Below are 361,554 nucleotides of genomic sequence, written 5' to 3' on the forward strand. Positions count from 1 at the left end.
CGCCGCCCGGCGGCGGCGCCCCCCCCGCCCCCCCCCCCCCCGCCGCGCCCCCGGCTGGGGCGGGCTGCGGGGGGCGCCCCCCCCCCTCCCGCCCCGGGGGCTTTGTGGGGGCCCCACCGCCGTTTCGGCGCGTCGCGCGTGTCGGGGTCCTGAGCGGTGGTCCACCCACATTTCGTACGCCGAGAAGGTAGGTGGATCACCGCCCGACCGCGTGCGGAAGAATGGCGGCTCGTGATCCCCGAGGACAACAGGTTCGAGAGCGACCCGACCGACGCGCTGCCCGAGGACCCCGGACTCCCCGAGGGATGGGTCGTGGACACGCCCGACGGGGCCGACGAGGCGACCGTCGCCCGGCTCACCGAGCTGCTCCGCGCCCACGAGCGGGCCGGCCGGGGCTGGGCTGCCTCGGGTGAGGACGAGGTCCTGGTCGAGGTCTCCGAGCACGGGCTGGCCATGCGGGAGAACGTCGTCGTCCGCGACCCCGACGGCACGATCCAGGCCTGGGGCAGCGTGCACGACCGCGCCGAGGGCCGGATGCTGTTCGTCCACATCGTCGACCGCACCATCGACGAGCGGCTCGCCGACCGCTGCAGCGACGTGCTCTTCGGGTGGGCCGAGGCGCAGGCCCGCGCCGTCGGTGCCGCCCGCGGGCTGGCGGTGCAGCAGATCGACACCGGCTCGTTCGCCGACGACGAGCGCCAGCACGGGTGGCTGGCCGACGCCGGCTTCGACCGGGTCCGCACCTGGTGGCAGATGTCCCGCTCGGTCGAGGCGGACGAGGCCGAGCTGGTGCCCGACCCGGCCCGCTGGGAGCGGCAGGGCGTGGTCTTCCGGCTGGTCGAGCGGTCCGGCGACGGCATGCCCGACGAGGCCGACCTGCGGGCCGTGCACGACGTGCTCGAGGGTGCGTTCACCGACCACTTCAACTCCGCCGAGGAGACCTTCCAGGAGTTCATCCACCGGCTCCGCGAGGATCCCGGGCACCGCTGGGACCACTGGTGGCTCGCCGAGATCGTCGACGGCGACGAGCCCGAGCCCGCCGGCGCCCTGGTCGGCACGGTGAGCGAGTCCGCCACCGGCCCGGACGGGTCGTACGTCGCCTACCTCGGCGTCCTGGAGTCCGCCCGCGGCCGCGGCGTGGCCACCGGCCTGCTCCGCACGATCATCGCCGACGCCGCTGCGCGCGGCCGGGACCGCGTCGGGCTCGAGGTGGACGCCGACTCACCGACCGGCGCCGACGGGCTCTACACCTCGATGGGCTGGGGCACGAAGTACGTCACCGAGTCCTGGCACCGGGATGTGACGGTCCACTAGTCACTGCAGGGACTGGCGCAGCGCCCGGTGCACCCCGGCCGGCGTCAGCACCCCGACGAACTGGGCGCCCCTGCGCACGCCGATCATCGGCTTGTCGTCGCGCAGCATCGTGGCGAGCGCCTCCTCGAGCGAGGAGTCGAGGTCGATCGCCGAGCCGAGGTCGCCGGTGGCGACGCCGTCGAGGGGCTCGAGGTGCTCCTCGCGGAGCCGGGTGACGGTCAGTGTGCGGAGCCCGCCCGCACCGACGAAGTCGGCGACCTGCTCGTCGGCCGGGTGGGCGAGCAGCTCGCCGGGGGTGGCGTACTGGGCGAGGCGGCCACCGGAGGCGAACACCGCGACGCGGTCGCCCATCCGGATCGCCTCGTCGATGTCGTGCGTGACCAGCACGACGGTCTTGCCGAGCTCGTCCTGGAGCCGGCGGAACTCGTCCTGGAGCCGGCTGCGCACGATCGGGTCGACCGCACCGAACGGCTCGTCCATGAGCAGGACCGGCGGGTTGGCCGCCAGCGCGCGGGCGACGCCGACCCGCTGCCGCTGGCCGCCGGAGAGCTCGTGGGGGTACTTCCTGGCGTACTGGTCGGGCTCGAGGCCGACCGTGCTGAGCAGCTCGTGGGCCCGCTCGCGCGCGGTCGCCTTCGACTCGCCGTAGAGCAGCGGCACGGTCATCACGTTCTGCTCGATGCGCTGGTGGGGGAACAGGCCGATCTGCTGGATGACGTAGCCGACGCCGCGCCGGAGCTCGACGGGGTCGGCGTCGGTGACGTCCTGGCCGTCGAGCCAGATCCGGCCGGTGGTCGGCTCGATCAGCCGGTTGATCATCTTGAGCGTGGTGGACTTGCCACACCCGGACGGCCCGACCAGGCAGACCATCTCGCCGCGGGCGACGTCGAGGTCGAGCTCGTGGACGGCCACGGTGCCGTCGGGGTAGGTCTTGCCCACGCCCTCGAGCCGGATCATCGAGTCGCCGCTCCGTGTAGCGTCCATGCGGTGACCTTACTGGGAGCCGCCGACGACCCGAGCTGCTACAGCCGCCTCGTCAACGACTGGGTCTGCATGGACTACGTGTCCGACCGCCAGCAGGAGATCGTCGACGCGACCGTCCAGCACCTCGGCATCACGGTCGTCTCCGTCGTGCTCGGCCTGGTCATCGCGTTCCCGCTCGCCCTGCTCGCGCGACGGCTGCCGCGGCTGGAGTCGGCGATCCTGGCGATCACCACCGGCATCTACACGGTGCCCTCGCTCGCGCTCTTCCCGCTGCTGGTGCCGTTCACGGGCCTGAGCGCGACGACCGTCGTGATCGGCCTCGCGCTCTACGCCCTGACGATCCTGGTCCGCAGCCTGCTCGAAGGGCTGCGCTCGGTGCCCGACGACGTGCGCGAGTCGGCCACCGGCCTCGGCTACGGCCGCGGGCAGCTGCTGCTGAAGGTGGAGCTGCCGCTCGCCCTGCCGGTCGTGATGGCCGGCCTCCGGGTGGCCACGGTCTCGACGGTCGCGCTCACGACCGTCGGCTCCCTGGTCGCCTACGGCGGCCTCGGCAACCTCATCAAGGACGGCGTGCTCACCAACTTCCGGGCCGAGCTCTTCACCGCCTCGGTCCTCTGCGTCGTGCTCGCCGTGGTCCTCGACGTGGTGCTGGTGCTGCTCCAGCGGCTGTTGACCCCCTGGACGAGAGGAGTCCGCGCATGAGGGTCTTCGCCGACATGTGGACCTACCTCACCGAGGCCTCGAACTGGTCCGGCAGCGACGGCATCGCCGCGCTCCTCGGCCAGCAGCTGCTGCTCACGGTCACCGCGCTGCTGATGGCGATGGTCGTCGGGCTCCCGGTCGCGCTGTGGCTCGGCCACCTCGGCAAGGGCGGCTTCCTCGCGATCAACATCTCCAACGTCGGGCGCGCGATCCCGACCTTCGCGCTCCTCGCGCTGCTCGTCGTCGCGCCGTGGCCGGGCACCGGCGAGCTCGGCCCCTACGGCCGCGCCGGGTTGGCGACCCTCATCGCGCTGACGCTCTTCGCGCTGCCACCGATCATCACCAACTCGTACGTCGCCATGCGCGAGGTCGCCCCGGAGGTCCGGGAGGCGGCCCGCGGCATGGGCATGACGGGGGTGCAGCAGTTCTGGCGGGTCGAGCTGCCGCTGGGACTGCCGCTGGTCGTCTCCGGGCTGCGGCTCGCGCTGGTGCAGGTGTGGGCGACGGCGACGATCGCCGCGCTGGTCGCGGGACCCGGGCTCGGGCAGATCATCACCGACGGCTTCTTCCGGTCCAACTACGGCAAGGGCATCGCCGGCGCGCTGGTGGTGGCCGCGGTCGCGCTCATCCTCGAGCTGCTGGCCGCGATGGCGCAGCGGGCGGTGGACACCACCCGCCGGGGCACTCCTGCGGGTGGTCACACGGACGCGTTGTCGGTGACCGGCGCTACGGTGGAGCAGCCCGCCGAATCCGTCGGCTGACGATGCACCTCCGGACACGCGCAGCCGCTGCTGCGGGACACAGAAGGAACACCATGCACATCGCACGCTCGCTGGCCGCGGTCCTCGCCGCCGGCGCCCTCGCGCTCACCGGCTGCGCCGGTGACGACCTCTCCAGCGACAACGCCTCCGACGACTCCAGTGCCTCCGGGGGCGGGGACAAGGGCTCGGTGACCATCGCGGGGCAGAACTTCCCGGAGGCGACCCTCGTCGCCTCGATGTACGAGCAGCTCCTGGAGGACGCCGGCTACACGGTGGACACCAAGCTGGTCGACTCCCGCGACGCCTACATGCCCACCTTCCCCGGCGACGTCGACATCGTCCCGGAGTACGTCGGCGGCATCGTCAACTTCCTCAACACCCAGGCCAACGGCGACAAGGCCGAGCCGTTCGAGGCCGGTGACGGGCAGCAGCTGGCCGACGACGGCAAGAGCCTGCTCGACGACGCCGGGATCACGCTCCTCGACATCTCCCCGGCCACCGACACCAACGCGTTCTTCGTCACCCAGGAGTACAGCGAGTCCGAGGGCGTCACGACGCTGTCCGACCTCGAGGGCAAGAGCGTCGTGCTCGCCGCCGCACCCGACTGCGAGGGCCGGCTCGACTGCGAGGGCGGCCTGTCCGACGACTACGGCATCGACGTCACCAAGGTCCTCGAGCTGGGCTACGCCTCCGACCAGACCTACCAGTCGGTGATCAGCGGCGAGTCCCAGCTCGGCGAGACCTCGACCACCGACGGCACCCTGGAGTCCCAGGGCCTCGTGGTGCTCGAGGACGACAAGGCGATCCAGCCGGCGCAGAACCTCGTGCCCGCCGTCTCGGCCGAGTTCCTCGCCGAGCACGAGGACGTCGCCGACATCCTCAACCCGCTCATGGCCGCGCTCACCACGGAGAACCTCACCGAGATGAACGGCCAGATGGCGGTCGACCGGGCCAAGCCCGAGGACGTCGCCCAGGAGTTCCTGGAGTCCGAGGGCCTGCTGTGAGACGCGCAGCGGCGCGCGCTCGCGCGCGCCGCGTGGGCGCGGCCAGATCGAGTAGCCCAGCGGCTGAGGAACGAAGCCGCTGACCAGGCGTATCGAGATCCAAGGGATCTAGGCGACCTCGTGGTCCCGGAGGGCCAGTGCCTCCGGGGCCACGGTGGTCTCGTCCAGCACCGAGTGCGGGACGGCCAGCCGCCAGGCTCCGGTGGCCATGTCCTGCGCACGGGGCGCGGGTCCGTCGAGGTCGCCGACCCACTCCATCAGCGCGGTGACGTCGGCGCGCCGGTCCTCCGCGACCAGCCAGCCGGCGAGCCGGTGCATCGGCGGCAGCCCGCTCTCCACCAGGCGCGTGCCCCAGAGTTCGAGGACGCCCGAGCGCAGCAGCCGCCACCACTCCGGCGTACACCCGGGGACGAGCAGGAAGTAGCGCCAGAGGTCGCCGGCGAGCACCCGGTCGACGAAGACGCGCTCCACCTCGGCGTCACCGTGCGCGCGCACCGACGCCAGCGCCATCCGCTTGGTCTCCCACCGGTCCGCCAGGTCCGGCAACGACGAGGCGCGCGTCTGGGTGATCGAGCCCTCGCGGATCCGCCAGTGGTAGACGACCTCGTCGAGCACGTCGAAGCTGCCGTCCAGAAACGACCGCGTCGTCGTCGGCTGGTCCTCGTAGCGGATCCCCTCGGGCCAGGCGAGACCTGCGGCGTCCCAGAAGGAACGACGCCACACCTTGTTCCACGCGAAGACGTCGCCGAGGATCTCCGGCCGGTCCTCGATCCGGGCACCGCGCAGAGGGCGGTGCAGGCGCCGCATCCACGGCGGCTCGACGAGCTCGCCCGCCTCCCATCGCACGATCGAGCCCGTCGCGAAGTCGGACCCCGACGCGCGCAACGCCCCGAGCAGGTCGGCGTACGCCGTCGGGGGGAGCACGTCGTCGGAGTCGAGGAAGGCGAGGTAGTCCCCGCGCACGTGCCGCACGCCCAGGTTGCGCGCGGCGCCCAGCCCGCCGTTGGCGGAGTGCACCACGCTGATCCGCGTGTCCCGCCGCGCCCACTCGTCGGCGATCTCGCCGGTGCGGTCGGTGGCACCGTCGTCCACGATGACCGCCTCCCACCGCGCGTGCGTCTGGGCGAGCAGCGAGCGGACGCAGTCGTCGAGGTAGTCCTCCACGCCCCAGGCCGGGATCACCACGCCGAGGAGCGGAGCCCGGGAGAAGAGCCTCATGGGCCGGACCCTAGGACATTCGGGCGTGCGCGCCCGCGCCGGTAGGCTGCCCGCCGTGACCGAGCAGCCCAGAGCGATCGACGAGATGAACCCCGACGGCGTCCCGCGGAAGGTCCTCTTCGTCGCCGGCGCCGGCCGGAGCGGCACCAGCACACTCGCCGGCATCGTCTCCAAGCTGGGCATGCACGTCCCGCTGCCCGAGGTCCCGCCGGACGACTCCAACCCGCGCGGCTTCAGCGAGCCGCAGTGGGTCGTCGACGTCCACGACGAGTGGCTGGCCGAGGCGCTGGTGCAGGTGAGCGACTCGCGGCCGAACGCGTGGTTCGACACCGGCCGCATCTGCAGCCGTGAGCCCGCCCGCATCCGGGTCAGCGAGTGGCTCGAGCCGCACTTCGCCGAGCACCCCGAGCTCGTCATCAAGGACCCGCGGCTGAGCTGGTTCCTCGGCCTGTGGCGGGTCGCCGCGATCCGCACCGGTGCCACCCCGGTCTTCGCCACGATGCTGCGCCCGCCGGCCGAGGTCGTCGGCTCGAAGCAGAAGTACTACGCCAACAAGCTCGGCTCCTCGCACCTCGCCGCGAGCTGGGTCAACATGCTGCTCCACACCGAGCGGGCCACCCGCCCCGCCGAGGGCGACGGCGGTCGGGTCTTCGTGCGCTACGAGGACCTGCTGACCGACTGGGTGAAGACCACCACCGCGATGGGCCACGCGCTCGACCTGCAGACAATCATCCACACGCGCAGCGACCAGATCCGCGAGGTCCACCGCTTCATCGACCCCAACCTGCGCCGCGTCACCTCCACCCTCGACGACCTCGGGCTGCCCAGGCGCCTCCACGACCTCACCGGCCAGACGTGGGAGGAGCTCAACAAGCTCGCCGACGAGGGCGGCGACACCACCGAGGCCCACGCGACGTTCGACCAGCTCCGCCAGGAGTACGTCGACCTCTACGAGGAGGCCGAGGCGATCAGCCGGTCGACCGCCGAACACGCGCGCCTCCAGGCCCGCCGCCGGGCCCGCGCCGAGGTGGCCGGCGAGCAGCGCTCGCTGGCCGACCGGGTGCCCCACGACGTACGCGCCGCGATCCCGCCGTCCGTGCGCCGCGGTGTCCGCAAGGCCCTCGGGCGGAGCAGGGACGACCAGCCGTGACCGTCCCGATCGGCTCCGGCCACGGGCTGACCAACCTCGAGGGCCACACCGACTTCGACATCGTCTGGCCGTGGAACCAGCCCGGCGGGCTGCGTCGCGGCGCCACGGCGGTGCTGCGGGTGAAGAACGAGGCCCCGGGCCTGCGCTTCGTGCTGCCGCCCCTGCTGCGGGCGTGCGACCGCGTGCTCCTCGTCGACAACGGCTCCGACGACGGCACCGGCGAGGAGGCGCTCCGGGTCGCCGCCGAGCACGGCCTCGGTCACCGGTTCACGTTGAAGGAGTACCCCTTCCAGGTCGCCCGCGCCGGTGCCGAGCACCTGTCGGTCAACGAGCGCTCGGTGCACTCGCTGGCGTACTTCTACAACTGGTGCTTCTCCCACGTACGCACCCGCTACTCGTGGAAGTGGGACGGCGACATGGTCCTCACCACCGAGGGCGAGGTCTCCATGGCCGACCTGTCGTGGCAGGTCGGGATGGCCGAGGCGGTCATCCGGTTCCCGCGCCACGGGCTCTACATCGAGTCCGACCGCCGCGCCTTCCTCGACCTCGGCCTGCGCAACATCGAGGAGTGGGGCTTCCCGATGAGCCCCGACTACGTCTACACCAAGGCGCCGGAGTGGGAGATCCGCACGACCCCCGACCGGATCGAGATGTTCGCGCTGCCGCAGGGCCTGTGTGTCGAGCTCAAGTGGCTCGACGGCGACGAGTTCGCCCACTGGACCAACCCGGAGTCGTTCGCGACGTCGATCCGCAACCGCCGCAAGCGCCGCGAGTGGCTGGTCTGGAACGCGCTCCACGACGGCCAGGTGCCCGAGGGCGTCGTCGAGATCGAGTCGCCGGAGGGCGTGCACGTGGTCGACCACGTCACCCACACCTGGCTGCCGCGTGCGCCGCGACCGTTCGTGGTCGACGACCCCGACCACGCCAAGCTGCACCTGCGCGCCTGACGTCCACCAGCGGGTGGTGAGGCGGTTCACACCGCGGACGGGCATATCGGTTTGGCGTCCGACCGTTGGCCCGTCGTATGGTCCTCGCGGCCTTAGTCATGTTTGTGTAGTGATTTAGTTCGATTCACTCGGGACTCGGGCCGCTCCGGTGCCGGCGCACGACGCCGGCCCTCCCGCGAACGCATGACGAAAGGCCCAGCCATGTCCGAGACCCATCCCCAGATCACCCCGCCGAAGCAGCGGCGCGCGCCGCTGCTGATCGGGGTCGCCGCCCTGGTCGTCCTCGTCCTGGTGGCGGGCTTCCTCTGGCTGCGGGGCGGCGACGAGGCCGGCGCCGCCGGCGGCGAGAAGAGCGAGAAGGTCGTGCTCGGCACGGTCGGCGCCAGCGACCCCTACTGGCAGGTCCTCGTCGACGCGGCCGCCGAGGAGGGCATCGACCTCGAGGTCAAGGACTTCGCCGACTACACGCAGCCCAACCCCGCGCTGAGCGAGGGCGAGCTCGACATCAACCAGTTCCAGCACATCGTCTACCTGGCCGAGTACAACGTCGCCAACGACGACGACGTCGTGCCGCTCGGCTCGACCGCGATCTACCCGCTCGGCCTCTACTCGACCCAGGTCGACTCCCTCGAGGAGATCCAGGACGGCGACACCGTGGTCGTCCCCGACGACGACAGCAACCAGGCCCGCGGCCTGCTCATCCTGCAGTCGGCCGGCCTGATCACGCTCAAGGACGGCGGCAGCATCTACTCCACGCTCGCTGACATCGACGAGAGCGCCTCGCGGGTGAAGGTGAAGGCGATCAAGGCCGACCTCACCCCGACCTCGCTGCCCGACGTGGCGGCCGCCATCATCAACAACGACTTCGTCGAGAAGGCCGGCCTGAAGTTCGAGGACGCGCTCGCGACCGACGATCCCGAGGACCCCAACGCCCTGCCGTACGTCAACGTCTTCGCCGTGCGCGCCGAGGACCGCGACGACCCGACGCTGCTCAAGCTCGTGGAGGTCTACCAGGAGACCCAGGCGGTGCTCGACGGCGTCCAGGACGTCTCCGGCGGCACCGCACAGCTGCTGACGATCCCGCAGGACGAGCTGCAGTCGGCGCTCGACGAGGTCGAGGCCGACACCGCCGCCCAGCAGTAGTCCGCAGTCCAGCAGGGGAGGAGCCCACGATGCCACTGGTCGAGATGACCGACGTCCGCAAGACGTTCCCGGCCGCCCGCGGCGGGAACGCCGTCGAGGCCATCCGCGGCGTCGACCTGACCGTCGAGGCCGGCGAGATCGTCGGCATCGTGGGCTACTCCGGCGCCGGCAAGTCCACGCTGGTGCGGCTGATCAACGCGCTCGAGACGACGACCTCGGGCAGCGTCCGGGTCGCCGGGCGCGAGATCACCACGCTGAAGGAGCGCGAGCTGCGGGAGGTCCGGCTGGGGATCGGGATGATCTTCCAGCAGTTCAACCTGTTCCGGTCGCGCACCGTGTGGGGCAACATCGCCTACCCGCTCGAGGTGGCCGGCGTGCCCACGGCCGAGAAGGACAAGCGGATCTCCGACCTGCTCCACTTCGTCGGCCTGGCCGACAAGGCGCACAGCCACGTCGAGGAGCTCTCAGGCGGCCAGAAGCAGCGCGTCGGCATCGCCCGCGCGCTGGCGACCAACCCCAGCCTCCTGCTCGCCGACGAGTCGACGAGCGCGCTCGACCCCGAGACGACGCAGGAGGTCCTGGCCCTGCTGCGCCGGGTCAACCGCGAGCTCGGCATCACCATCGTGGTGATCACCCACGAGATGGACGTCGTGCGCAGCCTGGCCCACCGCGTCGTGGTGATGGAGGCCGGGCGCATCGTCGAGGAGGGACCCGTCCTCGAGGTCCTCTCGAACCCCCAGCAGCCGGTCACCCGGCGCTTCGTCGCGACGATCGTCGACGACGAGCCCGACGCCGAGGCGCTGGCCGCGCTGCACGCCCGGCACGCCGGCACCTTCGTCAAGCTCGCCTTCCGCGGCGACGAGGTCCGCCAGAGCGACGTCTTCGCCGAGCTGCTGCGCCACGGCGTGCGCTTCGAGCTCGTCTACGGCGGCATCGAGGAGGTCCAGGGCGAGACCTTCGGCAACCTGACGCTGGCCCTCGACGGCGAGCCTGCGGCGGTCGAGGCCGCCGTCGCCGCCGTACGTGAGCTCGTCCCGACCAGGGAGCTGACCCGATGACCGACTCCAACATCAGCGAGCTGTGGCCGCTCGTGTGGCAGGCCAGCTACGAGACGCTCTACATGGTCGCCATCACGCTCACCCTGGGCGGCGTGCTCGGGCTGCTGCTCGGCCTGGCCCTGTACGTCACGCGTCGCGGCGGCCTCTACGCCAGCCGCACCGCCAACGTGGTGCTCAACGTGCTGGTCAACTTCTTCCGGCCGATCCCGTTCGTCATCTTCATCGCGGCGGTCCAGCCCCTGGCGCGCGTCGTCGTGGGCACCGGCATCGGCAACCCGGCGATCATCTTCGCGCTGACGATCGCGGCGATGTTCGGCATCAGCCGCATCGTCGAGCAGAACCTCGTCACCATCGATCCCGGCGTGATCGAGGCGGCCCGCTCCGTCGGCGCGAGCAGGGCGCACATCGTGCGCACCGTCGTGATCCCCGAGGCGCTCGGACCGCTGGTGCTCGGCTACACCTTCGTCTTCGTCGCGATCGTCGACATGACCGCGATCGCGGGTGTCGTGGGCGGCGGCGGCCTGGGCAACTTCGCCCTGCAGTACGGCTTCCGACAGTTCGACGCCGTCGTCACGTGGACCGCGGTGATCATCATCGTGGCGCTCGTGCAGGTCGGCCAGCTGGCCGGCAACACCGTCGCGCGGAGGCTGCTCCGCAGGTGACCGTCCGGTTACCGGTCGGTAGGGAAATGGGTGGCACTCGTCACGTGCCCGATCCGTTCCCACCGCGGAATCCGCGGGCGTAGGCTCGATGTTGATCGCAGTAGATCGGTACCCGCGAGGGACTGAAACGAAGAGGTCAACCACATGACGTACGACCCCACCTTCCGCGTGGGCGTGATCGGAGCCGGCCGCGTCGGCGCCGTCCTCGCCGCCGCGCTCCGCCGGGCAGGCCACGACATCGTCGCCGCCGCCGGTGAGTCCGACGCCTCGCGACGGCGCATCGACGCGCTGCTGCCGGGGGTCCGCGTCGCCAAGCCGACCGACGTCGCGCGCGCCAGCGAGCTGCTGCTCCTCACCGTGCCCGACGACATGCTGGCCAACGTCGTCACGGTGCTCAGCCACAGCGGTGCCATCCACGAGGGCCAGGTCGTCGTGCACACCAGCGGCCGCCACGGGCTCGCCGTCCTCGAGCCGGCCCGCGCCGTCGGTGCCCGCACCATCGCGATGCACCCCGCGATGACCTTCACCGGCACCGAGGTCGACCTCCCGCGCCTGCCCGGCTGCGTCTTCGGCGTCACCGCCGACGCCGCGGACCGCGAGCTCGCCGAGGCCCTCGTCGACGACCTCGGCGGACGCCCGATGTGGGTGCCCGAGGACCGCCGCACGATGTACCACGCCGGCCTCGCGCACGGCGCCAACCATCTGGTCACCCTCGTCACCGAGGCGATGGAGATCCTCTCCGCCGCTGGTGCGGAGGACCCCGCCGCGACGCTCCGCCCGCTGCTCACCGCCGCCCTCGACAACGCGCTCGAGCACGGAGACACCGCGCTCACCGGGCCCATCGTGCGCGGTGACGTCGAGACGGTCCGCGCCCACGTCGCCGACCTGGCGGCCAACGCGCCGCAGACGCTGTCGTCGTACCTCGCCATGGCGCGCGCCACGCTCGACCGCGCCGTCACCGACGGCCGCGTCCTGCCGATCCGGGCCACGAAGATGCTGCAGGTCCTCGACGCCGCCGAGGCGTCCGTCCCCCTCCACCGGCAGACCCGATGACCTCGAGCCCCGTCCTCGCGAGCACCCGCGAGGAGCTCGCCGCCCTGCTCGCGGACGCCCGGCGCGCCGGCGAGACCGTCGCCTTCGTGCCCACGATGGGCGCCCTCCACGACGGCCACGCCAGCCTGATGCGAGTGGCGCGCCAGGCCACCCGCGGGCCCGTCGTGGTGAGCATCTTCGTCAACCCGATGCAGTTCGGGCCGACGGAGGACCTCGACCGCTACCCGCGCACCCTCGACGCCGACCTCGAGGTCTGCGCCGCTGAGGGCGTCGACGTGGTCTTCGCGCCGAGCGTGGAGGAGATGTACCCCGGCGGCTTCAGCCACGACTCCGTGCACGACGGCGTCACGGTCGCACCGGGTGCGCTCGCCACGATCCTCGACGGCGCGTCGCGGCCCGGCCACTTCGACGGCGTCCTCACCGTGGTCGCCAAGCTCTTCGGCCTGGTGCGGCCCGACCTCGCGGTCTTCGGCCAGAAGGACTACCAGCAGCTGGCCCTCATCCGCCGGATGGTGCGCGACCTCTGCATGGGTATCGAGGTCGTTGGCGCCGAGACCGTGCGCGAGGCCGACGGCCTGGCCCTCTCCAGCCGCAACCGCTACCTCGACCCCGGGCAGCGCCGGGCGGCGGTCGCGCTGAGCCGCGCCCTGCGGGCCGCCCAGGAGCGCGCGGCGTACGGCGTGCCTGCCGCACGCTGGGCGGCGATGGCCGTGCTCAAGGACGAGCCCGGCGTCGAGCTCGACTACCTCGCCCTGACGTCGCCCGACCTCGGCGAGGCACCGGAGGTCGGCGAGGGCCGGATCCTCGTGGCCGCGCGGGTCGGCAGCACGCGCCTGATCGACAACATGCCCATCACCTTCGACCGCATCACCCCCGATGCGACCCCGGCGGGGACCGCACTCGCGGCCTCGACCACCAGTGAGAGGAGCAGCTGATGCTGCGCACCATGATGAAGTCCAAGATCCACCGGGCCACCGTGACCCAGGCCGATCTCCACTACGTCGGGTCGGTGACCGTGGACGAGGACCTCCTCGACGCCGCCGACCTGCTGGCCGGCGAGCTGGTCCACATCGTCGACGTGACCAACGGCGCCCGGCTCGAGACGTACACCATCGCCGGCGAGCGCGGCTCGGGCGTGATCGGCATCAACGGCGCCGCTGCCCGCCTCGTGCACCCGGGCGACACGGTCATCCTGATCGGCTACGGCCAGATGGACACCGCGGAGGCGAAGGAGCACCAGCCGCACGTGGTCTTCGTCGACGCCGACAACAAGATCATGGCCACCGGCTTCGACCCCGCCGAGACGTTCGGCGACAAGGCGCTGACGCGCGGCGACCTCATCGATCGCTAACCTGCGCGGATGACTGCTCACCGGCCGGTCCCGGGACGCCTGCGCGCGCCCGCGCCCGGGTGGACCACCCGCGCCGACGTCGTCGTGGTCGGCTCCGGCATCGCCGGGCTCACCGCCGCCCTGCGCATCCACGCGGCCGACCCGACGCTCCACCTCACCGTCGTCACCAAGGACGTCCTGGCCGCCGGCTCGACCCAGTGGGCCCAGGGCGGCATCGCCGCGGCCCTCGGGCCGGGTGACACCCCCGAGCAGCACGAGCACGACACGCTCGTCGCCGGTGCGGGGGCCTGCGACGTCGAGGCCGTCCGGGCGCTGGTGACCGAGGGTCCCGACGCGGTGCGCGAGCTGATCGCGCTCGGCACCCAGTTCGACCACCACCCTGACGGCGAGCTGTCGCTGACCCGCGAGGGCGGCCACCACCGCGACCGCATCGCGCACGCCGGGGGCGACGCCACCGGTGCCGAGATCCAGCGTGCGCTGATCGCCGCCGTGGAGCGCGCCCCGGAGATCGAGGTGATCCAGCACGCCCTCGCCGTCGACCTGCTGCGCGCGGACGACGGCGGCGTCGCCGGGCTGACCCTCCACGTGCTCGGCGAGGGCCAGCGCGACGGTGTCGGCGCGGTGCACTGCCGGGCCGTCGTGCTCGCCTCGGGCGGCCTCGGGCAGGTGTTCAGCCAGTCGACCAACCCGAGCGTCTCGACCGGTGACGGCATGGCGGTCGCGATGCGCGCCGGCGCTCGCCTGCGCGACCTGGAGTTCGTCCAGTTCCACCCGACCGTGATGTGGCTGGGCCACGACTCGCAGGGCCAGCAGCCGCTGATCTCCGAGGCCGTGCGCGGCGAGGGTGCCTTCCTCGTCGACTTCGATGGACACCGGTTCATGCAGGGCGAGCACCCGCTCGCCGACCTCGCCCCCCGCGACGTCGTCGCCAAGGCGATCACCCGCCGGATGATCGAGACCGGCCACCCGCACATGTGGCTCGACGCCCGCCACCTGGGCACCGCATTCTGGGAGCGCCGCTTCCCGACCATCCTCCGCGTCTGCCGCGAGCACGGCGTCGACCCGGTCACCGGGCTGGTCCCGGTCGCGCCGGCCCAGCACTACGCCTCGGGCGGCGTCGCCACGGACCTGTGGGGGCGTACGAGCGTCCCGGGCCTGTACGCCACGGGCGAGGTGGCCTGCTCCGGGGTGCACGGCGCCAACCGGCTGGCGTCGAACTCGTTGCTCGAGGGACTGGTCTTCTCCCGCCGCATCGCCGAGGTGCTGCCCGGCGAGCTGCGGGCGTGGTCCGAGCCCGCGACCGACACCCGACCCGAGGGGCTCGTGGACGGCGAGGTCCGTCGCGCGATGCAGGAGGTGATGACCTCCCGCGTGGGCGTGCTCCGACACGCCGCGGGCCTGGCCGAGGCGATCGACGTCCTGGGCGCCCTCGACCCCGGCGACCCCGAGGTCGACCCGGCCGCGTGGGAGACCACCAACCTCCTGACGATCAGCACCGCGCTCGCCGAGGCCGCGGCGCTGCGCACCGAGACGCGCGGATCGCACTGGCGCGAGGACTTCCCCGACCGCGACGACGCGAGGGCCGGGCACATCGACTCCTGGCTCGAGGACGGCAGGATCCGGGTGGAGTGGACCTACTCGCCGTCCACCGATCCCTCGACGACGGCGGTGACGGCATGACGAGCCTCGACGACGTACCCCTCGGGCTCCGCGAGGAGCTGGCCGCCGCCGGCCTCGACGCCGACCACGTGTGGGACCTCATCGCGCGCGCCGTGCGCGAGGACCTGCCCGACCTCGCGACGGACGACCCGACCAGCAGCTCGACGATCGCAGCGGACGCGCGGGGCGAGGCGGTCTTCGCCGCGCGCGAGCCGGGCGTGGTCGCCGGGCTGGGGGCCGCGGCCGTCACCTTCTTCATGCTCGGCGCCGACGCGACCATCACCGACCGGGTCCCGGACGGCACCCGGGTCACGCAGGGTGACGTCGTCATGCGGATCACCGGCCTCACCCAGCGGATGCTGGTCGCCGAGCGCACCGCGCTCAACCTCGCGTCCCACCTCTCCGGCATCGCGACCGCGACGGCGCAGTGGGTCGACGCCCTCGCCGGCTCGCCCACCCGGGTGCTCGACACCCGCAAGACGCTGCCGGGCCTGCGCGCCCTGCAGAAGTACGCCGTCCGCTGCGGCGGCGGCGTCAACCATCGCACCAGCCTCCAGGACATGGCGATGGTCAAGGACAACCACGTCATCGCCGCCGGCGGTGTGCTGCCGGCGCTCGAGGCCATCCGCGGACGGCACCCGGGACTGCCGGTCGAGGTCGAGGTGACGACGCTCGACCAGCTCGAGGAGCTGCTCGCGCTGCCCGAGCCGCCCGAGCGGATCCTGCTCGACAACATGGACGACGCGCTGATGACCGAGGCCGTACGCCGTACGGCCGGGCGCGTGCCGCTCGAGGCCAGCGGGGGGATCACCCTCGAGCGGGCCGGCCGCATCGGGGCCACCGGCGTCGACTTCGTCTCCGTCGGAGCGCTCACCCACTCGGTCACGGTCTTCGACCTCGGCATGGATCTCCAGGAGACGCCATGACGCTCCTGGCCGCCGACATCGGCAACAGCCACACCTTCCTCGGCCTGCTCGACGGCGCCGAGGTGACCGCGCACTGGCGCGTCAACACCGACGAGCGCCGCACCGCCGACGAGTGGTCGGTGCTGATCCGCGGACTGCTCACCGAGCGGGTCGACGAGGTCGACGGCATCGCGGTGTGCGCCACGGTCCCGGCCGTGCTGCACGAGTGGCGCGAGATGCTCGAGAGCCACTTCCCCGACGTGACCGCGATCGTCGTCGAGCCCGGGGTGCGGACCGGCATCTCCGTGCTCATGGACAACCCCCGCGAGGTCGGCTCCGACCGGATCGTGAACTCACTGGCCGCCGCCACGCTCCACGGCGGGCCGGCGATCGTGGTCGACTTCGGCACCGCGACGACCTTCGACGTGGTCAACGCCAAGGGTCAGTACGTCGGCGGCGCCATCTCGCCGGGCATCGAGATATCCCTCGAGGCGCTCGGCCGCCGGGGCGCCCAGCTGCGGAAGGTCGAGCTCGCCCGTCCGCGCTCGGTGATCGCCAAGAACACCGTCGAGGCCCTGCAGAGCGGCATGGTCTTCGGCGTCGCGGCCCAGGTGGAGGGCCTGGTCGCGCGGATGATCGCCGAGCTGAAGGTCCCGGCCGAGGACGTCACCGTCATTTCCACAGGACATCTTGCTCCGCTCGTCGTCGACGACTGCGGGTGTTTCACCGTGCATTCTCCGTGGCTCACCCTGCAGGGTTTGCGACTCGTATTCGAGCGCAATTCCTGAATTCCGTTGTCAGGTAATCCCCGACGCAATCCTGACCGCCTTTGTGCCGACCGACGACTGCTGCCAGACTGCATTCGACGCGTTTAGCCCCGAGCGCCGAAAAAGCAAAGGAATTCACATGGCACAAAAGGTCAACATCGTCCTGGTCGACGACCTGGACGGCACCGAGGCCACTGAGACCGTCTCCTTCGGCCTCGACGGGACCACCTACGAGATCGACCTGAACGACGCCAACGCCGCGGCGCTGCGCGAGGCGATGAGCGGCTACGTCGGCCACGCCCGCAAGGTCACCGGCGGTGGTCGCCGGACCCGCAAGTCGAGCGGTGGCGGCTCGTCCTCCAGCACCAAGGACGTCCGCGAGTGGGCCAAGTCGCAGGGCATGGAGGTCTCCGAGCGCGGCCGCATCTCCGCCGACGTGCAGCAGGCCTACGACGCCGCCCACTGACGTACGACGCCGTGCGCGGGAGGGTCCGTTCGTTCGCTGTGAGCGGACGCTCTCGTGCATGGGGCGGGAACACGTAGGCTGATCTCGGGCGTTGAGCCCAGTGTCCGCAACCCGGCGTCTGCGTCGGGCCCCGCGGACCACGCAGACGTAGAGGAGCGCACATGTTCGAGCGGTTCACCGACCGAGCCCGGCGAGTTGTCGTGCTGGCCCAGGAAGAGGCCCGCATGCTCTCCCACAACTACATCGGGACCGAGCACATCCTGCTCGGCCTCATCCATGAGGGTGAAGGAGTCGCCGCCAAGGCGCTGGAGTCCCTCGACATCTCCCTGGAGGCCGTGCGCGCCCAGGTGGAGGAGATCATCGGCCAGGGCCAGCAGGCCCCGTCCGGCCACATCCCGTTCACGCCCCGGGCCAAGAAGGTGCTCGAGCTCTCGCTCCGCGAGGCGCTCCAGCTCGGCCACTCCTACATCGGCACCGAGCACATCCTGCTCGGACTGATCCGGGAGGGCGAGGGCGTCGCGGCCCAGGTCCTGCAGAAGCTCGGCGCCGACCTCAACCGGGTGCGCCAGCAGGTCATCCAGCTGCTCAGCGGCTTCCAGGGCAAGGAGTCGGCCACGGCCGGCGCCCAGACCTCCGGCTCCGGCGGCGAGGCCCCCTCGAGCTCGCTGGTCCTCGACCAGTTCGGCCAGAACCTCACCCAGGCCGCCCGCGAGGGCAAGCTCGACCCGGTCATCGGGCGCGAGCAGGAGATCGAGCGCGTGATGCAGATCCTGTCGCGCCGCACGAAGAACAACCCCGTCCTCATCGGCGAGCCCGGCGTCGGCAAGACCACGATCGTGGCCGGCCTCGCGCAGGACATCGTCAAGGGCAACGTGCCCGAGACGCTGAAGGACAAGCAGATCTACACGCTCGACCTCGGCGCCCTGGTCGCCGGCTCGCGCTACCGCGGTGACTTCGAGGAGCGCCTCAAGAAGGTGCTCAAGGAGATCCGCACCCGCGGTGACATCGTGCTGTTCATCGACGAGATCCACACCCTCGTCGGTGCCGGTGCGGCCGAGGGCGCGATCGACGCCGCCAGCATCCTCAAGCCGATGCTGGCCCGCGGCGAGCTCCAGACCATCGGTGCCACCACGCTGGATGAATACCGCAAGTACCTCGAGAAGGACGCCGCGCTCGAGCGCCGCTTCCAGCCGATCCAGGTGCAGGAGCCCTCGATCGCGCACACCATCGAGATGCTCAAGGGCCTGCGCGACCGCTACGAGGCCCACCACCGCGTCACCATCACCGACGAGGCGCTGGTCTCCGCGGCGACGCTGGCCGACCGCTACATCTCCGACCGGTTCCTGCCGGACAAGGCCATCGACCTCATCGACGAGGCCGGTTCGCGACTGCGCATCCGCCGGATGACCGCGCCGCCGGACCTGCGCGAGTACGACGACAAGATCGGCGACGTGCGGCAGCGCAAGGAGGCCGCCATCGACGGGCAGGACTTCGAGGCCGCGGCCCGGCTGCGCGACGAGGAGAAGCAGCTCACCGCCCGCCGCGCCGAGCGCGAGAAGCAGTGGCGTGCCGGTGACCTCGACGAGATCGCCGAGGTCGACGAGGAGCTGATCGCCGAGGTGCTCGCCGTCGCGACCGGCATCCCGATCGTGAAGCTCTCGGAGGAGGAGTCCACCCGTCTGCTCAAGATGGAGGACGAGCTCCACAAGCGGGTCATCGGCCAGGAGGAGGCCGTCAAGGCGCTCAGCCGGGCGATCCGTCGTACGCGTGCGGGTCTCAAGGACCCCAAGCGTCCCGGTGGCTCGTTCATCTTCGCCGGCCCCTCGGGTGTCGGAAAGACGTGGCTGTCCAAGACGCTCGCCGAATTCCTCTTCGGTGACGAGGACGCGCTGATCCAGCTCGACATGAGTGAATTCTCCGAGAAGCACACCGTGTCGCGCCTGTTCGGTTCGCCGCCCGGATACGTCGGTTACGAAGAGGGCGGCCAGCTCACCGAGAAGGTGCGCCGCAAGCCGTTCTCGGTGGTGCTCTTCGACGAGGTCGAAAAGGCCCACCCCGACATCTTCAACAGCCTGCTGCAGATTCTCGAAGAGGGTCGCCTGACCGATTCCCAGGGTCGCGTGGTCGACTTCAAGAACACGGTTATCATCATGACCACCAACCTCGGCACGCGCGACATCTCCAAGAGCGTCAACCTCGGCTTCGGCCAGAGCGCCGACGCCGCCGGCTCCTACGAGCGGATGAAGAGCAAGGTGTCGGAGGAGCTCAAGCAGCACTTCCGCCCCGAGTTCCTCAACCGTGTCGACGAGATCGTGGTCTTCCCGCCGCTGTCGCGCGAGCAGATCATCGCGATGGTCGACAACATGATCGACGCGGTGGAGCTGCGCCTGAAGGACCGCGACATGTCGCTGGAGCTGACCCAGTCCGCGAAGGACCTGCTCGCCGAGCGGGGCTTCGACCCGGTCCTCGGTGCCCGACCGCTGCGCCGCACGGTGCAGCGCGAGGTCGAGGACGTCCTGGCCGAGAAGATGCTCTTCGGCGAGGTCGGCCCGGGCCAGATCGTCCTGGTCGACGTCGAGGGCGAGGGCCTGGAGGCCAAGTTCACGTTCAAGGGCCAGAAGAACTCGACCGTGCCCGACATGCCGCCGCTCGAGACGGTGGTGGAGGGTCCGACCGGTGAGGGTCCGGACGACACCGCAGGCCCGACGGACGTGCCGAAGTCCGCGGAGTCATGACAGCGGGGGCCTGAACTGAGAGTCCGACCTCAGCCGATCACCCCGGGAGCGCCCAGCGCCCCGGGGTGATCTGCGTCAGGAGGCCGTCGGCGACGAGGGCCTCGAGGCAGCGCTCGCGCTGCTCGGCCTGCGGCCAGGCCGCCACGACCTGAGCGCGGCTGACCGAGGCATGGGCCTCGCGGGCCAGGGCCATGATCCGGCCGCGGCACTGCCGGTCGGTGCCGGCCCACGCCTGCCCGCGGCGGGGCGGGCCGTCGTACGCCGGGAAGCCCGCGCCGCGCCACGCACACACCTCGGCGACCGGGCACTGCTCGCACGAGGGCTGGCGGGCCGTGCACACCAGCGCCCCGAGCTCCATCGTCGCCACCGCCCAGGTCGCGGCGGTGGCCGGGTCGTCGGGCAGCAGGCCGGTCGCGAGGTCGCGCTCGGCGCGGGTCACCGCGGCCGCGGGGAACTCCTCGCCCGCCACCGCGCGGGCCAGCACCCGCCGGACGTTGGTGTCGAGCACGACGTGGCGCCGGCCGAAGGCGAAGCTCGCGATGGCCGCAGCGGTGTAGTCCCCGACGCCTGTAAGCGCCAGCAGGTCGTCGTACGCCGCGGGGACCTCGCCGTCGTGGCGCTCCACGATCGCGACGGCCGCGGCGTGGAGCCGCAGCGCCCGACGGGGATAGCCGAGGCGTCCCCACATGCGCACCGCCTCGCCCGTGGACCCGGCGGCGAGGTCGGCGGGCGTCGGCCAGCGCTCGAGCCAGGCGGCGTGGGCCGGCAGCACCCGCGCCACCGGCGTCTGCTGGAGCATGAACTCGCTGACCATCACCGACCAGGGCGAGGCGTCGACGCCGCGCCAGGGCAGCTCGCGCGCGTGGTCGTCGTACCAGTCGAGCACGGCCTCGTGCAGCGCGCTGGGGGAGGGGGCGTCCATCGCCCGTGATCGTAGGTGAGCCGGTGCGCCTCCGCCGAGACGGCCCGCTCGCTCCCTACCCTGACCCCATGGCGACGACAGTGCGACCGCGGGGGCCGCTGCCGGCCCGGGTCTACTGGACCCGGCGCCTCGTGGTGCTCGGCGTCCCGCTGCTGCTGGTCCTCGTGCTGGCCCGGGTGCTGGGCGGCTCGTCCGACGCCAAGGACGCGAGTGAAGGCACGGCCGCGCAGGCGGGCGCCACCATCGAGACGACGCAGGCCCCGACCGCGGGCCCGACCGCCGACCCCGCCGCGGTCGGGAAGAAGGGCAAGAAGGGCCGCAAGGACCAGGAGACGGCCCCGCCTGAGCCGGTGCTCGCCGAGCCCTCGGGCCCGTGCACGGACTCCGACATCGTCGCGACCCCGGCCATCACCTCGGCCGCCGGCGGCTCCGACGTCGCGATCACGATCAACCTCCGCACGATCGCCACCGAGGCGTGCACCTGGCAGGCCTCGCCGGAGACGATGACGGTCACCATCACGTCGGGCGACGACTACATCTGGAGCACGCGCGAGTGCCCCGTCGGCATCCCGGCGCAGGACGTGGTGATCCGGCAGGCCGTCGAGACCCCGGTCGTGGTCACCTGGTCAGCCCGCCGCTCCGACGAGGAGTGCTCGGACCGCACGGAGTGGGCCAAGCTCGGCTACTACCACGTCGAGGCGGCCGCCCTGGGCGGCGACGGCACCGACGTGCAGTTCGAGCTGGTCGCCCCGCAGCCCGGGGTGATCACCAAGACCGCCGACCCCCAGCAGGGCGGCAACGGCGGCAAGAAGGGCAACGGCGGCGACACCACGCACACCCCGGGCGAGGACGGGACGGGCAACGGCGAGGGATGACCCGGACCGCCACCCGCCGCCTCGCCGTCCCGGCCGCGGCCCTCGTCCTCAGCCTGCTCGCCACCGGGTGCGGCGGCGGCATCGACGCCTCCGCCGCGCCGGAGGACGCGACGACCGACGACTTCTGCCTGACGTGGGTACGCCAGGTGACGACCCTCGTGGCCAAGGTGCAGGCCGACGTGACCCAGGAGCGGCAGCTCCCGACGGGCGAGGAGGTCGCGGACGTCTTCCACGCGTGGGCGGAGGAGATGAAGGGCGTGGGCACCCCGAGCGGGATGTCGGACGAGGCGCGCACCGGTTTCAAGGAGGCGCTGGAGCAGACGGCAGACCTCGACGCCGATGACTTCGATCCCGAGGACTACGCCGACGACGTCGACCTCGTCGCGGAGTGGGCGAGCCTGAGCAGCGAGGAGTTCCACACCACCCGGGCCCTCAGCACGTACATCCAGGACACCTGCTCCTCGCTCTACCGCGAGCGCGGCCTGCTGTAGCAGTCGATATCCCTCGCCGCGATCCGTCATACGAAGGCGAGCGCATGGGTGCTGAGGCGCATGACGCTCGGGCGGGCGGTGGTCCACCGACATTCCTGACGCCGCGAAGATGGGTGGGCCACCGCTGGCGGGCGTGTCGGCGTACGACACCCGGGTGGGCGGTGGTCCAAGGGGCTTTCCGGTCGCCAGAATCCGCGTCCGCCACCGCCGGTGGGCGTGTCGGCGTACGACACCGGGTGGGCGGTGGTCCAGCGGGCTTTCCTGCCGCCAGAACCCGCGTCCACCACCGCTGGCGGGCGTGTCGGCGTACGACACCCGAACGGGCGGTGTTCGAGGGGCTTCCCGGCCGCCAGAACCCGCGTCCACCACCGCCGGCTGGTCTGGCGGCCCAGGTGAGATCTCGACGCGCCCGTCGCGACCTCGTTCCTCGGTCGCGGGGCTTGCTCGATCTGGCCACGCCCACGCCGCGACCTCGTTCCTCGGCCGCAGCTGCGTGTCTCAGATGTAGCGCTCGGTGATGCTGGACTCGGCGAGGCGGGAGAGGCCCTCGCGGACGCTTCGGGCGCGGAGCTCGCCGACGCCCTCGACGGCCTGGAGGTCGTCGATCCCGGCGGAGAGCAGCTGCTGGAGGCCGCCGAAGTGCTCGACGAGGCGGTCGACGACCGAGGTGGGCAGGCGGGGGACCTTGGCCAGGAGGCGGTAGCCCCGGGGGGCGACGGCGGCGTCGAGGTGCTCGGCGCCGCCCAGCCCGATGGCGCGGGCCACGGCGGCGGGGTCGACGAGGTCGGTCGGCGAGAGGGCCTCGAGCTCGGCGAGCTGCGTCTGGGGGTTGGTCGGACGGCGTCGTCCTCCCGGGAGGTAGTCGCGGACGACCAGCTCGCGCTCGGCGTCGACGCCGGTCACCAGCTCCTCGAGCTGGAGGGAGAGCAGGCGGCCGTCGGTGCCGAGCTCGAGGACGTAGTCCTCGATCTCGCGGGCGATCCGGATGACCATCTCCAGTCGCTGCGCCACCACCGCGACGTCGCGGACCGTGACGAGGTCCTCGATCTCGAGGGCGGACAGGGTGGCCGACACCTCGTCGAGGCGGAGCTTGTAGCGCTCGAGGGTGGCGAGGGCCTGGTTGGCGCGGGAGAGGATCTTGCCGGAGTCCTCGAGCACGTGGCGGATGTCGCCGACGTAGGCCGCGATGATCTGCATCGACTGCGAGACCGAGATGACCGGCTGGCCGGTCTGCTTCGCGACCCGCTCCGCGGTGCGGTGCCGGGTGCCGGTCTCCTCGGAGGGGATCGTGTGGTCGGGCATCAGGTGGACGGCCGCGCGGTGGATGCGGGTGATGTCCTTGTCGACCACGATCGCGCCGTCCATCTTGGCCAGCTCGCGCAGCCCGGTCGCGGTGAACGGCACGTCGAGCGTGAAGCCGCCGGTGGAGATCGACTCGACGATCTTGTCCTGCCCCAGCACGATCAGTGCGCCGGTGCGGCCGCGGAGGATGCGCTCGAGGCCGTCACGCAGCGGCGTGCCCGGTGCGATCGAGGCCAGGGTCGCGCGCAGCCGCAGCTGGTCGTCGATGCGCTCTGCCACCGGTCCTCCACGATTCGTCTCGGCGCACCCCCGTGCACCGTCCGGGTGAAGTGTAGGGGCCTGCGGTCAGAGAGGCGGGGTGAGTTCGAGGGTGAGCAGCGCGCCGAACACGTCGTCGACCTCGATGACCCGCAGGCCGTCGACGGTGCGGTGGCTCGGGATGCCGCGCTCGCTGGCGAGGGTGCGGCCGCGGGGGACCACGGCCACCTTGAAGCCGAGCCGGGCCGCCTCGGAGATCCGCTGGGGGAGGTCGCGCACCCGGCGCAGCTCGCCGGCGAGCCCGATCTCGCCGATCGCGACGGCGCCTCGCGGCGCCGGGACGCCGAGGTGCGAGCTGGCCACCGCGACGGCGATCGCCAGGTCCGCGGCCGGGTCGTGCAGCTTGGCGCCGCCGACGGTGGCGACGAAGGTGTCGCTGCCGGCGATGCGCAGCCGGGCGTGGCGCTGGAGCACCGCGAGCACCATGTCGACGCGCGAGGACTCCACGCCGGAGACCGTGCGTCGGGGGCGCTCGAGCGGCGAGGGCGTGAGCAGGGCCTGCACCTCGGCCAGCAGCGGGCGACGGCCCTCCATCGTGACGGCGACGCAGGTGCCGGACACGTCCTGGGTGTGGTGCTCGACGAACAGGCCGGTCGGGTCGGTGACGGCCTGGATGCCCTCGGAGGACAGGTCGAAGCAGCCGACCTCGTCGACCGGGCCGTAGCGGTTCTTCATCGCACGGACCATGCGGAAGCGCGAGTTGCGGTCGCCCTCGAAGTGGAGGACGACGTCGACGAGGTGCTCGAGCACGCGCGGACCGGCGATGGAGCCGTCCTTGGTCACGTGGCCCACGATCATCGTGGTGATGTTGCGGGTCTTCGCGACGCGGATCAGGGCGGCCGCGACCTCCTTGACCTGGGTGACCCCGCCGGGGACCCCGTCGATGCCGGAGGCGCCGATCGTCTGGACCGAGTCGACCACCAGCAGGGTCGGGCGCACCTCCTCGATGTGGGTCAGCACGGCCCCGAGGTCGGTCTCCGCCGCGAGGAAGAGCTCGTCGTGGACGCCGCCCGTGCGATCGGCGCGCAGCCGCACCTGGGCGGCGGACTCCTCGCCGGTGACGTAGAGGGTGCGCTGGCGGGTGCGCGCGGTCTGCGCGGCCACCTCGAGCAACAACGTGCTCTTGCCGACGCCCGGCTCACCGGCCAGCAGGATCGCCGCACCGGGGACCAGCCCCCCGCCCAGCACCCGGTCGAGCTCCGGCACCCCGCTCGATCGTGCGACCGACTCGGTGATCGCCACCTGGCCGATCGGCACCGCGGGCGTGGAGACCGGCCCTGCCGCGGCCCGCAGGGTCGGCGCGCCGGCCTCGGCGACGGAGCCCCAGGCCTGGCACTCGCCGCAGCGACCGACCCACTTGGCGGTCTCCCACCCGCACTCGGAGCAGCGGTAGGAGGAGCGGGGCCTGGCCTTCGTCGACATGGTCGTCACGCTAGGCGAGGGCACCGACAACCCCGGGGAGGCGTCACCGGGACGGGAGGATCCGTCGTGCCGTCCGGTCTGGACCAGTTGTCCACAGGTGGGCACGTCGCCTGTGGAGCAGCCCCGGATCCTGTGGACGGTACGCCGTCCGGCTGGGGACGATGGCGGCCTCGCCGTGGACAGCCGGTGGACGACGGGACCCGGCCGGATCGACCGCGCCGGACCCCTTGCGCGGCTCCGGGCCGACCCCGTAGAACTTCTCCCACGCCGACCTTCACGGGGAGGCGGGATGGCTCGGAGACGAGGATCCATCCGGACGGGACGCTCCGGCGTGCCGGCCGCCGCGGCTGGGTGACGCAGCTGCGGGGATCAGCGGTGAAGGGTCGTCGACCGGAGGTCGTCACATGATCCGGTCGCCTGAAGGGCCCTTGCGACTCATACTCGCGAGGGCCCTTCGTCCATTTGCCGCGCGGGGGTCGGCTTATGCTGACGGCCTTGGATCGATCAAGGGGGTGCCGGCATGGGGCGCAACGAGAGGATCGGCAGCCAGCTGCCGGTGACGCCTCCGACGCTCGCCGACGTCGCCGAGCGGGCGGGTGTCTCCCGCCAGACCGTCTCCAACGCGGTCAACAACCCCGACCTGCTCCGTCCCGACACCCTCGAGCGGGTGCGCCAGACGATCGCCGAGCTCGGCTACTCGCCCAACCGCGCGGCCCGCAACCTCCGCACCCGCACCTCCTCGCTCATCGGGCTGCGCTTCGCGCCGGCCCAGGAGGGGACGGCCAACGCGGCGATGGACCGCTTCGTGCACTCGCTGGTCGAGGCCAGCGAGGAGGTCGGCTACCACGTCCTCCTCTTCCCCGGCGACGACGAGGACCCGGTCGGCGGCTACGACAACCTGCTCCGCTCGACGGCCGTGGACGCGTTCGTCGTCACCGACACCTACCTCGGCAACCCGCAGGCCGCCTGGCTGAGCCAGCAGCGGGCGCCGTTCGTGGCGTTCGGCCGGCCGTGGGACGACGACGAGGCCCGACACGTGTGGGTCGACGTCGACGGCGCCGCCGGCATCCGGCTGGCGACCCAGCACCTCATCGACCGCGGCCACACGCGCATCGCCTGGATCGGCTGGCGCAAGGACTCCCCGATCGGCGAGGACCGCCGCTCCGGGTGGCTGCAGACCATGCACGCCAACGGGCTGTCCACCACGGGCCTCGCGTCGCGCGTCGAGGACGTCGTGCACAGCGGCGCGGAGGCCGCGGCCGTGCTCCTCGACGAGTCCCGACCCACCGCCTTCGTCTGCGCCTCCGACACCCTCGCGATGGGCGTGCTGCACACGCTCTGGATCCGCCAGCTCGCCCCGGGCACGGACATCGCCGTGGTCGGATTCGACGACTCTCAGGTGGCCCAGGTCTTCCCCGTCGGCCTCACGTCCGTACGCCAGCCGCTGGAGGACGTGGCGGTCGAGATCGTCAAGGCGCTGCGCGCGCTGCTGTCGCACCAGCAGGTCGAGGAGCGCGGCGTCCTCCTCGAGCCCACGCTGGCCATCCGGCAGTCGTCCTGACGATCAGTAGTCGCGCCACCAGAGGTTGACGGCGTAGTCGACCTCGGTGCCGGTGTGGGAGGCGAGCGCCTCCTCCGCGGCCGCGGGCGGCAGCTCGATGCGCACCACGGCCTCGAGGTCCTCGCGCGAGGCGAACGACCACCCCATGTCGATCGGGCGGCGCCGCCACCCGTGCAGCGACCAGAAGCGCTCGACCGCGTCGGGGTCGACCTCGGGGAAGCCGCGCCGGAACCAGCCGCCGAAGGTCGACCGCGTCGGGTCGTTGTCGATCACGAAGGCCGTGCCGCCGCGGCGTACGACCCGGTCGAGCTCCCGCAGGCCCGGCTCCGACCCGGGGCCGAAGAAGTAGGCCCACCGGGCGTGCACCACGTCGACGGAGGCGTCGGGGACCGGCAGTGCCTCGGCGGCGCCGTCGAGGACGGTGACGCGGTCGAGCGAGCGCGTACGTCGTCGGGCCAGCGCGGCAAGCGGGGGATGCGGCTCGACGCCGACCACACGGGTCGCGGCCGCAGCCCACAGGGGCAGGTGGAACCCGCTGCCGCAGCCGACGTCGAGCAGGGTGCGTCCCGCCCAGTCACCGAGCTCGCGCATCGCGGTGGTGATGCGGTCGTGCGGGTCGGCGGCCCGGTTCTCGAGCTCGTAGAGCTCGGGGGTGTTCCAGATGTTCGGGGAGGGGCGGACCCTCAAAGGCGCACGAGCCCGTTCGGCGTCTGGATCTGGACGGCGACGATGCCGGGGGTGCCGTTGGGGGCGACCCACTCGACCTTCACGTCCTCCAGCGGGGCCTCGACGGTCTCGCCGAGCCACTCGCTGACCCGCTGCGGGTCGCCGGCGATCTCGAGGCAGTGCAGGGAGAAGTCGCCCGAGGCGCCGTTGCTGGGGTGCATCTCGGCCGGCGACTGCCACTGGATGAAGAACGGCAGCTGCGGGTCGGAGATCAGGCCGTTGACCCCGATCTGCTGCCAGACCAGCTCGGTGCCGTCGGGACGGTGGCGGTTGCCCTTGACCGACTCGCGACCGAGGCGGGTCTCGATGGGTGCGATGTCGGCGACGGAGACGACCCACCCCATCCAGCCGCCACCGAGGGCCGAGCGCGCGCGCACGGCCTGGCCGAAGGGAGCCTTGTCGCTGGCCGGGTGGTCGAGCACCTCGACGATCTCCATGTAGGTGTCGTCGGCCAGCGGAAGGATCATGTTGCGGGTGCCGAAGCGGGGGTGGACTCCACCGTCGACGAAGTCGGTGCCGAGCAGCCCCCCAAGCCGCTGGGCGGTGCTGGCAAGTCCATCAGGTCCGGCGGCGAAGCTGACGTGGTCCAGGCGCATGCAGAGATTGTGAGCCGGGTACCTGCCGGACGTCACATCGGGGTCGGGTTCTCTTGACGTCGAGCAATCTCAGCGCGGGTCCGCGGGGTGCAGCGCGAGGGCCGACCGGGATCTGACATGGGCCTCGCAATGACGGGTCAGCTCGGCGTACCCTTCGCGCCCCATCAGCTCGACCAGCTCGGCCTCGTGGGTGACGTAGACCGGCTCGACGGCGACGTGCGCCTCGGTGTTGCCGGAGCAGTACCAGTCCAGGTCGTGGCCCCCCGGCCCCCAGCCGCGGCGGTCGTACTCGCCGATCGACACCTCGGTGTACGACGTCCCGTCCTGCACCTCGACCGTGCGGAACTGGCGGCGGATCGGCAGCTGCCAGCACACGTCGGGCTTCGTCTCCAGCGGGTTGCGGCCCTGCTGCAGCGCAAGCCCGTGGAGCGCGCAGCCGGCACCGCTGGCGAAGTCGGTGCGGTTGTGGAACACACACGCCTGCTGGCCGTCGACCTCCACGGCGAGGGTCTTGCGCTCGCCGTCGTCGTCGGTCTCGACCCAGTCGGACGTGCGCACCGCGCGACCGGGGTGGAGCTGCCAGTCGTCCGGGGTGAGCTGGGCGACGAAGCCCGCGACCCGCTTCTCGTCGTCCTTGTCGGCGAAGTGCGCACCCAGCGTGCAGCAGCCGACGTCGGGCGCGTCGGCGTAGATGCCCTGGCAGCCCTGCCCGAAGATGCACATGTACGACGACGTCAGCCAGGTCAGGTCGCACCGGAAGACCTGGGTCTCGTCGGCCGGATCGGCGAACTCCACGAAAGCGCGGGGGAACACGAGGTCGACTTCGGGCACGCGGAAAGCCTAGTAGTTTGGGGGGCATGCGCCTGGGCGTCCTCGACATCGGATCCAACACCGGCCACCTGCTGGTGGTGGACGCGCACGGCGGCGCCGCCCCGCTGCCGGCCTCCTCGCACAAGCAGCCGCTGCGCCTGGCCGAGCACCTCGACGAGGACGGCGCCGTCACCAAGAAGGGCATCAAGGCCCTCACCGACTTCTGTACATCCGCGACCGAGATCGCCGAGGACAAGGGCTGCGAGGAGATGCTCGGCTTCGCCACCTCGGCCGTGCGCGACTCCATCAACTCCGACGAGGTCCTCGAGCACGTCGAGAAGCACAGCGGGGTGGCCCTCGAGGTGCTCTCGGGCGAGGACGAGGCGCGGCTGACGTTCCTGGCCGTACGCCGCTGGTTCGGCTGGTCGGCCGGCCGGCTCGCGGTCTTCGACATCGGCGGCGGGTCCCTCGAGATCGCCGGCGGCACCGACGAGGCGCCCGACGTGGCGTGGTCGCTGCCGCTGGGAGCGGCGCGGATGGCCCGGATGTGGTTCCAGGGCGGGCGTCCCTCCAACGACGACATCCGCGAGCTGCGCAAGCAGATCCGCGCCGAGATCGCGCGCGACGCCGGCCACCTGCTGCGACCCGGTGTGCCCGACAAGGCCGCGGCCACGTCCAAGACCTTCCGCTCGCTGGCGCGCATCTGCGGCGCCGCGCCCAGCGGCGACGGCCCGCTGGTGCCGCGCGTGCTGGAGCTGGAGACGCTGTCGGGCTGGATCCCGAAGCTGATGGAGCTCTCCCCGGAGGAGCTCGCCGACCTGCCGGGCGTCTCCCCGAGCCGCACCCACCAGATCGTGCCCGGTGCGCTCGTCGCCGAGGCGTGCATGGACATCTTCGACCTCACCGAGCTCGAGATCTGCCCGTGGGCGTTGCGCGAGGGCGTCATCCTCGAGCGACTCGACCAGATCTCGGTCGTGGCCAGGCGCCGCTGACGATGGCTCCCACGATCGGCCTGTCCACCGCCTCGGTGTATCCCGAGTCGACCGCGCACGCCTTCGGCTACGCGGCGTCGCTCGGCTACGACGCCGTCGAGGTGATGGTCGGCATCGACTCCCTCAGCCAGCAGGTCGACGCCGTCAGGAAGCTCAGCGACCACCACGGAGTCCCGATCTGCGCGGTGCACGCGCCGTGCCTGCTCTTCACCCAGCGGGTCTGGGGCACCGACCCGTGGGGCAAGCTCGAGAGGTCGGCCGAGATGGCCGAGGCGGTCGGCGCCGACGTGGTCGTCGTACATCCCCCGTTCCGCTGGCAGAAGGACTACGCCGCCGGCTTCGTCGAGGGGATCGCCTCGCTCGAGGCGCGCACCGGCATCGCCTTCGCGGTGGAGAACATGTACCCGTGGCGGGCGTCCTCGCGGCGCGGCATGCAGATGTACGTCCCCGGCTGGGACCCCAGCGAGGAGGACTACGCCAACACCACGATCGACCTGTCCCACGCCGCGATCGCGCGTAGCGACGTCATCGAGATGGCCGAGCGGATGGGGGAGAGCCTGCGGCACATCCACCTCACCGACGGCACCGGCTCGGCCAAGGACGAGCACCTCGTGCCCGGCCGTGGCGTGATGCGGGCCGAGGAGTTCCTGCAGCACCTCGCCCGCACCGGCTTCGCGGGCCACGTGGTGCTGGAGATCAACACCCGCCGGGCGGCCAGCCGGACCGAGCGCGAGGCCGACCTCGCCGAGTCGCTGGAGTTCGCGCGCGCCCACCTCGGGGTAGCCGCGAAGTGAGCACGCGGTCGTCCCGCGGCCGGCGCCCCGGGGCGCCGGACACCCGCGCGGAGGTGCTCGACGCCGCACGGGCGTCGTTCGCCGAGAAGGGCTTCCGGGCCACCACCATCCGCGCGGTGGCCGCCTCCGCGGGCGTCGACCCGGCCCTGGTCCACCACTACTTCGGCTCCAAGGACAACCTGTTCCTGGCGGCCCTCGAGATGCCCGTCGACCCGCGGGAGCTCCTCGCTCCGGTGGTGCAGCTGGGCCCGGACGGCGCCGGCGAGCGGCTGTTGCGCACGTTCCTGTCCGTGTGGGACGACCCGGAGATCCAGGTGCGGTTGCTCGCCGTGGTCCGGTCCGTGCTCAACGAGGACGGCGGCCAGCTGCTGAAGGAGGGCTTCATCCCGGTCGTGGTCGGCCCGGTGCTGAGCCGGCTGGTCGCGGACCAGCCCGAGGTCCGGATCCCGCTCGTGGTCAGCCAGGTGGTCGGGCTGATCGTGGCCCGCTACGTCCTGGCGCTCCCGCTGATGGCGCTGATGCCGCCGGAAGACCTGGTCGCCCGGATGGGACCGGTGATCCAGCACTACCTGACCGGCGACCTCGCGGCAGGAGTCGTCGAGCCCGTCTAGTCCGGTGCGGGAATCCGCAGTCCTACGGATGCGCCGCGGCACCCCGCGGCGCCAGTCTGAAGGGCATGTCACCCACCGCAGAAGGACGGACGCCTCGCCACGGGCGCGAGAGCTTCTTCATCGAGGGCGAGGGGACGGTGGGTCCTGACGACTCCGCCGCCGTGCCGCCCACCACCGCCCGCGCCAACACCACGGCCGACAGCGGCCCTGCGCTCGATGCCGCGCCCACGTTCCGCTTCTCGCGAGTCGGCCCCCGGGGCGTACGCCTCCCCGAGGCCACGTTGCGCAAGGTCGCCCTCGCGATGACCGGCGGGTCGGAGGTCGACGGCTCGATCCCCGCCGGCTTCACCTACCTCGGCCAGTTCGTCGACCACGACCTGACCTTCGACGCCACGACCGTCGCCTTCGGCGACAACATCTCGCCGGCGGCCCTGCTGCAGGGCCGCTCGCCCACGCTCGACCTCGACAGCCTCTACGGCTTCGGCCCGCTCGACCCGGTCTCGGCGGGCTTCTACGAGGCCGACCGCACCCGGCTCAAGGTCGGCAAGACGACCCGCTTCGGGAGCGACCAGGCCCGGGTCGGCTTCGACCTGCCGCGCGTGGACGACGGGTCGGCGCAACCGCGCACGGCCAACATCCCGGACTTCCGCAACGACGAGAACCTCGCCGTCGCGCAGACGCACGCCGCGATGATCCGCTTCCACAACCGGGTCGTGGGGGGGCGCGGTCCCGCGCCGCCGCCCGCCGACCGCTTGGAGAAGGCGCGGCGCAAGGTGGTCCGGCACAACCAGTGGATGCTGCGCACCGACTACCTGCCGAAGATCTGCGACGGCAGCGTGGTCACCGACGTGTTCACCAACGGTCGCAAGGTGGTCGACCCGGGCGCCGACCCGCTGAGCATGCCGACCATGCCGGTCGAGTTCTCCGTGGCCGCCTTCCGGCTCGGGCACTCGATGATCCGCGAGGGCTACGACTGGAACTCCCGGTTCCCGAACGGGTCGGGCACCCTCGACTTCCTCTTCATCTTCTCGCGCACGGCCGGCGACCTGGGCGGGAACCCGACGCTGCCGTCGAACTGGATCGCCGACTGGCGCCGGATGTACCGCTTCTCCCAGATCGGCCACGACGAGCTCAAGCCGCCGCCGGGGGAGTTCAACCTCGCCCGCCGCATCGACACCCGGCTCGTCGACCCGCTCGCCCGGCTGCCCATCGGTTCGTTCGGGGGCAAGAACGCCGACGCCAACACGATCCGGGCCAACCTCGCCTTCCGCAACCTGGTGCGGGCGCGGATGCTGCGTCTGGCCAGCGGGCAGCAGATGGCGGCGCTGCTCCGGTCGAAGGGTGTCGCGGTCACCACGCTGACCAAGGCACAGCTGCGGGACGGCGCAGGCGGGCCGGGGTCGGCGAGGCTCGACGACCTCACCGACGCCCAGCGGGACGCCTTCCTGAAGGACACGCCGCTGTGGTTCTACGTCCTGCGCGAGGCCGAGCTCAACGGCGGCACCCTCGCCGGGGTCGGGGCGCGCCTGGTCGCGGAGACCTTCCACCGCGCGATGGAGGGCAGCACGCACTCGATCGTCCGCAGCCCCAACTTCAAGCCCGACCTGGGGGAGAAGGACGGCGGGTTCCGGATGACCGACCTGCTGCTCGTCGCGTTCGAGGGCCAGAAGTCGCTGCTCGCGCCGCTGGGGGACTGAGGCCGGAGGGTTGACAAGGGCGCCTACCGGCGCATAATTCAACACATGATGAAAAACGTCATCCAGGTGCGCGACCTCGTCGTCGTACGAGGTGAGCGGGAGGTGCTGCCGGGCATCTCCCTGGACGTCCCCGCCGGCGTCACCGGGCTGCTGGGCCCCAGCGGGTGCGGCAAGACGACGCTGATGCGCAGCATCGTCGGCGCCCAGCAGGTGCGGTCGGGATCGGTCGAGGTGCTGGGCGAGCCGGTCGGCAGCGCGCCGCTGCGCACCCGCATCGGCTACGTCACCCAGGACGCCAGCGTGTACGACGACCTGACCGTGGCGGAGAACCTCGCGTTCTTCGCACGGGTGCTCGGCGTCGACCGCTCGGGCGTCGACGAGGCCGTGGCCGCGGTCGCCCTCGACGACCACCGCGACCAGGTCGTCGGCAAGCTGTCGGGCGGCCAGCGCAGCAGGACCAGCCTGGCCGTCGCGCTGCTCGGCAAGCCCGACCTGCTCGTGCTCGACGAGCCGACGGTCGGGCTCGACCCGGTGCTGCGCCGGGACCTGTGGGAGCTCTTCCACCGGATCGCCGACGCGGGCGCGGCCGTCCTCGTCTCGAGCCACGTGATGGACGAGGCCGAGCGGTGCCACCGGCTGCTGCTGATGCGCGAGGGCCGGATCATCGCGGACGGCTCGCCCGACGAGATCCGCGAGCGCACCGGCACCCCGGACATCGAGCACGCGTTCCTGCACCTCGTGGACCAGAAGGAGCAGGCGGCATGAACCTCCGGATCACCCTGGCGGTCGCCGGACGGGTGCTGACCCAGGTGCGTCGCGACCATCGCACCCTCGCCATGCTGCTGGTGGTGCCGTGCGTGCTGATGAGCCTGCTCTGGTGGATGTTCGACGAGCTGCCGGGCGGCCTGTTCGACCGGTTCGGGCCTGCCCTCCTGGCGATGTTCCCCTTCATCGTCATGTTCCTGGTGACGAGCGTGACGACCCTGCGCGAACGCTCCTCCGGGACGCTCGAGCGCTTGCTCACGATGCCGATGGGCAAGCTCGACTTCCTCCTCGGCTACGCGCTCGCGTTCGGCGTGCTCGCCGCGCTCCAGTCCGCCCTCGCGGTGACGGTGAGCGTCGGGCTGCTCGGCCTCGACGTCCAGGGCCCGGTGTGGCTCCTGGGGGTGGTGGCGATCGTCGACGCCGTCCTCGGCACGGCCCTCGGCCTGCTGGTCAGCGCGTTCGCGACCACCGAGTTCCAGGCCGTGCAGTTCATGCCGGCCTTCGTGCTGCCGCAGATCCTGCTGTGCGGTCTCTTCGTGCCGCGTGAGGCGATGCCCGGTGTGCTCGAGGCGATCAGCAACCTGCTGCCGCTGTCGTACGCCGTCGACGCGATGCAGGAGCTCACCGGTGCGGCCGACCAGGGCGAGATCTGGCGCTCGGTGGCCGTCGTCGCCTGCTTCGGGCTGGCCGCCCTCGCACTCGGCGCCGCGACGCTCAGGCGCCGGACGCCCTGACCCGGGTGAAGAGCCACGCCGCCACCGCGAAGAGGACGGCGTACATGCCGGTGATGCCGACGACGTCGATGAGCGACGCGGTCTCCCGGTCGGTCGCGACCAGCACGACGGCGACCGTGCCGGCGACGACGGTCGCCACCGAGGCGGCACCGAGCGCCAGCGCCATGCCCGTCGGCCGGAACCGGGTGACCACCGCGATGAGCAGGGCGAGCGCGGGGCCGACGAGGTACATCGCGTCGCGGTCGCCCTCGCCGACGATCCCCAGCGCGCCGATGCCGAAGAGCAGGAAGAACACGGTGAGCAGGGAGACGCCGAGCGCGACGGCGTAGCGCTGGGTGGGCGTCGATCCGGAGGGCAGCGAGCGGGTGAGAGGCGTCATGGGTCCACGGTAGGGACGAGCGCCGCCGGGAGGGGTGGAGGAGGTGTGAAGGTTCGGTGGGGATCGGCGTAGCCTTCGCCCCATGTCGTTGCTCCGCCAGCCGATCCTGCTCCTCGCCCGCAGCCAGGGGGTCAAGAAGCTCGTCTCCACGATGCCCGTCTCGAGCGGCATCGTGACCAGCTACGTCCCCGGCGAGGGCACCGCCGACGCGGTCGGCGCCACCGCGACGCTGGTGCAGGACGGCCTCCGGGTCACGCTCGACTACCTCGGCGAGGACACCACCGACGCCGCCCAGGCCGACGCCACCGTCGCGGCCTACAAGGAGGTGCTGGCCGACCTGTCGGCGAAGGGCTTGGCCCCGCACGCCGAGGTGTCGGTCAAGCTGAGCGCGATCGGCCAGTTCCTGCCCGACAACGGCCACAAGGTCGCGCTGGAGAACGCTCGCGACATCTGCCGCGCCGCCCGCAACGCCGGCACCACGGTCACCCTCGACATGGAGGACCACACCACCACCGACTCGACGCTCACGATCCTGCGCGAGCTCCGCAAGGACTTCCCCGAGACCGGCGCCGTGCTGCAGGCGATGCTGCACCGCACCGAGGCCGACTGCCGCGCGCTGGCCTACGAGGGCTCCCGTGTGCGGCTGTGCAAGGGCGCCTACATGGAGCCCGAGGAGGTCGCCTTCCAGGACAAGGTCGAGATCGACAAGGCCTACGTCCGCTGCCTCAAGGTGCTGCTCGGCGGCCAGGGCTACCCGATGATCGCGACCCACGACCCGCGGATGATCCAGATCGCCTCCTCGCTCGCCAGCCGCTTCGGCCGCCGCCCGGGGACCTACGAGTTCCAGATGCTCTACGGCATCCGCCCCGAGGAGCAGAAGCGCCTCGCAGCCGCCGGCGAGACGATGCGCGTCTACATCCCCTACGGCACGGAGTGGTACGGCTACCTGATGCGCCGGCTCGCCGAGAAGCCCCAGAACCTCGCGTTCTTCCTCCGGTCCTTGGTCAGCAAGAAATAGGCTCGACCGCACGCAGTAGATTCGTGCCCATGAGCACAGCGATCATCGGCGCCGGCGTGATGGGGGAGACCCTGCTGTCCGGCCTGGTGCGCGCCGGCCGCCGCGTCGACCAGCTGATGGTCGGCGAGAAGCGCGCCGAGCGGGCCAAGGAGCTCGAGGAGCGCTACGGCGTGGCCGTGGTCTCCAACCGCGAGGCGGCCGCGAAGGCCGAGACGGTCGCCCTGGTGGTCAAGCCACAGGACATGGGCGACGTGCTCGAGGAGATCGCTCCCGAGCTGCGCGCCGGCCAGCTCGTCGTCTCGCTCGCCGCCGGCATCACGACCAGCTTCATCGAGTCGCACGTGCCGGAGGGCGTGGCCGTCGTCCGCGTCATGCCCAACACGCCGGCCCTCGTCGACGAGGGCATGGCCGCGATCTCGCCCGGCTCGCACTGCGACGAGGCACACCTCGCCGAGGTCGAGCAGCTGATGGCGTCGACGGGCAAGGTGCTGCGGATCCCCGAGAAGCAGATGGACGCGGTCACCGCGATCTCCGGCTCGGGCCCGGCCTACATCTTCTTCGTCGTCGAGTCCATGATCGAGGCGGGCGTGCACCTCGGCCTGCCTCGCGCGACGTCGACCGAGCTCGTCGTGCAGACACTCGTCGGCTCGGCCGCGATGCTGCGCGAGACCGGCACCCACCCCGTCGTGCTGCGCGAGCAGGTCACCTCACCCAGCGGCACGACCGCCTCGGCGCTGCGCGAGCTCGAGATCCACAAGGTCCGGGCGGCGTTCCTCGCCGCCATGGAGGCGGCGCGCAACCGGTCGCGCGAGCTGGCCGAGGGTTCCTGAGACTCGCCCAGATCCGGGTCCAGATGTGGTCCGCTGGGCAGACAGCACCCGGACCCGGAGTAACGTCCGCCACATGGAGTGCGCGGGTCCCACGTCGGTCGTCTTCGACCAGACGCTCACGGAGTACAACTTCGGGCCGACCCACCCGATGTCGCCGATCCGCGTCGACCTGACCATGCGGCTCGCCGAGGAGCTCGGCGTCCTCGACGGGATCAAGCGCGTCGACGCCCCCGTCGCCACCGACGAGCAGATCGCCACGGTGCACGAGCAGGGCCTGATCGAGGCGGTGACCCGCGCCGGGGCCACGCCCGGCTTCGAGGACGCCTCGCGAGGCCTCGGCACCGATGACGACCCGGTCTTCAAGGACATGCACCTCGCGAGCGCGCACGTCGTGGGTGCCAGCCTGGAGGCGTTCCGGCAGGTGTGGAGCGGGGAGTCGCTGCACTCGGTCAACATCGCCGGCGGGCTGCACCACGCGATGCCCGACCGGGCCAGCGGCTTCTGCATCTACAACGACGTCGCCGTGGGCATCAAGCAGCTGCTCGCCGACGGGGTCGAGCGGGTGGCCTACGTCGACATCGACGTCCACCACGGCGACGGGGTGGAGAGCATCTTCTGGGACGACCCGCGGGTCCTGACCATCTCGCTGCACGAGACCGGGCAGATGCTCTTCCCCGGCACGGGCTTCCCGACCGACACCGGGGGTCCGGGTGCCGAGGGCAGTGCGGTCAACGTGGCGCTCCCGCCCGGCACGGCCGACGCTGGCTGGCTGCGCGCCTTCCACGCCGTCGTGCCCCCGCTGGTCCGCGAGTTCCGGCCGGAGGTGCTCGTCACCCAGCACGGCTGCGACTCCCACATGAACGACCCGCTCGCCCACATGATGCTCAGCGTCGACGGGCAGCGGGCGGCGTACCTCGCGCTCCACGACCTCGCCCACGAGGTCGCCGACGGCCGCTGGGTGGTCACCGGAGGCGGCGGGTACTCCGTCGTGGACGTGGTCCCGCGCGCCTGGACCCACCTGCTGGCCATCGCCTCGGGCCGGCCGCTCGACCCGGCGACGCCGACCCCGCCGGGGTGGCGGGCGTACGTCGAGGAGGTGCTGGGCGCCACCGCGCCGCACCGGATGACCGACGGCCGCACGCCGGCGTTCCGCGACTGGTCGGGCGGCTACGACCCGGAGACCTGGCTGGACCGCGCGATCCACGCCACCCGCATGGAGGTCTTCCCCCTGCACGGCCTCGACCCGCTGCCCTGAGCCTGCTCCGGGTCCCCGCCGGGCGCTCGAACGGTAAAGAATCAAACCGACACGCCGCCAGTCACACAAGTTTCTCTGGCATTCCTCTTCCCCACGCGTCACGCGAGCCCTAATCTCAGTCGTTAGCGGCACGCCTGTGACGCCGGCGCGGAAGCCGGCGCCGTCGCCGCGAGAAGGATCGGTGCACACCATGGCTGAGAACACCCCTGGCGACATGTCCGAGGCCCACTTCCTGACCATCGCCGAGGTCGCGGCCAAGATGCGCGTCTCGAAGATGACGGTCTACCGCCTCGTCCACGGTGGCGAGCTGCCCGCGGTCCGCGTCGGTCGCTCCTTCCGGGTCACCGAGGACGACGTCAACGAGTACCTCCGCAAGAGCTTCTACAACGCCGGCTGAGGCCCGCGAGACGCGATTCCGCGCTCCGCACACCTGCCAAGTAGGGTGTGCGGGTCCGGCCGACGAGCGTCGGCCGAAAGGAAAGGTCTCACCGTGGGTTCTGTCATCAAGAAGCGGCGCAAGCGCATGGCCAAGAAGAAGCACCGCAAGCTGCTCAAGAAGACGCGCGTCCAGCGCCGCAAGCTCGGCAAGTAACACCCCTCGCCCATGGGTCGGGTCGTGCTGGTCACCGGGATCTCCCGGGACATAGGGCGACGCTTCGCGCGCGCCGCGGCCGGCGACCCGTCCATCGAGCGAGTGATCGGGGTGGATGTCGTCCCCCCTCGGGGCGACATCGGGGACGTGTCCTTCGTCCGCGCTGACATCCGCAACCCCGTCATCGCCAAGGTCCTCGCCAAGGAGGACGTCGACACCGTCGTCCACATGAGCGTGATCGCCACGCCCGGCTCCGCCGGCGGTCGCGGGACGATGAAGGAGCTCAACGTCATCGGCTCCATGCAGCTGCTCGCTGCGTGCCAGAAGTCGTCGACGGTCGAGCGCCTGGTCGTGAAGTCGACGACCACCGTCTACGGCTCGAGCCCGCGCGACCCCGCGATGTTCACCGAGGACATGGGCCCCAAGCGGCTGCCGTCCTCCGGCTACGCCAAGGACGTCTACGAGATCGAGGGCTACGTCCGCGGCTTCGCGCGCCGTCGTCCCGACGTCAGCGTCACCATGATCCGGGCGGCCAACGTGGTCGGCCCGCACGTCTCGAGCCCGCTGACCAACTACTTCCGGCTGCCAGTGGTCCCCCGCGTGCTCGGCTTCGACCCGCGGCTGCAGTTCCTGCACGAGGACGACCTGCTGCGGGTCCTGCGCCACGCCGTGATCACCGGGACGCCCGGCACCTTCAACGTCGCCGGCGACGGCCTGCTCACCCTGAGCCAGGCCGTACGCCGCCTCGGCAAGCCGTCGGTGGCGTTGCCGCGCTTCGCCGTCGGCCGCCTCGGCGCCACCATGCGGCAGGCCCGCCTGTCGGACTTCTCGCCCGAGCAGCTGGGCTTCCTGACCTACGGTCGAGGGGTGGACACCACCCGGATGCGCACCCAGCTGGAGTTCGAGCCGAAGTTCACCACGGCCGAGGCGTTCGCCGACTTCTGTCGCGAGTTCGCGCCAGCCGAGCTGGAAGGAGCGGGGCGTGGCTGAGGAAGCGCAGGACAACGCCCGCGAGGACGCCGTGGTGATCCCGATCGGCACCGGCGGCCGCCCGGGCCGTGGCACCGGCAAGGCGCGCCCGTCCTCGGCCGCCCGCAACCTCGCGCCCGAGCAGCCCGCTGCGGAGGAGCCCGTCGCCCCGCGCGAGGCGACCCGCACGTCCGACCGCGGCCCGCTGCCGGGCATCCCGGTGGGCGACTGGCTCGCGGCCCTCCAGGCCGCCGCGCACGAGGTGTTCGGCGACGACTGGGAGCGCCGCCTGGCCGAGCTGATGGCATTCCTGCGGCGTCGTCTCGAGGGCGACTACGAGGTCGACGACTACGGCTTCGACCGCGAGCTCACCGAGCGCTTCCTCATGACCACCCTGCGTCCGGTGGCCGAGAAGTGGTTCCGCCTCGAGGTGCGCGGCCTCGACAACATTCCCGCCGAGGGCGGCGCTCTCGTCGTGTCCAACCACTCCGGCACGGTCCCCGTCGACGGCCTGATGACGATGCTCACCGTGCACGACCACGCCCACCGCTTCCTGCGCCCGCTCGGCGCCGACCTGGTCTTCAAGATGCCGGTCGTCAGCTCGCTGGCCCGCAAGAGCGGCGCGACCCTGGCGTGCACCGAGGACGCCGAGCGGATGCTCTCCGGCGGCGACCTCGTCGGGGTGTGGCCCGAGGGCTTCAAGGGCATCGGCAAGCCCTTCAGCGAGCGCTACAAGCTCCAGCGGTTCGGCCGCGGCGGCTTCGTGTCGGCCGCGCTGCGCACCGGCGTGCCGATCATCCCGCTCTCCGTGGTGGGCGCCGAGGAGATCTACCCGCTGGTGGGCAACGTGCCGTCGCTGGCGCGGCTGCTCGGGGTGCCCTACATCCCGATCACGCCGTTCTTCCCGTGGCTGGGCCCGCTCGGCCTGGTCCCGCTGCCCTCGAAGTGGATCCTGGAGTTCGGCGAGCCGATCCGCACCGACGCCTACGACCCGGCCGAGGCCGACGACCCGATGCTCGTCTTCAACGTGACCGACCAGGTGCGCGAGACGATCCAGCACACGCTGTTCGACCTGCTGCGCGAGCGCGACGGGGTCTTCAGCTAGGGCAAGGCCCCTACGGCAGCAGGCCGCCGGTCGCGTTGGTGACCGTGTTGCCGGTCAACCCGTCGAGGGTGCCGGTGACCTCGCTGATGAGCCCGCCGGTCGCGTTGTCGACGGTGCCGGTGAGCCCGCCCAGCGCGCCACCGGTGACGCCGTCGAGCTGCGTCACGACGTCGCTGGTGGTGTCGGTGACGTCGTCGACGGTGTCGTCCACGGTGTCCTTGACCTTGCCCGGGACGTCGGGCTTGACCTTGGTCGGGTCGGGCGCGACCGAGGGGGTCTGGGTCGGCACCACGCTGGTCGGCAGGGAGGTGGGCTGGGTGGTCGGCGACTGGAGCACCTCGGGCACCTCGATGCCGGTGAGGTCCTGGCCCGAGACCGGCGCCGCCGCCTCCAGGGTGAGCTCGTCGGTGTCGAGGCCGCTGAGCAGGTCGGTCGGGGCGCTGCTCAGCAGGAACTCCGGGGTCGTGGTGATGCCGCCGTCACAGGTCGGGCAGGCGTTGCTGGCCTCGATGTCGAGGTCGGTCAGCGTCCGGCCGGCCGCGAGCAGCTCGTCGCGGGCGCTCTCGGGCAGCTGGCCCTGCAGCTCTTCGAGGCGGTCCATGCTGGCCGCGGTGAAGTCGCGGGCCACCTGGACGTCGGACGTCGAGCCGGTGGTGTCGTACGACGCGAGCAGGCTGCGCACGCCGTCGCCGGACTGGCGCGTGAAGGTGTCGAGCGTGTCGGGCACGAGCTGCTCGGGCGCCTGGCCGGCGGCGATCTGCTCCAGCTCGGACAGGCGGGTGTCGGCCTGGGCCAGCAGGGTCCGGCCGCGCGCCGCATCGTCGCCGGCGAAGCGGACCTCGGCGGACTCGAGCCCGCGCTTGACGCCGTAGAGGGACTCGCCCGGCAGCGCGGTCTGCGCGGCGACGGCCATGGTCGCGGCGGCGCCGACCATCGCGGCGCCACCGAGGAGCACCGCGACGCGGCGCTCGCGCTTGCGCGAGGGGGTGGGCATCGCGAGTCGGGACGGCGTGCTCGGCTGGCGCACCAGGACCGTGTCGGCCTCGGCCATCAGGCTCTCGCGCAGCGAGCTCACGAACTCCGGCCGCGGCGCTGCCTCGGGCAGCGCCCGCAGGTCGGCGACGACCTCGAGGAGGGCAGCGAAACGCGCCGCATCGCGCTCGCTGAGCGGTGCGTCGGGCCCCCGGGAGAGGAGGGCCTCGAACTCATCGGCACGTCGTGCCGAGAAGGCGGGTGTCATCGTGCGCGTCCTGTCTGGGTGCTGGTGGGTCCTCCCACACAGACGAACGAGCCACACGAGGCTGGGGTTACGGGTGAGGTCATGAGTCCCTCATCCCCTCCGGCAGCAGCTTCGCCAGGTTGCGTACGCCGCGCAGCTGGAGCTGCTTCACGGCGCCGTCGCTGCGGTCCAGGGCCAGCGCCGTCTCCGCGATCGAGAGCCCTTGGAGGAAGCGCATGATGAGGCACTCGCGCTGCTCGGTCGGCAGCTCGGTGAGGGCCTTGAGGAGGACCTCGTTGGTGAGCCCGGCGATGACGGCGTTCTCCGGGCCCTCGGTCGCGTCGTCGTGGGGGGTCATGTCCTCGGTGGACATCTCCAGGCGGGTGCGGCCGGCCTTGAAGTGGTCGGTGGTGAGGTTGCGCGCGATGGTCATCAGCCAGGCGCCGAAGTCCTTGCCCTGCCACCGGAAGTTGTTCATGCTCCGCAGCGCCCGGAAGAACGTCTCCGAGGTGAGGTCCTCGGCCAGCGTCTGCGAGCGGGTGCGGTAGTAGAGGAAGCGGTAGACCGAGGCCTGGTAGTGGTCGTAGAGCAGGCCGAAGGCCTCCTTGTCGCCGCTGCGCGCCAGCTCGACCAGCGCGATCAGCCGCTCCCGCTCGGCCTCGTCACCCTCGGAGGAGGCGGCGAAGTCCTCGTCGCCCACGGGTCCGGAGCCATAGGTGCCGGTCGGCCCACCGCCGGCGGTCGCCGCCTCGGCCATGAGCAGCACGCCCTGCGGCGACAGGGCAGCCAGGACGGCGCGCCGGAGCGCCTCCAGTCCTTCCTCGAGCGTGCGCCCGAGCTCTTGTCGCGGCATTGCGGTAGCCCCTCCCAGACACTGCAGTCTCCACGATAAGCGCCGGGACGCGCCTTGTGAACCCGCGAGTAACTACGAGTTACATCGCCTCAGGAGAGCTTGCGGTGGGCCTTCACGCTGACCCCGGCGGCGACGGCACCGGAGACCGCCCCGGCGACGGCCGCGGCCATCAGCCCGGCGCGCGCGGCCTTCCGGCCGGTGCGGTAGTCGTGGATCCGCCAGCCGTGCGCCCGGGCGTGCGCCCGCAGCCGCGCGTCGGGGTTGATCGCGCACGGGTCGCCGACCATCGAGAGCATCGGCAGGTCGTTGCTGGAGTCGGAGTACGCCGAGCACAGGGCGAGGTCGAGCCCCTCCCGCTCGGCCAGGGCGCGGATCGCCTCCGCCTTGGCCGGCCCGTGGAGCAGGTCGCCGACGAGCTGGCCGGTGTAGACGCCGTCGACGTGCTCGGCGACGGTGCCCATCGCGCCGGTGAGGCCGAGCCGGCGGGCGATGATGCTGGCGATCTCGATCGGGGCGGCGGTGACCAGCCAGACCCGCTGGCCCTCGTCGAGGTGGAGCTGGGCCAGCGCCCGGGTGCCCGGCCAGATCCGGTGCGCCATCGCCTCGTCGAAGATCTCCTCGCCCAGCTCCTCGAGCTCGGTGGTGGTGTGACCGGCGATGAAGGAGAGTGCCGAGCTGCGGGCCTGGGCCACGTGCTCGGGGTCCTCGACGCCGACGATCCGGAAGTACGCCTGCTTCCAGGCGGCCGAGGCGATGTCGCGGGTGCTGAAGAACTTGCGCCGGTGCAGGCCCCGGGCGAGGTGGAAGATGCTGGCACCCTGCATGACCGTGTTGTCCACGTCGAAGAAGGCCGCCGCCGCCGAGTCGCTGGGCGTGGAGAGGGCGTTCTCGACCTCCGCGGCCGCCGCCGCAGCCTCTCCCGCGAGCACCGAACGCTGCCTCAGGTTGAGTCGACGAGGTCGCTCAGACGGGGTCACCCGGTGATCGTAGCTGTGGAAGGATCCCCGCATGCAGCGCAACGACATCTCCGCCTTCGTGGCCGAGGCCGCCGCTGACGTACCTGCCCGACAGGCTCTCGTGGAGACCGGCGGCCGGACCCTCACCTGGTCCGCGCTGGAGGACGAGGTGGCCCGCATCGCGACCGGCCTGGGCGCGCAGGGCATCCGCGCCGGGCAGCGGGTGATGATCGTGGTCGGCAACCGGATCGAGTTCGTGACGGCCTACCTCGGCGTGCTCCGCGCGCAGGTCGTGGCCGTCCCGGTCAACCCGCGCTCGACCGCCGGCGAGGTCGCCCGGATGGTCGCCGACTCCGGCACCCGGCTCGTCGTGGTCGACGACACCGCGCTCGAGGTCGTCCGGGCCGCGCTCGCCGAGCTCGCCGAGCTCCCCGGTCACGAGGTGGCGGCCCCCGTCGTGGTGGTGACCGGGACCGAGCCCGCGCCGGGAGAGGTCGCCTTCGAGGCGCTGCGCGCCGACGTCGTACGCCCGGTGCCTCCGCTGCCCGACCCGGAGAAGCTCGCAGCCATCCTCTACACGAGCGGCACCTCCGGCCGTCCGCGCGGCGCGATGCTCAGCCACCGCGCGCTGCTGGCCAACATCGAGCAGGTGGCGTCGGTCGAGCCGCCGATGATGCACGGCGACGACGTGGTGCTCGGCGTGCTCCCGCTCTTCCACGTCTACGGACTCAACGCGGTCCTCGGCGGCGTGCTGCGCCACCGCGCCCGGCTTCTGCTCGTCGAGCAGTTCGAGGCGCAGGCCGTGCTGGACCTGATCGACGACGAGGCGTGCAGCGTGGTGCCGATCGCGCCGCCGGTCTTCGCGCACTGGCTGCCCGACGAGCACCTCCGCGAGCGGCTCGGACCGGTGCGGCTGGTGCTGTCGGGCTCCGCGCCGCTGGAGCCGGAGGTGATCGAGGAGTTCACCTCGATCACCGGCATCCCGGTGCACCAGGGCTACGGCCTCACCGAGGCGTCGCCGGTGGTCACCAGCACGCTGTGCAGCACCGAGCCGCGGGTCGGCTCGGTCGGCGCCGCCCTGCCCGGCATCGAGCTGCGGCTCGTCGACGAGACGGGGCGCCCGGTCGAGGGGGAGGACCCGGGCCAGATCCAGGTCCGCGGCACCAACCTCTTCAGCGGCTACTGGCCCGACGGGTCCGACGGCCCCGACGCCGAGGGCTGGTACGCCACGGGCGACGTGGGGTTCCTCGACGCCAGCGGGGACCTGTTCCTCGTCGACCGGGTCAAGGAGCTGGTCATCGTCAGCGGCTTCAACGTCTACCCGACCGAGGTCGAGGACGTCATCCGCGAGGTGGACGGCGTGGCCGACGCCGCGGTCATCGGCGTGCCCGACGCGGAGACCGGCGAGGCCGTCGTGGCGTACGTCGTCCCTGCCGGCGCGCCCCGCACCCACCTCGAGGAGGCGGTCCGCGCGCACGCCGTCGTCCGGCTGGCGCGCTTCAAGCAGCCCAGCCGGATCGAGGTCGTCGACGAGCTGCCGTTCACCGCCACCGGCAAGGTCCAGAAGGGCCGGCTGCGCGGCATCGAGCGGCGCCGCGCCCTCGGGATCCTGGAGCAGGACCGATGACCGCCCGGATCACCCTCTACTCGCGCCCGGGCTGCCACCTGTGCGACGACGCCCGCGAGGTGATCGCGCGCGTGTGCGCCGACCTGGGGGAGTCCTTCGACGAGGTCGACATCGAGTCCGACGACGACCTCGAGGACCGCTTCGGCGAGGAGGTCCCGGTGACGTACGTCGACGGGCGCCAGCACGACTTCTGGCGTGTCGACGAGGCGCGGCTGCGGAAGGCTCTCGGCGCCTGAGGCGTTGAGGAGGGCGTGAGGCTCTCCCTGCTCGACCGCTCCCGGACCCACGACGGCCGGCCCGACGCCGAGGGGCTCGAGGCGACCATCGCCCGTGCGGTGCACGCGGAGCAGGTCGGCTACGACCGGTTCTGGGTCGCCGAGCACCACGCCGTCCCCGGGATCGCCTCGGGCTCGCCGGCCGTGCTCCTCGCCGCGATCGGGGCCCGCACCGACCGCATCCGGATCGGTTCGGGCGGCGTGATGCTCCCGCTGCACCAGCCGCTGGTGGTCGCCGAGCAGTTCCGCGTGCTCGACGCGCTCCACCCCGGCCGCGTCGACCTCGGGCTCGGCCGCTCGCTCGGGTTCACGCCTCCTGTGCGTCGCGCGCTGCGCCGCGACCACGAGGACGGCGACACCTTCGAGGACGACCTGCGCGAGCTGCGGGGCTACCTCGACGGCACGGGCGGGGTGACCGTGCGCCCCGCCACCGGGCGTCAGGTGCCGATGCACGTGCTCGCGACCGGTCGCGGGCTCGCCGTCGCAGCGCGGCTCGGGCTGCCCGTGGTCGTGGGCGGACCCGCCGTCACGTCCGGAGAGCTCCCCGACGCGCTGACGGCGTACCGCCGCGACTTCCTCCCGCACCACGGCAGCGAGCCGCGGGTGACGATCTCCCTCGACGTGCTCGTCGCCGACGACGGCACCACGGCGCGTGAGCTCGCCCTGCCCGAGGCGTGGGCGATGGCCCGGGCCCGTCGGACGGGTGAGTTCCCGCCGCTGGAGAGCGTGGCCGCCATCCGCGACGCGTCGTGGCCCGACCAGGTCCGCCGCCGGGTCGAGGCCGCGGTGGACCGCGCCGTCGCGGGCAGCCCGGCGACCGTGCGCCGCCACCTCGAGGCGCTCGTCCAGCGGACCGGGGCCGACGAGCTGCTGGCGAGCTCCTCCACCCACGACCGGGAGGCGCTCCTGGCCTCGGACCGGATGCTCCGCGAGGTGCTGGCGTGAGCCGTCCGCCCGCCCCCGGATACGCCCTCCGGCACTCCGTGCGCAAGTCGGGGACGACCCCGCGTCGGGTGGGTCATCTCACATGTGCTAGCCCGCCGTCGTCCCGTTTTGTTCTCCCGTTCACAAACTCCTACAGTGACCGGGTCAGGCGATCCCCGTCACCTGGCTGGAGAGAAGCAAAGCTGTGACCGCACGGACCCCCGACTCTGCCCGGGACATTCCCGAGGCGACTGTCGCGCGGCTTCCCGTGTACCTGCGTGCCCTGACCGGCCTCGCCGACGGCGGCACGACCACCTGCTCGAGCGAGGAGCTCGCCGCCGCGGCCGGCGTCAACAGCGCCAAGCTCCGCAAGGACCTCTCCTACCTCGGCAGCTACGGCACCCGCGGCGTCGGCTACGACGTGGAGTACCTCCGCTACCAGATCGCCCGCGAGATCGGCGTGACCCAGGACTGGCCCGTGGTCATCGTCGGCATCGGAAACCTCGGCCATGCGCTGGCCAACTACTCCGGGTTCCGCAGCCGCGGCTTCCGGGTCGTGGCCCTGCTCGACGCCGACCCGAGCCGCCACACCGAGGTCGTCGCCGGCCTCGAGGTCCGCTCCTTCGACGACCTGGAGTCGATCGTCGCCGAGCACGACGTGTCCATCGGCGTGATCGCGACGCCCGCGGTCGCCGCGCAGGACGTCGCCGACCGCATGGTCGCGACCGGTGTCACCAGCATCCTGAACTTCGCCCCGACTGTCTTGTCCGTGCCGGACGGCGTCGACGTACGCAAGGTGGACCTGTCCATCGAGCTGCAGATCCTCGCCTACCACGAGCAGCGCAAGGCGGTCGCACCCGGATCGGAGGTTGTCTCGTGAGCGAGCGCAGCGAGCGAACCATCCAGTGCAGCGCGTCATGTGCCTCATGGGCGCACGGAGCGAAGCGAGTACGTCCATGAGCGTCCTCGTCGTGGGGATCTCCCACAAGTCCGCGCCGGTCGAGCTCCTCGAGAAGCTCGCCCTCGACGCCGACGGCACCGTCAAGCTGATCACCGACGTCATGGGCGGTGTCCACGTCAGCGAGGCCACTGCGATCGTGACGTGCAACCGGCTCGAGGTCTACGCCGAGGTCGACCGCTTCCACGGCAGCGTCGAGGACCTCTCGGGCCTCCTCGTCACCCGTGCCGAGCAGTCCACAGAGGCGCTGCTGCCGCACCTCTACGTCCACTACGACGAGGGCGCCGTCTCGCACCTCTTCCAGGTCGCCGCCGGTCTCGACTCGATGGTCGTCGGCGAGGGCCAGATCCTCGGCCAGACCCGCGACGCGCTCCGCATCGGCCAGGAGCACGGCACGGTCGGCCCGGCTCTCAACACCCTCTTCCAGCAGGCGCTGCGCGTCGGCAAGCGCGCCCACGCCGAGACCGACATCGACCGCGCCGCCCCGTCGCTGGTCACCGCGGCGCTCGAGCGGAGCACCGTCCCGGTCGCGGGTGCGCGCACCCTCGTCATCGGTGCCGGCGCGATGGCGTCGCTCGCGGTCGCCCACCTCTCGCGCGGTGGTGCCGAGCGGATCGCCGTGCTCAACCGCACCGCGGCCAACGCCGACCGCCTCGCCGCCGAGTACGCCGCCGCCTCCGTGCCGCTCGACGCCCTGGGTGCCGAGCTCGCCGAGGCCGACATCGTGGTGTCGTGCACCGGTGCTCCCGAGCCGCTGGTGCGGCTGGCCGACGTGGTGACGGCGCGCGGCTCGGGCGACCGACCGCTGACCGTCATCGACCTCGCGCTGCCGCACGACGTGGACCCGGCCGTGGGCCAGCTGCCCGGTGTCGAGCTGATCAGCCTGGCCGGGCTCGCCGACGAGCTGCGCGGCCTCGAGGCGACCGCCGGCGTGGACGACGTACGCACCATCGTGGGGCAGGAGATCGCCGCCTTCCTCGCCGTGCGCCGCCAGGCGAGCGTCACCCCGACCGTCGTGGCCCTGCGCTCGATGGCCACCGCGGTCGTCGACGCCGAGATGGAGCGGCTGTCCGCGCGGCTGCCCGAGCTCGACGACGCGACGCGTGCCGAGGTGCTGCACACGGTCCGCCGCGTCGCCGACAAGCTGCTCCACGAGCCGACCGTCCGGGTCAAGGAGCTCGCCGACGCCGAGCCGGCCGTCTCCTACACCGCCGCGCTCGCCGAGCTGTTCCGGCTCGACCCCGACGCCGTCGACGCGATGACCCGGACGGAGGGGCAGTCATGAACGCGCCGCTGCGCCTGGGCACCCGCGCGTCCGCGCTGGCGACCACCCAGTCCGGCCACGTCGCGGAGATGATCCGCGAGCGCCTCGGCCGCGAGGTAGAGCTCGTCGAGGTCTCCACCGAGGGCGACCGCAGTGCCGCCCCGCTGGCGTCCCTCGGCGGCACGGGTGTGTTTGTCAGCGCGCTGCGCGACGCCCTGCTGGACGGGCGCGTCGACGTCGCCGTGCACTCGCTCAAGGACATCCCCACCACGCCGGCCGAGGGGATCGCGCTCGCCGCGGTCCCGACGCGCGAGGACCCGCGCGACGTCGTGGTCGCCCGCGACGGCCTCACCCTGGGCGAGCTGCCGGTCGGTAGCCGGCTCGGCACCGGGTCGCCGCGCCGGGTGAGCCAGCTCGCCGCGCTCGGCCTCGGGCTGGAGCTCCAGGGCATCCGCGGCAACGTCGACACCCGGATCCGCAAGGTCCGCGAGGGCGAGGTCGACGCGATCGTCCTGGCCCGCGCCGGCCTGTCCCGCCTGGGCCGCCTCGACGAGGTGACCGAGGTGCTCGACCCGATCCAGATGCTGCCGGCCCCCGGCCAGGGTGCACTCGCGATCGAGTGCCGCTCCGACGACGCCGAGCTCGTCGCCGCGCTGGCGCAGCTGGACGACACCGCCACCCGCGCCGCGGTCACCGCCGAGCGCGCGGTGCTCGCCGCCCTCGAGGCCGGCTGCTCGGCCCCGCTGGGTGCGCTGGCCGAGGTGGTCGAGGGGGACGACGGCGAGGAGCTGTGGCTGCGGGCCGTGGCCCTCTCCGAGGACGGCGCCCTGTCGGTGCGGATGAGCGCGACCGGCCCGGTCGCCGACGCCGCCGCACTCGGCCACCGCCTCGCGAGCGACATGCTCGACGAGGGAGCAGCAGACCTGATGACGACATCACTCGAACAGGGACCACCAGTGAGGAAGCAGCACGCATGACGCGAGTACAGACCCCGCAGGCCACTGGCACGACGGGCACGGGCGCGACCCCCGGCTGGGTGTCGTTCGTCGGCAGTGGGCCCGGCGACCCTGGGCTGCTGACCCTGCGCGCCGTGGAGCTCATCCAGGGTGCCCAGGTCATCGTGACCGAGGCGCCCGAGCACCTCGAGCTGATCCGCACCGTCCTCGGCCCGCTCGGGGGTGAGGCCGGTCCGGAGATCGTCGACGGCGGCTTCGGCGAGGACGGCCAGCCCCTGACGCACGCGGCCCGCGCCAAGGTCGTCGTACGCCACGGCAAGAAGCAGCGCGTGGTGCGCCTGATGACCGGCGACCCGTTCCTCTACGCCTCCGGCCCCGAGGAGGCGCAGGCCTGCGTCAAGGCGGGCGTCGGCTTCGAGGTCGTGCCCGGCGTCTCCTCGGTCAGCGCGGTCCCGGCCTACGCCGGCATCCCGCTCACCACCAAGCGCCACAAGGAGATGGCCGTCGTCACCTGCGGCGACAAGGTCGACTGGAGCGCGTACGCCGACGACCGCACCCTCGTGCTGCTGTCCGGTGTGGGCAGCATCGGCGAGACCGCCGCGGCGCTCATCGAGGCCGGCCGCTCGCCCGAGACGCCCGTCGCGATGACCCGCGTCGGCACCACCACCGAGCAGCAGACCCTGATCTCGACGCTCGCGACCATCGCGGCCGACGCCCGCGCCGCCCGCATCGCCCCGCCGGCGATCACGGTCATCGGTGACGTCGTCGACCTGCGCCAGACGCTGTCGTGGTTCGAGACCAAGCCGCTGTTCGGCTGGCGTGCGCTGGTGCCCCGCACCAAGGAGCAGGCCGGCTCGCTGTCGCGTCGCCTGCGCGAGTACGGCGCCGTGCCCGAGGAGGTGCCGACCATCTCGGTCGAGCCCCCGCGCAACCCGCTGCAGATGGACAAGGCCGTCCGCGGCCTGGTCGAGGGGCGCTACGAGTGGATCGCCTTCACCTCGGTCAACGCGGTGAAGGCCGTCCGCGAGAAGTTCGAGGAGTACGGCCTCGACGCCCGCGCCTTCTCCGGCCTCAAGATCGCCGCCGTCGGCGACAAGACCGCCGAGGCGATCGCCGCCTGGGGCCTGCGCGCCGACCTCGTCCCCTCGGGCGAGCAGTCCGCGGCCGGCCTGCTCGAGGAGTGGCCGCCCTACGACGAGGTGCTCGACCCGATCAACCGGGTCTTCCTGCCCCGCGCCGACATCGCCACGGAGAACCTCGTCGCCGGTCTGGTCGACCTGGGCTGGGAGTGCGACGACGTCACCGCCTACCGCACGGTGCGCGCCACCCCGCCGCCGGCGCCGGTCCGCGACGCGATCAAGACCGGCAAGTTCGACGCGGTCGTCTTCACCTCGTCCTCGACGGTGCGCAACCTCGTCGGCATCGCCGGCAAGCCGCACCCCTCGACGATCATCGCCGTCATCGGCCCGCAGACGGCCAAGACCGCCGAGGAGCACGGCCTCCGGGTCGACGTCCTCGCGCCCACGCCCGACGTGGAGGTCCTCGTCGACGCCCTCGCCGACTTCGGCGCGACGCGTCGCCTGGCGATGCTGGAGGCCGGCGAGCCGGTCACCCGCCCGAGCGAGCGCACCGCGTCCGGTCGCCGCAAGGCCCGCGCCAAGTAGTTGCGCCGCTGGGGAAGGATGGAGCCGTGACCGAGGAGTTCAACGTCCAGGCCCCGCTCGTCCGACCCCGGCGGCTGCGCCGCACGCCTGCGCTGCGGCGGATGGTCGCCGAGACGCAGGTGCCACCGAGCTCGCTGGTCCTGCCCGTCTTCATCCGTGAGGGCATCGACGAGCCGCGACCGATCTCGTCCATGCCCGGCGTGGTCCAGCACTCCCGCGACTCGCTCAAGAAGGCCGTCTTCGAGGCGGCCGAGCTGGGCCTGGGCGGCGTGATGCTGTTCGGCATCCCCGAGCACAAGGACGCCACCGGGTCCGGCGGCATCGACCCGGCCGGGGTCCTCAACCTCGCGATCACCGACGCGGTCGCCGAGGTCGGCGACCAGCTGACGGTGATGTCGGACCTCTGCCTCGACGAGTTCACCGACCACGGCCACTGCGGCCTGCTCACGCCCGACGGCGAGGTCGACAACGACCAGACGCTGGCGGCGTACGCCGAGATGGCGCTCGCGCAGGCCGCCGCCGGCGTCGACATGGTCGGCCCCAGCGGGATGATGGACGGCCAGGTCGCCGTCGTACGCCAGGCGCTCGACGCTGCCGGCCACAGCCACGTCTCGATCATGGCCTACTCGGCGAAGTACGCCTCGGCCTTCTTCGGGCCCTTCCGCGAGGCCGTCGACTCCTCGCTCGAAGGTGACCGCCGCACCTACCAGCAGGACCCCGCCAACGCCGTCGAGGGCGTGCGCGAGGTGCTGCTCGACGTCGAGCAGGGCGCCGACATCGTGATGGTCAAGCCGGCCCTGGCCTACCTCGACGTCGTACGCCGGGTGCGCGACGCCGTCGACGTCCCGGTCGCCGCCTACAACATCTCCGGCGAGTACGCCATGGTCGAGGCCGCCGCCGCCAACGGCTGGATCGACCGCGAGGCCGCCATCCTGGAGACCCTCACCTCCATCCGGCGCGCCGGCGCCGACGTGGTGCTCACCTACTGGGCCGCCGAGGCCGCTCGCCTCCTGCGTGCTTGATGGCGCTCGCTCCGCTCGCGCGTGCTCGCGGGAACGGGTCGGTCAGGGGTTGAGCAGTCGGTTGGCGCACTCCGTGAGCTCGTTGACCGACGTGAGCGGGTTGTCGATGATCCCCTGAGCGGCGCACCGCGCAAGCGCTTCCGTCATCGTCAGGACCGGCGGGACGGTCGTGGGGACGGGGACCGGCGGGAGCGTGGTGCTGGTCGTCGGGATCACGGTCGGCAGCGGAGTCGTGGGGTCCTTCGTCGGGGTCGGCGACTGCGTGGGTGTCGGCGACTGGGTCGGCGTCGGGGTCTGCGTGGTGGTCGGGGTCGGCGTCGGGGTCTGCGTGGTGGTCGGGGTCGGCTTCGAGGTCGGCGTCTCGTCCTTGCCGCCCTTGCCTCCCTTGTCACCCTGGTCGCCGCCGGTCGCGCTCGGCTCGGGCTGGATGATCCCCGAGGTCAGCGTGGACGTCGGGACGGCGCTGAAGTCGCCGTCCATGTAGGCCTGCATGATCTCCAGCACCAGGTCGACGTAGTCGTTGGAGTGGTTGTAGCGGTAGACCGAGGAGCGCTGGCCCTTCTCGGTGGACAGGTCGTCCTCGCCCGAGCAGAGGTAGACCGCGGTCGCGAGTGCCGCGTCGTCGATGTCCTGGGGGTTGCGGGTGCCGTCGCTGTCGCCGTCGACGCCCACGACCGACCACGTCGAGGGGATGAACTGCATCGGCCCGACCGCGCGGTCGTGGCGGGTGTCGTTGTCGTACTGGCCGGCGTCGGTGTCGCTGATGTCCTGGGTGTTGTTCTTGCCGTTGAGCGCGATGCCGTAGATGCCGGGGCGGGCCACGCCCTGGCCGTCGAGCGAGTTGCCGCCGTAGCGGCCGTGGTCGGACTCGACGCGGCCGATGGCGGCGACCAGCTCCCACGGGAGGTTGCAGCCCTTGTCGGCCTGGTTGATCACGGCCTCGGCGCGCTGGTAGGCGGCGAGGGCAGCCTGCGGGATGCTGCTGGCCGACCCGGGCGTGAGGGCGGCGGCGCGGCTGACCGCGTCTCCGACGCTGGCCGGCGCCTCGATGGCCGCGGTGGGGAGGACGGTGCCGTCCGGGAGCGTGCCGGAGCCGTCGGGGTCCGCGCTCGCAGTGCCGGCGCCCACGCCGGCCAGGCTCGCGGTCCACGCAGCGGACAGCATGGCGAGCGGGATGATCGCGGTCGCCCGGTGAAGCCGGCCGGAACTCGTCATGTCGTGCATCTCCCCTGGGTCATCTGCTGCCATGATGCCCCCTCCGGGCACCGGCGAAACAGTCAACGAGTGAAGGCCGTCACAAGTTACGGGTCGGTCACTTGTGGTCCGGGGCACATCCCGGCCCGGGATTCCACGCCGGTTGGGGCTGCCTTGCACGCCTACGTGACAATGACCCGGTGACCCCCGCGACGACCACCTCCACGACAGCGGCCAGCGACGCCCTCTTCGAGCGTGCGCGCGCGGTCACCCCTGGGGGTGTGAACTCACCGGTCCGGGCGTTCAACGCGGTCGGCGGGACGCCCCGCTTCATCACCTCGGCGTCCGGAGCCTGGCTCACCGACGCCGACGGCAACGACTACGTCGACCTGATCTGCTCGTGGGGGCCGATGCTCCTCGGCCACGCCCACCCCGACGTGCAGGCCGCGGTGGCCGGCGCGGTGGCCCGCGGCACGTCGTACGGCACGCCCACGGAGCCCGAGGTCGAGCTGGCCGAGGAGATCGTCGCCCGCACGCCCGTGGAGCGGGTCCGCTTCGTCTCCTCCGGCACCGAGGCCACCATGTCGGCGATCCGGCTCGCGCGCGGCGCCACCGGCCGCGATCTGGTGGTGAAGTTCAGCGGCTGCTACCACGGCCACGTCGACGCGCTGCTGGCCGAGGCCGGCTCCGGCGTCGCGACGCTGGCGGTGCCCGGCACCAGCGGCGTGCCCGCGAGCTCGGCGGGGGAGACCCTTGTCCTGCCCTACAACGACCGCGCCGCGGTGCTCGCCGCCTTCGAGGCGCACGGCCCGCAGATCGCCTGCCTGATCACCGAGGCCACCCCGGGCAACATGGGCATCGTCCCGCCGGCGCCGGGCTTCAACGCGTTCCTCGCCGAGACCTGCCGGGCCCACGGCGCGCTCTTCATCAGCGACGAGGTGATGACCGGCTTCCGCGCCACGGCGCAGGGCGGCTGGGGCCTCGACGGCGCGATCGAGGGCTGGACGCCCGACCTGATGACCTTCGGCAAGGTGATGGGTGGCGGCTTCCCGGCCGCGGCCTTCGGCGGCCGCGCCGACCTGATGGCGCACCTCGCGCCCGAGGGCCGCGTCTACCAGGCCGGCACGCTCTCCGGGAACCCGATCGCCACGACCGCCGGTCTCGCCGCGCTGCGGCTCGCGACGCCGGAGGTCTACGCCCACCTCGACGCCACCGCCCAGGCCATCCGGTCGGCGGCCGCCGAGGCGCTCACGGCGGCGGGCGTGCCCCACACGGTGCAGACCGCCGGCACGATGTTCTCGGTCTTCTTCCGCGACGCCCCGGTGCACGACTTCGCCGAGGCGAGCACGCAGGACACGGCCGCCTACGCGGCGTTCTTCCACTCGATGCTGGCGCAGGGCGTCTACCTGCCCCCGTCGGCGTACGAGGCGTGGTTCGTCTCCGCGGCCCACGACGACCGGGCGGTGTCCACCGTCCTCGACGCGCTCCCCGCGGCCGCGCTGGCGGCCGCCACGGCAGGAGGTCACTGAGCATGGGTGTGCAGACCACCGTCCACCTGCTGCGGCACGGCGAGGTGCACAACCCGGAGGGCGTGCTCTACGGCCGCCGCGACGGCTTCCACCTCTCCGACCTCGGCAACCAGATGGCGCAGCGGATCGCCGACAAGATCGGCGCCCGCGACATCACCCACATGCGGACCTCGCCGCTCGAGCGCGCGCAGGAGACCGGTGCACCGCTGGCAGCCGTCCGTGGCCTCACGCCGGTGGTCGACCCGCGCGTGATCGAGTCGAGCAACGCCTTCGAGGGGCTCAGCTTCGGCGACGGCGCGATGACGATCATCAAGCGGCCGCATCTGTGGCGCCACCTCTACAACCCGTTCAAGCCGTCGTGGGGCGAGCCCTACGACGAGATCGCCGGCCGGATGGTCGCCGCGATCCACGACGCCCGTGACGCCGCGCGTGGCCACGAGGCGGTGGTGGTCTCGCACCAGCTCCCGATCTGGACGACCCGGCTCTTCCTGGAGAAGCGCAGCTACCTCCACCACCCCAAGAACCGTCAGTGCACCCTGTGCTCGCTGACCAGCGTGGTCTTCGACGACGACCGCATGGTCCAGGTGCGCTACTCCGAGCCGGCCGGCGACCTGATCCCGGTCGGCGACCGCTCCGCGCCGTTCTCCGCCGGCGGTGCCACGCAGGAGGACCGGCCCTGAAGCTCCTCCGCTCCGTCCTCGTCCCCGTCGTCGCCTGCCTGCTCGTGCTGACGGGCTGCTCGAGCCTGTCCGGCACCGGCGACAAGGGCTACATCACCGGCACCGGCGTCCCGGTCGAAGTGGCGACCGCGGACCGGGAGGCGCCGCTCGAGCTCGCGGGGGAGGACCTCGAGGGCAACGCAGTCGACCTCGTCGAGCTGCGCGGCAAGCCCGTCGTGATCAACGTCTGGTGGTCGGAGTGCCCGCCGTGCCGGGTCGAGCAGCCCGACCTCAACGAGGCCGCCGCCGAGCTCGGCGACCGGGTCACCTTCCTCGGCGTCAACATCCGCGACTCCTCGGCCGAGAAGGGGCTGGCGTTCGTCCGGAACTTCGACGTCACCTACCCCTCCATCTACTCACCCGACGGCTCCGCGCTCCTGGCCTTCGCCGGCACGCTCAACCCCCGCTCCATCCCCAGCACCGTCGTCCTCGACGCCGAGGGCCGGGTCGCCGCGTCGGTCCAGGGGCGCATCCCCACGACCCAGACGCTCCTCTCGTTGGTCGACGTGGTGCTCGATGAGTGAGCGACCGCTGTGACCCAGCTCGACCGACGGCCGTCCGACGACCGCCAGGCCACCGCGCTGCCCGCGGACCTCAACGCCCGCGAGCTCGCCCGCTGGTCGTGGCGCCAGCTCACCTCGATGCGCACCGCGCTGGTGCTCCTGCTGCTGCTCGCGCTGGCCGCGATCCCCGGCTCGGTCATCCCGCAGGAGGACGTCGACTCGCTCGCGGTTTCCCAGTGGCGCGACAACCACCCCCGGCTCGCCCCGATCTGGGACCGGCTCGACCTGTTCGCCGTCTACGGCTCGGTGTGGTTCTCCGCGATCTACATCCTGCTGATGATCTCGCTCGTCGGCTGCATCGTGCCGCGTCTGTTCGTCTACGCCCGCGCGCTGCGCGCCCGCCCGCCGAAGGCGCCCCGCAACCTCTCGCGCCTGCCCGAGCACACGTCGTACGAGACCGACGAGGACCCGGACGCCGTGCTGGCGCGGGCGGCGCAGGTGCTGCGCAAGCGGCGCTACCGGATCGCGCGCGCCGACGACGGCAACTCCGTCGACGCCGAGCGCGGGCACCTGCGCGAGGCCGGCAACCTGCTCTTCCACCTCGCCGTCATCGTCGTGCTGGTCGGGGTCGCCATCGGCAGCCTGTTCGGCTACAAGGGCGGCGTCATCATGTACAACGGCGAGGACTACGGCTTCTCCAACAACCTCACCCAGTACGACGACTTCGCCCCCGGCAGCCTCTTCGACCCGACGGTCATGGAGCCCTTCGCCTTCAGCATCACCGACTTCGACGTCGACTGGATCGCGGACGGCCCCCGGGCCGGGATGGCGCGCAAGTTCGTCGCGCACCTCGACTACACGACCGAGCCGGGTGCCGAGACCCAGGAGTACGACCTCCGGGTCAACCACCCGCTGTCGATCGGCGGCACCGACATCTTCCTCATCGGCCACGGCTACGCGCCGGTGATCACCGTCCGCGACGGCGACGGCAACATCGCCCAGTCCGGGCCGACCGTCTTCCTGCCGACCAACGCCCGGACCTTCGAGTCCTTCGGCGTCGTGAAGGCACCCGACGCCCAGCCGACGCAGATCGGGCTGGAAGGCACCTTCTACCCCACCTTCTCGATGGGCCAGGACGCCGAGGGCAACCTCACGATGCCCGGCTCGGCCTGGGGCGACGCCCTCGACCCGCTGGTCTCGCTCAACGTCTACACCGGCGACGTCGGCCTCGACGACGGCACCAGCACCTCGGTCTACGTCCTCGACAAGACCAAGGCGGAGCAGGTCACCAAGGCCGACGGCCAGCCGTTCCGGATGGACCTGCGCCCCGGCGAGACGGTGAAGCTGCCCGACGGGCTCGGCTCGGTGACGTTCGAGGGCCTCCAGCGCTGGAACAAGATCCAGATCAGCCGCACCCCGGGCAAGCTGATCGCCCTGACCGGCGTCGTGGCCGCGCTGCTCGGCCTGCTCGGGTCCCTCTTCGTGCGCCCCCGCCGGCTGTGGGTGCGCGCCCGCCGCCGCGAGGACGGCACCACGCTGGTCGAGCTCGCGCGCCTCGACCGCTCGTCCGGGGGCGACCCGGAGTCCGGACGCACCGAGCTTGCTGGGATCGTGGCAGCACTGAGACAGGACCGAGAGGCACGACCATGACCGACGCACAGTGGGAGACCCTCAGCAACCAGGGCGTGGCCGCCGCAGGGGTGGTCTACTTCCTCGCGCTGCTGGCGTACGCCGTCCAGTGGGCGGCGCTGCGCGACGTCCCCGTCCGGCAGGCCGTCGCTGCCGGCGGCGGTACGCCGGTCCTCGAGGTCGAGGACGAGCAGCAGGCCGACCGGGTCGAGATGACCGGCCGCCTCGGCGTGCTGCTGACGTCGATCGGCGCCCTGGCCCACGCCATCGCCCTGCTCGGTCGTGGCATGGCTGCGGACCCCAACCGGGTGCCGTGGGGCAACATGTACGAGTTCACCCTCAGCGGCACCTTCGTCGTGGTCGCCCTGTTCCTCGCCACCACCCGCCGCTGGCGGCTCTCCTGGCTCGGCCCGATCGTGGTGGGCTTCGTGCTCTGCGTCCTGCTCGCCGACGTGCTGTGGCTCTACGAGCCCGTCGCGCCGCTCACCGAGGCCCTGGAGTCCTACTGGCTGGTGATCCACGTCGTCGCCGCGGTCATCGCGACCGGTGCGTTCACCCTCGGTGGCATCACCTCGATCCTCTACCTGCTCAAGGCCCGCTCGACCCGGGAGACCGGCTACCTCGCGCGCCTGCCCGAGCTGGCGGCGCTGGACCGGATCGCCTACCGGATGCACGCCTTCGGCTTCCCGGTGTGGACCTTCGGCGTGCTGATCTCCGGCCCGATCTGGGCGCACCAGGCGTGGTCGTCGTACTGGAACTGGGACCCCAAGGAGGTGTGGGCGTTCATCACCTGGGTGGTCTACGCCGCCTACCTCCACGCCCGCGCGACCGCGGGCTGGCGCGGGCGCAACGCCGCGCTGCTGGCGCTGGTCGGTGCCGCGACGCTGTGGTTCAACTTCATCGGCATCAACTTCTTCAGCACCACGAGCCAGCACTCGTACGCCGAGGGCGCCGCCCAGGAGCGCTCAGTCGTCCTCCGGGTCCCGGCGGCGTCGGTCGAGCCCGCGCAGGAAGTCCGGGTCGTCGTCGGGGCCGATCACCCGCGGGCGTGACGACGGGCCGTCCCCGCCGCCGCCGATCCGTCGGAGCGCGACCTTCACGAGCACCCACACGACGAACGCGATGACGGCCACCACGAGCAGGACCTTCAGCATTCCTCCAATGTAGACCCGCACGCCTAGGCTGGTGGCGTGAAGGAGTTCGTTGTCTACACCGCGCTGCGCGTCGTGCTCTTCCTCGCTTCCCTGGGCGTGGTCATCGGCGTCATGGCACTCCTCTTCGACGGCAGGTTCCACCTGTTCTGGGCGGTCGTGCTGGCGTTCCTGATCTCCGGCGTCGCGTCCTACTTCATCCTCGACCGGCAGCGCGAGGCCTTCGCCCGGCGCGTCGAGTCGCGGGCGGCCCGGGCCTCGGCGGCCTTCGAGGAGCGCAAGGCCCGCGAGGACGAGGACTGAGGCACCCGGAGGGCCTGCGGAAGGCCCTCAGAAGCCCGTGAGGCTGTACGGCGGGTCGCTGAGGTCGGCCATCGCCGCGAGGCGCGCCACGGCCTCCTCCGTGGCCTCCAGCCGCCCGGCGTGGTGCATCCGCCGGACCTCCACCTCGCCGAGGAAGAGCGAGGCCAGGGTCTCCGCGGTGAGGCGCACGTCGACCGGCCGGTCGGTGCGCGACACTGCCGCCACCCCCTCAGCTGTGGCGACCTCGTAGCGACCGGAGGCGTGGCCCTGCGCGTCGTCGACCTCGAGGACGACCGTGCCGTCGGCCGCCCACGGCCGCGCGGCCAGGCAGCGGGGCACGTCGAGCACGCGGAGCCACAGGAACTCCTCGACCTCGGTGACCTTCACGCGGTTCATGTCGGTCAGCGCCCACACGAGCGGGTCCTCGGGGTGGAACAGGTTGAAGGTCACCTTGTCCACGCGATCCATGTGGCCCAGGAAGGACCAGAAGGCGAGCTGGGCCTCGGGGGTGAGCGCGACCATCTCCTCGACCTTCACCGTCTGCTTCTCGCCGGGCTTGAAGAGCACGAAGCCGTCGACGGCACCGGCCGCGTCGAGGTGCACGGCGCCGCGGAGCTTGCGGTTGGCGCCACCGCTCTCGAAGTCGAAGGCGGCGCTGTGCATGTCCTCGTACTGCACCGGCCACTCGACCGAGCCGCGCTGGCGGGCGTGGAAGGTGTCGAAGACGGCCTTCACGTGCGGCCACGCGTCCGCGGGCTCGACGAGCTCGACGCGGCCGGTGTCGGCGAACGCGCGGAGCGAGAAGCCGGTCGAGGTGTCGACCTCGACGCCCGTCCGGAGGGTGGCGGCGCCGAAGCCCCACCGGCCGTAGATGGTCGTCTCGGACGCGGTCAGCGCGGCCATCGGCACGCCCTGGGCGGCGGCGTCGGCGAGGTCGTCCTCGATCATCCGCCGCAGCAGCCCCCGGCGACGGTGCGCGGCGCTGGTCGTGACGTCGGTGACCATCCGCAGCGGCAGGAGCTCGCGACCGGCGTTCAGGGTCTTGTCGAGGCTGGCGTACGTCGCGACCGGCATCGGTCCCGCGCCGAACTCGTCCTCGGGCAGCCAGGCGCCGCGCACGGTGACCTCGTCGGTGCGGTAGTGGCCGACCCAGCGGTCGACGAGCGCGTCCTCGGGACGGTCCTCGCGGAAGCCGCGCAGGACCGCGCCGATCCAGCCGCGCCGCCGGGCGGTGGCCTCCTCGGACTCGTCGTGGAAGTCGAGGATCGCGAAGTCGTAGTCCACCCGCTCCACGCTAGTGACGCGGGCGGGCGGCGGCCACGGATTATCGGTGCGTCAGCAGGTGCGAGCGCCGCGAGCCGTCCCCTCGCGGATAGGCGCGGCGATGCAGGGCGAGCAGGCCCGGCGTGAAGATCACCAGGAAGAAGATGCCACCGATGCGGTCACCGGCGTCGGAGCCCGCCAGCAGCAGCGCGACGCCCATGAGGACGAACGGCCCGGTGAACACCGCGACGACCCAGAAGAGCAAGCGGCGAGCCGTGCTCATGCCGGAGGAGAACGTCACGGTGGGCGGCGCGGGTGCCACCAGGCCCGTCAGGACCTGGTCGAGGTCTCCGTAGGTGCGTGCCGAGAGCGCTCGGGTGGAGCGGTCCGCGTGCTCCTCGGCGGTGAGGCGACCGTCGGCGAAGGCCTCGTTGAGGAGGGTGACGACCGCATCCCGCTCGGCGTCCGTCGCGAGCGTCGCTGCGCGCGGGTCGACGTAGTGCTGGGACATGCCCCGAGGATCCCACGCAGGCGGCGCCTCCGTGCCCGGAATGCGCGAGTCAGGACACGAAGAGCGGCACCGCGACCAGGACCGACCAGATCAGCTCGGCGGCACCGGTGCCCGCGAGCACCGGGATCAGCGCGGGGCCGGTGGCGCCGGTCAGGACCGCTCGCGTCGGTGCCGCGGCCCGCGCCAGGAAGCCGAGGCCGACGAGTGCCCACCAGGTCGTCGCGGCGGCGACCGCGACCACGGCGGCTGCTGCGACCAGGACGAGGAAGGCGTAGAGGTAGCGGGTGCGCTCGTCACCGAGGCGGACGGCGAGCGTGCGCTTGCCGGCGACCGTGTCGGTGGGGATGTCGCGCAGGTTGTTGGCGATCAGGATCGCGCAGGCGAGCGCGCCGACGCCGATGCCGGCGTAGAGGGCGGCCCACTCCCACGTCCGGGTCTGGACGTAGGTCGTGCCGATGACGGCGACGAGGCCGAAGAAGACGAACACCATGACCTCACCCAGCCCGAGGTAGCCGTAGGGCTTCTCGCCACCGGTGTAGAACCAGGCGGCGACCACGCAGACGGCTCCCACCGCGACCAGCCACCACGCCGTGGTGGCGGCGAGGACCAGCCCGGCCACCGCGGCGACCCCGAAGGCGGCGAACGCGGCCGACTTCACCGCGCGCGGCGTCGCGGCACCGGAGCCGACCAGGCGCATCGGACCGACCCGGTCGGCGTCGGTGCCGCGGATGCCGTCGGAGTAGTCGTTGGCGTAGTTGACCCCGACCTGCAGGGCCAGGCTGACCAGCAGCGCCAGGGCCGCCTTCCACCACACGAGCGCGTCGGCGTACGCCGCGACGCCGGTGCCGGCGAGGACGGGCGCGACGGCGGCAGGGAGGGTGCGCGGCCGGGCGCCGGCGATCCAGTCAGCGGTGGAGGTCACCGCTGGATCATGGCAGCACGTCCAGCGGGGAGTCGCCGCCGGGTTCGGCGGGCTGGGTGACCACGGGCGGCCCCACCGGAGCGTCCTCGACCGTGTGGGCAGCAGCGTCGGCCAGGACGTCGGCGGGGACGTGCTCCTCGAGGAAGCGCCGGGCCATCGCGGTCGACGGGTGCAGCCCCGCCGCTGCGACGACGACCACCCCGGCGATGACCAGCCAGCCGGCCGAGCCCCAGTTCATCGCGAGGAAGGTGAAGGCCGCCGGCGCCCAGACCCGGCCGAGCGTGCCGGCCAGCTCGGCGGCGCCCTGGTACTCGCCGCGGCGGCGCGGGTCCATCAGCTCGGCCTCGAACGTCCAGCTCGCGGCGGAGAGGTAGAGCTCGGCGCCGGTCAGCGTCACGTGGCCGAGGAAGAAGAGCAGGATCGTCCACAGGCCCACGGTGTGGTGCGTCGACAGCGTGATGACGCAGGAGATCACGAAGAAGAGGGTCGAGAGCCGGATCGCCCGCAGGGCCGTGGTGACGTCCTTGACCCCCCGCGCGGCCGCCATCGGCAGCACGATGCACATCACCGTGTTGGTGCCGAAGAGCAGCGACAGGATCACCCACGGGGCGTCGGTCTTGTCGACCAGCCACAGCGGGATGACGATGTTGAGGATCACCTGGTTGGTCCACAGCACGCCGTGGAAGAAGCTCGAGACCAGCCAGCCGACGTTCTTCATCGGGCCGGCGCCGGGGATCTTGACCTTGCGCTCCTCGGCGGTGCGCATGTCGTGGGCGGCGTGGGGCAGCCGCAGGATGTTGGCGGCGTTGAAGAGGAACACGATCGCGGTGAACACCGGGACGAACATCAGCAGGGTGATCGACTCCGGCCCGAGCGCGATGATGCCCAGCAACGAGCCCAGGGTGAAGCCGACGTTGAGCGCGGAGTACATGTAGGCGCGGGAGTTGACCCGCTCGTGCGGCGGCAGGACGTCGATCGTGTACGCCCCGTGGGCGACCCCACCGAGCGTGCCGACGACCTCCATCACCACCGCCATCGCGAGGTAGCCCTCGAAGCTGTCGATGAACGGCCAGACGCCGAACATCGCACCCTGGCCCGCCGAGCTGATCGCCCAGCAGCGCTTGGCGCCGAGCCGGTCGACGACGCGGCCCATCGGGTACGCCGTGATGAAGGAGGCGACCCCGGCGATGGTGAGGCCGAGACCCACCTGGACCGGGGTCAGCCCGACGACCTGGGTGAAGAACACCGCCGAGCCGGCCATGAACGTGCCCTCACCGAGGGCGAAGAGGAGCGACTGTGTCGCCAGGCGCCCCGCCAGCGGTGACGGTGGGGTGGCCTGCTGCTTGAGGGTCGACACGATGCTCATCGGGGACATTCTCACCCGGCCCTCCGACAGCCGTCCTGCGATTTACGAGGGTGTCTTTACCTTGCGCCCTCGCGCCGCTCCGGGTCCGAGGGTGGCGGCGTACGACATCGGATCGGGGGTTGGGGGTGTCGTCCGCCGCCACCTTGGTGGCCGCGAGCAGCTAGGCGCCGGGGACGACGCGCATGTCGCGGTCGGCGCCGCCGTCGAGGGCGCGCAGCGCCTCCTGGTAGGCCTCGCTGTCGTGGGCCGCGACGGCCGCCTCCACGGACGCGAACTCGATGACGATGGTGCGGGTCGACTCGCCCTTCTCGAAGGTGACCTCCGGAGTGCCACGCACCAGGAAGCGGCCACCCGCCGCGGTGAGCGCCGGCCCGGCCAGCACGGCGTACGCCGCCACCTTGTCGGGGTCGTGCACGGCCTTGTAGGTGGTGATCCAGTACGCAGTCATGGCGCCGACACTACGGCGCCCGTGCGACCTCAGGCCGCCGAGCCGTGGCGGGCGAGATAGCGCCCGGCGGCGCGGGCGGAGGGGCCCATGGTGAGGGTCGCGACGATGCAGATCGCGGCGATGGTGACCCAGCCCAGCGAGCCGTGCTCCATGGCGAGGAAGGTGAACAGGGCTGGCGCCCAGACGGACCCGAGCGTGCCACCGATGTGGGCCGCGCCCTGGTACTCCGCGCGCTGGTCGGCGTCGGTGAGCTCGGACATGAAGCCCCAGTGGCCGGCGGACTGGAAGAGCTCGGCCCCGGTCACCGTCACGTGGCCGAGCCAGACCAGGAAGATCGTCAGCCAGCCGATCGTGTCGTGGGTGACCAGCACGATGGCGCAGGAGAGCACGAAGAACCCCGCGGAGATGTACGACGCCCGCAGCGACCGGGCGACCGAGTCGACGCCGCGCGCGGCAGCGACCTGCAGGAGGACCGCCATCACGGTGTTGGTGCCGAACAGCCACGCGAGCAGCACCCGCGGTGCGTCGGTCTCCTCCACCAGCCAGAGCGGGATGACGATGTTGAGCAGCACCTGGTTGGTGCCGAGCACGCCGTCGCCGGTCATCAGGGCGAGGAAGGCGCGGTTCTTCAGCGCGGCGGGCTTGATGACCACCTCCTCGGTCGCCACCGGCTCCTTGGCGGGCGGATCGGGCAGGCGGGTGATCCAGTAGGCGTTCGCGAGCAGGATCACCCCGGTGAGGATCGGCACCGCGCGCACCACGGCGTCGCTGTCGGTGGCGAGCGCCAGTCCGCCGATCAGCGCACCGAGGGTGAAGCCGATGTTGAGCGCGGCCCGCATGAAGGCCTGCGACTGGACGCGCTCCTCCTTGGTGAAGATGTCGATGGTGTAGGCGCCGCGGCCGCTCCAGCCGGCCTGGCTGACGACCTCCAGCACGACCATCATCACGAGGTAGGCGGCGAAGCCGTGGATCACCGGCCAGACGAGGTAGAGCAGCGCCTCGAGCCCGGCGCCGATCGCCCACATGCGCTTGGTGCCGATCCGGTCGGCGAGCTTGCCCGCCGGCACGGCGAAGAAGAACGACGCGATGCCCGCGACGGTCAGGCCGAGGCCGACCTGGGCCGCGGACAGCCCGACGATCTGGGTGAAGAAGACCGCAGAGCCGGTGATGAACGTGCCCTCGCCGACCGCGAAGAGGATCGACTGGACCGACAGCGACCGGGCGAGCGGGTTCGGCGGCAGCTGCCGCTGGATCCAGGTGGGCCGCGGCTCCGCGCGGGGTCCTGCCTGCTCGTCGGTCTCCTCCATCGCAGACCATCGTGGCAGAACGGATAGCGTGGGTCGCGTGAGTTTCCTGCGGCCCTCCGACGAGCCCTCGGTCGCGGTCCGGCAGCTCGCGCAGTGGCTCGAGGCCACCGACCCGGACCCCCTGCTCATCGAGACCTCGGGGTCGACGGGCCGGCCGAAGGGCGTGGTGCTGGAGCGCGACGCCGTGGTCGCGAGCGCGGAGGCGTCCGCCCGCCGGCTGGAGGGCTCGGGGCGCTGGCTGCTGGCGCTGCCGTCGTCGTACGTCGCCGGGGTGCAGGTGGTCGTCCGGTCCCTCCTCGCCGGCCACGAGCCGATTGTCGTCGACGGCCTGGCCGTTGCCCGGGCGGCCGCTGCCGACCGGACGGACACCCCCGCCTTCATCTCGCTGGTGCCCACGCAGCTGCACCGGATCCTCGGCGACCCCGTCCAGATCGCCGCCCTCGCCCGCATGCACACCGTGCTGGTCGGTGGCGGCGGGCTCGACGCCCAGCTGCGCGCCCGCGCCGAGCAGGAGGGCGTCCACGTCGTCGTCACCTACGGCTCCTCCGAGACGGCCGGCGGGTGTGTCTACGACGGCCGCCCGCTCGACGGCGTCGAGCTGGCCCTCGACGACACCGGCCGGGTCCGCATCGGCGGGCCGACCCTGTTCAGCCACTACGACGCGGACCCGGCGCTCACCGCGGAGTGCCTCGTCGACGGCTGGTTCCTGACCTCCGACACCGGCCGCTTCGACGAGACCGGCCGGCTGCGGCTCACCGGCCGCATCGACGACGTGGTGATCAGCGGGGGCGTGAAGATCCCGGCCCCGGCGGTGGCCGAGCGACTGCGCCAGCACGCGCTCGTGGAGGACGCCGAGGTGTTCGGCGTGCCCGACGTCGAGTGGGGGCAGCGCGTGGTCGCCGTCCTGGTCGGCACCGCGGCCGACCCCGAGCTGCGCGACTGGGTCGGGATGGTCCACCCGCGCTCGTGGGCGCCGAGCCAGTTCGTGTGGGTCGACGAGCTGCCGCGGCTGCGCAACGGCAAGGTCGACCAGCAGGCGATCCGGGCGGCGCTGTGACGCACGTCTTCTCGATCCCGCTCCGCACTCGCTTCCGCGGCATCACCGTCCGCGAGGGGGTGCTGCTCCGCGGCGACGCCGGCTGGGGCGAGTGGTCGCCGTTCCTGGAGTACGACGACGCCGTCGCGCGTCCCTGGCTGGCTTGCGCACGCGAGGCGGCCGACGAGGGCTGGCCCGAGCCGCTGCGCGACCTCGTGCCGGTCAACGTCACCGTCCCGGCGACGGACCCCCAGCGGGCCCACGCCATCGTGCGCGCGGGCGGCTGCCGCACTGCCAAGGTCAAGGTCGCCGAGCACGGCCAGACCCTGGCCGACGACGTCGCCCGGCTGGAGGCGGTCCGCGACGCGATCGGCCCCGACGGGCTGGTCCGCGTCGACGCCAACGGCGCCTGGGACGTCGACGGAGCGGTCGCCGCCATCGCGACCCTCGACCGAGCGGCCGGTGGCCTGGAGTACGTCGAGCAGCCGGTCGTGAGCGTCGAGGACCTCGCCGTCGTACGTCGCCGGGTCGAGGTGCCGATCGCCGCGGACGAGTCGATCCGGCGGGCCGAGGACCCCTACCGGGTGCGCGACCTCGAGGCCGCCGACATCGCCGTGCTCAAGGTCCAGCCGCTCGGCGGCGTGCGTGCCTGCCTGCGGATCGCCGAGGACATCGGCCTGCCGGTGGTGGTGTCGAGCGCGGTCGAGTCGAGTGTCGGGATCGCTGCGGGCGTCGCCCTGGCGGCGGCCCTTCCGGAGCTGCACCACGCGTGCGGCCTGGCCACGGTCCAGCTGCTCACCGACGACGTCGTGGCGGAGCCGCTGCTCCCGGTCGACGGCATGCTCCCGGTGGTGCGGCCCGACGTCGACGAGGCCGCGCTCGCCCGGCTGGCGGCCACCCCGGACCGGGTCGACCACTGGCGTCGCCGGCTGGACGCCGTACGGCAGGATCGGGACTCGTGACCAACCCCTCGACCGCGCTCGCCCGCACGGCCGTCACGGCGCTCCGCGGCTCCGCGGTCCGTGAGGTCGTCGTCGCGCCGGGGTCCCGCAACGCGCCGCTGTCCTTCGCGCTCTACGACGCCGCCCGGGCAGGCGGGATCCGGCTGCACACCCGGGTCGACGAGCGCACCGCGGCGTTCCTCGCACTCGGCCTGGCGAAGGTGAGCGGCCGGCCCGCAGCGGTCACCTGCACGTCCGGCACCGCCGTGGCCAACTTGCTGCCCGCGGTCGTCGAGGCCGCCCACGCCGGGGTGCCGCTGGTCGTGGTGACCGCCGACCGCCCGGCCCGCATGCGGGGCACCGGCGCCAACCAGACCACCGAGCAGGACGGCATCTTCGGCGCCTTCGCGCCGACCCTCGACGTCGCTGCCGGGCAAGAAGGAGCCGGCCTCGACGAGCTGCTCGCCTTCCTGCGCAGCCACGGGCACCGCCGTCCGGTGCACCTCAACCTCCAGCTCGACGAGCCCCTGCTGCCGGACGACGGCGGCTGGGACGGGGGAGAGGCTCCCGACTGGATCGTCGCGGAAGCGGGTGTGGCGGCGGAGAGCCTCGTCCTCGACCCCGGACCGCGCACGGTCGTGGTCGCGGGCGACGACGCCGGGCCGCCGGCCCGCGTGCTCGCCGAGAAGGCGGGGTGGCCGCTCCTGGCCGAGCCGTCCAGCGGCTGCCGCACCGGCGACAGCGTGGTCCGCACCTACCGGCTGCTGCTCGCCGGCGAGCTCGGTGCGCAGGTCGAGCGGGTGGTGGTCCACGGCCACCCGACCCTCTCGCGCCCGGTCTCCCGGCTGCTGGCCCGCACCGACGTCGAGGTCGTCTCCGTGCGCTCGAGGGGTCGGTGGGCCGAGCGGCCCTTCCCTGTCGGGCACGAGGTCGACCACGTCGACGTCAGCGGCCCGAGCGACCCCGCCTGGTCCGCGCAGTGGCGCGACGCCGACCGCCGCGTCTCGCGGGACCTGGACGCCCTGCTGGCGGCCGAGCCCGACCTGACGCCGTACGAGGTGGCGGGCGCGGTCAGCCGGGCCCTGCCCCCGCGCGGCCTGCTCTTCGTCGGCGCGAGCAACCCGGTGCGCGACCTGGACCTGATGGTCGCCCCCTACGAGGTCGGCGGCCGCCGCAAGGTGATCGCCAACCGCGGGCTCGCCGGCATCGACGGCACGGTCAGCTCGGCGGTCGGGGCCGCGCTCGGGCGCCCGCGGTCATCGCGCGCGATCGCGCTGATGGGCGACGTGACCTTCCTGCACGACACCACTGGCCTGGTGATCGGTCCCCGCGAGGAACGCCCCGACCTGACGATCGTCGTGGTCAACGACGACGGCGGCTCGATCTTCGCCACCCTGGAGCAGGGGGCGCCGGAGCACGCCGACCGGTTCGACACCCTCTTCGGCACCCCGCACGGCGTCGACCTGGCGTCGCTGTGCGCGGCGATGCGCGTCCCGCACCTGCGCGTCGCCAGCCTGCCCGAGCTCGAGCACGCCCTGTCCTCGCCCAACGGCGGCATCGAGGTGGTCGAGGCGCGGGTCCGGCGTGACAACCGGCGCGAGCTGGACGAAAAGATCCGCGCGCTGACCCTCTAGGAGGATCAGCGCGCGGACGGTGCTGCTGGGTCGTTCAGTCGATCAGGCCTGCGGGGTCTCCCACACGCGCACCCAGTCGACGTACATGTGCTGCGGCAGCTTGGAGTCCTTCATCTCCAGCGCCTCGTAGTCCGAGGCGAGCAGGCTCAGGATGAGGTACTGCTGGGCCTTGGACACGCGGGCCGAGGTGCGCCAGGTCTCCTTGCCGTCGATGCGGAAGATGATCGACTTCGGGGTCCACTGCACCGAGAAGACGTGGTAGTTCTTCGACCAGCCGTCCTTCTTGTTCTTCAGGTAGGACTTGGAGTCCTTGATCCACGAGCCGGTCTTGATCAGGCGCTTGCCCTTGTACCAGTGGATGAAGCTGGTGAGGCCGCCCTGCGGGTGCTTGTCGCCGAAGTACTCGATGACGTCGATCTCGTGGCCGTCGCTGCCCGGCTGGTTCTCGCCGAGCGGCTGCAGCCAGAAGCTGGCGTGCTGGCCCTGGGCCTTGTGCATCTTGATGCGCGCGGCGGCGACGCCGTACTTGAAGTTGAAGCCGTCGCGCGTGCCGACGTGGCCGTTGAGGCGGTAGGAGATCTTCTTCTTCAGCTTGCGGGACTTCGCCAGGCACTTGCCCGAGCGCGACTTGTCCTTGATGACGCTCAGGCGCAGCGCGCCGCTGCCGACCTTGACGGCCGACGGGTCGCCCTTGGAGCAGTAGCGCTTGCTGGTGGGCTCGTAGCCCTGGCCGCGCATGCTCCACGCGGAGCCGAGCGTGCTGCCGGCGAACTCGTCGCTGAAGGTCGGGGTGATCCAGGGCGACGTGTCGTCGGTGCCGCTGGTGACCTTCTTGAGGCCCTTGTACTTCTCCGCGGTCACGCGGTAGGTGAGCGGCTGGCCGCCCTTGGAGACCAGGGCGGAGAAGTAGGCGCGGCCCGACTTCTCCTGCTTGGCGGTGCCGACCTTCTTCCACGAGGAGCCGTTGAGCTGCTCGAGGACGAGCTTGCGGCCGACCTTGACCGGCTTGAGCGTCGCGGTGACAGCAGCCTTGGCGCTGTCGGCGCTGGCGACGCCACGGCCCTGCTGGACGATCTGGGGCAGCACCTCCAGCGAGATCTTCTGACCGGCCTTCTTCCGTGCCGACGTCGACGCGGACTGGGCCGCGGAGTCGGAGGCGGAGTCGTTGGCCGAGCCGGACTCGGTCGTCAACATCAGGGACGCGGGCAGGAGCAGCGCGGCGACGCTGCCTGCGAGCACGCGGCGTGCAGACATGTGAACTCTCTTCGTCTCGGGTGCGATTCGGTGGTTCCCCCAGGGCACTCCACCCGTCGGAGGCGGCACCACCCTAACCGCGCACCCCACGCGTTCCGCATTCGACACCGCATCTCGCCCCGCATCCGCAGGCATAGTCTGGCGTCATGCGCATCACCAAGTTCGGGCATGCCTGTGTGCGGATCGAGGAGGCCGGGCGGGTGCTCGTCCTCGATCCGGGGGTGTTCACCGACGCGGAGGCACTCGCCGGCGCGGACGCCGTGCTGATCACGCACGAGCACGCCGACCATGTGCATCCCGACCACCTCCGGGGCAGCGACGCGCCCATCTGGACCATCGCCGCCGTGGAGCGCCGGCTCCGTGACGAGGCGCCCGAGGTGGCCGAGCGCGTCACCGTCGTGCGGCCCGGCGACCGGCTCGAGGTGGCCGGCGTCGCCGTGGAGGTCGTCGGCGAGAAGCACGCGGTGATCCACCGCGACTACGACCGCTTCGACAACTCCGGCTACCTCCTCGAGGCCGGGGGCCACAGCGCGTACCACCCGGGTGACTCGCTCACGGTGCCCCCGCGTGCGGTCGACGTGCTGTTCGCGCCGGTGAGCGCCCCGTGGCTCAAGGTCTCCGAGGCGATCGACTTCGTCCGCGAGGTCGCCGCGCCGAGGGCCCTGGCGATCCACGACCGCGTCTACAGCGACGTCGGCCTCGACATGGTCGCCACCCACATGGCCAACCTGCTGCCCGACGGCGTCGGCTTCGAGCGCCGCCAGCCGGGCGAGGACCTCTAGCCGCTCAGCCGGCCTCGAGGGCGTCCCGCACCGGGACGAACTTCGCCTGCGACTCGGCCAGCTCGGCCTCGGGGTCGGAGCTGGCGACGATCCCGCAGCCGGCGAAGAGGCGTACGCCGCCCTCGGTGACCATGGCCGAGCGCAGCGCGATGCCCCACTCGCCGTCGCCCGAGGCGTCCATCCAGCCGACCGGGCCGGCGTAGCGGTCGCGCGGCATGCCCTCGATCTCCTCGATCAGGCGGGTGGCAACCGGGGTCGGGGTGCCCCCGACGGCGGCCGAGGGGTGCAGCGACTCGGCGAGCTGGAGCGAGGTCGCGACGTCGTGGACCACGCCGTTCACGTCGGTCGCCAGGTGCATCACGTTGGGGAGGTGCAGCACGAACGGCGCCTCGGGGACGTTCATCGACGAGCAGTGCGGCTCGAGCGCGTCGGCGACGGAGCGCACGGCGTACTCGTGCTCCTCGAGGTCCTTCGACGAGCGGGCCAGCGTGGCCGCGAGGGCGAGGTCGCGCTCGTCGTCGCCCGTGCGCCGGATCGTGCCGGCGAGCACGCGGGAGGTCACCAGGCCGCGCTCGCGGCGCACCAGCATCTCCGGCGTGGCACCGAAGAGCCCGTCGACGTGGAAGGTCCAGCACATCTCGTAGTGCTCGGCGAGGCGGCGCAGCGGCCAGCGGACGTCGAGCGGCTCGTCGGTGGTGGCGATGAGGTCGCGCGCCAGCACGACCTTCTCGAGCTCGCCCGCGGAGATACGGGAGACGGCCTCGGCGACGACGGACATCCACTCCTCGCCGTTGCGGGCGCCGTCGGAGAAGGTGAGGCCGACCGGGGGCCGGGGCGCCGGTGCGGGCCCGAGGGTGGGGGCGTCGACCGACACGGTGGTGAGCCAGGTGCGGTCCCCGCGGCGACCGACGACGACCTGCGGGATCACCAGCACGGAGTCGCCGGGCTCGTCGGCGAAGGCGAAGGCCCCGAAGGAGACCAGGCCCGTGCCGGGCTCGGCGACCCGGTCGTCGACCTCGGCGCGCGCCACGGTCTCCGACCACCACTTCACCGCGTCGCTGAAGCGGGTCGGGCCGGAGGTCTCCAGGCGGGCCGCGACACCCCAGCCGACGAGGCCCTCGCCACGGCGCAGCCAGCTGACCGGCTCCTGCTCGGGCAGCAGGTCGAGGAGGGGGAGGTCCGCCAGGTCCACCGGGACGGTGCGCACGACGAGTGGCGGGGTGGAGGCGGACGCGGGGGTCGTCACGAGGGGAGAGCGTACGCCGGGGTCTCCACTGCTCGTGAAAGAGATCGGCAAACCGCGAACAGGAGCGACGTGGATCACCTAGGTTGCCGCCGTACACGACGTACGGAGGAGCCCGCAAGTGCCTGTTCACGAATCGCCACTCACGCGGCTGGAGCGCCACGCGCGCGGCCGCGCGCTCGAGGTCGCGGTCGCCGAGCAGCGCGGCGACGGGTGGGCCTCGCTGACCTGGAACGAGCTGTACCGGCGGGTGATCGACGGCGCCGCCGGCATGATCGAGGCCGGCGTCAACCCCGGCCAGGTCGTGGTCATCCGCGTCCCCACCGGCATCCGCCAGCTCGAGCTCGAGCTGGCCACCCGGGTCGCCGGCGCCGTGCCGCTCCTGCTGCCCGAGCACCTGGACCCCCGCGAGGTCGGCCGGCTGCTCGACGAGATCGAGGTGCGCCTCGTGATCGTGGACCACGAGAGCCGACTGGCGCTGCTGCGCCGGGCCGGCCTGATGGACGCGCAGCTCTTCGAGTGCGACGACCGGTCGTGGGAGCGGCTGCGGGGGATGGGCCTGGACCGCCGCAAGCGCCACCCCGACCTGCTCCGCTGGGTCGACTCGGCCCGGGCGGGCGTGCCGTCCAGCGCCGTGCTGGGCCTGCCGCGCGAGAAGAGCCAGGCCTGGCTCTTCCGCCCCGAGTCCTCCGGCACCCTCGCCGACCTCGTCGCCGACGACGTGGTGCTCCTCACCGGTGAGGCCACCGACCGGTTCACGACCGTCGTGCGCGACGCGCACCTGACGGCAGGCTGCCTGCTGGTCTGGGTGGAGCAGCCCCACCAGCTCGAGGCCGCGCTGGCGAAGCACTCGCCCACGCACGTGCTGCTCGACCACGTCACCGCCCGGGTCCTCGAGGACCTGATGGTCGCGGGCCGCATCGACGGCGAGCCGTGGCACGAGACCCCGCAGGAGGTCCTGGAGGCCACCTCGGCCCGGGTCGCCGAGGCCAGGCTCAGCTCGCGGACGAAGAAGCTCGCGGCCGACGTCTCCGCCCTGGCTCCGTGGTGGGGCGGCCGGCTGCGCGTCCTCGTCCTCGACACCCGGGTCAACCGCACCATCAGCGGCCTGGCCACGACCCTCGGCTTCCGGATCGGCCGCATCGCGCACCACCCGGCGGTCAAGCTCGACCTGGCCGCCGAGCACGCGGTCGTGGCCGTCCCGGCGGCCCCGGCCGTCGAGGTGCCCGACGCCGAGCTCCCGCGTCGCGGCGGTCGCAACGGCCTCGACTCGGCCTTCACGCTCTCGGGCTCCTAGCCCCCGCGGGCCGTCGGTGTGACCCCCGCGTCCCACGTGCTGGGACGTACCACAGAAATCGACCACCGCACATCAACGGGCGGGTAACAACCCGGACGCGAGCGCAGGCTCGCGAAACGATTGAGCCCTCAACCGTTCCGGCCGCAGAGGGGGTTCTCAGGTGGCCTACATCCCGGTGACCCGCGCTCCCGCGCTGCCGACCGACGCCGTGGCCGCGACAGGCGCCGCGTCGCAGTTCAGCACGATCCAGGAGCACGCCCGCACCCGTGGCGACGACATCGCCTACGTCGTGCAGGCCGGCCAGGAGCGGGCCTACCGCACCTGGGCGCAGGTCGCCGTTGCGGTGGAGCGCGCCGGTGCCGGGCTCGTGCGCAGCGGCCTGCGCGCCGACCAGGTCGTGGTGTCGCTGCTGCCTGCCGGGCACGCCTGGCCCGAGCTCGACCTGGCCCTCCAGGCCATCGGCGCGGTCGTCGTCCAGGTCTCCCCGGACGCCACGACCGACGACCTGGTGCGCGAGCTGGAGGGCGTCGACGTACGCCTCGTGGTGGCCGAGGCGGAGGCCGACCTGCGCCGCCTCCAGGGCCTGACCTTCCGCTCGGCCGAGATGTTCGCCCTCGACGGCGGACGGGGCTGGGACCGGCTGCTGACCCTCGGCGCCGAGCGGCTGACGATGGACCCCGACGCCGTCTCGCGGGCCGACCGGGTCGTCGACCCGACGCTCGCCGGTCCCCGGCTGCTGCGCGCCGATGCCGGGCTGGGCCGCGTCGTGCCGCCGGCCGACCAGGGTCTCGTGCTGGCGCCGGACGCCGTCGTCGTGCTCGTGGGCGACGTCGCTGACCCCACCGTCGAGCTGGTGCGGGCAGCCCACGTCGCGGCGGGCTGCACGCTGCGCCACCTCCCGGACGGTGCCGTGCTGGCAGGCGAGCTGGCGGACCTCGGACCGACGGTGCTGGCGGTGTCGTCGGCGGCCGCGGCCGACCTGCCGCTCCTCCTCGCCGCCTCACCCGCACCTGCCGTGCTGCGCCGGCGATCGAGCCGCGCCCGCGGCAACGACCTCGACGCGCTGCGCGCCTTCCTGGGCGGCCACCTCGACCAGGTGGTCGCGCCCGAGCTGCCCGACCGCGTCGCGCGCGTGCTCGCCGAGCTCGACGCCGGGACCTGGTCGTCGGTCGCCGACCTGCTCCCCGCCGACCTCCCCGTCCCGCCGCCCGTGCTGGTGGGGGACTCCTCGACGCTGCCGCGCCGGTCCCGACAGGAGCCGGGACGCGACTTCCAGTTCGACAACGACCGGGAGCCCACGGTGGCGGAGCCCGAGCCGTCGGCCTTCGACCTCCCGTCGCTGCCGCTCTTCGGCGGCGAGTCCTTCCTCGACAAGCTGCTGATGGCCCAGGCCAAGAAGGGCGCCTCATGACGGAGCGACGCTCCCGACTCACCCTCAGCGTGCGCCGCCGCTCGCGCCGCGCGCCCCAGAACCCTCCTGACCGCGGTGGTCAGGAAGAACACAAAGGAACTGACATGACGAACGTTGACGTGATCCTCAAGGAGGCCGTGGGCATCGACGGCGCCGTCGCCGCCCTGCTCGTGGACTACCAGTCGGGCATGGCCCTCGGCCAGGCCGGTGACGCCACCGCCCTCAACCTCGACGTCGCGGCCGCCGGCAACACCGACGTGGTGCGCTCCAAGATGCGCACGATGGAGAGCCTCGGCCTCGACGACCACATCGAGGACATCCTGATCACCCTGGGCAAGGCGTACCACCTGATCAACCTGCCCAAGGGTCACCCGGGCCTGTTCATCTACCTCGTGCTCGACAAGGGCCGCGCGAACCTCGCCATGGCCCGCCACAAGCTGGCCACGCTCTCCACCCAGCTCGAGATCTGAGCGCCGCGGCCCTGGTCAGGATCGGTAGACGATCACCGCGTCGCCGATCCTGACCTGGTCGAAGAGCCACTCGACGGCCGCCCGGTCGCGCGCGTTGACACACCCGTGCGAGGCCCCGGCGTAGCCGTTGGCGGCGAAGTCGGGGGAGTAGTGCACGGCCTGCCCGCCGGAGAAGAACATCGCGAACGGCATCGGGGTGTCGTAGAGGCTCGACACGTGGTCACGCGACTTCCTGAAGACCGCGAAGGCGCCCTCGCGCGTCGGCAGCTCGTCGGAGCCGAACCGGACCTCGACGGTCCGGAGCACGACGCCGTCGACCACCCAGCGCAGCGAGCGGGACGTCTTGTCCACGCACATCGCACGCCCGGTCGTGCAGCGCGGGTCGAGCGCCGGGCCGGCCGGCACGATGTTGAACAGCTCGGCCTTGGTCGGCTGCCGGGTCATCTCCTTGAGCCGCGAGAGCGTACGCCGGTCGACCTGGCCGGTCACCGGGATCCGGCGCCTCGCCTGGAAGCCCTCGACGGCCGTCACGGTCGCGCCGGTGAAGCGGCCCGTCACCCGGCCGTCGTACCAGCGCACCTGCTTGAGGCGGGCCTGCACCTGGCGCACCCACATGCCGCGGTCGCCGTGCTGGAGCAGCGGACGCCCGGGCGTGTAGACGTTGTGGAGCGCCTCGGTGGTGGGCTCGGTGGTCAGGCCGGTGATCTTCCGCCAGGTGCGCTGGTCGACGACGCCGTCGGCGGTCCACCCGCGACGGCGCTGGAAGGTCGCGACGCCGGCCTGGGTCTCCCGGTCGAAGCGGCTGGTGACGACCTCGGAGTGCAGGTCGAGCTGGTGCAGCCGGCTCTGCAGCTCGCGGACCCGCCAGCCGGTGTCGCCGAGCTGCAGCGGGACGAAGGCGCTGCGTGGCGCGGTGGTCGCGGACGCAGCTCCTGCCGTGGTGCCCGTGGCGCCGCTGAAGGCGCAGAGCAGCACGAGGAGCAGCGCGAGCAGGCGGTGGCGTGACATGAGGTCCTCCCGGGAAGCCAACAGCGTGGTGATCCTATGGACGCGCGCCGACACCCCCAGGTTGCGTGGTCCGGGCTCCGGACGCCTACGCTCGCCGCGTGGCCCGCGCTGACCTGGACAAGCAACCGACCGACGTACGTCGCATGTTCGACACCGTGGCGAAGCGCTACGACCTGACCAACGACCTGATGACGGCGGGCATCCAGCGGAGCTGGCGGCGCTCGATGGTCGCGGCGGTCGATCCGCAGCGCGGCGACCTGGTGCTCGACCTCGCCGCCGGCACCGGCTGCTCGAGCGAGCCCTTCTTCACGCACGGTGCGACCGCCGTGCCGTGCGACTTCTCCGTCGGCATGCTGCAGCAGGGCAAGAAGGACCGGCCCACGCTGCCGTTCGTCGCCGGCGACGGCACCCGTCTGCCGTTCCTCGACGACACCTTCGACGCGGTCACCATCTCCTACGGCCTGCGCAACTTCGTCGACCCGGTCGCCGGGTTGCGGGAGATGCTCCGGGTGACGCGTCCCGGCGGGCGCCTCGTGGTGTGCGAGTTCAGCCGTCCGACCAACGGCGCCCTCCGCACCGTCTACCTCGACGGCTTCATGCGCGCCCTGCCGAGGATCGCCTCGGTCACCGCGAGCGCGGCCGACGCCTACGTCTACCTCGCCGAGTCGATCCGCGCCTGGCCCGACCAGGAGGGTCTGGCCGCGCTGATCGCCGAGGCCGGCTGGCAGCGCCCCGAGTGGCGCAACCTCACCGGCGGCATCGTGGCGCTCCACCGCGCCACGGCCTGAGCCGTGGGCGGCCGGACCCGCAATTAGGGCACGCCGATATTGCCTAAATGCGCAGGTCAGGGACCCGGACGGTGGTCTGCACCCCGACGTGACGCACGCCGCACCTGAGTCCTAGACTGTGGCCCGCGCCACTCGTGAAGACATTCACAAGGTCACATGTCCTCACCCCCCGGGCGCAGGTCCACGGAAGGGAAGCGATGGAGCTCTACACGCCGATCCTGGCGCTGGCACTCATCGCGACGGGCTTCGCGGTGTTCTCCGTGATCATGAGCGCCGTCGTGGGTCCCAAGCGCTACAACCGGGCGAAGCTCGACTCCTACGAGTGCGGCATCGAGCCCACGCCGCAGCCCGTGGGCGGCGGCCGGTTCCCGGTGAAGTACTTCATCACCGCGATGCTCTTCATCGTCTTCGACATCGAGATCATCTTCCTCTACCCCTGGGCCGTCCACTTCGACGCGATGCGCCTGTTCGGCCTCGTCGAGATGGTCCTCTTCATCGCAACTGTGTTCGTGGCCTATGCCTATGTGTGGCGCCGCGGCGGATTGGACTGGGACTGACCCATGGGACTCGAGGAGAAGCTGCCTTCGGGCGTGCTGCTGACCACGGTCGAGGGCGTCGCCGGCTACATGCGCAAGGCGTCGTTCTGGCCCGCGACCTTCGGTCTGGCGTGCTGCGCGATCGAGATGATGACCACCGGCGCGCCGAAGTACGACCTCGCGCGCTTCGGCATGGAGGTCTTCCGCGCCAGCCCGCGGCAGGCCGACCTGATGATCGTCGCCGGCCGCGTGAGCCAGAAGATGGCCCCGGTCCTGCGCCAGATCTACGACCAGATGCCTGAGCCCAAGTGGGTGCTCGCGATGGGTGTGTGCGCCTCGTCGGGCGGCATGTTCAACAACTACGCGATCGTCCAGGGCGTCGACCACGTCGTGCCCGTCGACATGTACCTCCCCGGCTGCCCGCCGCGGCCGGAGATGCTCATCGACGCGATCCTCAAGCTGCACGACCAGGTCCAGCACACCAAGCTGGGCGCCAACCGCCGCAACGAGATCGCCGAGCTCGAGACCAACGCGCTGCGCGCGCTGCCCACCTCGGAGATGAAGGGCCTCCTGCGATGACCGACAAGCCCGACGAGAAGCCGGACGAGAAGGCCGCGGGCAAGGCCACGGACGAGTCCGACGACAAGACCGACGCCAACGAGTCCGCTCGGCCGGCCGAGGAGCGCAACCTCGAGTCCGCGAAGGGCCAGACCGGCACCGGCAGCGGCGTCGAGCAGCCCGCGCCCGAGCAGTCGCCGGAGAACGTCCCGGCCCCCACAGGTGAGGTGCGCGCCGTCGGCGAGCGCCGCGGCATGTTCGGCGTCACGGGCACCGGCGACACCTCCGGCTACGGCGGCCTCGTCAGCGCGAAGGTCTTCCCGGCCCCCTCCGCGAAGCCCTACGGCGGCTGGTTCGACGAGGTCTCCGACGCCCTCGAGGCACGGCTCGGCGCGACCGACCTGACCGCGGCCCTCGAGAGCGTCGTGGTGCACCGTGGCGAGATCACCTTCCACGTGCGCCGCGAGGACCTGCCATTCGTGGCCCAGATGCTGCGCGACGACGAGGCCCTGCGCTTCGAGCTCTGCTCCGGCGTCAGCGGCGTCCACTACCCCGACGACACCGGCCGCGAGCTGCACGCCGTCTACCACTTCACGTCGATGACCCACAACCGGCGCATCCGCGTCGAGGTCAGCGCGCCCGACGCCGACCCGCACATCCCCAGCCTGGTCAGCATCTACCCGACCCTGGACTGGCACGAGCGGGAGACCTACGACATGTTCGGGCTGGTCTTCGACGGCCACCCGGCCCTCACCCGGGTCCTGATGCCGGACGACTGGCCGGGACACCCGCAGCGCAAGGACTACCCGCTCGGCGGCATCCCCGTGGAGTACAAGGGCGGTTCCATCCCTCCGCCCGACCAGCGCAGGAGCTACAACTGACATGACGACAGAACAGGACTTCTACGCAGCCCCCGGCGAGACCAGCCAGGGCAAGGTCTTCACCGTCACCGGCCAGGACTGGGACTCCGTCACGCAGAGCATCGGCGAGTCCGCCGAGGAGCGGGTCGTGGTCAACATGGGCCCGCAGCACCCGTCGACGCACGGCGTGCTCCGCCTGATCCTCGAGCTCGAGGGCGAGACGGTCACCGAGGCCCGCTGCGGCATCGGCTACCTCCACACCGGCATCGAGAAGAACATGGAGTACCGCTCCTGGGTGCAGGGCACGACGTTCTGCACCCGGATGGACTACCTCTCCCCGTTCTACAACGAGATGGCGTACGTCCTGGGCGTCGAGCGGCTGCTCGACATCGAGGACGACATCCCGGAGAAGGCGGAGGTGATGCGCGTCCTGCTGATGGAGCTCAACCGCATCTCCTCGCACCTGGTCTGCATCGCCACCGGTGGCATGGAGATCGGCGCGCTGACCGTGATGACGATCGGCTTCCGCGAGCGCGAGCTCGTGCTCGACCTCTTCGAGCTGATCACGGGCCTGCGGATGAACCACGCGTTCATCCGCCCCGGTGGCGTCGCGCAGGACCTGCCCCCGGGCGCGCTCGACGAGATCCGCGACTTCATCGCACTGATGAAGAAGCGCCTCCCCGAGTACGCCGCCCTCTGCAACGCCAACCCGATCTTCAAGGGCCGCCTGGTCGACGTCGGCCACCTCGACCTCGCCGGCTGCCTGGCGCTGGGCCTCACCGGCCCGGTCCTCCGCTCCACCGGCTACGCGTGGGACCTCCGCAAGACCCAGCCCTACAGCGGCTACGAGGACTACGACTTCGAGGTCCAGACCTGGGACACCTGTGACTCCTACGGCCGCTTCCGCATCCGTCTCAACGAGATGTGGGAGTCGCTGAAGATCGTCGAGCAGTGCGCCGACCGGCTCGCCGGCCTCGAGGGCGCCCCGGTCATGGTGGGCGACAAGAAGATCGCGTGGCCCAGCCAGCTCGCCATCGGCAGCGACGGCATGGGCAACAGCCTCGACCACATCCGCCACATCATGGGCGAGTCGATGGAGGCGCTGATCCACCACTTCAAGCTGGTGACCGAAGGCTTCCGCGTCCCGGCCGGCCAGGCCTACGTACCGATCGAGTCGCCCCGCGGCGAGCTGGGCGCGCACGTCGTGTCCGACGGCGGCACCCGCCCCTTCCGTGCGCACTTCCGCGACCCGTCGTTCACCAACCTGCAGGCGACGAGCGTGATGAGCGAGGGCGGCATGGTCGCCGACGTCATCGTCGCGATCGCCTCCATCGACCCCGTGATGGGAGGCGTCGACCGATGACCGAGAAGTTCACCGAGAACGAGACCGGCCTCACCGAGACGACCTGGTCCGAGCTGCGCGAGATCGCGGCCCGCTACCCCGAGGCCCGCTCGGGCCTGCTGCCGATGCTGCACCTCGTGCAGTCGGCCGAGGGCCGGATCACGCCCGAGGGGATCGAGGCGTGCGCCGAGATCCTCGGGATCAGCGCGGCCGAGGTCAACGGCGTCGCGACCTTCTACACGATGTACAAGCGCAAGCCGGTCGGCGACTACCACGTCGGCGTCTGCACCAACACGCTCTGCGCGGTCATGGGTGGCGACTTGATCTTCGATCGGCTCAAGGAGCACCTCGACGTCGGCAACGACGAGACGACCGAGGACGGCAAGATCACCCTCGAGCACGTCGAGTGCAACGCGGCCTGCGACTACGCCCCGGTGATGATGGTCAACTGGGAGTTCATGGACAACCAGACCCCCGAGTCCGCCGTCCAGGTCGTCGACGACCTGCGCGAGGGCAAGGAGGTCCACTCCACGCGCGGGCCGCGGCTGTGCACCTGGCGCGAGGCCGAGCGCGTGCTCGCGGGCTTCCCCGACGACCGCGCCGACGAGGGCCCGACGGCCGGACCGGCCTCGCTGGTCGGCCTGAAGATCGCGCGTGAGAAGGGCTGGACGGCTCCGGAGGGGGAGAAGAAGTGACCGACACGCTGACCCCGGTCCTGACGGACAACTGGGACTCCGAGCGCGCCTGGACGCTGGCGTCGTACGAGGCGCGCGGTGGCTACGCCGCCCTCGACAAGGCGTTCGCGATGGCGCCCGACGACGTGATCAACGCGGTCAAGGAGTCCGGCCTGCGCGGCCGCGGCGGCGCCGGCTTCCCGACGGGCATGAAGTGGGGCTTCATCCCGCAGGACAACCCCAAGCCCAAGTACCTCGTCGTCAACGCCGACGAGTCCGAGCCGGGCACCTGCAAGGACATCCCGCTCATGATGGCCAGCCCGCACACGCTGGTCGAGGGCGTCATCCTCAGCTCGTACGCCATCCGCGCCAACACCGCGTTCATCTACGTCCGCGGCGAGGTGCTCCACGTGATCCGCCGCCTGCAGCGCGCGGTCCAGGAGGCCTACCTCGCCGGTCACCTCGGCACCGACATCCACGGCTCGGGCTACGACCTCGACCTGATCGTGCACGCCGGCGCCGGCGCCTACATCTGCGGCGAGGAGACCGCGCTGCTCGAGGGCCTCGAGGGCCGCCGCGGCCAGCCGCGCCTGCGCCCGCCGTTCCCCGCGGTCGCCGGCCTCTACGCCAGCCCGACGGTCATCAACAACGTCGAGTCGATCGCCTCCGTGCCCAGCATCATCGCCAACGGCGCCTCGTGGTTCGCCTCGATGGGCACCGAGAAGTCGCAGGGCTACGGCATCTTCAGCCTGTCGGGCCACGTGCAGAACCCCGGCCAGTACGAAGCCCCGCTGGGCATCACGCTGCGCCAGCTCATCGACCTCGCAGGCGGCATCCGCGAGGGCCACGAGCTGAAGTTCTGGACGCCCGGCGGGTCGAGCACGCCGCTGCTGACCCCCGAGCACCTCGACGTCCCGCTGGACTTCGAGTCCGTCGGCGCCGCCGGCTCGATGCTCGGCACGCGCGCGCTCCAGATCTTCGACGAGACCACGTGCGTGGTCCGCGCGGTGCTGCGCTGGACGGAGTTCTACAAGCACGAGTCGTGCGGCAAGTGCACGCCCTGCCGCGAGGGCACGTGGTGGCTGACCCAGACCATGGCGCGACTCGAGAAGGGCCAGGGGAGCGAGGAAGACCTCGACCTGCTGCTCGACCAGTGCGACAACATCCTGGGCCGCTCGTTCTGCGCCCTCGGTGACGGTGCGACCAGCCCGATCTCGAGCTCGATCAAGCACTTCCGCGACGAGTACCTCGCACACCTGACCAACGGCGGCTGCCCCTTCGACCCGGCCGCCTCGACCGTGTTCGCACCCGTGGGAGCTGAGGCATGACGGCCACCGACAAGGCGCCGGAGAAGGTCGACACCGACCTGGTCACCCTGACCATCGACGGCGTCCAGGTCTCGGTCCCGAAGGACACGCTGGTCATCCGCGCCGCCGAGCAGGTCGGCGTGCAGATCCCGCGCTTCTGCGACCACCCGCTGCTCGACCCGGTCGGCGCCTGCCGCCAGTGCCTCGTCGACATCCCCGACGCCGGCAACGGCCGCGGCTTCCCGAAGCCGCAGGCCTCCTGCACGCTGCCGGTCGCCGAGGGCATGGTCGTGAACACCCAGGCGACCAGCGAGGTGGCCGACAAGGCCCAGCAGGGCGTCATGGAGTTCCTACTGATCAACCACCCGCTCGACTGCCCCGTCTGCGACAAGGGCGGCGAGTGCCCCCTGCAGAACCAGGCGATGAGCAACGGCCGCGGCGAGAGCCGGTTCTCCGGCTCCGGCGGCATCAAGCGCACCTTCCCCAAGCCGATCAACATCTCGGCCCAGGTGCTGCTCGACCGCGAGCGCTGCGTGCTGTGCGCCCGCTGCACCCGCTTCTCCGAGCAGGTCGCCGGTGACCCGTTCATCGCGCTCGCCGAGCGCGGCGCGCTGCAGCAGGTCGCCATCTACGAGCGCGAGCCCTACGAGAGCTACTTCTCCGGCAACGCGATCCAGATCTGCCCGGTCGGCGCGCTGACCTCGGCCGACTACCGCTTCCGCTCCCGCCCCTTCGACCTGGTGTCCACGCCGGGCGTGGCCGAGCACGACGCCTGCGGCGCCGCGATCCGCGTCGACCACCGTCGCGGCAAGGTGATGCGTCGCCTCGCCGGCAACGACCCCGAGGTCAACGAGGAGTGGATCAGCGACAAGGACCGCTTCGCGTTCCGCTACGCGCAGGTCGAGGACCGGATCACCTACCCGCAGGTCCGCGACACCCTGCGGGACGGCAGCCGGGGCGAGCTCCGGCCGGCGTCGTGGCCCGAGGCGTTCGCCGTCGCGGCCCGCGGCCTGCGTGCGGCAGGTGCCGCGGCGGTGCTGACCGGCGGTCGCCTGACCGCCGAGGACGCCTACGCCTACGCCAAGTTCGCCCGCGTCGCCCTCGACACCAACGACGTCGACTTCCGGGCCCGCCCGCACAGTGCCGAGGAGGCCGGGTTCCTGGCCTCGCACGTCGCGCTGTCCGGCGACGTGACGTACGCCGACCTCGAGGCGGCTCCGGTCGTGGTCCTCCTCGGCCTCGAGCCGGAGGACGAGGCGGCGACGATCTTCCTGCGCCTGCGCAAGGCGGCCCGTCGTGGTCGTACGCAGGTCGTGTCCGTGGCGCCCTACACCTCGCGCGGCCTGCGCAAGATGAAGGGCCGCCTCGTCCCGGCCGCGCCGGGCGCCGAGGTCGAGGTCATCGGGACGCTGAAGGACGCCGAGCACGGTGTGACCAAGGACGCCGTGATCCTCGTGGGTGAGCGGCTCGCCAGCACGCACGGCGCCCTCGCCGCCGCGGCCGACCTGGCCGCCACCACGGGGGCACGGCTGGCCTGGGTGCCCCGCCGGGCCGGCGACCGCGGCGCGGTCGAGGCCGGTGTGCTCCCCAACCTGCTCCCCGGCGGCCGTCCGGTCGCCGACGCGACGGCCCGGGTCGACGTGGCGGCTGCGTGGGGCGTGGGCTCCCTGCCCGCCAAGGTCGGCCGTGACGGCAACGCCGTCGTCACCGCCCTCGCCAAGGGCGACCTGGGTGCCGTCGTGGTCGGCGGCGTCGACCCCGACGACACGAGCGACCCCGCCGCGTTCCGTGCCGCCCTCGACGCGGCCGGCTTCGTGGTCAGCCTCGAGCTGCGCGAGACCGACGTGACGCGTGCCGCCGACGTCGTGCTCCCGGTCGCCCCGGTCGCCGACAAGGCCGGCACGTTCGTGACGTGGGACGGTCGCGCCCGCGCCTTCGACGCGGTCTTCACCAACCCGGCGTCGCTGCCCGACCTGCGCGTGCTGGCCGGCATCGCCGAGGAGCTCGGCCGTCCGCTCGGCTTCCGCACGGTCACCGAGGTGCGCGCCGAGATGGAGGCGCTGGGCCCGTGGGACGGCGCCCGACCCACCCTCGACGCCGGCAAGCCGCCGCGCGCGCCCAAGGCCAAGGCGGGCGCGAAGGGCACCAGCATGGCGCTGGCCACGTGGAAGCAGCTGATCGACCTCGGTTCCATGCAGGACGGTGAGGTGCACCTGCGCGCCACCGCCCGCCGGCCGGTCGCCCGCCTGAGCCAGGCGTCGTACGACGCCCTGTTCGGGCTGGTCGACGGTGACGCCGAGGCCACCCTGACCGGCGACCGCGGCAGCGTCACGCTGCCGGTCGAGGTCGCCGACCTGCCCGACGACGTGGTCTGGGTCCCGGCCCGGTCCTTCGGTCGCGGCGTCCTGGCCGAGCTTGCCTCACCCGGCAGCCCGGTGACCGTGAAGGGAGCCCACTGATGCGCATCCTCGCCGCCGACCTGCCCGACCCGGGCCTGGCCGCCTTCGGCCAGGACCCGTGGTGGGTGATCCTGCTCAAGGCGCTGCTCATCTTCGTCGTCCTGGTCGTGCTGACGCTCTTCAACATCTGGTTCGAGCGTCGCGTCGTGGCCCGCATGCAGCACCGCGTCGGCCCCAACGTGCACGGCCCCTTCGGCCTGCTGCAGTCGCTGGCCGACGGCGTGAAGCTGGCGCTGAAGGAGGACATCATCCCGAAGGCGGCCGACAAGGCGGTCTTCCTGCTCGCGCCGGTCATCGCGACCGTGCCGGCCTTCGTCACCTGGGCGGTCATCCCGTTCGGGCCCGAGGTGAACTTCTTCGGGCACCGCACGCCGCTCCAGCTCACCGACATGCCGGTGGCCGTGCTGTTCATGCTCGCCATCGCCTCGATCGGCATCTACGGCATCGTGCTCGGCGGCTGGTCGTCCGGGTCGACGTACTCCCTGCTCGGCGGCCTGCGCTCGAGCGCGCAGATGATCTCCTACGAGGTCGCGATGGGCCTCGCGCTCGTCGCGGTCTTCCTCTACGCCGGCTCGATGTCGACCTCCGAGATCGTCGCGGCCCAGGACCGGCTGTGGTTCGGGCTGATCCTGCTCCCGTCCTTCGTGATCTACGTGATCTCGATGGTCGGTGAGACCAACCGCGCCCCCTTCGACCTCCCCGAGGCCGAGGGCGAGCTGGTCGGCGGCTTCCACACCGAGTACTCCAGCCTGAAGTTCGCCCTGTTCTTCCTCGCCGAGTACATCAACCTCACGACCGTGTCGGCGATCGCCACCACGCTCTTCCTCGGCGGCTGGGCGGCGCCGTGGGGCATCGAGAACGTCTGGGACGGCGCCAACAGCGGCTACTGGCCGCTCCTGTGGTTCTTCGGCAAGGTCTTCATCTTCGTCTTCCTCTTCATCTGGCTGCGCGGCTCGCTGCCCCGCATGCGCTACGACCAGTTCATGGCGCTGGGCTGGAAGGTGCTGATCCCGGTCTCGCTGGCCTGGATCGTGGCCGTCGCGACCATCCGGGTGATCTCCCTCGAGGGCAACATCAACCGCACCTACCTCGTGGCCGCCATCGCCGTCCTGCTCGTCCTCACGGTCGCGCTGATGTTCGTCGGCGAGGGCAAGGGCGAGGACACCGACACCGAGCCGGCCGACGAGCCGCACGACGCGTTCGCCGGCGGCTTCCCGGTCCCGCCGATGCCCGCCGGTGGCGCCGTCCGCGGTGCCGCCGCGCCGCTGACGTTCGCCCAGGCGCCGGAGGGCCGCACCACCGTCACCGCTGCAGCGGAGGAGAACCACAACGATGAGTGAGTCCCAGAAGGATTCCACCAAGGACTCGAGGGGCATCAAGGAGAGCCTCTGGGACCCGATCGCCGGGTTCGGGGTCACCTTCCGCACGATGTTCAAGAAGGTCGTCACCGAGCAGTACCCGTTCGAGAAGCTGCCGACGGCACCGCGCTTCCACGGCCGGCACCAGCTCAACCGCTGGCCCGACGGCCTCGAGAAGTGCATCGGCTGCGAGCTGTGCGCCTGGGCGTGCCCGGCCGACGCGATCTACGTCGAGGGTGCCTCCAACACCGAGGACGAGCGCTTCAGCCCCGGCGAGCGCTACGGCCGCGTCTACCAGATCAACTACCTGCGCTGCATCCTGTGCGGGCTCTGCATCGAGGCGTGCCCGACCCGCGCGCTGACGATGACCAACGAGTACGAGCTGGCCGACAACAACCGGGCCGACCTGATCTACGAGAAGTCCGACCTGCTCGCCCCGCTGCTGCCGGGCATGGAGCAGCCGCCCCACCCGATGCGCCTCGGCGACGACGAGGGCGACTACTACAGGGGGACCACCCGATGACCTTCTGGCTCCTCGCCCCGGTCATGGTGGCCGCCGCGCTCGGCATCCTGTTCGTCCGCAAGGCCGTGCACGCCGCGCTGCTGCTCGCCGTGGTGATGATCAGCCTGGCGTTCCTCTACGCCGTCATGGACGCGCCGTTCCTCTTCGCGGTCCAGATCATCGTCTACACGGGCGCCATCTTGATGCTCTTCCTGTTCGTGATGATGCTGATCGGCGTCGACGCGTCCGACTCGGTCGTGGAGACCATCCGCGGCCAGCGCGCGATGGCCGTCGTGCTCGGCCTGGTCTTCGGCGCCGTGCTGGTGATCGGCGTCGGCCAGGTCACCCTCGGCACGGTGGTCGGCCTCGACGAGGCCAACGAGGGCGGCAACGTCCCGGCCATCGCCAACATCCTGTTCAGCAAGTACGTCTTCGCCTTCGAGGCCACCAGCGCCCTCCTGATCACCGCCGCGGTCGGCGCGATGGTGCTCGCCCACCGGGAGCGGCTCACGCCGAAGGCCACGCAGGCCGACCTCGCCGCCCAGCGCATCCGCGACTTCGGCACCCACGGCAAGCACCCCGGACCGCTGCCCTCGCCCGGCGTCTACGCCCGCCACAACGCGGTCGACACCCCGGCGCTGCTGCCCGACGGCACCGCCGCCGAGTCGTCGGTCTCCCGCGTGCTCGCCGCCCGCGGCACCGTCCGCTCCGCGCCCGCGCTGGCCGACGACATCGACGACGTACGTCGCCAGCTCGCCGGCCTCGACGGGCACAGCGACCCGACCGAGATGCCCGAGACGTCCGGCAAGGCCGGCGTCCCCGCGAGCACCGAGGAGGACGTGAAGTGACCGAGTACATCGTGCTCTCGGCGATCCTGTTCACCATCGGCTGCGTGGGCGTGCTGACCCGGCGCAACGCGCTCGTGGTGTTCATGTGCGTCGAGCTGATGCTCAACGCCTGCAACCTGGCCTTCGTCGCCTTCGCGCGCCAGCACGGCAACCTCGACGGGCAGATCACCGCCTTCTTCGTGATGGTCGTGGCCGCCGCCGAGGTCGTGATCGGCCTCGCGATCATCATGACCATCTTCCGCACCCGCCGCTCGGCCTCGGTCGACGACGCCAGCCTGCTGAAGTACTGAGGGAGAGCTCGTGAACCTGTTGTCCCACTCAGTCCTCCTCGCAGGACTCCCGACGGCGGAGGGGGGTGCCCACGCCCCCGTGGTCGCCCCCGACACCGCGGCCGGCGGCGTCTTCGACCTGCTCTGGCTCGTCATCGGCCTGCCGGTGCTCGGCGCGTTCCTGCTGCTCGCCGTCGCGCCGTTCCTGCCGGCCTCGCTCCGCGAGCTCGCCGACCGGAAGGGCCACCTCGTCGGCACCGGCGCCGCCGTCGCGTCCTTCGTGCTCAGCCTGGTGCTGTTCATCGCGCTGCTCGGCCGGGGCGAGGAGGAGCGCCAGATCGGCCAGCACCTCTACACCTGGTTCGAGACCGGCTCGCTCAGCGTCGGCATGGACCTGCTCTACGACCCGCTCGCCGCGCTGTTCCTGCTGCTGATCACCGGTGTCGGCTCCCTGATCCACGTCTACGCCATCGGCTACATGGAGCACGACCCCCGGCGCCGCCGGTTCTTCGGCTACCTCAACCTCTTCGTCGCCGCGATGCTCACGCTGATCCTCTCGGCGAACTTCGTGGGCCTGTTCCTCGGCTGGGAGGGCGTCGGCCTGGCGTCGTACCTGCTGATCGGCTTCTGGCAGCACAAGCCCTCCGCGGCCGCCGCGGCCAAGAAGGCCTTCGTCATCAACCGTGTCGGTGACATCGGGCTTTCGCTGGCGATCGCGCTGATGTTCGCGACCTTCGGCACCACCGACTTCGCCGGCGTCAGCGAGCACGTCGGCGACGCCTCGCAGGACACCCTGACCGCGCTCGGCCTGCTGCTCCTGCTCGGTGCCTGCGGCAAGTCCGCCCAGGTGCCGCTCCAGGCGTGGCTGCTCGACGCGATGGAGGGCCCGACCCCGGTCTCGGCCCTGATCCACGCGGCGACGATGGTCACCGCCGGCGTCTACCTCGTGGTCCGCTCGAACTTCATCTTCGAGCTCGCGCCGATCGCGCAGACCGCCGTCGTCGTGGTCGCCACGGTCACGCTCCTGTGGGGTGCGATCCTCGGTTGCGCCAAGGACGACATCAAGAAGGCGCTCGCCGGATCGACGATGAGCCAGATCGGCTACATGATGCTGGCCGCCGGCCTCGGCCCGGTCGGCTACCCGTTCGCGATCTTCCACCTGCTCACGCACGGCTTCTTCAAGGCCAACATGTTCCTCGGCGCCGGCTCGGTCATGCACGGCATGGACGACGACGTCGACATGCGCCACTACGGCGCGCTCAACAAGGCCATGCCGGTCACCTTCCTGACCTTCGCGATGGGCTACCTCGCGATCATCGGGTTCCCCGGCTTCTCCGGCTTCTGGTCCAAGGACCGCATCATCGAGACCGCTCTGGCCGACAACCTGCTCGTCGGCGCGCTGGCCGTCCTCGGCGCCGGCATCACCGCGTTCTACATGACCCGCCTGATGCTGATGACGTTCTTCACCGAGAAGCGCTGGGCGCCCGAGGTCCACCCGCACGAGTCGCCCAAGGTGATGACCGTGCCACTGATGGTGCTGGCCGCGCTGTCGGTGCTCGGTGGCGTGCTGCTGCTCGGCGACTGGATCGTGACCTGGCTCGAGCCGGTGACCGGCCACGCCGAGCACCACGAGCCGCCGCTGCCGGCGCTGGTGATCACCCTGATCATCACGGCCGTCGTCGCCGTCGGCGTCGCGACCGCGTGGTTCCTCGTCGGCAAGCGCGACATCCCGCGCGAGGCACCGCAGGACGTCTCCTTCGCGACGCGCGCGGCCCGCGCCGACCTCTACGGCGACGCGATCAACGACGCGGTCGTCGTCCGTCCGGGCGCCTCGCTCGTCGGCGGCCTGACCAGCTTCGACCGGGTCGGTGTCGACGGCGTGGTCGAGGGCGGCTCGGCCGCCGTCGGCGGCCTGTCCAACGTGATGCGCCGGCTCCAGAACGGCTTCGTCCGCTCCTACGCCCTGTCCCTCCTCGGTGGCGCCCTGCTGGTCGTCCTCGCTCTCCTGGCGGTGAACCTCGGATGATCCTCTCTGTCCTGATCCTGCTGCCGCTGGTCGGCGCGCTCGTCACGGCCTTCGTGCCCGGTGCGCTCGCCCGCACCGTCGGCCTCGGCTTCGCGGTGGCGACACTGGTCGCCGGCGTGGTCGCCGCGACGCAGTACGACGCCGGTGGCGGCATGCAGCTCGAGGAGAAGAACGTCTGGATCGAGTCGCTGGGCGTCCACTACGCCCTCGGCGTCGACGGGCTGGGGCTGCTGATGGTGCTGCTCACGGTCGTCCTCGTGCCGATCGTGCTGCTGGCGGGCTGGCGTGAGTCCGAGGCCGAGGGCAACGGCGGCGGCAAGGCGTTCTTCGCCTGGACGCTGGCGCTCGAGGCCATGTCGCTCGCGGTCTTCACCGCCACCGACGTGCTGCTCTTCTACGTCGTCTTCGAGGCCACCCTGATCCCGGCGTACTTCCTGATCGGTGGCTTCGGCCGCGCCGGTCGCGGCCGCGCGGCGACGAAGTTCCTGATCTACCAGCTCGCCGGCGGCCTGGTGATGCTCGCCTCGGTGATCGGCCTCTACGTCGTCTCCGCCGACGCCGGCACCCCGAGCTTCCTGCTCAGCGACCTCGCCGCGATCGACATCGACCCGATCACCCAGCGCTGGCTGTTCCTCGGCTTCTTCATCGCCTTCGCGATCAAGGCGCCGATGTTCCCGGTGCACACCTGGCTGGCCGACACGACCGAGAAGGCGACGACCGGCACCTCGGTGCTGCTGGTCTGCATCCTCGACAAGATCGGCACGTTCGGCATGCTGCGGTTCTGCCTCGGCCTGCTGCCGGACGCCTCCCAGTGGGCGACGCCGGTCGTCGTGGTGCTCGCGCTGGTCTCGATCATCTACGGCGCGCTCGTCGCGATCGGCCAGGACGACGTGCTGCGCCTGATCGGCCTCACCTCGCTGTCGCACTTCGGCTTCATCGTGCTGGGCATCTTCGTGTTCAGCTCGACCGGCGGCACCGGCGCGATCCTCTACATGGTCAACCACGGCATCGCGACCGCGCTGATGTTCCTCGTCGCCGGCTTCCTGATCCACCGCACCGGCACGGCGTCGATCCGCGAGATGGGCGGGGTCGAGAAGACCGCGCCGGTCCTCGCCGGCTTCTTCCTCGTCGCCGGCCTCGCCGCCTGCGGCCTGCCCGGCCTCTCGCCGTTCGTGTCCGAGATCATGGTGATCATCGCCGCCTTCGACCACCACTGGCTGGTCGGCTCGGTCGCGGTGCTCGCGATCGTCCTCGCCGCGTTCTACGCGCTCTGGATGTACCAGCGCACCATGACCGGCCCGGGCCGCGAGGGCGGGCTGCCGGTGGCCGACCTCGACCGCCGTGAGGTGGGCATCCTCGCCCCGCTCGCGCTCGCGCTCGTGCTCTTCGGCTTCTTCCCGTCGCCGCTGCTCGACGTCATCAATCCCGTCGTCCACGACACGCTCGCGGGTGTGGGCATCGGCCAGGAGGGTGGTCACCAGTGACCGAGTTCGTGAAGCCCAGCGTCGAGTACTTCGAGCTCTGGCCGCTGCTGGTCGTCTTCGGCGTCGCCTGCCTCGGCGTCGTCGTCGAGGCGTTCGCCCCCCGCGCGATGCGCTACACCGCCCAGGTGGTGATCGCCCTCGCAGGCCTGGTGGGCGCGCTGGTGGGTGTCGTGCTGGTCGCGCAGGACGTGACGTCGTACGACGACGGCGCCGCGCGCGGCGTCCTCGCGGTCGGCGGCACGATTGCCGTCGACGGGCCGAGCCTGTTCATCTGGGGCCTCGTGCTGGCCCTGGCGATCGCCGGCGTGCTGCTCTTCGCCGAGCGCCACCTCGACGGCGGGGTCTCGGCCTTCGCCGGCCAGGCCGCCGCAGTGCCGGGCACCGATGCGGAGACCGCGTCGATCGCGGCCCACCGCGAGCACACCGAGGTCTACCCGCTGATGATGTTCGCGGTCTTCGGCATGATGCTCTTCCCGGCCGCCAACGACCTGCTCACCATGTTCGTCGGCCTCGAGGTCCTCTCGCTCCCGCTCTACCTCCTGAGCGGCCTGGCCCGCCGACGCCGCCTGCTGAGCCAGGAGGCCGCGCTCAAGTACTTCCTGCTCGGCGCGTTCTCCTCCGGCTTCTTCCTCTACGGTGCGGCCCTGATCTACGGCTTCGCCGGCTCGATGGACTTCGCCGCGATCAACGAGGCCGTGCGCAACGACGTCGGCAGCTCCACGCTGCTGCTGATCGGCACCGGCCTGCTGTCGGTCGGGCTGCTGTTCAAGGTCGGCGCGGTGCCGTTCCAGGCCTGGACGCCCGACGTCTACCAGGGCGCCCCGACCCCGGTCACCGCCTTCATGGCGGCCGGCACCAAGGTCGCCGCCTTCGGCGCGATCATGCGCCTGTTCTACGTCGCCCTCGGCGCGGACCGCTGGTCCTGGCAGCCGATGATGTGGATCATCGCCGTGCTCTCGATGTTCGTCGGTGCCGCCCTGGCGATCACGCAGACCGACATCAAGCGCCTGCTGGCGTACTCCTCGGTTGCCCACACCGGCTTCATCCTCACCGGCGTGCTCGGCCTCCAGGCCACCGGCGACCTGGCCTCCGGCGAGATCAGCTCGCTGCAGGCCGTGCTCTTCTACCTGACCACCTACGGCTTCGCCACCATCGGCGCCTTCGCCGTGGTCAGCCTGGTGCGCGACGGCGGTGGCGAGACCACCGCGATCGACCGCTGGGCCGGTCTGGGCAAGGAGTCGCCGGTCGTGGCCGCGGTCTTCGCGTTCTTCCTGCTGGCAATGGCGGGCATCCCGCTCACGTCCGGCTTCGTGGGCAAGCTCGCGGTCTTCTCGGTCGCCCTGGCCGCGGGTGCGTGGCCCGTCGTGGTGGCCGCCGTCCTCGCGAGCATCATCGCCGCGTTCCTCTACGTCCGGGTCATCAAGGTCATGTACTTCGACGAGCCCGTCGGCGACGGACCGAGCGTGGCGTACCCGTCCGTGCTCACCGCCACGACGATCGCGGTCGGCGCGGCCGTGACCCTCGTCCTCGGCGTGCTGCCGGGGCCGGTGCTCGACCTGGCGGCGGTTGCTGGAGAATTCATCAGGTGACCGACTCGCCCCTCGCCCTGCCAGTCGTCGACGCCGAGCTCGAGACCCGGCTCGTCGACCGGCTGGCACGCATCGACGAGCTGCTCGAGGGGCACTGCCGGAGCCGGATCCCCTACGTCACGCAGGCTGCCACGCACCTCATGATGGCCGGCGGCAAGCGCTTCCGCCCGCTGCTGGTCCTGCTGGCCGCGGAGACCGGCACGCACCCCGGGGCCGAGGAGGTGCACACCGCGGCCTGCGTCGTGGAGCTGACCCACGTCGCCTCGCTCTACCACGACGACGTGATGGACGAGGCCGCCCTCCGCCGCGGCGCCGACACGGCCAACGCCCGCTGGGACAACCACGTCGCGATCCTCACCGGCGACTTCCTCTTCGGCCGCTCGTCCGAGCTCACCGCCGACCTCGGTCCCGAGGCGGTCCGGATCCAGGCGCAGACGTTCACCCGCCTCGTCGAGGGCCAGATCCTCGAGACGGTGACCCCCGGGCCCGGGGAGGACCCGCTCCAGCACTACCTCGAGGTCGTCGCCGGCAAGACCGGCTCGCTGATCGCCACCTCGGCGCGCTACGGCGCGATGTTCGGCGGCGCCCGACCCGAGGTCGTCGAGGCGCTCAGCGCCTACGGCGAGATCGTCGGCTCCGCCTTCCAGCTCTCCGACGACATCCTCGACATCGCCTCGGAGTCCGACACCTCCGGCAAGACGCCCGGCACCGACCTGCGCGAGGGCGTGCCGACCCTCCCGGTCCTGATGGCCCAGGCCTCCACCGACCCGGCCGACGCCCGCCTGCTCGAGCTGCTCGGCCAGCCGCTCACCGACGACGCCCTCCACGCCGAGGCGCTCGACCTCCTGCGCCGCCACCCGGCCATGGGCCAGGCTCGCGACCACGTCCTCGGCCAGGCCACCCAGGCCAAGAAGCTCCTCGAGGTCCTCGACCCCGGCCCCGTCCGCACGGCCCTGGAGTCCTTCGCCGACGTGGTCGCCACCCGGTCCTCCTGACCTACGCCGGCGAGCGGTGGCCCACCCACATTTCCCGCCGCTCGAATGTAGGTGGATCACCGCCGCACCGCGTGTCGTACGTCGCCACCCCCGCGGGCGGTGGTGAGCCGACATTTCCCGGTGCTCGAATGTAGGTGGGCCACCGCTCAGGCGGCGGTGGTCGCGTGGGCGACGAGGCGGAGCTGGCGGCGGCGGTGGTTGACCGCCTCGACCGTGAAGATGGCGAGGGCGACCCAGACGAGGGCGAAGCCGATCCACCGGCTGGCCGGCATCGGCTCGTCGAAGACGAGCAGGCCGAGGGCGAACTGGATCGTCGGTGCGAGGTACTGCAGGAGCCCCAGCGAGACCATCGAGACGCGGATCGCGGCGGCCCCGAAGAGCATCAGCGGGATCGCGGTGATGATGCCGGTCGTGGTGAAGAGCAGCGCGTGCCCGGTGCCGTGGGTGCCGAAGTTCGACTCGCCGGTGGACACCAGCCAGGCGACGTACGTCATCGCGAACGGCGCGATCAGCAAGGTCTCCAGCGTGATGCTCTCGACCGCGCCGGCGCCGGCCTGCTTCTTGGCCAGGCCGTAGGTGCCGAAGGAGAAGGCGAGCAGGAGGGCGACCCAGGGCGGACGGCCGTAGTCGATGGTGATCACCGCGACCGCGACGAACGCGATGCCCATGGCCACCCACTGGAGGCGGCGCAGCCGCTCGCCGAGGATCAGCACGCCCATCAGCACGGTGACGAGGGGATTGATGAAGTAGCCCAGCGACGTCTCGACGACCTTGCCGTTGTTGACGCCCCAGATGTAGCCGCCCCAGTTGACCGTGATCACCACCGCGGCCAGGGCGATGATCAGCACCTTGCGCCGGTCGCGGAGCAGCGCCCGGAAGTGGTCCACACGTCGCCAGAGCACGAGGATCGCGACCATCGTCACGACGGACCAGATGATGCGGTGGGCCAGCAGCTCGATCGCGCCGGCTGGCTCGAGCACCGTCCAGTAGAGCGGGAAGACGCCCCAGAGCGTGTAGGCCAGCGCCCCGGCGATCAGTCCGCGTCGGCTATCTGGCACTCGGGAAGTCTAGGGGCGGCGGGTCGCCTACCATGGGGCTGGTCCCGGGGCCGAGACCCCGGACACCAGGTCAGCTTCGCTCAACAGATCTCGAGGGGGAGTTCCACATGCGGATGTTCCGCACCGTCCTGGCAGCGCTCGTCGCTGCGCTGCTCGTCACCGGCGCGCTCAGCGTGGGCGCCAGCGCCGGTTCCGCGCCCAAGCGCATCATCGACGAGGAGCCGCCGAGGGACCACCAGGTCAGCTACAACGCCTTCAAGCTCAAGGGCGTGGTCACCGAGCCGCAGCTCGACGGCACCGTCCTGCCGTACGCCAACCAGAAGGTGAAGATCCTCAAGAAGAAGTGCGGCACGTGCAAGTGGAAGACCGTGAAGAAGGTGAAGACCAACGACCGCGGCATCTTCAAGACCCGCATCTACGCCCCCGAGAAGGGTCGCTGGAAGTGGCGCTCGAAGGTCGACCACTCCAACGGCTACGGCAACACCAAGGGCACCATCTGGACGCTCTACTTCGACTGAGTCCCACCCTGCGACGATCGCGCTGTCGCTGACGACAGGCAGCGCTCAGGCGATCGTCCAGGTGTCGCCACCGCCGATCAGCGCCGCCAACCGTGCGGCGCGGTCGGCGGTGTCGTTCGCGGAGCCGTTGGTGGCCATCGCGACCTGCTCGCGCGCGGCGTCGTCGTACGTCGTGCGCTCCACCTGCCGGAAGATGCCGATCGGCGAGGTGTTGAGGTAGCCGGAGTCGGTGAGCCGCGAGATCGCGAAGGCCATGGTCGGGTCCGGGCTGTGCGCGTCGTGGACCACGATGTCGGCGGCGTCGACGTCGGCCGTGGCGACGACCTTCACCCCGCCGGTCGACTCGTCGCGCACGAGCGCCTTGGCCCCACGGCCGTCCTCGAGCTGGGCGCCGAAGGTGATCGGCTCGCCGTGGACCAGCGGGATGATCGCGTCGGCCTTGGTCTCCGGCGACTTGATGGCATCGAACGCGCCGTCGTTGAAGATCGGGCAGTTCTGGTAGATCTCCACCAGCGAGGTGCCGCGGTGGGCGGCGGCCGCCTCCAGCACGGAGGTGAGGTGCTTGCGGTCCGAGTCGATGGTGCGCGCCACGAAGGTGCCCTCGGCGCCCAGCGCCAGGGACACCGGGTTGAAGGGGTGGTCGAGCGAGCCCATCGGCGTGGACTTGGTGACCTTGCCGGTCTCCGAGGTGGGGGAGTACTGGCCCTTGGTGAGGCCGTAGATCCGGTTGTTGAACAGCAGGATCGTCATGTTCACGTTGCGGCGCAGGGCGTGGATCAGGTGGTTGCCGCCGATCGACAGCGCGTCGCCGTCACCGGTCACGACCCACACCGAGAGGTCCTCGCGGGCCGTGGCGATGCCCGTCGCGATCGACGGCGCACGGCCGTGGATCGAGTGCATGCCGTAGGTGTCGAGGTAGTAGGGGAACCGCGACGAGCAGCCGATGCCGGAGATGAACACGATGTTCTCGCGGCGCAGGCCGAGACCGGGCAGGAAGGACTGCACGGCCTTGAGCACGGCGTAGTCGCCGCAACCGGGGCACCAGCGGACCTCCTGGTCGGAGGTGAAGTCCTTGCCGGTCTGGGCCAGGTCGGTGGTCGGCACCGACTCCGTGCCCGAGCGGAACGAGGGAATACCGAGCTGGGTGGTCATCACACTTCCTCCTTCTGGGACGGCAGGCCCCAGATGCCGAGCTCCACCGTGGTGTCCTCGGCCTGGCCGACGAGGTCGGCGATCACGTGGGCCAGCTGCGTGGCCTTGAGCGGGAGCCCGCGGACCTCGTTGTAGCCGACGACGTCGACGAGGTACTCGGCGCGGAGCAGCAGGGAGAGCTGGCCGAGGTTCATCTCGGGCACCAGCACCTTGTCGTAGCGCTTGAGCACCTCGCCCAGGTCCTTGGGGAACGGGTTGAGGTGCCGCAGGTGCGCCTGCGCGACGTTGTAGCCGGCCTTGCGCACCCGGCGTACGCCGGCGCCGATGGGGCCGTACGTCGACCCCCAGCCGAGGACGAGCACCTTGGCCTCGCCGCTGGGGTCGTCGACCTGGAGCGGCGGCAGGGAGTCGGCGACCCGGTCGACCTTGGCCTGGCGGGTGCGGACCATGAAGTCGTGGTTGGCGGGGTCGTAGGAGATGTTGCCGTGCCCGTCGCCCTTCTCGAGGCCGCCGAGGCGGTGCTCGAGGCCCGCCGTGCCGGGGATCGCCCACGGCCGGGCCAGGGTCGCCTCGTCGCGCAGGTAGGGCCAGAACTCGGCGTCGTCACCCTCGCCGTGGTTCTTCTCGGTGGCGAAGGCCGGGTCGATCGCCGGCAGCTCGTCGAGGGACGGGATGCGCCAGGGCTCGGAGCCGTTGGCGAGGTAGCCGTCGGAGAGCAGCATCACCGGGGTGCGGTAGGTGATCGCGATGCGCACCGCCTCGACGGCCGCGTCGAAGCAGTCGCCGGGCGACTGCGGCGCGACGATCGGCAGCGGCGCCTCACCGTTGCGGCCGAACATCGCCTGCAGCAGGTCGGCCTGCTCGGTCTTGGTGGGCAGGCCGGTCGAGGGACCGCCGCGCTGGACGTCGACCACGACGAGCGGCAGCTCGGTCATGATCGCCAGGCCGATCGCCTCGGACTTCAAGGAGACGCCCGGGCCGGAGGTGGTGGTGACGCCCAGCTGCCCGGCGAAGGAGGCGCCGATCGCGGCGCCGACGCCGGCGATCTCGTCCTCGGCCTGGAACGTCGTCACGCCGAAGCCCTTGTGCTTGCTGAGCTCGTGGAGGATGTCGGAGGCCGGGGTGATCGGGTAGGAGCCCAGGAAGACCGGCAGGCCCGACTGCACGCCGCCGGCGATGAGGCCGTAGGCCAGCGCCAGGTTGCCGGTGATGTTGCGGTAGGTGCCGGGCGGCATCGTCGCCGGCTTGATCTCGTAGCGGACCGCGAAGGCCTCGGTCGTCTCGCCGAAGTACCAGCCGGCCTTGAAGGCGGTGATGTTGGCGTCGCGGATGTCGGGCACCTTGGCGAAGCGCTTGGACACGAAGTCGACCGTGGGGTCGGTCGGCCGGCCGTACATCCACGACAGCAGGCCGAGGGCGAACATGTTCTTCGCGCGCGAGGCGTCCTTGCGCGAGAGGCCGAACTCCTTGACCGCCTCGACCGTCATGCCGGTCAGGTCGACGGTGTGCACGACGAAGTCGTTGAGGCTCTCGTCCTCGAGCGGGTTGGCCTGGTAGCCGGCCTTGGTCAGGTTGCGCGCGGTGAAGTCGTGGGTGTCGACGATGATCGTGGCGCCGCTGATGAGGTCACCGAGGTTGGCGCGGAGCGCCGCGGGGTTCATCGCGACCAGCACGTCGGGGGCGTCGCCGGCGGTGAGGATGTCGTGGTCGGCGAAGTGCACCTGGAACGACGAGACGCCCGGGAGCGTGCCCTGGGGCGCGCGGATCTCGGCCGGGAAGTTCGGCAGGGTGACCAGGTCGTTGCCGAAGACCGCCGTCTCCTGCGTGAACCGGTCCCCGGTGAGCTGCATGCCGTCGCCGGAGTCGCCCGCGAACCGGATGATGACGCGGTCGAGCTGCTTGACCTGTTTCTCGGGTGCTACCACAAGCGGCAACGATAGCCGCCGGACACGCGCGGACCAGCCGTTCCTGACCTGTGGGACGGGTGCTGCGCGGGCACTGTGACACGGGTCATGCCGATGCCCGCCCGGGAGCCGGACCACCGAGTCGTCCCAGCATGCAAGACGCGGGCGGCCGCGCGGGACGAGCCTCGCGGAGTGCGCCACTCCTGCGGTGACCTGCCCTTTTGTTAGGAGACCGTACGTATTACGGCGCCGTAATTAGTTAAGAGTCCTAACCAACCCCTTGTGGCCCGCGTCACACCCTCCCTAGCGTTCCCCGCGAGGGCGCGCCTGCGCCCCATCCACTCGGGAGGATCAATGAAGTTGAAGGGGAAGTCCGAAGAGAGGTCCGGGCAGCTGCGCCGCGTCGCCGGCGCGGTCGTCGCCGTGGTCGCCACGGCCGCGCTCGTGCCCATCGCCTTCGTCGGCACCGGCGGGACGCTGGCCGCGGCGGCGGCCACCTGCACGGCGCCGACCTGGAGCAGCACCGCGATCTACACCAACGGCAACCAGGTGACCTACCAGGGCCGTACCTACCGCGCGAAGTGGTGGACCCAGGGCGAGGTGCCCGGCACCACCGGTGAGTGGGGTGTCTGGGTCGACCTCGGCGCCTGCGACGGGGGTCCGACGACGCCGCCGCCCACCACGACGCCCCCGACGACCCCGCCCCCGACCACGACCCCGCCGGACCCCAGCGGCAAGAAGGTCATCGGCTACTTCACCAACTGGGCGACGTACGCCCGCAACTTCCACGCCAAGGACCTCGACACCAACGGCTCGGCGGCCAAGCTGACGCACATCCTCTACGCCTTCGGCAACGTCCAGAACGGTCGCTGCACCATCGGTGACTCCTACGCCGACTACGACAAGGCCTACACCGCGGCCCAGAGCGTCGACGGCGTCGCCGACACGTGGGACCAGAGCCTGCGCGGCAACTTCAACCAGCTGCGCAAGCTCAAGGCCAAGTACCCGCACCTCAAGATCCTGTGGTCCTTCGGCGGCTGGACCTGGTCCGGCGGCTTCGGCCAGGCCGCGCAGAACCCGACGGCGTTCGCCCAGTCGTGCCGCGCGCTCGTGGAGGACCCGCGCTGGGCCGACGTCTTCGACGGCATCGACATCGACTGGGAGTACCCCAACGCCTGCGGGCTGTCCTGCGACACCAGCGGCACGCAGGCCTTCCCGCGGCTGATGCAGGCCCTGCGCACGTCGTTCGGCAACGACCTCGTGACCGCCGCGATCACCGCCGACGGCACGAGCGGCGGCAAGATCGAGAAGGGTGGCTACGGAGAGGCCGCGCAGTACGTCAACTGGTACATGCCCATGACCTACGACTACTTCGGCGCCTTCGCGGCCCAGGGGCCCACCGCCCCGCACTCGCCGCTGACGTCGTACGCCGGCATCCCGACGCAGGGGTTCGACTCCAGCACGGCCATCGCCAAGCTGAGGTCGCTCGGCATCCCGTCGTCCAAGCTGCTGCTGGGCATCGGCTTCTACGGTCGCGGGTGGGCCGGCGTCGGCCAGTCCGCTCCGGGCGGCTCGGCGTCGGGCCCGGCGCCCGGCACCTACGAGCAGGGCATCGAGGACTACAAGGTGCTCAAGCAGCGCTGCCCGGCGACCGGGACGGTCGGCGGCACGGCGTACGCCAAGTGCGGCGACCAGTGGTGGAGCTACGACACCCCGCAGACGATCGGCACCAAGATGACCTACGCCAAGCAGCAGGGCCTGGCCGGTGCCTTCTTCTGGGAGCTGTCGGGCGACACGTCCAACGGTGAGCTGATCACCGCGGTCAACAACGGGCTGAAGAACTAGCACACCCCCTCTGCCGCCTCTCGGGAAGGCGGTCCGGCGCGGGCCGGGAGCACATGTTGCTCCCGGCCCGTCGTCGTGCCCGGACGCGGGCGGGCAGCCTGTCGCGGAAGGTGTGTCGCGCGACACGCGAGACAATGTGCTTCGCGTCGATAAAGTCATGTATGTTTCTCGACATTGCACACCGATCGAGAAAGTCGAGTACCCCCCATGCAGATCCGTTCACGTGCCGCTCTCGCGGCAGCTCTGGTCGGGGCCCTGGCCCTGTCCGCGTGCGCTCCTGGCAGTGGCAGCACCAGCGACGCCGACGCGGACAACACCATCCACATCGTCGGGTTTGCCGTTCCTGAGGCTGCCAACAAGAACATCGCCACCGAGTTCGCCAAGACCGACGAGGGCGAGGGCGTGAAGTTCCAGACCTCCTACGGTCCCTCGGGCGACCAGAGCCGTGCGGTCGCCGCCGGTCTCAAGGCCGACTACGTCCACTTCTCGGTGCCCACCGACGTCACCCGCCTCGTCGACGAGGGCCTGGTGGCCGAGGACTGGGACCAGGGGGAGAACAAGGGAGTCGTCTCCCGCTCGGTCGTCGTGTTCGGTGTCCGCGACGGCAACCCCAAGAACATCAAGACCTGGGCCGACCTGGTCAAGCCGGGCGTCGAGATCGTCACGCCCAACCCCGCCTCCTCGGGTGCCGCGCGCTGGAACGCGCTCGCCGCCTACGGCCAGGTCATCAGCGACGGTGGCACCGAGAAGGAGGCGACGGAGTACGTCGACAAGTTCTTCAAGAACGTGGTCTCGCTCCCCGGCAGCGGCCGTGACGCCACCACGGCGTTCCTCGGCGGCACCGGTGACGTGCTCATGGCCTACGAGAACGAGGCCATCCTGGCCGCCCAGAACGACGAGGCCTTCGAGTACGTCATCCCGGAGACCTCGCTGCTGATCGAGAACGCCGGCGCCATCCTCGAGGACGCCTCCGCGCCCTCGCAGGCCTGGCTCGACTTCGTGCTCTCCGACGAGGGCCAGAAGCAGTTCGCCCTCACCGGCTTCCGCCCGATCCGCGACGACGTCGACTACGACGGCACCGTCGAGGGCGCGACGGACCCGTCGAACCCGTTCCCCGAGGTCCCGACCCTGCTCACCGTCGACAACGACTTCGGTGGCTGGGACGAGGTCTCGACCAAGTTCTTCGACGAGGAGAACGGCCTCATCTTCGAGGCCATCCTCGGCGCCGGTCTCTCCCTCGAATGATCTGAATGACCTCCACTGAGATCTCCGCGGTCCGACTGGCGAGGACTCCTCGCCGGTCGGGCCCGCGCTCCACCCTGACGCGGTCGTCGGGACTCGGGCTCGGCATCGCCATGATCTGGTTCAGCGCGCTGGTCCTGATCCCCCTGATGGCCGTCGTCGTCACTGCCGTCGACGGTGGCTGGGACGTCTTCTGGAACACCGTCACCAACGGCCAGACGGCCGCCGCCATCAAGCTCACCGTGTTCACCGCGATGGGCGTCACCGTCATCAACGTCTTCATGGGCCCGCTCATCGCCTGGGTGCTCGTGCGCGACCGCTTCTGGGGCAAGTCCGTGCTCGAGGTCATGATCGACATCCCGTTCGCGCTCCCCACCGTCGTCGCCGGCCTCGTGCTCCTCTCGCTCTACGGCACCGACAGCCCGCTCGGCGTCGACGTCGCCAACACCCGGATGGCCGTCTTCCTGGCCTTCCTGTTCGTCACGCTGCCCTTCGTGGTGCGGATGGTGCAGCCGGTGCTCGAGGAGCTCGACCGCGACGTCGAGGAGGCCGCGGCCTCCCTCGGCGCGAGCAGGTTCACCACCTTCCGGCGCATCGTGCTGCCGAGCCTGGCGCCCGCCATCGCCGCGGGGGCGGCCCTGTCCTTCGCCCGTGGCGTGAGCGAGTACGGCTCGCTCGTGCTCCTCTCGGGCAACCTCCCGTTCAAGACCGAGGTCACGTCCGTGCGCATCCTGAGCAGCATCGAGAACGACAACGTCCCGGCGGCCGCCGCCGTCGCGACGGTCCTGCTGGCCATCTCGCTGGCGGTCATCGTGCTCCTCGACCTGATCCAGAGGCGGGTGGCTGCTCGTGGCTGACACGCTGATCCACTCGGTCGCCGAGCCGGCGCCCGTCGAGGAGCGACGCCGGCCGCCGCGGGCGCGCAGGACCCCGACGACGTACGCCCTGCGCTTCGTCGCCACCGCCTACCTGTTCCTCCTGGTGGCGTGGCCGGTGTCGCTGGTCGCGGTCAACACCTTCGACGACGGCTTCGCCTCGATCCGCTCGCTCGTCGAGGACCCCGACATGGTCGTCGCGCTGCAGCTCAGCGCGTACGTCGCCGTGTGGTCGGTGGTCATCAACACCCTGTTCGGGGTGGGGATCTCGCTGCTCCTGGTCCGCTACCAGTTCCCCGGCAAGCGGCTCCTCAACGCGCTGCTCGACATCCCCCTGTCCGTGTCGCCGATCGTCGTCGGGCTCGCGCTCGTGCTCGTCTACGGCGGCCGCAACGGCTGGTTCGGGCCGACGCTCCTCGGCTGGGGCTTCCAGGTGATCTTCTCGACCCCGGGCATCATCATGGCGACGACCTTCGTCGCGCTGCCGCTGATGATCCGCGAGATCGTCCCGGTGCTCGAGGAGGTGGGCATCGAGCAGGAACAGGCGGCCGAGAGCCTCGGCGCCAGCGCACTCCAGCGCTTCTGGCGGATCACCCTGCCGTCGATCAAGTGGGGCATCGTCTACGGAGTCGTGCTCACCCTCGCGCGCTCGCTCGGCGAGTTCGGCGCGGTCAAGGTCGTCTCCGGCAACGTGCTCGGCCAGACCCGCACGGCCACCCTCGCGGTCGAGGAGAAGTACCTGAACTTCGACCCGCAAGGCGCCTACGCGACCGCGTTCCTGCTCGCGATGGTCTCGGTGGCGTGCATCGTCGTCGTCGCGATCATCCGCCCCAAGAACCACTCCTGAGCCCGGCTCAGCATCCCCGCACCAGCACTCCCGAAAGGTCCCTCCCATGAGCATCGAAGTGTCAGGACTGAACAAGAAGTTCGGCGACTTCGTCGCGCTGGACGACGTCAACGTCACGATCCCGACCGGCCAGCTCACCGCACTCCTCGGCCCCTCCGGCGGCGGCAAGTCGACCCTGCTGCGCATCATCGCCGGGCTGGAGAAGTCCGACACCGGCACGGTGACCATCGAGGGCGTCAACGCCACGAACCTGCCCGCGCAGAAGCGCAACGTCGGCTTCGTGTTCCAGCACTACGCGGTCTTCAAGCACATGACCGTGGCGAAGAACGTCGCCTTCGGCCTGGAGATCCGCAAGCGCCCCAAGGACGAGATCGCGCACCGTGTCGACGAGCTGCTCAAGCTCGTGCACCTCTCCCAGTTCGCCCACCGGCTGCCGTCGCAGCTCTCCGGCGGCCAGCGCCAGCGCATGGCGCTCGCGCGAGCCCTCGCCGTCGAGCCGAGCGTGCTGCTGCTCGACGAGCCGTTCGGCGCACTCGACGCCAAGGTCCGCAAGGAGCTGCGCGACTGGCTGCGGCGCCTCCACGACGACGTGCACGTCACCACCGTGTTCGTGACCCACGACCAGGAGGAGGCCCTCGAGGTCGCCGACGAGATCGTCGTGATCAACGAGGGCCGGGTCGAGCAGGTCGGCACGCCCGACCAGCTCTACGACGAGCCGGCCAACGACTTCGTGATGTCGTTCCTCGGTGAGGTCACCCACCTCGGCGGGGTCTCCCTGCGGCCGCACGACATCGAGCTCGAGACCGCGCCCAAGCTCGCCGGGGCCGTGGAGGGCACCGTCTCCCGCCTGGTCCGCATCGGCTTCGAGGTGCGGGTGACCGTGCTGACCGTCGACGGCGACGAGGTCTCGGTCGTGGTGACCCGCGCGCACGCCCGCTCCCTGGGCCTGGAGGAGGGGAGCACCGTGTTCCTCACCCCTGCGGCGGGGGCGACGGTGGTGCCGCGGATGGCGGCGGCCGTCTGACCGGCCTTCTCACCCCGAAGTCGCTGCCGCAGGTCGTCCGCGAGCACTAGCGTGCACCTGTGATCACGGCACCCGAGGAATCGCAGGCCTCCACCCACCGGCTCTGGGCCGCGGTGGAGACCTTCGACGGCGAGGTCGCCGACGACACGCTGGCCGCGCTGCTCTGGGAGCGCAACCTCAGCGAGGCCATCATGCAGGTCGTCCTGCCGTTCCTCGCCGAGCTGGGAGACCGCTGGGAGGACGGCCGTCTCTCGGTCGCCCACGAGCACTTCGTGAGCAACCTGCTGCGGCGCTGGCTGTGGGCCTACACCGGCCGGCCCCGGGAGGCCGACGCCGCCGACGGGCCGGTCGTCCTGCTGGCCTGCCCGCCGGGGGAGCGGCACGACCTGGTGCTGCTCTGCTTCTCGCTGCTCCTCGGCGAGAACGGCGCGCGCACCCGCTTCCTCGGCGCCGACACCCCCATGCCGGCGATCGTCGCGGCCGCCCGGGCCGCGAACGCCGACGCGGTCGTGCTCGCGGCCACGCGCGACACCGCGCTCACCGCCGAGGCAGCTGCCATCAGCCGGCTCGCGGTCGAGCACCCGGTCTTCGTCGCCGGCCGGGGCGCGACGCAGGGCGTCGCCGAGCAGCTGCGCGCCCACCACCTGCCCCACGACCCGGTCGCGGCCGTGCACTTCCTGCGGACGGTGCTGGCGAGCTAGGCGATGGTCACCGGTAGTTGGTGAACTGCACCGCGAAGTCGTAGTCCTGCGCCTTCACCAGCTGCTGGACGGCCTGGAGGTCGTCGCGCTTCTTCGACGACACCCGCAGCTCCTCGCCCTGGACCTGGGCCTTGACGCCCTTGGGGCCCTCGTCGCGGATCAGCTTGGAGATCTTCTTGGCGTCCTCGGAGGTGATGCCCTCCTTGAGCACGATGTCGATCTTGGAGACCTGCCCGGACTGGCGCGGGTCGGAGGCGTCGAGGATCTTCAGGCTCTGGTTGCGCTTGATCAGCTTGTCCTGGAAGACGCTGAGCACGGCGCTCGCCCGGTCGTCGGCGGAGGCGGTGATCTCGATCGCCTTCTCGCCCTTCCACTCGATGCTGGCACCCGTGCCCTTGAAGTCGAAGCGGGTGGCGATCTCGCGAGCCGCCTGGCTCAGGGCGTTGTCGACCTCCTGGCGGTCCAGCTTGCTCACGATGTCGAAGCTCGAGTCGGCCATTCTGTGCCTCCTTGGTGGGGCGTTGCGGGGCGTCCCGGGTGTGCCCCGGCGATTCGTGGTGGAGTCCGTGCCTTGCTATTGTTCCGCACGCCCCGGCAGGTTGCCCGAGCGGCCAAAGGGAGCTGACTGTAAATCAGCCGGCATTGCCTACAGAGGTTCGAATCCTCTACCTGCCACTGGACGGACGAGTCCAGTCGCCAGACCCCCGCGCAGACGTGCGGGGGTCTCGTGCGTCCGGGGGTCTCGTGCGTCCGGGGGTCTCGTGCGTCCGGGGTCCTCGCTGGTTGACTGCCGGGGTGAGCGAACCGAGCGTCCCCGCCCCGAGCGAGCAGTGGCTGGACGCGGAGTGTCGCCGCCTGCTCGCCTTCGGCCGTCACGTCGTGCACCCGTCGGGCGGTGCCGCCTGGCTCGACGACGACGGCGCCCCCGACCTGTCCCGACCGGTGTACACGTGGATCACCAGCCGCACCGTCCACGTCTTCGGGCTGGGGGCGCTGACGGGCGTCGAGGGGAGCACGTCGATCGCCACCGCGGCCCTGGCCGGTCTGCGGACGACGCTGCACGACCCGGAGCACGGCGGGTGGTTCCACGCCGTCGACGCCGACGGCGTGCCGGTGGAGGGGACGGCGAAGTCCTGCTACGACCACGCCTTCGTGCTGCTCGCCGCCTCGACCGCCGTGGTCGCCGGGCTGCCGGGCGCGAGCGACCTGCTCGCCGAGGCGTCCGAGGTCTTCGGTCGTCACTTCTGGGACGAGTCGTCGGGCCGTGTGCACGACGAGTGGGACCGCGCGTGGAACGCCTCGGCGCGCTACCGCGGGCTGAACTCCACCATGCACTCCCTCGAGGCGCTGCTCGCTGCGGGTGACGTGACGGGCGACCGCGTGTGGCACGACCGGGCCGCGCGCATCGCAGCCTTCGCCGTCGAGCTCGCCGGCGCCCACGACGGCCGGCTGCCCGAGCACTTCGGCCCCGACTGGACGGTCGACCTCGACCTCAACCGGGACCGGCCCGACGACCCGTTCAAGCCCTTCGGGGCGACGCCCGGCCACGGCCTGGAGTGGTCGCGGTTGCTGCTCCACGTCGAGGCGACGCTGGGCGACGCGGCCCCGTCCGGCCTGCTGGAGGCCTCGCGTGCGCTGTTCGACCGCGCCGTCGCCGACGGCTGGCACGCCGACGGCGAGCCGGGCTTCGTCTACACCACCGACTGGTCCGGGGCGCCGGTCGTGCGCGACCGCTTCCACTGGGTTGTGGCCGAGGGCATCGCCGCGGCGGCGGCACTCCACCGTCGTACGGGCGAGGAGGGCTACGCCGACCGGTACGCCGAGTGGTGGGCCTACGTCGACGCGCACCTCCGGGACGTCGAGCGGGGCTCGTGGCGCCACGAGCTGGACCCCGCGAACCGACCGCAGGCCTCGGTGTGGCCGGGGAAGCCGGACCTCTACCACGCGGTCCAGGCGACTCTCCTGCCCCGGCTCCCGGTGGCCCCGAGTCTCGCGACGGCAGTGGCCGTGTCGGAGCGGGGCCGGACAGGAGCATGATGGACGCCGTGACGGTCCCAGCTCCCCGCGTCCTGGTCGTCGGCGAGGCCCTCGTCGACGTCGTGCCCGACCCGGGCGGGCAACCGCGCGACCTGCCCGGCGGCAGCCCCGCCAACGTCGCGATCACCCTCGGCCGGCTGGAGCGCGACGTACGACTGGTGACGCTCCTCGGCGACGACCAGCGCGGTGCGATGGTGCGGCAGTGGTTGGAGGCCAGCAACGTCCGGGTGCTCGCCCAGACGACCGGGAGCGGGCGCACGTCGAGCGCGGCCGTCACCCTCGACGCGTCGGGCGCCGCGAGCTATGTCTTCGACCTCGACTGGGACCTGCACGAGGTGCCGCACGAGGAGTGCGACGTGCTCCACGTCGGCTCGATCGCGACGGTGCTGGACCCCGGTGCCGACGCCGTGCTCGCCGCCGTCCGCACCCACCGCGAGACCGCCCTGGTCTCGCTCGACCCCAACGCGCGCCCGGCGATCACGCCCGACCGCACCGGGCCCGTCGCACGGGTCGAGGAGCTCGTCGGGCTCGCCCACGTGGTGAAGGTCAGCGACGAGGACCTCCACTGGCTGCACCCCGACCGCGACCCCGTCGCCACCGCGACGCGATGGGCCAGCATGGGCCCCGGCCTCGTGGTCGTGACCCGCGGCGGCGAGGGCGCCGTCGCCGTGCGCGCGGGAGGCACGGTCCTCGAGGTCGCCGGCGTGCCCGTGGCGGTCGCGGACACCGTCGGCGCGGGCGACACCTTCAGCGCGGTGCTGATCGATGCCCTGCTCGGGCTCGGGGTCGCCGGCGCCGGGAGCGGGGAGGCGCTGGGCGCGCTGTCCGACGAGGACGTGCACGCCGCCGTACGCACCGCTGCCGCCGGTGCCTCGGTCACGGTCTCCCGACCCGGAGCCGACCCGCCCGACCGCGCCGAGCTCACTGCCGTACTCGCCCGGCAGGCCGGAGCGGCCGCCGAGTGAGTGTCGAGCAGATCCACGACATCGGCAGGCGCCGGGCGTGGGTGATCTGGCTGGTCGCGCTCGCGGTCTACATCCTGGCGGTCTTCCACCGCAGCTCCCTGGGTGTTGCCGGGATCATCGCGGCCGACCGCTTCCACATCAACGCCACGAGCCTGGCGACCTTCACGGTCCTCCAGCTCGTCGTGTACGCCGGCATGCAGGTGCCGGTCGGCGTGCTGCTCGACCGCTACGGCTCACGCGCCATGCTGTTGGCCGGCCTCGTCCTGATGACCGCCGGCCAGCTCGCCTTCGCGTTCTCCGCGTCCTTCGCCGCAGCCGTGGCCGCTCGGGCCGTGGTCGGCGCCGGCGACGCGATGATCTTCGTCAGCGTGATCCGGCTGGTCACCGTGTGGTTCCTGGTCCGCCAGGGACCGATGGTCACCCAGGTCACCGGGCTGTCGGGGCAGCTCGGCGCGATCGCCGCCGCCGGCCCCCTGTCGTACCTCCTGCACGAGCTCGGCTGGACCCGCACCTTCGCGATCACCTCGAGCGTCGGCGTGGTGCTGCTCGTCGCCGTCCTCGCGCTCGTCAAGGACTCGCCCTACCGGCGCGACGACGTGGTCGCCATCAAGCTCGGCGCGCTCGCGCAGTCCGTGCGCACGGTCTGGGGCAACCCCGGCACCCGGCTGGGGATGTGGTCGCACTTCACCTCGCAGTTCTCCGCGACCGTCTTCGCGCTGCTCTGGGGCTACCCGTTCCTCGTGCGCGGCCTGGGCTGGAGCACCGCGTCCGCCAGCACGTTGCTGATGGCGATGACCGCGTGGACGGTCGTGAGCGGGCTGGGGCTCGCGCGACTCGTCGCGCGGCTGCCGTACTACCGCTCGTTCATCGTCATCGGCGTCGTCGTCGCGATGGTGGTGCCGTGGACGGCGGTGCTCCTGTGGCCCGGGCCGGCGCCGGTGTGGCTGGTCGTCGTGATGACCTTCGCCACCGCCAGCGGCGGACCGGCCGCGATGGTCGCCTTCGACCTCGCGCGCTCGTTCACACCGCCGCACGAGGCCGGCCGGGCCAACGGGCTGGTCAACGTCGGCGGCTTCACGGCCTCGCTGCTCACCATGGCCCTGATCGGGGTCGTGCTCGACCTCGTCGAGCCGGGCGGGATGGACGCCTACACGCTCGGCGACTTCAAGCTCGCGCTCGCGGTGCAGTACCTCTTCTGGGCCTTCGGCATCGTGCAGATCCTGCGCTACCGACGCCGCGGCCTCGCCCACCTCGACCGCGTCCACCCCGGCTCGATCGAGCAGATGAAGGCCGGGCGGCCGTTCGTGCACCCGGGCATCGGCACCGAGGGCGTCTGAAAGCCGACTCAGCCGACCTTGCGGTACTTGCGGTGCATCGTCTGCTTGGTCACGCCGAGCAGGGTGCCGATCTCGGCCCAGCTCAGGCCCGAGTGACGGGCCTTGCGGACCGCCACCTCCTCGCGCCGCGCGAGCTCGCGCTTCGCCTCGCGCACGGCGGCGAGCTCGTGCAGGACGCCATCGCCGTCGTCGGTGCCCACGGAGGTCTTCATAGGTGTCAGCATATGCTGACGGATCAAGCGCGGCCAGAGATGGACTTCCACCCGAGCGCGTGGAAGTTCAGGCCCTGATCACCGGCGCTACGCTCAGCCCCGGATGAACTTCGACGCGTGTGCGTGGAGATCCATCGGCGAACTCAGCCGATCTCGCCGTCCCCGTCGGAGTCCAGGTCGCCGGTGGGGTCCTCGGCGGTGGGGTCCTCGAGCAGCTCGCCGCCGACGGGGTGGCCCTGCCAGGACACCATCTCCCAGCCGGCGTCGAAGTCGCCCTCGAGCACGATCAGCGCGGTGTTGTGCAGCGGCTGGGTGGCGGGCGGCGCATCGGGGTGCGGGGTCATCCGGGTCGACACCCAGGTGCGCAGGGCGGCGCCGTGGCTGACGATGAGGGCCGCCTCGTGCTCGCCGGCGACGATCTCGCGGACCGCCCGGTCGAAGCGGGCGAGGAACTCCTCGCCGGTCTCGGCGCCCGGCATCCGGTACGCCAGGTCGCCCTCGAGCCAGGTGGCGACGCTGCCGATGTAGCCGGCGACGGAGTCGTGGTCGTTGCGCATCTCGAAGTCGCCGGCCTGGATCTCCTCGAGGCCGTCGAGCTGCACCGGGGTGAGGCCCCGGTCGTCCGCGGTGGGCTGGGCCGTCTGGTGCGTGCGCACCCGGCTGGAGACGTAGATCGCGTCGATCTGCTCGCCCTCCAGGGCGCGTGCCGCGGCGGTGGCCTGGGCGCGGCCGAGGTCGGTGAGGTCGAGCCCGGGGTGCGCGGTGTCGAGCTCGCCGGAGACGTTGGCGTGCGTCTGGCCGTGGCGCATCAGCAGGAGTCGCATGTGGTGAGGGGTCCTAGTTGTTGAACTGCGAGGTCTTCGACGAGGCCAGCTCGAACGCCTGCTCCAGCGGGATGGTCTCGAGGGCCTCGGCGATGTCGGTGCCGACGTGGCTGACCTCGGTGCCCCGCTCGAGCGGGACGAGGGTGTGGACCAGCCGGTCGTCGTAGGTGTGGACCATGGTGAACGACTGGGCCGCGTCGACACCGGAGATGAGGCGGTCGACCGGCGCCGGGTCGCTGGTGTAGCAGCTCGCGGAGGCCACCGAGACGGGTACGCCGGCGAAGGTCGACCACGTCGAGAGGTGCAGGTGGCCGGCCAGGATCCCGCGCACGTCGGTGCCGGTGATCACGTCGGCCAGCGACTGCTGGTCGTGCAGCTCGATCAGCTCGGCGGCGCGCAGCATCGGCAGCGGCAGCGGCGGGTGGTGCATCGCGAGCAGGGTGCCGTGCTCGGCGGGGGTGCTGAGCACGTCGGCGAGCCAGGCCAGCTGCTCGGGTCGCAGCTCCCCGTGGTGGTAGCCCGGGACGCTGGTGTCGAGGGCGACGATGCGGAGGCCGTCGACCTCGTGCACGCGGTCCTGGAAGCCGTCGTCGTCGGAGTCGAAGAGCCCGTGCGCGAACGGCGCGCGCTCGTCGTGGTTGCCCATCGTCCAGATCACCACGGCGCCCATCGCGGCGGCTGCCGGCTCGACGATGGAGCGCAGCGTCGCGTAGGCCTCGGGCTCGCCCTGGTCGGCGAGGTCGCCGGTGAAGACGAGGGCCTGCGGGGCCGGACGGACCTCGGCCAGCCGGGCGAGCGAGGCGCGCAGGTGGGCGACGTTGTCGATCACGCCGTAGTGCAGCCGGCCGCCGCCGATCAGGTGCGGGTCGGAGAGGTGGGCGATGGCGTGCCGTGGAGCGGCGTACTGGCCGAGCTGTCTCACGCCCGACAGCCTAGGGGGAGCGCCGAAGCCCGGGCCGGGATTGGTCCGGCGTTCACCCGGGCGTCGGACCGCGGTCGGGAGCGGGCCCTACCGTCCGCTGCGTGGTGGCCCGGGGACTCGTCGGCAGCGTGCTCGTCCTGCTCGGTGGACTGGTCATGGCGGCCATCCCGCCGAGCGCCACCGTCGCGGAGGTCGACGTCCTCCAGGTGGTGCGCGGCTCGGCCGTCGGCCGGATGGCCGGGCTCGTCGTGGTGCTGGTCGGGCTCGGCATGCTCGCCTCGGCCTGGCTGCACCTCAGCCAGGCGTGCGCCCGCGCCGACGGGCCGGAGCAGCCGGCGCTGCTCACCCGCGTGCGCGCCGCCACCGTGACGTGGACCCTCCCGCTGCTGCTCGCACCGCCGCTCTTCTCCCGCGACGGCTGGTCGTACGCCGCCCAGGGCACGCTCGCCCACCGCGGGATCTCGCCCTACGAGCACGGCCCCTGGAGCCTGGTCGGGCCCCGGTCGGTCCCCGGCCCGATCGTCGAGGGCGTGGACGCCCGCTGGATGGCCACGCCGGCGCCGTACGGGCCGGTCCCCCTGATCGGCGGCGACCTCGCGGCCGGCCTCACCTCCGACCCCTGGCTGCTGGTCGTGGCGCACCGGATGGTCGCGCTGGTCGGCCTGGTCCTGCTGGCGTGGGCCGTGCCGCGGCTGGCCCGATGGTGCGGCGCCAACCCGGCCCTGGCGTCGTGCCTGGTGCTCGCCTCGCCGCTGATGGTCTCCAACGGCGTCGCCGGCCTCCACAACGACCTGCTCATGGTCGGACTGATGGCGGCCGCGCTGGTCCTCGCGCGCGAGCACGGCTGGGTCGCCGGTGCCGTCCTCGGCGGCCTCGCCGCCGGCGTGAAGCTCCCCGGCGGCCTGGCCTGCGTCGCCGTCGTGCTGGTGACGCTCCCCGCCGCCGCGTCCCTCGCGGCGCGCGCACGCCACACGGTCCGGGTGGCTGCCGTGGCGCTGGCCGCGCTGGTCCTGCCCGGCGTCGTCTGGGGGCTCGGCATCGGCTGGCTCGGCGCCCTGGCGGTGCCCGGCACCGTCAACACCCCGCTGTCGCTGCCCACCCTCGTCGGTGGGTGGCTCGACCTGGTCGCCCAGGCCGCCGGGGCCGGCACGCCGGACGAGACCTTCCTCGGCCTGGTCCGGCTGCTCGCCCAGGTCGGCATCGTCGGGGTCGTCGGCTGGGTGCTGGTCCGGCTGCCCACAGGTGACGCGCGGCAGTCCGTCCGGGCGCTCGCGCTGGTCATGGCCGCGACGGTCGCGCTCAGCCCGGTGGTGCACCTCTGGTACTTCCTCTGGGTGGTCCCGTTCGTCGCCGTCCAGCGGCTCGGCCGCGGTGCGACGGCGGCGCTCGTCGCCGTGTCGCTGGTCTCGGGGCTGGTGGCGCCGATGGACTCGTCGCTGCACGGCGCCTACCTGGCGATCGTGATCGGCTCGCTGGTCGTGGCCGCGGCGGCCGTGCTGCTGCTGATCACCCGCCGCGCGCGCGAGCGGCTGGCGGGCATCGCCACCGACGAGTGGACCGCGAGCATCGACGCCACGGTCGTCGACCAGGGGTAGCGCTCGGCACGTCGGCGCGCGGCGGCCCGGCGGGCGGCGACGGGACGCGCGGTCGCCGCCAGCACGGCATCGGCGAGTGCGACCGGGTCCGGGTCGGCCCACGCGCCGGAGCCTGCGTCGACCAGCTCACGCGCCCCGCCGCGGTCCGCGGTCACGACCGGGGTGCCGGACGCCAGGGCCTCGAGGACGGCCAGGCCGAAGGTCTCGCTCGGGCACACGCTGAGCGCGACGTCGGCGTGCGCGAGCGCCCGGCTGAGGCGGGCGGGCGAGTCGACGTACCCACGGAACCGCACCGGGGCGTCGCCGGCGATGTCGACCAGCTCGTCGCGGTGCGGGCCCACGCCGTACACGTCCAGGCGGATGGGTACGCCGCGTCGGTGCAGCTCGACGGCGGTGGCCACCGCGAGGTGAGGGCTCTTCTCGCGCGAGAGCCGTCCGGCATGCACCAGCCGGAGCTCCTCGACCGGGCCGCGCGCGTGCGGGCGGAACGTGTCGAGGTCGACGCCGAGGGGCACCCGCACGACGGGGCAGTCGGCCGCGTCGGCCGCCTCCTGGAACTCCTCGCGCGCGTACTCCGAGGTGACGACCACCGCGTCGACGCTGCGCACGAGCAGCCGGTTGAGCAGGCCGATGGAGACCTTGCTGGTGGCGTCGAAGCCGGTGCGGAGGGCGAGCATGTCGCCGAGCCGCTCGTGCGAGAGCAGCACGGAGCCGACGCCGCTGCGCCGTGCCCAGCGGGCCACGGGCAGCAGGGTGAGCTTGTCGCTCAGCTCGATGGAGGTCGGCTCCCACTGCTCGAGGACCTCGGTGACCCGCCACGGCTCGACGATGAGCCGGTAGCCGCCGCCGACGCGCGGTGCGCGCAGCTGGACGACGTCACCGAGCGGGGTCGACGTGCGTGCGTCCTCCGGGCCGGGCACGACGAGGAGGCGGCGGCAGCCCGCCTCCACGTAGCCCGCGCCCAGGGCGCGCAGCGCGGTGCGCATGCCCCCCGACGCGGGTCCGACGAAGTTGGCCAGCTGGGCGATGCGCATGGGCGCACGGTCGCGCAGCGAGGTGAACGGAGCCCGACGACTCGTCGGCCGTCAGTGGGCCGGGAGGATGCGCCCGGCGACCTCGCCGAGGGAGATCCGCCCGCCGCCGGTCCCCGGTGCGGTGTAGCGCAGCACGACCTCGTCGCCGTCCTCGAGGTACGTGCGTTCGCGGCCGCCGGCCGTGAACGGCTCCTTGCCGCCCCAGCTCAGCTCCAGCAGCGAGCCGCGCTGGTCGCGCTCGGGGCCGGAGATCGTGCCGGACGCCCAGAGGTCGCCGGTGCGCAGGCTCGCGCCGTTGACGGTGGTGTGCGCGAGCATCTGGGCCGGCGACCAGTACATCTCCCGGTAGGGCGGGCGTGCCACGACCTCGCCGTCGAGGACCACCTCGACCTCGATGTCGAGACCCGCGGGCCCGTCGACCCGGAGGTAGTCGAGCGGCTCGGGGTCCTGTCCCGGCAGGTCGGTCCACGCGGCGTCCAGCGCGGCCATCGGGGTCACCCACGCGCTGATCGACGTCGCGAAGGACTTGCCCAGGAACGGGCCGAGCGGGACGTACTCCCACGCCTGGATGTCGCGCGCGGACCAGTCGTTGAGGCCGACGACACCGAAGGTGTGCCGCGCGAAGTCGCCGGTGGCGACCCGCTCGCCCATCGCCGAGGGGACGCCGACGACGAAGCCGAGCTCGGCCTCGATGTCGAGCCGCTGCGACGGCCCGTAGGTCGGCGACTCGGCCGTCGCCGCCTTCCGCTGGCCGCTGGGGCGCACCACGTCGGTGCCCGAGACCACGACGGTGCCGGAGCGGCCGTGGTAGCCGACGGGGAGGTGCTTCCAGTTGGGCAGCAGCGGCTCCTGGTCGGGCCGGAAGATCCGACCGACGTTGGAGGCGTGGTGCTCGGAGGCGTAGAAGTCGACGTAGTCGCCGACGGTGAACGGCATCAGCATCCGCACCGAGTCGACCGGCGAGAGCGCCGGCTCGACGAGGTCGCGCTCGGTCTCGTCGGTGAGCAGCCCGGTGATCCAGGCGCGCGTCGACTCCCAGACGGCGGGTCCCGCGGCCATGAACGGGTTCAGCGTCGGCTGGTCGTAGAGCGCGTGGGTGTCGACCATGTCGGCGGCCGCCACGATGCTCAGGTCGAGCACCTGGTCGCCGATGCGCACGGCCACCCGGGGGTGCTCCCCGGAGCGCGCGAACACGCCGTAGGGGAGGTGGTCGACGTCGAAGCCGGAGCCCGCGGCTCCCTCGACCCAGGTCGTCGCAGTCATGGTTTCTCCACCAATCCGAGTGAGATGAGGTCGTCGAGCGGCTCGGTCACCGAGCACGAGCCGAACGAGGTGAACCACCGGCGGGCAGCGGCCACGTCGACGGCGGTCAGGGCGGAGCCCTCGCGCTGCTCCAGCACCTCCGCGGCCTCGTCGGTCGTGCCGCCGTCCCACAGGGTCGCGGTCGCGGCCAGCACGTTGAGGAAGCCGTGGGCGCCGCCGCCCTCGGGTTCGTGGCGTACGGCGCGGTGCAGACCCGCCGTCGCCTTGAAGCGGACCTCCCGGTCGAGCGCCGCGTCGACCCAGGCGGCGACGGTCGCGGAGTCGGGGATGAGGTCGTGGTCGACGTGCCCGAGCCGGAGCTTGAGCCGGTGGTCGCAGGCGGCGACCTCGTCGGCAGCGGCCAGCCACTGGGCCGTCGCCGGGCCGGGGACCTCGACGAACACCGGCGCCTCGAGCTCGGCGGCGCGGACCGCGGCGTCGATGCGGCGCACGTTGCCGACCGGGTCGTCGGCGTCGCGCACCGCGACCTCGAGGCCGGCGAGGGTCAGGCCCTTGCGAGCGGCCAGCGACGCCACACCCTCGACGGCACCGGCCCCGGAGGTGAGCACGACCGAGACCGGCACCCCGGCGGGCACGGACCCGAGGTCGGTGTCGCGGGCCACGAACGACCCGACCAGTCCGGCCCACCACTCGGCGTCGCGGGCCTCGTACGCCGTCAGCGCGTCGGGGAGGTCGGCGTTGCCCGGCGGGAAGATCGCCGCGTCGTCGACCAGCCCCTGCCACGCGGCCGGGAAGGGATCGGGGGGTGGAGGTGTGGGGGACACGCGACTACTCTAGCCACCAGATAGCGGACGTCAGCGTCCGATGATCGGACGAATGGAGCGGACCGATGGCCCACTACCGAGCACTCGGCCGGCTGCCCCGGCAGCGCCACACGCAGCTGCGCGACGACGAGGGCCGGCTGCTGCGCGAGGAGCTGATGGGGGAGGAGGGCTTCTCCTCCGACTCGTCCCTGCTCTACCACCGCGGCGTGCCCAGCGCGATCACCGACAGCCAGGTCTGGGAGCTGCCCGACCAGTCGCGCACGCCCAACCACCCGCTCAAGCCGCGCCACCTCAAGCTCCACGACCTCGAGACGGGGAGCTGCCCGGTCGAGGGTCGCCGGATGGTGCTGGGCAACAACGACGTCCGGATCGGCTACGTCGTCACCGGCACCGACCCCTCGCCGCTCTACCGCAACGCGATCGGTGACGAGTGCGTCTACGTCGAGTCCGGCAGCGGCGTCGTCGAGACGGTCTTCGGCACCATCGCCTACCGGCCCGGCGACTACGTGATCGTGCCGCGCGCCACCGACCACCGCTGGGTGCCGGCCGAGCCGTCGCGGCTCTACGCGATCGAGGCCAACTCCCACATCCACCCGCCCAAGCGCTACCTCTCTCGCTTCGGCCAGTTCCTCGAGCACGCGCCCTACTGCGAGCGCGACCTCGTCGGTCCGGCCGAGACGCTCCAGGTCGAGGGCGCCGACGTCGAGGTGCTGGTCAAGCACCGCACCAGCGCGGGCATCGTCGGCACCCGGCTGACGTACGCCACGCACCCCTTCGACGTGGTCGGCTGGGACGGCTGCCTCTACCCCTACACGTTCAACATCGAGGACTTCATGCCGATCACCGGCAAGGTCCACCAGCCGCCGCCGGTGCACCAGGTCTTCGAGGGCTGGAACTTCGTGATCTGCAACTTCCTGCCCCGCAAGGTCGACTACCACGACCTCGCGATCCCGGTGCCCTACTACCACTCCAACGTCGACTCCGACGAGGTGATGTTCTACGTAGGCGGCGACTACGAGGCCCGCAAGGGATCGGGCATCAACCTCGGCTCGATCAGCCTGCACCCCGGCGGCCACGCGCACGGTCCGCAGCCCAGCGCGATCGAGGCCAGCCTCGGCGTGCAGTACTTCGACGAGTCGGCCGTCATGGTCGACACCTTCGCCCCGCTCGAGCTCGGCGAGGGCGGCCTCGCCGTGGAGGACCCGGCCTACGCCTGGACCTGGGCCGGCCGCGGACCGGACAGCACCGGCGACGACGGCGGACCCGCGGTCTTCAGCAACAGCTGAGGACCGGCAGCGAGCGGATCTGTCCGGTCGTTACGCTCGCGCCATGCGACGGGGGCGACGTGACGCGGGCGGCGACGGACAGTACAGCGAGCTGATGGCTCGCCACGCTGCCCTCCAGGCGCTGCTGCAGCGCCGGCAGACCGAGCACCTGGAGGCCTCGTCCCGGCAGCAGCCCCTGCCTGGCGGCAGCTACGGTGCGAGCACCGCCGGTGTGCGTCTGGCACCTGACGGGTCACTCGACGCCGTGCTCGAGCTGAGGCACCCGGATGGGCGCGTCGAGCAGGTGCGGTTCGCCGCCGCGCCGGGCGAGGAGCCAGCGGAGGTCCCGCCGTGGCGCCCGCCGGCCTCCGCGCCGCCGAGCCCGACCGCGACGGGCCGGGAAGCCGAGTGCGAGGTCGACCTGCGAGCGCTCGCCGAGGCACACCTCCCGAGCACGGCGGCCGCCGAGTTCCTCCGGTGGCTGCGGCCCGCGCTCCGGCTGCGCGCCGCGGCCGACGGCGAGGCAGTGGTCGCCCAGCTCGGCGGACTGCCCGCGCTCCCGCTCAACAGCTGGCCGGTCTGGGAGGGCGTGGGACCTCTCTCCCATGTGCTCACCGTGGACCTCGCGACGGCTGCGCCCCTGCTCCCGGAGCTGGCGCTGCCGGACGTCGGCTCCCTCGCGTTCTTCTACTATGACGGGCGCTACCTCGATGACGTCATGACGACGGTGGGCACCTGGGACGCCGCCACCCGCCACGGCGCGCGGGTGGTGCACCTGCGACCCGACCTGAGCACCCGCGAGCAGGTCACCGACCTGCTGACGCCAGCCCCTCCTGGACTCCGGCCCTATCCGACGGTGCCGCTCACGGGCGAGAGGATCCTCACCTGGCCGTCCTTCGAGCTGCCGTGGGTCGCCGACGCGTGGCGACGCCACGGTGTTGCTCGGGAGGACCTCGACAGCCTGAGGGACGCGCTCGGCGCCTCGCCGTGGAACGGCTTCGACACGCACCAGCTCGGTGGGCACCCCACTCCGCAGCAGGGGCCGGTCGAGTACGAGGTCGAGCAGGTCCGCCGGGCCGTCGACGGGGAGCCCTTCGACTGGGGCGATCCGGCGGTGGTGGACGCCCTGCCCCGGTGGCGGTCGCTGCTCCAGCTCGCGTCCGACGAGCGCGCCGAGATGATGTGGGGCGACGTCGGTCAGCTCCACTGGCTGGTCCGCGACGACGCCCCGCCGCAGGAGGCGTCGTTCACCTGGCAGTGCGGCTGACCGGCTCGAGCCGCCTCAGGACGTCCAGGCGCGCCAGAGCGCGGCGTACTCCCCGTCGAGCTCGAGCAGCTCGTGATGGCTGCCGAGCTCGACGATGCCGCCGTCGATGACCACCGCGATGCGGTCGGCGTCGTGGGCGGTGTGCAGCCGGTGGGCGATCGCCACGACGGTGCGGCCCTCGAGCAGGTTGTTCATCGACCCCTCGAGGGTGCGCGCCGTGCGGGGGTCGATCAGCGACGTCGCCTCGTCGAGCACGAGGGTGTGCGGGTCGGCGATGATCAGCCGGGCGAGCGCGACCTGCTGGGCCTGGGCCGGTGTCAGGGCGAAGCGCCCGGACCCGATGACCGTGTCGAGCCCCTGGGGCAGCCGCTCGACCCATGCCAGCGAGCCGACCGCCAGGAGGGCCGCGCGCACGGCGTCGTCGTCGGAGTCCTCGCGGGCCAGCACGATGTTGTCGCGCACCGACCCGATGAAGACGTGGTGCTCCTGGGTGACCAGCGCGACCTCGGTGCGCAGCACCTCCAGCGGCAGGTCGACCAGGTCGACGCCGCCGACCCGGGCGGTGCCGGTGCGCGGCCGGTTGATGCCCGACAGCAGCCGGCCGAGGGTGGACTTGCCCGACCCGCTGGGGCCCACGATGGCCAGCCGCTCGCCCACGCCGAGGCGCAGGTCGACGCCGTGCAGCACGTCGTGCCCCTCGCGGTAGGCGAACCGGAGGTCCTCGCCCACCAGGTCGACACCGTCCGGCAGCCGGTCGCCCGCCTCGCGGTCGGGACGCACCTCGGCGATGCCGAGCAGGCGGCTCGTCGACGCGGCGCCGACCTGGAGGCGGTCGACCTCGCCGATGAGCCGGTCCAGAGGATCCCCCAGTGCCTCGACGTAGAGCACCGCGGCGGTGATCTGGCCGAGGTCGACCCACCCGCGCGTGTAGGCGTAGGCGCCGACGAGCAGGGTGACGACCCGCGGCGTCTGGAACGCGAAGTTGAGCGCCATGAAGAGGATGTTGCGCAGCGTCATGCCGTAGCGCTCGGCCTGCGCGGACACCTCGATGTCGTCGTCGCCCGCGCGCACCCGCGCCCCGGACAGGCCCAGCGCCTCGACGGTGCGGGCGCCCTCGACGGTCTCGGTGAGGGTCGTGTTGATCCGTGAGTACGTCGCTCCCTCGGTGATGTAGCCCTTGGGCGCGCGGCGGAGGTAGCTGCGCACGGCCCACGACGACGTGGCGAACGTGAGGAGCGCCGGGACCGCGAGGACGACGGAGTTGAGCAGCATCGCGCCGATCGACAGCACCACGGTCAGCAGCGAGATGATCGCCATGGGCAGGCCGTACTGGACGGACCGGCTCATCGTGCCGACGTCGCGGGTCACGCGGGTGACCAGGTCGCCGGTGCTCGCGCTCTCCACGGCTCCGAGCGGCAGCCGGAGGATGGTGCGCACGATGTACTCGCGCGCGGTCGACAGCAGGTCCTGCCCGAACAGCGTCGACGTGCGCTGGGCGACGAAGGTGAAGGCCGCCTGCAGCAGCACGACGCCGACGATCACGAGCGCGAGCCGGTCGAGGGACCGGCCGGTGCCGTCGACCGTGGTGTTGACCAGCTCGCCCAGCAGGCGGGGCACCACCAGCGCGGTCGCGGCGGCGAGGGCGTTGAGCACCACCAGCGCGGTGAACCTGCCACGGCGGCTGGCGAGCAGGTCGCGGAAGAACGCGAGCACCGCGCGGTTGCCGGAGACGGGCCACCCGCGCTCCGGGTTGCGGGAGGCGTCGTACACCGCCTCCGCCCGCTGCCGGCGCAGGTCGTGGCGCGCCCAGAGCGCGGCGTTGCGCTCCAGCGGCGTCGCGTCGGCCGGCGGGTGGAGCTCGGCGGGGATCACCGGCGGGTCGAGCGTCCGGTCGCGCCAGGTCTGCGACGAGGTCGCCAGCAGGTCGGTCATCGCGACACCCCCTCGACCTCGTCGTCGAGCGACCGGGCCACCACGCCGCGGTAGGTGTCGTTGTCCCTGAGGAGGTCGGCATGCTCGCCGTCGGCGACGACGCGGCCGTCCTGGAGCAGCACGACGCGGTCGGCGTGGTGCAGCCAGAGCGGCGACACGGTGCAGACGACCGTCGTTCGCCCGCGACGCAGCCCGCTGACCCGCTCGGCGATCCGGGCCTCGGTGTGGGCGTCGACCGCCGACGTCGGCTCGACCAGGACCAGGACCGGGGCGTCGACGGCCAGCGCGCGGGCCAGCACGACGCGCTGCCGCTGCCCGCCGGAGAGCCCGCGGCCGCGCTCGTCGAGCTGGCCCTGCCAGCCCTCCGGCAGCGCGTCGTAGACGTCCTCGGCGTTGGCGACCCGCAGGGCCTCCTCCGCCTGCTCGCGGGTCAGCCGGCCGTGCGGGTCGATGGCGTCCTGGAGGGTGCCGGCGAAGAGGCCGCTGCCCGTGTCGCTGACCAGCACCTGGCGGCGTACGTCGACGAGGCTGGCGGCGGACAGGTCCACGCCTCCCAGCCGGACGCCCCACGCGCGGGTGGCGGCCTCCTCGTCGCGGGCGGCGATGCGGGCGCGGCGTCGCTCCCGGTCGGCGCGGGCACGGCGGGCGGTGCGGCCCTTGAGCCCTGCGCCGTCGTCCTCGCCCACCGGGTCGGTGTCGGGCGGCAGATAGCGGCCCAGCCGGTCGGCCAGTGCGGCGCTCTGCTCGGGCACGGCGCTGACGACCACGGTCAGCAGGCCGGCGCGGGCGTGGAACCCGCTCAGGTCGTCGACGAGGTCGGCGGAGCCGTCGAGCGGCTGGGGGACCTCCGGGTCGCGCCACGGGGGACGCTGCTCGAAGATCGCGATCGCCTTGCGCGCGCTCACGAGGGCGCGCGTCGACTTCTGGGCGAGCTCGAAGAAGGTGCGGATCGGGCCGACCATGAACAGGCCGTAGCCCAGGAAGCTGACCAGCTGCCCGACGCTGATGTCGCCGGCGCTCACCTGCCGGGTGCCGAGCCACACCAGGCTGACGAGGAAGACGCCGGAGAAGAGCACGCCGACCGCCTCGACCGCGGCCTGCCAGACCCCCGAGGAGACTCCGGCCTGCCGGGCGGACTGCGACTGCGCGGCGTAGTTGCGGCCGAAGGTGTCCTCGCCGCCGATGCCGCGCAGGATGCGCAGCCCGGCGACGATGTCGGTGGCCATCGAGGTCAGCTCGGAGTTGCGGCTGCGCTCGACCTCCTGGCGGCGGTGCAGCGGCCGCAGCAGGGGAAGCGCGGCGCCGAGCAGGACGGGCGCGGCCACCAGCACCAGCAGGCCGAGCTGCCACGACATCGACAGGACGATCGCCGCGACCGTCAGGTAGGACACGAGCTGCGCGGCCGCGCGGGCGATGATCTCGGTCAGCGCGCCGAACTCGTCGGAGTCGCTGGACGAGACGCTGAGCACCTCGCCGGTCGGGGACCGCCGCGGCAGCACGTGCCCCATCTGGGCGACCTTGCGGGTCACCATCTGGGTCGTGCCGTAGAGGCCGATGAGCCAGGTGCGCACGACCAGCGTGTGGAAGACGACGCCGAAGACGCCGCCCACGCAGACCACCGCGAGCATCACGCCAGCCCACCGCAGCAGGTCGCTCTCCGAGCCGCCGAGGATGCCGTCGTCGACGGCCCGGCCGAAGATGTAGGGACCGAAGGTCAGGGGCATCAGCCACAGCAGGCACGACAGCGCCGACAGCGTGATGACCTGCCACTGCTGCCGGAGCATCCACCGGAGGAACGCCGCGGGCGACCGGGTGTCGGGATCCGGCGAGGGTGCGTCGTCTGAACCGGAGAAGAACGTCGCGATCCGGGGTGGGAAGTCCTGCATGACGAGGACGAGCCTAGGCGTCCGCCCCGCACCGGCACGAGGCAATTACGACGGGCTCGGCTCAGGCGGCGCCGTACGCCGGGTAGTCGGTGTAGCCCGCCTCGGAGCCGCCGTAGAAGGTGTCCGGCTGCGGGACGTTGAGCGGCAGGCCCTCCGCGAGGCGGCGCGGGAGGTCGGGGTTGGCGATGAACGACCGGCCGAAGGCCGCAGCGTCGACGAGCCCCGCGCGCAGCAGCCGCTCCGCCTTGTCGAGGTCGTAGTTGCCGGCCCCCACGATGGGCCCGGGGTGCGCCTCGCGCAGCGCACGGCGGTAGTCCTCGTCCAGCACCGGGCCGCCGGCCCAGTCGGGCTCGGAGAGGTGGAGGAACGCCAGCCCGCGCGCGCCGAGCTCACGGGCGACGTGCAGCCCGGCCGCCGCGCCCTCGGGGTCGGTGGTGCCGTTGAACGAGCCGATCGGCGAGATCCGCACCGCCACACGGTCGGCGGACCAGGCGTCGATGACGGCGTCGGTGACCTCGAGCACCAGGCGGGCGCGGTTGGCCAGCGATCCGCCGTACTCGTCCGTGCGCTGGTTGCTGTCGGCCGCCAGGAACTGGTGCAGCAGGTAGCCGTGGGCGCCGTGGATCTCGACCAGGTCGAAGCCGGCCTCGCGGGCGTTCACGGTGGCGCGGCGGAAGTCCTCGAGCAGGCGGGGGATCTCGGCGAGCTCGAGGGCACGCGGCGTGGGGCAGGCGACCCGCGTGGGGCGGCCGTCGTCGCCACGCACGGTGGTGCGGTTGCGGTAGGGGAGGGCGCTCGCCGACACCGGCAGCGCGCCGTCGTGGAAGGACTCGTGCGAGACCCGGCCGACGTGCCACAGCTGGGCCGCGATCAGCCCGCCCGCCTCGTGCACCGCGTCGGTGATCGTGCGCCAGCCGGCGACCTGCTCGGCGCTGTGGATGCCCGGGGTGTCCATGTAGCCCTTGCCCTCCGGGCTGACCTGGGTGCCCTCGGAGATCAGCAGCCCCGCACCCGCCCGCTGCACGTAGTAGTCGCGCATCAGCTCGTTGGGCACGTCGCCGGGGACGGTGGCCCGCATCCGGGTCAACGGGGCCATCAGGACGCGGTTGTCGGTGCGGACCGCACCGAGGGTCAGGGGCTCGAAGAGTGAAGGCACGAGAGGCACCAACCTGCCCGGACCCGCCCACTATTCCGGGTGGTTGTGCGCGTCACACTCTGCGGCAGTATGAGGACGTGAGCCGTTTGACGAAGAAGCTGACCGACCGGCTGCGCGGTGTGCCGGAGCTCGACATCGACGAGGCCGACGTCGAGGTCGAGTCGACGGCCCACGCGGCCGCCGGTGCCACGGCCGTCGGAGTCGCGATGCGGCGCGCCGTCGGCCAGATGGGCGTACGTCGCGCTGCCTCGACCCTGACGAGGCTCAACCAGGTCGACGGCTTCGACTGCCAGGGCTGCGCCTGGCCGGACCCGGCCGCCGGGCACCGGCACGTGGCGGAGTTCTGCGAGAACGGCGCCAAGGCCGTCGCCGAGGAGGCGACCCGGCAGCTCCTCGACCGCGAGTTCTTCGCGACCCACTCCGTGGCGGACCTCTCCGGCCGCACCGAGTACTGGCTCGGCAAGCAGGGCCGCCTCACCGAGCCGATGGTCCTGCGACCGGGTGCCACCCACTACACCCCGATCTCGTGGGACGACGCGTTCGCGACGATCGCCGGTCACCTGCGGGGCCTCGACCATCCCGACCAGGCCACCTTCTACACCTCGGGCAAGACCTCCAACGAGGCCGCGTTCGTCTACCAGCTCTTCGCCCGCAGCCTCGGCACCAACAACCTGCCCGACTGCTCGAACATGTGCCACGAGTCCTCCGGCTCGGCGCTCGTGGACACGATCGGCATCGGCAAGGGCTCGGTCAGCCTCGAGGACATCCACCAGGCCAAGCTGCTCCTGGTCGTCGGGCAGAACCCCGGCACCAACCACCCCCGCATGCTCTCGGCGCTCGAGGAGGCGAAGTCCCGCGGCGCGAAGATCATCGCGATCAACCCGCTCCAGGAGGCGGGGCTGGTCCGCTTCAAGAACCCGCAGAAGGCCAAGGGCCTCACGGTCGGCACGGCGCTGGCCGACCTCCACCTGCCCATCCGGCTCAACGGCGACCTCGCGTTCTTCCAGGCGGTCGGTGCCCTGCTGGTCGAGTGGGACGCGCTCGACCACGACTTCCTCGACCGGTACACGACCGGCCTCGACGCGTACGTCGCCCACGTGGCCGACCTCGACTGGGGCAAGGTCGAGGCGTCGACCGGCCTCACCCGCGAGCAGATCACCGAGGCGGCCCGGATGATCGCCGAGTCGCCGGCCACGGTCACCTGCTGGGCGATGGGCATCACCCAGCACCACAACGCGGTCGGCACCATCAAGGAGATCGTCAACGTGGCCCTGCTCCAGGGCAACATCGGCAAGCCGGGTGCCGGCGTGTGCCCGGTGCGCGGCCACTCCAACGTCCAGGGCGACCGCACCATGGGCATCTGGGAGCGCGTGCCCGACCACTTCCTCGACGCGGTGCGCGACGAGTTCGGCTTCGAGCCGCCGCGCGAGCACGGTCTCGACACCGTCGGCTCCATCCAGGCGCTGCGCGACGGCAAGATCCGCGTGTTCTTCGCGATGGGCGGCAACTTCGTGGGCGCCGCCCCAGACACGGAGGCGACGGAGGCGGCGATGCGCAACGCCGCGCTCACGGTGCACGTGTCCACCAAGCTCAACCGCTCGCACGTCGTGCACGGAGGTGAGGCGTTGATCCTCCCCCCGCTCGGCCGCAGCGAGAAGGACCTCACCGGCGGCCGGGTGCAGCGGGTGACCGTCGAGGACTCGATGTCGGCCGTGCACGCCTCCCACGGCCCCCTCGACCCGCCCTCGGAGCACCTGCGCTCGGAGGTCGACATCATCTGCTCCCTCGCCCTGGCCACGCTGGACGACTCCCCGGTCCCGTGGGCAGCCTTCCGCGACGACTACAGCGAGATCCGCCGCCGGATCTCGCGCGTCGTCCCCGGCTGCGCGTCGTACGAGGAGAAGGTCGACGAGCCCGGAGGCTTCGTGCTGCCGCACCCGCCGCGCGACAACCGCGTCTTCGAGACGCCGAGCGGCCGTGCGGTCCTCACCGCGACCCCGCTCGACGTGCTCGACGTGCCGCCGGGACGCTTCCTGCTGCAGACGATGCGGTCGCACGACCAGTTCAACACCACGATCTACGGCCTCGACGACCGCTACCGCGGGGTCTCGGGCGGACGTCGTGTCGTCTTCGTCAACCCCGACGACCTCCGCGACCTCGGCTTCGCGGAGGGGGACGTGGTCGACCTGGTCAGCGAGTGGCGCGACGGCGTGGAGCGCACCGCCCCGTCCTTCCGCGTTGTTCCCTACGACCAACCTCGGGGGTGCGTGGCCGCCTACTACCCCGAGGCCAACGCCCTCGTCCCCCTCGGATCGACGGCCGACAAGAGCAACACGCCGGTCTACAAGTCGGTCGTGGTGCGCCTCGACCGCCAGGACCAGGGCGGTGCGACCGACCGCGGCTCGCGGGGATCGTCGGACCAGTCCACGGGCTCCCACCGGGACGACGCCCCCCACCACCTGAGCTGACCGCGACCCGGTCCTGCGACCAAAGTCGCGGGTCTTCGCGACTCCACCCCACGGATTGCCGGAGCCGGGTACCGTGGCGGGCGATGACCGCGATCGACGTGCTCACCTCGCGCGAGGTCCCGCTGGGCGGTCCCCGGGCCATGCGCGTACGACGCACGCTCCCGCAACGCCACCGGTCCCTGATCGGCGCGTGGTGCTTCGTCGACCACTACGGTCCCGACGAGGTCGACCACACCGGCGGCATGGTCGTCGCGCCCCACCCGCACACCGGTCTGCAGACCGCGAGCTGGCTCTTCGAGGGCGAGATCGAGCACCGCGACTCCGCGGGCAACCACGCCCTCGTGAGGCCCGGCGAGCTCAACCTGATGACCGCCGGTCACGGCATCAGCCACTCCGAGGTGTCCACGCCCGGGACCTCCGTGCTGCACGGCGCCCAGCTCTGGATCGCCCTCCCGGAGGAGACCCGCGACGTCGAGCCGGGCTTCGAGCACTTCGTGCCGCAGCCCGTGCGCGGTCCGGGCTGGGAGGCCCGGGTGTTCCTCGGCGAGCTGCTCGGCGCGTCCTCGCCCGTGCCCACCCACACGCCGCTCGTCGGCGCCGAGCTGATGCTGGCGACCGGCAAGACCCTCGAGATCGAGGTCGACGCGTCCTTCGAGCACGGCCTGATGCTCGACGTCGGCGTGATCGACGTGGAGGGCACCGAGATCAAGCCGAGCGACCTCGCCTACGTCCCGCCCGGGAGCGCCACCCTCACCGTGACCGCCCACGAGGAGGCCCGGCTGCTGGTGCTGGGCGGGCCGCCGTTCGGCGAGCCCATCGTCATGTGGTGGAACTTCATCGGCCGCACCCACGAGGAGATCGTCGGCTTCCGCGAGGAGTGGCAGCGCCAGATCGTCGACGGCCGCCAGGTCGACGGCCGCTTCGGGGTGGTCGACATCGACATGGACGCCATCCCGGCGCCCGAGATGCCCAACGTCCGGCTCAAGCTCCGGCACTGACGGGGCCGTGCCCGGCCGCGGCCAGCTCGGACTCGGCGAGCGCCAGCAGCTGGCCGACCGGGAGGTCACGTCGACCCGCGAGCACGTCCCTGTGCGGTCCCTCGCCGGCGACGTGGTCCTCGAGGGTGATGGTGCCGTCCACCCGCAGCAGCGGCACCCGGACCAGCCGCGCGACGAGGTGGATCGTGATCCGCACCGGGATCACGACCCCCCGAGCGTGATGTCGGAGTCGTCCCACGCGCGCCGGGCCGCACCGGCGACCGTGGACGGCGAGGTGTCGGGTGCGTCGGCCAGCTGCTTGCGCAGCTGGCCCGCGAATGAGCGGCCGGCAGTGGTGAGCTGCTCGTAGCGCTCCTTGCCGGCCCGGCTTCCCGCCAGGTAGCCGAGGCCGAAGACCAGGCTGCGGCCGATCGTCTTGGTGCCGAGCATCAGGGCTCCCTTCGTCGGTGGTTTCGTCAGTGGTGTCTCGGTGGTGGTCTCGGTCAGGCCGAGGCGCGCGAGCGCCCGCGACGGATGGCCGTCACCAGCTCTTTCTTGAGCTGGCTGCCGTTCACGTCGATGCCCATGTCCCGGGCGAGGTCGAGCAGGTCGGCCTTGTGCATCGCCTCGAGGTCGAGCGGGTCCTCGTCGGCGGTGCCGGCGAGGCTGCGCCCCTGCTCCGAGACCGCCCGGGTGCGGCGCTCGGCCTCGCCCACGCGCTCGTCGGCCTCGCGCGCCAGCTCGTCGGCCCGCTCCCGGGCCTGCTCGGCCGCCTCCCGCGCCGCCCGCGCGGCCTCGTCCGCCATCCGGCGGGCCTCGGCCATCTGCTCCCGGGCGTGCGCGACCGCCTCCTCGGCCTCGGCGCGTGCCTTCTCGGCCCGCCCCTCGGCCTCGGCCGCGCGCTCCTCGGCTCGCTCCTGGGCCTCCGCGACGTCGGCGTCGGCGTTCTCCCGGGCCCGTTGCCGCTTGGCGGCGACGTAGTCGTCGGCCTCCTTCTGGGCCTCGGCGACCACCTGCTCGACACGCTCGTCGGTGTCCTCGCGGGTGCGGCGTACGTCGTCGGCGCCGCGGTCGCGGACCGCCTGCGCCTCCTCGGACGCCTCCCGCGCCCGGACCGCCTTCTCGGCGGCCCGGGCCTCGAGCTCCTTCGCGCGCTCGATGGCGCTGTCGGCCTGGTGCAGGCGTGACTCGATCCCGTCGGCGAACGGCGCCGCGTCGGCGACGTTGGTCCCCACCTGGCGTGCGGGCTCGGTGACCGCACGTTCGAGGACGCGGCCGACGGCGTGCGGCAACCGCGTTGCATGCTGTGCCAGCCACGAGCTGGGCTTGATCGTGGACATCGGGGCTCCCTCCCCAGTGGGTCCGCGTGACGCGGCTCACACTTCGACGTTACGTAGTGACGCCGCAGGTTGCGCCACCCCGACGGGGGAGTGCTCGGGAGCCCGCGACGTGGGCGAGGATGTCGGGCATGAGCGGTCCGGTCGTGGGTCCCGACGGCGTCGCCCGCTGCCCGTGGGGCGCCGGCGACCCGGTGAACCTCGCCTACCACGACACCGAGTGGGGGATGCGCGTCTCGGGTGAGGCGGCACACCTCGAGCGGCTGACGCTGGAGGCCTTCCAGTCCGGGCTGTCGTGGCTGACGATCCTCAACAAGCGCCCGGCCTTCCGGGCTGCCTTCGCGGACTTCGACGCCGACGTGGTGGCCGCCTACGGGCCGTCCGACGTCGAGCGGCTGATGGCCGACGCCGGCATCGTGCGCAACCGGCGCAAGGTCGAGGCGGCCATCGCCAACGCCCGCGCCACGGTCGCGCTGCGCGACGGGGGCGGCCTCGAGGCCTTCCTCTGGTCCTTCCGCCCCGAGCCCGGACCGGCGCCCGTCACGACCGCCGACGTGCCCACCACCTCGCCCGAGTCGGTCGCGATGTCCAAGGCGCTCAAGAAGGCCGGGTTCGCCCACGTCGGACCGACCACGATGTACGCGCTCATGGAGGCCGTCGGCCTCGTCGACGACCACCTCGAGGGGTGCCACCGCCGCGGCTGCGCCGACCTGTGACCCGGACGTCATACGGACGGGGCAGGCGTCTGCCCGATCCGCATGACGTCCCGGTCAGGTGGGCCACGCTGCCCCGCGACCTGCGTCGACCTCCACCGAATTCACCCCTGCCGCAGCGCCCGGGCAGTCCGTAGGCTGCCCGTCCATGACGCGCGTGCACGCCTTCTCCGCCGACGACGCCCTGACGGACCTCGACGCGACGGGACTCGTCGAGGCGCTGCGCTCCGGCGCCGTGTCGGTGCCCGAGGTGGTCGAGGCGGCGATCGCCCGCACCGAGCAGGTCGACGCCGCGCTCGGCGCCGTGGCGTACGCCGCCTACGACCGCGCGCGTGGTGAGGCCCGCCATCCGCGGGGTGGCTGGTTCGCCGGGGTGCCGACGTTCGTCAAGGACAACGTCGACGTCGCCGGGATGCCCACCCGGCACGGGGCCGACGCCTTCACCGCCGCTCCCCAGAAGGCCGACGGCGACTTCGCCCGGATGTACCTCGCGACCGGCCTGATCCCGCTGGGCAAGACCCAGCTCTCCGAGTTCGGCTTCTCCGGTGCGGCCGACCACGTGCGCCTCGGCCCGGTGCGGTCGCCGTGGAACCCCGACCACTACGCCGGCGCCTCGTCCGCCGGCTCGGCCGCGCTGGTGGCCGCCGGCGCGGTGCCGATCGCGCACGCCAACGACGGCGGCGGATCGATCCGGATCCCGGCCGCGGTCAACGGCCTGGTCGGGCTCAAGCCGACGCGCGGACGGCTGGCCCAGGACCGGATGATGCGGGACATGCCGGTGCGGATCGTCTCCGACGGCGTGCTCACGCGCAGCGTGCGCGACACCGCCGCGTTCTACCGCGAGGCCGAGAAGGTCTGGCGCAACCCGCTCCTCGCGCCGGTGGGGGACATCACCCGGCCCAGCCGGGCGCGGCTGCGGATCGCGGTCGTCACCCAGGGCATCGGGCGCGAGTGCAGCCCCGAGGTCCACGAGCTGACGCTGAAGACCGCGGCGCTCCTCGAGTCGCTCGGCCACCACGTCGAGGAGATCGACAACCCGGTGCCGGCCAGCTTCCCCGACCACTTCGTGCGGTTCTGGTCGATGCTCGCCCTGGTCATCGTGCGGCGCGGCAAGAAGGACTTCGGCCCGTCGTGGGACGCGACGAAACTCGACAACCTCACCCTCGGCCTCGCGAAGCACGCCGCCCGCAACCTGCACAAGCAGCCGCTGTCGATCGCGGTCCTGCGCGGCTCGCAGAAGCTGGCCGCCCGCCACCGCGCCCAGTACGACGTCACGCTGACGCCGACGCTCGCCACCGAGACCCCCCTCGTCGGGCACCTGCGACCCGACCAGGACTACGACGAGATCATGGGCCGGCTGATGGACTGGGTGGCCTTCACCCCGCTCCAGAACGCGACCGGTGAGCCGGCCGTCTCGCTGCCCCTCGCGACCACCGCTGCGGGCCTGCCGCAGGGCATGATGCTGGGCGCCGGACCGGGGCGCGAGGCCCGGCTCCTGGGACTGGCCTACGAGCTCGAGGAAGCCGTCGGCTGGCCCCGGATCCAGGAGCTCTGAAGGACCCCCTGCAGGGCGGGTCGGAGCCGATTTCTCATCGTGGCGGGGCGTGTGTATCGTTCTCCGTCGTTGCCCCTTTAGCTCAGTCGGCAGAGCGTCTCCATGGTAAGGAGAAGGTCTACGGTTCGATTCCGTAAAGGGGCTCTGGGTCGGACCTCCTCCGGGGGCGTCCGTCCTCCGCGGCGGGGTAGCTCAGGTGGTTAGAGCACACGGCTCATAATCGTGGTGTCGCGGGTTCGAGTCCCGCCCCCGCTACCACCAAGTCTCCGCACCACCCGCAAACCCAAGGATCTCCTCATGGCCAGCAAGAGCTCTGACGTTCGCCCCAAGATCACGCTCGCGTGCACGGAGTGCAAGGAGCGCAACTACATCACCAAGAAGAACCGTCGCAACGATCCCGACCGGATCGAGCTGAAGAAGTTCTGCCCGCGCTGCCGCACGCACACCGCGCACCGCGAGACCCGCTGACGCTCTTCTCCATCACGCCCGACCCGTCCGAGTCCTCGGACGGGTCGTCGTGCTTTTCCGGCTAGGGTCGTGACATGCCCGTCGACCCCTCCCTGGTGGGGCGTGAGTTCCCCGCCCCGGCACCGCTGACCGTCACGCCCGAGCGCGTCGGCGCCTTCGCCGCCGCCGTCGGTCACCCCGGCGACCCCCTCGAGTCGGTCCCGCCGACGTTCCCGATCGTGCTCGCCTTCGACGCGATGCAGGCGTTCCTCGACGCCGAGCAGATCGACCTGCACCGGATCGTGCACGGCGAGCAGCGCTTCGCCTACGTCCGCCCGCTGGCCGTCGGCGACGAGCTGAGCGCCACGCTCACCGTCACCGGGCTGCGGCAGATCGGTGCCGCCGACATCATCGCCACGAGCAGCGAGATCACCGACGCCTCCGGCGCCGTGGTCTGCACGGGCAAGGCGACCCTCGTCCACTCCGCGGGAGGTGCTGCATGACCACCACGTTGCAGGGCGGAGACGTCCTCGAGCCCCGGACCTTCACCGTCACCCGCGCCGACCTCGTGGCCTACGCCGACGCCAGCGGCGACCAGAACCCGATCCACCAGGACGAGGAGGTCGCCCGCAGCGTCGGCCTCCCCGGTGTGATCGCGCACGGCATGTACACCCTCGCCCTGGTCGGCCGCGCCGTCGCGGAGTGGACCGACGGCGCCGAGGTCGTCGACCTCGGGGCGAAGTTCACCAGTCCCGTCGTCGTACCTGCCGAGGGTGGTGCGGAGGTCGTCGTCGGTGGCACCGTGAAGTCCGTCGTCGACGGCCTCGTGACGCTCGTGCTCGAGGTGACCTGCGAGGGGCAGAAGGTCCTGGGCATGCCGAAGGCGGTCGTGCGTGGCTGAGCTGCTCAGCCGGCACACCTCGCTGCGTCTCGGCGGTGCCGCCCGGCAGTGGGTCCGCGCCACCACGGAGGACGAGCTCGTCGCGGCCGTCGACGGGGCCGACCGGGCCGGCGAGCCGGTGCTGGTCCTGGGCGGCGGCTCCAACCTCGTCGTCGCCGACGAGGGCTTCGCGGGCACGGTCGTCGAGGTGGCCACCCGGGGGATCTCCGCCGACGTGGACCGCTCGGGTGACCCGTCGTGCTCCGGGGCGACCGTCACGGTCGCCGCGGGGGAGTCGTGGGACGTCTTCGTCGCAGAGGCCGTCGAGCGCGGCTGGATCGGGGTCGAGGCGCTGTCCGGCATCCCCGGCTCGGTCGGGGCGACCCCGATCCAGAACGTCGGCGCCTACGGCCAGGACGTCTCCCAGACCCTCGCCCGGGTCCGGGTGTGGGACCGGGTCCTGCACGGCGTACGCACCTTCGCCGCGGCCGAGTGCCAGTTCGGCTACCGCACCAGCCGCTTCAAGGCCGACCCCGGCCGCCACGTCGTCCTCGACGTCACCTTCCAGCTCCGCCAGGGCGTCCTCGGGGCGCCGATCGCGTACGCCGAGCTGGCCCGCACGCTCGGCGTCGCGGAGGGTGGGCGCGCCCCGCTGGCCGACGTCCGCGAGGCGGTCCTCGGGCTGCGTCGCGGCAAGGGCATGGTCCTCGACGCGGACGACCACGACACCTGGTCGGCCGGCTCGTTCTTCACCAACCCGTTCCTCACCCCCGAGCAGGCGGACGCGCTGCCCGACGACGCGCCCCGGTGGACGCAGCCCGACGGCACCGTGAAGTCGAGCGCGGCCTGGCTGATCGAGCACTCCGGCTTCGGGAAGGGCTACACCAGCGCCGCGGCGGGGGAGCGGGTCGCCCTGTCCACCAAGCACACGCTCGCGCTCACCAACCGCGGCGGTGCGACGACCGAGGAGCTGCTGACGCTCGCCCGGGAGATCCGAGACGGCGTCGAGGCGGCGTACGGCGTCCGGCTGGTCAACGAGCCGGTCACCGTCGGCTGCACCCTCTGAGGTCAGCCTGCCAGCCAGGCGGCGATGTCGCGGCGGGCGGTGTCGAGCACCTCCGCCGGCGCCTGGGACGCCTCGAACGACATCGTCGCCAGCCGGGCGAGGGTGACGTCGTCGAGGTCGTGCGCGGCGCGCATCGTGGCGTACTGCCCGGCGAGGCGCGAGCCGAACAGCAGGGGGTCGTCGGCGCCCAGCGCGACCGTCGCGCCGGCGGCGAGCAGGTCGGGGAGCGGCACCGACGTGAGGTCGGAGTAGACGCCCAGCGCCACGTTGGACACCGGGCACACCTCGAGCGCTACCCCCGCCTGCACGATGCGGTCGAGCAGGTCGGGGTCCTCGGCGCTGCGGACGCCGTGACCGAGGCGTTGTGCGCCCAGCCGGTCGAGGCAGGTGCGGATGTGGTCGGGGCCGAGCAGCTCGCCTCCGTGCGGGACCAGCAGCAGCCCGGCCCGCTCGGCGATCCGGAAGGCGCCCTCGAACTCCTCCGTGCGCCCGCGGCGCTCGTCGTTGGACAGCCCGAACCCGACGACGCCCCGGCCGGCGTACTGGCCCGCGAGCCGCGCGAGCGTGCGGGCGTCGAGGGGGTGCCGGGTGCGGTTGGCCGCGATCACCACGGCCATGCCGAGCCCGGTGCGCTCCGAGGCGTCGCGCACGCAGTCCAGGACGAGGTCGGTGAACGCCGTGATGCCCCCGAAGCGAGCCGCGTAGCCGCTCGGGTCGACCTGGATCTCCAGCCACCGACCGCCGTCGCGCACGTCGTCCTCGGCGGCCTCGAGCACCAGGCGGCGTACGTCGTCGGGCGTGCGCAGCACCGAGCGCGCCACGTCGTAGAGCCGCTGGAAGCGGAACCAGCCCTTCTCGTCCGCCGCGCTGAGCCGCGGCGGCCAGTCCTCGACGAGCGAGTCGGGCAGCACGATGCCGTCGCGCTCGGCCAGCTCGAGCAGCGTGCCGTGCCGCATCGAACCGGTGAAGTGGAGGTGGAGGTGGGCCTTCGGCAGCTGCGACACCTCGCGCCGGTGGTCGCCGCCGACGGCCGGAGTCCCCATGCGGGCATCGTAGGTGGGAGCCGGTGGGATCCCTCGGTTCGACTCGGCTGGATCGGCCCCGTATGCTTCCCGATTGGTGGTTTCGCCAGATGCTTCGGCATGCCCGCAGTGGCGGGCGGAGACCACCGGAGGGCACTAGCTCAACTGGCAGAGCATCGGTCTCCAAAACCGAAGGTTGGGGGTTCAAGTCCCTCGTGCCCTGCGAGGAAACACTGCACAGCAACCCGGACGAGAAGGTGAAGAAACGTGGCCGACGGCAACGCGGTTCAGGACGCGCGGCGCGACTCGCGCGGCGACGACCGTGGGCGCACCAGCCCCGTCACGTTCCTGCGCCAGGTGGTGGCCGAGCTCCGCAAGGTGGTGTGGCCCACCCAGCAGCAGCTGATCACCTACTTCTTCGTGGTGCTGGTCTTCGTCACCGTGGTGATGGCTCTGGTGTCGGTGCTCGACCTGGCTTTCGGAAAGCTGGTCTTCGAGATCTTCACCGGTAGCAACACCCAGTGACATCCGGGGCAGTGGATCCCCGCCCCCCAGCAACGAGTACGGAGTGAGACGTGTCGGAAAGCAATGACGTGGACCAGGTCGAGGACCAGGTCGAGTCCGTCGACGAGGCGACCCCCGAGGACGCCGACCTGACCGTCGACGAGAGCGCCGACGACGCCGTCGAGGACGCCGCTGAGGTCACCGACGAGGCTGACGAGAACGCCGCTGAAGTGTCCGACGAGGACGACGCCGACGAGGCCGACGAGCCTGCCGAGGAGAACGACCCGCTCGAGGCCTTCCGCCGCGAGCTGTGGGCCAAGCCGGGCGACTGGTTCGTGGTGCACACCTACTCCGGCATGGAGAAGCGGGTCAAGCACAACCTCGAGAACCGCATCATCTCCCTCAACATGGAGGACTACATCCACGAGATCGTGGTCCCCACCGAGGAGGTCGCGGAGATCAAGAACGGCCAGCGCAAGATGGTCACGCGCACCGTCCTGCCCGGCTACGTCCTGGTCCGCATGGACCTCACCGACGAGTCCTGGTCCGCCGTGCGCCACACGCCGTCGGTCACCGGCTTCGTCGGCCACAGCCACCAGCCGGTGCCGCTGAGCATGAGCGAGGTCGAGGACATGCTCGCCCCGGCCGTCGTGGCCGTCGCCGAGGCCGAGGCCGCCGCGTCCGGTGAGAAGGGCTCCGCCACCACGCCGCGCAAGCCCGTCGAGGTCGCCGACTTCGAGGTCTCCGACTCCGTCATGGTGGTCGACGGCCCGTTCGCCACCCTCCACGCGACGATCACCGAGATCAACGCCGAGTCCCAGCGCGTCAAGGCGCTGGTCGAGATCTTCGGCCGGGAGACCCCGGTCGAGCTGTCGTTCAGCCAGATTCAGAAGGTCTGACGATTTCGTCGGGCCGCTCGGCGGCCTGACAATGAAGTAGCAACAACCCGTGGCAGAGGGCGTCCGTCCTCGTCGTGACCACAAGAGAGAAAGAGAAGGCAATGCCTCCCAAGAAGAAGATCGCCGCGCTCGTCAAGGTGCAGCTGCAGGCCGGTTCGGCCACCCCGGCCCCGCCGGTCGGTACGGCGCTCGGCCCGCACGGCGTCAACATCATGGACTTCTGCAAGGCGTACAACGCCCAGACCGAGTCCATGCGCGGCAACGTGATCCCCGTCGAGATCACCATCTACGAAGACCGCTCCTTCGACTTCATCACCAAGACCCCGCCGGCCGCCGAGCTGATCAAGAAGGCCGCCGGCCTCTCCAAGGGCTCGGGCGTGCCGCACAAGGACAAGGTCGGCAAGCTGACCAAGGACCAGGTCCGCGAGATCGCGACGACCAAGCTCCCCGACCTCAACGCCAACGACATCGAAGCGGCCATGAAGATCGTCGAGGGCACTGCGCGCTCGATGGGCGTCACGACCGACTGATCCGTGGGAGAGCCGCGCTGGCTCGCTAACCACATCCTTCGCACCACAGAAACGAGAAGACAATGCAGCGCAGCAAGACCTACCGCGCGGCCGCCGAGACGTTCGACAAGGACGAGCTCTACGCCCCGCTGGCCGCCATCAAGATCGCCAAGGGTGGCTCCAAGAAGAAGTTCGACGAGACCGTCGACGTCGTCATGCGCCTGGGTGTCGACCCGCGCAAGGCCGACCAGATGGTCCGCGGCACCGTCAACCTCCCGCACGGCACCGGCAAGACCGCCCGTGTCCTCGTGTTCGCCAACGCCGACAAGGCCGAGGCTGCCCGTGAGGCCGGCGCCGAGTTCGTCGGTGGCGACGAGCTGATCGAGAAGGTCGCCGGCGGCTGGCTCGACTTCGACGCCGTCGTGGCCACCCCCGACATGATGGGCAAGGTCGGTCGTCTCGGTCGCGTCCTCGGCCCCCGCTCTCTCATGCCGAACCCGAAGACCGGCACCGTGACGCCCGACGTCGCCAAGGCCGTCTCCGACATCAAGGGCGGCAAGATCGAGTTCCGCGTGGACCGTCACGCCAACCTGCACTTCATCATCGGCAAGGCGTCCTTCTCCGAGGTCCAGCTCGCGGAGAACTACGCCGCCGCCCTCGAGGAGGTGCTGCGTCTCAAGCCGGCCAGCTCCAAGGGCCGCTACATCAAGAAGATCACCGTCTCGACGACGATGGGCCCCGGCATCCAGGTCGACCCCAACCGCGTCAAGAACGTCGCCGCCGAGGACGAGGCCGTCCAGGCCTGAGCCTCCGCGCGCCGAGTCGGCCCGGTCATCCCCTGCGGGGGTGGCCGGGCCGACCTGCATTTCGCCGAGCGCGTCGTTTCGGTGTGGAAGCATCGGGTAGGAAGGGCTCGCACACAGCCCGCGGGCCCAGCCGCCGCACCGCAATCGCACAGGAGACTCCATGCGCGTCACGTCCCTCGCCCGCCGACTCGGCTCCGCCGCCCTGGTCCTGAGCGTCGGTGTCGGCCTCACGGCCTGCAGCGGCGACTCGTCGGGGTCCGACGCGAGCTCCGCCTCCGACAGCGATTCCGAGGCGGGCTCCGCGACGAGCGACAGCTCCGCCGACGCGGAGGAGACCGAGGAGGCCGCGCTGACCGAGCTCGACGCTGCCGGCTTCTACCCCGCGGTGATGGAGGCGATGCGCGAGGCCGAGACGTTCACCTTCCAGACCGTGTCGGAGTCGGGCGGCCAGTCGCAGACGATGGAGGGCGAGGCCCGGTTCGGCGACGACGGGGTGGAGATGAAGGCGGCCAGCACCGGCGCCCAGCCCATGGAGTTGATCATGGTCGGGCAGGCGATGTACCTGAAGTCGCCCGACCTCGGCACCGGTGACAAGTGGCTCAAGATCGACCTCAGCGACCCGAACTCGCTCTTCGGCATGATCGGCAAGGCCACCGACCCGGAGGTCATGTTCAAGGCCATGGAGGCGCCGAAGAAGATCGAGCTCCTCGGGACCGAGGAGGTGGACGGGGTCGAGACCAACCACTACCGCGTCACCATGGACCCGTCGCAGTACCTCGACGCGATGGAGTTCCCGGCGTCGATGGCCGACATGCTCCCCGAGGAGCTGGTGACCGAGATGTGGGTCGACGGCGACAACCTGCCGCGCAAGTTCTCCCAGTCGCTCGACGTGCCGTCCGTGGCCGGCGGCAAGCCGACCTCGACCACCAGTGAGGGCACCTACTCCGACTTCGGCACCGACGTCGACATCGAGGCGCCCCCGGCCGACCAGGTCACCGAGGACATGTTCCCCGGCGCCGCCTGAGCGCCGGTCCCTCCCACGCCGCGACCGGCGGGCGGGTCACTCGCGGAAGACCCGCTCGTCGATCAGCTGCTCCTTGACCTCGAAGCCCTCGGGCTCGTAGCGGCCCTGGTCGAAGCGGGTGCGGAACTGCAGGGTCACGCCGTCGCGGCCGAAGCGGTTCTTCTCGATCGTCAGCACGGCGAAGTCCTTGAAGCGCTCCGCGTTGGTGAGGTCGTACGTCAGGTGGTGCCGCGCGACGATGTCGTACTTGTTGTTGAGCACCATGACCACGTCGGCCTCGTACGCCAGTGCGCTGGAGCCGCGCAGGTCGCTGGCCCGCATCCGCTTGCCGCTGCGCAGCGCGTCCTTGTCGGCGGCGGCGATGGCCAGCACCGGGGCAGCGATGTCGATCGCGAGGTCCTTGAGCCCTTCAACGATCTCGGTCGACCGGAGCTGCTCGTCGGTGTGCGACGACTTGACCTTCTGCAGGTAGTCGATGACCACCAGCGGGGTCGTTCCGGTCGCCTGGCGGACCGAGTCGATGGTCGTCTGGATCGCGGCCAGGTCGGTGCGGGTGCCCGTGGAGCGGTGCACGAAGAGGTGCTCGGAGTAGTGCTCGACCCGCTTGAGCGCGTCGATGCCCGACGGCACCGACTCGAGCCGGTGCTCGAGGGAGCTGACCCACAGGTCGTCGAAGATCGACCGGATGCTGTTGACCCGCACCTGGTCGGACTCGTCGAGCTCGCCGGCCTCCATGGCGATGAGCTTCTGGGTGAGGTCCTCGGCATCGTGCTCGTAGGAGAAGTAGAGGACCGGGCGTCCGGTCGCGGCGTTGTTGCGCGCCATCTGGAGGGCGAAGGTCGACTTGCCCAGGCCCTGCGGGCCGGCGAGCAGGAGGAGCGAGCCGGCGCGCATGCCGCCGCCGATGAGCGGGTCGAGCCCGGCGAAGCCGGTCTTCCAGACCCGCCCGGCCGCGTTGCGCCCGGTGAGCATGCGTTCGTCGCTGCGGGCCAGTGAGGCCCCGACGGTCATGAGCTGGTGATCCACGCCCACCATGGAACCAGTGATGAGCCTTCGCGGCAGGCGAATGCCGGGTTTGGCCCGGGTGCGCACTCCCGATTTGGCCGGTCCCAGTCGGAGCGCGTACTGTTCCTTCTCGAAACCAGAGACCGCAGGTTGTCAGGGGCTCCACGCCCATGACCGAAGGTCCGCAGCAGCGGGCGGCCGGCGCAGGTGACAGAGCAGCGGCACTCGCCGCATCCACGCCCTGAGCCTGTGCTCAGGGCGTTCGTCGTCTGTGGGCCGGACGCCGGTGGTCAACCCCGGAAGGAGACCCATGGCGCGGCCAGAGAAGACTGCCGCCGTTGCAGAGATCGTTGAGTCCTTCAACGACTCCGCCGGCGCTGTGCTGACCGAGTACCGCGGGCTCACCGTGAAGCAGCTGCAGGACCTGCGGCGCTCCCTCGGCGAGAACGCCAACTACGCCGTGGTCAAGAACACGCTGGCCAAGATCGCCGCCTCCGAGGCCGGCATCGAAGGCTTCGACGACCTGCTGACCGGCCCCACCGCCATCGCCTTCATCAATGGAGACGTGGTCGAGGCCGCCAAGGGTCTGCGTGACTTTGCCAAGGCGAACCCCGCCCTTGTCATCAAGGGTGGAGTCCTCGACGGCAAGCCGCTCGACGCGTCCGAGGTGGCCAAGCTGGCCGACCTCGAGTCGCGCGAGGTGCTGATGGGCAAGCTGGCGGGCGCGATGCTCGCGAGCCTCTCCCAGGCCGTCTACCTGCTCAACGCGCCGATCGCCCAGGCCGCCCGCCTCGCGGGTGCGCTCCAGGCCAAGGCCGAGCAGGACCCCTCGATCCTCGCAGGTGGTGCCGGTGCTCCGGCTGCTCCCGCTGCCGAGGACGCCCCTGTCGACGAGGCCCCCGCGGCCGAGGAGACCGAGGCGACCGACGAGGCTGCCGAGCCGGCCGCCGAGTCCACCGACGCCTGACACCAGGCCGACGTACACCACCTGAAACCCGGCACGACGCACCACCGCGATCGCGCCACACACGGAAGGAACCGCCACCATGGCGAAGCTCAGCACCGACGAGCTCCTTGACGCGTTCAAGGAGATGACCCTGATCGAGCTCTCCGAGTTCGTCAAGCAGTTCGAGGACACCTTCGGCGTGACCGCCGCCGCCCCCGTCGCCGTGGCCGCCGCCCCGGCCGCCGGTGGCGCCGCCGGTGGCGACGCCGGTGCCGCGGAGGAGAAGGACGACTTCGAGGTCGTCCTCGAGGCCGCTGGCGACAAGAAGATCAACGTCATCAAGGAGGTGCGTGCCCTGACCTCCCTCGGTCTGAAGGAGGCCAAGGACCTCGTCGAGGCCGCCCCCAAGACGATCCTCGAGAACGCCAACAAGGAGACCGCGGACAAGGCGAAGGAGGCCCTCGAGGCCGCCGGCGCCACCGTCACCGTCAAGTGACGATCCGCTAGTCGCACCAGCTCGTCCCACGAGGGGCGGTCACCGTGAGGTGGCCGCCCCTCGTGTCATTTCCGGGTCGCCGCGGGCTCTGTCGTCCCGGGCTCCGACGCACTAGAGTGAGCAATCTCGATGCGCATCACGAAACGAGTTGCTCCATGCGCAACAAGCGAACGGCCGCTACCCTCATCCGCCTGTTGGGCAACGCCCGCTACGAGGTGCTGCCCACGGCCTCGACCGAGGACAAGCTGCTCGCCCACGTGGCACGGGACCGCACCGTCACGGTGACCGCGTCGCCCTCGAAGGGCCTCGACGCCACCTTCGACCTGGCGGAGCGACTGCACGGTCACGGCTACACGGTGGTCCCGCACCTCGCCGCGCGGATGGTGAGCGGCCGGAGCGAGCTGGAGGAGATCGTCGACCGGCTCGTCGGCAAGGGGATCACCCGGGTCTTCGTGCCCGGCGGCGATGCGGAGCCGGCCGGCGACTACCTCGACGCGCTCGGCCTGCTCGAGGACCTCGCGGCGATGGGGTCACCGTTCGCGCACGTCGGCATCACCGGCTACCCCGAGTCGCACCCGACCATCCACGACGACCTCACCGTGCAGTCGATGTGGGACAAGCGCCGCTACGCCACCCACATCGTCAGCAACCTGACGTTCGACCCCGCCGTGGTGCGCGACTGGGTGCAGCGGCTGCGGGCGCGCGGCGTCACGATGCCGCTGCTGCTCGGGCTTCCCGGCCCGGTCGAGCGGGCCAAGCTGCTCGGGATGGCCACGAAGATCGGGGTGGGGGAGTCGACGCGGTTCCTCGCCAAGAACAAGGGCCTGTTCGCCCGGCTGGCCGCACCGGGCGGCTTCACCGGCGAGAGCTTCCTGGAGAAGTGCGCCCCCGCGCTGGGCGAGGGCGCGCTGGTCGAGGGGCTGCACGTCTTCACGTTCAACCAGATCGCCGAGACCGAGGCCTGGCGCACCGGCATGCTGAAGCGGCTGCAGCCCTAGTGGACGAGGTCGGCCAGGGCCCGCTCGAGGCCGCTGGTGCCGGTCTCGACGACGGTCAGCGGCAGACCGATGCTCGCCGCGGCCTGCTCAGCGAGGGCACGCAGCTCCGCGTCGGGCTGCTGGGCCAGCCACACCACGCGCGAGTAGTGGCCGAAGTAGGTGTCGCGCAGGTCGGGGTAGCGGTCCAGCCCGAGCTCCTGGAGGACCGTGCGCGCGAACGAGCGGGCCAGGAAGTCGGTCAGCACGTAGGTGCCCGGCTGCTCGTCGAAGAGCCGCTCGAGGCGCTCGCTGCCGGCGTACAGGTCGTAGCAGTGCAGCCCGGGCAGTCGCTCGAGCCCGAGGTCGGCGCAGACCGTGTCGAGGGCTCCGTAGGTGCCGCAGTCGGCGTAGCCCACCACGACGCGGGAGTACGACGCCCGCAGCCGCTCGGCGAGCGTGCGCACCTCGCCGGCGATCCGCTCGGGGTGGTTGTGCAGGAGCGGCGGGAGCGGGTGCACGTCGACCGGCCACCCGCGACGCTGGACGATGCCGGCCGCGGGCTGGGCGAGGGCGCCGCACGCGATCAGGGCGACCCGGTCGCCCTGCTCAGGACTGCCCGAAGGCGAGCTGCTCGACGAACGCGTCGTTGAAGTCGGGGCGGTCGGAGAGCTCGACATAGGTCACCTCCTCCAGCAGCGCCGAGGCGCCGGCCCGCTCGCGGACCGACAGCAGCGCCATCTTCGCCCCCTCGCCCGCGACGTTGCCGGCGGCGACGATGCGGAGCACGGGCAGCTTCGGCACCAGCCCGATCCGGACGGCGGAGGCGGGGGAGAGGTAGCTGCCGAACGAGCCGGCGAGCAGGACCTGCTGCACGTCGCGGTGCTCGAGGCCGAGCTCCTGCAGCAGCAGCGACCAGCCGGTCGAGATCGCCGCCTTGGCGAACTGCAGCTCCCGCACGTCGCGCTGGGAGAGGTAGACGCACTCGGCGGGCTCGGCCTCGGGCGTGGGGCGGTGCAGGACGAAGACCCGCTCCTCGCCGACCCGGGCCAGCCGGTCGGCCAGCGCGGGCGCGATCTCCTTGGCGGCCTCGTCGGGCACCAGCCGGCCGGTGTCGTCGAGCAGGCCGACCCGCACCAGCTCGGAGACCGCGTCGACCAGACCGGAGCCGCAGAGTCCCTTGGGCTCGACGTCGCCGATCACGCCGAGGGTCACGGCCGGCTCGTCGGCCGGTGCCTGCGGGTCGACCTTGATCACCTCGATCGCACCGTCGGCGGCCCGCATGCCGCAGCGGATGGCGCCGCCCTCGAACGCCGGGCCAGCCGGCGCCGCTGTCGACACGATCCGGTCGCCGTCGCTCAGCACGATCTCGCAGTTGGTGCCGACGTCGATGAACAGCCGCACCCGCTTGTCGCGGTCCATGCCGGTGGCGAGCATGCCGGCGACGATGTCACCGCCGACGTAGGCACCGAGCGCGGGGAAGAAGAACGCGCGGGCGCGCGGGTGCAGGGCGAGGCCGATGTCGGCGGCGAGCACGGTGGGCGGCTGGGCGACGGGCATGACGAAAGGGGCCACCCCGAGCGGCTCGGGGTCGAGGCCGAGCACGAGGGAGGTCATCGTGGCGTTGCCCGCGACCGCGACCTCGTAGACGTGGGCCGGGTCGACGCCCGCCTCGCGGCAGACCCGGGTGGCGAGCTCGGCGAGGGTCGCGCCCGCGGCGTCCCGGAGGCGGTCCAGTGCCTGGTCGTCCATCATCGTCGCGCTGATGCGGGTGATGACGTCGCCGCCGAACGGCTGCTGGCGGTTGAGGGTCGACGCGACCGCGACCGGGGTGCCGGTGCCGACGTCGAGGAGGGTGCCGACCACCGTGGTGGTGCCGAGGTCGAACGCGATGGCGTAGCGGGTCGCGGTCGTGTCGCCGGGCTCGATGTCGACGAGGTCCTCGTCGACCACGACGGCGGTGACCTTGAAGTCGGACTGCCGGAGCACGGTGCCGAGCCGTCGCAGCGCGTGCACGTCGGCGGTGAGCTCGAGGTCGTCGATCGCGTCGCCGAGTCGGGCCAGGTCGGTGCGCTGGTCGGCGAGCGTGGGCTCCTCCAGCTCGACGTAGCGCTTCTGGACCGCGGGCCGGAGGATGACCTGCCGCCCGATCCCGACGGTCGCTGCCTTGGGTCGCGTGGTGAGCGGCGGCACCTCGACCGCGAGGTCGCGGGTCGCCTGCACCAGGCAGCCGAGCCGCCAGCCCTCCGCGAGCTGGCCGGGCGTGAAGGTGCGCGCGTCGTGGCGGGTGACCGGGAGCTCGACGGACGACGTCACGCGCACCTTGCACTTGTGGCAGGTGCCGTGGCCGCCGCAGGTGGAGTCGATGGCGATGCCGTTCCACGACGCGGCGTCGAAGACCGTGACGCCGGGTGGGACGCGTACGTCGCGCTGCGTCGGCGGCAGCTCGGCGCCGTCCTCGGCACGTCCGGCCACGGTGAACGCGAGATCGACGCGACCGGTGCCGTCGTGCGCGGCGGGCTCGGCCCCGGGCCTCTCGATGAGGCCCTCGCGGGCGATGTCCGCGAGCGAGAAGTCCGGGCCGTCGGGCGGCTTTGTCATCCGGTCACGCCTGGGCCGCCGCCTGCTTGGCGCGGTGCGCCGAGATCCACGCCATGCCCCAGTCGTCGTGGCCGAGGAAGACGTCGGCGGCCTTGACCGACTCGACGACCTCGGGGGTGCGGGCGTCCATGATCGCGCTGGTCAGCCCCGAGGTCATCGCCATCGGCAGCCACGTGGCGTTGAGCGTGTGGCGGCCCGGCATGCCGAAGCTGACGTTGGAAGCGCCGCAGGTCATGTTGACCCCGAACTCGTCGCGGATGCGCCGCATCACCTCGAAGGTCACCAGGGAGGTGGTGGTGTCGGCACCGATCGGCATGGCGAGCGGGTCGATGACGATGTCGGCCTGGGCGATGCCGTACTCCTCGGTGGCGACCCGGACGATCTTGCGGGTCAGCTCGACGCGCTTGTCGGCCTCCATCGGGATCTCGTCGTGGTCGTTGGGCAGCGCGATGATCGCGGCGTCGTACTTCTTCACCAGCGGCAGGATCAGCGCCAGCCGGTCGTCCTCGGCGGTGACCGAGTTGACCAGGGCGCGGCCCTGGTAGACCGCGAGTCCCGCCTCCAGCGCCTCGACGACCGAGGAGTCGATGCAGATCGGCAGGTCGGTGAGCCCCTGGACCATCTTGATCGCGGTGGCGAGCAGCTCGGGCTCGTCGGTGAGCGGCACCCCCATGTTGACGTCGAGAACGTCGGCGCCCCCCTCGACCTGGGCCTTCACGTCGCGCTCGATCGCGGAGAAGTCGCCCTCGCGCAGCTGCTCCTGGAAGATCCGGCGGCCGGTCGGGTTGATCCGCTCGCCGATGAGGCAGAAGCGGTGCTCGTGGCCGATCACCACCTCCTTGGTCGCCGAGCGCAGGACGGTGCTGAGGGGAGCGGCAGTCATGCCGGGACCCTCGCGCGCTTCTCCTCGAGCAGGCTCTTGGCGCGCTTGACGGTCTGCGACGCGTCGGCCGCGTAGCCGTCGGCGCCGACCGCGTCGGCGTACTCCTGGGTGACGGGCGCGCCGCCCACCATGACGATCACGCTGTCGCGGATGCCGGCCTTCTCGAGGGCGTTCATGTTGGCCTTGAACATCGGCATCGTGGTGGTGAGGAACGCCGAGAAGCCGACGATGTCGGGCTGGTGCTCGTCGATGGCGGCGACGAACTTCTCCGGCGCGACCTGGACGCCGAGGTCGATCACCTCGAAGCCGGCGCCCTCGAGCATGATGTTGACGAGGTTCTTGCCGATGTCGTGGACGTCGCCCTTGACCGTGCCCATCAGGAACTTGCCGATGGTCTGCACGCCGGTCTCGGCGAGCAGCGGGCGCAGCCGCTCCATCGCACCGGCCATCGCGCGACCGGCGATCAGCATCTCGGGCACGAAGAAGTCGCCGCGCTCGAAGCGTGCGCCGACCTCCTCGAGCGAGGGGATGAGGGCGTCGAAGAGCAGCGTCTGCGGCTCCATCGAGCTCGACAGCCCCTCCTCGGTCAGCTCGAGCACACGGGGGGCGTTGCCCACGAGCGTCTCGTCGTAGAGGGCTTGCAGGATCTCCTCGGGTGTCATGCGACCACCTCCTGGGCTCGGGCGATGTCTCGGGGTTCTCGGGGCGTGTGGGGTGCCGGTCCGCGCAGCAGGGCCGAGAGCGCGGTGGCGTGGTCCAGGAGGCTGCGGCCGAGGTCGTCTAGCCGGCCCTCCAGGCGTGGGGTGGGACCCGAGATCCCGAGCGCCGCGACGAGGTCGCCGCGCGGGCCGTGCACCGGCACGGCGACACCGGTGAGCCCGATCTCGAGCTCGTCGGCGGTGACCGCCCAGCCGCGCTCGCGCGTGCGTACGCCGTCGCGCTGGAGGGCGGCGGCGTCGACGAGCGTCTGGGGCGTGGGTTGCTCGAGCTCGCCGGCGGGGATCTCGAGGGCGTGCCAGGCGTAGAAGACCTTGCCGAGCGCGGAGCAGTGGGCGGGGACCTCGATCTCGGTCCAGTCGCGGGTGCCGAGGAGGTAGCGGGAGTCGACCTGCGCGACCTGGACGACGCGCTCGCCGCGGGTGACGCTCAGGTGGACGGTCTCCCCGGTGGCCTCGCCGATGGCGTCCATCGCGGGACGGGCCAGGCGGACCAGCTCGTCCCACGGGTCGTGGCGGGCGGCGTACAGCCAGAAGAGCCGACCGGCGACGTAGGAGCCCGCCGCGTCACGCTCGAGGAGCCCGGTGCGCTCGAGCGCGGTGAGCATCCGCGAGGTCGTCGACTTCGCCAGCCCGCTCGCGTCCTGGAGGTCGGCGAAGGTCATCGGCTCGTCGGCGTGGACGACCGTGGCGACCAGGTCCGCGGCGCGGTCGAGCGCACGCGTGCCGGTGGCTGCGTCGCCCACGTCGTGCTCCGTCCGCCGAGGGGGTTCCCAAGGAGTTCCATGATGTGGAACCGTGGTTCCACATCATGAGGCTAGAAGCCACGGGACGCCACGGTCAAGCGTCGACGGCTGAAGCCGAGACCCCGACACAGGAGGACCCGTGTTCCGCAACACGATGCCGCGCTACGAGGTGCTGTCCGAGGACGCCATGGCCACCCTGGACAAGGGGTGGCGCCGGCTGATGTCCGAGATCGGCGTGGAGTTCATGGACGAGCGCGCCCTCGACCTGTTCCGCAAGGCCGGCCAGAAGGTCGAGGGCAACGCGGTCTTCCTCGACCCCGACTTCGTGCTCGAGCAGGTCGCCAAGGCGCCGGCGGAGTTCGACCTCCAGGCCCGCAACCCGGAGAACAACGTGCACATCGGCGGCGACTCGATGGCCTTCGGGGCGGTCTACGGGCCGCCCTTCGTCCGCGAGGGCGACGTGCGCCGCGACGGCACCATGAACGACTTCCGCGACTTCGCCCGGCTGGCGCAGAGCTTCTCCGTGCTCGACTCCGCCGGTGGCGTCGTCACGGAGCCCAACGACACGCCTCTCGACAGCCGGCACCTCGACATGACCTACGCGCTGCAGACGCTGACCGACAAGATCTACATGGGCAACGTGGTGTCGGGGGTCAACGCCGCCGACACGATCCGGATGACCGAGATCCTCTTCGGCTCGCGCGAGGCCATCGAGGAGACCCCGGCGCTGATCTCCCTGATCAACTGCAACAGCCCGCTGCGCTGGGACGACCGGATGCTGGAGGCGCAGTTCGAGTACACGGCCGCCAACCAGCCGGTCGTCCTCACGCCTTTCATCATGATGGGCGCGATGTCGCCGGTGACGATCCCGGCCGCCCTCGTCCAGCAGATCACCGAGGCGCTGTCGGGCATCGCGCTCTCGCAGCTGATCCGCCCCGGGGCGCCGGTCGTCTTCGGCTCGTTCCTCACCAACATCGACATGCAGTCGGGCTCGCCGACCTTCGGCACGCCGGAGTCCGGCATCGGCCTGCTCTGCACCGGGCAGATCGCTCGCCACTTCAACCTGCCGTTCCGCACCGGCGGCGGCCTGACCTCCTCGCAGGTGCCCGACGCGCAGGCGGGCTACGAGGCCCTGATGACCCTCATGCCGACCTTCCTCGCCGGCGCCAACTGGGTGATGCACTCCGCCGGCTGGCTCGAGGGCGGCCTGGTCGCGGGCTTCGAGAAGTTCGTGATCGACGCCCAGCTCGTCGAGATGCTCCAGCACGAGTTCACCCCGATGGAGATCGACGAGGCCTCGCTGGCCTTCGACGCCCACCAGGAGGTCGGCCACGGCGGGCACTTCCTCGGCGCGATGCACACGATGGAGCGGTTCCGGACCTGCTTCTACCGACCCTTCCTCAACTCCAGCGACAACTACGAGCGCTGGATGCGCAACGGCGCCAAGGACACCGCCACCCGCGCCGGCGAGATCTACAAGAAGAAGCTCGAGGACTTCGAGGCCCCGCCGCTCGACGACGCGATCCGCCAGGAGCTCGAGGAGTACGTCACCCGGCGCCGCGCCGAGCTCGGCGACTGACCGGGCGGTTCGTCCCCGTCTGGTGCGGTGACCGGGCACTTCATCCCCAGAGCGGCGGGTGTGACGGGGAGGAAGTGCCCGGTCGATGGCTGTGACGGGGAGGAAGTGCCCGGTCAGCTGAGGCCGAGGATGGTGCCGTCGTCGAGGAGGTCGATCCGGCCGGCGGAGGGGTCGCGGGGGAGGCCGGGCATGGTCATCATGTCGCCGCACACGACCACGACGAACCCGGCGCCGGCGGAGAGCCGGACCTCGCGGACGTGGAGCTCGTGGCCCGACGGGGCGCCGAGGCTGGTCGGGTCGGTGGAGAACGAGTACTGCGTCTTGGCCACGCACACGGGCAGCCCGCCGTAGCCGTCCTTCTCGACGCGCAGCAGCCGCCGGCGGGCCTTGGCGTCCCACGTCACCAGCCCCGCGCCGTAGAGCCGGGTCGCGATGGCCTCGACCTTCTCCGTCAGAGACAGGTCGTCGTCGTAGGTGAAGGAGAACTCGTACGGCGACGGCTCGTCGAGGGCGGCGAGCACACCCTTGGCCAGGTCCTGGGCACCGGTCCCTCCGTCTGCGAAGTGGGTGGCTGGGAAGGCGCGCACGCCCTCGGCGCCGACGAGCTCGACGACCTGGGCGACCTCGACGTCGGTGTCGGTGGGGAAGCGGTTGACCGCGACCACGCAGGGGATGCCGTAGACGTCGCGGATGTTGTCGAGGTGCCGCCGGAGGTTCACCATCCCGGCCTCGACGGCGCCGAGGTCCTCGGTGCCGAGGTCGGCCAGGGCGACGCCGCCGTGGTACTTGAGGGCGCGGACCGTCGCCACGACCACGGCCGCGTCGGGGCGCAGGCCGGACTTGCGGCACTTGATGTCGACGAACTTCTCGGCACCCAGGTCGGCGCCGAAGCCGGCCTCGGTGACCACGATGTCCGCGAGCCTCAGGCCGGCGCGGGTGGCCATGACCGAGCTGCAGCCGTGCGCGATGTTGGCGAAGGGGCCGCCGTGCACGAACGCCGGGGCGCCCTCGATCGTCTGGACGAGGTTGGGCGCCAGCGCGTCGCGCAGCAGGGCGGCCATGGCGCCGTCCGCGCCGAGCTCGCGCGCGGTCACCGGCGCCATCGCGCGGGTGTAGCCGACGACGATGTCGCCGATCCTGCGCTTGAGGTCGCCCCACGACTCGGTGAGGCAGAAGATCGCCATCAGCTCCGAGGCCACGACGATGTCGAAGCCGTCCTCGCGCGGGAAGCCGTTGGCGTGCCCGCCGAGGGCGACGGTCACCTCGCGCAGGGCGCGGTCGTTCATGTCGAGCACCCGCTTCCACGTGACGCTGCGGACGTCGAGGTCGAGCTCGTTGCCGTGGTGGACGTGGTTGTCGATCAGCGCGGCGAGCAGGTTGTTCGCCGCGGCGATGGCCGCGAAGTCCCCGGTGAAGTGCAGGTTGATGTCGGTCATCGGGACGACCTGGCTGTAGCCGCCGCCGGCGGCGCCACCCTTCATGCCGAACACCGGTCCCATCGAGGGCTCGCGCAAGCAGGCGACCGTGCGGTGGCCCAGGCCGTGGAGGGCGTCGGTCAGCCCGACGGTCGTGGTGGTCTTGCCCTCGCCCGGCGGGGTCGGCGAGAGCGCCGTCACCAGCACCAGCCGTCCGAGCGGCCGGTCCGCCAGCGAGGCGACGTAGCCGAGGTCGACCTTGGCCTTGTAGTGGCCGTAAGGGACCAGGCTCTCCTCGGGGATGCCGAGCGTCTGTTCCGCGATCTCGCGGATGGGGCGCAGCACGGCCGCGTTGGCGATCTCGATGTCGGACAGCATGGTCGGTCCCTCTCCTCGTGGCCGTGTGGTGCGCCGCCTATCGGAAGACGACGGTCCGTTCTCCGTTGAGCAGCACCCGCGACTGCGTGTGCCAGCGCACCGCCCGCGAGAGCACCTGGGCCTCGACGTCGCGCCCGGCCGCGACGAGCTGGTCCTGGTCGTAGGTGTGGTCGACCCGGATCACGTCCTGCTCGATGATCGGGCCCTCGTCGAGGTCGGCAGTCACGTAGTGGGCGGTCGCGCCGACGAGCTTCACGCCCCGGTCGAACGCCTGGTGGTAGGGGCGGGCGCCCTTGAAGCTCGGCAGGAACGAGTGGTGGATGTTGATCGCGCGGCCCGAGAGCTGGCGGCACAGGTCGTCGGACAGCACCTGCATGTAGCGCGCGAGGACGACGAGGTGGGCGCCCGTCTCCTCGACGACCTCCAGCAGCCGCTTCTCCGCCTCGGCCTTGGTGTCCGGCGTGACCGGGAGGTGCAGGAAGTCGATGCCGTAGGAGCGGACCAGCGGCTCGGCGTCGCGGTGGTTGGAGACCACGACCGGGACCTCGACCTGCAGCGCGCCGGTGCTCGCGCGGAAGAGCAGGTCGTTGAGGCAGTGCAGGTGCTTGGAGACCATCAGCAGCGTGCGGTAGGGCGCCTGTGCCGACCACAGCTCGTAGTCCATCCCGAAGCGCTGGGCGACCGCGTCGAAGTCGGCGTGCAGCGAGCCGGCGTCGTGGCCGTCGCCGGTCGTGAAGCCGATACGCATGAAGAAGCGGTCGGTGAGCGGGTCCCCGAACTGCTGGCTCTCTACGATGTTGCCGCCGTGCTCGACGAGGAATCCCGAGACGGCGTGCACGATGCCCGGCCGGTCGGGACACGAGAGGATGAGGACGAAGTCTCCCAACGGTGTTCCTTCTGTACGTCGCGGTTGTTGCGCTTGACGAAACGCAGTCTGCGATACGCAACACGTTGTGCGCTAGTGTCGCGCCATGCGCAACCCTGCCGAGGCCGGCGCCGGGGTCCAGTCCGTCGACCGGGCGCTCAGCATCCTGGAGGTCCTGGCGCGCACCGGCGAGGGCGGGGTCACCGAGATCGCCGCCGAGCTCGGCGTGCACAAGAGCACCGCCTTCCGGCTGGTGGCCACCCTCGAGGCGCACCGGCTGGTGGAGCAGACCGGCGACCGCGGCCGCTACCGGCTCGGCGTGGGCGTGCTGCGCCTGGCCGGCGCCACGACGGCCCGCCTCGACCTCGTCCAGGAGGCGCGTCCGATCTGCCGCCAGCTCGCCGCCGACACCGGCGAGACGGTCAACGTCGCGGTGCTCTCCGACGGCTCCGCGCTCTACCTCGACCAGGTGGCGGGCTCCTCGGCGCTCCAGCCGCACAACTGGGTCGGCCAGCACATCCCGCTGCACGCGACCAGCAACGGCAAGGTGCTGCTGAGTGGTCTGGACGACCACGAGGTCGACGCCGCGCTCGGCACGCTCTCGACCTACACCGAGCACACCATCACCCGCCGCGCGAAGCTGCGCGAGGAGCTCGCCCGCGTGCGCGACCAGGGTCACGCGCTGGCGGTCGACGAGCTCGAGGTCGGCCTCACGGCGGTCGCCGCGCCGGTCCGCAACGCCCACGGCGACGTGGTGGCGTCGATGAGCGTGTCGGGGCCGACCTTCCGGCTCGGCGCCGAGCGCCTGGACCACGTCGTCGCGCTCACGGTGGCGGCGGCCGCGGAGGTGTCCCACCGGCTCGGCTGGGGGCATCGCTGACCACCCGCCTGCGGGTCCGCCCGAGCCGCCGGCAGCCTTGACGGTCGTCCCGGGCTCGCACCATTGTTCGGCTGGAGGAGAGGGAGGCACGCGTGCCCGACTTGTACATCGACGGTGGCTGGGTCCCAGCCCGCACAGGTGAGCGTCGCGAGATCCGCTGCCCGGCCGACGGCACCCTCGTCGCCGAGGTCGACGAGGGCGGGGCCGCCGACACGGAGGCTGCCATCGCGGCCGCGCACGCCGCGTTCCACACCGGGCCGTGGCCCCAGACCTCGAGCCGGGAGAGGGGCGACCTGCTCCTGCGCCTGGCCGACCTGCTCGAGCGCGACACCGACGCGGTCGCTCGGATGGAGTCCCTCGACACCGGCAAGCGCTTCGTCGAGGGCCAGTACGACGTCGCCGACGTCGTCGCGGTGTTCCGGCACTACGGCCGCATCGCCGCGGAGGAGTCGGGACGGGTCGTCGACACCGGGAACCCCGACGTGGTCAGCCGCATCGTCCACGAGCCGATCGGGGTGTGCGGGCTGGTCACGCCGTGGAACTACCCGCTGCTCCAGGTGTCGTGGAAGGTCGCGCCGTGCCTGGCCGCGGGCAACACCTTCGTCCTCAAGCCGAGCGAGCTCACGCCGCACTCGGCGATCCACCTGATGCGCCTGCTCGAGGAGGCGGGGCTCCCCGCAGGGGTCGGCAACCTCGTCCTCGGGGCGGGCGCCACCGCCGGCGCCCCGCTCTCCACCGATCCTCGCGTCGACATGGTGTCGTTCACCGGAGGGCTCGAGACCGGGCGCCGGATCGCCGAGGCCGCGGCGGCGACCGTCAAGAAGGTCGCCCTGGAGCTCGGCGGCAAGAACCCCAACATCGTCTTCGCCGACGCCGACCTCGAGGTCGCCCTCGACTACGCGCTGACCGCGGTCTTCCTGCACTCGGGCCAGGTCTGCTCCGCGGGTGCGCGGCTGCTGGTGGAGGAGGCGGTGCACGACCGCTTCGTCGACGCGCTCGTCGAGCGGGCGCGGCAGATCCGGCTCGGTGGCCCGTTCGACGACGACGCCGAGACCGGCCCGCTGACCAGCTCCGCCCACCGCGACAAGGTGGAGGCGTACGTCGCCCGCGGGCTCGCCGAGGGCGCGGTGCTGCGGTGCGGCGGGTCCCGGCCCGACGACCCGGCTCTGGCGGACGGCTTCTACTACCTCCCGACGGTCCTCGACGGGTGCACCTCGTCGATGTCGGTGACCCAGGACGAGTCCTTCGGGCCCGTGCTGACCGTCGAGACGTTCACCGGCGAGGACGAGGCCGTCACGATCGCCAACGACAGCATCTACGGGCTCGCCGGCGCGGTGTGGACCCAGGACGCCGGCCGCGCGCAGCGCGTGGCCGCCCGGCTGCGGATGGGCACCGTCTGGATCAACGACTACCACCCCTACGTGCCCCAGGCGGAGTGGGGCGGCTACAAGCAGTCCGGCACCGGGCGCGAGCTCGGCCTCGCCGGTCTGGAGGAGTACCGCGAGACCAAGCACGTCTGGCACAACATCCGGCCGGCCGTGCAGCAGTGGTTCGGGGGCGACCGGGCGTGAGCAGGTCCTACGACTACGTGATCGTGGGCGGCGGCTCCGCGGGCTCGGCGCTGGCCAACCGGCTCTCGGCCGACCCGGGCACCAGCGTCCTGGTGCTGGAGGCAGGACGCACCGACCGGTTCGACCCCCTGATCCACGCCCCGGCAGCGTTGCCGTTCCCGATCGGCAACCCGCTCTACGACTGGAAGTACGAGTCCGAGCCGGAGCCGGCGATGGGCGGCAGGCGGGTCTACCACGCCCGCGGGAAGGTGCTCGGCGGGTCGTCGTCGATCAACGGCATGATCTTCCAGCGGGGCAACCCGATGGACTACGAACGGTGGGCCGCCGACCCCGGGATGGAGGCGTGGGACTACCGCCACTGCCTGCCGTACTTCAAGCGGATGGAGTCGCTCATCCTCCCCGACGGCATGGTCGGTGCCGACGCCTGGCGCGGTGGGTCCGGGCCGCTGAAGCTCGAGCGGAGCCCGGCCACCAACCCGCTCTTCAGCGCCTTCTTCGAGGCCGCGCAGCAGGCCGGCTACCCACTGACCGACGACGTCAACGGCTATCGCCAGGAGGGCTTCGGCCGCTTCGACCGCAACATCGTCAAGGGTGTGCGGATGTCGGCCGCGCGCGCCTACCTCCACCCGGTGATGGGCCGCAGGAACCTCACGGTCGAGACCTTCGCGCACGCCACGAAGGTCCGCTTCGAGGGGAAGCGGGCGGTCGGCGTGGACTACCTGCGCGCGGGGCGACGGCACGAGTCGGTGGCTGCGGGCGAGGTGATCCTCTGTGGGGGTGCGATCAACTCGCCGCAGCTGCTCCAGCTCTCGGGCATCGGCAACCCCGAGCACCTGCGGCCACTCGGCGTGGAGATGGTCCACGACCTGCCCGGGGTGGGAGAGAACCTCCAGGACCACCTCGAGGTCTACATCCAGTACGCCTCGCTCCAGCCGGTCTCGATCGTCGAGGGCCTCAAGTGGCGCAACCGCCCGCTCGTCGGGCTGGAGTGGCTGCTGAAGCGCACCGGGACCGCGGCGTCCAACCACTTCGAGGGCGGCGGCTTCTGCCGGTCCAACGAGGACGTCGACTGGCCCAACCTGATGTTCCACTTCCTGCCGATCGCGATCCGCTACGACGGCTCGCCCGCGCCCGGCCAGGACAAGTACGCCCACGGCTACCAGGTGCACATCGGCCCGATGTACGCCGACACCCGCGGGTGGGTGCGGATCGCGTCGGCCGACCCGCGGCAGAAGCCGAAGATGCTGTTCAACTACCTCTCCACGGTCAACGACAAGCGCGAGTGGGTCGAGGCGGTGCGGGTGGCCCGCGACATCCTGAACCAGCCGGCGTTCGCCCCGTTCAACGGCGGCGAGCTCTCGCCCGGCCCCTCGGTGGACACCGACGAGGAGATCCTCGACTGGGTCCGCAAGGACGCCGAGACCGCGCTGCACCCGTCGTGCACCGCGAAGATGGGCACCGACGAGATGTCGGTGGTCGACCCTGCGAGCATGATGGTCCACGGCACCGAGGGCCTGCGCGTGGTCGACGCCAGCGTCTTCCCCTACGTCACGAACGGCAACATCTACGCCCCCGTGATGATGGTCGCCGAGAAGGCTGCCGACCTGATCCTGGGCCACACCCCGCTCGCGGCCGCCGACGTCCCCTACTACCAGCACCGCGACGACAGTCCGCTCTACCCGCCTGGAGATCCCCGGAACGCGTCCTGACCAGCCCGACCACGGAGGCCATCCCATGACTGCACAGCTCGACGCCCGCGCACCCGCCGACCACGAGCCGGCCGGCGGCGGTCCGCGGGTGAGGTGGCCGGTGTTCATCACCTCTTTCGTCGGCGTCTGCGTGGTCACCCTGTGGGCGATCGTCGCCCCCAGCAACGCCGAGAAGGTGATCGGTGAGGTCGTCAGCGCGGTCGGCACCGGGTTCGGCTGGTTCTACGTCGCCCTGGCCACCGTGATCGTCGGCTTCGTGATCTTCCTGGGCGTCTCTCGCTACGGCAGCATCCGGCTCGGTCCCGACCACTCGCGCCCGGAGTTCTCGACGTTCGCCTGGGCGAGCATGCTGTTCGCCGCCGGCATCGGCACGGACGTGATGTTCTACTCCGTCATCGAGCCGGTCTCGCACTACACGGCGCCACCCGTGGGCGAGCCCGGCACGGTCGACGCGGCCCGCGACGCCACGGTCTGGACGCTCTTCCACTACGGGGTGACCGGCTGGGCCATGTACGCCCTGATGGGCCTCGCGCTGGCGTACTTCTCCTACCGCAAGAACCTGCCGCTCGCGGTCCGCTCCGCGCTCCACCCGGTGTTCGGCAAGCGTGTCCACGGCCCGCTCGGCCATGCCGTCGACACTGCTGCCGTCCTGGGCACGATCTTCGGCGTCGCCACGAGCCTGGGCATCGGCGTGGTCTTCCTCAACGTCGGCCTCAACGTGATCTTCGGTGTCCCCGTGGGCACCGGCGCGCAGTCGGCCCTCGCGATCCTCGCCGTGACGGTCGCGGCCATCTCGGCGACCTCGGGCGTGGACAAGGGGATCCGGTTCCTGTCCCAGCTCAACGTGATCCTCGCGCTGGGGCTGGCCGGCTGGGTGCTCTTCACGGGCAAGACCTCGTTCCTGCTCAACGCGGTCGTGATGAACGTCGGCGACTTCGTCCGGTCGTTCCCGGCCAAGACGCTGGAGACATTCGCGTTCACCGACACCCAGGACTGGATGCAGCTCTGGACGCTCTTCTTCTGGGCCTGGTGGGTGGCGTGGGCGTCGTTCGTCGGGCAGTTCCTCGCACGCATCTCCCGCGGGCGCACGATCCGCCAGTTCGTGCTCGGCACGATGGTCATCCCGTTCAGCTACATCGTCATGTGGATCTCGATCTTCGGCAACGCAGCGATCGACAAGGTCCGCACGGGGAACGACGAGGGTTTCGCCGAGCGCGCGGTCGACTTCACCGGGCTGGGCTTCTACGAGCTCCTCCAGGACTACCCGCTGGCCAACGTCGTCATCTTCGTGGCCTTCCTCGTCGGGCTGCTCTTCTACATCACCTCGGCCGACTCGGCCGCGCTCGTCATGGGCAACCTGTGCTCGGAGCTCCAGGACGTGCAGCAGGACTGCGCCGCGTGGCTGCGCATCTCGTGGGCGAGCGTCACCGGCCTGCTCACCGTCGCGATGCTCGCCGTCGGCGGGATCCTGGCGCTCCAGTACGCCACGATCATCATGGGTCTGCCGTTCGCCTTCGTGCTCGTGCTGGTGATGTGGGGGCTCTTCCGCTCGATCCGCGGGGAGGGCCGCAAGGCCGACGGTGTGCGCGGCATCGCGCCCCTCCTCTCCGCGCGGACCGGCTCCCCCGAGGACAACCGGAAGGCCTGGAAGGCGCGGCTCGCGCGTGCGGTCAACTTCGTCGACGACGATGACGCCGCCGGCTACCTCGCCTCGACCGTCGAGCCCGCGCTGGGCGAGGTCGCCGACGAGCTGACGTCGATGGGTGTGCCGGCAGCCGTGTCCGGAGGAGGGGCGATCGGGACCGACGAGCTCCCGTGGGTGGAGCTGTCGACCGACCAGGAGGAGGAGCCTTTCGTCTACCGCGTCGTCGTACGCCGCTCGCCCGTGCCGACCTACGGCGGCCGGATGATCGGCAACCGCGACCAGTACGCCCGCCTCGAGGTGCACCTCGCGGACGGTGGGCAGGACTACGACGTCATGGGCTACACCCCCGACCAGGTCATCCACGACTGCCTCGACCAGTACGAGCGGCACCTGGAGTTCCTGCGCACGGTCTGACGGTCACCGGCAGGTCACGGAGTGGCCGCGCCTCTTGACCGGGCAGGTCAGTCGCAGGATCCTTCGCTTGTCCGACTGGTTGCGCTCGGAGCACCCGGTTGCGAGATACGCAACAACTGGCGAGGGCGAGGACCAGCGTGCGACACCTTCACGTCATCGATCCTGACCTCATCTTGGGTATCTCGCCGCGTCCGCGGGACGACGTGCCGTCCGACCGGCACCGTGCCGTTGTGCCGCTCCACCCGTCCGGCGACCCGCGCAACCGCGCGACCTCCACCCCCGAGGAGCCCGCATGACCGCAGCCCTGTCCGTCGACGGTCTCTGGAAGATCTTCGGCCCGCGCTCCGACAAGATCATCGGCACGCCCGACGCCGAGCTCTCGCGCGCCGACCTCAAGGCCAAGACCGGCAACGTCGTGGGCGTGAAGGACGTGTCCTTCGAGGTCGCGCCCGGTGAGGTCTTCGTGGTGATGGGCCTGTCCGGCTCGGGCAAGTCCACCCTGGTGCGGCTGCTGACCCGCCTCATCGAGCCGACCGCCGGCACGGTGTCGCTCGGCGGGGTCGACATCACCTCGGCGTCCGCGGCCGAGCTGCGCGACGTACGCCGCACGCAGGTGTCGATGGTCTTCCAGCACTTCGGGCTGCTGCCGCACCGCCAGGTGATCGACAACGTCGCCTACGGGCTCGAGGTGCGCGGCGTCGGCAAGAAGGAGCGGCGCGAGAAGGCCGCCGAGATCGTCGACCTGGTCGGCCTCGCGGGCTACGAGCGGTCCTACCCCGACCAGCTCTCGGGCGGCATGCAGCAGCGCGTCGGCCTGGCGCGGGCTCTTGCCGGCGACCCGGAGATGCTGCTCTTCGACGAGCCGTTCTCGGCGCTCGACCCGCTGATCCGCCGCGACATGCAGAACGAGGTCATCCGCCTGCACCGCGAGCTGGGCAAGACGATGGTCTTCATCACCCACGACCTCGCCGAGGCGCTCAAGCTCGGCGACCGGATCATGATCCTGCGTGACGGGGCGATCGTGCAGGTCGGCACCCCCGACGAGGTCGTGGCGCGGCCGGCCGACGACTACGTCAAGGACTTCGTCTCCGAGGTGCCCAAGGCGCACGTCCTGACGCTGAAGTGGGTGATGCGCGAACCGCGGCCCGGCGAGGCCATGGACGGCCCCACGCTCCCGGTCACCACGGTCGTACGCCAGGCGGCGCGCGCCGCGATCGCCTCGGACGCCCCGATCCGGGTCGTCGACGGCGACACCCTCGTCGGGGTCGTCGACGAGGAGGACATCATGCGCGTGGTCGTGGCCGAGGAGGAGTCGTGAGCTATGCCGGCGGTCCGCCGATGGCGAACCGCGACGAGGTCTTCTACGAGCAGACGCACGGCACGAAGGAGAAGCGGCCGGTCGAGCCGGGGGCCGCGCCGCCGGTCGTGGAGGAGAAGGGGCTCAGCCGCTGGGTGCCGGCACTCGGTGTCGTGCTGCTCTGGATCGCCGTGTGGTCGTTCACCAAGGGCACGAACACGCTGGCGCTGCCGGGTCGCGAGCACACCGACCTGCACCAGTCGTTCACCGACTTCAACAACACCCTGCTCGCCAGCCGCGACACCAACCCGGTCATGCGGTTCACGAACTCCGTGTCCGAGCTGCTGCGCGACTTCTTCGACTGGGCGCAGCGGATGCTGGTCCGCCCGAACCTGCCGCGACCCGTCCCCGAGATCGGCTGGCTCGGCGTCGTCGCGGTCGCCACGTGGGTCGGCTTCGCGATCGCGAGCTGGCGGATCGCCCTGCTGGTGCTGGCGTCGTTCCTCTCCTTCGGTGTCTTCGGCTTCTGGCAGGACTCGCTCGACCTGCTGATCGTCACCGGCATGGCGGTCCTCATCACCGTCGTGGTGGGCATGCCGCTCGCGGTGCTGTCCGGGACGAACGCCAGGGCCAACCGGGTGATCACCATCGTGCTCGACTTCATGCAGACGATGCCGACCTTCGTGTACCTCGTGCCGGTCGTGCTGTTCTTCGGCATCGGTGTGGGCGGCGCCGTCGTCGCAACGCTCATCTACGCCGTGCCGCCACTCGTGCGGATCGCGGGCTTCGGCATCCGCGAGGTGTCCGCCACCACGATCGAGGCCACCGACTCGGCCGGCCAGACCTACTGGCAGCGGCTGCTCAAGGTGCAGGTCCCGATGGCCCGCAAGACGATCATCGTCGGGCTCAACCAGACCACGCTCGCCGCGCTGTCGATGGCGACCATCGCGTCCTACATCAACGGCCCCGGGCTCGGGAAGCCGGTGCTCAACGCCCTCGTCGCCAACGACTTCGGCGGCAGCTTCGTGCCCGGGGTGCTGATCGTGGTGATGGCGGTGATGCTCGACCGCACCACGACCGCCGCCAGCGAGCGGGCTGAGAAGGTCGCGCGCGGCGGTGGCGGCAACGTCCGGGCGCGCCGGATCGCCCTGGCCGCCTCGGGTGTGGCCGCGCTGGTGGCGGTGTACCTCTCCCGGCTGGAGCTGAGCCTGGCGCGGTTCCCGGAGTACACGATCGGCGGCAGGGTCGCCGACGGCGCCGACAGCGCGATGGAGGCCGTGGTCGACGTCTTCGGCGGGTTCGCCGGCTGGTTCAAGGACTTCATCACCGAGTGGTTCCTCGACCCGATGCAGTCGCTGCTGGCGGAGTCGCCGTGGTGGCTCGCCGCCCTCGGGATCCTCGGACTCGCGCTCGTCTTCGGCGGCGTCCGGGCACTGGCGACCACCGCCGTGTGCCTGGCGGGCATCTGGTACCTCGACCTGTGGCACGACGCGATGATCACGCTCAACATGGCCATCGTCGGCACCGTCCTGGTCATGGTGCTGGCCCTGGTCTTCGGTGTCTGGATGGCGCGCGACCGTCGCGTCGACCTGGGCATCCGGCCACTGCTCGACGCCGGCCAGACCATCCCGCCCTTCGTCTACCTGATCCCGGTGCTCGCCCTCTTCGGCCCGTCGCGCTTCACCGCGATCGTCGCGGGCATCGTCTACGCCGCCCCGGCCGCCATCAAGCTCGTCGCCGACGGCGTCAAGGGCGTGTCGCCGACCACCATCGAGGCGGGGCGCTCGACCGGCCAGACGAAGTGGCAGGAGATCACCAAGGTCCAGCTGCCGATGGCCAAGGGCTCGCTCGTGCTGGCCGCGAACCAGGGCCTGCTCTACGTCCTCGCCATGGTCGTCATCGGTGGCCTCGTCGGTGCCGGTGCCCTCGGCTACGACGTCGTCCTCGGCATCTCCCGCAGCGAGGAGTGGGGCAAGGGCGCCGCCGGCGGCCTCACCATCGTCCTCCTCGGCGTGATGCTCGACCGCATCACGCGCGCCGCCGCCGACGTACGCCGTGACGACGGCCCCGGCACGCGTCGTGCCTTCAACATCCGGCTGCCCATCGGGCCACCCGGCAACTAGCACCACCCACCGCACCGCCCATCACAGAAGGAGCAGCACCATGCGCCACACCAAGACCCGAGCGGCCCGCCTCGGCGCCCTCGCCACCGTCGCCGTCATGGCGCTCTCCGCCTGCGGGGGTGGGTCGATCGAGGAGGAGACCCAGGCCAACGAGGAGCAGGCCGCCGACGCCGGCGGCGAGTGCGGCGACCTCAACATGGCCGTGAACCCGTGGGTCGGCTACCAGGCCAGCGCCTACGTCGTCGGCACCGTCGCCGAGCAGGAGCTCGGGTGCACGGTGAACTACAAGGACCTAAAGGAGGACGTCTCCTGGCAGGGATTCGGCACCGGCGAGGTCGACGTGGTGATCGAGGACTGGGGCCACCCCGACCTGGAGAAGAAGTTCTTCGCCGAGGAGGGCGACGGCACCGCCGAGGACTTCGGCCCGCAGGGCAACGTCGGCATCATCGGCTGGTTCGTCCCGCCGTGGCTCGCCGAGGAGCACCCCGACATCCTCGACTGGGAGAACCTCAACAAGTACGCCTCGGAGTTCGAGACCTCGGAGTCCGGCGGCCAGGGCCAGTTCCTCGGTGCCGACCCGTCGTACGTCCAGTTCGACGAGGCGATCGTCAGCAACCTCGACCTCGACTTCAAGGTCGTCTTCTCCGGCTCGGAGGCCGCCACCATCGAGGCGTTCCGGAAGGCGGAGGAGAACAAGGAGTGGGTCATCGGCTACTGGTACGAGCCGCAGTACTTCAACGCCGAGGTGCCGATGCAGCGCGTCACGCTGCCGCCCTACGAGGAGGGGTGCCAGGACGACCCGCAGAAGGTCGCCTGCGACTACCCCGAGACCGAGCTGAAGAAGATCGTCGGCACGGACTGGGCCGCCTCGGACTCCACCGCCGTCGCGCTGGTGCAGAACTTCACCTGGACCAACGAGGACCAGAACGTCGTCGCCGGCTACATCGCCGCCGACGGGATGTCGCCGGAGGACGCCGCGGCCAAGTGGATCGAGGAGAACCAGGACAAGGTGGAGGCCTGGCTCGGCTGACCGGCTGAGCGGCCGGCCGTGTGATCGGCGGGGCCGTGCCCGCCCCCGGGTGAACCTTGACACCTGCCCGGGGGCGGAGCACTGTACCCGTACCTGTGTTGCAGATCACGCACGATGTTGCGCCCAGCGCAACAGGATGGGGTAGGCGTCATGGCAGTCAAGGATCCGCTCGGCACCAATCGTGAGCACGTCGTGCCGCCGCACGCAGCCGGCGAGACCCACTTCCCGCTCGACAAGGTGACCTTCGGGGTCTCCGCCGCCCTCGCGATCGCGTTCCTCCTGTGGGGGATCCTCGACTCCACGGGCATGGGCACCACCACCGGGAACCTCCTGGCCGACCTCGAGAAGTACTTCGGTTGGCTCTTCATCCTGGTGAGCGCGTTGTTCCTGATCTTCTCGGGCTACCTCGCGGTCACGCGCTACGGCAACATCAAGCTCGGTCCGGACGACTCCGAGCCGGAGTTCTCCACCTTCTCCTGGGTCTCGATGATGTTCGCGACCGGCATGGGCATCGGCCTGATGTTCTGGGGCGTCGCCGAGCCGCTGACGTACCTCACGGCCACCGACGCCGCCAGCATCCCGCCGGGTCGCGGCGACCCGTCGACGCCGGACAGCGCCCGCGTCGCGATGGAGTACGCCTTCTTCCACTGGGGCTTCCACCCCTGGTCGATGTACGCCGTCATCGGCCTCGCGATCGGCTACTTCGCCTACCGCAAGGGCGCCGGCAACCTCGTCTCCGGGGCGTTCGGCCCGCTGCTGGGTGCGCGCGCCAAGCAGGGCCCGGGCAAGGCCATCGACGTGATCGCGATCTTCGCGACGCTCTTCGGCTCCGCCACCTCGCTTGGCCTCGGGGCGCTGCAGATCACCGGCGGCCTCGACGACGTCTTCGGCAGCGGCCGCTCCAAGTGGCTGACCGTCGCCGTCATCGCGGTGCTGACGGCCTGCTTCGTGCTCTCGGCGGTGACGGGCATCGAGAAGGGCGTCCAGCTCCTCTCCAACGCCAACGCCATCGCGGCGGTCCTGCTGGTGCTCTTCCTCTTCGTGGTCGGGCCGACGGTCTTCATCCTGAGCACCTTCACCGAGTCGCTCGGCGGCTACCTCACCCACCTGCCCACGATGGCGTTCCGGACCGGAGCCTTCGGCGGCAGCGAGTTCCTGAGCGCCTGGACGATCTTCTACTGGGCCTGGTGGATCTCCTGGACGCCCTTCGTCGGCATGTTCATCGCGCGCATCTCCAAGGGCCGCACGATCCGCCAGTTCGTCATCTACGTGATCCTGGTGCCGAGCGTGGTGTCGTTCGTCTGGTTCTCGATCCTGGCCGGCTCGGCCTTCGACCTGCAGCTCTCGGGCGCCAAGGACCTCGGTCAGGTGCTCGCGGACGAGGGCACCGAGAGCGCCCTCTTCACCACCTTGCGCGAGTACCCGCTCGCGAGCGTCACGGTGGTCCTGGCGGTCTTCCTGGTGGCGATCTTCTTCATCACCGGCGCCGACTCCGCCTCGATCGTGATGGGCATGCTGAGCCAGCACGGCAAGGAGGAGCCGATGCGCTGGCTGATCATCTTCTGGGGAGTCGCCCAGGGTGCGGTCGCCGGCGTGCTGCTCTTCTCCGGTGGCCTCGGGGCCTTGCAGACACTGGTGATCATCGTGGCCGGACCGTTCATGCTCGTCATCTGCGCGATGTGTGTCTCGTTGATGAAGTCGCTGCGTGCCGAGCCCTACGAGTCGACGCTCCCGTCGCGGGTGCGCAAGGCCGTGCTGCACGCCCAGCACTACGACTCCATGGAGAACCAGACGGTCGCCCTGGCGGCGCTCGGCGCCGACCCCGAGGAGGTCACCGGCGAGCCGATGCCGGAGGTCGACGCCGAGGGTCGTCCCATCACCGGCTCGTGAGCCGTCCGGCGGCGCCCCCGGTTGCTTGACAGTCGCCGGGGGCGCCGTCGTACATTTCTGCGTGTCGCACATAGCGCAACACGTTGCGTGATACGCAACATCCGAACCTTGCAGGAGGCAGCCATGGCCGAGGTCCCCGCGACCGCCGACGTCGTCGTGATCGGAGCCGGCATCGTCGGCAACAGCCTGGTCCACCACCTCACCCGGCTGGGGTGGAAGAACGTCGTCCAGATCGACAAGGGACCCCTGCCCAACCCGGGCGGCTCCACCGGCCACGCGTCCAACTTCATCTTCACCGTCGACCACTCCCGCGAGATCACCGACATCACGCTCGACTCGGTCGCGCAGTACAAGGAGATGGGCGTCTTCACCGAGTCGGGCGGCTTCGAGATCGCCCGGACGCCAGAGCGGATGGAGGAGCTGCGGCGCCGGATGTCGAGCGCCAAGGCGTGGGGCATCGAGGCCGAGCTGGTCTCCCCGGCCTTCGTGAAGGAGAAGGTCCCCTTCATCGAGGAGGACCAGTTCATCGGGGCCTTCTGGACGCCGGGCGTCGGCGTCGTCGACTCCCTGCGCGCGGGCACGATCATGCGCGAGCGCGCCCTGGCCACGGGCGAGCTCACCGTCGTCCCCACCGTGGAGGTGACCGGGCTCGACACCGAGGAAGGGCCGCACGGTCGTCGCCGCATCACCCGGGTGCGCACGACCGGCGGCGACATCGAGGCGAAGACCGTCGTCATCGCGGCCGGCGTCTGGAGCCCCAAGCTCGGCGACATGGCCGGCATCAGCATCCCGCTCACCCCGGCGGTGCACCAGATGATCAGCGTCGGCCCGTGCCCCCAGCTGGCCGAGAAGGAGGGGGAGATCTCCTTCCCGATCGTCCGCGACATGGACACCTTCTGCTACGAGCGCCAGCACGGCGCCGACATGGAGGTCGGCTCCTACGCCCACCGCGCGATCCTCCACGAGCCGGAGGACATCCCCTCGATCGAGCAGGCCAAGCTGTCGCCCACGGAGATGCCCTTCACCTCCGACGACTTCGACCCCCAGCTCGAGCAGGCCTACGAGCTGATGCCCGAGCTGCTCGGCGCCGAGGGCGCAGAGATGCGCTACGCCATCAACGGGCTGCTGTCCCTGACCTGCGACGGCAACCCGATCCTCGGCGAGAGCGAGGTCGCCGGGCTCTGGACCGCTGCCGCCGTCTGGATCAAGGAGGGCCCGGGCGTCGGGCGCGCCGTCGCCGAGTGGATGACGGACGGACACTCCGAGATCGACCTGCACCACAGCGACATCGCGCGCTTCCACCAGCACCAGAAGCGCCGCGAGCACACCCGGCTGCGCACGACCGAGTCGTTCATCAAGACCTACGGCATCGTGCACCCCGCCGAGCAGTACGAGTCGGACCGCGACCAGCGGCTCTCGCCGATGCACGACTCGCAGGCCAAGCTCGGGGCGGTCTTCTTCGAGACCGCCGGGTGGGAGCGCCCGTTCTGGTACGAGTCCAACGCCGGGCTGCTCGAGGAGTACGGCGACGCGGTCATGCCGCGCGAGCACGAGTGGGACGCGCGCTGGTGGAGCCCGATCATCAACGCCGAGCACCTGCGGATGCGCGAGGCAGCCGCGGTGATCGACCTGTCGGCGTTCTGCATCTTCGACATCGAGGGCCCGGAGGCGCTCGACGTCGTGCAGAAGACCTGCGTCGCCCAGTGCGACGTCGCGGTCGGCAAGGTGATCTACACGCCGGTCCTCGACGCGAAGGGCGGCTTCCGCTCCGACCTGACCGTCATGCGGCTGGGGGAGCACCACTTCCGGGTGGTCACCGGCGGCGCCCACGGCATGGCCGACCGCGCGTGGTTCTCCGGCCACCTGCCCGACGCCGGCACGACGGAGCTCACCGATCTCACCGACGACGTGTCCACGATCGGCATCTGGGGCCCCCGCGCCCGCGACATCGTCTCCTCGCTGACCTCCGACGACGTCTCCGACGCCGGCTTCGGGTTCCTGACCTGCCGCGAGGTCGACCTGGATGGCGTGACGGTGCTCGCCTCGCGCATCTCGTACGTCGGTGAGCTGGGCTGGGAGCTCTACGTCCCGATGGACCGGGCGGCCGAGCTCTGGGAGAGCCTGCTCGAGTCCGGCGCCCCGCACGGTGTCGTACCTGCCGGCATCGGCGTCTACGGCACGACCGGCCGCATCGAGAAGGGCTACCGCGCCTACGGCGCCGAGCTCGACAGCGAGCGGAGCATCGTCGAGGCCGGGATGCAGCGCCCGAAGGTCAAGGCCGCCGACTTCGTGGGCAAGGAGGCCTACCTCGCGCAGCGCGAGGCCGACCCGCAGGCCGTGCTCTGCACGCTGACGGTCGACGACCACACCTCGGCGTCCGGGACCAAGCGCTACATGCTCGGCGGCGAGCCGATCCTGACCCGGGACGGCGGCACGCTCACCGACGGCCACGGCCACCACCCCTATGTCACCAGTGCCGGCTCCGCGCCCTCCCTGAGCAAGCACGTGCTGCTCGCCTACCTGCCGCCCGACCAGGCCGTGATCGGCAACGAGCTGGCGGTGTCCTACATGGAGGAGCTCTACCCCGTGACCGTCGGCTCGGTCGACGCCACGCCCCTCCTCGACCCGTCCAACGAGAGAATTCGATGAACCCTCTTGTCTGCATCAAGCGCGTCGTCGACGCGTCGAGCGAGATCGTGCTGACCGAGGACGCCCAGGGCGTCGACGGTCGCTACGCCGGCTTCACGATGAGCGCGCACGAGGAGTGCGCGGTCGAGATCGCGGTGCAGGCGGCCGCGGCCGGGGGCGGCGGTGCCACGGTCCTGACGCTGGGCGACGCCGACGCGGTGGAGCAGCTGCGCTCGGCCCTCGCGGTCGGCTGCACGGCCGCCACCCACGTGGTCGCCGACCCACAGTCCTTCGGCCCGGCCGACGTGGCTCGCGAGATCGCCGCGGTCGTCCGAGACCACGCCGAGGCGGGCACCCCGCACGACCTGGTGCTCCTCGGCAACGACGCCGCCGACAGCGGCGACTTCCAGGTCGGCATCCGGCTGGCCTACGAGCTTGGCTGGCCGGTCGTCAACGGCGTCAGCACGGTGAGCGTGTCGGACGGGGAGATCACCGCGAGCGGCGACGGCCCCGACGGCCACGAGACCTACCGGCTGCCCCTGCCCGCGGTCGTCACCGTCCTGGAGGGCGGCGTCGAGCCGCGCTACCCGACGGTGCCGGGCCGGATGAAGGCGAAGAAGGTGGAGATCGAGGAGCGGAAGCCGGTGGCCGAGCCCGCCGGACCCTCACGGGTCCGCCTGGTGCTCCCACCGCCCGCGCCGTCGACCGTCCAGGTCCTCGGCACCGGCGCGGCCGCCGCGCCCGCCGTGGTCGACCTGCTCGAGGAGCTGGGGGTGATGTCGCGATGATCGTGGTGCTCGTCGAGGTCACGCCCGAGGGCGAGGCCGTGGAGACCTCTCGCGAGGCGATCACCTTCGCCCGCGACCTGTCCGCCTCCGGCGGAGGTGTGCCGATCGACGCCGTCGTCGTCGGGCAGCCCGCCGACGGGCTCGTCCCGCTGCTCGGGTCCTACGGGGTCCGCCGCGTGCACGCCCTCACCGGTCCGGCGTACGACGCCTTCGCTGGCGCCGCCTGGGCCGCCGGCCTGCTCGCCGTCCGGGAGAAGGCCGGGGCCGTCGTGCTGATGGCGGCCGGCACCCCGCGCGGCAACGAGGTGATGGCGCACGTCGCCGCCCGCAGCGGCGTGCCGATGGCGGCCAACGTGCTGTCGTTCGGCGGCCTCTCGCCCTTCACCGTCACCCGGCAGGTGGTCGGGGGCGCGGCGCTGGAGGAGATGCAGCTGCCCGCACGCCCGGCCGTGTTCACCGTCGCCGGCCACGCCGTCCAGGCGCAGCCGGCCGAGACGCCCGGCGCAGGTGAGCTGGTGGTCGAGACCCCCGACGTGGCCGACGCAGACCTCGTCGCCCGCGTGGTCTCCACCGACGAGCCGGAGCCCGACCTGTCGGGCACCCTCAAGTCCGCCAAGGTCGTCGTCGGCGCCGGTCGTGGGGCCGGCTCCGCCGACGGCTTCGGTGACATCCTCGAGCTCACCGATCTGCTCGGTGCCTCGCTGGGCGTCTCCCGTGTGGTGACCTCGCTGGGCTGGCGTCCGCACCACGAGCAGGTCGGCCAGACCGGGAGCCGGATCTCGCCCGACCTCTACATCCCGTGCGGCATCAGCGGTGCCATCCAGCACTGGGCCGGGTGCAGCAGCGCCAAGGCGATCCTGGCCATCAACACCGACCCCGACGCCCCGATGGTCACCAAGGCGACCCACGCCGTCATCGGCGACCTCCACGAGGTGGTTCCGGCGATCAACGAGGAGATCCGGCGCCGCCGCGGAGCCTGAGCCCGCCGGCCGTCCCGGCCCGCTGCTGGCACCATGGTGGGCATGCGCACGCGCGGGGTGTCGTACATGTCGGGGGTGCACGAGCCCGACGAGGTGGCACGCATCATGCGGACCATCCGTGACGACCTGTCGTGCACCAGCGTGATGGTGGTCGACAGCGACGTCGACAGCCTGGTCGAGGCCGCCGCGATCGCCCTGGCCGAGGGCCTGGACGTCGTGGTGCGACCCCACCCCGGCAACGTCCGGGCGCGTGCGGCCCTGGAGCACCTGCGCACCGCAGCGGTGGCGGCCGAGGGCCTGCGTGCCTCGGCGCCCGGGAAGGTCACCCTGATCGTCGGCAACGAGCTGTCGATGACCACCCGCGGGATAGTCCCCGGCCCGGGCGAGCTGTCACGACTCATGGTGATCCTGCGGGCCCGGGCCCTGCTCCGACGTCGCATCAGCCGACGCGTCGACCGGCTGCTGGTCCGCGCGGCTGAGGTGGCGCGCAGTCACTTCGGCGGCCCGATCGGCTACTGCGCGGCGATGTGGGAGGAGGTGGACCACGGGCCGTTCGACTTCGTCGGGGTGAACCTCTACCGCACCGGCACGGACGCCGCCGGCTACCGGCGGCGCGTGGCGGACCTCGTCGCATCGGCCGGCAAGCCCGTGGTGATCACCGAGTTCGGCTGTGGGGCGCAGGTCGGCGGTGACGTGCGCGGCCCCGGCTCGTTTCTCGTGGTCAACTGGCTGGTCGACCCGCCGCGCATCAAGGGCGGGGTCGATCGCGACGAGTCCGTGCAGGCGGCCTACCTCGCCGAGCTCGTGGACGTCTACGACGACGTCGGCGTGGACGGCTGCTTCGCCTTCACCTTCTGCATGGCCGACTTCCCGCACCGCCCCGAGGATCCGCAGCACGACCTGGACCTGGCCGGCTTCGGCCTGGTCGCTGTCCCGCCGGACGACTTCGCGAACTGGCGGCCCAAGGAGGCCTTCCACGCACTCGCCCGGGCGTACGCCGCCCTGGCGTGACCGAGGAGCCGACGCGGCCTGACGCCACTCGCGTCTGTCTGGTCGGGACCCTTGTCTACATCCGCCGGGTGAAGGTGACCTTGGTGTCGGCGTGGGCGGTCATGGCGTAGCGGGGATCGTGGGCGAGGCGGTGGTGGCGGGGGCACAGGAGCCGGCCGCTGGTGAGGTCTGTGGCGCCGCCGCGGGACCAGGGGTCGTCGTGGTGGGCGTGGCAGCCCGACGCGGTGGTCTCGCAGCCGCGGGCGGTGCAGCCGCCGTCGCGCAGGCTGAGGGCGATGCGCTGGGCCTTGGAGTACAGCCGTCGGGTCCGGCCGAGGTCGAGGGGGGTCGACTGGCCGTCGAGGACGACGGGGATGATCCCGGCTTCGCAGGCCAGCCGCCGGGCCTGGGCGGCGGACATGCGGGTGCCGTCGTCGAGCAGCGCGGTGGCGTGCTCGACGAGGAGCTGCTCGAGGGTCATCGTGATGACGATGGTCGCGTTCACCCCGGCGGTCTGCGGGGTGGCCTCGACCGGGTAGCGCTCGACGTACTCGATGAACGCCTCGCCGAGCCTTCGGCGAAGTGGCTTCCACCCGCCGGTCTCGTCGCGGAGCTCGGCATCGGTGTGGCGGGCCGGGTTGGCCAGCGCGAAGAGGTGCCGCTTGAGCATCGCCCCGATGTGAGACGGCAGGGAGAACCGTCCCTGACAGCGACGGTGGCCGTCGTCGTTCATCTCGAACTCGGCGGTCGCATCGGCGCGGGCCTCCTCCTCCGCCAACGTCCTGGCCTCCTGTGCCTCGCCCAGCTCGGGGGCGACGACGTCGAGGATCCGCCGGCCCAGCCGGCGCAGCGCCTTCGCGTCGTGCTCGGCCGCGGCAGCGAGCAGGTGGTCGCGGGCCTGTGCCCGGACGCCCGGGTCGATGAGCCGGGTGACCCCGTCGGCGGTGTCGACCGTCGCGGGGACGGCGTCGACCGCCTGGACGATCACGCGGGCCTGCTCCACCCGCAGCCGACCGGCGGCCAGCGCCCTCCCGGTCGGGGCGTGCAGGGGCTCCTCGAACGCGCGTGCCAGCCTGGACAGCCTGGCCGCGTCGGCGTGGGTGTGCCGGCTGCGCCCGGCCCACCACTGATGGGTATGACGCGCGCCGGTCGCCTCACCGAGCCGCCGACGGTCGGCCTCGGCCACCACCCGGCACAGCGCGCGGGCGAGGCGACTCGTCACGCCATCCAGCTCGTCGAGCAGCCGGACCACGTCGGCATCCGACAGACCACCGAGGGACACCTCGCCCACCTCGGTGAGCGACGCGTGCACCCGCGCCAGCACCTGGTCCACCAATGGTGAGGCCTCTGGCTGGGTGCTGGGGGCTCGCCACGCATCCGCGTGGGGCTGCTCGGCAGGTACGGCGCTCACTGGCTGGCCCTTCCACGCCCTCGCCGGGCGCATGGACGACTACGGTCGTGGGCCGGTATCAGTGAGGTGTGTGCAGCCGGATCGTCGGCTTCAGAAAGGGCCCGAGCTCGCTCGCTCGAATCTGTCTCCGACGATAGCCGTCACCACCGACAACGGGCCGGCGCCCGGGCGGGTACCGCAGTCTTGGCTAGGGCTTAGGGCGGCGATTGGACGCCACTCGTGCGCGGCAGGCCAGACGCGACGGTGCTCACTCGTGAAACGATTAGGCCGTGCCAATTCGCTACCGCCCGTTCAGCATCTGGGGTTCGTTAGCGGAACTTGCCTTCGGTGTGCTGCTAATTCGCAGTGTCCTCTGGGCTGGCGAGGACTACTCGGGAGTGTTCACGTTCGCAATCTCGAGCGTGGGCGGCGTGATGGCAGCCACGGGCCTTCTAGGACTAGTCCTCGTTGCCCGCCGCAAGAACATCGACGGGTGACACGGCTGGGAGAGCTGGTCCCCGAACTCACCGACCAGGGTGGCGCATCGGTCACCGGCAGGACTGATGCCCAACCGACGCGGATAGGCGGCGGAATGGGCAACGGCCATCCGTGCCCCTTCGCCGTCCCGGACGTCATACGGGCAGGGTCACCGGATGCCCCGTCCGTATGACGTCCTGGCTCGGCCGCTGACGCAGCGCGCACGTCAGGACGTGTGACGAAGCGGTGCTCAGGACCGCCGGATCGTCACACGTTGCGGGAAGGCGCTGCATTCTGGGCGCTGTGCAGCGGCCCCGGGCGGCACCCTCCTGATCGCTGAAGCCCGGTAGCCCGACCCCGGCGCCCGCAGCCACGCCCGACTCGCCCTCACGGGCGAGTGACGACCGTCGCACCGGGGCGTAACCTCTCGCGCAGTCCGGCGTTGGACTACCCAGTAGTAGCCACGTCAGCACCGCCGGGGGAGGGAAGGGGTTCCGCGCGCATGGGTGTCGAGATCAAGGTCGACGACCTCACCAAGTCGTTCGGCAAGCAGCTGATCTGGGGTGACGTCACCCTCACGATCCCTGCCGGTGAGATCTGCGTGATGCTCGGCCCGTCGGGCACGGGCAAGTCGGTCTTCCTCAAGACCCTGATCGGCCTCATCAAGCCCGACAAGGGCTCGATCGTCATCGAGGGCACCGACATCGCCAGCTGCTCGGAGCGCGACCTCTACGAGATCCGCAAGCTCTTCGGCGTGCTGTTCCAGGACGGCGCGATGTTCGGCTCGATGAACCTCTACGACAACGTCGCCTTCCCGCTGCGCGAGCACACGCGGAAGTCCGAGTCCGAGGTCCGCGACATCGTCATGGAGAAGATGGACCTCGTCGGCCTCCTCGGCGCCGAGGACAAGCTCCCGGGCGAGATCTCCGGCGGCATGCGCAAGCGCGCCGGGCTGGCCCGCGCGCTGGTGCTCGACCCCGAGATCGTGCTGTTCGACGAGCCCGACTCGGGTCTGGACCCGGTGCGCACGGCGTTCCTCAACCAGCTCATCGTCGACCTCAACGCCCAGATCGACGCGACCTTCCTGATCGTCACCCACGACATCAACACCGCGCGGACCGTCCCCGACAACATCGGGCTGCTCTACCACCGCCACCTCGCGATGTTCGGTCCGCGCGAGCAGCTGCTCAGCTCGGAGGAGCCGGTCGTACGCCAGTTCCTCAACGCCCAGCGTGTCGGACCCATCGGCATGTCCGAGGAGAAGGACGCCGACGAGCTCGCCGCCGAGGCCGGCCAGGAGCTGCCCCCGCTGCCCCCGATCCCGCTCCAGCTCGACCCGTCCAACGGCATCCCGCGCCGCAGCCAGCGACCCGCGGGGGAGTGGTGCCGCGAGCACGGCGTCACGCCGCCCCCGGGTTCCTTCGAGTCCAGCAACGCCGGCCTGGCTCCGGGGGTCTGACACGTCATGGCCACCTCCCTGTCCTCGCGCGCCCTCGCGCCGATCGGCGTCGCGGGCAACCTCTTCGCCTTCGCCCTCGACGTGTTCCGCGGGCTCTTCCGGCGCCCGTTCCAGCTGCGCGAGTTCATCCAGCAGGCGTGGTTCATCGCCTCGGTGACCATCGTCCCGACCGCGCTGGTCGCCATCCCCTTCGGCGCGGTCATCGCGCTCCAGGTCGGTGGGCTGATCAAGCAGTTCGGCGCGCAGTCCTTCACCGGCTCTGCCTCCGTGCTGGCCGTCATCCAGCAGGCCGCACCGATCGGCACGGCCCTGCTCATCGCCGGCGCGGGCGGCTCGGCCATCGCGGCCGACCTCGGTGCCCGCAAGATCCGTGAAGAGCTCGACGCGATGATGGTGCTCGGCATCGACCCGATCCAGCGCCTCGTGGTGCCGCGCGTGCTCGCCTGCATGCTCGTGGCGTTCTTCCTCAACGGCATGGTCAGCGTGGTCGGCGTGACCGGCGGCTACGTCTTCAACGTGATCCTCCAGGACGGCACCCCAGGCGCCTACCTCGCCAGCTTCACCGCCCTCGCCCAGCTGCCCGACCTCTGGATCGGCCTGATCAAGGCGCTGGTCTTCGGGCTGATCGCCGCGATCGTCGCCTCCTACAAGGGCATGAACGCCAACGGCGGCCCGAAGGGCGTGGGCGACGCGGTCAACGAGTCGGTGGTCATCACCTTCCTGCTGCTCTTCGTCGCCAACTTCGTCCTGAGCATGATCTACCTCCAGGTCGTCCCCCCGAAGGGCGGATGACGATGGCCCTCAAGGACGTCTACGCCAAGCCGCTCGCCTCGCTCGACAACCTCGGCGAGCAGCTCGCCTTCCACATCGGCGTGCTCAAGGCGGTGCCGCGCTCGGTCACCCGCTACCCGCGCGAGATCATGCGGATCCTCGCCGAGGTCACCCTCGGCTCGGGGGCGCTCGCCGTCATCGGCGGCACCGTCGGCGTGATCATCGGCATGACCTTCTTCACCGGCGCCCAGGTCGGCCTGTCCGGCTACGCCGCGCTCAACCAGCTCGGCACGGCCGCCTTCTCCGGCTTCGTCTCGGCGTACTTCAACACCCGCGAGATCGCCCCGCTCGTCGCCGGCATCGCGCTCGCCGCGACCGTCGGCTGCGGCTTCACCGCCCAGCTCGGCGCGATGCGCATCTCGGAGGAGGTCGACGCCCTCGAGGTGATGGCGATCCCGTCGATGCCGTTCCTGGTCGCGACCCGCGTGATCGGCGGCCTGATCGCCATCATCCCGCTCTACGTCGTCGGCCTGCTGTCGTCGTACTTCGCGAGCCGGCTCGTGGTGACCCAGATCTACGGCCAGTCCTCGGGCACCTACGACCACTACTTCAATGCGTTCCTGCCGCCGGGCGACGTGCTGTGGTCCTTCGGCAAGGTGCTCGTCTTCGCCGTCACCGTCATCCTGATCCACTGCTACCACGGCTACAACGCGTCCGGCGGCCCCGCCGGCGTGGGCGTCGCCGTGGGCCGCGCGGTGCGCACCAGCATCGTCGCCATCAACGTGCTCGACCTGTTCCTGTCCATGGCCATCTGGGGCGCGGCCACCACCGTGCGGCTGGCGGGGTGAGCGGGCGATGAGGCGCAAGTCCCTGGGCGTCGTCTTCCTCGTGCTGATGCTCGCCGGCGCGTGGGTGACCTACGGCGTGTTCACCAAGAAGTTCAGCGACTACGACGAGGTCACCGTCCACGCGTCGCGGATCGGGCTCCAGCTCCCGCACCGCGCGGACGTGAAGATCAAGGGCGTCATCGTCGGCGAGGTGCTCGGCTACGAGCCGACCGCCGACGGCGCCGACGTGACCCTCGGGCTCTACAAGGACCGCACCACCGACATCCCCCGCGACGTCACTGCCTCGATCCTGCCCAAGACGCTGTTCGGTGAGAAGTTCGTGTCGTTGGTCGTGCCCGACGGCGGGTCGTCGGCGAAGCCGATCGCCGACGGCGACGAGATCGACCGCACGAACCTGTCGATCGAGGTCGAGCAGGTGCTCAGCGACCTCTACCCGCTGCTGCGCGCGGTCCAGCCGGCCGACCTCAACACGACGCTCAACGCGATCGCGACCGCCCTGGAGGGCCGTGGCGAGCAGCTCGGCGAGAGCCTGGAGACGCTCGATGGCTACCTCACCAAGTTCAACCCCGAGCTGCCCGGCCTGATCGAGGACCTGCGGCTCACCGCCGAGGTCTCCGACACCTACGCCGACGTGCTCCCCGAGGTCGCCACCATCCTGCGCAACACGATCACGACCACCAGCACGCTCGAGGACCGCGAGGACAAGCTGAAGGCGCTCTTCAACGACGTCTCGAAGTTCGCCGCGGTGGCCGAGCGGTTCACCCGCGACAACGGCGACAACCTGGTGCGGCTCGGCGACCTCGCCTCGACGCAGCTCGAGGTCTTCGCCCGCTACGCCCCGGGCTACCCGTGCCTGCTCGGCGGCATCGTCGGGGCCGGCAAGCTCCAGGCCCAGGCCTTCCGCGGCTTCACGCTGCACATCGTCCTCGAGACCCTGCCCAACCAGCCCCGCGCCTACGGGCCGCAGGACGCCCCCGTCTACGGCGACAAGCGCGGCTACTACTGCGGCCGGCTGCCGAACCCGCCGTGGTCGCAGAGCAACCCGGTCACCCACCAGCCCAACTTCGTCGACGGCATCGACGAGCCGACCGGCAAGGGCACCAGCCGCGTCGGTCCCGGATGGTCCGGCACCGCCGCCGGCTTCGCCGGCGGACGGGACGAGTCGGCGCTGCTCAAGGCGCTGCTCGCCCCCGGGCTCGGCGTGAGCGCGGACGACGTACCTGACCTGGGCGTGCTGCTCGTCGGTCCGATGGCCCGCGGGGCGGAGGTGTCGCTGCGATGAGCCGGCTCCTCGACACCAAGACCTCCGTCGACCTGGTCAAGCTCCTGGTCTTCGTGGTGGTGACCTCGCTCGCCACCACGGTGCTGGTGGTGACCATCGGCAACATCGGCTTCGGCGCCTCCCGCGAGTACAAGGCCGAGTTCACCGACGCCACCGGCGTGAACAAGGGTGACGACATCCGTGTCGCCGGCGTCCGCGTCGGCACGGTCGACGAGGTCGAGATCATCGACCGCACGCGCGCCCTGGTCACGTTCTCGGTCGACAAGGAGACCTCGGTCAACGGGGGGACCAACGCCTCGATCCGCTACCGCAACCTCGTCGGGCAGCGCTACATCTCGCTGACCCAGGAGGTCGGCGACACGCAGCGCCTGCCCGCCGGGTCGACGATCCCGGTCTCGCGCACCCACCCCGCGCTCGACCTGACCGTGCTCTTCAACGGGTTCAAGCCGCTCTTCCAGGCCCTCTCGCCGGAGGACGTCAACCAGCTGTCGTACGAGCTGGTCCAGGTCTTCCAGGGCGAGGGTGGGACGCTCGAAGGACTCCTCGCGCACACCGCGTCGGTCACTTCGACGCTCGCCGACCGCGACCAGGTCATCGGCGACCTGATCGACAACCTCTCGCTCGTCCTCGACCACGTGGCCGACCGCGACCAGCAGCTGACCCGCCTCATCGACTCGTTCCGCACCCTGGTCGGCGGCCTGAAGAAGGACCGCAACGCGATCCTCGACTCCCTCGAGGACGTCTCCGCCCTCTCGGTGGAGACCGCCTCGCTGATCGACGGGATCCGCGAGCCCTTCGTGAAGGACATCAAGGAGCTGCGGGCGGTCGCCGGCAACATCGACAAGAACAAGGCCGAGCTCGACCGGGCCCTGCAGGTCCTGCCGATCAAGCTCAACAAGATCGGTCGCACCGCGATCTACGGCTCGTTCTTCAACTTCTACCTCTGCGAGTTCCAGGGCCGGGTCAACCTGCCCGGCGGGACCTCGATCCCGGTGAAGTACAACACCGGCTCCGACAGGTGTGATCTCGGATGATGATTCCCTTCCGCGAGCGGAACCCGATCGTCGTCGGGGCCGTCAGCCTCGTCGTCCTGGCGATGGTGATGGTGGCTGCCTTGCGCGCCGACGACCTGCCGGTCATCGGCGGCGGCGACACCTACCACGCGATGTTCACCGAGGCCGGCGGGCTCAAGGTCAACGACGAGGTCCGCATCGCCGGCGTGCGCGTGGGCAAGGTCGACGAGATCGAGCTCGACGGCGGCCAGGTCAAGGTCAGCTTCAAGGTCGACGACGCCGCCGACTTCGGCACCGACACCCGCGCCGCGATCAAGGTCAAGACCATCCTCGGCTCCATGTTCCTCGCGCTCGAGCCGGCCGGCGGCGGTCAGCTCGACGAGGGCGGCACCATCCCCGCCGAGCGGACGTCCTCGCCCTTCGACGTGGTCGAGGCGTTCGAGGGCCTGGCCTCGACCTCGGAGCAGATCGACACCGACCAGCTCGCCGAGTCGCTGACCACGCTGGCCGACCTGACCCGCAACACCCCCGAGGAGTTCCGTGGCGCGCTCACCGGGCTGAGCCGCCTGTCCGCCAACGTGGCGGCCAAGGACGAGCAGCTCAACACCCTGCTCCAGAACCTCGAGCGGGTCTCCAAGGTCCTCGACGCCCGTGACGAGGACATCATCGCGCTGATGAAGGACAGCGACGTGCTGTTCCGCGCGCTGGTGGCCCGCCGTGAGGCGGTGCACGACCTGCTCGTGTCGAGCACCACGCTGTCCAAGGAGCTGACCGCCCTGATCAACCAGTCGCGCGCGGACCTCAAGCCGGCCCTGGCGCACCTCGAGAACGTCGTCGCGGTCCTCAACAAGAACGAGGACAACCTCGACAGCAGCCTCCGGCTGATGGCGCCGTTCTACCGGGTGTTCGCCAACACGCTTGGCACGGGACCGTGGTTCGACACGTGGATCTCCAACTTCCCCCCGGTTCCGCAGGTGGGCTGACCATGGACCTCTTCAAGCGCCTTGTCGTGCCCCTCATCGTGCTGGCCTTCGTCGTCGCGGCCGCCGTCAGCGTGTTCGGCGGCGACACCACCAAGACCGTGGTCGCGCACTTCCCACGCACGATCTCGGTCTACGAGGGCAGCGACGTCCGCGTGCTCGGCGTGCCCGTCGGCACGGTCACCCGCGTCGAGCCGACCGGCACCGACGTCACCGTGACCATGGCGTACGACGACACCGTGAAGCTGCCCGCCGACGCGCGGGCCGTGATCATCGCGCCGTCGGTGGTGGGCGACCGCTACGTCCAGCTCACGCCGGCGTACTCCGGCACCGGCGACGTGCTGGCCGACGGTGCCGAGCTGAGCGTGGAGGACACCGCCGAGCCGCTCGAGCTCGACCAGATCTACGACAGCCTCGACCGCCTCAACGTGGCCCTCGGCCCCGACGGGGCCAACAAGACCGGTGCGCTGTCCGACCTGCTCTCGGTCACCGCGGACAACTTCGGTGGCCAGGGCACCACCTTCCGCCAGACCATCAAGGACTTCTCGCGGCTCAGCGCCACGCTGGCCGGCAACAAGGAGGAGCTCTTCGGCTCGGTCGAGGCGCTCGAGGGCTTCATGAAGACCCTCGCCGACAACGACCAGACCGTCCGACAGTTCAACCAGTCGCTCGCCGACGTCTCGACGATGCTGGCCGGCGAGCGCCAGGAGCTCGTGGCCGCGACGAAGAACCTCTCGGTCGCGCTGACCGCGGTGAAGGGCTTCGTGGAGGAGAACAAGGACTCGCTGAGCCGCAACATCTCCGGGCTCAACCGGGTGTCCAAGGTGCTCGTACGCCAGCGCGCCGCGCTCGACGAGATCCTGCACGTCGCCCCCGGCGCCCTCAACAACCTCGCGATGACCTACAACCCCCAGGCCGGGACGCTCGACACCCGCGCGAACTTCGGCGAGACGCTCAACCAGCTCAACGCCGACCCCGCCGCCCTCCTGTGCGGCTTCGTCGGCCAGGTCGAGCGCTCGGGCCAGGTCTGCGACCGGATCACCGACCTGCTCGGCCGCTCGCGCCCCGGCGCACTGGGCGAGCCCGACGTGCTCCCGGCCCAGGACGTCTTCGACCCGACCCTCGGCGGACTCGTGGAGGTGGAGCGATGAGGCGGCTGAAGGTGCTCGTGCTGGGCGTCCTCGCGGCGATGTTCCTGTCGGCCTGCGACTTCAGCGTCTACGGCCTGCCGCTGCCCGGCGGCCCCGACGTCGGCGAGAACCCGATGACCGTCAAGGTCGAGTTCGCCGACGTCCTCGACCTGGTGCCCCAGTCGACGGTCAAGGTCAACGACGTCAGCGTCGGCAAGGTGACCGCGATCGACCTCGAGGGCTACCAGGCGCTCGTCACGCTCCAGGTGCGCCGCGACGTCGAGCTGCCCGACAACGCTGTGGCGGAGCTGCGCCAGACCAGCCTGCTCGGCGAGAAGTTCGTCGAGCTGAGCGCACCTGACCAGGGCGCGAGCGGCAACCCGCTCGGCGACGGCGACACCATCCCGATCGAGCGGGCGGGCCGCAACCCGGAGGTCGAGGAGGTCCTCGGCGCGCTGAGCCTGCTGCTCAACGGCGGCGGCGTCGCCCAGCTGAAGACCATCACCCAGGAGCTCAACGCCGCGCTCGAGGGCCGCGAGGACTCCGCGAGGTCGGTGCTGCGCAACCTGCGGACCTTCATGGGCCAGGTCGACGACAACAAGGCCGACATCGTCGACGCGATCGAGCAGCTCAACCGGCTCGCGATCGCCGCCGAGAAGCAGCTGCCCACGATCGACAAGGCGCTCGACGAGCTCCCCAGTGCGCTGGAGTCGATCGACCGCCAGCGCGACGACCTGGTGCAGATGCTCCAGTCCCTCGACCAGCTGTCGTCGGTCGCCGTCGACGTGATCGCCCGGTCCAAGGACTCCACGATCACCTCGCTGCGCCGCCTCAACCCGGTGCTGACCCAGCTCGCCGCGTCGGGCGACGACTTCACGAACGCCTTCCACGTCTTCCTGACGTACCCGTTCGTGGATGAGGTCGTCGGCCGCGACCCGCAGGTCGCGCGCAACCTCCACATGGGCGACTACACCAACCTCTCGATCACCCTCGACGTCGACGTGGCGGGGGGTGCGAGCGCCTCCCCGTCGCTGCCCACCAACCTGCCGACGGTCATCGACCCCACGGTGATCATCAACGACGTGCTGGCCTGCCTGCAGAGCGGCTCGCTGACCAGCGAGGCCTGCCGGAAGGTCCTGGCCAACGCCGAGAAGCTGCTGCAGCTGCGCGAGGAGTGCGCCAAGGCGGAGAACCGCGACAAGGACGTCTGCCGGGAGCTCAACACCATCCCCGGCCTGCCGTCGCCGCCCGTCCCGGTGCCGACCACGCTCCCGCCGACGCTGCTGCCCACGATCATCCCGACGGGGCTCCCGCGGCCCGGCACCGCGGAGCGTCCGCGCACGGGCGGCCCCACGGTGCGTGAGCTGATGGACCGCTACGACCCGGCCCTCGTCAGCCTCCTCGTCCCCGGGATGGTGCAGCGATGATCACCCGTCGGACCAAGGTGCAGCTGCTGGTCTTCGCCCTCATCACGCTGGTCGGCGTCAGCTTCGTCGGCGCCCGCTACGCCCGCCTCGACCGCGTCTTCCTCGACCAGAGCTACACCGTCGTGGCGCACTTCGCCGACTCCGGTGGCGCCTTCGCGGGGGCCGAGGTGTCCTACCGCGGCGTCCGGGTCGGACAGGTCGACGAGCTCCGCCTCACCGAGGACGGCGTCGACCTGGTGCTCGACATCGACGACGAGTTCGACCGCATCCCCGCCGACGCGCACGCCCTGGTCGGCAACCGCTCCGCCGTGGGGGAGCAGTACGTCGAGCTCCAGCCGCAGAGCGACGAGGGCCCCTACCTCGAGGACGACTCCCAGATCGCCCGCGACCGCACCACCACGCCGATCCAGACCGACACGCTGCTCACCCACCTCGACGAGACCGTGCGCAGCGTGGACGAGGAGGACCTCCGCACGGTCACCTCGGAGTTCGGCCAGGCCTTCAACGGCGCCGGCCAGGACCTGCAGACGATCCTCGACAGCAGCAACGCCTTCATCACCGCGGCCGACCAGAACTTCGGCGTCACCGTCGACCTGATCCGGGACAGCAACACGGTGCTCAAGGGCCAGATCGCCTCCGAGGGCGCCTTCCGGCGCTTCGCCCGCGACCTGGCCACCTTCTCCACGACCGTCGCCGACCACGACCAGGACCTCCGCAAGCTCATCGAGGACGGGTCCGTCGGGGCGAACCAGCTCCGTACGTTCCTCGAGGACAACGAGGTCGAGCTCGGCGAGCTGATCAACAACCTGGTCACCACCGGCGAGGTCGTGGTGAAGCACATCGACGGTGTGGAGCAGCTGCTCGTCCTCTACCCCTACGTCGTGGAGGGCGGCTTCACGGTCGTCTCCAAGTCGCCGGGCACCGGGCTCTACGACGCCCACTTCGGCATGGTCCTCACCGACAACCCGCACGTGTGCCTGGAGGGCTACGAGGGCACGGACCGGCGCTCGCCGCTCGACGGCAGCAACGCGCCGATGAACGAGCAGGCCGGCTGCACCGCGCCCGCGTCGAAGACCAACGCCCGCGGTGCCCAGAACATCCAGGCGCCCCGCGCGGCGACCGGGTGGGGCTCCGCCGACCTCGCCTACGACCCGGGGACCGGCACGCTGACCTCGGACCCGGCGGCCATCCAGCGCCTGCTCGGGCAGCGCGTCGCCTCGCCGCGCACCCTCGGGCAGGACAGCTGGAAGTGGCTCTACCTCGAGCCGTTGCTCGGGGAGGGCGTGACGTCGGCCCCCGATCGTCGTTGAACCACCAGGCTCCTTGAGGGAGGAGCCGCACGTTCTCGAGGGAGGGAACAATGTCCGTCATGACCGAACGCGCCCGTCCGGGCGAGCCGTCGCAGACGGCCACCGCGGCCGACGACCACCGGCGTCCACCCCGGTGGAGAGCCGCGCTGGCCGGGCTGCTCGCCCTCGTGGTCCTCGTCTGCGTGGCGCTGCTGGTCTGGCTCGCGGCCGGTGGCCGGTCCGACGACGGCGGGGGGCTGGCCCTCCCCGACGAGCGCGAGCAGGTGATGAGCCTGACCGACCAGTTCGTGAAGCGACTCGGCACCTACAGCCCCGAGATGCTCGACGACTCCGGCCAGATGGCCGACTACCGCGACCAGGTCCGCGAGGTCATCACGCCCAAGTTTGCGGCCGACTTCGACCAGGAGGTCACCACGGCCGAGCAGCTCGTCGCGCAGGGGGGGATCACCCGCACCGCCGACGTGTTCGCCACGGCGGTGTCCTCCATCGACGACGACTCCGCCCGGGTGCTCGTGGCCGGTGCCTTCACCGACAGCTACGCCCAGCGCTCGGGCAAGGCAGGCTCGGGGAAGGCCACGACCGTCGACCAGGAGCCGCTGCCCTTCCGGTTCACGGTCGACCTGGTGACCATCGACGGACAGTGGCTGGTCGACGACTTCACGCCCGTGAGCAGCGACGACGGGACGGGCTCCGGCTCGGGGTCCGGCTCGAGCGAGGGGAGCACGCCGTGAGTGACGCGCCCACCTGGTACGACCTCCTCGACGTCCCGCGCGACGCCACGGGCGACGAGGTCCGCGCCGCCTGGAAGGCCCACATCGCCGACCTCGAGCCGGGCGACCGGCGCTTCGACGCCCTCAACCGGGCGGCCAAGGTGCTGCTCGACCCCGACGCGCGAGCGACGTACGACGCCTCACTCCCCGCGGAGGACGTCGACGGTCCCGCGGACGAGGACAGCGTCCTGGCGCCCGTCACGAGCTCCGGACCGCGGACCGTGCCCACCTGGCTGCTGGCCGGGCTCGGCATCCTGGCTGCCGGCCTGGTCGCCGCGGTCGTGTGGATGTGGACCCCGGCCGCGGCCGGCGGCGACGGCTCGGCGGCCCGCGACGCGCAGGTCGCGGCGGAGCGCGCCGTCGTACCCGTGCTCTCCTACGACTACGAGCACCTCGACGCCGACCAGCAGGCCGCGACCGCCCTCATGACGGGCTCCTACAAGAGCGAGTACGACAAGCTCTTCGCGGTGATCGAGGACAACGCCCCCCAGACGCAGACCAAGGTGACCGCCGAGGTCATCGCCTCCGGCATCGTCCGGGCCGCCGACGACCGGGTGCAGGTGCTGGTCTTCGTGGACCGGCCCACGACGAACAAGCTGAGCGCCGAGCCCACCGTCTACAAGGACCAGGTGACGCTCTCGATGCAGCTCGTCGACGGGGACTGGCTGGTCGACGACCTGGTCACCTCGCCCGTCCAGGGGTAGGGACCGGCCGGCCCGTCCGGGTGGGATCGGCGCGTTCTGCTTGACCCGGGACGCTTCGACGTTCATAGTCATGGCCAACGCGTGGCACTCCTCCCTTCGGGAAATCGACCCCGCGTTTGAGGCGTGTCCACAAGTGCGCTATCGTGGCTCCTTGCGCCTGCCCTCAGATGCCCGACGCCTTCCGGACGGCTGTTGCGGTGGTCGGCCGGCGCCGAGATCACTTGATCATTTGTGAGGACAACTCTTGGCCGCGCGCAGCTCCGCTGGTAACCACCGTCGCACCTCTTTCGCAAAGATCACCGAACCTCTCGAGGTTCCCGCCCTCATCTCGCTCCAGACCGACAGCTTCGACTGGCTTGTCGGCAACGAGCGCTGGGAGGAGACGGTGGCTGCCCGCAAGGCTGCCGGTGAGGACGTCTCCGAGAAGACCGGTCTGCAGGAGATCTTCGAGGAGATCTCCCCGATCGAGGACTTCTCCGAGACGATGATGCTCTCCTTCGACAACCCGGTCTTCCTGGACGAGAAGTACACCGAGGAGGAGTGCAAGGAGAAGGACTTCACCTACTCCCGCCCGCTCTACGTCTCGGCCGAGTTCATGAACCACGAGACCGGCGAGATCAAGGGCCAGACGGTCTTCATGGGCGACTTCCCCATGATGACCCGCAAGGGCACCTTCATCATCAACGGCACCGAGCGGGTCGTCGTGTCCCAGCTCGTCCGTTCGCCCGGCGTCTACTTCGAGTCGACGCCCGACAAGACCTCGGACAAGGACATCTTCACCGCCAAGCTCATCCCGAGCCGTGGCGCGTGGCTGGAGTTCGAGATCGACAAGCGCGACCTGGTCGGCGTCCGCCTCGACCGCAAGCGCAAGCAGAACGTCACGGTGCTGCTCAAGGCCCTCGGCTGGACCACCGACCAGATCCGCGAGGAGTTCGGTCAGTACGAGTCCATGATGCTGACGCTCGAGAAGGACAGCGTCCGCTACGAGGTCGTCTACGAGGAGCTGCAGAAGAAGGCGCGGGGCGAGGCCCCCACCGCCGAGCAGGTCAACGACGAGGTCACCCGCCTCGCGCTGCTCGACATCTACCGCAAGCTCCGCCCGGGCGAGCCGCCGACGGCCGAGGCCGCGCAGACGCTGCTCAACAACTACTACTTCAACCCCAAGCGCTACGACCTGGCGAAGGTCGGCCGCTACAAGATCAACAAGAAGCTCGGCCTCCACGAGGCCTTCGACCAGCAGACGCTGACCATCGACGACGTCGTGGCCGCGATCCGCTACGTCGTGCAGCTGCACGCTGCCGGCACGCCGGTCGAGGCGCCCGACCTGGTCGACGCCGAGGGCAACGTCGTCGAGGGTCCTGACGGTGCTCCCGTCAAGGTCCAGGCCGACGACATCGACCACTTCGGCAACCGCCGCATGCGCACCGTGGGCGAGCTCATCCAGAACCAGCTCCGCACGGGCCTGGCCCGCATGGAGCGCGTGGTCCGCGAGCGGATGACGACCCAGGACGTCGAGGCGATCACGCCGCAGTCCCTGATCAACATCCGTCCCGTGGTGGCGGCGCTGAAGGAGTTCTTCGGCACCTCGCAGCTGAGCCAGTTCATGGACCAGACCAACCCGATCGCCGGCCTGACGCACAAGCGTCGCCTGTCGGCCCTCGGTCCCGGTGGTCTGTCCCGTGACCGCGCCGGCATGGAGGTCCGTGACGTCCACCCGTCGCACTACGGCCGCATGTGCCCGATCGAGACGCCGGAAGGCCCCAACATCGGCCTGATCGGCTCGCTGGCCTCCTACGGTCGGATCAACCCGTTCGGCTTCGTCGAGACCCCCTACCGCCGCGTGGTCAAGGGTGTCGTCACCGACGAGATCGACTACCTGACCGCCGACGACGAGGACCGCTACGTCATCGCCCAGGCCAACGCCCCGCTCGACGCGAAGATGAAGTTCGTCGAGGAGCGCGTGCTGGTCCGCCAGAAGAACGGCGAGGTCGACGCGATCCTGGCCGAAGAGGTCGACTACATGGACGTCTCGCCGCGCCAGATGGTGTCGGTCGCGACGGCCCTGATCCCGTTCCTCGAGCACGACGACGCCAACCGTGCGCTCATGGGCGCCAACATGCAGCGTCAGGCCGTCCCGCTGATCACCAGCGACAGCCCGCTGGTCGGCACCGGCATGGAGTACCGCGCCGCGGTCGACGCCGGTGACGTGGTCGTCGCCGACAACGCCGGTGTGGTCAAGGAGGTGTCCGCCGACTCCATCGAGACGATGAACGACGACGGCACCTACCAGACCTACAAGCTGGCCAAGTTCCGTCGCTCCAACCAGGGCACCTGCATCAACCAGCGTCCGCTGGTCAAGGCCGGTGACCGCCTCGAGGTCGGCACGCCGATCGCCGACGGTCCCTGCACCGACGACGCCGAGATGGCGCTGGGCACCAACCTGCTCGTCGCCTTCATGCCCTGGCAGGGTCACAACTACGAGGACGCGATCATCCTCAGCCAGCGCCTGGTGCAGGAGGACATCCTCACCTCGATCCACATCGAGGAGCACGAGGTCGACGCCCGCGACACCAAGCTCGGCCCCGAGGAGATCACCCGGGACATCCCGAACGTCTCCGAGGAGGGCCTGGCCGACCTCGACGAGCGCGGCATCATCCGCATCGGCGCCGAGGTCACCACCGGTGACATCCTCGTCGGCAAGGTCACGCCCAAGGGCGAGACCGAGCTGACCCCCGAGGAGCGCCTGCTCCGCGCGATCTTCGGCGAGAAGGCGCGCGAGGTGCGCGACACCTCGATGAAGGTGCCCCACGGTGAGTCCGGCACGGTCATCGGCGTCCGGGTCTTCGACCGCGAGGACGGCGACGACCTTCCCCCGGGCGTGAACCAGCTGGTCCGCGTCTACGTCGCCCAGAAGCGCAAGATCTCGGTCGGCGACAAGCTCGCCGGTCGCCACGGCAACAAGGGCGTCATCGCCAAGATCCTGCCCGTCGAGGACATGCCGTTCATGGAGGACGGCACGCCGGTCGACGTCGTGCTCAACCCGCTGGGTGTGCCGCGTCGTATGAACATCGGCCAGATCCTCGAGCTCCACCTGGGCTGGCTCGCCAAGCAGGGCTGGGACCTCAACCTGTCGGGCGAGAAGGGCAACGCCGAGTGGAAGCAGCGCCTGATCGCCATCGGCGCGGACAAGGCCGACCCGGACACCAAGGTCGCGACCCCGGTCTTCGACGGTGCCCGCGAGGACGAGATCACCGGCCTGCTCGGCTCCACGCTGCCCAACCGTGACGGTGAGCGGATGGTCAAGGAGGACGGCAAGGCCAACCTCTTCGACGGTCGCTCGGGTGAGCCGTTCCCGGAGCCGGTGGCTGTCGGCTACATGTACATCCTCAAGCTGCACCACCTCGTCGACGACAAGATCCACGCTCGCTCGACCGGCCCCTACTCGATGATCACGCAGCAGCCGCTGGGCGGTAAGGCCCAGTTCGGTGGCCAGCGGTTCGGTGAGATGGAGGTCTGGGCGATGGAGGCCTACGGCGCCGCCTACGCCCTCCAGGAGCTGCTGACGATCAAGTCCGACGACGTGCCGGGCCGCGTGAAGGTCTACGAGGCCATCGTCAAGGGCGAGAACATCCCCGACTCCGGCATCCCCGAGTCGTTCAAGGTTCTCGTGAAGGAGATGCAGTCGCTCTGCCTCAACGTGGAGGTGCTGTCGCAGGACGGCTCCACCATCGAGATGAAGGACGCCGAGGAAGACGTCTTCCGCGCGGCCGAGGAGCTTGGCATCGACCTCTCCCGCCGCGAGCCCAGCTCCGTCGAAGAAGTCTGAGTGAGCGGTACGCCGGCTCCGGCCGGCGTACCCCACCCAGTCCCCAGCTCAACTTTCCACGTACTAACGAAGGACAGCAGCCATCGTGCTCGACGTTAACTTCTTCGACCAGCTTCAGATCGGCCTGGCCACGGCGGACGACATCCGCACGTGGAGCCACGGCGAGGTCAAGAAGCCGGAGACCATCAACTACCGCACGCTCAAGCCCGAGCGTGACGGCCTCTTCTGCGAGAAGATCTTCGGTCCCACCCGGGACTGGGAGTGCTACTGCGGCAAGTACAAGCGCGTGCGCTTCAAGGGCATCATCTGCGAGCGCTGCGGCGTCGAGGTCACCCGTTCCAAGGTGCGCCGTGAGCGCATGGGCCACATCGAGCTCGCCGCTCCCGTGACCCACATCTGGTACTTCAAGGGCGTCCCGTCGCGCCTGGGCTACCTGCTCGACCTGGCGCCGAAGGACCTCGAGAAGGTCATCTACTTCGCCGCCTACATGATCACCTCGGTCGACGAGGACGCCCGTCACCGCGACCAGGAGTCCCTCGAGAACAAGGTCGGCCTGGAGCGCGAGCGGCTCGAGAAGCGCCGCGACACCTCCGTGGAGGACCGCGCCAAGAAGCTCGAGGAGGACCTCGCCACCCTCGAGGCCGAGGGTGCCAAGGCCGACGCCAAGCGCAAGGTGCGCGACGGTGCCGACCGCGAGATGAACCAGCTCCGTGACCGCGCCAACCGCGAGATCGCGCGGCTGGAGGAGGTCTGGGACACGTTCAAGAACCTCAAGGTGCAGGACCTGCTCGGCGACGAGCTCCTCTACCGCGAGATGAAGACGTGGTTCGGCAAGTACTTCGAGGGCCACATGGGCGCCACGGCGATCCAGAAGCGCCTCCAGGACTTCGACATCGAGGCCGAGGTCGAGTCGCTGCGCGACACGATCGCCAACGGCAAGGGCCAGCGCAAGGTCCGCGCCCTCAAGCGCCTCAAGGTCGTCGACGCCTTCCGCAAGACCGGCAACCAGCCCATCGGCATGGTCCTCGACGCCGTCCCGGTCATCCCGCCGGACCTGCGCCCGATGGTCCAGCTCGACGGTGGCCGCTTCGCGACCTCCGACCTCAACGACCTCTATCGCCGCGTCATCAACCGCAACAACCGCCTCAAGCGACTGCTCGACCTCGGTGCCCCCGAGATCATCGTCAACAACGAGAAGCGGATGCTGCAGGAGGCTGTCGACAGCCTCTTCGACAACGGCCGTCGCGGTCGTCCCGTCACCGGTCCGGGCAACCGTCCGCTGAAGTCGCTCTCCGACATGCTCAAGGGCAAGCAGGGTCGCTTCCGCCAGAACCTGCTCGGCAAGCGCGTGGACTACTCCGGCCGTTCGGTCATCGTGTCCGGCCCGCAGCTCAAGCTGCACCAGTGCGGTCTGCCCAAGCAGATGGCGCTCGAGCTGTTCAAGCCGTTCGTGATGAAGCGCCTCGTCGACCTGTCGCACGCGCAGAACATCAAGTCCGCCAAGCGGATGGTCGAGCGCGCCCGCCCGGTCGTGTGGGACGTCCTCGAAGAGGTCATCACCGAGCACCCCGTGCTGCTCAACCGTGCGCCCACCCTGCACCGCCTCGGCATCCAGGCCTTCGAGCCGCAGCTGATCGAGGGCAAGGCCATCCAGATCCACCCGCTCGTCTGCGGCGCGTTCAACGCCGACTTCGACGGTGACCAGATGGCCGTCCACCTCCCGCTGTCCGCGGAGGCGCAGGCCGAGGCCCGCATCCTGATGCTGTCGACCAACAACATCCTCAAGCCGTCGGACGGCCGTCCGGTGACCATGCCCTCGCAGGACATGATCATCGGTCTGTTCTGGCTGACCGCGGACCGCGAGGGCGAGGTCGGCGAGGGCCGCGTGTTCTCGTCGCCGGCCGAGGCGATCATGGCCTTCGACCGCAAGGAGATCACCCTCCAGAGCCGGATCAGCATCCGCCTCAACGACATCGTGCCCCCGCTCGACCTCGAGCTGGGTGCCGACTGGGAGGAGCGGACCGCGATCCAGCTCGACACCACGCTGGGCCGGGTCTACTTCAACGACACGCTCCCGGCGGACTACCCGTTCGTCAACGAGGAGGTCGGCAAGAAGCGCCTCGGCGCGATCGTCAACGACCTGGCCGAGCGCTACACCAAGGTGCAGGTCGCCGCGTCGCTCGACGCCCTCAAGGACGCCGGCTTCCACTGGGCCACGCGCTCGGGTGTGACCGTCTCGATCGACGACGTGACCACGCCCGACAGCAAGGCCGAGATCCTGGGCCGCTACGAGGCGCAGGCCGAGAAGGTCCAGAAGAACTACGAGCGCGGCGTGATGACCGACGACGAGCGTCGTCAGGAGCTCATCGAGCTGTGGACCCAGGCTGCTGCCGAGGTCGGTCGTGCGATGGAGACCAACTTCGACCGCACCAACCCGATCTACATGATGGTCGACTCGGGTGCCTCCGGAAACATGAACCAGATCCGGCAGGTCGCGGCCATGCGTGGTCTGGTGGCCAACCCGAAGGGCGAGATCATCCCGCGCCCGATCAAGGCCAACTTCCGCGAGGGCCTCTCCGTGCTCGAGTACTTCATCTCGACCCACGGTGCCCGCAAGGGTCTGGCCGACACCGCGCTCCGCACCGCCGACTCGGGCTACCTGACCCGTCGTCTGGTGGACGTGTCGCAGGACGTCATCATCCGTGAGGACGACTGCGGCACCGAGCGTGGCCTGCCCAAGCGGATCGACGACGAGCACGTGGAGACCTCGGCCTACGCCCGGGCCTCCGCCGTCGAGATCACCCACCCGGAGACCGGCGAGGTCCTGGCCGGCGCGGGTGAGGACCTGGGCGACGTCAAGATCGGCGAGCTCGTGGCCGCCGGCGTCACCGAGGTGAAGGTCCGCTCGGTCCTGACCTGTGACGCCCGCACCGGCACCTGCGCCAAGTGCTACGGCCGCTCGCTGGCCACCGGCAAGCTGGTCGACATCGGTGAGGCGGTCGGCATCATCGCCGCCCAGTCCATCGGTGAGCCCGGCACGCAGCTGACCATGCGCACCTTCCACACCGGTGGTGTGGCCTCCGCGGACGACATCACGCAGGGTCTGCCCCGCGTGGTCGAGCTCTTCGAGGCGCGCTCGCCCAAGGGCCGCACCCCGATCTCGGAGTCGGCCGGTCGCGTGAAGATCGAGGAGACCGACAAGGCCCGCGTCGTCGTGGTCACCCCCGACGACGGTGGCGAGCCGCAGGAGATCCCGGTCTCGAAGCGCTCGCGCCTCAACGTCGAGGACGGCCAGCACATCGAGGTCGGTCACCACATCACCTCCGGTACGCCCGACCCGCAGGACGTCCTGCGCATCCTGGGTGTCCGCAAGGCGCAGGAGCACCTCGTGGACGAGGTCCAGGAGGTCTACCGCTCCCAGGGTGTGTCGATCCACGACAAGCACATCGAGATCATCGTGCGGCAGATGCTGCGTCGCGTGACGGTCATCGAGTCCGGTGACACCAACCTGCTCCCGTCCGACCTGGTCGACCGGGTGCGGTTCGAGGAGGAGAACCGTCGCGTGGTCTCCGAGGGCGGCAAGCCGGCCTCGGGTCGCCCGGTCCTCATGGGCATCACCAAGGCCTCGCTCGCGACCGAGTCGTGGCTCTCGGCGGCCTCCTTCCAGGAGACCACCCGGGTCCTGACCGACGCCGCGATCAACGGCCGCTCCGACAGCCTGCGTGGCCTGAAGGAGAACGTGATCATCGGCAAGCTCATCCCGGCCGGCACCGGCCTGGAGCGCTACCGCAACATCCGGGTGGAGCCCACCGAGGAGGCGCGCGCCGCGGCCTACTCGGTCACCGGCTACGACGCCTACGACTACGACTTCGGTCCGTCGTCGCAGGCCGTCGCGCTGGACGACTTCGACTTCGGTTCCTACCAGAACTGATCGTCGCAGCCTGACGCACGCGAGCCCCGGTCCCCTTCGTGGGGGCCGGGGCTCGTCGCATGTCCGGACCGGCTCTCATGTCGAGACACTGCCAACTTTTGATTGACGAACATGCAAAAGTCCCCCTAGCGTCGAAGCGATGTGAGGGCGATCACAGCCGCCCCACCCCCAACGAGAGGTGTAGCCATGTGCTTCGGACACGACGGTGAGGCAGAGCTCGAGCGCTCGCTCGCCCAGAAGGGCGCCAGCCGGCGCGGACTGCTGCGCGGTGCGGCGGGGGTCGCCGCCGGCGCGACCGCCCTCGGCGCGCTGACCGCCTCGCCGGCCTCGGCGCACGGCAGAGGCCACGGGCACGGACACGGGCATGGTCACGGCCGCTCGGAGAAGGTGCCGCACGACCGGGTCAGCATCCAGCTCTACACGCTCCGGTCGGCCGCAGCGGCGCCCAGCCCGGGCAACCCGGCCGCGATCGGCTACCTCGCGACGCTCCAGGCGGTGGCCCGCTACGGCTACGAGCGCGTCGAGCTGGCCGGACTCTACGGACAGACCGCCGCGAGCCTGCGCTCCACCCTCGACGGGCTCGGCGTCCGCGCGTCCTCGAGCCACGACGGCATCAGTGCCGACACGGGTGCCGCGCACACCAAGTTCCAGAACGCGGTGACGCTCGGCCAGGAATACGTCAACGTCCCCTTCCTCACCTCCACCAACCTCGCGGACTGGCAGAAGTGGGCGGACCAGATGAACGCCGAGGCCGCGATCGCGAAGAGGTACGGCCTGAAGTACGGCTACCACAACCACGCGCACGAGTTCACCATCGACCTCGGCGGCGGCCTGACCCCGTGGGAGGTCCTGATGGACCGCCTCGACCGGCGGCTCGTGCACCTCGAGGTGGACCTCTACTGGGCATTCACCGCAGGCGTGAACACCGGCCACACGACGGCCGACTCGGCCCTGCAGTTCGCCAAGGACGTGGTCAACGAGGCGCCGCTGCGCGTGCGGCAGTACCACGTGAAGGACCGCACCGGCATGGGCACGGCACCGGCCGAGGCCGACATGTGCGACCTCGGCGTCGGGGTCATCGACTTCGCCGAGCTCTTCCGCAACCACGAGGTCGAGGAGTACATCGTCGAGAACGACACCCCCGACAACCCGGCAGCGCCGCTGCTGACGGCCGCGGTGGGCCACCTCTACCTCGAGCACCTGGAGTACTGACGAGGGGTCGCACGCGCGGGTCTGAGAGAATCCGCGCGTGCAGACCCCCACCTCAGCCGACGTGCTCGTCGTCGGTGCCGGCCCGGCCGGCTCCGCCGCGGCCGCGTGGGCAGCCCGCGCCGGCCTCGACGTCGTCCTCGCGGACGCCGCGACCTTCCCGCGCGACAAGACCTGCGGCGACGGGCTGACCCCGCGCGCGATCGGCGAGATGCAGAAGCTCGGCCTCGAGGACTGGCTGCGCGCGCACACGGTCAACCAGGGGCTCCGCGCCCACGGCTTCGGCCAGACCCTCCTCCTGCCCTGGCCGGGCGGCTCCCTGCCCGACTGGGGGTCCGCCGTGGCCCGCACCGAGCTCGACGACCACCTGCGCACGGTGGCCATCAAGAGCGGCGCCCTCGCGATCGACGGCGCCCGCGCGGTCGGCGTACGACGTGACGGTGACCGGGTCAGCGCAGTCGAATTTCGAGGCTCGCAAGCTCGCACCTCAATCACCGAGCGCGAGGCCGAGGGCACCTACGAGATCGCCTGCCGGTGGCTGGTCGTGGCCGACGGCGTCCGGTCCCCGCTCGGCAAGCTGCTGGGGCGCGAGTGGCACCGCGACACGGTGTACGCCGTGGCCGGAAGGTCCTACGTCGACTCCGAGATGAGCGACGACCCCTGGATCAGCTCCCACCTCGAGCTGCGCGACGAGGCCGGCGAGCTGGTCCCGGGCTACGGCTGGATCTTCCCGCTGGGCAACGGCTCGGTGAACCTCGGCGCGGGCACGCTCGCGACCAGCAAGCGTCCGACCGACGTCGCCATCAAGCCGCTCATGCAGACCTACGCCGACGCGATCGGCGCCGACTTCGGCATCTCGGGCGAGCTGCGTATGCCGACGTCCGCCCTGCTGCCGATGGGCGGCGCCGTGAGCAACGTCGCCGGCGCCAACTGGGCGCTCATCGGCGACGCCGCCGCCTGTGTGAACCCGCTGAACGGCGAGGGCATCGACTACGGCCTCGAGACCGGGCGTCTCGTCGCCGAGCACATCGCCAGCGGCACGGGTCTCGGCGAGGCGTGGCGCAGCACCCTGGTGCAGCACTACGGCGAGGCCTTCTCCATCGCGCGTCGGCTCGCCGGCATCGCCACGCAGCCCAAGGTCGTGGCCGCCCTCGGCCCGGCGGGGATGCGCTCGGACTGGCTGATGACGCTGGCCCTGCGGTGGATGGGCAACCTGGTCGACGACGCCGACCGCGACCGCGCGGCCCGCGTCTGGCGCTGGGCCGGCCGGCGCTCGATCGCGAGGGACGCGCGCCCGCCCTTCGCGTGAGGCTGCTACGGCACCTGTGATCAGGCCGCGGAGTGGGCCGGGCTCGCCTTCCGGCGCTTCTCGACCCAGCCCAGCGGGTTGGTGAGCGGCTCCAGCACCTTGCGCACCGGCGGGCTGGCCAGCAGCAGGGCCAGGCCGACGGCGCCGAGGACCGTCAGCACCAGGCCGAGGGTCGGGTGGGCGGCGGTGAAGTCGGGCCAGCCCAGGTTCATGACCGTCTTGATCACGAAGCCGTGGAAGAGGTAGATGACCATCGTCGCCGTGCCCATCGTGGTGAACCAGCCCAGCGACCGCCGCGGCACCAGCGACATCGCGGCGAAGGCGCCGAGCAGGCCGACCATCATCACGGTGAGGCGGGTCTGCCAGATGATCTCGTTGTCGATGGGCAGGCTGTTGTAGCCGGTGTCGTACCAGAGCAGCGCCGTCTCGGCCCACGCGTCGGTGTAGAGCGCCATGATGCCGATGCCGACGAGTGCCGGGACGGCCGCCAAGCGCACCCAGACGTCGTCGAGGTGCTTGAGGTGGCGCGGCTTGAGGTGCAGGCCGAGCACGAAGAACGGCAGCAGCCCGAGGAAGCGCGGGATCATCAGCGCCTCGGTGTCCCACAGGCCGCCAGCCAGGCTGACGATGACCGACAGCGGCAGGAAGAGCCAGTGCCGCTTGAGGATCGGCGTGATCAGGCGCCACATCAGCAGGACGATGAGGTACCACATGGTCCAGTGCGGCTCGATCCACAACGGGTACTCGACGCCCTCGCCGACGACGTCGCGACGGAAGTAGAACAGCGCCGGCTCGAAGAGCAGGTAGGGGATCGCGAGCGTGTAGACCAGGCTCTTCATCCGGCGCCGGTCCCACTCGAAGGACTTCGAGAGGTAGCCGCTCACAAAGACGAAGGCCGGGATGTGCCACATGTAGATGAAGTCGTAGACCCAGTGGCTGCCCTGGGTGGCCTCCACGAGCCCGATCGCGTGCCCGACGACGACGAGGGTGACCAGGACCATCTTCACGTTGTCGAGCCAGGGATCTCGGGACGCGGGGGACACGGCGCTCACCGTACTTCACTAGGTTGGAGGCATGGGATCCCTGCCGAGGCGCCAACGCGTGGGGGCGTACGCCGTCATCCTCCGCGAGCGCGGCGGGCTCGTGGAGATCCTCCTGAGCCGCCTCGCGCCGCGGGTCTCGCGCACCGAGCTGTGGACGCTGCCCGGCGGTGGGGTCGACCACGGCGAGGACCCGCGCGACGCCCTGATCCGGGAGGTCCACGAGGAGACCGGGCTGGCCGCGACCATCGGTGACCGGGCTCGCGTCTACAGCGCCCACATGCCCCGGGCGCCGCGGGACGGCCAGCTCGTCGATGCCCACGCGATCCGCATCGTCTACGACGGCTGGGTCGCGCTCGACGCACCCGAGCCCCGCGTCCTCGAGGTCGACGGCTCCACCATGGAGGCGGCCTGGAAGCCCCTCGCCGACGTCGTGTCGAGCACGGTGCCGGTGTCCGCGCTGGTCCTCGAGGCGCTGGTCGACCACCAGCCGTTCCGCCTCCAGCGGGTGGCGGCGTACGCCCTCGTCCTCCGGCAGGCCGGCGGCACCGGGGAGGTGCTCCTCACGCGGCTCTCGCCGCGGGCGGCGCACCCCGGCCAGTGGACGCTCCCCGGCGGCGGCATCGACCACGGCGAGCGTCCCGCCGTCGCGCTGGCGCGCGAGGTCGAGGAGGAGTGCGGCCTGGCCTGCGAGGTCGGCGAGCTGCTCGACGTCCACGACACTCACTTCTCCGGCACCGCGCCCTCGGGCCGGATCGAGGACTTCCACGGCGTGCACCTGCTCTACCGCGCGACGGTCGCCGACGGCGAGCCGCGCGTGGTGGAGGAGGACGGCACCACCGACGCCGTCGCCTGGGTCGACGTGCGCGACGTCGACCGTGGGACGGTGCCCGTGCTCGACCTCGTCCGTCACGCACTCGAGAGGGGCAGCGCATGAGCGAGAACGTCTTCACCTACGCCGCGCCCGGCCTGAAGTTCGGCCGCGGCGCCAGCGAGGAGATCGGCTGGGACGTCCAGCAGCTGTGTGGCGCGACCGCCGAGGGCGGACCGGCACGCCGGGTGCTGCTGGTGACGGACCCCGGGGTCGCCGCCACCGGCCACCCCGACCGCATCGCGGGAGCGATGAGGTCGCGGGGCCTGGACGTGGTGGTCTACGCCGGCGCCCGGGTCGAGCCGACGGACGCCTCGCTCGAGGACGCCATCGCTCACGCGCGGGACGCCGGGCCCTTCGACGCGGTCGTGGCCGTCGGCGGCGGCTCGGCCATCGACACCGCCAAGGCGGTCGACCTGCTGCTGACCAACGACGGCGAGCTGATGGACTACGTCAACGCTCCAGTCGGTGGCGGCCGGGCGCCCGAGCACCCGCTGCTGCCCCTCGTCGCCGTGCCGACCACCACCGGCACGGGTGCCGAGTCCACCACCATCTGCGTGCTCGACGTCCTCGCGCTCAAGGTGAAGACCGGCATCTCCCACGCCCGGCTGCGCCCCACCCTGGCCGTCGTCGACCCCGACCTGACCATGACCCAGCCGGCGATGGTCACCGCCTCCTGCGGGATGGACATCCTCTGCCACGCCCTGGAGAGCTGGACGGCCCGCTGGTTCGGCGACTTCGCGGCCAAGCAGCCCGAGCAGCGCGTGCCCTACTGCGGCGCCAACCCGATCGCGGACATGTGGGCCGAGAAGTCGTTGACGCTCCTCGCCGGCGCCTTCCGACGTGCCGTGCACGACGGGTCCGACCGCGAGGCGCGCGAGCAGATGGCCCTCGCCGCCACCTTCGCCGGCCTCGGCTTCGGCAACGCCGGTGTCCACGTGCCCCATGCCTGCGCCTACCCGATCGCCGGTCGCGTCCGTGACTACCGTCCCGAGGGCTACCCGCCCGACGAGCCGATCGTGCCGCACGGCATGGCCGTGGTGATGACGGCGCCGGCCGCCTTCGACCTCACCTTCGACGCCTCGCCCGACCGGCACCGGCGGGCCGCCGAGCTGCTCGGCGGTGAGGGCGAGCCGCTGCCCGACGTGCTCCGCGGTCTGATGCGCGACGTGGGACTTCCCAGCGGGCTCGCCGAGCTCGGCTACGGCTCGGCCGACGTCGACGACCTGGTCGAGGGCGCGCTCAAGCAGCAGCGGCTCCTGGCCACCGCCCCGATCGACGTCACCGCCGACGACCTGGCGACGGTCTTCCGGCGCTCGCTCGAGCACTGGTGAGTCTCGAGCACGGCTGAGCAGCGGGCCCGGTGGCGCCCAGGGGAGGGATCTGGGCACTCTGTCCTGAGCACCGGCTTGCTGCGATGACCCGCGCCGATCGCAGGAAGCTGGTGCCGTCGACGCAGTGCTCCAGCCGGAACGCGACGCCGCACCGGTGCGACACTGAAGTGGCCTGTGGACGAGCGTTCGCCGCGCCCGCGATGGGCCTAGCGTCGCCGGATGGACCGAGACGACGGGCTGACCCCGCACGACTGGCTGACGCAGCGCGCCGCGGCTCAAGTCCTGCACGAGGACCTGGGCATCCACCCCGAGCGCACGGCGCCTGCTCGTCGCCGGGCTGATCGGCCGGCCGCGGGGACCTCGCTGGCCTGCTTCCACAGGCGTGACCGCGTGGATGCATTCGTCGAGGCGCAGCGCTCGCGGCCACCGATCCCGGTGCCCGACCGCAACCTGGTGATCGTGCGGGTCGGCAACGGTCGGGTGCGGTTCGGCTCGACGGAGCAGCACCAGCTCGACCGGCTGTCCGAGGGGTGGCGGATGTCGTCGACGTGGCGAGTCCTGTGCCGCGCCGTGCTCGACGTGGGGGCGCATCCGGTGGGGTTCCTCGTGACGCTCGGCGGCTATGTCGTGAGCGGCGCCGACATCCTCGGAGCCGAGTGGATGGGCAACGACATCGAGGGCGCCGACCATGACAGCGTCTCGCCCCTGCTCACGCGATTCGACCTGAGGCCGCCCGGCGAGTGGTACGAGGCGTGGCGCGGCCGGCTGCTGCCGACCAGTGCCGGCGGTGCGGCCCTGCGGGTCTGGCCGCTGGGGTGGCCGGCGCCGTGGGACCGCGCGCAGCGGTCACTAGGATGAGGGCATGAACCCCCGCCACCGCCGACTCGTGATCCCGGTGGCGCTGGGGGCGTTGATCCTCATCGTCGTCCTCGCCGCGGTCCTGTGAGCACCGCCCCCGCTCCGACCGACGAGTGGGCGCGTGTCCGGGACGCGGTCCTCGACGCCGACCACCTCGTGCGGGCGCTGGCGAGCGGGCGCCGCAAGGGCCAGCCGGTGCCCACGCTGGACGGCCGGGAGGTCCGGCGCGCGGAGGTCCGCGTGGTCGACCTGAAGGCGGGCCGCCACCTGCAGGTGACGACGTACGACGCCACGCAGGCGCACACGGCCAACCACCTGGTCGGCGAGGCCGCGGCCTCTGCGGTCGACGCACTGCTGGCCCAGCCGTTCGCCAACTGGCACGTCGACACCAGCGCGGAGACGCTCCAGCTGCGGGTGACCAAGAAGGGTGTCCCGATGCTGCACGCGTCCGCCCGCTCCGGTGAGACGGACCTGTCCCGCGAGCACGACCGGCCCAAGGACCGGCTGCTGGCGGAGGACCACCCGGTGCTCCGGGCGCTCGGCATCAGCGACGCCCAGGGGCGGGTGAAGCCGAGCCGGCAGGCGAAGTACCGCCAGGTGGAGGAGTTCGTCCGGCTGCTCGACGCCAGCCTGACCGAGGCGATCGAGCAGGGTCACGTCCGCACCCCGACCTCCGACGACCCGCTGCGGATCGTCGACCTGGGCTGCGGCAACGCTTACCTGACCTTCGCTGCCCACGCCTACCTCAGCGACCGCATGCCGGTGCGGATGACCGGCGTCGACGTCAAGCAGCAGTCGGCGGACCACAACTCGGCCGTCGCCGGGGGCCTGGGCATCGAGGCCGACTTCGTGGTCGGGTCGATCGCCGACGCGACGCTCGAGCGGACGCCCGACGTCGTGCTCGCGCTGCACGCCTGCGACACCGCCACCGACGACGCGCTGGCCCGCGCGGTGGAGTGGGAGGCCGCGCTGGTGCTGGCGGCGCCCTGCTGCCACCACGACATCGCCGCCCAGCTCCGCGCCACCGAGACCCCCGAGCCGTACGCCATGCTCACCCGCCACGGCATCCTGCGAGAGCGGTTCGCCGACACCCTCACCGACGCGCTGCGTGCCACCCTGCTGCGGCGCGAGGGCTACCGGGTCGACGTGGTGGAGTTCGTGGAGAGCGCCCACACCCCGCGCAACACGCTCCTGCGCGCCGTGCGGACGCCGGGCGGCGCGGGCAGCGGCGAGGGAGCCGCGCGGGAGTACGACGAGCTGCTCGCCGCGTGGGGCGTGCACCCCAGGCTGGGCGAGCTGCTCGACCGGTGAGCGATCAGCCGGTGAGCTGTCAGCCCGTGAAGAGGGCCGAGGCCTTCACCAGGGTCTGCCACAGGCCGTAGGCCAGCGGGATGCCGACCAGCAGCCAGGCCAGGCCCACCTGCACCGGGCTCGTGGGTGTCTCGTCGGTGCTCATCGGGTGGCCTCCTGCCGGTCGGTGGCGTGGTCGTCGTCGGCGGCGTGCGCGTCCTCGTCGAAGTGCGTCTCGGCGACCGGCCTGATCATCAGGTTGGCCAGGAAGCCCACCGCGAGCACGCCGACCATGGTGAGCAGGGCGGGGCGGTAGTCGGCGGCCACGAGGTTGCCCGGCTCGCCCACGGAGTCGAGGATGCCGTTGACGATGAGCGGTCCGGCGACGCCGGCGGCGGCCCACGCGGTGAGCAGGCGGCCGTGGATGGCGCCGACCTCGAGCGTCCCGAACAGGTCCTTGAGGTAGGCCGGCACGGTCGCGAAGCCGCCCCCGTAGTAGGAGATGATCACGACCGCGAGGGCCACGAAGACGACGGTGGAGCTGCTGCCGAAGAGGGCGAGGAGCAGGTAGAGCACCAGGCCCACGCCGAGGTAGATGACGTACGTCGGCTTGCGCCCGATGTGGTCCGAGAGGCTCGACCACACGAAGCGGCCCAGCATGTTGGCCAGTGACAGCACGCCGACGAACCCGCCAGCGGCGGCCGCCGAGACCGAGCTCTCGCCGCCCTCGCGGAAGAAGTCCTGGATCATCGGGGCGGCCTGCTCGAGGATGCCGATGCCCGCGGTCACGTTGCAGAACAGCACCACCCACAACAACCAGAACTGGGGCGTGCGGATCGCCTGCGACGCACGCACGAGCGCACCGTTGGACCCGGGGGAGTGCTCGGCGGTGTCGTCGTCACCGTGGCCGGGTGGCACGCGGACGAGGGCGGCGCCGACCAGCATGAAGGCGGTGTAGACGACGCCGAGCGTGACGAAGGTCTGCGCCAGCGAGGTGCCCGAGGCCACGGCGCCCGGCTCGGTGGAGACGAAGTCGGGGTCGTAGAGAGCCATCAGCCGGTTGGACAGCGGGGAGGCGATGAGGGCGCCGCCGCCGAATCCCATGATCGCCATGCCGGTGGCCAGGCCCGGCCGGTCCGGGAACCACTTGATCAGCGTCGAGACCGGCGAGATGTAGCCGATGCCGAGGCCGATGCCGCCGATCACGCCGTATCCGAGGTAGAGCAGCCACAGCTGCCCGCTGGCGATGCCGGCCGACCCGACCATGAAGCCGACGCCCCAGCACAGGGCGGCGGCGAGCATCGCCTTGCGTGGCCCGGACCGCTCGACCCACGTGCCGAGCACGGCAGCGGACAGGCCGAGCATCACGATCGCCAGCGAGAAGACCCACCCGATGGCCGTGAGGCTGGTGTCGAAGCTGGCGACCAGGGAGTTCTTGAAGACCGAGAACGCGTAGACCTGGCCGATGGAGAGGTGGACGGCGAGGGCGGCCGGGGGGATCAGCCAGCGGCTGTAGCCCGGGCGTGCGACGATCGCCTGCTTGTCGAGACGCGACATGCGCATCCTTTCCCGAGAGGACCCTCGTCACGGTACGGACGGGTGGTTGACCTGTCATCCACACCTAGGGATGGGCTGCGGCGAGCGGTCGTACGACGACGGCCACCGGCGCGCGGCTACCGTGTGGGCGTGAGGGGACGGGCTCTGCTGGCGGCTGCGGTGGTCGCGGCGCCGTTCCTGATGGGCGCCGCCGCCGGACCGCCGGGTGCCGCCGACCGGACGGCGTTCCGCTTCGGCGACCCCGAGATCGTCGAGTCGAGCGGTCTCGCGGTGGTCGACCGTCTGGTCGTGACCACCAACGACTCGGGGGACTCCGGACGGGTCTTCGCTGTCGACCCCGCCACGGGCAGGACAGCCGGCACGACGTCGTGGACCCCGGAGCCGCTCGACGTCGAGGCGCTCGCGCCGGCCGGCCGGGCGCACGTGTGGGTGGGCGACATCGGCGACAACCGCCACGTGCGCGACTCCGTCGACGTGCTGCGGGTGCCCGTCGGCAGGGGCGATCTGACCACCACCCCGGAGTCCTACGAGCTCGTCTACCCCGACGGCCCGCGCGACGCCGAGGCCCTGGTGAGCCACCCGCTGACGGGGCGGCTCCACGTCATCACCAAGGGCGTCTTCGCCGGCACCGTGTACGCCGCTCCGCTGCGGCTGAGCCCGGACCGGCCCAACCGACTGGAGGAGGTCGGCGAGGCGCCGGGCCTGGTCACCGACGCGACGTTCCTGCCGGGCGGGGGAGGCGTGGTGGTGCGCACCTACTCCCGGGCCTACCTCGCCGCGTTCCCCTCGTGGCAGGAGGTGTCGTCCTGGGACCTGCCGTCGCAGGACCAGGGTGAGGGAGTGGCGCTGTCGGGGCGCGACCTGCTCCTCAGCACCGAGGGCGCCCGCTCGCGCGTCCTCGCGGTGCCGCTGCCGCCGGAGGCCGGCGCCACGGACCTCCGGTCGCCGGCGTGGACGGCGCTGCGCTGGCTCGCGACGGCCCGCGGCATCCCGCTCTGACCACCCGCTCTAGGCGAGCGCCGCGTCGAGCGCGGCCTGGACGTGGAGCGTGGTGCACGGGAAGACCGGCAGCTCGACGTCGGCCTGCTTGACCAGCAGCTCGAGCTCGGTGCAGCCGAGGAGCACGCCGCCGGCTCCGGCGTCCCAGAGCTCCTCGATGATCGACACGACCCGGCTGCGGGTGCGCGGCAGCACCACGCCGTGCACCAGCTCCTCGTAGATCGCGTCGTTGAGGACGTCGTGGTGGTGCTCGTCGGGCACGATCACCGACAGCCCGTGGCCGGCGAGCCGGTCGACGAAGAACGACTCCGACATGGCGACCTTGGTGCCGATCAGCCCGACGGTCGTCACGCCCGAGGCCTTCACGGCCTCGGCGACCACGTCGGCGAGGTGCAGGACCGGGATGTCGACGGCCTCCTCCACCTGGTCGGCGACCTTGTGGAAGGTGGTGGTGCAGAGCAGCAGGAAGTCGGCACCTGCCCGCTCGACCCCGCGGGCCGCGTCGGCGAGCAGCGTGCCGACCTGGTCCCAGCGCTCCTCGTCCTCGAGGTGGGTCACCTCGGCGAAGTCGACCGTGGTCAGCGCCAGCTTGGGCGAGGAGAGCCCGCCGAGGCGCTCGCGCATCCCGAGGTTGAGGTCGCGGTAGTAGGCCGCGCTGCTCTCCCAGCTCATCCCGCCGACGAGTCCGATGGTCTTCACGCGCGGCAGTCTCCCACGACTCAGGACCGATGCACCTTGTGTGCCGCTGCTTGGGCGCGCGGCTTGATCACCAGCTCGTCGATGTCGACGTGGGAGGGCCGGGTGGCGACCCAGGCGATGGCGTCGGCGACGTCCTCGGCGACCAGCGGCTGGTCCACGCCGGCGTACACGGCGTCGGCCTTCTCCTGGTCGCCGCCGAAGCGCACGAGCGAGAACTCGTCGGTGCGCACCATGCCGGGCGCGACCTCGGTGATCCGGATCGGCTCGCCGTTGAGCTCGAGGCGCAGCGTCTCGGTCACGACCTTCACGCCGTGCTTGGCCGCCGTGTAGCCGCCACCGCCCTCGTAGGCCCAGCGGCCCGCGGTCGACCCGACGTTGACGATCACGCCGTCACCGCTGGCCCGGAGCGCGGGCAGCAGCGCCTTGGTCACCCGGACCAGCCCGAGCACGTTGACGTCGTACATCCAGCGCCACGCGTCGAGGTCGGCGCCGTCCACGCGGTCGGTGCCGACCGCGCCGCCGGCGTTGTTGACCAGCACGTGGCACTCGGGCACGGCCGCGGCCAGCGCTGCCACCGAGTCGGCGTCGGTGATGTCGCAGGTGATCGCCTCGCCGCCGATCTCGTCGGCGAGGTCGGCGATCCGGTCCGTGCGCCGGGCGGCGCACACGACGCGGAACCCCTGCGCGGCCAGGGCGCGGGCGGTCGCGGCGCCGATGCCGCTCGAGGCGCCGGTGACGACGGCGGTGCGGGGGCGGGTCTGCTCCAGGCTCATGGATCCATCCTGCCAAGATGTCCCCGTGATCATCGCGGCGGCCGACGGTTCGGCACTCGGCAACCCCGGCCCGGCCGGCTGGGCGTGGTACGTCGACGACGCCCGGTGGGCCTCCGGCGGCTGGAAGCACGGCACCAACAACATGGGCGAGCTGATGGCCGTCCTCGACCTGCTCCAGCAGACCGCGCACCTCGACGACGACCTCCACGTCTTCTGCGACAGCAAGTACGTCATCGACTCGGTCACCAAGTGGATGCCGGGCTGGAAGCGCAAGGGCTGGAAGAAGAGCGACGGCAAGCCGGTCCTCAACGTCGAGCTGATGAAGGCGATCGACGCGGCCATGGAGGGACGCAGGGACCGGGTCCGCTTCGAGTGGGTCAAGGGCCACGCCGGCCATGAGCTCAACGAGGCGGCCGACCAGCGCGCCAACGCCGCCGCGACGGCGTACCAGCGCGGCGTCGAGCCGGACGCCGGCCCCGGCTTCACCGGCAGCAGCACCGCGCACCCGGCCGCCACGGTCGGGCAGGTCGAGGAGGAGCCCGACCTCTTCAGCGACCTCGGCGGCGAGCCGACACCCACCGACGAGGAGCACGTCGTCGCGCTGGAGCGCTCGCTGCTGGGCGACGAGGTCCGCTCGGACCGGGCCGCCGTGGCCGCGCTGCTGCACCCGGACTGGCAGGAGGTCGGCCGGTCGGGCCGTCTCTGGACCCGCGACGAGATCCTCGACGAGATCGGCCCGATCGAGCCGGTCGGCTTCGAGGTGGTCTCGACCTCGCGGCTGGGCCCCGACACGATCCTGCTGCTGTGGCGCACGACGACCGACGAGCGCTCCACCCTGCGCAGCACGCTGTGGGTGCGCAGCGGCGGGCAGTGGCAGGCGCGCTTCCACCAGGGCACCGACGAACCGTGAGGTAGGTCTCACCCCGGCCCTCGTGGCACACTCGTCCGATGCCCCCCGCAAAGCTTGCTGCCTCAGCTGCACTTCTCGGCGGTGTGCTGTGGATCCTCCACGCCCTCCTCGGTGGGGGCAGTGACCCGCTGCCCAGCACCCTGCACTTCGTCGGCCTCGCCGCCCTGCTCCTCGCCGCCGCCGCCTTCGGCAGCACGCTGGTGAAGAGCGACGCCGTGGCGATGCGCGTCGTCGTCGCCTTCGCGTCCGCGCTCCTCGTGCTCTCGCTGATCGAGGCGTTCCGGATGTCCGACACCCCGTGGTACGACGGGTTCTGGGGGGCCGTCGCCGCGCTCCTCGGCGGTGTCGCCCTGCTCCGCAGCCGCGGCCGCGCCCCCGGGCGTCCCCCGGCCGGCGCCCACGCCCGCTGACGTACGTCACACGACCGCCCGGGAATCTCCGGGCGGCTCACGAGGTTGTGCCCTAGGTGTCCATTTCGGGGTACGTGGACGCAGACCGAAGGAGACGAGCGTGGGCGAGCGGGTGGCCATGATCAGCCTGCACACCTCACCCCTGGACCAGCCCGGCACGGGCGACGCCGGGGGCATGAACGTCTACGTCATCGAGCTCTCCAAGCGGCTCGCCGCCCAGGGCATCGAGGTCGACGTCTTCACCCGGGCCACGTCCTCCCAGCTCCCGCAGGTCGTCGAGGCAGCCGACGGCGTGCTCGTGCGCCACGTCGCGGCGGGTCCCTTCGAGGGCCTGACCAAGGGGGAGCTGCCCGGCCAGCTGTGCACCTTCGCCCGCGAGGTGCTGCGTGCGGAGGCCATGCAGCCGCTCGGCCACTACGACGCCGTGCACTCCCACTACTGGCTCTCCGGCCAGGTCGGGGCGCTCGCCCGCGACCGCTGGAACGTGCCGCTCGTGCACTCGATGCACACCATGGCCAAGGTGAAGAACGAGGCCCTCGCCGAGGGCGACACCCCCGAGCCCGTCTCCCGGGTGATCGGGGAGGAGCAGGTCGTGGAGGCGGCCGACCTGCTGGTGGCCAACACCGACACCGAGGCCCGCCAGCTCATCGACCTCTACGGCGCCAGCCCTGACGCCGTCGAGGTGATCCACCCCGGCGTCGACCTCTCGGTGTTCACGCCGCGCGACCGCGCGGAGGCCCGCCGTGAGCTCGACCTGCCCGAGGACGCGGTCGTGCTGATGTTCGCCGGCCGGATCCAGCCGCTCAAGGCGCCCGACGTGCTGCTGCGGGCGGTCGACGTGCTGCTCGAGCAGGACCCCTCGCTGCGCGGCCGCCTCGTGGTGCCGGTCGTGGGCGGTCCGTCGGGCTCCGGGCTGGAGCACCCCACCTCCCTGGCCGACCTCGCCGCCGACCTCGACATCGCCGACGTGGTGCGCTTCGTCCCCCCGGTGACCCAGCACGAGCTGGCCGTGTGGGCCGCGGCGGCCACGGCCGTCGCCGTGCCGTCGTACAACGAGTCCTTCGGCCTCGTCGCCGTCGAGGCCCAGGCGAGCGGCACCCCCGTGGTGGCCGCGGCCGTCGGCGGGCTGACCACCGTGGTCGAGGACGGCGTCAGCGGGTTGCTGGTCGACACCCACGAGCCCCGCGACTGGGCGGCGAGCCTGCGTCGGCTGATCGACGACCCGGTCCTCGTCGAGCGACTGGGCGCGGGCGCGGTCGCGCACGCCCAGGAGTTCTCGTGGGAGCGCACCGCGGAGCGGACGCTCGAGGCCTACTCCCGGGCCAGTGGCCGGATGCGGACCGAGCTTGCCTCATGATGACCGCATGAGCGCGGTCGAGGTCCTGCGGGCCTACCTGGTCGACAACGGGATCGAGCACGAGGAGATCGGCGAGGGGTCGTTCTCGCTCACGCTGCCGGGGGAGAAGAAGCTCCAGACCCCCGTCCGCCTCGACGTGGGGTCGCACGCGCTCGGCGTGCACGCCTTCGTGTGCCGCAACCCCGACGAGAACCACGCGCGCGTCCACCGCTGGCTGCTCGAGCGCAACCTCAGGATGTACGCCGTCTCCTTCGCGGTGGACCGCCACGGGGACATCTACCTCGAGGCCCGGCTGCCGCTGGCTGCGGTCGACCCCGACGAGCTCGACCGGGTCCTCGGGTCCGTGCTGGCCAACGCCGACGAGTCGTTCAACGCCATCCTCGAGCTCGGCTTCGCCACCTCGATCCGCAAGGAGTGGGAGTGGCGGATCTCGCGCGGCGAGTCCACCCGCAACCTCGAGGCCTTCCGCGGCTGGCTGGAGGCCGGGTCGGACCCCGACCCGCAGCAGCCCTAGACCCTCAAGGCTGGGCGCGCACGACCGGCGTGCGCCGGGTCATCAGCACGCCGACGATCGCGAGCGCGCCGCCGAGGAAGGTCAGCGACGGCGGCACCTCGTCGATGAGCAGCCACGCGATCACGGTCGCGATGCCCGGCACGAGGAACGTGGTGAGGGACAGCTTGCCGGCGTCGGTGTGCGTCAGCGCGTAGGCCCACGTGGTGAAGGCGACCGCGGTGGGCAGGACGCCGAGGTAGACGATCCACCACAGCTCGGCGCCACCGTCCGCGACGATGCCCGGCAGGTCGGTCGCGAAGGGCAGGCAGGTCGCCGCGCCCATCAGGAACGACACGAGCACGACCTGCACCGAGGGGATGCGGCGGAGCAGGACCTTCTGGGTCAGCACGCCGACGGCGTACATCGCCGCGGCGACGAGCACGAGCACCACGCCGAGCACGCTGGCTCCGGCGTCCGTGGTCGAGCCGCGCGCGATGACTGCGACGCCGGCGAAGCCCACGACCATCCCCGCCAGCAGCCACCGGTGCATCCGCTCCCCGAAGAGCGGCACCGCCAGGAGCGCCACGATGACGGGGCCGATCTGGATGATCATCGCCGCGGTGCCGGCGTCGACGTGCCGTTCGCCGGCGTTGAGGGCGAGGTTGTAGATGCCGAACCAGCCGACGCCACCCAGGGCGAGGAGACCCCACTCGCGCAGCGTCGGCCGGACCCAGCCCTTGCGCAGGACCAGCGGCAGCACGACGAGCGCGGCCACCAGCAGCCGGCCGGCGCCCAGCGCCCCCGGGCTGACGTCGTGGGCGACGTGGCGGATGACGACGAAGGCCGACGCCCACATGACCAGCGTGACGCCACAGGCCGCCAGCGGGAGCCAGGAAGCGGGCGCCGAGGTGGTGCCGGTGCGGGGGGCGTCGGTCGTCGTCGTCACGGGTCAAGGCTACGGACGGTCATGACGACCGGCCAGCGCATTTCGGACGCCGTACGCCGAGATCCCGCCGAGCCTGAGCAGGCTCAGAGGTCCAGCTTGTAGCCCAGCCCGCGGACGGTGACGAGGTACCTCGGCTCGCCCGGGTCGGGCTCGAGCTTGGCGCGCAGCCGCTTCACGTGGACGTCGAGGGTCTTGGTGTCGCCGACGTAGTCGGAGCCCCAGACCCGGTCGATGAGCTGGCCGCGGGTGAGCACCCGCCCCGGGTTGCGGAGGAACATCTCGAGGAGCTCGAACTCCTTGAGCGGCAGGCGCTGCTCGGTGCCGTCGACGGTGACGACGTGGCGCTCGACGTCCATCCGGACCGGACCGGCCTCGAGGGTGTCGGGCATCAGGTCGGGCTCCTGGCCGCGGCGCAGCACCGCGCGGATGCGGGCGACCAGCTCGCGGGGCGAGTACGGCTTGGTGACGTAGTCGTCGGCGCCGAGCTCGAGGCCGACCACCTTGTCGACCTCGTCGTCCTTCGCGCTGACCATGATCACCGGGGTCGAGGACGACTGCCGGATCTGGCGGCACACCTCGGTGCCCGGGACGCCGGGCAGCATCAGGTCGAGCAGGACGATGTCGGGACCGAACCGGTCGAACTCGGTGAGGGCGGTGTTGCCGTCGGCGGCGATCGCCACCTCGTAGCCCTCCTTGCGGAGCATGTAGGCGAGCGCGTCGCTGTAGCTCTCTTCGTCCTCGACGACGAGTACGCGGGTCATCTGTGGATCTCCTGCTGGTTCGTGCGGGTGGTGGGTTCGGGGGTGGCGGGCTGCGGCTTCGGGGGCACGACGACCTCGACGGGCGTGGTGGTCCGTCCCGAGCCGGGCTGGGAGTTGCGGGGGAGCGTGAGGGTGAACGTCGAGCCCTGGCCCTGCACGGACCACACCGAGATGTCGCCGCCGTGGGTGGCTGCGACGTGCTTGACGATCGCCAGGCCGAGGCCGGTGCCGCCGGTGGACCGGTGGCGGGCGGGGTCGACGCGGTAGAAGCGCTCGAAGATGCGGTCGATGTCCTCGGCCGGGATGCCGATGCCCTGGTCGACGACCGAGATCTGCACCTGCTCGCCCTCGGAGCGGGTGGTCACCACGACCCGCGAGCCGTGGTTGGAGTAGGCGACGGCGTTGGCGACCAGGTTGCTGATCGCGGCGCCGATCTGCTCCTGGGAGCCGAAGACCTCCAGGCCGTGCTCACCGCGCGACTCCACGCTGATCTCCTTGGCGGCCGCCTCCATGGCGCTGGTGTCGACGGCGGTGGCGACGGCAGCGTCGAGGTCGACCATCACCGGCGTCTCCAGCGGGTCGTGGCCCTGGAGGCGGGACAGCTCGATGATCTGCTGCACCAGGCGCGAGAGCCGGTCGCTCTCGGTGAGCATCCGGGTCGCGAAGCGCTGCACGGCCTCGGGGTCGTCGGAGGCGTCCGTGACGGCCTCGGCGAGCAGTCGGATCGCGCCGACCGGGGTCTTGAGCTCGTGGCTCACGTTGGCCACGAAGTCGCGCCGCACGGCCTCCACGCGCCGCTCGCGCGTGCGGTCCTCGACCAGTGCCAGGACCAGGCGGGAGCCCAGCGGCGCCACGCGGGCGGTCAGCGTGCGTGCCGTGCCGCCGTCGGCGGCGGGCAGGTCGAGCTCGCTCTCGCGGATCTGGCCGTCCCGGCGGACCTGCGCGATCATGTCGAGCAGCTCGGGGGCGACGAGGGTGTTGCCGCGCACCAGCCCGAAGGCGTACGCCGGTGCGGACGCCTTGAGGACGTGGTCGGACTCGTCGACGACGACGGCGCTGGAGCGCAGGATGCTGAGCACGGCGGCCACGCCGGCCTGCACGACCGGCTCCTCCACCGCTGGCATGGTGTGGCGCTGGCGGTCGCTGATGTGCCAGGCGAGCACGGCACCACCGGCCACGACGGCCCCGATGATCGCGGCCAACCCGGCCTGCATCGTCGGATCCACGCTCACCATCGTACGCATCGCGCGGCCGCGACCAGCCTCGTTGGACGCCCGGCCCCGAGTGTTCACGCGCCGTTCATCGGGCACGCACATCTGTTCGCTTCGGCTGCCTACAGTGCCCGCATGCGTGAGGCTTTCCATGACCAGCTCGACGGCATCTTCGCCGACCTCTCCGAGATCTGCGGACAGGTCGAGGTCGCCGTGCGCGAGGCCACCAAGGCACTGATGACCGGTGACGTGCACACCGCCGACCAGGTGATCAGCAACGACAAGGTGATCGACGCCGCCCGCGAGCGCGTCGACGACACGGCGTTCTCGCTGCTGTCGCTCCAGCAGCCGGTGGCCGGCGACCTGCGGGTCATCGTCTCGGCGCTGCGGATGGTGAGCGAGCTCGAGCGGATGGGCGACCTCTCGGTGCACGTCGCCAAGATCGCCCGCCTGCGCGTGCCGTCGGTGGCGGTGCCCGACGAGCTGCGCCCGACGATGGAGAAGATGGCCGCCACGGCCGAGGACATGGTGCGCCGCGTGCGCAGCATCATCGTGGACCGCGACGTCGACGCCGCCATCGAGCTCGGTCGCGACGACGAGGTGATGGACCAGCTGCGCCGCCGGAGCTTCACCGAGCTGCTGTCCAACGACTGGCAGCACGGCGTCGAGGCCGCGGTCGACGTCGCCCTGCTCGGTCGCTACTACGAGCGCATCGCCGACCACGCCGTGTCGGTCGCCAACCGCGTGGTCTTCGTCGTCACCGGCGAGGTGCCGGCGCGCGACTGACGTACGTCGTCGGCGTGGTGGCTACCGACCCTGGTTGGCCACGGCGGCCGCGGCCTCGGCGGCGGCCTCGGGGTCGAGGTACTCGCCACCGGCGACGGTCGGCTTCAGCGACTCGTCGAGGCGGTAGACCAGCGGCATGCCCGTCGGGATGTTGAGGGCGGCGATGTCCTCGTCGGAGATGCCGTCGAGGTGCTTGACCAGCGCGCGGAGGCTGTTGCCGTGGGCGGCCACCAGCACGGTCTTGCCGGACTCGAGGTCGGGCACGATCTCGGCCTCCCAGTAGGGGAGGAAGCGCGCGATGACGTCCTTGAGGCACTCGGTGCGCGGCAGCTCGTCGCCGAGGTCGGCGTAGCGTGGGTCGCCGGCCTGGGAGTACTCGTCGGAGTCGTCCAGGGGCGGGGGAGGCGTGTCGAAGGAGCGGCGCCAGAGCATGAACTGCTCCTCGCCGTACTCCTCGAGCGTCTGCTTCTTGTCCTTGCCCTGCAGGGCGCCGTAGTGGCGCTCGTTGAGGCGCCAGGACCGCTTGACCGGGATCCAGTGGCGGTCGGCGGCGTCGAGGGCGAGGGCCGCGGTGTTGATGGCGCGCCGCTGCAGCGAGGTGTGGACCACGTCGGGGAGCACGCCGGACTCGCGGATCAGCTGGCCCCCGCGGACCGCCTCGCCCTCACCCTTCTCGGTGAGCGCGACGTCGACCCATCCGGTGAACAGGTTCTTGGCGTTCCACTCGCTCTCGCCGTGGCGGAGCAGGACCAGCGTGTAGGTCATGACGCGTCCATGCCTTCCCAGTAGCCGGAGTCGTCGGCGACGACGGGGACCTTCATCGTGACCCGCTCGCCGTTGCCGAAGTCGAGCGCGAGGGGAACGAAGTCGCCGGCGGTGAAGTCGCCGGTCAGCACGACGTCGGCGGCGGGGTCGGCCAGGTTGACCAGGCCGCCCGGCGCGATCGTGATGGGCTCGAACTCGGCGGCCTCGACGGTGGTGCCCTCGTCGCCCGAGACGCCGGTGAAGCTCTGCTCGGCCTCGGGGTCGTTGTTGGACAGCGACGCCACGAACGTGCCCGAGCCCTCGGCCGCGGACACGACGACGGCGGAGAGGACGTCGACGTCGCCCTCGCGGTTGTTGGCGCCGCCGGCCGGGGTGTAGTCACGATCGGTCGCGTAGTCGAATCCGCACGAGGACAGCGGAACGGCGAGCGCGAGAACCGCTGCGGCGGTCGCGAGAGGTCGAAGCTGCATGGCCCACAGCCTAGCGTCGGCTCAGGTCAGCCCGACGCTCCGCCCTGCGATCAGGATCCCGACCACGACGAGGGCGGTGTAGACGCCGGCCGCGACCAGCAGTCGGGGGGTGCCGATGCGCAGCGCGAGCACCAGCGGGAGCGAGCGCTCGCCCGCCTCGTGGTCGTGCACCAGCCCCGGGAGCGCGACCAGCAGGTGCACGCCGAGACCCAGCGCGGCGGCCAGTCCGATCATCGCCGCGGTGGGAGGCGTCGACGTACCGACCCCGTCCCAGCCGCCGTAGGCGAGGAAGGCCGGGTAGAAGGAGAAGCTCACCATCCACGGCAGGAACGACACGGGGCGGGCGTGGAGGAGCCAGTCACCGGCGGCGGAGACCACGAGCAGGGAGAGGTACGCCAGCCCGGCGCTGCGGCCGTGGGCGACCGCGAGGGGCACGACGAGCAGCACCGCGCAGGTGAGGGCGAACCACACGGTGCCGGGGTCCAGCCGCCCGGTGCTGAGCGGCTTGTCGGGGCGGTGCCGCTGGTCACGCCCGCGGTCGGCGAGGTCGTCGGCGAGCCCGAGGACCGCCTGCCCGACCAGCACCGTCGCCGCCACGAGCCCCACCTCGCGCAGCGGGCGCCCGGCGACCGCGGCCGCCGTCGCCACGGCGGCTGCGGTGGCGATCGCCTGGCGCGGGTGCGCGGCACGGACGAGGAGCAGCGCAGGGGGCGTCGGCATGGGCCGAAGTATGTCCCACGGGGCACCTCGTGACGTGGGTCGCACCACAGGGACATGCCATCTGTCAAGCCCGGATGTGGCCTCTGACCTGCGCAAACGCGTCGGGAGCCCATTCGAACCCGTGTTAGAATGGACACCTAGGAAGGGGAACTGAACATATGACTTTCACCGTTGGCGAAACGGTCGTCTATCCCAATCACGGGGCCGCGGTCATCGAGGACATCGAGATGCGGACGATCAAGGGAGAGGACCGGCAGTACCTCGTCCTCAGGATTGTCGCCCAGCAGGACCTGGTCGTTCGCGTGCCGGCCTGCAACCTCGACCTCGTCGGCGTCCGTGACGTCGTCGACAAGGAGGGCCTCGACCGCGTCTTCGACGTGCTGCGCGCGGCCCACGTCGAGGAGCCGACCAACTGGTCGCGCCGCTACAAGGCCAACCTGGAGAAGCTGCACTCCGGCGACGTCATGAAGGTCTCCGAGGTCGTCCGCGACCTGTGGCGCCGCGAGCGTGACCGTGGCCTGTCGGCGGGCGAGAAGCGGATGCTGGCCAAGGCGCGCCAGATCCTGGTCTCCGAGCTCGCGCTGGCGGAGAAGACCAACGAGGACAAGGCCGAGGCCATGCTCGACGAGGTGCTCGCCTCCTGAGCAGCAACGACACCGACCGAGGCCCCTGGGACGACGATCCCGGGGGCCTCGGTCTCGTTCTGGACGAGGAGCGCGGCTCGTTGCCCTTCGCCCTGATCCACGGCGAGGCCCTGGTGGCGTGCGCGGCCTGGGCGCTCGGGGAGGCCGGCGTCCGGATCGTCGACGCCTCGGTGACCTGGGAGGCGATCGTCGCGGCGGGGGAGGACCTGGTGCTCCACGACTCGCTCTGCCCGATGACCCCGCCCGCCTTCATCGCCGCCTGCCTCGAGCAGGCGCGGTCCACCGGCCGGCCGGTGGTCGGCGTGCGCCCCGTCACCGACACCGTCAAGGTCGTGGCCGACCACCGCGTCGGCGCCACGCTCGACCGCGACGACCTGGTGGCCGTCGCCTCGCCCCTGGTGATCCCTGCGGAGGTGCTGGCCACGATGGCCGCGCGGCCGTCCGTCGACCTGGTCCTGGCCGTGGCCGACCTGGCCGCAGCGGGTCAGCCCGCCGAGACCCTCACCGCGCCGCCCGAGGGGCGGCGCGTCTCCTCGCCCGAGGACGTGCAGGTCCTCGACGCGCTCACGACCGCGGCGGGCTGAGCTCGACCGCGAGCGCGACGTCCTCGGGGAAGGTCACCTTGAGGTTGAGGGCGCTGCTCGGCACCGCGGCGACCGCGAGGTCGCGGTAGGCAGCCACGCAGCCCGCAGTGTCGGTGGCCTCGAAGCCGTCCTCCGCCGCGGCCCGGTAGGCCGCGAGCAGCTCGGCGGCCCGGAAGGCCTGCGGCGTCTGGACCCCGCCCACGTCCTCCGTGACGGGCGTCAGGTCGGCGTGCAGCAGGTGGGTCACCGCGGCGACGGGGATCGCGCCCCCAGTCTCGCGGGCGGCGTCCACGACCTGCCGCCAGAGACCGGGCCCGGCCAGCGGCCGGGCGCCGTCGTGCACGACCACGACGTCCACCTCGCCCGCGGCGATGTCGTCGGCGAGGACCCGGATCGCGGCCCACTCCGAGGCGTGGCGGGTGGCGCCGCCGTCCACCACCAGCACCTCGCGGTCGCCCAGGTGCGGTGCCACCGCCTGCGCCACGGCCTCCCGGTCCTCCGGCCGCACGACGATCACGAGGCGGCGTACGTCGTCGAGGGTGAGGGCGTCGCGCAGCGACCACACCAGCACGGGGACGTCACGCAGCGGCAGCAGGACCTTGTTGACCTCGGCCCCGACCCGGCTGCCGGAGCCGGCGGCGAGGATGACGACGGCAGCGGGCATCAGCGGCTGACCAGGGCGGTGGCGATCGCCGCGACGCCCTCGCCGCGGCCGGTGAGGCCGAGGCCGTCGGTCGTGGTCGCGGAGACGCTGACGGGCGCCCCGACGGCCGAGGAGAGCGCGGTGGCCGCCTCGTCGCGGCGCGGCCCCAGCTTGGGCACGTTGCCGATCACCTGCACCGCGACGTTGCCGATCTCCCAGCCCGCGGCCCGCACGCGGCGCGCGGTCTCCGCCAGCAGGGCGGCGCCCGACGCGCCGGCCCACTCGGGCTCGGCGGTGCCGAAGTTGCTGCCGAGGTCGCCCAGGCCGGCAGCGGAGAAGAGGGCGTCGCACGCGGCGTGGGCGGCGACGTCGGCGTCGGAGTGACCGTCGAGCCCGGCCGGCTCGTCGGGCCATGCCAGCCCGGCGAGGTGCATGGGCACACCCTCCACGAGACGGTGGACGTCGGTTCCGATGCCGATGCGGGGTCCGGTGGAGGTCACGTCGGCATCATGCCCGAGGGGAGGCAAGAATGGACCCGTGACCACTCGCCGCCCGCCCTGGGCGCTGGCCGGCATCATCGCCGGCCTCGCCGGGCTCGCCACCAGCTACGCCACGGCCATGGTGCTGACCATCCGTGAGTCGCCCGTGGTCGCGGTCGCCGAGCTGGTCATCCGGCTCACGCCCGGCTCCGTCGCCGAGCGGGCGATCTCGGTCCTGGGCCACCTCGACAAGCCGGCCCTGGTCGCCGGGATCCTCGTGCTCCTGCTGGGGTGCTTCGCCGGGGTGGGCGTCCTGGCCCGACGGTCGTGGTGGCTGCCGATCCCGCTGTGGACCGCGCTGGCCGCGCTGGGGCTGGTCGCCGTGGTGACGCAGCGGGGCGCGGGTCCCGTCGACGCCCTGCCGGTGGCGGTCGGGCTGCTGACCTGGATCACCGTGCACTCCGCGCTGACCGACGCGCTGCGCCGCGGGCAGCGGCGCCCCGACCTCGAGTCGCGCGAGCGCCGGGTGTTCCTGGCGGTCGCCGGGGTCGTCTCGCTGGCCTCGCTCGGCATCGCCGTGGCCGGCCGCTTCGTCGGGGCGGGCCGCCGCCACGTCGAGGTGAGCCGTCGCCTGCTCCGCATCCCCGGCGTCACCCGACGCCAGCCGCCTGCGAACACCTCGCTCGGGCTGCCCGGCATCGCTCCTTGGCAGACGCCGAACGAGGACTTCTACCTGATCGACACGACCATCGCGAAGCCGACCATCGAGCCCGAGGAGTGGTCGCTGCGCATCCACGGGCTGGTCGAGCGCGAGCTGGTGCTGACCTTCGCGGAGCTCGTCGCGCGACCGATGACCGAGTCGTGGATCACCCTCAGCTGCGTGAGCAACGAGGTCGGCGGCGGGCTGGTCGGCAACGCCCGCTGGAGCGGCGTACGGCTGGCGTCGCTGCTGTCCGGGCTCGGCATCAGCGACGAGGCCGACTGCGTGCTGCAGACCTCCCACGACGGCTGGTTCTGCGCGACCCCGCTCGAGGTGCTCACCGACGAGCGCGACGCGATGCTGGCCGTCGCCATGAACGGCCGCCCGCTGCCCATCGAGCACGGCTTCCCGGTGCGCACCATCGTGCCCGGCCTCTACGGCTACGTCTCGGCCACCAAGTGGGTCGTCGACCTGGAGGTCACCACCTTCGAGAAGGCGGTGGGCTACTGGACGACGAAGGGCTGGTCGGCCGAGGGGCCCGTGAAGATCGCCTCGCGCATCGACGTGCCCCGCTCGGGCGACGAGGTCGAGGCAGGACGGGTCTCGATCGGCGGTGTCGCCTGGCACCAGCACACCGGCATCGCGGCCGTGGAGGTGCAGGTCGACGGAGGCGCGTGGCAGCGCGCGGAGCTCGGCACGGTCCCCTCAGTCGACACCTGGGTCCAGTGGGCCGTCACCGTCGACGTCCCGGAGGGCGACCACGAGGTGCGGGTGCGGGCGATCGGCGAGGACGGCGACACCCAGACCAGTGTCGTACGCGCTCCCGACCCCGACGGCGCGACCGGGCTGCACACGATCGAGATCAGCGCGCGCTGACCCTCAGCCGTTGCGGATGACGTACGCCGTCCCGCCGGAGGCCGCGATCCAGAGCCGCTCGAGCTGTGCCCGGTCGTAGACGCGGCGCACGGCTGCGTTGGTCGCGCCGGCGGGGTCGTTGACCACCACGTCGCCGTCGGGCTCGAAGCCCACGATGACGAGCAGGTGGCCGTTGCTCGACGAGATCGGCGCCCCGGTGAGCTGGTTGCGAGCGAACGCGATCGACACGACCAGCGGGACGCCGGCGACGATGTAGTCCTCGGCCTCGCGCAGGTCGCGCATCCGGGTGACGTAGGAGTCGCCCGCGACGAGCGTGGCGGCATAGGCGGTGTTGAAGGCCCAGTTGCCGGTGCCGTCGTAGCCGTGGTCGTAGACCATCTTCGCGGTGTGGTCGACGGTGGCGTCCGCGTGGCCCGGTGTGATCCCGCTCGGCGCGGGCGCGACGCCGTGGTAGGCGAGCACCATCGCGGTCGAGGCGGCCGAGCACCACGCCTCGCCACCGCCGCCCCACTGGGGGTAGTGGCCCGAGTGCACCATCTGGGAGTACGTCGGGACGGGGAGCACCGTGCCGGCACCCGGACCGGGCTGCGAGGTCGGTCGGGCGGCCGCCGCGTCCGCGCTGGCCACGGCGCCGACGCGCTCGAGGCTCACCGGCTGGGTGGTGCCCGCGGGTCGCAGCAGCGTGACCCGGACCTGCCAGGAGGCGACCGAGGAGGTGGCGTACCAGGTGTCGACGCTGACCCGGCCGAGGTCGTCGGACTGCCCGGAGTACGTCGTGCGCGGCAGGCGCTTGTTGAGGCGGGACCAGTCGGCGACCGTGTCCCACGTGCCGGTGGTGCCGTCTGCGGCGCGGCCGCGGACCTCGACGCGGACCAGGCTCTTGCCCGGCGTCGTGGCCTCCCACGTCGGGACGAGGGCGGTGGCGCCGAAGCCGGGCGTCGCCCACGGCGAGGTCCAGCTGCCGGCGTCGTAGGAGCGGCCGGCGACGGTGCGGCGCTTGGGCTTGAGCAGCGAGACGTTGCCCCGCCCGAGCTTGAGGCCGCTGCGGCTGCCTGCCTTGAAGTCGGCGTAGCTGCTCCACGAGGTCAGCGCGACTTGCGGGATCGCCCGCGCGCGGGACGCCGGCGCGGCGGTCGCGGTCGGCGCCTGGGGGAGCAGGAGCGCCACGAGGGCGAGGGCGAGGGCGCTGGCGGGGCGTCGGAGCACCGTACGACGATAACCGCTGGAAACCCACCCGTCACAGGAGTCACACGACCGCCCCCGACTACGGCCAATGTTCACGAAAATGTCCCCGGGGACTGTGGGGAGTTTCGTCACCGATTGTCGGTCGCGTTGCTTAGTCTTCGGCTCGGCCGCCAATCGGGTTGTCCTGCGGCCCTCGATCAAGGGACCACCGCCTTGCCCCGACGCACGCTCCGCACAGCGATCAACCTGACGACTCTCACGGCCCTCGTGGCCGCTCCGCTGGCGGTGGGATTCACCGCGCCGGCGAGCGCGAGCGTCAGCACCGCGATCTCGAGCTTCCCCTACACCCAGGACTGGTCCGGGCTCACCGCCACGAGCACGTGGGCCGACTTCCCGGGTGTGGAGGGCTTCAACACCGGCACGTCGATCGCGCCGCAGAACCCGAGCAACGCCACCGACGTCGGCACCCTGACCGCCGAGGGCACCCTCGCGTCCAGCTTCCTGGTCCAGTCGAACACCTCGGTGCCGAACACCGCCAGCGCTGGTGGCGTCCTGGCATTCGCCAACGTGCCGACGGCCAGCAAGACGGTCGCCCTCAGCGCCACCGGCTCGCAGACCGCCCCGCTGCTGGCCTTCCACCTCAACACGACCGGCAAGTCCGGCTTCGCCGTCGCCTACGACGTGCAGGACCTCGACAGCAGTGCCGACGACCAGCCGCAGCGAGTCGCCCTGCAGTACCGGGTCGGCACCTCGGGTGCCTACACCAACGTGCCCGCCGCCTACCTCACGGACGCGACCGGTCCTTCCAACGCCACCGTGACCACGACCCGTGTGTCGGCCACGCTGCCTGCCGCCGTCGACAACCAGGCCGACGTCTACCTCCGCGTCATCACCATCGACAACGCCACGGGCAGCAACGAGCACGTCGGCATCGACAACATCGACATCACCGCCGGCGGTGCTCCCGCGCCGCTCGGCGCGACCGACCCGGGCGACCGGAGCGTCTTCGTCAACCGGGCGCTGACCCCGTTCACGCTCCAGGTCACCGGCGGCGTCGCGCCCTTCAGCTGGTCCGCGACCGGCACGCCCGACGGCGTGAGCGTCGCGAGCGACGGCACGGTGTCCGGCACCCCGACGGAGACGGGCACCTTCACCGTCGAGGCGACCGTCACCGACAACGCCTCCGCCACGGCGTCGACGCAGTTCGACATCGTCGTGTCCGAGATCCCGGTCAAGCCGTTCCACCCGATCACCGAGATCCAGGGCGAGGGCGACGCCTCCCCCTACGCCGTGGCCGGCAGCGCCGCCGACGTCTCCACGGAGGGCGTGGTCACCGCGCGCTACCCCGACGGCGGGCTCAACGGCTTCGTCATCCAGACCCCGGGCTACGACCCCACGGACGACGCCACCCCCAACGCGTCCGACGGCCTCTTCGTCTACCAGGGCTCGAGCCCGAGCTACGCCCCGCCCGCGATCGGCGACCACGTCACCATCGCCAACGGCCGGGTGACCGAGTTCTTCGGCCTGACCCAGATCACGGTGACCGACGGTGCGTTCGTCGAGTCCCGGCCCGCCACCGCGGAGGAGGCCGTCGTCCCCGGCAGCGTGCTGCCCGGCACCGACTGCAGCCTCACCGGGACCGCCGGCAGCGTCACCACCGACTGCCTCACCGGCGCGGAGCTCTCCGCCGAGCGGGAGAAGCACGAGTCCGAGATCTTCCGTCCGACCGCCCCCTTCACGGTGAGCGACTCCTACGACGGCAGCCCGTGGGGTGCCCCGTTCAACAGCAACTCGTCGAACAACTTCGGCGAGATCGGCCTGGCGGCGGGCGAGACGACGCCTCTCCTCATCCCGGTCGACGAGGCCAACCCCGCCACGGAGCGCGCTGCGTACGACGCTCGCGTCGACCACAACTACGCCAAGCGGATCACGCTCGACGACGGTGCGACCGTGTCGATCAGCGGCACCAACAACACCAACGTCGCCTACCCGTGGCTCACCAAGACCCACTCCGTGCGCGTCGGTGCGGCGGTGACCTTCCCGCAGCCGGTCGTCTTCGACTACCGCAACAGCGTCTGGAAGATCTACCCGCAGACCAGGGTCCAGCCCGGCACCACCGGGTCCGACCGCGTCGCCATCGAGCAGGACCGTGCCGAGCACGCCACCCCGGAGGCGGTGGGCGGCAACGTCAAGATCGCCACCTTCAACATGCTCAACTACTTCGTCCACGCGGCCCAGGACTGGGACAACCTCCCCGACGACGCGACGGGCACCAACCGCAGCTGCACCTACTACACCGACCGTCAGGGCAACCGGATCACGGCCCGTGACTGCACGTGGAGGGACCTGCGCAACAACCCGCCGTCCACCCTCCCCGACATCGGTCCGCGCGGCGCGGCCACCGAGGCCAACCTGCTCCGCCAGGAGGGCAAGGAGGTGGCTGCCATCAACACGATGGCCGCCGACGTGATGAGCCTCGAGGAGGTCGAGAACCCGGTCAAGCTCGGCTACGTCGACCGCGACCTGCCGCTGGCACGCCTCGTCGCCGCCCTCAACGCCGACTGGCAGGCCCGACACCCCGGTGAGGACGTCGCGGCAGACCCGCGCTGGGCCTACGTCCCCAGCCCGCGTCCCGAGGCGCAGCCGACGATCGCCGAGCAGGACGCCATCCGCAACGCGTTCATCTACAACCCCCGGGTGATCGAGACGATCGGGCGCTCGCAGATCCTGCTGAACTCGCCCGCGATGCGCAACGCTCGCGAGCCGCTGGCGCAGGCCTTCCGGCACGTCGACGGCACCCGTGAGGACGGCTTCGTCGTCATCGTCAACCACTTCAAGTCCAAGAGCGCGCCCGACGACGAGAGCACCGTCGCCGGCACCGACAACGCCGACGCCGGCTTCGGCGCCGGGTTCTACAACGGCGACCGGATCCGCCAGGCCCGTGCCCTGGCTGAGTTCGCGGACGCGGTGTCCTCCGACAAGGGGATCGCCCCGGTGTTCATGACCGGCGACTACAACGCCTACGGCGCCGAGGACCCGGTCCGCACCCTGGAGGCGGCCGGCTTCACCAACCTCAAGCCCGCCGACGGCACCACGTCGTACTCCTTCGGCGGCCTGGCCGGCTCGCTCGACCACGTCTTCGCCAACGAGGCCGCGCTCGACATGGTCACCGGCGAGACGATCTGGCAGATCAACGCCAACGAGCCGATCTACTACGAGTACTCCCGCTACAACTACAACGTCGCCGACCTCTTCGACGGCACGACGCCGTTCCGGTCCTCCGACCACAACCCCGAGATCGTCGGCATCGACGCCCCGACCAGCACGGCCCCCGAGGCCGTGGACACCGTCCAGGTCCTGGCGTCGAACGACTTCCACGGCCGTCTCCTCGACGACCCGGCGAGCGCGTCGGCCGGTGCCGCCGCGATGGCGGGTGCGGTCAAGGGTCTGCGGACCGACAACCCCAACACCGCGTTCGTGATGGCCGGCGACATCGTCGGCGCCTCGACGTTCGAGTCGTTCATCCAGAACGACAAGCCGACGATCGACGCGATGAACGAGGCAGGCCTCGAGGTCTCCGCAGCCGGCAACCACGAGTTCGACCAGGGCTACGACGACCTGATGGACCGCATCATGTCCGCGACCCACCCCGAGGGTGGGGCCGACTGGCCCTACATCGCGGCCAACGTCCGTGACGAGGCCACCGGCGACTACGCCCTGAAGTCCGACCGCACCGACGGCAACTTCGAGCACGCCAACGGCGCCACCTGGTGGAAGGAGTTCCCGACCCTGGGCGGCGGCAACGGCATCAAGGTCGGCTTCGTCGGCGCTGTCACCGAGGACCTCGACTCCCTGGTCGCCCCGTCGGCCATCGACGGCCTCGAGATCACCAGCATCGTCGACGAGGTCAACGACGCGGCTGCCGACCTGAAGGCGGCCGGCTGCGGTGGCGAGCCCTGCGACCTGGTCATCGAGCTGGTGCACGAGGGTGCGCCGAGCCCGAGCTGCGACACGATCCGCAACGACCAGGACTCGACGTTCGGCCGCATCGTCCACGAGGCGAGCACCGACGTGGACGCGATCATCTCCGGCCACACCCACCTCAAGTACAACTGCAAGGTGACCGTGGCGGGCAAGACGATCGAGCGCCCGGTGGTCTCCGCGGGCCAGTACGGCGCGTACCTCAACCAGCTCGAGTTCGACTTCACGCCCGGCACCAACGACCTGGTGGGCATCCGCCAGCACGTCCTGTCGATGAAGGACTACGACGAGGACGCCGACACCGAGGCCATCGTGGACGCGGCCGTTGCCGTGGCCGACGTCGAGGGTGCGGTGGAGCTCGGCCAGGTCGCCGCCCCGTTCAAGCGGGCCCGGCGGGTCGACCCCCAGAGCGGGGTCGTGGAGAACCGCGGTGGCGAGTCGACGCTGGGCAACCTCGTCGCGGAGATGCAGCGCTGGAAGACCGGCGCCGACATCGGTGTGATGAACCCCGGTGGTCTCCGTGACGACCTGGTCGGCACCGACAACGGTCCCGGCCCGGTCACCAAGCGCGAGGCGGCCAACGTGCAGCCGTTCGCCAACACCCTGGTGACGGTGGACCTGACCGGCGCCCAGCTCAAGACGCTGCTCGAGCAGCAGTGGCAGCGCGACCCCGACGGCAACATCCCGTCGCGGCCGTTCCTGCGGCTGGGCACCTCGAAGGGCTTCACCTGGACCGAGGACTCCTCCCGGGCGGAGGGCCAGCGGATCACCGGCATGTGGCTCAACGGCGTGGCGATCAGCCCGACCGGGACCTACACGGTGTCGGCCAACAGCTTCATCGCAACGGGTGGTGACAACTTCCGGGCGCTGACGCTGGGTGCCGACCGACAGGACACCGGCTTCACCGACCTGCAGGCGACCATCGACTACCTCGACGAGTTCGCCAACGCCGGTGAGGGCGATGCGCCGCTGGCCGTCGACTACCAGCAGCACGGCGTGGGCGCCAAGGTGCCGGCCGGTCCGTTCTCCGCGGGCCAGACGGTCATGGTCCCGCTCGACTCGCTGTCGATGACCGGTGGCGGCACGTCGGCCGACATCACCGACCTCACCGACACCTCGGTGACGGTCACCCACGGCACGACCGACCTGGGCACCTTCCCGGTGACCAGCGCCCTGCCCACGACGGCGTTCGACACCCCCGGTGCGGCCACGGTCAGCTTCCCGCTGCCCGCCGGCCTGTCCGGTGGCACCCAGTGGTTCACCGTCACGGGTGCGGCCACCGGCACGGTCGCGAAGATCCCGGTCGAGGTCGTCGACACCCGGGCCGTCTCCACGGTCTCGGGCACGGCCGCCGACATCATCTGGGGCCAGGCGGGCTCGGTCGAGGTGACCGTGACCCCGTCCGGGGCGACCGGCACGGTGGAGCTCTACGACGGCACGACCAAGATCGGCGAAGGCACCCTCGCGGGCGACGCCACGACGATCGCGGTCCCGGCGGAGTCGCTCGCGGTCGGCACCCACACGCTGACCCTGAAGTACCTCGGCGACGTCGCCCACCAGCCCGCGCAGGGCTCGGTGAGCGTCACCGTCAAGGCCACCGGAGCAGTGGCGGCCACCCCGACCCCGGCATCCGTGGTCCAGGACAGCGGCACGAGCACCATCGCCGTCGCCGTCACGGCCACGGGCACCACGCCCACCGGCACGGTCAGCGCCTGGCTGGGTGGCACGCAGCTCGCCAGCGCGACCCTGGCCAACGGCCAGGCCAGCCTGGTGGTCGGTCCGTTCGCCACGGTGGGCGAGAAGTCCATCGAGGTGCGCTACAGCGGGTCGGACACCGTCACCGCCGCGAGCCGGACGGTCACGGTCACGGTGACGGCCAAGCCGACGCCGCAGCCGACGCCGACCACGGTCACCGGCACGGACACGGCCATCCAGTGGGCGAAGGCAGGCTCGGTCGCGGTCACCGTGGCACCCGCCTCGGCGACCGGCACGGTGGAGCTCTACGAGGGCACGGCCCGCCTCGGCACGGCGACGCTCTCGGGTGGCGCGGCGAGCTTCCCTCTGGCGGCGCGGTCGCTCGAGGTCGGCACGCACACCATGGTGGTGCGCTACCTCGGCTCGGCCACCCACGCGGCCTCGCAGGACACGCTCACCGTCACGGTGACCAAGGCGAAGCCGAAGGTGCAGGTCGAGAAGCCCCGGAAGGTCGAGGCCGGCGACAAGGCCAAGATCAAGGTCGAGGTCTCGGCTCCGGGCTACGAGCCGACCGGCATGGTCCGCATCGTGCTCAAGGGCGCGGGCAAGGGGATGGGCCGGTCGATCAGCGTGGTCAAGGACCTCGACGGTGGCGAGGTGGTCGCTCGCGTGAGGGTGGCGAAGTCCGGCACGTACGACGTCACCGTCACCTACCTCGGTGACGAGCACACGCTCCGCGGCGAGGACAGCACGCGCCTGCGGGTGAAGTGACGCCGACCCGCTGAACGACCAGAGGTCCCGAGCCACCACGGTGGCTCGGGACTTCTGCGTTGTGAGACCTCCGCACCTAGACTCTGCCGGGTGACTCTGAGGCTCCACGACACCGCGACGCGCGAGGCCCGCGACTTCGTCCCCCTGGTACCGGGCAAGGCGGGCATCTACGTGTGCGGCCTCACCGTGCAGTCCGAGCCCCACGTCGGGCACGTGCGCTCCGCGGTGAACTTCGACGTCCTGCGGCGCTGGCTGACCGCCACCGGCTTCGACGTCGACTTCATCCGCAACGTCACCGACATCGACGACAAGATCCTCGCCAAGTCCGCCGAGCAGGGCATCCACTGGTACGCCCTCGCCAGCGCGATGAAGCGCGAGCTGGACTCGGCCCTGGCGTCGATCAACGTGCTGCCGCCGACGTACGAGCCCGGCGCCACCGGCCACGTGCCGGAGATCATCGAGCTGATCGAGCAGCTCGTCGCCCGCGGGCACGCCTACGCCGCCGAGGACGGCAGCGGGGACGTCTACTTCGACGTCCGCAGCTGGCCGACGTACGGCGAGCTGACGCGCCAGCGCGTCGAGGACATGGAGCCCGCCGGCGACGCCGACCCGCGCGGCAAGCGCGACCCCCGCGACTTCGCGCTCTGGAAGGGCTGGAAGAAGGAGACGGAGCCGCAGACCGCGGCCTGGCCCTCGCCGTGGGGCCCGGGACGCCCGGGCTGGCACATCGAGTGCTCGGCCATGGCCGGCAAGTACCTCGGTCCCGCCTTCGACATCCACGGCGGTGGCGTCGACCTGCGCTTCCCGCACCACGAGAACGAGCAGGCCCAGTCCCGGGCGGCCGGCCGGCCGTTCGCGTCGTACTGGCTGCACAACGCCTGGATCACCACCGCCGGCGAGAAGATGAGCAAGTCGCTCGGCAACTCGCTGCTCATCCCGTCGGTGCTCGAGCGGGTCCGTGGCATCGAGCTGCGCTACTACATGGTCGCGGCCCACTACCGCTCCCACGTGGAGTTCTCCTTCGAGGCCCTGGACGAGGCCGCCAAGGCCTTCCGGCGGATCGAGGACTTCCTCGACCGGGCTGCGCCCGTGGTCGGCACGTGGTTCGCCGCGCTGCCCGACGCCTTCGTCGACGCGATGGACGACGACCTGGGCACCCCGGCCGCCGTCGCGGTGATCCACGACTCGGTGCGCGAGGGCAACCGGCTGCTCGCCGAGGGTCCCTCCGAGGCGCTGGGCCGGAGGTTCGGCGAGGTGATCGCGATGCTCGACGTGCTGGGCCTCAACCCGGCCGACCCGGCCTGGCCGTCCCGCGGCGGCGACGACCGGCTCACCGACGTCGTCGACGCCCTCGTCAAGGGCCTGCTGGCCGAGCGGACGGCTGCCCGCGAGGCCAAGGACTGGGCGCGCGCGGACGCCATCCGCGACCAGATCAAGGCAGCCGGTGTCGAGGTCGAGGACACCCCGTCCGGACCGAAGTGGAGCGTGTGACGTGGCTGGCAACTCGAAGCGCAAGGGCGCCATCAAGAAGACCGGCAAGGGCAACCCCACGGCCGGCTCGGGAGGCCGGGTGCGTCGCGGGCTCGAGGGCAAGGGCCCGACCCCCAAGGCGAAGGACCGGCCCTACCACAAGGCCCACAAGATGGCGGCGCGCGCGGAGAAGGAGAAGGCCAACCGGCCCAAGCGCCGGACGACCTCCGACGCCGAGTGGGCGGCGGGCCGCAACTCCGTCGTCGAGCTGCTGCAGGGCGGCGTGCCCGTCGCCGCCGTCTACGTCGCGGAGGGCGCCGAGCGTGACGGCCGGATGCGCGAGGCGTTCAGGCTGGCCGCCGAGCAGGGCCTGACCATGCTCGAGGTCACCCGCAACGAGATGGACCGGATGACCGGCGGTGCCGTCCACCAGGGCCTCGCCGCCCGCCTGCCGGCGTACGAGTACGCCCACGCCGACGACCTGCTCGACCGCGCGTCGGACAACAAGGAGCCGGCGCTGATCGTCGCGCTCGACCAGGTCACCGACCCGCGCAACCTCGGTGCCGTGATCCGCTCGGCCGCGGGCTTCGGCGCACACGGCGTGCTGATCCCCGAGCGCCGGGCCGCCGGCATGACCGCCTCGGCGTGGAAGACCAGCGCCGGAGCGGCCGCCCGCCTCCCCGTCGCGCAGACGGTCAACCTGACCCGGCAGCTGAAGGCCTACCAGGACGCCGGCTGCATGGTCGTGGGCCTGGCCGCCGACGGCGACCTCTCGCTTCCCGAGCTCGTCGCTCCCGGTGGGCTGGCCGAGGGCCCGCTCGTCGTCGTGGTCGGCTCCGAGGGCAAGGGCCTGGGCCGCCTCGTCGCCGAGACCTGCGACCAGATCGTGTCGATCCCGATGGCCGGTCAGCTGGAGTCGCTCAACGCCGGTGTCGCGGCGTCGGTCGCCCTCTACGCGATCTCGCAGGCCCGCCTGGCGTGAGCTCGCCCCGATGAGCGCATGATGGGCCGACCACGTCGACTGGTGGCTGGTGTCGCGGTCGTCTGCCTGAGCGTCTTGCTCGGGATCGTCGTCGCGGTCTCGCTGTTCCTCACCAGCAGCCGGACGGTCGTGCTGGTGGGCCAGGACACCGTGGTGCGCCCGACCATGACGGGCGACGCGGTCGTCCAGACCGGACCGCTGCTCCCCGACTTCAGGCTCCGTGACGTCGGCTCGGTCGGCGTCACCCTGACGCTGGGCAAGACCGAGGTCGGCTCCGTGGAGGAGCTCGTCGAGCGCTACGGCTTCATCGCCACCGACCCGACCGCCCAGGTCGGCAAGGTCGAGGACGTCGTCGTCGACATGGCGCTCTCCGCCGGGTTGCGTGGCCTCGGCGTCGGCCTGGTGCCGATCGCGTTCTACCTCCTGCTCGGCCGACACCGCCGTGGGCAGCTGTTCCGCGGCCTGCGCACCCGGCAGGGCATCCTCGCCCTCGCCCTCCTCCTCGTCCTGCCCGTGCTGATCTGGCAGCCGTGGGAGTCCTCGGAGGAGACGCAGGAGGAGCAGGGCACCTGGCAGAGCCTGGCCGACTTCGTCGGGTCCGAGGTGACCCTGCCCGAGGAGACCCGCGACATCGAGGTGCGCACCGGACCGGTGACCACCCAGACCAAGCGGCTCGTGCTGAGTGCGATCGACACCTACGACAAGAGCAAGGCGTTCTACACCGCGGCCGCCGAGGGCGCCGCCGACCTCGAGCTGCGCGAGCCCGAGGACGACGAGACGGTTGCGCTCCTCGTGAGCGACCGGCACGACAACATCGGCATGGACCGGGTCGCCCGGGCGATCGGCGAGGCCGCCGGTGCGACGGTCGTCCTGGACGCCGGCGACGACACCTCGACCGGGCAGCCGTGGGAGGCATTCAGCCTGGACTCGCTGGCGGGGACCTTCGAGGACTGGGACCGGTTCGGGGTCGCCGGCAACCACGACCACGGCACGTTCGTCAGCACCTACCTCGCCGACGCCGGGTGGACGATGCTGGACGGCGAGGTCGTCGACGCGCCGTGGGGCGGCACGCTCCTGGGGGTCGACGACCCCCGCTCCAGCGGGCTCGGCAACTGGCGCGACGAGTCGGGGCTCAGCTTCACCGAGGTCGGGACCAGGCTGGCCGACGCCGCCTGCGACGCCGAGGAGCGGATCAGCACGGTCCTCGTGCACGACGCCAACCTCGGCCGCGAGGCCCTCGCCCGCGGGTGCGTGGACCTGGTGGTGGGGGGCCACACGCACGTGCACTCCGGGCCCGACGTGGTCGAGGGCGAGAACGGCGCGACCGGCTACACCTGGACCAACGGCACCACGGGAGGCGCGGCGTACGCCATCGCGGTCGGCAGCAAGCCGCGGCGCGAGGCCGAGGTCAGCCTGGTGACGTACGCCGACGGGCGGCCGACCGGTCTCCAGCTGGTGCGGCTCAACACCGACGGCAGCTGGGTGGTCGGGGAGTGGACCCCGATCACTCCTGCCCCGTGATCGCCTCGTCCGGACGCGCGGTGAGGAAGCGGTCGATGTAGTCGCGCGCGGTCTCGTGGATGTCGACCTGCCGGCCGGCGCGCTCGGAGAGGTACCACCGGTGCTCGAGGATCTCGTGGAAGATCTCGGCGGGCTCGAGCTTGCCGGTCGCGTCGGGCGGGATCATCGCCATGATCGGCTCGAAGATCTGGCCCATCCAGCGGCTCGCGACGAGGTGCTTGTCCTCGCGGCCGAGGTCGAGGGCGGCGGTGAAGGCGGCGATGTCGTTGAGGATGCGCCGGGCCTGGTTGTCCTCGACGCTCATGCCGGTGAGCGCCTGGAGCTCGCGGGTGTGGTGGCCCAGGTCGACGACCTTCGGCTGGATCCGGATGGTGTCGCCGCCGAGGTCGGTGACGATGTCGAGCTCGTCGACGTCGAAGCCGAGGTCGTTGAGCCGCTCGACCCGCTGCTCGATGCGCCACATCTCGTCGACGCGGAACTCCTCGAGGTCGGTGAGCTCGCTCCACAGCGCCTCGTAGCGGGACCGGAGGTGCTCGACGATCTCGAAGCCGTCGATGGGTTGCTGGACCGCACCGCTGGCGCTGAGGTCCATCAGCTCGGCGAAGATGTTCTCGCAGCCGACGGTGATGTCGTACTCCCGCATCCGGTCGCTCACCGCCTCGTGCAGCTCGCCGGTCTCGGCGTCGACGAGGTAGGCCGCGAACTCGCCGGCGTTGCGGCGGAACAGCACGTTGGAGAGCGAGACGTCGCCCCAGTAGAAGCCCGACAGGTGCAGCCGGACGAGGAGCACGACGATGGCGTCGACGAGGACTGGCACGTGCTCGGCCGTCGCGCCGCGGCTGAAGAGGCTGCGGTAGGGCAGCGAGAACTGCAGGTGCCGCGTGATGAGCGCGGCGGGCAGCTCCTGGCCCTCCGCGTCCTCACGGCCGGTGACCACGCCCTGCGGGACGACGGCGGGCATGCCCATCCGCTGGAGGTCGCGCAGCATCCGGTACTCGCGGAACGCGATGTCGTCCTGCGTCTCCTTGACGGCGTACACGCGCTCGCCGAGGCGCACGATCCGCACGATGTGGCGCGACAGGCCGCGCGGCAGCGGGACGACGACGTCGTCGGGCCACTCCTCGAGCGGGGTGTCCCACGGCAGGCCGAGGATGGCCGGGTCGGGCCGGCTGGCGACGATCCGCATGGCCATGACGAGCAACCTACTCTTCGGCGAGCTTCCAGACGTCGAGCCGCGGACCGTCGGTCCCCGGCACCCGTGTGCCGTCGGCGCTCGGCTCGAGGTCGGCGTCGCCGGGCTCCGAGCCGAACAGGTGCTGCCCGCCGGCGACCCGCAGGTCGAACGCGGCGCCGGCCGCGCGGCGCGCGACCACCAGCACCGAGCCCGTCCGGTGCTCGCGCAGGTACGCGATGGTGTCGGCATCGACGTGCGCCCAGCGCAGCCCGCCACGGCGGAGGGCCGGGTGCGCGCGCCGCAGCCGCGCGAGGTCGGCGTACGTCGTCAGCGTGGTGCGGTCCCACTCCTCGGGGCGGTCCCACGGCATGGTGCGGCGCGCGTCCTCGCCGTTGACGCCCTCGAGACCGATCTCGTCGCCGGCGAACACCATCGGAACGCCGGGCAGGGTGAACTGCAGGCCGGCCGCGACCCGGTGCAGCGCGGCGTCGCCCCCGACGACGGTGCGGATGCGCGCGGAGTCGTGCGAGCCGAGGATGTTCCAGCTGCTGGCGGTCGCCCGCCAGCCGAGGGTGCCCTGCCAGGCGCGGAACGTGTCGACCACGGCGGGCCCGTCGCGCCGGGGGACCGGCACCGGACGGCCGAACGCGCGCGCCGGCGAGGCGGGGTCGCGCAGCCAGGACCAGACCGGCCAGGAGAAGCCGGAGTAGTTCATGGTGCCGTGCCAGCCGTCGCCGTCGACGTCGCCGGTCGCGTCGTGGTTGTGCTCGCCGATGACCCACGGGTCCTCGCGCAGCTCGGCCGCGGTGGCGCGCGCGGCCCGCGCGACGTCGTGGGCGACGTCGATGGGGCCGAGCCGTCCGGTCATGTTGGCCACGTCGATGCGCCAGCCGTCGACGTCGTACGGCGGTCGCAGCCAGCGGCCGACCACGGAGTCCGGGCCCTCGACCATCGCGGCGCGGAGGTCGGGGTCGGCGTGGTTGACCTTCGGGAGCGTGCCGTGGCCCATCCAGCAGGCGTAGGTGCCGTCCTCGTCGAAGTAGTAGAACGTGCGATGCGGGTCCTGCGGGTCGTCGGCCGCGGCCAGGAACCACTCGTGGGTGTCGCCGGTGTGGTTGGTGGTGAGGTCGCCGAGGATGCGCCAGCCGCGCTCGTGCACGGCGGTGCTGAGCCGGGCGTACGCCTCGTCGCCACCGAGCAGCGGGTCGACCTCGGTGAAGGTGGTGGCGTTGTAGCGGTGGTTGCTCTCGCCGGGGAAGACCGGGGTCGTGTAGAGGATGTCGGCGCCCACCTCGGCCACGTGGTCGAGGCGCTCGGTGATGCCGTCGAGGTCGCCGCCGTAGAGCTGCATCGGCGTGCGCGGGTCGTCCGGCTCGAAGGCCACCGCCTCGTCCCACGCGGCGGGCAGCGCCCAGTCGGGGCTGGGCCGGCCGTCGGCGGCCGCCGAGCGGGCGAACCGGTCGGGGAAGACCTGGTAGACGACGCCGTCGCGTCCCCAGTCGGGAGCGGCGGGGTGGGCGGCCAGCCGGAAGTCCGCGGAGTCGGGCACGTCGTGCCCGACCAGCCCGGCGCCGGTGAGCCACTCCTGCGACCCGTCGGGCCGCTCGAGCAGGAAGCGGTAGTGGGTCACCGGGTTGTGGACCAGCAGCCCGGCCTCCCACCACGTGGTGGTCCCGTCCGCGCTCGGGTGCATCTCGACGAACACCGGCTCGGCGTCGTACGTCGTGCGCAGCCACATCGCGACCACCGGGTCTGCCTCGCTGGTGCGCACCCGCACCGTGACGGTGTCGCCCAGGGGCGGCGCCTCGTCCGCGACGTGCAGCGGGGAGCCGTCGTGGTGGGGCAGGTCGAGGAGGCTCACGGGGTCCATCCTCGCAGCCACGCGCGCGCTGACTAGGATTGCCGGGCTGTCCGCAGCACGCCGCGTTAGCTCAGGGGTAGAGCACCAATCTTGTAAATTGGGTTGCGAGAGTTCGAATCTCTCACGCGGCTCGGGTGTCGGTGCCCCCCTTCGGGGGTCAGCGGACCTGCTCGACCTCGAACTCGCAGGCCGGCGCGGCGATGGCGTCCTGGGCGGCGATCAGGCGCAGCTCGCGTTCGCCGGAGTCGAGGGTCTCCTTGAGCACGGCGAAGACCGAGGAGGCCGTCCGGGCGAGCGCCTCGGCGGCTGACCCGGTGTCCTTGATGTGGGCGGTGAACAGCGCGGCGGTGATGTCACCCGAGCCGTTGGCCTTCATCGGCAGGCGCGGCGTGGTCACCAGCCAGGCCCCGTCGCCGGTGACGGCCAGCATCTCGATGACGTCCTCGGGAGCGCCCTCGCGGATCACGGAGGTCACCAGCACGGTCGCCGGGCCCAGGGCGCGCACCTCGTCGGCCGCGGCGAGGATGTCGTCGAGCGAGGAGGCGCCGCTGAGCGCGTCGTTGTCGGTGATGAAGCCCAGCTCGAACTGGTTGGGCGTGAGGACGTCCGCCACCGGGATGACCGTCGAGCGGTACTTCGGCGGGATCGCCTGGTTGACGAAGCAGCCGGAGGTCGCGTTGCCCATGACCGGGTCGCACGTGTACGTCGCCGCCGGGTTGGCGGCCTTCACCTGCGCCACCGCGTCGACGATCACGTCGGCGATCTCCGGCGATCCCTGGTAGCCCGAGAGCACCGCGTCGCAGGTCTCGAAGGCGCCCCGCTCGCCGATCCCGGTGACGACCTCGCGGACGTCGTCGGCCGGGATCAGCGGTCCGCGCCAGGCGCCGTAGCCGGTGTGGTTGGAGAAGTTCACCGTCAGCACCGGCCACACCTCGTGGCCGAGGCGCTGGAGCGGGAAGACGGCCGCGGAGTTGCCGACATGGCCGTAGGCGACGTGGGACTGGATCGAGAGGACGCGCACGTCCCGACCTTAGCCCCGGTCCTCAGGCGACTTGCAGGGACCGCTTCGACAGGCCCATCCAGTAGCCGTCGATCACCTGCACCCCCGGCTCGTCGGCCGTCGTCGCGGCACCGAGCGTGACGAAGAGCGGCGTGTAGTGCTCGACCGTCGGGTGGGCGTACGGCATGCCGGGCGCCTTGGCCTTGTAGTCGGACAGCGTGTCGACGTCGCCACGGGTCATCGCGTCGGCGGCCCACAGGTCGAAGTCCTTGCTCCACCCGGGCACGGCCGCGTTGATGCTCCAGTCCTTGAGGAACGGCAGCCCGTGGGTCAGGAAGCCCGACCCGATGATCAGCACGCCCTCGTCGCGCAGCGGGCGCAGCCGCTCGCCGAGCTTCATCAGGCGGTGCGGGTCGTCGGTGGGCAGCGACATCTGCAGGACCGGGATGTCGCCCTTCGGGAACATGATCTTCAGCGGCACCCAGGCGCCGTGGTCGAGCCCGCGGGAGACGTGCTGGTGGACCGGCTCGGTGTCGGGCATCATCGCCGCGACCCGCTGGGCCAGCGCCGAGGCGTCCGGCGTCTCGTAGGTCATCTGGTAGTACTTCGGCGCGAACCCGCCGAAGTCGTAGACGAGCGGCGCGAAGTTCGCGCTCAGGCTCACCGGCGCGGACTCCCAGTGCGCGCTCACGATGAGGATCGCCCTGGGGCGCGGCAGGTCCTTGGCCCAGGCGGCGAGCTGCCCCGACCAGATCGGGTCGTCGAGCAGCGGCGGCGCACCGTGGCCGATGTACAGGGCAGGCATGCGTGCGTTCATGACATCCTCAATAGTACGGGATTCAACTATATTCCCGAGGTAGTCCAGTGGCAACTGGTGGCCTGCGACACGTCCGGACGACCATCTGCCACTGGACTACCGGGGCGGTACGTCGTCGTACGACGGCAGCGTCCAGTCGACGGGCTGCCCACCCTGCTCCTCCAGCAGCTGGTTGACGCGGCTGAAGGGCTTCGAGCCGAAGAACCCACGGCGCGCGCTCAGCGGCGAGGGGTGGACCGACTCGACCGCCGGCACCGCTCCGAGCAGCGGCTTGAGGGACTGCGCGTGCCGCCCCCACAGGATCGCCGCGCACGGGCCGCCCCGCTCGGCCAGCGCCACGATGGCCCGCTCGGTGACGGCCTCCCAGCCCTTGCCCTGGTGGCTGTTGGAGTCGCCGGGCCGCACGGTGAGCGACCGGTTGAGCAGCATCACCCCCTGGTCGGCCCACGCCGACAGGTCGCCGTGCTTGGGCGGGACGACGCCGAGGTCGTCGCGGAGCTCGACGTAGATGTTGACCAGGCTCGGCGGCAGCGGCCACACGTGGCGCTCCACGGCGAAGCTCAGCCCGATCGGATGCGTCGGGTTGGGGTAGGGGTCCTGGCCGACGATGAGCACGCGCACGTCGGCGAGGGGGCGCTCGAACGCCCGGAAGATGCGCTCGGCAGCGGGCTGGTAGCCCCGGCCGGCGGCGTCCTCGTCGCGGAGGAAGCGGCCCATCGCGGCGATCCGGTCGTCGACCGGCGCCAGCGCCGCCGCCCAGTCGGCGGCGACGCGACCCTTCTCGACCAGGCCGGCCAGGGAGCTCATCGCGCCGGCCTCTGCAGCCGGTCGAGGAACGCCTTGAGCAGCGCCTCGCGCATCGCGGGGGAGGCCACGTCGAGCATCGCGTTGACCTCGGCCATCCGGGTCGGCAGCTCGAGGTCGCCCTCCTCCGACGCACCCACCAGCCCGGACGCGGCGAGCAGCCCGTCGAAGTCGTCGTCCCCCAGTGCGGCGGGGTCGAGCGCCTCGATGAAGGCGACCACGCCGGGATCCACCGCCACGGGACCTGCCTCCTGGGCGGCCTTCACCGACTCCCGCAGCGCGTCGCCGAAGTCGTCGACGTGCGCCCGGGTGCCGGCACTCACCGAGAGGTGGATGCTCGGGCCGTGTTCGCCGAAGGACAGCTGCGGCTGGACGTACCACCCCCGCGCGACCAGCTCGTCGGTCAGCGTGAACGGGTCGCACGAGTCGTCGGTCGCCAGCGTGACCAGGGTCGAGTCGGGGTGGACGAGGAGCCGCAGCGCCGGTTCGGCGTCGACGTACGACACGATCGCGTCGACCGCCTCGAACGCCTGGCGGGCGAGGTCGAGGTAGCCCGCGTCGCCGATCTGCTGCACGACCGCCCACGTCCCGGCGATCGGGCCGCCGGACCGCGTCGACTGGGTGGTCGCGTTGAGCATCGTGTAGCCCGGCCACGCCGCGGAGGCGAAGAACTGCGGACGGCGCAGGGCGGCGTCGCGGTGCAGCAGCAGCGAGGTGCCCTTGGGTGCGTAGGCGTACTTGTGCGTGTCGACCGAGACCGAGGTGACGCCCTCGACGGCGAAGGTCCACGGTGGCACCTCGCGCCCGAGGCGGGTGGCGTAGGGCAGCACCCAGCCGCCGATGCAGGCGTCCACGTGGCAGCGGACGCCACGCCCCGCCGCGGCGGCGGCGATCGCGGCGACCGGGTCCACGACCCCGTGGGCGTACGACGGTGCGCTGGCGACGACGAGCACGGTGTCCGCGTCGATCGCGGCCGCCATCGCGTCGGCGTCGGCGCGGAAGTCGGGGCCGACGGGGACGAGGACGGCCTCGACGCCGAAGTAGTGCGCGGCCTTGTGGAAGGCGGCGTGCGCGGTGGACGGCAGCACCATCCGTGGCCGCGCGACCTCCGGACGGCTGTCGCGCGCACCCTGCACGGCCAGCAGGATCGACTCGGTGCCGCCGGAGGTCACCGTGCCGACGGCGGTCGCCGGGGCGTCGAGCAGGCCGCAGGCGAAGCCGACGAGCTCGTTCTCCATCTGCAGCAGCGACGGGAAGGCGGTGGGGTCGAGCGCGTTGGAGGCGGCGTACGCCGCGACGGCCTCGCGCGCGACACGGTCCACCTCGGCGTCGCCGGAGTCGTAGACGTAGGCGAGCGTGCGGCCGCCGTGGACCGGGAGGTCCGCGCCCTGCAGCGCCCGCAGCCGCTCGAGGGGATCGGTCACCGGACAGCTCCTTCCGCGGCCGCCACCTCGGCGGCGTCGAGGGTGTACTGGCGCAGCCACCACAGGCTGAGCACGGTCAGCGCCGCGGGCAGCACCGAGAAGCCGAGGGTGATCGCGGTGAGCGCCGAGTCGGGCTGTGTGATGTCGCGGCCCTCGCTGGACAGGTAGCCGCCCAGCGCGAGGACGACGGCGAACACCGCCGGGCCCAGCGCGAGGCCGAGGGTCTCCCCGGCCGTCCAGACGCCGGTGTAGACGCCGGCCCGGTTCTCCCCGGTGCGCGCCGAGTCGACGGCGGCGGCGTCGGGCAGCATCGCCATCGGGAACACCTGGCAGCCGGCGTAGCCCACTCCCACGAGCGCGGTCGCGGCGAAGACCACCCCGGGTGGGGCGATGCGGGCCGTCGCGGCCAGCACAGCACCCGCCGCCAGGACAAGGGACGCGATCGCGTAGCCGCGCCGCTTGCCGATCCGGGTGCCGACCGCCGTCCACACCGGGGTGAGCAGCAGCGCGGGCCCGACGAAGCAGACGAACAGGACGGTGGCCGCGCCGGTGCTGTCCAGCACCTCGCCGGCCAGGTAGTCGACGCCGGCGAGCATGCAGCCGGTCGCCAGGGCCTGCAGGACGAAGGTGGTCAGCAGCACCCGGAAGTCCCGCGCCTGGCCGACGATCCGCAGCTGCTCGCGCAGCGAGCCGGCGCCCGCCGCGACGGCGCCGATCGGCGCCCGGCGGGTGCCCCACCACGCGCTGAGGACGCCGACGACGATCAGCGTCGCCATCACCACCCCCATCACGCGGTAGCCGTCGCGGCCGCCGACCGCGTCGCGGATGACGGGCGCGGTGGCACCGGCCAGCATGATCGTGAACGCGAGGATCGCGACCCGCCACGTCATCAGCCGGGTCCGCTCGTCGTACGACGTGGTGATCTCCGCGGGCATGGCGACGTAGGGCACCTGGAAGAACGCGTACGCCGACGCCGCGAGCACGAAGAAGACCAGCACCCACCCGGCCTCGAGCGTGGAGCTGTCCAGGTCGGGGGCGGCGAAGATCAGCGCGAAGGCCCCGGCCAGCATCAGACCGGCCCGGATCAGCCAGGGCCGGCGGGGCCCGGCGGGATCGGCCGTCCGGTCGCTGACGCGGCCGGCGATCGGGTTGAGAACGACGTCCCACGCCTTCGGGAGGAACACCACGACCCCCGCCCACAGCGCGGCGATGCCCAGCTCGTCGGTGAGGTAGGGGAGAAGCATCAGCCCGGGGACGGTGCCGAACGCTCCCGTCGCGACCGACCCGCTGCCGTAGCCGATCCGCACGCCGCGCGGCAGCCGCGCGGCCTCGCCGCGGGAGGTGGCCGTCGTCATCGCGGGCCCAGGGCCCGCGAGCCCGCGGAGCCGTAGCGTCGGGTCGGGTTCGTGCCGATGGCGCCGGCCGAGGCCGCCTTCTTCGCGGACGTCTTCTTCGCGGCCGTTTTCTTGGCCGGTGCCTTCTTCGCGGGAGCCTTCTTCGCTGGGGCCTTCTTCGCGGGGGCCTTCTTCGCGCCCGTCTTCCTGGCAGGGGCCTTCCGGGCCGCCTTCTCCTGCGCGGCGGGAGCCCGGCCCGACCACGCGGCGACCCACTCGTCGATGACCGTCCAGGTCGTCCCGCGCGCGGCGCGCCCGGTGAGCATGCCGAGGTGGCCCCCGGGGACCACCTCGAAGCGCACCTGCTCGGAGCCCGACAGCAGCGGCACCACGGCACGTACGGCGGGCAGCGGGGCGATCCCGTCGGTGTTGCCGGCGAACACCAGCACCGGGACGGTGATCGCGGCCAGGTCGATGGTGCGGTCGCCGACCTCCATCCGGCCCGTCGCGAGCGCGTTGCCCTTCACGAAGCGGTGGTAGAGCTGACCGAAGGTGCGTCCGGGGTAGGCGGTCATGCTGGACATGAAGCGGGTGACCGCCTCGAGCTGGGCGAGGTAGTCGGTGTCGTCGAGGTGGGTGAGCACCGCGAGCGGCTTGGTGACCAACTTCTGGGCCGAGGCGGCGGTGAAGGCCCAGTTGACCAGGGGCACCGGCACGCCGCCCAGCGCGCGGTAGGCGCGGGTGATGGCCCCACGCCCCTGGGTCAGGTTGAGCAGCGGCCGCACCGGCGCGACGAGAGGGACCTTGGTGACGTCGACGGGCGAGCCGATGACCGTCAGCGAGGCGATCGGCAGGTCGTTGCGGTCGGCGGCCACGAGCATCGCGAAGATGCCCCCGAGGCTCCACCCCACCAGGTGCACGCCGCGACTACCGGAGTGCTCGTGGACCGTCCGGACCGCCTCGGGCAGGACCTCGTCGACCCAGTGCTCGACACCCAGCGCGCGGTTCTTGAACGAGACCTGCCCGTACTCCACGAGGTACGTCGGCCGGCCCTGCGCCACGAGGTGCTCGACCAGCGAGCAGTCGCGTCGCAGGTCGAAGCACAGCGCCGGCGCGGCGAGCGGCGTCACGAGCAGCACCGGGTCGCCGGTCTCCTCCACGCCCTTGGCCGGGCGGTAGTGGTAGACCTCGCGCAGCTCCCCGTCGTCGATCAGCGTGCGCGGCATCGGCCGCAGGTCGGCCAGGCCGCCGTAGAGCAGGGTGTGCGCGACGTTTCCGGCCGCCGAGACCACCTGATCGGGCGTGGGGATCAGATCCATGGATGAAATCTACGGGCAGGTGCATCCACTGCGGGGCCTCGGCCGGAGAAGGGTGCGACAGGGCGCCACCCGGTGCCCCCGACGGAAGGACTGCCCCATGAAGCGTCGCGTTCCCGCCCTCCTGGCCGCCTCGGCCCTCGCCCTCGGCGCGGTACAGGCCACGGCCCCCGCGGCCAGCGCCAAGGCCGCAGGCGAGGACAGCCTCGCCGCACTGCTGACGTCGGACGGCGACCAGTTCGACAAGAACAAGCGTGACTTCGACATCGTCACCGAGGCGGCCCTCGCCGTGGTCGCCGCCAAGCCCGACTCCCCGGTCGGCCTGCTCGCCGACGGCTCCAAGCGCCTGACGGTCTTCGCGCCCACCGACGAGGCCTTCCGCCTGCTGGCCAAGGACCTGACCGGCCAGACCATCCGGAGCGAGAAGAAGATCTTCGAGTCGCTCGTGGCCCTCGCGGGTGTCGACACCATCGAGACGGTGCTGCTCTACCACGTGGTGCCGGGCAAGACCCTGACCAGCAACAAGGTGCTCAAGGCCAACGGCGCCAAGCTGATGACGGCCGCCGGCGAGTCCGTCAAGGTCCGGGTCCGCACCAAGCCCTCGGTCTCGATCACGCTCAAGGACAAGGACCGCAACGACCAGGACCCGCAGGTCGTGCTCAAGGCGATCGACCTGAACAAGGGCAACAAGCAGGTCGCGCACGGCATCGACCGCGTGCTGCGCCCGATCGACCTCTGATCCGGCAGCACGTGTCCTGACGGGTGGGGAACGACGATGACGGTCGTCCCGTTCCCCACCCGCACGGGCCGCCGGTACGGTGACCGCGTGGTCACCGGTGTGGCGTTCGAGGGCGAGCAGGACGAGTACGTCCGCTCCGTCGCCGCGCGCCTGGTCGCCGGGGAGGAGTCGGCCCTGGAGGAGATCTACGACCGGTGGTCCGCCCTGGTCCACACCTACGCCCTGCGGGCGCTGGGCGACCCCCACGACGCGGAGGAGGCCACCCAGCAGGTCTTCATCAGCGCGTGGCGCAGCCGGCACACGCTGACCCCCAGCCCGTCGGCGCTCCCGGCCTGGCTGCTGGGCATCGCCCGGCACAAGGTCGCCGACATCCGGGCCGCGCGGGCGCGTGACGCCGCCAAGGTCGCCGCCGCCACCACGCTCCCCGAGGCGCAGCAGGTCGAGGCCGAGCCCGCCGACCGCGCGCTCGCCGACCGGCTGGTCGTGCGGCAGGCGGTGCAGGACCTGCCCGACCCGCGCCGCACCATCCTGTTCCTCGCGTTCTGGGAGGAGCGCAGCCACGCCGAGATCGCGGAGACCACGGGCCTCCCGCTCGGCACCGTCAAGAGCCATGTCCGTCGCGGACTGGTCCAGATCCACCAGCAGCTCGAGGGGGTGCGCGGTGACGCACGCTGACCCGCACGTCGACCTCGACGACCTCGCCGGCCTCGCCCTCGACAACACCCTCGACGGCGCCGGCGACGAGGTGCGTCGCCACGTCGCGTCGTGCGCCGACTGCAGCGCCCTGCTGGCCGCCCTCACCGAGGCCCGCTCCCTCACCGGGGAGGGTCCGCTCGTCGCGCCGCCGGCGCGGGTGCGCGAGGAGGTGCTCGCGCACGTCCGGGGCGACGGGTCGGCGGCGGGCCCGGTCGCCGAGCCCATCCCGCTCCCCGTCGGCGACCGGACGCAGGCGCGCCCGTCACGCCGTGGCGTGCCGGCCTGGGTGGCCGGTCTCGCCGCGGGCATCGCGCTGGTGGCAGGCCTCGGGCTCGGACGCCTGACCGTCGGTGATCCCGAGACGCCCGAGGCCACCGACCCGCCCGGCCCGACCGGCACGGTGGTGGCGGCTGCCGACCTGACCGCGCTCGACAGCGACGCCCCGCGCGGCGAGGCGAGCGCCGTACGCTCCGACGACACCGTGACGCTGCGGGTCTCGGCGCGCGAGCTCGGCGACGAGGACGGCTTCCACGAGGTCTGGCTGATCAACGTCGACGGCACCCGGATGGTCGCGCTCGGCGTGCTCGCCCCGGGCGACGTCGGCGAGTTCGACGTGCCGCAGGGCCTCATCGACGAGGGCTACCGGATCGTCGACATCTCGGTCGAGCCCGACGACGGCGACCCCACCCACTCGGGTGTGAGCCTCGCGCGTGGGGAGCTCGCCTAGCCCCCGACAGCCTCGACATCGCGGGCCCGGAGGGCTAGGAACGACCCATGAGGTGGAGGTACGCGATCCTGGGCGGCACCGCTGCGGCGGCAGCCGTCACGACGGTGCACGACCTGACGCAGACCAGGCACGCGATCATCCGCAACTTCCCGATCGTGGGGCACGCCCGCTTCTTCCTCGAGAGGTTCGGCCCCGAGCTGCGGCAGTACATCGTCACCAACAACGACGAGGAGCGCCCGTTCAGCCGCGACCAGCGGCGCTGGGTCTACGCCAGCTCCAAGCTGGAGAACAACTACTTCGGGTTCGGCACCGACAACGACCTCGAGAACGGCGAGGGCTACCCGATCATCAAGCACCGCACCTTCACCGGTCCCGGCGCCGCGACCATGCCGCACGCGCAGGAGGAGATCGTGATGCCCTGCGCCAAGGTGCTCGGCGCGGCCCGCGGGCGTACGCACGCCTTCCGGCCGGGCTCGGTCGTCAACATCTCGGGGATGAGCTTCGGCTCGCTGTCGGGCAAGGCGATCGAGTCGCTCAACAAGGGCGCCGCCATGGCCGGCTGCCTGCAGAACACCGGCGAGGGGGCGCTCTCGCCGCACCACCGGCACGGCGGCGAGATCGTCTTCCAGATCGGCACGTCCTACTTCGGCTGCCGTGACGAGCACGGCCGCTTCGACATGCAGCGGCTGGTCGACCTCGTCCAGTCGGCTCCGGTGCGGGCCATCGAGGTCAAGCTGAGCCAGGGCGCCAAGCCCGGGCTCGGCGGCATGCTGCCCGGCGGCAAGGTGAGCAAGGAGATCGCCGAGATCCGCGGCATCCCCGAGGGGGTCGACTGCGCCTCTCCCAGCCGGCACACGGTCTTCCACGACGTCGACTCGATGCTCGACTTCGTCGAGGCGGTGGCGCAGGCGACCGGCCTGCCCGTCGGCATCAAGTCGGCCGTCGGCAACCTGACCATGTGGGACGAGCTCGTCGCCGAGATGTCGAGCGGCGCGCGGGGCGTCGACTTCGTCAACATCGACGGCGGCGAGGGCGGCACCGGCGCCGCGCCGATGATCTTCGCCGACTCGGTGGCCTACCCCTTCCGGATCGGCTTCGCCGAGGTCTACCGGCGCTTCGCCGCGGCGGGGATCGCCGACGACGTCGTCTTCGTCGGAGCCGGCAAGCTCGGCATCCCGGAGAACGCCGTCGTGGCCTTCGCGCTCGGCGTCGACATGGTCAACGTCGGCCGCGAGGCGATGATGTCGATCGGCTGCATCCAGGCGCAGAAGTGCCACACCGACCACTGCCCCGTGGGGGTGGCCACGCAGAACCCGCGCTACACCCGCGGTCTCGACGTCAGCCTCAAGAGCGTCCGGGCTGCCAACTACATCCGCTCGATCCGCCGCGACCTGCTCAAGGTCTCGGAGGCCGTCGGCGTCGTGCACCCCGGCCTCATCGCCCCGCGGGACATCGACATCCTCGACGGCACCCGCGTCGCGCGCGGCCTCGCCGAGAACTACGGCTACGACCCCGCGTGGCACCGCCTCGCGCCGCAGCTGGTCAAGGAGATCGAGGAGATCATGGTGGCGCAGGACGCCACCACGCCCTCCGAGGCGCCCGCCTGAGGCGTCACCGCGAGGGGGTCGGCCGCACCGTCTTGTCGTGGTGCCCGGGCAGCGAGGCGAGCTCCTCGAGGAAGTCCCGCGCCCACTTGGCGACGTCGTTCTGGACCACGGTCTTGCGCAGCGCGCGCATCCGGCGGCCGGTCTCCTTTCCGTCCGCGGCGTAGGCCTCGAGGAGGGCTGCCTTCATGCCGTCGATGTCGTAGGGGTTGACCAGCCACGCCTGGCGTAGCTCCGAAGCGGCGCCGGCGAACTCCGAGAGGACGAGCGCGCCGTCGTTGTCGAACCGGCAGGCGACGTACTCCTTGGCGACGAGGTTCATCCCGTCGCGGAAGGGGGTGACGACCATGATGTCGGCGGCACGGTAGAAGGCCGCCATCTCCTCGCGCGGGTAGGAGTTGTGGAGGTAGGAGATCGCGGGCCGGCCGATCAGGCCGTGGTCGCCGTTGATCCGCCCCACCAGGCGCTCGATGTCGTCGCGGAGGATGCGGTACTGCTCGACCCGCTCGCGCGACGGGGTGGCGACCTGCACGAAAACGGCGTCCTCGACGTCGAGGTGGCCGTCGCGGACCAGCTCGCCGAAGGCACGCAGTCGGGAGTAGATGCCCTTGGTGTAGTCGAGCCGGTCGACGCCGAGGAAGATCTTCTTCGGGTGGCCCAGTGCCTCCCGGATCTCCGCGGCGCGCTTCTCCACGCTCTCCGAGCGCGCCAGCTCCTCGAAGCCGGCGGTGTCGATCGAGATCGGGAAGGCGGTCGCCTTCACCGGGCGACCGTCGGGGAGGTAGATGGTGTCGCGGTGGGTCTTGTGGCCCACCCGGCTGCGGACGAGGCGTACGAAGTTGGCCGCGGCCCCCGGCAGCTGGAAGCCGATCAGGTCGGCACCCAGCAGCCCCTCCAGGATCTGGCGGCGCCACGGCAGCTGCGAGAAGAGCTCTGCGGGCGGGAAGGGGATGTGGAGGTAGAAGCCGATGCGCAGGTCGGGGCGCTGCTCGCGCAGCATCTGCGGCACCAGCTGGAGCTGGTAGTCCTGCACCCACACGGTCGCGTGGTCGGCGGCGACCTCGGCGGCGCGGTCGGCGAAGCGCTGGTTGACCGCGACGTAGGAGTCCCACCACTCGCGGTGGAACTCGGGCTTGGCGACGACGTCGTGGTAGAGCGGCCAGAGGGTGCCGTTGGAGAAGCCCTCGTAGAACTCCTCGACCTCCTGCGCGCTCAGCGCGACCGGGACGAGCGACAGGCCGTCCTCGACGAAGGGCTCGAAGTCGTCGTCCGCCGAGCCCGGCCAGCCGATCCAGGCGCCGTCGTTGGCGCGCATCACCGGCTCGAGGGCCGAGACGAGCCCGCCGGGGGAGCGGCGCCACGAGACCTCGCCGTCCGGCAGGCGGACGCGGTCCACCGGAAGCCGGTTGGCCACGATCACGAGGTCTGCCTGCGGGTTCCTGGTCACGCCCCGACCCTAGCGAGGCCCGGTGACGCACAACCCACCCTGCGGTGCCTGTCCGGGTGGACGAGGTCCAATGCCGGAGGTCGCGGTGGTTTGTCCAGACGACTCGCCGGAGGCGAATGACATCGTTGTCGTTCGTCGCCTAGACTGACCCCAGTCCACTCGCCTCGGGTGGACGTGGGGTCGACGAGGAGAGTCACATGGACGCAGCGAAGCACATCGCAGCCGAGCAGGAGACTGTTGCCGGGCTGAGCCAGCGCGACCGCGAGATCCTCGAGTTCGAGCGTCACTGGTGGAAGTACGCCGGCGCCAAGGAGCAGGCGGTCCGCGAGAAGTTCGACATGTCCTCCACCCGCTACTACCAGGTCCTCAACGCGCTCATCGACCGCCCCGAGGCCCTGGAGGCCGACCCGCTGCTGGTCCGCCGCCTGCGCCGGCTGCGTGCCTCGCGCCAGCGCCAGCGCTCGGCCCGCCGCCTCGGCTTCGAGATCTGACCACCACTCACGGATCGGCTTCCCTTCCCCATGGCCTCCTTCCCCAGCCCGGGCCGCCCCTCCCTCCGTCGTCGTGACGAGCAGGGCGTCGCCTTCCCGTCCCCTCTCGTGATGCTGTCGGTCGTCGCCGTCGCGATGGCCTCCATCACCTTCTTCGCCACCCGTGACGAGGCGCCGACCGAGCGCCGCGTCGACACCGCGACCATCGCCAGCGCCGACCAGTCGCCGAGCGCGGAGCCGACGCCGAGCGCCACGCCGGAGCCGAAGCCCGAGCCGCGGATCAAGCGCGGCGAGGTCTACGTCGAGGTCTTCAACAACTCCGGCGTCAAGGGTCTCGCCGCCGGCACGGCCACCAAGGCCACGCAGGTCGGGTGGGCGGTCGTCGGTGAGGACAACTGGTACGGCGTCATCCCGACGACGACCGTCTACTACCCCCCGCGCCTCAAGGCCGCCGGCAAGCAGCTGGCCCTCGACCTCGGCATCAAGCGCACGGCGCCCGCCGTGGGCGTGATGAAGCGCGACCGGCTCACGGTCATCCTCACGACCGACGCCCCTCGCTGACCGCACGGATCCGGGACGGTTCTGCGGCCGTCGGCGTCGCGTGGTTGGGTGATCCCATGGAGTTCACCTCCGCCGCGGCGCGCGAGCACTACGACGCCGTGCGCGACGTCCTCGACGGTGTCGTGATCGGGCTCGACTTCGACGGCACCCTGTCCCCGGTGGTCGACGACCCCGAGGCGGCGCGCCTGCACCCGGCCGCGCCCGGGGTGCTGCTCGAGCTGGCCGAGGTCGTGCGCGCGGTCGCGGTGATCACCGGCCGGCCCGCCCGACAGGCGATCGCGATGGGCGACCTCGACGCGCTGGGCAACGCCATGCTCGACCGCGGCGCCGAGCTCTTCGTCTTCGGCCAGTACGGCAACGAGCGGTGGTCGGCCACCGAGCAGCGCATCCTCTCGCCGCGACCCCCGGCCGGCCTGGCGAGCTTCGAGCGCGAGCTGCCCAGCGTGCTGCGCCGGGCCGACGCCGCCGACGCCTACATCGAGGAGAAGGGCCTCGCGGTCGCCGTGCACACCCGCCGGATGGCCGACCCGGCCGCCGCCTTCGAGCGCATCGTCGCGCCCCTCTCGACCCTCGCCGAGCGCCACCACCTCACCATCGAGCCCGGACGCAACGTCGTCGAGGTGCGCTCCGGCGAGATGCACAAGGGCCAGGCCGTCCGCACGTTCGTCCGGGAGCAGGAGGCCACGGGCGTCATCTTCGGCGGCGATGACCTCGGCGACATCGAGGCGTTCGAGGCCGTCCGCGACCTGCGCGAGGAGGGCCTCCCGGGCCTGGTGATCTGCTCCGCCTCCACCGAGCAGCCCGACCTCGTCGACCTCGCGGACCTCGTCGTCGACGGCCCGGCCGGCGTCGTCGACGTCCTCCGCGAGCTGCTCCACCAGCGCTGACCCGGACCGACCTTCCACATCGTGGAATCGGTGTGCACATCGTGAGACGCCCGCCTAGGCTGGTCCTGCTCATCACGAGGGACTGAGGGAACGGCCCGTTGAAGTCCCGGCAACCACCCATGAGCCTCCTGTCCGGAGCACTCCGGCAGTCATGGGAGCAGGTGCCAAATCCGGCCCACGCGAAAGTCGCGGGGACAGATGAGAAGGAGGACTTCATGAGCACCCTGCTGGACGAGAGCACGTCGGCCACCCCGTCGAAGGGCCTGCGCGAGGGTGCCTTCGGCAACGCCCGCGCCCTGGCCTGCCGCGAGTGCGGCCACGAGGTCGCACTGGGGCCGTCGTACGCCTGTCCCGAGTGTTTCGGGCCACTGGAGGTGGCCTACGACTTCCCGACGGTGACCCGCGAGGAGATCGCCGCCGGACCCCGCAACATCTGGCGCTACAAGGCGCTGCTGCCGGTGCCGACCGACATCGAGCAGAGCCCCAACACCGAGCCCGGCTTCACCCGGCTGCTCGAGGCCCGCAACCTCGGCCGCGAGCTCGGCATCGACAAGCTCTGGGTCAAGGACGACTCGACCAACCCGACCAACTCCTTCAAGGACCGGGTCGTGGCGTGCGCACTCAGCGCGGCCCGCGAGCTCGACGCCAAGGTCTTCGCCTGCCCCTCGACGGGCAACCTGGCCAACGCCGTCGCCGCCGCCGGTGCCCGCGCCGGGATCACGACCGTGGTCTTCATCCCGAGCAACCTCGAGAAGCCCAAGCAGGTCAACTCCGCGGTCTACACCGACCGCCTCGTCGCCGTCGACGGCAACTACGACGACGTCAACAAGCTCGCCTCCGAGATCGCCGGCGAGGAGGAGGGCTGGGCGTTCGTCAACGTCAACGTGCGGCCCTTCTACGCCGAGGGCTCCAAGACGCTGGGCTACGAGATCGCCGAGCAGCTCGGCTGGCGGCTGCCCGACCAGATCGTCATCCCGGTCGCGTCCGGCTCGCAGCTCACCAAGGTCGACAAGGCCTTCCAGGAGCTGATCACGCTCGGCCTCGTCGAGGACAAGCCCTACAAGGTCTTCGGCGCCCAGGCCACCGGTTGCTCGCCGGTCTCGGTGGCCTACAAGGCGGGCACCGACGCGATCCGCCCGGTCAAGCCCGACACGATCGCCAAGAGCCTGGCCATCGGCAACCCCGCCGACGGCATCTACGTCCTCGACATCTGTCGGCGCTCCGGCGGCGCGGTCGAGGACATCGACGACGACGCCGTCCGCGAGGGCATCCTGCTGCTGGCCCGCACCGAGGGGATCTTCACCGAGACCGCAGGCGGCACGACCGTGGGCGTGCTGAAGAAGCTCGTCGAGACCGGGCAGCTCGACACCTCGCTGGAGACCGTCGTCATCAACACCGGCATGGGCCTCAAGACCCTCGACGCGGTCGCCGACCAGGTCGGCCCCGCCGCCACCATCGCACCCAGTTATGACGCCTTCGTGGCGTCCAACGTCCTCTGAGCGCACTCTGGTGGAGCGTCTGCCGCGTTGTCGGCGCTTGACGACCCGCTTCGCTCAGAGGTCGCCCGCGCACCTCCGCCTTGCAGCCGCACGCACCAGAGCACGCTCAGTCCCTCCAACCAGCGAAGGAAGCCACATGGCAGTCTCGGTCCGCATCCCCACCATCCTGCGCACCTACACCGGCGGCGAGTCCGAGGTGTCGGCCGAGGGCGACACCCTCGCCGCGGTGCTCGACGACCTCGACGCCAACTACTCCGGGATCAAGGGTCGGATCCTCGACGAGGCCGGGGCGCTGCGACGCTTCGTCAACGTCTACGTCGGCAACGACGACGTGCGCTTCCTCGACGAGCTCGCCACCGCCACCCCGGACGGCGTGCAGATCTCGGTCATCCCCGCAGTCGCCGGAGGCTGACCGGGAACCCCGTGCGGCCCGGTGCGCGTCAGAGTGGAATGACCACCATGAAGCGTGCCTGGCTCGTGCTCCTGCTGGCCTTCCTCGTCGGCGTCGGCCCGTCGTCGTACGCCGCGACGGACCTGCATCCCGTCGACCCCTTCGTGCCGGGGATCAACGAGGATCCCGACCTGTCCCGGGCCTGGCAGCGGTGGCAGGCCAAGGAGATCGACGACTACGTCATCACGGTCCGGACGACCTGCTTCTGCGTGCCGCGGGAGGCGGTCCGCACGGTGGTGCGCGACGACAGCGTCGTCCGGGTCACCCGCGGCGACCACCGCCTGCGAGCCGCGCACGGCTGGTCGATGGACGAGCTCTACATCCTGCTGCGCGAGGCGCTCGCGACCGCGGACTCCGTCGACGTGGACTTCAGCCCGCGCGGCGTCCCGACGAGCATCGCGATCGACCAGGACAAGGACATGGCCGACGAGGAGCGCTACTACACGGTCTCGCTCTCCCGCCTCTGATCACGGAGCGCGTACGTCGACCACGGCGGCGTTGCCGCGCCCGTCGATCCTGACCTCGGCGACGGCGCCGTCGCGCAGCAGGTCCTCGGCCGCGGCCGCCTCGTCCTGGGGCAGGAACCAGCTCTCGATGCCGCACCGGATCTGCCACGAGCGGTCGTCGCAGGCGAGGTAGGGGCCCTCCGCCGGCCGGTCGCGGGTCCAGTCGCCGGCGACCCAGACGCCTCCACGCTCGACGAGGGTGACGTAGACGTCGCCCTCCTCCCCGTCGTCCAGCGAGCCCAGCCCGGGGTCGCCGGGCGACAGGGAGGAGTCGTGCCGGAGGTCGGGGTAGTCCAGCGACACGTAGGCGCCGCGGAACGGGTCGATCGGGTCGAGCGGTGCGACCCGCATCAGGTAGGTGTCGCCGGTCGTGCGGGCCGAGAGCTGGGGGGCGACGGCGACGCCGACCAGCACGAGCTGGGTGGCGGCGACGCCGGCAGTGACCACGGTGCGCCTCATCGGCCTGCTCCTTCGTTGTCGGCGTCGGTGTCGAGGGCCTGGGTGAGCTCGCGGCGGGCCCGGTCGAAGAGGAAGCCGGTGCCGAGGAAGACCGTGCCGAGCACGACGAACAGCCAGGCGCCGGTCACGATCGGGGCGAACACCGCGAAGCTCTGGAAGGTCGTGAAGACCACCAGCCCGGTCATGGCCATCCACGTCAGCGGCGGGTGCTCACGGACGGTCCCGAGTGCGACGAGCGCGACCGCCAGGACGACGTACGCCGCGACGGAGACCGCCGCGTGCAGCCAGTCGGCCGCGTCCACCGACGTCGTGTCCGTGGCGGTCTGCCACTGGGCGAGCAGGTAGGCGACCACGAGCACGACGACCGCGCCGGCGGGCTCGAGGATCCGACGTCGGGGACGGATCGCGGCGGCCGCCGCAGCGGCCGCGACCGCCACGGCCAGGGCCAGCACCAGCCAGAGGCCCCAGGTGAGCTCGTCGGAGCCGACGTCCGGGATCGCGGCGACGAACAGGGCCACCAGGGCCATGCCGCCGGCGACGGTGCGCCACGTCCAGGCGAAGGAGTCGATCCGGGTGTCGTGCAGCACGGCGAGACTCGCCGCCAGCACCGCTCCGGCACCCAGAAGCAGGACGACCGTCAGGCCGCTCGGCTCGTCCCACATCGGCTGGCTGAACCACCAGCCGACGCCGGTGATCACGCCGACGAGGAACGGCATGTAGGCGCGGGTGGCGTAGGCGTGCACGAGTGCGGCCGCGGACCACAGGCCGACGAGGCGGGGCTCGAAGGCCGGCACCTGCAAGGACTGCGCGGCCTGGAAGACCACGGCGCCGATGCCCAGGGCGGCCAGCAGGCGAGCGGCGCCCACGACGGGTGGGGAGGCCTTGCGAGCGGCGAGCACCTCGCCGCCGACCAGGAAGGCCAGCCAGATCAGGGTGACGGCGACGAAGTGGGAAACGGGGGAGAGCTGGTCGAGGTTGGCGGCCACCAGCCAGATCAGGCCGATCCCGACGAACCCGCCGCCCAGCGAGAGCAGCACGCGGCCGATGCTGATCCGGGCGTGCTCGGCGCCGGGGCGGTAGCGGACCGCGATGCGCTCGGCCTGGTCGTCGGTGATGAGGCCGTCGGACTGCCAGCCGGCGAGCTCGGTGCGCAGCCAGGCGAGCTGGCGCGGGGGGACGGCACGGGGGACGACGGCAGGGGCTTCCATACGCCCAGCGTGGCGCTGTCGCCGCGCGCTGTCCTGAGTACGTGGACCCAACTGTGGGGTGACGTTGGGCCCGCTGTCGCGTGTGGTTGCGACGGCGTTCAGGTGGGCGTGGTTCACAGGGGCGTGCCCACCAACCACCTGACCCGGACCGGCGTGGCGCTGGCGGTGCTCGGCGGCCTCGCGGGCGGGACGGCGTACGGCGCGCGCGAGCTGCTGCACCGCCAGGCGGCGCAGGCGCGGCGGGCCATCGGCAAGCCGCTCGGTGAGGACGCGCCCGTGGCGGACCGGCACTACAAGAAGAAGCTCGGCGCGCCGGTCGACCTGCTGGTCCTCGGCGACTCGATCGCCGCCGGGCTCGGCGCCGAGCGGGCCAAGCACACGCTGGGCGGTCGGCTGGCCCGCGGCATCGCCAAGCGCGCCGGCCGGTCGGTGCGGCTGAGGACCGGCGCGGTGGTGGGCTCGGAGAGCAGCATGCTCGCAGCGCAGGTCGACGCCCTGCCACCGGCGTACCGGCCCGACGTGGCGGTGGTGGTCGTGGGCGGCAACGACGTGACCCACCGGGTTCCGGTCGCGGAGTCCGTACGCCACCTGGGCGCGGCGGTGGACGCACTGCGGGCCCGCGGTGCCGAGGTCGTCGTGGGCACCTGCCCCGACCTCGGCGCGCTGCGGCCGGTGCCGCAACCGCTCCGGGCGCTGGGGTCCCGGGCCTCGCGGCAGCTCGCGGACGCGCAGCGTGCGGTCGCGCTGGAGCGAGGCGCGCGCGTCGTCTCGCTGGCCCACGTCGTGGGGCCGTTCTTCATCACGAATCCCGACGAGATGTTCAGCCTGGACCGCTTCCACCCGAGCGCCCACGGCTACAAGCGCACGGCCAAGGCGATGCTGCCGTCGGTGCTGGCGGCGCTGGGCGTGGTGGAGGAAGTGCCGTTCGGGCACCACGCGCCGGGGGTGGACGGCGCAGGCTAGGGTTCCCACGTGCGCACCACTGCTCGACGGGCCGGCGAGGTCGTCAAGAAGGCGGCCCAGAGGGCGGGTCGGTTGCAGTCGTCCCCGGCCCCCGAGCCGGTTGCGCCCACCGCGGAGCAGAAGAAGGCCGAGCGTCGACGCCGCCTGCTCGCCAGCAACCTGACCGAGCTGGCGATCGAGTTCCGCACCGACAAGTGGGGCGTGCACAAGTACACCCCCCACTACGAGCGCCACCTGCAGCACCTGCGCAAGGAGTCCTTCACCCTCCTCGAGCTCGGGATCGGCGGCTACAAGAAGCGTCGCAAGAGCGGTGCCTCGATGAAGATGTGGCGCTGGTTCTTCCCGAAGGCACGGATCGTCGGCCTCGACATCGAGGACAAGTCGTGGCTCACGCGCGGCCACATCCACGCCTACCTCGGCGACCAGACCGATCCCGAGATCCTGCACCGGATCATCGAGGAGCAGGGCGCCCCGCTCGTCGTCATCGACGACGGCAGCCACATCCCGGCCCACGTGCGCGAGTCGTTCCGGATCCTGTTCCCGCTCCTGCCGGACGGGGCGATCTACTGCATCGAGGACACCCAGACCTCCTACTGGCCGGCTTGGGGCGGCCAGCTCGACCCCCGCGCGCCCGGCACCTCGATGGACCTCGTCAAGGACCTCATCGACGGCCTCAACCACGAGGAGTTCCTCGTCGAGGGCTACGAGCCGACCTACACCGACCAGTGGGTGCGGGCGGTGCACTGCTACCACAACCTCGTGATCATCGAGAAGGGTGACAACCGCGAGGGCACCAACCGCGACCACTCCGCGCACCAGTTCCACGGCTCCTCGGACCTCCCCGCGACATGACGGTCCTCCTCGCCACCAGCGGCGACCTGCCCGACGGTGAGCCGGGCGCCGGGGTGCTCGACGCCGCGCTCGCCGAGCGGGGCATCGACGCCGCGTGGGCGCGCTGGGACGACCCGGCCGTGGACTGGGCGGCCGCCGACCTGGTCGCGGTGCGGTCGACCTGGGACTACGTCCAGCGCCCCACCGAGTTCCTCGCCTGGGCGCGCTCGCTCGACCAGGCGCGCCTGCTCAACGGCGCCGACGTCTTCTCGTGGAACCACGACAAGCGCTACCTGCTCGACCTCGACGCGCTGCCGACCGTCCCCACGGCCTGGCTCACCAGCGCGACCCAGCTCGTGGCGGCCGTCGACGCGCTCGGCACCGCCGTGGTCAAGCCCGCGATCGGCGCCGGCGGGGAGGGCCTGGTGATCCTCGAGGCCGGCCTCGACGAGGACCAGGCGGCGTCCCACGTCGAGCGCGGCGCCGTCGTCGTGCAGCCGCTCGTCGAGTCGATCCACACCCACGGCGAGGTCTCGGTCTACGTCCTCGACGGCCGGGTCACCCAGCGATTCGACAAGCTGCCTGCCGGCAGGGGCGACGTACGCGTGCACGAGGAGTTCGGTGGCGTGGTCCGCGCCGTGGACATCGGTGACGTCGGCGACCTCGCGCTCCAGGCAGGCGCCGCGATGGCGGAGCGGTTCGGCCGGCCGATGGACTACCTCCGCGTCGACCTGCTCCGCTGGGAGGACGCCTGGGTGGTGAGCGAGCTCGAGCTCATCGAGCCCGGCCTCTACCTCGACGTGTCGCCCGCCAACGCGGGTCCGTTCGCCGACCTGGTCCAGTCCGGGCTGGAGCGATAGCGCCACTGTGCCTAGTCGGCACATGGTCATTTCGGACTATTAAGTCCGTCCGCGGGGCTGAGGCATCCTTGGTCCGCTGTCACTAGCGTGCGTCAACGTCGGGACCGCTGCGCTCATGGCGACGCACACTGGATCCCGCTCGGGCGTGGGTCGTCCGGGGCAGGGTCAACGAGGGAGCAAGTGATGAGCACATTCCGCAGGCGACGGGGCGAGCGGGGCGCGTCCGCCGTCGAGTTCGCACTGGTGGTGCCGATCCTGCTCACCTTCCTCCTCGGGACCGTCGAGCTCGGGCTCTACATGAAGGACTACGTCTCGATGAGCAGCAGCGCCCGCGCCGGCGCGCGTGCGGCCTCCGCCGCTGCGGACGCGGGGCCCGGCACCTGCGAGGCGAGCGCCAACCCGCCGCCGTGCACGCCCGCGAGCGCCCCGGCCCTCGCTCAGGCTGCTGCCGACACCATGCAGACCGCCGGCATGGCGATGAACTCCCAGGACATCGACTGGGTGATGATCTACTCCGCCAACACCAACGGCTACCCGGGCACCGGCAGCACCATCCCCGCGTCGTGCCCGGCCAAGTGCGTGAAGTACGTCTGGGACGCGGGCCTGAACAAGTTCCGCTACTCCAGCGGGTCCTGGACCTCCTCGACCGTCAACGCCTGCCTGAACGACTCCGGTCGTGAGTCCGTGGGCGTGATCCTCCAGGCCCGGCACAAGTGGATGAGTGGCCTGATCGGCGGACTGATGGGCGGCGAGAAGACGATGGTCGAGCGGACCGTCATGCAGTTCGAGCCGCTGGAGAAGGACCGTTGCAAGCCCGGCACCCCCAACGCGCACAGCTGATCGGACGGACTGACGTGAGGCTCCTGACCCGTATCTCCCGGCGCCGCGACGAGCTCGGCGCGACCGCGATCATCGTGGCGATGTTCTTCGCCTTCGTCGCGCTGCCCCTCGGCGCCATCGGCGTCGACGTGGCTCGGCTCTACGTCGAGCTGCAGCGCGTGCAGGCGGCTGCGGACGCAGCGGCGACGGCCGGCGTGACGTTCATGCCCGACGACTTCGCCAGCGCCAAGGCGCGCGCCCTCGAGATCGCCGCGGACAACGGGTTCCCCAACTCCGGCAACAGCTCGGTGGCCGTGGTCATCGGCGAGAAGCCGACCCAGCTCAAGGTGACGGTCTCCTCCACCGTCTCGAACGCGTTCGCCCGCTCCTTCGGGGTCAACACGTCGACGATGTCGCGCTCGGCGGTGGCTGACTTCAACGGTCCGGCCCCGATGGGCAGCCCGTGCAACAACTTCGGCAACGAGCCCAACGGCAGCTCGAGCAACGGCCCGACGAGCACCGCGATCAAGGTGCCGTCACCGGCCACCTGCCCGGCCACTCCGCAGTTCTGGGGCGCCATCGCCGGCCCCGACGTCGACAAGAACCAGGGCGCCGAGTTCGAGACCCGCTACTGCGGCGGCGGCGAGGACAACTGCACGAGCGGCAACAACAACGAGTTCGACCCCAAGGGCTTCTTCTACCTCGTGCGCGTCGCCGCCAGCGGTGTCGGCCAGACGGTGCGCCTGCAGATCTACGACCCGGCGTACGCCAGCACCGGCTCGCGGTGCACCAACGAGCCGTACGACAACCCCGGCAGCACCCAGTCGCCGCCGTCGGGCTGGAACAGCGACTGGAACCCGCGTGCGAACGACGCCAGGCAGCGCTACTGGCGGACCGGCACGGGCTGGGGTGGCTACGCCGACACCAGCAAGCCCAACGCGTTCTGCACCGGTGACGACCCGAACTCCAGCCTCTACTCGGGCAGCGAGGCCGCCGGCGTCACCTCCTTCGCCCTGCGCAAGCCGGTCGACACGCTCGTTCCCTGGCAGGGAGCACCGGAGCCGGGCTGCGTGCGCCAGTACCCGGGCTACACCGCCAACCAGGTCTCCCTCGAGGCGCTCAAGGAGACCGACGGCGACTACAACGCCAACCTCGCCGCGGTCTTCCACCAGTGGGTCGACCTCTGCACCTTCACCCCCACGCAGGCAGGCGACTACTACCTGCAGGTCCGCAACAACGTGGCCCTGGGCGGGACGGCGGACGGCAACGGCGGCTACTCGGGCAACCTCAACGTCTACAACCAGACCGGCGACAACACCGCGGTCCGCGGCACCGGGACGAACAACTTCGGCCTGCGAGCGGTCACCACGGCGCCGGCCGGCGGCATCTCGGTCGCGGCCTACGAGAAGATGCGCATCTTCGCCAACTCCGACTCGGCGTCCACGGAGTTCAACCTGGTGCGCGTGGCACCGGCGGCTGCCAGCAAGACCCTCGTGATCAGCTTCTTCGACGTCGGTGAGGGCGCCAGCAGCGGCTCCGTGCAGGTGCTGAAGCCGACCGACTCGATCAACCTGCCGGCGACCCTGCAGAACTGCACCGCGTCGGGTGTCACCAACGGCAACCTGTCCGACTGCAAGATCAGCAACATCACGCCCAGCGGCTACAACGGCAAGTACCAGGAGATCCGGGTGCCCATCCCGAGCACCTACAGCTGCACGGTCGCCAGCCAGGGCGGCTGCTGGTTCCGGGTCCGGGTCAGCTTCGGGTCCGGACAGGTCACCGACGCCACGACCTGGACGGCACGCATCGAGGGCGAGCCCGTGCGCCTCATCGAGTGACCTCTGCAGCACCTCGCGAACGCCGTCCCGGACCCCGGGGCGGCGTTTGCACTCTCAGGGGTCGAGTGCTAAACATGACGCTGGCACTCTCATCACGAGAGTGACAACGACCCAGGTGACGCTGAGGTCGGCAGAGCCGGCGAGAATGGATCGCCGGGGCGAGCCGGTCGTCCGTCGCGGGCAGCCACCCTGGAGCACCCACAGAACTCACGTCGACAGGAATCGCGAAGAGTTATGCCGAAGCTGATTGCTTTCAACGAGGAGGCCCGCCGCGGCCTCGAGCGGGGTATGAACACCCTCGCCGACGCGGTCAAGGTCACCCTGGGCCCCAAGGGCCGCAACGTCGTCCTGGAGAAGAAGTGGGGCGCCCCCACGATCACCAACGACGGTGTCTCGATCGCCAAGGAGATCGAGCTGGAGGACCCCTACGAGAAGATCGGCGCCGAGCTGGTCAAGGAGGTCGCCAAGAAGACCGACGACGTCGCCGGTGACGGCACGACGACGGCCACCGTCCTGGCCCAGGCCATGGTCCGCGAGGGCCTGCGCAACGTCGCGGCCGGCGCGAACCCGATGGGTCTCAAGCGCGGCATCGAGGCCGCCGTCGCCGCCGTGTCCGAGCAGCTGCTCGGCATGGCCAAGGACGTCGAGACCAAGGAGCAGATCGCGTCCACCGCGTCGATCTCCGCCGCTGACACCACCGTCGGCGAGATCATCGCCGAGGCGATGGACAAGGTCGGCAAGGAAGGCGTCATCACCGTCGAGGAGTCCAACACCTTCGGGCTGGACCTCGAGCTGACCGAGGGCATGCGGTTCGACAAGGGCTACATCTCCGCCTACTTCGCCACCGACCTCGAGCGCATGGAGGCCGTGCTGGAGGACCCCTACGTCCTCATCGCCAACTCCAAGGTGTCGACGGTCAAGGACCTCCTCCCGCTGCTGGAGAAGGTCATGCAGTCCGGCAAGCCGCTGCTGATCATCGCCGAGGACGTCGACGGCGAGGCGCTGTCGACCCTGGTCGTCAACAAGATCAAGGGCACCTTCCGCTCCGTCGCCGTCAAGGCGCCGGGCTTCGGTGACCGCCGCAAGGCCATGCTGCAGGACATCGCGATCCTCACCGGCGGCCAGGTCATCTCCGAGGAGGTCGGCCTCAAGCTCGAGTCGGCCGGTCTGGAGCTGCTCGGCCAGGCCCGCAAGGTCGTCATCACCAAGGACGAGACCACCATCGTCGAGGGTGCCGGTGACCAGGGCCAGATCGAGGGTCGGGTCAACCAGATCCGTGCCGAGATCGAGAAGTCGGACTCCGACTACGACCGCGAGAAGCTCCAGGAGCGCCTCGCCAAGCTGGCCGGCGGCGTGGCCGTCATCAAGGTCGGCGCGGCCACCGAGGTCGAGCTCAAGGAGCGCAAGCACCGCATCGAGGACGCCGTCCGCAACGCCAAGGCTGCGGTCGAGGAGGGCATCGTCGCCGGCGGTGGCGTGGCGCTCGTCCAGGCTGCCGACGCCGCGTTCGCCAAGCTCGAGCTGACCGGCGACGAGGCCACCGGTGCCGACATCGTCCGCAAGGCCACCGAGGCCCCGCTCAAGCAGATCGCCGTCAACGCCGGTCTCGAGGGTGGCGTCATCTCCGAGAAGGTGCGCAACCTCGAGCCGGGTCACGGCCTCAACGCCGCGACCGGTGACTACGTCGACATGATCGCCGAGGGCATCATCGACCCGGCCAAGGTCACCCGCTCGGCCCTGCAGAACGCCGCGTCGATCGCCGCGCTGTTCCTCACCACCGAGGCCGTCGTGGCCGACAAGCCCGAGAAGGCGCCGGCCATGCCCGGTGGCGACATGGGCGGCATGGGCGGCATGGACTTCTGATCCACCGGTCCACCCGCTCCACCAGCACCACGGCAAGGCCCCCGCTCCGGCGGGGGCCTTGTTGCGTGTGTCATACCAAAGGTGAAGAGATCCCCAAACGCCGGACGCGAAGCATCCTTCGCTCCTACGCTCCTCGTGCCGTGGCGCCACTGAGGCGCCCGTTCGTCTATGACCTTGGGGGGTCACCCATCTTGCGTTCGCTCATGCCTGCCCGCATCTCGGGCCGCCGCGCCGTTCCCGCACTGATCGTCGCCGGGGCCCTCGTGGTCTCCGCCGGTGTCGGCGGTGCCACTGCCGGTGCGCTGATCACCGGCCGGGACATCAAGGACAAGTCCATCACCGGTGCCGACATCAAGGACCGCAGCCTGGAGAAGAGCCAGCTGAGCACGGAGGCCGTCAAGAGCCTCCGCACCAGCTGGAACTCCGGAGTCGGCACCCCGAAGGCCGACGACGGTGACACCAACAGCTGGTACCTCGACACCGCCACCGGTGACGCGTACAAGAACACCCCCTCGGGTTGGCAGTTCCGCGTCAACATCATGGGCGCGACTGGCGCACCCGGCGCCGTCGGCCCGCAGGGTGCGACGGGCGCCACCGGCGCGACCGGTGCCAAGGGCGACACCGGTTCGACCGGCGCCAAGGGCGACCAGGGCGACAAGGGCGACCAGGGCGACATCGGCCTGACCGGCGCCCAGGGTGCCAAGGGCGACCAGGGCGACACCGGCTCGACCGGTGCCAAGGGCGACAAGGGCGACCAGGGCGACATCGGCCTGACCGGCGCCCAGGGTGCCAAGGGCGACAAGGGTGACACCGGCACGGCTGGCGCCAAGTGGCTGCAGGGCACCACCGCCCCGGCCGCGGGCGCCGGCGCCGTCGGCGACTGGTACCTCAACACCACGACGTGGGACGCCTACGAGAAGGGCGCCGGCGGCTGGGTGGTCGTCGTCAACCTCCGCGGCCCGATCGGCCCCAAGGGCGACAAGGGTGACACCGGCGCGCAGGGTGCGACCGGCGCGCAGGGTGCGACCGGCGCGCAGGGTGCGACCGGCGCGCAGGGTGCGACCGGCCAGACCGGCGCGACCGGTCTCCAGGGCCCGCAGGGCGCCACGGGTCCGCAGGGTCCCGCCGGCCCGACGGGTGCGACCGGCCCGCAGGGCCCCGCCGGCCCCGCCGGCGGTGGCACCACCCTGCGTGACGGCAACAACGTCGCCCTGGGCAAGGTCGTCTCCATGGACACCTACGGCGTCAGCTTCGTGACGTCCACCGGCTTCCTCATGTCGGTCGGCTGGGATGGTCTCACCTACCCGGGCCAGATCTACTACACGAACCCGTGCGCCAGCGCCGCCAGCGGCCAGGCGTACCTCAATGACGGCTACGGGGGCAGCGAGGCGCAGACCATGCTCGGCAAGGCCGCCGTCTTCAGCAAGAGCAAGAACGCCTGGATGGTCCCCAGCACCGTGACGTCGGGCTACTCCACCTCGGTGGCCTTCACCTCGGCCTCGATCGACAACCCCGACTGCGGCACGAGCGCCGGGACCCGGGGCGGTTGGCTGCTCAAGACGGCCACCACCACCGAGCTGGGCCTGCCGGCCAGCGGGTCGACCGTCAACCAGTTCGTGCTGCCGCTGAGCGCCAGCTGATCGTCCGCACTTCTCGAGCACCAGCAGCAGGACCCCCGCTCCGGCGGGGGTCCTGCTGCCATTTCGTGACCTTTCCTCCATGTTCAGCCGCGGTACCCAAGTCCTACTGTGTGCTTCGCGACGCATTCCATCGTCCTGAGCCCCGGTCCTGGGGCGAGGAGGAGCCTGCATGAGCACACCGGCGGTCGAGCTGGTCGACGTCACCAAGTCCTTCGGAGCCGTGACGGCGGTGGACCACGTCGACCTGCGGATCGACAACGGTGAGTTCTTCTCGATGCTCGGTCCCAGCGGCTCGGGCAAGACGACCGTGCTGCGGATGATCGCCGGCTTCGAGCAGCCCACCTCGGGCCGGGTCATGCTCGACGGCTCCGACGTCACCGACCGCGCGCCCTTCGCGCGCGACGTCAACACCGTGTTCCAGGACTACGCGCTGTTCCCGCACATGGACGTCCTGGCCAACGTCGAGTACGGCCTGCGGGTGAAGAAGGTGCCGCGGGCGCAGCGTCGTGAGCGCGCCCTGGCCGCGCTGGAGTCGGTCCAGCTCGGGCAGTACGGCAGCCGCCGACCGACGCAGCTCTCCGGCGGCCAGCGGCAGCGCGTCGCCCTGGCCCGCGCCCTGGTCAACCGGCCGACGGTGCTCCTCCTCGACGAGCCGCTCGGCGCGCTCGACCTCAAGCTGCGCCGGGAGATGCAGCTCGAGCTCAAGCAGCTGCAGCGCGAGGTCGGGATCACCTTCGTCTTCGTGACCCACGACCAGGAGGAAGCGCTCACCATGAGCGACCGGATCGCGGTCTTCCGCGACGGCCGGGTCGAGCAGGTCGCCACCCCCGCCGAGCTCTACGAGAACCCGAGCACCGCGTTCGTCGCCGGCTTCGTCGGCACCTCGAACCTGCTCACCGGCGACGCCGCGCGCACGGTCATCGGCCGGGAGGGCACGTTCAGCATCCGGCCCGAGAAGGTCCACCTGGACTCCGAGGTGGAGGCCGGGTTCACCTCGGCCCGCGGCACGGTGACCGACGTCGTCTACCTCGGCTCGGTCAACCACTACGTCGTCGAGCTCGACGCCGGCCCCACCCTCACGGTGCTGCGCCAGAACCTCCACGGCAGCACCGACCAGGCCATGGGCCGCCGGGGCCAGGACGTCACCGTCGGCTGGGCCGACGAGCACGTGATCGACCTGTCCGGCCACACCAGGGAGCCACAGCACCAGCCCACGGAGTAAGGAGAAGCCATGAAGCGGACCAGGATGCTCACCGCCACTGCGGCGGTGCTCGCGCTCGCGCTGACGGGGTGCGGCACCTCGTCGGGCGACGGTGACGACGACGGCGGTGGTGGCACCGGCTCGGAGGCGCAGGGCGGCTTCACCGCTCCCGACGTCCCCATGGCCGAGGAGCTCGGCGAGGGCGAGGGTGCGCTCAGCGTGCTCGCGTGGCCCGGCTACGCCGAGGACGGCTCGACCGACAAGACCGTCGACTGGGTGACGCCCTTCGAGGAGGAGACCGGCTGCCAGGTCGACGTGAAGTACTTCAACACCTCCGACGAGGCGGTGAACCTGATGAAGTCGGGCCAGTACGACGTCGTCTCGGCGTCGGGCGACGCCTCGCTCCGGCTCATCGCCGGCGGCGACGTGGCCCCGGTCAACACCGACCTGATCGAGAACTACGGCGACGTCTGGTCCTTCCTCAAGGACCGCGACTGGAACTCCGTCGACGGGCAGATGTACGGCGTACCGCATGGCTACGGCGCGAACCTGCTGATGTACAACACCGAGGAGGTCACCCCTGCCCCGACGAGCTGGAGCGCCGTCTTCGACGACGCCTCGGCCCACGCCGGCAAGGTGACGGCGTACGACTCGCCGATCTACATCGCCGACGCCGCGCTCTACCTGGCCAAGACGCAGCCGGACCTCGGCATCGAGAACCCGTACGCCCTCGACGAGGACCAGCTCGCCGCGGCCGTCGACCTGCTCAAGAAGCAGCGCGAGAACGTCGGGGAGTACTGGTCGGACTACCTCAAGGAGATCCAGGCCTTCAAGACGGGCGACTCGGTCGTGGGCACCACGTGGCAGGTGATCGTCAACCTGGCGCAGAGCGAGAAGACCCCGGTCGAGGCGATCCTGCCCGAGGAGGGTGCGACCGGCTGGTCGGACACCTGGATGGTCTCGTCGAAGACCGAGCACCCGAACTGCGCCTACCTGTGGCTCGACCACATCATCAGCCCGGAGGCGAACTCGGCAGTGGCGGAGTGGTTCGGCGAGGCGCCGGCCAACGAGAAGGCCTGCGACCTGACCAGCGAGGGCTTCTGCGAGACCTACCACGCCGGTGACGAGTCCTACGCCGAGCAGATCTGGTACTGGACCACGCCGATCGAGCAGTGCCTCGACGGTCGCACGGACGTGCAGTGCACGACGTACCAGGACTGGACGCAGGCCTGGACCGAGATCAAGGGCTGACGTGGCCGAAGGGCGTCCGTCGGGGGGCGGTGGAGCCGGCGTGCTCCACCGCCACCCCCGGCTGCGGCTGGGGCTCCTGCTCGGGCCCCCGATGCTGTGGCTGGGCGTGCTCTACCTCGGCTCGCTGGCGGCGCTCTTCATCACCTCGCTGTGGACCGTCGACGCCTTCGGCGGCAACATCGAGCGAATCTGGAACCTGGACAACTACCGGGACCTGTTCACCCTCGACGTCTATCGCACCATCACGTTCCGGACGCTCCTGATCGCGGCCGCGGCCACGGTGATCGACGCGCTGCTGGCCTTTCCGATCGCGCTCTACATGGCCAAGGTCGCCTCGCCGCGCCTGCAGCGGATGCTCGTGATCGCGGTGCTCACGCCGCTGTGGGCGTCGTACCTCGTCAAGGCCTATGCATGGCGCGGGATGTTCGCAAACGGCGGCCCGCTCGACGCGGTCGGCATCTCGCCCGGCTACGGGCTGGCCGCCACCGTCCTCACCCTGTCGTACCTCTGGCTGCCCTACATGATCCTGCCGATGTACGCCGGCCTGGAGCGGCTGCCGAGCTCGCTGATCGAGGCGTCCGCCGACCTCGGCGCGTCCACGGCCACGACCATGCGCCGGGTCGTGCTGCCGGTGCTGCTGCCCGCGGCGGTCGCGGGCTCGATCTTCACGTTCTCTCTGACCCTCGGCGACTACATCGCGGTCAAGATCGTCGGCGGCGCCAACCAGATGCTCGGCAACGTCGTCTACGACTCGTTCCTCACCGGCAACAACCTGCCGTTCGCCGCAGCCGTCGCAACGATCCCGGTCGCGGCGATGCTGGTCTACCTGACCGCCGTACGCCGCACGGGAGCGCTGGACTCGCTATGACCTTCTCCCGGGCCACCCGCGCCGTGCTGCTCGCCTTCACCGGGCTGGTGCTGCTGTTCGTCTACGCGCCGCTGGCCCTGGTCGTGCTGAACTCCTTCAACACCTCGCGCACCTTCGAGTGGCCGCCGTCGGGCTACACGACGAAGTGGTGGTCCGCCGCGGTGGAGAACCCCGGCGCCCGCGACGCGATCGTGGTGTCGGTCGAGGTGGCGTTGGTGGCGACGGCCATCGCGCTGGTGCTCGGCACCATGGCCGCGCTCGCCCTGCAGCGCTTCCGCTTCTTCGGCCGCGACACCGTCTCGCTGCTGATCATCCTGCCGATCGCGCTGCCCGGCGTGGTGACCGGCATCGCGCTCGCGAACGCCTTCCTCACCATGTTCGGCATCGAGCTCGGCTTCTTCTCCCTCGTCGTCTCGCACGCCACGTTCTGCATCGTCACGGTCTTCAACAACGCGATCGCCCGGCTGCGCCGCCTCGGCGGCAACCTCGAGGAGGCCTCGATGGACCTCGGCGCCGGCACGTTCCGCACGTTCTGGTCGGTGACGCTGCCGATGATGCGCTCGGCCCTGCTCGCCGGCGCGCTCCTGTCGTTCGCGCTGTCCTTCGACGAGATCATCGTGACCACGTTCACCGCCGGCACCGGCATCCAGACCCTCCCGATCTGGATCTACCAGAACCTCTTCCGCCCCAACCAGGCCCCGGTCGTCAACGTCGTCGCGGCGGCGCTGATCGTGCTCTCGGTCATCCCGATCTGGCTGTCGCAGAAGCTCGCGGGGACCGACGAGTCGGTCGCGGCCGCGCGCTAGGAGTCCGCGAGCTCCGCGGTGGCCGTGTGGCTCCGACGAGCCGTCAGGTAGAGGCTGAGCACGACGTAGTAGGCGACGTAGCCCACCGAGATGGTCAACCAGACGGTGCTGGGATCAGGGAGCTGCGTGAGGAGCACCCCGTAGCTCACCAGCCAGAGGCACGTCAGGACGAGCGTGGGTGCCTGCAGCGTGGTCGTGCGCGACGGGTAGACGTAGCCGATCGGCACGAAGACGAGCACCGCGCACACCAGCAGCGTGACGGCGACCGCGGCCGGCCCGACGTCGAGGACGACGATGTAGAACGCGGCGATGTTCCAGTAGCTCGGGAAGCCGAGGAAGAGGTGGTCCTCGGTCTTCGCGTCGACCCGGCAGAACTGGTAGGCCGAGGCGAGCAGCGGGATCACCGCGAGCACGGTCGCCGAGGTGCCCTCGCCGAGGTAGCCGGCGCTCCACAGCAGCATCATCGGCATGAAGGCGTAGGTGATGTAGTCGACGATGTTGTCCAGCAGCGCGCCGTCGAACCACGGCACGTGCCGCTTCACCTTGACCCAGCGCGCCAGCATGCCGTCGGTCCCGTCGACGACCATGGCCGCGAGGAAGAGCCAGAGGCCCCGGACGGTGTCGCCCTCCATCACCGCGATGACGGTGAGGAACGCCAGCACCACCCCCGACGCCGTGTAGGCGTGGACCAGCCACGAGGCCAGGATCGGGAGGGACAGCCCGCTATGTCGCACCCGCGGATCATGTCAGGCCGTGGCGGCTCAGCGGTGGCGCCGGACCGGAACGTCTCGCGTGAGATGTGCTCCACGACGCGTCCGGCGTGAGGGGAACGGGCGGGGGACCTGCCGCGTCCAAGCCGTGTGGCACGGTGGACGAGCACCGCGCCCGGTCCCACCAGGAGGAATCGTGAACACCCGCCGACCCCGCAGCGTCCTTGCTGTCCCCGTGCTCCTCCTCGCCCTCGCGGGCGTGTCCGCCTGCGGCTCCGACGACGCCGGATCGTCCGGCACCACCGCCTCGGACACCTCGTCCGAGACCACCTCCGAGACCACGTCCGAGTCCTCCGCGGCCCCCGTCGAGCTCACCGCCGACGCGTCGACCGCCGGCAAGTGCGCCGTCCCGTCCGCGGAGGTCCTGGGCACCTTCGACACCGCCTTCGCCGGCACCGTGACCGCGCTCGAGGACGGCACCGCGACCCTCGCGGTCGACCGGTGGTACGCCGGCGGCGACGCCGACACGGTCACGGTCACCACGCCGGAGAAGGACCTCGCCGCACTGCTCATGGCCGTGGAGTTCGAGAAGGGCAAGTCCTACCTGGTCAGCGCCACCGACGGCCGCGTCACCCTGTGCGGCTTCACCGGGGAGACCACCCCGGAGCTGCAGGCGCTGTACGACGAGGCGTTCGGCGGCTGACCGGGCGCGGTCAGCTCGGCCGGGGCGCGCCCTTCCGTGCGTAGCGCATCCACGTGATCACCACGCACATCGCCGCCCACGCGATGCCGATGGCGTAGAACGCGACGGGTCCGAGCGTGGTGACACCGACGCCGAAGAAGAACGGACCGAAGGCGGCGATGGCGGCGGTCCAGCCGATGACGCCACCCGCCTGCCGGCGCTCGAAGATCATCGGCATCTGCTTGAACGTCGAGGCGTTGCCGATGCCGGCGAAGAGGAAGATCGCCAGCATGCCCCAGAGGAACTGGTCGAAGCCGGCCTCCAGGGTGGCGGCCGAGGTCGTGTCGGGGGTGAGCGCCGGGATGGTGAAGGCGATCGAGCCGATGAGTCCCACGCCGGACACGAGGGTCCACATGGCGCCGCCGGTCCGGTCGGTGAGGGGCGCGAAGAGCACGCGCGCCCCCGCGCCGACGAGCGGGCCGAGGAAGACGTACTTGACGACGTCGGGCACCGCGTAGCCGTCGACCAGGACCTGCGCCTCGGCGCCCGTGCCCTGCACGATGTCGACGTTGCCGATGCCGTAGAGGTTGGCCATCAGCAGGCCGAACTGCGCGGCGAGGCCGGAGAACGTTCCGAAGGTCATGATGTAGAGCAGCGTCATCAGCCAGGTGTCGGTGTTGCCGAAGATGTCGAACTGCTGCCGGATGTTGGCCTTGATCGGGACCGACTTGAGCATCGTCCAGGCCAGTGCCGCCGAGATCACCATGAGCGGGATCCAGATGAAGGCGGCGTTCTGGTACCAGACCTCCTGGGGCTCCTTGCCCGGCATGGAGATCGTCTGGCTGCCCCCGAAGAGCGCCAGCCAGGAGAAGCCGATCAGGTACGGAGTGAGCAGCTGGACGAGGGAGACGCCGAAGTTGCCCAGCCCGGCCTGGAGGCCGAGCGCCGTCCCCTGCTTGGAGCGGGGGAAGAAGTAGGACGTGCTGGGCATGAAGCCGGAGAACGCGCCGCCGCCGATGCCGGCGAGGAACGCCAGGACCATGAGCTCCCAGTAGGGCGCGGTGGGCTCCTGGACACGCACGCCCCAGCCCAGGGTGCTGAAGACCAGGAGCAGAGTGGTGAGCGTGACCATCTTCCGCGTCCCGAGGATGGGCGGCAGCACCATCCACACCAGGCGGAAGAGTCCGGCGGACAGGCCGGGCATCGCGGCCATCCAGTAGAGCTGCGTGGTGGAGAAGGAGTAGCCCAGCGGGTTGAGCTTGGGGATCAGGGCGCTGGGGAGGAACCAGGCGGCGAAGGCGAGCGTGAGCGCGAACGTCGTGACCCACAGGGTCCGCCACGCGAGGTGGGAGTCCCAGGTCTCCTCGTTCTCCGGGTCCCAGGACTCGAGCCACTCGCCGCTCGTGCGCTGTGCGTTGGTGGTCATGAGCGTGCCTCCTCAGGCAGTCGGTGCGGGCGCCAGCCCGGGGGACTGGCGGTCGTCGTGCGGGCTCTCCAGGCGTCGGGCCAGCTCGGGGGACTCCTGGTGCAGCATGTGGACCACCGTCCAGTGCATCCACACGGCGCAGACCAGGGTCAGCAGGAACAGGACGAAGAACGTGCTCGAGGGGAAGCCCGACCACGCCTTCGTGTAGGCGAACAGCGGCGGCAGGAAGAACCCGCCGAGCCCGCCGAGCATCCCGACCAGGCCGCCGACGGCGCCGACGTTGTCCGGGAAGTACTCCGGGATGTGCTTGAAGACGGCGGCCTTGCCGACCCCCATCGCGCAGCCCAGCAGGAAGACGAGGATGGCGAAGGGGACGAGCCCGATGCTGTACGCCAGGTGCTCGCTCTGGGTGCCGTCGGGGTGGCTGATCACGATGTGGCCGTTGGGCATCATCAGGATCCCCGTCACGAGCAGCATGCCGCCGAAGGTCCAGTACATGATCCGCCGGGCGCCGAACCGGTCGGACAGGTGACCGCCGAAGGGACGCAGCAGCGACGCCGGGAAGATGTACGTCGCGGTCAGCAGGGCCGCCGACTGGAGTGAGACGTCGAAGTTGTCCATGTAGTAGGTCGGCAGCCAGGCGGCCAGGGCGACGTAGGCGCCGAAGACCGCGACGTAGTAGAGGCTGAACCGCCAGACCCGCATGCTCCGCAGGGGCTGGACCTGCTGGCGGAGCGACTGGCCGGTGCCCGGCGCACGGTCCTGGCTCGGGGTGCCGAACCAGATCAGCGCGGCCATCACGAGCAGCAGCACGGCGTACACGACGGGCACCAGGCGCCAGCCTCCGTCGATGACGCCGAAGTAGGTGGCACCGGCGGTGCCCGCGATCAGCGGCGGGCCGATGAACTTGGTGACCGAGGCGCCGACGTTGCCGGCGCCGAACAGGCCGAGCGCGAAGCCCTGGTGCTCACGCGGCTGCCAGGCCGAGTTCCACGCGATGCCGGACGAGAAGGCGTTGCCGGCGAAGCCGACGAGGAAGGCCAGCACCAGCAGCATCGTGTAGGAGTCCGCCCGGGACACCAGGAACGCCGGGACCGCGGTGGCGACGAGCAGGAAGGTCATCACCTTCCGGCCGCCGATCCGGTCGGTCACCATGCCAGCGGGCAGGCGCCAGAGGGAGCCGTTGAGCGCCGCCGCGGCGACGATCCAGGACAGCTGGACCTCGGAGAGCCCGAACTCCTCGCTGATGGGCTTGCCGAGGATGCCGAACATCAGCCAGACGGCGAACATCAGCGTGAAGGCCACCGTGGACAGCCACAGGACGCGGTTCCGACCGTCGTTGGTCTCGCTCATGGGCACTCCCGTCTCGTCAGGGCCGACGTGGCCCACCTTGGCGGAAATTAGTGCCGTTCGGAACCGCCAGCGGAATGGTCGGGACCTTGGACCCCTCCGGTGGGGACCAAGTGCTCCGAACCCGCCCGAGGGGTGGCAACTGACCGTGCGGTCACCCTAGGGTCGGGACGTGGGCCGGTGGCCCACGTCACCTGGCGAACCGTTCGAACCGGAGGTCCGATGAGTCTCGAAAGCCCGCTGTCGTCAGCCCTGATCGGGACGCGCAGGTTCTTCACGAAGGCCGAGGTGAGCGAGGACCTGCGCACCGTGCACAAGCAGGGCGGCCGCGAGGGAGACGTCTTCTACCGGGAGCGGTGGAGCCACGACAAGGTGGTGCGCTCGACGCACGGGGTGAACTGCACCGGGTCGTGCTCGTGGAAGGTCTACGTCAAGGACGGGATCATCACCTGGGAGGCCCAGCAGACCGACTACCCGAGCGCCGGACCGGACCGCCCTGAGTACGAGCCGCGCGGGTGCCCGCGCGGTGCGGCGTTCAGCTGGTACACCTACAGCCCGACCCGGGTGCGCTACCCCTACGTCCGTGGCGTGCTGCTGGAGATGTTCCGCGCCGCCAAGCAGCAGCACGGCGACCCCGTCGTGGCGTGGGGCTCGATCGTGCAGGACGAGGAGAAGGCCCGGCTCTACAAGAAGGCCCGCGGCAAGGGCGGCCTGGTGCGGGCGACGTGGGACGAGGTCGCCGAGATCGTCGCCGCCGCGCACGTCTACACCGTCAAGCGGTGGGGGCCCGACCGGATCGCGGGCTTCTCGCCGATCCCCGCGATGTCGCCGGTCTCCTACACCTCAGGCGCGCGCTTCCTCGAGCTCATCGGCGCCCCCATGCTCTCCTTCTACGACTGGTACGCCGACCTGCCGAACGCGTCTCCGCAGATGTTCGGCGACCAGACCGACGTCCCCGAGTCGGGCGACTGGTGGGACGCCGGCTACCTGATGATGTGGGGCTCCAACGTCCCGATGACCCGCACCCCCGACGCGCACTGGATGACCGAGGCGCGCTACCGCGGCCAGAAGGTCGTGGCCGTGGCGCCGGACTACGCCGAGAACGTGAAGTTCGCCGACGAGTGGGTCAGCCCCGCCCCGGGCACCGACGGCGCGCTCGCGATGGCGATGGGCCACGTCGTGCTCAAGGAGTTCTTCGTCGACCGGACGACGCCGTTCTTCGAGGCCTACGACAAGCAGTTCACCGACCTGCCCCACCTGGTCTGCCTGGAGATGGGCGACGACGGGGCCTACCGGCCCGGCAAGTTCCTGGTCGAGGGGGACCTCGGCGGCACCAGCGAGAACGCCATGTGGAAGCCGGCCGTCATCGACGCCGCCAGCGGTGAGGTGCGCATCCCGCACGGCTCCATCGGCGACCGCTACGGGGAGGAGGGGCTGGGGCACTGGAACCTCGACCTCGGCGACATCGACCCCGCGCTCACCATGTACACCGACCACCAGGGCGGCACCCGCGAGTCGGTCGAGGTCGAGCTTCCACGCTTCGACGCCCCGGACGGCAAGGTCGTCCACGAGCGCCGTGGCGTGCCGGTCGCCCGCGTGGGCGACCGCGTCGTGACGACGGTCTTCGACCTGCTCCTCGCCCAGTACGGCGTCGGGCGTCCCGGGCTGCCCGGGGTGTGGCCGCGGACCGACGAGTCCGACCCCCGCGGCTACGACGACCCCGAGGTGCCGGCGACCCCCGCGTGGCAGGAGCAGCACACCGGTGTGCCCGCGTCGCAGGTCGTGCGGCTGGCCCGCGAGTGGGCGCAGAACGCCGTCGACACGGAGGGCCGCGGCATGATCCTGCTCGGCGCAGGCGTGAACCACTGGTTCCACTCCGACCAGATCTACCGCGCGATCCTGCTGCTCACCACGATCACCGGCACCCAGGGCCGCAACGGCGGCGGCTGGGCCCACTACGTCGGGCAGGAGAAGATCCGCCCGATCATGGGCTTCCAGCACATGGCCTTCGCGCTGGACTGGCACCGCCCGCCGCGCCACATGAACCAGACGGCGTACTGGTACGTGAACACCTCGCAGTACCGCTACGACACCTTCTCCGCCGACGACCTCGACGCCGGGACGGGCGTGTTCGCGGGCAAGACGGTGATGGACCTGCTGGCCCAGTCGGTGCGGCTCGGGTGGTCGCCGTCGTACCCCACGTTCGACCGCAGCAGCCTGCAGCTGGCCGACGACGCCGAGGCTGCCGGGATGGAGGTCCCGGCGTACGTCGCCCAGCAGCTCAAGGAGGGCAGGCTCCGGTTCGCGGTCGAGGACCCCGAGCACGAGGACAACCACCCGCGCGTGCTGTCGCTGTGGCGCTCCAACCTGCTGGGCTCGTCGGCGAAGGGCAACGAGTACTTCCTGCGCCACCTGCTCGGTACGGACTCCGCCGCCACTGCCGTCGAGGCGCCGCCGGACAAGCGGCCCACCGACGTGGTGTGGGCGGACCAGGCGGCCGAGGGCCGGCTCGACCTGCTGACCACGATCGACTTCCGGATGACCTCCTCGACGATCTTCAGCGACGTCGTCCTGCCGGCGGCCACGTGGTACGAGAAGCACGACCTCTCCACCACCGACATGCACCCCTTCGTGCACTCCTTCAACCCCGCGATCGCCCCGCCGTGGCAGACCAAGTCGGACTGGGACACGTGGAAGGTGATCGCGAAGAAGTTCTCCGAGCTCGCCGAGACCCACCTCGGCACCCGCAAGGACGTGGTCGCCAAGCCGCTGTGGCACGACACCCCGGAGGCGATGGCCACCGAGCACGGCGTGGTGAAGGACTGGAAGACCGGCGAGGTCGACCCCGTGCCGGGCAAGACGATGCCGGTCATCGCCGTCGCCGAGCGCGACTACACCGCGATCTTCGACAAGATGACCTCGATCGGCCCGCTCATGGAGAACGTCGGCATGCTCACCAAGGGCGTGGCCTACGACGTGAAGCGGGAGATCGACATCCTGCGCACCCGCAACGGCGTACGACACGGCGGCGCCGGTGACGGCCAGCCCAAGGTCGAGACCGACGTGCAGATGGCCGACGCGATCCTGCACCTTGCCGGCGTCTCCAACGGCCACCTCGCCACCCAGGGGTTCCGCTTCCTCGAGAAGCGCACCGGCACCGAGCTCGCCGACCTCGCGGCCGAGCACGAGGGCAAGCAGATCACCTTCGCCGACACCCAGGTGCAGCCGGTCCCCGTGATCACCTCGCCGGAGTGGTCGGGGTCGGAGTCCGGCGGGCGGCGCTACAGCCCGTTCACGATCAACATCGAGCGGAAGAAGCCGTTCCACACCCTGACCGGTCGCCAGCAGTTCTACGTCGACCACGACTGGTTCCTCGGGATGGGCGAGATGCTGCCCGTCTACCGGCCGCCGCTCGACATGACCGCGCTGTTCGGCGAGAGACCGATCGGGGAGCAGGACGAGCTCGGTGTGTCCGTGCGCTACCTGACGCCGCACAACAAGTGGTCGATCCACTCCGAGTACCAGGACAACCTGTTCATGCTCTCGCTCTCGCGCGGCGGCCAGTCGGTGTGGATCTCGGACCGCGACGCGGCCAAGGTCGGGATCAAGGACAACGACTGGATCGAGATGGTCAACCGCAACGGCGTCGTGGCGGCGCGGGCGATCGTCAGCCACCGGATGCCGGAGGGCACGGTCTACATGCACCACGCCCAGGACCGGCTCATCGACGTCCCCCTCACCGAGCGGGACGGCAAGCGGGGCGGCATCCACAACAGCCTCACCCGGGTGCTGCTCAAGCCCAACCACATCGTCGGCGGCTACGCCCAGCTCGCCTACTTCTTCAACTACATCGGCCCGATCGGCAACAACCGCGACGAGGTCACGATGATCCGCAAGCGGACCGCCCCGGTCGAGTACTGAGCAGGAGAGGAGACGACTGACATGCGCGTGATGGCCCAGATGGCGATGGTCATGAACCTCGACAAGTGCATCGGCTGCCACACCTGCTCGGTGACCTGCAAGCAGGCGTGGACCAACCGCACCGGCACCGAGTACGTCTGGTTCAACAACGTCGAGACCCGCCCGGGCCTCGGCTACCCGAGGACCTACGAGGACCAGGACGAGTGGCAGGGCGGCTGGGTCCGCAAGCCCAACGGCCGCCTGGCGCTGCGCGCCGGGGGCCGGGTGAAGAAGCTGCTGAGCATCTTCTCCAACCCCAAGCTCCCCTCGATCGACGACTACTACGAGCCGTGGACCTACGACTACGAGACGCTCACCAGCTCGCCGCAGACCGACACGTTCCCGGTCGCCCGGCCCAAGAGCCTGATCTCCGGCGAGGACATGAACGTCGAGTGGTCGGCCAACTGGGACGACGACCTCGGCGGCTCGCAGGAGCACGCCGCGCGTGACGTGATGCTCAAGGGCATCGAGGACAAGGTGAAGCTCGAGTTCGAGCAGACCTTCATGTTCTACCTGCCGCGGATCTGCGAGCACTGCCTGAACCCGTCGTGCGCCGCGTCGTGCCCGAGCGGCGCGATCTACAAGCGCGCCGAGGACGGCATCGTGCTGGTCGACCAGGACCGGTGCCGCGGGTGGCGCATGTGCGTCTCGGGCTGCCCGTACAAGAAGGTCTACTTCAACCACAAGACCGGCAAGGCCGAGAAGTGCACCTTCTGCTACCCGCGGGTCGAGGTCGGCATCCCCACGGTCTGCTCGGAGACCTGCGTCGGCCGGCTGCGCTACATCGGGCTGGTGCTCTACGACGCCGACAAGGTGCTCGAGGCAGCGGCGATCGAGGACGAGCACGCGCTGTACGACGCCCAGCGGGCGTGCTTCCTCGACCCGGAGGACCCGGCGGTCCAGCGAGCGGCCGAGGCGGCCGGCATCCCCGGTGACTGGGTGGAGGCGGCGAGGAAGTCGCCCGTGTGGGCGCTGATCAACCGCTACGAGGTCGCCCTGCCGCTCCACCCGGAGTACCGCACGATGCCGATGGTCTGGTACATCCCGCCGCTGTCGCCGGTCGTCGACGTCGTGCAGGAGACCGGGGAGGACGCCGAGGACCGCGGCAACCTCTTCGCCGCCATCGACACGCTGCGGATCCCGGTCGAGTACCTCGCCAACCTGTTCACCGCGGGCGACACGGCCCCGGTCGACAAGGTGCTCAAGCGGCTCGCGGCGATGCGCTCCTACATGCGCGACATCAACCTCGGCCGCGACCCCGACGCGTCGATCCCGGCCGCCGTCGGGATGAGCGAGGAGGAGATGTACGACATGTTCCGCCTCCTGGCGATCGCGAAGTACGACGAGCGCTACGTCATCCCGCCTGCGCACGCCGAGCAGGCGCACGCGCTCGAGGAGCTCGCCACCGACTGCGCGGTCGACTTCGACGCGGCCGGGTCGCACTACGACCAGGCGCTGCTGGGTGAGGGCGCCGGCTACCCGACACCCGTCGCGGTGGAGAACTTCCGGATGCTGCAGGACCGGCAGACGTCGGACACGCTGGCGGCACCGGACGACAAGGCCAGCCGGGTCAACCTCCTCAACTGGGACGGCAAGGGCACTCCCGAGGGCCTGTTCCCACCGCGGAACGAGGGAGGGGAGCAGTGATGTTCCGACGCCGGCAGCGCTCCGGCCCCGATGAGGACGTACGCCGGGTGTGGGCGGTCTGCTCGGCGGTCCTGGACTACCCGACCCCCGAGCTCCTCGCCACGCTCGACGATCTCGAGGCACTGGTGCCGGACGACCCTCACCTGCCGGCACTCCTGGCCCACCTGCGCTCCTCGCCGCTCCACCGGCTCCAGCAGGACTACGTCGCGACCTTCGACCACACCCGCAAGTGCGCGCTCTACCTGACGTACTTCGCCTACGGCGACACCCGCCGCCGGGGTGCGGCGCTGGTCAGGTTCAAGGAGGCCTACCGGACGGCCGGCGTCGAGTGGCTCGACGAGGGCGAGCTCCCCGACCACCTGTGCGCCGTGCTCCAGCTCGGCGCGACGGTCGACGCCGACACGGCGTGGCAGCTGCTCACCGAGCACCGCGCGGGTGTGGAGATGCTCCGCCTCGCGCTGGTGGGCTGGCGCAACGACGACGGCACGACCGGGTCGCCCTGGGCGGCGGCGCTGCTCGCGGTCTGCGGCACCCTGCCCGTGCTCGAGGGCGCGGAGGCCGACGCCGTACGCCGCCTCGTCGAGCAGGGCCCGCCCGCCGAGGAGGTCGGCCTCTCGGGCTACGGCGCCGACCCCGCCCTCGACGCAGGGCCCGCCCTGATCGCCTCCGCCTCGATCCCCGTAGGAGCACCACGATGAACGTCTTCCTCTGGGTCATCGTCCCCTACCTCTGCCTCGCGGTCTTCGTGGTCGGGCACGTGTGGCGCTACCGCTACGACAAGTTCGGCTGGACCACCCGCTCGTCGCAGCTGTACGAGAACCGGCTGCTCCGTCTCGGCTCGCCGCTGTTCCACTTCGGGATGCTCGGCGTCGTCGGCGGCCACGTCATCGGCCTGCTGATCCCGCGCTCGTGGACCGAGGCGGTCGGGATCGACGACCACCTCTACCACTACGTCGCGGTCATCGGCGGCCTCGTCGCCGGGGTGGTGGCGCTCGTCGGCATGTCGATCCTCGTCTACCGCAGGCGGACCGTCGGGCCGGTCTTCTCCGCGACCACGCCGATGGACAAGGTGATGTACGCCTTCCTCGGGGTGGCCATCGTGCTGGGCATGTGGAACACCATCGCCGGCTCGATCTTCAGTCTCGGCGGTGAGTACAACTACCGCGAGGGCGTCTCGGTCTGGTACCGCTCGTTCCTCGCCTTCCAGCCCGACGCGGAGCTGATGGCCGAGGCGCCGATCGGCTTCCAGCTGCACGCACTGGTCGCCTTCGGCCTGTTCGCCCTGTGGCCCTTCACGCGCCTGGTGCACGTCTTCTCCGCGCCCGTCGGCTACCTCACCCGCCCCTACGTCGTCTACCGCTCCCGCGACGACCGTCCACTGGGCAACGCCGCTCCGCGGCGGGGCTGGGACCGCGTCGGCTGAGGGCCTGGAGGACCCATGCAGATCACGTCCCTGACCGCCCTCGCCGCCGCGCAGCTCGAGGTGGCACGCACGTCCAGCGCCGGCAGGTCGGCCGTCACTGTCCACGGTGGCCGCGAGCACGACCTGCGCCAGACCCTCATCGCGATGACCGCCGGCGCCCGGCTCGGCGAGCACGAGTCACCTGGCGAGGCCACGTTGCAGGTGCTCGAGGGCGAGGTGACCCTGCACGCCGGCGACGACGCCCACGACCTCCGGGCGGGGGACCACGGCGTCATCCCGCCCCAGCGCCACGACCTCGTCGCGCGCACGGACGCGGTGGTGCTGCTGACGGTGGCCACCCGCGCCTGACCCGTGGGCCCTACGGTGGGGCCCATGACCGTCGGGCTCCTCCTCGCTGCCGGGGCCGGTGCGCGGTTCGGCGGCCCGAAGGCCTTGGCGCGCGACGACGACGGCACCTCCTGGCTGCTCCGCTCCGTGCAGGCGCTCCGCCCGTGCGCGGAGATCGTGGTCGTCCTGGGGGCCGGGGCCGAGCAGGCGGCGGCGCTGCTGCCGATGTCGGTGTCCCGGATCCGTGCCGAGGACTGGGCCGAGGGGATGGGCGCCTCGCTGCGCGCCGGGCTGCTGGCGCTCGCGACCACGGACCACGACGCCGCCCTCGTCTCGCTGGTGGACCTGCCCGACGTGGACGCCGCCGTGGTGGCCCGCCTGCTGGACGCGGCCGACGGCCGGGGCGTCCTTGCCCGGGCGGCGTACGACGGCGTGCCGGGGCACCCGGTTTTGATCGGTCGCGACCACTGGGACGGGGTCGTCGCGGCCGCCGTCGGCGACCGTGGGGCTCGCGACTACCTCGCCGCGCACGAGGTCGCACTGGTCGAGTGCGGGGACCTCGCGACGGGCGCCGACGTCGACCGGAGGTGACCCAACGTCCGGCCAACGTGGTGGGTCGTAGCCTCTAGGCATGGACTCCGCCGCTGACGTGGCCGCCCGGCTGGGCGCGACCGGATACCTCGCCGACGAGGAGCTGGCCACCGTCGTCTTCCTGGCTGCGCGCATGCAGCGGCCGCTGCTGCTGGAGGGCGAGCCGGGCACCGGCAAGACCGCTCTCGCGGAGGCCCTCGCCCAGAGCCTGGAGCTCCCGCTGGTGCGCCTCCAGTGCTACGAGGGCATCGACGCCAGCCAGGCGCTCTACGACTGGGACTTCCCGCGCCAGATCCTGCACCTGCGCGCCCTCGAGGCGGCGGGGCAGGTGGACTCCGACGAGGCCGAGAAGAGCCTCTACGACGAGCGCTTCCTGCTCTCGCGCCCGGTGCTGGCCGCCTTGCGCCAGGCCCCGGCCGTGCTGCTCGTCGACGAGGTCGATCGCGCCGACGACGAGTTCGAGGCCTTCCTGCTCGAGGTGCTCTCGACGTGGCAGGTGACGATCCCCGAGTTCGGCACCGTCACCGCCCCGGAGCCGCCGCTGGTCGTGCTGACCTCCAACCGCACGCGCGAGCTCCACGACGCCCTCAAGCGGCGCTGCCTCTACCACTGGATCGACCACCCCGGCCTCGAGCGCGAGGTCGAGATCGTCCGCTCCCGCGCCCCCGAGGTCAGCGAGGCGCTGGCCCGTCAGGTGGTCGGCCTGGTCCAGCAGCTGCGCGCGCGCGACGACCTGCTCAAGCCGCCCGGGGTCGCCGAGACCCTCGACTGGGCGCGCGCCCTCACCTACCTCGGCACCGCCGAGCTCGACCTCGCCTCCGCCGCGGCCACCCTCGGTGCGCTGCTGAAGTACCGCGAGGACGCCGACCGGGTGAAGGCTGCCCTCGACCGGATGATGTCGCGATGAGCGACCTCGACCGGTCTGCCGACGAGGTGCTCCTGGGCTTCACCCGGGCGCTGCGGGCTGCCGGGGTGCCGGTCACCCAGGACCGGGCGCACGGCTTCCTGACCGCGGTCGCGACCGTCGGCCTCGACGACCGGCAGGCGACCTACTGGGCCGGTCGCGCCACGCTCTGCGCCTCGCCCGACGACCTGGCCCGCTACGACCAGGTCTTCGCGGCGTGGTTCGACCCGCGCGACGGGCTGCCGAGGGCCCGGCCGCGCGACACCGCGCGCCCGGTCACCGCCCACCTGCTGCCCGACGCCGAGGGCGCCGGTGGCGACGGTGAGGGCGACGACGACGTGGTGCGGGCCGCGGCCTCGCCGTCGGAGGTGCTGCGGCACCGCGACGTGGCGACGCTCGACGCCGCGGAGAAGCGGCGCCTGGACGCGATGTTCGCCCGGCTGTCGCTGCGCCCGCCGAGTCGTCGTACGGCACGGCACCGGAGGTGGCACCGCGGCCAGCTCGACGCCTCCCGCACCCTGCGTGCCTCCCTGCGGCAGATGGGCGAGCCCGCCGAGATCGCGTGGCGCCGTCGCGGTGTCCGCCCGCGCCGCGTGGTGCTGCTGGTCGACGTCAGCGGGTCGATGAGCGCGTACGCCGATGCGTTGCTGCGGCTGGCCCACCGCCTCACCCAGTGCGCGCGGACCACCGGTGGCACGGTCGAGACCTTCACGGTCGGCACCCGGCTGACCCACGTCACGCGGGCGCTGCGCTCGCCCGACGCCGACCGCGCGATCGTGGCCGCCGGCGAGGTGGTGCCCGACTGGTCCGGCGGGACGCGGCTGGGGGAGACGCTGCGGGTGTTCCTCGACCGCTGGGGCCAGCGCGGGATGGCCCGCGGTGCCGTGGTCGTCGTCTTCAGCGACGGCTGGGAGCGCGGCGACGCCGAGCTGCTGGGCGGGCAGATGGCCCGTCTGCGGCGGGTCGCGCACCGCGTGATCTGGGTGAACCCGCACCGCGGCAAGGCGGGCTACGAGCCGCTCCAGAGCGGGGTGGTGGCGGCGCTGCCGCACTGCGACGACTTCCTCGCCGGCCACTCGCTGGCGACGTTCGCCGACCTGACGGAGGTGATCGCCCGTGCGTGACGTGCTGCCCGAGCTGATGGCGTGGTGGGAGGCCGGTGAGACCGTCGGCGTCGGCACCGTGGTGGCCACCTTCCGCTCCGCCCCGCGCCCACCCGGCGCGTCAATGCTCGTCGGCCCCGACGAGACGGCCGTCGGCTCGGTGTCCGGCGGGTGCGTCGAGGGAGCGGTCTACGACCTGGCCACCTCGGTGGTCGCGTCCGGCGAGCCCGCGCTCGAGCGCTACGGCGTCTCCGACGACGACGCGTTCGCGGTCGGCCTGACCTGCGGCGGCATCCTCGACGTCTTCGTGGAGCAGGTCTCGCGCGAGACCTTCCCCGAGCTCGGTGGCATCGCGGCCGACGTCGACGCAGGACGTCCGGTCGCGCTGGCGACGGTGATCGAGCACCCCGACCCCGCCTGGCTCGGGCGGCGCATGGTCGTCCGTCCGCACGCGCCCGCCGAGGGCGGCGTCGGGTCGGAGCGCGCCGACGCGGCCGTCCACGACGACGCCCTCGGACTGCTGGCCGCCGGCTCCAACGCCACGCTCACCTACGGTCCCGACGGCGAGCGCCGCGGCGAGGGCATGCGGGTGTTCGTCTGGGGCTTCGCGCCCAAGCCGCGGATGCTGGTCTTCGGCGCGATCGACTTCGCGGCTGCGGTCGCCAAGGTCGGATCGTTCCTCGGCTACCACGTCACGGTGTGCGACGCGCGCCCCGTCTTCGCGACGAATTCGCGGTTCCCCGGCGCCGACGAGGTCGTCGTCGACTGGCCGCACCGCTACCTCCGGGCCGAGCTCGACGCCGGCCGGATCGACCGGCGGACCGTCCTGGCCGTGCTCACCCACGACCCGAAGTTCGACGTGCCGCTGCTCGAGGTCGCGCTGCGCCTGCCCGACGACGTACGTCCTGCCTACATCGGGGCGATGGGGTCGCGGCGCACGCACGACGAGCGGATGGACCGGCTGGTCGAGGCGGGCCTGTCCAAGGAGGAGATCGCGCTGCTCTCCTCGCCCATCGGTCTCGACCTCGGCGCCCGGACCCCGGAGGAGACCGCGGTCTCCATCGCCGCCGAGATCGTGGCGCGGCAGTGGGGCGGTTCGGGGGAGCGCCTGGCCACCACCGAGGGACGCATCCACCACGACGACTGACCCGTCCCCAGGGGTGTGGCGCTCGACGAATTTGCAGATGAGAGCGCTTCGTCTACCGTCTTTCGGATGATTTCCCCCGCTGCGCTGCCGCGCGATCGTTCCCGAGCGATCGCGCTCCTCGTCTCGACCCTGCTCGTGCTCGCCGTCCTGCTGCCCGTCGCCTCCGGCGCGGCCGTCCGTGAGGACGGCCGGTCCGAGTCGCGGACCTCGGCGCCCAAGGGTCGCTTCGACGTGGCGACGCTGAACCTCCGCAAGGGGATGCGGGTCCCCGGCATGCGCCACGACATCGGCGTGGTCATCGGCGGCGGAGCGTCCGTGATCGGCTTCCAGGAGCGACTCTTCAGCAAGAAGGCCCTGCGTGCGTCGCTGCCGAAGTCGTGGGCGCTGCTGATGCCGAGCGGCCCGACCGGGACCGACGACAACCCGATCGCCTTCGACAAGGACGTCTGGAAGCTCCGGCGCACCTGGTCGGTCCTGCTGACCGGCAAGACCTGGCGTCGCCAGACCGGGCAGGTCGCCCACGACCAGTACGGCGTGGTGGCGGCGCTCCGGCACCGCAGGAGCGGCCACATCATCCGCGCGGTCAGCTTCCACCTGCCCAACCACCTCCACAACCGGCGTTCGGGCGGCCCGAACTACGCCAACCGCGCCGGCGTCCAGGCCATGTGGCGCATGGCGCACCGCATCGGGGTCCTCAAGGCGAATGCGCCGGCCGAGCACCAGTTCGTCGCCATGTGCGACTGCAACGTCACCGCGAACCGGGACACGACCGACGCCCTCGTGAAGGGCCGGATCACCAAGCCGCTGCGGCTCCAGACCAACTACTCGGTCAAGGGCCGCGGTCCGGGGTCCGGGATCGACTACGTGATGGGCGAGCGCGCCTCCGACTTCCGGATCGACTCCTACGTGTCGTACACCCGCCTGGTGACCGACCACCCGGGCGTCGTCGCGACCTTCAAGCGGAGCCGCTGACCCGCCACGACTGAGGGGACCCTTGACGGGGACTCCCTGTTGCGAGCGTCACACTCGGGCTAGGTTGGCCGCGACCGACCGGGAGCCGCGATGACCAGCGATGACCTGCACGCACGCCGTGTGAGTGCCGTGCGCGCCTGGACGCGGTTCGTGGCCGACGGTGACGAGCAGGCGGAGGCGGTCCGTCCCGAGATCCTCAGCAGCTGGCAGCTGTCCGGGGTGGTCTCGCCGGACGTCACCCACGCGCCGCTCGACGACGAGGGCGAGACCGCGGACTTCTGGAACGCCTCGCCGCTGCACACGGCCGTGATGCGCGTGCAGGACGAGCTGCGCCGCACCGCCGAGGACGGCGACCTGGTCATCGCGGTCACCGACGACCAGACCCGGATCCTGTGGACCTACGGCGGCCGCGTGATGCGACGCAAGGCCGAGACCGTCAACTTCGTGCCCGGCGGTCGCTGGGACGAGCGCAGCGTCGGCACCAACGCGCTCGCCATCGCCGGGCGGACCGCCGCCCCGTCGATGGTGTTCAGTGCCGAGCACTACGCCGAGGTCGTGCACAACTGGGTGTGCTGGGCGGCGCCGGTCTTCGACCCGGTGACCGGTCGCTCGCTGGGCGTCATCGACCTCTCGACCACCTGGGACCGCACCCACCCGATCGGGCTGGCGACGGCGCGCGTGATGGCGCGGCTGATCGAGGGTGCGCTGCCCACCGATCGTCGCGGCGTGCTGGCCGAGGGGCCGGACGAGCCCGGCCTCACGCTGACCCTGCTCGGCACGGCCGAGGTGTGGCTCGACGGGCAGCGGCTGCTGCTCAACCGTCGCCAGACCGAGATCCTGGCCCTGCTCGCGCTGCACCCGGCCGGGCTGTCGGTCGAGCACCTGCACTCCCTCCTCTACGGCGACTCCGCGGTGACCACCTCCACGCTCAAGGCCGAGGTGTCGCACCTGCGTGCCGCGCTCGCGGGCCAGCTGTCCTCCCGCCCCTACCGGCTCACGATGCCGGTGGCGACCGACGTCGAGGAGGTGCAGCGGCTGCTGCGGCGCGGCGACGTACGCGCTGCGGTCCGGGCCTACGGCGGCGACCTGCTGCCCGGCACGGAGTCCCCCGCCCTGGTGCAGATGGGCGACTACCTCGCGGTCAGCGTGCGCGAGGCGCTGCTCGCCCACCCCGATCCCGATGCGGTCCTGCGCTACAGCGACCTCGCGCCGTACGACACCGCGGTCGTGGAGGCGTGCCTCGCCGCACTGCCCGTCCACCACCCGGTCGCACCCCTACTGAAGGGCCGGCTGGCGGCCGCTCGCTGACCGGCACAAAGTGGGGAAATCCCCGCCAGGGTGTGGCGCTCGCGACGGTGGCCCCTCAATCCTGCGGTGACACGCTGCGCCGGGGAGGGTGCGGCCACGTCAGAGGAGTACCGCATGGTCAAGTCACGTCCGGTGGTCGCGGCAGCGGTGGCTGCCCTGGTCGGGGGAAGCCTGCTGGGCGTCCCGCCGGCGGGCGCCGCCACGGCGCCCGAGCCCACCACGGTGGCGAAGAAGCTCGTCTCGCCGCTCAGCATGGTCGTCGCGTCCGACGGCACCGCCTACGTCAGCCAGAACTTCGCCGGCCTGCTCACCGCGATCGAGCCGGGCGGCAAGCCGGAGGTCGTCTTCAAGGCACCGAAGGGCACCGAGGTGGGCGCCCTGTCGGAGGCCGGTGGCGTCGTCCGCCTGGCCACCACCGCGGGCAAGAAGACCGCGCTGTGGACGATGCGCCCGGGTGGTGCGCCGAAGAAGCTTGCCAACCTGTGGAAGTACGAGAAGACCGAGAACCCCGACGCCGACCAGGCCTACGGCTTCACCGACGTCGACGCCGCCTGTCTGGCGCAGATGCCGGCGGAGGTCCCCGGCGCCTACACGGGCATCAAGGAGTCGCACCCCTACGGGTCCGCGGTGCGCGGCGGCACGACGTACGTCGCGGACGCGGCCGCCAACGCGATCCTCGCGGTCGACGCCGACGGCGAGGTCTCGACGGTCGCGGTGCTCCCGCCGGTGCCGGTCGTGGTCACCGCTGAGGCGGCGGCAGCCAACAAGCTGCCCGCGTGCACGGTCGGCCATGCCTACAACTTCGAGCCGGTCCCGACCGACGTCGAGGTCGGCAAGGGCGGTTGGCTCTACGTCAGCCTGCTCCCCGGAGGTCCCGAGGACGGCAGCACCGGCGCCAACGGCATGGTCGTGAAGGTGAAGGCGAAGACCGGCAAGGTCCGCACGGTCGCCACCGGCCTCGCGGGTGCCACAGGCGTCGCCGTCGCCGACAACGGTGACGTCTACGTCGCGCAGCTGTTCGGCATGCAGGTGTCGCGGGTCAAGCACGGCACCGACACGCTCAAGACGTACGCCGAGGTGAAGATGCCCGCCGCGGTCGAGTGGGCCGACGGCGACCTCCTGGTCTCCGCCAACGTCCTCTCCGACCCGCCGAAGGGGATGATCCTGAAGTACTGACCGCTGGTCCAAGCCAGCCTCCGGGCGTGCGGGGTCGGTCCAACCATCGACCAACCGTCGCGTTCTAGCGTCGGGCGAGAGTGATCCACCTCACACGCCCGGAGGCGCCACATGACGAAGATCGAACTCACCGTCGACGGGGCTGCGGTCTCCGACGACGTCGAGCCGCGGATGCTGCTGGTGCAGTACCTCCGCGAGAAGCTCGGCAAGACCGGCACCGTGATCGGCTGCGACACCTCCAACTGCGGGGCGTGCACGGTCCACCTCGACGGGACGAGCGTGAAGTCCTGCAACGTCCTCGCCGTCCAGGCCAATGGCCGCACGGTGACCACGATCGAGGGACTCGCCGACACCGCCGAGGGTGAGCTGCACCCCGTCCAGGAGGCCTTCCGGGAGTGCCACGGGCTCCAGTGCGGCTTCTGCACGCCGGGGATGATCATGCAGGCCGTCGACCTGCTCGGGGAGAACTCGAACCCCACCGAGGAGGAGGTCCGGCTCGGCATGGAGGGCAACCTCTGCCGCTGCACGGGCTACCACAACATCGTCAGGAGCGTGCTCCACGCGGCGGGAGGTGCGCCGTCATGACCGCCACCCAGGACCGTCCCGCCGACGAGGCCAGCAAGGAGATCGGCAAGGACCGACGCCGCAAGGAGGACCAGCGGCTGATCACCGGCCGCACCCGCTGGACCGACAACATCACCCTCCCGGGGATGCTGCACCTGGCGATGGTGCGCAGCCCCTTCGCCCACGCCACGATCACCTCGATCGACACCGAGGCGGCCAAGGCCTCGCCCAATGTGGTCGCGGTCCTCAGCGGCAAGGACTTCGGAGAGGAGCTGGGCGTCAACATCAACGCCTGGCCGATCACGCCCGACCAGAAGACCCCGGCCCACTCGCCGATGCCCGCCGACCGGGTCGCCTTCGCCGGCGAGATCGTCGCCGTGGTGGTCGCCCGCAGCGCCGCGGAGGCGCGCGACGCCGCCGAGCTCGTCGACGTCGACTACGACGAGCAGCCGGCCGTGCTCGGCATCAAGAAGGCGCTCGAGGACTCGGTGCTCGCCCACCCCGACCTCGGCACCAACAAGTCCGCGCTGTGGGTCTTCGACTCCAACGACGCCGGCACCGGCGGCGATGTCGAGGCCGCGATCGAGGAGGCCCGCACCAACGGCATCCTCCTCGAGCGGGAGTACCGGCAGCAGCGCCTCATCCCCGCCTTCATGGAGCCGCGCAGCGTCGTGGTCGACCCGACCGGCGAGCAGATCACCATGTGGTCGGCGACCCAGATCCCGCACATCCTGCGCTTCGCGCTCGCCGCCACCACCGGCGTGCCGGAGTCCAAGATCCGGGTGATCGCGCCCGATGTCGGCGGCGGTTTCGGCGGCAAGCTCCAGACGACGCCCGAGGAGTGGATCGCCTGGGCCGTGGCCCGGCGGCTGGGCCGGCCGGTGAAGTACACCGAGACGCGCAGCGAGAGCCTGATGTCTGCCCACCACGGCCGCGACCAGGTCCAGACCCTGACGCTGGCGGCCGACAAGGACGGCAGGGTCACCGGCTTCAAGGTGCACCTCGACGCCGACCTGGGCGCGTACGTCGCCATCGTCGGCGGCGGCGTGCCGGTGCTCGGCGCCTTCATGTTCAACGCGATCTACAAGTTCCCCGCCTACCGCTTCGAGTGCCAGACCGTGCTGACCAACAGCACGTGGACCGACGCCTACAGGGGCGCCGGCCGGCCGGAGGCGACGTACGCCGTCGAGCGGCTGATGGACGAGCTCGCGGCCGAGGTCGGGGTCGACCCGCTCGAGATCCGCGAGCGCAACTGGATCACCCACGAGGAGTTCCCGTTCACCACCGTCGCCGGCCTGGAGTACGACTCCGGCAACTACGAGGCGGCGACCGCCCGGGCCAAGGAGTCCTTCGGCTACGACGCGCTGCGCGCCGAGCAGAAGGAGCGCCGCGAGCGGGGCGACCGGGTGCAGCTGGGCATCGGCGTCTCGACCTTCACCGAGATGTGCGGGCTGGCGCCCAGCCGGGTGCTCGGCAGCCTGGACTACGGAGCCGGCGGCTGGGAGCACGCGAGCGTGCGGATGCTGGCCACCGGCAAGGTCGAGGTGGTGACCGGCGCGAGCGCGCACGGCCAGGGCCACGAGACGGCGTTCAGCCAGATCGTCGCCGACCGGCTCGGGGTGCCGTTCGAGGACGTCGAGGTGCTGCACGGCGACACCCAGGTCGCCCACAAGGGCCTCGACACCTACGGGTCACGCTCGCTGGTGGTCGGCGGCGAGGCGCTGGTCAAGGCGGCCGACAAGGTGGTCGAGAAGGCCCGGCACCTGGCCTCGCACCTGCTCGAGGCGAGCCAGGACGACCTCGACTTCGCCGACGGCCGCTTCACCGTCCGCGGCACCGACCAGGGTGTCGCGCTCCAGGAGCTCGCCACCGCGACGTTCACGGGGCACAACTACCCGGAGGACATGGAGCTCAGCATCGACGCCGAGGCGACGTACGACCCGGTGAACTTCAACTACCCCCACGGCACCCACCTGTGCGCGATGGAGGTGGACACCGAGACCGGTGCGGTGAAGATGCGGAAGTACACCTGCTGCGACGACATCGGCAACATCATCAACCCGCTGATCGTGGCCGGGCAGGTGCACGGCGGGCTGGTGCAGGGCATCGCGCAGGCGCTGTGGGAGGAGGCCGTGCACGACGAGGCGGGCACGCTCGTGAGCGGGTCGTTCGTCGACTACCTGCTACCCACGACGGCCGACACGATCTCCTTCGACGTGCTGCACACGCACGAGCCGAGCGTCTGCACCACCAACACGCTGGGCACCAAGGGCGTCGGCGAGGCGGGCACCATCGCCTCGACCCCGGCGGTCGTCAACGCGGTCGTCGACGCCGTACGCCACCTGGGTGTCTCCGACATCCAGATGCCCTGCACGCCGGAGCGCGTGTGGCGCGCCATCCATGCGGGCGACGGCGACGCTCCGACCCCTGCGGACGCGATGCCGCACTTCGACGAAGGAGCGCCCAACCAGGCCCCCGCGACCGGCGAAGGAGCAGCCCAGTGATCCCGGTGAAGTTCGACTACCTCGCCCCGAGCTCGGTCGAGGAGGCGCTGGCCGCGCTCGGCGAGCACGGCGACGACGCGAAGATCATGGCCGGCGGGCAGAGCCTGCTGCCGGTCCTGCGGATGCGCCTCAACGCACCCGAGGTCGTCATCGACCTCGGCGGCATCTCCTCGCTGCGAGGCATCCGTGACGACGGCGACGCGATCGTGATCGGCGCGATGACCACCCACCACGACGTGCGCGACGACGCCCTCGTCAAGGAGCACGCGCTGCTGCTGTCGAAGGCGGCGGCCGAGGTGGCCGACGCGCAGATCCGGCACCGCGGCACCTTCGGCGGTGCCCTCGCGCACGCCGACCCCGCGGGCGACCTCGGTGCGCCGGCGCTCGCGCTCGGCGCGCAGTTCGTGATCGCCGGCGCGGGCGGCACCCGGACGGTCGAGGCGGCGGACTTCTTCGTCGACCTCTTCGAGACCGCGATCGGCGACGACGAGATCCTCACCGAGGTGCGGATCCCCAAGCACACCGGCTGGGGTGCCCATTACGAGAAATTCGTCCGCGTCGCGCACCAGTGGCCGATCGTCGCGGTCGCCGCGACGGTGAAGGGTTCCATCGACGAGGCCAGGGTCGGGCTCACCAACATGGGCTCCACTCCGTTGCGCGCGACCGCGACCGAGCAGGCGCTCGCCGGCGCGACCGCGACCGAGGACGGCGTACGCGCCGCGGCCGACCTGGCCGCCGAGGGCACCAACCCGCCCTCGGACCTCAACGGCGCCGCCGACTACCGCCAGCACCTCGCCCGCGTCCTCACCCGCCGGGCCGTCCTCGAGGCGGCGGGCGCCTAGATGGAGCTGAGCCACACGTTCACCGTCCCGATCGGGGTCGAGGAGACCTGGGCGCACTTCAACGACATCGCGTCGGTGGCCGAGTGCTTCCCCGGCGCCCAGGTCACCGAGGCCGACGCCGACTCCTTCGCCGGCTCGGTGAAGGTCAAGCTCGGCCCCATCGCCCTGCAGTACAACGGCAGCGGCACCTTCGTGGAGAAGGACCACGAGGCGCACCGCTTCGTCGTGGACGCCAAGGGCAAGGACAAGCGCGGCAACGGCACGGCCGGGGCGAAGGTGACGGTCTCGATGACCGACGCCGGAGGCTCGACCGACGTCGCCGTGGAGACCGACCTGGCCATCACCGGCAAGCCGGCGCAGTTCGGCCGCGGGGTGATGCAAGACGTGTCCGACAAGCTGCTCGGCCAGTTCGTGACCTGCCTGGAGCAACGGCTCGCCGCACCCGACGAGTCGTTGGGCGGTGAGTCGGCCGATGCGTCCCCCGCGCCCCTGGCGGCCGACTCACCGCCCCCGGCCGACGCTGCGGCAGCGCCCCCGCCGGCCCCACCTCCGCCGCCCCCACCGCCGCCTCCTCCGCCGCCGCAGGCCGAGGCGCTCGACCTGGGCAGCGCCGTGCTCCCGGTGGTCCTCAAGGCCTACTGGAAGCAGGCGCTCGGCGCGCTGGTCGTCCTCGCGGTCCTGATCCGGCTGCTGCGTCGCCGCTGACGCGGCGCGGTGTCAGAACACGTTGGCCGGGCGGAACTGGACCGAGAGCCGGGGGCCCGAGTGGGCCACCTTGGGCACCGCGTGCTCCCAGGTGCGCTGGCACGACCCGCCCATCACGACCAGGTCGCCGTGGCCCATCGTCAGCGCGATGGACGAGCCGCCGCCCCGCGGCCGGAGCAGCAGCCGGCGGGGGTCGCCGACACTGACGATCGCGACCATGGTGTCCTGCGACCGGCCGCGGCCGATGGTGTCGCCGTGCCAGGCCACGGAGTCGCGGCCGTCGCGGTAGTAGCAGCAGCCGGCGGTCACGAACGGCTCGCCGAGCACGGGGAGGTAGTGGGTGCTCAGCTCTTCGCGCGCCAGCGTGAGCGCGGGATGGGGGAGTGCCTCGCCGGCGAGGTAGGTGTGGAGCAGGCGTGGGACGTCGACGACGGAGTCGTGCATCTCGCGTCGCTCCGCACGCCACGGGACCCGCTCCACGAGCGCCGCGAACGCCTCGTCGGGGTCGGCCAGCCAGTTGCGCTGGACGTCGACCCAGGCGCCGCGGGTGAGCACGCGTCGCTCCGGCGCGAGCGTGCCGGCGGCCACGTCGGCGTCGGCGAAGAGGGACGTCTGGAAGTCCACGAGGCCCATGGTACGCCTGAGATCGAACAATCGTTCGAACATTAAGAATTCGTCAAGGGATGACCACAGGCTCCGTCAATTCGGTGACGCCGGTCCAGCCCAGTCCTAGCCTGTGTGACATGGAACCTGTGGACCTCGTCGTCCCGCGTCAGCGGGCGCTGAAGCACGTCCAGGTCCGCGAACACGTCCGCGGTCTCATCGAAGCCCAGCCGCCCGGCTCCGCCGCGCCCTCCGAGCGGGAGCTCGTCGCGCGTTTCGGGGTCGCCCGGATGACCGTACGCCAGGCCCTCGACGCCCTGGTCGCCGAGGGTCTCCTCGAGCGCATCCCGGGTCGCGGCACCTTCGTCGCGCAGCCGCCCAAGACGGCCGGGCGCCTCACCTCGTTCACCGAGGAGATCCGCCGCCGCGGCATGCTGCCGGAGTCGCAGACGCTGCTGGCCCGGGTCGAGCAGGCCGGGCCCGGCGTGGCCCGCGCCCTCGACATCTCGCCCGGTGACCCGGTCCTGCACTGGCGCCGCCTGCGTCGTGCCGACCAGGAGATCGTGTGCGTCGAGGACGCCTACCTCAACGAGGTGCTGCTCCCCGGCTTCCTCCAGCACGGCACGCCGACCAGCCTCTACGAAGCCCTCGGCTCTCGCGGGCTCCGGCCCACCGCCGTCGAGGACTCCATCTCGGCCGACCGCGCCAGCGCGGAGGAGGCCGCGGTGCTCGAGATCGCCGAGGGCGACCCGGTCCTGCGCCACTCGCGCCGCGCGGTGTCGGATGGTCGGATCGTCGAGGTGTCCCGCACCTGCTACCGCCACGACCGCTTCACCGTCTACCTCCAGCTCGCCGACCGCTGAGTCAGGCCGCGCCGGACAGCTCCGCGATCTCGCGATCGAGGTTGGCGCGCGCCCGCGCCTCCCACAGCTCGCGGGCTCGGGGAGAGTGGAAGATCGACGGCTTCGCCGCGAGGTCCTGCAGGACTGCCAGCCGGCCGGCACGGAAGTCCTCCTCGCCGACGTGCGCGAAGTCGGCCCGGACCCCGGCGACGTAGTCCGCGTAGCGCTCGGGGCTCGCGGCCAGGATGCCGAGGTCGGCGTCGCTGAGCGCGCGCCCGGCCGGGTCGTCCTCGGCGGGCCGGTGGTGCACCGTCATCCGCACCAGCCGCGCCACCTCGTCGGCGTACGCCGCCGGGAGCGCGCGCTCGGCCCACTGCGCTGACCGCTCCTCGTCATCGGCCCCGCCGTCGTAGACCGCGTCGTGGAACCACGCCGCCAGCACGACGGTCGTCGCGTCCGTGCCGAGCTCCTCGAGGCGCTCCAGCACCTCGCGCAGGTGGGTTAGGTCGTGGTAGCCGGCGCGGTCCCACGCGGACAGCAGCTCGTCACGGAGGTCGCCGTGGTCGGGCAGCGGCCAGAGGTGCTCGAGGTCGACGTGGCTCATGCCCGGGCCGCCTCCTGCAGCGCGCGGGCGTGCGCGTGGCCGGGCGCCATCGCCCAGCGGATGGCGCCGGTCGACACCTTGCCGAGCGCCCGGCCGACGGTCCGGTCGAGAGCGACGTCGAGGACCGGCGGGTGCGGCAGGCCGAGCTCGCGGCGCGCCGACTCCGGGGTCAGCGACACGGCGGCCCCGACCAGCGAGAGGTACGCCGGCCGCGCCGCGAGGGGCAGGTCGGGATGCCAAACCAGGAAGCGGATCGCGTCGCGGGCGGCGTCGGTGCCGCGCAGCTCAGGTGCGTAGGCCGCCAGGGTGGCGTGCAGCTCGTGCACTGTCTGCGGCGGGTCGAGGACACCGAGGTGGCCGGCTGCGACGGAGGTCTGGGCGACGTACTCGTCGCGCTCGACGCCGACCAGAGGCCGGTGCCCGAAGCGGTCGTGGGCGAGCAGGAAGCTGTGGATCTCCGCGGCGTGCACCCAGCCGAGCAGGTGCGGGTCGGAGGCGTCGTACGGCGTGCCGTCGGGCATCGTGCCGGTGACCGACGCGTGCGCCCGCTGGACCGCGCGTATCGCCCGGAGGGCGTGCTCCTCCGTGCCGAACGTGGTGACCGCGATGTAGGTGGCGACCTGCGCCAGCCGGCCCCACATGTCGCCGCGGTAGCCGGAGTGGTCCGCCACGCCCTGCATCGCCGCCGGGTGGAGCGACTGCAGCATGATCGCCCGGATCCCGCCGACGAACATCGAGGCGTCGCCGTGCACCCGGCCGATCGGGGAGCCCGGCTCGAACCACCGCGGACCCGGCGACCCGTGCACCATCTCCCGCTGCCGCTGGCCCCGCGGGCCGGCGACCTTCTGGAACAGCTCGGCACCGAGGCGCTCGCGGAGGCTCACCCTCCTGAGACTAGCGGCGCGGTGTGACGCAGCCGACCTTTGACTTCGAGTGCTCGAAGTTCCTACCGTCGATGACATGCCCACCACCGCCTCCCGCAGCTACTCCATCAAGGAGGCAGCCGCCCTCACGGGGCTGCCCGCGAGCACGCTGCGCTACTACGAGCAGATCGGTGTCATCACGCCGATCAGCCGCGGCGCGACGAGCAAGCACCGCGTCTACGACGAGGCCGACCTCGACCAGCTCATGTCGATCGCCTGCCTCGCCGCGACCGGCATGTCGGTCCACGACATGCGGCAGTACATGGCGAACGCCCACCTCGGTGCCGACGCCGTCGCCGAGCAGGTCGGGCTGCTCTCCGCCCAGGCCGAGCGCCTCGCGCGGGAGGCCGAGCAGGTGGCGCTGCGCCAGGAGTACGTCCGCATCAAGGTCGACTACTGGCACGCCGTGGACGCCGGCGACGAGGACCGCGCCGGCCTCCTGTCGGCCGAGGCGCGTGCCCTCGCCGACGCGCTCAAGGGCACCAAGGCTCCCTGACGGGGCCACCCACCAACTCCCGCGACCGTCAGGTCGGCGGGGCGGGCTGACGCGCCCGCACATCCACCCCGAAGGAGAACCCCCATGCGCGTGAGCGCCTATGCAGCACCCGCGGCCGGCGAGCCGCTCGCCCCCACCACCATCGAGCGCCGGGACGTCGGCCCCCGCGACGTGCTGATCGCGATCGAGTGGGCCGGCATCTGCCACTCCGACATCCACACCGTCAACGGCGACTGGGGCCCGCAGCCCTTCCCGGTCGTGCCCGGCCACGAGATCGTCGGCACCGTGACCGAGGTCGGCGCCGAGGTGACCAGCCACCGCGTCGGCGACCGAGTCGGCGTCGGGTGCATGGTCGGCTCGTGCGGCGAGTGCGCCAGCTGTCGCAACGGCGACGAGCAGTACTGCGCCAAGGGCATGGTCGGGACGTACGCCGCCACCGACCGCGACGGCACCACCACCCAGGGCGGCTACTCGACCCACGTCGTCGTCGACGCCGGCTTCGTGCTCTCCGTGCCCGACGGCATCGACCCGGCGGAGGCGGCACCGCTGCTGTGCGCCGGCATCACGACGTACTCGCCGCTGCGCCGGTGGAACGCCGGACCCGGCAAGAAGGTCGGCGTCGTCGGCCTGGGCGGGCTCGGGCACATGGCCGTCAAGATCGCCCACGCGATGGGCGCCGAGGTCACCGTGCTGTCGCAGTCGCTGAAGAAGCAGGAGGACGGCCTGCGCCTCGGCGCGGACCACTACTTCGCGACGTCCGACGCGGGCACGTTCGACGCCCTCGCCGGCTCGTTCGACCTGATCGTCAACACGGTGAGCGCCTCGATCGACGTCAACGCCTACCTGCGGCTGCTCGCCGTCGACGGCACGCTGGTCAACGTCGGGGCGCCGCCGGAGCCGCTTCCGGTCAACGCCATGTCCCTCATCGGTGGGCGGCGCTCGTTCGCCGGCTCGATGATCGGCGGCATCGCCGAGACCCAGGAGATGCTCGACTTCTGCGCCGAGCACGGCATCGCGGCCGAGGTCGAGATCATCCCGGTCGAGAAGGTCAACGAGGCCTACGAGCGCGTCCTCGCCTCCGACGTGCGCTACCGCTTCGTGATCGACGCGAGCACGATCGGCTGACGTCGTACGCCACTGACGCTCCACCATGGGATGTCGGCAGATGGGCACCTGCCAGCGTCAATTGACGATGGCAGGTGCCCGTCCAGCGACATCCCATGGTGAACAGTCAGGCAGACTCGGCCGGCAGGTCGCCGGCGTCGATGATCCGGTAGGCATAGCCCTGCTCGGCGAGGAACCGCTGACGGTTCTGGGCGAAGTCCGCGTCGACGGTGTCGCGGGAGACGATCGTGTAGAAGTGCGCGCTGCGGCCCTCGGTCTTGGGCCGCAGCAGCCGGCCCAGGCGCTGGGCCTCCTCCTGGCGCGAGCCGAAGGACCCGCTCACCTGGATGGCCACCTCGGCCGAGGGCAGGTCGATCGAGAAGTTGGCGACCTTGCTGACCACGAGGAGCCCGATCTCGCCGGCCCGGAAGGCGTTGAACAGCCGCTGCCGTTCCTTGACCGTGGTCTCGCCCTTGATCACCGGTGCGTCGAGCATCTCGGCGATCTCGTCGAGCTGGTCGATGTACTGGCCGATCACCAGGGTCGGCTGGCCGGCGTGCTGGCGCACCAGGTCGCGTACGACGTCGATCTTGGCGTGGGTGCACGACGCGAGGCGGTAGCGGGTGTCGGGGTCGCTGGTGGCGTATGCCAGTCGCTCGCCGTCGGGCAGCGTCACCCGCACCTCGACGCAGTCGGCGGGCGCGATGTAGCCCTGCGCCTCGATGTCCTTCCACGGGGCGTCGTAGCGCTTGGGCCCGATCAGCGAGAACACCTCGCCCTCGCGGCCGTCCTCGCGGACCAGCGTCGCGGTCAGGCCGAGCCGGCGGCGGGCCTGGAGGTCGGCGGTCATCCGGAAGATCGGCGCCGGCAGCAGGTGCACCTCGTCGTAGACGATGAGGCCCCAGTCGCGGGCGTCGAGCAGCTCGAGGTGCGGGTAGACGCCCTTCCGCTTGGTCGTGAGCACCTGGTAGGTCGCGATGGTGACCGGACGGATCTCCTTCACGGCACCGGAGTACTCACCGATCTCGTCGGGCGTCAGCGACGTGCGGGCGACCAGCTCGTCCTTCCACTGCCGCGCGCTCACCGTGTTGGTGACCAGGATCAGCGTGGTGGCCTGCGCGTGCGCCATCGAGGCCGCGCCGACGATGGTCTTGCCGGCGCCGCACGGCAGCACCACCACGCCCGAGCCGCCGTCCCAGAAGGACTCCGCGGCCTCGCGCTGGTAGGGGCGCAGCGTCCAGCCGTCCTCGGCGAGGTCGATCGCGTGCGCCTCGCCGTCGACGTATCCCGCGAAGTCCTCGGCCGGCCAGCCCAGCTTGAGCAGCGCCTGCTTGAGGTTGCCGCGCTCGCTCGGGTGCACCGCGACGGTGTCGTCGTCGAGCCGGGCGCCGACCATGCCGGCGATCTTCTTCGCGCGCAGGACCTCCTCGAGGACCGGGCGGTCGGTCGAGGAGAGCACGAGCCCGTGGACCGGGTGCTTCTCCAGCCGCAGCCGGCCGTAGCGACCCATGGTCTCGGCGACGTCGACGAGCAGCGCGTGCGGGACGGCGTAGCGGCTCCACGTCAGCAGCGCGTCGACGACCTGCTCGGCGTCGTGGCCCGCGGCGCGCGCGTTCCAGAGGCCGAGCGGGGTGAGCCGGTAGGTGTGGATGTGCTCCGGCGACCGCTCCAGCTCGGCGAACGGCGCGATGGCCTTGCGGGCCTCCGCGGCCGACGGGTGGTCGACCTCGAGGAGGAGCGTCTTGTCGGACTGGACGATCAGCGGTCCGTCATTCACTGCGCGGCAGCCTTCTGGCGCGCCCGGAAGGCGGCGACGTTGGCGCGCGAGGAGCACCGGTCGGAGCAGTAGCGGCGCGACTGGTTGGGGGAGGTGTCCACGAAGACGTTGTCGCACCGGGGCTCGGAGCAGGTGCCGAGCCGGGTCGCGCCCAGGTCGCAGACCAGGTTGGCCAGCCCCATCAGCGCCTCGGCGATGAGCAGCTCCGCCACGGAGGACGCGCGGTTGGTCACGTGCATGTGGAGGTGGTCGGGGTCGTGGTCGGAGATCATCGGCGTGACGGGGTGCCGGGCGAGCAGGTCGTTGAGCGAGCTCACCACGAGACGTACGTCGTCGACGTCCGAGGCCTCGAAGACCGGCCGCAGCTCGGCCTGGAAGGCCCGCAGCGACGCCAGGTCGGCCTCGACGAGGGAGCGGTGCAGCCACGAGCGGTCCGCGAGGTGCTCGCGCAGGGCGTCCTCGTCGGGCAGCTCGGCGTTCACGAGCGCGGCGGAGCGCTCGGCGTAGCGGATGAAGTCCACAGACCCATTCTACGGAGATGCCCCTTACGTTCTTTCGGGGTCCCCGCGGCGTTGTTCGGGGGAGCGCAGCGGAGGAGAAGAAGGTCGTGGGGTGGCTACGCCTGACGCACCCCGGTGATGCGATGCACCGCGAACTCCCGCACGTCGTCCGCACGGTGGTCGTACGCCGAGAGCCGCCCACCGTCGAGCCGTCGTGGGTCGACGACCCGCTCGCCGGTCGCGCCGTGGTTGTCGACGTAGCCGATCACGACGGTGCTGCCGCCCTCGATGGCCTCCCGCAGCGCGGCGAGCGCTCCGGACGGGGTGGTGGCCTCGAGGGTCGAGGGGCGCGAGGACTCGGCCCGGTCGCCGGCGCGGATCGCGGTCGCCACGGCCTGCACCTGCGCCGCCCGCCTCGCCTCGACGGCGCCCGCGGGGCGACGGCCCCGGCGGCCGCGGGCCCGCTGCAGGTCGGGGCGGCTCACCCGGACCGTGCCGTCTGCCGCCTCGACCACGGGTGCGGCGCCGAGCTCGCGCAGCCGCGGCAGGAGCACGTCGAGCGGGGAGGTCGCGATCGCGACGGTGGGGGCGAGGAGGCGGAGCCCGAGCGAGCGCGCCCGCGGGTCGTGGACGAGCGCCGCGAGCGCCGCCTCGTCGTCGGCGCGCAGGAACGCCTCGGCGTGGCCGACCCGCACCGTGCCGAAGGTGCGCGCGACGTCGTCGACGAGGAACTCCAGCGGCTGGGGGACCGGGGTCTGCGAGACCGAGGTGAGGAAGTCGCGGACCTCGATCGCGGACCAGCCGGCGTCGAAGCCGCGGCGCAGCGAGCCGGAGGTGAAGCGGTAGACCGTGGCGCCGCCGCGTGACTCCACGTCGGCGAGCAGGTGCAGCCGGCGGGCCACCTCGGTCTCGAGCGGGCCGGGCGCGACCGCGGTGAGGTCGGCCTGGAGCAGGACGTGGTCGACCGGGCGCGGGAGGTGGGGGTCGATCGCCGCGGCCGCTGCGGGCAGGTCGCCCGCCGCGACGAGGCGCCCGCTGGGCGGCAGGCCCCCTGCGCCGCTGACGCCGAGGACCGCCGCCTCCGCGAGGGCGGCGGCCACCAGGTCGGAGAAGATCGTCGGCCGTCGGGGACGCAGCCAGCCGATGCGCTGCACCAGCGACGCGATCCCGGTGCCGGCGGCGAGCACCTCGCCCTCGGGGACCTCCGCGAGCACCTCCAGCGCGAGCCGGCGCGCCTCCTCGGCCAGGCCGCTCGACAGCTCGGGCGCCAGCGCGTTCCACGTCTTCCCGGCGGCGTCCCGCCGGCCGACCAGCGACGGCACCCGGCTGCTGGAGAGCCAGCCGCCGACCAGCCGGGCCCACCGCTCCGAGATCGGGCGGCCGGACCACACGTCGAACTCGTCGGTCGGCAGCCAGGCGGGCGACCCGTCGGGCTCGGTGCCCTCGGCGACGAGGCCGGCGGCGAGGGCGACCTCGACGAGGAGCGCCGGGCCGGGCTCGTCGACGTGCAGCTCGCGGGCGACCGCCTTGAGGTCGCGCACGGCGAGGCCCCCGCTGCGCAGCACGCTCGGCGGCTCGACGCCCCAGTGGTCGAGCAACAGCTCCACGCGTCGTACGACGTCGAAGGCGGCGCCCGCCGCCGTGCGGGCGACCAGCGCGGCGTCGCGCGGGGAGGTGGCCAGGGACGGCACGTCGTCGACCGGGTCCGTGGTGGTGCGTCCGCCGCGCAGCGCGAGCCCGACCTCGCCGGGCAGCACCACGCTGTCTCCCTCGCGGGCCACGAGCAGCCGCCTGCTGATCAGCTCCTCGGCGGGCGAGGCGGCGTCGGCCGGGGAGACGGTGCGCCGGGCGGAGCCGGTGGTGCCCTCGCCCCCGTGCGCGTCCACGTGGCGGAGCAGGGCGGCCGCCGCCGGGCTCAGCTCGCCGATCCGCGCCGCGACCTCGGCGGGTGGTGCGGGGTCCGGGCTGCAGGGACGCAGCCCGCTCACCACGCCCGGCATCCCGCGCATCGCGTCCGCGACCCCGCTCAGCGCGCGGATGCCGCCCGGGGCCTCCCAGGCCAGGGCCAGGTCGAGCAGCCGCTGGAGGGCTCGGGCGGCACGGACGGGGTCGGCGTGGACGATCGAGATCACGCGGTCCGAAGTGGTTTGACCTGCAACCAGAAGGGCATCAAGGACGGAAAGCTCCAGGCGGTCCAGTCCGTCGAGGGCGCGGTGGACAGACGAGCGTGTGGCGGCCCGCGAGGCCAGCTGCGAGGAATCCTGAGGGGCGGGCGTGGCGAGATCCGGACGGGCCCTCAGCAGCGCCACGAGGCGCTCGTCGGGCCAGGCCCGGAGCTGGTCGGCGAGGGTGCGCGCGGGTGTCGCCCGCCCTGAACTGGACATCCCTCTTACGCTACTCGCCGGACCGGCACCGCCGCCGGGACTCTGGACCGCGGGCATCGAAGAGGGCAGCGCATGAAGAACGTCGACCTGCACCACGGCGCGGCGAGCGACGTCGGCCTGGTGCGCAAGGTCAACGAGGACTCCTACCTCGTCGCCCCACCGGTCTTCGTCGTCGCCGACGGCATGGGCGGCCACTCCGGCGGCGACGTCGCCAGCCGGATGGTGGTCGAGGAGTTCCAGCGCCTCGCCGAGGCGTACGACCCGGCCGGCGGCGCCGAGCAGGTGGCCGACGCCTTCGCCCGCGCGCAGGCGCGGATCATCGACTACGGCGACGCCCACCGGGCGATCAGCCCGGGCTGGCACGCGGGCACCACCGCGGTCGTCGCGGTGCTGGTCGACGAGGACGGCGTGACCAAGTGGTTGCTGGCCAACCTCGGCGACTCCCGGATCTACCGCATCACCGACGGCCGCCTCGAGCAGGTCAGCGTCGACCACTCGGTCGTGCAGGAGCTCATCGACGCCGGCGCGATCACGGCCGAGGAGGCCGCGGTCCATCCCGAGCGCCACGTGATCACCCGCGCGCTCGGCAGCCCCGAGGGCATCCATCCCGACTTCTTCCTGCTGCCCCTCGGCTCGGTCGAGCGCCTGCTGCTGTGCAGCGACGGCGTCACCGGGATGATCGAGGACAAGGAGATCGAGGAGATCCTCGAGTCGGTCGCTGACCCGCGCGACGCCGCCGACCGCCTGGTGCGGGCCGCGGTCGAGGCCGGGGGCCGCGACAACGCCACGGCGATCGTCGTCGATGTGGTGGGATTGGTGAAGGACGCCAGTTACGACTCGCAGCGGCAGCTGGAGAGTCTCGAATCCAAGCTTGGGGGACGACAGTGAGCGCAGAGGCCAGGTTCGCGTCCGGGGACTGGTACGCCGTCGTCGGCGACCGGGCGACCGTGCTCCTCCCCGCCGGCCAGCGCGACCGCGTCGCCGCCCTCTGGGACCTCGCCGACTCCGGCGCCGATGCAGACGCCCTGCTCGACGCCCTCCTCGCGGGTGGGCTCTCCTCCCTCGAGCACCTCGCGCTCGTCGCCCGCGGCGACGAGCACACCCGGGTCATCGTCCGTGGTGTCGCGACCGCCACGGTCACCTCGGCCACCGGCGAGGAGGTCGTCAGCGCCGCGGCGGGCACCGCCTGGGCCGAGCGCCTCCTCCCGGGCGTGACCTCGGTCCGGGTCACGCTGGACGGTGACGGCGACGGCGACGTCGAGCACGTGCTCACCCCCGGCCTCGCCCGCGTCTCGGTGGTCGAGTTCGGCACCCCGCCCACAGCCGGCGCAGCGCCTGCCACCCCGGAGCCGGTGATGGCCGCCGAGCCCGTCCCGGAACCCGAGCCGACCCCCGAGCCGACCCCCGAGCCGGAGCCGGAGCCGGAGCCGGAGCCCGAGCCGCTCGCGGTCCAGCCCGATCCGCCGGCGGTGCCCGAGCCCCCCGCGCCCCCGGTCCCGCCGGCCGCGCCGGAGCTCGCTCCCGTCCCGGCCGCCCAGCCGCTGAGCTTCGGCGAGCCCGGCGACGACCCCACGCCGACCGGCGAGACCCCGGCGGTGCCGGACGACTGGAGCGACCGCGACGGCCAGACCATGTCCGGCCACCACGTGCCCGAGTTCGACCGGCCGCCCATCCCCGGCCAGGAGGTCGCGCCCGACGTGGTGTCCCGGCCCGTCGCGTCGCTGGTGTTCTCGACCGGCGACGTGGTCGCCGTCGACCGCACCGTGCTGATCGGTCGCGCGCCCGAGGCCCGCCGCTTCGCCTCCCACGACCAGCCGCACGTGGTGACGGTCGCCAGCCCGCACCAGGAGATCTCCTCCACGCACCTGGAGATCCGCCCCGGCGCGGGCGCCGACCACGGCTCGGCGATCGCGACCGACCTCGGCTCGACCAACGGCACCGTGCTCGCGCTGCCCGGCCTCGACCCCGAGGAGCTCAAGCCCGGCATCGCGGTCAGCCTGGTCCCCGGCGCCGTCCTCGACCTCGGCGACGGCGTCACCATCCAGGTGACCAACCCCTGACTGACGCCACCGTGACCCAGCAGCAGCACGCCATGACCTACCCGATCGCCCAGCTCGAGCGACGGTTCACCGCGTTCGCGATCGACCGGATCCTCGCCTGGGGCCTGCTCGCCCTCGTCGGCGTCCTCACCGTCGCCTTCGTCTCCGACGACGTGTGGACAGTCGTGGGGGTCGTCGCCGGGGCGATGGTGCTGCTGTGGCTCGTGCTGGCGGTCCTGCTCGGCGTCGGCGGCACGTCCCCGGGCAAGGCCGCGACCGGACTCCGTGTCGTCCACCACGGCACCGGCACCCCGATCGGCGTCGGGCCGGCCCTGCTCCGCTCGCTCGTCCTGGGCGTCGCCGGCCTGCCGACCTTCGGCATCGGCGTCGCCACCCTGGCCTGGACGGCCGTGGAGGACCGCGGCCGCCAGCGTCGCGGCTGGCACGACCACCTGACCCACACCGTCGTGGTCGACGTACGTCCCGTGGTGGAGGTGGCGAGCGACGCCGCGGACGAGGGGCCCCGCCACATCGTCAACCTCACCGCCATGCGGCTCATCCCGGCCCCACCCGTGGAGGCCGTCCGGACCCCCGAGCGATCCGAGCAGTCGATGCGGCGCCAGCAGCTGCCGCCGGAGGTCGTCGCGCCACCGGTGGCCGCTCCACCGCCGCAGCCGCAGTCCGACCCACAGCCGGCGCCGCCCCCGCAGCAGCCGCCCCAGCAGCAGGCCCCGCCGCACGCCGCCCACCAGCAGGCGCCGCCGCCCACCTACTCCCCGCCGCCGTCCGCACCGCGCCATGCGCCGCCGCCGGCGCGCTGGCGCGTCCACTTCGACAACGGCGAGAGCTTCGTGATCGCCGGGATGGCGCTGGTCGGCCGTCGCCCCGAGCCCCGCAGCGGCGAGCAGGTCGCGCACCTGATCCCGCTCGCCTCGGCCGACATGTCGGTCTCCAAGACCCACGCCCAGTTCGGCCCGGCCGCTGACGGCACCATCGTGGTGATGGACCGCGGCTCCACCAACGGCACGATCCTGGTCCGCCAGGGCGTGTCGCGGCAGCTCGCCGCGGGCAAGCCGGCCGCCCTGCTCCACGGCGACAAGGTCGTCTACGGCGACCGCGAGATGACCATCACCCGCGAGGCCTGACCGGGCCGCGGGTGCGCCCGCCCGGCCCTGCGGCCATGATGTGCGCGTGCCGTCCTTCCTCGACCTGCTCTACGACGAGGCGCCGCTCAGCGCCTTCGACGAGCGGCTCGCGCAGGCCGAGGAGGAGCTCGACGAGCGGGCGGCCGCCGTCGTCCGCACGGAGTACGACGTCGCGCTGCGGCTGCGCGACCTGATCACCCGGATGCGCTCGCGCGAGGCCGAGCTGTCCGCGCTCTACGAGACGGCCTCCGACCTCACCGCGATCCGCGACGTCGACACCATCCTGGCCGCCATCGTCCGCCGGGCGCGCCAGCTGCTGCACTGCGACATGACGTACCTGTCCCTGAACGACGAGGGCGACGGCGCCTCCTACATGAAGGTCACCGACGGCGCGCTGACCCGCGAGTTCCAGACGCTGCGGCTGCCGCTGGGCACCGGCCTCCTCGGCCTCGTGGCCCAGACCGGCGCCGCCTACTTCACCGAGGACTACGCCTCCGACGAGCGGTTCGTGCACAAGGGCTACATCGACGAGGCGGTCGCCGGCGAGCAGATCCGCGCCATCCTCGGCGTGCCGCTCGTCCTCGACGGCGTGGTCATCGGGGCCCTGCTCGCGGTGCACCGCTCGGTGCGGCGCTTCCCGCAGTCCGAGGTCAGCCTGCTCACGTCCTTCGCGGCCCACGCCGTGGTGGCGCTCGAGAACGCCCGCCTCTTCGCCGAGCTCGACGAGGCCAACCGGTCCCTGACCCGGCACACCGAGGCGGTCGACGCGGCCGCGCTGGCCCACGACCGGCTGACCGACCTGCTGCTCGGCGGCGGGGGAGTGGCCGAGGTCGCCGAGGTGCTGTCGACGGTGCTCGACGGGTCCGCGTCGGTCTGGACGCCCTCGGGGGAGCTGCAGGCGGGGGAGGACCCCGGGCTCGACTGGTCCGGTGCGGTCCCGGCCGCGGTGGCCTCCGGCCGCTCGGTCGTGGTCGACGGCGGCCTGGTCGCCGCGGCCCTCGCCGGCACCGAGCACGTCGCCACCCTCGTGCTGCGACGTGACGAGCCGCTCGACCTCGCGGGCCGTCGTACGCTCGAGCGCGGAGCGCTGGTCACCGCGCTGGTGCTGCTCTTCGCCCGCTCGGTCACCGACGCCGAGGAGCGGCTCGGCGGCCAGCTGCTCGTCGACCTGCTGGAGGCCGACGCGGAGTCGCGCGAGCGCCTCCGCGACCGCGTGCGCCGCCACAGCGCGAGCCTCGACGGCCCGGTCGTGGTGGCCGCGGCCACCGTCGACGGCGCCGACCGCCACCGGGCCAGCCGCGCCGCCGTCGCGCTCGCCCGCCGCATGTCCGGCCTCGCCGGCGAGCACCGCGGTGCCGTCGTCCTGGTCGTGCCCAGCGAGGACGCGCACAAGGTGGGAGCCGAGCTGCAGTCGGCGGTGCAGGGCCTCGGCGGCGCCGCGACCGTGGGCGTCGCCGCCACCAGCGACGCCCTGCAGGGGGACCGCCTCGTCGAGGCCCACGCCGAGGCGCGGCGGTGCCTCGACACCCTCGTCCGGCTCGGTCGTCGGGGGGAGGTCAGCGATCCCGCGGGCCTGGGTGTGGCCCGGCTGCTGCTCGGCGACAACGATCCCGAGCACGTCAGCGCGTTCGTGGAGGCCATGGTCGGCCCGGTCCGGGAGTGGGACGCCCGCCGCGGGACCGGCCTCGTCGAGACCCTCGAGGCGTGGTTCGCCACCGGCGGCCACCTCAAGGACACGGCTGCGGCGCTGCACCTCCACCCCAACACCGTGACCCAGCGGCTGGAGCGCATCGGCGAGCTGCTCGGCGTCGGGTGGCGCGAGCCCGGACGGGCGCTGGACCTGCAGCTGGCGCTCCGGCTGGCGCGGCTCCAGGACGTTTGACGCACCGAGCATGTGGTCGCCCCACATGAAGAGGTGACAACTGTGGTGCTCGACGCCATGTGCCGTGCGTCACTCCGCTCCCTACGGTGGTGCGCATGACCACCGCCACCCAGTCCACCCCGCCCGCCCTGCGCGGCCGTCGGGCGCTCGTGACGGGGGCCGCCAGCGGCATCGGCGCGGCGGTCGCCGCCCGCCTCGCCGAGGGTGGCGCCGAGGTCCACCTGCTCGACCGTGACGAGGAGGGCGTGGCCAAGGTCGCCGCCCAGGTCCACGGCACCCCGCACGTCGTCGACCTCACCGACGAGGCCGCGATCGAGGCCATCGACCTCGACGTCGACGTCCTCGTCAACAACGCCGGGATCCAGCACGTCGCACCGCTCGAGGACTTCGACCCGGAGCGGTTCCGCGCCATCCACGCGCTGATGCTGCACGCGCCCTTCCTGCTCGCCCGCCGCCTGCTGCCCGGGATGTACGCCCGCGGCTGGGGCCGGCTCGTCCACGTCTCGAGCGTCCACGGGCACCGCGCGTCGGCGTACAAGGCGGCCTACGTCAGCGCCAAGCACGGCCTCGAGGGCCTCTCCAAGGTCATCGCCCTCGAGGGCGCCGACAAGGGGGTCACCAGCAACACGGTCTGCCCCGGCTACGTCCGCACCCCGCTCGTCGAGGGCCAGCTCGCCGACCAGGCCCGCGCCCACGGCATCCCCGAGGACGAGGTCCTCGACTCCGTCCTGCTCGCCCGTACGCCGCTCAAGCGGCTGGTCGAGCCCGAGGAGGTCGCCGACGCGGTGGCCTTCCTGTGCAGCCCCGCCGCCACGTCGATGACCGGCTCATCACTGGTCCTCGACGGCGGCTGGACCGCCGCCTGACCACGCCCGACCCCCGACCCTCACTGACCTCCATGTCATCCCCCGATGAAAGGCACGCCATGACCACCGACACCTCACCCCGGGACGGCACCGCCGCCACGGACGCCGACCCCGGCCGCACCAGCATCGTCAAGGTCGTCTTCGCGTCCCTGATCGGCACCGCCGTGGAGTGGTACGACTTCTTCCTCTACGGCTCGGCCGCGGCGCTGGTCTTCGGGACGCTGTTCTTCCCCGAGAGCGAGGACGCGACGGGCACCCTGCTGGCGTTCGGCACCTACGCGCTGGGCTTCGTCGCCCGCCCGCTCGGCGGCATCGTCTTCGGCCACTTCGGGGACAAGGTCGGCCGCAAGAAGATGCTGGTCTTCTCGCTCTTCCTGATGGGAGTGGCGACCTTCGCGATCGGCCTGCTGCCGACGTACGCCTCCATCGGCGTGGCAGCCCCGCTGCTCCTGCTCGCGTGCCGCCTGGTGCAGGGCTTCGCGGTCGGCGGTGAGTGGGGCGGCGCCGTCCTGATGGCCGCCGAGCACGGCGACGACTCGCAGCGTGGGTTCTGGTCGTCGTGGCCGCAGGCGGGCGTGGCGCTGGGCAACCTGTTCGCCACGGGCGTGCTGTGGGTGCTGGCCGCCGTGCAGTCCGACGACGCCTTCAACGCCTGGGGCTGGCGCGTCCCGTTCCTGCTGAGCGCCGTGCTGGTCGCCGTCGGCCTGTGGGTCCGGCTGTCCGTCGAGGAGTCGCCGGTCTTCAAGGAGGCCCGGACCGAGCTGGAGACCAAGGAGACCGCTCACCTGCCCCTGCTCGAGGTGTTCCGGAAGTACCCCAAGGAGGTCCTCGTCGCCATGGGCATGCGCATGGCCGAGAACATCTCGTACTACCTCTTCACGGTCATCTCGATCTCGTTCCTCACGCTCTACGCCGGCACCGCCGACGACAAGTCGCTGATCCTCAAGGCCCTGCTGATCGGCTCGGTCGTGCACTTCGTGACCATCCCGGTCATCGGAGCCATCAGCGACCGGGTCGGCCGCCGCCCGCTCTACCTCGCGGGCGCCATCGGCGTCGCCGCCTGGTCGTGGGTCTTCTTCGACCTGATCGCCTCGCGCTCCGAGGGCAAGATCATCCTCGCGATCGTCGTCGGCCTGGTCCTGCACGCACTGATGTACTCACCGCAGGCGGCCTTCTTCTCCGAGCTGTTCGGCACCTCGGTCCGCTACACCGGTGCCTCGGTCGGCTACCAGCTCGCCTCGATCTTCGCCGGCGCACTCGCCCCGATCATCGCGATCGAGCTCCTCGGCGACGCCAGCGCCGGCGTCACCAACGTGCCGAAGGTCGCGGTCTACATGACCCTCGCGTCGGTCATCACGGTGGTCGCGGTCCTCTTCGCGCACGAGACGAAGGCGACCTCGCTGCGCCACGACCGGGTCCTCGGCGACTGACCCATCGCGCCCGCACGGGCCGTCGTCCCCTGGGGGCGGCGGCCCGTTCGTCGTGTCAGCGGGTGAGCGCGACCGGGACCCTGGTCCGACCGCCGCGGGCGCCGAGCCACACGAGCTCCCCGTCGTCGAGGCCGCCGGGAGTGGCGGGCCCGCTGACGGTGATGGTGAAGCGTGCGGACTCGCCGGGCGCGAGACGTACGGCGAGGGGCTGCACGCGGACCCGGTGGGAGGTGAAGCCGCGGGCGGTCACCGAGAAGTACTCCGGGCGGCTGCCCACGTTGGTCACCGTCCGCACCGCGGTGGTCTGCCCGGCGGGCATCAGCAGCGAGGTCGTGTTGAGGTCGGCGAGACGGTTGCCGCGCAGCGCACGGCGCCAGGCGCCGGCGTCGACCTCGAGGACGAGGTGCGCGCGCGGGGCACGGCCGGGCAGGGCGCCGGACCCCTCGGACAGCGCGGTCGCGCCCCGGACCGGTCGGGCCGAGGTGACGACCATCGACCGGACAGCGGCGGCCGACCAGTCGGCGTGCTCGGCCCGCAGCAGCGCGGCCAGGCCGCTGGCGTGCGCGGCGGCCGCCGAGCTGCCGCTGAAGACGCCCCAGCTGCGTCCGCTGGAGTCCGGCAGCGCTCCCAGCACCGCGTCGCCGTCGGCGACGGCGTCCGGCTTGATGGTGGCGCCGCGCGGGTCGCCCGACGCGCTCCACGGCGGCGTTCGACGGTCGCCCGCGGTGCCGACCACGCGGGACATCCGCAGGCGTGCCCCGGGGTGGCGGGCCACCCAGCGGCTCAGCTCGCGTCCGGCGACGGCGGGCAGGTGGACGGTGGGGACGGCGTGGAAGTCGGCGGTGACGGCGCCCGGGGTGCGGTTGACCAGGACCATCGCGCGCCCGCCCGCCTGGGCGACCGCCTCGGACTTGTCGATGCGACCGATGCCACCGCGGCGGCACACCACGATCCGCCGGCCGACGAGTCGCGAGTCGAGGGCACCCTGCCGGCACTGGCCGGCGTCGTGGCGCGAGACGCCGGGGGCTGCCGCGTCCTGGGCGAGCACGGCGCGACCACGCACGGCCACCGGCCGTCCGCCGCCGGTCCAGGAGGTCCCGCCCGGGACGCTCACCCGGCCGCGGGACATCCGACCCACCGCCGAGCCGACCGTGGTGACCCACGGACCGGCATGGGCGGCGAAGGCGGAGCGCGCGGAGTTGCCGGCCGCGCCGACCACCACGACGTCGGCCTCGGCGGCACCGAGCAGTGCGCGCTGGAGCGTGTCGATGCGCGCGCCGCCGGCGAGCGCCAGGTTGAGGACGTCGACGTGGTCGGCGACGGCGGCGTCGACCGCGCTCACCACGTCGGCGGTCGAGCACCCGTCGCCTGACGGGTCCGGCGCGCCCCAGCAGGCCTTGTAGGCCGCGATACGCGCCTGCGGGGCGACGCCACCGAAGCGTCCGGCGTCGCGACCGTCGACGCGCACGCTGACCCCGGCGTTGCCCGCGGCGACCGACGCCACCTGGGTGCCGTGGCCGAGGTCGTCGAGCGTCGAGAACGACTCCGAGGACCGCACCGCGTCACGACCGAAGCCCTCCACGAACCAGCGGGCGCCGACGACCTTGCGGGTGCAGTCCTCCGCGGTCCAGCCCTCGCCCTCGGTGCACGTGCCGGAGAAGCGCTCGGGGTCGGCGCCCAGGCCGGGCACGTCGGCGAACGCGGGGGACTCGGGGGCGATGCCCGAGTCGACCACCCCGATCACCACGCCGGCGCCGCCACGCAACCGGGGGGTGGCGGCCGTGCGGACCGCGGCGGCCGACGTACGTCCGGCGAGCGGGCGGACCGTGTCGGCCTCGATCGCCGCGACGCCGGGCTGGCGCTCGAGCGCGGAGAGCTGGCTCTCGTCGAGGTGGGCGGCGAAGCCGTTGAGCGCGGTCGTCCAGCGGTAGACGGGTGCGCCCGCGCCGATCGCGGCGAGCAGCGCGTCCTGCTTGGCGAGGAGCTCCGCGGGCTCGCGCGTGCCTGCCGAGGTGCCGGGGCCCTGCAGCGTGACGAGGGTGAGCCCGGACGCGGGGGCGGGGGTCGTCGGGGCGTCGTCACCGAGGGCTGCGGCCGTGCCGGTGAGCGCGATCGAGAGCGCGAGCACGCAGCTCCCCAGGATCCGCCCGGCCGGTCGTGCCCACACGGTGCCCACCCCACTTCGTCGCGATCGTCACGGTCCACCGCCCCGTCCGGCGGGACCCACGAGTTTTCCATGGTCCCAGCAGGAGCGTGGCCAAATCAAAGCCCAGACCCTAGCCGTGGGGAGGAACCCGTTGGTGGTGGGCTGGTCCAGCCGCCTATCCTGTGCCGCGCCCCGTGAATCCACGGGCGGCCTGGTTGAGTTGAGTGGAGCAGTCCTGTGCCCAGTGGCAAGGTGAAGTGGTTCGACGCGGAGAAGGGCTTCGGCTTCCTCTCCCAGGAGGACGGACCGGACGTCTACGTCCACTCCGACGCGCTGCCCGAGGGCATCAGCACGCTCAAGGCCGGCACCAAGGTCGAGTTCGGCATCGCCCAGGGCCGACGGGGCGACCAGGCGCTCCAGGTGCGGCTGGTCGACGCCCCGGCCTCGGTCACCCGCAACCAGCGCAACGCCCAGCGCAAGCAGCCGGAGGCGATGGTGACCATCGTCGAGGACCTCATCAAGATGCTCGAGGGCGTCGAGGAGACCTACCGGCGCGGCCGGCACCCCGAGCGCGCCGCCGCCCGCGGCACGGCGAAGGTGCTGCGCGCCCTCGCCGACGAGCTCGAGATCTGAGGGTCAGGCCCGCGCTGGCGGCTGCGCGGGACGTGACCGGCGGCTGACCAGCACGAACATCGCCCACGCGCCCAGCACGCCGGCGGCGATGCCCAGCCCGAGCCGCGGCATGAGCGGCATCGCGATGCCCACGAAGCCCCCGATCACCCAGGCCAGCTGCAGCGTGGTGTCGGAGCGGGCGAACGCGCTCGCCTGCACCCGGCTCGGGATGTCGCGCTGGATGGTCGAGTCGAGCGACAGCTTGGCCAGCGCCTGGGCGAGCCCGGCGGTCAGGCCGAGCAGCACGAGGGAGACCAGGCCGTAGAACAGCGCCGCCACCGTCGCGACAGCGACGTCCGCGAGCAGGGCGAGGACCACGGTGACCGACGGGCTGAGCCGCTTGAGGAGCGAGCCGATGGTGATGCCGAGGGTGTTGCCGAGGCCGGCCGCGCCGATCACGAGACCCAGCAGGACCTCCGGGCGCCAGTCGCCGATGGGGTTCTCGCGGAGCAGGAACGCCATGAACATCGTCAGGAAGCCCGACAGCCAGCGCGGGCCGCAGTTGGCCCGCAGCGCGAAGGCGACCGCGGCCGGGATGCGGGTCTTGGTGCGCCGCCCCGCCCCGCTGGCGTCCGTCGAGCCGGCGAGCACCAGGTCGCCCTCGCCGTGGCTCGAGTCGACCTTCTCGGGCAGCCGGATCGCCCAGATGGTCGCGAGCACGAAGACCACGAAGGCGTAGCGCAGCGACCACTCCGGCCCGAACGTCGAGGCCAGGGCCGCCAGCGGGGCGGAGATGCCCGCGCCGACCACGCCGGCCAGTGACACCCGGGCGTTGGCCTTGACGAGCGTGAGGTCCGGCGGCAGCAGGCGGGGGACCGCCGCAGCGCGTGTCACGCCGTAGGCCTTGGACGCCACGAGGACGCCCAGGGCCGCGGGGAAGAGCCATGCCGACTCGGTCACCACGGCGGTGGCCAGCACCCAGCAGAGGAAGCCGCGGATGGCCATCGTGGCGCCGACCGCCCACCGACGACCGTGGCTGAAGCGGTCGAGGAACGGTCCGATCAGCGGGGCGACGACCGCGAACGGCAGCATCGTCAGCCCCAGGAAGAGGGCGACCTGGCCACGGGCCTCACCGGTCGGGACCTGGAAGAAGAGCGTGCCGGCCAGGGAGATCGCCACCGCGGCGTCGCCCGCCGCGTTGAAGGCATGCAGCTCGATCAGCCGGGACAGGCCGGAGTCGCCGGCCCCTTCGGCGCGGGCGGCGCGGCGGGCCTGGGTGACGGCGTACTGCCCGGCGGTGCCGGCTCCGCGCCCGGCCACGCGCGCGCCCCGCCCGGCGGCACGGACGCCGCGGGCGGCGCCGGACAGCGAGCGGCGTACGGCACTGGGGCGGGGGGCGGCGGTCGGGCCCGCCCGGGTGCCGGCACGGGTCTCCGCACCGGGGTCGGAGGAGGCGTCGGTGCGTGTGTCCGAGCGGGTGTCCGACTGCTGCCCCGGGCTCGGGTCGGGGCGGTCGGTGGTCACGTGCACCATCTTGACCTACCCACCCGACAGCGCGGTGCAGGACGTCTCGTCCTCGCCCGCGACGTCCCCCCGACCTGCCCCCGACTCGCCCCTCGACGGGACAGGACCACCGCCCATTTGTCATGATGCGCACGTGATCGCTCTCCCCACCCGTGCCGGCAAGCCGGACTCCGCCCTCGCCAAGGCCGTGGACCTGGCGCGGGGCATCGTCCTCGAGGTCGCCGAGCCCACCGAGGTGGGCGACCACCTCGGTGCCCACGCCGAGGACGAGCGCGTGGTCACCCACCAGTTCGCGTGCGTCCGCCCGGGCTACCCGGGGTGGTACTGGTCGGTCACGCTGACCCGTGCCAAGCGTGGCAAGGACGTGACCGTCAACGAGGTCGTGCTGCTGCCCGGTGACGAGGCGATCGTCGCCCCGGCATGGGTCCCCTACAAGGAGCGCATCCAGCCCGGCGACCTCTCGCCCGGCGACCTGCTCCCCGTCGAGGACGAGGACGCCCGACTGGTGCCGACCTACCTCGTCGGCGACGACCCGCTCGACACGCCGCTGGACGGCGACGCCAAGGCGCAGGTGCGCCGGGTCGCCGAGGACCTCGGCCTGGGCAGGGTGCGGACGCTGAGCCGCGAGGGCATCGACATGGCCGCCGAGCGCTGGTGGGCCGGCCCCGGCGGTCCGGAGGCTCCCCTGGCCAAGAGCGCGCCCGACAGCTGCTACTCCTGCGGCTTCCTGGTGCGGCTCAACGGCTCCCTGGCCGACTCGTTCGGCGTCTGCGCCAACGGCAACGCCAACGACGACGGCCGGGTCGTCACCCTCAACCACGGCTGCGGCGCCCACTCCGAGGTCAAGCTCGCCCGCAAGCAGCAGCCGCTGCCGCTGCCCGACCACGTCCTCGACACGCTCACCGACGACGACATCGAAACGGTCTGAGACGCACAGTCCCGACCGAGGCACGAGGTGGGGGCGTGGGTGCGGCCAGATTGAGCAAGCGACGCGGCTGAGGCACGAAGGCGCACGAGCGCGTCGAAATCAGTCCCGCGTCAGCACCCACACGGCGTACGCGTCGTCGGGCTCGTGCAGCTCGTAGCTGCCGAACCGGTGCACCACGCGCAGCCCCGCCGCCGTGGCGTCCGCGACGAACTCCTCGGCCGGGTAGGTCCGGCTGCCGGCCTTGATCGCGGTGAGGTGGAAGCCGATGGCGGCGCGGCCGGTCGGCGCGAGCAGGTCGCGCACCCGCTCCAGGACCCGGACCTCGGTGTCCTCGCCGAGGTAGACCATGACGTTGCCGACGACGGCGACGACGTCGAAGGTGCCGACCTCGGCGGGGTCGAGGGCGAGCGCCTCGTGCGGCAGGACCGCGAGGTCGGGGTACGTCGCCTCCGACTGCGCGCGCAAGGCGGGGTCGGGCTCGGTGGCGACGACGTCGTGCCCGCGTCGCTGCAGGGCGGCCGCCACCCGGCCCATGCCCGAGCCGATGTCGAGGATCCGGCCGCCGCGGGGAGCCAGCGCGTCGAGGAAGCGCGCCTCGCCGTCGACGTCGACGCCCTTGGCTACCTGTGTGGCGAAGTGCTCGCCGTAGCCGCGGTTGTCCTCACCGGCCAGCTCCCAGCGGGTGGGGGGCAGGGTCATGCGGACGCCTGCTGTGCGGCCCGCTCCTTGCGCCGGCGCCGGCAGTACTCCAGGCCGCAGAGCCCGAGGCCGAAGCCGGCCAGGCAGGTCCACAGCCACCAGGTGCGGCCGTTGTCCTGCAGGGTGCCCCAGAACGGCAGCAGGCCGAGGAAGCCGAGCAGCCACAGTGCCGTGCCGACCTCCGTGGTGCGCACGCCGTCGACGTCGAGCGGCTCGACCTGCGCCACGATGTAGGTGCGGTTGCCGATCTCGTGCCGCGTCGGCTGCTCGTCACCCAGGTCCACGCCGACACGCTACAACCCGACGCATGCGTGAAACACCCGCGTCACGCGGTTCTGCCAGACTGCCGTCCTGTGAGCGAGGAGACCCAGACCGCAGCCCGCCCCGCGAAGCCCTCGGGCCTCGACGGCTTCTTCAAGATCAGCGAGCGAGGCTCGACCGTGGGCCGCGAGGTGCGAGGCGGTGTCGTCACGTTCCTGACGATGGCCTACATCATCGTGCTCAACCCGCTGATCCTCGGCTTCGTGCCCGACTCGACCGGTGCCTTCCTCGGCGGCGGGCCCGGCGACGGGTCCAACCTCCCGGTGATCGCCGCCGGCACGGCGCTGGTCGCCGGCGTGCTGACGATCCTGATGGGCACGGTCGCCAACTTCCCGCTCGCGCTCGCCACGGGACTGGGACTCAACGCCTTCGTCGCCAACGCGATCGCCACCCGCTCCACGTGGGAGGACGCGATGGGCCTCATCGTCCTCGAGGGCATCATCATCCTGGTCCTCGTGCTGACCGGCTTCCGCAAGGCGGTCTTCCACGCGGTGCCCCAGCAGCTGAAGATCGCGATCTCGGTGGGCATCGGCCTGTTCATCGCCCTCATCGGCTTCGTCGACGCCGGCTTCGTGACCCGGATCCCCGACGCCTTCCAGACCACGGTGCCGGTCCAGCTCGGCAACGGCGGCACCCTCACCGGCTGGCCGGTGCTGGTGTTCGCCATCGGCGTCGTGCTGATCATCGCCCTCTGGGTACGCCAGGTGCGCGGCGCGATCCTGATCTCGATCGTGGCGACCGCCGTGCTGGCGTTCGTCCTCCAGGCCGTCCTCGACCTCGACTCGGTCGCCAACGACGGACCGGGCAACTGGTCGCTGAACGTGCCCGAGCTCAACGGCTTCGTCGACGTGCCCGACTTCGGCACAGTGGGCGAGTTCGACCTGTTCGGCGCGTTCTCCTCGGTCGGCCTCCTGGCCGCGGTCCTGCTCACCTTCACGCTCCTGCTGGCCGACTTCTTCGACACCATGGGCACGATGACCGCCATCGGAGCGGAGGCCGGGCTCAACGACGAGGAGGGCATCCCGCCCAACGCCCAGCGCATCCTGATCGTCGACTCGGTCGCTGCGATGGCCGGTGGCGCCGCGGGCGTCTCGTCCAACACGTCGTACATCGAGTCGGCCTCCGGCGTCGGCGAGGGGGCACGCACCGGCCTGGCCTCGGTGGTGACCGGCCTGCTGTTCCTGCTCAGCACGTTCTTCGCCCCGGTCGTGGAGGCGATCCCGTCCGAGGCCGCCGTCCCGGCGCTGGTGCTCGTCGGCTTCCTGATGATGCAGCAGGTCAAGGGCATCGCCTGGGACGACCTCGAGATCGCGATCCCGGCGTTCCTGACCATCGTGCTGATGCCGTTCACCTACTCGATCTCCGTCGGCATCGGCGCCGGCTTCCTCGCCTACGTCCTGATCAAGCTGGTCGTCGGCAAGGTGCGTGAGGTGCACCCCCTGATGTGGATCGTCGCGGCGCTCTTCGTCGTCTACTTCGCCATCGACCCGATCACCTCCTGGCTCACCTGACCCGACCTGGGGCTTCCTCGTCGCCTTCAGTGATCCCCGGTCGGCCGGGGATCACTGAAGTTGTCGGCCCGTGCACGGCCTGACAAGTCCAGCGAGAGCCTGACAAGTGGTGCCGGGAGTCCGACTCGCGGCGGAATAGTTAGCACAGGTAATGAGTTATGCTAACGACATGCCGACCGCCGACCTCCGCACCGACGCCGGACTCGCCTCCGAGCTCCGCGCCGGAGTGATGCGCCTGCGCCGCCGCCTGGTGTCCGAGCGCCATCCCGACAACGACCTGAGCATCCCGCAGATGGTCGTGCTCGGCCTGCTCGTGCGGCTGGGCGACCAGACCGTCGGCGAGCTCGCCCGCGCCGAGCGCGTGCAGCCGCCGTCGATGACCCGCACGGTCAACTGCCTCGAGGGCGACGGCTACGTCGAGCGCCGCCCCCACGAGACCGACGGCCGCCAGGTCGTCGTCTCGATCACCGACTCCGGCCGAGCAGCCGTGCTGGCCGACCGCCAGCGCCGCGACGCCTGGCTCTCCCAGCGCCTCGCCGAGCTCACCCCGGCCGAGCGCGCCACCCTCCGCGAGGCCGCACCGATCCTGGCCCGCCTCGCCCTGACCGACTGACCGATGACCGACTGAGGAGTCACCACGAGTCCCACCTTCCGTTCCCTGGCCAACCCGAACTACCGCCGCTACGCCGCCGGTGGTGTCGTGTCCAACACCGGCACCTGGATGCAGCGCGTCGCACAGGACTGGCTGGTCCTCGAGCTCGCCGCCGGCTCCGGCGCGACCGCGCTTGGCATCACGACGGGCCTGCAGTTCCTGCCGTTCCTCCTGCTGACGCCCTTCGCGGGCCTGGTCGCCGACCGGATGCCCAAGCAGCGGCTGCTCCAGCTGACCAACATCGGCATGGCGCTGCCCGCCGCCGTCCTCGGCGTCCTGGCCGTCACCGGCACTGCCGAGGTGTGGCACGTCTACGTCCTCGCGCTCCTGCTCGGCGCGGCGTCCGCCTTCGACGCCCCGGCGCGCCAGTCGTTCGTCTCCGAGCTCGTCGACCCGGTCGACCTCACCAACGCGGTCGGCCTCAACTCCGCCAGCTTCAACGCTGCGCGGCTCGTCGGCCCCGGCCTGGCCGGCGTGCTGATCGCGGTCTTCGGCGGGGGAGCGGTCGCGACTGGCTGGGTCATCCTCCTCAACGCGGTGTCGTACGCCGCTCCCATCTGGTCGCTGCGCCACCTCGACGCCAGCCGCATCGACGCCGCAGCGCCGGCCAACCGCGGCCCCGGCGCGATCCGCGAGGGCGTGGCCTACGTCCGCGCGCGGCCCGACCTGCTGCTCGTGCTGAGCCTGGTCTTCTTCGCCGGCACGTTCGGCCTGAACTTCCAGATCACGTCCGCGCTGATGGCCACGGAGGTCTACGGCAAGGGTCCCGAGGAGTTCGGCCTGCTCGGCACCGTCCTGGCGATCGGCTCGCTCACGGGCTCCCTGCTCGCCGCACGCCGCACCAACGTCCGCCACCGCCTGGTCGTGGGCGCCGCGCTGGCCTTCGGGACGACCGTCGTGCTCGCCGGGCTGATGCCGTCGTACCTCACCTTCGCCCTGCTGGCCCCGGTCACCGGTCTCACCGCGCTGACCTTCATCACCAGCGCGAACACCTACATGCAGCTGCACACCGACGCCGGCGTTCGTGGCCGGGTGATGGCGCTCTACATGATGATCTTCATGGGTGGCACGCCCCTCGGCGCGCCCATCATCGGGTGGATCGGCGAGGAGTACGGCGCGCGCTGGACCTTGATCGGTGGCGGTACGCTGACAGTGCTGGGTGTGGCGGTCTCCGCCGCCGTCCACCTGCGGCTCGACCGGGCGCGACGTGAGCGTGACGAGGTGATCGGGGAAGCCGTCGCGGAAGCACCCGTCAGGACCGCCTCCGCGGCATTTTGACCCTGCATTGGCGCCCGAGTAGCCTCTTTCCTTGTGTCTGGCACGTCCAGACCCATGCGCATGCACAGATTCGCAGCGGCCCTTCCGGTGCCGCGCCGCACGCAGTCGCAACAGGCACACGCAACAACGCACGACACCCGAGCCCGGCACCTCGCCGAGCCGTGACGAGAAGACAGAGAGAGGGAACCACCCGGTGCCCACCATCAACCAGCTGGTCCGCAAGGGCCGCCAGGACAAGGTGTCCAAGAACAAGACGCCTGCCCTGAAGGGATCCCCGCAGCGCCGTGGCGTCTGCACCCGCGTCTACACGACCACCCCGAAGAAGCCGAACTCCGCCCTCCGCAAGGTCGCCCGCGTGCGCCTGAGCAGCGGCGTCGAGGTCACCGCCTACATCCCGGGTGTCGGTCACAACCTGCAGGAGCACTCGATCGTGCTCGTGCGCGGCGGCCGTGTGAAGGACCTTCCCGGTGTCCGCTACAAGATCATCCGCGGCTCGCTCGACACCCAGGGTGTCAAGAACCGCAAGCAGGCCCGCAGCCGCTACGGCGCGAAGAAGGAGAAGTAATGCCTCGCAAGGGTCCCGCTCCCAAGCGCCCCCTCGTCGTCGACCCGGTCTACGGCTCCCAGCTGGTCACCCAGCTCGTGAGCAAGGTCCTGCAGGACGGCAAGAAGGCTGTGGCGCAGCGCATCGTCTACACCGCTCTCGAGGGCTGCCGCGAGAAGACCGGCACCGACCCCGTCGTCACGCTGAAGCGCGCGATGGACAACGTCAAGCCGGCCATCGAGGTCAAGTCCCGCCGCGTCGGCGGCGCGACCTACCAGGTCCCCGTCGAGGTCAAGGCCAACCGCTCCACCACGCTGGCCCTGCGCTGGCTCGTGGGCTACGCCCAGGACCGTCGTGAGAAGACGATGGCCGAGCGCCTCATGAACGAGATCCTCGACGCCAGCAACGGCCTCGGTGCCGCTGTGAAGAAGCGCGAGGACACCCACAAGATGGCCGAGTCCAACAAGGCCTTCGCCCACTACCGCTGGTGATCGGTGCGGGGCTCCGCTGACGGAGCCCCGCCCCCACCAACCCCATCAACTCTTACGAGGGACTGAGACTTTCAGTGGCTGTCGACATCACCACCGACCTCAACAAGGTCCGCAACATCGGCATCATGGCGCACATCGACGCCGGCAAGACCACCACCACCGAGCGCATCCTCTTCTACACCGGCATCACCTACAAGATCGGTGAGGTCCACGAGGGTGGCGCCACGATGGACTGGATGGAGCAGGAGCAGGAGCGCGGCATCACGATCACGTCCGCCGCGACGACCTGCTGGTGGAAGGACCACCAGATCAACATCATCGACACCCCCGGCCACGTGGACTTCACGGCCGAGGTCGAGCGCTCGCTGCGCGTCCTCGACGGCGCCGTCGCCGTCTTCGACGGCGTCGCCGGTGTCGAGCCGCAGACCATGACGGTGTGGCGCCAGGCCAACAAGTACTCGGTCCCCCGCATGTGCTTCGTCAACAAGCTGGACCGCACCGGCGCGGACTTCTTCCGCTGCGTCGACATGATGGTCGAGCGCCTCAACTCCACCCCGCTCGTGCTCCAGCTCCCGATCGGTGCGGAGTCCGACTTCCTCGGTGTCGTCGACCTGGTCGGCATGCGTGCCCTGACCTGGCGCGGCGAGACCAAGATGGGTGAGGACTACGACGTCGAGGAGATCCCGGCCGAGCTCGCCGACAAGGCCGCGGAGTACCGCGAGAAGTTCATCGAGACCCTCGCCGAGGCCGACGACGACATCATGGAGAAGTACCTCGAGGAGGGTGACGAGAACTTCACCGTCGCCGAGCTCGAGGCCGCCATCCGTCGCGCCACCCTGGCCGACAAGCTCAACCCGGTCCTGTGCGGCACCGCGTTCAAGAACAAGGGCGTCCAGCCCCTGCTCGACGCGGTCGTCAAGTACCTCCCCTCGCCGCTCGACATCGACGCGATCATCGGTCACTCGCCGCGCGACGAGGAGGAGCAGATCGCTCGGAAGCCCTCCGACGACGAGCCCTTCTCCGGCCTGGCGTACAAGATCGCCAGCGACCCGCACCTCGGCAAGCTGATCTACGTCCGCGTCTACTCGGGCAAGCTCGAGGCCGGCTCCACCGTGGTCAACTCGGTGAACGGCAAGAAGGAGCGGATCGGCAAGGTCTACCAGATGCACGCCAACAAGCGTGAGGAGATCGCGTCGGTCGGCGCCGGCCAGATCGTGGCCGTGATGGGTCTGAAGGACACCAAGACCGGTCACACCCTCTGCGACCCCAACAACCAGGTCGTGCTCGAGTCGATGACGTTCCCGGCCCCGGTGATCGAGGTCGCGATCGAGCCCAAGACCAAGGGCGACCAGGAGAAGCTCGGCACCGCGATCCAGCGTCTCTCCGACGAGGACCCGACCTTCACGGTCAAGACCGACGAGGAGACCGGCCAGACGATCATCGCCGGCATGGGAGAGCTCCACCTGGAGATCCTCGTGGACCGCATGAAGCGCGAGTTCCGCGTCGAGGCGACCGTCGGCAAGCCGCAGGTGGCCTACCGCGAGACCATCCGCAACAAGGTCGACAACCACAGCTACACCCACAAGAAGCAGACCGGTGGTTCGGGCCAGTTCGCGAAGGTCGTCATCTCGCTCGAGCCGAACATCGACCCCGAGACCGGCACGGGTGCGGGCTACGAGTTCGCCAACAACGTCACCGGTGGTCGCGTGCCGAAGGAGTACATCCCCTCGGTCGACCAGGGTGGCCAGGAGGCCATGGAGTTCGGCGTCCTCGCCGGCTACCCGATGGTCGACGTGAAGTTCTCGCTCGAGGACGGCGCCTACCACGACGTCGACTCGTCCGAGCTCGCGTTCAAGATCGCCGGCAACCAGGCCTTCAAGGAGGCCGCGCGCAAGGCCCGTCCGGTCCTGCTCGAGCCGATGTTCGCCGTGGAGGTGACCACGCCGGAGGGCTTCCTCGGCACGGTCATCGGCGACATCAACTCGCGCCGCGGTCAGATCCAGGCGCAGGAGGAGCGTCACGGCGACATGGTCGTGCAGGCCCTTGTGCCCCTGTCGGAGATGTTCGGGTACGTTGGCGACCTGAGGTCCAAGACCTCCGGTCAGGCGTCGTACTCGATGGAGTTCGACTCGTACGCCGAGGTTCCCACGAACATCGCCGACGAGATCGTGAAGAAGGTCCGCGGCGAGTGATCGCTGCCGGATCCTCGGCACCCAGCACCACCCCACACCCACGAGTCAAGTAACAACAATCAGGAGGAGCCCCAGTGGCTAAGGCGAAGTTCGAGCGGACCAAGCCGCACGTCAACATCGGCACCATCGGTCACATCGACCACGGCAAGACGACGCTGACCGCGGCGATCACCAAGGTGCTGCACGACAAGCACCCGGACCTCAACGAGGCTTCGGCGTTCGACCAGATCGACAAGGCTCCCGAGGAGCGCCAGCGCGGCATCACGATCTCGATCGCGCACGTCGAGTACCAGACCGAGTCGCGCCACTACGCGCACGTCGACTGCCCCGGTCACGCCGACTACATCAAGAACATGATCACCGGCGCGGCGCAGATGGACGGCGCGATCCTCGTGGTCGCCGCCACCGACGGCCCGATGCCGCAGACCCGTGAGCACGTGCTGCTCGCCCGCCAGGTCGGCGTCCCCGCCCTGGTCGTCGCGCTCAACAAGTGCGACATGGTCGACGACGAGGAGCTCATCGAGCTCGTCGAGATGGAGGTGCGCGAGCTCCTCTCCGAGTACGAGTTCCCGGGCGACGACATCCCCGTCGTGCGCGTGGCGGCCTTCCCGGCCCTCAACGGCGACGCCAAGTGGGGCGAGTCGGTCGCCGAGCTCATGCAGGCCGTGGACGACTACATCCCGACCCCCGAGCGTGACACCGACAAGCCGTTCCTGATGCCCGTCGAGGACGTCTTCACGATCACCGGTCGTGGCACCGTCATCACCGGTCGTATCGAGCGCGGCATCGTCAAGGTGAACGAGGAGGTCGAGATCATCGGCATCCGCGAGGGCTCGCAGAAGTCCACCGTCACCGGTGTCGAGATGTTCCGCAAGCTGCTCGACGAGGGCCAGGCCGGTGAGAACGTCGGTCTGCTCCTCCGTGGCACCAAGCGCGAGGACGTCGAGCGCGGCATGGTCGTGATCAAGCCGGGCACCACCACCCCGCACACCAACTTCGACGCCTCGGTCTACATCCTGTCGAAGGACGAGGGTGGCCGTCACACGCCGTTCTTCAACAACTACCGTCCGCAGTTCTACTTCCGGACCACGGACGTGACCGGCGTCGTGACCCTGCCCGAGGGCACCGAGATGGTCATGCCGGGTGACAACACCGAGATGTCGGTCGAGCTCATCCAGCCCATCGCGATGGACGAGGGCCTGCGCTTCGCCATCCGCGAGGGTGGTCGCACCGTCGGTGCCGGCCGCGTCACCAAGATCACCAAGTGATCTGAGCGCCTGACGGCGCACCGCACCTCCGAGACCCCGTCTCCCGCAAGGGAGGCGGGGTCTCGTGCATGTACGACCGTCGGTGGCCGCCGCTAGCGTCCGGGGCATGACTCTGACCCTGGGCATGATCACGATGGACACCACCGACGCCATGTCGCTCGCCGCGTGGTGGGCCGAGCAGATGGGCGCGACGGTGGGCGAGACCAACGACGGCTTCTACGTCATGGTGAGCGGCGGCGGCCTGCCCGGCCTGCTCTCCTTCCAGAAGGTGGACGACCCGACCCCGGGCAAGAACCGGATCCACCTCGACCTCACCGCGCCCGACCTCGACGCGGAGGTGGACCGCCTGCTCGGTGCGGGCGCCACCCTGGTCGAGCGCCGGGGCGACGAGAGCTTCCGGTGGGTCACGATGGCCGACCCGGACGGCAACCAGTTCTGCGTGGCCGCGGCCTCCGAGGCGTCCGGGCTCGCCTGAGCCGGTGCCGACGGGGCAGCGGAGCCGCGGCTCGCCCCGTGCGTCAGGATGGCCGGATGGGCTTCACCCGTGCCGAGCTCGAGTCGTTCCGCGACACCGAGGTCCCCGACCTGCTCCCGGGGGACGACCAGCCGCTGCGGCTGCTGTTCGTCGGGATCAACCCCGGGCTGTGGACCGCCGCGACGCAGACCCACTTCGCCCACCCGGGCAACCGGTTCTACCCCGCGCTGCTGCGCGCCGGGATCCTGACGCGGCCGGTCGACCAGGCCGCCGGCATGAGCGAGGACAACCGCGAGGAGCTGCGGCGGCGCGGCATCGGCATCACCAACGTCGTCGCCCGCGCCACCGCCCGCGCCGACGAGCTCACCTCGCAGGAGCTGAGGGAGGGCGGGCAGCGGCTGCGCGAGCTCGTCTCGCGCCTGCGCCCGCGCGTCGTGGCGGTGGCCGGGGTGACGGCCTACCGGACCGCGTTCGGCGAGCGCGGCGCGCGGGCCGGCGAGCAGCCTGCACCCTGGGGCACGTCCCGTGTCTTCGTCGTGCCGAACCCGTCGGGGCTCAACGCGCACGAGACCGTCGACTCCCTCGCTACGGCCTACGCCGCCGCGGCGAGGGCCGCGGGTGTGCTCGGCGTCGCCTGACCTCCAGGGGCCTCGATCCACGGACCCTGCTCGTGGCGGGTGCCACGGACGTGCGAGCATGCCGCCCATGGATGCCAAGGCCCTCGAGGCTGCCGTCTCCCGGGCCGTGGTCACTGTGGTGGGTCGAGCGCCCGACCGCGTGCAGACGCTGCTCGGCGGTCGTCGGGTCAACCGCGCCGGCGCGGCGATGGAGCCCGAGGTCGCGGCGGCGCTGCGCCTGCTCGACGCGCTGCCCGACAACGACTTCACCCGTCTTCCCGTGGAGGCCGCGCGCCGCCAGGTGGAGGAGGAGGCGGCGCTGTTCGGCGGCAAGCCACTGCCGATGGCGCTGGTCGAGGACCTCGAGATCCCGACCTTCGCCGGCGGGATCGCCGCCCGCCGCTACCTCGCGGACGTCCGGGACGCCGACCGGCTGCTGGTCTACTTCCACGGTGGCGGCTTCGTGGTCGGCTCGCTCGACAGCCACGACACCGTCTGCCGCTTCCTCGCGACGTACGCCGGGGTGTCGGTGCTCGCCGTCGACTACCGGCTCGCCCCCGAGCACCCCTTCCCTGCGGCGCCCGACGACGCCAAGGCGGCCTTCATGTTCGCGGCCTCCCGTGCGGAGGCCTGGGGCCACGACCCGCACCGGATCGGCGTCGCGGGCGACAGCGCGGGCGGCAACCTGGCCGCGGTCCTGTGCCAGGACCTCCGCGAGGCACGGGTCCGTCCGGCCCTCCAGCTGCTGTTCTTCCCGGTCACCGACCTGAGCCGGCACAGCGACTCCTACCGCGAGTTCGCCGAGGGACACTTCCTCACCGAGCACCAGATGGACTGGTACACCGCGCGCTACCTCGCCGAGGGCGCCGACCGCTCGGACCCGCGGGTGTCACCCCTGCTCGCCGACGACCTCACCGGCCTGCCGCCGGCGTACGTCGCGGTCGCCGGCTTCGACCCGCTCCGCGACGAGGGCGAGGCCTATGCCCGGCGGATGGCGGAGGCTGGCGTGCCGGTCGCACTCCGCCGCCACGACGGGCTGATCCACGCCTTCGTGAACAGCACCGGCGTCGGACGGTCCGGGCGCGAGGCGATGCTCGAGGCCTGCGGTGCCGTGCGGATGGGCCTCGGTGCGGGCCTGCAGCGCCACGCCTGATCGTCAGGCGGCCCAGGGGTGGGGGAGCAGCCCCGCGTCCTCGAGCAGCATCTCCAGCCGTTCACGCTCGCGGTCGCGCTCCGTGCCCGGCGGCAGCACCGCCAGCAGGTGGGTCAGCTCGACCATGTCGGCGGCCTCGCCCAGCACGCGGTCGTAGGCCTGCCGGCAGCCCTCGTACTTGGCGAAGCGCAGCCCCTCGCGGTGGAACGAGGCATGCAGGCGGCGCAGGTCGGCGCCGATGTCCTCGATGGGCCGCCGGAGGGGCACCACCTCCGCACGCCGCCGTCGGAGCCGCCGCACCACGCGCGCCGCGGCGCGCCAGCTCCGCCAGTCGCCGAGCTCGTCGAAGAGCGCGGCGATCCCGACCCTCAGGAGGACGTGGAGGAGCAGCACCGCGCCGAAGACCTGGAGCCAGCCCCGCATCGCTCCACGGTACGCCGATCGGCACGGCCCGTCAGCCGACCAACGCCTCCACCGCACCGCGGAAGGCCGAGGTGTGTGCGTCCACGTCGGCCGTCGTGTGGAACGGCGAGAAGAGGGACATGTTGTGGAACGGCGCGAGCAGCACGCCGCGGTTGACCGTCCAGAGGTGGAAGAACGCGTCGAGCTCCTCGTCGACCGCTGCCGCCGCCTCCGCGCCGGCCCGCGGTGGCGGGCAGAACCAGTACTCCGCCCGGCAGCCGAGGCGCTGCACGTGCCACGGCAGGCCGTGCTCGTCGATGACGCCCTGGATGCCGTCGGTGAACGACGCGGCGAGGGGGATCGCGACGTCGAAGTCCTGCTGCCGCAGGGCCGTCGACAGGGTGGCGCGCACGGCCGCCATCGCCAGCGCGGACCCCGAGAGGGTGCCACCGACACCGGCGACGTCGATGTCGTGGCCGAGCATCGGCCCCTCGAGCCGGGCCGCGACCTCCGCGCTCATGCCGTACGCCGCGACCGGGATGCCGCCACCGATGGGCTTGCCGATGACCACGAAGTCGGGCTCGAGGTCCCACGCCGCCGTCGCGCCGCCGGGGCCTGCGCAGATCGTGTGGGTCTCGTCGTTGACGAGCAGCACGCCGTGCCGCCGGGTCACCTCGCGGACGCCGGCCAGGTAGCCGTCGTCGGGCAGCACGATGCCGATGTTGGTCAGCGCCGGCTCCATGAGCAGGCACGCGACGTCGCCCTCCGCGAGCCGGCGGTCGAGGGCGTCGAGGTCGTTGAAGGGCACGACGGCGGTCGTCTCGGCGACGTCGACCTGCGGGCCGAGCGCTCCCGGCCGGGGGACCACCCGGTCACCGGCCCGGCCGTGCTCCAGCACGCCGAGCGTCTCGTCGACGGTGCCGTGGTAGCACCAGTCCATGACCGCGATCCGGGGGCGACCGGTGAGGTGCCGGGCGAAGCGGAGCACGAAGCGGTTGGCGTCGGTCGCCGTCATCGCCATCTGCCAGCGCGGCAGCCCGAAGCGCCGGCTGAGCTCGGCCGCCACCCAGGCTGCATCGGTGGAGGGCAGCATCGTGGTGATGCCCCGCTCGGTCCGCTCACGGACGGCCTCGGCCACCGCGGGCAGGCAGTGCCCGGTCATCGAGCCCGTGTCGCCGAGGCAGAGGTCGACGTGGTCGATGCCGTCGACGTCGGTGAACCGGCCGCCGCCCGCGGACTCGACGAAGAGGGGGAACGACCCCGGCCAGCGGGTCATCCACGGCATCGGCACCCCGGCCAGCAGGTGCTCACCGGCCTCCTTCGCCAGCCGGGCCGACGTGGGGTGCAGGTCGACGAAGCGCTGCTCCTCCTCGGCGTGCAGCGCCGCGAGGCGCGACCGGTCGATCCTGCTCACAGGGCGCTGCCGACGTACTTGGTCTCGAGGTACTCCTCGATGCCCTCGAAGCCGCCCTCCCGCCCGAAGCCCGAGTGCTTGACGCCGCCGAAGGGCGCCGCGGGGTTGGACACGATGCCGGTGTTGATCCCGACCATGCCGAACTCCAGCGCCTCGCTGACGCGCAGCACACGCGCGTGGTCGCGCGTGAAGACGTAGGCGACCAGGCCGTACTCGGTGTCGTTGGCGCGGGCGATCACCTCGTCCTCGTCGCCGAAGGTGGAGACGGGCGCGACGGGGCCGAAGATCTCCTCGCGGAACACCCGCGCCGAGGCGGGTACGTCGACCAGCACCGTGGGCGGGTAGAAGTGGCCCGGGCCGTCGGGCACCGTGCCGCCGACCAGGGCGCGGGCGCCGGAGGAGACGGCCTCGTCGACGAGCTCGTGCACGCCGGCGCGGGCCTTCTCGGTGATCAGCGGGCCCACGTCGACGCCGTCGGTGGTGCCGTCGCCGACGGTCAGCGCGCCCATCCGCTCGGCCAGCCGCCGGGAGAACTCCTCGGCCACGGACTCGTGCACCAGGAAGCGGTTGGCCGAGGTGCAGGCCTCGCCGATGTTGCGCATCTTCGCCAGCATCGCGCCGTCCACAGCGGCGTCGAGGTCGGCGTCGTCGAAGACGACGAAGGGGGCGTTGCCGCCGAGCTCCATCGACACCCGCAGCAGCTGGTCGGAGGCCTGCGCGACGAGCTTCTTGCCCACCGCGGTGGAGCCGGTGAACGTCAGCTTGCGCAGCCGGGGGTCCTTGATGATGGGCTCGCAGACGCCGCCGGAGTCGGTGGTGGTGACCACGTTGAGCACGCCGGCTGGGAGCCCCACCTCCTCGAGGAGGGCGGCCAGCGCGAGCATGGTCAGCGGCGTCTCGTGGGCTGGCTTGACGACCATCGTGCAGCCGGCGGCGATCGCCGGGCCGATCTTGCGGGTGCCCATCGCGAGGGGGAAGTTCCAGGGCGTGATCATCAGCGTCGGACCGACCGGGCCCTTCATGGTGATCAGCCGGGTGTTGCCAGCCGGGGCGGTGGAGTAGCGGCCGTGGATGCGCACGGCCTCCTCGGAGAACCACCGGAAGAACTCCGCGCCGTAGGTCACCTCTCCCTTGGCCTCCGCCAGCGTCTTGCCCATCTCCAGCGTCATCAGCCGCGCGAAGTCGTCGGCGCGCTCGGTGAGCAGCTCGAAGGCGCTGCGCAGGATCTCGCCCCGCTGGCGCGGCTCGGTCGTACGCCACTCGCGCTGGGCGTCGGAGGCCGCTGCGAGCGCGCGCTCGCCGTCGTCCGGCGTGCCGTCGGCGATGCGGGTCAGCACCTCGCCGTTGGCGGGGTTGGTCACCTCGAACGTGGCGCCGCCCGAGGCGTCCACCCACGACCCGCCGATGAGGAGCTGGGTCGGGACGGTCTGGGTCTTGGTGAGGTCGGCCATCACTCCACCCTGCCACCCGTGCCCGAGGCCGCCTGGTCGAAGGCGGCCTCGAAGAGGTCCAGGCCCTCCGCGAGGAGGTCGTCGCCGATCGCGAGCGGCGGCAGGAAGCGGAAGACGTTGCCGAAGGTGCCGCAGGTCAGCGTCACCAGCCCCTGGACCGAGCAGGCCCGGTGCACCGCGCCGGCGAGCGCCGCGTCCGGGGTCCGGCCGGGGCCGTCGGTGACCAGCTCGACCGCGAGCATCGCGCCGCGCCCACGGATGTCGCCGACCCGGTCGGGATGCCGCTCGGCCAGCGCCCGGAGGCGGGGGAGGAACGCCGCCTCGATCTCCCGGGCCCTCGCGGGCAGGTCCTCGGCCTCCATGGTCTCGATCGCGGCGAGGGCGGCCGCGCACGCGACCGGGTTGCCGCCGTAGGTGCCGCCGAGGCCGCCGACGTGGACGGAGTCCATCACCTCGGCCCGCCCGGTGACCGCGGCCAGCGGCAGGCCGCCGGCCATGCCCTTCGCCGTGGTGACCAGGTCGGGCACGACGCCCTCGTGGTCGCAGGCGAACCAGTCGCCGGTGCGGGCGAAGCCGGTCTGGATCTCGTCGGCGATGAAGAGGATGCCGTGGTCGCGGCACCAGTCCGCGACCCGCCGCAGCCAGCCCGGCGGCGGCACGATGAAGCCGCCCTCGCCCTGGATCGGCTCGATGAGCACGGCCGCGCAGTTGTCCTCGCCGACCTGCGCGTGGACCGTGGTGACGAACGCGTCGAACGCCTCGTCGGCGCACGCGTCGGCGCCGCCGGGCCAGCGGTAGGGGTAGGCCATCGGGGCGCGGTAGATCTCCCCGGCGAAGGGCCCGAAGCCCTGCTTGTAGGGCATGTTCTTCGCCGTCAGCGCCATGGTCAGGTTCGTCCGGCCGTGGTAGGCGTGGTCGAAGACCACGATCGCGTCACGACCGGTGTGGTGGCGCGCGACCTTCACCGCGTTCTCGACCGCCTCGGCACCGGAGTTGAAGAGCGCCGAGCGCTTCTCGTGGTCGCCCGGCGTCAGCTCGGCGAGCTTCTCGCAGACCGCGACGTACTCCTCGTAGGGCGTGACCATGAAACAGGTGTGGGTGAAGTCGGCGACCTGCCGCTGCACGGCCTCCACGACCCGCGGTGCGGCGTTGCCGACCGTGGTGACCGCGATGCCGGAGCCGAAGTCGATGAGCTGGTTGCCGTCGACGTCGCGCAGGATGCCGCCGCCGGCCTGCTCGACGTACACCGGCAGCGTCGTGCCGATGCCGGCCGAGACCGCCGCGGCCTTGCGGGCCTGCAGGGCCTGCGACTTCGGGCCAGGGATCTCGGTGGCGAGGATCCGTTCCTGGGAGAGCATCACGTTCTGTCCTCCATTCCCCACGGGGATCCGTATCCCTCGGGCTTGGGTGCGGCGAGCAGGTCGAGGAAGGGCTTCGGGGGCAGGGCCTCCGGGCCGAGCACGCCGGCGCCCGACCAGGTGCCGGCGGCGAGCAGCTCCAGCGCGACGACCGGGTTGATCGCGGTCTGCCAGACGACGCACTGGGCGCCGTAGTCGCGCATCGAGTCGGCGTTGTCGACGACGTGGTAGAGGTAGGTCGACCGCGGCGCGCCGTCCTTGCCGGTGCCGGTGACGAACAGCCCGGCGCAGGTCTTGCCCTCCATCCGCGGCCCGATGGTGGCCGGGTCGGGCAGGCAGGCGGCGACCACGTCGCGCGGGGAGACCTCGACCCCCTTCACCGACACCGGGTCGGTCGAGTCCAGGCCGAGGGTGTGGAGGGTGCGCAGGATGCCGATCATCTCCTCGCCCAGGCCGTACTTGAAGGTCACCCGGTCCGCCTCGACCCAGCGCGGCATCAGGAGCACCTCCTCGTGCTCCACGTGGACGCACTCGACCGGTCCGATGCCCTCGGGGAAGTCGAAGACCTCGGGCTCGGAGAAGGGCGGCAGCGTGAAGAACCCCGACTCCAGGTCGCCGCCGCCCCTCCTCCGCTCCCACACCACGGGCGGGTTGAGGCACTCCTCGATGATCGTCCACATCGAGAAGCCCGGTGCGAACACCTCGTTGCCGGCCTCGTCCCGGATCACCAGGTTGGCGCCGTCGCGGGTGCCGAGCTCGTCGATGTGGTCGAACAGCTCGTCGGCCGCGTAGCGCGCGAACACGTCGGAGAGGCCGGGCTCGACGCCGATGCCGAGCAGCGCCAGCCGGCCGGCCGACTCCCACTGGTCGGCCATCGCGAACTGCTCGTCGCCCAGCTTCACCCCGACCTGCTCGTACGGCGCTTCAGGGTGCCGCACGGACAGGCTCATCGCCATGTCCAGGTAGTCCGCACCGGCCGCCAGCGCGCCGGTGAAGATCGGCATCACGAAGCGTGGGTCGACGGCGTTGAACACGTGGGTGGCCCGGACCTCGCCGGCCAGCGCCGCGACCGCGTCGGCGTCGGACGCGTCGACCTGCGCGGCGCTGAACCGCTCCTCGCCAGTACGCCGCTCGCGCGCGGCCGCGACCGTGCGCTCGGCCCGCCCGAGGTCGTAGTCGGCGACCACCCAGGCCTCGAAGTAGTCACGCTCGACGGCGATGCGCGCCGCTGCGTCACCGACGCCGCCGGCTCCGACCATCAGCACCCGCATCGGCGGGCGGCCGGACTCAGCGCCGGACTCTGGCATGGGTCACTCCTTGGTCCTCGAGGCACGCACCGAGCTGACGCCCTGCGCACCGACCACCAGCAGGACGGCGATCACGAACATCGAGAAGCCGATGACGTTGGCCTCCGCGGGGATGCCGCGCCGGGACGCGACGTAGACGAACTTGGGGAACGTGTTCTCGTTGCCGGAGACGAAGTTGGTGATGATGAAGTCGTCGAAGGACAGCGAGAAGGCGAGCATCGCGGCGCCGAGGATGCCCGGCAGGATCAGCGGGAAGGTGACCTTCCAGAAGGTCTCCATCGGGCCGGCGTAGAGGTCCTGGGCGGCCTCCTCGATCCGCGGGTCGAGCGACTGGATCCGCGCCTTCACCGTGACCACCACGAAGCTCAGGCAGAACATGATGTGCGCGAACACGATCGTGCTGAATCCGAGGCTGATGCCGATGTTGGTGAACCCCTGGACGAAGATCGTCAGGAGGGCGGCGCCCATCACGATCTCCGGGGTCGCCATCGGCACGAAGATCAGCACGTTGCTGGCCGCCTTGCCGCGGAACCGGTAGCGCACCATCGCCAGCGCCATCAGCGTGCCGAGGACGGTCGCCACGAGCGTGGAGATCGCGCCGACCTGCAGCGAGGTCACCAACGACTCGCAGGCGCCCGGCACCCCGCAGGGGTCCTGCCAGTGCTCCCACGTGAAGCCCTGCCACACGATGTTGGTCTTGCCGTGGTCGTTGAAGGAGAACGCGAACGTGTAGGCCACCGGCAGGAACAGGTAGAGCAGCACCGCGACCGCCGACATCACCACGAAGTGGTCGGCGAGCCAGAGCTGCACCCGCTTGGCCGCCGAGGGGCGGTAGGGGGCCGAGCCCGTCGGCGTCGTGGTCGGGGAGTTCGTCATCGTGGCCACGTCACACCAGCTCCTCGGTGCCGAAGCGCCGGACGTAGAGGAAGACCATCACCAGGATCGCCGCCATCAGCGTGAACGACAGCGCGGCCGCCACCGGGTAGCCGCCGGGGATCGCCAGGAACTGGTCGTTGATGACGTTGCCGACCATCTTCCCGCGCTGGGGACCGAGCAGCTCCATGTTGACGAAGTCGCCGGCCGCCGGGATGAAGGTCAGCAGGGTGCCGGCCAGCACGCCGGGCATCGACATCGGCAGGGTCACCGTGCGGAACGTCGTGAAGCCGTTGGCGTACAGGTCGCCGCCGGCCTCGATCACGCGCGGGTCGGCGCGCTCGAGCGAGGCGTAGATCGGCAGCACCATGAACGGCAGGAAGTTGTAGGTCAGGCCCGCGACCACGGCGATCGGCGTGTTGATGATGTGCCCGCCTGGCAGCAGGTGCAGGAAGTCGAGCGTGTTCACCACCCAGCCCTCGTCGGCCAGGATCTGCGACCACGCGAACGTGCGGAGGATGAACGAGGTGAAGAACGGTGCGACGACGCAGATCATCATCAGGCTGCGCCAGCGGCCGGCCTTGAACGCCATGGCGTAGGCGAGCGGGTAGGCCACGACGAAGGCGAGGAACGTCGCCAGACCGGCGTAGAGGAACGACCGCGCGAAGTGCGGCGCGTAGTCGGTCAGCGCGGCCACGTAGTTGTCGAGGTTGACGTCGCGGTAGTAGTAGCCGGGGAAGCCGGGGTAGCGGCTCTGCAGGCTGACCGTCGCCAGCTGCACGAGCGGCAGCACGAAGAAGACCCCGAGCCACAGCGCACCCGGGAGCAGCAGCAGGTACGCCGTCCAGCTCCGTTTCGTCGTCTCGTCGGGCGGTGGCGTGGACGCCGCCGGGTCGACCGAGGCGTGGGCGAGGACGCTCATGACGGGTCCACCGGTACGCCGAAGGCGTGGCCGGGGTTCCACGTCAGCCAGACCTCGTCGCCCGGCTTGAGGTCGACCGGGTCGACGTCGAGGTTCTGCTCGTAGCAGCTCCACGTCGCGCCGCTGGGCATGTCGACGAGGTAGCTGGTGGCGACGCCGAGGAACGACACGTCGCGGACCACGCCCTTGACGTCGTTGCCGACGCCCTCGGGCTGCTTGCGCGACACCGTCACCTTCTCGGGACGGACCCCGAAGAGCACCTCACCGTCCTGCACCTGCGAGCGGGACTTCTTGATCTTCACCTTGGTGCCGAGGACCTCGGCGACGAGGTGGTCGCCGTCCGTGTCCTCGACGGTGCCGACGCCGGTGTTGGCCTGGCCGAGGAAGTTCGCGACGAAGCGGGTGCGCGGCAGGTCGTACAGCTCGGCGGGTGCACCCAGCTGCTCGATCCTGCCCTTGTTCATCACCGCGACCGTGTCGGCCATCGTCATGGCCTCCTCCTGGTCGTGGGTGACGTGGATGAAGGTCAGCCCGACCTCGGTCTGGATCCGCTTGAGCTCGACCTGCATCTCGCGGCGCAGCTTGAGGTCGAGCGCGCCGAGCGGCTCGTCGAGCAGCAGCACCTCGGGGTGGTTCACCAGTGCACGGGCGAGGGCCACGCGCTGCTGCTGGCCACCGGAGAGCTGGGCCGGCTTGCGCCCCGCGAACTGCGTCATCTGCACCAGCTCGAGCGCGTCGTCGGCCCGCTTGGCCGCGTCGGCGACCTTCCGGCGCTTGGGCCCGAACGCCACGTTGTCGCGGATGGTGAGGTGGGGGAACAGGGCGTAGGACTGGAACACCGTGTTGACCGGGCGCTCGTAGGGCCGCGACCCGGTGAGGTCGGTGTCGCCGATCAGCACGCGCCCCGCCGTGGGCTGCTCGAGTCCGGCGATCATCCGCAGCGACGTGGTCTTGCCGCAGCCCGACGGGCCGAGCATCGCGAAGAACGACCCGCGTGGCACGTGGAGGTCGATGTCGTCGACGGCGGTGAAGTCGCCGAAGGACTTGGTGACGCTGTCGAGGCGGAGGTCGCCGCTCGCTTCCCGGAAGCCGGCCATGTCAGTTCCCCATCACGTTCGTGGACCACAGGTCGGCGTACTCGATCTCCTCGTCGGCATCCAGCGCGCGGAACGCCTGGATGTTCTTCTCCTCGATGAAGTCCGCGGTCGGGAAGATCCACGGGCTCTCGGCGAGATCGGGGTCGAGCTTCTCCATCTCGGCCTGCGCGCCGTCGACGGGGCAGACGTAGTTGACCCACGCGGCGACCTGCGCGGCGACCGCGGGGTCGTAGTAGTAGTCCATCAGCCGCTGGGCGTTGCGCCGGTGCGTCGAGGTGATCGGCACCATCAGGTTGTCCGACCACAGCGTCCCGCCGGACTCGGGGATGGTGAAGGTCCAGTTGGGGTCCTCGGTGTCGAAACCGAGGACGAAGATGTCACCGCTCCACGTGATGCCCGCGACGGCGTTGCCGCTGGTGAGGTCCTCCATGTAGGAGTTGCCCTTCACCTTGCGGATGTAGCCCTCCTCGATCTTCTGCTCGAGGAAGTCCAGCGCGTTCTCGAACTCCGCCTTGCCCCAGTCGCTGGAGATGTCGACGCCCTGGGACTGCATGACCAGCCCGGCGGTGTCGCGGAACTCGGAGAGCACCACGATCCGGCCCTTGAGGTCGTCGGCCCAGAGGTCGTCGAGGGTCTTGAGCTCGCGGCCGACCTTGGCCTTGTTGTAGCCGATGCCGGCGAAGCCGCTCTGCCACGTGACCGAGTAGTTGCGGCCCGGGTCGAAGGAGACCTCCTTGAGCGGCTGCAGGAGGTTGTTGACCACGTTGGGCATCTGGATCAGCTCGAGCGGCTGGCAGAGCTGGTCGCGGATCACGCGTCCGGCCATCCAGTCGGTGAAGGTGAAGATGTCGCGGTCGATGCTCTGGTCGGCGCGCAGCTGCGGGGCGACCTTGGCGTAGTAGGAGTCGTTGTCGTCGACGTCCTCGCTGTAGCTGACCTCGATGCCGGTCTGCTGCATGAAGGCCTCGAGGGTCGGCGACTTCGTCTCCTTGCCGTTCATGTCGAGGTACGCCGTCCAGTTGGCCCACTTGAGCGTCTTGTCCGTGTCGGAGACGTCCTCGGGCAGCTCGATCGCCGCGGGCCCGCCGGTCGGGGGTGTCGGCGGGGCGCAGGCGGTCAGGGCGAGGCCGGCACCGGCGGCCATGCCGGAGCCCAGGAGCCGACGCCGGCTGAGTCCTCCCGTGGCCGCCGAGACGACGGCGGCCGCCGGTGGCGACAGCAGGCGCCGGTCACGGCGCGGGATCGGTGTCATCAGTCAGTCCTCCGCTAGGCCCGAGTCGCTCTGGTGGTGGTGCGTGTTCAGGTGTGGTGCTCAGCTCTCGATGTTCGCCATGACGTGCTTGATGCGGGTGTAGTCCTCGAAGCCGTACATCGACAGGTCCTTGCCGTAGCCGGACTTCTTGTAGCCGCCGTGCGGCATCTCCGCGACGAGCGGGATGTGGGTGTTGATCCACACGCAGCCGAAGTCGAGCGCCTTCGACATCCGCATCGCGCGGCCGAAGTCCCTGGTCCAGACCGAGGAGGCCAGGCCGTAGTCCACGCCGTTGGCCCAGCGGACCGCCTCGTCCTCGTCGGTGAAGCGCTGCACGGTGATCACGGGGCCGAAGATCTCGTTCTGGATCGCCTCGTCGTCCTGCTGGAGGCCGGAGAGGACGGTGGGCTCGAGGAAGAAGCCGTCACCGAGGTCCGTACGCCGGTTGCCGCCGGCCGACACGGTCGCGTGGGAGGGCAGGTTCTCGATGAAGCCGCTGACGCGGGCGAGCTGGTGGGCGTTGTTGACCGGGCCGAAGAGGGCGTCCTCGTCGTCGGGGAGTCCGACCGGGGCGGAGCTGCGGGCGTAGTCGGAGAGCGCGGCGACGAAGTCGTCGTGGATCCCCGGCGCCGCCAGCACGCGGGTCGCGGCGGTGCAGTCCTGGCCGGCGTTGAAGTAGCCGGCGATGGCGATGCCCTCGACGGCCGCCTCGATGTCGGCGTCGTCGAAGACCACGACCGGGGCCTTGCCGCCGAGCTCGAGGTGGACCCGCTTGAGGTGGGGTGCGGCGCTCGCCGCGACCTCGGCGCCGGCGCGCACCGACCCGGTGATCGCGACCAGCCCGGGGGTCTTGTTCTCGACGACCAGCCGGCCGGTCTCCCGGTCGCCGGTGACGACGTTGAGGGTGCCGGCGGGCAGGAACTGCGAGGCGAGCTCGGCCAGGCGGAGCGTGGTCTCGGGGGTGGTGTCGCTCGGCTTCAGCACGACCGTGTTGCCGGCCGCGAGCGCCGGCCCGATCTTCCACACCGCCATCAGCAGCGGGTAGTTCCACGGCGTCACCTGGCCGACGACGCCGATCGGCTCGCGCCGGATCCAGGACGTGTGGCCGGCCAGGTACTCGCCGGCGGCCTTGCCCTCCAGCACGCGAGCCGCTCCGGCGAAGAACCGGAGCTGGTCGACCATCGGCGGGATCTCCTCGCTCGCGGTGAGCGCCTTGATCTTGCCGGTGTTCTCGGACTCGAGGGCGATCAGCTCCTCGGCGTGCTCCTCGATCGAGTCGGCGAACTTGAGCAGCGCCTGCTGGCGCTCGCTGGGCGTCGTACGTCCCCACTCGCCGAAGGCGCGCTGGGCGGCGTCGTACGCCGCGTCCACCTCCTCCGCACCGCTGACCGGTGCGTGCGCCACGACCTGCCCGGTGGCGGGGTTGACCACGTCGCTGGACGAGCCGGATCCGGAGTCGACGTAGGCGCCACCGATGAAGTTGCGCAGCGTGCGTGGGCTGGTCACGTGGGTCCTCCCGGTCGAGTGCGGTGAAGGGAGACTAGGACTACAGGTGGGGCAATCTCCATAGCTGGAGCCAAAAGAAACTGCGGGAAACGCAGAATTAACCTCTCGAAAACGCGGAATCCGCGACGTTGCGCTTGCAACCGGACCGTCGGCACAGCACCATGGGCCCCATGAACGAGGGAGTCGTCCGGTTGGACGCCACGGCGAAGCGGATCATCGAGCTGCTCCAGGAGGACGGCCGGATCTCCTACGCCGCGATCGCCAAGGCGGTGGGCCTGTCCGAGGCCGCCGCGCGAGCGCGGGTCCAGAAGCTGCTCGACTCCGAGATCATGCAGGTCGTCGCGGTCACCGACCCGACCCAGGTCGGGTTCACCCGGCAGGCGATGATCGGCGTGCGCACCGAGGGCGACCCCGGCAAGGTCGGCGACCTGCTCGCGCAGGTCAGCGAGGTCGACTACGTCGTCACGACCGCCGGCAGCTTCGACCTCCTCGTCGAGGTGGTGTGCGAGGACGACCCGCACCTCCTCGACGTCATCCGACAGGTCCGCGAGCTCGAGGGAGTGGTCTCGTCTGAGACCTTCGTCTACCTCAAGCTCAACAAGCAGCACTACAACTGGGGCACCCGATGAGCACCGACCAGTCCTTCGACACCGGATCCTTCGACACCGGATCCTTCGACTACCAGGCCGCCGGCCGCGACCACCTCTGGCTGCACTTCACCCGGCACTCGACCTACGAGAACGGCGGCGAGATGCCGCTGATCGTCCGCGGTGAGGGCCACAAGATCTGGGACTCGCACGGCAGGGAGTACATCGACGGACTCGCCGGCCTGTTCGTCGTCCAGGTCGGGCACGGCCGCGAGGAGCTCGCCGAGGCCGCCGCCAAGCAGGCCAGGGAGCTGGCCTTCTTCCCGCTCTGGTCCTTCGCGCACCCGCGCGCGGTCGAGCTCGCCGACCGGATCGCCGCGATGGCGCCGGGCGACCTCAACCGTGTCTTCTTCACCACCGGCGGCGGCGAGGCCGTCGAGTCGGCCTGGAAGCTCGCCAAGCAGTACTTCAAGCTCACCGGCAAGCCCAACAAGCACAAGGTCATCTCGCGCGCCGTGGCCTACCACGGCACCCCGCAGGGCGCGCTGTCGATCACCGGCATCCCGCCGCTGAAGGAGATGTTCGAGCCGCTCGTGCCGGGCGCGCACAAGGTTCCCAACACCAACTTCTACCGCCGCCCGGAGTTCGTCGGCGACGACGAGAAGGCCTTCGGGCGCTGGGCGGCCGACCGGATCGCCGAGGCCATCGAGTTCGAGGGCCCCGACACCGTCGCCGCCGTCTTCCTCGAGCCCGTCCAGAACGCCGGCGGCTGCTTCCCGCCGCCGCCCGGCTACTTCGAGCGCGTCCGCGAGATCTGCGACGAGTACGACGTCCTGCTCGTCTCCGACGAGGTCATCTGCGCGTTCGGCCGCGTGGGGGAGATGTTCGGCGCCGGCGAGTTCGGCTACCAGCCCGACATCATCACCTGCGCCAAGGGCATGACCTCCGGCTACTCGCCCATCGGCGCGATGATCGCCAGCGACCGCCTCTTCGAGCCCTTCAAGTCGGGCACCACGGCGTACGCCCACGGCTACACCTTCGGCGGGCACCCGGTCTCCTCCGCGGTCGCGATGGCCAACCTCGACATCTTCGAGCGCGAGGGCCTCACCGACCACGTCCAGCAGAACGCGCCCGCCTTCCGGGCCACGCTGGAGAAGCTGCTCGACATCCCCATCGTCGGCGACGTCCGCGGCCACGGCTACTTCTACGGCATCGAGCTGGTCAAGGACCGCGACACCAAGGAGACCTTCGACGACGCCGAGTCCGAGCGGCTGCTCCGCGGCTACCTCTCCGGCGCCCTCTGGGAGGCCGGCCTCTACTGCCGCGCCGACGACCGCGGCGACCCGGTCATCCAGCTCGCCCCGCCCCTCATCATCGGCCAGCCCGAGTTCGACGACATCGAGCAGCGCCTCCGCTCCGTGCTCACAGGAGCCATGGACCACCTGTAGGCCCCCGCTGGTCGAGGTGCGAGCGGAGCGAGCCTCGAAACCACGCTGACGATGTGCATCTGCCCCCGGGGTCCGGGGATCATTGATCCTGTGAACGACGCCGTACGCCCTGCTCGCCCGCACCTCAAGCTGACCGAGGACGGGCGGCGCATGCGCGAGGTGCTGACGTACTCCCGGCGGGGGAGCAGGTTCACCCCGCGGCAGGCCGAGTCGTGGGCGGCGCACCAGGCCGACTGGGTGATCCCGGACGAGGCCGTGGACCGGCCCGACTTCGACCTCGCCGAGCGGTTCGGGCGGGAGGCTCCGCTGATCCTCGAGATCGGGCCCGGCGTCGGGGAAGCGACGGCCGTGCTGGCGGCCGCCCGGCCCGACCACAACGTCCTGGCGCTCGAGGTCTGGCGGCCGGGGGTGGCCGACTCGCTGTGGCGGGTGGCCGAGGCGGGTGCCGACAACGTGCGGTTCTGCTCGGTCGACGCCGTCTGGACCCTGGAGAACCTGATCGCACCGGGCAGCCTCGCGGAGATCTGGACGTTCTTCCCCGACCCGTGGCGCAAGACCAAGCACCACAAGCGACGCCTGGTGAACCCCGCCAACGCCGCACTCGCCTCCTCGCGACTCGTCCCGGGCGGCGCCTGGCGGCTGGCGACCGACTGGGCCGACTACGCCGAGCAGATGCGCGAGGTGCTCGACGCCGAGCCGACGCTGGAGGGCGGCGAGGTCGAGCGCTGGCGCGAGCGCCCGGTCACCCGCTTCGAGCGCAAGGGGCGCGACGTCGGTCGCGACATCACCGACTTCCTCTACCGCCGCTCAGCCGAGGGATAGTCCGGCCTCCCGCAGGAGGTGCTCCAGCCGCAGCCGCTCGGCGTCGCGGTCGGTGCCCTCCCGCATCCCGGTGAGCTCGTCGGGGACGCCCAGGGCGCGGGCCGCCTCCGCGAGCAGGTCGTCGTACGCCATCGTGGTGCCGCGGCGACGTGCCATCGTCGCCCCCGGGGCGGGCGCCAGGACCTGAGGGCGCAGCCTCCGCAGCGAGCGCGCCAGGTCCTCGATCGCGGGGCCGGCCGGGGGCTGCGGTGGCGGGGCCAGCCGCCTGCGGGTCCGTCGCCAGGCGCGGCCCAGCTCGTCCTGGCACAGGAACAGGCCCATCGCGACGCCGAGCATCAGCGTGCAGAGGACGACTGCGACCACGCCGGCCATCCTCCGACGGTAGGTCTGCCGCCCGGGGGAGGCAAGAGGGCGGCCGGGGCTACCCGAGGAGGGCCAGCTCCTCGTCGACGTAGGGGTCGTGCTCGCCGGCCGCCTGCAGCTCGGCCCGCAGCGCGAGCTGCATGGCGCGGGCCTCCTCGACCCGGCCGAGGTGGCGCAGCGACCAGGCCACCATCCAGCGGGCGACGCGCGTGCGCGACACCTCGCCGATGCGCTGGCGTGCCTCCAGTGCGTCCTCGAAGGCGACCAGCGCCGCAGCGTGGTCGCCGGCGTCGGCGTGCGCCATGCCGATGTTGTTGAGGATCGAGGCGTCCCAGTCCCGGGCCACCGGGTCGGTCGCGGAGCGCGCGCGATCCAGGGCCGCCTCGTGCGCCGCCAGCCGGTCGGTCGGGTCGACCACCAGCGCGACCATGTGGAGGGCGTCGACCTCGAGCTCCTCGAGCCCCGCGGCGCGGGCGTCGGCCGCGGCCGCCTCGAAGTGTGGGAGCGCCGCGGCGCCGTCGCCGGAGGAGCGGAGCAGCCGCCCACGCTCGAGGTCGATCCGCACCCGGGCTTCCGGGTCCGTGGGGGAGAGGCCGTCGAGAACGGCGTGCCCGTCGGCGTACCTCTCCTGCAGGCCGAGCGCCCGCGCGACCTGGGTGAGGGCCCGGCTCGCCTCGTCCCCGCCGGCCTCGTCGGCCAGCGTGCGGAAGCGTCGCTCGCTGCCCGCCGGGTCGTCGAAGTCCCACAGGTCGCGTAGGTTGGTGGCCATCTCCGGAGCGTAGGCCGCGGCCCTCGGAGCCACCGTCCGGGGCACTCCCGGAGGATGACGCGTACGACACCGGCCCGCCTGCCATTCCGATTTGGCGTGGGGCTGCTGCGTCTGTCAAGATGTTCCGGTTGCTCCGGCGGGTCGCCGGGGTACGGCACACCTTGACTTCTGAATCGCGTCTCCTTGATCGAACAGTCGTCTGTGTGCGCCGCACCGGATCGAGACACCTTGATCGGAGACCCGACCAGATCCGCCGACCGGCGGGTGCCACCCAGAGCAACACCGCTTCCCTTCGGGGTCGTGTCATGAGTAACCACCACGACACGCCCGACCGCGGGGGTCGGAGGGTGGAGGAGAAACAGGCGGCGCTCGCCCACCAGGGGCTGAGAGCCGAAACCAGACCAGGCGTACGAGATCGAAGAGGACAGGGACCTATGGCGGGACAGAAGATCCGCATCAGGCTCAAGGCCTATGACCACGAGGTGATCGACACCTCGGCGCGGAAGATCGTGGACACCGTCACCCGTACGGGTGCGAAGGTCGCCGGCCCTGTGCCGCTGCCGACCGAGAAGAACGTGTACTGCGTCATCCGCTCGCCCCACAAGTACAAGGACTCCCGCGAGCACTTCGAGATGCGCACGCACAAGCGTCTGATCGACATCATCGACCCGACGCCGAAGACCGTCGACTCGCTGATGCGTCTCGACCTGCCTGCCGGTGTCGACATCGAGATCAAGCTCTGAGGCGCGCGACATGTCCAACACTTTCGAACGCAATGTGAAGGGCCTGCTGGGCACCAAGCTCGGCATGACCCAGCTCTGGGACGAGAACAACAAGGTCGTCCCCGTCACCGTGATCGCTGCGGCCACCAACGTGGTGACCCAGGTCCGCCAGCCCGAGGTGGACGGCTACAACGCCATCCAGGTCGGCTTCGGCGAGATCGAGGCCCGCAAGGTCAACTCGCCCGAGGCGGGTCACTTCTCCAAGGCCGGTGTCACGCCGCGTCGCCACGTCGCGGAGATCCGCACGGCCGACGCCGCGTCCTACACCGTGGGCCAGGAGCTGACCGTCGAGACCTTCGCCGCCGGCGAGGAGATCGACGTGACCGGCACCAGCAAGGGCAAGGGCTTCGCCGGCACGATGAAGCGTCACGGCTTCGCCGGTGTCTCCGCCTCGCACGGTGCGCACCGCAACCACCGCAAGCCCGGTTCCATCGGTGCCTGCGCCACCCCCGGTCGCGTGTTCAAGGGCACCCGCATGTCGGGCCGCATGGGCAACGACACGGTCACCACCCAGAACCTGACGGTGCACGCCGTCGACGCCGACAAGGGCCTGATCCTGGTCAAGGGTGCCGTTCCCGGCCCCAAGAACGGTCTCGTGGTCCTGCGCTCGGCCGCCAAGAAGACGCAGGAGGCCTGAGCATGGCTGTCAAGACCGTCAAGGTCGACCTCCCCGCCGAGATCTTCGACGTCGAGGTCAACATCCCCCTGATCCACCAGGTCGTCGTGGCCCAGCAGGCCGCTGCGCGCCAGGGCACCCACGCCACCAAGACCCGCGGCGAGGTCCGCGGTGGTGGCAAGAAGCCCTACAAGCAGAAGGGCACCGGCCGCGCCCGCCAGGGTTCGACCCGCGCCCCGCAGTTCGCCGGCGGTGGCACCGTCCACGGCCCGCAGCCGCGCAGCTACGACCAGCGCACCCCCAAGAAGATGAAGGCCGCCGCCCTGCGCGGTGCCCTCTCCGACCGGGCCCGCAACGACCGCGTCCACGTGGTCGACGCCCTGGTGTCGGGTGACAAGCCCTCCACCAAGGCCGCGCTGACGTCGCTGACCTCGCTGACCGACCGCGTGGGCTACCTCGTGGTGCTCGAGCGCTCCGACGCGATCACCTGGCTCTCGCTGCGCAACGCGCCCGAGGTCCACATCGTCGCCGTCGACCAGCTCAACACCTACGACGTGCTCGCCGCTGACGACGTGGTCTTCACCAAGGGTGCCTACGACGCCTTCGTCGGTGGCGCCTCCGCCGCCCCGGCCGCCAAGGTCGAGAAGGCCGAGAAGCCCGCCGCGAAGGCCGAGGAGACCGCCACCACCGCGGACGACTCAGCCGACGAGCCGGTCCTGCCGGCCGGTGCCAAGGCGCCGCTCAAGAGCGGCAAGAACCCGAAGGGCTACGAGGTCCTCGGCCAGGAGGCCGGCACCTACCTCGTCGAGGGCGACGCCGGTTACGACGTCTCCGCCGGTGACTTCTGGTTCAAGTCGGTCGAGGACGCCGAGGCCGCCGGTCTCACCCGTGCCAAGGAGGACGACAAGTGAGCACCCTGCACAAGGACCACCGCGACATCCTGATCGCGCCGGTCGTGTCGGAGAAGAGCTACGGCCTCCTCGACGCCAACAAGTACACCTTCATCGTCCACCCGGACGCCAACAAGACCGAGATCAAGATCGCGGTCGAGAAGGTCTTCGACGTCAAGGTCACCTCGGTCAACACGATCAACCGCCAGGGCAAGACGCGTCGCACCCGCTACGGCATGGGCAAGCGTCCCAACACCAAGCGCGCGATCGTCAGCCTCGCCGAGGGCCACCGCATCGACATCTTCGGAGGTCCGGTCTCCTGACCGGGCTCCTGACTAGGAACTGACATGGCAATCCGCAAGTACAAGCCGACCACGCCGGGCCGTCGTGGCTCGTCGGTGGCCGACTTCGTCGAGATCACCCGGACCACGCCGGAGAAGTCGCTGACGCGCCCGCTGCCCAAGAACGGTGGCCGCAACAACCAGGGCCGCATCACCACCCGGCACAAGGGTGGCGGTCACAAGCGCGCCTACCGCGTCATCGACTTCCGTCGCTACGACAAGGACGGCGTGCCGGCCAAGGTCGCTCACATCGAGTACGACCCCAACCGCACCGCTCGCATCGCGCTGCTGCACTACTTCGACGGCGAGAAGCGCTACATCGTGGCGCCCAAGGGCCTCGAGCAGGGCACCGTCGTGGAGTCCGGCCCGAACGCCGACATCAAGCCCGGCAACAACCTGCCCCTGCGCAACATCCCGGTCGGCTCGACCATCCACTGCGTGGAGCTGCGTCCGGGCGGCGGCGCCAAGATCGCCCGCTCGGCCGGCAACTCCGCCCAGCTGGTCGCCCGTGAGGGCAGCCGCGCCACGCTGCGCATGCCCTCGGGCGAGATGCGCTTCGTCGACGTGCGCTGCCGCGCGACGATCGGCGAGGTCGGCAACGCCGAGCAGTCGAACATCAACTGGGGCAAGGCCGGCCGCATGCGGTGGAAGGGCGTCCGCCCGACCGTCCGCGGTGTCGTCATGAACCCGGTCGACCACCCGCACGGTGGTGGTGAGGGCAAGACCTCCGGTGGTCGCCACCCGGTCTCCCCCTGGGGCAAGCCCGAGGGCCGCACGCGCAAGCGCAAGGCCAGCGACTCCCAGATCATCCGTCGTCGCAAGTCCGGCAAGGGTAGGAAGTAACCGACATGCCTCGTAGCCTCAAGAAGGGTCCCTTCGTGGACGGCCACCTCCAGAAGAAGGTGGACGCCGAGAACGAGAAGGGCTCGCACAACGTCATCAAGACCTGGTCGCGCCGGTCGATGATCGTGCCCGACATGATCGGTCACACCATCGCCGTGCACGACGGTCGCAAGCACGTCCCCGTCTTCGTGACCGACTCCATGGTCGGCCACAAGCTCGGGGAGTTCGCCCCGACCCGCACCTACCGCGGGCACGTGAAGGAAGACCGGAAGGGACGCCGTCGATGAGCACCACCGAGCGCAGCCGCACCAGTGCGCGCCGCGAGTCGCTGCTCGGCGACCAGCCGGGCGCGTTCGCCAGCGCACGCTACGTGCGGATCACCCCGATGAAGGCCCGCCGTGTCGTCGACATGGTCCGCGGCCTCCCCGTCGACGAGGCCCTGACCCTGCTGCAGTTCGCGCCGCAGGCCGCCTCCGAGACCGTCTACAAGGTGCTGGAGAGCGCCGTCGCCAACGCGGAGACCACCGAGGGCCTCAACCGGGCCGACCTCGTCCTCTCCGTCGCGATGGTCGACGAGGGCCCGACGATGAAGCGTTGGCGTCCGCGTGCTCAGGGTCGTGCGACCCGCATCAACAAGCGCACCAGCCACATCACCCTCGCGGTGCAGCCGGCCGACGCGCTGACCACGAAGGCCAAGAACGGAAAGGGTGCCTGATGGGCCAGAAGATCAACCCGAACGGCTTCCGCCTGGGCATCTCCACCGACCACAAGAGCCGTTGGTACGCCGACAAGCTCTACAAGTCGTACGTCGGTGAGGACGTCGCGATCCGCAAGCTGCTCTCCAAGGGCATGGAGCGGGCCGGCATCGCCAAGGTCGAGATCGAGCGCACCCGCGACCGCGTCCGGGTGGACATCCACACCGCGCGTCCCGGCATCGTCATCGGTCGCCGTGGCGCCGAGGCCGACCGCATCCGCGGCGAGCTCGAGAAGCTCACCGGCAAGCAGGTCCAGCTGAACATCCTCGAGGTCAAGAACCCCGAGATCGACGCGCAGCTGGTCGCCCAGGGCGTCGCCGAGCAGCTCTCCGGCCGCGTGCAGTTCCGCCGCGCCATGCGCAAGGCGATGCAGACCTCGATGCGCTCGGGCGCCAAGGGCATCCGGATCCAGTGCTCGGGTCGCCTCAACGGCGCCGAGATGTCCCGCACGGAGTTCTACCGCGAGGGCCGCGTGCCCCTGCACACCCTCCGTGCCGACATCGACTACGGCTTCTACGAGGCCCGCACCACCTTCGGCCGCATCGGCGTCAAGGTCTGGATCTACAAGGGCGAGGTCGCCGGCACCCGTGCCGAGCGCCAGGCTCAGCAGGCTGCCCGCGCCGGTGCCCCCGGTCGCGGCGGTCGTCCCAACACCCGTGGCGGTGACCGTCCGAGCCGTGGCTCGCGCGGCGACCGCGCTCCTCGCGCCGAGGCCACCGAGGCCCCGGCCGCCGAGGCTGCTCCGAGCACCGGACAGGAGGCCTGACCTCATGTTGATGCCCCGTCGCGTCAAGCACCGCAAGCAGCACCACCCCAAGCGCCGCGGCGTTGCCAAGGGTGGCACCTCGCTGGCGTTCGGTGACTTCGGCATCCAGGCGGTCGAGGGTCACTACGTGACCAACCGACAGATCGAGTCGGCCCGTATCGCCATGACCCGTCACATCAAGCGTGGTGGAAAGGTCTGGATCAACATCTACCCGGACCGTCCCCTGACCAAGAAGCCTGCCGAGACCCGCATGGGTTCCGGCAAGGGTTCCCCCGAGTGGTGGGTTGCCAACGTCAAGCCCGGCCGCGTCATGTTCGAACTCTCCGGTGTCGACGAGGTGACTGCTCGTGAGGCCATGCGCCGCGCGATGCACAAGCTCCCGATGAAGTGCCGGTTCATCTCCCGTGAGGCCGGTGAATTCTGATGGCTACCAAGCTGAACGCCCACGAGCTCGACGAGCTCAACGCCACCGACCTGGAGGCGAAGCTGCGCGAGGCCAAGGAGGAGCTGTTCAACCTCCGGTTCCAGGCGGCCACCGGCCAGCTGGAGAGCCACGGCCGGCTCCGCGTGGTCAAGAAGGACATCGCCCGGATCTACACCGTGGTCCGCGAGCGCGAGCTCGGGATCCGCACCACCCCGGGCGCGAACAACGAAGAGGCGAAGGCATGAGCGAGAACACTGTCGAGCGCAACCAGCGCAAGACCCGTGAGGGTCTGGTCGTCAGCGACAAGATGGACAAGACCATCGTCGTCGCTGTCGAGGACCGCGTGAAGCACGCCCTCTACGGCAAGGTCATGCGCAAGACCTCGCGCCTGAAGGCGCACGACGAGACCAACCAGTGCGGCGTCGGCGACCGGGTCCTGATCATGGAGACCCGCCCGCTGTCCGCCACGAAGCGCTGGCGGCTCGTCGAGGTCCTCGAGAAGGCCAAGTGACCTGAGGCCCAACCGGCCTCCAGCTCCACATCCACACATCAGTTCGGCCAGGCTCGCCCTCCGTTGAGAGGTCGAGAACCAGCTCGACAACCAGGAGAAACCAATGATCCAGCAGGAGTCGCGACTCAAGGTCGCCGACAACACCGGTGCGAAGGAGATCCTCTGCATCCGTGTTCTCGGTGGCTCTGGCCGTCGCTACGCCGGCATCGGTGACGTCATCGTCGCCACCGTCAAGGACGCGATCCCCGGTGGCAACGTCAAGAAGGGCGACGTCGTCAAGGCCGTGGTCGTGCGCACCGTCAAGGAGCGTCGCCGCGCCGACGGTTCCTACATCCGCTTCGACGAGAACGCCGCCGTCATCCTCAAGAACGACGGCGAGCCCCGTGGCACGCGCATCTTCGGCCCCGTCGGCCGCGAGCTGCGCGAGAAGCGCTTCATGAAGATCATCTCGCTCGCCCCGGAGGTGCTCTGAGACATGGGTAAGAACATGAACATCAAGAAGGGCGACACCGTCAAGGTGATCGCCGGCAAGGACAAGGGTGCCCAGGGCAAGGTCATCTCGGTCCTCCGCGAGGAGGAGCGCGTGATCGTCGAGGGTGTCAACCTCGTCAAGCGCCACACCAAGTCCGTCCAGCAGACCAACACCACCGGCGGCATCATCACCCGCGAGGCGCCCATCCACGTCTCCAACGTGATGCTCGTCGAGGGTGACGGCGTCACCCGCGTCGGCTTCCGCCGCGACGAGGTCACCAAGCGCCGTCCCGACGGCTCGACCTACAGCGCCACCCGCTCGGTCCGCGTGTCCCGCAAGACCGGCAAGGAGATCTGAGATGGCTGAGACCACCACCGAGATTCCTCGTCTGAAGGCGCGCTACCGCGAGGAGATCGTCCCCGCGCTGCGCTCCGAGTTCGAGATCGCCAACATCATGCAGGTCCCCGGCCTGACCAAGATCGTGGTCAACATGGGTGTCGGCGAGGCTGCTCGTGACTCCAAGCTGATCGAGGGCGCGATCCGCGACCTCACCGCGATCACCGGCCAGAAGCCGGCCGTGACCAAGGCCCGCAAGTCCATCGCGCAGTTCAAGCTCCGCGAGGGCATGCCGATCGGTGCGCACGTCACGCTGCGCGGCGACCGCATGTGGGAGTTCCTGGACCGCCTGCTGTCCCTGGCCCTGCCCCGCATCCGCGACTTCCGCGGCCTCTCGCCCAAGCAGTTCGACGGGCGCGGCAACTACACCTTCGGTCTCACCGAGCAGGTCATGTTCCACGAGATCAACCAGGACCGGATCGACCGGTCGCGCGGCATGGACATCACCATCGTGACCACCGCCACCAACGACGACGAGGGTCGTGCGCTGCTCAAGCAGCTCGGCTTCCCGTTCAAGGAGAACTGACATGGCGAAGACTGCTCTGAAGGTCAAGGCCGCTCGCAAGCCGAAGTTCGCGGTGCGCGGCTACACCCGCTGCCAGCGCTGCGGCCGCCCCAAGGCCGTCTACCGCAAGTTCGGCCTGTGCCGGATCTGCCTGCGGGAGATGGCTCACCGCGGTGAGCTGCCCGGCGTCACCAAGTCCTCCTGGTAATTCCCTCACACACGTTGCAGGTCCCCAGGCCGCGAGCCTGAGGAAACCACGACGAGAAAGAACCACATCATGACGATGACTGACCCGATCGCAGACATGCTCACGCGTCTGCGCAACGCCAACCAGGCGTACCACGACGTGGTGTCGATGCCTTACAGCAAGATGAAGGCCGGCCTCGCGGAGATCCTCAAGCAGGAGGGCTACATCACCTCCTACGACGTCGCCGACAACGTCAGCGCCGAGGGCGAGCCCGTGGTCGGCAAGACGCTGACCGTGACGCTCAAGTACGGCCGCAACCGGGAGCGCTCGATCGCCGGCGTCCGCCGCATCAGCAAGCCCGGCCTGCGCGTCTACGCCAAGCACACCAACCTGCCCAAGGTCCTCGGTGGCCTCGGCGTCGCGATCATCTCGACGTCGCAGGGCCTGCTGACCGACCGCCAGGCGAACCAGAAGGGCGTGGGCGGCGAAGTCCTCGCCTACGTCTGGTGACCCGGACCTACTGAGACCAGGAAGAGAGAGAAGCATGTCGCGCATTGGCAAGCTCCCCATCGCGGTCCCGTCCGGTGTCGACGTCGCGATCGACGAGTCGCTGGTGACCGTCAAGGGCCCCAAGGGCACCCTGTCGCACACCGTCGCCTCGCCGATCACGGTCGCCAAGGGCGAGGACGGCATCCTCGAGGTCAAGCGTCCCAACGACGAGCGCGAGAGCCGCTCGCTCCACGGACTGACCCGCACGCTCATCAACAACATGGTGGTCGGCGTGACCGAGGGCTACGAGAAGAAACTCGAGATCGTGGGCGTGGGCTACCGCGTCCTGCCGAAGGGCCCGACGCAGCTCGAGTTCCAGCTCGGCTACTCGCACCCGATCATCTTCGACGCCCCCGAGGGCATCACCTTCACCGTCGAGGGACCGACCAAGCTCGGTGTCGTCGGCATCGACAAGCAGCTGGTCGGCGAGGTCGCGGCCAACATCCGCAAGCTGCGCAAGCCCGAGCCCTACAAGGGCAAGGGCGTCCGCTACGCCGGCGAGCACATCCGCCGCAAGGTCGGAAAGGCCGGTAAGTGACATGGCGATCTCGCTGAGCAACAACAAGCACACCGCGAACCGCGTCCGTGCCCGTCTGCGCCGCCAGGCGCGGGGCCGCAAGCGGATCCACGGCACTGCCGAGCGTCCGCGCCTGGTGGTCACCAAGTCGGCCAAGCACCTCTCGGTGCAGGTCGTCGACGACCTGCAGGGTGCCACGCTGGCCTACGCCTCCACCATGGAGGCCGACGTCCGCGGCACCGACGGCGACAAGACCGCCAAGGCCAAGCGCGTGGGCGAGCTCGTCGCCGAGCGTGCCAAGGCCGCGGGCATCGAGGACGTCGTCTTCGACCGCGCCGGCAACAAGTACCACGGCCGCATCGCGGCCCTGGCTGACGCCGCCCGTGAGGGCGGCCTCCAGTTCTGATCGCACGACACCCAAGAATGATTAAGGAGCAAGTCTCATGAGCGGAGCCCAGCGCGGACAGCGCGGTGGCGAGCGCCAGTCTGGTGACCGTCGCGGACGCGACAACGGTCGCAACCAGGCTGACAAGACCGCCTACATCGAGCGCGTCGTGGCGATCAACCGAGTCGCCAAGGTCGTGAAGGGTGGTCGTCGCTTCAGCTTCACCGCCCTCGTGATCGTCGGCGACGGTGAAGGTCTGGTCGGCGTCGGCTACGGCAAGGCGAAGGAAGTTCCCGCGGCGATCGCCAAGGGTGTCGAGGAGGCCAAGAAGCACTTCTTCAAGGTCCCGCGCATCCAGGGCACCATCCCGCACCCGGTGCAGGGCGAGAAGGCCGCGGGCGTCGTCCTGCTGCGTCCCGCCGCTCCCGGTACCGGTGTGATCGCCGGTGGCCCGGTGCGCGCGGTGCTCGAGTGCGCCGGCATCCACGACGTGCTGAGCAAGTCGCTCGGCTCGTCCAACCAGATCAACATCGTCCACGCGACGGTCGAGGCCCTGCGGATGCTCGAGGAGCCCGAGGCCGTGGCCGCTCGCCGTGGCATGCGGGTCGAGGACGTCACCCCGGCCGCGCTGCTCAAGGCGCGTGCCGAGGCTGCTGCGGAGGTGTCGGCCTGATGGCACAGCTCAAGGTCCAGCAGAAGCGCGGCACGGTCGGCCTCAAGGCCAACCAGCGCGAGACGCTTCGTTCCCTCGGTCTGAAGCGCATCGGCGACGTCGTCGTGAAGGAAGACCGCCCGGAGATCCGGGGCATGATCAACACCGTCCGTCACCTGGTGACGTTCGAGGAGGTGGAGTGACATGACGCTCAAGCTGCACCACTTGCGTCCCGCTCCGGGTGCCAAGACCGCGAAGACCCGTGTGGGTCGCGGTGAGGGCTCCAAGGGCAAGACCGCCGGCCGCGGTACCAAGGGCACCAAGGCGCGCTACCAGGTCCCGGTCGCCTTCGAGGGTGGCCAGATGCCGATCCACATGCGCCTGCCCAAGCTGAAGGGCTTCAAGAACCCCTTCCGCGTGGAGTTCCAGGTCGTCAACCTGGACCGCCTCGGGGAGCTGTTCCCCGACGGTGGTTCCGTGACGGTGGCCGACCTGGTCGCCAAGGGCGCGGTCCGCAAGGGCCAGCCCGTCAAGGTCCTGGGCCAGGGTGACATCTCCGTCGCCGTCCAGGTCAGCGTCGACGCGTTCTCGGCCTCCGCCAAGGAGAAGATCGAGGCCGCAGGCGGCACCGCGACCGTGGCCTGAGGCCACATCTCGCACATTCGGTGAAGGCCCGGCCGCACAGTGGGAACTGTCGGCCGGGCCTTTGTCGTTAGCGGGGAAGCGGGCCACTCCTGCGACTTGTTAGGCTTCCCCGGGCCCTTCGCCGTACGACGGTGAGGGTCTCTCGTCCGCCCGCCCCACCAGGCCGGGCACCCTTACGAAAGAGGAACCAGTGCTAGGCGCGTTCGCCAACGCTTTCCGGACCCCGGACCTGCGGAAGAAGCTGCTGTTCGTCCTGCTGATCGTCACGATCTTCCGGCTCGGCTCCCAGGTGCCCACCCCGGGCGTCCACGTCGCCAACGTCCAGGCTTGCATCAGCGACCTGGAGGAGGGCGGGCTCTACAGCCTGATCAACCTCTTCTCGGGTGGTGCGCTGCTCCAGCTCACCATCTTCGCGCTCGGGATCATGCCCTACATCACGGCCTCCATCATCCTGCAGCTGCTCGTCGTGGTGATCCCACGGCTCGAGGCGCTGAAGAAGGAGGGCCAGGCCGGCCAGGCGAAGATCACCCAGTACACGCGCTACCTCACGCTGGGGCTCGCGGTCCTGCAGGCCACCGGCATCGTGGCGCTGGCACGCAACAAGGCCCTGCTCCAGGGCTGTGACCGCGACCTGCTGCACGACGACGGCACCACGACCTTCCTGGTCATGGTCATCACCATGACCGCGGGCACCGCGGTCATCATGTGGCTCGGTGAGCTCATCACCGACCGCGGCATCGGCAACGGCATGTCGATCCTCATCTTCACCCAGGTCGTCGCCACCTTCCCGGCGTCCCTGTGGAGCGTGCAGACCTCCAAGGGCTGGGTCGTCTTCAGCATCGTGATGGTCATCGGCCTGATCCTGGTCGCGGCCGTCATCTTCATCGAGCAGGCGCAGCGCCGCATCCCGGTGCAGTACGCCAGGCGGATGGTCGGGCGCAAGATGTTCGGCGGCAACTCGACCTACATCCCGCTCAAGGTCAACCAGGCCGGCATCATCCCGGTCATCTTCGCCTCGTCGCTGCTCTACCTCCCGGCGATGGCGGTGCAGTTCAACCCGGAGAGCAAGAACCCGGTCCTGGACTTCATCGGCACCTACCTCGTCGGTGGCGACCACCCGCTGTACATGATCTCGTACTTCCTGCTCATCATCTTCTTCACGTACTTCTACGTCTCGATCACCTTCAACCCCGTCGAGGTGGCGGACAACATGAAGAAGTACGGCGGCTTCATCCCCGGGATCCGGGCGGGCAAGCCGACCGAGGACTACCTGTCCTACGTCCTGTCCCGCATCACGTTCCCTGGAGCTCTCTACCTCGGCCTGATCTCGTTGGTCCCGCTCGTCGCGTTCGCGATGATCCAGGCCAACCAGAACTTCCCGTTCGGCGGCACGTCCATCCTGATCATGGTGGGCGTCGCGCTCGACACGGTGAAGCAGATCGAGAGCCAGCTCCAGCAGCGCAACTACGAAGGATTCCTGCGTTAATGAGACTCATCCTCATGGGCCCGCCGGGTGCGGGCAAGGGCACCCAGGCCAGGTTCGTGGCCGACCACTTCGGCATCCCGGCCATCTCGACGGGTGACATCTTCCGCGCCAACGTCTCGCAGGGCACCCCGCTCGGTGTCGAGGCGAAGCGCTACATGGACGCCGGCGAGTACGTCCCGGACGAGGTCACCAACCTCATGGTCCGCAACCGCATCGACGAGGACGACGCGGCGCCCGGCTTCCTGCTCGACGGCTACCCGCGCACCCTCGCCCAGGTCACCGAGCTCGACGGGATGATCCGCTTCACCGGCCACCAGCTCGACGCGGTGGTCGTGCTGACCGTCGACCCCGAGGAGCTCGTCCAGCGCCTGCTCCAGCGTGCGCAGACCGACGGCCGCGCGGACGACACCGAGGAGGTCATCCGCCGTCGCCAGGAGGTCTACGCCGAGCAGACCGAGCCCCTCATCGGGGTCTACCGCGAGCGCGGCATCCTCATCGAGGTCGACGGGATGGGTGAGGTCGACGAGGTCACCAAGCGCATCTTCGACGCGCTCGACGTGGTGCCCCAGAGCTGACCCACCCCGAGGACTGAGCATGGCGTTCCGCGACCGCGGGATCGAGATCAAGACCCCCGAGCAGATCGACCTGATGCGGGTGGCGGGCCGGCTCGTGGGCGAGACCCTCGAGCTGCTCCGCGAGGCGACCCGTCCCGGCATCACCACGCTCGAGCTCGACACCCTCGCGGAGACCAACATCCGCGACCACGGCGGCATCCCGTCGTTCAAGGGCTACAGCCACCCGCCGTTCCCGGCCACGATCTGCGCCTCGGTCAACGACGAGGTGGTCCACGGCATCCCCGGGCCGCGCACCCTGGCCGAGGGCGACGTGATCTCCATCGACTGCGGCGCGATCGTGGAGGGCTGGCACGGCGACGCCGCCATCACCGTCCCGGTCGGCGAGGTCGCCGACGACGTACGCGAGCTGCTGCGGGTCACCGAGGAGTCCCTGTGGCGCGGCATGGCCGCAGCCCGGCTCGGTGGCCGCGTCACCGACATCAGCCACGCCATCGAGACCTACGTCCGGGGGGAGGGGCGCTACGGCATCCTCGAGGACTACACCGGCCACGGCATCGGCACCGAGATGCACATGGCCCCCAACGTGCCCAACTACGGCCGGCGCGGCCGCGGTCCCTCGATCGTGGAGGGCCTCGCCCTGGCCGTGGAGCCGATGGTGACGCTGGGCAGCAAGCACACCGACCTGCTCGAGGACGAGTGGACCGTCGCCACGGTCGACGGCTCGATGTCGGCCCACTTCGAGCACACCTTCACGGTGACCCCGCAGGGCGCCTGGGTGCTCACCGCCGTCGACGGCGGCGCGGCACGCCTGGGCGAGCTCGGCGTCCCATTCGGCGGACGCTGACGCCCGAATCGCTGGGGCCCGCGCGGCCGTGACAGACTGGTCCGGCTGGAGGGGAGTATTCCCCGACGGTGGTGCCGTCATCACGGTGTCGCGCGAGCGGCGCCCGGTGCCATCGGTTCGCCCATCTAGGTGAGCGGAAGAGACCTCCGGTGGCCGCGCTCTGCGCGGACACCGAAACTCACCTTCACCCCTAGGAGCCAACAGCGTGGACGTCCCCACCTGGGTCTGGATCGCGACCTTCGTCGTGACCATCGCCGTGTTCACCTTCGACCTCGTCATCGTCGGCCGTCGCCCGCACGAGCCGAGCATGAAGGAGTGCGCGACCTACCTCTCGGTCTACGTCGGCCTCGCCATCGTCTTCGGCATCGGCGTGTGGTTGACCTGGGACCACCAGCACGGCCTGGAGTTCTTCTCCGGCTGGCTCGTGGAGTACTCCCTGTCGATCGACAACCTCTTCATCTTCATCATCATCATGGCGAAGTTCGCGGTGCCCAAGGAGCTCCAGCAGTACGCCCTGATGATCGGCATCGTGATGGCGCTGGTCATGCGCGCGATCTTCATTGGCGTGGGCGCGGCTGCGATCAACAACTTCAGCTGGGTCTTCTACCTCTTCGGCCTGTTCCTCATCTACACCGCCGCCAAGCTCGCCAAGGAGGGCGCGGAGGACGAGGACGACGAGTTCGAGGAGAACAAGCTCGTCGCCTTCATCGAACGGCGGTTCCCGGCCACGTCCGAGTGGCACGGCAAGAAGCTGCTGGTCAGCGGCGAGGGCGCCAAGAAGATGATCACCCCGATGTTCATCGTGATCATCACCCTCGGCACGACCGACCTGCTGTTCGCGCTCGACTCCATCCCCGCGATCTTCGGCATCACCAAGGAGCCCTACCTGGTGCTCACGGCCAACATCTTCGCGCTGATGGGCCTGCGCCAGCTCTACTTCCTCATCGGCGGCCTGCTCGAGCGTTTGATCTACCTCTCCTACGGCCTGGCGTTCCTGCTCGCCTTCATCGGCGTGAAGCTGATCCTGCACGCCATGCACGAGAACGAGCTGTCCTTCATCAACGGCGGCCACCACATAGAGTGGGCCCCGGAGATCCCGATCTGGCTCTCGCTGGTCGTCATCGTCGCCACGCTGGCCGTCACGGCGGTGCTGTCGCTGTGGGCCTCCAGCCGGATGACGCCCGAGCAGCAGGACGCGGCCACCGGCCCGCGCCGCGACTGGGAGGACGACTGAGCTGACGCCGGGTCGAGGCCCGGGGCTGGTCAACAGCCTCGGGCGACCCGGCGTACGGCCTCGGCGTCGGCGGTGGTGAGGGGCAGGTCCCACGCCACCGCCACCCGGAGGTACTTCGTCACGTAGGTGCAGCGGTAGCGTCGCCACGTCGGCAGCCAGTCGGCCGGCCCGTCGGCCTCCTTGGCCTCGTTGGCACGCGCAGAGACCGCCAGCAGCTCGCGGCGTACGTCGTTGGCGAAGGCGGTGCGTCGGCGCGGGGTCCAGGCCCAGGCGCCGCCGTGCCAGGCCCGTGCCAGCGGGTACACGTGGTCGATCGAGATGTAGAAGCCGTCGTCGCGCCACGTCATCCGCTCGCCCGTGTAGGGGTCGCGCAACCGGGCCTCGTAGATCCGGCACCGCGACCCCCACCGCATCTCGATGTCCGTCATCTGCATGAGCAGGACGTCCTCGCGGGTGGTGCAGCCGTTGTGGCCCCCGGCGCCGTCGTGGTCGTCGGTCCACGGCTCGCCGAAGACGCAGGCCCCGGGATCGCAGTCGCGGTCGTAGCCGGGGTGGTAGCCGATGTCGTCGACGGTGCGGACCTGCCCGAGGAGTGCGAGGACCCGCTCGGCGCCCGGCGTCGCCGGTCGCTCGGCAGGCGCGGCGACGGCCGAGCCGGAGAGGCCCAGCGCGAGGATGCCGGCAGCGATCAGGTGACGCACTGGTTGACGCTGGGGGAGTTGTCGGACCCGCGCGTCATCCGCAGGTCGAGGCAGATCGGGTCGCGCGTGCGCACGAGCAGGCGCCTCTTCGTGGTGGAGCCGTAGGACTGGGTGTCGTCGCGGTAGTAGCTGAAGGAGTCGCCCTCCTCGAGCTCGACGGGTGCGTTCCACTCGAACAGCACGCCCCGCGCCGTACGACGACCGGTGAGCGTCGGCGCCTCCGTCAGCACGTCGGGCACGAGCGGTGAGGGGGTCACCGACCCGGACGGCACCACGACGCCGGGGTCCTCCTCGCCGCCACCGCCGAGGACGACGTAGCCCAGGACGACGGCGAGCACGGCGGCGGCCACTCCGGCCCACACGAGCCGGGACACACCGCCGCGGCCGTCGCCGTCGTCGGTGGCGGGTGCGGGGTCCTGGGCGGCGATGCGGCGCGGCCCGCTGGCCGAGATCACGGTCACCGGCTTCATCGCGGTGGCGTCCTCGGGAGCGTCGGGCACCTCCGGGGGCGCGACCGAGGCGTCGGGGCGGTCACCCTCGACGGCGACGGCGGTGCGCGCCCAGCCGGCGGCGGACTCGATGCGCTGCAGCGCGCGGGCCAGCTCGAGGGCGCTCTGCGGCCGGTGCTCGGGCTTCTTGGCCAGGCACTGCTGCAGGAGGCGGTCGAGTGCCGGTGGCACGTCGGGTCGCTGCGTGGCCGGGGGAGCGGCGTGGAGGATGCGGGCGCTCAGCGCCCGCGTCGAGTTGTCACCCGAGGGGATCGCGAAGGGGGAGCGCCCCACCAGCAGGTGCCAGATGGTGGCGCCGAGCGAGTAGACGTCGGAGGCCACGGAGCCGTTGGAGCGGCCGTCGAGCAGCTCGGGCGGCGACCAGGGGTAGGAGATCCGGACGTCGCTGTCGCCCTCGACCTCGGCCATGTGTCCCGCGATGCCGAAGTCGGTGAGCGCGGGCTCGTGGTAGGTCGTGACAAGGACGTTGCTCGGCTTGATGTCGCGGTGGAGGATCCCCGAGCGGTGCGCGGTCTCGATCGCGCTGGCGAGCTTGATGCCCGTGGAGACCGCGTCGACGGGTGCCATCGGGTTGGACCGCACGCGGACCCCGAGGTCGGGCGGCGGGCAGTAGCGCATGACCAGGAAGGGACGCCCGCCCTCGGCGGTCACCCCGGCCGTGATCACCGAGACGATGTAGGGGTGGTCGGCCAGCCGGGCCATCGCGTTGGCCTCGGCGGTGAAGAGGTACTTCTCGCGGTCGGTCAGCGGCACGTCGGGACGCACGACCTTGACCGCGACGCGCTGGCGGGGCCACTGCTGCTCGTAGAGGAAGACGTCGGCGAAGCCGCCGCTGCCCAGGTGCTCGACGAACGCGAACCCGGGGATGACCGGGGCGCTCACCGGGCAACCGCCCCCGTCTCGAAGCGGACGGCATAGACGTGCGCCATGTCCAGGACCGTACCGGGCTCGAGCACGTAGGCGTCGCCGGGGCGCATCCGCTGTGGTTCGCGGCCGGGCGGGGCGATCGTGGTGCCGCCACGGCTGTCGAGGTCGCGGGCCACGACGTCCCAGCCGTCGAGCTCGATCTGCAGGTGGCGCCGCGAGACGAACGAGTGGTCCTTGGGCAGGTGCACGAGGTGCGGCCAGTCGGTGCTGCCGTCGGCCGGTGCCGGCTTGCGGCCGAGGATGACGCCCCGGTCCAGCGGGACGACCTCGCCGGTCGGCAGGCGCAGCCCGCCGAGCGACGGGCGCTCCACCCGGCGCGGCTCCTGAGGGGCGACCCGCTGGTGGCAGACCCGGCACTGCGGCGCGATCGGCGGCGTGAGGTGCCCGAGCGGACAGCTCACCGCCAGCACGGTCGGCACACTGCTCTGGGTCAGGTGTGCCGGCCGGTGCGTGGTGGACCCGTCGTGGTCGTCGGCGGGCGAGCTGTGCGGCTCGGAGGGCTCGCGGATCGTGGTGTGGGTGCCCTGCTCGATCCGCTCGACCATCAGCGGGTCGGGCTCGGAGGTGTCGGGCAGCGCGCCGGTGTCCTCGACCGGGCGCAGCACGCGGGTGCGCGGCGGCGGCCCGTCGGGACCCTTGGCCGCGAGGATGTCGGCGGGGATCCCGTCGATGAGGGCCGCGGAGGGAGGCGGGGCCTCCACCTCCTGGGCACGGTGCGCCGGGGCCGTGCGCGCCGAGAGCGGCTTGAGCTCGACGCGGTCCGCGCCGACGACGCCGCCGACGAGGCGGCGCGTGGTGGTCAGCTGGTGGGGGTCGTCGCCGCCGTCGAGGCTGAGCACCCGGGACGGTCCGGCGAGCCGGACGTGGCCGCTGCCGCGCGACAGCGTCGAGGAGGCCCCGGAGGTGAAGTCGACGAGCGCCAGGCCGGGCGGGTCACCGTCGAAGTGCTTCTCCACGATGGCCATCACCCGCTCGACGACGGGCGCGCCCGAGGGCGCGGTCATGGCCAGCACGTCCCAGATCTCCTGGACGACCTGCTCGTCCCCCGGATCGGTCAGCAGCACCCAGTGGGCACCACTGCCGAGAAGCACGCCGCCCCCTGCGGCGTACCTCGCTTCCACGATCAACGTCGGCTCCCCTCGTCCACGCCCACCGCTCCATCATCACCCATCACGGCGCGGCGGCGCACGCCGTCCCGACTTGTCGGAACCTCGACCCGCTACATACCCTCCTGCTGGGTGACTGCGGCGGGCGCACGTCATTCGTGGGCCAAGGGGGCTGGCGTGACGCGAACGTCGTTCGTGCGTCGACACCGCGCGGGCATCGCGTCGGGTGCCGCGCTGGCCGTTGCCGCCTCCGCCCTGGTCGTCTACGCGGTCACTGCCGACGGCTACAAGTCGCACGAGGCCGACCTCAACGACGGTGGCGTCTGGGTCGTGAACGGCAAGAAGGGCTGGTCGGGTCGGCTGAACAAGCCGATCAACCAGCTCGACGGCGTCGTGCCGAGCCAGGACGGCAAGGCCCGCCTCGACGTGGTGCAGGACGGCGCGGCCGTCGTGACCCTCAACCTCGACGCCAGCCGCGGCCAGGCCATCGAGACGACCCGGCTGGAGGCGCAGGACGGCGGCTCGGCCGCGGTCCCGACCCTCGGTGACGTCGGCATGGGCGGCGGCACGCTCGCCAGCGTCGACGCCGAGACCGGCGAGGTCTGGGCGGTCCGCTACGACAACCAGGTCGGCCAGCCCGTGATGACCGGCGTCGACCGGCAGTCCAAGCCGCTCGCCAAGGTCGGCAAGGGCGCCGCGATGGCGGTGGGCCAGGACGGCACCATCGTGGTCACCTCGGCCGACAAGGGCACGGTCACCACCGTGTCGTCGAGCGGCCTGGTCCTCGAGGAGCCCGAGACCCGCGACCTCCCCGGGGACGCCGGCCAGGTCAGTGCTGTCACCACGGTGGGCGACCGGGTCGTCACCCTCGACGCCGACGCCGGCGCGCTCCGCGTCCTCGACGGGACGACCGTCCAGGTCCCGCCCGACAGCGAGCTCCAGCAGCCCGGCCCCGCCGCCGACGCGGTGCTCGTGGGCGCCCCCGAGGGCCTCCTCAGCGTCGACCTGGACTCCGGGGACATCACGACCATCTCCACCCGGACCGGCACGGCCGTGGCGCCCGTACGCCTCGGCGCGTGCGTCTTCGGCGCCTGGTCCGGCGGCCGGGGCGCCGTGTCCGTGCAGTGCGGCGGCCAGGTCGTCACCGACGAGCAGCTCGGCGGCGACGCCACCAGCCTGTCGTTCCGGGTGAACCGCGGCGAGATCGTCCTCAACGACGCCCTCAGCGGCACCGTGTGGGACGTCCAGCAGGAGCACCCGGTCAAGATCGACAACTGGGAGGCCTTCACCTCGAAGAAGAAGGACGACGAGGAGGAGGACAAGGACGAGAACGAGAGCCAGGCCGACAAGCGGCCGCCGCAGGCCAAGCCCGACGCGTACGGTGTCCGCGCCGGCCGGACCACGGTCCTGCACCCGCTCGACAACGACTCCGCGCCCGACGGCCGCCTGCTGAGCATCGTCGACGTCGACCAGCCCACCGGCGGCGCGCGGGTGGAGATCAGCCCCGACGGGCAGACCCTCGTCCTGCAGATGCCCGACAAGGGCCGGCCGGCGAGCTTCGACTACTTCATCGACGACGGCCGTGACGGGCTGTCCGCCCACGCCGCCGTCTCCGTCGACGTGCGCGAGCCCGGGCAGAACCAGCCGCCGGACGTGCGCCAGGGCTACAAGAAGCCCACCTACAAGGTGCCGCACGGCGGCGCGCTCGACGTCCCGGTCCTCGCCGACTGGCGCGACGACGCCGACGGCGACACGCTGCTCCTCGACTCCGCGCAGGCCGTGGGCGGCGAGGAGAACGGCGCGGTGGCCCGCACCACCGCCGACGGCCGGATCCGCTTCACTGCCCCCAGCACCCGCGCCGACGGCCAGCAGCTGGTCCGCGTCGAGTTCGCCGTCACCGACGGCCGGTCCGCGCCGGTGAAGCGCTCGATGAGCTTCCAGGTCCAGGCGCCCCAGGACCAGAAGTCCTTCCCGCCGTCCGCCGAGCCCGACGTGGTGCGCGGCGAGGCCGGCAAGCCGATCAAGATCCGACCGCTCCTCAACGACCTGCCCGGCTCCGACCCGGCCACCCCCAACGCCGAGCTCGTGCTCGGCGGCAAGGTGCCCCAGCAGCCCGGCGCCAAGGTGGTCTCCGACCTCGACGCCGGCACGCTGACCTTCACCGGCGAGCGTCCCGGCACCTACTTCCTCAGCTACGACGCGGGCTACGGCAACGCCGACCTCGACCAGGGCACCATCCGCGTCGACGTGAAGCCCCGCCCGAAGCGGGCCGCGGACCCGATCGCGATGCCCGACACCCTCACCGTCTACGGCCAGGCGCCCGGCGTCGTCGACGTGCTCGCCAACGACCTCGACCCCGCGGGCGGGCTGCTGACGGTCACCCGGGCCGCCGGGGACCGTGTCGGCCAGCTCGACGTGGCCATCATCGACGGGCGCTGGCTGCGGATCTCGGCGATCCAGCCGCAGCTCTCGCCCCGCACCCAGACCGTCTCCTACACCATCAGCAACGGGTCGAACTCCGGTGTGCGCGGCGAGGTCGTGCTCACCCAGCGTGACGCGCCGGCGGACAACACGCCCATCACCGTGGCCGACAAGGTCGTCGTCCGCGCCGGAGCGTCGGTGTCCGCGCCGGTCCTCGACAACGACGTCTCCCCGGCGGGTGACCGGCTGACGCTGGTCAGTGACCTCGTCGACACCGAGGTCCCCGGCGAGCTCGAGGTCGTGGCGCCCATCGACGTCACCGGCGACGTCGGCAAGGCCTTCGTCTCCGGTCGGATGGTCCGCTACGTGGCGCCCGAACGCATCGCCGAGCGCGACACCTTCACCGTCAGCTACGTCGCGCAGAACCTCGACGGCAACCGGGCCACCGGTCGCCTCCAGGTGACGATCGTGCCCGCCGACGACCCCAACGACCCGCCGGAGCCGCCGACGCTGGAGGGCCGCGCGGTCTCCGGTGACACGGTGAAGGTCCGGGTCCCGGGGGTCGGGGTCGACCGCAACGGCGACCCGGTCACCGTCACCGGCATCACGTCCGCGCCGCGCCTGGGCCGCATCGTGTCCTTCGGCGGCAACTTCCTGGAGTACCAGGCCTACCCGCGCACGGTCGGCACCGACGAGTTCAGCTACTCGGTCGTCGACTCCCAGGGCGCCTTCGCGACGGGCACCGTGCGCGTCGCGGTCGTCGAGCCGGGCCAGCCCCAGCCGCCCCTGGCGGTCGAGGACCGGCTCACCGTCGAGCCCGGCCGCACAGCCACGTTCGACCCGCTCGCCAACGACTTCGTGGCCCCCGGTGACACCGTGGACGTGGAGCTGCTCAGCGGCCCCGACAACGCCGAGCTGGACCCCACGACGAACCTCGTGACCGTGCCCGCGCCCGACGACCTCGCGGCGCCGCCCGTCCAGATCGTCTACCGCGTCACCAACGGGATCAGCGAGTCCCGCTCGACGATGACGCTCGACACCGTGGAGGACTACGACAACCCGCCGATCGTCTACGACGCGTTCGGGCGCGCGGGCGACAGCGGCAGCGTCGTGGTCGACGTGCTCGAGGGCGCCTACGACCCCGACGGCCCGGCGGAGGACCTCGAGGTGGTCGCCGTCGCCGGCGACGCGCGGGTGGTCGACGGCGTCGAGGTGCGGGCCGAGCGCGGCGCGGCGCCCCAGGTGCTGCCGTTCCAGGTCCGCGACGGCGACGGTGCCTCGGCCTCGGCCTCGGTCTACATCCCACCGACCGGCACCGGACTGCCCTCGGTCATCCCGGGCGCGCTGATCGAGCTCGACCCGGGGGAGACCACCACCGGGAAGGTCACCGACTACATCGAGGCGCCCGAGGGCTTCGAGGTGCGCCTCGCGTCGGGCCGGCGCTCGTACGCCACCTCGCCGACCGCGCTGACGGCCGGCCCCGACGGCGACAACCGCTTCACCCTGTCGGCGCCGGCGTCCTACCGCGGTCCCGGCGCACTGCTCGTCGAGGTCACCACGGCGAGCGACGCCACCGGCAACGAGGACACCACGACCACCGAGGACGGCGCGACGGTGCTGCTCTCGATCCCGGTCTACGTGGGTGACAACAAGCCGTCGCTGGAGTGCCCCACGGCCGTCGTCCCGATCTCGGCGGGTCAGCGCTTCGACCTCGACGTCGCCACCTTCTGCAAGGTCTACACCGACGACCCGCGCGAGGCGGCCGGCCTGTCCTACGAGGCCGAGTGGAGCCAGGGCATCGACGGCCTCGACGTCGGCAGCCCGGAGGGCTCGGTCGTCACGGTCACCGCGGCCGACACCGCCACGGAGGGCGGCGAGGCGGTGCTGTCCGTCCGGGCCGGCGAGAGCAACACCGAGGTGGTGCGCTTCCGGCTCGCCCAGGCGCCGCCGCCCAAGCTGGCGCCGATCAAGGTGGAGACCATGGAGGCGGGCCAGACCCGCACCTTCGACATGTCCGCCTACCTCACCGCAGGCGTGGCCGACCCCGACCCCACCATCGTCTCGGTCGACGGCGGCGCGGGCTCCGGCGTCCGCGCGAGCTTCGAGGGCGGCCGGCTCACCCTGACCGCCGCCAAGGACACCCGGGGTGCCAAGGTCGGCTTCCGGATCGTGGTCAGCGACATCTCCTCCTCCGACCCGCCCGCCACGCGCCGCGCCGAGGGCCGCATCGAGTTCCAGGTGGTCGGCACGCCGTCCCCGCCGGGAGAGCCGCGTCCCTACCCGAACTCCGACCAGGTCGGCACCGTCCAGATGTCGTGGGCGCCGCCGGACGACGACGGCGGGGCGCCGATCCTCTACTACTGGGTGAAGGAGGAGCGCTCGGGCGACCGCCAGCGCTGCGACACCAACGAGTGCGTCTTCCGCAAGCTCAAGACCGGCGGCAGGTACAGCTTCCGGGCGGCGGCGGTCAACCGCGTCGGCCAGAGCGAGTGGAGCGGGCTGTCGCAGTCGGCGCAGGCCGACACCGCGCCGGGCCGCGTGCAGAACATGCGGATGATCGACCGCGGCGACGGCACGATCACGGTCGCGTGGGACAAGCCCTCGACCAAGACCTCGAGGATCCTCGACTACACCATCACCTGGATCGGCGGCCGGGCCGTCGTGGGCGGCGAGCAGACGTCTTACACCGCGGTGGGGCTGAACAACAACGAGAAGTACGTCTTCACGGTGAAGGCGCACAACAAGGTCGACTACTCCCTGCCGCGGTCGTCGCCGGAGATGCAGCCGCTCGGCACGCCGCCGGCGCCGGCCGCGCCCACGGTGACCGACCTCGAGACCGGCGCGAACCAGACCAGCCTGCGCCTCGGCTGGCAGGCGGTCCTGCCCGAGGGCCCCGGCCCGACGGTCTACACCGTCAGCTACAGCAACGGCCGCACGAGCGGTGCGGTGCCCGGCTGCCAGAAGATCGCCTCGCTGACCTGCGTCCACGCCGGTGTGGCGTACGACGGGCTGGTCTACAGCTACCGGGTGACGGCGGCCAACATCACCAACCGGTCCGCGCCGAGCGACGCGGTCTCCTACGAGGCCGTCGGTCGTCCCGCCGCGTGGGGTGCGTTCCAGGCGTACGCCACCGGCAACAGCCAGGAGGCGGAGATCCAGTACACCGTGCCGGATGCGCGGGGTGCGACGAGCAAGGTCGACATCCTGGTCGGCGGGCTGGTGCAGAAGACCTTCGCCCAGCAGACCGGCGCCCACACCGAGCGCATCCCGGTGCCCAGCAACGAGCAGCCCTACCCGATCCAGCTCCGGGTCTGCAACGAGAACGCCCCGGCCGGGTGCACGCTCAGCGGGCAGCAGAACGTCCAGACCTACGGGCGCCTCGACGGGATGCTCGCCGACGTGGGACCCGCTGCGGTCAACGGCCTCAACCTGACGTGGACCATCACCGGCACCAGCAACGGCAACCCCGCCGAGCTCGCGATCTCCATCAACGGTGGGGCCGAGGACGTGATCCAGCTCGGCCCGGTCGGCGCCTTCAGCCAGTCCTACTCCACCACGGCCGGCGGCTACGACACGGACGTCTCGATCCGCGTGACGCTGCGTGACTCCAACCCGGGCAACCGTGGGTCGGACAGCAGCTTCCGCACCGACCGGAGCGGGCCGCCCCCACCACCGAGGATCCACGCCTACCGCTCGCCGTGCAGCGACGACCCCAACTCGCAGCTCCAGGCCTGCAGCGTGAAGAACCCCGTCGAGGGCGTCGGGTGCAAGGCGGCCTTCTGCGGCTTCCTGGTCGTCATCACCGAGGACCTGCGCTCCCCGACCACCTGCGGTGTCGGCCACTCGATCGAGGGCAACGACACGATCCGCGTCAACAACAACAACACCCAGGTCCGCGGCAGGGTCTACCTCAACGGGTTCGTCGAGGTGACGTGCGACGACGACGGCAACGGCCCACGACTACCGGGCAGCTCGGGCTCCATCGAGTGGTCCAAGCTCCCAACCATCTAGTGAGGACGACATGACGATCAGCCATGAACAGGCCGAGTGGTTCAAGACCACGTTCGACCAGCTCACCGACAACATGGAGAAGGCCGTCCTCGGCAAGCGCCACGTGGTGCGCCTGGCGCTGACCTGCCTGCTCTCCGAGGGCCACATCCTGCTCGAGGACTTCCCGGGCACGGGCAAGACGATGCTGGCGCGGGCGCTGGCCAACACGGTGCAGGGCAGCCACGCCCGGATCCAGTTCACGCCCGACCTGCTGCCCTCCGACGTCACCGGCGTGACCGTCTACGACCAGCACAAGGGCACCTTCGAGTTCCACCCCGGCCCGATCTTCCACACGATCGTGCTGGCCGACGAGATCAACCGGGCCTCGCCGAAGACCCAGTCCGCGCTGCTCGAGGTCATGGAGGAGGGCCGGGTCACCGTCGACGGCGTCGCCCACCCGGTGGGCAAGCCGTTCCTCGTCATCGCGACCCAGAACCCCATCGAGCAGGCCGGCACCTACCGCCTCCCCGAGGCGCAGCTCGACCGCTTCCTGATGAAGACCTCGGTGGGCTACCCCGACCGGCAGGCCACCGTCGAGCTCCTCAACAACGCCGCGGTCCGTGACCGCGCCGCCCTCGTCACGCCGGTGATCACCGCGGCGACCATCGCGCAGATGAGCGGCCTGGCCGACGAGGTCTACGTCGACCCGGCCGTGGTCGGCTACGTCGCCGAGCTCGCCGAGGAGTCCCGTCGCCAGCCGCACGTCAAGCTCGGGCTGTCGGCTCGTGGGTGCCTGGCGTTCGTGCGGGTGGCCAAGACCTGGGCCGCCGCCGACGGCCGCGACCACGTCGTCCCCGACGACATCAAGGACCTCGCCGAGCCGGTGCTCTCGCACCGCCTGCTGCTCGACGCCGAGGCGCAGTTCAGCGGCATCGACGTGCAGACCGTGATCTCGCGGCTGCTCGACGCCGTCGCCCCGCCGACCGACCGCGTGGGGGCCTGACCCATCCCATGAGGCAGCGGTTGAACGATGCGCTCGAGGTCATCAAGCCGATCGGCTGGCTGGTCCTCGGGCTCGGGCTGGGCGCGGCGATGGTCGCCACGTTCACGGCGTGGCGCGAGCTCGCCGTGCTCGGCACCGCCTGCCTGCTGCTGCTCGTCCTCGCCGTGCCATTCCTCCTCGGGCGCACCGCGGTCTCGGTCGACCTGAGGCTCCAGCCCGAGCGCGTGGCGGCGGGGGAGTCGGTGGCCGCCGGCGTGCTCGTCGTCAACCGCGCCGCCACCCGGCTGGTGCCCACCACGCTCGAGGTGCCGGTCGGGTCGGCCATCCACCGCTACGGCATCAGCGCGCTGGCACCGGGTGCCGCGCACGAGGAGTCGTTCACGATCCGCACCGAGCGCCGTGGCGTGATCGCCGTGGGACCGGCGATGACGCGGCGCGGCGACCCGGTCGGCCTGTTCTCCCGCGACATGGTCTGGACCCCCGTGCGCGAGGTGCTGGTGCGCCCGCACCTCATCCCGATGGAGTCCCTGGGCGCCGGCCTGCTGCGCGACCTCGAGGGTGTCTCCACCGACGCGGTGAGCCAGAGCGACCTCGCCTTCCACGCGCTGCGCGAGTACGTCCCCGGCGACGACCTGCGCCACATCCACTGGCGGTCCTCGGCCAAGGTGATGGCCTCGACCGGTGAGTCCGCACTGCTGGTGCGCCAGTACCTCGACACCCGCCGCAGCCACGCCACGATCGTGGTCGACGACCGGCTCTCGGCCTGGTCGGACCCCGAGGACTTCGAGACCGCGATGGCGGTCGCGGCGTCGATCGCGGTGCGCGCCGTCCTCGACGAGTTCGACGTCTCCTTCGTCTGCGGCGGTCACGCCTCGACCGGCTCCGACGGCCACCTCGCCCTCGACGCGGTGTGCCGTGCCGACTTCGGCGACCGCGGGCTGGTCGAGTCCGGTCGCCAGGCGAGCTCCCTGGCCCCCGACACCAGCCTGGCGTTCTTCGTCGGGGGCACCGGCACCGAGTTCACCGACCTGCTGAGGTCGGCGGCGGCCTTCCCGCCGGAGGTGCGTCGCTTCGGGATCGTGGTCGAGCCCGGGGGCAACAGCCGCGTCACCGAGACCGGCGGCCTGCCCGTGCTCCACCTGGCCGCCAAGGAGGACCTCGGCGGCCTCCTGCGCTGGAGCGTGCGATGAGGAACTCCGCACGCAACGCAGCCGCCACCGGCACCCGTACCCGGGTCCGCGCGCACCCGCTGCTGCCCGACCGGCACGCGTGGATCGACATCGTCCTCACCCTGGCGCTGGTCGGCGTCGCGCTCAGCGCCTTCGGGTCCTCCTTCACCGGGTCGGCGTACCTCGTGGTCGGGATGATCGGCGCGCTCGTCGCGGTGGTCGTCACCCACCTGACCCGGGCGGCCGGATGGCCCTTCGTCTCGGCCGTCGCGATCTGCCTGGCCGTCTTCTTCCTGCTCGGCGGCCCGCTCTGCCTGCGCTCGCTCGGCGACACCTCGGTGCTCCCCGGGCCCTCGACCCTGGGCCGCGTCACCGACGAGGCGATCTTCGGCTGGAAGGACCTGCTCACCACGCTGCCGCCGGTCGACGGCGACGGACCGCTGCTCGTGCTGCCGTGGCTCGCGGGCATCGTGGCCGGTCTCGTCGGCCTCGGCCTCGCCCACCTGCCGGTGCGTCGCGCCTGGCTGGCGGCGGCCCTGCCCGTGGTCGGGATGACGGCGGTGCTGTCGGGCGCCATCGTGCTCGGCGTACGCCATCCGCAGTCGCTGCTGCTGCAGGGCACCGTCTTCGCGGGCCTGGCTCTCGGGTGGCTGGCGCTCCGGGCCCGTCGGGCGAGCGCCGCGGTGCAGGGTGGCAGCACGTCGTACGTCCGGGGCGCCGGCGCCGTCGCCATGCTGGCCCTGGCCGCCGGCCTGGCCTTCCCGGCCAGCGCCTGGATGGCGGGCACCGACGCCGACCGCACCGTCGCCCGCAACTGGGTCGAGCCGCCCTTCGACATCGGGCGCTACCCCTCGCCGCTCGCCGGCTTCCGCAAGTACGTCGACCTGCAGGGTCGCGACGACAACAGCAACGTCTACGACAAGACGCTGCTCGACATCCAGGGCGTCACCCCCGGCACCCTGGTCCGCTTCGCGACGATGGACCGCTACGACGGCATGGTGTGGGGCGCCACCGACAACGCCCTGCCCGGTCCGGCCGACGACTCCTTCCAGCGCGTCTCCTCCACGATCGACAACCCCGTCGACGGCAAGGAGGTCGACGTCACCGTCACGCTCGGCGAGGGCTGGTCCGGCGTCTGGCTCCCCACCGTCGGGGCGCTGAAGTCGATGAACTTCGAGACCGCCGACGCGCGCGCGAAGGCCGAGATCTTCCGCTACAACCTCGCCACCTCCACGGCCGTCGTGCCGAGCGGCCTCCAGCCGGGCGACCGCTACTCCTTCACCGCGGTCGAGCCCGACGACGAGCTCTCGCCCGAGACCGTCGGCTCGGCGGAGGTGACGCCGCTGCCGCCCGGCGCCGCGTTCATCCAGGGACCCACCGAGAAGTGGACCGAGCAGGCGGCCAACGACCCGATGGACCGCGTCTTCGCCGCGGCCGAGCACCTGCGGTCGCAGGGCAAGTACTCCGACGGCGTGGGCCGCACGGAGCGCATCTACGTGGGCGGCCACAGCGTGTGGCGGCTCTCCGACGAGTTCGTCAACGCCCCGCAGATCGTCGGCAACGACGAGCAGTACGCCGCCACCATGGCCCTGATCGCCAACGACATCGGCGTGCCGGCCCGCGTGGTGCTCGGCGCAGCCGTCCCCGAGGGCGGCCGGGTGATGGGCAAGGACGTCTCGGCGTGGGTCGAGCTCCGGGCCGCGGACGGCTCGTGGCGCACCCTGCCCACCGAGGCCTTCATGTCGAAGACCCCGCCGGCCGACCAGGTGCCGGAGACCAACACCCCGATGTCCGGCACGGTCATCCCGCCGCCGAACCCGATCCCGCCACCGTCCGACGCGGGGGAGCAGAGCGACGCCGACCTCAAGGAGCGCAAGGCCACCCGCAAGAAGGCCGAGCAGGACGAGGGGCTCATCCCCGGCCTCCCCGGCTGGGTGGGCGCCGTGGTCAAGTACGTCGGCCTGCCGCTCCTCCTCGCCGCGCTGGTGCTCGGCGCGATCGTCGCCTTCAAGGCGTGGCGCCGCCACCGCCGTCGCAGCGCCGAGTCCGCCTCCGCCCGCTTCGTGGGCGCGTGGCGGGAGCTGGTCGACCACGCGCGCGACCTCGGCCAGGTGGTGCCGCTCGGCCCCACCGTGACCCGGCGCGAGCAGTCCGTGGGCATCGTGTCCGGCCAGGCCGGCGCCCTCGCGCGTCGCGCGGACAGCTTCGTCTTCGGCCCGAGCGTGCCCGAGAGCGCCGCGGCAGCGACGTACTGGGAGTCGATCGACGCCGAGCGCCGGGCGATGTCGCACGAGGTCGGCCGCTGGCAGCGGCTCCGGGCGGCGGTCAGCCTGCGCTCCCTCCGGCGTACGAGCCCGCGCGCCGCGCGCGAGGCCGGTCCCGGGGCGGGGGACGAGGCCGCCAGCGCCGACGGGCGGGTCGCCGGTGCGCTCGGCCGGCTGCGCGACCTCGCTGATTGGCGTTCTCGAGGGACGCCTGACTAAACTGGTGCGTCGGCCCAACGTGGGCTGTGTTTCGTGGTGCCTCGCGGCTGCCCGGAATCGTGACCGACTCGTCCAGCATGACGGTTCGGCGTGTGCCCGGGAAGAGGCTCCCGGATCCGTCCACGAGGTCCACCGGCCACCTGCGAGCAGGAGCCGGGCGGTTCCCGGGCCACGGTAGACAACACAGCATTTTGATCCAGTACCGCGACAGATTGTGGAGGACATGCCCAAGAAAGAAGGCGTGATCGAGATCGAGGGCACCGTCGTGGAGGCCCTTCCCAACGCCATGTTCCGTGTGGAGCTGGCCAACGGGCACAAGGTGCTCGCGCACATCAGCGGCAAGATGCGACAGCACTACATCCGGATCCTCCCCGAGGACCGGGTCGTGGTGGAGCTCTCGCCGTACGACCTCACCCGGGGTCGGATCGTCTACCGCTACAAGTAACAGCCAGCCGAGTAGCAAGGATTCGTTGACATGAAGGTCAACCCCAGCGTCAAGCCCATCTGTGACAAGTGCAAGGTCATCCGCCGTCACGGCCGGGTCATGGTCATCTGCGAGAACCCCCGCCACAAGCAGCGGCAGGGCTGATCTCCGCGCCGGCTGCGCCGGCGCGTCGATCAGCAGGTGCACCTCACAACTGAAACACCACAACGTGATCGCTAGGCCAGGCACCGCCTGAGTCGAAGTCACCTCCGGAGCACCGGCCGGAGCCCACCCGAGGCGGGATGGGACGCGACACGAACCGAAACCGATGCGAGAACAGACAAGGAAACCGCCACATGGCACGCCTCGTTGGTGTTGACCTCCCGCGCGACAAGCGCATCGAGGTCGCTCTCACCTACATCTACGGCATCGGCCGTACCCGCGCCCAGCAGCTCCTGGCCGCCACCGGCGTCGACCCGAACGCCCGGGTCCACACGCTCGGTGACGAGGAGCTGGTCAAGCTTCGCGACGAGATCGAAGCCAACTTCAAGATCGAGGGTGACCTCCGACGTGAGGTCCAGGCGGACATCCGCCGCAAGATCGAGATCGGCAGCTACCAGGGTCGCCGCCACCGCATGGGCCTCCCGG

At 71.4% G+C, this 361,554-nt stretch carries 339 protein-coding genes, 5 tRNA genes, 1 pseudogene and 1 riboswitch; of the genes and pseudogenes, 243 read left to right on the forward strand and 102 right to left on the reverse strand.

Features of this window, described 5'->3' with window-relative positions; translation table 11 throughout:
* The first annotated feature begins 231 nt into the window (after positions 1 to 231).
* On the forward strand, positions 232 to 1,314 hold the full coding sequence (locus ACE3QY_RS03355) for a GNAT family N-acetyltransferase (RefSeq protein ID WP_374454585.1): 1,083 nt from the start codon (positions 232 to 234) through the stop codon (positions 1,312 to 1,314).
* On the opposite strand, the gene ACE3QY_RS03360 is transcribed toward ACE3QY_RS03355, so the two are convergent.
* A complete protein-coding gene (locus ACE3QY_RS03360) occupies positions 1,315 to 2,298 on the reverse strand; it encodes an ABC transporter ATP-binding protein (RefSeq protein WP_374454586.1) in 984 nt (327 codons plus the stop codon).
* Positions 2,299 to 2,301: 3 nt separating this feature from the next.
* Between ACE3QY_RS03360 and ACE3QY_RS03365 the strand changes: the two genes are divergently transcribed.
* From ACE3QY_RS03365 to ACE3QY_RS03375, 3 genes are read left to right on the forward strand one after another with little or no spacing between them, the layout of a single operon-like run.
* Positions 2,302 to 3,000: an ABC transporter permease gene (locus ACE3QY_RS03365; protein WP_374454587.1), complete on the forward strand. Its 699-nt coding sequence runs from the start codon at positions 2,302 to 2,304 to the stop codon at positions 2,998 to 3,000.
* Positions 2,997 to 3,761, forward strand: a complete 765-nt coding sequence (locus ACE3QY_RS03370) for an ABC transporter permease (protein WP_374454588.1) — start codon at positions 2,997 to 2,999, stop codon at positions 3,759 to 3,761. Before ACE3QY_RS03365 ends, ACE3QY_RS03370 begins: the two co-directional genes overlap by 4 nt.
* Before the next feature lie 53 nt (positions 3,762 to 3,814).
* Entirely contained in the window at positions 3,815 to 4,765 is a 951-nt protein-coding gene (locus ACE3QY_RS03375) for an ABC transporter substrate-binding protein (protein WP_374454589.1), read from the forward strand.
* A 108-nt stretch (positions 4,766 to 4,873) separates the two neighbouring features.
* Here the strand turns inward: ACE3QY_RS03375 and ACE3QY_RS03380 are convergent, their stop codons facing one another.
* Entirely contained in the window at positions 4,874 to 5,983 is a 1,110-nt protein-coding gene (locus ACE3QY_RS03380) for a glycosyltransferase family 2 protein (RefSeq protein WP_374454590.1), read from the reverse strand.
* Between the two features lie 55 nt (positions 5,984 to 6,038).
* Here ACE3QY_RS03380 and ACE3QY_RS03385 point away from each other — a divergent pair, with 55 nt between their 5' ends.
* From ACE3QY_RS03385 to ACE3QY_RS03445, 13 genes are all read left to right on the forward strand, one after another.
* On the forward strand, positions 6,039 to 7,133 hold the full coding sequence (locus tag ACE3QY_RS03385) for a sulfotransferase family protein (protein ID WP_374454591.1): 1,095 nt from the start codon (positions 6,039 to 6,041) through the stop codon (positions 7,131 to 7,133).
* Complete coding sequence (locus tag ACE3QY_RS03390) at positions 7,130 to 8,080, forward strand: hypothetical protein (protein ID WP_374454592.1); 951 nt, start codon at positions 7,130 to 7,132, stop codon at positions 8,078 to 8,080. Before ACE3QY_RS03385 ends, ACE3QY_RS03390 begins: the two co-directional genes overlap by 4 nt.
* A 201-nt stretch (positions 8,081 to 8,281) precedes the next feature.
* Positions 8,282 to 9,223: a MetQ/NlpA family ABC transporter substrate-binding protein gene (locus ACE3QY_RS03395; RefSeq protein WP_374454593.1), complete on the forward strand. Its 942-nt coding sequence runs from the start codon at positions 8,282 to 8,284 to the stop codon at positions 9,221 to 9,223.
* A gap of 29 nt (positions 9,224 to 9,252) precedes the next feature.
* Positions 9,253 to 10,281: a methionine ABC transporter ATP-binding protein gene (locus tag ACE3QY_RS03400; protein ID WP_374454594.1), complete on the forward strand. Its 1,029-nt coding sequence runs from the start codon at positions 9,253 to 9,255 to the stop codon at positions 10,279 to 10,281.
* The gene (locus ACE3QY_RS03405; RefSeq protein ID WP_374454595.1) at positions 10,278 to 10,943 is read left to right on the forward strand and encodes a methionine ABC transporter permease; all 666 of its coding nucleotides are present in this window, start codon (positions 10,278 to 10,280) and stop codon (positions 10,941 to 10,943) included. The genes ACE3QY_RS03400 and ACE3QY_RS03405 overlap by 4 nt, the downstream gene beginning before the upstream one ends.
* Before the next feature lie 144 nt (positions 10,944 to 11,087).
* Entirely contained in the window at positions 11,088 to 11,996 is a 909-nt protein-coding gene (locus tag ACE3QY_RS03410) for a Rossmann-like and DUF2520 domain-containing protein (protein ID WP_374454596.1), read from the forward strand.
* Complete coding sequence (panC, locus tag ACE3QY_RS03415) at positions 11,993 to 12,931, forward strand: pantoate--beta-alanine ligase (RefSeq protein WP_374454597.1); 939 nt, start codon at positions 11,993 to 11,995, stop codon at positions 12,929 to 12,931. The genes ACE3QY_RS03410 and panC overlap by 4 nt, the downstream gene beginning before the upstream one ends.
* A complete protein-coding gene (gene panD / locus ACE3QY_RS03420) occupies positions 12,931 to 13,347 on the forward strand; it encodes an aspartate 1-decarboxylase (RefSeq protein WP_374454598.1) in 417 nt (138 codons plus the stop codon). Before panC ends, panD begins: the two co-directional genes overlap by 1 nt.
* A gap of 9 nt (positions 13,348 to 13,356) precedes the next feature.
* Positions 13,357 to 15,027, forward strand: a complete 1,671-nt coding sequence (locus ACE3QY_RS03425) for an L-aspartate oxidase (protein ID WP_374454599.1) — start codon at positions 13,357 to 13,359, stop codon at positions 15,025 to 15,027.
* On the forward strand, positions 15,024 to 15,932 hold the full coding sequence (gene nadC / locus ACE3QY_RS03430; protein ID WP_374454600.1) for a carboxylating nicotinate-nucleotide diphosphorylase: 909 nt from the start codon (positions 15,024 to 15,026) through the stop codon (positions 15,930 to 15,932). The genes ACE3QY_RS03425 and nadC overlap by 4 nt, the downstream gene beginning before the upstream one ends.
* Positions 15,929 to 16,699: a type III pantothenate kinase gene (locus ACE3QY_RS03435; protein ID WP_374454601.1), complete on the forward strand. Its 771-nt coding sequence runs from the start codon at positions 15,929 to 15,931 to the stop codon at positions 16,697 to 16,699. The genes nadC and ACE3QY_RS03435 overlap by 4 nt, the downstream gene beginning before the upstream one ends.
* A gap of 118 nt (positions 16,700 to 16,817) precedes the next feature.
* Complete coding sequence (locus ACE3QY_RS03440; RefSeq protein ID WP_374454602.1) at positions 16,818 to 17,144, forward strand: Lsr2 family protein; 327 nt, start codon at positions 16,818 to 16,820, stop codon at positions 17,142 to 17,144.
* Between the two features lie 161 nt (positions 17,145 to 17,305).
* A complete protein-coding gene (locus ACE3QY_RS03445; RefSeq protein ID WP_374454603.1) occupies positions 17,306 to 19,879 on the forward strand; it encodes an ATP-dependent Clp protease ATP-binding subunit in 2,574 nt (857 codons plus the stop codon).
* A 37-nt stretch (positions 19,880 to 19,916) separates the two neighbouring features.
* Here ACE3QY_RS03445 and ACE3QY_RS03450 read toward each other — a convergent pair whose 3' ends face one another.
* The gene (locus tag ACE3QY_RS03450) at positions 19,917 to 20,801 is read right to left on the reverse strand and encodes an A/G-specific adenine glycosylase (RefSeq protein WP_374454604.1); all 885 of its coding nucleotides are present in this window, start codon (positions 20,799 to 20,801) and stop codon (positions 19,917 to 19,919) included.
* Between the two features lie 68 nt (positions 20,802 to 20,869).
* Here ACE3QY_RS03450 and ACE3QY_RS03455 point away from each other — a divergent pair, with 68 nt between their 5' ends.
* Positions 20,870 to 21,676, forward strand: coding sequence for a hypothetical protein (locus ACE3QY_RS03455; protein WP_374454605.1), 807 nt, complete (start codon positions 20,870 to 20,872; stop codon positions 21,674 to 21,676).
* Complete coding sequence (locus ACE3QY_RS03460) at positions 21,673 to 22,167, forward strand: hypothetical protein (protein WP_374454606.1); 495 nt, start codon at positions 21,673 to 21,675, stop codon at positions 22,165 to 22,167. Before ACE3QY_RS03455 ends, ACE3QY_RS03460 begins: the two co-directional genes overlap by 4 nt.
* Positions 22,168 to 22,665: 498 nt before the next feature.
* Here the strand turns inward: ACE3QY_RS03460 and disA are convergent, their stop codons facing one another.
* Both disA and radA read right to left on the reverse strand, forming a co-directional pair.
* A complete protein-coding gene (gene disA, locus ACE3QY_RS03465) occupies positions 22,666 to 23,748 on the reverse strand; it encodes a DNA integrity scanning diadenylate cyclase DisA (RefSeq protein ID WP_374454607.1) in 1,083 nt (360 codons plus the stop codon).
* 66 nt (positions 23,749 to 23,814) lie between these two features.
* Positions 23,815 to 25,209: a DNA repair protein RadA gene (gene radA / locus ACE3QY_RS03470; protein WP_374454608.1), complete on the reverse strand. Its 1,395-nt coding sequence runs from the start codon at positions 25,207 to 25,209 to the stop codon at positions 23,815 to 23,817.
* A 520-nt stretch (positions 25,210 to 25,729) separates the two neighbouring features.
* Between radA and ACE3QY_RS03475 the strand changes: the two genes are divergently transcribed.
* Complete coding sequence (locus ACE3QY_RS03475) at positions 25,730 to 26,770, forward strand: LacI family DNA-binding transcriptional regulator (RefSeq protein ID WP_374454609.1); 1,041 nt, start codon at positions 25,730 to 25,732, stop codon at positions 26,768 to 26,770.
* Between the two features lie 3 nt (positions 26,771 to 26,773).
* Here ACE3QY_RS03475 and ACE3QY_RS03480 read toward each other — a convergent pair whose 3' ends face one another.
* From ACE3QY_RS03480 to ACE3QY_RS03490, 3 genes are all read right to left on the reverse strand, one after another.
* Positions 26,774 to 27,457, reverse strand: coding sequence for a class I SAM-dependent methyltransferase (locus ACE3QY_RS03480; protein WP_374454610.1), 684 nt, complete (start codon positions 27,455 to 27,457; stop codon positions 26,774 to 26,776).
* Positions 27,454 to 28,092, reverse strand: coding sequence for a VOC family protein (locus ACE3QY_RS03485; RefSeq protein ID WP_374454611.1), 639 nt, complete (start codon positions 28,090 to 28,092; stop codon positions 27,454 to 27,456). The genes ACE3QY_RS03480 and ACE3QY_RS03485 overlap by 4 nt, the downstream gene beginning before the upstream one ends.
* Before the next feature lie 69 nt (positions 28,093 to 28,161).
* The gene (locus tag ACE3QY_RS03490; protein WP_374454612.1) at positions 28,162 to 28,923 is read right to left on the reverse strand and encodes a hypothetical protein; all 762 of its coding nucleotides are present in this window, start codon (positions 28,921 to 28,923) and stop codon (positions 28,162 to 28,164) included.
* 26 nt (positions 28,924 to 28,949) lie between these two features.
* On the opposite strand from ACE3QY_RS03490, the gene ACE3QY_RS03495 reads away from it, so the two are divergent.
* The 6 genes from ACE3QY_RS03495 (at position 28,950) to ACE3QY_RS03520 (ending at position 34,495) form a co-directional block, all read left to right on the forward strand.
* On the forward strand, positions 28,950 to 29,894 hold the full coding sequence (locus tag ACE3QY_RS03495; RefSeq protein ID WP_374454613.1) for a Ppx/GppA family phosphatase: 945 nt from the start codon (positions 28,950 to 28,952) through the stop codon (positions 29,892 to 29,894).
* A 2-nt stretch (positions 29,895 to 29,896) separates the two neighbouring features.
* The gene (locus ACE3QY_RS03500; RefSeq protein ID WP_374454614.1) at positions 29,897 to 30,688 is read left to right on the forward strand and encodes a sugar phosphate isomerase/epimerase family protein; all 792 of its coding nucleotides are present in this window, start codon (positions 29,897 to 29,899) and stop codon (positions 30,686 to 30,688) included.
* Complete coding sequence (locus ACE3QY_RS03505; protein ID WP_374454615.1) at positions 30,685 to 31,299, forward strand: TetR/AcrR family transcriptional regulator; 615 nt, start codon at positions 30,685 to 30,687, stop codon at positions 31,297 to 31,299. Before ACE3QY_RS03500 ends, ACE3QY_RS03505 begins: the two co-directional genes overlap by 4 nt.
* A gap of 65 nt (positions 31,300 to 31,364) precedes the next feature.
* Complete coding sequence (locus ACE3QY_RS03510) at positions 31,365 to 32,996, forward strand: heme peroxidase family protein (RefSeq protein WP_374454616.1); 1,632 nt, start codon at positions 31,365 to 31,367, stop codon at positions 32,994 to 32,996.
* Positions 32,997 to 33,041: 45 nt separating this feature from the next.
* Positions 33,042 to 33,761, forward strand: a complete 720-nt coding sequence (locus ACE3QY_RS03515) for an ABC transporter ATP-binding protein (RefSeq protein WP_374454617.1) — start codon at positions 33,042 to 33,044, stop codon at positions 33,759 to 33,761.
* On the forward strand, positions 33,758 to 34,495 hold the full coding sequence (locus ACE3QY_RS03520; RefSeq protein WP_374454618.1) for an ABC transporter permease: 738 nt from the start codon (positions 33,758 to 33,760) through the stop codon (positions 34,493 to 34,495). Before ACE3QY_RS03515 ends, ACE3QY_RS03520 begins: the two co-directional genes overlap by 4 nt.
* Here ACE3QY_RS03520 and ACE3QY_RS03525 read toward each other — a convergent pair.
* Entirely contained in the window at positions 34,476 to 34,874 is a 399-nt protein-coding gene (locus tag ACE3QY_RS03525; RefSeq protein WP_374454619.1) for a hypothetical protein, read from the reverse strand. The genes ACE3QY_RS03520 and ACE3QY_RS03525 overlap by 20 nt on opposite strands.
* Before the next feature lie 88 nt (positions 34,875 to 34,962).
* Between ACE3QY_RS03525 and ACE3QY_RS03530 the strand changes: the two genes are divergently transcribed.
* The 7 genes from ACE3QY_RS03530 to ACE3QY_RS03560 all read left to right on the forward strand — a co-directional run bounded on the left by ACE3QY_RS03530 (position 34,963) and on the right by ACE3QY_RS03560 (position 40,643).
* The gene (locus ACE3QY_RS03530) at positions 34,963 to 35,892 is read left to right on the forward strand and encodes a proline dehydrogenase family protein (RefSeq protein WP_374454921.1); all 930 of its coding nucleotides are present in this window, start codon (positions 34,963 to 34,965) and stop codon (positions 35,890 to 35,892) included.
* Between the two features lie 29 nt (positions 35,893 to 35,921).
* On the forward strand, positions 35,922 to 36,722 hold the full coding sequence (gene proC / locus ACE3QY_RS03535; RefSeq protein WP_374454620.1) for a pyrroline-5-carboxylate reductase: 801 nt from the start codon (positions 35,922 to 35,924) through the stop codon (positions 36,720 to 36,722).
* A 73-nt stretch (positions 36,723 to 36,795) separates the two neighbouring features.
* Positions 36,796 to 37,977, forward strand: coding sequence for an acetoin utilization protein AcuC (locus tag ACE3QY_RS03540; protein ID WP_374454621.1), 1,182 nt, complete (start codon positions 36,796 to 36,798; stop codon positions 37,975 to 37,977).
* 190 nt (positions 37,978 to 38,167) lie between these two features.
* Complete coding sequence (locus ACE3QY_RS03545; protein ID WP_156385092.1) at positions 38,168 to 38,374, forward strand: helix-turn-helix domain-containing protein; 207 nt, start codon at positions 38,168 to 38,170, stop codon at positions 38,372 to 38,374.
* Between the two features lie 93 nt (positions 38,375 to 38,467).
* The gene (locus tag ACE3QY_RS03550) at positions 38,468 to 38,569 is read left to right on the forward strand and encodes a 30S ribosomal protein bS22 (RefSeq protein WP_008356322.1); all 102 of its coding nucleotides are present in this window, start codon (positions 38,468 to 38,470) and stop codon (positions 38,567 to 38,569) included.
* Positions 38,570 to 38,581: 12 nt separating this feature from the next.
* Positions 38,582 to 39,559 carry an NAD-dependent epimerase/dehydratase family protein gene (locus tag ACE3QY_RS03555; protein WP_374454622.1) on the forward strand — a complete coding sequence of 326 codons (978 nt, stop codon included), beginning with the start codon at positions 38,582 to 38,584 and terminating at the stop codon, positions 39,557 to 39,559.
* Complete coding sequence (locus ACE3QY_RS03560; protein ID WP_374454623.1) at positions 39,552 to 40,643, forward strand: lysophospholipid acyltransferase family protein; 1,092 nt, start codon at positions 39,552 to 39,554, stop codon at positions 40,641 to 40,643. The genes ACE3QY_RS03555 and ACE3QY_RS03560 overlap by 8 nt, the downstream gene beginning before the upstream one ends.
* Before the next feature lie 10 nt (positions 40,644 to 40,653).
* On the opposite strand, the gene ACE3QY_RS03565 is transcribed toward ACE3QY_RS03560, so the two are convergent.
* The 3 genes from ACE3QY_RS03565 to ACE3QY_RS03575 all read right to left on the reverse strand — a co-directional run bounded on the left by ACE3QY_RS03565 (position 40,654) and on the right by ACE3QY_RS03575 (position 43,644).
* Positions 40,654 to 41,883 (reverse strand): DUF5667 domain-containing protein, encoded by a 1,230-nt coding sequence (locus ACE3QY_RS03565; protein ID WP_374454624.1) that lies wholly within the window; start codon positions 41,881 to 41,883, stop codon positions 40,654 to 40,656.
* A 79-nt stretch (positions 41,884 to 41,962) separates the two neighbouring features.
* Positions 41,963 to 42,715 carry a sigma-70 family RNA polymerase sigma factor gene (locus tag ACE3QY_RS03570; protein WP_374454625.1) on the reverse strand — a complete coding sequence of 251 codons (753 nt, stop codon included), beginning with the start codon at positions 42,713 to 42,715 and terminating at the stop codon, positions 41,963 to 41,965.
* Between the two features lie 89 nt (positions 42,716 to 42,804).
* Positions 42,805 to 43,644 carry an HAD family hydrolase gene (locus ACE3QY_RS03575; protein ID WP_374454627.1) on the reverse strand — a complete coding sequence of 280 codons (840 nt, stop codon included), beginning with the start codon at positions 43,642 to 43,644 and terminating at the stop codon, positions 42,805 to 42,807.
* 79 nt (positions 43,645 to 43,723) lie between these two features.
* On the opposite strand from ACE3QY_RS03575, the gene ACE3QY_RS03580 reads away from it, so the two are divergent.
* From ACE3QY_RS03580 to hemB, 8 genes are all read left to right on the forward strand, one after another.
* Entirely contained in the window at positions 43,724 to 45,298 is a 1,575-nt protein-coding gene (locus tag ACE3QY_RS03580) for a class I adenylate-forming enzyme family protein (RefSeq protein WP_374454628.1), read from the forward strand.
* A complete protein-coding gene (locus ACE3QY_RS03585; protein ID WP_374454629.1) occupies positions 45,295 to 45,534 on the forward strand; it encodes a glutaredoxin family protein in 240 nt (79 codons plus the stop codon). The genes ACE3QY_RS03580 and ACE3QY_RS03585 overlap by 4 nt, the downstream gene beginning before the upstream one ends.
* Before the next feature lie 15 nt (positions 45,535 to 45,549).
* Positions 45,550 to 46,518 carry an MsnO8 family LLM class oxidoreductase gene (locus ACE3QY_RS03590; RefSeq protein WP_374454630.1) on the forward strand — a complete coding sequence of 323 codons (969 nt, stop codon included), beginning with the start codon at positions 45,550 to 45,552 and terminating at the stop codon, positions 46,516 to 46,518.
* A 184-nt stretch (positions 46,519 to 46,702) separates the two neighbouring features.
* The gene (locus ACE3QY_RS03595; RefSeq protein ID WP_374454631.1) at positions 46,703 to 47,377 is read left to right on the forward strand and encodes a redox-sensing transcriptional repressor Rex; all 675 of its coding nucleotides are present in this window, start codon (positions 46,703 to 46,705) and stop codon (positions 47,375 to 47,377) included.
* Between the two features lie 76 nt (positions 47,378 to 47,453).
* Positions 47,454 to 48,740 carry a glutamyl-tRNA reductase gene (locus tag ACE3QY_RS03600; protein WP_374454632.1) on the forward strand — a complete coding sequence of 429 codons (1,287 nt, stop codon included), beginning with the start codon at positions 47,454 to 47,456 and terminating at the stop codon, positions 48,738 to 48,740.
* A complete protein-coding gene (gene hemC, locus ACE3QY_RS03605) occupies positions 48,737 to 49,696 on the forward strand; it encodes a hydroxymethylbilane synthase (protein WP_374454633.1) in 960 nt (319 codons plus the stop codon). Before ACE3QY_RS03600 ends, hemC begins: the two co-directional genes overlap by 4 nt.
* Positions 49,693 to 51,339 carry a uroporphyrinogen-III synthase gene (locus tag ACE3QY_RS03610; RefSeq protein ID WP_374454634.1) on the forward strand — a complete coding sequence of 549 codons (1,647 nt, stop codon included), beginning with the start codon at positions 49,693 to 49,695 and terminating at the stop codon, positions 51,337 to 51,339. Before hemC ends, ACE3QY_RS03610 begins: the two co-directional genes overlap by 4 nt.
* 26 nt (positions 51,340 to 51,365) lie before the next feature.
* Entirely contained in the window at positions 51,366 to 52,361 is a 996-nt protein-coding gene (gene hemB, locus ACE3QY_RS03615; protein ID WP_374454635.1) for a porphobilinogen synthase, read from the forward strand.
* 42 nt (positions 52,362 to 52,403) lie between these two features.
* On the opposite strand, the gene ACE3QY_RS03620 is transcribed toward hemB, so the two are convergent.
* Positions 52,404 to 53,576 (reverse strand): lytic transglycosylase domain-containing protein, encoded by a 1,173-nt coding sequence (locus ACE3QY_RS03620; protein ID WP_374454636.1) that lies wholly within the window; start codon positions 53,574 to 53,576, stop codon positions 52,404 to 52,406.
* A 179-nt stretch (positions 53,577 to 53,755) separates the two neighbouring features.
* Between ACE3QY_RS03620 and hemL the strand changes: the two genes are divergently transcribed.
* From hemL to ccsB, 5 genes are read left to right on the forward strand one after another with little or no spacing between them, the layout of a single operon-like run.
* Entirely contained in the window at positions 53,756 to 55,084 is a 1,329-nt protein-coding gene (gene hemL, locus ACE3QY_RS03625; RefSeq protein ID WP_374454637.1) for a glutamate-1-semialdehyde 2,1-aminomutase, read from the forward strand.
* 2 nt (positions 55,085 to 55,086) lie between these two features.
* A complete protein-coding gene (locus ACE3QY_RS03630) occupies positions 55,087 to 55,764 on the forward strand; it encodes a histidine phosphatase family protein (protein ID WP_374454638.1) in 678 nt (225 codons plus the stop codon).
* A 44-nt stretch (positions 55,765 to 55,808) separates the two neighbouring features.
* A complete protein-coding gene (locus ACE3QY_RS03635; RefSeq protein ID WP_374454639.1) occupies positions 55,809 to 56,327 on the forward strand; it encodes a TlpA family protein disulfide reductase in 519 nt (172 codons plus the stop codon).
* A 9-nt stretch (positions 56,328 to 56,336) separates the two neighbouring features.
* Positions 56,337 to 57,956 carry a cytochrome c biogenesis protein ResB gene (locus ACE3QY_RS03640; protein WP_374454640.1) on the forward strand — a complete coding sequence of 540 codons (1,620 nt, stop codon included), beginning with the start codon at positions 56,337 to 56,339 and terminating at the stop codon, positions 57,954 to 57,956.
* Positions 57,953 to 58,987: a c-type cytochrome biogenesis protein CcsB gene (gene ccsB / locus ACE3QY_RS03645; protein ID WP_374454641.1), complete on the forward strand. Its 1,035-nt coding sequence runs from the start codon at positions 57,953 to 57,955 to the stop codon at positions 58,985 to 58,987. The genes ACE3QY_RS03640 and ccsB overlap by 4 nt, the downstream gene beginning before the upstream one ends.
* Here ccsB and ACE3QY_RS03650 read toward each other — a convergent pair.
* Entirely contained in the window at positions 58,901 to 59,089 is a 189-nt protein-coding gene (locus ACE3QY_RS03650; protein WP_374454642.1) for a hypothetical protein, read from the reverse strand. The genes ccsB and ACE3QY_RS03650 overlap by 87 nt on opposite strands.
* A 36-nt stretch (positions 59,090 to 59,125) precedes the next feature.
* Here ACE3QY_RS03650 and ACE3QY_RS03655 point away from each other — a divergent pair, with 36 nt between their 5' ends.
* Positions 59,126 to 59,389, forward strand: coding sequence for a DUF4229 domain-containing protein (locus ACE3QY_RS03655; RefSeq protein ID WP_374454643.1), 264 nt, complete (start codon positions 59,126 to 59,128; stop codon positions 59,387 to 59,389).
* Between the two features lie 27 nt (positions 59,390 to 59,416).
* On the opposite strand, the gene ACE3QY_RS03660 is transcribed toward ACE3QY_RS03655, so the two are convergent.
* The 6 genes from ACE3QY_RS03660 to ACE3QY_RS03685 form a co-directional block, all read right to left on the reverse strand.
* Complete coding sequence (locus tag ACE3QY_RS03660; protein WP_374454644.1) at positions 59,417 to 60,673, reverse strand: GNAT family N-acetyltransferase; 1,257 nt, start codon at positions 60,671 to 60,673, stop codon at positions 59,417 to 59,419.
* 40 nt (positions 60,674 to 60,713) lie between these two features.
* The gene (locus ACE3QY_RS03665; protein WP_374454645.1) at positions 60,714 to 61,163 is read right to left on the reverse strand and encodes a DUF1707 domain-containing protein; all 450 of its coding nucleotides are present in this window, start codon (positions 61,161 to 61,163) and stop codon (positions 60,714 to 60,716) included.
* Between the two features lie 49 nt (positions 61,164 to 61,212).
* On the reverse strand, positions 61,213 to 62,085 hold the full coding sequence (locus tag ACE3QY_RS03670) for a 1,4-dihydroxy-2-naphthoate polyprenyltransferase (RefSeq protein WP_374454646.1): 873 nt from the start codon (positions 62,083 to 62,085) through the stop codon (positions 61,213 to 61,215).
* 7 nt (positions 62,086 to 62,092) lie between these two features.
* Positions 62,093 to 63,451 (reverse strand): MFS transporter, encoded by a 1,359-nt coding sequence (locus ACE3QY_RS03675; protein WP_374454647.1) that lies wholly within the window; start codon positions 63,449 to 63,451, stop codon positions 62,093 to 62,095.
* Between the two features lie 160 nt (positions 63,452 to 63,611).
* On the reverse strand, positions 63,612 to 63,899 hold the full coding sequence (locus ACE3QY_RS03680) for a DUF1330 domain-containing protein (protein WP_374454648.1): 288 nt from the start codon (positions 63,897 to 63,899) through the stop codon (positions 63,612 to 63,614).
* 29 nt (positions 63,900 to 63,928) lie between these two features.
* Complete coding sequence (locus tag ACE3QY_RS03685; protein WP_374454649.1) at positions 63,929 to 65,206, reverse strand: MFS transporter; 1,278 nt, start codon at positions 65,204 to 65,206, stop codon at positions 63,929 to 63,931.
* Positions 65,207 to 65,243: 37 nt separating this feature from the next.
* Between ACE3QY_RS03685 and ACE3QY_RS03690 the strand changes: the two genes are divergently transcribed.
* The 3 genes from ACE3QY_RS03690 to menD are packed head-to-tail and all read left to right on the forward strand — an operon-like array spanning position 65,244 to position 68,817.
* Positions 65,244 to 66,263, forward strand: coding sequence for an AMP-binding protein (locus ACE3QY_RS03690; RefSeq protein ID WP_374454650.1), 1,020 nt, complete (start codon positions 65,244 to 65,246; stop codon positions 66,261 to 66,263).
* A complete protein-coding gene (locus ACE3QY_RS03695) occupies positions 66,260 to 67,204 on the forward strand; it encodes an o-succinylbenzoate synthase (protein ID WP_374454651.1) in 945 nt (314 codons plus the stop codon). Before ACE3QY_RS03690 ends, ACE3QY_RS03695 begins: the two co-directional genes overlap by 4 nt.
* The gene (gene menD, locus ACE3QY_RS03700) at positions 67,201 to 68,817 is read left to right on the forward strand and encodes a 2-succinyl-5-enolpyruvyl-6-hydroxy-3-cyclohexene-1-carboxylic-acid synthase (RefSeq protein ID WP_374454652.1); all 1,617 of its coding nucleotides are present in this window, start codon (positions 67,201 to 67,203) and stop codon (positions 68,815 to 68,817) included. The genes ACE3QY_RS03695 and menD overlap by 4 nt, the downstream gene beginning before the upstream one ends.
* A 42-nt stretch (positions 68,818 to 68,859) precedes the next feature.
* Here the strand turns inward: menD and ACE3QY_RS03705 are convergent, their stop codons facing one another.
* Positions 68,860 to 70,071, reverse strand: a complete 1,212-nt coding sequence (locus ACE3QY_RS03705) for a family 16 glycosylhydrolase (RefSeq protein ID WP_374454653.1) — start codon at positions 70,069 to 70,071, stop codon at positions 68,860 to 68,862.
* A gap of 146 nt (positions 70,072 to 70,217) precedes the next feature.
* Here ACE3QY_RS03705 and ACE3QY_RS03710 point away from each other — a divergent pair, with 146 nt between their 5' ends.
* Positions 70,218 to 70,853 (forward strand): MBL fold metallo-hydrolase, encoded by a 636-nt coding sequence (locus ACE3QY_RS03710; protein WP_374454654.1) that lies wholly within the window; start codon positions 70,218 to 70,220, stop codon positions 70,851 to 70,853.
* Between the two features lie 4 nt (positions 70,854 to 70,857).
* On the opposite strand, the gene ACE3QY_RS03715 is transcribed toward ACE3QY_RS03710, so the two are convergent.
* The gene (locus tag ACE3QY_RS03715; RefSeq protein ID WP_374454655.1) at positions 70,858 to 72,099 is read right to left on the reverse strand and encodes an isochorismate synthase MenF; all 1,242 of its coding nucleotides are present in this window, start codon (positions 72,097 to 72,099) and stop codon (positions 70,858 to 70,860) included.
* A 118-nt stretch (positions 72,100 to 72,217) separates the two neighbouring features.
* Between ACE3QY_RS03715 and ACE3QY_RS03720 the strand changes: the two genes are divergently transcribed.
* The 3 genes from ACE3QY_RS03720 (at position 72,218) to ACE3QY_RS03730 (ending at position 75,274) form a co-directional block, all read left to right on the forward strand.
* The gene (locus ACE3QY_RS03720; protein ID WP_374454656.1) at positions 72,218 to 73,393 is read left to right on the forward strand and encodes an AMP-binding protein; all 1,176 of its coding nucleotides are present in this window, start codon (positions 72,218 to 72,220) and stop codon (positions 73,391 to 73,393) included.
* A gap of 160 nt (positions 73,394 to 73,553) precedes the next feature.
* Entirely contained in the window at positions 73,554 to 74,804 is a 1,251-nt protein-coding gene (locus ACE3QY_RS03725) for an AMP-binding protein (RefSeq protein WP_374454657.1), read from the forward strand.
* Positions 74,805 to 74,908: 104 nt separating this feature from the next.
* The gene (locus ACE3QY_RS03730) at positions 74,909 to 75,274 is read left to right on the forward strand and encodes a hypothetical protein (RefSeq protein ID WP_310254879.1); all 366 of its coding nucleotides are present in this window, start codon (positions 74,909 to 74,911) and stop codon (positions 75,272 to 75,274) included.
* Positions 75,275 to 75,289: 15 nt separating this feature from the next.
* On the opposite strand, the gene ACE3QY_RS03735 is transcribed toward ACE3QY_RS03730, so the two are convergent.
* Positions 75,290 to 76,282 carry a peptidoglycan-binding protein gene (locus tag ACE3QY_RS03735; RefSeq protein ID WP_374454658.1) on the reverse strand — a complete coding sequence of 331 codons (993 nt, stop codon included), beginning with the start codon at positions 76,280 to 76,282 and terminating at the stop codon, positions 75,290 to 75,292.
* A 98-nt stretch (positions 76,283 to 76,380) separates the two neighbouring features.
* Between ACE3QY_RS03735 and ACE3QY_RS03740 the strand changes: the two genes are divergently transcribed.
* The 16 genes from ACE3QY_RS03740 to ACE3QY_RS03815 all read left to right on the forward strand — a co-directional run bounded on the left by ACE3QY_RS03740 (position 76,381) and on the right by ACE3QY_RS03815 (position 93,877).
* Entirely contained in the window at positions 76,381 to 77,070 is a 690-nt protein-coding gene (locus ACE3QY_RS03740; RefSeq protein WP_374454659.1) for a demethylmenaquinone methyltransferase, read from the forward strand.
* A 197-nt stretch (positions 77,071 to 77,267) separates the two neighbouring features.
* Entirely contained in the window at positions 77,268 to 77,627 is a 360-nt protein-coding gene (locus ACE3QY_RS03745; RefSeq protein WP_211733613.1) for an NADH-quinone oxidoreductase subunit A, read from the forward strand.
* Between the two features lie 3 nt (positions 77,628 to 77,630).
* Entirely contained in the window at positions 77,631 to 78,185 is a 555-nt protein-coding gene (locus ACE3QY_RS03750; RefSeq protein WP_374454660.1) for an NADH-quinone oxidoreductase subunit B family protein, read from the forward strand.
* Positions 78,182 to 79,045 carry an NADH-quinone oxidoreductase subunit C gene (locus tag ACE3QY_RS03755; protein WP_374454661.1) on the forward strand — a complete coding sequence of 288 codons (864 nt, stop codon included), beginning with the start codon at positions 78,182 to 78,184 and terminating at the stop codon, positions 79,043 to 79,045. Before ACE3QY_RS03750 ends, ACE3QY_RS03755 begins: the two co-directional genes overlap by 4 nt.
* Position 79,046: 1 nt before the next feature.
* Positions 79,047 to 80,387 (forward strand): NADH-quinone oxidoreductase subunit D, encoded by a 1,341-nt coding sequence (locus ACE3QY_RS03760; RefSeq protein WP_374454662.1) that lies wholly within the window; start codon positions 79,047 to 79,049, stop codon positions 80,385 to 80,387.
* Entirely contained in the window at positions 80,384 to 81,061 is a 678-nt protein-coding gene (gene nuoE, locus ACE3QY_RS03765; protein WP_374454663.1) for an NADH-quinone oxidoreductase subunit NuoE, read from the forward strand. The genes ACE3QY_RS03760 and nuoE overlap by 4 nt, the downstream gene beginning before the upstream one ends.
* Positions 81,058 to 82,368: an NADH-quinone oxidoreductase subunit NuoF gene (gene nuoF / locus ACE3QY_RS03770; RefSeq protein WP_374454664.1), complete on the forward strand. Its 1,311-nt coding sequence runs from the start codon at positions 81,058 to 81,060 to the stop codon at positions 82,366 to 82,368. Before nuoE ends, nuoF begins: the two co-directional genes overlap by 4 nt.
* The gene (locus ACE3QY_RS03775) at positions 82,365 to 84,806 is read left to right on the forward strand and encodes an NADH-quinone oxidoreductase subunit G (RefSeq protein WP_374454665.1); all 2,442 of its coding nucleotides are present in this window, start codon (positions 82,365 to 82,367) and stop codon (positions 84,804 to 84,806) included. The genes nuoF and ACE3QY_RS03775 overlap by 4 nt, the downstream gene beginning before the upstream one ends.
* Entirely contained in the window at positions 84,806 to 86,146 is a 1,341-nt protein-coding gene (gene nuoH, locus ACE3QY_RS03780; protein WP_374454666.1) for an NADH-quinone oxidoreductase subunit NuoH, read from the forward strand. The genes ACE3QY_RS03775 and nuoH overlap by 1 nt, the downstream gene beginning before the upstream one ends.
* Entirely contained in the window at positions 86,139 to 86,687 is a 549-nt protein-coding gene (nuoI, locus tag ACE3QY_RS03785; protein ID WP_374454667.1) for an NADH-quinone oxidoreductase subunit NuoI, read from the forward strand. The genes nuoH and nuoI overlap by 8 nt, the downstream gene beginning before the upstream one ends.
* On the forward strand, positions 86,684 to 87,514 hold the full coding sequence (locus ACE3QY_RS03790) for an NADH-quinone oxidoreductase subunit J (protein WP_374454668.1): 831 nt from the start codon (positions 86,684 to 86,686) through the stop codon (positions 87,512 to 87,514). Before nuoI ends, ACE3QY_RS03790 begins: the two co-directional genes overlap by 4 nt.
* Positions 87,511 to 87,804, forward strand: a complete 294-nt coding sequence (gene nuoK, locus ACE3QY_RS03795; protein ID WP_135837214.1) for an NADH-quinone oxidoreductase subunit NuoK — start codon at positions 87,511 to 87,513, stop codon at positions 87,802 to 87,804. The genes ACE3QY_RS03790 and nuoK overlap by 4 nt, the downstream gene beginning before the upstream one ends.
* Before the next feature lie 79 nt (positions 87,805 to 87,883).
* On the forward strand, positions 87,884 to 89,809 hold the full coding sequence (gene nuoL, locus ACE3QY_RS03800) for an NADH-quinone oxidoreductase subunit L (protein WP_374454922.1): 1,926 nt from the start codon (positions 87,884 to 87,886) through the stop codon (positions 89,807 to 89,809).
* Positions 89,806 to 91,293, forward strand: a complete 1,488-nt coding sequence (locus tag ACE3QY_RS03805; RefSeq protein WP_374454669.1) for an NADH-quinone oxidoreductase subunit M — start codon at positions 89,806 to 89,808, stop codon at positions 91,291 to 91,293. Before nuoL ends, ACE3QY_RS03805 begins: the two co-directional genes overlap by 4 nt.
* On the forward strand, positions 91,290 to 92,882 hold the full coding sequence (gene nuoN / locus ACE3QY_RS03810) for an NADH-quinone oxidoreductase subunit NuoN (protein WP_374454670.1): 1,593 nt from the start codon (positions 91,290 to 91,292) through the stop codon (positions 92,880 to 92,882). Before ACE3QY_RS03805 ends, nuoN begins: the two co-directional genes overlap by 4 nt.
* Positions 92,879 to 93,877, forward strand: coding sequence for a polyprenyl synthetase family protein (locus tag ACE3QY_RS03815; protein ID WP_374454671.1), 999 nt, complete (start codon positions 92,879 to 92,881; stop codon positions 93,875 to 93,877). The genes nuoN and ACE3QY_RS03815 overlap by 4 nt, the downstream gene beginning before the upstream one ends.
* Positions 93,878 to 94,023: 146 nt before the next feature.
* Here ACE3QY_RS03815 and rarD read toward each other — a convergent pair whose 3' ends face one another.
* Positions 94,024 to 94,935, reverse strand: a complete 912-nt coding sequence (gene rarD / locus ACE3QY_RS03820) for an EamA family transporter RarD (RefSeq protein ID WP_374454672.1) — start codon at positions 94,933 to 94,935, stop codon at positions 94,024 to 94,026.
* Positions 94,936 to 95,042: 107 nt separating this feature from the next.
* Here rarD and ACE3QY_RS03825 point away from each other — a divergent pair, with 107 nt between their 5' ends.
* Positions 95,043 to 95,453 carry a hypothetical protein gene (locus ACE3QY_RS03825; RefSeq protein WP_374454673.1) on the forward strand — a complete coding sequence of 137 codons (411 nt, stop codon included), beginning with the start codon at positions 95,043 to 95,045 and terminating at the stop codon, positions 95,451 to 95,453.
* 45 nt (positions 95,454 to 95,498) lie between these two features.
* On the opposite strand, the gene ACE3QY_RS03830 is transcribed toward ACE3QY_RS03825, so the two are convergent.
* Entirely contained in the window at positions 95,499 to 96,605 is a 1,107-nt protein-coding gene (locus ACE3QY_RS03830; RefSeq protein WP_374454674.1) for a 2-oxoacid:ferredoxin oxidoreductase subunit beta, read from the reverse strand.
* Entirely contained in the window at positions 96,605 to 98,530 is a 1,926-nt protein-coding gene (locus ACE3QY_RS03835) for a 2-oxoacid:acceptor oxidoreductase subunit alpha (RefSeq protein ID WP_374454675.1), read from the reverse strand. Before ACE3QY_RS03835 ends, ACE3QY_RS03830 begins: the two co-directional genes overlap by 1 nt.
* 339 nt (positions 98,531 to 98,869) lie before the next feature.
* Between ACE3QY_RS03835 and ACE3QY_RS03840 the strand changes: the two genes are divergently transcribed.
* The 6 genes from ACE3QY_RS03840 to ACE3QY_RS03865 all read left to right on the forward strand — a co-directional run bounded on the left by ACE3QY_RS03840 (position 98,870) and on the right by ACE3QY_RS03865 (position 105,043).
* On the forward strand, positions 98,870 to 100,354 hold the full coding sequence (locus ACE3QY_RS03840; RefSeq protein ID WP_374454676.1) for a glycosyl hydrolase family 18 protein: 1,485 nt from the start codon (positions 98,870 to 98,872) through the stop codon (positions 100,352 to 100,354).
* A gap of 207 nt (positions 100,355 to 100,561) precedes the next feature.
* Complete coding sequence (locus ACE3QY_RS03845) at positions 100,562 to 101,599, forward strand: sulfate ABC transporter substrate-binding protein (RefSeq protein ID WP_374454677.1); 1,038 nt, start codon at positions 100,562 to 100,564, stop codon at positions 101,597 to 101,599.
* A gap of 5 nt (positions 101,600 to 101,604) precedes the next feature.
* Positions 101,605 to 102,453, forward strand: a complete 849-nt coding sequence (gene cysT, locus ACE3QY_RS03850; protein WP_374454678.1) for a sulfate ABC transporter permease subunit CysT — start codon at positions 101,605 to 101,607, stop codon at positions 102,451 to 102,453.
* Positions 102,446 to 103,318 (forward strand): sulfate ABC transporter permease, encoded by an 873-nt coding sequence (locus ACE3QY_RS03855; protein ID WP_374454679.1) that lies wholly within the window; start codon positions 102,446 to 102,448, stop codon positions 103,316 to 103,318. Before cysT ends, ACE3QY_RS03855 begins: the two co-directional genes overlap by 8 nt.
* Before the next feature lie 46 nt (positions 103,319 to 103,364).
* Positions 103,365 to 104,342: a sulfate/molybdate ABC transporter ATP-binding protein gene (locus ACE3QY_RS03860; RefSeq protein WP_374454680.1), complete on the forward strand. Its 978-nt coding sequence runs from the start codon at positions 103,365 to 103,367 to the stop codon at positions 104,340 to 104,342.
* A gap of 59 nt (positions 104,343 to 104,401) precedes the next feature.
* Entirely contained in the window at positions 104,402 to 105,043 is a 642-nt protein-coding gene (locus ACE3QY_RS03865) for a B12-binding domain-containing protein (RefSeq protein WP_374454681.1), read from the forward strand.
* 7 nt (positions 105,044 to 105,050) lie between these two features.
* Here the strand turns inward: ACE3QY_RS03865 and ACE3QY_RS03870 are convergent, their stop codons facing one another.
* Positions 105,051 to 105,542 carry a YajQ family cyclic di-GMP-binding protein gene (locus tag ACE3QY_RS03870; protein ID WP_374454682.1) on the reverse strand — a complete coding sequence of 164 codons (492 nt, stop codon included), beginning with the start codon at positions 105,540 to 105,542 and terminating at the stop codon, positions 105,051 to 105,053.
* Positions 105,543 to 105,636: 94 nt separating this feature from the next.
* Between ACE3QY_RS03870 and ACE3QY_RS03875 the strand changes: the two genes are divergently transcribed.
* The 4 genes from ACE3QY_RS03875 to ACE3QY_RS03890 all read left to right on the forward strand — a co-directional run bounded on the left by ACE3QY_RS03875 (position 105,637) and on the right by ACE3QY_RS03890 (position 109,382).
* Positions 105,637 to 105,718 (forward strand) — tRNA-Tyr (locus tag ACE3QY_RS03875).
* A gap of 120 nt (positions 105,719 to 105,838) precedes the next feature.
* Positions 105,839 to 107,080 (forward strand): AGE family epimerase/isomerase, encoded by a 1,242-nt coding sequence (locus tag ACE3QY_RS03880; RefSeq protein WP_374454683.1) that lies wholly within the window; start codon positions 105,839 to 105,841, stop codon positions 107,078 to 107,080.
* 8 nt (positions 107,081 to 107,088) lie between these two features.
* The gene (locus ACE3QY_RS03885) at positions 107,089 to 108,045 is read left to right on the forward strand and encodes a carbohydrate kinase (RefSeq protein ID WP_374454684.1); all 957 of its coding nucleotides are present in this window, start codon (positions 107,089 to 107,091) and stop codon (positions 108,043 to 108,045) included.
* Positions 108,042 to 109,382 carry a nitrate/nitrite transporter gene (locus ACE3QY_RS03890; protein WP_374454686.1) on the forward strand — a complete coding sequence of 447 codons (1,341 nt, stop codon included), beginning with the start codon at positions 108,042 to 108,044 and terminating at the stop codon, positions 109,380 to 109,382. The genes ACE3QY_RS03885 and ACE3QY_RS03890 overlap by 4 nt, the downstream gene beginning before the upstream one ends.
* Positions 109,383 to 109,390: 8 nt before the next feature.
* On the opposite strand, the gene ACE3QY_RS03895 is transcribed toward ACE3QY_RS03890, so the two are convergent.
* From ACE3QY_RS03895 to ACE3QY_RS03905, 3 genes are all read right to left on the reverse strand, one after another.
* On the reverse strand, positions 109,391 to 109,594 hold the full coding sequence (locus ACE3QY_RS03895) for an RNA polymerase subunit sigma-70 (protein WP_374454687.1): 204 nt from the start codon (positions 109,592 to 109,594) through the stop codon (positions 109,391 to 109,393).
* Between the two features lie 143 nt (positions 109,595 to 109,737).
* On the reverse strand, positions 109,738 to 110,418 hold the full coding sequence (locus ACE3QY_RS03900) for a histidine phosphatase family protein (protein ID WP_374454688.1): 681 nt from the start codon (positions 110,416 to 110,418) through the stop codon (positions 109,738 to 109,740).
* A gap of 13 nt (positions 110,419 to 110,431) precedes the next feature.
* Positions 110,432 to 111,340, reverse strand: coding sequence for a metallophosphoesterase (locus ACE3QY_RS03905; protein ID WP_374454689.1), 909 nt, complete (start codon positions 111,338 to 111,340; stop codon positions 110,432 to 110,434).
* A 155-nt stretch (positions 111,341 to 111,495) separates the two neighbouring features.
* Here ACE3QY_RS03905 and mptB point away from each other — a divergent pair.
* A pseudogene (mptB, locus tag ACE3QY_RS03910) lies at positions 111,496 to 112,794 on the forward strand (polyprenol phosphomannose-dependent alpha 1,6 mannosyltransferase MptB); the annotation flags it as partial.
* Here mptB and ACE3QY_RS03915 read toward each other — a convergent pair.
* The 3 genes from ACE3QY_RS03915 to ACE3QY_RS03925 are packed head-to-tail and all read right to left on the reverse strand — an operon-like array spanning position 112,788 to position 116,056.
* Positions 112,788 to 113,969, reverse strand: coding sequence for a glycosyltransferase (locus tag ACE3QY_RS03915; RefSeq protein WP_374454690.1), 1,182 nt, complete (start codon positions 113,967 to 113,969; stop codon positions 112,788 to 112,790). The pseudogene mptB and the gene ACE3QY_RS03915 sit on opposite strands and share 7 nt — an antisense overlap.
* A gap of 51 nt (positions 113,970 to 114,020) precedes the next feature.
* Positions 114,021 to 115,232 (reverse strand): fumarylacetoacetase, encoded by a 1,212-nt coding sequence (gene fahA / locus ACE3QY_RS03920; protein ID WP_374454691.1) that lies wholly within the window; start codon positions 115,230 to 115,232, stop codon positions 114,021 to 114,023.
* Positions 115,229 to 116,056, reverse strand: a complete 828-nt coding sequence (locus ACE3QY_RS03925; protein ID WP_374454692.1) for a hypothetical protein — start codon at positions 116,054 to 116,056, stop codon at positions 115,229 to 115,231. The genes fahA and ACE3QY_RS03925 overlap by 4 nt, the downstream gene beginning before the upstream one ends.
* 65 nt (positions 116,057 to 116,121) lie before the next feature.
* On the opposite strand from ACE3QY_RS03925, the gene ACE3QY_RS03930 reads away from it, so the two are divergent.
* Together ACE3QY_RS03930 and ACE3QY_RS03935 are read left to right on the forward strand one after the other, a co-directional pair.
* On the forward strand, positions 116,122 to 117,342 hold the full coding sequence (locus tag ACE3QY_RS03930) for a homogentisate 1,2-dioxygenase (RefSeq protein WP_374454693.1): 1,221 nt from the start codon (positions 116,122 to 116,124) through the stop codon (positions 117,340 to 117,342).
* A 94-nt stretch (positions 117,343 to 117,436) separates the two neighbouring features.
* On the forward strand, positions 117,437 to 118,588 hold the full coding sequence (locus ACE3QY_RS03935; RefSeq protein ID WP_374454694.1) for a DUF1963 domain-containing protein: 1,152 nt from the start codon (positions 117,437 to 117,439) through the stop codon (positions 118,586 to 118,588).
* Between the two features lie 15 nt (positions 118,589 to 118,603).
* On the opposite strand, the gene ACE3QY_RS03940 is transcribed toward ACE3QY_RS03935, so the two are convergent.
* The 3 genes from ACE3QY_RS03940 to nemA all read right to left on the reverse strand — a co-directional run bounded on the left by ACE3QY_RS03940 (position 118,604) and on the right by nemA (position 123,562).
* Positions 118,604 to 120,520 carry an ABC transporter ATP-binding protein gene (locus ACE3QY_RS03940; RefSeq protein WP_374454695.1) on the reverse strand — a complete coding sequence of 639 codons (1,917 nt, stop codon included), beginning with the start codon at positions 120,518 to 120,520 and terminating at the stop codon, positions 118,604 to 118,606.
* On the reverse strand, positions 120,517 to 122,406 hold the full coding sequence (locus ACE3QY_RS03945; RefSeq protein WP_374454696.1) for an ABC transporter transmembrane domain-containing protein: 1,890 nt from the start codon (positions 122,404 to 122,406) through the stop codon (positions 120,517 to 120,519). The genes ACE3QY_RS03940 and ACE3QY_RS03945 overlap by 4 nt, the downstream gene beginning before the upstream one ends.
* A 61-nt stretch (positions 122,407 to 122,467) precedes the next feature.
* Positions 122,468 to 123,562, reverse strand: coding sequence for an N-ethylmaleimide reductase (gene nemA, locus ACE3QY_RS03950; protein WP_374454697.1), 1,095 nt, complete (start codon positions 123,560 to 123,562; stop codon positions 122,468 to 122,470).
* A 77-nt stretch (positions 123,563 to 123,639) separates the two neighbouring features.
* Here nemA and ACE3QY_RS03955 point away from each other — a divergent pair, with 77 nt between their 5' ends.
* Together ACE3QY_RS03955 and ACE3QY_RS03960 are read left to right on the forward strand one after the other, a co-directional pair.
* Positions 123,640 to 126,030, forward strand: coding sequence for an FdhF/YdeP family oxidoreductase (locus ACE3QY_RS03955; protein WP_374454698.1), 2,391 nt, complete (start codon positions 123,640 to 123,642; stop codon positions 126,028 to 126,030).
* 83 nt (positions 126,031 to 126,113) lie between these two features.
* Positions 126,114 to 127,028 carry a pirin family protein gene (locus tag ACE3QY_RS03960; RefSeq protein ID WP_374454699.1) on the forward strand — a complete coding sequence of 305 codons (915 nt, stop codon included), beginning with the start codon at positions 126,114 to 126,116 and terminating at the stop codon, positions 127,026 to 127,028.
* On the opposite strand, the gene ACE3QY_RS03965 is transcribed toward ACE3QY_RS03960, so the two are convergent.
* The 3 genes from ACE3QY_RS03965 to ACE3QY_RS03975 are packed head-to-tail and all read right to left on the reverse strand — an operon-like array spanning position 127,012 to position 128,347.
* Complete coding sequence (locus ACE3QY_RS03965; RefSeq protein WP_374454700.1) at positions 127,012 to 127,233, reverse strand: hypothetical protein; 222 nt, start codon at positions 127,231 to 127,233, stop codon at positions 127,012 to 127,014. The genes ACE3QY_RS03960 and ACE3QY_RS03965 overlap by 17 nt on opposite strands.
* On the reverse strand, positions 127,230 to 127,457 hold the full coding sequence (locus ACE3QY_RS03970; protein WP_374454701.1) for a hypothetical protein: 228 nt from the start codon (positions 127,455 to 127,457) through the stop codon (positions 127,230 to 127,232). Before ACE3QY_RS03970 ends, ACE3QY_RS03965 begins: the two co-directional genes overlap by 4 nt.
* A 53-nt stretch (positions 127,458 to 127,510) precedes the next feature.
* Complete coding sequence (locus tag ACE3QY_RS03975) at positions 127,511 to 128,347, reverse strand: hypothetical protein (RefSeq protein ID WP_374454702.1); 837 nt, start codon at positions 128,345 to 128,347, stop codon at positions 127,511 to 127,513.
* A gap of 128 nt (positions 128,348 to 128,475) precedes the next feature.
* Between ACE3QY_RS03975 and ACE3QY_RS03980 the strand changes: the two genes are divergently transcribed.
* From ACE3QY_RS03980 to ACE3QY_RS04015, 8 genes are all read left to right on the forward strand, one after another.
* Positions 128,476 to 129,060 (forward strand): DNA-3-methyladenine glycosylase I, encoded by a 585-nt coding sequence (locus ACE3QY_RS03980; RefSeq protein WP_374454703.1) that lies wholly within the window; start codon positions 128,476 to 128,478, stop codon positions 129,058 to 129,060.
* Between the two features lie 145 nt (positions 129,061 to 129,205).
* A complete protein-coding gene (locus ACE3QY_RS03985) occupies positions 129,206 to 130,612 on the forward strand; it encodes an amidase (protein WP_374454704.1) in 1,407 nt (468 codons plus the stop codon).
* Between the two features lie 71 nt (positions 130,613 to 130,683).
* Positions 130,684 to 130,756: transfer RNA gene (locus tag ACE3QY_RS03990), tRNA-Thr, on the forward strand.
* 37 nt (positions 130,757 to 130,793) lie between these two features.
* Positions 130,794 to 130,870 (forward strand) — tRNA-Met (locus tag ACE3QY_RS03995).
* Positions 130,871 to 130,909: 39 nt separating this feature from the next.
* Positions 130,910 to 131,080: a 50S ribosomal protein L33 gene (rpmG, locus tag ACE3QY_RS04000; protein ID WP_135837170.1), complete on the forward strand. Its 171-nt coding sequence runs from the start codon at positions 130,910 to 130,912 to the stop codon at positions 131,078 to 131,080.
* Between the two features lie 74 nt (positions 131,081 to 131,154).
* Positions 131,155 to 131,562 carry a MaoC family dehydratase N-terminal domain-containing protein gene (locus ACE3QY_RS04005; protein WP_374454705.1) on the forward strand — a complete coding sequence of 136 codons (408 nt, stop codon included), beginning with the start codon at positions 131,155 to 131,157 and terminating at the stop codon, positions 131,560 to 131,562.
* Positions 131,559 to 131,960 (forward strand): MaoC/PaaZ C-terminal domain-containing protein, encoded by a 402-nt coding sequence (locus ACE3QY_RS04010; protein WP_374454706.1) that lies wholly within the window; start codon positions 131,559 to 131,561, stop codon positions 131,958 to 131,960. Before ACE3QY_RS04005 ends, ACE3QY_RS04010 begins: the two co-directional genes overlap by 4 nt.
* Positions 131,953 to 133,005, forward strand: a complete 1,053-nt coding sequence (locus ACE3QY_RS04015; protein WP_374454707.1) for a UDP-N-acetylmuramate dehydrogenase — start codon at positions 131,953 to 131,955, stop codon at positions 133,003 to 133,005. The genes ACE3QY_RS04010 and ACE3QY_RS04015 overlap by 8 nt, the downstream gene beginning before the upstream one ends.
* Before the next feature lie 2 nt (positions 133,006 to 133,007).
* On the opposite strand, the gene ACE3QY_RS04020 is transcribed toward ACE3QY_RS04015, so the two are convergent.
* Positions 133,008 to 134,048 carry an adenosine deaminase gene (locus tag ACE3QY_RS04020; protein WP_374454708.1) on the reverse strand — a complete coding sequence of 347 codons (1,041 nt, stop codon included), beginning with the start codon at positions 134,046 to 134,048 and terminating at the stop codon, positions 133,008 to 133,010.
* Between the two features lie 129 nt (positions 134,049 to 134,177).
* On the opposite strand from ACE3QY_RS04020, the gene ACE3QY_RS04025 reads away from it, so the two are divergent.
* The 6 genes from ACE3QY_RS04025 (at position 134,178) to ACE3QY_RS04050 (ending at position 137,769) form a co-directional block, all read left to right on the forward strand.
* Positions 134,178 to 134,250, forward strand: a tRNA-Trp gene (locus ACE3QY_RS04025).
* 44 nt (positions 134,251 to 134,294) lie between these two features.
* Positions 134,295 to 134,552 (forward strand): preprotein translocase subunit SecE, encoded by a 258-nt coding sequence (gene secE, locus ACE3QY_RS04030; protein ID WP_311287739.1) that lies wholly within the window; start codon positions 134,295 to 134,297, stop codon positions 134,550 to 134,552.
* 50 nt (positions 134,553 to 134,602) lie between these two features.
* Positions 134,603 to 135,430, forward strand: a complete 828-nt coding sequence (gene nusG / locus ACE3QY_RS04035; RefSeq protein WP_374454709.1) for a transcription termination/antitermination protein NusG — start codon at positions 134,603 to 134,605, stop codon at positions 135,428 to 135,430.
* Positions 135,431 to 135,531: 101 nt separating this feature from the next.
* Entirely contained in the window at positions 135,532 to 135,960 is a 429-nt protein-coding gene (gene rplK, locus ACE3QY_RS04040) for a 50S ribosomal protein L11 (protein WP_374454710.1), read from the forward strand.
* Between the two features lie 62 nt (positions 135,961 to 136,022).
* The gene (rplA, locus tag ACE3QY_RS04045; protein ID WP_374454711.1) at positions 136,023 to 136,745 is read left to right on the forward strand and encodes a 50S ribosomal protein L1; all 723 of its coding nucleotides are present in this window, start codon (positions 136,023 to 136,025) and stop codon (positions 136,743 to 136,745) included.
* A 160-nt stretch (positions 136,746 to 136,905) separates the two neighbouring features.
* Positions 136,906 to 137,769: a hypothetical protein gene (locus ACE3QY_RS04050; RefSeq protein WP_374454712.1), complete on the forward strand. Its 864-nt coding sequence runs from the start codon at positions 136,906 to 136,908 to the stop codon at positions 137,767 to 137,769.
* Between the two features lie 36 nt (positions 137,770 to 137,805).
* On the opposite strand, the gene ACE3QY_RS04055 is transcribed toward ACE3QY_RS04050, so the two are convergent.
* A complete protein-coding gene (locus ACE3QY_RS04055) occupies positions 137,806 to 138,795 on the reverse strand; it encodes a DnaB-like helicase C-terminal domain-containing protein (RefSeq protein ID WP_374454713.1) in 990 nt (329 codons plus the stop codon).
* Positions 138,796 to 139,084: 289 nt separating this feature from the next.
* Here ACE3QY_RS04055 and rplJ point away from each other — a divergent pair, with 289 nt between their 5' ends.
* The 3 genes from rplJ (at position 139,085) to ACE3QY_RS04070 (ending at position 141,214) form a co-directional block, all read left to right on the forward strand.
* Positions 139,085 to 139,741 (forward strand): 50S ribosomal protein L10, encoded by a 657-nt coding sequence (rplJ, locus tag ACE3QY_RS04060; protein WP_374454714.1) that lies wholly within the window; start codon positions 139,085 to 139,087, stop codon positions 139,739 to 139,741.
* Between the two features lie 79 nt (positions 139,742 to 139,820).
* Entirely contained in the window at positions 139,821 to 140,216 is a 396-nt protein-coding gene (gene rplL / locus ACE3QY_RS04065; RefSeq protein ID WP_374454715.1) for a 50S ribosomal protein L7/L12, read from the forward strand.
* Between the two features lie 155 nt (positions 140,217 to 140,371).
* Complete coding sequence (locus ACE3QY_RS04070) at positions 140,372 to 141,214, forward strand: methylenetetrahydrofolate reductase (protein WP_374454716.1); 843 nt, start codon at positions 140,372 to 140,374, stop codon at positions 141,212 to 141,214.
* On the opposite strand, the gene ACE3QY_RS04075 is transcribed toward ACE3QY_RS04070, so the two are convergent.
* From ACE3QY_RS04075 to ACE3QY_RS04095, 5 genes are read right to left on the reverse strand one after another with little or no spacing between them, the layout of a single operon-like run.
* On the reverse strand, positions 141,211 to 141,870 hold the full coding sequence (locus tag ACE3QY_RS04075) for a DUF1638 domain-containing protein (protein ID WP_374454717.1): 660 nt from the start codon (positions 141,868 to 141,870) through the stop codon (positions 141,211 to 141,213). The genes ACE3QY_RS04070 and ACE3QY_RS04075 overlap by 4 nt on opposite strands.
* On the reverse strand, positions 141,800 to 143,791 hold the full coding sequence (locus ACE3QY_RS04080) for an ASKHA domain-containing protein (protein WP_374454718.1): 1,992 nt from the start codon (positions 143,789 to 143,791) through the stop codon (positions 141,800 to 141,802). Before ACE3QY_RS04080 ends, ACE3QY_RS04075 begins: the two co-directional genes overlap by 71 nt.
* A gap of 4 nt (positions 143,792 to 143,795) precedes the next feature.
* Positions 143,796 to 144,674: a dihydropteroate synthase gene (locus ACE3QY_RS04085; protein WP_374454719.1), complete on the reverse strand. Its 879-nt coding sequence runs from the start codon at positions 144,672 to 144,674 to the stop codon at positions 143,796 to 143,798.
* A complete protein-coding gene (locus tag ACE3QY_RS04090; RefSeq protein WP_374454720.1) occupies positions 144,671 to 145,336 on the reverse strand; it encodes a corrinoid protein in 666 nt (221 codons plus the stop codon). Before ACE3QY_RS04090 ends, ACE3QY_RS04085 begins: the two co-directional genes overlap by 4 nt.
* Entirely contained in the window at positions 145,333 to 146,136 is an 804-nt protein-coding gene (locus tag ACE3QY_RS04095) for an IclR family transcriptional regulator (protein ID WP_374454721.1), read from the reverse strand. Before ACE3QY_RS04095 ends, ACE3QY_RS04090 begins: the two co-directional genes overlap by 4 nt.
* Positions 146,137 to 146,275: 139 nt before the next feature.
* On the opposite strand from ACE3QY_RS04095, the gene ACE3QY_RS04100 reads away from it, so the two are divergent.
* Positions 146,276 to 147,715 carry a trimethylamine methyltransferase family protein gene (locus ACE3QY_RS04100; RefSeq protein ID WP_374454722.1) on the forward strand — a complete coding sequence of 480 codons (1,440 nt, stop codon included), beginning with the start codon at positions 146,276 to 146,278 and terminating at the stop codon, positions 147,713 to 147,715.
* A gap of 113 nt (positions 147,716 to 147,828) precedes the next feature.
* On the opposite strand, the gene ACE3QY_RS04105 is transcribed toward ACE3QY_RS04100, so the two are convergent.
* Together ACE3QY_RS04105 and purU are read right to left on the reverse strand one after the other, a co-directional pair.
* Positions 147,829 to 149,508, reverse strand: coding sequence for a formate--tetrahydrofolate ligase (locus ACE3QY_RS04105; protein ID WP_374454723.1), 1,680 nt, complete (start codon positions 149,506 to 149,508; stop codon positions 147,829 to 147,831).
* Positions 149,509 to 149,545: 37 nt separating this feature from the next.
* A complete protein-coding gene (gene purU, locus ACE3QY_RS04110; protein ID WP_374454724.1) occupies positions 149,546 to 150,394 on the reverse strand; it encodes a formyltetrahydrofolate deformylase in 849 nt (282 codons plus the stop codon).
* A gap of 85 nt (positions 150,395 to 150,479) precedes the next feature.
* On the opposite strand from purU, the gene ACE3QY_RS04115 reads away from it, so the two are divergent.
* From ACE3QY_RS04115 to ACE3QY_RS04170, 12 genes are all read left to right on the forward strand, one after another.
* On the forward strand, positions 150,480 to 151,253 hold the full coding sequence (locus ACE3QY_RS04115; protein WP_374454725.1) for an IclR family transcriptional regulator: 774 nt from the start codon (positions 150,480 to 150,482) through the stop codon (positions 151,251 to 151,253).
* 92 nt (positions 151,254 to 151,345) lie between these two features.
* Positions 151,346 to 152,824 carry an aldehyde dehydrogenase family protein gene (locus ACE3QY_RS04120; protein ID WP_374454726.1) on the forward strand — a complete coding sequence of 493 codons (1,479 nt, stop codon included), beginning with the start codon at positions 151,346 to 151,348 and terminating at the stop codon, positions 152,822 to 152,824.
* Positions 152,821 to 154,533, forward strand: coding sequence for a choline dehydrogenase (gene betA / locus ACE3QY_RS04125; protein WP_374454727.1), 1,713 nt, complete (start codon positions 152,821 to 152,823; stop codon positions 154,531 to 154,533). The genes ACE3QY_RS04120 and betA overlap by 4 nt, the downstream gene beginning before the upstream one ends.
* A gap of 25 nt (positions 154,534 to 154,558) precedes the next feature.
* Complete coding sequence (gene betT, locus ACE3QY_RS04130) at positions 154,559 to 156,592, forward strand: choline BCCT transporter BetT (protein WP_374454728.1); 2,034 nt, start codon at positions 154,559 to 154,561, stop codon at positions 156,590 to 156,592.
* Positions 156,593 to 156,884: 292 nt separating this feature from the next.
* Positions 156,885 to 157,910 (forward strand): glycine betaine/L-proline ABC transporter ATP-binding protein, encoded by a 1,026-nt coding sequence (locus ACE3QY_RS04135; protein ID WP_374454729.1) that lies wholly within the window; start codon positions 156,885 to 156,887, stop codon positions 157,908 to 157,910.
* On the forward strand, positions 157,907 to 160,012 hold the full coding sequence (locus tag ACE3QY_RS04140; RefSeq protein WP_374454730.1) for an ABC transporter permease: 2,106 nt from the start codon (positions 157,907 to 157,909) through the stop codon (positions 160,010 to 160,012). The genes ACE3QY_RS04135 and ACE3QY_RS04140 overlap by 4 nt, the downstream gene beginning before the upstream one ends.
* A 40-nt stretch (positions 160,013 to 160,052) precedes the next feature.
* A complete protein-coding gene (locus ACE3QY_RS04145) occupies positions 160,053 to 161,042 on the forward strand; it encodes an ABC transporter substrate-binding protein (RefSeq protein WP_374454731.1) in 990 nt (329 codons plus the stop codon).
* 150 nt (positions 161,043 to 161,192) lie between these two features.
* Positions 161,193 to 162,932, forward strand: a complete 1,740-nt coding sequence (locus ACE3QY_RS04150) for a BCCT family transporter (protein ID WP_374454732.1) — start codon at positions 161,193 to 161,195, stop codon at positions 162,930 to 162,932.
* A gap of 123 nt (positions 162,933 to 163,055) precedes the next feature.
* Entirely contained in the window at positions 163,056 to 165,581 is a 2,526-nt protein-coding gene (locus tag ACE3QY_RS04155) for an FAD-dependent oxidoreductase (protein WP_374454733.1), read from the forward strand.
* Positions 165,578 to 166,348 (forward strand): hypothetical protein, encoded by a 771-nt coding sequence (locus tag ACE3QY_RS04160; protein ID WP_374454734.1) that lies wholly within the window; start codon positions 165,578 to 165,580, stop codon positions 166,346 to 166,348. Before ACE3QY_RS04155 ends, ACE3QY_RS04160 begins: the two co-directional genes overlap by 4 nt.
* Entirely contained in the window at positions 166,345 to 167,328 is a 984-nt protein-coding gene (locus ACE3QY_RS04165; RefSeq protein ID WP_374454735.1) for an electron transfer flavoprotein subunit alpha/FixB family protein, read from the forward strand. The genes ACE3QY_RS04160 and ACE3QY_RS04165 overlap by 4 nt, the downstream gene beginning before the upstream one ends.
* A gap of 42 nt (positions 167,329 to 167,370) precedes the next feature.
* Positions 167,371 to 168,339: a hypothetical protein gene (locus ACE3QY_RS04170; RefSeq protein ID WP_374454736.1), complete on the forward strand. Its 969-nt coding sequence runs from the start codon at positions 167,371 to 167,373 to the stop codon at positions 168,337 to 168,339.
* A gap of 55 nt (positions 168,340 to 168,394) precedes the next feature.
* Here the strand turns inward: ACE3QY_RS04170 and ACE3QY_RS04175 are convergent, their stop codons facing one another.
* Positions 168,395 to 169,651 (reverse strand): DUF222 domain-containing protein, encoded by a 1,257-nt coding sequence (locus tag ACE3QY_RS04175; protein WP_374454737.1) that lies wholly within the window; start codon positions 169,649 to 169,651, stop codon positions 168,395 to 168,397.
* A 1,036-nt stretch (positions 169,652 to 170,687) separates the two neighbouring features.
* Here ACE3QY_RS04175 and ACE3QY_RS04180 point away from each other — a divergent pair.
* The 15 genes from ACE3QY_RS04180 (at position 170,688) to ACE3QY_RS04250 (ending at position 192,154) form a co-directional block, all read left to right on the forward strand.
* Positions 170,688 to 171,644, forward strand: a complete 957-nt coding sequence (locus ACE3QY_RS04180) for an ABC transporter ATP-binding protein (protein ID WP_374454738.1) — start codon at positions 170,688 to 170,690, stop codon at positions 171,642 to 171,644.
* Between the two features lie 6 nt (positions 171,645 to 171,650).
* Positions 171,651 to 172,436 carry an MlaE family ABC transporter permease gene (locus ACE3QY_RS04185; protein ID WP_374454739.1) on the forward strand — a complete coding sequence of 262 codons (786 nt, stop codon included), beginning with the start codon at positions 171,651 to 171,653 and terminating at the stop codon, positions 172,434 to 172,436.
* A gap of 2 nt (positions 172,437 to 172,438) precedes the next feature.
* The gene (locus tag ACE3QY_RS04190; protein ID WP_374454740.1) at positions 172,439 to 173,263 is read left to right on the forward strand and encodes an MlaE family ABC transporter permease; all 825 of its coding nucleotides are present in this window, start codon (positions 172,439 to 172,441) and stop codon (positions 173,261 to 173,263) included.
* A gap of 7 nt (positions 173,264 to 173,270) precedes the next feature.
* Positions 173,271 to 174,545: an MCE family protein gene (locus ACE3QY_RS04195; protein WP_374454741.1), complete on the forward strand. Its 1,275-nt coding sequence runs from the start codon at positions 173,271 to 173,273 to the stop codon at positions 174,543 to 174,545.
* Positions 174,542 to 175,579 carry an MCE family protein gene (locus ACE3QY_RS04200; protein ID WP_374454742.1) on the forward strand — a complete coding sequence of 346 codons (1,038 nt, stop codon included), beginning with the start codon at positions 174,542 to 174,544 and terminating at the stop codon, positions 175,577 to 175,579. The genes ACE3QY_RS04195 and ACE3QY_RS04200 overlap by 4 nt, the downstream gene beginning before the upstream one ends.
* A complete protein-coding gene (locus ACE3QY_RS04205) occupies positions 175,576 to 176,541 on the forward strand; it encodes an MCE family protein (protein WP_374454743.1) in 966 nt (321 codons plus the stop codon). Before ACE3QY_RS04200 ends, ACE3QY_RS04205 begins: the two co-directional genes overlap by 4 nt.
* A gap of 2 nt (positions 176,542 to 176,543) precedes the next feature.
* Positions 176,544 to 177,689, forward strand: a complete 1,146-nt coding sequence (locus tag ACE3QY_RS04210) for an MCE family protein (protein ID WP_374454744.1) — start codon at positions 176,544 to 176,546, stop codon at positions 177,687 to 177,689.
* Positions 177,686 to 179,095, forward strand: a complete 1,410-nt coding sequence (locus tag ACE3QY_RS04215; RefSeq protein WP_374454745.1) for an MCE family protein — start codon at positions 177,686 to 177,688, stop codon at positions 179,093 to 179,095. The genes ACE3QY_RS04210 and ACE3QY_RS04215 overlap by 4 nt, the downstream gene beginning before the upstream one ends.
* Positions 179,092 to 180,405: an MCE family protein gene (locus ACE3QY_RS04220; RefSeq protein ID WP_374454746.1), complete on the forward strand. Its 1,314-nt coding sequence runs from the start codon at positions 179,092 to 179,094 to the stop codon at positions 180,403 to 180,405. Before ACE3QY_RS04215 ends, ACE3QY_RS04220 begins: the two co-directional genes overlap by 4 nt.
* A 59-nt stretch (positions 180,406 to 180,464) precedes the next feature.
* Positions 180,465 to 181,136: a hypothetical protein gene (locus ACE3QY_RS04225; RefSeq protein ID WP_374454747.1), complete on the forward strand. Its 672-nt coding sequence runs from the start codon at positions 180,465 to 180,467 to the stop codon at positions 181,134 to 181,136.
* Positions 181,133 to 181,879, forward strand: coding sequence for a J domain-containing protein (locus ACE3QY_RS04230; protein ID WP_374454748.1), 747 nt, complete (start codon positions 181,133 to 181,135; stop codon positions 181,877 to 181,879). The genes ACE3QY_RS04225 and ACE3QY_RS04230 overlap by 4 nt, the downstream gene beginning before the upstream one ends.
* Before the next feature lie 244 nt (positions 181,880 to 182,123).
* Complete coding sequence (locus tag ACE3QY_RS04235) at positions 182,124 to 185,705, forward strand: DNA-directed RNA polymerase subunit beta (RefSeq protein WP_374454749.1); 3,582 nt, start codon at positions 182,124 to 182,126, stop codon at positions 185,703 to 185,705.
* An 85-nt stretch (positions 185,706 to 185,790) separates the two neighbouring features.
* The gene (locus ACE3QY_RS04240; RefSeq protein ID WP_374454750.1) at positions 185,791 to 189,636 is read left to right on the forward strand and encodes a DNA-directed RNA polymerase subunit beta'; all 3,846 of its coding nucleotides are present in this window, start codon (positions 185,791 to 185,793) and stop codon (positions 189,634 to 189,636) included.
* Between the two features lie 186 nt (positions 189,637 to 189,822).
* Positions 189,823 to 190,848 (forward strand): sugar phosphate isomerase/epimerase family protein, encoded by a 1,026-nt coding sequence (locus tag ACE3QY_RS04245; protein ID WP_374454751.1) that lies wholly within the window; start codon positions 189,823 to 189,825, stop codon positions 190,846 to 190,848.
* A 37-nt stretch (positions 190,849 to 190,885) separates the two neighbouring features.
* Positions 190,886 to 192,154 (forward strand): geranylgeranyl reductase family protein, encoded by a 1,269-nt coding sequence (locus tag ACE3QY_RS04250; protein WP_374454752.1) that lies wholly within the window; start codon positions 190,886 to 190,888, stop codon positions 192,152 to 192,154.
* Positions 192,155 to 192,174: 20 nt separating this feature from the next.
* Here the strand turns inward: ACE3QY_RS04250 and ACE3QY_RS04255 are convergent, their stop codons facing one another.
* Entirely contained in the window at positions 192,175 to 193,197 is a 1,023-nt protein-coding gene (locus ACE3QY_RS04255) for an acyltransferase family protein (RefSeq protein ID WP_374454753.1), read from the reverse strand.
* 31 nt (positions 193,198 to 193,228) lie between these two features.
* On the opposite strand from ACE3QY_RS04255, the gene ACE3QY_RS04260 reads away from it, so the two are divergent.
* The 4 genes from ACE3QY_RS04260 to ACE3QY_RS04275 all read left to right on the forward strand — a co-directional run bounded on the left by ACE3QY_RS04260 (position 193,229) and on the right by ACE3QY_RS04275 (position 197,568).
* Positions 193,229 to 194,131, forward strand: coding sequence for an NUDIX domain-containing protein (locus tag ACE3QY_RS04260; protein WP_374454754.1), 903 nt, complete (start codon positions 193,229 to 193,231; stop codon positions 194,129 to 194,131).
* Entirely contained in the window at positions 194,128 to 195,399 is a 1,272-nt protein-coding gene (locus ACE3QY_RS04265; RefSeq protein WP_374454755.1) for a hydroxyacid-oxoacid transhydrogenase, read from the forward strand. The genes ACE3QY_RS04260 and ACE3QY_RS04265 overlap by 4 nt, the downstream gene beginning before the upstream one ends.
* Before the next feature lie 219 nt (positions 195,400 to 195,618).
* Positions 195,619 to 196,257: a hypothetical protein gene (locus tag ACE3QY_RS04270; protein ID WP_374454756.1), complete on the forward strand. Its 639-nt coding sequence runs from the start codon at positions 195,619 to 195,621 to the stop codon at positions 196,255 to 196,257.
* Between the two features lie 84 nt (positions 196,258 to 196,341).
* Positions 196,342 to 197,568 carry an SAM-dependent methyltransferase gene (locus ACE3QY_RS04275; protein ID WP_374454757.1) on the forward strand — a complete coding sequence of 409 codons (1,227 nt, stop codon included), beginning with the start codon at positions 196,342 to 196,344 and terminating at the stop codon, positions 197,566 to 197,568.
* Between the two features lie 19 nt (positions 197,569 to 197,587).
* Here the strand turns inward: ACE3QY_RS04275 and ACE3QY_RS04280 are convergent, their stop codons facing one another.
* Together ACE3QY_RS04280 and ACE3QY_RS04285 are read right to left on the reverse strand one after the other, a co-directional pair.
* The gene (locus ACE3QY_RS04280; RefSeq protein WP_374454758.1) at positions 197,588 to 197,713 is read right to left on the reverse strand and encodes a hypothetical protein; all 126 of its coding nucleotides are present in this window, start codon (positions 197,711 to 197,713) and stop codon (positions 197,588 to 197,590) included.
* Positions 197,710 to 199,104, reverse strand: a complete 1,395-nt coding sequence (locus ACE3QY_RS04285) for an OFA family MFS transporter (protein WP_374454759.1) — start codon at positions 199,102 to 199,104, stop codon at positions 197,710 to 197,712. The genes ACE3QY_RS04280 and ACE3QY_RS04285 overlap by 4 nt, the downstream gene beginning before the upstream one ends.
* A gap of 129 nt (positions 199,105 to 199,233) precedes the next feature.
* Here ACE3QY_RS04285 and ACE3QY_RS04290 point away from each other — a divergent pair, with 129 nt between their 5' ends.
* On the forward strand, positions 199,234 to 200,103 hold the full coding sequence (locus ACE3QY_RS04290; RefSeq protein ID WP_374454760.1) for a hypothetical protein: 870 nt from the start codon (positions 199,234 to 199,236) through the stop codon (positions 200,101 to 200,103).
* Between the two features lie 9 nt (positions 200,104 to 200,112).
* Here ACE3QY_RS04290 and ACE3QY_RS04295 read toward each other — a convergent pair whose 3' ends face one another.
* Entirely contained in the window at positions 200,113 to 200,802 is a 690-nt protein-coding gene (locus tag ACE3QY_RS04295; RefSeq protein ID WP_374454761.1) for an aspartate/glutamate racemase family protein, read from the reverse strand.
* Positions 200,803 to 200,822: 20 nt separating this feature from the next.
* Positions 200,823 to 201,575, reverse strand: a complete 753-nt coding sequence (locus ACE3QY_RS04300) for an SDR family NAD(P)-dependent oxidoreductase (RefSeq protein ID WP_374454762.1) — start codon at positions 201,573 to 201,575, stop codon at positions 200,823 to 200,825.
* Between the two features lie 25 nt (positions 201,576 to 201,600).
* Here ACE3QY_RS04300 and ACE3QY_RS04305 point away from each other — a divergent pair, with 25 nt between their 5' ends.
* The 4 genes from ACE3QY_RS04305 (at position 201,601) to ACE3QY_RS04320 (ending at position 204,766) form a co-directional block, all read left to right on the forward strand.
* Positions 201,601 to 202,485, forward strand: a complete 885-nt coding sequence (locus ACE3QY_RS04305; RefSeq protein WP_374454763.1) for an RNase H family protein — start codon at positions 201,601 to 201,603, stop codon at positions 202,483 to 202,485.
* A 38-nt stretch (positions 202,486 to 202,523) separates the two neighbouring features.
* Entirely contained in the window at positions 202,524 to 202,895 is a 372-nt protein-coding gene (locus ACE3QY_RS04310; protein WP_374454764.1) for a hypothetical protein, read from the forward strand.
* Positions 202,896 to 202,995: 100 nt separating this feature from the next.
* Complete coding sequence (mshA, locus tag ACE3QY_RS04315; RefSeq protein ID WP_374454765.1) at positions 202,996 to 204,252, forward strand: D-inositol-3-phosphate glycosyltransferase; 1,257 nt, start codon at positions 202,996 to 202,998, stop codon at positions 204,250 to 204,252.
* A gap of 7 nt (positions 204,253 to 204,259) precedes the next feature.
* Entirely contained in the window at positions 204,260 to 204,766 is a 507-nt protein-coding gene (locus ACE3QY_RS04320) for a YbjN domain-containing protein (protein ID WP_374454766.1), read from the forward strand.
* A gap of 4 nt (positions 204,767 to 204,770) precedes the next feature.
* Here the strand turns inward: ACE3QY_RS04320 and ACE3QY_RS04325 are convergent, their stop codons facing one another.
* From ACE3QY_RS04325 to ACE3QY_RS04335, 3 genes are all read right to left on the reverse strand, one after another.
* Positions 204,771 to 205,691, reverse strand: coding sequence for a DMT family transporter (locus ACE3QY_RS04325; protein WP_374454767.1), 921 nt, complete (start codon positions 205,689 to 205,691; stop codon positions 204,771 to 204,773).
* A gap of 83 nt (positions 205,692 to 205,774) precedes the next feature.
* Complete coding sequence (locus tag ACE3QY_RS04330) at positions 205,775 to 206,452, reverse strand: response regulator (RefSeq protein WP_374454768.1); 678 nt, start codon at positions 206,450 to 206,452, stop codon at positions 205,775 to 205,777.
* The gene (locus tag ACE3QY_RS04335) at positions 206,449 to 207,678 is read right to left on the reverse strand and encodes a sensor histidine kinase (RefSeq protein ID WP_374454769.1); all 1,230 of its coding nucleotides are present in this window, start codon (positions 207,676 to 207,678) and stop codon (positions 206,449 to 206,451) included. The genes ACE3QY_RS04330 and ACE3QY_RS04335 overlap by 4 nt, the downstream gene beginning before the upstream one ends.
* A 120-nt stretch (positions 207,679 to 207,798) precedes the next feature.
* On the opposite strand from ACE3QY_RS04335, the gene phoU reads away from it, so the two are divergent.
* Entirely contained in the window at positions 207,799 to 208,449 is a 651-nt protein-coding gene (phoU, locus tag ACE3QY_RS04340) for a phosphate signaling complex protein PhoU (RefSeq protein ID WP_374454770.1), read from the forward strand.
* 21 nt (positions 208,450 to 208,470) lie between these two features.
* Here phoU and ACE3QY_RS04345 read toward each other — a convergent pair whose 3' ends face one another.
* Genes ACE3QY_RS04345 through ACE3QY_RS04355 form a run of 3 tightly spaced genes read right to left on the reverse strand, consistent with a single transcriptional unit; the run spans position 208,471 to position 210,404 of the window.
* On the reverse strand, positions 208,471 to 209,214 hold the full coding sequence (locus ACE3QY_RS04345) for a phosphoglyceromutase (protein ID WP_374454771.1): 744 nt from the start codon (positions 209,212 to 209,214) through the stop codon (positions 208,471 to 208,473).
* Complete coding sequence (locus ACE3QY_RS04350) at positions 209,211 to 209,684, reverse strand: hypothetical protein (RefSeq protein ID WP_374454772.1); 474 nt, start codon at positions 209,682 to 209,684, stop codon at positions 209,211 to 209,213. The genes ACE3QY_RS04345 and ACE3QY_RS04350 overlap by 4 nt, the downstream gene beginning before the upstream one ends.
* 21 nt (positions 209,685 to 209,705) lie before the next feature.
* Complete coding sequence (locus ACE3QY_RS04355) at positions 209,706 to 210,404, reverse strand: UbiA family prenyltransferase (protein WP_374454773.1); 699 nt, start codon at positions 210,402 to 210,404, stop codon at positions 209,706 to 209,708.
* Positions 210,405 to 210,562: 158 nt separating this feature from the next.
* On the opposite strand from ACE3QY_RS04355, the gene ACE3QY_RS04360 reads away from it, so the two are divergent.
* Complete coding sequence (locus tag ACE3QY_RS04360) at positions 210,563 to 211,048, forward strand: CarD family transcriptional regulator (RefSeq protein WP_056602200.1); 486 nt, start codon at positions 210,563 to 210,565, stop codon at positions 211,046 to 211,048.
* Positions 211,049 to 211,128: 80 nt separating this feature from the next.
* Positions 211,129 to 211,632, forward strand: a complete 504-nt coding sequence (locus ACE3QY_RS04365) for a 2-C-methyl-D-erythritol 4-phosphate cytidylyltransferase (RefSeq protein WP_374454774.1) — start codon at positions 211,129 to 211,131, stop codon at positions 211,630 to 211,632.
* Here ACE3QY_RS04365 and ACE3QY_RS04370 read toward each other — a convergent pair.
* Both ACE3QY_RS04370 and ispF read right to left on the reverse strand, forming a co-directional pair.
* Complete coding sequence (locus ACE3QY_RS04370) at positions 211,613 to 212,296, reverse strand: 2-C-methyl-D-erythritol 4-phosphate cytidylyltransferase (protein ID WP_374454775.1); 684 nt, start codon at positions 212,294 to 212,296, stop codon at positions 211,613 to 211,615. The two genes, ACE3QY_RS04365 and ACE3QY_RS04370, sit on opposite strands and share 20 nt — an antisense overlap.
* Positions 212,296 to 212,775, reverse strand: a complete 480-nt coding sequence (gene ispF, locus ACE3QY_RS04375) for a 2-C-methyl-D-erythritol 2,4-cyclodiphosphate synthase (RefSeq protein ID WP_374454776.1) — start codon at positions 212,773 to 212,775, stop codon at positions 212,296 to 212,298. Before ispF ends, ACE3QY_RS04370 begins: the two co-directional genes overlap by 1 nt.
* Positions 212,776 to 212,812: 37 nt before the next feature.
* On the opposite strand from ispF, the gene ACE3QY_RS04380 reads away from it, so the two are divergent.
* A complete protein-coding gene (locus ACE3QY_RS04380; protein ID WP_374454777.1) occupies positions 212,813 to 214,330 on the forward strand; it encodes a molybdopterin-dependent oxidoreductase in 1,518 nt (505 codons plus the stop codon).
* A gap of 3 nt (positions 214,331 to 214,333) precedes the next feature.
* On the opposite strand, the gene ACE3QY_RS04385 is transcribed toward ACE3QY_RS04380, so the two are convergent.
* Positions 214,334 to 215,536 (reverse strand): C39 family peptidase, encoded by a 1,203-nt coding sequence (locus tag ACE3QY_RS04385; protein WP_374454778.1) that lies wholly within the window; start codon positions 215,534 to 215,536, stop codon positions 214,334 to 214,336.
* 192 nt (positions 215,537 to 215,728) lie between these two features.
* Here ACE3QY_RS04385 and ACE3QY_RS04390 point away from each other — a divergent pair, with 192 nt between their 5' ends.
* From ACE3QY_RS04390 to ACE3QY_RS04405, 4 genes are all read left to right on the forward strand, one after another.
* Positions 215,729 to 221,962, forward strand: coding sequence for an ExeM/NucH family extracellular endonuclease (locus ACE3QY_RS04390; protein WP_374454779.1), 6,234 nt, complete (start codon positions 215,729 to 215,731; stop codon positions 221,960 to 221,962).
* Between the two features lie 90 nt (positions 221,963 to 222,052).
* Entirely contained in the window at positions 222,053 to 223,453 is a 1,401-nt protein-coding gene (gene cysS, locus ACE3QY_RS04395; protein ID WP_374454780.1) for a cysteine--tRNA ligase, read from the forward strand.
* Between the two features lies 1 nt (position 223,454).
* On the forward strand, positions 223,455 to 224,414 hold the full coding sequence (gene rlmB / locus ACE3QY_RS04400) for a 23S rRNA (guanosine(2251)-2'-O)-methyltransferase RlmB (RefSeq protein ID WP_374454781.1): 960 nt from the start codon (positions 223,455 to 223,457) through the stop codon (positions 224,412 to 224,414).
* 21 nt (positions 224,415 to 224,435) lie between these two features.
* Positions 224,436 to 225,935 (forward strand): metallophosphoesterase, encoded by a 1,500-nt coding sequence (locus tag ACE3QY_RS04405; protein ID WP_374454782.1) that lies wholly within the window; start codon positions 224,436 to 224,438, stop codon positions 225,933 to 225,935.
* Here ACE3QY_RS04405 and ACE3QY_RS04410 read toward each other — a convergent pair.
* Positions 225,919 to 227,127, reverse strand: coding sequence for a DUF4032 domain-containing protein (locus ACE3QY_RS04410; protein ID WP_374454783.1), 1,209 nt, complete (start codon positions 227,125 to 227,127; stop codon positions 225,919 to 225,921). The two genes, ACE3QY_RS04405 and ACE3QY_RS04410, sit on opposite strands and share 17 nt — an antisense overlap.
* Positions 227,128 to 227,137: 10 nt before the next feature.
* Positions 227,138 to 228,970, reverse strand: coding sequence for a glycoside hydrolase family 13 protein (locus tag ACE3QY_RS04415; protein WP_374454784.1), 1,833 nt, complete (start codon positions 228,968 to 228,970; stop codon positions 227,138 to 227,140).
* A 59-nt stretch (positions 228,971 to 229,029) separates the two neighbouring features.
* On the opposite strand from ACE3QY_RS04415, the gene ACE3QY_RS04420 reads away from it, so the two are divergent.
* A tRNA-Thr gene (locus ACE3QY_RS04420) sits at positions 229,030 to 229,101 on the forward strand.
* Positions 229,102 to 229,127: 26 nt separating this feature from the next.
* Here ACE3QY_RS04420 and pdxY read toward each other — a convergent pair.
* The 6 genes from pdxY to ACE3QY_RS04450 form a co-directional block, all read right to left on the reverse strand.
* Positions 229,128 to 229,991 carry a pyridoxal kinase PdxY gene (gene pdxY, locus ACE3QY_RS04425; RefSeq protein WP_374454785.1) on the reverse strand — a complete coding sequence of 288 codons (864 nt, stop codon included), beginning with the start codon at positions 229,989 to 229,991 and terminating at the stop codon, positions 229,128 to 229,130.
* Between the two features lie 22 nt (positions 229,992 to 230,013).
* On the reverse strand, positions 230,014 to 230,775 hold the full coding sequence (locus ACE3QY_RS04430) for a dioxygenase (RefSeq protein ID WP_374454786.1): 762 nt from the start codon (positions 230,773 to 230,775) through the stop codon (positions 230,014 to 230,016).
* 108 nt (positions 230,776 to 230,883) lie between these two features.
* A complete protein-coding gene (locus ACE3QY_RS04435) occupies positions 230,884 to 231,594 on the reverse strand; it encodes a uracil-DNA glycosylase (RefSeq protein ID WP_374454787.1) in 711 nt (236 codons plus the stop codon).
* Entirely contained in the window at positions 231,591 to 233,015 is a 1,425-nt protein-coding gene (locus ACE3QY_RS04440; protein WP_374454788.1) for an aspartate aminotransferase family protein, read from the reverse strand. The genes ACE3QY_RS04435 and ACE3QY_RS04440 overlap by 4 nt, the downstream gene beginning before the upstream one ends.
* On the reverse strand, positions 233,012 to 234,370 hold the full coding sequence (locus ACE3QY_RS04445; protein ID WP_374454789.1) for an MFS transporter: 1,359 nt from the start codon (positions 234,368 to 234,370) through the stop codon (positions 233,012 to 233,014). The genes ACE3QY_RS04440 and ACE3QY_RS04445 overlap by 4 nt, the downstream gene beginning before the upstream one ends.
* A complete protein-coding gene (locus ACE3QY_RS04450; protein WP_374454790.1) occupies positions 234,367 to 235,668 on the reverse strand; it encodes an alpha/beta fold hydrolase in 1,302 nt (433 codons plus the stop codon). The genes ACE3QY_RS04445 and ACE3QY_RS04450 overlap by 4 nt, the downstream gene beginning before the upstream one ends.
* 97 nt (positions 235,669 to 235,765) lie before the next feature.
* On the opposite strand from ACE3QY_RS04450, the gene ACE3QY_RS04455 reads away from it, so the two are divergent.
* From ACE3QY_RS04455 to ACE3QY_RS04470, 4 genes are read left to right on the forward strand one after another with little or no spacing between them, the layout of a single operon-like run.
* A complete protein-coding gene (locus ACE3QY_RS04455) occupies positions 235,766 to 236,404 on the forward strand; it encodes a fasciclin domain-containing protein (protein ID WP_374454791.1) in 639 nt (212 codons plus the stop codon).
* 36 nt (positions 236,405 to 236,440) lie between these two features.
* Positions 236,441 to 237,079 carry an RNA polymerase sigma factor gene (locus ACE3QY_RS04460; protein ID WP_374454792.1) on the forward strand — a complete coding sequence of 213 codons (639 nt, stop codon included), beginning with the start codon at positions 236,441 to 236,443 and terminating at the stop codon, positions 237,077 to 237,079.
* Positions 237,066 to 237,827: an anti-sigma factor gene (locus tag ACE3QY_RS04465; RefSeq protein ID WP_374454793.1), complete on the forward strand. Its 762-nt coding sequence runs from the start codon at positions 237,066 to 237,068 to the stop codon at positions 237,825 to 237,827. Before ACE3QY_RS04460 ends, ACE3QY_RS04465 begins: the two co-directional genes overlap by 14 nt.
* A gap of 47 nt (positions 237,828 to 237,874) precedes the next feature.
* The gene (locus ACE3QY_RS04470; protein ID WP_374454794.1) at positions 237,875 to 239,434 is read left to right on the forward strand and encodes a glutamate synthase-related protein; all 1,560 of its coding nucleotides are present in this window, start codon (positions 237,875 to 237,877) and stop codon (positions 239,432 to 239,434) included.
* Positions 239,435 to 239,438: 4 nt separating this feature from the next.
* Here ACE3QY_RS04470 and ACE3QY_RS04475 read toward each other — a convergent pair whose 3' ends face one another.
* A complete protein-coding gene (locus ACE3QY_RS04475; RefSeq protein ID WP_374454795.1) occupies positions 239,439 to 240,878 on the reverse strand; it encodes a trehalose-6-phosphate synthase in 1,440 nt (479 codons plus the stop codon).
* A 197-nt stretch (positions 240,879 to 241,075) separates the two neighbouring features.
* On the opposite strand from ACE3QY_RS04475, the gene ACE3QY_RS04480 reads away from it, so the two are divergent.
* The 6 genes from ACE3QY_RS04480 to ACE3QY_RS04505 all read left to right on the forward strand — a co-directional run bounded on the left by ACE3QY_RS04480 (position 241,076) and on the right by ACE3QY_RS04505 (position 245,234).
* Positions 241,076 to 241,369, forward strand: coding sequence for a DUF3263 domain-containing protein (locus ACE3QY_RS04480; RefSeq protein WP_374454796.1), 294 nt, complete (start codon positions 241,076 to 241,078; stop codon positions 241,367 to 241,369).
* Between the two features lie 30 nt (positions 241,370 to 241,399).
* Positions 241,400 to 241,930, forward strand: coding sequence for a LytR C-terminal domain-containing protein (locus ACE3QY_RS04485; protein WP_374454797.1), 531 nt, complete (start codon positions 241,400 to 241,402; stop codon positions 241,928 to 241,930).
* A gap of 56 nt (positions 241,931 to 241,986) precedes the next feature.
* Entirely contained in the window at positions 241,987 to 242,817 is an 831-nt protein-coding gene (otsB, locus tag ACE3QY_RS04490) for a trehalose-phosphatase (RefSeq protein WP_374454798.1), read from the forward strand.
* A gap of 66 nt (positions 242,818 to 242,883) precedes the next feature.
* Positions 242,884 to 243,022, forward strand: a riboswitch (SAM riboswitch).
* Between the two features lie 10 nt (positions 243,023 to 243,032).
* Complete coding sequence (gene thrC / locus ACE3QY_RS04495; RefSeq protein WP_374454799.1) at positions 243,033 to 244,316, forward strand: threonine synthase; 1,284 nt, start codon at positions 243,033 to 243,035, stop codon at positions 244,314 to 244,316.
* A 136-nt stretch (positions 244,317 to 244,452) separates the two neighbouring features.
* Complete coding sequence (locus ACE3QY_RS04500) at positions 244,453 to 244,728, forward strand: MoaD/ThiS family protein (RefSeq protein ID WP_310247256.1); 276 nt, start codon at positions 244,453 to 244,455, stop codon at positions 244,726 to 244,728.
* A 47-nt stretch (positions 244,729 to 244,775) separates the two neighbouring features.
* The gene (locus ACE3QY_RS04505; protein ID WP_374454800.1) at positions 244,776 to 245,234 is read left to right on the forward strand and encodes a DUF6174 domain-containing protein; all 459 of its coding nucleotides are present in this window, start codon (positions 244,776 to 244,778) and stop codon (positions 245,232 to 245,234) included.
* Here ACE3QY_RS04505 and ACE3QY_RS04510 read toward each other — a convergent pair whose 3' ends face one another.
* Positions 245,235 to 245,732: a GDYXXLXY domain-containing protein gene (locus ACE3QY_RS04510; protein WP_374454801.1), complete on the reverse strand. Its 498-nt coding sequence runs from the start codon at positions 245,730 to 245,732 to the stop codon at positions 245,235 to 245,237.
* Positions 245,729 to 246,940 (reverse strand): DUF2157 domain-containing protein, encoded by a 1,212-nt coding sequence (locus ACE3QY_RS04515; protein ID WP_374454802.1) that lies wholly within the window; start codon positions 246,938 to 246,940, stop codon positions 245,729 to 245,731. Before ACE3QY_RS04515 ends, ACE3QY_RS04510 begins: the two co-directional genes overlap by 4 nt.
* A 123-nt stretch (positions 246,941 to 247,063) precedes the next feature.
* Between ACE3QY_RS04515 and ACE3QY_RS04520 the strand changes: the two genes are divergently transcribed.
* The 11 genes from ACE3QY_RS04520 (at position 247,064) to ACE3QY_RS04570 (ending at position 259,880) form a co-directional block, all read left to right on the forward strand.
* Positions 247,064 to 247,903, forward strand: a complete 840-nt coding sequence (locus ACE3QY_RS04520; RefSeq protein ID WP_374454803.1) for an SGNH/GDSL hydrolase family protein — start codon at positions 247,064 to 247,066, stop codon at positions 247,901 to 247,903.
* A 9-nt stretch (positions 247,904 to 247,912) separates the two neighbouring features.
* On the forward strand, positions 247,913 to 248,755 hold the full coding sequence (locus tag ACE3QY_RS04525; RefSeq protein ID WP_374454804.1) for a hypothetical protein: 843 nt from the start codon (positions 247,913 to 247,915) through the stop codon (positions 248,753 to 248,755).
* Entirely contained in the window at positions 248,752 to 249,594 is an 843-nt protein-coding gene (locus ACE3QY_RS04530) for a RimK family alpha-L-glutamate ligase (RefSeq protein ID WP_374454805.1), read from the forward strand. Before ACE3QY_RS04525 ends, ACE3QY_RS04530 begins: the two co-directional genes overlap by 4 nt.
* Positions 249,595 to 249,777: 183 nt before the next feature.
* Entirely contained in the window at positions 249,778 to 250,434 is a 657-nt protein-coding gene (locus ACE3QY_RS04535) for a TadE/TadG family type IV pilus assembly protein (RefSeq protein WP_374454806.1), read from the forward strand.
* Positions 250,435 to 250,448: 14 nt separating this feature from the next.
* A complete protein-coding gene (locus tag ACE3QY_RS04540) occupies positions 250,449 to 252,251 on the forward strand; it encodes a pilus assembly protein TadG-related protein (protein ID WP_374454807.1) in 1,803 nt (600 codons plus the stop codon).
* Between the two features lie 234 nt (positions 252,252 to 252,485).
* Positions 252,486 to 254,114, forward strand: coding sequence for a chaperonin GroEL (groL, locus tag ACE3QY_RS04545; RefSeq protein WP_374454808.1), 1,629 nt, complete (start codon positions 252,486 to 252,488; stop codon positions 254,112 to 254,114).
* Between the two features lie 203 nt (positions 254,115 to 254,317).
* The gene (locus tag ACE3QY_RS04550; RefSeq protein ID WP_374454809.1) at positions 254,318 to 255,754 is read left to right on the forward strand and encodes a hypothetical protein; all 1,437 of its coding nucleotides are present in this window, start codon (positions 254,318 to 254,320) and stop codon (positions 255,752 to 255,754) included.
* A 169-nt stretch (positions 255,755 to 255,923) separates the two neighbouring features.
* Positions 255,924 to 256,976, forward strand: a complete 1,053-nt coding sequence (locus ACE3QY_RS04555) for an ABC transporter ATP-binding protein (RefSeq protein WP_374454810.1) — start codon at positions 255,924 to 255,926, stop codon at positions 256,974 to 256,976.
* Between the two features lie 9 nt (positions 256,977 to 256,985).
* Complete coding sequence (locus ACE3QY_RS04560) at positions 256,986 to 258,206, forward strand: ABC transporter substrate-binding protein (RefSeq protein WP_374454811.1); 1,221 nt, start codon at positions 256,986 to 256,988, stop codon at positions 258,204 to 258,206.
* Between the two features lie 40 nt (positions 258,207 to 258,246).
* Positions 258,247 to 259,074 (forward strand): ABC transporter permease, encoded by an 828-nt coding sequence (locus tag ACE3QY_RS04565; protein WP_374454812.1) that lies wholly within the window; start codon positions 258,247 to 258,249, stop codon positions 259,072 to 259,074.
* A complete protein-coding gene (locus ACE3QY_RS04570) occupies positions 259,071 to 259,880 on the forward strand; it encodes an ABC transporter permease (RefSeq protein WP_374454813.1) in 810 nt (269 codons plus the stop codon). The genes ACE3QY_RS04565 and ACE3QY_RS04570 overlap by 4 nt, the downstream gene beginning before the upstream one ends.
* On the opposite strand, the gene ACE3QY_RS04575 is transcribed toward ACE3QY_RS04570, so the two are convergent.
* Complete coding sequence (locus ACE3QY_RS04575) at positions 259,877 to 260,614, reverse strand: phosphatidylcholine/phosphatidylserine synthase (protein WP_374454814.1); 738 nt, start codon at positions 260,612 to 260,614, stop codon at positions 259,877 to 259,879. The two genes, ACE3QY_RS04570 and ACE3QY_RS04575, sit on opposite strands and share 4 nt — an antisense overlap.
* 172 nt (positions 260,615 to 260,786) lie before the next feature.
* Between ACE3QY_RS04575 and ACE3QY_RS04580 the strand changes: the two genes are divergently transcribed.
* Complete coding sequence (locus ACE3QY_RS04580) at positions 260,787 to 261,293, forward strand: hypothetical protein (protein ID WP_374454815.1); 507 nt, start codon at positions 260,787 to 260,789, stop codon at positions 261,291 to 261,293.
* Positions 261,294 to 261,303: 10 nt separating this feature from the next.
* Here ACE3QY_RS04580 and ACE3QY_RS04585 read toward each other — a convergent pair whose 3' ends face one another.
* Together ACE3QY_RS04585 and ACE3QY_RS04590 are read right to left on the reverse strand one after the other, a co-directional pair.
* On the reverse strand, positions 261,304 to 262,698 hold the full coding sequence (locus ACE3QY_RS04585; protein WP_374454816.1) for an MFS transporter: 1,395 nt from the start codon (positions 262,696 to 262,698) through the stop codon (positions 261,304 to 261,306).
* 12 nt (positions 262,699 to 262,710) lie between these two features.
* Complete coding sequence (locus tag ACE3QY_RS04590; RefSeq protein WP_374454817.1) at positions 262,711 to 264,051, reverse strand: nitrate/nitrite transporter; 1,341 nt, start codon at positions 264,049 to 264,051, stop codon at positions 262,711 to 262,713.
* 219 nt (positions 264,052 to 264,270) lie between these two features.
* On the opposite strand from ACE3QY_RS04590, the gene ACE3QY_RS04595 reads away from it, so the two are divergent.
* The 16 genes from ACE3QY_RS04595 (at position 264,271) to ACE3QY_RS04670 (ending at position 283,221) form a co-directional block, all read left to right on the forward strand.
* Positions 264,271 to 267,969 (forward strand): nitrate reductase subunit alpha, encoded by a 3,699-nt coding sequence (locus ACE3QY_RS04595; protein ID WP_374454818.1) that lies wholly within the window; start codon positions 264,271 to 264,273, stop codon positions 267,967 to 267,969.
* Between the two features lie 21 nt (positions 267,970 to 267,990).
* Positions 267,991 to 269,655 (forward strand): nitrate reductase subunit beta, encoded by a 1,665-nt coding sequence (gene narH, locus ACE3QY_RS04600; protein WP_374454819.1) that lies wholly within the window; start codon positions 267,991 to 267,993, stop codon positions 269,653 to 269,655.
* The gene (narJ, locus tag ACE3QY_RS04605) at positions 269,655 to 270,353 is read left to right on the forward strand and encodes a nitrate reductase molybdenum cofactor assembly chaperone (protein ID WP_374454820.1); all 699 of its coding nucleotides are present in this window, start codon (positions 269,655 to 269,657) and stop codon (positions 270,351 to 270,353) included. Before narH ends, narJ begins: the two co-directional genes overlap by 1 nt.
* Positions 270,350 to 271,078, forward strand: a complete 729-nt coding sequence (gene narI, locus ACE3QY_RS04610) for a respiratory nitrate reductase subunit gamma (RefSeq protein ID WP_374454821.1) — start codon at positions 270,350 to 270,352, stop codon at positions 271,076 to 271,078. Before narJ ends, narI begins: the two co-directional genes overlap by 4 nt.
* A 15-nt stretch (positions 271,079 to 271,093) precedes the next feature.
* Positions 271,094 to 271,426, forward strand: coding sequence for a cupin domain-containing protein (locus ACE3QY_RS04615; protein WP_374454822.1), 333 nt, complete (start codon positions 271,094 to 271,096; stop codon positions 271,424 to 271,426).
* A 24-nt stretch (positions 271,427 to 271,450) separates the two neighbouring features.
* Entirely contained in the window at positions 271,451 to 271,996 is a 546-nt protein-coding gene (locus ACE3QY_RS04620; RefSeq protein WP_374454823.1) for an NTP transferase domain-containing protein, read from the forward strand.
* Between the two features lie 40 nt (positions 271,997 to 272,036).
* A complete protein-coding gene (locus ACE3QY_RS04625; RefSeq protein WP_374454824.1) occupies positions 272,037 to 272,903 on the forward strand; it encodes an AAA family ATPase in 867 nt (288 codons plus the stop codon).
* Positions 272,900 to 274,024: a VWA domain-containing protein gene (locus ACE3QY_RS04630; protein WP_374454825.1), complete on the forward strand. Its 1,125-nt coding sequence runs from the start codon at positions 272,900 to 272,902 to the stop codon at positions 274,022 to 274,024. Before ACE3QY_RS04625 ends, ACE3QY_RS04630 begins: the two co-directional genes overlap by 4 nt.
* On the forward strand, positions 274,017 to 275,150 hold the full coding sequence (locus tag ACE3QY_RS04635) for an XdhC family protein (RefSeq protein ID WP_374454826.1): 1,134 nt from the start codon (positions 274,017 to 274,019) through the stop codon (positions 275,148 to 275,150). Before ACE3QY_RS04630 ends, ACE3QY_RS04635 begins: the two co-directional genes overlap by 8 nt.
* Before the next feature lie 66 nt (positions 275,151 to 275,216).
* Positions 275,217 to 276,122 carry a hypothetical protein gene (locus ACE3QY_RS04640; protein ID WP_374454827.1) on the forward strand — a complete coding sequence of 302 codons (906 nt, stop codon included), beginning with the start codon at positions 275,217 to 275,219 and terminating at the stop codon, positions 276,120 to 276,122.
* 90 nt (positions 276,123 to 276,212) lie between these two features.
* A complete protein-coding gene (locus tag ACE3QY_RS04645; protein WP_374454828.1) occupies positions 276,213 to 277,430 on the forward strand; it encodes a transcriptional regulator in 1,218 nt (405 codons plus the stop codon).
* A gap of 114 nt (positions 277,431 to 277,544) precedes the next feature.
* The gene (locus ACE3QY_RS04650; protein WP_374454829.1) at positions 277,545 to 278,606 is read left to right on the forward strand and encodes a ScyD/ScyE family protein; all 1,062 of its coding nucleotides are present in this window, start codon (positions 277,545 to 277,547) and stop codon (positions 278,604 to 278,606) included.
* A gap of 111 nt (positions 278,607 to 278,717) precedes the next feature.
* Complete coding sequence (locus tag ACE3QY_RS04655; protein ID WP_374454830.1) at positions 278,718 to 279,191, forward strand: (2Fe-2S)-binding protein; 474 nt, start codon at positions 278,718 to 278,720, stop codon at positions 279,189 to 279,191.
* Positions 279,188 to 281,674, forward strand: coding sequence for a xanthine dehydrogenase family protein molybdopterin-binding subunit (locus tag ACE3QY_RS04660; protein ID WP_374454831.1), 2,487 nt, complete (start codon positions 279,188 to 279,190; stop codon positions 281,672 to 281,674). The genes ACE3QY_RS04655 and ACE3QY_RS04660 overlap by 4 nt, the downstream gene beginning before the upstream one ends.
* Positions 281,671 to 282,516 (forward strand): xanthine dehydrogenase family protein subunit M, encoded by an 846-nt coding sequence (locus tag ACE3QY_RS04665; RefSeq protein WP_374454832.1) that lies wholly within the window; start codon positions 281,671 to 281,673, stop codon positions 282,514 to 282,516. The genes ACE3QY_RS04660 and ACE3QY_RS04665 overlap by 4 nt, the downstream gene beginning before the upstream one ends.
* Entirely contained in the window at positions 282,517 to 283,221 is a 705-nt protein-coding gene (locus ACE3QY_RS04670) for an SRPBCC family protein (RefSeq protein ID WP_374454833.1), read from the forward strand.
* 12 nt (positions 283,222 to 283,233) lie between these two features.
* On the opposite strand, the gene ACE3QY_RS04675 is transcribed toward ACE3QY_RS04670, so the two are convergent.
* A complete protein-coding gene (locus tag ACE3QY_RS04675) occupies positions 283,234 to 283,854 on the reverse strand; it encodes an alpha-ketoglutarate-dependent dioxygenase AlkB (RefSeq protein WP_374454834.1) in 621 nt (206 codons plus the stop codon).
* Between the two features lie 110 nt (positions 283,855 to 283,964).
* On the opposite strand from ACE3QY_RS04675, the gene ACE3QY_RS04680 reads away from it, so the two are divergent.
* Positions 283,965 to 284,687 carry a GntR family transcriptional regulator gene (locus ACE3QY_RS04680; protein WP_374454835.1) on the forward strand — a complete coding sequence of 241 codons (723 nt, stop codon included), beginning with the start codon at positions 283,965 to 283,967 and terminating at the stop codon, positions 284,685 to 284,687.
* Between the two features lies 1 nt (position 284,688).
* On the opposite strand, the gene ACE3QY_RS04685 is transcribed toward ACE3QY_RS04680, so the two are convergent.
* Both ACE3QY_RS04685 and ACE3QY_RS04690 read right to left on the reverse strand, forming a co-directional pair.
* On the reverse strand, positions 284,689 to 285,270 hold the full coding sequence (locus tag ACE3QY_RS04685; protein WP_374454836.1) for a hypothetical protein: 582 nt from the start codon (positions 285,268 to 285,270) through the stop codon (positions 284,689 to 284,691).
* Positions 285,267 to 286,154, reverse strand: a complete 888-nt coding sequence (locus ACE3QY_RS04690; RefSeq protein ID WP_374454837.1) for an oxygenase MpaB family protein — start codon at positions 286,152 to 286,154, stop codon at positions 285,267 to 285,269. Before ACE3QY_RS04690 ends, ACE3QY_RS04685 begins: the two co-directional genes overlap by 4 nt.
* Before the next feature lie 76 nt (positions 286,155 to 286,230).
* On the opposite strand from ACE3QY_RS04690, the gene ACE3QY_RS04695 reads away from it, so the two are divergent.
* On the forward strand, positions 286,231 to 286,689 hold the full coding sequence (locus tag ACE3QY_RS04695; RefSeq protein ID WP_374454838.1) for a MerR family transcriptional regulator: 459 nt from the start codon (positions 286,231 to 286,233) through the stop codon (positions 286,687 to 286,689).
* A gap of 84 nt (positions 286,690 to 286,773) precedes the next feature.
* Positions 286,774 to 287,814, forward strand: coding sequence for an NAD(P)-dependent alcohol dehydrogenase (locus ACE3QY_RS04700; protein ID WP_374454839.1), 1,041 nt, complete (start codon positions 286,774 to 286,776; stop codon positions 287,812 to 287,814).
* Positions 287,815 to 287,920: 106 nt separating this feature from the next.
* On the opposite strand, the gene ACE3QY_RS04705 is transcribed toward ACE3QY_RS04700, so the two are convergent.
* From ACE3QY_RS04705 to ACE3QY_RS04715, 3 genes are all read right to left on the reverse strand, one after another.
* On the reverse strand, positions 287,921 to 289,570 hold the full coding sequence (locus ACE3QY_RS04705) for a DNA repair helicase XPB (protein ID WP_374454840.1): 1,650 nt from the start codon (positions 289,568 to 289,570) through the stop codon (positions 287,921 to 287,923).
* Positions 289,567 to 290,091, reverse strand: a complete 525-nt coding sequence (locus ACE3QY_RS04710; RefSeq protein ID WP_374454841.1) for a CGNR zinc finger domain-containing protein — start codon at positions 290,089 to 290,091, stop codon at positions 289,567 to 289,569. Before ACE3QY_RS04710 ends, ACE3QY_RS04705 begins: the two co-directional genes overlap by 4 nt.
* Positions 290,092 to 290,186: 95 nt before the next feature.
* Positions 290,187 to 292,202 (reverse strand): helicase-associated domain-containing protein, encoded by a 2,016-nt coding sequence (locus ACE3QY_RS04715; RefSeq protein ID WP_374454842.1) that lies wholly within the window; start codon positions 292,200 to 292,202, stop codon positions 290,187 to 290,189.
* A 324-nt stretch (positions 292,203 to 292,526) separates the two neighbouring features.
* Between ACE3QY_RS04715 and ACE3QY_RS04720 the strand changes: the two genes are divergently transcribed.
* The 6 genes from ACE3QY_RS04720 (at position 292,527) to ACE3QY_RS04745 (ending at position 299,816) form a co-directional block, all read left to right on the forward strand.
* Positions 292,527 to 293,342: a PP2C family serine/threonine-protein phosphatase gene (locus ACE3QY_RS04720; RefSeq protein ID WP_374454843.1), complete on the forward strand. Its 816-nt coding sequence runs from the start codon at positions 292,527 to 292,529 to the stop codon at positions 293,340 to 293,342.
* Complete coding sequence (locus ACE3QY_RS04725) at positions 293,339 to 294,514, forward strand: FHA domain-containing protein (RefSeq protein WP_374454844.1); 1,176 nt, start codon at positions 293,339 to 293,341, stop codon at positions 294,512 to 294,514. The genes ACE3QY_RS04720 and ACE3QY_RS04725 overlap by 4 nt, the downstream gene beginning before the upstream one ends.
* Before the next feature lie 32 nt (positions 294,515 to 294,546).
* A complete protein-coding gene (locus tag ACE3QY_RS04730) occupies positions 294,547 to 295,638 on the forward strand; it encodes an RDD family protein (protein WP_374454845.1) in 1,092 nt (363 codons plus the stop codon).
* A gap of 46 nt (positions 295,639 to 295,684) precedes the next feature.
* A complete protein-coding gene (locus ACE3QY_RS04735; RefSeq protein WP_374454846.1) occupies positions 295,685 to 297,520 on the forward strand; it encodes a helix-turn-helix domain-containing protein in 1,836 nt (611 codons plus the stop codon).
* A 95-nt stretch (positions 297,521 to 297,615) separates the two neighbouring features.
* A complete protein-coding gene (locus tag ACE3QY_RS04740) occupies positions 297,616 to 298,386 on the forward strand; it encodes a 3-hydroxybutyrate dehydrogenase (RefSeq protein WP_374454847.1) in 771 nt (256 codons plus the stop codon).
* Between the two features lie 59 nt (positions 298,387 to 298,445).
* A complete protein-coding gene (locus tag ACE3QY_RS04745; protein WP_374454848.1) occupies positions 298,446 to 299,816 on the forward strand; it encodes an MFS transporter in 1,371 nt (456 codons plus the stop codon).
* Positions 299,817 to 299,871: 55 nt separating this feature from the next.
* Here the strand turns inward: ACE3QY_RS04745 and ACE3QY_RS04750 are convergent, their stop codons facing one another.
* Positions 299,872 to 301,983 carry a S8 family serine peptidase gene (locus ACE3QY_RS04750; protein ID WP_374454849.1) on the reverse strand — a complete coding sequence of 704 codons (2,112 nt, stop codon included), beginning with the start codon at positions 301,981 to 301,983 and terminating at the stop codon, positions 299,872 to 299,874.
* Positions 301,984 to 302,199: 216 nt separating this feature from the next.
* On the opposite strand from ACE3QY_RS04750, the gene ACE3QY_RS04755 reads away from it, so the two are divergent.
* Positions 302,200 to 302,595: a cold-shock protein gene (locus ACE3QY_RS04755; protein ID WP_374454850.1), complete on the forward strand. Its 396-nt coding sequence runs from the start codon at positions 302,200 to 302,202 to the stop codon at positions 302,593 to 302,595.
* 3 nt (positions 302,596 to 302,598) lie between these two features.
* Here ACE3QY_RS04755 and ACE3QY_RS04760 read toward each other — a convergent pair whose 3' ends face one another.
* Complete coding sequence (locus tag ACE3QY_RS04760; protein WP_374454851.1) at positions 302,599 to 304,098, reverse strand: MFS transporter; 1,500 nt, start codon at positions 304,096 to 304,098, stop codon at positions 302,599 to 302,601.
* Between the two features lie 133 nt (positions 304,099 to 304,231).
* On the opposite strand from ACE3QY_RS04760, the gene ACE3QY_RS04765 reads away from it, so the two are divergent.
* On the forward strand, positions 304,232 to 305,026 hold the full coding sequence (locus ACE3QY_RS04765; RefSeq protein ID WP_374454852.1) for a DUF3027 domain-containing protein: 795 nt from the start codon (positions 304,232 to 304,234) through the stop codon (positions 305,024 to 305,026).
* A gap of 99 nt (positions 305,027 to 305,125) precedes the next feature.
* Here the strand turns inward: ACE3QY_RS04765 and ACE3QY_RS04770 are convergent, their stop codons facing one another.
* Both ACE3QY_RS04770 and ACE3QY_RS04775 read right to left on the reverse strand, forming a co-directional pair.
* Complete coding sequence (locus ACE3QY_RS04770) at positions 305,126 to 305,725, reverse strand: class I SAM-dependent methyltransferase (protein WP_374454853.1); 600 nt, start codon at positions 305,723 to 305,725, stop codon at positions 305,126 to 305,128.
* Positions 305,722 to 306,009: a DUF2530 domain-containing protein gene (locus tag ACE3QY_RS04775; protein WP_374454854.1), complete on the reverse strand. Its 288-nt coding sequence runs from the start codon at positions 306,007 to 306,009 to the stop codon at positions 305,722 to 305,724. Before ACE3QY_RS04775 ends, ACE3QY_RS04770 begins: the two co-directional genes overlap by 4 nt.
* 69 nt (positions 306,010 to 306,078) lie before the next feature.
* On the opposite strand from ACE3QY_RS04775, the gene ACE3QY_RS04780 reads away from it, so the two are divergent.
* The 10 genes from ACE3QY_RS04780 to ACE3QY_RS04825 all read left to right on the forward strand — a co-directional run bounded on the left by ACE3QY_RS04780 (position 306,079) and on the right by ACE3QY_RS04825 (position 316,227).
* Positions 306,079 to 307,557: an NCS2 family permease gene (locus tag ACE3QY_RS04780; RefSeq protein ID WP_374454855.1), complete on the forward strand. Its 1,479-nt coding sequence runs from the start codon at positions 306,079 to 306,081 to the stop codon at positions 307,555 to 307,557.
* Positions 307,558 to 307,726: 169 nt separating this feature from the next.
* Entirely contained in the window at positions 307,727 to 308,170 is a 444-nt protein-coding gene (locus ACE3QY_RS04785) for a MarR family winged helix-turn-helix transcriptional regulator (RefSeq protein ID WP_374454856.1), read from the forward strand.
* Positions 308,171 to 308,257: 87 nt separating this feature from the next.
* On the forward strand, positions 308,258 to 309,487 hold the full coding sequence (locus ACE3QY_RS04790) for an MFS transporter (RefSeq protein WP_374454857.1): 1,230 nt from the start codon (positions 308,258 to 308,260) through the stop codon (positions 309,485 to 309,487).
* A gap of 193 nt (positions 309,488 to 309,680) precedes the next feature.
* Positions 309,681 to 310,052, forward strand: coding sequence for a 30S ribosomal protein S12 (rpsL, locus tag ACE3QY_RS04795; protein ID WP_056906817.1), 372 nt, complete (start codon positions 309,681 to 309,683; stop codon positions 310,050 to 310,052).
* Entirely contained in the window at positions 310,052 to 310,522 is a 471-nt protein-coding gene (rpsG, locus tag ACE3QY_RS04800; protein WP_129453354.1) for a 30S ribosomal protein S7, read from the forward strand. Before rpsL ends, rpsG begins: the two co-directional genes overlap by 1 nt.
* Before the next feature lie 74 nt (positions 310,523 to 310,596).
* Positions 310,597 to 312,714, forward strand: a complete 2,118-nt coding sequence (gene fusA, locus ACE3QY_RS04805) for an elongation factor G (RefSeq protein ID WP_374454858.1) — start codon at positions 310,597 to 310,599, stop codon at positions 312,712 to 312,714.
* Between the two features lie 74 nt (positions 312,715 to 312,788).
* Positions 312,789 to 313,982 carry an elongation factor Tu gene (tuf, locus tag ACE3QY_RS04810; protein ID WP_210439908.1) on the forward strand — a complete coding sequence of 398 codons (1,194 nt, stop codon included), beginning with the start codon at positions 312,789 to 312,791 and terminating at the stop codon, positions 313,980 to 313,982.
* A gap of 106 nt (positions 313,983 to 314,088) precedes the next feature.
* Positions 314,089 to 314,457: a VOC family protein gene (locus tag ACE3QY_RS04815; RefSeq protein ID WP_374454859.1), complete on the forward strand. Its 369-nt coding sequence runs from the start codon at positions 314,089 to 314,091 to the stop codon at positions 314,455 to 314,457.
* Between the two features lie 56 nt (positions 314,458 to 314,513).
* Positions 314,514 to 315,095, forward strand: a complete 582-nt coding sequence (locus ACE3QY_RS04820) for a mismatch-specific DNA-glycosylase (protein ID WP_374454860.1) — start codon at positions 314,514 to 314,516, stop codon at positions 315,093 to 315,095.
* A gap of 67 nt (positions 315,096 to 315,162) precedes the next feature.
* The gene (locus ACE3QY_RS04825) at positions 315,163 to 316,227 is read left to right on the forward strand and encodes an alpha/beta hydrolase (RefSeq protein ID WP_374454861.1); all 1,065 of its coding nucleotides are present in this window, start codon (positions 315,163 to 315,165) and stop codon (positions 316,225 to 316,227) included.
* Positions 316,228 to 316,230: 3 nt separating this feature from the next.
* On the opposite strand, the gene ACE3QY_RS04830 is transcribed toward ACE3QY_RS04825, so the two are convergent.
* Genes ACE3QY_RS04830 through ACE3QY_RS04875 form a run of 10 tightly spaced genes read right to left on the reverse strand, consistent with a single transcriptional unit; the run spans position 316,231 to position 327,809 of the window.
* Positions 316,231 to 316,650: a hypothetical protein gene (locus ACE3QY_RS04830; RefSeq protein WP_374454862.1), complete on the reverse strand. Its 420-nt coding sequence runs from the start codon at positions 316,648 to 316,650 to the stop codon at positions 316,231 to 316,233.
* Between the two features lie 31 nt (positions 316,651 to 316,681).
* Positions 316,682 to 318,043, reverse strand: coding sequence for a transaminase (locus tag ACE3QY_RS04835; RefSeq protein ID WP_374454863.1), 1,362 nt, complete (start codon positions 318,041 to 318,043; stop codon positions 316,682 to 316,684).
* Entirely contained in the window at positions 318,040 to 319,494 is a 1,455-nt protein-coding gene (locus ACE3QY_RS04840) for an NAD-dependent succinate-semialdehyde dehydrogenase (RefSeq protein WP_374454864.1), read from the reverse strand. The genes ACE3QY_RS04835 and ACE3QY_RS04840 overlap by 4 nt, the downstream gene beginning before the upstream one ends.
* A complete protein-coding gene (gabT, locus tag ACE3QY_RS04845; RefSeq protein ID WP_374454923.1) occupies positions 319,494 to 320,852 on the reverse strand; it encodes a 4-aminobutyrate--2-oxoglutarate transaminase in 1,359 nt (452 codons plus the stop codon). Before gabT ends, ACE3QY_RS04840 begins: the two co-directional genes overlap by 1 nt.
* On the reverse strand, positions 320,852 to 322,159 hold the full coding sequence (locus ACE3QY_RS04850; protein WP_374454865.1) for a saccharopine dehydrogenase family protein: 1,308 nt from the start codon (positions 322,157 to 322,159) through the stop codon (positions 320,852 to 320,854). The genes gabT and ACE3QY_RS04850 overlap by 1 nt, the downstream gene beginning before the upstream one ends.
* 3 nt (positions 322,160 to 322,162) lie before the next feature.
* A complete protein-coding gene (locus tag ACE3QY_RS04855; RefSeq protein WP_374454866.1) occupies positions 322,163 to 323,035 on the reverse strand; it encodes an ABC transporter permease in 873 nt (290 codons plus the stop codon).
* A gap of 10 nt (positions 323,036 to 323,045) precedes the next feature.
* A complete protein-coding gene (locus ACE3QY_RS04860) occupies positions 323,046 to 323,954 on the reverse strand; it encodes an ABC transporter permease (RefSeq protein ID WP_374454867.1) in 909 nt (302 codons plus the stop codon).
* Entirely contained in the window at positions 323,951 to 325,051 is a 1,101-nt protein-coding gene (locus ACE3QY_RS04865; protein ID WP_374454868.1) for an ABC transporter ATP-binding protein, read from the reverse strand. The genes ACE3QY_RS04860 and ACE3QY_RS04865 overlap by 4 nt, the downstream gene beginning before the upstream one ends.
* Before the next feature lies 1 nt (position 325,052).
* Entirely contained in the window at positions 325,053 to 326,303 is a 1,251-nt protein-coding gene (locus ACE3QY_RS04870; protein ID WP_374454869.1) for a PotD/PotF family extracellular solute-binding protein, read from the reverse strand.
* Between the two features lie 60 nt (positions 326,304 to 326,363).
* Positions 326,364 to 327,809, reverse strand: coding sequence for a gamma-aminobutyraldehyde dehydrogenase (locus ACE3QY_RS04875; protein ID WP_374454870.1), 1,446 nt, complete (start codon positions 327,807 to 327,809; stop codon positions 326,364 to 326,366).
* A gap of 170 nt (positions 327,810 to 327,979) precedes the next feature.
* On the opposite strand from ACE3QY_RS04875, the gene ACE3QY_RS04880 reads away from it, so the two are divergent.
* The 3 genes from ACE3QY_RS04880 (at position 327,980) to trmB (ending at position 330,666) form a co-directional block, all read left to right on the forward strand.
* Positions 327,980 to 328,438, forward strand: coding sequence for an Lrp/AsnC family transcriptional regulator (locus ACE3QY_RS04880; protein ID WP_374454871.1), 459 nt, complete (start codon positions 327,980 to 327,982; stop codon positions 328,436 to 328,438).
* Positions 328,435 to 329,844 carry an aspartate aminotransferase family protein gene (locus tag ACE3QY_RS04885; protein WP_374454872.1) on the forward strand — a complete coding sequence of 470 codons (1,410 nt, stop codon included), beginning with the start codon at positions 328,435 to 328,437 and terminating at the stop codon, positions 329,842 to 329,844. The genes ACE3QY_RS04880 and ACE3QY_RS04885 overlap by 4 nt, the downstream gene beginning before the upstream one ends.
* A gap of 90 nt (positions 329,845 to 329,934) precedes the next feature.
* On the forward strand, positions 329,935 to 330,666 hold the full coding sequence (trmB, locus tag ACE3QY_RS04890; RefSeq protein WP_374454873.1) for a tRNA (guanosine(46)-N7)-methyltransferase TrmB: 732 nt from the start codon (positions 329,935 to 329,937) through the stop codon (positions 330,664 to 330,666).
* Here the strand turns inward: trmB and ACE3QY_RS04895 are convergent.
* Positions 330,652 to 331,029, reverse strand: a complete 378-nt coding sequence (locus ACE3QY_RS04895; RefSeq protein ID WP_374454874.1) for a hypothetical protein — start codon at positions 331,027 to 331,029, stop codon at positions 330,652 to 330,654. The genes trmB and ACE3QY_RS04895 overlap by 15 nt on opposite strands.
* 58 nt (positions 331,030 to 331,087) lie before the next feature.
* A complete protein-coding gene (locus ACE3QY_RS04900) occupies positions 331,088 to 331,798 on the reverse strand; it encodes a tetratricopeptide repeat protein (protein WP_374454875.1) in 711 nt (236 codons plus the stop codon).
* Positions 331,799 to 332,232: 434 nt separating this feature from the next.
* Here ACE3QY_RS04900 and rpsJ point away from each other — a divergent pair, with 434 nt between their 5' ends.
* The 25 genes from rpsJ (at position 332,233) to ACE3QY_RS05025 (ending at position 346,173) form a co-directional block, all read left to right on the forward strand.
* Entirely contained in the window at positions 332,233 to 332,541 is a 309-nt protein-coding gene (gene rpsJ / locus ACE3QY_RS04905) for a 30S ribosomal protein S10 (protein ID WP_008360994.1), read from the forward strand.
* 10 nt (positions 332,542 to 332,551) lie between these two features.
* Positions 332,552 to 333,217, forward strand: coding sequence for a 50S ribosomal protein L3 (gene rplC, locus ACE3QY_RS04910; RefSeq protein ID WP_374454876.1), 666 nt, complete (start codon positions 332,552 to 332,554; stop codon positions 333,215 to 333,217).
* A 2-nt stretch (positions 333,218 to 333,219) separates the two neighbouring features.
* Entirely contained in the window at positions 333,220 to 334,107 is an 888-nt protein-coding gene (gene rplD, locus ACE3QY_RS04915; RefSeq protein WP_374454877.1) for a 50S ribosomal protein L4, read from the forward strand.
* Positions 334,104 to 334,409 (forward strand): 50S ribosomal protein L23, encoded by a 306-nt coding sequence (gene rplW / locus ACE3QY_RS04920; RefSeq protein WP_056906590.1) that lies wholly within the window; start codon positions 334,104 to 334,106, stop codon positions 334,407 to 334,409. The genes rplD and rplW overlap by 4 nt, the downstream gene beginning before the upstream one ends.
* A 24-nt stretch (positions 334,410 to 334,433) precedes the next feature.
* Entirely contained in the window at positions 334,434 to 335,270 is an 837-nt protein-coding gene (rplB, locus tag ACE3QY_RS04925; protein WP_310247067.1) for a 50S ribosomal protein L2, read from the forward strand.
* Between the two features lie 5 nt (positions 335,271 to 335,275).
* The gene (gene rpsS, locus ACE3QY_RS04930; protein WP_056906592.1) at positions 335,276 to 335,557 is read left to right on the forward strand and encodes a 30S ribosomal protein S19; all 282 of its coding nucleotides are present in this window, start codon (positions 335,276 to 335,278) and stop codon (positions 335,555 to 335,557) included.
* On the forward strand, positions 335,554 to 335,985 hold the full coding sequence (gene rplV, locus ACE3QY_RS04935) for a 50S ribosomal protein L22 (RefSeq protein WP_311289520.1): 432 nt from the start codon (positions 335,554 to 335,556) through the stop codon (positions 335,983 to 335,985). Before rpsS ends, rplV begins: the two co-directional genes overlap by 4 nt.
* Positions 335,985 to 336,791: a 30S ribosomal protein S3 gene (gene rpsC / locus ACE3QY_RS04940; protein WP_374454878.1), complete on the forward strand. Its 807-nt coding sequence runs from the start codon at positions 335,985 to 335,987 to the stop codon at positions 336,789 to 336,791. Before rplV ends, rpsC begins: the two co-directional genes overlap by 1 nt.
* A gap of 4 nt (positions 336,792 to 336,795) precedes the next feature.
* Positions 336,796 to 337,215: a 50S ribosomal protein L16 gene (gene rplP, locus ACE3QY_RS04945; RefSeq protein ID WP_135838849.1), complete on the forward strand. Its 420-nt coding sequence runs from the start codon at positions 336,796 to 336,798 to the stop codon at positions 337,213 to 337,215.
* Positions 337,215 to 337,460: a 50S ribosomal protein L29 gene (gene rpmC, locus ACE3QY_RS04950; protein WP_310247061.1), complete on the forward strand. Its 246-nt coding sequence runs from the start codon at positions 337,215 to 337,217 to the stop codon at positions 337,458 to 337,460. The genes rplP and rpmC overlap by 1 nt, the downstream gene beginning before the upstream one ends.
* Positions 337,457 to 337,726 carry a 30S ribosomal protein S17 gene (gene rpsQ, locus ACE3QY_RS04955; protein WP_374454879.1) on the forward strand — a complete coding sequence of 90 codons (270 nt, stop codon included), beginning with the start codon at positions 337,457 to 337,459 and terminating at the stop codon, positions 337,724 to 337,726. The genes rpmC and rpsQ overlap by 4 nt, the downstream gene beginning before the upstream one ends.
* Before the next feature lie 103 nt (positions 337,727 to 337,829).
* Positions 337,830 to 338,198, forward strand: a complete 369-nt coding sequence (rplN, locus tag ACE3QY_RS04960; protein ID WP_056599693.1) for a 50S ribosomal protein L14 — start codon at positions 337,830 to 337,832, stop codon at positions 338,196 to 338,198.
* A gap of 3 nt (positions 338,199 to 338,201) precedes the next feature.
* Positions 338,202 to 338,555: a 50S ribosomal protein L24 gene (rplX, locus tag ACE3QY_RS04965; protein ID WP_374454880.1), complete on the forward strand. Its 354-nt coding sequence runs from the start codon at positions 338,202 to 338,204 to the stop codon at positions 338,553 to 338,555.
* 1 nt (position 338,556) lies between these two features.
* Positions 338,557 to 339,120 (forward strand): 50S ribosomal protein L5, encoded by a 564-nt coding sequence (rplE, locus tag ACE3QY_RS04970; protein WP_374454881.1) that lies wholly within the window; start codon positions 338,557 to 338,559, stop codon positions 339,118 to 339,120.
* 1 nt (position 339,121) lies between these two features.
* Entirely contained in the window at positions 339,122 to 339,307 is a 186-nt protein-coding gene (locus ACE3QY_RS04975) for a type Z 30S ribosomal protein S14 (RefSeq protein ID WP_011757321.1), read from the forward strand.
* 69 nt (positions 339,308 to 339,376) lie between these two features.
* On the forward strand, positions 339,377 to 339,796 hold the full coding sequence (gene rpsH / locus ACE3QY_RS04980) for a 30S ribosomal protein S8 (protein WP_374454882.1): 420 nt from the start codon (positions 339,377 to 339,379) through the stop codon (positions 339,794 to 339,796).
* A 34-nt stretch (positions 339,797 to 339,830) separates the two neighbouring features.
* Positions 339,831 to 340,373, forward strand: a complete 543-nt coding sequence (rplF, locus tag ACE3QY_RS04985; protein WP_374454883.1) for a 50S ribosomal protein L6 — start codon at positions 339,831 to 339,833, stop codon at positions 340,371 to 340,373.
* A gap of 1 nt (position 340,374) precedes the next feature.
* Entirely contained in the window at positions 340,375 to 340,758 is a 384-nt protein-coding gene (gene rplR, locus ACE3QY_RS04990) for a 50S ribosomal protein L18 (protein ID WP_311289526.1), read from the forward strand.
* Positions 340,759 to 340,795: 37 nt separating this feature from the next.
* Positions 340,796 to 341,410: a 30S ribosomal protein S5 gene (rpsE, locus tag ACE3QY_RS04995; RefSeq protein WP_311289527.1), complete on the forward strand. Its 615-nt coding sequence runs from the start codon at positions 340,796 to 340,798 to the stop codon at positions 341,408 to 341,410.
* A complete protein-coding gene (gene rpmD, locus ACE3QY_RS05000) occupies positions 341,410 to 341,592 on the forward strand; it encodes a 50S ribosomal protein L30 (protein WP_090969275.1) in 183 nt (60 codons plus the stop codon). The genes rpsE and rpmD overlap by 1 nt, the downstream gene beginning before the upstream one ends.
* Position 341,593: 1 nt before the next feature.
* A complete protein-coding gene (rplO, locus tag ACE3QY_RS05005) occupies positions 341,594 to 342,034 on the forward strand; it encodes a 50S ribosomal protein L15 (protein ID WP_374454884.1) in 441 nt (146 codons plus the stop codon).
* A gap of 190 nt (positions 342,035 to 342,224) precedes the next feature.
* Positions 342,225 to 343,520 (forward strand): preprotein translocase subunit SecY, encoded by a 1,296-nt coding sequence (gene secY, locus ACE3QY_RS05010; protein WP_374454885.1) that lies wholly within the window; start codon positions 342,225 to 342,227, stop codon positions 343,518 to 343,520.
* Positions 343,520 to 344,095, forward strand: a complete 576-nt coding sequence (locus tag ACE3QY_RS05015) for an adenylate kinase (RefSeq protein ID WP_374454886.1) — start codon at positions 343,520 to 343,522, stop codon at positions 344,093 to 344,095. The genes secY and ACE3QY_RS05015 overlap by 1 nt, the downstream gene beginning before the upstream one ends.
* Positions 344,096 to 344,114: 19 nt before the next feature.
* Positions 344,115 to 344,939: a type I methionyl aminopeptidase gene (gene map, locus ACE3QY_RS05020; RefSeq protein ID WP_374454887.1), complete on the forward strand. Its 825-nt coding sequence runs from the start codon at positions 344,115 to 344,117 to the stop codon at positions 344,937 to 344,939.
* Positions 344,940 to 345,144: 205 nt separating this feature from the next.
* Positions 345,145 to 346,173, forward strand: a complete 1,029-nt coding sequence (locus ACE3QY_RS05025; protein ID WP_374454888.1) for a TerC family protein — start codon at positions 345,145 to 345,147, stop codon at positions 346,171 to 346,173.
* A 29-nt stretch (positions 346,174 to 346,202) separates the two neighbouring features.
* On the opposite strand, the gene ACE3QY_RS05030 is transcribed toward ACE3QY_RS05025, so the two are convergent.
* The 3 genes from ACE3QY_RS05030 to ACE3QY_RS05040 are packed head-to-tail and all read right to left on the reverse strand — an operon-like array spanning position 346,203 to position 349,401.
* The gene (locus tag ACE3QY_RS05030) at positions 346,203 to 346,874 is read right to left on the reverse strand and encodes an HNH endonuclease family protein (RefSeq protein ID WP_374454889.1); all 672 of its coding nucleotides are present in this window, start codon (positions 346,872 to 346,874) and stop codon (positions 346,203 to 346,205) included.
* Positions 346,862 to 348,265 carry a serine/threonine-protein kinase gene (locus ACE3QY_RS05035; protein ID WP_374454890.1) on the reverse strand — a complete coding sequence of 468 codons (1,404 nt, stop codon included), beginning with the start codon at positions 348,263 to 348,265 and terminating at the stop codon, positions 346,862 to 346,864. The genes ACE3QY_RS05030 and ACE3QY_RS05035 overlap by 13 nt, the downstream gene beginning before the upstream one ends.
* A complete protein-coding gene (locus ACE3QY_RS05040; RefSeq protein ID WP_374454891.1) occupies positions 348,262 to 349,401 on the reverse strand; it encodes an FHA domain-containing protein in 1,140 nt (379 codons plus the stop codon). The genes ACE3QY_RS05035 and ACE3QY_RS05040 overlap by 4 nt, the downstream gene beginning before the upstream one ends.
* 192 nt (positions 349,402 to 349,593) lie before the next feature.
* Here ACE3QY_RS05040 and ACE3QY_RS05045 point away from each other — a divergent pair, with 192 nt between their 5' ends.
* The 7 genes from ACE3QY_RS05045 to rpsM form a co-directional block, all read left to right on the forward strand.
* Entirely contained in the window at positions 349,594 to 355,848 is a 6,255-nt protein-coding gene (locus ACE3QY_RS05045; RefSeq protein ID WP_374454892.1) for an Ig-like domain-containing protein, read from the forward strand.
* Between the two features lie 10 nt (positions 355,849 to 355,858).
* On the forward strand, positions 355,859 to 356,830 hold the full coding sequence (locus ACE3QY_RS05050; RefSeq protein WP_374454893.1) for an AAA family ATPase: 972 nt from the start codon (positions 355,859 to 355,861) through the stop codon (positions 356,828 to 356,830).
* A 20-nt stretch (positions 356,831 to 356,850) separates the two neighbouring features.
* Complete coding sequence (locus tag ACE3QY_RS05055; protein WP_374454894.1) at positions 356,851 to 358,020, forward strand: DUF58 domain-containing protein; 1,170 nt, start codon at positions 356,851 to 356,853, stop codon at positions 358,018 to 358,020.
* Positions 358,017 to 360,482: a transglutaminaseTgpA domain-containing protein gene (locus ACE3QY_RS05060; protein ID WP_374454895.1), complete on the forward strand. Its 2,466-nt coding sequence runs from the start codon at positions 358,017 to 358,019 to the stop codon at positions 360,480 to 360,482. Before ACE3QY_RS05055 ends, ACE3QY_RS05060 begins: the two co-directional genes overlap by 4 nt.
* Positions 360,483 to 360,705: 223 nt before the next feature.
* A complete protein-coding gene (infA, locus tag ACE3QY_RS05065; protein ID WP_056599768.1) occupies positions 360,706 to 360,927 on the forward strand; it encodes a translation initiation factor IF-1 in 222 nt (73 codons plus the stop codon).
* Positions 360,928 to 360,957: 30 nt separating this feature from the next.
* Positions 360,958 to 361,071 carry a 50S ribosomal protein L36 gene (rpmJ, locus tag ACE3QY_RS05070; protein WP_004008316.1) on the forward strand — a complete coding sequence of 38 codons (114 nt, stop codon included), beginning with the start codon at positions 360,958 to 360,960 and terminating at the stop codon, positions 361,069 to 361,071.
* 191 nt (positions 361,072 to 361,262) lie between these two features.
* The coding region (gene rpsM / locus ACE3QY_RS05075; protein ID WP_374454896.1) for a 30S ribosomal protein S13 at positions 361,263 to 361,554 on the forward strand (292 nt) is incomplete at its 3' end.

This window comes from Nocardioides sp. (assembly GCF_041913365.1).
In the GTDB taxonomy this organism is placed as follows: domain Bacteria; phylum Actinomycetota; class Actinomycetes; order Propionibacteriales; family Nocardioidaceae; genus Nocardioides.

What these genes read in the sequence shown, in the direction of transcription:
- rpsE (WP_311289527.1), top strand. Translation starts at nt 340,796, where the DNA reads ATGAGCGGAGCCCAGCGCGGACAGCGCGGTGGCGAGCGCCAGTCTGGT.
- rplF (WP_374454883.1), top strand. Translation starts at nt 339,831, where the DNA reads ATGTCGCGCATTGGCAAGCTCCCCATCGCGGTCCCGTCCGGTGTCGAC.
- rpsJ (WP_008360994.1), top strand. Translation starts at nt 332,233, where the DNA reads ATGGCGGGACAGAAGATCCGCATCAGGCTCAAGGCCTATGACCACGAG.
- rpsC (WP_374454878.1), top strand. Translation starts at nt 335,985, where the DNA reads ATGGGCCAGAAGATCAACCCGAACGGCTTCCGCCTGGGCATCTCCACC.
- ACE3QY_RS04535 (WP_374454806.1), top strand. Translation starts at nt 249,778, where the DNA reads ATGAGCACATTCCGCAGGCGACGGGGCGAGCGGGGCGCGTCCGCCGTC.
- ACE3QY_RS04195 (WP_374454741.1), top strand. Translation starts at nt 173,271, where the DNA reads ATGAGGCGCAAGTCCCTGGGCGTCGTCTTCCTCGTGCTGATGCTCGCC.
- ACE3QY_RS04485 (WP_374454797.1), top strand. Translation starts at nt 241,400, where the DNA reads ATGGCCTCCTTCCCCAGCCCGGGCCGCCCCTCCCTCCGTCGTCGTGAC.
- narJ (WP_374454820.1), top strand. Translation starts at nt 269,655, where the DNA reads ATGTTCCGACGCCGGCAGCGCTCCGGCCCCGATGAGGACGTACGCCGG.
- ACE3QY_RS04860 (WP_374454867.1), bottom strand. Translation starts at nt 323,954, where the DNA reads ATGAGCGTCCTCGCCCACGCCTCGGTCGACCCGGCGGCGTCCACGCCA.
- ACE3QY_RS04170 (WP_374454736.1), top strand. Translation starts at nt 167,371, where the DNA reads ATGCGCACGCGCGGGGTGTCGTACATGTCGGGGGTGCACGAGCCCGAC.
- rplK (WP_374454710.1), top strand. Translation starts at nt 135,532, where the DNA reads ATGCCTCCCAAGAAGAAGATCGCCGCGCTCGTCAAGGTGCAGCTGCAG.
- ACE3QY_RS03665 (WP_374454645.1), bottom strand. Translation starts at nt 61,163, where the DNA reads ATGTCCCAGCACTACGTCGACCCGCGCGCAGCGACGCTCGCGACGGAC.
- infA (WP_056599768.1), top strand. Translation starts at nt 360,706, where the DNA reads ATGCCCAAGAAAGAAGGCGTGATCGAGATCGAGGGCACCGTCGTGGAG.
- ACE3QY_RS04265 (WP_374454755.1), top strand. Translation starts at nt 194,128, where the DNA reads ATGAGCGAGAACGTCTTCACCTACGCCGCGCCCGGCCTGAAGTTCGGC.
- ACE3QY_RS03540 (WP_374454621.1), top strand. Translation starts at nt 36,796, where the DNA reads ATGGAGTGCGCGGGTCCCACGTCGGTCGTCTTCGACCAGACGCTCACG.
- ACE3QY_RS03870 (WP_374454682.1), bottom strand. Translation starts at nt 105,542, where the DNA reads ATGGCCGACTCGAGCTTCGACATCGTGAGCAAGCTGGACCGCCAGGAG.
- ACE3QY_RS04590 (WP_374454817.1), bottom strand. Translation starts at nt 264,051, where the DNA reads ATGAGCGAGACCAACGACGGTCGGAACCGCGTCCTGTGGCTGTCCACG.
- ACE3QY_RS03975 (WP_374454702.1), bottom strand. Translation starts at nt 128,347, where the DNA reads ATGTCCACGATCAAGCCCAGCTCGTGGCTGGCACAGCATGCAACGCGG.
- ACE3QY_RS03650 (WP_374454642.1), bottom strand. Translation starts at nt 59,089, where the DNA reads ATGCTGAAGGTCCTGCTCGTGGTGGCCGTCATCGCGTTCGTCGTGTGG.
- ACE3QY_RS03455 (WP_374454605.1), top strand. Translation starts at nt 20,870, where the DNA reads ATGGCGACGACAGTGCGACCGCGGGGGCCGCTGCCGGCCCGGGTCTAC.
- ACE3QY_RS04350 (WP_374454772.1), bottom strand. Translation starts at nt 209,684, where the DNA reads ATGCAGCTTCGACCTCTCGCGACCGCCGCAGCGGTTCTCGCGCTCGCC.
- ACE3QY_RS04145 (WP_374454731.1), top strand. Translation starts at nt 160,053, where the DNA reads ATGCGCCACACCAAGACCCGAGCGGCCCGCCTCGGCGCCCTCGCCACC.
- rpsQ (WP_374454879.1), top strand. Translation starts at nt 337,457, where the DNA reads ATGAGCGAGAACACTGTCGAGCGCAACCAGCGCAAGACCCGTGAGGGT.
- rplC (WP_374454876.1), top strand. Translation starts at nt 332,552, where the DNA reads ATGTCCAACACTTTCGAACGCAATGTGAAGGGCCTGCTGGGCACCAAG.
- ACE3QY_RS03685 (WP_374454649.1), bottom strand. Translation starts at nt 65,206, where the DNA reads ATGGAGGAGACCGACGAGCAGGCAGGACCCCGCGCGGAGCCGCGGCCC.
- ACE3QY_RS03675 (WP_374454647.1), bottom strand. Translation starts at nt 63,451, where the DNA reads ATGAGCATCGTGTCGACCCTCAAGCAGCAGGCCACCCCACCGTCACCG.
- ACE3QY_RS03380 (WP_374454590.1), bottom strand. Translation starts at nt 5,983, where the DNA reads ATGAGGCTCTTCTCCCGGGCTCCGCTCCTCGGCGTGGTGATCCCGGCC.
- ACE3QY_RS04625 (WP_374454824.1), top strand. Translation starts at nt 272,037, where the DNA reads ATGGACTCCGCCGCTGACGTGGCCGCCCGGCTGGGCGCGACCGGATAC.
- ACE3QY_RS04460 (WP_374454792.1), top strand. Translation starts at nt 236,441, where the DNA reads ATGACGGTCGTCCCGTTCCCCACCCGCACGGGCCGCCGGTACGGTGAC.
- ACE3QY_RS04825 (WP_374454861.1), top strand. Translation starts at nt 315,163, where the DNA reads ATGGATGCCAAGGCCCTCGAGGCTGCCGTCTCCCGGGCCGTGGTCACT.
- ACE3QY_RS03860 (WP_374454680.1), top strand. Translation starts at nt 103,365, where the DNA reads ATGAGCATCGAAGTGTCAGGACTGAACAAGAAGTTCGGCGACTTCGTC.
- ACE3QY_RS04670 (WP_374454833.1), top strand. Translation starts at nt 282,517, where the DNA reads ATGGAGCTGAGCCACACGTTCACCGTCCCGATCGGGGTCGAGGAGACC.
- ACE3QY_RS04280 (WP_374454758.1), bottom strand. Translation starts at nt 197,713, where the DNA reads ATGAGCACCGACGAGACACCCACGAGCCCGGTGCAGGTGGGCCTGGCC.
- ACE3QY_RS04480 (WP_374454796.1), top strand. Translation starts at nt 241,076, where the DNA reads ATGGACGCAGCGAAGCACATCGCAGCCGAGCAGGAGACTGTTGCCGGG.
- ACE3QY_RS04770 (WP_374454853.1), bottom strand. Translation starts at nt 305,725, where the DNA reads ATGACCCTGCCCCCCACCCGCTGGGAGCTGGCCGGTGAGGACAACCGC.
- ACE3QY_RS04640 (WP_374454827.1), top strand. Translation starts at nt 275,217, where the DNA reads ATGATTTCCCCCGCTGCGCTGCCGCGCGATCGTTCCCGAGCGATCGCG.
- ACE3QY_RS03525 (WP_374454619.1), bottom strand. Translation starts at nt 34,874, where the DNA reads ATGACGCCTCTCACCCGCTCGCTGCCCTCCGGATCGACGCCCACCCAG.
- thrC (WP_374454799.1), top strand. Translation starts at nt 243,033, where the DNA reads ATGAGCACCCTGCTGGACGAGAGCACGTCGGCCACCCCGTCGAAGGGC.
- ACE3QY_RS03495 (WP_374454613.1), top strand. Translation starts at nt 28,950, where the DNA reads ATGCGCCTGGGCGTCCTCGACATCGGATCCAACACCGGCCACCTGCTG.
- ACE3QY_RS04620 (WP_374454823.1), top strand. Translation starts at nt 271,451, where the DNA reads ATGACCGTCGGGCTCCTCCTCGCTGCCGGGGCCGGTGCGCGGTTCGGC.
- ACE3QY_RS04445 (WP_374454789.1), bottom strand. Translation starts at nt 234,370, where the DNA reads ATGACGACGGCCACCTCCCGCGGCGAGGCCGCGCGGCTGCCGCGCGGC.
- ACE3QY_RS04555 (WP_374454810.1), top strand. Translation starts at nt 255,924, where the DNA reads ATGAGCACACCGGCGGTCGAGCTGGTCGACGTCACCAAGTCCTTCGGA.
- ACE3QY_RS03370 (WP_374454588.1), top strand. Translation starts at nt 2,997, where the DNA reads ATGAGGGTCTTCGCCGACATGTGGACCTACCTCACCGAGGCCTCGAAC.
- ACE3QY_RS04515 (WP_374454802.1), bottom strand. Translation starts at nt 246,940, where the DNA reads ATGGAAGCCCCTGCCGTCGTCCCCCGTGCCGTCCCCCCGCGCCAGCTC.
- ACE3QY_RS03510 (WP_374454616.1), top strand. Translation starts at nt 31,365, where the DNA reads ATGTCACCCACCGCAGAAGGACGGACGCCTCGCCACGGGCGCGAGAGC.
- ACE3QY_RS03545 (WP_156385092.1), top strand. Translation starts at nt 38,168, where the DNA reads ATGGCTGAGAACACCCCTGGCGACATGTCCGAGGCCCACTTCCTGACC.
- rpsS (WP_056906592.1), top strand. Translation starts at nt 335,276, where the DNA reads ATGCCTCGTAGCCTCAAGAAGGGTCCCTTCGTGGACGGCCACCTCCAG.
- ACE3QY_RS03970 (WP_374454701.1), bottom strand. Translation starts at nt 127,457, where the DNA reads ATGCTCGGCACCAAGACGATCGGCCGCAGCCTGGTCTTCGGCCTCGGC.
- narH (WP_374454819.1), top strand. Translation starts at nt 267,991, where the DNA reads ATGCGCGTGATGGCCCAGATGGCGATGGTCATGAACCTCGACAAGTGC.
- ACE3QY_RS04510 (WP_374454801.1), bottom strand. Translation starts at nt 245,732, where the DNA reads ATGAGGCGCACCGTGGTCACTGCCGGCGTCGCCGCCACCCAGCTCGTG.
- ACE3QY_RS03580 (WP_374454628.1), top strand. Translation starts at nt 43,724, where the DNA reads ATGCAGCGCAACGACATCTCCGCCTTCGTGGCCGAGGCCGCCGCTGAC.
- map (WP_374454887.1), top strand. Translation starts at nt 344,115, where the DNA reads ATGGCGTTCCGCGACCGCGGGATCGAGATCAAGACCCCCGAGCAGATC.
- ACE3QY_RS04720 (WP_374454843.1), top strand. Translation starts at nt 292,527, where the DNA reads ATGAAGAACGTCGACCTGCACCACGGCGCGGCGAGCGACGTCGGCCTG.
- ACE3QY_RS04225 (WP_374454747.1), top strand. Translation starts at nt 180,465, where the DNA reads ATGACCGAACGCGCCCGTCCGGGCGAGCCGTCGCAGACGGCCACCGCG.
- ACE3QY_RS04430 (WP_374454786.1), bottom strand. Translation starts at nt 230,775, where the DNA reads ATGCCTGCCCTGTACATCGGCCACGGTGCGCCGCCGCTGCTCGACGAC.
- rplX (WP_374454880.1), top strand. Translation starts at nt 338,202, where the DNA reads ATGGGTAAGAACATGAACATCAAGAAGGGCGACACCGTCAAGGTGATC.
- ACE3QY_RS04200 (WP_374454742.1), top strand. Translation starts at nt 174,542, where the DNA reads ATGAGCCGGCTCCTCGACACCAAGACCTCCGTCGACCTGGTCAAGCTC.
- ACE3QY_RS04370 (WP_374454775.1), bottom strand. Translation starts at nt 212,296, where the DNA reads ATGCCCGCTGCCGTCGTCATCCTCGCCGCCGGCTCCGGCAGCCGGGTC.
- ACE3QY_RS04530 (WP_374454805.1), top strand. Translation starts at nt 248,752, where the DNA reads ATGACGGTCCTCCTCGCCACCAGCGGCGACCTGCCCGACGGTGAGCCG.
- ACE3QY_RS04215 (WP_374454745.1), top strand. Translation starts at nt 177,686, where the DNA reads ATGAGGCGGCTGAAGGTGCTCGTGCTGGGCGTCCTCGCGGCGATGTTC.
- ACE3QY_RS04190 (WP_374454740.1), top strand. Translation starts at nt 172,439, where the DNA reads ATGGCCCTCAAGGACGTCTACGCCAAGCCGCTCGCCTCGCTCGACAAC.
- ACE3QY_RS03445 (WP_374454603.1), top strand. Translation starts at nt 17,306, where the DNA reads ATGTTCGAGCGGTTCACCGACCGAGCCCGGCGAGTTGTCGTGCTGGCC.
- proC (WP_374454620.1), top strand. Translation starts at nt 35,922, where the DNA reads ATGAGCACAGCGATCATCGGCGCCGGCGTGATGGGGGAGACCCTGCTG.
- ACE3QY_RS03705 (WP_374454653.1), bottom strand. Translation starts at nt 70,071, where the DNA reads ATGTCTGCACGCCGCGTGCTCGCAGGCAGCGTCGCCGCGCTGCTCCTG.
- ACE3QY_RS03425 (WP_374454599.1), top strand. Translation starts at nt 13,357, where the DNA reads ATGACTGCTCACCGGCCGGTCCCGGGACGCCTGCGCGCGCCCGCGCCC.
- ACE3QY_RS03915 (WP_374454690.1), bottom strand. Translation starts at nt 113,969, where the DNA reads ATGCGCATCGCCCAGCTGGCCAACTTCGTCGGACCCGCGTCGGGGGGC.
- rplE (WP_374454881.1), top strand. Translation starts at nt 338,557, where the DNA reads ATGGCTGAGACCACCACCGAGATTCCTCGTCTGAAGGCGCGCTACCGC.
- fahA (WP_374454691.1), bottom strand. Translation starts at nt 115,232, where the DNA reads ATGACTGCGACGACCTGGGTCGAGGGAGCCGCGGGCTCCGGCTTCGAC.
- rpmJ (WP_004008316.1), top strand. Translation starts at nt 360,958, where the DNA reads ATGAAGGTCAACCCCAGCGTCAAGCCCATCTGTGACAAGTGCAAGGTC.
- ACE3QY_RS04615 (WP_374454822.1), top strand. Translation starts at nt 271,094, where the DNA reads ATGCAGATCACGTCCCTGACCGCCCTCGCCGCCGCGCAGCTCGAGGTG.
- ACE3QY_RS04745 (WP_374454848.1), top strand. Translation starts at nt 298,446, where the DNA reads ATGACCACCGACACCTCACCCCGGGACGGCACCGCCGCCACGGACGCC.
- ACE3QY_RS04410 (WP_374454783.1), bottom strand. Translation starts at nt 227,127, where the DNA reads ATGGCCATGCGGATCGTCGCCAGCCGGCCCGACCCGGCCATCCTCGGC.
- ACE3QY_RS04345 (WP_374454771.1), bottom strand. Translation starts at nt 209,214, where the DNA reads ATGACCTACACGCTGGTCCTGCTCCGCCACGGCGAGAGCGAGTGGAAC.
- rplO (WP_374454884.1), top strand. Translation starts at nt 341,594, where the DNA reads ATGACGCTCAAGCTGCACCACTTGCGTCCCGCTCCGGGTGCCAAGACC.
- ACE3QY_RS03460 (WP_374454606.1), top strand. Translation starts at nt 21,673, where the DNA reads ATGACCCGGACCGCCACCCGCCGCCTCGCCGTCCCGGCCGCGGCCCTC.
- ACE3QY_RS03980 (WP_374454703.1), top strand. Translation starts at nt 128,476, where the DNA reads ATGAGCGGTCCGGTCGTGGGTCCCGACGGCGTCGCCCGCTGCCCGTGG.
- ACE3QY_RS04180 (WP_374454738.1), top strand. Translation starts at nt 170,688, where the DNA reads ATGGGTGTCGAGATCAAGGTCGACGACCTCACCAAGTCGTTCGGCAAG.
- ACE3QY_RS03790 (WP_374454668.1), top strand. Translation starts at nt 86,684, where the DNA reads ATGACCTTCTGGCTCCTCGCCCCGGTCATGGTGGCCGCCGCGCTCGGC.
- ACE3QY_RS04695 (WP_374454838.1), top strand. Translation starts at nt 286,231, where the DNA reads ATGCCCACCACCGCCTCCCGCAGCTACTCCATCAAGGAGGCAGCCGCC.
- ACE3QY_RS04260 (WP_374454754.1), top strand. Translation starts at nt 193,229, where the DNA reads ATGGGATCCCTGCCGAGGCGCCAACGCGTGGGGGCGTACGCCGTCATC.
- ACE3QY_RS04245 (WP_374454751.1), top strand. Translation starts at nt 189,823, where the DNA reads ATGTGCTTCGGACACGACGGTGAGGCAGAGCTCGAGCGCTCGCTCGCC.
- otsB (WP_374454798.1), top strand. Translation starts at nt 241,987, where the DNA reads ATGGAGTTCACCTCCGCCGCGGCGCGCGAGCACTACGACGCCGTGCGC.
- ACE3QY_RS03600 (WP_374454632.1), top strand. Translation starts at nt 47,454, where the DNA reads ATGAGCGTCCTCGTCGTGGGGATCTCCCACAAGTCCGCGCCGGTCGAG.
- ACE3QY_RS03630 (WP_374454638.1), top strand. Translation starts at nt 55,087, where the DNA reads ATGGGTGTGCAGACCACCGTCCACCTGCTGCGGCACGGCGAGGTGCAC.
- ACE3QY_RS04855 (WP_374454866.1), bottom strand. Translation starts at nt 323,035, where the DNA reads ATGACGAACTCCCCGACCACGACGCCGACGGGCTCGGCCCCCTACCGC.
- ACE3QY_RS04050 (WP_374454712.1), top strand. Translation starts at nt 136,906, where the DNA reads ATGCGCGTCACGTCCCTCGCCCGCCGACTCGGCTCCGCCGCCCTGGTC.
- rplR (WP_311289526.1), top strand. Translation starts at nt 340,375, where the DNA reads ATGGCGATCTCGCTGAGCAACAACAAGCACACCGCGAACCGCGTCCGT.
- ACE3QY_RS04785 (WP_374454856.1), top strand. Translation starts at nt 307,727, where the DNA reads ATGCCGACCGCCGACCTCCGCACCGACGCCGGACTCGCCTCCGAGCTC.
- ACE3QY_RS04010 (WP_374454706.1), top strand. Translation starts at nt 131,559, where the DNA reads ATGACCACCACGTTGCAGGGCGGAGACGTCCTCGAGCCCCGGACCTTC.
- rplN (WP_056599693.1), top strand. Translation starts at nt 337,830, where the DNA reads ATGATCCAGCAGGAGTCGCGACTCAAGGTCGCCGACAACACCGGTGCG.
- ACE3QY_RS04310 (WP_374454764.1), top strand. Translation starts at nt 202,524, where the DNA reads ATGCCCCCCGCAAAGCTTGCTGCCTCAGCTGCACTTCTCGGCGGTGTG.
- ACE3QY_RS04135 (WP_374454729.1), top strand. Translation starts at nt 156,885, where the DNA reads ATGACCGCAGCCCTGTCCGTCGACGGTCTCTGGAAGATCTTCGGCCCG.
- rplJ (WP_374454714.1), top strand. Translation starts at nt 139,085, where the DNA reads ATGGCGCGGCCAGAGAAGACTGCCGCCGTTGCAGAGATCGTTGAGTCC.
- phoU (WP_374454770.1), top strand. Translation starts at nt 207,799, where the DNA reads ATGCGTGAGGCTTTCCATGACCAGCTCGACGGCATCTTCGCCGACCTC.
- ACE3QY_RS03940 (WP_374454695.1), bottom strand. Translation starts at nt 120,520, where the DNA reads ATGACCGACCTGCTGGCGACCTCGTCGCAGACCTGGCGCGACCGGACG.
- ACE3QY_RS03845 (WP_374454677.1), top strand. Translation starts at nt 100,562, where the DNA reads ATGCAGATCCGTTCACGTGCCGCTCTCGCGGCAGCTCTGGTCGGGGCC.
- ACE3QY_RS04070 (WP_374454716.1), top strand. Translation starts at nt 140,372, where the DNA reads ATGCGCAACAAGCGAACGGCCGCTACCCTCATCCGCCTGTTGGGCAAC.
- ACE3QY_RS04660 (WP_374454831.1), top strand. Translation starts at nt 279,188, where the DNA reads ATGACCGCCACCCAGGACCGTCCCGCCGACGAGGCCAGCAAGGAGATC.
- ACE3QY_RS04205 (WP_374454743.1), top strand. Translation starts at nt 175,576, where the DNA reads ATGATGATTCCCTTCCGCGAGCGGAACCCGATCGTCGTCGGGGCCGTC.
- ACE3QY_RS03745 (WP_211733613.1), top strand. Translation starts at nt 77,268, where the DNA reads ATGGAGCTCTACACGCCGATCCTGGCGCTGGCACTCATCGCGACGGGC.
- ACE3QY_RS03825 (WP_374454673.1), top strand. Translation starts at nt 95,043, where the DNA reads ATGCGGATGTTCCGCACCGTCCTGGCAGCGCTCGTCGCTGCGCTGCTC.
- ccsB (WP_374454641.1), top strand. Translation starts at nt 57,953, where the DNA reads ATGACCGACGCACAGTGGGAGACCCTCAGCAACCAGGGCGTGGCCGCC.
- ACE3QY_RS03475 (WP_374454609.1), top strand. Translation starts at nt 25,730, where the DNA reads ATGGGGCGCAACGAGAGGATCGGCAGCCAGCTGCCGGTGACGCCTCCG.
- ACE3QY_RS04505 (WP_374454800.1), top strand. Translation starts at nt 244,776, where the DNA reads ATGAAGCGTGCCTGGCTCGTGCTCCTGCTGGCCTTCCTCGTCGGCGTC.
- ACE3QY_RS04320 (WP_374454766.1), top strand. Translation starts at nt 204,260, where the DNA reads ATGAGCGCGGTCGAGGTCCTGCGGGCCTACCTGGTCGACAACGGGATC.
- ACE3QY_RS03485 (WP_374454611.1), bottom strand. Translation starts at nt 28,092, where the DNA reads ATGCGCCTGGACCACGTCAGCTTCGCCGCCGGACCTGATGGACTTGCC.
- ACE3QY_RS04455 (WP_374454791.1), top strand. Translation starts at nt 235,766, where the DNA reads ATGAAGCGTCGCGTTCCCGCCCTCCTGGCCGCCTCGGCCCTCGCCCTC.
- ACE3QY_RS04300 (WP_374454762.1), bottom strand. Translation starts at nt 201,575, where the DNA reads ATGAGCCTGGAGCAGACCCGCCCCCGCACCGCCGTCGTCACCGGCGCC.
- ACE3QY_RS04405 (WP_374454782.1), top strand. Translation starts at nt 224,436, where the DNA reads ATGGGCCGACCACGTCGACTGGTGGCTGGTGTCGCGGTCGTCTGCCTG.
- ACE3QY_RS04220 (WP_374454746.1), top strand. Translation starts at nt 179,092, where the DNA reads ATGATCACCCGTCGGACCAAGGTGCAGCTGCTGGTCTTCGCCCTCATC.
- ACE3QY_RS03935 (WP_374454694.1), top strand. Translation starts at nt 117,437, where the DNA reads ATGGCTCGCCACGCTGCCCTCCAGGCGCTGCTGCAGCGCCGGCAGACC.
- ACE3QY_RS03440 (WP_374454602.1), top strand. Translation starts at nt 16,818, where the DNA reads ATGGCACAAAAGGTCAACATCGTCCTGGTCGACGACCTGGACGGCACC.
- narI (WP_374454821.1), top strand. Translation starts at nt 270,350, where the DNA reads ATGAACGTCTTCCTCTGGGTCATCGTCCCCTACCTCTGCCTCGCGGTC.
- ACE3QY_RS04155 (WP_374454733.1), top strand. Translation starts at nt 163,056, where the DNA reads ATGGCCGAGGTCCCCGCGACCGCCGACGTCGTCGTGATCGGAGCCGGC.
- ACE3QY_RS04090 (WP_374454720.1), bottom strand. Translation starts at nt 145,336, where the DNA reads ATGACACCCGAGGAGATCCTGCAAGCCCTCTACGACGAGACGCTCGTG.
- nadC (WP_374454600.1), top strand. Translation starts at nt 15,024, where the DNA reads ATGACGAGCCTCGACGACGTACCCCTCGGGCTCCGCGAGGAGCTGGCC.
- ACE3QY_RS03570 (WP_374454625.1), bottom strand. Translation starts at nt 42,715, where the DNA reads ATGCCGCGACAAGAGCTCGGGCGCACGCTCGAGGAAGGACTGGAGGCG.
- ACE3QY_RS04355 (WP_374454773.1), bottom strand. Translation starts at nt 210,404, where the DNA reads ATGCCGACGCCCCCTGCGCTGCTCCTCGTCCGTGCCGCGCACCCGCGC.
- ACE3QY_RS03520 (WP_374454618.1), top strand. Translation starts at nt 33,758, where the DNA reads ATGAACCTCCGGATCACCCTGGCGGTCGCCGGACGGGTGCTGACCCAG.
- ACE3QY_RS04830 (WP_374454862.1), bottom strand. Translation starts at nt 316,650, where the DNA reads ATGCGGGGCTGGCTCCAGGTCTTCGGCGCGGTGCTGCTCCTCCACGTC.
- rpmD (WP_090969275.1), top strand. Translation starts at nt 341,410, where the DNA reads ATGGCACAGCTCAAGGTCCAGCAGAAGCGCGGCACGGTCGGCCTCAAG.
- hemC (WP_374454633.1), top strand. Translation starts at nt 48,737, where the DNA reads ATGAACGCGCCGCTGCGCCTGGGCACCCGCGCGTCCGCGCTGGCGACC.
- ACE3QY_RS03960 (WP_374454699.1), top strand. Translation starts at nt 126,114, where the DNA reads ATGACCGCGATCGACGTGCTCACCTCGCGCGAGGTCCCGCTGGGCGGT.
- ACE3QY_RS04700 (WP_374454839.1), top strand. Translation starts at nt 286,774, where the DNA reads ATGCGCGTGAGCGCCTATGCAGCACCCGCGGCCGGCGAGCCGCTCGCC.
- ACE3QY_RS04820 (WP_374454860.1), top strand. Translation starts at nt 314,514, where the DNA reads ATGGGCTTCACCCGTGCCGAGCTCGAGTCGTTCCGCGACACCGAGGTC.
- ACE3QY_RS04650 (WP_374454829.1), top strand. Translation starts at nt 277,545, where the DNA reads ATGGTCAAGTCACGTCCGGTGGTCGCGGCAGCGGTGGCTGCCCTGGTC.
- ACE3QY_RS04865 (WP_374454868.1), bottom strand. Translation starts at nt 325,051, where the DNA reads ATGGCCGGCTTCCGGGAAGCGAGCGGCGACCTCCGCCTCGACAGCGTC.
- ACE3QY_RS03805 (WP_374454669.1), top strand. Translation starts at nt 89,806, where the DNA reads ATGATCCTCTCTGTCCTGATCCTGCTGCCGCTGGTCGGCGCGCTCGTC.
- rplP (WP_135838849.1), top strand. Translation starts at nt 336,796, where the DNA reads ATGTTGATGCCCCGTCGCGTCAAGCACCGCAAGCAGCACCACCCCAAG.
- ACE3QY_RS03930 (WP_374454693.1), top strand. Translation starts at nt 116,122, where the DNA reads ATGGCCCACTACCGAGCACTCGGCCGGCTGCCCCGGCAGCGCCACACG.
- panC (WP_374454597.1), top strand. Translation starts at nt 11,993, where the DNA reads ATGACCTCGAGCCCCGTCCTCGCGAGCACCCGCGAGGAGCTCGCCGCC.
- ACE3QY_RS04655 (WP_374454830.1), top strand. Translation starts at nt 278,718, where the DNA reads ATGACGAAGATCGAACTCACCGTCGACGGGGCTGCGGTCTCCGACGAC.
- ACE3QY_RS03680 (WP_374454648.1), bottom strand. Translation starts at nt 63,899, where the DNA reads ATGACTGCGTACTGGATCACCACCTACAAGGCCGTGCACGACCCCGAC.
- ACE3QY_RS03405 (WP_374454595.1), top strand. Translation starts at nt 10,278, where the DNA reads ATGACCGACTCCAACATCAGCGAGCTGTGGCCGCTCGTGTGGCAGGCC.
- ACE3QY_RS04900 (WP_374454875.1), bottom strand. Translation starts at nt 331,798, where the DNA reads ATGGCCACCAACCTACGCGACCTGTGGGACTTCGACGACCCGGCGGGC.
- ACE3QY_RS04730 (WP_374454845.1), top strand. Translation starts at nt 294,547, where the DNA reads ATGACCTACCCGATCGCCCAGCTCGAGCGACGGTTCACCGCGTTCGCG.
- ACE3QY_RS03775 (WP_374454665.1), top strand. Translation starts at nt 82,365, where the DNA reads ATGACGGCCACCGACAAGGCGCCGGAGAAGGTCGACACCGACCTGGTC.
- ACE3QY_RS04285 (WP_374454759.1), bottom strand. Translation starts at nt 199,104, where the DNA reads ATGTCGCGTCTCGACAAGCAGGCGATCGTCGCACGCCCGGGCTACAGC.
- ACE3QY_RS03750 (WP_374454660.1), top strand. Translation starts at nt 77,631, where the DNA reads ATGGGACTCGAGGAGAAGCTGCCTTCGGGCGTGCTGCTGACCACGGTC.
- ACE3QY_RS03515 (WP_374454617.1), top strand. Translation starts at nt 33,042, where the DNA reads ATGATGAAAAACGTCATCCAGGTGCGCGACCTCGTCGTCGTACGAGGT.
- ACE3QY_RS04435 (WP_374454787.1), bottom strand. Translation starts at nt 231,594, where the DNA reads ATGAGCTCCCTGGCCGGCCTGGTCGAGAAGGGTCGCGTCGCCGCCGAC.
- ACE3QY_RS03895 (WP_374454687.1), bottom strand. Translation starts at nt 109,594, where the DNA reads ATGAAGACCTCCGTGGGCACCGACGACGGCGATGGCGTCCTGCACGAG.
- ACE3QY_RS05060 (WP_374454895.1), top strand. Translation starts at nt 358,017, where the DNA reads ATGAGGAACTCCGCACGCAACGCAGCCGCCACCGGCACCCGTACCCGG.
- ACE3QY_RS03435 (WP_374454601.1), top strand. Translation starts at nt 15,929, where the DNA reads ATGACGCTCCTGGCCGCCGACATCGGCAACAGCCACACCTTCCTCGGC.
- cysT (WP_374454678.1), top strand. Translation starts at nt 101,605, where the DNA reads ATGACCTCCACTGAGATCTCCGCGGTCCGACTGGCGAGGACTCCTCGC.
- ACE3QY_RS03735 (WP_374454658.1), bottom strand. Translation starts at nt 76,282, where the DNA reads ATGTCACGCCACCGCCTGCTCGCGCTGCTCCTCGTGCTGCTCTGCGCC.
- ACE3QY_RS03730 (WP_310254879.1), top strand. Translation starts at nt 74,909, where the DNA reads ATGACGAACGTTGACGTGATCCTCAAGGAGGCCGTGGGCATCGACGGC.
- rplD (WP_374454877.1), top strand. Translation starts at nt 333,220, where the DNA reads ATGGCTGTCAAGACCGTCAAGGTCGACCTCCCCGCCGAGATCTTCGAC.
- rpmC (WP_310247061.1), top strand. Translation starts at nt 337,215, where the DNA reads ATGGCTACCAAGCTGAACGCCCACGAGCTCGACGAGCTCAACGCCACC.
- ACE3QY_RS04450 (WP_374454790.1), bottom strand. Translation starts at nt 235,668, where the DNA reads ATGGATCTGATCCCCACGCCCGATCAGGTGGTCTCGGCGGCCGGAAAC.
- ACE3QY_RS04550 (WP_374454809.1), top strand. Translation starts at nt 254,318, where the DNA reads ATGCCTGCCCGCATCTCGGGCCGCCGCGCCGTTCCCGCACTGATCGTC.
- rpmG (WP_135837170.1), top strand. Translation starts at nt 130,910, where the DNA reads ATGGCCAGCAAGAGCTCTGACGTTCGCCCCAAGATCACGCTCGCGTGC.
- ACE3QY_RS04675 (WP_374454834.1), bottom strand. Translation starts at nt 283,854, where the DNA reads ATGGGCCTCGTGGACTTCCAGACGTCCCTCTTCGCCGACGCCGACGTG.
- ACE3QY_RS04595 (WP_374454818.1), top strand. Translation starts at nt 264,271, where the DNA reads ATGAGTCTCGAAAGCCCGCTGTCGTCAGCCCTGATCGGGACGCGCAGG.
- ACE3QY_RS03375 (WP_374454589.1), top strand. Translation starts at nt 3,815, where the DNA reads ATGCACATCGCACGCTCGCTGGCCGCGGTCCTCGCCGCCGGCGCCCTC.
- rpsH (WP_374454882.1), top strand. Translation starts at nt 339,377, where the DNA reads ATGACGATGACTGACCCGATCGCAGACATGCTCACGCGTCTGCGCAAC.
- ACE3QY_RS04080 (WP_374454718.1), bottom strand. Translation starts at nt 143,791, where the DNA reads ATGACAAAGCCGCCCGACGGCCCGGACTTCTCGCTCGCGGACATCGCC.
- ACE3QY_RS04020 (WP_374454708.1), bottom strand. Translation starts at nt 134,048, where the DNA reads ATGGGGACTCCGGCCGTCGGCGGCGACCACCGGCGCGAGGTGTCGCAG.
- ACE3QY_RS03395 (WP_374454593.1), top strand. Translation starts at nt 8,282, where the DNA reads ATGTCCGAGACCCATCCCCAGATCACCCCGCCGAAGCAGCGGCGCGCG.
- ACE3QY_RS05050 (WP_374454893.1), top strand. Translation starts at nt 355,859, where the DNA reads ATGACGATCAGCCATGAACAGGCCGAGTGGTTCAAGACCACGTTCGAC.
- ACE3QY_RS04330 (WP_374454768.1), bottom strand. Translation starts at nt 206,452, where the DNA reads ATGACCCGCGTACTCGTCGTCGAGGACGAAGAGAGCTACAGCGACGCG.
- nuoI (WP_374454667.1), top strand. Translation starts at nt 86,139, where the DNA reads ATGAGTGAGTCCCAGAAGGATTCCACCAAGGACTCGAGGGGCATCAAG.
- ACE3QY_RS03985 (WP_374454704.1), top strand. Translation starts at nt 129,206, where the DNA reads ATGACGCGCGTGCACGCCTTCTCCGCCGACGACGCCCTGACGGACCTC.
- ACE3QY_RS04270 (WP_374454756.1), top strand. Translation starts at nt 195,619, where the DNA reads ATGGACCGAGACGACGGGCTGACCCCGCACGACTGGCTGACGCAGCGC.
- ACE3QY_RS03620 (WP_374454636.1), bottom strand. Translation starts at nt 53,576, where the DNA reads ATGACGAGTTCCGGCCGGCTTCACCGGGCGACCGCGATCATCCCGCTC.
- ACE3QY_RS05015 (WP_374454886.1), top strand. Translation starts at nt 343,520, where the DNA reads ATGAGACTCATCCTCATGGGCCCGCCGGGTGCGGGCAAGGGCACCCAG.
- ACE3QY_RS04630 (WP_374454825.1), top strand. Translation starts at nt 272,900, where the DNA reads ATGAGCGACCTCGACCGGTCTGCCGACGAGGTGCTCCTGGGCTTCACC.
- ACE3QY_RS04105 (WP_374454723.1), bottom strand. Translation starts at nt 149,508, where the DNA reads ATGCTGTCCGACATCGAGATCGCCAACGCGGCCGTGCTGCGCCCCATC.
- ACE3QY_RS03565 (WP_374454624.1), bottom strand. Translation starts at nt 41,883, where the DNA reads ATGACACCCGCCTTCTCGGCACGACGTGCCGATGAGTTCGAGGCCCTC.
- ACE3QY_RS03500 (WP_374454614.1), top strand. Translation starts at nt 29,897, where the DNA reads ATGGCTCCCACGATCGGCCTGTCCACCGCCTCGGTGTATCCCGAGTCG.
- nuoH (WP_374454666.1), top strand. Translation starts at nt 84,806, where the DNA reads ATGCGCATCCTCGCCGCCGACCTGCCCGACCCGGGCCTGGCCGCCTTC.
- ACE3QY_RS03360 (WP_374454586.1), bottom strand. Translation starts at nt 2,298, where the DNA reads ATGGACGCTACACGGAGCGGCGACTCGATGATCCGGCTCGAGGGCGTG.
- ACE3QY_RS04585 (WP_374454816.1), bottom strand. Translation starts at nt 262,698, where the DNA reads ATGACCACCAACGCACAGCGCACGAGCGGCGAGTGGCTCGAGTCCTGG.
- ACE3QY_RS03450 (WP_374454604.1), bottom strand. Translation starts at nt 20,801, where the DNA reads ATGGACGCCCCCTCCCCCAGCGCGCTGCACGAGGCCGTGCTCGACTGG.
- ACE3QY_RS04570 (WP_374454813.1), top strand. Translation starts at nt 259,071, where the DNA reads ATGACCTTCTCCCGGGCCACCCGCGCCGTGCTGCTCGCCTTCACCGGG.
- ACE3QY_RS04085 (WP_374454719.1), bottom strand. Translation starts at nt 144,674, where the DNA reads ATGACTGCCGCTCCCCTCAGCACCGTCCTGCGCTCGGCGACCAAGGAG.
- ACE3QY_RS04160 (WP_374454734.1), top strand. Translation starts at nt 165,578, where the DNA reads ATGAACCCTCTTGTCTGCATCAAGCGCGTCGTCGACGCGTCGAGCGAG.
- panD (WP_374454598.1), top strand. Translation starts at nt 12,931, where the DNA reads ATGCTGCGCACCATGATGAAGTCCAAGATCCACCGGGCCACCGTGACC.
- ACE3QY_RS04470 (WP_374454794.1), top strand. Translation starts at nt 237,875, where the DNA reads ATGAGGTGGAGGTACGCGATCCTGGGCGGCACCGCTGCGGCGGCAGCC.
- ACE3QY_RS04075 (WP_374454717.1), bottom strand. Translation starts at nt 141,870, where the DNA reads ATGTCGAGCTCTCCGACCGCCCCGACTTCAACGACGCGTTCGTCGAGC.
- ACE3QY_RS04850 (WP_374454865.1), bottom strand. Translation starts at nt 322,159, where the DNA reads ATGCCAGAGTCCGGCGCTGAGTCCGGCCGCCCGCCGATGCGGGTGCTG.
- ACE3QY_RS04815 (WP_374454859.1), top strand. Translation starts at nt 314,089, where the DNA reads ATGACTCTGACCCTGGGCATGATCACGATGGACACCACCGACGCCATG.
- ACE3QY_RS04645 (WP_374454828.1), top strand. Translation starts at nt 276,213, where the DNA reads ATGACCAGCGATGACCTGCACGCACGCCGTGTGAGTGCCGTGCGCGCC.
- radA (WP_374454608.1), bottom strand. Translation starts at nt 25,209, where the DNA reads ATGTCGACGAAGGCCAGGCCCCGCTCCTCCTACCGCTGCTCCGAGTGC.
- ACE3QY_RS04210 (WP_374454744.1), top strand. Translation starts at nt 176,544, where the DNA reads ATGGACCTCTTCAAGCGCCTTGTCGTGCCCCTCATCGTGCTGGCCTTC.
- ACE3QY_RS03755 (WP_374454661.1), top strand. Translation starts at nt 78,182, where the DNA reads ATGACCGACAAGCCCGACGAGAAGCCGGACGAGAAGGCCGCGGGCAAG.
- rpsG (WP_129453354.1), top strand. Translation starts at nt 310,052, where the DNA reads ATGCCTCGCAAGGGTCCCGCTCCCAAGCGCCCCCTCGTCGTCGACCCG.
- ACE3QY_RS04185 (WP_374454739.1), top strand. Translation starts at nt 171,651, where the DNA reads ATGGCCACCTCCCTGTCCTCGCGCGCCCTCGCGCCGATCGGCGTCGCG.
- nuoE (WP_374454663.1), top strand. Translation starts at nt 80,384, where the DNA reads ATGACCGAGAAGTTCACCGAGAACGAGACCGGCCTCACCGAGACGACC.
- ACE3QY_RS03410 (WP_374454596.1), top strand. Translation starts at nt 11,088, where the DNA reads ATGACGTACGACCCCACCTTCCGCGTGGGCGTGATCGGAGCCGGCCGC.
- ACE3QY_RS03710 (WP_374454654.1), top strand. Translation starts at nt 70,218, where the DNA reads ATGCGCATCACCAAGTTCGGGCATGCCTGTGTGCGGATCGAGGAGGCC.
- ACE3QY_RS04740 (WP_374454847.1), top strand. Translation starts at nt 297,616, where the DNA reads ATGACCACCGCCACCCAGTCCACCCCGCCCGCCCTGCGCGGCCGTCGG.
- ACE3QY_RS04870 (WP_374454869.1), bottom strand. Translation starts at nt 326,303, where the DNA reads ATGACACCGATCCCGCGCCGTGACCGGCGCCTGCTGTCGCCACCGGCG.
- ACE3QY_RS04165 (WP_374454735.1), top strand. Translation starts at nt 166,345, where the DNA reads ATGATCGTGGTGCTCGTCGAGGTCACGCCCGAGGGCGAGGCCGTGGAG.
- ACE3QY_RS04115 (WP_374454725.1), top strand. Translation starts at nt 150,480, where the DNA reads ATGCGCAACCCTGCCGAGGCCGGCGCCGGGGTCCAGTCCGTCGACCGG.
- gabT (WP_374454923.1), bottom strand. Translation starts at nt 320,852, where the DNA reads ATGCTCTCCCAGGAACGGATCCTCGCCACCGAGATCCCTGGCCCGAAG.
- ACE3QY_RS03900 (WP_374454688.1), bottom strand. Translation starts at nt 110,418, where the DNA reads ATGCGACTCCTGCTGATGCGCCACGGCCAGACGCACGCCAACGTCTCC.
- ACE3QY_RS03830 (WP_374454674.1), bottom strand. Translation starts at nt 96,605, where the DNA reads ATGACCACCCAGCTCGGTATTCCCTCGTTCCGCTCGGGCACGGAGTCG.
- ACE3QY_RS04360 (WP_056602200.1), top strand. Translation starts at nt 210,563, where the DNA reads ATGACTTTCACCGTTGGCGAAACGGTCGTCTATCCCAATCACGGGGCC.
- ACE3QY_RS04880 (WP_374454871.1), top strand. Translation starts at nt 327,980, where the DNA reads ATGAACGAGGGAGTCGTCCGGTTGGACGCCACGGCGAAGCGGATCATC.
- ACE3QY_RS04005 (WP_374454705.1), top strand. Translation starts at nt 131,155, where the DNA reads ATGCCCGTCGACCCCTCCCTGGTGGGGCGTGAGTTCCCCGCCCCGGCA.
- rplA (WP_374454711.1), top strand. Translation starts at nt 136,023, where the DNA reads ATGCAGCGCAGCAAGACCTACCGCGCGGCCGCCGAGACGTTCGACAAG.
- ACE3QY_RS04885 (WP_374454872.1), top strand. Translation starts at nt 328,435, where the DNA reads ATGAGCACCGACCAGTCCTTCGACACCGGATCCTTCGACACCGGATCC.
- ACE3QY_RS04500 (WP_310247256.1), top strand. Translation starts at nt 244,453, where the DNA reads ATGGCAGTCTCGGTCCGCATCCCCACCATCCTGCGCACCTACACCGGC.
- ACE3QY_RS04685 (WP_374454836.1), bottom strand. Translation starts at nt 285,270, where the DNA reads ATGAGCCACGTCGACCTCGAGCACCTCTGGCCGCTGCCCGACCACGGC.
- ACE3QY_RS04680 (WP_374454835.1), top strand. Translation starts at nt 283,965, where the DNA reads ATGGAACCTGTGGACCTCGTCGTCCCGCGTCAGCGGGCGCTGAAGCAC.
- ACE3QY_RS03400 (WP_374454594.1), top strand. Translation starts at nt 9,253, where the DNA reads ATGCCACTGGTCGAGATGACCGACGTCCGCAAGACGTTCCCGGCCGCC.
- ACE3QY_RS03610 (WP_374454634.1), top strand. Translation starts at nt 49,693, where the DNA reads ATGACGCGAGTACAGACCCCGCAGGCCACTGGCACGACGGGCACGGGC.
- ACE3QY_RS04975 (WP_011757321.1), top strand. Translation starts at nt 339,122, where the DNA reads ATGGCGAAGACTGCTCTGAAGGTCAAGGCCGCTCGCAAGCCGAAGTTC.
- ACE3QY_RS04840 (WP_374454864.1), bottom strand. Translation starts at nt 319,494, where the DNA reads ATGGCCGACCTCACCAAGACCCAGACCGTCCCGACCCAGCTCCTCATC.
- ACE3QY_RS03555 (WP_374454622.1), top strand. Translation starts at nt 38,582, where the DNA reads ATGGGTCGGGTCGTGCTGGTCACCGGGATCTCCCGGGACATAGGGCGA.
- ACE3QY_RS04150 (WP_374454732.1), top strand. Translation starts at nt 161,193, where the DNA reads ATGGCAGTCAAGGATCCGCTCGGCACCAATCGTGAGCACGTCGTGCCG.
- ACE3QY_RS03760 (WP_374454662.1), top strand. Translation starts at nt 79,047, where the DNA reads ATGACGACAGAACAGGACTTCTACGCAGCCCCCGGCGAGACCAGCCAG.
- betT (WP_374454728.1), top strand. Translation starts at nt 154,559, where the DNA reads ATGACTGCACAGCTCGACGCCCGCGCACCCGCCGACCACGAGCCGGCC.
- ACE3QY_RS04560 (WP_374454811.1), top strand. Translation starts at nt 256,986, where the DNA reads ATGAAGCGGACCAGGATGCTCACCGCCACTGCGGCGGTGCTCGCGCTC.
- ACE3QY_RS03945 (WP_374454696.1), bottom strand. Translation starts at nt 122,406, where the DNA reads ATGCAGGACTTCCCACCCCGGATCGCGACGTTCTTCTCCGGTTCAGAC.
- rplL (WP_374454715.1), top strand. Translation starts at nt 139,821, where the DNA reads ATGGCGAAGCTCAGCACCGACGAGCTCCTTGACGCGTTCAAGGAGATG.
- ACE3QY_RS03585 (WP_374454629.1), top strand. Translation starts at nt 45,295, where the DNA reads ATGACCGCCCGGATCACCCTCTACTCGCGCCCGGGCTGCCACCTGTGC.
- rplV (WP_311289520.1), top strand. Translation starts at nt 335,554, where the DNA reads ATGAGCACCACCGAGCGCAGCCGCACCAGTGCGCGCCGCGAGTCGCTG.
- groL (WP_374454808.1), top strand. Translation starts at nt 252,486, where the DNA reads ATGCCGAAGCTGATTGCTTTCAACGAGGAGGCCCGCCGCGGCCTCGAG.
- rplB (WP_310247067.1), top strand. Translation starts at nt 334,434, where the DNA reads ATGGCAATCCGCAAGTACAAGCCGACCACGCCGGGCCGTCGTGGCTCG.